Here is a 438,415-nt window from a genome sequence, read left to right as displayed (position 1 = left end):
GGCGCTCGGTGTGGTATGAGCGGCCGACCCCTCGACGTCCTCGAGGCCTCCCTCGAGCAGACCGTGACAGTCGTCCTGAAGGACGGAACGGAGTTCACGGGTGTCCTCACGGGCTACGACCAGCACATGAACCTCGTCCTCGAGAACACCGAGGAGGGTGAAGACATAACGGTTATACGCGGCGATAACGTCGTCACGATTAACCCATGACTGGATCCGGCACCCCGAGCCAGGGGAAGAAGAACAAGACGACGCACGTGAAGTGCCGCCGCTGTGGCGAGAAGTCGTACCACTCCAGGAAGAAGGTCTGCTCGAGCTGTGGCTTCGGGAAGTCCGCGAAGCGCCGGAGCTACAACTGGCAGTCGAAGAAGGACGAGTAAGTCCTTCGCTGCGGTCGATTTCTCTCTCCCGCTCTCTCTGCGCGTAGCCGGTCGTCCGGCTTTCGGACGGCTGCTCGGTACCGGTCTCTCGTAGCCGTTCGTCCCCTTCCGTGACTCGCTCGTCTGTCCGCCGATAGCACCGCTCACGCTTCTCGGACGCGCCGTCCATCGACCGAGTATGATGCACATGTGTGCATACACGTGGAGGTATATCGGCGATTAGATTCACAACCACGGGTGTTTTACGTGATGGCGACGCAAGAGAGAACCATGACCGAGCGGCGGGACGAGACGGTAGAGGGCGGACCGCGAGAGAAATGCGGCGTCGTCGGTGTCTCCCTCCAGGACCGGGCGGCCGCGCTCCCCACGTACTACGCGCTCTACGCGCTCCAGCATCGCGGACAGGAGTCCGCCGGGATCGTCACCCACGACGGCTTCCAACAGCACAGCCACGTCGAGATGGGGCTCGTCGGCGACGCCTTCGACGAGGACGACGTCGAGGCCCTCAAGGGAACGACGGGCATCGGCCACGTCCGCTACCCGACCGCCGGAAGCGTCGACAAGTCCTGCGCACAGCCCTTCACCGTCTCCTTCAAGGGCGGCGCGCTCGGGTTGAGCCACAACGGCAACCTCGTCAACGCCGACGCCGTCCGCGACGAACTCGCCGACTCCGGGCACGCGTTCACGAGCGACGGCGACACGGAAGTCATCGCGCACGACCTCGCGCGCAACCTCCTCGAAGAGGACCTCGTGCGCGCCGTCAAGCGCACGATGAACCGCATCCACGGTTCCTACGCGCTCACCATCAGCCACGACGACACCGTCCTCGGGGTTCGCGACCCCGAGGGGAACCGTCCGCTCTGCATCGGCGAGATCGACGGTGGCTACGTCATCGCCTCCGAGTCCGCCGCCATCGACACCCTCGGCGGCGAACTCGTCCGGGACGTCCGACCCGGCGAGCTCGTCGTCCTCCGCGAGGACGGAAGCGGCTTCGACTCCTACCAGCTCGTCGAGCCCGACAACACCGCGAACTGCTTCTTCGAGTACGTCTACTTCGCGCGCCCCGACTCCACCATCGACGGCGAACTCGTCTACGAGGTGCGCCGCGAACTCGGGCGCAAGCTCTGGGAGGAGTCCGGCGTCGAGGGCGACGTCGTCATGCCCGTCCCGGACTCCGGGCGCGCGTTCGCCTCCGGCTACGCCGAGGCCTCGCAGGCCGGTGACGGCGACGGTGTCGAGTTCGCCGAGGGCCTGATGAAGAACCGCTACGTCGGTCGGACGTTCATCATGCCGACGCAGGAGGCCCGCGAGCGCGCGGTCCGCCTGAAGCTCAACCCGATCAAGTCCACCGTCGAGGGCAAGTCCGTCACCATCATCGACGACAGCATCGTTCGGGGCACGACCTCGAACCAGCTGGTCGAGCTCGTCCGCGAGGCCGGCGCCGAGGAAGTCCACGTCCGCATCGGCGCGCCCGCCATCGTTGCGCCCTGCTACATGGGCATCGACATGGCGACGCGCGACGAACTCATCGCCGCCGAGAAGTCCGAGGCGGAGATCGCCGAGGAGATCGGCGCGGACAGCCTCTCCTACCTCTCCATCGACGCCGTCACGGAGGCCATCGGGCGCTCGCGCGCCGACCTCTGTCTCGGCTGCGTGACCGGTGAGTACCCCTACGATATCGACGGCGAGGCGACCGACCGCGACGTCGTCCGGCCCGACGTCGGAACCGACGTCGACGTCCCCGCCGACGACTGACCGCCCGCACGCACCGTCTCTCGCCCACTCCGCCGCCGGTTTCGATCCGGTTCTGTCGAGTCACTCGTTGCCTCACGAGTGGCGTCGCTCGTCGTCGCCGCGAGTTTCCGACCCCCTCCCCCCGTTCTGCAAATGTTCGGCCCGCCGAGAGGGGAGGTGGGTATCCGAGCGCAGCGCTGCTCCGACACCCCCACCCCGTTCTGCAAATGTTCCGCCGTACGCCTCGGGCCGGGAGGAGGGATGTAACAGGATGACGGGGCCGCCCACGCTAACACTCGAAACGAACACACCTCTCGAAACAGCCGAAACACGAGAAGGGTACATTTATTGCGGTCGCCCCGAAATCGGAGACAGACAGCGATGGACACGCCGTTCCGCAAGCGCACGGGCGTCTTCACGGACAAGAACGTCCTGAAACAGCAGTACGAGCCCGACGAGATCCTCGAGCGCGACGAGGAGATCGAGGCGTACGCGAACGCCCTCCAGGACGTCGTGGACGGCTGGGAGCCGGAGAACGTCTTCGTCTACGGGAAGACCGGCGTCGGGAAGACGGCGGTGACGCGCTACATGATGGACATGCTCCGCGTCGAGGCCGACCAACGTCCGGACGTCGACGACGTCCACGTGGCGGAGGTTAACTGCCACCACCATCCCTCCTCGTACCAGGCGGCCATCGCCCTCGTGAACGAACTCCGCGAGGACACCGAGCGCGAGGCCATCACGACCGGGCTCTCGACGTCGGACGTCCTCACCGCGCTCTTCGAGGAGATCGAAGCCCGCGAGGGGACCGTCCTCGTCGTGCTCGACGAGATCGACAACCTCGGCGACGACGACGTCCTCCTCTATCAGCTCCCGCGCGCGAAGGCGAACGGCAACATCGAACACTCGCAGGTCGGGGTGGTGGGTATCTCGAACGACTACACCTTCCGCAACGACCTCTCCTCGAAGGTGCAGGACACCCTCTGCGAGCGCGAGATAAAGTTCCCGCCGTACGATGCGACCGAACTGCGAACGATCCTCGAGGACCGCGCCTCGAAGGGGCTCGCGGACGGCGTCCTCGACCCCTCGGTCATCCCGAAGTGCGCGGCGCTCGCCGCGCAGGACCGGGGGAGCGCACGGCAGGCAATCGACCTCCTGCGCGAGGCCGCGAACGTCGCCGTCGAGGACGGTCGCGAGACCGTCGTGGAGAACGACGTCGACGCCGCCGAGAACCGCGTCGAACGCGGCCGCGTGAAGGACTCAATTCGCGACCTCACGACCCACGGCCGCTACACGCTCCTCGCCATCACCAACATCGCCTTCGAGGGCGAGACGCCGGTGCGCGCGAAGCAGGCCTACGAGATGTACGAGCGCGTCTGTGCGGAGAATGCCGCCGACCCGCTGAGCCAGCGCTCCGTCCACGACCACCTCATCGACCTCGCGATGCTCGGATTTTTAGCGCAGTACGACCGGAACCACGGTCGCGGCGGCGGGCAGTACTACGAGTACGAACTCGACGTCGAACCCGAGATCGTGACCGCCGTCCTCGGCGACGAGGAGTGAGAGATCGCGGCGTCGGGCGTATCGCGTGAACGGGGAGCGGTGCGTATCCTGCGGTGGAAAGCCCGCTCTCCGCTCGGAGTTCCGTCTGCGCATCGACCACCTTTCCGCCCGGAACACTTGCAGAATGGGGGTGGGGGCGGTGGTCGTCGTCGCGCACCGCGACGGGGGTGGCCCGTGCGCCCGAACACTTGCAGAACGGGGGGAGGGGGCACTGGTGCATCGAGTCGAGCGCGGTCACACCTCCCCCTCTGTGTTCTCCACCCAGAACATTTGCAGAACGGGGGGAGGGTGTCGTGTCGATTCCGGCGGAAACCGCCGTGAACGGGTGGGTGTCCGACCCTGTATCCGCTTCGCACGCCGGTGTCGAATCGCAAGTCTCTTACTTAACCCGGCGGTACAGACTAATGCGAACGCACGAGCGAGCGTGGGTAGCCAAGCTAGGCCAAAGGCGCAGCGTTGAGGGCGCTGTCCTGTAGAGGTTCGCCGGTTCAAATCCGGTCCCACGCATCGCACGTACCCGAGTCCTCAACTCGGGGTCAAGCGATGCACGGTGATTTCCCTCCCGGGACATCACCCACGCACAACTTCCTACTGACCCACTATCGAAGAGCGGAGTCGCTAGCCGGCGTCCGGCGGCGTCGACTCCCTCGGAGAGCGACGCGAGCGTCGTCCGCGCAGCGGGGTCCGACGGGGATCCGATCGACACCGGGCGGCCACGTCTCCCACGTCGTCCGGGCGACGCGTGTCACGCGCCGGGAACTCATCGTACGCCGGCCGCTGGGCGATGGGTATCCGGTCGCACCCGGATTCGGCGTCGTCTCTCGGTGTCTCTCGTGGATGACGGCTCAGCACGACCGTTTGGTTAAAATGGTACCTCCGCGTACCGGGGGGTATGGCAAAATACTCCACGGGCGGCTCCTCCGGGGGTAGCGGCAGCGGCACCTGCGAGCTCTGCGGGACGTCGACGGACTCGCTCACGACGGCGTCCGTCGCGGGCGCCCAGCTCTCCGTCTGTCAGAGCTGCGCGGACCTCGACGAGAGCAAGAAGCGTAGCCGTCGCAATCAGAACCAGGGGGACTCGGGCTCGTCCTCGGGGAGCAGCGGGGGGAGCGAGCGCGAGGAGAACAGCGCGATTCGCGCGGCCGCCCAGCAACTCGACGCCGCCCGTGGGGACTCCTCGCACTGGGAGGAACACGGCACGAACTACGAGCACGACCGGCTCCCGTATCTCGTTTCGGGCTACGGCGAGATCGTCGAGGAGGCCCGACAGGAGGAAGGGCTCCAGCTCTCCGAGCTCGCCGAGGAACTCGACGTCGACGAGAACGACCTGCTCGCCGTCGAACAGGGACGCGCGACGCAGGCGGGCGTCGGTGGAAGCGTCGTCCGCGCGCTCGAGGAGCGCCTCGGCGTGACGCTCTCCGAGTAGCCCGCGTCGCCGCCGTCGGACGCCACGCGACGCCACACAGCCACGGCGTCACCGAGGCGTGACCTCTTCTCGGCGCGTGTTACCGGTCGTCGTTTCGGCGTGTCGCGACCACCGGGGTCGATGCACCGCCGGAGGACACCCGGCGTCCGAACGGAAGATTAATTATAAATCGGTATATATACGGAAGTGACGCCAGACCGGCGTTCTTCATGACCGGGCGGCATCCCGAAACCTGCCACGCGCGGCCGTTCCGGCCGCCATCACACTTCTCCCGCGAGAACAACCGAAGACCACGGACGCTCGTCGAACAGAATCACGACGTCCCTCGGACCACGACACCGTCCCTCTCGCGGTCTCCAACGCCGTCTCCGTCAGTGCTTCCCGACGTCCGCGTCGTCCGTGCCGTCCGCGTCGCCGGCGTTCGAGACCGAGCCACCGTCGCGCTCCGCCGTCGCGGAGTCGCCGTCGTCCGGCGTCGCGACGTCCTCGACGTCCGCTTTCGGAGTGCGGTCGACGCGCTCGGCGGGGACGCCGATCATCGTCGCGTCCGGTTCGACGTCCGTGGTGACGACCGCGCCCGCGCCGACTTTCGCGCCCGCGCCGATCTCGATGTCGCCGAGGAGCGTCGCGTCCGCGCCGATGGTGACTCCGTCACCGACGGTCGGATGGCGCTTCACGGGGCGCTTGTCGGCGCCGCCGAGCGTCACGCCGTGATACATGTGGACGTCGTCGCCGACGACCGCCGTCTCGCCGATGACGACGCCCATCCCGTGGTCGATGACGACGCGTTCGCCGATGGTCGCCCCGGGGTGGATCTCGACGCCGGTGAGCCAGCGGACGAGCTGGGAGAGGAGGCGCGCGACCAGCCGATAGCCGCCCTCCCAGAGCGCGTGCGTGAACGTGTGCGCCCAGACGGCGTGGAGTCCGGGATAGCAGAGCAGGACCTCGAGACGGCTCTTCGCGGCGGGGTCCTTCTCGAGGACCGCCGCGACGTCCGTCCGGACGCGGCCGAAACTAAGCACGGCGGTCACCGCCGTAGCGGGCGCGACCGGTCGCGGAGGCGACACGGCCGTCTGCGTGTCTCGTCATGCCCCTCTGTGTGCTCGGCCGAGCCAAAAGGCCAGCGCTTCCGGTCGAGTACGCCGAAGGCGCTATACCCGCCGAGGCGCAACGAGCGGTCGTGACCGACCAGCAGATCGACCCGCCGGGCGCGGAGACGGCGAGCGGGGACGCGGCGTCGTACGCGGGCGTCGTCTACGACCTCGACGGGACGCTCGTCGACCTCGCCGTCGACTGGGCGGCCGTCGAGCGCGAGCTGCACGCGCTCCTCGCCGAGGCCGGCGTCGACTCGGACGGGCTGGTCACGTGGGAACTCCTTGAGGCCGCCGAGGACGCGGGCGTCGGCGAGGCGGCGGAGGAACTCATCAGCGAGCACGAGCGCGCGGGCGCCGAGCGCGCGCGCCGCCTCCCGCACGCGGACGAACTCGGCGACGGCACGCTCCCGGCGGCCGTCTGTTCGCTGAACTGCGAGCGCGCGTGTCGCATCGCCCTCGAACGGGAGGGCTTGCTCTCGCGCGTGCGCGACGTCGTCGGCCGGGACAGCCTCGCGGGCCGCGAGCGCAAACCCGACCCCCAACCCCTACTCCGCGCGGTCGCGTCGCTCGGTCTCGAACCCCACGAAGTCGTCTTCGTCGGCGACGCGGAACGCGACGCCGAGACGGCGCGCCGCGCCGGGACGGGGTTTCGGTACGTCTGAGCCCCGCCCTCACTCCGCGTCGGCGTCCGCGTCGTCCGTGGCGACGTCGAGGCGTCGCGCGTAGAGATAGACGCAGACGGCGGTGAGGAACCAGACGACGGCGCCGACGCGGAGCGCGAAGGACGCCTTCGCCGTCCACGTCGGGACCGCGACGCCGCTGAGGGCGAAGACGACGGCGACGACGGGCGCGCCGACGACGATGGTGAGCACGAACGTCGTCTGCATCACCCACCCGTAGTCGACGCCCTCGGGGTCCGTCTCCTCGACTACCTCTGGCACACGCGTCCGTCAGCGCGCGGCGCGCATAAAGGCCGCGTATTTAACGACGGCGCGGCGATACACACCCGTATGACCACGGTGCAGGACATCCGCTCGCACGGCGAGGACGACGCCCCGATAACGATGCTGACGGCGTACGATACGCCGACGGCGCGCATCGTCGAGGAGGCGGGCGTGGACGTCGTCCTCGTCGGGGACAGCATGGGGAACGCCGTGATGGGCCATGACTCGACGCTCCCCGTGACGATGGCGGACGTCGAATCTCGCGCGGGCGCGGTCGCGCGCGGTGTCGAGGATGCGCTCGTCGTCGCCGACATGCCCTTTTTGAGCTACGGTGCGGACGAGGGGGACGCGGTCGAGAACGCCGGTCGTCTGCTCTCGGAGGCGGGCGCGGACGCGGTGAAGCTCGAATGCGGCCCGCACACCGTCGAACTGACTGAGCGCCTCGTGAACCTCGGCATCCCGGTGATGGCACACCTCGGCTTCACGCCCCAGCACGTCCAGCAGTACGGGGGCTACGGTCGGCGTGCGACGACGCGCGAGGAGGCCCGCGAGGTGCTGGAGCTCGCCGAGGCCCACGCGGACGCGGGCGCGTTCAGCCTCGTCGTCGAGCACGTCCCCGCGAACGTCGCCGCGCAGATCACCGACGCGCTCGCGATCCCGACCATCGGCATCGGTGCCGGCCCGGACACCGACGGGCAGGTGCTCGTCATCACGGACGTCCTCGGACTCTCCGAGCGCGCGCCGCCGTTCGCCGAGCAGTTCGGGGACGTCGCCACCGAGATGCGCGAGGCCGTCGACGGCTACCGCGAGGCCGTCGAGGACGGGGAGTTCCCGGCGGCGGAGCACGGCCACGGCGACGCGGACCTCGACGACCTCTGAGGGGGGCTGCAAGCGCTGTTGCCGGGTGGTTCGCGGGCGCCGTCACCGGGCGGTCGCGTGGCCGCGTGGGTCGGCACGAACGCGACCGCGTGGCCGATACTGAGTGTGGACCGCAATTCTACCGCCCTGCCCGTTGTTTATAACAAACGGCCGTTTTCTGCGACAGGTTTATATACTTCAACACCTAACCTATGGTTAGCAACAATGCGCCCCCAGAATACACTCACTGACCAGAGCGGGCCCGTCGAGCGCTACGACTACACCGACGAGTCCGTCGTGGTCGCGGACACGTCCTTCGCCGACGAGCGGGTGAGCGTCGACGTCGTCGACGGCACCGCCATCCTCGTCGTCGAGGGCGACGGCGAGGACGCGCAGTACGAGATCGACCTCCCGACTGGGGAAGTCGCCCGCGCGTTTATCAACAACGGCGTCGTCACCGTCGAGGTGGACCGATGAAACTGACGGTCAAACCCCTCAAGCAGGACCAGGCGGGTCGCGGCCTCGCCGCCGTCGACCGGCGCGCGATGGAGGAACTCGACCTCGACAACGGCGACTACATCGTCATCGAGGGCAGCGGGGACGGCCGCGCCATCGCGCGCGTCTGGCCCGGCTACCCCGAGGACGAGGGCGAGGGCGTCATCCGGATCGACGGCGACCTCCGACAGGAAGCCGACGTCGGCATCGACGACGGCGTCACCGTCGAGAAGGCGGACGTCAAGCCCGCGACGTCCATCAGCGTCGCGCTCCCGCAGAACCTCCGCATTCGCGGGGACATCTCGCCGTACGTCCACGACCGGCTCTCCGGGAAGGCCGTCACCACGGGGCAGACAATCCGCGTCCCGTTCGGCTTCGGCGGCTTCGGCCAGATGAGCGGCCAGCGCATCCCCATCAAGATCGCCGGCACCGAACCCGACGGCACCGTCGTCGTCACCGACTCCACGGAGATTCAGGTGAGCGAAATCCCCGCCGAGGAGATCTCCGGCGGCCGCACTGCGGAGGGCGGCGACAGCACGCCGAACGTCTCCTACGAGGACATCGGCGGCCTCGACGACGAGCTCGAGCAAGTGAGAGAGATGATCGAGCTCCCGATGCGCCACCCCGAGCTCTTCCAGCAGCTCGGCATCGAGCCGCCGAAGGGCGTCATGCTCCACGGGCCGCCCGGCACCGGGAAGACGCTCATCGCGAAGGCCGTCGCGAACGAGATCGACGCGCACTTCCAGACGATCTCCGGGCCGGAGATCATGAGCAAGTACTACGGCGAATCCGAGGAGAAGCTCCGCGAGGTCTTCGACGACGCCGAGGAGAACGCCCCCGCCATCGTCTTCATCGACGAGATCGACTCCATCGCGCCCAAGCGCGAGGAGGCCGGCGGTGACGTCGAGCGCCGCGTCGTCGCCCAGCTCCTCTCGCTGATGGACGGCCTCGAGGAGCGCGGTGACGTCATCGTCATCGCCGCCACGAACCGCGTGGACGCCGTCGATCCCGCGCTCCGGCGCGGCGGGCGCTTCGACCGCGAGATCGAGGTCGGTGTCCCCGACCAGGAGGGCCGCACGGAGATCCTCCACGTCCACACGCGCGGCATGCCGCTCGCGGACGGCGTCGAGGTCGACGAGCTCGCGGAGAACACCCACGGCTTCGTCGGCGCGGACATCGAGAGCCTCAGCAAGGAGGCCGCGATGAACGCCCTGCGACGCATCCGTCCCGAACTCGACCTCGAGTCCGACGAGATCGAGGCCGAGATACTGGAGTCCATCCAGGTCACCGAGAACGACTTCAAGGAGGCGCTGAAGGGCATCGAGCCGTCCGCGATGCGCGAGGTGTTCGTCGAGGTGCCGGACGTCACCTGGGAGGACGTCGGCGGCCTCGGCGACACGAAGGAGCGCCTGCGCGAGACCATCCAGTGGCCGCTCGACTACCCCGAGGTCTTCGAGTCGATGGACCTCGAGTCCGCGAAGGGCGTCCTCCTCTACGGCCCGCCCGGCACGGGGAAGACCCTGCTCGCGAAGGCCGTCGCGAACGAGGCGAACTCGAACTTCATCTCGGTGAAGGGCCCCGAGCTCCTCAACAAATACGTCGGCGAGTCCGAGAAGGGCGTTCGCGAGGTCTTCGAGAAGGCCCGCTCGAACGCGCCGACGGTGGTGTTCTTCGACGAGATCGACTCCATCGCCGGCCAGCGCGGCCGGAACCAGAGCGATTCCGGCGTCGGCGAGCGCGTCGTCAGTCAGCTCCTCACGGAGCTCGACGGCATCGAGGACCTGGAGGACGTCGTCGTCGTCGCGACGACGAACCGCCCGGACCTCATCGACTCCGCGCTCCTCCGGCCGGGTCGTCTCGACCGCCACATCCACGTGCCCGTCCCCGACCGCGACGCCCGTCGCGCCATCCTCGACGTGCACACGGAGCACAAGCCCCTCGCCGACGACGTCGACCTCGACCGGGTCGCCCGGCGCACCGAGGGCTTCGTCGGCGCGGACCTCGAAGCGCTCGTCCGCGAGGCGACGATGGCCGCGACGCGCGAGTTCGTCAACACCGTCTCGCCCGAGGACGCCGCCGACTCCGTCGGGAACGTCCGCGTGACGATGGCGCACTTCGAGCAGGCGCTCGAGGAGGTCCACGCCAGCGTCGACGAGGAGGTCCGCGAGCAGTACGACGAAATCGAGGAGCGCTTCGAGACGGCCGAACCCGTCGAGGAGGGCGAGCGCGCCGGCTACGGCACCGCCTTCCAGTAACGCCGTCCTCTTTCCCGTCCCGCCGTTCGTTCACCCGCCACAGAGCTACCGCTTCGCGCCCCGACCCTCGGGGTGGTGACACGGGGGTTAGCGCGGACTGAAGTCCCTCTGTGCCCTTTTCGAAGTATGGCTGACCCGAACCCGACGCCGGGCATTCACCACGTCACGTGTATCGCGGGCGACCCGCAGCGAAACCTCGACTTCTGGGTGGAGACGCTCGGCCTCCGCCTCGTGAAGCGCTCGATCAATCAGGACGACCCCGGGACGTACCACTTCTTCTTCGCGGACGCGGAGGGGACACCCGGGACCAGCATGACGTTCTTCCCGTGGGAGGAGATGTCGCAGGGGAAGGTCGGATCCGGGCAGGTCTCCCGAGTTGCCTTCCGCGTTCCCGAGGGGAGCCTCGACTTCTGGGAGGCGCGCTTCGAGGACTACGGCGTCGACTACGACGACCGGGTCACTCGCTTCGGCGAGACCGTCCTGCCGTTCCGCGACCCGGACGGCCTCCCCGTCGAACTCGTCGCGGTCGAGATTCCCGAGGACGACCCGACCGTCCCGTGGACGGCGTTCGTCCCCGAGGAGCACGCGATTCGCGGCTTCCACTCGGTGACGCTCTGGCTCACCGACCCCCAGCCGACCCAGAAGCTCCTGCGGACGATGGGGCTCGAGGAAGTCGGCACCGAGCAGGCGGAGGGTGACACGCCCGGCGACCGGCGGACGCGCTTCGCGGCCGCCGGCGAGGTCGGGCAGTACGTCGACACGCTCCCGACCGTCGAGGCGTCCCGGCAGGGCCACGGGACCGTCCACCACGTCGCCTTCCAGACGCCCACGGACGACGAGCAGGCGGAGATGCGCACGGCCGTCCGCTCGATGGGCCTCCGTCCCACCCAGCAGATCGACCGGCACTGGTTCCGCTCCGTCTACTTCCGCGAGTTCGACGGCGTCCTCTTCGAGCTCGCGACGAAGGAGCCCGGCTACGACAGCGACGAACCGCTCGACGACCTCGGCGGCCGCCTCGTCCTCCCCGGGGAGTTCGAGGACCGACGCGAGCAGATCGAGGCCGGCCTCCCCGAGATCACCATCCCGCAGCCCGACTCGGCGGACGCGGACGCCGAGGACGAAGTGAACGCCGCCGACGACTGACGCGACGACCGGCGCGGACCGCCCGACGTGCGACGGCTGCCGCGACGGCCGCCGCCCGCCGGCGTCGTCTGCCGACCGGCCGCCGCCACGGTGCGCTATCCCCCACGCTTTTGTCCCCCGACCGCCGAGAGGGAGCGGATGCTACTCACGGGGACCGTCGTCGTGGACGCCGAGACAGCCGTCGCGGACGGCGCCGTCGTCACGGACGGCGACCGGATCGCGGCCGTCGGCGAGCGCGAGGCACTCGTCGAACAGTACGCCGACCACGAACGCCGCGACCACGACATCGTCGCGCCCGGCCTCGTCGGCGCGCACGTCCACTCCGTGCAGAGCCTCGGGCGCGGCATCGCGGACGACACCGAGCTCCTCGACTGGCTCTTCGAGTCCGTCCTCCCGATGGAGGCCGGCCTCGACCGCGAGGGGATGCGCGTCGCCGCCGAGCTCGGCTACCTCGAGTGTCTCGCCTCCGGCACCACCACCGTCGTCGACCACCTCTCCGTGCACCACGCGGACGCGGCCTTCGAGGCGGCCGGCGAGACCGGTATCCGCGCCCGCATGGGGAAGGTCCTGATGGACACCGCGAGCCCGGACGGCCTCGAGGAGGCCACGGACGCGGGCCTCGCCGAGAGCGAGCGCCTGATTCGCGAGTACCACGGCGCGTTCGACGACCGCGTCCGCTACGCGGTGACGCCGCGCTTCGCCGTCACCTGTAGCGAGGCGTGCCTGCGCGGCGCGCGCGACCTCGCGGACGCCTACGACGGCGTGCGCATCCACACGCACGCGAGCGAGAACCGCGACGAGATCGAGACCGTGGAGGACCGAACCGGGATGCGGAACGTCCACTGGCTCGACGAGGTCGGCCTCACCGGCGAGGACGTCGTGCTCGCGCACTGCGTCTGGACGGACGAGACCGAGCGCGAGGTGCTCGCGGAGACCGGCACGCACGTCACGCACTGCCCGTCCTCGAACATGAAGCTCGCGTCCGGCATCGCCCCGATCGAGGATTACCTCGAACGCGGCATCAACGTCGCGCTCGGGAACGACGGCCCGCCCTGCAACAACACGCTCGACGCCTTCACGGAGATGCGTCAGGCGAGCCTCCTCGGGAAGGTCGATTCGCTCGACCCGACCGCGGTTCCCGCCGAGACCGTCTTCGAGATGGCGACGCGGAACGGCGCGGAGGCGGCGGGCTTCGAGCGCGTCGGCGAACTCCGCGAGGGATGGGCGGCCGACCTCGTCTGCCTCGACGCCGACGGCGCGCGCTCGACGCCGATCCACGACGTCCACTCGCACCTCGTCTACGCCGCGCACGGCGACGACGTCGCGCTCACGATGGTCGACGGCGAGGTCCGCTACGAGGACGGTGACTACCCGGGATTCGACGCGGCGGCGACGCTCGCAAGCGCGCGCGAGTACGCCGCGGAACTCTGAAAAGAGGCCGCCCGCGACGGCGAGGCGTCGCGTCGGTTCGCATGCACTTCACTCGCGTCTCGGAGAGCCGGTCCCGGCGGCCGCGCTACTTCTTGTACTCCTTGCGGTAGCCGCGGAACTCGGTGCGGTGGGCTTCCTCGTCGGCGAGGAGCGTGGTCGCGAGGTCCGCGGTGACGGGATCGTCGGCCTCCTCGGCGACCGTGATGAGGTCGCGGTAGGTCGCGATGGCGTCCTCCTCGGCCTCGATGACGCCCTCGATGACGGAGAGGACGTCCGTGGTGTCCTCGGGCGGCTGGAGGCTGTGCTGGGAGGCCTCGAACTCGCCGGAGCCGGGCGGGGCCTCTTCGAGTTGTTTCAGGCGGTTCCCGAGCTGCTCGGCGTGCCCGAGCTCCTCCTGGATGTCCGCCTGGAGGGATTCCTTGATCTCCTCGGCGCGCACGCCGTCGAGGACGATGGAGTTCGACATGTAGTTCATGACCGTCTCAATCTCGTCCTGATACGCCTTCTTCAGCAGTCGGGTGACCTCGGTACTGGACATGTGCGACGCTACTCCCGGCTGGTACGTATAAGCAGGGGCCGGGGGTGTGGCGCGTTAGCGAAGCTCGTCCATGTGGTCGATGCGCCGCTGGACGAGGTCGGGTTTGCCGACGTCGTGGCGGACGCGGAACCCCTCGCCGAGCCCGGAGAGGGCGGACTCAGCCTGCTCCTCGGCGGCCGCGATGGAGTCGCCGCGCCCGACGACGGCGAACGAGCGCGAGGTAGTGGTGTAGACGCCGTCCTCGCGGGCGTCGACACTCGCGTAGAAGAGGAGGGCCTCGCCCACGGACTCCTCGTCGAGCGTCACTTCCGCGCCCGCCTCCGGGTCCGTGGGATAGCCCTCGGGGACGGCGTACTTGCAGACGGTGGCCTCGCCCGAGAAGGACAGTTCGGGGAGGGAGTTGCCGTCGCGCGCGGCCGTGAGGACGTCGAGGAACGGCGTCTCGAGGACGGGGAGCGTGTTCATCGCCTCGGGGTCGCCGAAGCGCGCGTTGAACTCGACGACCTTCGGGCCCGCGTCGGTGAGCATGAACTGGCCGTAGAGGACGCCGCGATACCCTCCGAGGGCGTCGACGGTCGCCTCGATGACGTCGACGGCGGCGTCGTAGTCCGCCTGCGTCATGAACGGAAGCGTCAGGTCGACGTCGCTGTAACTGCCCATTCCACCCGTGTTCGGCCCCTCGTCGCCCTCGTAGGCGCGCTTGTGGTCCTGAACGGCCGGAGTGGTCCGAACCTGCCCGTTCGCGACGAACGCCTGAATCGTGAACTCCTCGCCGACGAGGCGCTCCTCGACGACCCACTCGTCGTGGCCGCTCTCGCGGACGTAGTCGGCGGCCTCGGCGTGCGTCACCTGGTCGCCGGTGACGCGAACGCCCTTCCCACCCGTGAGGCCCGCGGGCTTCACGGCGGCGTCCTCGCCCTCCTCACCGAGTTCTTCGACGTACGACGCCGCGTCCCCCGCGTCGTCGAACGTCTCGAACCACGGCGTCCCGGGGATGTCGTGCTCGGCCATGAACTCCCGCTGGAACTGCTTGTCCGTCTCGATGCGCGCCTCGGCCTGCTTCGGGCCGAAGGCGTAGATGCCGGCGTCTTCGAGGGCGTCCACGACGCCCGCCGCGAGCGGGCTCTCGGGGCCGACGACGGCGAGGTCCGCGCCGACCTCCTCGGCGTACGCGACGACGGCGTCGGGGTCGTTCTCGTCGAGCGTCTCCACCGACTCGGCGAGCGAGACGATGCCGGGGTTCCGGTTCGACGCGCAGGCGTAGAGGTCGCAGTCGTCGGCGAGCGCACGCGCGATGGCGTGCTCGCGGCCGCCGCCGCCGACCAGCAGGACGGTCTCGGTCATGGACGGAGAGAGAAAGCACACCGGTGTAAAGGTTGCTCTTGCCGAGCCACGATGTGTTCACGGACGTGCGTACTGTGGGCGGCGGTACCGGCTCCCGGAGCGGGGAGCGCCGACGCACGACCCTTTACCCGCGTCGCCGCGCAATCACCACCACATGAGCGACCCGACGGACCGAAACCGCCTCGCCGACGAGGCGAGTCCGTACCTCCAGCAGCACGCGGACAACCCCGTGAACTGGCAGCCGTGGGACGACCGGGCCTTCGAGGCCGCCGAGGAGCGCGACGTCCCGGTCTTCCTCTCGATCGGCTACTCGGCCTGCCACTGGTGTCACGTGATGGCCGAGGAGTCCTTCGAGGACCCCGACATCGCCGACTACCTGAACGAGCACTTCGTCCCCGTGAAGGTCGACCGGGAGGAGCGCCCGGACGTCGACGAGCTCTACATGACGGTCGCCCAGCTCGCGACCGGCGGCGGCGGGTGGCCGCTCTCCGTCTGGCTCACCCCCGACAAGCGCCCGTTCTACGTCGGGACCTACTTCCCGCCCGAGTCGACGGAGCGCCAGACCGGCTTTCGCGACGTCCTCCGGTCGCTCCACCAGCGCTGGGAGGGCGAACGCGAGGCCGTCGAGGAGCGCGCCGACCAGTGGGCGGACGCCCTGAAGGGCGAAGTCGAGGACGTCCCGACGCCCGCCGAGGAACCGCCGGGGAGCGACGTCTTGGACGCCGCCGCGCGCGAGGGCGTCCGCCGTGCCGACCGCGAGCACGGCGGGTGGGGACAGGGCCAGAAGTTCCCCCAGCCCGGCCGTCTGCACGTCCTCCTGCGCGCCGCCGCGAACGCGGACGGAACCGACAGCGACGGCACCGGCGCCCCTGCCGACGACGAGGAGCGACCGGCCGACGCCGCGCGCGCCGTCGCCACCGAGACGCTGGACGCGATGGCGGCCGGTGGCCTCTACGACCACCTCGGCGGGGGGTTTCACAGGTACTGCGTGGACCGGGAATGGACGGTCCCGCACTTCGAGAAGATGCTGTACGACAACGCCGAACTCGCGCGCGTCTACCTCGCCGGCCACCAGCTCACGGGTACGGACCGCTACCGCGAGGTGGCGGCGGGCGCGCTCGACTTCCTCGCCGACGAGCTCGCCCACCCCGAGGGCGGGTTCTACAGCACGCTCGACGCCCGCAGCGAGGGCGAGGAGGGCACGTTCTACGTCTGGACGCTCGACGAGGTGAGCGACGCCGTCGACGACCCGGCGGACGCCACCGTCTTCGGCGCGTACTACGGCGTCACCCAATCGGGTAACTTCGAGGGGTCGACCGTCCTCACGCGCCGGCGCGACCTCTCGACCGTCGCGGACGACCTCGGCATGTCGGTCGAGGAAACCCGCGAGCGCCTCGATCGCGCCCACGCGGAGGTCTACGACGCCCGCACGGAGCGCACGCGGCCCGCGCGCGACGAGAAGGTCATCGGCGCGTGGAACGGCCTCGCGATCCGGGCGTTCGCCGAGGCCGGCCTCGTCCTCGACGCCGATTACGCCGAACGCGCCGCCGACGCGCTCGGTTTCGTCCGTGACCACCTCTGGGACGGCGAGACGAACCGACTCGCCCGGCGCTACGCGAACGGCGCCTCCTCGGGGAACGGCTACCTCGAGGACTACGCCTTCCTCGCCGCGGGCGCGCTCACCACCTACGAGGCCACCGGCGACGTCGCGCACCTCGCGTTCGCGTGCGACCTCGCGGACGCGCTCGTCGCCGAATTCCACGACGACGGCACGCTCTACTTCACGCCGGCGAGCGGCGAGCAGTTGCTCGCGCGCCCGCAGGACCTCGCCGACCGCTCGACGCCCTCGCCGACCGGCGTCGCCGTCTCCGTGCTCGACGCCCTCGCCGCGTTCCGACCGGAGGGCGAGTATCGCGCCGTCGTCGAGGACGTCCTCGCGACGCACGCCGACACCGTCGAGAACCGAGGGTTCACGCACCCGTCGCTCGTCCTCGCCGCGGCCGAGCGAGAGCGGGGGCACCTCGAACTCACGGTCGCCGCCGACGACGTGCCCGACGCGTGGCGCGACGCGGTCGCCGCGCGCTACCTCCCCGACCGCCTGCTCTCGCGGCGTCCGCCGACGGCGGGCGGCCTCGACGGCTGGCTCGACCGACTGGGCCTCGACGAGGCGCCGCCGATCTGGGCCGGGCGCGAGGCACGCGACGGCCCGACCGCGTACGTCTGCCGGCGCGCGTGCTCGCCGCCCGTCACGGACACCGACGCGCTCACCGAGTGGCTAGAAGAGTACCGCTAGCTCAGGCCGACGCCTCGAGCTCGTCGAGGCGCTCGGCGAGCCAGACCGCGATGGGGCGGTCCTCCTCCTCGACGAAGCGCGCGAGCTCGGTCCCCCCAGCGTCCTCGACGACGACCGTCGGGATGAGCTCGATGCCGTACTCCTCGACGCCCGGGCCCCGCTTCTCGCCGTCGACGCGCTCGACCGGGTAGTGCTCGACGTCCTCGACGCCCGCCGCCTCGAGCGCGGCCGCGAAGTCGGGGAGCTGGCCGCGACAGTCACCGCACCAGTCGCCGCCCCAGACCTTCACCGTCACGTCGTCCGCCACGCGCGCCCACGACTCGACGGTCTCCTCGTGCGCGTCCGCGTCCCACGCCGGGTTCGGACGCATCGTCTCCAGTTTCTCGGACATAGTTCTCCTAGGTACTCGACGGGCTTAACAGCCGTGCCACCGGCGGAGCGGTGCGCCTGCTCATCGAGCGCCACCGGTTTAACCCCCTCACCCATACCACCTCCTAATGATCGACAGCATCCTCGACGCGATAGGCACACCCCTGTTGCGCCTCCCCTCGCCCGAGGGCGCGACCGTCGCCGCGAAGGTCGAGTCGTTCAATCCGGGCGGGTCCGCGAAGGACCGCCCCGCCCGCGAGATGGTGCTCGCCGCCGAGGAGGCCGGCAATCTCTCCCCGGGCGACCGCATCGTCGAGGCGACGAGCGGGAACACCGGCATCGGCCTCGCCGTCGTCTCGGCCGCGCGCGGCTACGACCTCACCATCGTCATGCCCGCCGACATGTCACAGGAGCGCCGGAACCTCCTGCGGGCTTACGGCGCCGACCTCGAACTCGTTGAGGGGTCGATGACGGACGCGAACGAACGCGCCGCCGAGATCGCCGCCGAGACCGACGCCTACCCCATCCGGCAGTTCGAGAACGACGCGAACCCGCGCGCGCACTACCGCACGACTGCCGAGGAGATCCTCGAACAGGTCGACGGCCGCGACATCGACGCCTTCGTCGCCGCCGTCGGCACTGGTGGGACGATCACCGGCACCAGCCACCGCCTCCTCGAGGAGTTCCCCGACATGGAGGTCGTCGCCGTCGAACCCGAGGGGAACGCCGTCCTCTCCGGCGAGGAACCCGGTGAGGACGCCTTCCAGGGGATGGGGCCCGGCTTCGTCTCCGACATCCTCGACGTTGAGGTCATCGACACCGTCGAAACCGTCGCCATCGACGATGCCGAGGCCGAATGCCGCAGCCTCGCGCGCGAGCAGGGCGTCCTCGTCGGCCAGTCCTCCGGCGCCGTCTCACTCGTCGCCCAGCGCGTCGCCGAGCGCTACGCCTACGAGGCCGACGACGACGAAGACCCCCTCGTCGTCACGATGTTCTGGGACAGCGGCGAGCGCTACCTGACGGCCGGCGTTTTCGACTGACCCGTCCGCTGTGCGACGGCCTCGCCGTCACGCACGCGAACGCCGACGCCGCGTGCGCCCCGGCCCCGTCGCCCGCGTCCTGGCTCAAGTCGCGCTTTCAGTCTGCACAAGTTATTCCACCCTTCTCACACGAGAGTGCGTATGCGCCGCCACCACCTCGTGCTCGCCGCCCTCCTCCCGTTGGTGCTCCTCACCGGCTGCTCGGCCGCCGGAAGCATCTCGATGGACCCGGTCTCGAACGCCGACCTCGCCGACCACGCGAGTCGGGACGCGCCACCGAGTGACGCCGAACCCGACCCCGAGGCCCGGCTGATTCGCGACGCCATCCGGAACGGCTCCGCGACCATCGAGGGCCGTTCCGCACCCGTCGAGGCGGACCTGCCGTTCGCGTACCGGGGCTCGTACTACGACCTCTCGTGGACGGCTATCGGAGAGCGCGAGGCGACGAGCGTCGACCTCGAAGCCGACTACAACGCCTCGAACGTCTCCGCGAACCGCATCGCGTACGACGACCTCCCCGAAGTCGACCGTCGCGCGCTCGACGCGCTGTTCCCGCCGCGCCACGACCCGCGCGCGGACGGCTACGACCTCGGTGTCGGCGCGACGTACACCGACGCCGAAGCCGACCGCTCCGTCCTCGTCCCCACGCAGGAGTACGACGCCGTCGTCTACGACGGCGACGCCTACCCGGTTCGCGTCAGCGACGTCCACCCCGTCACGCTCACCACGTATCGCTACACGTCGACGGTCGTCGCGAACGACTCCGACGCCTACGCCCGGCAGTTGAAGGACGAGCACCTGTTCACGCTCGGCGACCTCAACGAGAGCGAACGCGCCGTCGTCTCCGAGGCCACCAACGGGAGCTACTACGCCGAGAGCACCGACGACAGCGCCTTCCGCGGTGTCCTCGAGCGCTTCCGGGCGCACGACGGCGACGCCGTGCAGTACGAGGAGACGCGCGGCTCGTGGGTCGTCCGCTACAACGGCACCGTCTACTGGGCCGACCTCAGCTACGCGCAGTTCACCGACGAGTACTGACGCCCGGGCTCACGCGCCACGCGCCTCGGGTCGTGTGCGCGGCTCAGAAGAACTCGTCTTTCGTGACGCGCACGACGACGGCGTCGTCGTACTCCGCGCGCTCGTACGTCCCCTCCTGGGCGTCGCCCCGGAGGACCATCGTCGGGTCGACGAGGCGGCCGTCCTCGATGCCGTAGACCTTGAGTCGGTTGACGCGGTCCTCGGGGTCGCCGTCGCCGTCCCGGAGGTCGCGCGCGAGCGGCCGGGAGAGCCACTCCGTCTCGCTGACGCTCGGGTCGCGCACGAACGCGTCGGCGGCGACGCGCGCGAGATACCAGTCGAGGTCGTTGAGGAGCGACACCGCCGTTCCCAAGCTGATCGTCTCGACGGCGAGCGCGTTCTCCCACGGGTAGGTCGCGTCGTACGTCGAGAGCGCGCGGTACGCCGTCTCGTAGGCGTAGAGGTCGCCCGGGAGGCGCTTGCCCTCCTTCGCGACGATGCAGACGTCCGTCATCGCGCGTTCGACACCTCCGCGTCGTCCGCGTCGTCCTCGCTGGCCCGGCCGTCGAACCCCGGGTCGACCGGCACGGTTTCGCGGGCGTCGGCGGCGTCCTCGGCCCACTCGAGGAGGGCGTCCGGTTCGGCGGCGACGACCCGCTCGCGCGAGACGGCGGTCGCGGGCTGGTCGGGCGCGAGGCGGTCGCAGCCGACGTCCATCGTCGCGTCCGTGTACGTCCCGAGGTCGCGCGCCTTCGCGACGACCTCCTGTTTGTCCCACGCGAGCAGCGGGCGGTGGACGGGGAGGTCGGTGGCCCCCGCGACCGCCGCCATGTTCGCGGTCGTCTGACTCGACTTCTGCCCGATGGCTTCGCCGGTGACGATGCTGACCGCGCCGACGTCCGCGGCGACGCGCTCGGCCGCCCGGTACATGAAGCGCCGGAAGGAGAGCATGCGGGTGTTCGTCACGGCATCGGCGAGGCGCTCGAGGGCGTCGCCCGCCGGGATTCGGTGGACGTCGAGGTCGACGTTCGGCGCCCACCGCGCGAGGCGGCCGACCGTCTCGACGGCGCGCGCCTCGTGGTCGGGGCCCCCATAGGGCCCGAGTTCGAGGTAGACGGGCACGACGGGCGCGCCGCGCTTCATCGCGAGCCACGCCGCGACCGGCGAGTCGATGCCGCCGGAGACGAGCGCGACGAGCGGCCGTTGGGTGCCGAGCGGCATCCCGCCCGGCCCCGCGCGTTTCTCGAGGAAGACGAACGCGCGCGTCTCGCGCACCTCGACGGAGAACGTCACGTCCGGGTCGTCGAGGTCGACCTCGGGGTCGAAGGCGTCCTCGACGGCCTCCCAGACCGCCTGCCCGCCCTCGCGGCCGACGTCGCGGCTGTCGAAGTCGTGGCGTCCCGCGCGCCGCGCATCGACGCCGAACGTCCCGCCGTGGTAGTGCTCGCGCGCCGCGTCCGCGAGCGCCGACCGAATCGCGTCCAGCGACGGCTCGACGACGGTCGCGGGACTCGCGGAGACGACGCCGAACGTCTCGGCCGCCGCGTCCGTCGCCGCCGCCACGTCATCGGTGTGTATCACGAGGCGGCCGTACTCCGTCTCCACCGATCCCGCGATGTCGCGCGCGTCGAGTTGCGCCTCGAGGTTCTCCGCGAGGCGCGCCTCCATGCGCGCCTGCACGGCGTCGCTCTTGATGCCGACGTCGCCGTGACGAACTAGCACGGCGTCGGCGTCCGGCGGATGCATGCTGCGAGAAAGGACCGCGCCCACTAAAGGCGCGTCGCTAGAAGGTGGTGAGCTCGCCGTCGATGACGCGCTGGGTGACGTCGGTGACGTTCGCGAGCTCCTCGTCCACGATCCCTCGCACGTCCGCCTCGATGTCGGAGACTGTGACGCCCTCGGCGGTGACGACGTGGACGTCCGCGACGTGCGGTTCGTCGATGGGGCGGCCGATCTGGCTGAGGAGGCGCACGCGGAGGTCGCGGATGCCCTCGACGTCGTCGACGACGGAGTCCGCGATCTGCGTGGAGAGGAGGTTGTAGATCTTCCCGATGTGGTTGACGGGGTTCTTCCCGGACGTCGCCTCCATGCTCATCGAGCGGTTCGGCGTGATGAGGCCGTTCGCGCGGTTCCCCCGACCGACCGAACCGTCGTCGCCCTGCTCGGCGCTCGTGCCGGTGACGGTGAGGTAGACCGAGCCCTCCTCGTAGTCGTCGGCGGTGTTGACGTGGACGGTGACGTCCCGCGTCGTGTACTCGTCGGCGAGGTCCGAGACGTACTCGCGGATGCGCTCGATCTCGGCCTTGTACGCGTCCATGTCGGGGACGTAGGCGTCGACGAGCGCGGCGGCGACGGTGAGGTCGATCTCGTCGCCCTCGCGCTTACCCATGACCTTGACGTCCTGCCCGAGCGCGGGGTTGTCGTCGTGGTAGGGGCCGTTGAGGTGGCGTTCGGTCTCGAGGACGAGCTCCTCGGTCTCGGTGAGGGGCGCGTGGCCGACGCCGAAGGAGGTGTCGTTGGCCTCGGGGACGGTCCGCTCCTCCTCGCTGAAGACGTCCTGGAGGTCGCCGGAGCCCTCGCCGAGTTTCACGTCGACGATGACGTCCGTCTCGAGGTCGATGGCGGGCAGGGTCTCGTCGAGGTAGTCGCGCGCGGCCTCGAGCGCGATGGAGTCGACGGGGATCTCGTACTCCTCGCCCGACTCGTCGACGTAGTGCTTGGTGGCGCGCCCGACGACGAGGATGTAGATAGGCTCGACGACCTCGCCGCCGCCGAACTTCGGCGCGGCGGTGCCGGCGACGAGTTGGGTCTCGTCGGTGTTGTAGTGGAGGACCTTCCCGACGCGGTCGAGGTAGGCCTGCGCGAGCGCCTCGGAGACGTGCTCGGCGACGCCGTCACAGATGGAGTCGGGGTGGCCGATGCCCTTTCGCTCCACGATCTCGACTTCCTCGTCTTCGACGGCCCCGCGCTCGATCGGCTGGACGCGGATGTTCCGCTCGGTCATTGCCTCCTCTTTGCCGCCGGCGGTTCTATAACTTGCGGAAAGGAAAGGCGACGATAATATGTCTCATGGTTATTCGAGGAGGAGGCCGAGGTAGGAGGTGCGTATCTGTTCGTCCGGGTCGAGGCCGAGGCGGCGGAGGACGTCGAACGCGCCCTCGCGCGCGGACGCCACGTCCTCGCTCTCGCGCTCTACCTCGACGAACTGCCCGAGACCCTCGACGTCGTCGAGGACGACCGTGTAGCCGTCGTAGGCGTAGTACGTTCGGGTCTTTCGCACCGTCGCGGCGGGCGCGAACCCGAGCGCCTCGAAGAGCGCGCCCGCGTCCGCGCCGTCCTCGACGCCGGTCTCGATCTCCTCGCGGGCCTTCGACTCGCTATCGACCTTCGGGCCCTTGTAGGTGATTCGCGCGTCGGCGTCCTCGGCGCCAGCCTCGCTGACGCGCCGGACGCGCAGGGCCTCGTCCGTCTCCGCGAAGTCGCGGTGGGGGGCGTCGTAGTAGGTGTCCGCCTGCTCGACCGTGCGTCGCTCCGCCGCGCCGACCGACTCCAAGGCGTCCCGGACGTCGCCGTGGTCCGCCGGCACCTTCACCTCGACCTCGTACATATCTCGAAGAGGCGGCGGCCCCGGGAAAAAACGCCCGAATCGCGGGGATCGGGACGGCTATAGAGACGACCGTACCCCTCTTAGCAGCCTTCATACGTGACGGCCGTGCCCCTCCGAGTGGGATGTCCGCAAACTCCACCGCCGGCGACGCGGCGCACACGACCGTCCCCGCCCCCGACTACGCCCTCGACGCCGTCACCGTCACGCAGGAACGCGGGCCGGACCGCTGTACGGTCTACCCGACGGACGCCGACGAGGAGACCCGACTCACCACGTGGCTCTCGCTCGACGCGGACGCGACCTGCGACCTCGCGACGATGCGCTGAACTGACGGGGCAGAAACGTGATTCTTAAGGGCCGAACGGGAGTTCGTGTGCGTATGAGCGACCAGCAAGAGGCCGAGGCGGCTGACGAATCTGCGTCCGAGGAGTCCGAAGGGCTTCAGGCGGGCGACTTCATCAAACTCGCGTACACCGCACGAACCGTCGAGGGCGGCGACCTCGTCGACACGACCGACGAGGAGGTCGCCGAGGAGGAGGGCGTCGACACCGACGAGCAGGAGTTCGCCCCGCGCACGCTCGTGCTCGGCGAGGGTCACATCTTCGAGCCCGTCGAGGAGGACATCTACGGCAAGGAAGTCGGCGACACCGGGACCGTCGTCGTCCCCGCCGCCGACGCCTTCGGCGAGTACGACGAGAGCGAGGTCCGAACCGTGAGCGCCGACAAGATCCCCGAGGACGACCGCTACCCCGGTGGCCACGTCGACATCGACGGCCAGCACGGCCACGTCGAGACCATCATCGGTGGGCGCGCGCGCGTCGACTTCAACCACATGCTCGCCGGTGAGGACATCGAGTACAAGTACGAAATCGTCGGCGAGGTCGAGGACCGCGTCGAGAAGGCCCAGGGCCTCCTCAGCATGTACTTCGACGCCGAGCTCGACATGCACATCGAGACGGACGAGGTCGAGGAAGAGGTGCAGGTCGAGTCCGACGAGGACGAAGAGCCCGAGACGGAGACCGAGACCGTCGAGAAGGAAACGCTGTACATCGAGCAGAGCCCGCAGCTCCAGTTCAACCAGCAGTGGATGATGGGCAAGCAGCAGATCCTCCAGCAGATCATGGATCAGATCGGCGTCGACCGCGTCATCGTCCAGGAGATCATCGACGGCTCCGGCATGGGCGGCATGATGGGCGGTATGGGCGGCATGATGGGTGGCGCCGGCGGCGAGGACCTCGGCGACATCGAGGACGCCCTCGAGGACGCCGACGTCGACGCCGACGAAATCGTCGACGAACTCGACGAGGAATAGTCGTAACCGAGCGCGAGCGAGGGCGCGACATAGCCGAGCGGCGTAGCCGCGAGGCATAGGTCGGCCCGAAGGGGCGACTGAACACCGAACGGGGACCGTAGTGACCCGTGAGGTAAGGCGACGACGAGCGGAGCGAGGCGTCGCCGATCATCCCGCCACCGCGATTCTCCACGTTTTTCCGCCGCGTAGCGGCGGCGCTCGGCGTCTGATAGCGGCGCAGGCCGCGACGTGACCGCTCAGGCGATGTCGCGAGAGGTGTCGATGGTGACGCGGTCACCGAGGTTGAGCTTCACCGTCTCGTTGAGCGCGCTGCCGCTGCGGAACTTGGGGACGGAGAGCGTGTTCTCGACGTCGCTCCCCTTGACCGTCGTTTCGAGTCGGAAGACGACGTCGGCCATGTGGATGGTCGAGTCGCGGAGCTCGGGGACGCGGGAGCCGCGAAGGGCGTGGAGGACGGCGACGCCGCCGGTGTTGTGCATGTGGTTTTGCAGCTCGGAGAGGAAGGTCTCGTAGCGCGCGCGCTCGGTGCGTTCGAGGGCGTCCACGGGGTCGATGACGAGCGTCTCGTCCTCGCCGGTGTTGCGGACGAGTCGCCGCGCGTTGTCGAGCGGCGCGTCGTTCGCGAGGTAGCGGACGTCGGGGGGGTCGACGGGAACGCTCGTGTTCTCGAACGAGTCCGCGACGGCGTCCTCGGTGCGGTCGGTGGTGATGTAGAGCGTCTCCCGGGGGCGTGCGATTTCGTGGAGCAGTAGCTCGCCTTGGCTCGCCGGCGGTGATTCGTAGACGAGGACGCTCCCCGATGGAATGCCACCGCCGAGCTTCCGGTCGAGGACGTCGATTCCCGTCGGGAGCCGGTCCGCCATGTACCCTCAGTAGGGGCGGTGGCGTTGTTAAGGATTCGGCCCCGTTGCTGTCGCGAGGTTGTCGTATGCGGCCGCAACGCTCGTGTTACGGAGTGGCGCACGCGAGCGCGGGACGGCCGTGACGGGCGCGTCGAGCGCCGTCGCGATGCCGTCGGTGTCGTCACGGGTGCCGACGACGACACCGGCGACGACCGGCGTCCCGAGCGCGCGGGCGAGCGCCGCGCTCTTCAGGGCGTCCACGACGGCTTCCTCGTCGGGCGTGGTGACGACGACGACGGCGTCGGCGGCGACGAGCGCCGCACCGACGTCCGCACCCGCGCCTGCGGCGGTGTCGACGATGAGCGGGCGCCCGCGCGGGAGCCTATCGAGGTAGCTCCCGGGGGCGGCGTCGCCGCCGGCGAGGAGGTCGACGCCCGGGAGCGCGCGTACGGGTTCGACGGCGTCCGCGAGGGGGTGGCCGGCCGCGACGTCCGCGACGCCGCGCTCGCCGGGGGTGTCCGCGTAGAGGTGGCAGTTCGGCATCCCGCGGTCGGCGTCGACAACGAGGGGTCGGCGCCGTCTGCGGACGTAGGCGGTGGCGAGGCCGAGCGCCGTCGTCGTCTTCCCCACCCCGCCCTTCCCGCCCGCGATGGCAAGCATACCCACGGGTGGGCCCCCCATCCGGGAAGAAGGTTCGGGAAGTTGAAGGCGTCAGCGCGCGGGGGTAGTGACGATGCGCCACGACCACTTGCTCACCGCGAAACAGCTCTCGCGGGCGGACATCGAGGAGGTCCTCTCGCGAGCGCGGGAGTTCGCGGACGACCCGGCCGCGCACGCGGACCGACATCCCGGTGCGCTGCTCGCGCTCTGTTTCTTCGAGCCGAGCACGCGCACGAAGATGAGCTTCGAGACGGCCGCCAAGCGCCTCGGCGGGGACGTCATCGACATGGGCTCCGTCGAGTCCTCTTCCGTGAAGAAGGGCGAGTCGCTCGCGGACACCGTCCGCGTCATCGAGGGGTACGCGGACGGCATCGTCCTCCGGCACCCGAGTCAGGGCGCCGCGCAGATGGCGAGCGAGTTCGTGGACGTCCCGCTCGTGAACGCGGGCGACGGCGCGGGACACCACCCGAGTCAGACGCTCCTCGACCTCTACACCATCGACGAGCACGCGGGCCTCGACGACCTCACTATCGGCATCATGGGCGACCTGAAGTACGGCCGGACGGTCCACTCGCTCGCGCACGCGCTCACGAACTTCGACGCCCGCCAGCACTTCATCAGCCCGGAGAGCCTCCGCCTCCCGCGCTCGGTGCGCTACGACCTCCACGAGTCGGGCGCGAACGTCCGCGAGCACGAGGACCTCGAGGCCGTCCTCTCCGAGCTCGACGTCCTCTACGTGACGCGCATCCAGCGCGAGCGCTTCCCGGACGAGGAGGAGTACGAGACGGTCGCCGGCCAGTACCGAATCGACGCCGAGACGCTCGACGCGGCGAGGGACGACCTCGCGGTGATGCACCCGCTCCCGCGCGTCGACGAGATCGACCCCGGAGTGGACGACCTGCCGAACGCGACGTACTTCGACCAGGCGCACAACGGCGTTCCCGTCCGCATGGCGCTCCTCGACCTCCTCCTCGAGTAATCATGACCGAGAAAGACACCGAACTCCGCGTCTCCAAGATCCGCGACGGCACCGTCATCGACCACGTTCCCGCCGGCGAAGCCCTCCACGTCCTCGCCATCCTCGGCATCGACGGGAGCGGCGGCGAGAGCGTCAGCCTCGGGATGAACGTTCCGAGCGGGCGGATGGGGCAGAAGGACATCGTGAAGGTCGAGGGCCGCGAGATGAGTCAGGCCGAACTCGACGTCCTCTCGCTCATCGCGCCGGACGCCACCGTGAACATCGTTCGGGAGTACGAGGTCGCGGAGAAGACCGAAATCGAGCCCCCGGCGGAGGTCGTCGGCCTCCTCCACTGCCCGAACCGCCACTGCATCACGAACGCCGGCGAACCCGTCGAGACGCGTTTCGACGTCATCTCCGAGGGCGTCCGATGCGCGTACTGCGAGACCATCGTCCGCGAGGACATCACCGACCACCTCGCCGTCTGAGCGCCGATTCCCGAAAAGGTATAGTGGACCGATACGTACGCTCACATATGCGCACGACCGTCAAGCTCGCCCTCGCACTGGCCCTGATCGTCCTCGTCTACAAGCTCGTCGCCGGCGGCGAGTCCGAGCCCGCCGAGGACATCGACCGCATCGACTGAGCACCGCACTCGCGCGGCACGCGCCGCCCCATCCTCCGCTGTCGCCCAACTCCCAGCGACGCGTCCCGGGAACGAACGCTTTAGGCGGCCCGCGCTCCCCACGTGTGATATGTACGGCGTCGTCACGCGGAACGCCGAGGAACTCGAGTGGTCGGAGTTCGACGTAGGCTTCTACGAGGTCAAGCGCGTCACCGGCGAGCACGTCGACCCGGAGCCGGACGCGGTGAACCTCGTCTCCTGCTTCGGCGACACCGCGACCGCCGAGACCGACCCGCATCTCGCGCCCGTCGACGCCGAGGGCCGTCGCGCGACGAAGGACCACTCGGCCCTCGACTGGGGGTACGTCTGTCCGAGCATCGAGCACTACCGCGACGGCCTCTTCGAGGTCATCGACGCCTGCGTGGCGGCGAGCGACGACGTCCGCCTCGACGAGGTCGGCTTCCCCGGGCCGGCGTTCTGTCACTGTGAGCACTGCGACGACGCCTTCGCGGAGAGCGAGTCCGACGACCGCGAGGCGTGGCGCGCGTCCGTCGTCACCTCGTTCGTCGCCGAGGCCCGCGAGCGCGTGCCGGGCGACCTCTACCTCACCGTCCACCCGGACCCGTACCCCGGCCACCTGCGCGCGCACTCCGGTGTCGACCTCGACGCGCTCGCCGCGCACGTCGACGAAGTCGTCGTCCCGCTCTACGACACGGCGTACGCGACGACGTACTGGCTGGAGGCGCTTCTCTCGGGGTTCGCGGACCGACTCGAGGGACGCGACGTCCGTCTCGGCGTCGAGCTCTACGCCGTCGACCCCGACGTGGGCGCGCTCGCCGAGGCCGCCGACCTCGCCGGGGAGTACGCCGAGAACGTCTACTTCGGCTACCACGCCGGGAACGCGCGCGCGGTCCTGCGCCGCTGGGACGCCGAGACCCGCGAGGGCGTCGAGTGGGGGTGAACGCGTCGCCGGTGCGTCGCTCGGAGGCGTCTCGCCCCCTGTCAGTGTCGCGGGCGCGTCGGACGCGTCCGCCGCTCGCTCTCCCGGTGAATCGGGGCGTTTTTGCGTGACCCCCTCCGTGTTCGGAGTATGAGCTTCGAAGAAGGCGACGCCGTGGTTCTGCACGACGAGCACAGCGAGTTCGACGGCGAGACCGGTGAGATCACGCAGAAGGTCGAGACGATGTTCGGCGACGCGAACTACACGGTCGCGTTCGACGACGGGCAGGAGCAGGGCGTCCCCGAGGACAACCTCGAGGAAGCCGACGAGGAATAACGCAGGACCTCCGGTCCCGCGAACCGTACGGGCGTCTCACGGGTCGCCCGTACAATAGCGTCGTTCCTACGGAACGACGGATTATCGAGCGGGGAGCGAAGCGACCCGCGAGGAATAGGTCGCAACCGAGCGCGAGCGAGGGCGCGACTGGACAGGCGAGCAGCGTAGCCGCGAGGAATAGGTCCCGCGACGCGCGACCGGACATCCGAACGGCGAACGCGGACCGGAGTGGAGCGCTTTTCCCGCTCCGGCTTCTTTCCGGGTACAATGAGCGTTCCCTTCCACTACATCGACCTGCGGACGTTTTGCTACGACACGGAGGACGAGAAGCGCGTCGAGGCGGCTCTCCGGCACTTCCTCCCCGAGGAGTTCGAGGTCCAGCGCGCGGAGAGCACCGGCCACAACGGCGACCGCATCGTCGTGCTGTCCGCGCGCGTGGAGAACGCCGACGGGATGCGCCACGTCATCGAGCGCCTGCGCGAGGGCGCGGACCTCGGTCGGCTCCGCGAGGAGCTCGACCAGCGCGTGAACGAGAACTGCGCGTTCATGGCCCACATCGACAAGCAGGCGGCGTTCCGGGGGGAGGTGCGCCTCGGCGAGGGCATCTCCTTCCGTGCGAAGGTCGAGGCCTACCCGGCGACGCGCGAGGCGGCCGTCGAGAACGCCCGCGAGGCGCTCTGACTCGCGTCAGCCACTCGCCGCCGCTTCCCCCGGAGACGCTCTCGCGCCACGCCTCGACGGCCGCCTCGCACTCCGGGTTCGCTTCGGGGCACCCTTAGTCGACGCCCACGGGGTCGACGTCGCTCTCGCTCATCGTCGTCACTGGTGTCCTCAGACCGGCAACCGTCGTGGCGACCACACGGGTTTTACCGGCGCGGCGTCCTACTCTACGGTATGTACGAGGCGGTGACGGCGACGCCGGCGGGCGAGAGCACGGTGGGGCGGTTCGCGGCGACGGCCGACCGGCAGGGCTTCGACGGGGTCGTCGTCCGCGACGCCGCGGACGCCGACCCGGGATTCGACGCCGCCGCCGTCCGCGAGGAGTTCGGCGTCGACGCTGTCGACGCGGTGGAACTCGCCGGCGACGACCCGACGGTGTTGAGCGGCGCGCTCGCGGACGCGCGACGCGAGCACACGCTCCTGCTCGTGCGCGGCGGGACGGCGAAACTGAACCGCTTCGCGGCCGAGGAGGAGCGCGTCGACGTCCTCACGAAGCCGATGGCCGGACGGGGCGACGTGAACCACGTCATCGTGCGCGCGGCCGCCGAGCACGGCGTCCGCCTCGAGTTCGACCTCGGGCCGGTGCTCCGCGAGTCCGGCGGGCCGCGCGTGCAGGCGCTCCGTGGGCTCCGCAAGCTCCGCGAGCTCGTCGAGCAGTACGACGCGCCCTACGTCGTGACCGCGTCCCCGGCGTCGCACCTCGAACTCCGGGCGCCACGCGAGCTCCGCGCGGTCGGCGAAACCATCGGGTTCGACGCCGAGCAGATCGAGGCCGGCCTCGCGGAGTGGGGGGAACTCGCGGCGCGCAACCGACACCGGCGCTCCGGGGAGTTCATTGCGCCGGGGCTCGAACGCGGACGGTATGAAGAAGGACGTCGACGAACACGCTGAGCGCTTCGACGAGCTCGCCGCGACGTACGACGAGTCGTCCGGCGACCAGTACATGGAGTGTCTGCGGCTCGTCGTCGAGCACGCGGACCCGAGAGGGGACGACACCGTGCTCGACTTGGGTTGTGGGACGGGCGCAGTCGCGCTCTCGCTCGCCGACGGGGCGGGACGCGTCGTCGGGCGGGACGTCAGCGAGGGGATGCTCTCGAAGGCGCGCCAGAAGGCCTCAGACCGCGGCCTCTCGAACGTCGAGTTCGGCGAGGGGAGCTTCCGCGAGCCGAACTACGACGGCGAGGCCACAATCGTCACGTCGAACTTCGCGCTCCACCACCTCGACGACGACGCGAAACGCGACGCCATCGACGTGATGGCGGGTTACGACCCGCGCCGGATCGTCCTCGGGGACGTGATGCTCTTCGGACTTCCGGACCCCGAGGCCCCCTTCTACGATCCCGAGGTGGACGACCCGGCGACCGTGGGCGTGCTCGTCGAGGCGTTCACGGACGCGGGCTACGCCGTCACGGCCGTCGAGCGGGTTCACCCGCAGGTCGGCGTCATCGTCGCCGAGCGCCGATGAAACACCTCCCGAAGCACCTGCGCCCGCGCTGGCGCTACCTCCTCGTCGGCATCGAGGCGTGGCCGGACGCGGACGTCTCCCGCCGGGACTTCCAGCGCAGCGTCTGGTTCGCCGCGCAGAACCTCCACGGCGACGCGACGAGCGCGGACGCCGACCTGCGCGTGCTCTCCTACGAGTTCGACGACGGGCAAGGCGAGGCCGTCGTGCGCGCGCGCCGCGAGCACGTCGAGGAGGCGCGCGCCGCGCTCGCGTGCGTCGACTCGGTGCGCGACGACCCCCTCGGCGTCCACGTGCGCGGCGTCTCGGGCACGGTACGTGCCGGTGAGGAAAGGTATTTAGGACGCGCGGGACAAAATTCGACAGAGGAAGACGTCGTGTTCAGGAACGCCACCCGGCGGGCCGTCGCCCGTGACGGTCTCGTCGACGTCGAGTGCGATGGTGGCTTCGTGGGCGCGACTCGCTCTGATTTGGAGTGACACAACATGCAAGGTCAAGCCCAACAGCAGGCGTACGACCGAGGTATCACTATCTTCTCGCCCGACGGCCGACTCTACCAGGTCGAGTACGCGCGTGAAGCCGTCAAGCGCGGCTCGGCCTCCATCGGCATCCGCGCGAAGGACGGCGTCGTGCTCGTCGTCGACAAGCGCATCCGCTCGCCCCTCATGGAGGAGACGAGCGTCGAGAAGATCCACAAGGCGGACAACCACATCGGCATCGCCTCCGCGGGCCACGTCGCGGACGCGCGCCAGCTCATCGACTTCGCGCGCCGCGACGCGCAGGTCAACCGCGTGCGCTACAACGAGCCGATCGGCGTCGAGAGCCTGACGAAGGACATCACCGACCACATCCAGCAGTACACGCAGGTCGGCGGTGCGCGTCCGTTCGGCGTCGCGCTCCTCATCGGCGGCATCGAGAACGGCGAACCCCGCCTCTACGAGACGGACCCCTCCGGCACGCCGAACGAGTGGAAGGCGCTCGCCATCGGCTCCGGGCGCGACGACATCCAGCAGTACCTCGAGGACAACTTCAGCACCGAGCTCGCGCTCGACGAGGCCGTCGGCATCGCGCTCTCCGGCCTCGGTCAGGTCCACGAGGAGGGTCTCACCCCCGAGGGTATCGGCGTCGCCACCGTCGACGCGGAGACCGAGTCCTTCATCGAACTCACGAACGACGAGATCGAGGAGTACCTCGAGTCCAACGACCTCCTCGCCGACGAGGACGAGGAGTCCGACGACGCGGCCTCCGACGACGAGTCCGCCGAATAGCGACCCACTCTACCTCCCCGCTTTTTCACGCCCGCCCAGTCACGGCTCTCCCACGTCGCGGGCTCGTGAGTCCTCGCGGTGCTCGGGGTTCACGTTACTCGGGGTCGCACGCTCGCGGGTCGCTCGTCGCGCCCCGTCACCGGCACGCCCCGCGTGCTGGTTTCGAGCGAGACGCTCCGCGTCTCGCCACCGCTCGCGATTCCGTGGTTCCTCGCGATGCTCGGACCCACGGTGTCCCCGGAAAGGCCTTCAACCGTCCGCCGCAACTGTCGGACATGATTTCGCTCGACGAAGCCGTGACGGCGCGCTTGGAGTCACACGGCGAACGCTTCGAGGTACTGGTCGACCCGGACGCCGCGCTCGCGATCAAGCGCGGCGAGTTCGAGGGCGAACTCGAGGACGTCATCGCCGCGCGCGACGTCTTCGAGAACGCCTCGCGTGGCGACCGCCCCGCCGAGGAGGACTTGGAGGAGGTCTTCGGGACGACCGACCCGATGGAGATCATCCCGGAGGTCATCGAGCGCGGGGAGATCCAGATCACGGCCGAGCAGCGCGCGGAGATGCAGGAACGAAAGCGCAAACAGCTCATCAACACCATCGCGCGCAACGCGGTCAACCCGCAGATGGACAACGCGCCCCACCCGCCCGAGCGCATCGAGTCCGCCCTCGAGCAGGCGGGGTTCACCGTCGACCCGATGGAGCCCGTCGAGTCGCAGGTCGACGACGCGCTCGACGCCCTGCGGCCGGTCATCCCCATCCGCTTCGAGGAGGTGACGGTCGCGGTCAACCTCCCCGCCGACTACGCCGGCTCCGGGCAGGCCCAGATCCGCGAGTTCGGCGACCTCGAACGCGAGGAGTGGCAGTCCGACGGGTCGTGGGTCGGCGTCCTCACGTTCCCCGCCGGGATGCGCAACGACCTCTACGACCTCGTCGCGGAGGTGACGAGCGGAGAGGGCGAGACGCAAGTCATCAAGGAGAAGGACGAACTCAGCACGCGATAACGTCGCGACGGCGTCGAGAACGGGCCGTTATCCCTTCCGGAAGCCGACGAGGAAGCCGCCGCTGAACCCGGCGGAGACCGAGAGCGTGGAGAGGATGGTCATGAGCCACGACGGGGGCGTCTGCGAGGCGGCGTCCTGACTCGCCTGCACGAGGCCGGCGGTGAGGCGGTCCCACTTCACGGTGAGGATACCGCGCGATTCGAGGAACGCGAAGAGCGCGAGCTCGATGCCGATGAGGACGGCGATGAGTTTCGCGACCTTCTTCGCCGCGAACCCGACGATGCCGCCGATGACGGCGCCCGACCCGAACTGCAGGCCGAGTTGTTGTGGATCGAGGTCGATAGCCATGTCCGAACCGTGGTCTCCGCCCGGCATCACTCTTGTGGAGGCCTCGACGGCCGTGGATCGGCCTCGACCACGGATTGGGCTTAAGTGGACTCGGACCGTACCGTCCCGTGAGTGACAGGCGCAACTACCGGCACCGTCGTCGTCGCGAAGCGCGTCGACGACGGGGAGCCCGACACGGACGAAATCACCGAGCTCGTCCGCGCCGCCGGCTACGAGGTCGCGGGCGAGGTGACGCAGAGCCGAACGGCCGACCCCGCCCTCCAGCTCGGCGAGGGGAAGGTCGCGGAGCTCGCGACGCGCGTCGCCGACACCGGCGCGGACACCGTCGTCTTCGACAACCGTCTCGGCCCCTACCAGCGGTTCAACCTCGGCGGCCACCTCCCGGACGGCACCGAGGTGATGGACCGCTTCACGCTCATCCTCGAGATATTCGGCCAGCGCGCGCAGACGCGCAAGGCCCAACTCCAGGTCGAGCTCGCGGAACTCCGCTACGAGCTCCCGCGCGCGGAGGCGAAGGCGAGCCTCGCGAAGCGCGACGAGCGCCCCGGCTTCATGGGGCTCGGGGAGTACGACGAGTCGCGCGAGCAGGACATCAAGGCCCAGATATCGCGTATCCGCGACGAGCTCGAGAACATCGAGACGACCGAGCGCCACCGCCGTGAGCAGCGCCGCGAGTCCGGCTTCGACCTCGTGGCGCTCGCGGGCTACACGAGCGCGGGGAAGTCGACGCTGATGCGTGCGCTCGCCGACGACCTCGACCTCGACGAGAACGAGTCGCTCCATCCCGACCTCGAGACGACGGCGGAGTCCCGCGACGAGCTCTTCACGACGCTCGGCACGACGACGCGCCGGATGGACATCGACGAGCGCGACGTCCTCCTCACGGACACCGTCGGCTTCATCAGCGACCTCCCGCACTGGCTCGTGGAGTCGTTCAAGTCGACGCTCGACTCGGTCTATCAGGCCGACCTCGTCCTGCTCGTCGTGGACGCGAGCGAGCCCGTCGAGGAGATCCGCGAGAAGCTCGCGACCTCCCACGACACGCTCTACGAGCGCAACGAAGCGCCGATCCTCACCGTCTTCAACAAGGTCGACCGGGTGCCCGACGACGAACTCGCCGAGAAGCGCGAGGCGCTCTCGGCGCTCGCGCCGAACCCGATCGCGGTGAGCGCCCTCACGGAGGTCGGCCTCGACGAGTTGCGCGAGCGCGTCGACTACGCGCTCCCGCGCCGCGAGCGCGAGCGTCTCGTCCTCCCGATGACGGAGGAGACGATGAGCGTCGTCTCGTGGGTGCACGACAACGCCTCCGTCGAGGAGGTCACGTACGGCGACGAGGAGGTCGTCGTGGAGTTCGAGGCGCGCCCGAAGGTCATCGAGCAGTCGCGCGCGAAGGCGAGCGAGCTCGCGTCCGCCTGAGCGGAGTCGGGAACGGTTACAAGCGCGCCCGCCGTACGCCGGCGTATGCGGACCATCCTCCCGGAGCGCGTCGCCCTCCCCTATCTCGACGTCGGGCTCTCGCGCTTCCTCCTCCTCTGCGTGAACGCGCTCGGCATCCTCATCGGGCTGAACTTCTACCTCCCGCAACTGCCAGAGCACTTCGTCCTCGAGTGGCCCCTCGTCGTCGACAGCCCGCTCGCGCTCGTCTGGATGACGGCGAGCCTCCTCACGCTCTGGGGCGTCGGACGCGCCGACTACCCCTCGACGCCGTTCCTCGACACGCTCACGACGCTCGCGTTCGCCTCGATGGTGAAGTACGGGCTCTGGACGGCGTTCACGCTCAACTACTTCTTCACCGCGTACTACCCGCACGCCTGGGACTACTGGGGCATCCTCTTCACGCACCTCGTGATGGTTGGCGAGGCCTTCCTCCTCCCCTACTACGGGCGGACGAGCCGGCTCGCGCTCGGCGTGACCGCGCTCTGGTTCCTCGCGAACGACGTCGCGGACTACGCCTTCGACCTCCACCCGCACCTGCAGGTCGCGGGGACGGGACCGCTCCCGTGGGTGACGCCGCTCCTCTCGCTCGGCGCGCTCGCCCTCGCGTGGTACTGCCTCGACGGGGGCCGGGACGCGCCGAGCGACGCGCGACGCGACGCCGCCTAGTCGAGCGCGCGCTTCTCCTTCGAGACGACTTCGACGCCCTCGATGGCGGTGCCCGGATACTGCCCTTCGGCGTCCTTCTCTGCGGCCTTCACCATGTCCCAGACGACGTTCAGTCCGGTCGTCACGCCCTCTAGGGCCTCCATCTCGCAGCCGGTCTTCCCGGTGGTCTCGACGGCGACGTCGAGGACGACGCGGTCGGCGCGGACGTCGAAGTCCGTGTCGACGTTCGTGATCGGGATCTGGTGGCACATCGGGATCGTCTCCCACGTGTGCTTGACCGCCTGAACCGCGCCGATGCGCGCCGTCGTGAGCACGTCGCCCTTCCCGATTTCGTCGGCGCGGATCGCCTCGACGGTCGACTCGTCGAGGCGGATCTCGCCGCGCGCGACCGCCCGACGCGCCGTCCGCTCCTTCGCGCCGACGTCCACCATCTGCACGTCGCCGTCCTCGGTGGTGTGGGTCAGCTCCTCGGACGCGCCGGCCGCCTCGTCGGCGCTCGCGCCCTCACGGTCGTCGCTCACCGTCGCTCACCCCAGAGCGCCGTCGGAATCTCGGCGAGTAAGTCGGAGGCGAGCAGGCCGTACCCCATCTCCTCGACGACGGCGTCCCCCGCAGTACCGTTCGTGTACGCCGCGATGGCCGCCGCGTCGAGGGCGCCCTGCGTGGAGTAGAGCGCGCCCGTGATGCCCGCGAGGACGTCGCCCGTCCCCCCGACCGTCATCCCCGGGTTCCCCGTCCGGTTCACGCGCGTCGCGTCGCCGTCGGCGACGACGTCGTACGCGCCCTTCACGAGGAGCGTCTGTCCGAGGTCGCGCGCGAACTCAGCGACGAGCGTCTCGCGCTCCGCCCAGTCGTCGCGTCGCGGCCCGCCCATCTTCGCGAGCTCGCCCTGGTGGGGCGTGCACACCAACTCCGCGTCCGTCTCCACCGCCGGCACGACCTGCAGGGCGTCCGCGTCCACGACGGCCTTCCCCTCGTACCCTTCGAGGAACGCCCGGACGGCGTCGAGCGTGTCGTCCGCGCCACCCAAACCGGGCCCGATGACGACGACGTCGCGCGCCTCCGCGTCCGCGAGGAGGCCCTCGACGTGATCGGGTTGGAGGCGCGTCCCGACGTACGGTTCGACGATGAGGTCCTCGGCGTACCCCTGCACCTCGTCCGCGACGGGGTCGGGGCACGCGACGTACGCGAGGTCCGCGCCCGCCCGGAGCGCCGCCTGCGCGCAGAGCGCGGGCGCGCCCGTGTACGGGCCGCCGCCGATCACCATCACGCGCCCGAAGTCGCCCTTGTGCGCCTGCGGGTCGCGCGAGAGCGACAGGAGGTCGCCGGGGCCGACGAAGCGCTCGGCGGCCTCCGGGATGCCGATGTCCGCGACCGTCACGTCCTCGCGGCCCTCGAGGCCGGGCTTCAGGGCGTGGAAGGTGACGACGCGGTCGGCCTCGACGGCGACGTCCGCCACCTCGCCGGTGTCGGCGTCCACTCCTGACGGGACATCCACCGACACCACCGTCGCGGCCGCGTCGTTCGTCGCGACGATGGCCGAGCGCTCGGGTTCGCGCGGCGCGCCCGTCACGCCCGTTCCGAGCACGCCGTCGATGACGACGTCCGGGCTCCCGAGGTCGAGCGCGTTCGAGTCGAGGACGCGCTCGGTCGCGATTTCGGCGGCCCGGAGCGCGTCCCAGTTCTCGCGCGCGATCTCCGTCGTGATGGTTTCCGGGCGGCCGAGGAGGTGGACCGTGACGTCGTAGTCGCCCGCGAGGAAGCGCGCGGCGACGAACGCGTCCCCGCCGTTGTTCCCGCGGCCGGCGACGACCGCCACCTCGTCGCCGCTATCGGCGACGGCGCGGACCTCGCGGGCGAGCGCGTTCCCGCTCGACTCCATCAACTGCTTCGTCGAGACGTCGAGGGCGGCCGCGTTCCGGTCGACGGCCGCCATCCGTGCTGCGGTGATGGTCACGCGCCGTGGTTCGCGCGAGTCGCCCCTAAAGCCTACCGCCGTGCGCTCAGTACCGCACCTCGAAGCCGTCGAGGCCCTCCGGGTCGCCGTACTCGACGTCGACGTCCGCGACTGACGCGGCGCGACTCCCCGTGTGGCACCACTCGACCAGTTCCTCGACGTCCCCCGTCGCGCCCTCGAAGACGGCTTCGACGCGGCCGTCCGCGAGGTTCTTCACCCAGCCGTCGACGCCGCGCTCCTCGGCGGCGTCTCGCGTGCTCGCTCGGTAATAGACGCCCTGAACGGTGCCGCTGACGTAGACGTGCGCGCGAACGCGCTCGCTCTCGCTCATACCCGCCCTTGCGTCGGCCGACCCTAAAAGAACGCGGCGACACCCCCGGTCTGCAAGTGTTCTGCCCTACTCGCGATTCCGGAGGTGGTGAAAGACGTAGGTCTGCGTGTAGCCGGCGTTCGGGCCGAACGCCTCGCGGATCGCGCGCGAGGTGTCCGCGTAGTTCCCGGTCGCACACTCGGGGTAGTACTCCTCGATCGCGGTTCGGATCCACGTGTCGAGGGGCACCGCCTCGAGTTCGCCCAGCGAGAAGAGCGCGACGCAGTCCGCCACCTTGTCGCCGACGCCGACGAACCCCTTGAGGGCGTCGCGGGTCTCCTCCAAGTCGGCGCCCCGGACGTCGCGCTCGGTGAGCTCGCCGCTCGCGACCAGCTCGGCGCTCCGGACGACGTAGGGCGCCCGATAGCCGAGACTCAACTCGCGGAGGTCCTGCTCGCTCGCCGACGCGAGCGCCTCCGGCGTGGGGAACGCGTAGTAGGTCTCGCCGTCGAACTCGATGCGTTCGCCGTACGCCTCGCGCAGCGACTCCTGCATCCCGAAGATGCGCTCGACGCGCATCTGCGCCGAGCAGATGAAGGAGATCAGACAGCCGAAGAAGGGGTCGTCGACGATGCGCAGGCCCCAGTAGCGCTCGTAGGCCTCCTCGATGAGGGGGTCGTCGCTCGCCCCCTCGCGGATCGCGTCGAGGTCGTCGTCGAGTCGCAGGAGCTCGAAGAGGAGCGACTCGGCGTCCGTCGTGGCCTCCCACTCGAGGGCGCCGTCGTGCTGGCGGGCGCGCACTACCTCGCCGTCGACGACGGTGCTGTACCACGCGTCGCCCCCGTAGGCGGCCGCGTCGCCGTACGTCTCGCCGTCTTCACGGGTCCAGAGGTAGGTCTGTCCGCTCTCCAGCGTCGCCTGCAGGTCGAAGCCGCCGGGGAGGTCGACGAGTGGAACCGAGCCGGATCGCATTCTGCGTGACTCCGTGGCGGACGCTCAAACGGGTGTCGGTGTCGGTCGTTGCACGTCGATAATACCGGTCGCTACGTGGTCGATGTACCAGCGTGGATCGCGGACCAGCTCCGCGTCGGGCGTTAGTCGGCCTGAGCCGCGACTTTCTCCGTGGCCTCCTCGGAGTCCATCGCGGTCGTGATGTCGTCGGCCAGCGCGAAAACAGCAGCCTTGTGGTCGGTCTTCGATTTGTGGATCGATGTCGGTCGGATGCCGAGCTCCTCGTACTCGTCGAGAGCCAGGGAAATGTCGCCTTCACACTTCGCGTAGTAGTTCCCTACCTCTGCGAGAAGCCCGTGAAGATGGATGAGCTCCTGTTTCTTCATGACAACACCTCCTATCGCCCGGAGGGTTATAGTATTATCCTGATAACGGTTGACACACGCGTTCTCGGGTGCTAGAGACCGTGACGAATACGACGGCGGTGGCTCCGGGCGGCCGGCCTGAAACGCTTTTACGCCGCCGTCGGTAATACTCTCATATGGGATACGACGAGCAACTCGAACGCGCGATGTCGCAGTCGTCCGAGGCCGCCGAGGCGTCCCGATTCGACGTCCCCGACCCGAAGGTCCGCACCGAGGGGAACTTCACGCTCTACGAGAACTTCCAGGACACCCTGGACCGTCTCGACCGCAGTCAGCGCCACGTCCTCCAGTTCATCCAGAACGACCTCGGGACGGCGGCGCAGATCGACGAGAACGGGCGCGTGCGGCTCACCGGCGAGTTCTCACAGGACCGCATCGCCGAGGCGCTCGACGAGTACGTCGACGAGTACGTCCTCTGTCCGGAGTGCGGGCTGCCGGACACGAACCTCGTCCGCCGCGACGACACCACGCAGCTGAAGTGTGACGCCTGCGGTGCTCGGACGACCGTCTAGGACTGCAGCTGCTTCAGGTTCTCCAGATCGCGCTCGGTGCGCATGAACTCGCTCGTCCGGTAGGTCGCCCCGCAGTCCGGGCAGTCGTAGTTCTTCTCGGGTTTCGGGAGGTCCTTCGGCGACTCCTCCCAGTGCTTGCTACAGTCGGGGCAGAGCAACTGCACGTAGGCCTCGTTAGGCATACGTAGACCGTGCACCGGCGGACGAAAAAAGGTTGTTGGCGGGCCGGCGTCAGTAGTAGCCGTCGTCGCCGACGAGCTCGAACAGCTCCGCGTAGTCCTCGGGAAGCTGTGCCGTGACGTCGTCGAGTTCCGTCTCGGGGACGCAGTCCTCGACGACGTCGACGACGGCTTGCGCGTAGAAGGCCGCGTCGGCGTCCTCGACGCGAGCGCGTTGGGAGACGCGGGCGACGAGCTCCCGATAGTCGAACGTCTGTCCCGACTCCGCTTCGTGGAGGAAACGGTCGATCTCCATCGGGAGCGGCCCGGCGAGGTCCGCCGCTTCGTCCGCTTGCAGGCGCTCGCCGAGCGTCGTCAGGACCGCGCGCGTCGCCCGAATGGCCTCCCCACGGGAGGAGAGTTCGAGTCGATGCTGGACATCGCCGACGAACTCGTCGTGGTTCATACACGACGCACTACCGCCGCACGGCCGTTAATCGTGGTGGCCACGCTCACCGCGGTCCGCGTCCGACCGACGCCCGCCGGAAGTGACGGAGAGGTTATTTATGTATCGCGAGTGGATGTCGTGCCAATGGCCGAACAGGGCGACCGGGGTGTGTCGACGCTCGTCGGCGCGATCCTCCTCTTCGGGATCATCCTCGTCGTGTACGCGTCGTGGCAGGCGGCCGTCGTACCGGCGGAGAACAAACAGGTCGAGTTCGACGCCTTCCAGGGCGCCGGCGAGGACGTCACCGAACTCCGGAACGCCATGCAGCGCACGGCGGTCACGGGTGTGCAGACGAGCACCGTCGTCCAGACGGGCACGTCCTACCCGTCGAGAGCGCTGTTCGTGAACCCGCCGCCCGCGTCCGGGACGCTCGCGACCGAACCGGCCGGCGACGTGACGCTCTCGAACGTCGAGGCGACGGACGGCGACGTTCGGGACTACTGGAACGGGGACGACCGCTCGTTCGACACCCAGCGCCTCGTCTTCCGCACGGACTACAACGAACTGCGGACGGGGTCGCTCGGCGTCGATCCCTCCGGTGCGACCTATCTCGCCGCCGACGCGACCGTGATGCGCGACGCGCAGACGCTCGTCAGCGGCAACCGGATCACGCTCGTCACCGTCGCGGGCGACTACCGCGACGGCGGCGTCACCGTCGCGCCGGCCGTCGAACCGGTCAGCGTCGGCACCGAGACCATCAGCGTCCGGAACACGAGCGGCGACTTCACGATGACCGTGCCGACGCGCCTCGGGCAGGACGCGTGGAACGAGATCGCTGACGGTCAGGCCAACATAACGGACGCGACTGTGGACGAGGACGACGAGACCGTCACGCTCGCCTTCGAGGGTGATGAGACCTACCAACTCCGTCTCGCGCGCGTCGCGCTCCGCGAACCGGCGGACCCCTCCGTCGAGTCGCCGCCGGGCGCGCGCTACCTCACATCGCCGAACCGCGAACCCGGCCCGACCGTCGAGGGGAACCCCGTACCGCTCACCGCCGTCGCCCGCGACAAGTTCAACAACGGCGTCTCCGACGTCGACGTCGAGTTCACCGTAGAATCCGGGAACGCAAACGTCGTGAACCCGGACGGGAACTCGTGTACCGCCGCCACCGGTGGCAGTACTACTGTGACCGCCGCTACCGACGGTTCGGGTGAAACGGTCGCCTGTCTCGTCCCGCCGAACAACGCCAACAACAAACGGTCCGTGACCGTCGACGCGACGATCGCCGGTCGGTCGGGCGACGCGAACCGGACGTCGTTCAACGTCACCGTGTTCAAGAAGTGACTACACGGTGAAGAGATGGCCCTCCTCGGGCACGTCGAAGAGGCCGATACGCGCGCCGGCGTCCATCCACGCGTGGCCGTAGGAGAAGGAGGCGAGCGCGTTCACCGGGTCGCCGTTCGCCCGGAAGTGCCGGCCGTCTTCGAGGTAGGAGCGCGCCATCTCCTCGTACTCGGCGGCGGCTTCCGCGAGCGGCGTCCCCTCGGGGGCGACCGGGTCGGCTTTCTCGAGCGCCTCCGCGAGGAGGCCCTCGTAGCGGTCCGTCTTCTCCGCGAGGTCGGCGGGCATACCCCTCACTGCGGCGCTCGCGGGGGTAAGCGTGTCGCCGTCGGCCTTCGCCGACCGCGCCCGCGACACCGGCCAACCTCCCGGGTGGCGCAACCTACAAACCCCCGAATCCCCTACGTTGAGCCATGAGTGACGAGCCTCGGGTGGAGATCTACACCAAGACGGACTGCCCCTACTGCGAGAAGGCCAAGGACCTCTTCGACAGTAAGGGCGTGGACTACGTGACGTACAACGTCACGGGCGACGACGAGCTCTTCGAGGAGATGGTCGAGCGCGCGAACGGCCGCGAGACCGCGCCCGAAGTCTTCATCGACGACGAACTCATCGGCGGCTGGGACGACACCTCCGCGCTCGACGCGACGGGCGAGCTCGACGAGAAGCTCGGCATCGCCGACGAGAGCGACGGCGACGTCGTCGAGCACCGCCGCCTCATCGTCGCCGGGACGGGGATCGCGGCGCTTACTGCCGGCATCTACGCGGCGCGCAGCGACAACGAGCCGCTGCTCTTCGAGGGCGACGAGCCCGGCGGCCAGCTCACGCTCACGAGCGAGGTCGACAACTACCCGGGCTTCCCCGAGGGCATCAACGGCTCGGTGCTCGTCAACGACATGAAGGAGCAGGCCAAGCGCTTCGGCGCGGAGATCGAGCACGGCATCATCGCGGACGTCGACGACTCGGAGCGGCCGTTCCGCGTCACGCTCGAGAACGGCGACGTCTACACGGCGGACGCCGTCATCGCGGCCTCCGGCGCGTCCGCGCGCACGCTCGGCATCCCCGGCGAGGACGAGCTGATGGGCTTCGGCGTCTCGACGTGTGCGACCTGTGACGGCGCGTTCTTCCGGGGCGAGGACATGGTCGTCGTCGGCGGCGGCGACGCGGCCGCCGAGGAGGCGGTCTTCCTCACGAAGTTCGCGGAGACGGTCTATCTCGTCCACCGCCGCGACGAACTCCGCGCGGAGGACTACTGGGAGAACCGCGTGCAGGAGAAGGTCGAGGAGGGCGACATCGAGGTGCTCTGGAACACCGAGGCGACCGAGATCCACGGCTCACAGGAGGACGGCGTCGACGCCGTCGACCTCGTCTACAACCCCGAGGGGCATCCGAGCGCGAAACTCGACGACCCCGAGACGGAGGCGCGCAGTCTCGACGTCGGCGCCTTCTTCGTCGCCATCGGCCACACGCCGAACACGTCCTACCTCGAGGAGACGGGCGTCGAACTCGACGACGAGGGCTACCTCCGCACGGAGGGCGGCCACGGCGGCGGCCAGACGAAGACGGACGTCCCCGGCATCTTCGGTGCGGGCGACGTCGTCGACTTCCACTACCAGCAGGCCGTCACTGCGGCGGGCATGGGCTCGAAGGCCGCGCTCGACGCCGACGAGTATCTCGAGAACGAGGTGCCGGAGGCCGCCGAGGCCGAGGCGTCCGCCGAAGCGCCGGCCGACGACTGATTCTCCGCGACGCTACGACCCGGGGAGGATGTCCCCGAGCGCGGCGCCGACCGCCGTCGGCGCCCACGCGACCCCGACGATGCAGAGCGTCAGCCACGGGTCGCTCGCCCACTGCGCCTGCCCCCAGCCGGTGAATATCGCGGCGGTGACCGTGAAGGAGATCGTGACGACGCCGGCGAGTCGTCGCGGTATCAGGCCGAACAGCGGGTCCTTCACGCGGACGTCCTGTATCTCCGCGACGTAGAGGATGCCGTAGACGGTGGCGACGGTAGCGACGACCGTCGCGAGGAGGTGGATCGGGTGCGTGGCGACGAACGCGCCGACGTCGTACGTCCCGCCCTCGACGACCATCGGGACGGCGAAGAGCGCGCCGCCGATACCGGCCTCGGCGGCGTCCGCGCGGTCGAACCCGTGGATGACGCGGCCGAACGTCCCGACACGGTTCTGCTCGAGTTCGCTCGCGGTCTCCATCGCCTCCTGTACGGCCTCCAGCGCCTCCGGGCTGTCGACGTGCGCCTCCAGCGACTCGAGGCGGTCCATGAGGTCGGAGACGTCGGGGCCCTCGGTCGGCGCCTCGTTCTCGTCCATGCTCGCGCAGAGGGCGCCGGCCGACAAAAAGTCGGCCACCACCTCTTTCGTCGACCCGCCCCCACCGCCGGATATGGCAGACCGACCGAACTACCCGGCACCGCACGAACTCGAGAAGGGCATGACCGTCGAAATCGAGCAGAGCGAGGACGCGGAGCCGATCGTCGGCGAGGTCGGCGCCGTCCTCGAGGAAGCCGACCCGGAGGGCACCGTCGTCAAACTGAAGTCCGGCGTACGGGGTCGCGTGCGATCGGTCACACACCGGTAGCCCGAGCGTCCTCGCGCCCGTCGCGTCCCGGTCACGCGCGGCACCGCGACGCTCGGATGGGGCGTTCGGGAACGCCTATACGACCGGGCGATGTAGCGCCCCTATGAGCGAGCAGACAGCCGCTGAGGACGCGGGCTGGTTCGCGGGCCTCGACCCCGAGGACGCCGACGCGGCCGTGGTGGCCGTTCGCGAGGGGGAGTCGGCGGCGCCCGCCGACTGGCCGTCGCGCGCCGTCGAGGCCGGCTTCGCCGACTCCGAGGAGGACTACTACGAGGCGCTCCACGAGGCGACGGTGGCGGCGACGCGTCGCGCCGTCCGCGAGCGCGAGCGCGCGGACGACCGACAGGTGATTCACGCCATCCGGGCGATGGACGACCTCGCGAGCACGACGAACGAGCTCGCGGAGCGCCACGCGGAGTGGGCGGGCGCCGTCTACGACGACCCCGGGACGGGCGTCGCGTACGCCCGAACGGTCGCCGACCGGGAGCCCGAGTCGGACGTCGAGGAGCGCGTCGTCTCACTCGCCGAGCGCGTCACCGATCTCGCCGCCGAGCGCGACGCCGAGCGCGAGTTCCTCGAACGGCAGGTGCCGGCGGTCGCGCCGAACCTCGCGTCGATGGCGGGGCCGATACTCGCCGCGCGCCTCGTCGAGCTCGCGGGCGGCCTCGAGGACCTCGCGAAGATGCCGTCGGGGACCGTGCAGGTTCTCGGCGCGGAGGACGCGCTCTTCGCGCACCTCCGGGGGAACGCCCCGAGTCCGAAACACGGCGTCATCTACACGCACGAGTACGTTCGCGGGACGCACCCCGACGAGCGCGGGTCGGCGGCGCGCGCGCTCGCCGGGAAGCTCACCATCGGCGCGCGCATCGACCACTACTCCGGGGATTACCGCCCCGAGATCGAGGAGGAACTCGACGAGCGCATCGCGACCATCCGCGCCCGGCAGGGGGGTGACGGCGAGTGAGCGAGCGCCTCCCGGCGGGCGTCGAGCGCCACGATTTCGGCGACGGGCCCGCGCTCGCGACGAGGGGGACGCCGGAGTACGGTGAGCGCACGGACGGCGCGTGGCGGCGCTGGAACCCGACCCGATCGAAGCTCGGTGCGACGCTCGAGAAGGGCCTCGACACGCGCCTCTCCGGCGGCGACTCCGTTCTCTACCTCGGCGCGGCGAACGGGACGACGGTGAGCCACGTCGCGGACTTCGCGGGGCCGACGTACGCCGTGGAGTTCGCGCCGCGCTCCGCGCGCGACCTGCTCGACGTCTGCGAGAGCAGACCGAACCTCTTCCCGCTCCTGAAGGACGCGCGCAAGCCCGAGACATACGCGCACGTCGTCGAGGCCGGCCTCGACTGCATCGTGCAGGACGTCGCGACGCGCGGGCAGGCCCGCGTCGCGGCCGAGAACGCGCGCTTCCTCGCCGACGACGGCCGCCTCGTCGCCGCCATCAAGGCCCGGAGCGAGGACGTCACCGCCGACCCCGAGGACGTCTTCGAGGACGTGCTCGCGGAACTGCGCGAGAGCTACCGAATCGAGGGCCGCGCGCGACTCGAACCGTACCACGACGACCACCTCGCGGTCGTCGCTTCGCCGCGCCGCTAGCCGGGTTCGGTACGCATAAACCCGGGCCACTCGAAAGCCGGACGAATGACGACGGGTTCGCCGGACGCCTTCACGGACCTCGGGACGCTCGGCGTCGAGGAGGAGTTCTTCGTCGTGGACGAGGACGGCCTCCCGACGGCGGGCAGCGACACGCTCGTTTACGAGGCCGACCCGCCCGAGATACTTGACGGGCGCATCGACCACGAGCTCTTCAAGTTCGTCGTCGAGACGCAGACGCGACGACTCGACGGCCCCGACGAGGTCACGCCGGCGGTTCGAGAGGTCCGTGACGCGCTCCTCGAGTACGCCGCCGAGCACGGCTACGGCATCTCGGCGGCCGGTCTCCATCCGGGCGCGCGCTGGCGCGAGCACGAGCACGCCGAGAAGCCCCGCTATCGCTCCCAACTCGAGCGCATCCAGTATCCCCAACACCGGAACACGACCGCCGGCCTCCACATCCACGTCGGCGTCGACGACGCGGACAAGGCGATGTGGGTCGCGAACGAGATCCGATGGTTCCTGCCGGTCATGCTCGCGCTCTCCGCGAACTCGCCGTTCTGGAACGGCCGAGACACCGGTCTCGCCTCCGCCCGGGCGAAGGTCTTCGAGAACCTCCCGAACACGGGGATGCCGACCGCGTTCGACTCCTACGCCGAGTTCGACGCCTTCGAGGAGACGATGGTCGAGCACGGGTCGATGGAGGACCGCGGCGAGATCTGGTGGGACGTCCGCCCGCACTCCGCGCACGGCACGGTGGAGATCCGCGCGCCGGACGCCCAGCACGACCCGGCGGTCGTCGAGGCGCTCGTCGAGTACGCCCACGCGCTCGTCGTCGACCTCGCGGAGCGCTACGCGGACGGCGGCGAGGGCTACGGCCACCGGCGCGAACTTCTCGACGAGAACAAGTGGCGCGCGACGCGCCACGGCCACGACGCGTCCTTCGTCGCGCGCGACGGCGACGGCACCGTCTCGCTCGGCGACGTCGTCGAGCGGGAGTGCGAGCGCCTCGGCGTCACCGGTATCCGGGACGTCTACGAGCGCGAGAGCGGCGCGGCCTTCCAGCGCCGCGTCCACGAGACCGAGGGCGCGAGCGCCCTCTACGACGCCGTCCGCCTCTAGGTACGGCGAGCAGGAGCTTTTTACGCGCTCGGGGCTTTCGTTCCCTCGAAGACAACGCTATGTCCGAGGACACACCTGATTCCCCCGAGGGCGAGCGCAGCGCCCGCGACCGCATCGAGGAGGGGGCCGACCGTGCGCGCTCCGGGTTCGACGAGCGCGTCGTCGACATCCTCTCGTGGATGCTCGACACGGAGACCCGCGCGCGGATCTACGTCTATCTCCGCCAGCACCCGTGGAGCACGAGCGAGGAGGTCGCCGAAGGGACCGGCCTCTATCCGAGCACCGTCCGCGAGGCGCTCGCCGAGCTCGCCGACGAGGACACCGTCGAGCGCCGCAAGCGCGAGAGCGAGGGCGCCGGCAACAACCCCTACGAGTACACCGCGATCGCGCCGAGCGACCTCGTCGGCGGCGTCGTGGGCGGCGTGCAGGACGAACTGAACACCGTCTTCAACCTCGGCCGGGAGTCCGAGCCCGAGAGCCAGCCGGTCCGCATCGAAGTCGAGAGCGGCGACGGCGCCGAGACGGATGACGCCGACGACAGCGCGTCGTCCGAGGAGACGGACGAGGACGGCGCTTCGAGCGCCTGAGAACCCAACGGATAAACCCCGGCACCCCCTCCTCGGGAACATGAACGTTGCGCTGGGCGGGACGTTCGACCCCATCCACGACGGCCACCGCGCGCTCTTCGAGCGGGCGTTCGAACTCGGGGACGTCACCGTCGGCCTGACGAGCGACGACCTCGCCCCGAAGACCCGCCACGAGGAGCGACACGTCCGCCCGTTCGCGGAGCGAAAGCGCGCCCTCGAGGACGAACTCGCGGCCTTCGCCGAGGAGTACGGCCGCGACTACGAGGTCCGCGAACTCAGCGAGCCGACGGGCATCGCCGTCGAGCCCCGCTTCGACGCCCTCGTCTGCTCCCCGGAGACCGAAGCGAACGCCGAGCGCATCAACGAGCTCCGCCGCGAGCGCGGCCTCGACGAACTCGACATCGAGGTCGTTCCGCGCGTCGAAGCCGAGGACGGCGGCGTCATCTCCTCGACGCGCATCGTTCGCGGCGAGATCGACGAGCACGGCGCTCTCACGCCCGGCGACACCGCGCGCGAGCAGTAAGTAGCCTACCAGCCCGGGGGGTCGAGTCCCGCTTCTTCGAGGAGGTCCTTCCAGCGCCCCTGAATCGTGAGTCGCGAGACGTCGGCGGCGTCCGCGACGGCGGTCTGCGAGCGCTGATCGCCGGCGACGAGCGACGCCGCGTAGAGCGACGCCGCGAGCGCCGCGCGCTTCGAGCGGTCCTCGTCCGGGCGCGTGGAGAGGAAGAGGTCGCGCGCCGTCGAGCGCGCCTCCGCGTCGAGGTCGAGGCGGTCGCTCACGCGCTCGAGCTCTCCCAGCCACTCCTCCTCCTCACGGGCGTCTCCGGCGCGATACACGACTCACGTCACGGGTCGCATCGACATAAACGCACGGCGAAGGCGACACGCTCTTAGGTGATTCGGCCGTTCGTCCACGTGCGCACGGGTAGCCAAGCTTGGCCAACGGCGTAGCGCTTAGGACGCTATCCCGAAGGGGTCCGCCGGTTCGAATCCGGTCCCGTGCATCTTTCTGCGCGAGCAGTAGCGAGCGCGACACGCGCCGAGAGCGGGGTCGCTCTCTGACTAGTCCGCGACGCCGAGCGTCCGCGCTCGCTCGTCCGGGAGCGCGTCGGCGACCCGCACCAGCACGTCGCCGGGGACGGTGTCGCGGAGCGCGCGGAGCGTCGCGTCGACGTAGCCGTCCGCGCGGCCGCGTTCGCTCTCGGCGAGGCCGGCGACGGTGGCGACGCGCGCGGCGAGTGCCTCGTCCGCGCCGTCGACCGAGCCGACGTCGGTGACGGCGTCCGCGAACGACTCGGGGAGCGATTCGGCGAGCGCGTCGGCATCGGCGTCGTCGAGGCGGTCGCCGATGGCGACGAGCGTGACGCGAGCGGCGATGCGTGCTTCTCGGTCGCCGTCGAAGTCGCCGTGGTGGCGGACGGCGTCGATGAAGGCAGACATGCTCGCGTGCTCGGAGCGCCGACGGGTTCAGTGTGTCGTCGTCAGTCGCTCACGTCGGCGACGGAGACGTCGTCCGGGCGGATTTCGAGTATCACGCGCTCGCTCTCGACCGGTGTCGGGTACTCGTCCTCGCCGAGGTAGCGCCGCGCGAGCGCGTCGATGTGTTCGCGCGCGCCCTCGGCCGTCACCGCCTCGACTTCGCCGGTGACCGAACAGTAGCGGTAGGCGTTCTCGGGGTCGGTCATGCTGACGGCGACCGAGGGGTTTCGCTCGACGTTCCGCGCCTTGCGGCGGTGGCGCTCGGTGTTGACGAGGAGGCGGCCGGTGTCGGCGTCGTGGTCGATCCAGACGGGCGTCGCCTGCGGGGTCCCGTCGGGGTTCATCGTGGTGACGTGCGCGAACGTCCGCTTCTCGAAGAGGTCGTGGAACGACTCGGGGATGGCGTCCATACGCCCGCGTCGTCCGACGCCGGCATAGCCCTTTGGTGCGCCGCCGACGCATCCGACGCGCGTCAGACGCCGTCACAATCCTTTTCCCGAGTCCCCGAGTCAGTAGACGTAATGGCCGCGCTGAAGGACCTTCTCGGCGATCTCGTGACGGACGTCGACGCGCTGGTGCTGTTCTCACCCAGCGGGTCGTACTACGAGCGGGCGGCGGACGCCGTCGGGAGCGAAACCGATCTCGTCGTCGTCGGCGCGGAGAACACGGTGGACGCGGACGCGTTCGTCGAACTCCCGCTCTCCTTCGCGGAGGTCGCAGAGCGCATCCGCTTCGGCATCGAGGGCGCGCTCGACAACGAGTACGTCGAGGACGGCGACGACCTCGCGTGCGTGACGTCGATGTTCGGTGACGGGGAGGACACCGTCTCCCGGGTGCGCGCGGACGCCCAGCGTCACTCCGGCATCTACGACCTCTTCGTGCACTCGCGCGCGGATCCGGCGGTGATCCGCGACGTCCTCGACGTCGTGATCGAACTCGGTCGCAAGGGCCAGAAGGGCAAGCCCGTGGGCGCGCTCTTCGTCGTCGGTGACGCCGGGAAGGTGATGAACAAGTCCCGCCCCCTCTCCTACAACCCCTTCGAGAAGAGCCACGTCCACGTCGGCGACCCCATCGTGAACGTGATGTTGAAGGAGTTCTCCCGCCTCGACGGCGCGTTCGTCATCTCGGACTCCGGGAAGATCGTCTCCGCCTACCGCTACCTCGAGGGGTCGGCGGAGGGCGTCGACATCCCGAAGGGCCTCGGGACGCGACACATGGCGGCGGCGGGAATCACGCGCGAGACGAACTCGATTGCGGTGGTGTTGAGCGAGAGCGACGGGCTCGTGCGCGCCTTCAAGGGCGGCGAGCTCGTCCTCGAACTCGACCCGGAGGCGTACTGATGGCGGTCGATTGGTCGGTGGTCGTCGCCGAGGACTTCAACTACCTGCTCGCGGCGGCCGTGCTCGTCGTCGGCGCCGTCGCTGGCTATCTCGTCGGACGGGTGAACGAACGGGTGCTCCGTGCGGTCGGCGTCCCGGAGGCCGTCGAAGGAACGAGCGTCGAGCGGGCCGCGCGGCGCTTCGGGACGGACGTCGTCTCGACCCTCGCGCACCTCTCATCGTGGGTGATATACGCCGTCGCGGTCGTGCTCGCGCTCGCGGTGGTCGACCTCGTGGTGCTCCGAACGCTCTGGTATCGGCTCGCCGGCTACGTTCCGGCGGTGGTGTTCGCGCTGGCCGTCCTCGTTTTCGGCGTCATCGCCGGCGACAAGGCGGAGGTCGTCGTCGCCGAGCGCCTCCGCGGCGTGAAGGTCCCGGAGATCGGCGTCCTCCCGAGCGTCGTGAAGTACAGCGTCGTCTTCGTCGCGGTGCTGGTCGCGCTCGGTCAACTCGGCGTCGCGACGCTCCCGCTCGTCCTCGTCTTCGCGGCGTACATCGTCGCGCTCATCGTCTTCACCGCCGTCGCGGCGAAGCAACTCCTCGCGTCGGCGGCCGCCGGCATCTACGTCCTCCTCAATCAGCCGTACGGTATCGGCGACTCCGTGCGTATCGGTGAGATGCGGGGCATCGTCCAGGAGATGGACGTCTTCGTCACGCACGTCGAGGACGACGGCACCGAGTACGTCGTGCCGAACAGTTTCGTCTTCGAGCACGGCGTCGTGAAGGAACGCGAGTAGTCACGCCGCCGACTCGCCGTCCGTCGTCCCACCGTCGTCGCCGTGCTCGATCGGTTCGGCGGGGACGCCGACGACGGTCGCCCCCGGCGGAACGTCCTCGGTGACGAGGGAGTTCGCGCCGACCTGCGCGTCGTGTCCGACGGTGACGCCGGGGAGGACGACCGCGCCCGCACCAATCATCGCCCGCTCGCCGATCACGACCTCGCCCGTCCGATACTCGTCCTGGAGGAACTCGTGACAGAGGAGCGTGGCGTCGTAGCCGACGATGGCGTCGTCCTCGAGCGTGACGAGCTCGGGGAAGAAGACGTCGGGGGTCGCTTCGAGGGCGACGGAGACGCCGTCGCCGACGGTCATCCCGAGGAGGCGATAGAGGAGGACCTTGAGCCGGAGGCTCGGCGAGTGGCGCGCGAGGACGATACACGCGTAGTTGCACGCGACGCGAAGCGCCCCTTTGGCGTCGCGCCAGTGGCGGAGGGCGTTCTGCGTGCCCGGCGTCGGGTGGCGTTCGAGGCGGTGGTGGCGGCGGTCACTCACGACCCGTGGTTCGACACGCCACGGCATGAAGCCGACGCTCGACCCGAGGATTTCGACAGATGTCGTAGCATGGATTTATGGTCGTCGTACCCCTTCGTGGTCGTAACGAGATGCAAGCGCGACAGCTGCCGAAGGGACTCCCCGAAACCGTGGAATCGCCGCGTGGGAAACTCGTCTATCTCTACCTCCAGTTCCACGAGGGCGCGACCGTCGACGAGCTCCGCGACGGTCTCGACCTCCAGCGGATAACGCTGTTCAGCGTGTTGAAAACACTCGAAGAACGCGGTGTGGTCGAACGCGACGACGAACGCTACGTTACCGCTCGACCGGCCTGAACTCGCCGGTTACGTCCCAGTTGTGGATGCAGGATACTTCTCCCTCGTCACCGTCGGGTACGCGCCACGCAATGACGTCGTCGTCCCATGCCTCTCGTCGGCCGCATCGGACGCAGGACCGTTCGTTCGGCGCACGAATGTTGACACTCATACCCACACGAACGACGCGGACGCATAAAAACGTAACCTTCCCCGGCAACGATTGTCACCCGACGTATCGGGTCCCTCACGGTCGTTAATCCCAGAATCGCTCGAACTGGGGGCCGAGGAACTCCGGCGTCATGCGGACGAACTCCGCGCGCTCCTCCGGGCCGAGGTACTCGTAGACGGAGCGCGGCGCGTCCTCGGTGTAGCGCTCCCCGACGAAGACGCGGACGCCGCGCTCCTCGCGCCCCCGGACGACGCGCCCGATCGCCTGCCGCGAGCGCCGCACCGCCGGGACCGTCAGCGCGTACGCGAAGGCGTTCTCCTCGCCGAACGCGTCCGCGTACGCCCGGCGTACCGCCCGCACGCGCGGCGACGCGACGTTCACGAGGGGGACGCCGACCACCGCACAGCAGTGGAGTTTGTCGCCGTCGTAGTCCACGCCCTCCGTCAGCGTTCCCCTGGTGGAGGTGACGAGCACCTTCCCGGGTCCCCGGAAGAACTCCCGCTTGAGGCGCTCGGTCTCCCCGTCGCTCGAACTCGCGTCCACGAGCACGTCCTTCTCCGTCGCGTCCGCGAGGTAGTCGCCCGCCCACGCCGCCTCCCGGTAGTTCGGCATGCACACCATCACGTTCCCGTGACTGCGCGCGACCGTCCGCAGGACGTAGCGGTACTGCTCGCGCGTCGCGTTCCCGTTCTCGCTCGTCGGCTCGCCCCGATTGCGCGCCGTGAACGGCGTCGCCGCCACCGTCCACGATGCCCGGTTCTCCTCCGGGAACGGCAGGTCGTACGTCCGCTCCGTCACCGGGCGCGGCTCCTCCGGGTCGTTTTCGAGCGCGTCCAACCCGACGACCTCGCGGAAGACGCCGATGGGTTCGAGCGTCGCCGACATCAACACCCCACCACCCAAGCCCGCGAGCACGTCGCGCACCGCGTCGCCCGGCATGCAGTTGTACATCACGAGCCCCGCCGTGTACTGCGCCTCCCACGGCTCGCCCGATGGCGCCTCCGTCGGCGCGTGCTCGAGTTCGATCTCGCGGAAGTACGTCGCGTGGTCGCGCTCCCACCAGTTCGTGAACGTCCGCGAGACGGCGCCGACGACCGTCGCGCGCTCCGCCTCCTCCTCTTCCTCGAGGACGTCCTCGACCGCCATCCCGACGTGGACGAGGCGGCGCCAGAAGTCGCCCGTGTACCCCTCGCGCTCCGCCCAGCGCGTCAGGTCGTCGGGCTCGTCCACCGACGGGTCACGGAGCGGGAGTTCGACGTCGCGCTCCGGCCACGCCCGCCGGCCGTCGAACTCCGCCTCGAGGCGCTCGCCCACCTCGCCCGCGAGCCACGCCGCCACGTCGTCGTAGAAGTCCCGAGCGCGCCGCACGTCGTCCAGCGTCACGTCGAAGTCCGCGAGGTGCGCGGCGAGTTCCTCCTTCGCGCCCTCGCTCTGGGTCGCCCGCGCGACCAGTTCGCTCACGTCGTTGCGCGCCCGGCGGAGCGACTGCTCGCCCACGCGGTCCGAGAGCAAATCGCGCACGCGCTCCTCGACGCGGTGGGCCTCGTCCACGATGACGAAGGTGTCCTCGCCGACGGCGCCCTCGATGAGCGGGCGCGACTGCGGGTCGAAGAGGTGGTTGTAGTTCCCGACGATGACGTCCGCCTCCCCGAGCAGGACGCTCTGCACGCGATGCGGGCACGTCCCCGCCTCGACGGCCGCCGGGAGGAACTCGTCCGACGTGACGACCGCGTCCTCGCCGGCCGAGAAGTCGATGGGCGACCCGCGGTTCCGCCCGTACCAGTCCGACTCGAACGGGCAGAACAGCGGCTCGTCCTCGTCGAACTCCGCCGGTGCCGACGGCTGGACGGGGACGTACGGCGAGGACGCGCCCGCCGTCTCGAGCGTCGACTGGTCGATGGACTCGCGCCCGGGTCGCGCGGACTTCGCGAGGTCGCGCGCCCGAACCGGGTCCCACCACGCGTCCTCGAGGTCCTCGTCCGTCCGAATCGCGGTGAGGTCCGCCATCTCCTCGCCGTCGTGGCGCGAGCCCTCGCTCCCCGCTTCGACGAGGTTCGCCGTCGTCTCCCGGAGGTCCTCGCAGCGCTCGTGCGTCCCGACGTCCGCCGGGAAGACGCCCTCGCGGCCGTACGGGCAGAGGTCGCGCTTCCCGACGAGCGCCACGCTCCGCAGGGGATCGTCGCTGTCGGCGTTCATCGTCCGCAGGTCCTCGACGAACTGCCGGAGCTGCTGTTTGACGGGCGTGACGACGAGGACGTTCTCGTAGACGCCCCGATCGAGCAGGGTCGCGGCCGCCGTCAGCGACGCCATCGTCTTCCCCGTTCCGCAGGGCCCCTCCATCGCGAGGTAGCCGTTCTCCCGCCCCGCGTCGATGGCCGCCTCGATGGCGTCCGCCTGATTGTCGTAGGGCTCCGCGAAGCCGAAGCGCTCGCGCCACGCGGCCTCGGTGTCAGCGTCGGCGTCGCTCATTCAGGGGAAGTGGGGCCTACTCGCATTTGAGGGTGCGGATTAGAATTCGAGTTCGAGCGGCACCGCGCCCTTCGTGTAGCCCTCGACCACACCAGTAGGCCGGACGCGGAAGACGACGGCGGGCCGATGCTGGACCTCGGGCTCCTCGGCGAGGAGCGCCGCCCAGTCGTCGTCCGGGAAGCTCGAGCAGTCCACGAAGAGCGTCGCGCCGCCGCCGTGCGCGGCCAACTGGCCGTCGCCGTTCGCCTTCGTGTCCACGGTGTCCCGGATGGCGGCCGCCGGCGTCCCCGCCGACCGGCGGCTCGGCGGCAGCGGGCGCGTCACCTCCACGAGGTACGCGCCGTCCTCGCCGGGGCGTTCGGCACGAAAGTCGAGCGAGTGGCCGGTCGCCACCTCGATCTCGGGGGTGATCTCGTAGCCCGCCTCGTGGAGGAGCCACGCGGCGTCGAACTCGCCCATCGCCGCCGCCGTCCGCGTCAGGTCGAGGTACTCGGAGGTGCCGAGCTTCCCCGCCATCACGTGCCGGTGCTCCTCGAAGACGCCGGTCTTCAGGAAGTCGTCGTAGAAGGCGAGGGCGTCCTCGCGGTCGGCGTCCGGGAAGCCGGCGGCGTGCTCGCGGAAGAACTCCCGGGTGGTCTCGCGGCCATCCTTCGAGTAGAACACGGGGAGGAAGAACCACGAGAGGTATCTGTACTCGCCGAGCCACGGCGCCTCCTCGTGGAGGCCGGCGAGGAGTTCGCGCTGCGCCCACCGCGACACCTCGAAGGGGGCCTCGGCGAACGTGCATTTGTCGGTGCGCCAGAGCGCGCTCGGCGTCTCCGTGTTCCCGAGCCAGTACGCGCCCGCACCCGTCTCGTCGTACGCGAAGAGCGCGAGGTCGCCGTTGTCCATCTCGAAGCGCTGCGCCGCGTAGCCCGGGGGCGCTTTGAACCACGGGCTCGTCGCCGTCGCTCCGATGTTGTCGTCGAGGTCGGCGAGGAGCTGCGAGCGGACGCGCTCCGCGGACCACGTCTCCTCGGAGTGCCGAAACCGGAGCGGATGTGCCACACGCGGAGTAGTCCGTCCCGCGATTTACGTCTTCCGTCGCCTCGGGAGGCCGCGGCGCTCGCGATGCCGGAGGACGACGGCGAACGCCGCGACGGCGGTACTGTGGGGGCGCCGCTCCGAGCGCACGCCGGCCGACCGCCTCCTCGTTTCCGGGGGTTTTTGACGCCGACGCTCCGAGCACTCGGCGTGTCTCAGAACGCGAGCGACCGCTGGCTCTACGCGTGGGCCGGCGCGAACGTCGCCATCGGTGCGATCTCTCTGCTCGTCCCGCTCTTCGTCGTCGGCCTCGGCGGGACCGCCTTCGACCTCGGCGTCCTCTGGTTCGCGACGTCGGTCGCGATGGTGCCGGGCGCGCTCGGCGTCGGCGCGCTCGTCGACCGCACGGGTCGCCACCGCCCGTTCGCCCTCGCCGGCCTCGGCGGCATCGCCGTCGCCACCGCAGTCCTCCCCTTCCTCGACGGCGTGCTCGCGGTCGTCCTCGTCGACTCCGTCCTCTGGCTCTGCGTCGCGAGCGTCAGCCCCGTCTTCACGACGCTCGTCCTCGCCGACACCAGCGCGCGCGAGTGGAGCGGCCGCATCGCCCGCCTCAGCAAGTATCAGGGCTACGGCTGGGCGGGCGGCCTCGTCCTCGGTGCGGTCTGGACGCGCGCCGTCGGGAGCCTCCTCGACCCGCTCGCCGTCCAGCGCTCCCTCCTCGTCGTCTGTGCCGGCCTCCTCGTCGCCGCCACGCTCGCCGCCGCGCGCTGGCTCCCCCGGGTCGCCGACGCCCCGGACGCCGAGGACTTCGGCCGGCGGCCCCGAACCCTCCGCACCGCCCGGGGCGCGCTCAGCCCGCTCCTCCCCGGGCGCCTCGTCTCGCTCGCGCGCACCAGCGATCCGCGGTCGCTCCTCGACGGCGTCTCCCGCCCGCTCGCCGTCTACCTCGCCGCCGTCTCCGTCTTCTTCGCCGGCTTCAGCGTCTTCAGCGCCCCGCTCCCCGACTTCCTCGCCGGCGTCGGCTTCGGTGACGACGCCGTCTACGTCCTCTACGTCGTCTCCAGTCTCTCCTCGGCCGCGTTCTACGTCGGCGCGGGCGCGCTCGCCGACCGCTACGACATCCGCCGCCTGCAGTCGGGCGCGCTCGGCCTGCGCGCGCTCGCCTTCCCCGCCGTCGCCGTCGCCGCGTACGCCCTCAGCGCGCCCTCGCTGACGAGCCTCCTCGGCGTCGCGCTCCTCAACGTCGCCGTCGGCCTCTCGTGGGCGGTCATCGCTGTCACCGCGAACACGCTCGTCGCGCGCTACGCCGCTCCCGGCCGGCGCGGCGCCGCCCTCGGCCTCTACACCGCGCTCTCCTCGGGCGCCGGCGGCATCGGGGGCCTCCTCGGCGGCTGGCTCGCCGCCCGCACGGGCTACCTCCTCACCTTCGAAGTCGCGGGCGCGCTCGTCCTCGTCGGCGGCCTCGTCGTCTTCGGCCTCCGCTGGCTCGCCCCCGAGCAGGCGAGCGACGCGAGCGCGCCGGCGAGCGCCGACTAAGCTCGTCCGGCGTCGCCGTCCGCGTCGACCGAGAGACGGAGTCGGATGCCGTCCGGGTCCGTGACCTCGACGACGCCGTCGTCCCGCTCAACGACGCGCTCCGCTGGCAGGCGCTCGCGGGCGGCCACGACGCTCGCCGCGTCCGGATACGCGAACTCGACCCACCGCAGGCCGCGCGCGGTGCCGTCCGCTGGCGCGCGGCGGGACTGCCACGTGTTGCACGCGACGTGGTGGTGGTAGCCGCCCGCCGCCGCGAACACCGCGCGCTCGGCGCGCTCTTGGACGGCGAGTCCGAGCGTCCCCGCGTAGAAGGCCTCGGAGGCGTCGAGGTCACGCACTTCGAGGTGGACGTGCCCGACGTCCGCTCCTTCGGAAAGGCCGCTCCGGCTGTCCGGCGCGTCCGCGGCGAGCGCGGACAGGTCGAGCGGGCGCGTCCCCATGGCCGGCGTCCCGTCCGGCGAGCGCGGCCACTCCGCTCGCGGGCGGTCCCGATACACCTCGATACCGTTTCCCTCCGGGTCACGGAGGTAGAGCGCCTCGCTCACCCCGTGATCGGACGCGCCGCTCAACGCATGTCCGCTCTCCCGGATCCGCTCGAGCATCGCCGCGAGCGCGGGCCGGTCCGGGACGCGGACGGCGGCGTGATAGAGTCCCGCCGCCTCACTCGGGCGCGCCGGCGCGTCGACGTCCTCGACGAGCACCAGTCGCGTCCGGTCGCCGGCGCGCAGTCGCGCTCGCCTGTCCGCGCGCTCGACGGCGAACCCCAGTGCGTCCCGATAGAACGGTATCACGGCGTCGAGCGAACCGACCGTCAACGCCACTCGCCCGACGTGCATCCCGGCCGGCGCCGCGTACGCCTCGCTCTCCGAGTCCATACGGATCGATACGAAAACGAGCCACCTCGGTGTTCGGGTGCCGGCGAGCGCCGCGCGGAACCCAGTCGGGGGAGGGAAGCCAAGGGAGGGATTTGAACCCTCGAATTCTCGATTACAAATCGAGTGCTTGAACCGCCCAAGCTCCCTTGGCGCGAGTCGTCATTCGCCGTCCCCCTTTGTTTGCGTATCGCTTTCCGTCGGTTTCTCCATGACGTAGCGCTGGACGGTGTAGCCGCGCGACTCGTAGAGGGCGCGCGCACGGTCGTTCCCCGCCATCACGGAGATCCCGAGGACGTCCGCGCCGGCGCCGCGTAGGTCGTCCTCGGCGGCGTCGAGGAGTCGCGAGCCGACCCCGGCGCTCCGGTAGCCGCCCTCGACGTAGACGTTGTCGACGACGCCGCGCTGGACGTCCTCCGCGTAGAGCCCGCTCTCGACGTGGTACATGACGAAGCCGACGGGGGCGTCGCGGACGGGGTCGCGCGCGACGAAGACGCGCTCGGTGGCGACGTACTGCGAGAGGACGTCGCGGGCGGTCGAGCGGTTCTCCTCGGCGAGGAGGTGGGTGTCGTGAGCGCGCTGGTCGGCGACGAGCGCGACCCAGAGGTCAACGAGCGCGTCGAGGTCCTGCATCGTCGGCCGGTCGACACGGATGCTCGCGGAGGGACGCGCCATCGTCGGAGACTGCCGTTCGGTCGACTTAGGTCCGTCGTTCAGTACTGGTGGCAGTCCGCGCAGACGAGCTGGCCGTTGACGTTCGTGAGCGACCCGGCGAGCCCGCCACAGACCTCGCAGACGCTCTGTGCGGAGAAATCGTCCGCGGCCACGTCACGGTCCCGGTCGTCCGGTGGCCCGCTCTCGGGCGTGGCCCCGTCGGCGTCGGGGACGGGTTCGACGGTGGCGCGCGACGCCGTGGTGACGTCCCGGACGGTGACGACGCCGATAAGCCCGTCCCCGTCGGAGACGAGCAGGTGGTCGCTGTCGGTGCGCCGGATCGCGTTCGCGGCGTCCGCGAGCGTCGCCTCCGGTCTGAGCGCCGTCGGCGGGTCCGCCATCGCGTCCCCGACGGTGACGTCGTCGACGTCGCCGGCGGCGACGTGGTCGAGGACGTCGCGCGCGCTCAGGAAGCCGACCGGGTCGTCGCCGCGCAGGACGACGGCCGCGTCGGCGTCGTTCTCCCGGAGGAGCGCGACGGTCTCGCGGAGGCCGTCGCTCTCGCCGACGCCGACGAACTCGCGGGACATCACGTCGCGGATCGGGACAGGGGTCATGGTTCCAGCTATCACACCACACGGTAAAAGCGTGTCCCCGGGAACGAAACCGAGTCGTTCAAACGCCTCTGGCGGGTTTGACACGGCGATGACAACGCCGTCGTTCGCCATCGGTATCGCGGGCGGTACCGGGGCGGGGAAGACGACGCTCGCACGGGAGATGGTCGACGGGCACGCCGACGCGGTCACGCTCATCCCCATCGACAACTACTACGACGACCTCGGCCACCTGCCCTTCGAGGAGCGCGCCGAGGCGAACTACGACCACCCCTCGGCGTTCGAGTGGGAACTGCTCCGCGAGCACCTCGACGCCCTCCTCGACGGCGACGCGGTCGAGATGCCCCAGTACGACTTCACGGAGCACCGCCGTACCGAGGAGACGGTGCACGTCGAACCCACGGACGTCGTCGTCCTCGAAGGCATCTTCGCGCTCTACGACGACGTCATCACCGCATCCCTCGACCTTCGGGTCTACGTCGAGGCGGACGCCGACGTCCGCATCCTCCGGCGCATCGAACGCGACGTCGTCGAGCGCGGGCGCGACATCGAGGACGTCATCGAGCAGTACCGCGCGACCGTGAAGCCGATGCACGAGCGCTACGTCGAACCGACGAAGAAGACCGCCGACATCGTCGTTCCCGAGGGCGCGAACGGCGTCGCTGTCGACCTGCTCGCGGAGAAAGTGCGTGCCGAATCGACGGCCGGCCTCGGCCTCGACCGGTAGCTACTCGCCGCCCGGGTGGTAGTCCCAGAGGTCGCCCGCGCGCATCCCCTGCCCGACCTGCTTCCAGAAGTCGACCTTGTCCGAGTACTCCTCGGCCTCGACGTGCTCGAAGATGTCCGCGACGGAGACAACCGTCTCGTAGTTGATGCGGACGGGGTCGTCGCCGTACTCCGCGACGAACGCCTCCTTCTGAAGGGGGAAGTCCTCGCCCTCCTCGACCTTCTTCGAGAGGACCGCCATCCCGTACTTGCGGCCGCCCTCGCTCCCCTCCTCGCCGTCCGGATCGTGGGGCCAGTCGCGGCCCGACTCGTCGTACATGTCCTCCATACGGGGACGTGCGGTAGGGGTACCCAAAACGGTTACTCTCCACGGACGCGACCCGACCCACCCCCGACCGTCACCAGCGTTTTCCGTTCGGCCGCGCCACTGGCGACTATGACCGCCGCGCGAGGACGCGACCTCACCGAGGCGTTCGACGCCAGCATCGACGACCTCCCCGACTCGGTCGACCGCGACGCCGTCGAGCGCATGCGCTCCGTCGCGTACGTCCTCGACGAGAGCGTCCGCGTCCCCGGCACCGACTTCCGCGTCGGCGTCGACCCGCTCGTCAGCGCCGTTCCCGTCGTCGGCGACGCCCTCGGTGTCGGCCTCTCGCTCTACGTCGTCCTCGAAGCCGCGCGCCTCGGCGTCTCCTACACGACGCTCGTCGAGATGCTCGCGAACGTCACCATCGACGCCGTCGGCGGTTCCGTCCCCGTCGTCGGCGACGTCTTCGACGCCGTCTGGAAGGCCAACAAGCGCAACCTCGAACTCGTCCTCGACGACCTCACCGACGCCGACGAGGACGAGTGGACGTCCGTCGAGGTCACGCGAGAGTAAGCGCGACGGTCGGTCCGGAGAACCCGATAGAAACGGCGAGGCTGGGATTCGAACAGCGTCGGACTCGCTACACTCGTCCGACTGGCTCGAATCCCGTACAGCGGTCGGTCCGGAGAATCCGACAGAAACGGCGAGGCTGGGATTCGAACCCAGGAGGCTGAATGCCACCGGTTTTCAAGACCGGCGCGTTAGGCCGCTCCGCCACCTCGCCACGCACTCGATTGGTGGACGCGCCGGCCCCTAAGCGCTGTCGGTTCTACAGGTCGCGCTCGCGCCCGAGGCTACGGAGCGCGCCGCCGCAGTCCCGACAGACGCCGCCGTCCGGGTTCTCGACTCGCGCGCCACACGCGAGGCACTCGTACTCCCGTGCGCTCTCCACCTCGACTGATGGCCTCATGGTCACACATAACGTGGTGTGGGGCTATAATTGTTCGCACTTTTCTACTAAAGAACCCTCAATCTCGCACGAGGGCGCGTTTCCCACTACGTTCGGTGATGTACACGGGGAGATCGGCGAGGAACGCGGCGGTGTGTGTCGGGACGCCACGCCCGGCGCGACGACGCGCGTCCACACACGCGAGGAGCGTGCGGAGGTCCGTGGGCCCGTGGACGGCGACCGACTCCGGGAGGAAGTCGACGTCGAGGCCGGCGTCCCGAGCGCGCGCCGCGAGCGTGTCGACCTCGGGGACGGCGTACGCGCCCGCGAAGTCGATGGGCTCGGCGAACGCCGCGTAGTAGACGCGGCCGTCGCTCGCTGGGCCGAGAACCACGTCGCGTCGACGGAGCTTCATCGCCGCCGAATCGAGGTTCTTCCGACCCAGCAGGGGCGCGACGGGGTCCGCGACCGCGACGGACGACGCCTCCTCGCGCTCGAGGAGGTGCGTGACCGTGTTGCCGACGCGCGCGTCGTAGCTCGACCCGACCTGTACCTCGAAACGCGCCTCCTCGAGCTCCTCGTCGTCCAGCGCCTCGGCCGCGAGCTCGCGCACCGCGTCCTCGCTCGATTTCGCGCGGCGATGCGGCTCGGCGAGGAGGTCGTCCGGCCGATAGTTCACGAGGAGGTCGCCGCCGCTGTCCGCGCCGGCGCGCAGGAGGTCCTTCGCCATCGCCCGGTAGAGGTCGACCACCTCGGCGGGCGTCAGAACGCTGTCCGCGAGCCCGGGGAGAACGAGGCCCTCACGAGGCGGATCGAGCATGGCGACGAGAATCGTCATACCCAGCCGTCGGCGTCGCGCGGCCTTCAAAGCACGCCTTCCCGGGTCGACGGCGTCCCCGATTGCGTCGTCGCGCTCCCGGGCCCGCGTCTACCGCCCGCGTCGCCCCTTCGTCTGCCGGTAGTCCGTCTCGAGGAGGTCGAGGAACGCCGTCACGAACGCGTCCACCTGCTCCTCGGTCATCGCCGCCGGGTGGACCATCGGGAACAGCTCGAAGCCCCGACCCCGGATGCGTTCGGCGTGATGCTCGACGACGTCGAGGTCCGCGACGGGCGTCGTCGTGTACTCCTCGCCGATCTCCGCGAGCGCGCGCTCGCCCACCGGCACGATGACCTCGGGGTTGATCATCCGCAGATCCGCGTTCAAGAACGGCTCGCAGGTCGCAACCTCCTCGTCGGTGGGCGGGCGCTCCGGGTGGTGACACCGCGTGAGATAGGCGAGGTAGGCGTTCTCGATCTCCGGTTCCTCGCTCTCCGGGAGCGAGTGGTTCAGTCCGACCTGCCCGAGGATGTCCTGGAAGCGCTCGCCCACCGCGTCGCCCGTGAACGGTACGCCCGTCCGCTCGGCGGCCGCGCTCGGCGTCTCGCCGACGAAGACGAAGTCCGCGCTCACGTCACCGTAGCCGTGGACGACGCGGTCGCGGACGCCACAGAGCGCCTCGCAGTTGCGACAGTCCTCGTCCATCCCGAACGGGTTGTACCGCGTCTCCTGTGCCGCGTCCATCGACTCACGAAACGTGGCGCCCCGGCAAAGGCGTGCCGACTCGTCTCTTCGACGCCCTACTCGACCTTCGTCTCGGCGTCCTCGGGGTCGTTCTCCGGGCTCGTCGGGTGGTAGTCGGTGTCGTACTCGCCGGGCTGGCCGTCCATCCGGTCGGGGTTGATGCGGCCGCCGAGGAGCATGAAGTCGAGGACGGTCAGCCGACACATCGCCTCTACGACCGGCACGCCGCGCGGCGGCAGGACGGGGTCGTGACGGCCGATGACCTGCGCGGTCTTCTCCTCGCCCGTCTCCCAGTCGACCGTCGTCTGCTCGGACGGGATCGACGTCGGCGCGTGGAGCGTCAACTCGCCGTAGATCGGCTGTCCGGTCGTGATGCCGCCCTGCAGGCCGCCGTGGTCGTTTCCGACCGGCGTGGGGTCGCCGTTCTCGTCGAACGTCCAGTCCTCGTTGCGCTCGCTCCCGCTGTACTCGCGGGCGTCGCGGCCGAGACCGAACTCGAACGCCGTCGAGGCCGGCACCGACATGAGGGCCTGCCCGAGGCGCGACTCCACGCTGTCGAAGCGCGGTGCGCCAAGCCCTCGCGGCACGCCGCGAATCTCGAAGTAGATCGACCCGCCGATGGAGTCGCCCGCCTCCTGGTACTCCTCGATGCGCTCCTGCATCGCCTCGGCGGCCTCGGGGTCGGCACAGCGCACGTCGTTCTCCTCGGTGTTCTCGAGGAGCTCGTCCCACGACACCGCGTCGGCCTCGATGTCGTCGATCTGGTTCACGTGCGCCTTCACGCGCACGCCGTGCTCGCGGAGGACCTTCTTCGCGATGGCGCCCGCCGCCACCCAGTTCACCGTCTCGCGCGCCGACGAGCGCCCGCCGCCGCCCCAGTTGCGCGTCCCGAACTTCGCGGAGTACGTGAAGTCGCCGTGCGAGGGCCGGGGCGCCGTGATGAACGGCTCGTACTTCCCGGAGCGCGCGTCCTTGTTCTGGATCGTCAGCCCGATCGGCGTCCCCGTCGTGTAGCCGTCCTGAATCCCCGACTGGATGGTCACCTCGTCGGGTTCACCGCGCGACGTCGTGATCATCGACTGCCCGGGCTTGCGCCGGTCGAGTTCGTACTGGATGTCCTCGGCGTCGAGTTCGAGGCCGGCGGGCACGCCGGAGACGGTCACGCCCATCCCCTTCCCGTGGCTCTCGCCGTACGTCGTCACCTGAAAGAGTCGCCCGAAGCGATTCCCGTTCATTACCACCGACTTCGACGGCCCGAGGTTAAAGGCCTTGCACAACGCGCAAAAACGGACCGGACCCGGGCGAGCGTTTATCCGACGGGACGTCGCGAACGCGCCCCGTGCCCTGACGAGTCGCCCGGAGCGGTCCCGCGAAACCCGCCGGCCGTCCGCTCCGTTTCCGGTCCCGGCGTGTCAGCCCATATACGCGAGCGACGGCGCTCCCGCCTCGCGGCGCCCCCTATCGTTCAGTCGCCGCGCTCACTCCCGCGAGACGTCCACGCCGAGTTCGTAGAGCACGTCGAAGAACCCGGGGAAGGAGACGTCGACGTCCTCCGCGCCGGTGATCGTCGTCTCGCCGTCGGCGACGAGGCCGGCGACGGCGAGCGCCATCACGATGCGGTGGTCGCCGAGGCCCTCGACGTCCGCGCCGACGAGGTCGCTCTCGCCGCCGTGGACGAGGAGGGCGTCGCGCTCCTCCTCGACCTCTGCGCCCATCTTCGAGAGCTGCTCCGCCATCGCGCTCACGCGGTCCGTCTCCTTGAAGCGGACGTGCTCGGCGTTCACGATCTCCGTCGTGCCGTCGGCGGCCGCGCCGAGCGTCGCGATCGTCGGCAGGAGGTCGGGCGTGTCCCCGACGTCCACCGTCGTCCCCGATAGCTCGGAGCGGCGAACGACCGCGCGGCCGTTCTCGCGGTCCCACTCGAGGTCGGCCCCCATCTCCGTCAGGATATCGATAATCGCGCTGTCGCCCTGCGCGCTCGGGTAGACCTCGTGGACCTCGACCTCGGGGTCGCCCGCGAGCGCGCCCGCCGCGAGCAGGTAGGACGCCGAGGAGAAGTCCCCGGGGACGGTGTACTCGCCGTCGCGCGGCTCGTAGGACTGCCCGCCGGGGACGCGATAGCCGCTCTCGGTCCGCGTCGCCTCGACGCCGAAGTCGTCGAGCACTTCGAGCGTGATGTCGACGTACGGCGCGGACTTCAGCTCCGTCGAGAGCTCGACGTCCACGCCGTCGTCGGTGACGGCGCCCGCCATCAGGAGCGCGGAGACGAACTGCGAGGAGACGTCGCCCGGGATCGTCACCGTCCCGCCCTCGATGGGACCCTCGACGACGAGCGGCGCCTGCCCGTTCGCGCGCGTCGAGCGCGCCGACCCGCCGAGCTGGTCGACGGCGTCGAGGAGCGGCCCCTGCGGGCGCGAGCGCAGCGACGCGTCCCCGGTCAGCACGGTGATGCCGTCCGCGAGCGCGGCCGCCACCGTGGTGAGGCGCATCGTCGTCCCGGAGTTCCCGCAGTCCACGACGTCCGGCGGCACCTCGGGGCGCCCGCCGAAGCCGTCGACTTCGAGGACGTCCTGCACGTCGGCGACGTCGCCGCCGAACGCCTCGACGGCGCCCATCGTCTCGCGGGTGTCGGCGGAGCCGAGGTAGTGGTGGACGAGCGCGCCGTCCGAGTAGCCCGCCGCGAGTATCGCGCGGTGCGTGTAGCTCTTCGACGGCGGTGCGTGCGCGTCCCCGTGGACGCGAGACTGGGGGACCGTGACCTTCATACGCGGAGCGGACGCGGGTGTCGCCCGTAAGCGTTCCGGGGTAGGCGGGTTCCCGCGCCGTCCGGCAACGCTTTTCGGGCGCGCGAGCGCACTCCCGACCATGGACCCGGACCTCTCCGCGCTCGACGAGTTCCTCAGTGATGCTGGCCACGACGGCTACCTGTTGCACGCGGGCTCGGACCTCGCCGACCAGTACTACCTCTCGGGGTTCGACGCGCCCGACCCGTTCGTCACGCTCTACACGCCCGAGACGACGGCGCTCCTCGTCTCCGGGTTGGAGTACGGCCGCGCGAAGAACGAGGCGCGCGCGGACGCGGTGCGGCGACACGCCGACTACGACCTGCACGCGAAGGCCGCCGAGCACGGCCGCCGCGAGGCGTTCACGCGCGTGCTCGTCGCGTTCCTCGAGGAGTTCGGGGTCGGCGACGTCGCGACGAACGGGCGCTTCCCGCTCGGCGTCGCGGACGCCCTCCGCGAGCGCGACGTCGCGCTGACGGCGGACCGCGACGACCACGTCGGCGACGCGCGCGCGGTGAAGACCGAGGCGGAAGTCGAGTCCGTTCGCGTCGCCCAACGGGCGAACGAGGCGGCGATGCGCGCCGCCGAGGACCTGCTCCGGGAGGCCGACACCGAGAGCGGCGTCCTCCGCTACGGCGGCGACCCGCTCACGGCCGAGCGCGTGAAGGAGGAGATCGAGGTGACGCTCCTCCGCCACGGCTGCGCGCTCGACGAGACCATCGTCGCCTGCGGTGCGGACGCCGCCGAACCCCACAATCGCGGCTCCGGCCCGCTCCGCGCGGACGAGCCGATAGTCATCGACATCTTCCCGCGCGATAAAACCTCGAAGTACCACGCGGACATGACGCGCACGTTCGTGAAGGGGACGCCGAGCGACGCGGCCCGCGAGTTCCACGAGCTGACGCGGGCGGCCTTCGACGCGGCGTTCGACGCCCTCGAACCGGGCGCGACGGGCGCGGACGTCCACGCGGCCGCCTGTGAGGTCTACGAGGACGCCGGCTATCCGACGCTGCGCTCGGACCCCGGAGCGGAGACGGGCTACATCCACTCGACGGGCCACGGCGTCGGCCTCGACGTCCACGAGGCGCCGGGACTGAGCGACAGCGCCGACGTCGAGCTCGAGGCCGGCCACGTCGTCACCATCGAACCCGGCCTCTACGACCCCGACGTGGGCGGGGTGCGCATCGAGGACATCGCGGTCGTCACCGAGGACGGCTACGAGGACCTCACGGACTATCCCGTCGAGTGGGTGGTCGAGTAGTCCTCCTCGTTCGCGAGCGTGATGGAGTGATTGATGAGGTCCTCCATCCGGTCGAGCGCGGCCTCGACGTCCCCGAGACCCTCCGCGTCCGGGTTGGTGGCGCGCGTCGCGGTGAGCGCGGCGCGCGCGCTCTCGATGGAGTCCGCGAGGTCGTAGGAGAGGACGCTCGTCAGCGCCAGCAGGTGGTCGCCGCGCGTCGACTCGCCGCTGGCGGCGTGCTGGAAGTGGATGGAGAGCCCCTCTTCGGAGGGGTAGGCCCGCACCTCGAAGTGCTTCCCGAGCGGGTCGAAGGCGCCGTCGAACGTCACGGGCGTCTGCGTCGCGATGGCGCGGTTGCACTCCGTGTAGAACGTCGACCCGATCGCCTCCGGGAAGACCTCCCAGACGTTCTCGCCGACGACGCGGTCGGCGGTGACTTCGAGGAGCGCCTCCGCCTCCTGATTGACGTAGGTGACCCGCCACTCCCGGTCGACCGTGACGAACGCCTCGGTGATGCGCTCGTAGACGTTCCGCGCGAGGTCGTTGAGGAGCGCAACGTCCTGCTCGGCCCGATATCGGCGCGACTCGGAGACGAGCGCGTCCGCGAGCTCCGCGAGCGTTGTGTCGGCCGCTCGCACGTAGTCGGTGACGTCGGCGGAGACGGCGTCGGCAGCGAGTTCCTCGGAGCCGTTCGAGGCGTAGAGGACGAACGGGATCGCGGGGTACGTGTCGCGCACGCGGCGGAGGACGGCGACGGCGTCCAGTCCGTCGGCGTCCTCGCAGGCGATGCAGTCGATGTCGCGGTCGGCGAGGACGTCGGTGACCGCCGCTCCGTCAGCGACGGACACGACGTCGGCGACGCCGGCGGCGTCCGCGAGCGCCCGCGAGCGCTCGTCGGGCCCGCCGACGTGGAGTATCCGAACCCCCTCCTCCATATTGTGGGAGTGTTGCGCGTCGGCGGTGAAAAGCGCGTTGGCGGAACGCCGCGCGAGCGAAGCGGGACTCAGTCGTCCGGTTGGCCGTCGCTGAGCGACTTGAAGACCGCGACGACGTCCTCGTCGCTGAGCGACCCCATCTCCTCGTCGAGCGCGGATTCGAGCGCCTCGAGGTCGGCGAGGAGGCGCTGGTACTCCTCGTTCTCCGCGAGCGTCTCGGCGTCCTTGCGGGACTCGAGGGCGGCGCGCTTCGAGGCGAGTGCGAAGTACTCGCGCACCTCGACGGTGTAGACGCGGCGCGTGAGCAGGCGACCGACGAGGTCCATGAGTTCCTCGCGCGTGACCGGCTTGACGAGGTAGGCGTCGAACCCCATCTCGATGATGTCGAAGTCGGGGTCGACGGCGCTCACCATCGCGACCTGTGCGTCACTCCCCTCTTCGCGGATCGACGAGAGCACTTCGTCGCCGGAGGACTCGGGCAGGCGGCGGTCGAGGAGGACGACGTCGACTTCCGCGTCGAACTCCTCGAGGGCCTCGCTCGCCGTGTTGGCGATGCGGACGTCGTGCTCGCCTTCGAGCCACGCGGCGTAGAGGTCCGCGAGGTCACGGTCGTCCTCGACGACGAGGACGGTCGGCCGGTCGGTCATTCACAAGAGGCTTTGACGTGACGACGCTTAAATCCCCCAGACGCGGCGAGGGGAGCGAACGTCTTTTGCCCGCTCGCGGGCTATCGCCAGTCGATATGGAGGTACTCGTCGTCGGAGCGGGCGAGATGGGCCGCTGGTTCGCGGCCGCCGTCGCGTCCGACGTCGCGTTCGCGGACGCGGACCCGGCGCGCGCGGAGGCGGCGGCGGACGCGCTCGACCGGCGCGCGCGCGCCGTCCCGCTCGATTCCTCGGAGTCGTTCGGCGTCGTCTGCGTCGCCGTGCCGATGCGCGTCGCGACCGAGGCGGTCGCCGAACACGCCGGGAAGGCCGAGCAGGCCGTCGTGGACGTCACGGGATCGATGCGCGCGCCGCTGGACGCGATGGCACGCGTCGCCCCGGCTCGCGAGCGCGTGAGCTTCCACCCGCTCTTCGCGGCGGACGCCGCGCCCGGGACGGTCGCGGTCTCGACGGCCGCGGGCGGGCCGGCGACGGACGGCGTTCGTCGCGACCTCGAAGCGGCGGGGAACGACCTCGTGGACGTCGCGCCCGAGGAGCACGACGACGCGATGCGCACCGTGCAGGGGCGTACGCACGCGGCGGTTCTCGCGTTCGCGCTCGCCGCCGACGCCGCCGAGACCGAGGTGCCGGACGCGCTCGCGACGCCGGTCTACGACCAGCTCGCCGCGCTCGCCGCGCGCGTCCTCGACGGGACGCCGCGCGTCTACGCGGACATTCAGGCGACGTTCGACGGCGCGCGCGACATCGCCGCGGCCGCCGAGCGCCTCGCCGAGACCGATCCCGAGGACTACGACGACCTCTTCGAGGATGTCCGTGGATAGAGACGACCTCCGCGCGAACGCGAAGTACCTCCGGAACGTCCGCCCCATCGACCCGGCGGAGATCTGCGAGTACCTCTCGACGCCGCGCCATCCGGCGGTCGTCCGGCAGGCGCTCCGCGAGGAGGCCGTCGACCTCGGCCTCGTCGAGCGCGAGGACGGGACGTTCGTCCCCGTCGAGGGCGGGCCCGCGACGGTCCCGGACGCCACCATCACCGAGTTCCCGACCGAGCACGCGCGCGTCCTCGAGGACCGCCTCCTCGACGCGTACGGCCCGGACTGGCATCGCGGTGCGTCCGGGGACGCGCTCCGCGAGGCGATCCGCCGCCTGAAGGCCGACTACTACCACGAGAACGACGTCACGTACGACGAGACGGCGGCGCTCGGCTACGCGATCTACCACCTCCCGGACTACTACGCGGTCGGCCGGTACGTCGCCGCCGACCTCGCGCGCGACGGCCTCCTGCCCCGCGACGCGCGCGTCCTCGACCTCGGCGCGGGCGTCGGCGGCCCGTTCCTCGGTCTCGCCGACGCGTTCCCGGCGGACGGCCTCCTCGACTATCACGCCGTCGAGCCGAGCCCGACCGCCGACGTCCTCACGGACTTCTTCGATGCGGCCCCCAGAAACGTCCACGGGACGCTTCACCCGCGCACCGCGGAGGCCTACGCCGCGGAGGTCGAGGGCGAGTTCGATCTCGTGACTGCGTTCAGCCTGCTGAGCGAACTCGACGACCCGCTCGCGGTCGCCGAATCCTACCGCGACGTCCTCGCCGAGGACGGCACGCTCGTCCTCGTCGCGCCGGCGGACCGGAACACGAGCATCCAACTCCGCGAGATAGAGCGCGACCTCGAGGACGGCGCCATGTCCGTCTACGCGCCGTCGGTGCGCCTCTGGGCGGGCGAGCGCCCGACCGACCGGGGCTGGTCGTTCGTCGAGAAACCCGACGTCACCGCGCCGCCCTTCCAGCGCCGACTCGCGGAGGCCGCCGAGCGCCCCTCGGAGTTCCTGAACGAGACGGTGAAGTACAGTTACAGCTTTCTCCGGGCGGACGGGCGGCGGCGCCACGACGTCTCGCTCCCCGCGAGCAGGTACGCGCGGCTCGCGGACGCCGAGACGCACGTCTCGAACCGCGTCGACCTCGTCGCGGCGAAGCTCTCGGACGACCTCTCGGAGGGCGGGAACCCGCTGTTCAAGGTGAGCGACGGCTCCGAGGACGTGGACTGCTACGCGGTGCTGGTCAACCGCACCGCGCTGAACCGCGACCTCCTGAGCGCGGACTACGGCGACCTCCTCGAGTTCGAGTCCGCGCTCTGCCTCTGGAACGACGACGAGGGCGCGTACAACTTCGTCGTCGACGAGGACACCGTCGTCGACCGCCTCGGGTAGCCGTCGACCTGCGCGGTGCGCGCGAGCCGAGACGGGAACCGTTTTGCCCGACGCCGGTCCACCGAGAGGCATGGATATCGTCCTCACGAACGACGACGGCATCGAGAGCCCCGGCTTGGCGGCGCTCTACGAGTCGCTCTCCGCCGTCGCGGACGTCACGGCGGTCGCGCCCGCCTCGGATATGAGCGCGACGGGGCGCGCGCTCTCCCGGGAGGTGACGGTCGACGAGCACGACCTCGGCTACGCCGTCCACGGGACGCCCGCGGACTGCGTGGTGGCGGCGCTGGAGTCGCTCGCGCCCGATCCGGACCTCGTCGTCTCGGGCTGTAATCGGGGCGGGAACCTCGGGATGTACGTCCTCGGGCGCTCGGGGACGGTGAGCGCGGCCGTCGAGGCGGCGTTCTTCGACGTGCCGGCGATTTCGGTGTCGCTCACGCTGACGAGCGAGGATTTCGCGGGCGGTGCGACGCCGAAGTCCGACTACAGCGAGGCGGCGGCGGCGACCACCTACCTCGTGGAGGAGACGCTCGACTCCGGCGTCTTCGAGCGCGCGGACTACCTGAACGTGAACGCGCCCCGCCCCGGCACCGAGACGGGCGAGCTGTCGGTGACGACGCCGACGCACGGCTACGACATGACGGTCGAGCGCGACGGCGCGCACCTCCGTCTCGAGGACCGGATGTGGCGGCGGATGGACGAGGGCATCGTCGCGGACGAACCCGACGATAGCGACCTGCGAGCCGTCGTCGAGGGGCGGACGAGCGTCTCGCCGCTCACCGCGCCGCACACGACCGAGCACCACGAGGTGCTGGACGCGCTCGCGGAGACCTACTGAGCGAGTTCGTCGAAGAGGGCGGCGACGCGCGCCTCGATGTCGTCGCGTATCTCCGCGACCGCCTCGGGGGATTTCCCGTCGGGGTCGGTCAGGTCCCAGTCGCGGTTCTCGCCCGCCCAGCCAGCCGGGCAGACGTCGTCGGCCGAACAGCCCATCGTGACCACGTAGTCGGCGCGCTGGATCTCCTCGACGGTCACTTCGCGCGGCTCCCGGTCGCCGAGGTCGATGCCGACGTCGCGCATCGTCTCGACGACTTCCGGGTGGACGTGCTCGGCGGGTCGCGTCCCGCCGGTGAGTATCTCGATGTCGTCCGCGAGGCCGCGTGCGGCGACCTCGCGCTCGGCGAACGCGGTGGCCATCTGCGAGCGGCCCGCGTTCTGCACGCAGACGAAGGCGAGTGTGACGGTCATCAGGCCGTCACCTCGTCGACCGCGTGCAGGGCACGCGAGTCGCAGCGTCGAGCGAAGCGGGACGACCGCCTCGCCCAGTTCTGCACGCAGGCGAAGGCGACGGTGGTCGTGGGCGAGTCGTCGGTGGTGGGTGTGTGAGTCATGGGTGTTCAGTCGTCTGTGGCGGTGACGGCGGCTCGGGGGCCGGCGGTGCCGAAGAGGGAGTCCTTGGTGGCGAGCGCGACGCGGACGAGCGCGAGCATCACGGGGACCTCGATGAGCGGACCGACGACGGTGGCGAGCGCGACGTCGCTCCCGATACCGAAGACGGCGACGGCGACGGCGATCGCCAGTTCGAAGTTGTTCGAGGCGGCGGTGAACGCGAGGCTGACGCCCTCGGCGTAGTCGAAGCCGATGGCGGCGCTGACGGCGTACGCGACCGTCCAGAGCGCGACGAAGAAGACGAGAAGGGGCGCGGCGATGCGGACGATCTGGAGGGGGTTGGAGAGGATGTAGTCGCCCTTCAGTGCGAACATGACGACGACAGTGAAGAGCAACCCGAGGAGGCCGAGCGGGCCGATGCGCGGGATGACGCGTCCGTAGTAGGCCTCGCGACCGACGGTGCGGAAGGCCACTTTCTGCGCGAGATACCCCAGGAGAAGCGGGAGGCCGAGGAAGACGCCGACCATCTGTGCGACGAGCGCCATCGAGACGTCGACGGCGGTCCCTCGGAGGACGGTGAGGAAGAAGAACGCGTAGGGGACGAAGAGGACGATCTGCAGGAGGGAGTTGACGCCGACGCAGACCGCGCACATCTCCTGGTTGCCGGCGGCGAGTTCGTTCCAGACGAGCACCATCGCGATGCAGGGCGCGATGCCGACGATGACGAGGCCGGTGACGAGGTCGGGGTAGCCGCCGAGGAAGAACACGGCGAGGCCGTACATGAGCGCGGGCGCGACGAGCCAGTTGAACGCGAGCGTGAGGCCGATCTCGGCGCGGTTGGTTCGGGTGACGCGTGGGATGCGGCCGTAGTCGATCTCGGCCATGATCGGGAAGATCATCACGAAGAGGCCGACGGCGATGGGGAGACTGGTGCCGTGCCACGTGACGGCGTCGAGGACGTCGACGATTCCGGGGACGAAGCGCCCGAGGCCGACGCCGAGCGCCATCGCGAGGCCGATCCAGACGGTGAGGTACCGGTCCAGGACGGAGAGGGAGTCGCTCACGTCTCGCTCCCCTGTTCTGCGGCCGCGAACAGGTCGTCAGCGAGCGCGGTGCTCTCGTAGTAGCGCCAGTTGCCGTCCTTGCGCCTGCTCGCGAGGCCGGCGGCGACGAGGTCGGCGAGCGCGTGACTGACGGCGCTCTCGCTGACGTCCACGAGGGCTTCGAGTTCGCAGACGCAGCGCTCGGTGCCGTCGACGGCGAGCGCGCGCGCGAGTCGATAGCGCGTCTCGTTCCCGAGGACGGCGAACGGTTCGCGCACGTCGTCGGTGGCGAACGCCTCGTCGGCGACGGCGTCGAGTTCGGCGCGCCGGCGCTCGACGTCGGCGTCGCAACACTCGCCGAGCTCGTCGGCGAGGAGCCGCTCCAGTCGGGTCGATGAATCCGCCATCACTCTCCATCTGAATGTGTGTGCACATAGATATTCCGATGTGAACTGTCGTTCAGACAGCCCGCACGTGACGGCACGCGGCGTTCGCGGAGGCGAAGTCCCTTTGCCGGCGACGGGGCAACGTACCGGTATGTCCGCAGAAGACATCGACGAGGTCGACCGGGAGATCCTGTACGCCCTGCAGGAGGACGCCCGCACCCTCTCCTCGAGCGACATCGCGGAGCGCACCGGGACGTCGGGGAGCACGGTCCGAAAGCGCATCCAGCGACTCGAGGATGCGGGCGTGATCAAGGGGTACAGCGCCGAGGTGGACTACGAGCGCTCGGGCTATCCGATCCGGATGCTCCTCTTCTGCACGGCGTCGATCCACGAGCGAAGCGACCTCATTCCCGAGGTGCTGGCCATCGACGGCGTCGTCTCCGTACAGGAGCTCATCACGGGCGAGCAGAACCTCCTCGTGACGGCGGTCGGGCGCTCGGACAGCGACATCACGCCGATCGCGGAGGAGCTCCTCGACATGGGGATCACCGTGGCCGACGAGGTGCTCGTGAAGAGCCACGTGACGACGCCGTTCGGCCGCTTCGAGGAGGAGTGAGCGACCACGGCGCTCGCCGCCGACGAATCTTTCACGAAAGATAACGCATTCTATCGAACGAATCGGGAACACAAGAAGGTTTATTGCCCAATCCGTTCGTAGTGTGGGGTAGACGTGACCGGGCCCACCTCCCCGCGTCACGATACGCACAGAACGATGTCGGACACCCACACCACACGGACGATCGGAGCGCTCTCGGACGCCGCGACGCCGCAGTCGCCCTCGCGACTCCCCGCCGCGCTCACCCGACTCGTCTGGGTCCTGTGGGCCGCGAGCCTCCTCGTCCTCGGCGCCCACGTCCGCACGGGCGCCACGTGGGCGGTCGGGGGCGTCCTCGCCGTCGACGGCCTCACCGGCGTCATGTGGGTCGCCGCCACCTTCTTCAGCGGCATCGTCCACAGCTACTCGCGGCGCTACATGGCCGGGAGCGAGCGCGTCACCGCGTTCTTCGCGCGCATCACCGGCTTCACCGTCGTCGTGATGGTCCTCGTCGCCGCCGCGAACACCGCGCTCTTCGCGCTCGCGTGGCTCGCGATGGGGCTCATCATGGCCGACCTCATCGGCTACGCTCGCGACTGGCCCCAAGCGCAGGCCGCCGCGTCGCTCTCCCGCAGGTACTTCCTCGCGAGCAGCGCGCTCGTCGGCGCCGTCGCCCTCGCACTCTGGGCGACGACCGGCGCGACGACCTTCGACGGCGTCGCCGCCGTCGCCGACGCGCTCCCGCCCGCGGTCTGGCTTCTCGTCGCGGGCGGCCTCCTCCTCGCCGCGATGATCCAGTCCGCGCTCGTCCCCTTCCACACGTGGCTCCTCTCCTCGATGACCGCGCCGACGCCCGCGTCCGCGCTCATGCACGCCGGCTTCGTCAACGCCGGCGGCATCCTCCTCGTCCGCTTCGCACCCGTCGTCACCGCCGACGAGCGTTTCATGCTCCTCGTCGTCGCCGTCGGCGCCGCGAGCGCGCTCGTCGGCAAACTCCTCCGCACCGTCCAAGCGGACGTCAAGGGCCGCCTCGGCTGCTCGACCACCGGGCAGATGAGTTACATGCTCATGCAGGCCGGCCTCGGCTTCTTCGCCGCCGCCGTCACCCACCTCGTCCTCCACGGCTTCTACAAAGCCTACATGTTCCTCTCGAACGGGAGCCGCGTCACGCACACGACGCCCGGCCACGGTCACGGCGCGACGCCCTCGCTCACCGCCGTCGGCGCGCTCGCCACCGCCGCAACCGCCGTCGCGGGCGGCGCCGTCTTCGCCCTCCTCACCGGCGAGGGCCTCCACGCCGACAGCGGCCTCCTCCTCGCCGGCCTCGTCGTCCTGACGACGCTCCACGCGACCCGCCAAGCCCTCGGGCGCACCGGCGTCTCGCCCGCGATTCGGTACGGCGCCGTCGCGCTCGTCTTCCTCCCCGCCATCGCCGTCTACGGCCTCGTCTACGCCGCCGTCGAGGGCGTCCTCGCCGGCTCGGTGATCGCGAGCGCGCCCACCGATCTCACCGTCGTCCACGTCGCCGTCGCCGCCGCGTTCGCTCTCGTCTACTTCGCCATCGAGACCGGCGCGTATCGCCGCAGCGAACGCCTCTACGTCGCGCTCCGCAACGCGACGCAGCCAACCCCGGAGACCGTCACCGCGAACACGGAGGAGTACGATGCCTACTGAGCACGACACCGACGACGTCCGCGACCGCATCGCCACAGCCGCCGACACCGTCGGCACGAACTGGCCGATCCACTCGTTCGTCACCGCGAACCCCCTCGCGGGCTACGAGGACCGCCCGTTCCACGAGGCCGCCGAGCGCGCCGAGCGTCTGCGCGGCGGGCGCACCTACCCCGGCGTCGAGACGTTCCGCGACGCGTGGGAGCGCGGCCGGATCGACCCCGACGCCCTCCGCGCGGAACTCGCCGCACATGGCTACGACGCGGACCCCGAGACCTCCCTCGCCCGCCTCGCCGAGCGCGACGACTGCGACCCCGAGCGCGACGACGCGACCGCGCGCGTCGACCGCGCGCTCGCGAAGTGGCTCGCCGCCTTCTGCGACGAGGGCGAGGCGTCGTGGCCGATGCCGAACCGCGAGGCCGGCTTCTACGACGCCGTCCGCACGACCGCGCGCCACGACTCGCGGATCCCGAACGCCGCCTCGCTCGCCGACGCGCCCGACGACCCCGCCGCCGCCATCGCCGCCGTCCTCGCGGACGTCCCCCGCGAGCGCTGGACGGCCGTCTTCGAGGCCCACCTGAACGCCCTCCCCGGCTGGACCGGCCTCGTCAAATACCGCGTCGAGCGCGGCGACGAGTGGCAGGACGCCTACCCGATCACGCTCGTCGGCTACCTCGCCGCGCGCCTCCTCCTCGCCGAGCGCTTCGACGCGCCCCTCGACCCGCTCGCAGAGGGTGAGGCCGACACGCCGGACGAGCCGGACGTCCCGCTCGCCGAGGCGTGGCTGCGCGCGTGGGAGGCCTCCTATCGCGACGAGGTCGTCGACGCCGTCGCGGACGCGAGCGCGGCGCGCGCAGACGGTGACACCGAGGGCGACGCCGAGCGCGCGGACGCCCAACTCGTCTTCTGCATCGACACGCGCTCCGAGGTGTTCCGCCGCCACCTCGAGGCCGCCGGGGACTACGAGACGCACGGCTACGCGGGCTTCTTCGGCGTCCCGATGCGCTACGAGGGCTACGGCGCCGAGGCGAGCACGGACGCCTGCCCGCCGATCGTCGACGCCGAGCACCACGTCGGCGAGCGCCCGGCCGACGCCCACGCACACGAGCGCGCCGCCCACGACCGCTGGACGGGCCGCCTCCACGCCGGCGAGACGGTGTTGAAGGCCGTGAAGTCGAACGCCGCGACCGCGTTCAGCTTCGTCGAGAGCGCCGGGAGCGCGTACGGCGTCGCCCTCGCCGCGCGCACCCTCGTCCCCGAGCGCGTTCACGACCTCCGGGACGCCCTCGACGAGCGTCTCCCGAGCGTGCCCGACTTCTGCACGCCTACCGTCGAGCGCGACGGCACGCACGAGGGCGGCCTTCCCGTTGGGATGACTCACGAGGAGCGGGTCGAGTACGCGGCGGCGGCCTTCGAGACGATGGGTTGGGCGGAGTTCTCCCGCCTCGTCGTCTTCACCGGGCACGCGAGCGAGACGTCGAACAACCCCTACGAGGCGAGTCTCGACTGCGGCGCCTGCGCGGGCCAACCCGGCGGCCCGAACGCGCGCGTGCTCGCCGCCATCTGCAACGACGACGCGGTGCGCGACGCCCTCCGCGAGCGCGGCCACGAGCTCCCCGAGGACACCGTGTTCCTCGCCGCCGAACACAACACCACCACGGACGAGGTGACGCTCTACGACCGCGACGTCCCCGAGAGCCACGCCGCCGACGTCGAACGGCTCCGCGCGGACCTCGACGTCGCGCGCTCCGGCGCGGCCGCCGAGCGCGCCGAGGCGATGGCCGTCGACCCCGAGGACGCGACCCGCGAGACCGAGCGCCGCGCCGCCGACTGGGCGGAGACGCGCCCCGAGTGGGGGCTCGCCGGCAACGCCGCGTTCGTCGTCGGGCCGCGCGACCTCACCGCCGACCGCGACTTGGACGGGCGCGCGTTCCTCCACTCCTACGACTGGGAACGCGACGACGGCGACGCCCTCGCCGACATCTTCGCCGGCCCCGTCGTCGTCACGCAGTGGATCAACGCCCAGTACTACTTCTCGACCGTCGACAACGCCGCCTACGGCAGCGGCTCGAAGGTCACGCAGAACCCGGTCGGGAACGTCGGCGTCTATCAGGGCAACGGCGGCGACCTCATGACCGGCCTCCCGCTCCAGTCGCTCATGGCCGCCGACGACGACCCGTACCACCAGCCCCTCCGCCTCTCCGTCGTCGTCCACGCGCCCGTAGAGCGCGTCCGGGACGTCCTCGCCGACAACGAGCACGTCCGCACGCTCTGCGAGAACGGCTGGCTCTCGCTCACCGTCGTCGACCCGACGCGCGGCCACGACGCCTACGAGTACGACGGCGAGTTCGCCCGCGTCGAGGCGACGGAGCCGGAGGCCGACCCCGAGGGTGTCGACGCCGGGGACGCCGCGCCCACTGACCCCCTCCTCGCGGCGGACGACTGAGCGCCTACTGCTCCTCGCGCGACTGGCGCTGCTGGACCTTGTTCAACTCGATGAGCAGCCGGAAGACGGCCTTGACGAGGTTCGAGTCGAGGTCGAAGGACTCGGCGTTCCGCCCGGCGCGCGCCATCACGGCCTCCTCTTGGGCCTCGTCGGTCGTCGCGAGGTCCTGCTGCTCTTTGACGCCGGCGACGGCGTCCGCGACGTAGGTGCGTCGCGCGATGAGTTCGACGATGTCGCGGTCGATCTCCTCGATCTCCTCGCGGAGCTCGTCGAGGCTCATCTCGTCCGTGCGCCGTCGTGCTGCGTCGTCGTGAGGAACGTCGTTCCCGGTCTCGTCTCCCATGATTCCTGTAGGTTCTCGAGGGCCGCCCGCTCGCCGACGGCGACGTAACTCGGGCCGGTCCCGGAGAGCGAGACGCCGTCGACGGCGGGCATGGCTTCGACGAGCGGGTCGCTCGAGAAGCCGAGCGCCCCGCAGAACGCGAAGCCGTTGATGGTCATCGCGAGGCCGTAGCGGCCCGCGAGCGCCAGTTCTTCGACGTGCTCTGCGAGCGGCGCGATGCGCGCACAGCGCGCGGCGTCCGCGTCCGCGCTGAACGCCTGCTCGTCCGGCGTCCAGACGAGGACGTCCCACGTGGGATCGTCGCGCGCGAGCAGGACGTCCCGCTCGTTGTCGGTGACGGTGAGGCCGCCGAGCATGCTCGCGCTCGCGTCGTCGTACGCGCCGGTGACGGTGACGCCGACGTCGCGCGCGGCCTGCACGCCCAGTAGCGCGGCGTCCTCGCGCGAGACGGCTTCCGCCTCGCCGAGCGCGTCGAGTGTCGCGAGGACGGTGGCGTTCGCGGCGGCGCTCGAGGACTTGAGGCCGGCCGCCATCGAGATCTCCGACTCCGTCTCCACGTGCCCGCCGCGCTCGCCGTCGCCGTAGGTCTCGCAGACGAGTTCGACGCAGCGCTCGACGAGGCGGGTGTCCGCGTCGGGTTCGCCGACGACCGACCCCGTGACGTCGCTCCCGCCGAGTTCGACGGTCGCGCTGACGTAGCGGTCGATGGCGAACGCGGCGCCCCGGCCGGTCGCGAGCGCGTTCAGCACGGTGCCGGCTGCGGGGGCCTCGGCGCTGCCGTCCATGCGTGTGAGTAGCCGACGTGGCACTTACCGTTGGCGGTCTCGACAACCGCTCCGCGACTCACGGAGAGCGCGGCGCTTTTGCGCGCGAACGCGCAAGTCGAGGTATGAGCTATCGGAACGACGTCGCGCCGGAGACGCTCCCGGTCGAGCTGACGGAGGACGGGATCGTCGTCACGTACGCGGACGGTCGCGAGACCTTCTACCACGGCGCCCCCGAGCGCCACGAGGGGACGCTCCGGACGAGCCCCGGGATGAACGTCCAGGTGCTCGTCTGCGACCCGACGGAGACGGAGGGCGTGATGCTCTACGTGAACGACCGGAACACGCACGACGACATCCTCGAGGGGACGGGCGTCGGGCGCGTGATGCTCGAGCCCGGCGAGACGGAGGAGGTCTTCCCGGGCGTGACGGTGGAGATGGACGGCTACGCCGCGGAGATCACCGCGGACCCGGAGGTCGCGCGCGGGCGAGTCTTCGTCTTCGAGGAGGACGAGATGAGCGAGTACAGCTTCGAGCTGTTCGCGCCCGAGGCGTAGGCTACTGCAAGTACGAGGGCTCTTCGGCGTCGCAGGTCTCCTCGTGGCTCTCGGCGTCCTCCTTCGCGTCGAACATCAGTCCACATTTCTCACAGCGGTACCAGGTCATCTCGTCCCGCTGGGTTTCCTCGACCATACTCGAGTTCTCGGCACCCGTCGTGTTAGGCGTTTTCCCCGCAGTAACCCTTTTGCGCCGGAGCGAGAACTCCAAGTATGAGCGAGGATTCGGGTCGCCGACTCGTCGTCCGCGAGGCCGCGCCGCGCGACGCCGGGCGCGGTATCGTCCGCCTCTCGGACGCCGTCAGACGCGACCTCGGGGTGTTGAGCGGTGACACCGTCCGCATCGTCGGCGCGGGCGCGACCGTCGCGAAGGTGTGGCCGGACGCGACGCTGGACGCGGACGAACTCCGCATCGACGGCGCGACGCGCACGAACGCCGGCGTCTCGGTGGGCGACACCGTTCGCGTCGAGAGGGCCACCGTCCGCGAGGCCGAGCGCGTCGTCGTGACGCCGTCGGTCCCGCCCGCGCGCGAGCGCGCCGCCGTCGAGGACGCGGTGCGCGACGCCCTCTTCGACCGGCCGGTGAGCGAGGGCGAGACCGTCCGCGTGGACGCGCTCGGCGAGATCGGCGAGTTCCGCGTCACGCACACCGACCCGGGGTCGGACGTCGTCGTCACCGGCGAGACGAGCGTCGAGGTCGCGGTCGAGGAACCGGGCGCGGGCGCGAACGCGGACGCCGGCACGGGCGACGGGGCGGGCGTCGGCGTCACCTACGAGGACGTCGGCGGCCTCGGCGAGGAGCTCGCCGCCGTCCGCGAACTCGTCGAACTCCCCCTCACCGACCCGGGGCGATTCCGCCGGATGGGCGTCGAACCGCCGAAGGGCGTCCTCCTCTACGGCCCGCCCGGTACCGGGAAGACGCTCATCGCGCGCGCCGTCGCGAACGAGGTGGACGCGCACTTCGTGAGCGTCTCCGGCCCCGAGATCACCTCGAAGTACAAGGGCGAGTCCGAGGAGCAACTGCGCGAGGTGTTCGAGGAGGCGCGCGAGCACGCGCCGAGCATCGTCTTCTTCGACGAGTTCGACGCCATCGCGGGCGAGCGCGACGACGCGGGCGACATGGAGAACCGCATCGTCGGCCAGCTCCTCAGCCTCATGGACGGCCTCGAGGGCCGTGGCGAGGTCGTCGTCATCGCCGCGACGAACAGGGTCAACGCCATCGACCCCGCGCTCCGGCGCGGCGGGCGCTTCGACCGCGAGATCGAGATCGGCGTCCCCTCGCGCGGGGGTCGCGCGGAGATCCTCGACGTCCTCACGCGCGGGATGCCGCTCGCCGACGACGTCGACCTCGGGACGTTCGCGGACCGTACGCATGGGTATGTCGGCGCGGACCTGCGCGCGCTCGTCACGGAGGCGGCGATGGCGGCGATCCGCGACGACCGGGACACCGTGACGCGCGCCGACCTCGAGACGGCGTTCGCTTCCACGGACCCGTCCGCGATGCGCGAGGTGGTCGCGGAGTCCCCGGACGTCTCCTTCGACGACGTCGGCGGCCTCGCTGAGGCGAAAGCCACCCTCCGGGAGGCCGTCCAGTGGCCGCTCCAGTACGCCTCCCTCTTCGAGGCCGCGCACACCGACCCGCCGACGGGCGTCCTCCTCTACGGCCCGCCCGGCACGGGGAAGACGATGCTCGCGCGCGCCATCGGCCACGAGAGCGGCGTGAACGTCGTCCGCGTCGCCGGCCCGGAACTCGTGGACAAGTACGTCGGCGAGTCCGAGAAAGCGGTTCGCGAGGTCTTCGAGCGCGCGCGACGCACCGCGCCCTGCGTCGTCTTCTTCGACGAGATCGACGCCGTCGCGAGCGCGCGCGGCCCGGACACGAGCGAGGCCACCGAGCGCGTCGTCAGCCAACTCCTCACCGAACTCGACGCGGCGGCCGAGAACCCGAACCTCGTCGTGCTCGCCGCGACCAACCGTCGCGACGCCCTCGACCCCGCACTCCTCCGCCCCGGGCGCTTCGAGACGCACATCCACGTCCCGCGACCCGACGAATCCGCACGCCGGGCCATCCTCGGGGTGCACGCCCGCGAGAAGCCGCTCGCCGAGGACGTGGACCTCGACGCCGTCGCCGAGCGGACGGACGGGTACACGGGCGCGGACCTCGCCGCCGTCGTTCGCGCCGCCGCCCTCGACGCCATCCGCGACACCGTGGACGCCCACCCGGGGGACGCCGCCGACCACCCCGAGGACGTCCGCATTCGCGGCCGACACTTCGAGGACGCGCTGGAGCGATACGCGGCGTCGCGGTAGCCGCGCGGCGACAGATAGACGGGGCCGTCCCACCTCCCGTCGAGTATGGCAATCGAAGCCGTCGTCTTCGACATGGACGGCGTCGTCGTGGACTCGGAGGACTACTGGCGCGAGCAGATCGCCGACATTCTCGCGGAGGCCGTCCCCGGTGCCGAAATCGACCCGGCGCGCGTCGTCGGCATCAACGTCTACGACCAGTACGATATGCTCGAGGCGGAGGGCTACGACCTCGCGGTGGACCGCGAGGGCTACTTCGACCTCTACGACCGCTACGCCGAGCAACTCTACACGGAGCACGCCGCGCTCACGCCGGGGTTCCACGACCTCCTCGACGACGTCGCGGCGCGCGGCCTCCCGGTCGGCCTCGTCACGTCCTCGTTCCCGTCGTGGGTGTCGTCGGTCTTCGAGCGCTTCGACCTCGACGAGCGCTTCGACGTCGTCGTGACCGCCGGCGGCGAGGACGTTCCCGGGAAGCCCGAGCCCGACCTCTACGAGCTCGCGGCCGAGCGCCTCGGCGTCGCGCCGGCGGCGATGCTCGTCGTCGAGGACTCCGAGCACGGCGTCGCGGCGGCGACGAGCGCGGGCGCGCACGTCGTCGGCTACAGCCACGGCGCGAGCGCGGACATGGACCACTCGGCGGCGGACGCCGTCGCCACCTCGCCCGCCGACCTCCGCGAGCGCGTGCGCGCCGGACTGGAGTGAGAAAGAGGGGCCTCAGGCCGCCGGGAGCGTCACCGTCACCGCCGTCCCCCCGAGGTCGGAGTCATCGAAGGTGAGCGACCCGCCGTACTCCTCGACGACCCAGCGGACGAGCCAGAGGCCGAGGCCGCTCCCGTGCTCGAGCTGCGTGATCTCCCGCTCGCCGGAGACGAGTTCGCGCTCCGTCTCCGAGATGCCGGGGCCGTCGTCGGCGACCGTGATCGCGACCGCGCCGCCGCGCGCCGCCGCGCGCACCTCGACCGTCGGCGTCTCGCTCCCGTTGTGCTCGACCGCGTTCTCGACCAGCTCCGTCACCGCGTCGTCGAGGTGGCTTCCGGCGGACACCGCGAGGCCGCCGGGCGCGTCGAGGTCGATGTCGGCGTCCGGGTAGCGCTCGCTGACGTCCGCGACGACGGTTTCGCAGACCGCGCTCGCGTCCATGCGGCGTCGCTCCTCCCCGATGGCGTCCTCGACGGCTTGGACGTTCTCGTTCATCTCCGAGAGGTTGTTCGCGACGCCCTCGATGCGCTCGGCGGCGTCCGGTGCGGTGTCGCGCACCGCCTCGACGGCGAAGAGGAGGTTCTGGGCCTCGTGCCGAAGGTTGTGCCGGACGAGCGTGTTGACGACGGCGAGGCGCTCGCGCTCGGTCGCGAGTTCCTCCGCGCGGATGCGCCGGACGTCGTACACGCCGATGATGACGTGCGCGACCGCGCCCGCCGAGAGCGCGACCGCGAAGAGGAAGCCCGCGTCCTCGACCGGCCGGTACGTGAAGAGGAGCGTGAAGACGACGCCGAGGACGACGATGCCGAGGAAGTTCCAGCCCGCGATTCGGAGGGCGTTCGTCTGCGAGACGTCGAGCCGATAGACGACGGCGCCGACCGCGACGAGGCCGAGCGAGACGAGGACGCCGACGACGCCGAGGACGATGCCGAGCGGCGGCGGTCCCGCGAGCAGGTGATCGAGGATCGGCACGAGCAGGATGACGCCGGTGGCCGAGAGCGACCCGGCGGCGACGAGGCGGAGCGGTTTCATCTGGGGATACCCCGGTCTTCGCCCGCCCGCGAATTAAGTGTGGTTCCCGACGGCGAGCGCGGTGAGGCCGGCGAAGAGCGCGCTCACCAGAAGGCCTTCGTGCGGGCGTATTCGCGTTCGCGCTCGAGGATGTCGCGGTAGAAGTCCGCCTCGTCCTCGCGGTGGTTGTTGATGACGCGCGCGGCGTTCTGCGGGCCGACGCCGCGCGCGGCGAGCGCGACGACGGCCTTCTTCCCGTGGCTCTGGACGATGCTCGCGTTCCGGTAGGCGCGCTCCACGCGTTTCTCCTGCTCGCCGTCGCGCGACTCGGGGTCGGCGTTGAGGGCGTCGACTACCTCGTCGGCCCACGGGGAGAGCGCGGCGATCCGCGTCGACCCACAGCGCGGACACTCCGGTTGCTCGCGCACCCTGCGGACCTTCGTCTCCTGCTCCCACTCCCCGCAGTGGAGGCAGACGAGGTTCACGCGGTCGTCCATGAGGCGCTCCCGGACGGCGCGCACGACGCTCGCGTCCGCGTTCTCCGGCGTGAGGAGTTCCTGCCCCGAGGAGCGGCCGCCGGCACCGATGGGGGTGTGCTCGCCGTGGCGGACGACCTCGAGGGACTCGGACCGGACGCGGGCGAGGACGTCGCTCGCGCCCTCGACGTCGAGGTCCGTGTGGAACACCTCGCGGAGCGCCTCGTCGTAGACCGGCGTGTCCTCTAGCGCGCCCATGATGCGGTTCAGGCCGACGCCGTCGCCGCCCTTCGAGCGGTCGAGCGCGCCGAACTTCGCGGCGACCTGTGCGAGCGTGAACTTCAGCGCGTCCGAGCGCTTCAAGGACAGTTCGAGGAGCGCGGCGACGTGCTCGGGGTCGGTCTCGCGCAGTATCGCCTCCGCCTCGCTCGCCCGGACGCCTTGGGGCACCTCGAGTTCGACCCTGTACGGGCCGCTGTCGAGGCCCACGGACGAGCCGGTGCGCTGGCCGAGGAGCGCCGAGAGCAGCCGCCCGAGCGTCTCGTTCACCTCGTGGCCGAACGCGGCGTTCAGCCGGATGGCGCGGCCCTGCGCCTCGATCACGACCCGGTCGTCCGTCGGCACGGGCGCGCCGGCCTCGACCTGCCGCGCGATCGGTTCGAGGCCGGTCGCGACGGTCGCCGCGTCGGCGGGATAGCGGGTCGCGACGTCGCGCGCGACCGCGTCGAGGCCGGCGCCCGCCTCGAACTGCGCGGCCGCCGCGGCGCGCATCTCGCCGACCTCCTGGGCGACGTCGTAGGGCACCGGGATCTCCGAGCCCGTCCACGACGGCACCTCACCGCCCGGGTCGGCGATCGGCGAGACGTTCACGCGCCCCTCCTCCTCGTCGATCTCCGCGATCCGCCACATCTCGCCGCGCTGGATGAACGTCTCGCCGGGTTCGGCGAAGTTCACGACGAAGCGCTCGTCGAGCGTCCCGACCTGCCGGCCGGCCGCCATGTCGTAGACCTCGTAGGTCTCCTCGTCCGGGATCATCGAGAGGTTCGCGTAGACGTACTGCCACGTCCCGCCCGACGTGGAGAGCTCGTCGTCCGCCTCGTTCAGGTAGAGCACTCTGTTGCCGTGGAGCTCGCGGACGACCTCCCGGAAGGCCTCCTCGTCGAGGTCGCGGAACGGATAGGCCCGCGTGACGATGCGGTAGGCGCGCCGGGCCGAGACGTCGCCGAAGTCCATCGCGATGCCCGCGAGCTGGTTCGCGACCGTGTCGAGGCTCCCGTGGTGGATGTTCACCGTCTCCACCTCGCCCGCGCCGGCGCGGCGCGCGATGGCGAGCGCCTCCATCACCTCGTCCGGGTGCGTCGCGACGACCGTCCCCGAGGAGACGGCGTCGCGGCGGTGGCCGGCGCGCCCGACGCGCTGGAGGAGGCGCGCGACCTCGCGCGGGCTGTTGTACTGGACGACGTGGTCGATGTGCCCGACATCGATGCCGAGCTCCATCGAGGACGTGCAGAGCATCGCGTCGAGCTCGCCGGCCTTGAACGCCTCCTCGACCTCGATGCGGGCGTCCTTCGAGAGGCTGCCGTGATGGACGCCGACGTTCGCACCGGCCTCCTTGAAGCGCGAACCGAGCGCCTCCGCCGTCTGGCGGGTGTTCACGAAGACCAGCGTCGAGTCGTGTCGCTCGACGAGCTCGCGGATGGCCCGGACGTGACTCGCCATCTCCGGCGTCGTCAACAGCTCGTTGCTCAGGCGTTCGTCGCTCTCGCGGACCTCGGGCGCGACGACGTCGAACTCGACCTGCGAGGTGACGTCCACCTCCACGATGTCGACGTCGCGCCCGCCCGTGAGGAAGTTCCCGACCTCCTCGGGGTCACCGACCGTCGCGGAGAGGCCGACGCGCTGGAACGCCCCCGAGAGCTCGCGGAGACGTTCGAGGCCGATCGCCAACTGCGCGCCGCGCTTCGCGCCCGCGAGCTCGTGCACCTCGTCGACGACGACGTGTTCGACGTCGCTCAACGCCGTGCGGAGTTTCTCGCCCGTCAGCATCGCCTGCAGGGTCTCCGGCGTCGTCACGAGGACGTCCGGCGGGTCGTTCGCCTGCTTCGTGCGCTGGTACTGCGTCGTGTCGCCGTGGCGGACGTCCACGTCGATGTCCAGTACCTCCCCCCACCAGTCGAGGCGCTCGCGCATGTCGCGGTTCAGCGCCCGCAGGGGCGTGACGTAGAGCGCGCTGATGCCGTGGACGTGTCCGTCGGCTTTGCGCTCGGCGATGGCGTCGAGCACGGGGAGCATCGCCGTCTCCGTCTTCCCCGTCCCCGTCGGCGCGACGACGAGGGCGTCGTGTCCGGCGACCAGCGGCGGGATCGCGCGCCGCTGTGGCTCCGTCGGCGTCTCGAACCCGCGTTCGGAGAGCGCGTCCCGGACGGGGTCGCCGAGGCGGGCGAACGCGTCCACGACGCCGGTCTCACTCATCGCCGGAAGAAGGGCCGGAAGCGAGTTAAGCCCCTCGCCGGCCGCGAACCCCACCCCAAGCTTTCTCGCCCCGGCGCGCGTGTCACCGCGCATGCATCTCGCCGACGCGGCGTGGCCCGACCTGGAGGCGTACTTCGAGGCGGAGTCGCTCGCCATCGTCCCGCTCGGGAGCACCGAACAGCACGGCCCCCACCTCCCGCTCGCCACCGACCACCTCATCGCCGAGGCGTTCGGCGACGAGGCCGCCGAGCGCACCGGCTACCTCCGTGTGCCCACGGTGCGCGTCGGCGTCAGCCCCCACCACCGCCAGTTCCCCGGCACCGCGTGGGTGGACGCGCCCGTCTTCCGCGACTACGTCGAGTCCTACGTCCGCAACCTCGCCTACCACGGCATCGACCGCGTCGTCTTCGTGAACGCGCACGGTGGGAACGTCCAGCACCTCCGCGAGGTCGGGCGCCGACTCCGCGACGACGACGTCGCGTACGCCGTGGAGTGGATGTGGAACGAATCCATCCCCGACCTCGTCGACGACGCCTTCGAACAGAACGGCCCGCACGCCGGCCCGAAGGAGACGGCTCTGATACAGCACCTCCGCCCCGACCTCGTCCACGACGAGCGTCTCGCCGAGGCCCGCGACGGCGGCGCGGTCGACCCCGAGGCGTCCATCCGCACCCGCAACGGCGCCGCGACCTTCTACGACACCGTCGAGAACTCCCCGAACGGCGCGTTCGGCGACCCGACGGCCGCCAGCGCCGAGAAAGGCGCGGAGCTCTTCGACGCCGCGAGCGACCAGCTCGAAGCGCTCTGCGAGTGGCTTGCCGACAGAGAGTGGGCGGAACTCCGTGCGCCCGAGCGCGTCACGAGCGAGTAAGCGTGTCAGTATCGGCGGTCGCGTCGCATGAGGAGGGCGACGCCCGCCACGACGAGCGCGAGACCCCACCAGAGCTCGTCGCCGGGCAGGGCGAGTAACAGGAGCGTGACGATCCCGGAGGAGAAAAGCGACCAGCCGAGCGTCGAGTCAGCCATGCTCCGGAGACGTGCCACGACGGGATAGTCTCGGTGGCCTCAGAGCCCACGGTAGGGGCCGAGGCGCGTGCCATCACACAGGTACGCGTCGGCGTCCGGGCACGCCTCGGGGAGGAACGGCGCGAGGAACTCCTGCCCCGCGACGTTCACCCACGTCCCGCCGCTGTAGTTGTTGAACGCCGGGCAGACGACGAGCTCGCCCGCGACGTCGAGCGGTGCGTCGTAATGCTCTGCGAACGCCGCACCGTCGAGGGGCCCGCGGAGCCAGACGCGCTCGACGCGGCTCCCGCCGACGTCGTCCTCGAGACGCACCGCCGGATGCTCGTGGCCCACGCAGACCACGTCCGCTTCGAGGACCTCTCGGGCCGGCCACGTGTGGCCGTGGCAGAGGCCGACGTCGCCGAAGCGCGCGCCTTCGGCCGGCGTCGCCTCGACGTCGAGCGCCTCCGCGAGGCCGCCGTCGTGGTTCCCGCGCACGAGCGTCACCGGCACGGGGAGTTCGGCGACGAGCGCCTCGAGCTCCGCGAGTTCGGTATCCTCGGGCTCGCCGATCGAGTGCCCGAGGTCGCCGAGGAAGACGACGCGCTCGACGCCCTCGGAGACGACGAGGGAGAGCACGCGGTCGCGGCGCTCCTCGGCGCGCGAGCGGGCTTCGAGACCGTCCCGGCGGAGCGAGCGCTCGATGCCCGCGTGGTAGTCCGCGACGACGAGGGCCGACTCGCCCCCGAGGTCGGCGACGGCGGCCGGCCGGTCGGGGACGGGTTCGACCCGCGCCATCTAGATGGCCTTCAGGTGGTCGTCGCCCGACTCGTAGCACCGACCGCTCATGAGCGCGGACTGGATGGCGTCCGCGATCTCGTCCTCGTCCGCGTCCGTCTCCTCCATAACGGTGCGCACGAGGTCGTCGCGCTCGGCGCCGTCGCCGTCGTCGAGTTCGTCCATGTAGTCCACGACGAGGTCTTCGAGGTCGAGGTCGGCGGGCGCGGATTCGGCGTCCGACGCCTCGGACTCCGGCTCGTCGTACGCGTCCTCGGTGTAGTCGTCGCTCGTCTGGTCGTCGGGCTCGTCGTCGGGAGACGGCTCGAAGTCACCGAGCGAGCTCCCGGTCTCGTCGGCCGCCGCGTCGTCCGGCGAGCGGTCGCTCTCGTCGTTCCCGTCGCTCTCGGGGATCTCCGTCCCGCTGGAGAAGCCGACATCGAACTCCTCCTCGACCTCGGCGCGCGTCTCCTCGTCCATCTCCCACTGCTCGTCGTCGTCCGCATCGGACGCGGACGCGCTCTCCTCGGTATCAGCGGTCGCGGCGGTGTCGCCCGCATCCGGCTCGAAGTCATCACCAGAACGCCGAGCGTTCTGGTTCGCAGACGAATCGCTGCGCGAGTCGTCGACGTCCGGGGACGGCTCGGCCTCGTCCGTGGCCGTCTCGCCCTCCGGGGTCGCCTCGGTTCGGACCGACTCGACGTCCGCCGTCGCGGTTTCGGCGTCGGCCGTCTCGGCATCGGCTTCTTCCGTCTCAGCCTCGGTGGTCTCACCCTCGGTGTCGCCCGCGTCCGACTCGAAGTCGTCCGGGGACGGCTCCGGTTCGTCGGTGACGGCTTCGCCCTCCGGGGTCGCCTCGACGTGCTCGTCCATCGTCGCCGTCGTCTCCACGTCGGCGAGTTCCGCGTCCGCGTAGGAGAGGTCGGCGTCCGTCCCGTCGCCCTCGTTCGGCGCGAGCGCGAGTTCCGCGACCTCGTCGCGCTCGCCCGCGACGACGCGCGAGGCGTCGAGGGCGAGTTCGCGCACCGCCGCGAGATACGCGGGCGTCGTCCCGTAGTGGTCGATGGCGTGCGAGATGCCGGACGCGAGCCCGTACGGGACGTCGCGTTCGGCCAGCGCGTCCGTCAGCTCGTCGCCGCGCTCCGGCATGTCGAGGGCGTCCGCGAACGTCGAGACGCGCGCGAGCGTCCGCTCAGTGGTCGTGACGACCCAGCGGTCGCGGGTCTCGGGTGTCACCGCGTTCACGCTCTCCGGCCGGATCGAGGTATAGACCTGCTCGGAATCCTCCGGGCTGAACGTGCGCGCTTTGCCCGTCACAGCGACGAACGACGGCACGTCCGCGTTCTCCAGCGACGCGAGCGCGTCCGGCTGGTACTGGCCGGCGTAGACGACGAACGCGCCCGTCGGGTCGACGACGCGAGCGCGCACGACGTCCTCGTTCACCTGCTCGACGGACGTGAGGACGCCGACGACGAACAGGCGGTTGACGCGCGCGCCCGTCGGCGTGACGACGTAGTTCGGCGCGCGCTCCTCCTCGCTCTCGGCGTACTGGTAGTCCGCGTCGTCGAACTCGGCGGCGAAGAGGCGCCACGCGACCTCGCGGCGCGGCCGGTCGTCCTCGGAGTCGGAGTCGTTCGCGCTCACGCCGACACCTCCGTGAGGAGGGCGTGCGCGCGCTCGGCCGGGTCGCCCGCGCTCTCGCGGAACCGGACGGCCTCGAGGTTCGCGCCGTACTCGTCGACGGAGAGGTGCCCGCGTACCTCGTACTCCTTCCCGACGACCGACTCGCGGATGTCGTCCGCGACGACCTCCTGGTCCATCGCCTCGCGCGCGGCGTCGAGGGCGTCCTCGAGCGTGCCCCCGTAGACGTCTTCGGTCGTCTCCCGGTCGAGGACGACCGTCGTCGTCCCGGTGCCGTCGTCGAGGATGGCCTTCACGCGCAGGTCGTCCTCGCCGTCCACTTGGCCGTGCGTGCGACACTGCCCCTTCTGGATGACGCGCCCGCACTCCGGGCAGCGCTGGATGAGTCCGGAGCCGTCTCGGACCTCGATGACGTTCCCGACGAGTTCGACGTCGTACGCGCCACCGCCCGAGACGGCCTCGCGGACGGTCATTCGCGTCGGGCCGCCCACCTCGACGGCCGCCTCGCGCGGCGCGACCACGGAGAATTCGGAGATATTGACCTCCGGGACGCCGCGGAACTCCCGGACGTACGCGTTCTCGATGTGGACGCTCGCGCCCTCCTCCTCGAGGGCGGGCGTCGGCTCCCACGCCGTGAACGGCAGGCGCGCGGACTCGTCGCCGAGGACGCCGGAGAGAATCTCCGTCTCGCCGTCGCGCCCGTCGATCGTCTTACGTTCGACCTCGACGACCCGCACGTCGAGGGCGACGCCACGGTCGCCCGAGTCGAGCTCCGCGAGCGACGCCTCGCCGCCGACGTCGTAGGGGACGTCGAGCGTCTGGTCGACGGTCGTGACGGTCGAGGACTCGCCGAAGTTCAACTCGGGGTAGCCCTCGTACTCGCGGACGCCCGCGTTCCCGATCTGGACGACATCGCCCGCCGAGAGCCCGAAGTCCTCCCACGCCGTGTAGGAGAGCTTCCCGGTCTCGTCGGCGAGTTCGCCCTCGAAGATGACGTGGTCGTCGCCGTTGTAGCGGATCGAGCGCTTGCCCACGGTCAGGAGCGTCGCGGTGACGGTGACGTTCCCGGAGTCGGGGGAGACGTCCGCGAGGTCCGCGGACGTCGGCGTCGAGGACCCGCCCCCCGAATCGCCGCCGTACTTCCGGCGGAGGCTCTGCTTGGCCTCCTCCATCGGCACGCTGTACTCCACGAGATTGCGGAGTCCCTCTGCGACCTCCTCTTTGTCAACACCGAGGTCGGAGGCGAGCTCCTCGGCGTGATCGTCTACATCCATCATCGGGAGTTGGGGCGGGGGACGTAAAAGCGTTCGTCGCGCGAGCGCGCGCAATGGCGAACGGGCCGACGGCGCGGCCCGAACGACCTTCCCCGCGCCGCCGCTCTGCCGACGCATGCGGCTCTACCAGACGTGGCGCAACTACGCGGTACAGCTCGCGCTCGGCACCCCGGTCGTCGACTCGGTCGTCCGCGACTGGCTCGTCGACCTCCACACGGAGTTCTTCCGCGACGCGAGCGAGCGCGACGCCGCTGCGCGCGAACCCCACCTTCGCGCCGTCTTCGAGGCGTCGATCGCCGTCTACGAGCGCGCGCTCGCGGAGGGCTACCCGGAGAGTCACGCCCGCGAGATAACGCACGTGCAGGGTGCCTTCGACTTCGCGAACCACGGCTGGGGAGAACTCCTCGAGTTCCCCCCGGAGGAACGCGACGCCTACTACGAGAAGTACCGCGACTTCTTCGAGCGTCACGACTGCACGCTCGAGGCGCCCTTCGGCGAGTTCGCGCCCGCCGGCGGCTTCCCGTCCGCACCCGAAACCCCGGGACGACTCGACGGCGAACTGCCGTTCGCCGAAGCGGGCCACGTCGACGGCATCTACCTCCACACCGACCACGCGGGCGTCCGGGAGTAACGCGAGGGCGGGCGAGCGACGCGTGAGGGGCGGTGCGACGTGAGGCGTCGGGACGCACGGACGGGGCGCCCGCCGCGAACCCGAACGGTTTCCCCGTTCGCCCCGCGATGGCGCGTATGCACGTCCTCGTGAACGCCGCGACGAGCGTGGACGGGAAGCTCGCCTCGCGGCGTCGCGAACAGCTGACGATCAGCGGTCCCGAGGACTTCGCGCGCGTCGATCGCCTGCGCGCGTCCTGCGACGCCGTGATGGTCGGCGTCGGCACCGTCCTCGCGGACGACCCCTCGCTCACCGTGAAGGACGACGACCTCGTCGCCGAGCGCGAGGCGCGCGGCGAGTCGCCACAGCCCGCGCGCGTCGTCGCCGACTCGCACGCCCGGACGCCGCCGGACGCCGCCGTGCTCGACGACCGCGCGCGCTCGGTCGTCCTCGTCGCCGACGCCGAACCCGACGAGCACGCCGCCGCCCTCGACGCCGCCGGCGCGGACGTCGTCGTCGCCGGCGGGAACCGCGTCGACCTCCGTGGGGCGCTCGCCGACCTCGACGCGATGGGCGTCGAGCGCCTCATGGTCGAGGGCGGCGGCGAACTCATCTTCTCGCTCTTCGAGGCCGGCCTCGTCGACGAGCTCACCGTCTACGTCGGGAGCCTCCTCGTCGGGGGTCGCGACGCCCCGACGCTCGCCGACGGCGACGGCTTCGTCTCCGACTTCCCCGACCTCGAACTCGCGGACGTCGAGCGTCTCGACGACGGCGTCCTCCTCTCCTACACCGTCGCGTAGGCGTCCGCGAACGCCGCGCGGACGAACTCGTTCACGCGCTCGCGCTCGACAGTACGTCCGGCGTGCGCGTCCGGAGCCACGTCGCTCGGCAGGTCGAAAAGGTCGTCCGGGCACGCGTCCACGGCGGCGTCCCCCTCGCCCGCGCGCTTTCGTTCGACGAGGGCGCGCGCCGCCTCGACCCACGCGTCCGGGAAGCGCGCGGCTTCGGCGTCGAGGAACGCGCGAAAATCGGGGTCGGGGAACGCGTGTGTCGCGAGCACGTAGCGCGCGTAGAGCGCCGCGCGCACCGCGTGGAGTTGCGTCGAAACGGACGCCGCGTCCTCGCGCCCGCTCTCCGCGAGCGAGCGGTAGTGGTGGTAGGCGTCGATGGGTGAGAACGACGACAGCGCGTGCTCGCGGAGGGCGTCGAACCCCGGGCAGACCCGATAGACGACCGGGCTCGCGAGGAACTCGAGCGCCGTGGGGTTCGACGCGACGAGGAGCTCGGCGAACCGCGTGAGGTTCCACGCGCGGACGTCCACGCCGTCGAACGTGCCGTGGACCGCCGGGACGTAGCCGTCGAGGACGACGTATTTCGCGGGTGGCTGGGCGTAGACGACGCCGACGTCGTGGTCGCTCGCCGGCCCGGCGTAGCCCCACGCGCGGCTCCCGACTTCGGCAACGGCGCAAGGAGAGACGTCGTGCTCGGCGCACAGGGCGCGGAGCGCGTCCGCAACCGGCTCCGGCGCCGTCACCGGGGGCGTCACGGCGTCAGTGCGAGTGGCCGGTCGCCTCGCCGTAGGAGACGCCGAAGCGCTCCTCGAAGAGGTCGAGCGTCTCCGACTCGATGGCCTCGAGCTCGTCGCTCGCCTCGCCCTGCCCGTGGTGGGCGAACTGGTGGGCGCGGTTCGCGAAGCCCATCAGCGCGATGTCCGCGACGACCTGCGCCTGCGACTCGTCGTCCTCCTCCGCGAGGAGGTCCACGAGGCCCGCCGGGAGTTCGAACTCGTCGCTACCGTCCGGTCCGTCGACGGTGAACGTCACCGTCTCGACGTCGTCGGTCATGATGCGCGGGTTCGAACGACCCGTCCAAAAGCCTGCCGAAGCCTCGCCCCGCCTCGCTCGCACAAGACAAGAGTTAAAACTGCTCGCGCGGCTACCGTGTTCGTATGAGCGAAGGTCGACAGGCGCGCAAATGCGTCTCCTGTGGGATCAACATCTCCGGGACGAACGCCGCGGCGTTCAAGTGCCCGGACTGCGGCACGCAGATCTACCGCTGTGCGAAGTGCCGCAAGCAGAGCAACCTCTACGAGTGTCCCGACTGCGGGTTCCGGGGGCCCTAACGATGGGGAAGGTCGCCGCCGTCCTCAAGGTCATGCCGCAGAGCCCCGAGATCGACCTCGACGAGCTGAAAGAGCGCCTCGAGGACTCCCTCCCCGAGGGCGCGAAGCTCCGCGGCTTCGAGCAGGAGGAGGTCGCCTTCGGCCTCGTCGCGCTCCTCCCCACCGTCGTCGTCCCCGACGACGCGGGCGGCACGGAAGCCGTCGAGGAGGCGTTCACGAGCGTCGACGGCGTGGAGTCCGTGCAGGTGCAGGAGACCGGCCGCATATAACGCGAGCGCGCCACAACTCGTTCTCTCCCGAGCGACCGCCGCTCGGTGTCGTTTCCGCCCACAGCCGTCGCTCTCCTCGCTCCCCGCGCGTCACTCCTCAGCGTCCGCGACGAGTTCGCGGAACCGCTCGGGGCCCGCCTCGACGTGGCCGCCGTGGTAGCAGAGCACGTCCGTGAACGCGAGCTCCGCGAGCCGCCCGAGCGACTCGTAGGCGCGCGCCACCTCCGGCGTGAAGCGCTCCGCCGGCCCGACGAGTTCGCCGTCCTCGGCGACGGTGGCGTCCGCCGCGAGGAGGACGCCCGTGTCCGGGAGGTAGCAGGAGACGTGGCCAGGTGTGTGCCCGGGCGTCGCGACGACCTGCAGGGGGCCGACGGCCGTCCGGAGTTCGACGCCGTCGACGACCTGTACGTCGACCGGGGCGGGCGCGTAGCGGTCGTCGGGGTCGCCCTTGACCGGGTCCGCGAGACCCTCGACGACGGGCGCGTCGTCGCGGTGCGCGAACACCGTCACGGGGTGTTCGAGGCGGTCGCAGAGCGGCGCGAGGCCGCCCGCGTGGTCGCCGTCCTGGTGCGTGAGGAGGACGTATCGGACGTCATCGAGGCTGTGGCCGTGTTCGGCGAGTCCCGCCTCGAGCTGGTCGAGCGTGTGCGCGAAGCCCGCGTCGACGAGCAGGACGCCACCGTCGGGGAGTTCGACCGCGCTCGGGTGGAACACCCGCTCGCCGCCGTCCGTGTCGAGCGTCACCGGGAGGTCGAAGACGCCGTCTGCGAGTTCCATAGGTGCGGGTGGTGGCGCCGCGTGCATAACGGTTGAGGCGGCGGCACCTCCCACGGCGAGTCGGGAACGTGCGTTTTATAACCGAGACGCCAGTACGACAGCACATACGACTATGCCGAGCTCCAACGGACCCCTCAACAGCACGCGGAAGAAGCTCGCCAACAAGCCCCGAGAACGCGGTACCTCCCCGCCCGCTCGCGCCGTCGCGGAGTACGACGAGGGCCAGAAGGTTCACCTGAAGATCGACCCCTCGGTGAACGAGGGTCGCTTCCACCCGCGCTTCTCCGGGCACACCGGTGAGGTCGTCGGGAAACAGGGCCGCGCGTTCAAGGTCCAGATCGACGACGGCGGGAAGGAGAAGACGCTCATCGTCAAGCCCGCGCACCTCCGCGCGCAGGAGTAAGCGTGACGATCTTCAAGGAGACCGTCGACGAGGAGTTCCTCACCGTCTCGGAGGCGCGTGACCTCCTCGCCGACGTCGAGGCCGAGCGCGCGGCCGACGAGGAGCGCGAGCTCCGCTACGAGCTCTCGCGTGCCGTCGAGCACGTCGACCGCTTCGCGGTGCTCGAAGGCGAGGAGTCCCGCGAGCTCGTCGAGGACCTCCTGGAGCTAGAGCAGATCGCGGAGACCGCGACCGCCGTGAAGATCGCGGACCTGCTCCCGCGCAACCGCGACGAACTCCGCGCCGTCTTCGCCCAAGAGCGCTACGCGCTCTCCGGGGACGAGCTCGACGAGGTGCTGAACGTCGTCGCGAAGTACGCCTGATCGCCCGCGTTTCTCCGCAGTGGCGTGTGATCCGCCCCCACGAGCGGGTCCACCGGCCGACCTTTTAAGAACTCCCTCGTCCTACGGTCGCCCATGAGCGACACCCCTTCGGACGACGGGACGAACGCCGTCGTCCTCGACGTCCTTCGGCACGGCCGCTCGGACGACGATAGAGCGGCCTTCCGCCGCCAGCAGGTCGGCCTCGCCGTCGCGGCGGACGACTTCACGCTCTACGAGTTCGTGATGAGCGACGACGCGGACGTCTCGATCGGCGACCGCGTGCGCGTCGCACCCGACGCCGAGGCGGGCATCGAGCGCGTGAACGAGGTCGAGTACGCCGACCTCTCGCCGGGCGCGCAGTCCGAACTCGAGTACGTCGTCGAGGAGCTCGTCGAGGCGAACGAAGCGGATTTCGTGGCGTTCTACAACGACGCCCAGCCGGTCTCCCTGCGCCTCCACCAGCTGAACCTCCTGCCGGGAATCGGCGACACCCTCCGGGACAACATCCTCGACGAGCGCAAGCGCGGCCCCTTCGCGGACTTCGCGGACCTCGAAGAACGCGTCTCCGGGCTTCACGACCCGAAGGAGACCATCGTCGAGCGCGTCCTCGCCGAACTGAAGGACGAGGACGTGAAGTACCGCGCCTTCGTCGGCACCGAGCGCTAAGAGGAGGCTTTACACCGGGCGGGAGCGTACCGGCCGCTAATGACCGAGCGACGGGATCCCGACGCGCTCATCCGGCGCGCGGGCCGTGGCAACCCCGATTTCGACCAGCACTTCCTCGTCGACGACCGCGTCCTCGACCGCATCCCGACGTACGCGGAGTCCTTCGACCGCTCGCACGTCCTCGAGATCGGCGCGGGGCCGGGCGCGCTCACCGACCGCCTGCTCGCGGTCGCCGAGCGCGTGACGGTCGTCGAACGCGACCCCGACTTCGCGTCCTTCCTCCGCGAGGAGTTCGCCGACGCCGTCGCGGACGGCGCGCTCACCGTCGTCGAGGGCGACGCCCTCGAGGTCGCACTCCCCGACTACACCTGTAGCGTCTCCAACCTCCCGTACTCGGCGTCGAGCGAGATCGCGTTCCGCCTCCTCCCGGAGTCGAAGCCGGCGGTGCTGATGTTCCAGCGGGAGTTCGCGGAGCGGATGGCGGCGAGCGTCGACGACGACGCCTACGGCCGCTTGAGCGTCACCGCACAGCACTACGCGGACATCGAGGTCGTCGAGACCGTCCCGAAGGAGGCCTTCGACCCGCAGCCGCGCGTCGCGTCCGCGCTCGTCCGCGTGACGCCGCGCGACCCGGCGTACGAGGTTGAGGACGAAGCGTTCTTCCTCGACTTCGTGAAGGCGCTGTTCACGCAGCGCCGCAAGAACGTCCGGAACGCGATCCGGAACACCGCGCACATCTCGCACCTCGGCGACCCGGAAGCGGTCGTCGAGGCGGTCGACGAGGACCTGCTACGCAAGCGCCCCGGGAACCTCGCGCCGGAGACGTTCGCCGAACTCGCGGCGCTCGCCGCCGCCCACGGTGAGCCGATGTGACGCCGGCGCTCGCGCTCGTCTCGCTCCCCGACCTCGCGACGCACTGGAGCGACCTCGCGCTCTCGCTCGGGTCGGTCGTCGCGTTCGTGGTCGTCTGGTGGGCGATACGGAGGGTCGCGGACAGGGTGCGGGGCGAGTTCGGCGCGCGCCTCCTCGACCTCCTCCTCGGGCTGCTGTTGCTCGGCCTCCTCGTCGCGGAGGGGAGCGCGCTCGTCTACATCTGGAACGTCGAGGCGCGTCTCTTCGAGATACTGCGCCAGATCGGCGACCCGATCACGGTCGGTGCGCGCGCGTTCGTCTCGCTCGCGATCGCGGCGCTGACGTACGTCGCGACGGGCGTGATCAGGCGCGCGATAGAGAACGTGGCGAAGCGCCGCGACGGCATCACCGACCACGAGGTCGAGATCACCTTCCGCCTCGTTCAGGTGGGTATCTACCTCGTGTTGACGTTCGTGTTGTTGCGTATCTGGGGCGTCGACCTCTCGGGGTTCCTGATCGGCGCGGGGTTCCTCGGTATCGTCCTCGGGATGGCGGCGCGCCAGACGCTCGGTGCGGTGCTCGCGGGCTTCGTGTTGATGTTCGCGCGGCCGTTCGAGATCGGCGACTGGGTGGAGGTCGGCGAGAACGAGGGCATCGTCACGGAGATCAGCATCGTGAACACGCGTATCCAGACCTTCGACGGCGAGTACGTGATGCTCCCGAACGACTACGTGGGTTCACAGGAGGTTATCAACCGCTCGCGAAAGGGCCGACTCCGCCTGCACGTCGAGGTCGGCGTGGACTACGGGGCGGACGTCGATCAGGCGGTCGAGGTCGCCGAGGAGGCGATGCGCGACGTCGAGGAGGTGCTCTCGGTGCCGCGCCCGCAGGCCGTCCTCACGTCGTTCGGCGACTCGGCGGTCACGATCGACCTCCGGTTCTGGATCGACAAACCGAGCGCGCGCCGGAAGTGGCGCGCGCACACGGCGATCATCTCGGCGGTTCACGAGACGTTCGACGAGCACGACATCAAGATCCCCTTCCCGCAGCGCGAACTCTCGGCGCGGCCCGAGGCCGAGGGACTCCGCGTTCGCGACGGGGCGGACGCGCCGGTTGACGACGTGGACGACGCGGACGTCTCGGGGTCCACGGAGGGCGAGCGATGACGGACGAGTCGGACCTCGCGGCGCGTCGCGGTATCGAGACGGACGTGTACGATCCGGCCGAGGACTCGCGACTCCTCGCGGACGTTGCGAGCGACGCGGTCGGGAGCGGCGACACCGTCCTCGACGTCGGCACGGGGTCGGGCTACGTCGCGTCGACGGTCGCGGCGGAGACGGGCGCGCGCGTCGTCGGGTCGGACCTGAACCCGCACGCGTGTCGGCGCGCTCGAGACGCCGGAATCGAGGCGGTGCGCGCGGACCTCGTCGCGCCGTTCCGTGAGGGAGCCTTCGACGCCGTGCTGTTCAACCCGCCCTACCTGCCGGCGGACGCGGCGGCGGCGCGCGAGGACTGGATGGAGGTCGCGCTGACGGGCGGCGAGACGGGGCGGGAGGTCGTGGAGGCGTTCCTCGACGACGTCGGGCGCGTGCTCGCGCCGTCCGGGTACGCGCTCGTACTCGTGAGCACGCTGACGGGCGTCGATGAGGTCGTGGAGTACGCGGGTGCGCGCGGCTTCTCGGCGGCGGCGGCGCTCGCGGACGAGTCCTTCCCATTCGAGACGCTGACGGTGTTGAAGCTCGTCCGGTAACGGTTTGTCCGCGTCGGCGCTACTCGCGGGTATGAGCGATGGGTCGGCGTCGGTGGCGTCGCGGTGGTGGTTGCTCGTCCTCGCGATGCCGGTCGTGACCGTCATCGAGGCGTGTCTGGGTTTCCTCCTCGTCGGGTTCGCGTACGAGTCCGTCGGGAGCATGGACCCCGTGATGGTGTTGGCGCCGGCGGCGCCGTTCATCGCCGTCGCGCTCCTCGTTCGCGTCCTGTTGCCGGTTGCGCTCTACAACGACGCGAAGGCGATCCGCGACGCGGAGGTCGCGTGGAACCCGGACCCGGCGAACTGGGGGTTTCTCGGGCTCGGCCTCATCGTCGTGCCGCTCCTCGACTCCGTGCTCGCGATCACCTACCTGACGTTGCGTTCGCGCGCGCTCGCCGAGTCGTGACCGCACACGGCGAATTACCGAGAAGAATAAACACGGAAGGAAAATATTAACAGTAGGGGTTCCGAACTCCGGGTACATGGAACTCGTCGCGACGACGGCCGGCCTGTTCCCGCTCCCCGACAACCAGCGGGAGCGGCTCGCCGACCTCAAAGGACACCAGAAGTCCGACCTCATCAGCGGTGACGAATCCGCGGACGTGACAGCGACCTACGACGCCGCGCGCGAGCGCCTCGTCAGCGTCCAGCGGGACGCCGGTCTCGACCGCGTCGTCGAGGGCCAAGCGCGCTGGGACGACATGCTCGCCCACCCGCTCTGTGTCCACGACAACGTCCGGACCGAGGGCATCGTGCGCTACTTCGACAACAACAACTTCTACCGGGAGCCGGTCGTCGAGGGCGAACTCGTCGAGGACGGGGACCTCGCCGCCGACCTCGCGAAGGCCGCGCGCCTCACCGACGACCTGCAGGCCGTCGCGCCCGGCCCCTACTCGCTCGCCACCCTCGCGACCGACGAGCACTACGGGGACGAGTCGGCGTTCCTCGCCGCCGTCGCGGAGTTCCTCGCCGGCGAAATCGCGCAGTTCCCCGAGGAGACCGAGACCGTCTTCCTCCTCGAACCGAGCCTCACCTTCGACGCGCCCGATGAGGGCGCCCACGAGCGCGTCCGCGACGCCGTCCGGACCGTCAGCGAGGCCGCCGACGCCGACGTCGTCCTCCACTCCTACTGGGGCGCCTTGGACGAGACACTGCACGCCCACCTCCTCGACACGGGCGTCGACGCGCTCGGCTACGACCTCGTCACCGCCCACGAGGAGTCGGCCTATCTCGTCCAGGAGTACGGCACCGCCGACTCCGTCGCGCTCGGCCTCGTCGACGGCCAGAACACGCTCGTCGAGGACGCCGAGACGGTTCGCGAACGCATCGAGTGGTTCGAGGAATCAGTCCCCGTCAGCGACTTCGAGACCGTCTACGCGACGCCGAACACCGAACTCTTCTACCTGCCCGTGAACAAGTTCGAAGCCAAACTCCAGACGCTCGCCGAGGGCGTCTCTCTGACGACGGAGGCCCACCAATGAGCACCCGAGAGCAGTTCCGACCGCCCGAGCACGAGCACGACCACTTCCTGCTGACGACCGTCGTCGGCTCCTACCCGAAGCCGACGTGGCTGAACCGCGCGCGCGACCTCCACGAGGAGGGCGAGAGCGAGCAGTTCGACGAGAGCGACTGGGAGGAGGCGACCGACGACGCCTCTCGGCTCATCACGCACGAGCACGAGCACGCCGGCCTCGACGTCGTCTGCGACGGCGAGATGCGCCGCGAGGAGATGGTCGAGTTCTTCGCCGAGCGCATCGACGGCTACGAGTTCAACGGCCCCGTGAAGGTCTGGGGGCACAACTACTTCGACAAGCCCAGCGTCGCCGACGAAGTCGCCTACGACGACCCGTGGCTCGTCGACGAGTACGAGTTCACCGCCGACGTCGCCGAGCGCCCCGTGAAGGTCCCGATCACCGGCCCCTACACGCTCGCGTCGTGGAGCTTCAACGAGGCCTACGACACCGAGGCCGACCTCGCGTACGACCTCGCGGACCTCGTGAACGAGGAGATCGAGAAGCTCGTCGAGGCCGGCGCGCGCTACATCCAGATCGACGAGCCCGCGCTCGCGACGACGCCCGACGACCACGCCATCGTCGGCGAGTGCCTCGATCGCATCGTCGCCGACCTCCCCGACGACGTCCGCATCGGACTGCACGTCTGCTACGGCGATTACTCGCGCATCTACCCGGAGATCAACGACTACCCCATCGACGAGTTCGACGTCGAACTCGCGAACGGCGACTACGAGCAGATCGACGTCTTCACCGACCCGACGTTCGAACCCGACCTCGCGCTCGGCGTCACGGACGCCCACGTCGCCGAGGTCGAGTCCGTCGCCGAGATCAAGGAGAACATCCTCGAGGGACTGAAGGTCGTCCCGCCGGAGAAACTCACCGTCAGCCCCGACTGCGGGCTCAAGCTCCTGCCGCGCGAAATCGCCTACGGCAAGATGGAGAACATGGTGCAGGCCGCCCGCGAGATCGAGGCCGAACTCGACGCCGGCGAGATCGACCTCGACGAACTCGCACAGTACTGACGGCTACGACGCGCGAGGGAGTTCGACGTTGCGGCCGTCACAGCCGAACGGTGACGACGCTCCCGCGCGGGTCGTTCTCCGAGAACGCGACGTCGCCGCCGGAGCGCCGGACGAGCCAGTAGACGAGCGCGAGCCCCAGCCCCGAGCCGTGGTGGAGCTGGTCGGTCTCCGCGTCGACGGAGAGCGCGTCGCGCTCTCCCGCCGGGATGCCCGGGCCGTCGTCCGCCACGCGTATCACGCCCGTGTCGCCGTCGCGCTCGACCGACACCTCGACGCGTGGCTCCGCGACGTCGCTGTGGCGGACCGCGTTGTCGAGGAGTTCGCGGACCGCCGTCGAGAGCGCCGGGAGCACGCGCGCCTCCACGTCGTCCGCCCGAATCAGCTCGACGTCCGCGTGCGGGTTCGCCGCCGCACACGCCATGACCTGCCGTCGCGCGACCGCCGCCACGTTCACGCGCACGAACTCCTCGCCGAGCGACTCCGTGAGCGTCTCGATCAGCTCCCGCTCGTGCTCCGCCTGCTTCAATAGGGTGTTCGCGGACGCGCTGATCCGGCTCGCCGCCGCGCTCACGTCGTCGACCGCGCCGCGACGGAGGTCCTCGGCCAACCCCCGAATGACCGTCATCTCGTTTCGGACGTTGTGTCGGAGCCACCGGTCGAGCAACTGGAGCTGGTGCTCGCGCTCCCGGACGCCCGTGACGTCGACGGCGATCGCCTGTCCGACGTCCGCGCCGCGGAACCGCCCGACAGCGGTCGAGACACGCACGTATCTCGTCCCCCGACCCGGCGTTCGGAGGCGCATCTCCGTCGGCCCCGTCGCCTCCTTCGCCTCGACGACCGACGCGAGCTCGCGGCGCGCCCGCTCGTGGTCGTCCGGGTGGACCAGCTCGAATATCGACCGCCCGATGAGGTCCGCGCGGTCGTCGAGGCCGAGGAGGTCGAGGACCGCGTCGTTCCCCCATATCGACCGGCCGTCCGCGTCGAAGACGTTTATCGGCGCCGGCGAGGACTCGACGAGCGACCGGTAGCGTCGGCCCGCCGACGCCCCCGCGTCTCGCCCCGTCTCCTCGAGCGCGTCGCGGACGCGCGCCACGACCGTCTCCGCGTCGGCGTCCGCCGGCACGTAGCCGTCCGCGCCCGCCGCGAGCGCCTCCCCGGCGAGCGCCTCCGAGCCGCTCGCGGGCGCGAGGACGAACGGGAGCGCCGGCCGCGACAGCCGGATGGAGCGCAGGAGGCCGAGCCCGTCGATCCCCGGGAGGTCGTGTGCGGCGAGCACCGCGTCGGCGCTCCCGGCCTCCGCGCGGGACAGACACGCGCCGGCGGTTTCGACGCGTCGCACGTCGAACGCGGCGGCGAGCGCGTCCCCAACGGACTCACGGCCTGCCTCGCTCGCGTCCGAGGCGACGACGACCCGGCGATCCCCCTCCGACTCCTCCATGCACCACCTCGGCGCGTGCGCTACTTCGGTGTACCGGGAGGCCACCCGTGTCTCGACGCCGTCGAGATCGGTCGGCTTCGCGCGGCCGAACCGCTACGCGGTTCGTGGTTCTTCAGGAAAACGGGCCGGGAGGGAATTGAACCCCCGACGCCCTCCGGCGCTTTTAGCGCCTCCGGGCAGGAGGATTACCGAGGTGTCGCTGTTGGTGTGCTGAGCGCGAGGCCCACCAATGACAAACGAACTCCAGCCGATCGAACCGCAGGAAGCGAAAGAATGGTATCTCGAAAACCGCCGTGGCGAACTTGCCGACGCCACTTACCGGGCGCACAAGTACCGGCTATCTCCCTTCATTGAGTGGTGTAACACCGAGGGTGGCGTGACGAATATGAACGACCTCAGCGGTCGGCACTTCCATCGGTACAAGAAATGGCGTCGAGAGAAGGGCGACTGCAACAAGGTCACAATGGCGACCCAACTGAGTACCCTCAAGGTCTTCATTGCCTTCTGCGAGAGTATTGACGCGGTTCGTTCCGGTCTGTCGGACTACATCGACCCGCCGACGATGAAGAACAAAGAGGACGTGAACGATGACTACGTTGACGCCGAAACCGCACAAACCATCATCGAATACCAGCGGAAATTCAACTACTCACAGCGCGAACACGTCATCTTCGAGTTACTGTGGCATACCGGGATGCGAAACGGCGCGCTCCGAGCAATCGACCTCGATGACTACGATACGGAAAAACGGACTCTCGAAGTCCATCACCGCCCCGATGAAGATACTCCGCTGAAAAATGGGAAGGCGGGTGAGCGTGTTGTCTCTCTCAAGCCCAACGTGAACCAGATCGTGGCGGATTACATCGACCATCACCGATTCTCCAAGGTTGACGAGTTCGGTCGTGAGCCGCTACTGACGACCCGCCAAGGACGTATCTCGAAGACCTCTATCCGAAGCAACTGCTACCGTACTACCCGACCTTGCGATTACGGGCTTGACTGCCCTCACGACCGTGAGCCAGAGGACTGTGACGCGGCCAGTTCTTACCATGCCGCCTCAAAATGTCCATCATCACACGCTTCGCACTCCCTTCGGAAAGGCGCAATAACGCACGCACGAAGGAGTGACGTACCAATCGAGGCCGTATCGGAACGAATGGACGTGAGTGCCGATGTACTGAAAAAGCACTACGACAAACGGACGAAAGAACAGCAAATGAAGAATCGTCGCGGCTACTTCGATAACATCTAACGATAGAGCCGTTCCCGATTTCTTACCACTTGTTTTTCGGAGTTTGGAGTGTTGGCCGATATTTCGGGGTTCCGGAAGAAAGAGAAGAACGCATGGAGGGGGAAGTTGACCACAGAGAGTAATAGCGTACTCCAAGCGAGCCGTTTTGACTTCACACAGGCCTGCAACGAGTAACGTAATCCTCCGTGGGAGTCACAGAATTGAGTGGGGGAGAACCCGCCTCGATGAAGTCACCTTCCGTTTGAAGGGCGTATATCTCACGGGAGGAAGGGACTCGCCGACGCGCAGTCACAGCTCCGTCACAAGCGGGCCAAGACGACGATGAAGTACGATCAGGCTCCGGTCGAAGATCATCGTGACGCTCTCGACAGGATGGGCTGATCTCCTGATAGTCGAGAGTAGTTTTTCTTGGTGTGGCTGGTGGGAGATGCCTGATGCAGGATAAAGACGGAAGTGCCAACTCCAAGCCTTTAGTATTATATTTGATAAGTATTATATCGGGGTAGTCCGTATTGTGAATATGAGCGAACAAGGCCTCAAAATGGTTGATCTCGACCATCAGGGCCGCGACGAAAGCCGCCGACTCCATGTGGTGATTTACTGATGATTGACAACTTCGATGAGCCGGACGCATCGCAGGGCGAGGCGCTACCGATGGACTTTGAGCGGGTGATTGACTTCTCGGGCCACGATTGGTGGGTATCTCGCGATAAGACCTACGGCCTCTACTGTCAGTATGCTGGTGACGGATGGGACGATGACGATCTTGAGCTGGTACGCGTTGAGTGGTCGTACGAGTTCAAGCGCCGTGGGTTCTACGATGGACGTGACAGCCCGTACCTTCTCTATGAGCGCGATGGTTCGAACGGATGGGAGGGTGACGGCGAAAACCGTAGTTATCGCTCTCACATCGTTCAAGGTGGGGCGACGATCTGCCGAACTGACGCGAATATCCCGTCACCCGAAATCATAGAGGGCGAGAAACGGGTCGGACTACTACCCCGCGAGGTTCCGTATCCAACCTTCGATACACTCACGCCCCTCTCGGAGGTTCCTGAGGACTGGCGTGAATCGGTTCCGCTCTGTACGCATTGTATGGAGCAGTCTCAGAGTAGTGGTATCCTTCCCGGTCACGAAGAATCGGCTTCGTGTGTCTAACCGTCATCGTGGTATTCGTCTCAACAGCTGTGGTCGGAATCAGCTGGTAGGTAAGCGTGCAAACTTGGCGGCTTTGAGTGTCGGGCGGCATCGAGAATTCCGGATTAAGTAGGATATTCTATTGATTTTACCCGTCTTGGCTCCACATCTCTTTGTATCGTTCTCGAGAGACCCTCTGATTCGTACCCTCATCTAACCGGTTGAATTCTTCTACTGGCTCCTTCAGGACTCTTCCTGCCCATAGATAAATTTCGGAAATCCAGTTGTGGTTTTCCATTGAGGCCGGATGGACGTATATTCTATACCGGGTATTTTCTTTCTTCATGCTAACGCCGTAAATGTCGTCTGTGTAGTCGTCGGTATCTGTATCTCGGAGATGGATTTTCCTCGTCACTTCGTATTCTTCCTGATTCACCCTCACACGGTCTCCTTGGGTCGACTCCAAAATGTCAAAGCCCCTCCCGTCAGTTTCTGATTTAGACATGGCAAGAATGAGTTCAAGCATGTGGAATAATAAAACGAAGGGCTGTCGAAGAAGCGTGGAATATACGCAACGACCCTTCGAAGCTCTACCATTTAAATATATGATTAATGGCGGTTTTCGGTTGACAACCTGCATGTAACGATTTGCGAATCACAGGGGGAGTATTCGAGTTGTTCTATGGCGCACTTTACCCGTTGCGTCTGTCGATTTGATTCCATAGATTTTAATCCCGGTATCGAACCAGCTACAGTATTCACAGCGTGAGCCTATTTACGGATACCCGGTCGGAGCTATCACTCGATAGCGTCCGTGATCGTCTCGCCACGGCACTCCGAGATGCGTTTCGCAACGACGAGAAAACACTCATCGAGGCGCTTCCAGCTATGGGCAAGAGCTACGGCGTCGTCGAATGGGCCGAGGACACGGGCCGCCCGCTTACTGTATTCACAGCTCGAAGCGAACTGTACGGCCAGTACGAAGACTGGTGTGTTGATCGCGGGCTATCACACCGAACTCTCCCGGCGTTCCATCGAGAGTGCGGGACGATAGATCACGAGCGAGAATCACCACCTGCGAAAGACTCCATCGAGGCGGAGGTACGCGAGGTCTATGCGTCCGGCATTTCGGGCGCACAACTCCATCGTGATGCGGAACGGTACTTCGGGGAGCGACTACCCAGCCAGCACGATGGACGGTGTCCGTACATGGAGAGCAGGGATTTCAGTCCCGAGAACTATGATGTGCTGATCGGCCACTACCTTCAGGCTCACAATCGCGACTATCTCGAAGATCGCTACGTCGCGTTCGACGAGTTCCCCGGAGATGCGTACTTCTTCACGCCGACGCATAATGAGGCGACGAGAGCGATCAGGAACTACCTAAATGCCGAGGAAAGGCTTCCATTCAAGAACTGGAAAGACCTTATTCGGCGACGCAACAACGACGAACACGAGGACGCTGTCCGAGAGTGGAAGGACGACCTTGGGTTCTATTCCCACCGCGACACCCGCGTCCAGTTACAGCGGAAACCCGGATTTCACGCTCATGCTCCGCTCCTTACCCATGCTGGTCTTGAGTTCGAGCTACTGGACAACGAGTGGGAGTACGCGAACCTCGGGTCTGGACGGAAGGCCGTTCGGAGTCCCGAGGACGAGTGGACGGTACTGATTCCACCGCCCCTCTATGCGGCTGAGAGCGTTGTTGCGCTCGATGGGACACCGACGCTTACGAAGTGGCGTCTCGTCCTCGGCGGCGATTACATAGTGCATGAGCCAGTCTTGAACTCTGATCGAGAGAAGCGAGAATACCTACGGGACGTTCTCGGCCTCGAAATCATTCAGACCGACGGCGGCGCGAAACCCTATCAGAGCGGGAACAACGTGAACGTCAGGTCGGACGGCGCGCTCTTGGAGAACATCCACAGCCGAGAGGGACACCGACCGTCGGTTATCACGTCGAAGCAAGCGAAAGAGCAGTACGAATCAACCGAGGTGGACGGACACATCGAGGTCGCTGAACACTACGGCAACCTGAAGGGAAGTAACGAGTTCGAGGAGACGCGACTTGGGGTGGTGATTGGAAGCCCGCATCCTCCTGAGGGTGAAGCAGTTCAGCGATGGGGTGCATTGAACGGGGACGCTGTCGAGAGGAAGACGGACGACGAGGGGAGAATCACGAAGGGTGTTGATCTCGACTTCGGGCCGCTCGGAAACGCGCTCTTTAGAGACGTTGCCGAGTACGAAGTCCTTCAAGCAGTCATGCGATTCGGTCGAACCGAGAGCGATGGAAAGCATGGAGCGAGGGTGTACGTTCACACCTCTCGCCTCCCTCGATGGGTTGAGGCAGATGAGCGAGTAGACGTGACGACGTGGTCGAAGGGGATGCAGGAGGTCGTGGAGGCATTACGTAGCTCGGAGAAGTGGCCGGATGGTGAGTGGACGAACGGTGAGATCGCGGAGTCGGTGTCCGTGACGACACGGCAGGTTGGCGAGCTGATGAAGGAGCTGGACGAGGAGGGTTACGTAACCCATCGACGTGGTGGACGCGGGAACGCGTACCATTGGTCGAACGAGCGGCTGGAGGACTTCTCCGTGTTCGGGCGCATAGAGTAGGGGTTTCCGAACTCTGACGTTCGTACCCTATACGCGGAACTTCGTAAACCGGCAACCGCGCGCGAGAACGATGAACCGACAAAATCACGCGAAATTGGCCGTTTCACGCGAAATTGGCCGTTATCGGCGGTATTCGCCCCAAAACAACCCAATTACATTATACTTTACTTATAAACTCCGGGGGTGGTATATTAACCCTTTACCATTAATAGGAGTGTAGGAAGGTAGAAGCACGGTGGAGAACCCGGTGACTCCTCTCGTGTCTTCACGCATAGACCGAGCGGAGTAGAAACAGCGATTCGGAATACTCGTTCAGTCTTCCACTCGTTGTTAGTCTCCTTCCCCTCTATGCGTTTGATCACTCGATCAGTCACGTCCTTTCGATAACGATGCCTGAACACGATCTTCTTCGACCCTGTGAGCGGTGCGGCAATACGTTCGACAGTTACGACTCGCACGTAGAGATCAGCCAGACGAACAACCCGGAAGACCATCTCCCGGAAGCAGAGACGTTCGAGTATTACCTCTGTAGTGTCTGTACTGGCGACTATCGGGAATGGCTTGACCGAGGTAACACTCGGCTGGTTGATTCGACGTAGCTGAGTTCGACGAACGATTCTGCGGAATGGTGGCCGGTGAAATTTCGGCAAGCGATTTGCTCGTCAAGGCTATGGTGGCTGTCCTGACCTTCGAGTCGGGGTATCCATCAACGCTCGTAGTAACAACTGGATGGTGAGGGGCTGTCGGCAGAGAGCAAAGAGGCGAACACAAGACCTTGCGCTCGATGAGTCGCCGGCAGTAACGCCTCTTAGGTTGAGCGGTTCCGAACCGTGCGCGCTGTAACGCGTGTAACGACGGTAAAATAGGCTCAGAAAGTCCCTACGTGAACGAGCGGCCAGAGCAACAGCCCCGGATTGGGGGAGCATGGGGGGGGTTTGCAACTTGAGAATCACGGGTTAGAACACTTGAGCAGATCACACCGTGAATCAACACATCGAGGTGCGGAATCACCGGAACACCTATCCTATAACGCTATTCCCCACGATTCGATCATATACTACTTTCTTCCATTCTCTACCATCTGCCCCGCTCCTACCAGATATTTCCACACTCCCCCTCGATGCGTTGAGTCACGCTGTACTCCTCTCCCGTTGGTATCCCTCTTGGATACCAGCGGGGACTTTTCGCGTCTATCACCATCGCACTTCACCGCAGAAGATATACCAACAGAGAGGCACCCACAGGTATGCCCATCTCACTTGACGACCTCGAATCTCACCTATTCAAATGCGCGGACATAATCCGCGACGCCGTTGACCCCACCGACTACAAGGAATACATCCTCCCACTCGTCTACTACAAGTCGATCTCCGACGAGTTCGAGGTACAGTACGAGCAAAACGCCGAGGAGTACGGCGAGGAGTTCGCCCGGCGCGAGAACCTCTACGACATTCCCATCGTCCCCGAAGGCTACCTGTGGGACGACCTTCGCGCCGTCTCCGACAACGTCGATCAAGCGCTGAATGAGGCCTTCGACGCACTCGTCGAGGAGAACCCTCAGCTTCAGGGCGTCTTTCGAGCTGACTACATCGACGCCGACGCCCTCGATGACGACCGACTCGGGCGGCTGATCGAACACCTGTCACAGTACGACCTTGACCGCGACAGCGTTCCGCCGGATATGCTCGGAGAGGCGTATATGGACTTGGTGCGGCACTTCGCGGAGGAAGAAGGCAAGTCCGGCGGGCAGTTCTTCACGCCACCGCACATCGTCAACCTCTGCGTTCGGCTCGTCGATTCCTTCGAGGACGGCATGACGTTCCACGACCCGACCGTTGGCTCCGGTGGGATGCTCATCGAGGCGGCGCGGTACTACCGCGAGGAACAAGGCGGCGACCCCTCGAAGATGACGTTCACCGGGCAGGAGATCAACCCGGACATTGCCGCGATTGCGAAGATGAACCTCTCCATACACGGCCTCGATGGAGAGATACAGCGCGAGGATTCACTCTCCAACCCCGCGTTCACGAACGACGAGGAGAACGAACTCACGCGCTTTGACCGCGTGCTTGCTAACTTCCCGTTCTCGGCTGATTGGGCGAAAGACGACCTCCAAGACGACCCCTACGGGCGCTTCGACTGGCACGAGAAGCTCCCGCGTGCCGACCGAGGCGACTACGCCTTCATCATGCACATGGCGAAGCAGTTGAAGCGCCCCGATCAGGACGGCGTTGGCGGGAAGGCCGCAATCCTCATTCCAAATGGTGTGTTATTTAGAAGTAACGAAGACCGCTATCGAAAGCCGATGGTTAATAGAGACTATGTTGAGGCAATTGTTGGATTGCCCGACAATCTATTCCAAAATGTTTCCATCCCTTCAGCCATCTTAGTCCTGAATACGGATAAGCCCGAGGCGAAGAAAGACCAGATATTCTTCGCTTATGCAGGGTCTGAGGGGTTCTATCGAGAACTTTCTAATCAAAACGAGCTTACCGAAAAGGGATTAAATAATATTGTTGAGAATTTCAGAACATGGTCAGACGAACCCCGCATTAGCCGTGTTGTCGGTATTGATGAAATACAAGCAAATGATTATAATCTGAATGTATCCCTATATGTTGACACAACTGAGCCACGTCCGGACATCAATGTCAAAGAAGAATGGTCGGAGTTACATAGGCTCCAGAAGGAGCGTAAGAGTCTCGAAGAAACGATAGACAATCACCTGGAGGTGCTTAACTATGAGTAACGAACGAACATTGAATGAGTTTACTGGTGACAAAGAGAATACCATCGAAGATCTACCGAAGTCTTCCGTAAAATCGAGCCTTGATGAAACCTCTGTCGGGGATATTCCCGAGGACTGGTACGCGGTTCGGTTAGGAGATGTCACGCTTGAAACCGAATACGGACTTACTGAATCAGCAGAGGAGTACGACCCTGAGAAACCTCGATACATCAGGACGCAAGATTTTGATGATTTTGGAGGACTTCAGGACGATAGTCTGGCAAGCCTTTCCGAAGATAAAGCTGTGGATGGCATCTTAGAGGAAGGCGACTTGCTCTTCGCACGGAGTGGTTCAGTAGGGGCGTCACTCGGAAAAACGTATTTATATGACCCTACTGACGGAGAGTGTTGTTTTGGTGGCTACTCAATCCGGCACCGACTGGTTGAGCAAGGTGTTAACAATCAATATATATTACAATACACGCTTAGTGAGCGCTATTGGGATTGGATTCGTCGCCGTGCGAAAACGACAGCACAATCAAACATCAATACTGGCGAATACGCCTCGTTATTGATTCCTCTTCCTCCCTTAGAAGAACAGCGCAAGATAGCAACTATTTTAAATAATATTGACAGTACAATTAAAAAGACTAACGAGATCGCCGGGAAAGCGGATATTCACCGTGGTGAAAAGCGATATAAAGGGAAACTCATCCAACTAAAGCGTGGTCTTATGGACGACCTTTTCTCAGGAAGAGTTAGAACGAACAACAAAGATATAGAAATACCAGAACATATCCTCCGTCATGGTTAGTACCCCATCCGAGTACGGCGTCGAACGCTCGCTTCTTTCGTGGCTCGACGGCGTCGGATGGGAAACCCACGGACAAGACGGGGACAGAGGCGCGAAAGTCCTTGATGACGCCTACGAACGGAGCAACCACGAGGTCGTCTACTGGAACCTCCTCGCGGAGCAGGTCGTCGCACTCAACGAGGACGTGACCGAGGAGAACGTGGAGAAGTTCGTCTCCTCGCTGAAGCGCGACCTCGATGCGGAGAACCTCATGGACGGCAACCGGGCGTTCCACCAGCTTCTCACCAAGGGGAAGACCTTCACCGTCCAGCGCGACGACGGCACAACTGAGACGGTCTACGTTGACCTGATCGACTACGAGAACCCCGAGAAGAATCGCTTCCATGCGGTGAATCAGTTCTCCGTCTCCCGGGAGACAACCATCCGCCCGGACGTATCCCTGTTCGTGAACGGGATTCCGCTCGTGACGATGGAGCTCAAGAGCGTCGCGCAGGATAACGACTGGCACGACGCCGTCAGCGACCTGCTGGCCTATCAAGACGACGTACCGCGACTGTTCTCTCCCGGGCTGTTCAACGTCGCCGCCGACACGATGGAACTGCGCTACGGTGCTGTCGGCGCTCCCCGAGAGTTCTACGAACCGTGGAACGACGCCCCCGCGAAGTTCGAGGACGACAACGAGATGCGGCAGGCGGTGAACGCGCTCTGTAACCCGCAGACGCTCCTCGATCTGCTGAAGAACTTCGTCTTCTACGAACGGCGAGCTGGCGGGGACGCGAAGATCGTTCCGCGCTACATGCAGTACTACGCGGTGAACCGGATTCTCGACCGCGTCCAGAAGGGCGAACACAAGCGCGGACTCATCTGGCACACCCAAGGGTCGGGGAAGTCCTTCACGATGCTCTACGCCGCCGAGAACCTCCTGAAGCGCGACGTGGCGCAGAACCCGCAGGTGTTCATCATCGTCGATACGGACAAGCTCAACAGCCAGATGCGCGACCAGCTGGCGAACCTCTCCCTCGAACGGTGGACGGAAGCGGAGAGCATCGACCACCTGCAAGAACTCATCGAGCGAGGGCAGAGCGAACTCGTTCTCACCACCATCCAGAAGTTCGAGGACGTTGACCCCGACGTGCAGGGCAACGACGAGGTCATCGTCATGTCCGACGAGGCCCATCGCTTCATGGAGGCCGATCTTGGGAGCCGCCTCGATGCGGCGTTACCCGACTGCTATCACTTCGGCTTCACCGGCACGCCTGTTCAGGAGGGAGAACGCGAGAAGGACAAGAACACGTTCCGCGAGTTCTCCCCCGAGGGCGAGGACTACCTGCATCGCTACTCCGTGAAACGCGGCATCGAGGACGGTCTGATTCTTCCCGTGTACTTCACGCTCCGTCACGAGATGGAGTGGGAGATCGACGAGGCGGGATTGGACGAGGAGTTCGAGGAGAACTTCCGTGGGATGACGACCGACGAGAAACGCGAGTTCATCCGCGATAACGTGAACGCGACGACGCTCGCGGAGATCGAGCCGCGTGTTGACCGCGCCGTCGATGAGATCGACCACCACTACGCGGAACACGTCGCGCCGAACGGCTGGAAGGGGATGGTCGTCACACCGAGTCGTCGGTCGGCGGCGATGTACGGGGAACGACTCATCGAGCGGCGTGGGGAGGATGCTGTCGAAGTCCTCTACACGGCGACGAAGGACGACCCCGACTTGATCGAGCAGTTCCACACGGATTCTGAGGAGCGTGACAGCATCGTCAAGGCGTTCAAGGAAGATGGAGGCCCGGAACTGCTCGTCGTCCACAACATGCTCCTGACGGGCTTCGATGCGCCGATACTGAAGACGATGTACCTCGACCGAAACCTGAAGAACCACAACCTCATGCAGGCTATCGCCCGAACGAACCGGCCTGCACCGGGCAAGGAGAACGGGGAGATCGTGGACTTCCAAGGCGTCTTCGAGAACATCGACGAGGCGCTGGACTACGACGCCGAGACGAAAGCCTACGCCGCCCGCGACAAGGACGAGCTGTTCGACGACCTCGTCGAGCAAGTCGAGTCGGTGATGACCATCTTCGACGGGGTTCCGAAAACCGACACGCAGGAAGCCACCTACGAGGCGGTCAACCGGGTCAGCACCCACCCCGAACGTCGCGAGTTCAAGCAGGGGTTCCGTCGCCTCCAGAATCTCTACGAGGCCGTCGCGCCGGATGGCCGTCTCGTGACCGAAGGCATCGAGCAGGACTACAAGTGGCTGAGTCGGATTCACGTCGCGTTCACGCGAACCACATCGGGAGAGGACGACCCTGAGGAGGATATGCGGGAGAAGACGCGGGAGATAATCAGCGACAACGTCGAAATCACGGAGATAAAGCGTGACTTCCCCACCTACAAGCTCGGGGAGGAGTACCTCGAAGACGTTGAAGACCTCGACAACCCCGGTGTGAAAGCGTCGCAGATCGCTCACGCTACTCGGGAACATCTCCATCCCCGGGAGAACCAGAATCCACGATACAAACGGCTGAGTGAGCGCGTGACCGATATAGTCGAACGCTGGCAGAACGACCAGATCAGTGACCCGGATGCTGTGGAGGCCCTGAAGTCGGTTGAGGACGCGGTGATGCGCGTCGAAGAAGATGCCGAGGAGCAGGGGATGGACGACGCCGAGTTCGCCATCTACACGCACCTCACGGAGGAGACACCCGACGCAATCGAGTCCGAGGAGCAAGCGGAAGCGATAGCCGAGGAGATCGTCTCACAGTTCAACGACCGTGTTGACCGCGACTATCCGGGCTGGAAGACGAACCAGCAGACCATCTCGGAGATCGAGCGTATCCTGCTGGACGTAATGGTCAAGCAGTACGATCTCGGCCACCTGATTCGGAACGACGACTTCGTGGACGCGCTCCGGAACTACCTCATCCGTAACCATGGCTAAAGCCCAACTCCACGAAATCGACCTGCTTGGGAACGCCATCGAGTACGACGTGCGCCATAGTTCGGACGCCTCGAACCCTCGCATCGACGTGGACATTCACGGTGTCACCGTCGTCCTTCCCGAGTTTCCGGCAGTCACTCCGGACGAGCTTCTCCGCGACAACGCCGCGTGGGTAGTCGAAAAGACGAGAGGGTTCGAGAAGTACCGCGACCAAGTTCCTGAGCGACGATTCGAGGCGGGTGAGTCGTTCCCGTATCTCGGAGAGGAACACGAGGTTGTCGTCGAGCAGCGTCCTTCATCGAGCGTTGTTGACGGCATGCTTCGGCTTGCGAAACACCACGTCGAGGATACATCCATTGAGCGCGCTTTGGAAACGCTATACCGGAGAAATGCCCGCCAACGGTTCGAGCGACGAACGGACTACTTCGCAGAACGGATGGGCGTTGGGTACGAGCAGATCGAGGTTCGGAACCAGCGTACCAAGTGGGGGAGTTGCTCCTCGAACGGAACACTCGGCCTAAATTGGCGACTGATGATGGCTCCGCCGGAGATCGTTGACTACGTCGTCGTTCACGAACTCGCCCATCTCCGTGAGGCGAACCACAGCTCGGAGTTCTGGTCACTCGTAGCCGAGCATGACCCTGAGTACGAAGCGCACTCGGAGTGGCTCACCGACAACAGCGCTCGGTTGATCTTCTCTGAGGACGACCTCTGACGACTCTCTCGGCGGTCGGAGATCGTGTTGTCGGAAGTCGTGTATCTGACCGTTCTTGACCTCGATGCGGTAGATCACGCGGTCTTGTTCGCTTCTTGTATCCTCGGACTTCCCGAAGGCTCCTGTGCCATCGGAATCACCGCATCGAGGGCTTGTTCGACTCACATCGGTCGCTCACTCGCTACCCCCTCACTGAAGATCGGAGTATGGATAGTTTCGCTGGCAGTCGATGGCTGAAAACGACTGCCGATACGACTCTGATCTTCGACTATGGTCGCAAGATGAGCGGTTCTGGTCGAACCCTATAGCCCGGTTGAGTATGTGCGGGTGTTATTATCTGGTTGAGCCAGACGAGACTGCAATCTCCACGGTACCCAAGAACAATACTATTTAGACATTTGTCGAACCTATAATGTCTTCTCGGTAGTCGTGGTTCTCTACCGTGGAACCTACTGCCCAACCCGTTGGTAACTGAGGTAGGTTGATCGGAGTACTACCCCCGACCATACACAGTAGTATAGTACTGATTGAGACAACAGTAATACGGTCATACTCTATTCTATATCGTTAGCTGTTCTACTGCCCCTCTATGCGTTAAGTCACTTGATTAGTCCGTTTGAGTGTCCAGTTGAGTTGTGAACCATACGGTGAACTACAACAGTACTACTACTGTGTATGCCCCCCGCTCGACCGTGACGAACAACTCCCTCACTTCCCACCAGATCGTAGCCCATCAGAAGCCACAGCAGAGCGATACAGAAGCTCCGCAACTCTACAAGTGGGGAAGCATAATCTTCCCACCGAAACCCGTCTAAGAAACCGTACAGCACCACGTCGCAGAGAGTGTAGGGTACACGCGAAAGAGTACGACAATTGTCTAACCACCGGTTAGAACATCACCCACCCCCCGTAGGGCGTGCAGATAGGTAAGCCGCTCTGCGAAATTGGGGTGATTTCACTCCGATTTTGGGTCGCTGAGACGGCGAAAATCCCGGCGTTCTGCGTCTACTAATTGTGGGCGTATGGGGGCTTTTTCGCCGCCCTTGATGTGTTGTTGACCAACGATTTACATGGTGGCCCGAGCAGGAGCGAGTGTGACACCCTACGAGCCAGAACTCATCGAGGTGGCGTTATCCCCCGAACAGGGCGATAAGCTGGAGGCCGCCGTCGAAGCCAACGATGCGGTCGGGAACGAATCCGAACTCCTTCAGCTCCTTATTGCGGAGGAGACAGCCACGCTCGAACAGCTCTCACCCGACTACGACGTGACCGCAATTCGTTCGATGCTCGAACGACAGCAGGAACTACTGGAGCAGATCGCCGAGGGAGTCGAGGAGAGTAACAGCGACCTCGATGCTGTGAGTCACCGACTGGAGAACGTACGAGAGACTCAGGAAGCGATACGTTCGGAACTGGAGTCGCACTTGATCTACTGACGGAAGATTACTGAACTTCCTTCTCCCACCCAATACCGTCTGTCTGCTCCTCGAAGCCCTCCGTTTCGAGGATATGCGTCATCGCGGGATGCACGTCGTTGTTCGTCGTGACAACAGAACACCCCTCAGCACGACTCAGCTCGATGAACTTACGAAGTGCCGTTCGACCCACCCCCTTCCCCTCCCAATGCATTTCCACTACGAGATGCTCCAACGAACCGGGTACACCTTCGATAGCACCCGCGTATTCGCCACACACGTAGATGTTGTAGCCGAGCATCGCTTCATCGAGGCGCACTTCCTCCGGCTCCACTTCCTCGATCTCGTCGGCTAAGGTCATCTCTGGATTCAACGTGGGGGCAAGCATTGATGAGTCTTCTTCTGAAATGTTGAGTTCGCCATGTTCGACTTGGAGGGCCTCACGTACGAGGAGGACAAGCGCAAGGACTTGACCGACGGACGCCGACGAAACTTCAAGCAGGGCTGGACACGCGCGGTTGAGGGGCAAGAGTACGAAGGAGTACTCGAAGAACTGACGTGGAACAACCTCGGCTGGCGGCTTGGACGACTGTTCGGGCCGACGCCTGACAATCTCCGTGAGGAGATTCTCGATTGGTGTGCGGAACAGCGGAACGCGAGTGATGATCTCTGACCGACTTCTGGTGGGGTCAAAGCCTGAACAAGGAACAGGTAGTATTCGATCACCTATCTGCTGGTAGTCTGTAGGAGCGTCCTCTTAGGTCGGGTGGAAGCCACAAAATCAGATATTGGGTGTATCACCGAGGCCGAATCCTCGCGCGCGACAGAATTGACTCGATGCAGAGAGACACCGTTTTCGGCTGAACCAAAACCACCGGAGGACGACGATGCGCGGTAGGTTCGTGATGAACTGACGCCAAAATACCGGGGGTTCCACAAGGTTGTAGTTGCTCTAACCCCTATCAGTAACCAGTTCAGCCGCTAACGGTCTAACTCGGCATCAGTCCTTCAGGAAGCGGGCCGGGAGGGAATTGAACCCCCGACCGTCTGATTAAGAGTCAGACGCTCTGCCTAACTGAGCTACCGGCCCAACGCATCCATCACTTGCTGCGGGGTAGTCAAATAAGTTTCTTTCCGGTGCCGTCGTGGGCCGCCGTCGCACGCGCCGCCACGAGTCCGCTCGTCGGGGACGTTAAGTACTGCGGGGCGGTAGCGAGGCCTATCCATGAGTAGCCGGGCTACGATCTCGTCCATGTCGACGTACGCCATCCTCGGCTGCGGCAGCGTCGGGCACGCGGTCGCCGAGGAACTCGTCGAGCGCGGGAAGGACGTGCTCATCGTCGACCGGGACGAGTCCCGGGTGGAGGCGCTGCGCGATCAGGACCTGAACGCGCAGGCGGCCGACATCCGCGAGGAGGAGGTCGCCGAACTCGTCGCGGACCGCGACGTCGTCCTCGTAATGGCGTCGGACGTCGAGGCCAACGAGGACGCGGTGCGGAACATCCGCGCGCGCGACGACGAGCAGTTCCTCGTGGTGCGCGCGAGCGACCCGGTCTCGAGCGACGAACTCACCGACCTCGGCGCGGACGTCGTCGTCAACCCCTCCTCCGTGATCGCGGACGCCGCGCTTCACGCGCTCGAATCGGGCGAGCTCGAGTACAAGGCCCGCCAGCTCGCCGACGTCATCGAGGCGACGACCGAGCGCATGGCGATCGTCACGCACGACAACCCGGACCCGGACTCGATCGCGGCGGCGGCCGCCCTCCAAGCGATCGCCGAACACCTCGGCATCGAGGCGGACATCCTCTACTTCGGCGAGATCGGTCATCAGGAGAACCGCGCGTTCGTCAACCTCCTCGACATAGAGCTCACGCCCTACGACGACGTCGACATCGAGGGTTACGACACGACGGCGCTCATCGACCCGGCGAAGGCGGGCGAGATACAGGTCGAGTCCGACATCGACGTCTTCATCGACCACTACGAGGCCTCCGGCGAGGTCGACGCGGAGTTCGTGGACGTCCGGCCGAACGTCTCCGCGACCTCCACCATCCTCACGAAGTACATCCAGGAGTTCGACCTCTCCGTCTCCCAGGAGGTCGCGACCGCGCTCCTCTACGGGATCCGCGCGGAGACGCTCGACTTCCGCCGGGAGACGACGCCGGCGGACCTGACGGCCGCCGCGTACCTCTACCCGTTCGCGGACCACGATGTCCTCGAGCAGGTGGAGTCGCCGAACATGAGCCCGGAGACCCTCGACGTGCTCGCGGAGGCCATCACGAACCGCGACGTCCAGGGGAGCCACCTCGTCAGCGACGCGGGCTTCATCCGGAACCGGGACGCGCTCGCGCAGGCCGCCCAGCAGCTCCTCAACCTCGAGGGCATCACGACGACGGCGGTGTTCGGCATCGTGGACGACACGATCTATCTCGCGGCGCGCTCGAAGGACATCCGGATGAACATCGGGAAGGTCCTCCAGGACGCCTTCAGCGAGATCGGCGACGCGGGCGGGCACTCGACGCAGGGGTCGGCGGAGATCCCGCTCGGCATCTTCACGGGCATCGAGACCTCCGAGGAGAACCGCGAGACGCTCCTGCAGCTGACGGAGGAAGCGGTGAAACGGAAGCTGTTCAACGCGATGGGCGTCGATCAGGAGGCGACGTCGTCATCGCAGAACGGGAGCTCCTAGACGACCGCGCTCTCCTCGTCGTCGGTCGTCTTGAGGCGCTCGACGACGTCGTTGATGAGGATGACGTCGCCGACGGCGCGGACCCAGCGGTAGGGGACGATGACGCCGCGTCGCCCGGTGTCGTAGTTCTCGAAGAGGTCGGGGTTGAGTTCGCCGACCGCGAGGCCGTTGACGACTTCGGTGTCGAGGTCGAGGCGGATGTCCTCGACTTCGCCGACGAAGACGCCGTTGTTCGAGTAGACTTCCCGGCCGACGAGCGACGTGATCTCCTGCGGGGTCTCGTCCATGTCCGTGGCGAACGGCGTGCCGCCTCTTAAGTGTTGGAGCTATCGGGCGCGTCGAGCAGCTCGCCGAGCGCGCGCAGCGCTACCGCCATGTCCGGCGGCGCGCGCCCGAGGCTGACCCGTATCGCAGACTCGTCGTCGAAGAACCGGCCGGGGGCGAGGAGGAGACCGTTCTCCCACGCGTCCTCTTGGAGCTGCTCGGCGTCGCGTTCGGTCGGGCGGAGGAAGGCGTACGTGCTGCCCGGGGCGACGAATCCGGTGAGGTCGTCGCGCTCCTCGACGAACTCGGCGAGGAGGGCGGTGTTCTCCTCGAGCATCGCGCGCTGGTCGGCGACGATGTCGTCGAGGTGGTGGAAGGCGCGCATCCCGTAGGCGCGCGAGACGTCGGAGACGGCGGGGACGTGGTGGGAGACTTCGCGCGCGCGGTCGACGAAGTCGGCGTCGGCGACGAGCCAGCCGACGCGGAGGTCGCCGAGGCCGAGGAACTTCGTGAGCGACCCGGTGACGGCGACGCCCTCGATACCGGCGGCGGTCGGGCCGCCGAACGCGCCCTCGGTGGCCTGTTCGCCCGTGACGAACGGCGCGTACACTTCGTCGACGAGGAGGCGCGCGCCGTACTCGCGGGCGTGCTCGGCGACCGCTTCGAGCGTCTCGCGCTCGGCGAGGCGACCGGTGGGGTTGTGGCGGTTCGTCACGGTGACGAGCGCCGTCTCCGCGGTGAGCGCTTTCTCGACGCGCTCGGGTTCGAGGCGGTAGTCGTCCTCGCGGATGAAGCGGTCGACGGCGGCGTCGAAGGCGGCGGGCGTGCGGCGATGGGGCTCGTAGCCGGGCTTCTCGACGAGCGCGCGCAGGTGCTCGTCGTCGTCGCGCTCGCTCTCGGGGTCGGCATCGAGCGCGGTCGCGGTCGCGAGGAAGTTCGCGTGACTCGCACCCGCAGTGACGAGGACCTGCTCCGGGTCGACGCCGTACTCGCTCGCGATCTGCATCTCGAGCGTCGCGCCGACCGGCGGGTCGTCGCGTCCCTCCAGCGCGGGCGGTATCGTCGAGGGGCGCTCCTCGGCGACACCGCGCAGATCGGTGGAGCCGAGGTCGTACATCGCGACGTCGGGCCGGCCCTGCATCCACTCGAGGTACTCGATGTGGGGGAACACGTCGCAGGGTTCACGGCGGGCGAGTAAAGCCGTTGTCGCCTTCGGTTCCGCGACGGTTCGCCGGCTCGCTCACCGGCGTCGCGGTGCGCGCGCGGCCCGCGCGGTCTCGGGGACGCGGCGTCAGTCGTCGCCGAGCAGGTGCGCGACGTCCGCGTGGTCGGCGAGCAGCTCGCGCATCCGCTCGACGGTTCGCGCGTTCCGAGTCCGCCCGCCGCTCACGACGGATTCGACGCGCTCGACCGTCGCGCGCGTGTCGCCGTCGACGACGACGATGGGGACGCCCGCGCGCTCGGCGCGGCCGGCGACGGCGCCCGAGGGCTCGTAGCCGCCGGTGAGCACGAGCGCGTTCACGCCGGGGGCTTCGAGCGCGGCGGCCTGGACGTCCGCGCGGTCGCCGCCGGTGACGACCGCGGCGTCCTTCGTCCGCCGGAAGTGCCCGAGCGCGCTCTCGCCGCTCATCGCGCCGACGAGGAAGCGCTCGACGAAGATGTCGCCGCCGGCGTCGGTGACGACGCGGCCGCCAAGTTCGTCCGCGAGGTCGGCGACGCTGACCCCCGCGAGGTCGTGGACGCGCGGGAGGACGCCGAGGACGGGGACGCCCTCGCGTTCGAGGCAGGCCGCGACGTCCTCGGCGACGGTGTCGTGGTCGGCGTCGGCGACGGCGTTGAAGAGCACGCCGCGCAGTCGGTCGCCGAACGCGTCCGCGGCGGCGAGCACGTCGTCGACGTCGCCGGGCTCGCGGTAGCGCGCGAGCAGGACGACCTCGGCGTCGAGCAGTTCGGCGACGGCGGGTTCGTCGAGGCCGACGACGCGGCCGGTCGAGACGCCGTCCGCGCCCTCGACGAGGAACGTCTCACAGCCGTCGGCGAGCGTCTCGTAGGCGTCGCGGACGCGCTCGTGGAGCGCCGCCTCGTCCTCGCCGCCCCGGACGGCGTTCGCGACGAACGTCGGCGAGTAGACGATCGGCTCCATGTCCGCGACGGTCGCGTCGAGGTCGAGGAGGTCGTGGGCGAGCATCGGGTCCTCGTCGAGCGTCTTCCCGACGGCCGAGCGCAACCGCGTGCCCTTCGGCTTCATGTACCCCACGGTGCGGCCGTCGTCGCGCGCGCTCGCGGCGAGCGCGAGCGACACGGCGGTCTTCCCGGTGCTGGCTTCGGTCGAGGCGACGAGCGTCGTGTTCGTGGTCATAGCTTCTCTGGGTCGACGGTGAGTCGGAGGTCGAGCGCGAGGGCGCCGGCGTCGCCGTCGTCGGACGCGGGGCGCGCGAGCAGTGGGTTGACGTCCAGCTCGAGTATCGCGGGGAAGTCGTCGACGAGGCGGCCGAGTCGTTCGACGCACTCCCGCAGCGCCTCGCGGTCCACGGGGGCGCGGCCGCGCGCGCCGCGGAGGAGCGGTGCGGCGTCGACGTCGTCGAGCATCGCGGCGGCCTCATCGGTGCTGACGGGCGCGACGCGGAACGTCGTGTCCTCGAGCACTTCGACGAAGATGCCCCCGAGGCCGAACATGAGCAGCGGGCCGAACTGGGGGTCGCGTGTCATCCCGAGGATGGTCTCGACGCCCGCGTCGGTGTCGACGCGCTCCTGCACTTGGACGCCGAGGACGCGGGCGTCCGGCTGGTAGTTCCGCGCGCGCGTCACGAGCGTCTCGTAGGTGTCCCGGACCTCCTCGCGCGGAACGCCGACTTCGACGCCGCCGATGTCCGACTTGTGCGTGATGTCGGGGCTGACGACCTTCATCACGACGTCGCCGCCGAGGTCGGCGGCGAGCGAGTCGGCTTCGTCGGGCGAGTCGGCGACCCCGCCGGCGGGCGTCGGGATGCCGTAGGCGTCGAGGAGGTCCATCGCTTCGACGCCGAGTTGGTTCGACTCGCGCTCGGTGACGCGTTCGAGGACGGCGCGGGCGCGCTCGCGGTCCACGTCCGCGAACCCGCGGGGCGCCGCGTAGTCGCGCTCGCTGATCGCGGCGTAGGACGCGAGGGCGTCGAGGCTGTCGACGGCGCGCGCGGGGTCGAAGTAGTTCGGGACGCCGGCGTCCGCGAGGACGTCGGCGGGGGCGTCGACGCGCTCGCCGCCCATGAGGGAGGCGACGACGGGCTTCCCGTGCTCGCGCTGGACGTCGACGACCGCCTCGGCGAGGCCGTCGTAGTCGAGGACGGCCGTCGGGGCGGCGACGACGACGACCGCGCCGACGCCGGGGTCGGCGAGCGTCGTGTCGAGGGCGTCGCAAAAGCGGGCGACGTCCGCGTCGCCGATGACGTCCACGGGGTTGTGGACGTTCGCGTTCGCGGGGAGCGCGTCGGCGAGCGCGCTCCGGGTCGCGTCAGCGAGCGACGCCATCTCGAGGCCCGAGTCCCCGACGGCGTCGGTCGCCATCACGCCGGGGCCGCCCGCGTTCGTCACGACGGCGACGGCGTCCGTTTCGGGGAGCGGGAGGCCGTCGAGGGCGCGCGCGAAGTCGAAGAACTCCTCGACGTTCTCCGCGCGGAGGACGCCCGCCTGTTCGAGGCCGGCCTCGTAGGCGGCCTCGCTCCCGGCGAGCGCGCCCGTGTGACTGGAGGCGGCCTGCGCGCCCGCGCTCGTCCGCCCGGACTTCACGGCGACGACGGGCGTGTCCGTCGTGACCTCGCGCGCGGTGTCGATGAACGCGCGGCCGTCCACGATGGATTCGAGGTAGGCGAGGACGACGTTCGTCTCCTCGCTCCGCGCCCACCGGCGCATGAAGTCCGTCTCGTCCTCGACGGCCTTGTTCCCGAGGCTGACGACGTCCGAGAAGCCGAAGCCCTGATCGCGCGCCCAGTCGAGGACGGCGGTGATGAACGCCCCGGACTGGCTCATGAACGCGACGGAGCCGGGGAGCGCCATCTGCGGGCCGAACGACGCGTTCAGCCCGGAGCGCGTGCTCATGACGCCGAGGCAGTTCGGGCCGACGAGCGTGATGTCGTACTCCTCGGCGAGCGCCACGAGATCGCGCTCGCGGTTCGCGCCCTCGCTCCCGGCCTCGCCGAAGCCGGCGGTGACGACGACGACGTTCGGGACGCCGGCCTCGCCCGCGTCGCGCACGACGTCCGCGACCGCGCTCGGGGGGACGACGACGACCGCGAGGTCGACGGGCCCGGGGACGTCCCCGAGGCCGTCGTAGCAGGGGTAGTCGAGGACGCGCTCGCGGCCGGGGTTCACGGCGACGACGTCGCCGTCGAACTCCGCGAGGTTCGTGAGGATGGCGCGCCCGACGGACCCCTCGCGGTCGGTCGCGCCCACCACCGCGACGCGCTCCGGGACGAACAGGCCGTCCGCGTCCGCGTCCGCTTCGGCGCCGGTGTCCGCGTTCGTGTCTGCCTGCACGCGTGCTCCGACGCCCGGCGTGCGCTTAAGCCCCGGGGCGGGTTCCCGCGCTGCGAGAGGCGGCAGTCAGCCCTAAGTCGCGGAGGCCGCTATCGTCGCGTGATGGTCGCCTTCGAGGCGCTCGCGTTCGTCTTCCTCGCGGGACTCGTCACGGACCTCGCGACGGGCCTCGGCGCCCTCCCGTTCTTCTACGTCGACGACGTTTCGGACCGCGCGACGGTCGCGCTCTGGGGGGTCGCCTCCGGCATCATGCTCGCGGCGTCGTTCTTCGGGCTCGCCCGCGAGGGCCTCGCCTACTCCTCGGGTCTCCCGGTGCTCCTCGCGGCCGGCGTCGTCGTCGGCATCGCCCTCGTCGAGGTCTCGGACCGCCTGCTCGAGCGCCTCGACGTCGGTGGTGCCGACGCGGACGTCGACGGGAGCGCGGTCAGCCCGGAGATCGACCCGTCCGCGATCGCCGCCGGCGACCTGCGGACGCTCGTGCTCGTCCTCGGCGTGCTCACCGTCCACTCCTTCCCCGAGGGCGTCGCGGTCGGCGTCTCCTTCGCGGAACTCGGCCTCGGCTCCGGCGTCCCGATACTCGGCCTGACGGTGCCGCCGCTCGCGGTGCTGATGACGGTCGCGATCAGCGTCCACAACGTCCCCGAGGGTCTCGCGGTGAGCATCCCGCTGAAGGCGATGGACGTCGGCGAGTGGCGGATGGTCGGCGCCGCCGTCTTCTCGAGTCTCCCACAGCCGCTCGGCGCCGTCGTCGCGTTCGCGTTCGTCCGCGTCGCGCGCGACGTCCTCCCGTTCGGCTTCGGGTTCGCGGGCGGCGCGATGGCCTACCTCGTGCTCACGGAGTTCGTCCCGGACGCCCTCGAGACGGGCCGCGACCTCCCGAACCGGGGGATTCCGGCCTTCGTGCTCGGCCTGCTGGGGGGTGCGGCGGTGATGGTCCCGCTGCTGTTCGTCCACGTGGGTCCCTAGACCCACGCTCAGAGCGAGCGCCGGCGCGTCAGTCGCCCTTCACGTAGCGCTCGTAGGCGGACTCGAAGGCCTCGTCCGACTCGGTGAGCTGGTCCCACTCGTCGAGGCCGCGCTCCTCGCGCGTGCCCTCGACGGTGTTGTCGAGAACGAACGCGACGATGCCGCCGACCGCCATGCCGGTGCCGCCGACGACGTAGACGGTGTCGGAGACGACCTTCAGGCCGAGGAGCCACCCGACGAGCGGCGTGCTCGCCATCCCCGCCTGGAAGGCGCTCGCGCTCCCGACGTTCCCCATGTAGGCGGGGAACGCGAGGCCGCAGAAGAGCGCGAGGCCGATGATGAAGACGTTCCGCGAGCTATCGAGGTCGACGTGTTTCAGGTTCGAGAGGCCGACGGCCGCGATCTGCCCGAACATCGCGATGTAGAGGCCGCCGACGATGGGGTCGGGAATCGTGGTGATGAGCGCGCCGAAGTACCCGACGAAGCCGACGACGAGCATGAGGACGGCGCCGATCTGGATGACGTACCGGCTCGCGACGCCCGTGAGGCCGATGGCGCCGATGTTCTCCGAGTAGGACGTCGAGCCGTTCCCGGTGCCCATGACGCCCGCGAAGACGGTCGCGAGCCCCTCCATGCCGATGCCGTGGTCGATGCGGCGCGCGGAGGGCGCGCGCTCGCCGGCGAGGCGCGCGACGGCGTGATAGTCGCCGAAGGACTCGATCATGGAGGCGAGGACGCCCGCGAACATCCCGATGACGAAGGACGTCTGGAACGTCGGCATCCCCCACTGGAGCGGCATCGGCACCTGCACGAGGTCGGCGTTCGCGACGGGCGCGAGGTCGACGAACGCCGGCGACCCGCTCGGAATCACGCCGACGACGGAGAGTGCGGTGGCGAGCGCCCACGCGGCGACGATGCCCAGCAGGACCGGGTAGAGCCGGAAGACCCGGTGGGCGGTGTCGAGATACTGGCTGAACGCGACGATGAGGAGGACGGTGAGGCCGACGAGCCACCACGCCTGCCCCGCCATCGTGACCTGCGGGGCGCTGAAGAGCGAGAGGCCGATCAGCGCGATCGTGGGCGCGATGACGACCGGCGAGAGGTACTGCTTGAGCCATCCCATGACGCCGAGATACCCCAGAACGACCTCGACGATACCGCCGACGATGATCGCGCCCTGCAGCGCGAGGATGGCCTGCTCCCAGTTCCCGGTGCCGACGAAGCCGATGATGGCGATGGCGGGCGCGAGCATCGAGAACGTCGCGCCCTGCACGATGGGATAGCGGTTCCCGACCGTCGTCTGGAGGAGCGTCCCCACCCCGGAGACGACGAAGAACGTCCCGACGTAGAGCGGGACGTACCGGTCCGGCATCCCCATCGCGGCGGCGAGCGCGAGCGGCACCGCGATGTTCGCGCCGACCATCGTGAGGTAGTGCTGGAGGCCCAGTAACGCCGATTCGCCCGTCGGCGGGCGCTCGTCGACGCCGTACTCGACGTCGCTCGACTGTTCGACCGACTCGGTCCCGGGTTCGCCCGCGATCCCCTCCGGCGGTGCGTCCGGGTTCTCTGCTCCTGTCATGCGTGCCTCTGTTCACGGTGTGGGTGCCCGCGACGCGGCATAAGGCTACTCGTGTCGTGCCCGCCGCGTCGCGTGAGACCACACCACTCTTGTCGCTCGCACGGCCACTCCGTGGCGATGACCGACGCCACCGTCGCCGCCTGCCAGCACGCCGTCGCCGAGGGTGACACCGACGCGAACGTCGCGGTCGTCCGCGAGCGCCTCGCCGGCCTCCCCGACCGCGTGGACGTCGCAGTCTTCCCCGAGTACGGGCTCACCGGCTTCGACGCCGGCGCGCCCGAGGCGTACGCGGTCTCCCGCGACGGCCCCGAGCTCGCCGCCGTGGAAGCCGCCGCCGCGAACCACGGTGTCGCCGCGCTCGTCGGCTTCCTCGAGGACGCCGGCGACGCCCGCCACAACACGCTCGCGTACGTCGCGCCCGACGGCGCGCGCACGTACTACCGCAAGCGCAACCTGTGGGGCGAGGAGGCGGCCGCCGTCACGCCGGGCACCGAGCGCGTCGTCGTCGAGACGGCCGCCGGAGCGACCGGCCTCCTCACGTGCTACGACCTGAACTTCGTCGCGGAGAGCGCGGCGTTCACCGAGCGCGCCGTCGACGCGCTCTTCGTCCCGGGCGCGTGGCCGGCCGCGCACGCCGCGAACTGGGACCTCCTCCTGCGGGCACGCGCCCTCGACGGCGTGCGGTGGGTCGTCGGCTGCGGTCGGACGGGCGAGAGCGGCGACGCGCGCTACGCGGGCCGCTCGGCGGTCGTGCGACCGGACGGCACCGTCCACGCGCGTCTCGGGCGCGGCGAGCGCGACCTCGTGGCGACGCTCGACGGCGACGTGCTCGCCGAACAGCGTGCCCTCGTCGGCGTCCCCTGAGCGCCGGTACGCTGTAGTTGCTCGCGCCCGCACTCACGGGTATGACCGACGACATCGACGTCGACGTCGAAGTGGAGGTCGAAATCGACCGCGACGAACTCGAAGTGGAACTCGGCTCCTCCGCCGAGGCCGAGGCCGAACTCGAGGTCGCGGGCGCGGAGGTCGAAGTCGAGATCGAGGTCGAGCGCCACGGCGACCCCGACGCTGACGACGGAGACGAACACGAGTCCGAGCCCGACGAATCCGACGAGCCCGACGAACCCGAATCCGAACCCGACGAGGGCGAGGACTGAGGTCGTTCGGCCGCGCCGACGAGCGTGCCGGCGGGTCGCGGCGGGTCTCGGCAATCCGCCCCGCCACCACTAGCCATTTTCGCCGCCGGCAGGTAGTCGGCGTCGATGGCAGGTCTCTTCGATTCGCTCACGCTCCGGGAGACGGAACTCCCGAACCGTCTGATGGTCTCGCCGATGTGTCAGTACTCCGTCGAGGACCGCGACGGCCTCGCGACGCCGTGGCACCACGTCCACCTCGGCAGTCGAGCCGTCGGCGGCGCCGGCCTCGTCATGGCCGAAGCCACCGCCGTCGAGCCGCGCGGCCGCATCACGCCCGAGGACCTCGGCATCTGGAGCACCGAGCACGCCGACGCCCTGACGGACACCACGGCGTTCGTGAAGAGTCAGGGCGCCGTCCCCGGCATCCAGCTCGCGCACGCCGGCCGGAAGGCCTCGAAGTCGCGGCCGTGGGAGGGCAGCGAGCCCCTCCAGCCCGACGAGGGCGGCTACGAGGTCGTCGCGCCCACCGAGGAGCCGTGGCCGTACGAGGCGGAGGCGCCGCCGACGAAGAAGCTCGACACCGACGAGGTCGCCGGCATCGTCGACTCCTTCCGAGACGCCGCCGAGCACGCCCTCGACGCGGGCTTCGAGGTCGCCGAAGTCCACGGCGCGCACGGCTACCTCCTCCACGAGTTCCTCTCGCCCGTCACGAACGACCGCGACGACGAATACGGCGGGAGCTTCGAGAACCGCGCGCGCCTCATCCGCGAGGTCACCGAGGCCGTTCGCGAGGTGTGGCCGGACGGGAAACCGGTCTTCGTCCGGCTCTCCGGCACCGACTGGTTCGACGACCGCGACTCGTGGACGGTCGAGCAGTCCGCCCGGCTCGCTGACATCCTCTACGAGGCCGGCGCCGACCTCGTGGACGTCTCCTCGGGCGGCATCGCGCCGAACTCCTACCCGGACTGGGCGGGGCCGAACTACCAGCTCGCGCTCGCCGAGCACGTCCGCGAGCACGCCGAGAGCGACATTCGGGTGGGAACCGTCGGCGGCATCACCAGCGCCGAGCAGGGCGAGGCCATCCTCCGCAACGGCCGCGCGGACCTCGCCATCGTCGGCCGCGAGTTCCTCCGCGACCCCTACTTCGGCCTCCACGCCGCCGACGAGCTCGGCGACCTCGAGGACGGGATGATCCCCGACCAGTACCTCCGGGGCTTCCACGAGCGCCTCTAGCGCCGGTACGCTTTCCTCTCGGGCGCCCCTTCACCCGATATGTCGCTCCCGCTTCCGTCACCCGTCCCGCGCCCCGACGAGTCCCTCGCGTCCCCCACTGCCGCGAATCGTCTTCCGTCCGGGATGGTCTGACGATGGCCGACGACCTGGAGGCGCGCGTCGCCGCGCTCGAACGCGCCGTCGAACGCGTCGAGGAGCGGACGCGCGAGCGCGACGTGCCACGGGGGCCGCTCGGTCTGCCGCGCCCGCCGACGCCGCGCGAGTTCGCCGAGTTCGCCGTCGAGGACGCCATCCCGACGGCCGTCGCGGTGCTCGACGCGCAGGTCCGCGCGCTCGAAGCGCTGCGGCGCGCGCTCCGCCTCCTCGAACCCGGCCTCGCCGATACTGACGGAGCGCGCGGCACGACCGCCGACGCACGCCGCGAGACACTCGACCGCCTCGACGCCGCCGTCGCCGACCTCCGCGCGGCCGCGAGCGGCGACGCCCTCCCGCCGGACGGGGCGGCGCGGGACCTCCTCGAAGACGCGCGCGCCCTCACGGCCGAACTCGAGGCCGACGTCGAGGCGGCGCGCGCGGACCGCGACGCCGAACGTGCGGAGCGACGCGAGGCGGCCCGACGCGAGCGTCGCGCGGAACGCGAGGAACGCGCCGAGCGCGTCGAAGACGAACTCGATCAGCTCCGCGACGAGTACGACGTCGGGGGCGACGACGCCGACGGGGAGTCGGGGAGCGATTCGTCGGACGGCACCCCCGACGACCGCGGCCGCTGACCGCCGCGAGGCGTCGACTCGGCTCTCTCGGCGATACCGGCTCGAACCACGGTCGGAACGGAGTTCCTCGCTGATTCAGTCCCGCGAGACGGGACTGAACCGGTAGCCGTCCCACGACTGGCTCTCCTTCTCGCGGATGCCCGCGTCGGGGTCGCGGAGCTCCGCGACGTAGACGGGCGTCACTTCCTCGCCGCTCTCGACGGGTTCGGTGAGCTGGCCGAGCGCGCGCACCGACTCGCCCTCGACGTCGAACTCGACGATGCCGAGGTGGTTCGGCTCGCGGACGCCCGGCGGCGTCGCCGTGCTCGTCGTCCACGTGACGACCGTCCCCACCGACTCGGTGAGGTCGACCGTCTCGCGCTGTTCCGCGCCGCACTCCGGGCAGACGGTGTGTGCGGGATACGTGACGTGGCCGTTCTCGCAGCGATATGCCTCGAAACTCATTCTGCGGCCTCCAGGATGGTGGTTGTGACGCAGTTCCCGAACCCGCCGACGTTACAGGCGAGGCCGACGTCCGCCGCGACCTGCCGCTCCCCGGCGCTCTCGGTGAGCTGCTGGTGGATCTCGTAGACCTGTGCGACGCCGCTCGCGCCGAGCGGGTGGCCCTTCGACTTGAGGCCGCCGGAGGTGTTTACCGGCAACGCGCCGTCGCGCGCGGTGACGCCCTCGGCGGCGGCCGTCCAGCCCTCGCCCTTCTCGAAGAAGCCGAGGTCCTCCAACTGGAGGACTTCGAGGATGGTGAACATGTCGTGGAGTTCGGCGACCCCGACGTCGTCGGCGTCGAGGCCCGCCATCTCGTAGGCCTGCGCCGAGGAGTCGACGACGCCGCCCATCACCGTCGGGTCGTCGCGCTCGTGGACGACGTGCGTGTCCGTCGCACCGCCGATGCCCGAGACCACGGTGTAGTCGTCCGTGTACTCGGCGGCGACCGACTCCGGGCAGAACAGCAGCGCGGCGCTCCCGTCCGTGATCGGACAGAAATCGTAGAGGCGGAGGGGGTCCGCGACGATCGGCGATTCGAGGACGGTCTCCTCGTCGACTTCCTTCCGGAACTGCGCGTGCGGGTTGTCGACGCCGTTCGCGTGGTTCTTCACCGCGACCTTCGCGAGCGACTCGCGGGGCGCGTCGTATTTCTCGAGGTAGTGTCGGGCGGTCATCCCCGCGAAGCTCGGGAGGGTGACGCCGTGCTTGTACTCGACGGGGTGCGTGAGCGAGGCGATGACGTCCGTCGCTTCGGCGGTCGTGCGATGCGTCATCTTCTCGCCGCCGACGAGCATGGTGAGGTCGCTCGCGCCCGAGGCCACCGACTGCCACGCCGCGTAGACGCCCGCACCGCCCGAGGCGCTCGTCTGATCGACGCGCTGCGTGTACGCGCCGAGCGCGCCGAGGTCGTGCGCGAGGGCGTTCGGAACCCCCGTCTGCCCCTCGAACTCGCCGCTCGCCATGTTCGAGACGTAGAGGTGGTCCAACTCGTCGGCGTCGACGTCCGCGTCGGCGAGACACGCCTCGCCCGCCTCCGCGAGCAACTCGCGGACCCAGGCGTCGCGCTGGCCGAACTGGGTCATCGACGCGCCGATGACGGCTACCCGATCCATACCCGACTCGTCGGGGACGCGCACCTTGAGCGTTCGGTTCCGTCGCGTTCGTCGATCCGTGCCTCCCGCTAGTCGTCGCGTTCTGCTCGCGGGTCGTGCCTCCCCGCTCGCGTTTCGGCGGCGCCTCCCGTTGGTCGGTGCCGCCGTTCTCCCCTGACGTGCGCGTCACCCGCTAACCCCGTGTCAGCGAGGGTTTATCCGGTTCGGTCGCGAATCAGGTAACACGACGATACCCATGAGCGACGATTCGGAGATCCCCGTGACGGCCGAGCTGCCCGACAGCGCGATGCACATGACCGGCGTCGACCACATCACCCTCATCGGCTCCAACGAGGCGGACACCGTCGCGTTCTACCGCGACATCCTCGGGATGCCGCTCGTCCTCCGGCAGCCGAACCTCGACGCCCCCGAAGTCACCCACCTCTTCTTCGACACCGGCGACGGCCGCATCCTCACGTTCTTCGTCGAGGAGTCTCGCGAGTCGAACCCCCAGCCCCAGCGCGTCGGCGTCGGCGGCGTCCACCACCTCGCGTTCAGCTTCGACCCCGAGGACTTCGAGGAGGTCCGCGAGGGCCTAGAGGAGAACGGCCACCGCTACAGCGTCTTCGATCGGGGCGTCTTCCACTCGCTCTACACGCGCGACCACAACGGCCTCACCATCGAACTCGCCGCCGACAAGTTCGCGATTCCCGACGACCGGCGCGGCGAAGTGCTCGCGCGCACCCACGCGAAGCGCGTCGCCGACGGCGCCGAGTACGCCCAAGAGGAGCACATGGTCGCCGCGCTCGAGGAACTCGGCCTCCCCGTCGAACGCGCCGACCTCCCCGACTCGGCGTCGGGGTCCGCCGGGCTCTAACGCCGGATAATTTACGGCGTCGCGCTCGCCACCACCGCGAGCTGGTCCGCCGCGTCCTCGACCGTGTTCGCGACGCCGTCGAGCGCGAGCGTCACCTCGCGGACGGCGAGCCCGTTCACGGAGAGGCCGGGCGCGAACGCCGCCGCGAGCGCGTCCTGTTTCAGCTCGTCACAGCGGTGTTCCACGTCCCGAATCGCGTCGATGGTCTCGCGCTCGATGGTCGGTGACTCGTCCGCGCAGAGCGCAACGACGTACTCCTCGACGGCGTCGCAGAGCCGCTCGCTGGCGCGGGCGGCGAGCGTCCCGAGGTCGACGAGCGCGTCCCCGGACGCGTCGAGGTCGGGCGCCATCGACGCGAGCGCGGCCAGCGCGTCCTCGACGGCGTTCGCGACGTCGTCGAGGCGCGAGAGGAGGTCGAGCAGGTCACGCGCCCGGAGGTAGACGCCGGTGAGATCCGGGTCGAGGGTGGCGAGGGCCGTCCGCAGGTCGCGCGCGTAGTCGTCGCAGGCGGACTCGGCGGCGGCCGCCTCGGCGGCCGAGTCGTGGAACGCCTCGCTGTCGCCGTCGCGGTAGGCCGCGAGCGCGACCGGGAGGTGGGCGGTGCAGTCGCGAACGCCCGCGCAGAAGTCGGCGGTCGTCGTCCCGATTCGCGAGGCGGCCTGATCTGCCTCCATACCCGAATCGGGCGGATACCGATAGAAACGACTTGCTATGACCCCTCGATACGGCTATATATCTCTCGTGACCGACGCAACGCCTTTTCGCTCGGCTCGTGAGTACGACGGTATGGTTCCCGCTATCGAAGCCACCGACCTCACGAAACGCTACGGCGACGAGACGGCTGTCGCCGGCCTCTCGCTCTCCATCCCGGACGGCGCCGTCTACGGCTTCCTCGGGCCGAACGGCGCCGGGAAGACGTCCACGATGCGGATGCTTACGACGCTGACGACGCCGACCACCGGGTCGGCGCGCGTCGCGGGCGCCGACGTCGCCGACCGCGCCGCCGTCGTCGAACACATCGGCTACCTCCCCGAGGAGCCCCCGGTGTTCGACGAACTCACCGGCCGCGAGCAACTCGAGTACGTCGCGGGCCTGCGCGACCTCGGCGACGACGCCACCGAGCGCATCGACGACCTCCTCGAACGCTTCGGCCTCCTCGCGGACGCCGACAAGCGCATCGGCGCGTACTCGAAGGGGATGAAGCAGAAGGTCGGCATCGCGCTCGCCGTCCTCCACGACCCCGCCGTCGTCTTCCTCGACGAACCCACGTCCGGCCTCGACCCGCGCGCCGCCCGAACCGTGATGGAGCTCGTCGCGGAACTCGCCGCCGGCGACGCGACGGTGTTCCTCTCGACGCACATCCTCCCGGTCGTGGACGAGCTCGCGGACACCGTCGGCGTGCTCTCGAACGGCCGCCTCGTCGCGGAGGGCACGCCCGACGAGCTGAAGTCGCAGGTCGCGGCCGGCGAGGGCGGCACGCTCGAGGACGCCTTCCTCGCGGTCACGGGCGGGCCTGGCGACGAGCGCTCCGGCGCCACCGACGCCGCTGGTGAGGCGGAGCGCGCCACCGCGCGAGACGAGCGATGAGGCGGCCGACCCTCGCGCACGTCGCGCGCATCGTCCGCACGGAGGCCCGCCGGCGTCTGCGCGTGCTCTCCGAGAGCGGCCTCCGCGTCCTCCTCCTCGTCTTCGGCTTCGGCCTGATCGCGCTGCTGCAGGTGGCCGTCGGCATCGGCATCTACCTCTTCGCGGGCGGCGTCACCGCGAGCGTCCTCCCACTGGCGCGCGTCGGCGCGGGCGGCGCGTGGGTGCTCGTCGTCGGCATCACGGCGTTCGGCGTCCTCTCCCAGCGCTCGTCCTACGACGCGATGGACGGCCTCCTCACCACCGTTCCCTCGCGGGAGGTGACGCTCGCGATGCTCTGCACCGAGGCCGGCGGCGCGCTCCTCCCGTTCGCCCCGCTGCTCGTCGTCGCACCGCTCGCGTTCGGCCTCGCCACCGGCTCCGCGCTCGCGGGCGCCGCCGCGTTCCTCGCGCTCGCGTGTCTCGTCGTGAGTGCCGCGCTCGTCGGCTTCACCCTCGGGTTCGGCGTGAAGAACCTCGCCGTCCGCTCGGCGCTCGTCGCGCGCTATCGGACGCTCATCGCGGCGCTCGCCGTCGTCGCGTACTTCCTCCTGCTGACGACGGAGGCCGGGGGCGACCTCGCCGGCACCGTCGCGCGCGCCGTCGCCGCGACGCCCATCGCGTGGCTCGCTGACCTCGCGCTCCTCCCCGTCGTCCCCGCGAGCGCATCCGCGGCACTCGGCGCGCTCTGCCTCGTCGCCGTGCTCGTCGCGGGCGCCGTCCTCGCGGCGTTCCCGCTCACCGCCGCGCTCTGGTACGCGGACCGCGCGACGCCCGCCGAGCGCGACGCCGTCGCGACGGAGACGTCGCTCGCGCCCGGGCCGTTCGCGCGCCTCGACGCCGGACCGGCCGGCTGGGTGGCGTACAAGTCGGTGGTGCGCGCCCGCCGCGCGCCCGTGAAACTCCTCTACGTCGCCTACCCCCTCTTCGCGCTCGGCGGCCCCGTCGGCGAGGCGTTCGCCACCGGCCTCGTCCCCACCGTGCTCGTCGGCTACGTCGCCGTCTACGTCGCGTGGGCGGCCGGCGCGGGGCTCGCGCTCAACCCGCTCGGCGACGAGGGCGCGCTCCTCCCGGTGAGCGCGACGAGCGGCGTCTCCGGCCGGGCGTTCGCGCGCGGGCACCTGCTCGCGACGGCGGCCATCGGCGCCCCCGTCGCCTTCGTCGGGACGGCTGTCGTCGGCGTCCTCAGCCCGCTCTCGCCCGTTCGCGTCGCCGTCCTCGCGGTCGTCGCGGCCGGCCTCTGCGTCGGCGCGGGCGGCCTCGCGGCGGGCGTCGGGAGCGCGCTCCCGCGATACGAGGCGGTGCGCGTCACTCGGAGTCGGCGCGCGACGGTCCCGAGCCTGCTCGCGTTCGCCGTCTACTCGCTTCTCCTGCTGGTCGCGGCGCTCCCCGTGATGGTCGCGGGCTTCCCCGGCGTGAGTTCGTTCGTCGGCGGGCTCCTCGGCGTCTCCGGGGTGTCGCTCCTCCTCCCGGGCGCGGCGCTGTCGCTCGGCGCCGTCGGCGTGCTCGGCGTGCTCGGCTATCGCCACGCCGCCGCGTGCTTCGATGGCTACGCCGTCTGAGGCGGGTCGTCGGCGACCTCCTTCTCGGCCTCGAAGCGCTCGCGGGCCCACTCGCGGACGGCGTCGTCGGCCGTCCACGCGACGGCGTTCAGCGCGTTCGCGTCGTCGTACGCGCCGACGAACACCACCTCGTCGCTGACGACGAGCGCGTAGTCGAGGTCGCCGGGATGGACGTGGAGGTCGAAGGCGGGGAGGGCGAGCGAGCGCGCGACGTTGTCCGGGCGGACGGCGCGTTCGGCGTCGAGGACGGAGTCGGGGCAGACGAGGTCGATGCTCGCGCCGTCCTCGATGCAGTCCCCGAACGCGTCGATGTAGAGCTTCGTCATCGTCGGGGAGAGGCAGTCGTAGTGGTCGGCATCGCACTCGCGGATGCGGTCGGTGAGCGCCTCCGCAGCGCGGTGTGGTTGCTCGCGCGTCGTGGTCACGACGGTGGCGTCCTCGAAGCCGGCGACCGGGAGCGGCGGGTCGGTCGTCGGCAGGCGGTCGAGGAGCGCCTCCTTCTCGTCGAGGACGCGGAGGTCGTCGAGGAAGCCGCATGCGCGCTCGACGACGCGCTCGCCGGTCGGGGTGAGTCGGTAGTCGCCGTCGACGCGCGCGACCCAGCCCTCGTCGGCGCACGCTCGCAGGCAGCGCTGAGCGGTGGCGCGCGAGACGTCGACGCGGTCGGCGACGCCACGCGGCCGGCCCGGGTCGGCTCTGAGCGCACGGAGGACGGCGAGCCGGTTCGGGGAGGCGAAGACGAAGTTCGCAGCCTCGTGCGCGTCCATATCGGTGTGTAGCGGCACGGGGATAATTAAGCTCCCGGAGCGAGCGAATCGGCTGCGGGCGACGTCGTGTGCACGCCGTGCACACTCGATTAGCGAGTGATGCTAACTGAACGGGGACCCGACGCTCTGGTGGGTACCGCCGGAGCGCCCCGGTGTGCGCCGCCTCCCCCACTACTCCCGTTCGCGGCGCCTCACCGGTCCCCGAGTCGGCCCTCCACGAGCGACTCGCGCGCGGCTCGCAGCGCCGCCGCGCGACGCGAAACTATATGTCCGCACGAACGAACATCCGCATGACTGATGGGTAGTCTGTTCCCGTTCCAGTCCGACGTCGACGTCGACACCGACGGGTCGCGCCTCCTCGGTATCGAGGAGGAGGCGGCGGACGAGGTGTTCGACGCGCTCTCCTCGCAGACGGCGCGCACCATCCTCGCCGCCGTCTACGAGGAGCCGCGGCCGGCCTCGGACCTCGCGGATGCCGCCGAGACGTCCCTCCAGAACGCGCGCTATCACCTCGACGGGCTCCGCGACGCCGGCCTCGTCGACGTCGCGGACACGTGGTACTCCGAGCGCGGTACCGAGATGAAAGTGTACGCCCCCACCAACGACTCCGTGGTCGTGATGGCGGGCGACGAGGAGACGCGCTCGAGCGCGTTCGACGTCCTGAAGAGCTTCCTCGGGAGCGTCGGCGCCATCGGCGTCGGCGCGCTCCTCGTACAGGCGCTCGCCGCGCCCGGTACCGTCGTGCCCGCGATGGGGTCCGCCGCCAGTCCGTCTTCGGGCGGCGACGGCGGCGGCGCGGCCGGAACGACGACCACGACGAGCGGCGGGTTCAGCGCGATGGACGCGGGCGGTGAGACGACGGTGTCGGCGACGCGGACCGCGACGGAGACGACCGCGCAGGTGAGCACGACCACGACGGTGGGCGGCCACGCGGCCGGCCCGCTCGACGCCGCGCTCGCGCTCCTCTCACAGCCCGGCGTCGCGTTCTTCGTCGGCGGGCTCTGCGTCCTCGGCGCGCTCGTCGCGTGGAACCGGTGGCGCTAGTCCAGGTCGCTCGCGGTCACGTCGAGGTCGATGTCGGGGGCGAAGAGCTCCTCGACCCGGCACTCGAAGAACGCCGCGAGCGCGAACACTAACTCGGCGGAGGGGTCGTAGCGGTCGCGCTCGATGGCGTTGATGGTCTGTCGGGTGACGCCGACGTGCTCGGCGAGCGCGCCCTGACTGAGGCCGTGGGCCTCGCGGTGGGAGCGGAGCGTGTTCTCCATTACGCCCTCGTCGCGAGTGCGAGTCGGAACCCACCGTACGTGAGGTAGAGCGCGGCGACGGCGAACGCGAGCGCGACGCTCCAGAGCGGCCAGTCGAAGCGGCCGAACGCCCACGCGAGCGTGAGCGCGGGGAAGACGACGGCGGACGCGTAGCCGAAGAGCCGGAGCGTGAGGCTCGCGGCGCTCCGGGCGTGCGTGCGGTCGCGTTCGTCGTAGAGGACGGCGTCGCTGCGGTGCTGGAGGCCGACGCTCGCGAGCATCGCGAGCGCGTAGAGCGCGACGCCGACGAGCGGCCGTTCGAGCGCGACGAGGACGCCGAGCGCGACGCCGCCGCCGACGCCGAAGCCGGTGACGAGCCTGCGCGTCGTTCGCGGGGCGAGTTCGGTGACGGACATGGTAAAGATCTCTTTACAGTAAAAAGTGTTTTACACGCCAGCATAACTCTTGCGTCGGTGCGCCCGCGACCCGGGACGCCGCGCCCCGCCGACGACGCAAACCGTTTCAACGCCAGTCGTCTACGCACACCCAGTGAGCGACGAAGCCGACAGCCCCGAACTCTCTCTCGACGCCTTCTACGACGCCCTCGAGTCCGTCGGCCGCCCCGTGGTGACCGCCGGGCGCCTCGCGGGCGTCCTCGACTGGACGCAGGCCGAGGCGAGCGACGCCCTCGACCGACTCGCGGAGGAGGACCACGGCGTCGAGCGCGTCGACGTCTCGAACGACCCGGTGGTGTGGTTCCCCACCGACTGGGCGAAGACCACCGAGCGCGAACGCGTCGTCGTCTTCCCCGAGCACCGCGAGGTCGTCGTCGACCAACCCACGCAGTTCACGCGCGCGCAGCTCGCGCAGTTCGCGACCCTCACCGACACCACCGGCGAGAACGCCTATCGCTACACGGTCCGCGCGGAGGACGTCTGGGGCGCCCCCCACGACGACCTGGCGGCGCTGCGCCGGACCGTCCGGCAGGCGCTCGGCGAGCGCTACCCGTCCCTCGAGCAGTTCGTCGCCGACCAGTGGCGTCGCGCCCGCCAGTTCCGCCTCTACACCCACGAGGAGGGCTACATCGTCCTCGAGGCGAACACGCCGGAGATGATGGGGAACGTCGCCGAGCAGCATCTCTCCGAGGGGACCATCCGCGCGCCCATCAGCGACACCGAAGCGTGGGTCGCCGCCGAAGCCGTCGCCACCGTCAAGCGCGAGCTCTACGAGGCCGGCTACCCCGTCCAGGACGACCGGACGCTCGACGAGGGCGCCGAGCTCGACGTCGAGTTACACCTCTCGCTTCGCGACTACCAGCGCGGGTGGGTGAAGCGCTTCGTCGAGTCGGGCTCGGGCGTGCTCGTCGGCCCGCCGGGGAGCGGGAAGACCGTCGCCGCGCTCGGCGTCCTCGAACGGATCGGCCGCGAGACCCTCATCCTCGCGCCGGGGCGCGAACTCGTCGCCCAGTGGCGCGACAGCATCCTCGAGTACACGAGCCTCACACAGGCGGACGTCGCGGAGTACCACGGCGGCGTGAAGGAGATCGGCCCCGTCACCATCGCGACTTACTCGACGGCGGGCATGGAGCGCCACCGTCGGCTCTTCGACGAGAAGCGCTGGGGGCTCGTCGTCTACGACGAAGCCCACCACATCCCGAGCGACGTCTTCCGGCGCACCACCGACCTGCAGGCCTCCGCGCGCCTCGGGCTGAGCGCGACGCCGGTCCGGGGCGACGACCGCGAGACGGACATCTACACGCTCATCGGACCGCCCATCGGCACGGACTGGGAGGCGCTCTTCGACGCGGGCTTCGTGCAGGAGCCCGAGGTCGAGATACGCTTCGTCCCGTGGGCGGAGGACGAGCGCCGCTACGAGTACGCGAGCGCGGACGGCCACGAGCGTCGGATGCTCGCCGCCTCCAACCCCGCGAAAATCGACGAGGTCCGGTCGATACTCGACGAGCACCCCGAGGCGAAGACGCTCGTCTTCGTCGACTACCTCGACCAGGGCGACCGGCTGGGCGAGGCGCTCTCCCTCCCGTTCGTCAGCGGTGACACGCCCCACTCGCGGCGCGAGCGCCTCTTCCACGAGTTCCGCGCGGGCGAGCGCGACGTCCTCCTCGTCTCGCGGGTCGCCGACGAGGGCATCGACCTCCCGGACGCCGAACTCGCGATCATCGCCTCCGGGCTCGGGGGCTCGCGCCGACAGGGCGCCCAGCGCGCCGGCCGGACGATGCGCCCCGCCGGCCGCGCGCTCGTCTACGTGCTCGCCACCAGAGGCACCGAGGAGGAGGACTTCGCGCGCAACCAGACGCGCCACCTGGCGGAGAAGGGCGCGCGCGTTCGCGAGGCCGACGCGGAGGCCTTTGCGGGCCCGAGCGACAGCGAGGGGCCGCAGAACGTCGAGCGGGAGTGAGCGGACGCTAGCGACACGCGGGACGCGGGGAGCCGAACGCGAGTGAGCATCCGCGGGACGAGCGAGCGGGAGTGAGCCGTGAGCTTTGCGGGTCCGAGCGACGGCGAGGGGCCGCAGAACGACGAGCGGGAGTGACCCGCCCGTAGACGGAACGCCCTGCCGGGGCGGATGGCTTTTTCCTCGTGCCCGTGGAAGTCCCGCGTATGAAGGCCGCTGTCTACCACGGCGAACGCGACGTCCGCGTCGAGGAAGTTCCCGACCCCGAGATCGAGGAGTCGACGGACGCCGTCGTCCGCATCACGCACACCGCCGTCTGTGGCTCCGACCTCTGGTTCTATCGCGGCGAGAGCGACTACCCGACGCCCGGGCGCACCGGCCACGAGCCGATGGGCGTCGTCGAGGAGGTCGGCGACGACGTGACGAGCGTCCGCCCGGGCGACCGCGTGCTCGCGCCGTTCGCCATCTCCTGTGGCGAGTGCGAGTTCTGCCGGAAGGGCCTCTACACCTCCTGCGTCGAGGAGAAGGGCTGGGCGGGCGAGCACGACGGCGCGCAGGGCGAGAAGGTGCGCGCGCCGTTCGCGGACGGCACGCTCGTGCGCGTCCCCGAGCGCTACGCGGACGACGAGGACGTGCTGGAGTCGCTCCTCCCGCTGACGGACGTCATGTGTACGGGTCACCACGCGGCTGTGAGCGCGGGCGTCGGCCCCGGCGACACCGCCGTCGTCGTCGGCGACGGCGCGGTCGGGCTCTGTGGCGTGCTCGCCGCGGACCGCCTCGGCGCCGAGCGGATCGTCGCGATGGGCCACCACGAGGACAGGCTGGAGATCGCCGAGGAGTTCGGCGCGACGGAGACCGTCGCGGCGCGCGGCGAGGAGGCGGTCGAGCGCGCGACGGAGCTGACGTACGGCGGCGCGAACCACGTCCTCGAGTGCGTGGGCGCGGAGTCCTCGATGGATACCGCCTTCGACGTCGCGCGACCCGGCGGGACCGTCGGGTTCGTCGGCGTCCCCGAGGGCGTCGACGAGGCGGCGTTCCTCGAGAAGGCCTTCCGGAAGAACGTCGGCCTCGAGGGCGGCGTCGCCCCCGTCCGAAAGTACGTCGACGACCTCATGGCGGACGTCCTGCAGGGGACGCTCGACCCGTCGCCCATCTTCACGAAGACCGTCGACTTGGAGGGTATCCCCGAGGGCTATCGCGCGATGGACGAGCGCGACGCCGTGAAGGTCCTCGTGAAGGTCTGAGGTCGCCGCGACCCGAACGGCTTTGCCGTCGGCGGACGCGCTCCCGACATGAGCGAGCGCTCCGTCCGCGACCTCGTCGACGAACTGACGCTCGAGGAGACAGTCGCGCTGACGCACGGCGCGAGCGACCCGTCGGACCGCGCGACGGGCTACGTTCGGGGTATCGAACGCCTCGACGTGCCCCCGCTTCGGATGGTGGACGGCCCGCTCGGCGTGCGCGTCCCCGGCGAGGAGGCGACGGCGTTCCCCGCGCCGCTCGCGCTCGCCGCGACGTTCGACACCGACCTCGCGGAGACGCACGGCGCGGCGCTCGGCCGTGAGACGAACGGCATGGACGCCGACGCCCTCCTCGGTCCGGGGACGAACCTGATTCGCGTCCCGCAGAACGGCCGGAACTTCGAGTACTTCAGCGAGGACCCCGTGCACTCGGCGGCGTTCGCCGCCGCCGTCACGCGCGGCATCGAGTCCGAGGACGTCGTCGCGACGCCGAAGCACTACGTCGCGAACAGTCAGGAGCGCTATCGGGCGTCGGTCAGCGCCGACGTCTCCGAGCGCGCGCTCCGCGAACTCTACTTGCCGTCGTTTCGCGCAGCCGTCGACGCCGGCGCGGGGTCGGTCATGACCGCGTACAACGGCGTGAACGGCACGCGGATGAGCGACCACGCGCGCCTCCTCCGGAACGTCCTGAAGGGCGAGTGGGGCTTCGAGGGCTACGTCGTCTCCGACTGGTTCGGCACCGAGGACGCGGCGGCCGCCGCGAACGGCGGCCTCGACGTCGAGATGCCGGGCGTCCCGATGGGCGAGATGCTGCCCGGCGACGCGGACGCCGAGGACGGCCCCGTGGAGATGCCCGAGGAGCTCGCGCGCGGCATGCCGGACGCCGCGTCCTGTGAGCGCTTCGCCGAGGTGCTCGCCGAGCGGGTCCGCGACGGCACGGTCCCCGACGCGCGCCTCGACGACATGGCCGAGCGCGTCCTCCGACAGCTGGCGGACATCGGCCGCCTCGACGGCTCTCGAACGGAGGGGGCGGTGGACACGCCCGAGCACCGCCGGCTCGCACGGCGCGTCGCCGAGCGCGCGACCGTCCTCCTGAAGAACGACGGCGTCCTCCCGCTCGCGGACGACGCGGCCGTCGCGCTCGTCGGTCCGAACGTCGACGCGGCCGTCCTCGGGGGCGGCGGCTCCTCGGAGACGACCCCCGTCGTGCAGTCCACGCCGGCGGACGCCGTGACGTCGCGCGCGGACGGCCCCGTCAGCGTCGCGTACGGTCTGCCGCCCGTCGAGGCCGTCTCGATGTTCGACCTGCTGGAGGGCGCCGACGAGGAGACGGCGGACGCCTCGACCCGCGACCCCGAGATGGCGGACGCGCTCGCGGCGGCCGCCGAGGCCGACGTCGCGGTCGTCTGCGTGCGCGACACCGCGACGGAGGCGATGGACCGCGAGAGCCTCCGCCTCCCGGGACGACAGGACGACCTCGTCGAGGCGGTGGCGGACGCCACCGACAGGACCGTCGTCGTCGTCAACTCCAGCGGGCCGGTCGAACTCCCGTGGCGCGACGACGTCGACGCCGTCGTCGAGAACTGGTATCCGGGGCAGGCGCACGGCGACGCGCTCGCCGCCGTCCTCTACGGCGACGCCGACCCGTCGGGCCGCCTCCCGGTGACGTTCGCGCCCGAGTCGGCGTATCCGACGAGCGGGGACGAGCGGCGCTATCCCGGCGAGGACGGCGTCGTCCACTACGACGAGGGAGTCTTCGTCGGCTACCGCCACCTCGACCGCGAGGGGGTCGAGCCGACGTACCCGTTCGGGCACGGGGAGTCCTACGCCGACTACGAGTACGTCGACGCCGACCTCGCGGACGGGACCGTCCACGTCACCGTGGAGAACGCGTCGGAGTGCGACGGCCGCGAGGTCGTCCAACTGTACGTCGAGCCCCCCGAGGACGGGGAGGTCGAGCGCCCGCCGCGCGAGCTCGCCGGGTTCGCGAGCGTCGAGGTGCCCGCGGGCGAGCGCGTCGAGGCCTCGGTCGACCTCGCCGAACACGCCTTCGACGTCTACGACGAGGGCGCGGGCTGGACGACGCCGCCGGGCGAGTACGCGCTCGTCGTCGGGCGGTCGTCGCGCGACGCCCGCCTCGAACTCGCGGCGACGCGCTGACGTGCCGAAATAGCTATAGTCGTCCCGAGAGTCGTACGACCACGCGATTTAGACTCCGCATGTCATCTTCAGGCCCGCCGTCGGACGCCGACGATTCCGACTCGACCGTCCTCGACGAGAGCGGGAACGTGGAACCCGGCGTCCTCGATAAGGAGTTCTTCGAGGCGCTCGTCGAGAACGGCTCCGACGCCATCGTCTCCATCGACGAGAACAGCCGCATCCTCTTCGCCAACCGCTCGGTCGAGCGCGTCTTCGGCTACGAGCCCGACGAGCTCGTCGGGGAGCCGCTGACGACGATTATGCCCGAGCGCTTCCGGGACGCCCACCACGAGGCGATCGCACGCTACCTCGAGACGGGCGAGCGCACGCTCGACTGGCGGGACGTCGAACTCCCCGCGAAGCACGCCGACGGCCACGAGGTCCAGCTCTCCATCACCTTCGAGGAGCACCGTTACGACGGCGAGCGCGTCTTCTCCGGGATCATGCGCGACGTCACCGACCGCGTCGAGCGCGAGCGCGAACTCGAGCGCCAGAACGAGCAGCTCGAGCGCTTCGCGTCCATCGTGAGCCACGACCTGCGCGACCCGCTCCAGACCGCGAAGGCCGACGTCTCCATACTCGAATCCCAGTACGGGACCGACGAACTCTTCGACGAACTGGACACAACGCTCGACCGGATGGACGCGCTCATCGACGACGTGTTGACGCTCGCGAAACAGGGGAAGACGATCGGCGAAACCGCGATGGTCGCGCTCCCCGACGTCGCGCGGGCGGCGTGGCGGACGGCGCGCGTCGAGACGGCGACGCTCGACGTCGAGGCCGACGTCGGGAACGTCCGCGCCGACCGCGAGCGGCTGGAGACGCTCCTCCAGAACCTCTTCCGGAACGCCGTCCAGCACGCTGGCGCGGACGTCACGGTGCGGGTCGGCACGCTCCCCGACGGCTTCTACGTCGCGGACGACGGCCCGGGGTTCGGTACGGAAACGACCGAGGACCTCTTCGAGTACGGCTACACGACCGACGAGTCCGGGACCGGGTTCGGCCTCAGCATCGTCGCGGAGATCGCGGACGCCCACGGGTGGTCCGTGTCGGCGACGGCCGGCGAGACGGGGGGCGCGCGCTTCGAGTTCCACGGCGCTACCGCGGGCCACGAGGTGGGGGAGCGATGAGCACGGCGAGCGCGCCCGACCCCTCGACGGACGACGAGGAGCCGGTCGTCATGGTCGTCGACGACGAGGAGCGCATCCCGGAGGCGTTCGCCATCTGGCTGGACGACGACTACGAGGTGCGGTCGGCGACGAGCGGCGAGGAGGCCCTCGAGAAGATGGACGGGGACGTCGACGTCGTCCTCCTCGACAGACACATGCCGGGGCTGTCGGGCGACGAGGTTCTCGAGCGCATCCGCGATGCCGACTACGACTGCCGCGTCGCGATGGTCACCGGCGTCGATCCGGACTTCGACATCGTCGAGATGGAGTTCGACGACTACCTCACGAAGCCGGTCGGCCGCGACGACCTCCGCTCGGTCGTCGAGCGTCTCCTCTCGCTCGACGAGTACGACCGCGTGGTCACGGAGTACTTCGCCGCGTCGAAGAAGCGCGCCGTCCTCGAGTCACAGAAACCCCGCTCGGCGCTCGAGAACAGCGACAAGTACGACGCACTCCTCGCGGACCTCGAGGGGTACGAGCGCGAACTCGACGCGCTCCTCGCCGACCTCGACCCCGAGGAGTACGAGACGCTCTTCTACGAGCTCCTCGACGAGTAACGCCTGTTTCTCGCGTTTCGCCACGTTGGAGAGCCGTCGCCTGGCGCGTCGGCATTCGATATAGCGAGATACGGTATATTGGTCGTCGTCCGGACGAACCGTCCTCCGACATCGCCGGAGAATACGGGTCCAGCGTAACCGTCATGAAAATCCTTATCCAATACTGCATGGATACCTCTACCATGGATATCGGTGTACTCACCGTCCCCCTCGGGGACCAACCGCTCGAAGAAGCCCTCGACTATCTCGCCGACCTCGGCGTCGGCGCCGTCGAGATCGGGACCGGCGGGTTCGTCGGCGACGACCACGCGGACCGCGCGGCCCTCCTCGACGACGCGGACGCACGCGCCGACGTCCGTGAGGCCGTCGAGAGCCGCGACCTCCGCATCTCCGCGCTCGCGACGCACAACAATCCGCTCCACCCGGACGAGGAGCGCGCCGCGCGCGCCGACACGGAGCTCCGCGAGGCCATCGAGCTCGCCGCCGAACTCGACGTCGATACCGTCACGACGTTCTCCGGGCTCCCCGGCGGGAGCCCCGACGCGAGCGTCCCGAACTGGATCACGGCGCCGTGGCCGCCCGAGCACGCCGACGCCCTCGACTACCAGTGGGAGGAGGTCGCGATACCCTACTGGCGCGACCTCGCCGAGTACGCCGACGAGCGCGGCGTGAACGTCGCTCTCGAAATGCATCCGAACATGCTCGTCTACGAGCCCGAGAGCCTGCTCGCGCTCCGCGAGGCGACGAACGAGCGCATCGGCGCGAACTTCGACCCCTCGCACCTCTACTGGCAGGGCATCGACGTCGTTGAGGCCATCCGCTTCCTCGGCGAGCGCGACGCCATCCACCACTTCCACGCGAAGGACACGAAGGTCTACGAGGCCAACGCCCGCACGAAGGGCGTCCTCGACACCACGAGCTACGCGGACGTCGCGGACCGGTCGTGGCTCTTCCGCTCCATCGGATACGGGCACGGCGAGGAGCACTGGAAGGACGTCGTCTCCACGCTCCGCATGGTCGGCTACGAGGGCGCGCTCTCCATCGAGCACGAGGACGCGCTCACCTCCGGCCGCGAGGGCCTCGAGAAGGCCGTCGACGTCCTCCAGCGCGCCGTCTTCGAGACGCAGCCCGGGGAGGCGTACTGGGCATGAGTGCCGTCTTTTTCCACCTCGGGTCGGCGGAGCCGAACACTCGGTGCAAAAACACGGGAGAAAAAGGTGCGAACGCGGAGCGTTCGCGTGAAACTCGCGCCGTGGGCGCGAGTATGCCCTCTCGACCGCACGGAGGTGTCTCGGCATGAGTGCGGAACTCTCCGTCGGGATTCTGGGCTACAAGTTCATGGGGAAGGCACACGCGAACGCCCTCCAGCGCCTCCCGACGTTCTTCCCGGACGCCCCCGAGACGTCGCTCGACGTCGTCTGCGGCCGCGACGAGGACGCCGCGAGCGAGGCCGCCGAGCGCCTCGGCTTCGACCGCGTCGTCACGGACTGGGCGGACGCCATCGACCAAGTGGACGTCTTCTACAACCTCGGCCCGAACAGCGTCCACGTCGAGCCGTCCGTCTACGCCTTGGAGAACGACGTGCACGTCCTCTGTGAGAAGCCGCTCGCGCCGACGCTCGAGGGCGCCGAACGCATGGCCGAAGCCGCCGCCGAGAGCGACGCCGTCGCCGCGACGGCGTTCAACTATCGCTTCGTGCCCGCCATCCAGTACGCGAAGAACCTCATCGAGGCGGGCGAGCTCGGGGAGATTCGCCACGTCCGCGCGAACTACCTGCAGGACTGGCTGAGCGACCCGGAGGCGCCGTGGACGTGGCGCATGGACGCCGACACGGCGGGGAGCGGCGCGCTCGGCGACCTCGGCGCGCACAGCATCGACCTCGCGCGCTTCCTCGTGGACGACCTCACGAGCGTCTCCGGGCACCTGCAGACGTTCGTCGACGAGCGCCCCGTCCCGGGCGAGGACGAGACGCGGCCCGTCACCGTCGACGACGCCTACAGCGCGCAGGTCGAGTTCGCGAACGGCGCGATGGGCACCTTCGAGGCGACGCGGTACGCGAACGGCCGGAAGAACGCGAACACCATCGAAATCAACGGCTCGAAGGGCTCCGTGAAGTTCGACCTCGAGCGCCTGAACGAGCTCGACGTCCTCCTCGAGGACGACCGGGGCTTCCAGCGCGTGCTCGTCACCGACGAGGACGACCCCTACGTCGAGCACTGGTGGCCGCCCGGCCACGTCCTCGGGTGGGAGCACACGTTCGTCCACGAGAACTACGAGTTCCTCTCGGCGGCCGCCGCCGGCGAGACGGACTACGCGCCCGGGTTCGTGGAGGGGCTCGGCGTCCAGCGCGCCCTCGACGCCATCGAGCGCAGCGACGCGAAGCGCGAGTGGGTCGACGTCTGACGTCGCCCCCTCGGCTCGTTCCTGCCGGATTCGAAACCGTTAGGAGATACTCGAATCCGAGTAATCATTATACACGGAGACACACACGCACACATGGCCCAGACACAGACCGCAGCCGCGACGACCGCCGCACAGCCGCCGAAACCCCCGAAACCCGGTGAGAGCCGATGACCGACCTCCACGCCTACCTCGACGAGTTCCGCGCGCGCGACTGGCAGGAGGCGAGCGCCGAGGACGGCACGGTCCGCTTCGCGATGGTCGGCGTCGGCTGGTGGGTGACCGAGCAGGCCGCGCCCGCCGTCGCCGCGAGCGAGCTCTGTGAGACCACCGTCCTCGTCTCGCGCGGGAAGGAGAAGGCCGAATCGGCCGCCGAGGACCTCGACGTCGAGCACGGCCTCTCCAGCGAGGAGTTCCGCGACGGGGCGGCCAGCGACGCCTACGACGCCGTCTACGTCTGCACGCCGAACGCCGCGCACCTCGAGACCGTCGAGGCCGCCGCCGGGCTCGACAAGCCCGTGCTCTGCGAGAAGCCGATGGAGGCCGACGTCGAACGCGCCGAGGCGATGGTCGAGGTCTGCGAGGCGGCCGACGTCCCGCTGATGGTCGCCTACCGGATGCAGACCGACCCCGCGATCCGGCGCGCGCGCGACCTCGTGCAGGCGGGCGCCATCGGCGACGTGACGCACGTCCACGGCCACATGAGCCAGCGTCTCCTCGCGGACGTCAACCCGAACCCGGAGCAGTGGCGGCTCAATCCCGACCTCGCCGGCCCCGGCGCCTCGGTCACCGACCTCGGCGTCTACCCGCTGAACACGACGCGCTTCATCGTCGACGCCGACCCGCTCGACGTACAGTCGATGCTCTACAGCGAGCACGACGCCTTCGGGGACGTTCCCGACGAACGCGCGGCGTTCACCGCGCGCTTCCCGGACGGCGTTCTCGCGTCGTTCTCGGCCTCACAGCGGGCCCACGAGACCGGCTTCCTCCGCATCATCGGCACCGAGGGCGAGCTCGAACTCGACCCCGCGTTCTTCAACCGCCACGACGCGGGCTTCACGCTCACGCGCGGGACCCAAACCGTCGACGTCGACTTCGACGCCGTCGACCAGATGGAGGAGGAGTTCGACTACTTCGCGGACCGCCTCCTCACCGGGCGCGACATCTACCCGGACGGCGAGCACGGCGTCGTCGACATCCGGGCCATCGAGGCCGTCCTTGAGGGCGAGACGGCGACGCGCGACCTCTAGAGGAGGTCGTAGACGTTCGCGAGGTAGACGTCGCGCACGCGGTCCCCCCAGTTGTGCGTGTACGTGTCGATGACGTCGTCCGCGACGTCCCCACGGAGGTACTTCACGACGCCTCTATCGCCCGTTCTGTCCCGCAGATGCGTCGTGAAGAAGTGCCGGAAGTAGTGGGGCGTGACGTTCTCCGCCGCCCCCCCGCCGGTCCGGTACCAGCCGGCGTCGCGCGCGTACGTCTCGACGGTCTTGCGCACCATCTCCGGCGTGAGTCGCGCCCCCCACGAACCGCTCGTCGAGCAGAAGAGCGGGTCCGCCTCGGAGCGCGCGTCCGGCCGGATCGCCAGCCAGCGCGCGAGCGCGCGCCGAAGCTCGTCGTCCACGGGCACGAGCGTCACCCGCTTGCGCTTGTTCGACGCCGAACGGACCTCGCCGTTCGCCGCCTCGCCCGCCGAGACGTCGGGGTCGACGAAGAGCGTGTCCGGGCGGCCGTCGAGACGCCCGCGCGTCCCGAGGTCGGGGTACGCCTCGCGGACGCCCGCGTGAGCGAGCGCGACGTCTCGGAGGTCGAGGTTGCAGAGCTCGCCCACCCTGAGCCCGGTCTTCAGGAGCACCAATACGACCGCGCGGTCGAGCGGGTGGCGGATTCCCGCGACGAACTCGCGCATCCGCGCGACCGTCACCTCCCGCCGCGTCGGGTCGGCGTCGATGGTCTCGTCCATCTCCTCGACGACGAGCGTCATCGGGTTCGCGTCGAACGCGCCGACCTGCGTCATATACGAGTAGAAGCGGTTGCAGTAGGAGGCGTACGTGGCGACCGTCGATTCGGCGTACTCCTCGCGCAGCGACGCCACCCACGCGAGACACGCCCGCCTGTCGGCCGCGCGCGGTCCCGCGACGCCGCGCGAATCGAGGAACGCCTCGAACGCACGGAGGACGCGCTCGTAGGCCGCACGCGTCCGCTCGTGCTTGCCGTGATAGCCCATGTCCTCGAGGAAATACCCCACGGGGTCCTCGACGTCCACGGCCTCCTCCGCGCTCATTCGTCGGCCTCGCGGAGGACGTAGCCACCGTCACGCGGGCTGTACCGGATGGTGCCCTCGTCGTCGAGCGCCGCCAGCGTCTCCTCGAGGCGCGCCTCGAAGTCGCCGGTGAGCGCGGTGAGGAGCGTCTCCCAGTCGGCGACGCCGCGCTCGCGGAGTTCGGCGACGACGCGCGCATCGAGGCCCGCCCCACCGTCGTCCTCGCCGACGTCGTCCACGCCGTCCGGCCCGCTCGCGCCCTCGCCGTCGAGGCCGAGGTCGCGCACGCCCGCCTGCACCATCGTCCGCACGAACTCGCTCTGCGTCATCCCGAGTTCGTCCGCGCGCTCTTTCCACGACTCCTTCTGGTAGCGGGGGACGTACGTCTTCACCGCCGTCCGCTCGGCGTCGTCCTCGGAACTCACGCGAGGTCCCTCCGGGGGCGAGCGTGGGTCAGCCGGACGGCGTCTGCGGCGGGAGTCACGCGGGACACCCCCGAACCCGTAGTAGGGTTTCAGACACGTTCACGGGTTCGGTCCCGTGACGCGCTGGCTCGTCACTCAACGCGATAATCACGTTCCGGTCCTCGACGTCGATGCCGTCGAACCGTGTTTCGCGGTCGTTCACCCCACCCTCGACGGGCCGAAGACGACGGGGTATCGTCGTGGCGTACATCGGTGGTCGTACGCGGAGCGTCACGCCGCACCACCAAGAAGGTGTCCCCGGAAAGTGGATAAGTGACCTTATCGGTTCATGTGGGCCTGCACCAGCCATCATTTGTAGGGCTACAAAGTCGTATATGTATATTTGGGGAACCACTTTCTCGGATGTATCCACACAGAATTGTGGGACTACATTCCCGGATTACTTTCTCGGAGGCCGCTCGGCTCCTCGGCCGTCGAGAGGGAGGTGAACGCGGCGGTGGCCGCCTCCGCCCCGGCGACGCCCGGGTAGCCGCGTGACCGCGCAGCCACGTCAGCGGACTCCGGTCGCGACGCGAGGCGAGCGTGCGCCGCGAGTCGGTCCCGACGCTCCCCGAACCGTCAGCGGCGACCGCCACGGTTCTCGAAGGAGCGCTGGGCGACCTGTCCCGCCTCGCGGACGGCGCGCTGGCGGCCCGAGGAGACGAAGGAGCGATAGAGGACGCCGAGACAGCAGAGCGTCCCGCCGCCGACGACGAGCGTCGCGTCCGTCAGCCCCGCCGTGTAGAGATAGGTCGTCGTGACGACGCCCGCACTCGCCGCCACCCCGAGGACGAGACGGCGCGCGAGTCGATGCAGGACGCCGTTCTCGTCGGCGACGTCCGTCCGCACTTCGAGGTCGTCCTTGTCGACGCGTTCGAGCGCGCGCTCGGCCTTCGGGGGGACGCGGAGCGCCGAGCGCGCCGAGGCCGTGACGTCGCCGCCGACGTCGCGCGCCGTCTCCGCGACGCGCTCGCGCACCATCGCCTCGCGCTCCGACGCGACGTACTCCTCGACGACGGAGACGGTGTCGAAGTCGGAGTCGAGCGTTCGACAGACGCCCTCGAGGACGGTAGCGATGCGGACGACGAGCGCGAGGTCCTGTGGCATTCGGAAGGGGACCTCGTGGAGCGTCCCCTCGAAGCCCCGGACGAGCTCGCGGATCTGCGAGCTGTCGACGTGCTCGCCCCGCAGGTGCTCGACGGCGAGCGCGAGCACCTCCGTGACGAACGCGCGGTCGGCGGCGGGGTCGAGCGCGCCCATCTCGACGAAGACGTCCGCCATCGCCTCGGCGTCGTCGTTCGCGGCGGCGCCGTAGAACGCGCGCAGTTGCTCGCGGCGCTCCGCGGAGAGGCGTCCCGTCATCCCGAAGTCGTAGAAGACGATGGTGCCGTCCTCGCGGACGGCGAGGTTCCCCGGGTGGGGGTCGGCGTGGAAGACGCCGTCCTCGAGGATCATCCGGATGTAGACGCGCTCGAGGCGCTCGGCGAGCGCGGCGCGATCGACGTTCATCGCGTCCAACGCCTCGACGTCGTCGATGCGCGTGCCATCAACGTACTCCATGGTGAGGACGCGCTCGCCCGAGTGCGAGTCGACGGACGCCGGGACGACGACGCGCTCGTCGTCGGCGACGTTCGCGCGCACCGTCTCGAGCGCGTCGCGCTCGTGCGTGTAGTCGATCTCCTCGCGCAGGGTCTGTGCGAACTCGGCGGCGACGTTCTCGATGGTGAAGCGCTGTCCGGGCGAGGCGACGCGGGTGGCGAGCGGGAGGACGGCCTCGAGCACGCGCAGGTCGGCCTCGACGGCGGCTTCGATGCCGGGACGTCGAACCTTCACGGCGACGCGCTCCCCGTCGAGGCGGGCGGTGTAGACCTGCCCGAGGCTCGCGCCGCTGATCGCCTCCGTGTCGAACTCGTCGAACGCCTCCCCGACCGGCCCCACCTCCGCCTCCAACACCGCCCGCGCGTCCGCCCACGCCGCCGGCGGCACTCGGTCCTGTAGCTCCGCGAGTTCGCGCGTGTACGTCGGCGGGAGGACATCCGGGCGCGTCGAGAGCAACTGGCCGAGTTTGACGAACGTCGGCCCGAGGTCGTCGAGCGTCTCGCGGAGCGCGCTCGCGCGCCGCGCGTGCGTGGCGTCGTCGACGGAGCGCGCTCCCCCGAGGAGGAGGAAGCGCCGCCGGTCGCGGAGGAGCGCGAGTGCGAACGGCGCGAGCGCGAGTCCGACGGCGAGGAAGCGTCGGCAGACGAGGAGTGCGGTGCGGACCCGACCGGGTTCCCGGACCATCGTCGGGTGTTCGCCCGCCCACCGTATAGCGATGGCGGAGACCCACCACCGGCGTTCCGTCGCCACGGTGGCGACGGATTCCGGTCCGCCAGCGGACGGGTAAACTACATATCGATATACACAATTCTCGGGGTGAGTCCGGGTGATCGATCCCCACCGCACGGGGGCGACGTTACCGTAGCGGGACGGCCGCGGCGGCGTCGGCGCTCAGCGGCTCGAACGAACGCTTTTACGCGCACGTGTCGTACGTTCGGGCGACGAATGGCCGATTCGATGAGTGAGATGCTCCGGGCGGACATGGAGTGTGAGGGGCTGTTGGAGTGTTTCCACGACCTGAAAGCGCTCGACCGGGAGATCTTCGAAGTGCTCTGTGAGCGCGGGGAGTCGCTGACGGTGGATGAGATCGCCGACGAGGTGGGTCGCGAACGCTCGACGGCCTACCGGTCGGTCCAGCGCCTCCTGCAGGCGGGGTTCATCCGCAAGGAGCAGGTGAACTACGAGCAGGGCGGCTACTACCACGTCTACGAGCCCCGCGACGGCGAGGAGATCGCCCAGGAACTACAGCGCACCCTCAACGACTGGTACGCGAAGATGGGCACCCTCATCGGCGAGTTCGAGCAGAAGTACGGCGAGACCCCGGAGCGCGCGCCAGCCGAGGACTGAGCGCGCACGGCGTCCGTGGGGGGCGGGCGCCGCGACACGTCGGTCGAAACCGACTTTTCCTGTGCGCGTCTTGGGGATGCGTATGCACGCACGGAGGGCTCGACGATGCGAGTCGTAATCGTCGGCGCCGGCGAAGTCGGCTCCAGCATCGCCGCGAGCCTCGCGGAGAGCCACGACGTCGTCGTCGTCGACGTGGACTCGGAGCGCGTCGAGCGACTGACCTACGAGCACGACGTGTTGACCGTCGAGGGGGACGGGGCGTCGCTCGATACGCTCCGAGCGGCAGACGTCTCGAAGGCCGACATCGTCATCGCGTCCACGGACGACGACGAGACGAACCTGGCCATCTGCGGGACGGTGAAAACCGCGAGCGGCGCGTTCACTATCGCCCGCGTGCAGAACCGGGCCTACCTCGAGACGTGGCGGCACTCGCAGGGGGTCTTCGGCGTCGACTTCATGGTCTGTACGGACCTGTTGACCGCCCAGTCGATCGTTCGCATCGTCGGCCTCCCGACGGCGCGCGACGTCGACCCGTTCGCGGGCGGGCGCGTCCAGATGGCCGAGTTCGAGGTCACCGAGGGGAGCCCCCTCGCCGGACAGACGGTACAGGAGGCCGACCGGTTCGACGCGCTGACGTTCGCCGCCGTCATCCGGGGAGACGACGTCGAAATCGCTCGCGGTGACACCGCCATCGACGCGGGCGACAAAGTCGTCGTCATCGGCCGCCCCGGGAGCGTCGAGGCGTTCGCCGCCGCCGTCGTCCCCGAAGGAGGCGCCGACGAAGTCGGGAACGTCGTCATCGTCGGTGGCAGCTCGGTGGGCGAGCTCACGGGCCGCCTGCTCTCCGAGCGCGGGTTCGTCCCACGCCTCATCGAGCAGGACCCCGAGCGCGCCCGCGAACTCGCGGAGACCCTCTCGAAGACCACCGTCCTCGAGCACGACGCCACGGACGCCGAGTTCCTCGAGCGCGAGCACGTCGGCGAGGCCGGCCTCCTCGTCGCCGCGCTCGACAGCGACGAGCGGAACCTCCTCGTCTCCCTGCTCGCCAAGCGCCTCGGCGTCAACCGAACCGTCGCCATCGTGGACAACCCCGCGTACGTCGACCTCTTCGAGGCCGTCGGCGTCGACGTCGCGATCAACCCGCGAGAGGTGACCGCCGAGGAAATCACGCGCTTCACCCGCGAGCGCCGCATGGAGAACGTCGCCATCGTCGAACCGGGCGCGGCAGAGGTCCTCGAAGTCGAGATCGACGAGGAAAGCGCGCTCGCCGGGCGCTCGATCCGCGAGGCGGTCGCCGACCTCCCGGACGGCGTCGTCGTCGGCGCCATCACACGCAACGGCGAGTTCGTCACGCCGCGCGGCGACACCGTCGTCCAGGTCGGCGACCACGTCGTCGCGTTCGTCCGCGAAGACGCACTCGACGCGGTGACCGCGACACTATGAGTGCGACGCTCCGAGTCGACTGGCGCGCGAGCGTCAGCCTCACCGGTCGCGTCGTCAAGTGGCTCACCGTCCCGATGCTGTTCCCGCTCGCGCTCGCGCTCTTCTACGGGCGCGGGCTGAAGGCGATCCTCCCCGCGATCGCCATCGCGTTCGTCGTCGGCTGGGGGCTCGAACGCCTCCACTCCGACCCGGCGGCCGCGCTCGGCGCCCGCGAGGGCTTCCTCATGGTCGCGCTCACGTGGCTCCTCATCAGCGTCGTCGGCGCCCTCCCGTACATCTTCGAGGGGAGCCTCACCGCCTACGGTGCGACGTCGACGCTCCGGCTCCCCGTGAACGCCCTCTTCGAGACGATGAGCGGGTTCACCACCACCGGGTCGACGGTCATGGGCGACATCAGCTTCGAGACGCATTCGCGCGCGCTCATGATGTGGCGTCAGGAGACGCAGTGGCTCGGCGGAATGGGAATCGTCGTCCTCGCGGTCGCCATCCTCCCCGAACTCTCCGTCGGCGGCGCCCAGCTGATGGACGCGGAAGCGCCCGGACCGGGCATCCAGAAGCTCACGCCGCGCATCGCGGAGACGGCGCGCGCGCTCTGGGGGATGTATATCGGCCTCACCGTCCTCGAAATCGTCGGCCTCTACGGCTTCCACCAGCTCGGGATGGCGCCCGAGATGACGCTCTACAACGCCGTTGCGCACGGGTTCACGACGATGCCGACCGGCGGGTTCTCCCCTGAAGCGCGCTCCATCGAGGCGTTCACCGCCGTCGTCCAGTGGTTCATCATTCCGTTCATGGTCGCGGCCGGGACGAACTTCGCGCTCTTCTGGCACGTCTGGAACCGCGACTTCAACGTCGTCTGGGACGACATCGAGTTCAAGACGTATCTCGGCGCGATAGGCGTCCTCACGGCGATCACCACCGGTCTCCTCTTCACGACGCCGGGCTTCGACATGCTGACCAACGCGCTCGAACCGTCGCTTCGCCACGCCACCTTCCAAATCGCCTCCATCGTGACGACCACCGGATACGCGAGCATGGACTTCAACAACTGGGGGCAACACGCCAAGTACGTCCTGCTGTTCGCGATGTTCATCGGCGGGTCGGCGGGGAGCACCGGCGGCGGCATCAAGATCATCCGCTGGGTGGTGATTCTGAAGACGCTGCGTCGCGAACTGTTCACCGCCGTCCACCCCGAAGCGGTTCGTCCCGTCCGCCTCGGCTCGACGGTCATCGACGAGGACGCGATTCGCGGCATCTACGCCTTCACGCTCCTCTACCTCGTCATCTTCGCGTTCGGAACCCTCGTCGTCCTCCTCGTCGGCGTTCCCGGCCAAGAGCTCTCCGCGTTCGAGGCGACGAGCGCCGTCGCGGCGACCCTCGGCAACGTCGGGCCGGGTGTCGGCATCGTCGGCCCGATGAACAGCTTTCTGCCGTTCCCACGGGCCTCGAAGCTCCTCATGGTGTTCTTCATGTGGGTCGGCCGCCTCGAGATCTTCCCGGTGCTCGTGCTCCTCACGCACGCCTACTGGCGGAGCTGAGACGTATCCTTTTAGCTCCGGCGACGAATAGGGCCAACGAATGTCTACCCGCGGACTCGCAGTGGTCGGCCGCGATCTGGGGCGGATCCTCCAGGTGTACGCGGTCATGCCGGCGGCCACCATCGCCGTCGCGTTCGTCTGGGGGGAGTTCTACGCGGCGCCCGCGCTCCTCGCCTCGGCGGCGCTCCCGCTCGCCGTCGGCTACGGCCTCTCCGAACGCTACGCGGACGCCACCGAACCCGGGAAGCTCCACGGTATGGTCATCGCCGCCTCCGGGTGGTTCCTCGTCGCCGTCTTCGGTGCGCTTCCCTTCCTCCTCCTCGCCGCGACGATGCACGCCGGCCTCTTCGGCGCGCCCGCGCTCAACGACACCGTCGCCGCGTTCCGCCACCCGCTGAACGCGCTCTTCGAGTCCATGAGCGGCTTCACCGGCACCGGGCTGACCATGACCGTCCACGAGGACCGACTGCCCCGCGTCCTGCAGTGGTGGCGCTCGTTCATGGAGTGGGTGGGCGGCGTGGGCGTCATCGTCCTGACGACGGCGATTCTGGCGCGCCCCGGCTCGGGGAGCCTGACGCTCTACGAGAGCGAGGCGCGCTCGGAGAAGATCCACCCGAGCATCGTGTCGACGGTCCGCACTATCTGGTGGATCTTCCTCCTCTTCACCTTCCTCTCCGTCTGCGTCCTCTGGCTCGCCGGCATGCCGCTCTGGGAGGCGCTCAACCACGCGATGACCGGGCTCGCTACCGGCGGGTTCTCCGTCACCGACAACTCCATCGCGACCTACGACAGCGTCGCTATCGACTTCGCGCTCGTCCCCATCATGCTCCTCGGGAGCATCGCGTTCCCCGTCCACTACCTCGCCCTCCAAGGTCACCTCGGCGACGCGCTCGACGACCTCCAGACGCGGTGGATCGTCGGCTTCTTCGGCCTCGGAACGCTCGCGCTCACCGCGCTCCTCTACGCGAACGGCGTCTACGCCGCGACCGGCCCCGTCTCCGTGCTCGGTGTCAGCCTCACCGGCACGGGCGCCACCGTCTTCCAGTCGTTTCGCTACGCCATCTTCCAGTTCGTCTCGGCGGCCTCCTGTGCGGGCTTCCAGACGGCGGCCATCGGGACGCAGTGGAGCGCGGGCGCGCACCTCCTCGTCTCGCTCGGTATGGTCGTCGGCGCCGCGGCCGGGTCGACGGCGGGCGGGATCAAACTCGTTCGCGTCGCCACCCTCCTGAAGGGCACCGCCTTCCGCATCGCCGGCGTCTTCTACCCCCGCTCGGCCGTCCGGTCGTTCCGCCTCGACGACCGCACGCTCACGAGCGACGAGCTCACCCGAGAGTTCGAGGAGGCCGCCATCATCACGCTCCTCTGGGTCGTCTTCCTCGGCGCCGGGGCCGCCGTACTCCTGCTCACCGTCGACTCGTCGTTCACCCTCGAGAACGTCCTCTTCGAGATCGCGAGCACGCAGGGGAACGTCGGGCTCTCGGCTGGCATCACCGGGCCGGAGATGCCGACGCCCGCGAAGGTGGCGTTCCTGTTCAACATGTGGATCGGGCGCCTCGAGATCGTCCCCGTGCTCGTCATGCTTCGCGGGCTCTTCTACGGCTTCGGGGTGCGTCGGCGATGAGCGGCGTTCTCCGCGCGCTCTACACCGCGTTCCGCGACGCCGGACCAAACGACCGCGTCCTCGACGCCTTCGTCCTCCTCGGCCCACTCGTCCTCGCGCTCCTCGCGCTCCTCGGACGGGGCCCCGTCACCGAGGCGCTCGCCGCCGGCTACGTCCTCGCGCTCCTCGCGTACGTCGCGGCCATCGCCGTCCGTACCGCCCGCACCACAAGCGATTAACTGGCTGGCCGACCCCACCACGGGTGTGTACATCATCGTCGTCGGCGCCGGCCAGATCGGCTCGCAGGTGCTCGAACTCGCCACCGCCTCCGAGAACGAGGTCGTCGTCGTCGAGCGCGACCCCGAGGTCGCCGAGGCCGCGAGCCAGACCTACGACTGCCTCGTGTTGAACGCGGACGCGACGGAGAAGGAGACGCTCGAAGACGCGGGCGCCGCCGACGCGGACGCCATCATCTGCACGACCGACGAGGACGCCACCAACATCATGGTCCTCCTGCTCGCGAAGGAGTTCGAGATCCCCTCCCTCGTCACCGTCGTCCAGAACCCCGAGCACATGAACGTCTTCCGCCGGATCGGCGCCACCGTCCTCGAGAACCCCCAGCGCCTCATCGCCCAGTACCTCTTTCGCGCCGTCGAGCGGCCGTCCGTCGAGGACTTCATGGAGGTCGGGGGCGACGCCGAAATCTTCGAGGTGACCGTCTCGCGCGACGCGCCCATCGCCGGCAAGACGCTCAGCGACGTCGGCGACGAGGGCCTGCTCGGCACCGACCTCCTGCTCGTCGCCATCGAGCGAGACGACGGCCCCCTCATCACGCCGCGCGGCGACACCGACGTGCAGGCGGGCGACGTCGTCACCGTCTTCTCCCGGGTCGGCATGACCGACGACGTCATCTCGATATTTACCGGGACCGACGGCGCACGGTAACGCCGCGAGAGCGCCCCCGACGCCGTTCGATGTCGGGCCGCTTCGACGTGCGGCCCCCCATTGCGGCGTCACCGTCGACCGGGTCTGCCTACGTTTATTAGCGCTCGTCCCCGAACCAGTGGTATGTCTCTCTCCGCACCTACACTCACGGATCGGTTCCGGAGGGCGGTGGCTCCGTCGTCGCGTTCACGACGTCTCTCACGGGGTGCATCGCTGTGAGCGGCGACACCGCGAGCGACGTTGAGACAGAGCTGAGCCGCGACATCGGCATCGTCGGTGCCGTCGCCATCGGCGTCGGGACGATGATCGCGGCGGGCATCTTCGTCCTCTCCGGTCTCGCCGTCGCCAACGTCGGCGCGGCCGCCATCGTCGCCTTCCTCCTCGCCGCCATCGTCGCGTCGTTCACCGCGTTCGCCTACGCGGAATTCGCCTCCATCTACCCCGAGTCCGGGGGCGGCTACATGTACGTCGCGAACGTCTTCGACACCGACCTCACCTATATCGTCGGCTGGTCGATGATCCTCGGCTATCCGGCGTCCGCCGCCTTCTACCTCGCGAGTTTCTCCGACTGGTTCTACCGCTTCATGTATCCCGCGCTCTCCGTGCCGGACGCGCTCCCGTTCTGGATTCCCGGCCTCCTCATCCTCGCGCTCCTCGTCGCCGTCAACCTCAAGGGCACCGAGGAGACCGGGATGGTTCAGATACTCATCACCGGTCTAAAGGTCGCGCTCATCGGCCTCTTCCTCTACGGCGGCCTGCAGGCGTTCGACGCGGCCGCCGTTACCGCCTCGCTCGCCGAGAACATCACGCACGTCCGCGACATCGGCCTGACGAGCGCGCTCGTCTTCATCACGTTCTTCGGCTTCGAGGCGATCGCCACCAACGCCGAGGAGATCAAGGACCCCGGCAGGACCGTGCCGCGAGCCATCTTCTTCAGCATGGGCTTCGTGACGGTTGTTTACGCGCTCGTCGTCCTCGTCATCGTCATCGCCATCCACGACCCGCAGTTCCTCACCTTCCTCGCGGAGAAGGCCGGCCTCTCGAGCACGGCGGCCGCCGAGCAGTTCATCGCGAACAACGGCGAGATTGCGATGGGCCGCGCCGCCCAGTACTATCTCGGCGACGTCGGCTTCTACGTCATCATCGTCGGCGCGCTCCTCTCGATGCTCTCCGCCGCGAACGCCACCATCCTCGCGGGCTCGCGCGTGAAGCTCGCGATGGCGCGTCGCGACCACCTCCCCAGCCAGTTCGAGGACCTCCACCCCTCCCTCAACACGCCGTACAAGTCCGTCCTCCTCACCGGCGGGCTCATCCTCTTCTACATCGTTGCCTTCACCGTCGTCTTCGGCTCCCCGCCCGGCAGCGAGGGCGACGCCTCCGCTATCCACCTCGCCGGCCTCACCTTCCACCTCGGCCTCGAGGCGCTCACGCACTTCGCGGACTTCATGCTGCTCGGCGGCCTCGTCGTCGTGAATCTCGCCGTCGTGCGCTCGCGACAGAAGCACCCCGACATCGACCGAGGTTTCGAGGTGCCGTTCGTCCCATGGCTGCCCGCCATCGCCATCGTCGCGAACTGCGTCCTCCTGTTGAACGTCAGCCCGACGAGCTTCCTCATCGGCGTCGTTGCGGAAGTCATCGGCGTCGCCTTCTGGTTTGGCGTTCTCTCCGGCGAATCGGGCGAACACGCCGAGCGCGAGACGCCCACCGTCGTCAGCGAACGGCAACCCGCCGACCGCGACTACCGCATCGTCGTCCCCATCGCGAACCCAGACCACGTCGAACAGCTCGTCGGCACCGCCGACGACATCGCGAAGGCGCGCGACGGCGAGGTCATCGTGACGTCCGCCGTCGTCCTCCCCGACCAGACGCCGCTCTCGGAGGGGCGGCAGTTCGTCGACGAGAAACGCGACGTGCTCGACAGCGCGATGGCCATCGCCGAGAACGCCGACGTCCCCGTCTCCGGCGTCGTCCGCATCGCGCACGATCCCGCCGAAGCCATCTTGAACACCGTCGACCAGTACGACGCTGACGCCGTCCTCATGGGGTGGAGCGGAGACAGCAATCGTCGGCGCGACGTCGTCTTCGGCAGCACCGTCGACGACGTCGCCGAGCGGGCCGACTGCGACGTGCTCGTCGAGGAAACGACGGGCTATCGCGCGGATGTCGACGAAATACTGCTCCCGGCGGCTGGCGGCGTGAACGCCGCGCTCTCCGCTGAAGTCGCGAGCGCCATCGCGCGCACCGACGGCGCCACCGTCCGCGTCGTCCACGTTGTCGAGGCAGACGCGGACGAGGCAACCCGCCGCGAGGGCGAGGAGCGCCTCGCGAGCGCCCGTGAGACGCTCGACGACGACGTCACCGTCGAGACGACGCTCCTCGAAGGTGCGGACGTCGCGGATACCATCGTCGACGCGACGTCGGAGGCCGATCTCACGGTCCTCGGCGCGACGCGCGAGGGAACCGTCGAGCAGTTCCTCTTCGGATCGATCCCCGAATCCGTCGCAAAGCGCTCGGAGAGTCCCGTCATCGTGACGAAGCGATCCGAGGGGGTTCGCGGCCGGCTCCGGCGCCTCCGGGACCTCCTCCGGTGAGTTGCCGGGTAGGGATCGACCCTCGGTAACGGGCGCCTCTAGTAGGTCGTCCGGACCGCCCACGGGCGATGGCTCTCCTCGAACGGCGACACCGCGAGCCCCACGCGACGCGGGTTCTCGCCGCCGGTACCTCGTGTTGCGCGTCAGGCGCCGTCCGTCGCGTCGATGGTGATGGCGGGCATGTCAAGGAACGCGGTCTCGTAGCCTTCGTGGCGCGAGACCTGCGGGGGCGTGGTGACGGTGACGTCGACGGCGTCGGGCGCTTCGTCGAGGGCGACGCCGTAGTGGTGGCCGAGTTCCGGGTCGAGCGTCTCGGTGAGGTCGTGCGTCTCGCCGGCGATTTCGGCTCGGAGGCCGGTCATCGGGAGCGGGTAGCGGTTGTAGGGCGTCCTGATGGAGACGGCGAGGTAGCGCTGCGAGCCGTCGCCGCCGTAGGCCGTGGCGCCGTCGAGGACGGTGGCGACGACCGCGGCGTCGCCGGTCGTCGCGGTGCCGAGGACGCGCCCCGGGAGGGCGGCGGGAGCGGGGACGCCGCCGGCGGGGAGCATCTCCATCCCCATCGGGTCGACGGCGCCGCGCTCGCCGGCGTCGCGTCGGTATCGTCGGGAGACGGCGTCGAGTTCGGCCTGCGAGTAGGCGAGCGAGAAGTCGAACGTGACGGCGTCGGGGCCGCCGGCGAGCGCGCCGGTGCGACGGACGGCGGGCGCGCCGACGCGCACGCTGACGTCGTAGGTGCCGCCGTCGCCGGGGAGGACGACGTTGTCCCCGAAGTGAAAGCCCATGCGCTGGGAGAGCATCGGCCACGGTGCGTCGGCGGTGACGAGCGCGTCGCCGTCGTGGAAGCGGAGCGTGGGGGTGCGGTCGGTGAGGACCGTGCCCGTCTCGACGTGCCAGACGACGGGCATGACGTGGATGGCGGCGGCGTCGCGCGCGGGGACGCGCGTGGTCTCGCGACCGGAGACGAGCCAGAAGCGATGCGGGCGCGTGTAGGTGAGCGCGCACCCGAGCCCGCCGCGCGTCTGCGTCCCCGACATCAGCATGCCGTCGACGTGCGAGGGGTAGTAGACGGCGCTCGGGCGGTCCGGGAGCGGGGGGTCGCCGGACTGCGAGTCCTGCGTCTCCTCGCGCGTGAGATTCAGCGCCGAACAGCCCGCGAGGGCACCGAGGCCGCCCGCGCCGAGGCCGGCGAGGAAGGCGCGGCGGCTAGGCATCGCCCTCGGGCGTGGGGAGGGCGCGCTTCGAGCGCGGCGGGACGAGGTAGTTCCCGCGGCTCGTGACGTTCATGTACTGGAGGATGCCGTTGTTGTTGCGCTGGCCGACCGGCGTCTCGGCGGCGAGGTCGGCGCCGGTCATGGCGTCGCGGGTGTCGAGGAAGTCGGCGATCTCGCGCTGGTAGCTGACGAAGTGGAGGCCGGCGTGCCCGCCGTCCGTCGAGTCGAAGTCGCGCCGGAGGATGATGGGGCGGCCGTCCTCGCGCAGCGAGACCATCTTCTGACTGTGCCCGACGACGCCGTCCTCGTCGGCGGCCCGCTCTGCGGGTTTGGCCTTCTCCATCTTCGCGTCCGACCCGAGATTGTCCCCGGCGCCCTCCACGACGTCGTTCTCGGCGTGATAGGGGCAGAACATCTTGCCGACGCGCTGCTCGCGGTCGTCCTGCTCGTACCACTGCTGGAGATTGAGGAGCATGTGCGAGACGTGCTGGGTGGTGCCGCCCGCGAACGCGCCCTCCGCGATGGTGACGCGGTCCTCGCTCGCCTGCGTCTTCTCGTACGTGGACTTGAAGCCCATGTAGAGCGGGGCGTCCTCGGGGACGGGCTCGGAGTCGGGGACGCCGCGCACGTCCTGGTTCTCGGCGGGGAGACCGTCGCCCGTGAACCCGGTGCGGCGCTCCGCGACCGAGAAGACGCCATCGAAGGAGGCGTCGACGCTGACGCCGTTGAGGGCGTCTCGTTCGCCTGTGAGCGCCTGCTCGACGGCGAGCAGGACGTGGCCGTGGTCGCTGGCGAGGTGGAGGGCGGCGTCGGCCGCGTCGAGGGCGGGGTTCTCGAAGGACGCGAGCGCCTCGGGCGCGGGCAGGTCGACGCGCTCGGGGAGCGACGACTCGAAGCGCTCGAAGTAGGACGGCGAGTACGCCATCGTCGAGAGGAGGCCGTCGTGGCTCCACGCGTACGCGTCCTCGAGCGTCGCGAGCGCGCGCTCGACGGTTTCGCGCTCGTCCTCGGTGGGGGTGCCCTCGCCGTCGTAGTCGAGGAGGAGGAGGAGGCGGTGCGGGACGGGGACGGCGTTCCCGTGCTCGTCGCGCTCGACGAACGCGCCCCACGCGTGCTGGCGCTCCGGGAGCGACTCCGCGCTCCCCTGCGGGACGTCGGTGTCGTCCGTCCGGTCGAGGCACGCCGAGAGCGCGCTCGCACCGCCGATCGCGAGCGCGGACTTCACGAACGCCCGCCGGTCGATGCCGCGTGCGCGTCGTCCGGTCATACCCCGGGGTTGGGGACGGGAGGTGAAATGCCGCGCGGTCGGGGCGGCTCACTCCTCGGCGGGGCGGACGTGCCAGCGCGTCCCGCCCGAGTACGCCCATCGCTCGACGACGACGCCGCGCTCGCCGTCGAATCGCGGGAGGAACTGGCCGATCTCGCTCGGCGTGAGCGCGACGTCGGCGGCGATGTCCTTGCTCTTGCAGTAGAACGCACCGTCGCGGACGCGCGCACGGAGGTAGCGCTCGAGTCGGAGGGCTTTCGGGTTCCGGTCGTGTCGGTCGTCGCAGTCCATCACGCGCGACAGTTGCGACGACGGGGACAAGTAGAGCCGCCGAGTTTCGCCCCGACTGAGGCACAAATTCCCCCTACGTCGCGCTCTGGTGGTAGAGGGTGAGCGCGGCGAGACACGCGAACAGGTCGGGGAGGAACGTGAACGCGCCGATCGGATCGGGCGGGCCGAAGCCGAACAGGAGGGGGAGCAGGGGGTTCGACGTCGCCGCGTAGAGCAGGAACGCGAGCGTGAACAGCAGGAGGCCGCGCGCGAACGGCGTCGGGACGTCGCGGTAGAGTCGCGCGTGCGTGACGAGGAGCGCGCAGAGCGACGTCAGCGTCGCCGTGGAGAAGAACAGTTTCAGCCCCACGAGGACGCCGAAGACGCCCGGCGGATAGCGGGGGACGAGCAGGGTGGGCGCGGCGGAGGCGACGGCCGCCGAGACGGCGACGGTGACGGCACAGAGGGTGAGCGTTCTCCGTGCGCGCTCACTCATCCGCGTCCTCCGTGGCGCCGAGGCGGTACGCATACGACGCGACGCGGTCCGCCGGAAAGTACGTCTCGCCGTAGCCGTCACCGACGGACGTGAGCGCGCCGCGCTCGCACAGACGCCGCAGGTGGTGTTGGGCCGTCCGGTAGTGGAGGTCGAGCGCGTCGGCGAGTTGGTTCGTGTTCCGAGGGCGCTCGCAGAGCGCGCGGACGACGCGGCGGCGGTTCTCGTTCTCCGCGACCCACTCGAGGAGCCGGCGGGTGTGCTCGTCCGGGGCGGCGCGGTCGCTCATCCTCGGAGGGCGTCGATCGGCGACTCGTTCGCGGCCTTCCACGCGGGGTAGAACCCGCTGAGGACGCTCGCGACGACCGCGAACGCGAGGCCGTAGAGGAGGTACTGTGAGCTCGCCCACTGGAGGACAGCCGTCGCGTCGCCCGCGAGCACGCTGAAGAGCACCAGCCCGACGCCGAGGCTCCCGAGCGCGCCGACGAGTCCGCCGAGCACGCCGAGGAAGGCGGACTCGGTGAGGATCATGCGCAGCACCTCGCCGCGCCGGATGCCGACGGCGCGCAGGACGCCGATCTCGCCCCGGCGCTCGATGACGCTCATCAGCATGACGTTCAGGATGGCGACGCTCGCGACGACGAGCGAGATGCCGCCGATGCCGAGGAGCGCGGTCTGGAGCGTGTCCATGAAGCCCCCGATGTTCTGCTGGACGCCCGAGTAGCTCTGTATCTGGAGGGTGGTCTCGTCCTCCGTGTTGAAGTACGCGTCCAAGTCGTCGGAGAGCGCACTCGCGGCGTCACCGTCCTCGGCGATGACCGTCACCGAGTCGTAGTACTGCTGGTTGGAGAGCGCGGAGACGGGGAGAACGAGTTCCCCTCGGCCGCCGCCCGGCCCGAAGCCGGTCTCGGACTCGATGAACCCCCGAACCCGATAGAGGTGGCCGTCGTACTCGACGGGATCGCCGAGTTCGAGGCCGAGCTGTTGGGCGGTGCTGTTGGTGACGAGCGCGCCCGTGGTCAGTCGACTCGGCGACTCGCCCGCAGACACGTCGTAGAGCGCGGCGGCGTTCGTCACCCCCGTGACGCTCACCCGCGCCGTCGCCCCGCTCCGCGAGGTGAGCTCGGTGTTGTTCGTCTTCTGCGGGACGACGGTCGCGTCCGCCGCGATGCTCTCGATCTCCGAGATCTGGTCGTCGGTGAGGCCGTCCGTGTCGAGGTCTTCGCCGGCGGAGACCGACACCTGATTCGTCAGGCTGCCGAGCTGTGAGGAGGCCTGCTGTTGGATCGCGACGGTCGCCATGCCGAGCGAGGCGATCGCCATGACGCCGATGATGATGCCGAGCGCGGCGAGCACGGTCCGCATCCGGTTCCGTCCGAGGTTCCGCCACGCCATCAGGACGCTCGGGAAGCGCCAGAGGAGGCTCACTGTACCACCCCGTCGACGATGCGGACGACGCGGTCGGCGTACGCCGCCATCTGCTCGTCGTGTGTGATCGCGACGATGGCGATGTTCTCCTCCTCCTTCAGTCGCGCCATCTCGTCGAGGATGGTGCGGCCGGTCGCCTGATCGAGGTTGCCGGTGGGTTCGTCCGCGAGGAGGACGTCCGGTTCGTTGATGAGCGAGCGCGCGATGGCGACGCGCTGCTGTTGGCCGCCGGAGAGCTCGTCCGGGGTGTGATCGAGGCGCTCGCCGAGGCCGACGCGTTTCAGGAGGGCAATCGCGCGCTCGTGTCGGTCGACGTCCGTGTCCCACATCGAGGGGAGTTCGACGTTCTCGACGGCGTTCAGCATCGGGAGGAGGTGGAAGTCCTGGAAGACGAACCCGAGCTCCGAGCGGCGCTCCTCGGTGCGTTCGTCCTCGCTCGCGTCCGTGACGTCGCGGCCGTCGAGGTGGACGGTCCCCTCGCTCGGCGCGTCGAGCAGGCCGATCATGTTGAGCATCGTGCTCTTCCCGCTCCCGGACGGGCCGGTGACGACGACCATCTCGCCGCGCTCGGCGTGGAAGTCCACGCCCTTCAGCGCGACGACGGTCTCCGGGCCGCTCTCGTAGCGCTTGACCACGGAGTCGAGTTCGATGACGCTCATTCGCGGTTCCAGAGGTAGTAGAGGCCGCCGCCGAGCGCGACGAGCACGGCGACCAGCCCGCCGAGGACGGGGCCGCTGGTGAGCGTGGCGGCGATGCCGCCGCTTCCGCTCGACGCCGGCGGGCCGCTCATCCCGCTCGGCGCACCCGACGCACCGGCGGACTGGTTCGTCGACGCGCCGCCGGTCGAGGCGACGCTGATGCTTTGTGTCGTCGTCACGCGCTCGCCGTCGACGAGGTAGGTGAGTTCGACGGGAATCGACGTGACGTCCCCGCTAACCGAGGCGTCGAGCTCGAAGGTCGCGAACTCGCTCGCGTCCACGGAGCCGACGAAGTACTCGCCGGCGCCGCCGGACGGCGCGACGCTCCCCGAGTCCTGCACGCTGACGAGGAGGGAGTCGACGTCCGTCCCGCCGATGTTCGCGGCGTCGCCGTCGAGCGTGACGGTCGACCCGCTCTGCGTCGCCTCGACGCCGGTCAGCCGGATCCGCCCGGTGACCTCGTGTTCGAGGGCGACGGTGCGCGTGGTCTCGTGCGTCTCGCCGTTCGCGGTGTAGCTCGCGCGGAACGTGACGGTGTCGGCGTCGTAGTCCTCGGTGTCGAAGGCGACGCTCCGGCTCTCGGCGGGGTCGACGTCGAAGGTGTACTGGCTGTCGAGGACGTCACCGTCCGCGAGCGTCTCGATGGTGACGTCGGTGAAGTTCACGTTTCCGTAGTTCGTCAGCGTCGCCGTCGTCTGCCCGGAGTCGTTCGTGGTCGTCGAGAGGCCGGCCTTCACGACGGGGTCCTCGACGTCGACCGACACCGGGTACTCGTAGCTCGTGTGCTCACCGTCGGCGTCGCGGACGGTGACGTGGACGGTGAGGCGCTGCTCGCCCGCGCTGTCGAAGGACGCCGTCAGCGGCACGGTGAGGGTGCTACCGGGCGCGATGGAGCCGACGTCAGTGGTGCGTCCGTACTCCGTCGAGCGTCCGGACTTCCGCAGGTAGACGGCCGTCACGTCGACGGTCCCGTTCGTGCTCGCGAGGTTCGAAATCGTCGTCTCGACAGTGACCGATTCGCCGGTCGTGGGGTCGTCCGGCGAGACGGTGACCGAGGAGAGCTGTACGTCCGGTTGGTCGGCGCTCACGGCCGTGACCGTCCCGGTGAGCGCGCTCGCGACGACGAGCACGGCGAGGGCGGCACTCCGCCACGTCCGTCTCACGCCCGCGTCACCTCCGCGAGGGCGACGGTCGGTGTCCGATGCGATGCGTCGGTGCCGCTCGGGTCGTGTGTCGCGAGCGGCGGGGTGATGGCTGGCGTCTGCACACTCGCCCGAACGACACGCCTCCTAAAGTCAAATTTCCGAGATTACGCCGGAGTTAGGCACAACGGAGGCACAAATTCGGCGGAGAAGTCGCGGCGTTCGGGGACGCGCGCGGCGCCGCGACGCCGAGCGCGCGACGCATCCCCGGACTTACGTCTGGCTCTGGTAGAAGAGAACGACGATGGCGACTGCCACGAAGACGTCCGGGAGGAAGCCGAACGGCCCGAGCGCCGGATGCGGTGGGAAGCCGAAGAGGAGCGCGACGAGCGGGTTCGCGGAGAGCGCGTAGAGCAGGAGCGCCAGACTCGTCACGAGGAGGCTGAGCGTGTACTTGTTCGGGAGGTCCCGGTAGACGTCGACGTACGCGGCGACGAGCGCGACGAGTACCGCGAGGTTGAACGTCGCGACGCCGAACTTCACGCGGACGAGCGTCTCCACGAGCGAGTTCGACAGCTCCGGTGGGAGCGGGACGCTCGGGACGAGGAGACCCGCGAGCGCGCCGCACACCCCCGCGAGCGCGACGACGAGCGCCGTCTTCGCCAGCGGTGTGACGTTACGCGTCATCGATGTCGATGTCGGCCTGTTCGGCGATCTCCTCGAGGATGTCGAGGTTCTCGGTCAGTGCGTCTGTGAGGAAGTACATCTTGCCGTAGTTGTCTCCGCGCGTCGTGACGACGTCGTTCTCCTCCAGCACCTCGAGGTGGTGCTGGACGGTCTTGTAGTTCAACTCGAGTTCGTTCGACAGCTGGTTCGTGTTCATCGGTCGGCGCTGGAGGGCGCGGACGATGCGTAGGCGGTTCTTCCCGCCACGCGACCCGCCGATGAGCCACCAGAGCAGCTGTCGCATTCCCTCGAAAATGGGCGACGAGCGAACGAAATAGGTACCGGTCTAGAAGAGGTCGCCGTCCGCCAGCGCGCGCTCGAGGAAGCGGCCGATCGCGAGGTGCTGGAGCATCGCCTCGCGCACGCGCGCCTCGGCTTCGGCGTCGTCCGAAATCGTGTACTCCTTCGTGCGCACCATCTCGCGGACGGCGACCGTGCCCTCGGCGTCCATGTCGTGGAGGCGCGGGTAGACGGTACCGGGGCTGAGCCGCGCGTCGAAGCGCTGGTCGAGGTCGTCCATCAGCTGCTTGCCGTGCGTCCCGTCGGCGCGCGCGGCGATGAGGACGAGGAGGAGTTCGTCGAGGCTGTGCTTGACGATGTCCTCGTCGAAGCGAAAGCCCTCGGCGTCCGCGTCCAGCGACACCAGCGCGTCCTCGAGCAGTTCGGTGGGACGCACGGTCGCCTCGTCGCTCGAGGCGTCGGCGTCGAGTTCGCGCAGCAGGCTCTCGACGGTAATCTCCTCGGGCGCCGACCCGGACGGTTCCACCGTCCCTCCCCAGTGCTCCTTCATGCGCCGTACGACGCCGCGCGGATAGTTAAGGAACGGAGAGTGGTTTCACGGTTTGAGAAAGCTTCATCTAGCGGGGTACCGACGACTCGAACAGTGTCACTCGTGGGGGCCGATGACCTACTCGACGCGCTCGGCGACCCGCGCGCCCGCGCGGTGCTCGCCGCCGTGAACGACGAGCCACGCTCCGCGAAGGAGCTCGCGGACGCGCTCGACGTCTCGCTCCCCACCGTCTATCGGCGCCTCGACGACCTGCAGTCCTGCGAGCTGGTCACCGCACGGACCGCCGTCGCGCCCGACGGTAACCACTACAAGCGCTACGCCGCGACGTTCGAGGAGCTCTCCGTCCGTCTCGAGGACGACGAGTACGTCGTCGAGGTCCGCCGCGAGGACGACCTCGCGGACCGCTTCAGCGACCTCTGGTCGGAACTCGGTGGTGAGTGATGCGGGGGCGAGCGCACGCGGACCACGGCGGCGCACCGACCCGACAGAAGGGGTACGTTTATGCGTTCCGTGACGAACGTCGAAGCGACCGATGACGCTCGCGAGCATCGTCCTCGTCGCGCTCCGCCTCGTGCTCTTCGCGCTCACGCTCGGCCTGACGCTCATCAGCTTTCAGGCCTATCGGCGCAACGGGACGCCGCGCCTCGAGTACGCCTTCATCGGCTTCGCGTTCGTCAGCATGGGCGTCGGACTGACCGTGCTCTCCGACCAGCTCCCGACCGGCCCCGTCTTCGAGATCGGTGCGACGCTCCCGTTCATCGTCGGGTTCGCGACGCTCTACGTCTCCCTCTACCGCTAGTCGCCCGCGACGGCCTCGGGGGCGTCGTCGTCGCGAACGGTGTCCTCGACCTGCGTGTGGACGAGTATCGCGCCGAGGAGGGCGAGGGCGCCGCCGAGGACGAACGGCGTCGCGTAGGAGATGGCGGCGAGCGCGCCGGAGACGAGCGGGCCGATGGCGACGCCGAGGCCGAACGCCATCGTGAGCACGGAGAGTTGGGTGCCGGACTGGCCGGCGCGCGCGTAGTCACCGGCGAGCGCCATCGCGGGCGCGAAGACGGCGGCGCCGGCGATCCCCTGCACGAAGCGCGCGACGATCATCATCCACGGTTCGGTGACGAAGCCCTGTGCGAGCGTCGCCGGCGCGAGCAACAGGAGGCCGCCGAGGACGAACGGCTTGCGCCCGTAGGTGTCGCTCGCGTCACCGATCGGGGCTTGGAGCAGGACCTGCGCGAGGACGAACGCCGCGAACTCGATGCCGAACAGGAACGCGGTCTGGTCGAGGCGGGCGTTCACCTGCGACTCGATGGCGGCGAGGAGCGCGATGCCGATGGCCATGAACAGCGAGGCGACGCCGAGCGTGAAGACGGGGTCGAGGAACTTCCCCTCGCGCTCGTGGTCGAGGACGGCGATCGAGAGGTCGTCGCCCGCGTCGGCCTCGACGGTCTCGGGGTCCTCGACGAGCAGCGTGACGAGGACGAAGCTGAGGAGCGCGCCGGCGGCGGCGATGGTGAACGCGGCGTTGTAGCCGGTGAGGGCGCCGCCGAAGTAGGGGCCGCTGTGGACGAGGCCGCCCGCGAAGATGGGGCCGAGGCCGAAGCCGAGCAGGCGGAAGGTGTTGAAGACGCCCATGTTGTTCCCACGGGTGTCGTCGGTGGCGAGTTCGTTCACGAGCGCGATGGTGGCGGGCACGGTGAACGCGACGCCGAAGCCTTGGAGCGCGCGAATGACGAACAGCTGGAGGTAGGTCCCCGCGAAGGCGTACGCGACGTTCGTCACGGCGAGGACGCCGAGGCCGAAGAGGACGAACGCGCGACGCTTCTGCGTCCGGTCCGACCAGCGCCCGGTGAACGGCTGGCCGAAGCTGTTCAGGAAGCCGAACATCGAGAGGACGACGCCGACCGCGAGGCTCTCCGCGAGCGTGACGTCGAAGCCGCCGATGCCGACGGTGACGCCGCTGGTCGCGCCGCCCGCGATGACGTCGCCGATGAACAGCGGGAGGACGACGATGAGGAAGGAGTTGCCGAGCGAGTCCATCGCTCGTGCGAGCGCGAGCACGAGAACGCGCCGGTCGACCGAGAAGAGCCGCCGAACGTAGCTGACTACGCCCATCGGCTTCCTCCGCGCAACGGCGCATCCGCTAGCCGGCTAGTGTCGGACACGTGGAGACCCATTTACTGAACACACGGTCAAGAGCGATTAAAAGTGGTTTGGATGCGGCACGCTCCGCGCGCGAGCCGCTGGCGAGCGCGCGGTTGCCACCGGGAGCCGTGGGCTTTTGAGCGCGCCACTCCATCGGTGCGTATGAGCGAGAGCGAGACGACGCAGTTCGAGGAGGTCCGCGAGCAGGCGACGGCGGCGCTCGAGCGCGACGACCTGACGTCCATCTACCTCGGGCTCCTCACCGACGACGGGGAGAACGAGTTCTTCTTCGGGAACGACACGGACGACCCGCGCGAGCTCCAGCAGACGGCGTCACGGCAGCTCGGAATGCTCTGTCGCGTGCTCGCGAACCAGTCCGACCTCACGGTCGAGCAGGTGGCCGACCTCGCCGCCCAGCGCGCGAAGGACCTCGGCGTCGAGCACTAACCGCGGAGCTAGCGCATCGATACCGGGTACGCGGGGACGAACGGCGCGCGCGACGTGACCGTGAAGACGCTCTTTCTGACGGCGCCCTTCGCGTACTGGCTGGCGCTCCGGCGGACGGGCGTGCGTCCGCCGTCGACGGCGGTCGCGCCGGTGCGGATCGCGTCGACGACGGCCTCGTAGTCGACGTTCGCGGGCGCGTCCGGGCCGGGGACCTCGACCTCGGTGTAGGCGCGCCCGACGTTCATCAGGTAGTGGGCGTCGCTCGAACCGATACCGGGGAGGCCGCGAGCGCGCGCGAAACGCCGCGCGCGGCGGTTCCGGTAGCCCGTGAACAGCATCGAGTTGTAGACCTCGACGGCGTCAACGGCGGGGTCAGCCGAGGGCTCGTCCGGGACGAGGTGGCGGCGCTTGACGCCGTGACGACTCCGCTGGAAGGGGTGTGCGGCGACCGCGACGCCGCCCAGTTCGCGGACGGCGTCGGCGGTCTCGCGATACCCCATCCCGGGGTCGGGGCACTCGGTGACGCCGATGGCGAGGAGGTGGCCGTGCTTCGTGGAGACCTCGACGCCGGGGACGCCCACCAGCCCGTAGTCGGGCGCGAGGCGGGCGGCGCGGAGCGACGCGTCGATCTCGTCGTGGTCGGTGATGACGACGCCGTCCAGACCGATGTCGGCGGCGTGCTCGAGGATGAGCTCCACGCGCTCGTGGCCATCGTAGGAGGCGTCCGAGTGGACGTGCGGGTCCAGTCGGAGAGTAGACATGGGCGGGAGTAGGAGGGCCGGACGTATAGCCTTGATTCCCGAGGACGTGCCGTGTTTGCAGGCGCCGCAGTCCGCTCAGGCGACCGGGAGCTCGGTGTCGACGTCGGCGGCGATCGCGTCGCGTACCGCCGCGAGCGCGTCCGTGCGCATCTCGCTCTCGTTCTCCATGAGGACGGTCTCGCTCGGGAAGAGGCGCTCGCCGAGCGAGAGGCCGTGCGCGCGCGCCGTCGAGCCGGTGACGGTGAGGTAGACGCCGAGGCCGGCGTCGGCGATCGCGGCCTCCTCCTCCTCTCCCTCCTCGGGGTAGACGAACTCCACGCCGTCGAGGGCGTCGAGGCCGATGACGGCCTCGACGAGGCGCTCGTAGCGCGGCGAGATGCAGAGCGCGCCCTCGTAGCCGTCGAGGAACGTCCGGTCGAGGGCGTCGACGCCGAGCGCGTCGCGGTCACCCATCAGCGTGTGGTAGACCGTGTCGCCGAGCCCGGTGACGACGCGGACGTCCGTGTCCTGCGGATCGATGCGCTCGTTCACGTCCGCGATCGACTGGAGGGGCTCCTCGCGGAGGCCGACGACCTCCTCGAGGACGAGGTCGGCGCTGTCGAAGCCGAGCGCGAACTCGTGTTTGCGCAGCGCACGGAACGGCTCCTCGCGTCCCACCAACCGAACGGGGACGTCCGCGACGTCGAGCGTGAGGCTGTCGAAGACGACGCGTCGGGGCTTGCCCGCCCGGTCGTCGCGCAGGAGCGTGTAGTCGGCCTTGTAGGGGTCCGTGGGGTCGCTGTACGCGGCGAGGCGCTCGTAGACGCCCGCGTCCGGCGTCGCCTCCCCCTTCGTCACGGCCTTCTCGTGGCGGAGCGTCTCGGTCACGTCGTCGACGACCCGCTGGGCGGACGGATGGCCCGCGAGCCGGTCCAAGACGGCTTCGAGCGGGCGGCCCTTGCGCGGGACGGCGACGGTGACTGGCTCCATCGTTGTCGGACACACGGGACGCGACGGCTTACAGATTGCGTGAGACACCTCCACACTGTCCGGCGCACGCCCGGCGGCGAGACGAAGCGCGCGACGGCGTGCGGGTTCGCGGCCGCTCGGCGCGCCTCAGAGGGTGATCCGGTCGCCGATCTCGACGATTTCGAGGTCGCGCGGGTACGCGAAGCTCTTCGCGTGGTGGTGGAGGACCGTCGGGTCCGCCGTCAGGCCCTTCCACATGTCGTAGTGCGTCGGGACGAGGCGGTCCACCCGGAGGTCGCTCGCGCACTCGATGATCTGGTTCTCGTCGTTGTACCAGCGCGTGCGGGCGGGCACGCCCGTCTCCTTGTCCGGGACGTTCCCGACGGTGCCGAACGCGAGCGCGGCCGCGTCGATGTCGAAGCGCTCGCCCACGTCGCTGAAGGAGTCGCTCGGCTTGCTGTCGCCCGCGTGGAAGAACGTCCCGGCGTCGTGCTCGAAGACGTAGCCGACCGGGTGGGTGGCGTCGGCGTCGGCGGTCTCGACGACGTGGACGGTGAACGACCCGACGTCGAAGGTGTCGCCCTCCGACGCCTCGACGAGCTGGTCGTCGCCGATGTCGTAGTCGACCTGCCAGTCCTCCTCGGCGACGACGTCGAGGGAGTCGTCCGGCGCGTAGTAGTCGGCGCCCGTGGCTTCGAGGATCGGCGCCTGGCTCTCCTCGTCGACGTGGTCGGTGTGCTCGTGGGTCGCGAACACCGCGTCGGCGCGCTCGACGTCGTCCGGGTCGAACGGCACCGGAATCATCCGAATCGTCCGCGGCGGACTGCCCGTGCCGACGTACGGGTCGACGAGCACGGTGGTGCCGTCGCTCGCCTTCAGTACGAAGCCGTTACAGCCGAGGTACCACGCGTCGACGCCGTCCGGGTCGGCGTCCGCGATCTCGCGGGGGAGCCAGTCGCCCCAGTCGCTCGTCGTCATGGACGGACGTGTGCGTGCGCCCGCCCTAAGCGTTCCGGGAGCGTCCCGTCCGCACTCCTCGGCGTCGAGCGCCCGAGTGTCGCTGTCGCGACAGCCCCTGTCGCGGAACGCGTCGGAGAACGCGCCGCTCTCGCTCTCCCTGGTCGAGACCGATTGCCGCTCGTTCGCCCTCGTTCACCGTCTCCTCCGACTGCCCCCATGCCCTCGGGTGAATCCCCGGCCGTGGCCGGGTACTCGGGCGGGTGCAAGTTCGCGCGTGGCCGCACGCGAGGGCAGCCGTCACCCGGAACGCCGAGGTTATACGGCGCGACGCAGTACACGAGGGCAATGAGTCAGGACGAGCGGTCGGCGGGCGACCTCCGGAACACTGGGATGTCGCTCAAGCACGACCGAACGTGGGACTACGAACTCGACCGCATCGTCGAGGCCGTCGAGGAGCGCGACGCCGAGAAGGTCGGCCTGCAGTTCCCCGAGGGGCTGAAGCGCCGCGCGCCGCACGTCGCCGACGACCTCCGGGCCCTCCTCCCGGACGACACGCGCGTGATGATCTCCGGGAAGCCCTGCTACGGCGCCTGCGACCTCGACACGTACATGATGCGCCGGACGGACGTCTTCGCCCACTTCGGCCACTCCCCGATGAAGGAGTCCGAGAAGATCATCTACGTCCCGCTCTTCTCGAACGTCGACGTCCTCCCGATCATGGAGGAGTCCCTCGAAGAACTCGAGAAGGGCGACGTCGGCCTCGTCACGACCGCCCAGCACATGAACAAGTTCGACGAGATGCGCGAGTACTTAGAGGAGCGGGGCTTCGACGTCCACACGCGCCGGGGCGACGAGCGCCTCACCCACGAGGGACAGGTCCTCGGCTGTAACTACGCCTCGGCGGACATCGACGCCGACCAGATCCTCTACGTCGGCGGCGGGAAGTTCCACCCGCTCGGGCTGGCGATGGAGCACCCCGACAAGGACGTCGTCATCGCGGACCCCGTGAACAACGTCGTGACGCTCGCGGACACGGAGAAGTTCATGAAGCAGCGCTACGCCGCGGTCCACAAGGCGATGGACGCCGAGGAGTGGGGCGTCATCTTCTGCACGAAGATCGGGCAGGGTCGCTGGGAGACCGCGAACGAGATCGTCGAGAACAACGAGAACGCCTACCTTCTGACGATGGACGAGGTGACGCCCGACCGGCTGACGAACTTCGGGCTCGACGCCTACGTCAACACCGGCTGTCCGCGCATCACGACCGACGACGGCCCGCAGTTCAAGCAGCCCATGCTCACCCCCGGCGAGTACGAGATCGCGGTCGGGAACAAGGACCTCGACGAGCTCTCCTTCGACACCTTCCACGGGACGTGGTGAGCGCCGGTCCGTAGGACCGACGGCACCGCGAACGACCGTCGAAGCGGTACACGAATCGCGGGACGGGCGCGGGGCCGGACGCGGCGCGTGCGTGCGAGCGGCGGGTGCACGCGACGCCCGCAATCGCTTTGCCCCCGCCCTCGATAGCGGCATGGACCTCCTCGTTCTCCCGCTCCAGCAGGTCGACCCGTTCGGCGTACAGCAGTCGCTCGGCGTCGCCGGGCGCGCCGTCGCGGCGTTCCTCGGAACGCTCATCGTCGGCGCCCTCCTGCTCGCGTTCGTCGAGGAGTGGTTCGAGCGCCTGCTCGGCGTCGTCGACGACGCCCCGGTCCCGTCGTTCCTCTGGGGCATCGGGACGCTCGTCGGCGGCCTCATCAGCTTCGTCATCAGCAGTATCGGCGTCGGCGTTCACGAGAGCGAAGCTCTCGTTAGCCAACCGGAACGCTTTGCGTTCCGGTGATGCCAGCGTCCATACGCTGTACCGCAGGTACGACGAGTCGGCGTAGGCGACACCGACGCGGCTTTCCACGCGGACCCACTTTCACTCGGTATGAAGCGCGCGCTCGAGCAGCGACTCGCGGCCGTCGAGGGCTTTCGCGACCCCGACGTGACGCGCGAGCAGTACCCGACGCCCGCGGACCTCGCGGCGCACGTCCTCCACACCGCAGACCTGCAGGGCGACCTCGCCGGGACGGTCGTCGACCTCGGGACGGGAACGGGGATGCTCGCGCTCGGCGCAGCCCTCCGCCGCCCGTCACGCGTGGTCGGTATCGACGTCGACCCGGGCGCGCTCGCGGTGGCGCGCGAGAACGAACGCCGCCTCAGCCCCCCGCAGTCGGTCGCGTGGGTGCGCGGTGACGCGACCCGCCTCCCGCTCTCCGTCGGTGCCGACGCCGTCGGCGACGTTGACCCGACGGTGGTGATGAACCCGCCGTTCGGCGCGCAGTACGGGAACCGCCACGCGGACCGGCGCTTCCTCGCGGCGGCCGCCGACCTCGGCGGCGTCTCGTGGTCGATCCACAACGGCGGGAGCCGCGAGTTCGTCGAGTCCTTCGCGGCCGACGAGGGGGGCGCGGTGACGCACGCGTTCGCGGCGGAACTCGACCTCGCCAACCGGTACGACTTCCACACCGCAGAGCGCGAGGCCCTCGACGTCGAGGTCTTCCGCATCACGTGGGCCTACCCGTAGGTCTCTCTGGTGGCGACGGTGACGCGGGTCGCGCCGTCGCTCGCGACGACGCGCGTGCCGTCGCGCGCGAAGGTGAGGCCGCCGGCGCGCGTCGTCGCGTTCGCCGTGGGTATCGCCGCCCTATCGAGCGTCGCGTTCGCGCGCGTGACGACGAGCGAGAAGTTCTCGTGGGTCGCGCCGACGGTGACGTTTCGGCCGTCGAGCGTGAGCGCGGCGGTGGCGTTCCCGGACGCGTAGACGGGGTGCCACGCGCCCGTGGCGTTCGTCATCGCGACGCGGTAGACGGTGGGGGCGCCGACGGGCGTCCAACCGGTGCGTCTGACGCCGATGCGCTCGCTCCAACCGACGCCGCCGACGCGGACGGTGTCGTAGCCGGAGAACGCGAGCGACCCCGTCGAGATGGCCTGCGTCCAGAGGTGTCTGTCCGCGTTCGAGACGATGACGCCGCTCGCGTTGACGCCCGTGGACTCGTTGAGGAGCTCGATGTCGATGGCGCCGACGCGCTCGTTCGGGACGTCCTCGGCGTAGGTGACGGTGTAGTCGCGGACGTGGACGGCGTCGTCGGCGTTCGCGGGCGGGCCGTCGGCGACGGTGGTGAGGTTGACCGGGACGGCGACGACGGCGGTGACGAGGAGCGGGAAGAGGAGGCAGAGCGCGCCGACCTGTCGGCGGGTGACGCCGAGGTCAACGCGCGCGGAGAGCGGGCGGGCGCGCGCGCGGACGCCGGCGGCGACGAGGAGGCCGAGCGCGACGACGAAGAGGACGCCGAGGCCGCGATAGAGGACGTAGGTGGCGGGGCCGCGATACCACCAGATGGCGTAGAGGGGGACGCTCGCGGCGTAGACGATGGTCGCGCCCCAGAGGCGGAACGCGCCGGGGCGTTCGTCGCGGGCGGCGACGAGGAGCGCGCCGCAGAGCACCCCCAGAAAGACGCCGGTCGCGTGGCCCTGGACGGCGACGCCCGCCCACCACGGGCCGCCGTAGGAGGGGCCGGCGGACGCGACGACGATGGGGTCGCGCAGGGCGTAGTAGACGGTGGAGGCGAAGCCGCTCGCGGCGGTGGCGGCGACGGTGGCGACGGGGTAGCGCGTGAGCGCGAACGCGCCGAAGGCGAAGACGACGCCCGAAAAGCCGATTATCGGGCCCCACGCGAGGACGCTCGTGGCGACGGCGACGGCGGCGACGGCGAGCGGGAACGCGAGGACGCGCGCGTAGGGGTTCGTCCGGAGCGAGGAGAACGTCGTGTCGCCGCGCCGGCGCGGGTAGTGACTCCACGCGTACTCGGCGAGCGGCGCGTAGACGAGCGTCCCGAGGAGGTTCCCGGTGACGTGCCCGAGACCGGAGTGCGCGAACGGCGCGGTGAGCACACCGAGCGGGTAGAGGTAGGACCACGAGGTGAAGGGGAGCGAGAGCGGGTCGTAGGGGTGGGCCCATCCGCCCTGGACGAGCCAGTAGAAGCCCGCGACGCCGAGGACGCAGAGGAGGGTGCCCCACGGGACGCCGAGGAGGAAGCGCGCGCGGAGGCGTCTCCCCCACGCGTTCGTCACGCCGTCGAGGGCGCGGACGAGGGCGAGCGAGCAGAGCGCGACGAGCGGGACGGCGGCGGCGAGCGCGGTGTCGAGCGGGAGGCCGAGCGCGGCCGCGACGCCGAGGCCGACGAGCGGCCCGGCGGGGAGGCCGGCGCGCAGCGCGGTTCCGGGACGGACGGCGCGCAACGCGACGAGCACGACGACGAGGCCCCAGCACGCCACGGCGGCGGACGCGCCGGCGACGAACGCGGGCGAGACCATATCCGCGTCTCGCCGCGCGTGCCCTTAAACGCCCGCGAGTTGCCTGCGCGGCGACGCCGATGTCGTCGCGGGGGACCGCAATGTTGAAACGGCGCAGAACCAACTCTAAGACATGGATCTCCGGGTCGTCGAACAGCAGGAGACGGAGCTGACTATCGAGATCGCGGGCGAAGACCACACCTTCATGAACGTCCTGAAGGGCGCGCTGCTGGAGCTCGACGACGTCGCCGCCGCGACGTACGACCAGAACCCCGAGCAGTCCGGTGGCCAGACCGAGCCCATCCTGACGCTGAAGACGGAGGGCGCGGACCCCATCGACTGCCTCGAACAGGGCGCGGCGCTCGTCGACGAGCAGATGAGCGAGTTCCGGACGGCGTTCGAAGCGGCTCGGTAGGCCGCGCGACGTCGAATCGGAGCGCTTCTCTCGTACTCGTCCGTCCTCGGGAGCGACGCGTCCGCGACGAGCGCGGCCACGACGGCCGGGCCGCGAGCCGGTCGGGGCGCCTCGGGTGTGAGTTACCGGCGTCGGCGCGCACGCACCCGTAGACGAAGAACGCGGCGCCGTCTCCGGCGCGCGCCGCGCCGTGTCGGGCGTGGCTTACAGCCGGACCGGAACCCCGTGTTCGTCGAGGTACTGCTTGACTTCCTCGATGGTGTACTCCTCGAAGTGGAAGATGGACGCGGCGAGCGCGGCGTCCGCGCCCGACTCGAAGGCCTCGCGCATGTGCTCGGGTTCGCCACAGCCGGAGGAGGCGATGACGGGCGTGGAGACGGCGTCGCAGACCGCGCTCGTGAGCGGGAGGTCGTAGCCGTCCTTCGTGCCGTCCATGTCGATGGAGTTCACGAAGAGCTCGCCCGCGCCGCGTTCCTCGGCCTCCTCGGCCCACTCGACGACGTCGATGCCGGTGCCCTCGCGCCCGCCTTTCACCGTGCACTCGAACCAGCAGGACTCCCCGTCGACCCGCTCGTAGTGCTCGCCCTCGTCGTCGAAGCGCCGGCGCGCGTCCACGCTGATGACGATGCACTGACTGCCGAAGGCGCGCGCACCCTCCGTGATGAGTTCGGGGCGCTGTAGGGCGCCCGTGTTGATGGAGACCTTGTCCGCGCCGGCGCGCAGCGTCTCCTTGATGTCGTCGGTATCGCGGATGCCGCCGCCGACCGTGAGGGGGATGAACACCTCGTCCGCGACGTTCTCCACGACGTTCAACATCGTGTCGCGGCCCTCCGCGCTCGCCGTGATGTCGAGGAAGACGAACTCGTCCGCGCCCGCCTCGTTGTACTTCTTCGCGAGCTCGACGGGGTCGCCCGTGTACTCGAGGTCCTCGAAGTTCACGCCCGTGTAGACCGCCGCGTCCCCGTTCTCGTCGAGGTCCACGTCGATACACGGGATGACGCGCTTCGTGAGAGTCATACCGAGTAGTACGAAACCACCCCCTGAAAAGGTGTCTGACTCACCGGGGTGTCGTCCCGTGGCGTCGGCCTATGTGAGCGTGACTGCCGTGACGTCGCTCGCGGTGACACCCGACACCGATCCGTCGCGGAGCGAGAGCGTCACGCCGTACGTCCACGTTGCGGAGGACGCGCCCGCCGTCTCTCCCGCACTCGCGGACGCCTCCGTCGTCGCGCGGTAATCCCCGTCCGGGAAGCAGGCGTCGCGTCCCAACGTGTAGGCGTCGTAGGCGACGTTCGCGGACTCGCCCGGGGCGAGCGTCCGCGTGAACGCGATGGCGTTCACCGCGAAACTCCCGGTGACGCGCCAACAGCCGTCGATTCTGTTCTCGGGCGGAAGGGAGGTCGTCGACGCGTTCGTTCGGTCGGTCTCGACGCCGTGCACGTGCTGGCGGGCGTCCCCGTCGACGGGGTAGCAGAACAGTTCGGCGTCGCCTTTCGCCGCGCGCATCATCGTCACGGAGAGCGGCGGCGCGAACCCACAGGTGAGCGTGAACGGCTCGTCGGAGACGTTCGTCAACGTCGCGCTGAAGCGGGGCGGGTGGTCGTCCGTCAGGTCCCGCACCAGGTTCGCCTCGAACCGCGCGGCGTCTGTGGAGGGCGCGGTCCCGGACGTCCCGGTCGTCGACGAGGTGTCGGTGGCCGGCTCCCCCTCCGTCGGCGACGTGCTGGTCGTGTCCGGTCCGCTACACCCGGCGAGACCCGCGAGCGCGGACGCGCCCGCGGCGGCGAGATACCGTCGTCTGCTGGAGGGCATCGTGTCGTCCAGTGCGCGACGCCGGCATACGTCTCGTGGCCCACTCCGAAAACGGAAAGTGCCTCCTCGCCGCGTGGGCGCGTATGGACACGACACACGAGGGCCGGACGACGTCGCCGATGCAGTCCTACTCGAAGACGCAGGTCGCCTACGGAGGGGTCGTCCTCGCGGTCGGGGCACTCCTCACGTACGTCCTCCCGCTCGCGTTCGGGCTCTGAGGAGCGCGCCGCCGAGCGCGGTCGCCCACGCCGCGACGACGAGCGCGAGCGCCGCCGACGGTGCGAGGGCGGCGCCCGCGACGTACCCGACGCAGAGCGTGAGAAGGAGGACGAGCCACGCGCCCGTGGCGGCGGGGAGTCCCTCGCGCGCCTCCGCGAACGCGAGGACGATTCCGCCCGCGAGACCGCCGAGTGCGCCGCCCACGAGGTCGGCGGGCGCGAACGCGGGGAGCGCCCCGCCCCAGACGCCGACGTGGACGTAGCCGGTGACGAGGAGCGCGATGCCGACGGCCCACGCGAGCGTTCGCGTCGCCGAGTCCGTGTCCCTCCAGCGTGCCATGCCGACTCTCGCGTCGCCGAGCGGCAAAAAGGCGGCCGTCGTCGCCGTCAGTCCATCGCCGCCGCGATGGTCTCGCGGAACGCCGCGACGTCGGCGTGGTCGTACGCGACCGTCTCTTCGCCCACGTCGAGCGTGAGCGTGCCGGAGGCGTCGCTTTCGCCGAGTTCGACGACGTCTGCGACGCCGTCGAACGCCGCTTTCACGCCCTCGGGGTCGGTCGTCTCGACGACGGCGCGACCCGGGGCCTCGGAGAAGAGCGCGTCGAGCGACGGCACCGCGACGGCCGCGCCCGCGGACTCGGTGAGGCCTTCGGCGAGCGCGACGGCGAGGCCGCCGTCGCTGACGTCGTGGACGGCCGTGGTGTGGTCGTCGCCCGCGACGGCGGCGAGCGCGTCGACGACGGCCCCGGCGTCCCCGGGGAGGTCGGGGAAGGCGTCGGTGCCGCCGAACTCGGCGAGGAGTTCGGAGCCGCCGAGTCCCTCGTCGTGGCCGCCGACGAGGAGGAGCGTCCCGCCGCCCGCGAAGGCGGTGCCGGGCGCGTCCAGCGAGTCGGTAGTGCCGAGGACGGCGAGCGTCGGCGTCGGCGGGATCGGCCCCGCGTTCGAGTCGTTGTAGAGCGAGACGTTCCCGCCGACCACGGGCACGGAGAGGTCGCGACAGCCGTCCGCGAGCCCCTCGACCATCGCGCCGAACCCGCCGTAGACGTCGGCCTTCTCGGGGTTCCCGCCGTTGAGGCAGTCGACAGCGGCGACCGGGGTGGCGCCGACGGCGGCGAGGTTCGTCGCGTTCTCGACGGCGGTGGCGTAGGCGCCCGCGTAGGGCTCGCAGGCCGTCCAGTTCGGGTTCGCGCCTGCAGCGAGCGCGATGCCGGGCGCGTCGGCGGTGTCGACGCCGGCGTCGGCGAGTTCGTGGAGCGCGAGGAGCGCGCCGTCCTCGCCGGGCCGGACGGCGGTGCGCGCACCGACCTCGTGGTCGTACTGCCGGTAGACCCAGCGCTTCGAGGCGGCGTTCGGGCTGGCGACGACGGCCTCGAACGCGTCCGCGAGCGCGGGCAGGTCGTAGTCGGTCGCGGGCGTCTCCGGCTCCGTCATCGGGAGGTCGTTCAGGGGCGCGCCGTCGGCGAGGAACTCTGCGGGCGCGTCGACGACGACGTCGCCGTCGAACTCGCAGACGTAGCGGCCGTCGGCGGTGACTTCACCGATGTCCGAGCAGCCGAGGTCGTACTTCTCGGCGACCTCGGCGACGGCCTCGACGTTTCCGGGCGCGACCTCGTAGACCATGCGCTCTTGGGACTCGGCGAGGAGGATCTCGGTCTCGTTCATCCCGGGTTCGCGCTGGTGGACGTCGTCGAGGGTGAGCCGACAGCCGAGGTGGCCCTTCGCGACGAGCTCGCAGGACGCACCCCCTAAGCCGGCGGCGCCGAGGTCGCGCGCGGAGACGACGAGGCCGGCGTCGACGAGTTCCTCGTTCGCCTCGATGAGGCGCTTCTCCGCGTAGGGGTCGCCGACCTGTACGGCGGGGCGGTCCTCGGTCTCGGCGTCCTCCGCGAGGTCCTCGGAGGCGAAGGACGCGCCCCCGAGGCCGTCGCGGCCCGTGCTGTTGCCGACGAGGAGGAGTCGGTTGCCGGGGCGCTGGGCTTCGGCGGTGACGAGGCGGTCGGGACTGAGGAGGCCGACGCAGGCGACGTTCACGAGCGGGTTGCCCTCGTAGCCCTCGTGGAAGGAGGTGCTCCCCGCGACGGTGGGGACGCCGATGGCGTTCCCGTAGTGGCTGATGCCCTCGACGACCCCCTCGAGGAGGTAGCGCGAGTGCTCGCGCTCGAAGTCGCCGAAGTAGAGGCAGTCGGCGAGCGCGACCGGGTACGCGCCCATCGAGAGGGTGTCCCGGACGATGCCTCCGACGCCGGTGGCGGCGCCGTCGAACGGGTCGACGTACGAGGGGTGGTTGTGGGACTCGACGCCGAAGGTGGCGTAGACGTCCTCCCCCACTTCGACGACGGCGGCGTCGTCCCCGGGCCCGATCACGACCTCCTCGCTCTCCGAGTCGAAGGCGGAGAGCAGGGGTAGCGACGAGCGGTACGCACAGTGCTCACTCCAGAGGTTCTCGAACAGCGCGGCCTCGGCGCGCGTCGGATCCCGGCCCAGTTCGCCGACGACGCGTTCGCGGTCCGACTCGGCGAGAGTCATTCAACTACGTGTACCGATAGGGGCCATTAATGCGTTTCCATATGCACGTTCGTGCGGGCGACGGGGCGCGCTCAGCGCTCGACGGCGGCGTCCATCGTCCCGCGAATCGACGCCGCGACGCCGTCGTCCATCACGCCGTTCGTCACGCGGTAGAGGCCGGTCGCGTCGGCCTCCCGGGTCGCGTTCACGAGCGTGGAGACGAACCGGTAGAGCTGCTCCGCGTCCGTGTACATCGAGAGCGTGCTGAGGTCGTCGAAGACCACCCACCCGCCCGAGTCGACGTACGAGAGTGCGTTCGAGAACTGGATGCTGAGCCCGGTCAGGTCGCTCGGACGCACGCGGTCGGCGACCCAGAGCGGGCCGTCGTAGCTGACGTCCGAGCCCGTGACGGGGATGACGCCGACGCGTCGCGGGTCGTAGCCGCGCTCCCTGACGGCGCTCTCCGTTCGCCCCGGCGCCCCGTTCGTCTGCACGACGAGCAGGTTCTCGAACGCCGACTCCGGGAGGTGGGCGAGCGCCCGCCCGTGCGGGGGGAGCGCGGCGAGCACCTGCGAGCCCGATTCGGGCGGGTGGATGGGTGGGCCGTCAGGCATCCTCGAACCCTCCCGCGTCGTCCTCGACCTCGTCCACCGGCTCGAATCGGTCGTCCGTCCGGACGAAGTCGCGCGCGAAGTACCACATCGCGCCGACGGCGAGCGTCGCGGCGAGCGCGTAGCCGGACTGCGCGAGAATCTCCAGCGCGCGCGGGCGCCAGACCTCGGCCATCTGTGCGAGGTCGAGCGTGGCGCCGAGCGCGAGCGCGGCGAGCGTCGTGGTGAGCCACCGGACGCCCTCCGGATAGAGGAAGGTGTCGGCGGAGCGCGCGAGGACGGCGCCGAGCACGAGCGCACACCCGACCACGACGACCACCTGCACCCCGAACACCGCGAACGTGGCGGTTTCGAGGAGCGTCATCGGCTCGCCCCCCGCCGAAGCGTCGTGATTCGGTACGTCGAGAGCACCACGGCGCCCGTCGTGACGGTCCAGCAGACCGCCGACACGAGGAGGTACGTCGCTTCGGGGACGGCTCCCTCGATGCCGGTCGTCACGAGGATGCTCGCGAGGAGCACCGGAATCGGTTCGAGGACGCGCCCCCACGGCGTCCCCGCGTAGCCGCGATACGCGATCAGCGAGAGGACGAACGCGACCGCGCTCAGTATCAACTGGAGGTTGAGGAGGAGGCCGACGAGGACGGCCGTCGGCGTGGCGGCGGCCGTCATCGCCGACCAGTCCTGTCTCCGTGCTGATGCATATTCCCCGCGAGGTGTCGGGGTCACGTAATTGTTGCGACGAGACCGGCGTGTTTTTGCCGCCGCGTACCGAAGCGCCGTCCGTGCTGTCGGTCGAGCTCCACTCCCACTCGTCGCTCTCCTACGACGGCCGCGACCCGGTCGAGATGCTCCTCGAGCAGGCCGCCGCCGTCGGGCTGGACGCGCTCGCCGTGACCGACCACGACGAGTACGACGCCAGCGCCCGCGCCGCCGAACTCGCGCCCGACTACGGCCTCGTCGGCATCCCGGGCATGGAGGTGACGAGCGCCGCCGGCCACGTCCTCGCGCTCGGCATCGAGGAGCCCGTGCCGGCGGGTCGCCCCTTCGGGGAGACGCTCGAGGCGATCCGCGACGCGGGCGGCATCGCCGTCGTCCCCCACCCCTTCCAGGAGTCCCGGAGCGGCGTCGCCGCGAACGTCACGCGCGAGACGCTCGCGTCCGCGGACGCCATCGAAGTCTACAACTCCCGGCTCCTCACCGGGCGCGCGAACCGGCAGGCCGAGACGTTCGCGCGCGACCACGGCCTCCCGATGACCGCCGGCTCGGACGCCCACATCGCCGAGATGGTCGGGCAGGCGGTCACGCGCGTCGACGCCGACGAGCGCACCCTCGAGAGCATCCTCGATGCGGTCCGCGCCGGCCGGACGAGCGTCGAGGGCCAGCGCACGCCGTGGCGCATCAGCTTCCGGCAGGCCGCCGGGGGCGCGAAACGCCGCGTGAAGAACCGCCTGCGCGAGTTCTTCTGAGGTCCTCCTGCCCTACTCCTCGCCCTCGACGGCCGCGATGGCCTCCCGGCCGATGCGGACGACCTCCTCGCCGAGGTCCGCCTCGCCCAACTCGGCCGGCGTGAACCACTCCCAGTGCTCGGCGTCGCGCTCGTCGCCCCGCGGCGTCACGTCGCGCGAGTCCACGCGGGCGAAGTAGACGAAGTCGACGTGCTGGTGGCCGACCTCGCCGCCCTCGTAGGCGTGGATGTCCTCGAGGAGGAAGTGCGCGGGCTTCGGGAGCGAGCGCACGACCCCGGTCTCGACCTCGGGTTCTGCGAGGAGGAGCGTCGGGTCGAGGCCGGTCTCCTCGCGGACCTCGCGCTCGGCGGCGCGATGCGGGAGTTCGTCGCGCTCGACGTGCCCGCCGGGCGGCAACCAGAGGCCGAGGCGGTCGTGCTCGTGGAGCGCGGTCGCCCCGTCGCAGACGATGTAGGCGGTGGCGGTGTAGTGTCGGGTCGTCTCCATACCTACGCGGGCACGCACGAGGGCCTAACGTCTGTCGGAGTCGAACGGGAGAGAATCAGGCTTCGACGGGAACGTCGTCTTGGGCCTCTAAGAGCTCGTGATAGCGGTTGCGGATGGTCACTTCGCTGATGTTCGCCACCTCGCTCACCTGGTTCTGCGTCACGCGCTCGTTCGTGAGGAGGCCGGCCGCGTAGACCGCAGCGGCGGCGAGGCCGACCGGCGACTTCCCGGAGTAGATGCCCTTCTCCTTGGCGGCCTCGAGCAGGTCGCGGGCCTGGCGTTCGACCTCGTCACCGAGGTCGAGGTCGCTGACGAATCGCGGGACGTAGCTCGTCGGGTCGGCGGGTGCGATCTCGAGTTTGAGCTCGCGGACGACGTAGCGGTAGGTGCGCGCGATCTCGTCCTTGTCGACGCGCGAGACGTTCGTCACCTCGTCGAGCGAGCGCGGCGTGTTCGCCTGCCGGGCGGCGGCGTAGAGTGCGGCGGTGGCGACGCCCTCGATGGAGCGGCCCGGGAGGAGGTCCTCGTCGAGCGCGCGGCGATAGATGACCGACGCCGTCTCCCGGACGTTCTTCGGGAGGCCGAGGGCGGAGCTCATACGCTCGATCTCGCCGAGCGCCTGCTTCAGGTTCCGCTCCTTCGAGTCGCGGGTACGGAAGCGCTCGTTCCAGGTGCGGAGGCGCTGCATCTTCTGGCGTTGGCGGCTCGAGAGGGAGTTGCCGTAGGCGTCCTTGTCCTGCCAGCCGATGTTCGTCGAGAGGCCCTTGTCGTGCATCATGTTCGTCGTCGGCGCCCCGACGCGCGATTTCTGGTCCTTCTCCTGGGAGTTGAACGCCCGCCACTCGGGCCCGCGGTCGATGTCGTCCTCCTCGACGACGAGGCCGCACTCCGAGCAGACCGTCTCCCCGTGCTGTTCGTCACTGACGAGGTCGCCGCCGCACTCGGGGCAGACGAGTTCGTCCTCGCTCGACCGCTCGCGCTCCTGTTCGTCCGATTCCGTCCGCCGTCGCTCCCGTGTGCGTGAGTCACTCATACTGTGTGAGGCGTAGGCCGCATTGCCGTTCCCGTTGCCGGGAAAACGACGATTCACTAGCGTATCGGGCGGACACCGGATAAGCCTGTTGACCGTTCGAGGCGCGTCCTGCCGGCTTTCGCCCTCGTGTGGCGCTCTCGCCGCCGCGTGCGGCGATGGCTCCGACGCGGGGTTCCGAAACGCTTAGACGAGCGCGGGACCGACGAGTCGAGTATGAGCGATTCGGCCGTCGACGCTGATGAGGTCCGGCACGTCGCCGACCTCGCGCGCGTCGACCTCGACGAGGAGGAAGTCGAGCGCTTCGCCGACCAGTTCGCGGGCATCCTCGAGCACTTTGAGGCCCTCGAGGAGGTTCCGGACGTGGCGGCGGAGCCGGAGCTCGTGAACGTCATGCGCCCCGACGACGTCGAGGAGAGCCTCGACCAGGAGGAGGCGCTCGAGAACGCCCCCGAGACCGAGGACGGGTTCTTCAAGGGCCCGAAGGTGTCGTAGATGGGCGCGCACAACGCCTTCATCACCGAGGCGTCCATCGAGGGCGCGTCCGAGGGCGCGCTCGACGGCCGGACGGTCGCCGTCAAGGACAACATCTCCACCGAGGGCGTCGCCACAACCTGCGGCTCCGACATGCTCGCCGACTACGTCCCGCCCTACGACGCCACCGTCGTTTCCCGGCTGAAGGACGCCGGCGCGACCATCGTCGGGAAGGCGAACATGGACGAGTTCGGGATGGGTACCACCACCGAGACGTCGGCGTTCGGCGCGACCACCAACCCCGCCGACGACGAGCGCGTCCCCGGCGGGTCATCCGGCGGGTCCGCCGCCGCCGTCGCCGCCGGCGAAGCCGACCTCGCACTCGGTAGCGATACCGGAGGGTCGGTGCGCTGTCCCGCCGCCTTCTGCGGCGTCGTCGGCATCAAGCCCACCTACGGCCTCGTCTCGCGCTACGGCCTCGTCGCGTACGCGAACAGCCTCGAACAGATCGGCCCGCTGGCCAACAGCGTCGAGGACGCCGCCGCGCTCCTCGACGTCATCGCCGGCCCCGACGAGCACGACGCCACCACGCACGACGCCGGCGCCGACAGCGACTACGCGGGCGCCGCGAACGGCGACGTCGACGGCCTCACCATCGGCGTCCCCACCGAGCTCGTCGAGGGCGCCGACGAGGACGTGAAAGCCACCTTCGAGGACGCCCTGGACGCCTACCGCGACGCCGGTGCCGAGGTCGAGTCGGTCAGCCTCCCCTCCGTCGAGTACGGCGTCGCCGCCTACTACGTCATCGCGATGAGCGAGGCGTCCTCGAACCTCGCGCGCTTCGACGGCGTGCGCTACGGCGAGTCCGGTGGCTTCGAGGGCAACTGGAACGAGTCGTTCGCCGAGACGCGCGCCGAGAACCTCGGCGACGAGGTGAAGCGCCGCATCCTCCTGGGAACCTACGCGCTCTCGGCGGGCTACCACGACAAGTACTACAAGCAGGCTCAGGAGGCCCGCGCGTGGGTCCGACAGGACTTCGAGGAGGCCTTCGAGTCCGTCGACGTCCTCGCGTCGCCGACGATGCCCGTCCTCCCGCCGAAACTCGGCGAGAGCGTCGAGGACCCCCTGCAGATGTACCTCATGGACGCGAACACCGTCCCCGTGAACCTCGCGAATCTCCCCGCCATCAGCGTCCCCGCCGGCGACGTCGACGGCCTCCCGGTCGGCCTCCAACTCGTCGGCCCGAAGTTCGGCGAGGAGCGGATCATCGACGCCGCCGCGCTCCTCGGCTGACGCGCCGCGACGGACGCGCTTTTCCTCGCACCGGTCCGGTTTCTCAGGCCGCGCCCGGCCGCTCCGCGTCGGCCTCGGCGTCGGCGTCCGGCGCGTGAACCGACTCGGCCGCGACGCCGCCCTCGGCGTCGCCCGCCACGTGGAGGACGCGCTGTGGATAGGGTATCTCGACGCCCGCGTCCGTGAAGCGCGCGTACACCTCGCGGTTGAGCGCGTGGACGGTCTTCGCGTCGTGGAGCGGGTGGCGTACCCAGACGAGCAGCTCGTAGTCGAGGCCGGAGTCGCCGAAGCCCCGGAAGCGCACTCGCGGGGAGGGGTTCGCGGCGACGTCACCGACGGCGTCGGCGGCGGCGAGCAGGCAGTCCTCGACGGTGTCGAGGTCGCTCCCGTACGCGACGCCGACGGGGACCTTCACGCGCGTCTTCGCGACGGGCGCGGAGTGGTTGATGATTTGTGCGGAGTTGAGGACCGCGTTCGGGACGGTGACGACGACGTTGTCGCGGGTGAGGAGGCGGGTCGAGCGGATCGTGATGTCGAGGACGGTGCCCGAGACCCCGGAGTCGAGGACGACGTAGTCACCCACTTTGTAGGTGTCGTCGACGTAGAGCGCGATGCTCCCGAAGAAGTTCGCGACGGTGTCCTTCGCCGCGAACCCGACGGCGATGCCGGCGATACCCGCCGAGGCGAGGAGGGGCGTGATGGCGATGCCCCAGACGTGGAGTATCGCACCGCCCGCGACGGCGACCGCCGCGAACGAGAGGAGGTTCTGGAAGATCGGTGCGAACCCCGTCGTGCCGTCGCTCGCGTCGTCGTACGCGCGGAGTGCGCGCGTCGCGAGGCGGGCGACCGCGTACGCCCACACCGCCACGGCGACGGTGAGCGCGCCGCCGTGGAGGTAGTAGGCGACTTCGGCGGGGATCGCGAGGACGTCTGGCGCGACGTACGCGCCCGTCACCGCCACCGTCGCCGGGAGCGGGAGGCGCAACTCGGCGACGAGCGCGTCGTCGACCGCGAAGCGCGTCCCCGCCGCGACCCGCCGCGCCGCTCGCAACCCGAGTTCGCTCACCAGCGCCGCCGCGAGAAAGGACCCACCGACGAGGACCGCGAGCCCGACCGGCCACGCGAATCCGCCGAAGACTGCCGATACCGTACTCATTGCGGCCCGTAGGTGCCCGAGAGCGATAGCTCTTCGCTCGAAGCGGGCGGCGGAGAAGGCGGGCGTCCCGTGTCGTTACTGCTCGGGTTCGGGCTCGGGTCCGGACTCGGACTCGGGGACGACGGGGTCCTCGTAGACGAGATTCATGATCCACTGCGAGAAGGCGTCGCTGCGCGCGTCGACCTCTTCCTCGCCGACGAACGGCGAGAGCATGTCGCCAGCCATCAGCAGCGAGAAGTCGAGGTCCTCCTCCTTGATGACGGGCTTGATGAGGTAGGTGGTGTTGCCGTTGTGGACGGCGTCCTCGCGTTCCACGAGGCCCTTCTCGGCGAGCTTCTTCGCGATGCGGCTCCCCTTGCGCGAGGAGACGTCGAGTTCCTTCCAGAACTCGCTCTGGTAGATGCTCCCCTGCTCGCGGACCAGCTCGAGTGCGTGCTCCTCGTCCTCGGAGAGGTCCCCTGATTCGGCGCTCATACACGGTAGGGCGGCCGCGAGCGGTTTAAAGCTGACCGTCGCGGGCGGTGGCGAGGCCGCCGGATCGCCCCGTCAGTCCCCGCGCGCGAACCCGCCGGCGTCCCGATAGGGCGTCCGACACGGCGGGCCGTCCGCGAACGCGTAGCGGACGCCGCGCGCGCCGACGGTGACGATCGTGGAGGAACGCGTGCCGTAGCCGTGGCCGTGGAGGCAGACGCGCCGGTCGTGGTCGGCGAGCACGCGCTTCGCGCGCCCGCGGAACCCCGCCGCGCTCCGGGGGCGACGCGTCGTGAGCGCGTCGCAGACTCGCTCGCGGCGGCCCTCGGCGTCGGGCGCGCCCGTCGTCGTGGCGACGTGCACACCCGGGTCGAGCGCCTCGACCGAGAGCGCGCCGTCCCACCGGAGCAGGTAGGCGCTCGCGGCGTCCGCGAGCACGAGGTTGAAGCCGGCGTACGCGCGCGATTCGACCTCGCGCTCGACGCGTTCGCGTGCGGCGTCGGCGTCGCCGGCGCGGAGGGCGTCGTCGACGAGCAACCCCCGCGAGCGCTCCCCGTCGAGGTCGCTCCAGCGGTTCGTGACGCCGACGTAGAGTCCCGTGTCGGTGACGCCCGTCCACGTGCCGCCGGCCTCCTCGTCGCGCGGCGCGAGGACGGCGGGGTCGGCGCCGGTGACGGCGGGCGGCGTCGAGGGCCGACCGAGGGCTTCGTCGCGGTTCGCGGCGGCGACGACCGGCGCGTCGTCGTACACCTGCCACGCGACGGCGAGCGTGCACATCGCTCACTCCTCCTCGGAGGCGCGCGCGACGCGCTCGCGGGCGGCGGCGCGGTCCACCGTCCCCGAAGGCGTGCGCGGGAGGGAGTCGACGACGGCGACGGTGCGCGGGCGCTCGAAGCCCGCGAGGCGCTCGGCCCAGTGCGCCGCGAGGGCGTCCCGCGAGAGGTCGGCGTCCGCGTCGGGCACGACGAGCGCGGCGACGCGCTCGCCCCACTCGTCGTCCTTGAGGCCGACGACGGCGACGTCCTCGACGGCGGGATGCTCGCGCGTCGCGTCCGCGACCCGCCCGGGGTCGACGTTCTCGCCGCCCGTGATGATGCGGTCCGAGCGCCGGTTCAGCACGTAGAGGCGGCCGCCCTCGTCGCGGTAGCCGACGTCGCCCGTGCGGAGGCCGTGCGGGCCGAAGGCGTCGGCGTTCGCCTCGGGCGCGTCGTAGTAGCCGGGCGTGATGGTCGGCCCCGACACGCAGAGTTCGCCCGTCTCACCGGCCGGAACGGGGTCGTCGGCGTCGTCGACGACGGTGACGGTCGTCCCGAAGACGGGGCGGCCGACCGTTCCGGGGTTCGCGAACGCCTCGGCGGGGCGCGCGGTGGCGATCTGCGAGGTGGCTTCGGTCATCCCGTAGGAGGGGTGGACGGGGACGCTCGCGCGCTCGCAGGCGGCGACGAGTTCGGCGGGCGTCGGCGCGCCCCCGCAGAGCACGAAGCGGACGTCCGGGAAGTCGCGCTCGGCGCGGAGCATCCGTCGGAGCATCGTCGGGACGACGGAGACGCCCGCGCAGTCGTGCTCGGCGAGCGCGCGGAGGGCGTCGTCGGCGTCGAAGCCGCGCTGGAGGACGCACGTCGTCCCGTAGAGCGCACAGCGCAGGGGGACGGAGAGCCCGCCCATGTGGTACATGGAGAGACAGAGGAGCCAGCGGTCACCGGGGAGGACGCCGAGGGTGAACGCGCTCGCGGTGGCGGCGGAGACGACGTTCCCGAACGTGAGTCGGACGGGCTTCGGGTCGCCGGTGGTGCCGGAGGTGAACATGAGCGCGAGCGTGTCGTCGCGGCCCCACTCGACCGCGTCGACGGCCGATTCGTCCTGTTCGTCGAGGGCGGCGACAGCCGAGCCGTCGGGGTCGTCGACGGTGACGACCGGCGTCGGTCCGGCGGCGTCGAGGGCGTCGTCCTCGGTGTCGGCGTCGCAGACGAGGAGGACGAGGTCGCTGCGCTCGCGCTGGAACCGCAGTTCGGCGGGCGCGAGCCGTGCGTTCAACGGGACGAGGACCGCGCCGAGGCGCTGGAGGGCGAACGCGAGGCGGACGAACGCGGGGCGCGTCTCCATGAGGACGCCGACGTGGTCGCCCCGCTCGACGCCGAGTGCGGCGAGGCGACCGGCGGTCGTCTCGACGGCGGCGTCGAGTTCCGCGTACGTCCACTCGCGGCCGCGGCCGTCGTCGACGAGCGCGGGGGTGTCCGGGGACGCCCGCGCCCGCGTGGCGAGGATGTCGCGCATCACTCTCGGGGAGGGGCGGGGACGCCATTGCCCTTTCCCTGTGGGACGCGGACGCGTCCCGACTCGACGGGCGCGGGATCGGCCGCGAGGTCGGCTTCGAGCGCGTCGGCGGTGGCGAGCCCGCACGCGCGGAGCGGCGCGAGCGCGGCGGCGACGTGGACGGCGGCAGTGCGGGCGTGGACGGCGTCGTAGGTCGTCGTGACGATGGGGTCGACGCCCGCGTCGCGTGCTCGGCGGCCGGCGGCCACCGCCCGGTCGGGGCCGCCACACGCCATCGGCTTCAGGACGACGGCGTCCGCGGCGTCGGCGTCGAGCACCGCCCCGAGGCCGCACGCGGCGACCGATTCGTCCAGCGCGACGTCGACACCGCGCCCACGCAGCGCCGCGTGCCCCGCCAGATCGGCGGCGTCGAGCGGTTGTTCGACGAGCGCGACGTCGAGCCCCTCGAAAATACCGAGGGCGCGCGCTCCCTCCGCCCGCGTCCACGCTTCGTTGGCGTCGACGCGGAGCGTTACGTCGGGCGCGGCGTCGCGGACGGCTCTGAGGCGCTCGATATCGGCGTCGAGAGCGCGTACGCCGACCTTCACTTTCACGCAGCGGAAGCCGGCATCGACGGCCGCGCGGACGCGTTCGGCCGTCCCCTCGGGCGGGGCGTCGCCGACGGTCGCGTTCACCGGCACCGACTCGACGGCTCCGTCGCCGCCGAGGGCGCGGTAGAGCGGGACGCCGCGCTCGCGGGCGTCCGCGTCGAGGTCGGCGAGCGCGACGGCGTGGCGCGCGGCGGGCGTGCCGTCGAGGGAGCGGCGCGCGTCCGTGGGGGACGCATCGCCGTCGAGGGAGCGGAGCGCGTCGCGACACGCGTCGTACGACTCGGTCCAGTCGGGGAGCGGTGCGGCCTCGCCGACCCCCCGAACGCCGTCGCGCTCGACGGTGACGAGGAAGCCCCGACGCTCCGAAATCGTGCCGTGTGCGGTCGCGAGCGGCGTGGCGAGGGCGAGGGCGTAGGGGTCGACGCGCACGCTCACAGCGCGAGGCCGACGGCGAGGAGCGCGGAGTAGAGCGCGAGCGTCTGGCCGGTGCGCGTGAGCGCGGGGTCGAGGTGGTCGGCGTCGTCGTGGCGGAGCACCGTCCGCGTCACGGTGACGGCGAGCGGGAGCGAGGCGAGCGGGAGGAGCGCCGCGAGCCCGAAGCCCGGCCGCGTGAGGAACCAGACGGGGACGGCGTAGGCGAGCGCGTAGAGCGCGACGTACTCGACGCGCGTCCACGTCCGTCCGACGCGGACGGCGAGCGTGCGCTTGCCGGCCTTTTCGTCGGTGTCGACGTCGCGGAGGTTGTTCACGACGAGGATGTTCGTGGAGATGGCGGCGACGCCGACGGACGCGACGACGGCGACGAGCGGGACGGTGCCCGGCGGCGGCGTCAGCGGGAGCGCGGGCGCGTACGCGGCGGCCTGTACGTAGACGGTCCCGACGACGGCGACGACGCCGAAGAACAGGAAGACGAAGACGTCGCCGAGGCCGTGGTAGCCGAAGGGGAAGGGGCCGCCCGTGTAGGCGATGCCGGCGGCGATGCTCGCGAGGCCGACGACGACGATGGGGAGACCGCCGACGTAGACGAGGTAGCAGCCGACGACGATTGCCGCGAGGAAGGCGAGGTACATCGCGCGCTTCACCGACGCGGGATCGATGAGGCCGGCCTGCGTGACGCGCGTGAACCCCTCGCGCTCGTCGGTGTCCGCGCCCTTCATCGCGTCGTAGTAGTCGTTCGCGAAGTTCGCGCCGATCTGGATCAGGAGCGCGCCGACGAGCGCGGCGAGCGCCGGCAGGTGCGCGAACACGCCCTCGGCGAGCGCCACGCCGACGCCGACGACGACGGGCGCGACGCCGGCGGGGAACGTGTGCGGTCGCATGGCCATCAGCCACGCTTTCCGCCGTGAAACGTCCGCTACGTCACTCATACCCGATGGTTCGTGGGCGAGCGCAAAAAGGTGGGCGAAACCGGGGCCGGGGGTGTGGGCGCGTCGGCGACGGCGCGCGCCCTCAGAACTCGTCGAGGCGCCGCTGGTTCGCCGCGAAGCCGGGTTCGGGGTCGGCGTCCGCGCCGAGCAGGCGCGGGAGCGCGGTGTGCGCGAACGTCAACCCGACGACGAGCGCGATGGGCGCGAAGAAGAGCCCGTAGAACCCGAGGACGACCGGCCCGAGGGTGTACGCGAGCATCAGGAGGCCGACGTGGGTGTTCTCGCCGCTGAGGATCGGGCGCAGGAGGAGGTCGGGGATGGTGTCGACGACGACGACTGCGACCGCGAGGAAGCCCGCGACGTAGACGAGGAGCGAGGTGTCGCCGCCGAGGAGGACGGGGAGCGCGGCGACGAGCGCGGCGGGCACGTAGACGATCTTCATCCCGACGACGGGGACGAGGCTCGCGATTCCGGTGAGCGTGCCGACGAGCGTCGGATACGGCACCTCGACGGGCGCGGGCGCGACGGCGTTGTACGCTTGGAACGCGGTGATGGCGATGAGCGCGATGGCGATGACGTTCAGGAGGTTGCCGAAGAGGACGGCTTCGAGTTCCTCGTCGACGGCTTCGAGGTACTCGCGGAGGATGGCGTCGTCGTCGAAGCGCAGGAGCCACGCCCGGATGCGGTCGCCGTCCACGAGGAGGTAGTAGGTGACGATGATGACGATGAAGAGGTTGAGGAAGAAGTTCGAGACGAGCGACGTCAGGAAGGACGCGTGCGCGGACGCGAACTCGATGAAGGGGTCGAGGTCGCCGGCCTGATACGCCGCGTAGAGGCCGTGCGGGGTGAACTCGGGGATCTTCTCGACGCCGCCGAACCACGCGAGGTTCTGGGAGGCGAGTTCGACGAGCGCGTACTGGGCGGCGAAGTGGCGCGCCTCGACGGCGAGGAGGACGACCGCGTAACTGACGAGGAGGACGAGCGGGACGGCGAGCGAGGCGAGGACGACGACTGCGCGCACGCGCGAGGGGAGGTGGAGTCGGCGGAGTGACTTGTGGTAGCGCCGCGTCGAGTAGTAGAGGAAGACGGAGACGGTGAGCGGGGCGACGAACTGGTAGGCGAGGGCGCCGAGGACGACGGCGACGAGGAGGCCGAAGCAGGCGACGACGAGTCGCTTCTCGTTCATGTCCGCGACGTCGCGGCGGCGAACAGTAAAGCTACGGCTCCGCCGGGGCGCTCAGAGCCGCGAGGTGTCGAGCGAGACCCCGGCGGGCGCGGCGACGAGGAACCCACGGAAATGCATCAGCGTCGCGCCCGCGTCCTTCGCGGGGCCGGCGAATCCGGCGGCGCGCTCGTTCAGCTCGCCGTGGACGGCGAGGACGAGCACCTTCCCGGCGGCGAGTTCCTCGAGCCACTCCTCGTCGGGCGTCTCGCCGTCGAGCACGCCGAGGACGACGCCCTCGACGCCGTCCGCCGCCTCCCACTCGTCGATCTGCTCCTCGGCGTTCCGCAGGTCGAGACTGAACCCGTCGCTCATACGCCTGCTCGCGCGGCCACGGGCATCAATGCTTCGCGGGCGGTCCGCGCCGCCGCCGTCGCGCGGCCCCGCGATTTATCACCCTCGGACGCCTCCCACCGGGTATGCCGAAAGTCCACTTCGACGAGGCGACCATCGAGCGCCTCGACGACCTCCGGACCGAGGACCAGTCCTACGACGAGATCGTCAACGAACTCATCGACATCTACGAGGCCGAAGAACTCACCATCTTCCACGGCGGCGACGTCGAGTAATCTACTCCTCGGTGTTCGCGGCGACGCGACAGACTTCCTGCCACCGCTCGTTCTCCTTGAGTCGCTCCTGTAGCTGGTCGGCGTACTCCTGGACGAGTTCCTCCGCTTCCTCGTAGCGTTCGTCGCGGCCGCCGAAGCCGAGCGCGCGCTTGATGCCGCCGAGGAACCCCTCGCCGGAGGACGTGCTGCCGGCGCCGCCCGCGCCCATCGACGCCATCTGTTTCTCCACGTTGTCGATCTCGCTCATCACCTGCGGGAGTTTCCCGGTGTCCGCGACGAGTCGCGCCGACTCGGCGTCCTCGGGTTGCTCGATGTGGAACTCGGTCGCCGTCATGATGAGTCCCCACTGCTGGCGCGAGAACGAAGATGCCTCCACTTGCTCACCGAACTCGTCGTCGATGCTCATACGCTCGCCGACGACGCGGTCCTTCCAGTCTGCCATACTCCACGGTAGGGCCGTGGGTGGTTTGTCTCTTGCCCTGCGGTGACCGCTCCCCTCAGACGGCGTCGCCTTCGGAGGTGATTTCGGCGTGGAGTCCCTCGCGGAGCGCGGAGTGGACGTGGCAGATCTCCGTCCCGCGCTCGGTTATCTCGGCGAGGTCGTCGTCCTCGATGGCGGCCTCGACGCGGACGTGGAAGCGGATGGCTTCGAGGTCGTCGTCCGCGTCGAGGTCGCCCTCGACGTCGATTTCGACGCGCCCGAGGTCGTCGTGGCCGCGCTGCTTGGCGGCGACGCGGAGCGCGGGCACGTAGCAGGAGGCGTAGTCCGCGAGGAGCACGCCGTTCGGGTTCGGGCCGGCCTCGTCGGTGGCGTCGACGGTGAGTTGGAAGTCGCCGACGCGGGACTTCGTGACGTAGCCGGCCTCCGAGACGCTGGTGACTTCGAGGTCCGTCATGTCGTCCGTGTCGACTCGCGCCGCCCGCCTAAACGTTCCCCCCGCGTCGCCGCGTCCGGGCGGGCGCGTCGGCCGTCGGCCGGTGGGCGGGAAACGCTCTTGGCGGACGCCCGTGAGGGTACACCCAATGTCCGACGAGGAGCGCGTCGACCCGCTCGCACCGTTCAGACAGGTGGCGTCGCTCCCGCGCGACGTGCTCGTGCTCTCCGTGGCGATGTTCGCGTTCAGCCTCGCGTTCCAGATGACGGGCCGCTACGTCCCCGAGTACCTCCGCGTGCTCGGCGCGGGCGCGGGCGTCATCGGGCTCTACGGGAGCCTCGGCAACCTCATCAGCGCGCTCTATCCGTATCCGGGCGGCGCGCTCTCGGACCGCCTCGGCTCGCGGCGCGCGCTCACCGCCTTCGGCTTCTGCTCCGCGCTCGGCTTCCTCCTCTGGTTGCTCGCGCCGGCGCTCGGGCGGCTCTCGCTCGGCACGTTCGCGCTCCCGGTGTGGACGTGGTTGTTCGTCGGACTCCTGCTGACGCAGGCGTGGAAGTCCTTCGGGCTGGGCGCGACGTTCGCGGTCGTGAAACAACGCACCGCGCCCGGAGAGCTCGCGGCCGGGTTCGCGAGCACGGAGACGTTCCGGCGAATCGGCTTCCTCCTCGGTCCGCTGCTCGCCGCCGGCCTGCTCGCGCTCGCCGTCGACTTCGAGACCGGCTTCCGGTGGGTGCTCGCCGTCGCCGTCGCCGTCGCCGTCGTCGGGACGCTCGTCCAGCACGTCTACTACGACGCGAGCGGCGACAGCATCGGGAAGCCCTTCGAGGGGGTGGGGCAGGTGCTCGCGGACCTCCGCGCGCTCCCCGCCGAACTCCGGCCGCTCCTCGTCGCGGACGTCCTCGTCCGGTTCGCGAACGGGATGGCGTACGTCTTCTTCGTCGTCGTCGTCACCGACTACCTCGACGTCGGGGTTCGCGCGTTCGGCGTCTCGCTCTCCCCGGCGGCGTTCTTCGGCGTGCTCCTCGGCGTCGAGATGTTGGTGGCGCTCGTCGCGATGCTCCCGGTGTCCCGGTTCGCCGAACGCGTCGGCCTCAAACCCGTCATCACGCTCGGGTTCGCCGTCTACGCCCTCTTCCCCGTGATGCTCATCAACGCGCCCGCCGACGCGTGGGTGCTCGTCGCGCTCTTCGCGTTCTCCGGCCTGCGTTTCGCGGGCCTCCCCGCGCACAAAGCGATGATCGTCGGGCCCGCCGCGGCGGACGAGGGCGGGCGCGTCACGGGCTCGTACTACCTCGTCCGGAACGTCATCGGCATCCCGAGCGCGGCGCTCGGCGGCGCCATCTACGCCAGTGACCCGGTGCTCGCGTTCACGCTCGCGTCCGCGGTCGGCGTCTGCGGCGTCGGCTACTACGCGTTGCGCGGCGTCGAGTTCGACGCCTATGCGGGCTGACGCCGGAGGCCCGCGACGTACGCGGGGTTCCGACTCCACCGCCGCTCGAACGCCGTTTCGGCGACGAACTCGACCGTCCAGCCGTCGCGCCGGCGCTCGAAGCGCTCGCGGAGCTCGTCGGGCGAGACGCCGTACGTCGCGCTCGGGTCACGGCGCGCGTCCCCGAGGAGGGAGTACCACCTGCCGGGGCGCAGGACGCGTTCGAGGCCGGCGACGAAGCGGTCGCGCTCGGCGTCGCCGAGGACGTGGAACATCGCGGAGTCGACGACCGTCTCGAAGGCGAAGCCCGCGTCGGCGAGCGCCGGGAGGCGGAGGGCGTCCCACGCGAGGAACTGCGCGGGGACGCGGCGCCAGCGCGCCTTCTCGCGGGCCTGCGCCACGGCGCGCGCGGAGAGGTCGATACCGAGGACGTCGAGGCCGCGACGGGCGAGGAAGAGCGCGAGTTCGCCGGTGCCACAGCCGACGTCGAGGACGGGCCCGCGGACGAGGCCGGCCTCGGCGAGACGGACGAACGGCCGCTGCGGGCGGCCGATGTCCCAGTTCGGTACGCCCGCGTAGGCGGCGTCGTAGACGTGCGTGAGCGGGCGGCTCGGTGCGTCGGGGACGCTCACCGTCCCCTCCGGCGACGTGTCGTGGTCACCCCGGTGCTTCGGGCGCGCGTGCCGTAGGGCTTCCTACAGGTAGCCGGCGTCCCAGCTCGTGGGCTTGCGCCGGTTCCCGCAGCCCCGGCACTCGACGCGACCCATCGTGTCCATGGTCGTGTCGCTCCCGCCGCAGTTCGTGCAGAGCCAGCCGTAGCGGACGCGGCGCTCGGGGTCGCGGTAGAGCGCGACGAACGGCCCGTGCGAGCCGTCCGTGGAGTCCTCCGGGTCGACGTACGCCGATTCGCCGTCCTCCGTCGTCACCGGTCTGAGTGCGCTCGTTGCCATACCACACGCTATGTGATGCGTTACCAAAAACCTAGGGTCGGTGGACGACCGTCTACTTACTCGGCGTCGTGCTCGTCGAGCGTCGAGACGTAGGACGTGAGGTCGGTCGTCGTCACCATCCCGATGACGTGGTCGTCCTCGTCGACCACCGGCATGTGGTGGATGCGCTCCTCGACGAGGCGCGCCGCGACGTCCACGACGAGGTCCTGGGCGCCCGCCGTCTCGACGTCGCGCGTCATGAACTCGGAGACGGTCGAGTTGTCTTTCGGCTGGCGCTCGGCGACGATGCGGACGAAGTCCGTCGTCGTGAGGATTCCCAGCAGTTCGTCCTCGTCGTCGACGACGACCACCGAACCGATGTCCTCCGAGAGCATCTTCTGTGCGGCCTCCTCGACCGACGTCTCCGGGGAGACGGTCGTGACGCCGGCGGACATCACACGAGCGATGAAAACGTCATCCATACACGTACGAGCGGGCGCGAGCGGTTAAGAACTGACGAAGTGGCACAGCCGTCCGCTATCTCGGCCGCCGGCGGCGACGTATCGACGCTCGACTCGGCCACAAGTGTTTTTCAGACTGCTGTGCGAATCAGGGGACGATGTCCACGGACCAAGCCGACGACGCCGCCGGGGACGCCGAGCAACCGGCCGACCCGGAGGGCGTCGACGGCGCGTCCTCCGCGACGCCCGAGGCCGACGCCCCCGAGAGCGAGCCCGAGGAAACGGGGCCGGCGGTCGTCAAGGGCGAGTACACGTGGGAGGACTTCAAGGACGAGTACTACTACGACGAGGAGGGCGAGCCGCCGACCGACGACGAGGAGAACGTCGTCCCGTTCGACCCCGAGGAGTACCTCGGCTTCGACCCCGACGACCTCCCGGGATTCCTCTCGCGCGGCGGCGAAATCGCCGACACCGGCGACGACGTCGTCGAGGAACGCACCCTCGACCTCTCCTACGAGGACGAGGACGAGTTCTTCAGCGACGTGCACGGGACCACCACGATGGCGAACCGCTACGACCTCGAGAAGGAGGTCGCACTCGAGAAGAAGTCCCACTTCGCCGAGGTCGAGCGCTACTGGGTGAACAAGCCCTACGCGTTCGTCGTCATCTTCCACTCCGATAAGGAGAACGAGATGAAGTACTACCTCGTCGAGCCCTACCAGAACCAACTGGAGGACGACCTCCAGGAGTTCCTGACCGGGAAGCTACGCACCGCGATCAAGTACGCGAGCGACGACGTCGCCGCCGAGGGGAGCGAGCGCGAGCGCCGCGACGTCATCGAGCGCGAGACCCGCGAACTCCTCGAGCGCTACGACATCTACAGCGGCGACGTTCGTGGTGAGGTGTCGTTCGTCGACCAACTCCGGCAGGCCGTCGAGCAGTTCACCGGCGAGGGCGAGGGCGAAGCGGGGGCGAGCGAGGAGTCGACGACCGACCGACTCGACGGTATCGCCGCCCGCCCCGAACCCGCCGTCCTCGAGGAGGACGCGCAGACGCTCACGCAGTATCAGGTCGAGAAGCTCCTCTACTACCTCAAGCGCGACTTCATCGGCTACGAGCGCATCGACGGCATCAAGCACGACGTGAACGTCGAGGACATCTCCTGTGACGGCTACGAGTCCCCGGTGTTCGCGTATCACTCCGACTACGAGCAGCTCATCACGAACGTCTACCACGGCACGCAGAGCCTCGACGACTTCGTCGTGAAACTCGCCCAGCGCTCCGGGAAGGGGATTTCGAAACGCCAGCCGCAGGTGGACGCGACGCTCCCGGACGGTTCGCGCGCACAGCTCACGCTCGGCCGCGAAGTGTCCGACCACGGGACGAACTACACCATCCGCCAGTTCAAGGACGTCCCCTTCACGCCGGTCGACCTCATCAACTGGAAGACGTTCTCCCTCGAGGAGATGGCGTACCTCTGGCTCTGCATCGAGAACAACAAGAGCCTCATCTTCGCGGGCGGCACCGCGTCGGGGAAGACGACGAGCCTGAACGCCGTCTCGCTGTTCATCCCGAGCAACGCGAAGATCGTCTCCATCGAGGACACCCGCGAGGTCGAACTCCCCCAGCGCAACTGGGTGGCGTCCGTCACGCGCCCGAGTTTCGGCGAGGACGAGAAGGGCGACATCGACGAGTTCGACCTGCTGGAGGCCGCGCTCCGCCAGCGCCCCGACTACATCGTCATGGGCGAGGTGCGCGGCGAGGAGGGCCGCACCCTCTTTCAGGTCATGTCCACCGGTCACACGACGTACACGACGTTCCACGCGGACAACGTCAGCGAGGTCCTCAAGCGCTTCACGACCGCGCCCATCAACGTCTCGAAGACGCTGTTCACCGCGCTCGACCTCGTCTCCATCCAGTCCTCGACGCGCGTACAGGGCAAGAAGGTGCGTCGGAACCGGAGCATCACGGAGATCAACCGCTACGACGCCGAGAACGACGAGATCAACGTCAGCGACGTCTTCCAGTGGGAGCCCGAGGGCGACGAGTTCCGCCAGCTCACCGAGTCGAACACGCTCGACGAGATACAGTTCGACCGGGGGTGGTCGCGCGAGACGCTCCAGCGCGAGCTCTTCGAGCGCCGCGTCGTCCTCGCCTACCTCATCCGGAACGGCCTGAACGAGTACACGCAGGTCGCCGCGACCCTCCAGGCGTACATCGCCGACCCGGACACCATCCTGACGCTGATAGCGAACGACGCCCTCGAGGAGAGCCTCGCCGACCTGCGCGGGATGGAGTCCGTCCTCATCGACGTCGACCCGGAGAAGGAGGCGATGGTGCCCCGCCCCGACCCCACCGAGGACGTCTACGAGGAGGCGATCGACCTCCTCCAGCGCGCCGAGGACGACCTCTTCAAGGAGTATCGCGGCGAGGAGGCGCCCGACATCAGCTTCGCGTTGACGGCGGCCGCACAGGAGGCCGCCGACGCCGACGTCGTCGTCGACGAGACCGGCGAGACGCCGACCATCGAGGAGGTCTACGCCGAGGCCACCGAAGGCGCGGGCGAAGAAGCGCCCGACGAGACGGACGAGGAGACGGCGGGAACCGAAGAGGTGGCCGAAGGCGAAGAGGCGAGCGCGGAGACGGACGCGGGCGAGGCGGCAGACGCGAGCACGGAGGCGACCACCGAGGACGCGACGGGAGCAGCGGAGGACGAGGAGCCGACCGGAGAGACGGACGAGGAACCGACCGGGGAGACGGACGAGGAGGCCGACACGGAGACGGGTGACGAGGGAGCGGAATGAGCCTCGAGAACGAGTCCGCGTTCGGCTCCGGCGACCTCCTCGCACAGGCCTTCTATCCGGTCTTCCAGTGGCTCTTCGACGACTCGAGCGACTTCGTCGCGGACGTCGAGACGAAGCTCGCGGAAGCGCGTCGTGACGAGACCGTCGAGTTGTTCCTCTCGCGCGCGCTCGGCGTCGGCGTCATCGTCGGGCTCGCCCTCTGGGCGCTCGGGACGCTCGCCGGGTGGGCGCTCTTCGCGACCGGCGTCATCCCGACCGAGGACCTCGTCGGCCTCTACATCCCGAGTCAGGCCGTCGCGGACTTCCTGGACCTCATCAAGGTCCCCGCGCTCGTCCTCGTCACCGGGCTCTTCTTCGGCACCATCGGGTTCGCCGCCGGCTTCGGCGGCCTCGTCGGCATCCCGTACATGACCGCCGGCGAGCGCAAACGTGAGATCAACATGCTCCTCCCGGACGCTGTCGCGTTCATGTACGCCCTCTCGATGGGCGGCATGAACCAGCTCGAAATCCTCGAAGCGATGGCGAAAGCCGACGACACCTACGGCGAGGTCGCACTCGAGTTCCGGAGCATCGTCCAAGAGACGCAGTACTTCGACACCGATTACCGGACGGCGGTGCGAAACCGCTCGCTCGAGACGCCGTCGGACGAACTCAGCCAGTTCCTCACCGACATGCTCTCCATCGTCAACTCCGGTGGGGACATGACGAGCTTCCTCTCCGACAAGAAGGACAAGCACATGCGGACGGCGAAACAGCAACAGGAGCTCACGCTCGACACGCTCGAGCTCTTCGGCGAGATGTTCATGACGCTCTCGCTGTTCCCGCTCCTGCTCATCATCATCCTCGTCATCATGAGCATGCTCGGCCAATCACAGGACCGCCTCCTCTACGGGACGGTCTACGCGCTCATCCCGCTCGTCGGCGTCGGCTTCCTCGTCCTCGTCTCCACCGTGAAGGAGGACGAACCCGGCGACGGCTACCTCCGCCTGCAGGACGGCGAGGGCGGCGAGGAGACGACGAGTCGCGAACCCGGCCTCCTCAACCTCGGCCTCATCGAGCGCTTCAAGGACGGCGGCGCGCTCTTCGCGCGCATCTACGACCGCGAAGGCACGCACGAGGCGAAGTGGGTGTTCACGCATCCCCACCTCTTCTTCAAGCGCCACCCGCTCTACACGCTCGGCCTCACCGTCCCCGTCTCCGTCGTCGTCCTCGCGCTCGCCGTCTCCGCCGGCACCGCGCCGACGACGCTGCAGGGGATGCAGGAGCGGGCCATCGCCGGCACGTTCGTCTGGGTGTACGTCCCGATGTACCTCGTCTTCCTCCCGCTCGCCGTGTTCCGCGAGTGGAACGAGCGCTCGCGCCACCGCATCACGAACAAGCTCTCCGACGACCTCCGCAAGCTCTCCTCCGCGAACGACACCGGCCTCACACTCCTCGAATCCATCAAGACCGTCTCCGACACGTCGTCGGGGAAGCTCAGCGAGGAGTTCAAGATCGTCTACGCGAAGGTGAATTACGGGACGAGCCTGCGCGACGCGCTCGTCGAGTTCAACAACAAGTACCACATTCCGCGCCTCGCGCGCACCGTCAAGCTCGTCAGCAAGGCCCAAGAAGCCTCCTCACAGATATCCGCCGTACTGACGACGGCCGCGCAGGCCTCCGAGAACCAGGACGACATCGAGCGCGAGCGCAAGTCGCGCACCCGGATGCAGGTCGTCATCATCATGATGACCTACCTCACCCTGCTCGCCGTCATGGCGATTCTGAAGGTGCGTTTCCTCGACGTGATGGCGGGCCTCGCCTCGCAGGCGAGCGGGGGCGGCGGGGCGGCCTCGCAGGCGGGCGGTGGGAGCATGAGCTTCGGCGGGGGCATCGACACCCAGAAGCTGAACATGATGTTCTTCCACGCCGTCACCATTCAGGGCGTCCTCTCGGGGTTCATCGCCGGCTACATCCGCGACGCCGACCTCCTCAGCGGCGTGAAGTTCGCCGTCATCCTCCCGACGGTCGCGCTCGTCGTCTTCACCTTCATCTAGAGCCATGAGTGAGAGAGCCCAGACCACCATCGACTTCGCCGTCGGCGCGAGCGTCTTCCTGCTCACGGTCGCGTTCGCCTTCTCCTTCGTCCCCGGCCTCATCACGCCGTTCGCAAGCGGTCAGGAGTCCGCGCCCGTCGTCGCGAACCGCGTCGCCGACGACCTCGTCCAACAGGACCTCGCGGTCGAGGGCGACCCCTACACGCTCCGCGAACCCCTGAACCTCGACGGCCCGACACTCGACGTTCCGCCGCTGATGGACGCGAACGTCACACTCACGAACGAGAGCGGCGGGACGATAGCGAGTCGCGGGCCGACGCCACCTTCGACCGCGTCGACGTCGGGCGCGTGGCGCGTCGTCACCTATCAGGGCGACCACGCCGACCTCCGGGTGACCGTCTGGTGACGTCCTCCGACCGCGGGCAGGCGCACACGCTTGAGGGCGTCACGGCGGCGCTCCTCGTCGTGACGAGCATCGTGCTCGCGCTCCAGATGACGGCCGTGACGCCGCTGACGGCGTCGACGGCGAACCAGCACATCGAGACCCAAGAGCGCGCCGCCGCCCACGGCGTCCTCACCACCGTCGGATCGTCCGCGCTCCGCGAGTCCACCCTCCACTGGAACGCCTCGAGCGCGCGCTTCGCCGGGTCGGGCGAACGCGGCTTCTACGTCGGGAGCGGGCCGACGAGCGACCTCGCGCTGCTCGACCGGTTGAACCAGACGTTCGCGGGGACGGGTATCGCGTACAACGTCCGGTTCGTCTACCTCGGCGCGAACGGCGAGGACCGCCGCACGCGGCGGTTCGTCTACAACGGCGAACCGACTGAGAACGCCGTGAGCGCAAGTCGGTCCGTGACGCTCTACGACGGCGACCGTGTCGCCGCGTCGGACGGCGCGAGCCCTGACGCGGTCGGCGACGTCACGTATTTCGCGCCCGACGCCGCGCCGAACTCGGGGGTCTACAACGTCGTCGACGTGGAGGTGGTCGTATGGCGGATGTAGGGCGCGACGACCGACGCGGCGTCGCCACCGTCGTCGGCTACGTCCTGAACATCGGCATCGCGCTCCTCGTCGTCACCGGCCTCCTCATCGCGGCGTCCGGCTTCGTCGGTGATCAGCGCGAGCGCGCCGTCGACACCGAACTCCAAGTCATCGGCGACCGCTTCGCGAACGACCTCGCGACTGCGGACCGCCTCCTCACGCAGACGGACGCGGGGTTCGTCGCCGTCGACGCGCCGCTCCCCGCCCGCGTCGTCGGTCGCTCCTACACCGTCCACGTCGGCGACCCCGGACCGGCCGGCGGCGAGGTTCGCGTCGTCCTCACCGCGCCCAGAGCGGACGTCACCGTCTCGCGCACCATCCACCTCGAACACGGCCTCGCGCGTAACACCACGTACGCCGGTGGCTCGCTGCGCGTCGTCGCCGACGGCGACGAACTGGAGGTGCGCGATGGCTGACCGGCCCGGCCGTCACCTCCGCCTTGAGGCGGGCGAGCGCGGCGTCAGCGACGTCGTCGGCTTCGTCCTCGTCTTCGGACTCATCATCGGCACCGTCGGCGCCGTCTACACCACCGGGCTCTCCGGCCTGCAGGACGCGCGCGACGCCGAGCGCCTCTCGAACGCCGAAGTCGCGTTCGACGTCCTCGACTCGAACGCCGACGACGTCCTCCATCGCGGCGCTCCCGCACGGGCGACCGAGATCAAGCTCTCGGACGCGCGCATCGGCCCCGGTGACCCCGTCACCGTGAACGTCAGCGCCGGCCCGAACGCCTCGGTGTCGCGGGAGATAACGCCGATCGTCTACAGCGCCGACGACACGGACATCGTCTACGTGCAGGGCGCGGTCATCCGCTCGCAGCGCTCCGGCGGCGTGATGCTCCGGCCGTCGGGCATCCGGACGGGCGAACGCGCGCTCTTCCCCATCGTGGACACGTATTTCCCGGTGGGAACGACTGTCGGCGGCCAGACGCGCGCGCTCGTGCGCTTCCGCGTCCCGACCCCGAGCGATCGCGCCGTCCGAACGCTCACGACCGCGACGAACGACACCGTCACCGTCACGGTGCAGACGTCCCGGACTGACCCGTGGCGACGCCACCTCGACGCCTACGACAACACGACCTGCGACGGCGACGCCGCGAACGACACCGTCACCTGCGAGTTCAGCGGCGTGGAGACGGCCGTCGTTCCCGTGACGACCGTCCACGTCCGGGTCGCCTAGGCGAGGCGGACGCGGACCTCGTTTCGCGTCGCGTGAATGTACGTGACGACGTTCCCGCCGGTCTCGTAGCGAACGTACGCCGAGGACTCGCGCAGGCTGACCGACCCCGACTGGTCGTACGTCCGAAGCGTGAGCGTCCCGTCGTCGCTGATGAGCGCCGCGTAGTGCTGCGCGAGGAAGCGCGAGGCGTTCGTATCGCCCTCCGAGAACGTCGTCGTCCCGTCGGCGTCGTGCGCGTCGAACGTCACGTCACCCGCGAACGACCCGGTGGTCGAGAAGTAGTTCAGGGTCGGGTCGGATGCGTACTCGAAACTCCGGTTCGCCGTCGCGTCCATCTCGAGGACCGGCGCGCCGCTCACACACTGCACCGAGAAGTTCCCCGACCACGACTCGTACGTCCGGCCGTTCGAGTAGTAGATCCACGCCGGGAGCGTCGACTGCGACGGCGACCCGTCGTCGCACTTCACCTGTCCCCCGCCCTGCGTCGGCACCGCGATTTCGAACTCCTCGCTCCCCGACTGCGCGTAGAGCGACCACTTCAGGCTCGCGAACCGCTCCCTCTTCCCGGGCGCGACGGTCGTGTTCAGGTCGGTGAGTGCGTGCCCGTTCGAGAGACCGCGCATCGCGATACGGCCGTCCGAGAGCGAGAGTTGGCCCTGCGCCCCCGGCGTCGCGAGCGCCAGACTCACCGTCCCGTTCGGGTGGACCGTCACCTGCCCGTCCGACTGATCGCGGAAGTACTCCGCCCATCCCTCGGCGTAACGGCTGTGGACGTCCAACACAACCGTCCCGTTCGATATCGGGTTCAGGTAGCGGTGCGACCCGTTCGGATAGAACGTGGACCGGTTCGGATAGCGCGCCCGATTGATGGCGAGCGGCGTAATCGTCGCGCGCCGCGTCCCCGTTCTCGCGTCCGGCGCGTCCGATACGGCCACCACGGGTAACGTCAGCGTCTGAGACTGGTAGTGGAACTCGGGCGGCGAGAGCAACACCGGCGTCCCCTGTCCGTCCGAGCGCCAGACGCCGCCGCCCTGATAGGCGATCCGCGTGTCGCCGTTCGTGTACGTCACCGTCCCGAGCGTCTCGTTCAGGACGTCCGCCGTCCTGCCGCCGCCCGAGTAGTTCAGGTGTCTGAGGCGGATCCAGCCGGCGGAGTCGTTGACGGCGTACTGCCCTTCACCGGGGTTCCCGAGATCCACCGTCTGACGGTCCGTACGGCCGAGTGCCACCAGCGCCGCTCGCGAGTCGAAGAGCGTCATCACGTCCTCCGCGTTCGTCGTGGCCGCGCGCTGTTGGCCCTCTCCGACCGGCCCAACCGCAACCCCGACCACGACGCCCGTCACGAGGAGTGTCAGGCCGAGCAGCAGGACAGCGCCCACCACCTCCGACTGCCCGCGACACTCGTCACTCATAGGTGTCTAGAGCCGACGGCGCCGGATGAACCTATTGGCGAAGACGGCCGTCGACTCCCGCCGGTGAAGACCGACTCCTCGCTATTCGGACGTCGCTCGACGGAGAAGCGGGCGTGGCGGGACTCGAACCGGAAACAAGACGGTCGCCACGCTCCGCTCACGGGTCGCTTTGCTCCCCGTTCGCGCGAGGCGCTCGGCGCCGCGGCTCGTAGGGCCGCGAGTCCGCCATGCCGGTTCGCTCCCCACTCGTCTCGCTCGTTTGTCGCTGCACGGGCGTGGCGGGACTCGAACCCGCGATCTAGCGGTTAGGAACCGCTCGCCGTGTCCGCTTGGCCACACGCCCCGTGGCGGTGGCTACGGGAGTGGGGATGAAAAACGGTTGCTCTTCCGGGCGGGTTAGTTCGCGCTCTTCGAGGTGTCGGTGGACTCGGTCTCGGTGACGACCTCGCTCTCCTCGGAGTCGTCGGCTCCGCCGTCGCGGACCTCCTGCAGTTCTTCCTCGATTTCCTCGCGGCCGCGCTTGAACTCGCCCATCGCCTGCCCCGTCGAACGCGCGAGTTTCGGAATCTTGTTCGCACCGAACAGCAGTACCGCGATGAGGAGGATGAGCGCCAACTCCATCCCGCCCGGCATGCCGCCCAGGAACGCTGGGGTACTGGTGAGCATCTCTACCTTTCCGTAGCAAACTGCCAGTTATAGGCTTTTTGCTCCCCCCAGCGTTCGGTCGGGAGACACGCCGACGGGACCGTACGCGGCGTCTTCGGGTTCGGCGTCGCGTTCGGAGGCCTCGGCCGAGCGGCCGAATAGTGACCAACGGTACCACGAGCCACTCACTCGCCGTCCGTTCCGCTGGGAACGCAACCATGATGGGCGATGCCGCCGAACCACCATCCATGGTTGACGTTGGAGACGACGCACCCGACTTCACTGCACCGCTCGCCGACGGCGACGTTGGCTCCTTCACGCTCTCCGATGAACTCGGCGACGAACCGCTCGTCCTCGCGTTCTACCCCGGCGCGTTCACCGGCGTCTGCACCGACGAGATGTGCACGTTCCGGGACAACCTCGGCGCGTTCGAGGACGTCGGCGCGACCGTCTACGGCGTCAGCGTCGACACGCCCTTCGCGAACAACGAGTTCCGCGACCAGAACGACCTCGACTTCGACCTCGTGAGCGACTCCGATAAGGAGGCCATCGAGGCGTTCGACGTCGTCGACGACGACTTCGCCGGCTTCGGCTACGCCGTCGCGAAGCGCTCCGTCTTCGTCCTCGACGCCGACGGCGAAGTCACCTACAAGTGGGTGACCGACGACCCCGGCGTCGAACCCGACTACGAGGAAGTCGAGGAGGCCGCCGCCGAAGCCGCCGAATAGCGCGACCCCGAGCACAGCGGCGGCCCGGTTCGGCCGTTCGACACGGAGGTCCCGCTCCTTTTTACCGCCGCGCGACACACGTCCGGTATGAGCGACAGCGACGGTCCCGCGACCGAAGACCGTGGGATGCAGGAGTACGACCCCGACGCGACGCACGCGTTCCCCGACGAGAAACTGAACGACGTCCTCGGCGTCCTCACGAACGACCCCGAGGTCGTCGCGCTCCTCGACGCCCAGAACGTCAACCCCGTCACCCGGAAGGGGTACAACGACCACGGCGCCAAGCACATCGAGATCGTCCGCAACCGCGCGCTCCGCCTCTACGACCTCCTGAAGCGCGGCGGCGTCGAGTTCAACGGCGCGGCCGACCAAGGGCTCGCGGAGGCGGACGAATCCGTCATCGTCGCGCTCGCCGCGACCCTCCACGACATCGGGCACGTCGTCCACCGCGACGACCACGCCTACTGGTCGATCCCGCTCGCCGCCGACATCCTCGACCGACTCCTCCCCGAGTTCTACGACACGGCGGACGCCGTCCGCGTGAAGGCCGAGGTGCTCCACGCCATCCTCTGTCACCACACCGAGGAGCAACCGCTCACCGTCGAGGCCGGCGTCATCCGCGTCGCGGACGGCCTCGACATGGAGCGCGGGCGCTCGCGCATCCCCTACGAGCGCGGCGGACGCGGCATCAACACCATCTCGAGTCAGGCCATCGAGTCCGTCACGCTCCGCGACGGCCGCGACAAGGACGAGGACGTCCCGGTTCTCGTCGAAATCCGGATGCGCAACGCCGCCGGCGTCTATCAGGTCGACAGCCTCCTGAAGGAGAAACTCGAGGAGTCGATGCTCGAAGAGGAGATCCGTATCGTCGCCATGAACGTCGGCGGCGACGGGAACCAGCTCGTCGAACGCATCGAACTCTGAGGTCGCGACGCACGCGTCCGCGTCCCACGGCCGGCCGCGTGCCAGTCTCCTTATCACGGCCGCCCCGGTAGTGCCGGCGCACACCGTGTCCGCGACCGACAGCCGACTCGGCGTCTTCACCGACCACGAGTTCATCGCGCTCTCCGGGACGGCGTTCGCCCGCGCGCAGGCGTACTCCACCATCCTCATCGCCATCGCGCTCTTCGCGGACGCCTTCGGCACCACCGGCTTCGTGGAGGGGCTCTTCGGCACCGCGTTCGCCGCCGCCCAACTCCTCATCGTCCTCCCGCTCGGCCGCCTCGTCGACACCCGGAACGCGAAGCGCTTCCTCCTCGCCGGCCTCCTCCTGAACGTCGCGACGTTCGTCGGCTTCCTCTTCGTCTCGAACGCCGTCGACGTCGTCCTCGTCCGCATCCTCCAAGGTGTCGGCGCGAGCGTCCTCTGGATAACGGGCTCGAGCGTCGTCGGCGAGATCAGCCCCGACGACGAGCGCGGGCGCTGGCTCGGCTCCTACAACCAGGTCGGTGCGTTCTCCAGCTTCGCCGGCGACCTCATTGGGGGCGCGCTCCTCTACACCTTCGACACCTCGGTGACGTTCGTCGTCCTCTCCGCCATCACGCTCCTCGCGTTCGCCCTCGTCTACGCCCTCCTCCGTGACGACCCCGGCGGCCGGAAGGACCCCGAGGAGGCCGGCGGCGTCGAGACGTTCCTCGACCTCCTCAAGCGCCCGATGGTGAACTCGCTCGTCACCTTCCGCTTCGCGTTCAGCGTCGGGAAGATGGCGGTCATCCTCTTCTTGCCCATCTACGCGCGCACCGAGTTCGGCGTCTCCGCGTTCGCCATCGGCGTCCTCCTCGCCGGCGGGAAACTCGTCAAGGCCCTCCTCCAAGGGTGGATGGGCGACCTCACCGACCGCCTCGGGAACGAGCAGTACTTCGTGCTCGCGGGCGCGCTCACGTACGCCGTCGGCACCGCCTGCATCCCGCTCGCCGGGCACGCACAGGGCGTCCTCCCCGCGTTCTCCGTCGGCGGCTTCGGCTACGCGCTCGACGTCGACGGGGCCTTCCTCACGATGTTCCTCGCGTACGCCGTCATCGGTGTCGCCGACAGCATCCGCCTTCCCGCGAGCATGGCGCTCTTCGTCGAGGAAGGCGAGCGCTTCGACTCCGTCGCCTCCTCGATGAGCCTGCGCTCCATCTCGTGGAAGGTCGGGCAGGTCGTCGGCCCCGTCCTCGTCGGCTCGCTCAAGGACCTCTACGGCATGGCCGTCGCCTTCTGGACCGCCGCCGCGTTCATCGTCGCCGCCAGCGCCGCCTTCGTCCTCATGTACCGCTTCGGCCACCATCTCACCGGCGCCGAACCCGTGAGTGCGGACTGAGGCGGAGTCGCGTTGCGCCCTCATCGGCGTCGGCACTCGTCGCCCCGGTTTCCGACTCACTCCGTTCGACAGAAATGCACCGACCGGGATTTGAACCCGGGCCATGAGCTTGGAAGGCTCAGGTCCTAGCCACTAGACCATCGGTGCTCTCACTGCGCTCGCACCGCGCATCGCAGACCGCTTGTCTGCCCGATACCGGTGCGCGACACTCCCCGTTTTTCGACGGTCGGTAAAGACCGTTTCCCTTCAGGACGTGACGACGGCGTAGGAGTTCCCCGCCGACTCGTAGACGTCGAGTACGGTGAGCGCGGAGGCGTCGAGGTCGGCGCGGAACGCCTCGGGGTCGTAGATGTGGTAGTAGCGGGGTTCGGTCTCGCCGCCGGGGAGCGTCCAGTCCACGGTGGTGTCGAAGCTCTCGCGTTCCTCGAAGCGCTCGTGCGTCGTCGACCAGACGCTGAGCAGCGCCTCGCCGCCGGCGTCGAGGACGCGCGCGAGCTCGTCGAGGCTGGCGAGTCGTGCCCCGCGACTCGGGAGGTGGTGGAGGGTGGCGACGTAGACGGCGAGGTCGATGCTGTCGTCGCGGAGGGGGACGCGGGCGGCGTCACCCCGGACGAGCGAGAGGTCGTAGTCGCGCTCGGCGGCGCGTGCGCGGGCTTCGGCGAGGAGGCCGGCGCTGGCGTCGACACCGACGACGGCGTCGGCGCGCTCGGCGAGGAGCTCGGCGTGCCGGCCGTTGCCACAGCCGAGGTCGAGCGCGCGCGTCGCGTCGCCGTCGTGCTCGGCGACGAAGTCGGCGACGTCCGGCCACGGGTGCTCGCGGGTCCGCGAGAAGTGCGCGGCGATGCGGTCGTACACCCGGTCGGGACGGGGGTCGCCGGTCGGCGGTTGGGAGGCGTCGGTCATACACCACGGGAGAGCGTCCCGGCCCTTGAAGCGCCGGGATGGTGGGCGCTCAGGCGAAGACGAGGAAGATGGCGTACGCGATGGCGAGCATCACGAACGCGTGCTTGGCGCCGGATCGCGGGTCGCTCTCCGCCATCTGGCCGGCGACGAAGCCGGAGCAGACGGACTGGACGAGCGCGGTGTGGAAGAAGAGGAGGCTGTAGGCGTCCTTCTCGGCGGCGGTGATCTGGCCGATGCCGCTGACGGCGCTCCCGGCGGCCGCACCGCCGCCGCCGAACTGCTCCGCGGTCGGAATCGCGGGCACGAAGATGGTGTCGAGGGCGACGATGATCGCGAGGAAGACGAAGAACGCGAGGTAGATGACGACGAGGTAGGTGATGAGCTCGTTGCGGCGCTCGCGCTTCAGGCGCTGCGTGGACTTCGCTTCGTCGGCGGCGATCCGGAGGACGGGTCCGAGGTCGCTCGTCGCGTTCATCGCGTTCGTCGTGAGCGTGACGATGCGGGTGATCGTCGGCGTTCGGACGCGGTCCTCGAAGCGCTGGAGGGCGGCCTCGACGGGCGCGCCCCACTGGACGTCGGTCCACGTCCGTCCGACTTCGCGGTTCAGGCCGCCGAGGTCGCTGCGCGCGACGCGTTCGAGGCTGGCGACGATGGGCATCCCGGCTTCGTTGGTGCTGGCGAGGCGGTCGAGGAAGTCCGGGATCGCGCGTTCGAGCGCGTCGATCTGGCGCTTGCGGATCTCCCAGATGAACGCGAACGACCCGACGACGAAGAGGACGGCCTGCACGACGGGGTCGTCGAGCACGCCGAGGAGGGACTCCAGCGTCGCGGGCTGGAGGAGGTCGGCGGGCGCGGTGTCCGTGGCGAGCAGCGCGAGTATCCAGCGGCCGAAGACGTAGAGGACGGCGATCGGGCACGTGATGGCGAGGAGCCAGACGGGCTGTTCGACGAGCGTCTCGACGGGGTGCGTGAGCGCGTAGCGAGTGGGCTGGACGCGGTCGTGAATGCGCAGTCGCGCGCGGTTCGCGAGATCGCCGGTCGTCCCGCCGTCGGCGCTGACGCCGTCCGCTTCCGGGGTGTGCGATTCGACGACGCGCTCGTAGTCCTCGCCGGATTCGAGGATGCGCTCGCGGTCGAAGTCGGTGTCGCTCGTGATGCTGTCGAGATAGACGATGAGGCCGAGGGTGGCGAGCGGGATGACGAGGTACGTGAAGACGCGGAGGAAGGTGAGCGTCCCGCCGAGGACGAGGCCGATGACGACGAGGATGGTGATGAGGAAGAGCGGGCCGGCGACGAAGACGGTGACGTACGCTTCGGCGAGCGTCGAGAGGAGTTCGAGGAAGCGCTCCTGCTCGCTCTCCGACTCCTCCTTGTACTGCTCGTACTCCTCGTGGAGGAAGCCGCTGACGCTCTGGCCGGACTGGAGGACGCTCGTGAGGTTCTCGATGAACTCCTGGAAGTCGTTGCTCGGGGTACGCTGGGCGGTGCGTCGGAGCGCGCTGATGAGGTCCGCGCCGAAGAGGTCGACGTCGCGGACGGTGACGCCGACTTCGCGCGCGGCCTCGCCGTAGACGGCGTGGTTCTTCGCGAGGATGCGCAGGATCTCCGTGAACGCCATCCCGGAACGCGAGAGCGCGAACATGAACGCGATGTTGCGTTCGAGCGTCGAGTCGATCTGTCGGGCGCGCTCGCCCGCGCGGTAGCGCGGGAGCGTCCAGCGGAACTGGTAGGTCGCGAACGCCGCGATGACGCCGAGCGTCACGCTCCCGAGGAGGACGGCACCGAAGAGGGGGAGCGCGCCCATCTCGGTGATCGACGCGAACGCCGTGACCGGGAGGACGCCGGTCTCGACGAGGACGAGGACGGCGGCGACGAGGTAGAGGCCGAGCACGCTCCCGATGACGCCGGCGACGGCGCTGAAGAGGAACGTCCGGGCGGCGTAGGCGACGTACGGCCGGGGGACGTGCGCGGAGCGGAGAACGCGGGCCTGCTGGCGGTTCGCGATCGCCCGCGAGCGCGCGTAGCTCCCGAAGACGCCGATCGCCGTCCACGTGACGAGTCGGTCGAGGCGCTCGCTCAGCGGGACGCACGCGAGCGCGACGACGAGGAGGCCGGTGAGGACGAGCGGGAGGTACTCGAGCACGGCTTACCTCTCGACGTCCTCGTCGAGTCGGTCGGTGACGCGCTCGACGACCTGCTCGGGGTTCGCGTAGTACTCGTTGACGAGCGCGGTGAACTGCCGGTAGTCCGTGATGTCGCGGTCGACGAGGTACTTGAGGACGCGCTTCCGGTTCCGGAGTTCGCGAAGCAACTCGGAGCGGCTCCACCCGCGGTCCTCGCGGATCTCGTCGAGGACGGCGCTGTCCTGCTCGACGAACCGGTCCTCGGTGGGCCGCCACTCGAACGCCGTCGAGTAGTCGAGGTCGCCGGTGCGCTGGTCGATGCCCTCGATCTCGGCGATGACGCGGTTGCGCCGCACGCGCTCGTCGCCGACGTACGTGAGCGTCTGCACGCAGAGGATGTCGAGGCTCTGAATCATCGCGCGCGGGACGTTGATCGGCTCGTTTTCTAACCGATTTATCGCGGTCTGGACGCTGTCGGCGTGCATCGTCGAGTACGTCGTGTGCCCGGTGTTCATCGCCTGGAAGAGCGTCATCGCCTCGTTCCCGCGCACCTCGCCGACGATGATGTACTCGGGGCGGTGGCGCAGCGCCGAGCGCAGCAGGTCGTACATCGTGATGTCCGAGCTGTCCCCGAGGCTCTCGCGCGTGATGGAGGAGAGCCAGTTGTCGTGGTAGAGGGTGAGCTCGCGGGTGTCCTCGATGGTGAGCACCTTCGAGCGCGGCGGGACGAACATCGAGACGGCGTTCATCGACGTCGTCTTCCCCGAGGCGGTGCCGCCCGCGAAGAGCAGGCTCTTGTTTGACTCGATGGCGAGCCAGAGGTACGCCATCTGGTCGAGGTCGAACGTGTTGAGGTCGACGAGCGTCGCGGGCGTGAACGGCTCCTCGGAGTACTGGCGGATGGTGAACGCGGAGCCGCGCGGGGTGACCTCCTCGCCGAGCGCGAGCTCGGCGCGACTGCCGTCGGGGAGCGTCGTCTCCGTCACGGGGTCGCCGATGCTGATGTGGCGGCCGGACTGCTGGGCGAGGCGGACGACGAAGCTGTCGAGTTCCTCCTGCTCGTAGGAGAGGTTCGTCTCGATGTCGGTGTAGTCGTCGTGGTAGACGAACAGCGGGATCCCGTAGCCGTCACAAGAGACGTCCTCGATGTGATCGTCGTGCATCAAGGGGTCGATCTTCTCGAAGCCCTCGAACGCTCGGTAGAGGTAGTAGAAGAGGCGGTGGAAGGCGTTCGGGTCGATCTCCGCGCCGTACTCCTCGAGGAGGCGCTGGGTGCGCTCTTGCAGGATGGATTCGGCGTCCTGCGGGTCGTACTGGGCGTCGTAGACGAGGGTGTCCCGGACGTCGCTGAAGAGGTTCTCGAGCAGTTCCTGCTCGACGTCGTCGAGGTCGGGTTCGACGACGTGATAGCGGTACTCGTTCGCCTCGGCGTCGTGGCCGATCCAGACGAACGCGTAGGGCGCGTTCACCCAGTAGCGATCGACTTCCTCGTAGCCGTCCAGCCCGGAGAAGGAGACGAGCGGGCCGTGTTCGGCGGGCCGATAGTCCGTCTCGGCGATCGTGGATCCCCGAAGCATCTCGACGGCCCGTTCGAGCCGCCAGCGGATGCGCTCGTAGCCGCCCGAAAGCGTGTCTGGAAGTTCGCTGGACATCGAGAGGGTCTACTGACCCAACACTCCGGCGTAGCTTAAAACCTGTCCGCACACTGGGGGGCGGCGCGTCGCGGGCCGCGACGCTTCGCGCGTCGGCGCTCGCGTCCCCGTCGGCGTTACGTTCAAGTCGTGTGACCGTGTAGCGTGGTCCACATCCAGATGCGGCGCGAGGACTTCACGCTCGACGTCACGGTCGAGGACAGCGACGACACGAACGCGCGGCCGCCCACCGTCACCATCGACTTCGACGGCTCGCGGACGGACCTCGAGGAGCGACTCCGCGGCCCGGACGGCGAGTACCTGTCCGCCGAGGAGACGGACGTAACGCTCCGGTTGCGCGGCGACCCGGACGACCCCGACGCGACCGGCGTCGTCTCCGTCACCGACCGCGTCACCGGCTCGCTCCTCCTCGAACTCGACGAGGACGCGGCGGACGTCCTCGACTTCGTGGACGCCGCCCGTGCGTACGGCGAGCGCGAGGACGGCGACGACGTCAACGGCAGCTATCGGGTCGTCGTCTCCGTCGACGGCGAGCGCGTCCTCACCTACGAGAAGGAGACGTTCCTCGTCTACAGCGCGGACGGCGACCTCCTCCGGGGTCGCAGCCTCATCCCGGGCGGCGTCGAGCTGTAGCGGTGGCTCTTTGCTTCGGGCGACGCACACCCGAGTATGGACCTCTTCGGAACGGCGGGTATTCGCGGGAGCGCACAGGGTCGGGTGACGCCGGAGCTCGCCCTGCGAGTCGGGCGGGCGGCCGGCCGGAACGCGGACGCGTTCGTCCTCGGGCGCGACGGCCGCGTCACCGGGGACGCGCTCGCCGCCGCGATGGCCGCCGGCCTGACGTCGGCGGGCGCGGACGTCACCGTCCTCGGGCAGGTGCCGACGCCGGCGCTCGCGTGGGCCTCACGGGGCCGGCACGGCGTGATGCTCACCGCCTCGCACAACCCCCCGGAGGACAACGGCATCAAGCTCTTCGACGACGGCACCGAGTACGGCGACGTGCAGGAGGCCGACATCGAGGCGGCCGTCGCGGCGGGCGCGGAGCCGGCGCGCTGGGACGAGTGGGGCGGGCGCTCCCAGGGGTCGGTCCTCGCGGACTACCGCGACGCCGTCGCCGACTACGCACGCGAGCACGGCGCGCCCTGCGACGGCCTGACGGTCGCCGTCGACTGCGGGAACGGGATGGCGAGCGTCGCCACCCCGCAGGTCCTCCGCGAACTCGGGGCGCACGTCGTGACGCTGAACGCGAACGTCGACGGGCGGTTCCCGGGTCGGCCGAGCAAGCCGACGCCGGAGACGGTGCGCGACCTGCGGGCGTTCGTCGCGGACGGCGACGCCGATTTCGGCCTCGCGCACGACGGCGACGCCGACCGCATCGTCGCGGTCGACCCGTCGGGTGGAGTCGTCCACGAGGACACGGTGGTGGCGATGCTCGCTGAGCACTACACGCGAGCGAGCGCCGTCGCGGACCCGGTCGTGGTGACGACGCCGAACGCCTCCGCTCGCGTGGACGAACGCGTCGCCGACGCCGGCGGGCGCGTCGAGCGCGTCCGACTCGGCGCGCTCCACGAGGGCATCGCGGAGGCGCGACGCGGGGGCGGCGACGTCGTCTTCGCGGCGGAGCCGTGGAAGCACATCCACACGGAGTTCGGCGGGTGGATCGACGGCGTGGCGTCCGCCGCCGTGCTCGCGCGCCTCGTCGCGGACGCGGGCGGACTCGGCGCCCTGCGCGACCCGGTCACCGAGCGCCCCTATCGGAAGGTCTCCGTGGAGTGCCCGGACGACTTGAAGACGGCCGTGATGGCCGCGCTCGAGGACGACCTCCCGGCGGCGTTCGCGGACGCCACGGTGGCGACGGAGTACGGCGTCCGCCTCACGTTCGAGGACGGCGCGTGGACGCTCGTTCGCCCGTCCGGGACGGAGCCATACGTGCGGGTCTACGCGGAGAGCGACGACGTCGACGCGCTCGTGGACGACGTGACGGCGGTGGTGCGCGACGCCGTCGCGGCGGCGCGCGAGTGAGGGCGCGTCCGCCCCGCGTGTGACGGGCGTCGGACGCCGTCGCCCGAACCTCGACGTGTGTCGACATCTCACGAACCTCTAGAAAATACGTGCTGTTTCTGTGAGATATAAACGTGCGTACGCCCCTTCGATGCTTTTATACCTTCTCCCCCGAAGGTAATTCCAACAATGTCAAACTTCGACCGTCGTGACTTCGTCAAAGTGACCGGCGGGCTCGGCGTCGCCGGCCTGACCGGTCTCGCGGGCTGTTCGGGCGGGCCCTCCGGGGACGGTGGCGGCTCCGAGACGACGACCGGCGGTGAGACGTCGGACGGCGAGACGACTACCGCGGCCGACGCGGCGGCGAACATCGGTCTCGTCTACGGGACGGGCGGCACCGGCGACGGGTCGTTCAACGACCAAGCGAAGCAGGGCATCGAGCAGGCCGTCGAGGAGCTCGACGTCGCGTACCAGTCCGCCGAGCCCGACGAGGTCTCGCAGTTCAGCAACTACCAGCAGCAGTTCGCGAGCTCGACGGACCCGAACTACGACCTCGTCTCCTGCATCGGCTACCTGCAGGCGGACGCGCTCTCCGAGTCGGCCTCCCAGTACCCCGACCAGCAGTTCCAGATCGTCGACTCGACGGTCGAGGGCGACAACGTCGCGAGCTACGTCTTCCAGGAGCACGAGGGCTCCTTCCTCACCGGCGTCCTCGCCGGGAAACTCACGACGATGAGCTTCGAGGCGGGCGCGGGCGCCACCCAGTCCGACTCGACGAACGTCGGCTTCGTCGGCGGCGTCGAGGGCGACCTCATCGGGAAGTTCGAGGCCGGCTACAAGGCCGGCGTGAAGTACGCGAACGACGACGTCGACATCCAGACGTCCTACGTCGGGAGCTTCAACGACCCCTCGGGCGGGCAGGAAGCCGCGCTCGCGATGTACAACTCCGGCGCGGACATCGTCTACCACGCCTCCGGGAACACGGGCACCGGCGTCTTCCAGGCCGCCCAGCAGAAGGGCCGCTTCGCCATCGGCGTCGACCGCGACCAGTCGCTCACGAAGCCGAGCTACGCGGACGTCATCCTCGCGAGCATGGTCAAGCGCGTCGACACCGCCGTGTACAACTGCGTGAAGAACGTCGTCGACGAGAGCTTCGACGGCGGGTCGACGACGACGCTCGGCCTGCAGGACGGCGGCGTCGCCTGCGTCTACGGCGACGAACTCGGCGGCGACGTCCCCGAGGACGTCAAGACGGCGGTCGCCGACGCCCGCCAGGCCATCATCGACGGCGACATCGACGTTCCGACCGACCCGAACGACGCCTGAACAGGTCGCTGACAGCGGCGACGGCGGCATACACATTCCCACATTCTGCACGCATACAATGAGTGATTTGGCGGTTCGACTCGACGGCATCACGAAGCGGTTCCCGGGTGTCGTCGCGAACGACGACGTGACCTTGGAGGTCGAGACGGGAACGGTCCACGCCCTCCTCGGTGAGAACGGCGCGGGGAAGACGACGCTGATGAACGTCCTCTACGGCCTCTACGAGCCGACGGCGGGTCGCGTCGTCGTGAAGGGCACGGAGCGGGACTTCGACTCGCCGCGCGACGCCATCGACGCCGGCGTCGGCATGATCCACCAGCACTTCATGCTGGTCGACCCGATGACGGTCGCGGAGAACATCGTCCTCGGGAACGAGCCCCGGAAGTGGGGCGGGCTCGCGGTCGACCGCGACGCCGCGCGCCGCGAGGTCCGCGAGCTGAGCGAGCGCTACGGCTTCGACGTCGACCCCGACGAGACGGTCGCGGACGTCAGCGTCGGCGTCCAGCAGCGCGTCGAAATCCTGAAGGCGCTCTACCGGGGCGCGGACGTCCTCATCCTCGACGAGCCGACGGCCGTCCTCACCCCACAGGAGGTCGAGGACCTCTACGACGTCATCGAGGAGCTCACCGAGCAGGGGAAGACGATCATCTTCATCACGCACAAGCTCGGCGAGGCGATGCACGCCGCCGACGACATCACCGTCCTCCGGGACGGGAAGCACGTCGCGAGCGTCCCGGCGGCGGAGGCGACGCGCGAGGCGCTCGCGGAGTACATGGTCGGCCGGCAGGTCGACATGCAGTTCGAGAGATCGGACGCCGAGCCCGGAAGCCCGGTCCTCACCGTCGAGGACGTGAGCGTCCGCGACGACCGGGGCGTCCCCGCGGTGACCGGCGCGTCCTTCGGCGTGCGCGAGGGCGAGGTGTTCGGCGTCGCGGGCGTCGACGGGAACGGCCAGTCCGAGCTCGTCGAGGCGATAACGGGCCTGCGGAGCGCCGAATCCGGGACCGTCTCCTTCGACGGCGAGGACGTCACGGAGACGCCGCGACGCGAACGCATCGACCGCGGGATGGCGTACATCCCCGAGGACAGACAGGAGCGCGGGCTCGTGATGGACTTCGACCTCGTGGAGAACGCCATCCTCGGGAGTCAGCACGCCGAGCCGTTCGCCGAGCGCGGCCAGATCGACTGGGACCGCGCCCGCGAGCACGCGGACGACATCGTCGAGACGTACGACGTCCGGCCGCCCGACGTCGAGGCGCGCTCGGCGGCGCTCTCCGGGGGGAACCAGCAGAAGTTCATCGCCGGCCGCGAGTTCGAACGCGACCCCCGTCTCGTCGTCGCGACGCATCCGACGCGCGGCGTCGACATCGGCTCGACGGAGTTCATCCGTCGGCGCCTCCTCGACCTGCGCGACGAGGGGCGCGCCGTCCTCCTCGTCTCCTCGAAACTCGACGAGGTGCAGGGGCTCTCCGACCGCCTCGCCGTGATGTACGAGGGCGACCTGATGGCGGTCGTCGAACCAGATGACGTCACCGAAGAGGAACTCGGGCTGTTGATGGCGGGCGAGTACCCCGACGGCTTCGACGCCGAGTCCGCCGCCGAGACGGAGGTGGCGCGATGAGCGCGCGCGACCGGGCGCGTGGGGCGCTCGAGCGCCTCGTCCGCGCCTCGGGCTTCGAGCGCTTCCTCATCAGCGCCTCCGCGCTCCTCCTCTCGATCGCTATCGGCTTCGTCATCGTCCTCGTCGCCGGCCGGATGACGTCCTGTAGCACGGCCGCGACGACCTACGTCGGCGTCGGCTTCTGCTACGACCCCATCGGCGTCTACGAGAAGCTCTTCCTCGGCGCGTTCGGGGACTTCCTCGCGGACCCGCTGAACGGCAACGTCGCGACGACGCTCGCCGAAACCACCGTGTTGCTCTTCACGGGCGTCGCCGTCGCGCTCGCGTTCCGCGCGGGCGTCTTCAACATCGGCGCACAGGGCCAACTCGTCCTCGGCGCGCTCGCCACAGCCGTCGTCGTCGGCGCCGTCGCACCCCTCGTGGCCGGTTTCGGCGTCGTCACCACCGTCGTCCTCGTCGCCTTCGGCCTGCTCGTCGGCGCACTCACCGGCGGCGCGTACGGCGCGCTCCCCGGTGCGCTGAAGGCGTACGCGGACGCGAACGAAGTTATCACCACCATCATGCTGAACTTCGTCGCGACGTCCGTCGCGCTCTTCCTCGTCGGCGACCCGAACTGGTTCAAGGACACCGAGAGTGTCGCGAACCAGACCGTCCCGCTCCCCGACGTCGCGCTCTTCCCGACCGCGCTCTTCCGGGCGCGCGACGACTTCTCGCTCATCGCGCTGGCCGTCGGCCTCCTGACGCTTGTCGGCGTCTGGCTCCTGCTCACGCGCACCTCCTTCGGCTACGACCTGCGCACGAGCGGCCTGCAAGCGCAGGCCGCCGAGTACGGCGGCGTCGACGCCAAACGAACCATCGTCTCCAGCATGGCGCTCTCCGGCGCGCTCGCCGGCGTCGGCGGCGCCGTCTACGTCCTCATGATCCTCGGTAACTTCCAGACCGGCGTCCCGTCCTACGGCTTCGACGGCATCACCGTCTCCATCCTCGCGGGGAACAACCCGCTCGGCGTCGCGGCGGCCGCGCTCCTCTTCGGCGTCCTGAAGAGCGGGTCCATCGTCGTGCAGGTCGGCTCGAACGTCCCCCCGGAGCTCGTCGGCGTCCTGCGCGGCCTCATCATTCTCTTCGTCGCGATGCCGGAGTTCTTCCGCATGATCGGCCGCCGCGTCGTCGGCCCCGTCGCTGGCGACGGGGCGCCGATGGCGACCGACGGCGGCGTCGGAGGTGGTGACGATGAGTGAGTCGGGGTCGTCCACCGGCCCCGTGGCGACGGCGCTCCATCGGGCCGCCGGCTGGTTCGGCGAGCGCGGCCTCGTCCAGCGCCTCTCCATCAGCGTCGTGGCGCTCGCGCTCGTCGCGCTCGTCGTCGCCGGCGTCGCCTTCCCCGGGTCGAAAGCGGGCGCGCTCCTCGGCGTCCTCCTCTCGGAGTCGACGCTCGGCGCGACGCTCAGGCTCTCCGTCCCCATCGCGCTCGCCGCCGTCGGCGGCATCTTCTCCGAGAAGGCCGGCGTCATCAACATCGGCCTCGAGGGCCTGCTCATCATCTCCGCGTTCAGCGCCATCTGGATGACGGACGTCACCGGCAGCCTCGCGCTCGGGGTCCTCGGCGGCGTCCTCGCGAGCACGCTCCTCGCGGCGCTCTTCGCCGTCGTCTGCATCAAGTACCGCGCCGACCAGATCATCGCCGGCCTCGCCGTCTGGCTCATCGCGCTCGGCCTCGCGCCGTTCGCGTCCTCCGTCATCTACGGCAGCACGAACACGGACAGCGTCCAGACGGTGCAGACGGTCACGCAGATGGGGATTCCCGTCCTCAGCGACGCGCTCACGGCGACCATCCCCGGGACGGGGACGTCGCTCGCCGGCCTCCCGTTCCTCGGCGCGCTCTTCGACGCGACGCCGTTCGTCTACCTGATGTTCCTCGTCGTCGCGCTCTCCTGGTACGTCCTGAACCGGACGACGTTCGGGCGCTGGGTGCGCGCGAGCGGCGAGAACCCGAAAGCGCTCGACACGGCCGGCGTGAACGTCCACCGCGTGCGCTACGCGGCCGTCGTCCTCTCGGGCGTCCTCGCCGGCATCGGCGGCGCCGCGCTCTCGCTCAGCATCGGCCAGTTCACGGGGAGCGGCCCGACGATGGTGAACGGGAAGGGGTTCATCGCCATCGTCGCGTTCCTCTTCGGGAACTACAACCCCATCGGCGCGCTGCTCTCGACGATGCTGTTCGCGGGCCTCGACGCCGTCCAACTCACCCTGCAGGCGCTCGACGTCTTCGACGTCCCGCGCCCGCTCGTCCGCACCATCCCCTACGTCACCGTCATAATCGTGCTCGCGCTCTTCGGGCGCACGCGCGTCCCGGAGGCCTCCGGTGAGCACTACGACACCGGCGAGGACCGCTAAAGACACGCCTTTTTCTTCGCGTCGCGCGAACGGCGACCCGTGAGCGACGACCCCGAACCCGATATCGACGCCCTGCTCGAGGCGGCGCGCGACGCCGCCGAGAACGCCTACGTTCCCTACTCGGAGTACGCGGTCGGCGCGGCTATCGAGACCGCCAACGGGTCGGTCTACGTCGGCTGTAACGTCGAGAACGCGAACTTCTCGAACACCCTGCACGCCGAGGGGGTCGCGGTCGCCGAGGCGGTCGCGGACGGCCACCGCGAGTTCGCGCGCCTCGTCGTCTCCGCCGCCGCGCGCGACGGCGTCACGCCCTGCGGGCGCTGTCGCCAGACGCTCGCGGAGTTCTGCGCCGAGGACTTCCCCGTCTACTGCGACACCGGCGACGGCCTGCGCGAGTACGCGCTCGGCGAGTTGCTCCCCGACACCATCACGCCCGGGACGCTCGGCGTCGAGGAGTGACGTGCGTGCCGAGGTGACCCGTCCGCTCAGGCGACCATCCGCGCGATGGCGCGCCGGTTGACGAGGAGGAAGCCACAGACGATGAGCGCGAAGCCGCCGACGAGCGCGAGCGTGACCGGTTCGCCGAGGAACGCCACGCTGAGGATGGCGGTGACGAGCGGGACGAAGTAGGAGACGAGCGTCGTCCGCGTCGCGCCGATTTCGGCGATGAGCGTGAAGTAAGCGGCGTAGGCGCCCGCCGTCGCGACGACGCCGAGATAGGCGAGCGCCGCGTAGAACGTCGGCGTCGCACCGGCGAGACTAAACGGTTCGCCGAGTAGCCACGCGGTCGGGAGGAGGAGGACGCCGCCGAGGCAGAGCGACCACGCGGTGCTCGCGACGGTGTCGATCTCCGCGGGATAGCGCTGGCTGGCGACGCTCCCGATGGCGACGAAGAGCGCGGAGGCGAAGACGAGGAGTTCGCCGACGGCGTGCGCGCCACCGAGGGTGCTCGGTGAGGGCTGTGCGACGACGGCGACGCCGAGGATGCCGAGGAGAACGCCGGCGACCTGGTTCCACGAGAGGCCGTCTTCGGGGATGACGACGGCGGCGAGCGCGGTCGCGATGACCGGATTGAGGCTGAAGAGGACAGACGCGACGCTGCTCGTGACGGACTGCTGGCCGGCGAAGAGGAGGGCGTTCGCCCCGCCCGTGATGAAGAGCGCGCCGAACGCGACGACCGCGAGGTCGCCGTGCGAACGCGGAATCCACCGGTCGCCCTCGCCGGCGAGGACGGCGGCGACGGGGAGGATGACGACGGACGCCGTGAGGAGCCGAAGCGCCGCGAAGAAGACGGGCGCGCCCGGGACGGCGCCGAGACCGACCTTGATGGCGACGAAGGAGCCGCCCCACGCGAGCGCGCAGTAGACGAAGAGGGCGGCGGTCCGATTGCGGAGCACGGCGCCCGCTACGGGTGACCGGGGTTTTCAGGTGACGGTTCCGGCACGCAGTGAGCCGACCCGGATCAGAGGACGTTCCAGGCGTCGGCGACGCGCTTCGGGCCGGTGATCTTGTTGATCCACCGGGCAGCCGCGCCCTTCTTCAGCGTCTTCGCGGGGAGGCCGCCGAACGTCTCGACCGGGCTGTCGAAGCCCTCGAAGGAGACCTGGTGGGCGACCGCCGTCTCGCCGATGCTGACGAGCGTGCCCTGGTCCTCGTACGTCCAGCGCTCGAGCGGGCGGCCCTCGATGGCTGCGGCGATGTTCTTCCCGGCGACCTCGGCGGACTGCCACGCGGCCTGCGCGGTCGGCGGCGCGGGGTTCTCGCCCTGATCGATGAGGGAGTCGTCGCCGATCGCGAAGACGCGCTCGTCCTCCGTCTGGAGGTTCGAACCCGCCTTCAGGCGGTTGTGTTCCTTCTCGACGTCGACGTCGCCGAGCTCGGCGGGGCCGGTGACGCCGCCCGTCCAGAGGAAGACGTCGTAGTCGAGGGCGTCGCGCTCGTCGAACTCGATGGTGTCCTCGGTCGCCTTCGTGATCGGGTCGTCGGTGAGGATGTCGATATCGCGCTCTTCGAGGCGGTGCCGGAGCGCGCCCTGAATCTCCGCGTTACCCGGCGGGAAGATCTCGGGGAGCGCCTCGACGAGCGTCACGTCGATGGGGGCGTGGTTCCGGTCGCGGAACTCCGCGACCTCGCCGGCGGACTGGATGCCCGAGAGGCCGGCACCGCCGATGACGACCTGCGCGGGGTCGTCGCGGGTGGCGTCGCGCGCGGCCTCCTTCACCTGCTCGTGGATTTCGACGGCGTCGTCGCGGCTCTTGAGGGTGAGCGGATGCTCGCCCATCCCCTCGATGCCGTACGTCGCGGTGTCCGAGCCGATGGCGACGAGGACGTAGTCGTACTCGATTGTGGTGTCGTCGGCGAGCGAGACGACGCGCTCGTCGACGTCGACGTCCGCGACGTCGCCCTGCACGAACTCCGTCTCGGGGTCCTTGATGTCGTCGACCGGGATGGAGAGCTTGTCCTTGACGCTCGCGTCGCGGATGATGCGGTGGGACTCGTGGAGGACGAAGTGGTAGTCGTTCTCCGCGACCCACGTCAGTTGGGCGCGTTCGGGGAGATGCTTCTGGAGCGACTTGACCGCGCCGGCGCCCGCGTAGCCGGCGCCGAGAACGACGACTCTGGTAGCCATGCTCTGGGGTCCGCATCCCTGGAATACAAAGCCTTTGGAATGCGGCGAGAGAGAGACGACGAAATAGACGGGCGCCGAGTCAGCTAGTGTTCGGGTGCTTCAGCGGGGGCTTCCATCCGGTCGATCTTGAGGATGAGGACGTTGCCCGTGTCGTCCTTCCCGTCGACGGTACCCTCGACGACGAGCTTGGAGAGCGGCGTCGGGCCGACGAGGACGTGGTCGCCCTCGTGGAAGTCGCGCACGCTCCCGCGGAGGTGGATCTCCGCACGGCAGAGGTCGGGGTGGTGGACGCTCGTCAGGCTGATCTCCTGGACGTTCGCGCCCTCGTGTTCCTCGCCGTCGTGGAAGACGGGGACTTCGGCGGCGGAGTCGAGCTCCTGGACGTCGAGGGCCTTGTAGGCGTTCGACGTCGGCTTGTACCCGCCCTTCGGGCCGGGGACGCCCTCGACGAGCTGGAGGGCTTTGAGGCTCTGCATCTGGTTGCGGATGGTGCCGGGGTTCCGGTCGACTTCCTCGGCGATGTCCTCACCCTTCACCGCCTCCTCCTGCTGCGTGTAGAGGTCTACGAGAGCCCGCAAGATAGTCTTCTGACTCGGCGTGAGTTCGATCGATGACATTGTCGACAATAGGGCTGGCGAGCGCATAAAACCCCCGAATACGTACTTCTCCGGAGGCGCGTCGCCCCCGATATACCGACCATTCGGTTGCTTCTCAACCTCGTTAGCCATCGAACGGCCACACTCAGCACCCCTGAGACGTGATAGCGTCGCGTAGCTCGGTAGACGTCCCCTCCCGTCACATATCCGATGGATTTTCGTCGGCCGGGTGCAATCGACGCGTATGAACGGGAAACGCGTCCTCGTCACGGGCGGCGCCGGTTTCATCGGCTCGAACCTCGCGAACCGCCTCGCCGAGGACAACGACGTCATCGCGCTCGACAACGGCTACCTCGGCACCCCGGAGAACCTCGACCCGGACGTCGAGTACGTCGAGGCCGACGTCCTCGACGAGGACCTCCCGACCGACGTCGACGTCGTCTTCCACCTCGCCGCGCTCTCCTCGCGGCAAATGCTCGAGGAGAACCCCCGGCAGGGCGCGCGCGTGAACGTCGAGGGGTTCATCAACGTCGTCGAGCAGGCCCGCGACGCGGGCTGTGAGACGTTCGTCTACGCGACGACCTCCTCCATCTACGGCAGTCAGACCGAACCCTGCCCCGAGGACATGCCCGTGGACGCCGCGACCGGCTACGACGCCTCGATGCTGGGTCGGGAGCGCTACGCCGAGTACTACTCGAACTTCTACGACGAGCTGACGCTCGCGGGGATGCGCTTCTTCTCCGTCTATCAGGGGTACGGCGGCGCCGAGGAGCACAAGGGCGAGTACGCGAACACCGTCTCGCAGTTCACCGAGCAGATCGCGAACGGCGAGTCGCCCGTCCTCTGGGGCGACGGCTCGCAGACCCGCGACTTCACGCACGTCTCCGACATCGTCACCGGCCTCGTGCGCACCGCCGAGCACGAACTCGACGGCGTCTACAACCTTGGCACCGGCGAGAGCTACTCGTTCAACGAGATGGTCGAGCTGATCAACGACGCGCTCGGCACGGACGTCGAACCCGAGTACGAGCCCGTCCCGCTCGACAACTACGTCTACCACACGAAGGCCGACATCTCGAAGATCAACTCGGCAACCGGCTGGGAGCCCGAGATTAGCTTCGAGGAGGGCGTCGAGATGGTCTGTGAGCCGTACCGCGACGACGACCGGTAGGGAGGCGTCGCGAAAACGCGAACGCCGAGCGCGCTGAGGCGTGAGCGCATCGAGCCCGCCGCTTTTTAGCCGCGCCCGCACCCATCTCCGGGTATGACTCGAGACGTGCGGATCATCGGGGCACCCTCGGACTACGGCGCGAACCGGCGCGGCGTCGACATGGGGCCGTCGGCCATCCGCTACGCGGACCTCGCGGCCGGTATCGAGGTGACGGGCGCGACCGTCCACGACGCCGGCGACCTCGCGGTGCCGCGCGCGGAGGAGCGCGACCCGGACCGCGAACAGCCCACCGTCGGGAAGGCGAAGTTCCTCCGCGAGACGCGCGAGGTCTCCCGGACGCTCGCGGACGCCGTCGCCGACAGCCTCGCGGACGGCGAGTTCCCGCTCGTCCTCGGCGGCGACCACAGCATCGCCATCGGGTCGCTCGCCGGCACCGCGCGCGACGCCGAGGTGGGCGCGGTCTGGTTCGACGCGCACGGCGACTTCAACACGCCGGAGACGAGTCCCTCCGGGAACGTTCACGGGATGCCGGTCGCGGCCGCGCTCGGGAAGGGGTCGTTCGCGGACGCGACGTGGGCGCGCGCGGACGGCCTGCGCGAGGAGAACGTCGTCTTCGTCGGCCTCCGCGACATCGACGAGCACGAGCGCGAAGCGATCAACGAGAGCGACGTGACGGCGTTCACGATGTCCGACATCGACGAGCGCGGCATCAGCACGGTCGTCGAGGAGGCGCTCGACGTCGCGAGCGCGGGCGTCGACGGCGTCCACGTCTCCTTCGACCTCGACTGGCTCGACCCGAACGAAGCGCCGGGCGTCGGGACGCCGGTCCGGGGCGGGGCGACCTACCGGGAGGCCCACTGGGCGCTCGAGGCCGTCGCGAACCGCGACGCCGAGGACGGCATCCTGCGCTCGATGGAGCTCGTGGAGGTGAACCCGATTCTCGACCAGTCCAACCGGACGGCCGAGATGGCGGCCGAACTCGCGGCGAGCGCGCTCGGCAAGCGCATCCTCTGAGCGCCCGCGGTGGTCGGTGCGTCCGAGCCCGCTCGTGCGGCCGCGTGCGACCGCGTCCGTCGCCTACCGAGACTCGACCTGTGGCGGGCCACGCCCATGTCGGCGCGTAGCCGGTCCGCCACGCGCTACGTGTGTCGCCCTCACAGCTCACAGCGTGGGTTCGACGCGTTCACGCGCTCGGGGTCGGGGTCGAGGTGCGCCGGAACGGGCCCGCAGTCGGCCGTCACGTTCGTCGCGCCCCAGTAGGAACCGGTGGCGTCGAGGACGCCGACGGCGTCGCCGTTGTAGACCGCGCCCTCGCCGTTCCCGTAGAAGCTCGCGGCCGTGAGGCCGACGGCCGTCGCGTCCTCCTCGACGTAGAGACCGTGGCGGCTCGCGTTGGTGAACGCCGTCCGCGCGAACGAGACGTCGGAAGCGGTCGCCGCGAGATACGCGCCGACCGCCCCGCCGGAGAGGTGTACGTCGCGGACCGTCGTCCCGTTCGCCGCGCCGCCGACGTAGAGGCTGATGTTCCCCGCGCCAGTCGCCCGCACGTCGCGGATCGTCGCGGGCGCGAACACCTGGAGGGCGTTCGACCCGACGTTCGTCACGGTGACGTTCGAGACGGCCGTGTTCGACCCGTAGGTCGTGAGGCCGCTGTCGCCGTCCGCGTGCAGCGTCAGGTTCGAGACGGAGACGTTCGCCGCGAGCTCGACGTAGAGGAGGTCGCGCTGGGTGGCGTTCACGTCGCCCTCGATGACGACGCCCGAGCGCGACTGTCCGACGATGCTGAGGCCGTCGAGCACCTGTCCGCGCGCGCCGAGGCCGACGTAGGTCTCGTAGTAGGTGCCGTTGCGCACGTAGAGCGTCTCGCCCGGGTGGGCGTGCCACGCGGCGAGCGCGAGGTCGGTGTACGTTACGCCGGGCGGCCCGGCCGCGTCCACGACGACGTCCGGGCAGAAGCCCGTGCAGGCGTGCGAGACGGAGCGGACCGTCCGCGTCTCCGCGCCGCGCACCGCGAGCACGCGATACGTCCCCGTGCGCGCGGGGTACGCGTAGAGCGTCGCGTTCGCGTGCGCCGTCTCGTCGACGACGTCGCCGCGCGGCCCGACGAGCCGGACCGCTTCCGCGTCGCTCATCGCGCGCACGTTCACCGTCATCACCTCGATGTCGTCGGCGGTCGTGTCCGTGGCGACGCTCACGCTCGCGTTCGGTTCGGGTGCGTCCGGCGCGCTGAAACCGCCCGAGAAGAGCAGTGCCGCCGCGAGAAGCGCGATGGCGAGCAGGCCGATGAGGGCCCGTGCGCCGTTACGCACGGCTTCCTCCGTGGTCCGTCCCCCGAACGCCGACGCCACCCGCACGCAGTCGTCGCTGTGTCGCGTTCACGATACGCACCCACTACGGGTGGAAGTACAAAGAGCTACGTGAGTGCCGCTAGTCGTCCGCCGGGTCTGGCGTGAAGACGTCGACGGCGGCGAGGCGGTCGTGGGACTCGAGGTCCATCACGGTGACGCCCTGCGTGTTCCGGCCGTACTCCGAGACCTCGGAGACGGGCGCGCGCATGATCTGGCCGTCTTCGCTCATCGCGACGAACTCGTCGTCGTCGTCGACGACGTGGACGCTCGCGACGCGGCCGTTGCGCTGGCCGGTCTTGATGTCGACGAGCCCCTTCCCGTTGCGGGACTGGCGGCGGTACTCGGTGAGGGCCGTGCGCTTCCCGTAGCCGTACTCGGTGACGGTCAGGAGGTCGCGCTCGTCTCCGTCGTACGCGGCGGCGACGCCAGCGATTCGGTCGCCGTCCCCGAGTTTCACGCCGCGCACGCCGCGCGCGGAGCGTCCCATCGGTCGCGCTTCGGACTCGTCGAAGCGGATCGCCATCCCCTCCTCGGTGCCGAGGATCACGTCGCCGTCGCCGTCCGTCACCTCGACGTCGACGAGCGCGTCGCCGTGCTCGAGTTTCACGGCGCGAATGCCGGACGAGCGGATGTTCGCGAACTCCGAGACGGCGGTGCGCTTCACGTAGCCGTCGCGGGTCGCCATCGTGAGGTACTCCTCCTCGGAGTCGAAGTCGAGGTCGTCGGCGGTGACGACCGCCGAAATCTCCTCGTCGTCGTCGAGGTCGATGACGTTCACCGCCGACGTGCCGCGCGCCGTCCGGGACATCTCCGGCACCTGATACACCTTCAGGCGGTAGACCTGCCCCTGATCCGTGAAGCAGAGGAGGTAGTCGTGCGTCGACGCCGTGAACACCGTGGAGACGCGGTCGCCCTCCTTCAGGTCGGTGCCGATGACGCCCTTCCCGGCGCGGTGCTGGCGGGTGAACGTCTCAACGGGCGTGCGCTTGATGTAATCGCCCTCGGAGAGCGTGACGACGACGCGCTCCTCCGGAATGAGGTCCTCGTCCGTCACCTCGCCCGTGCTCTCGATGACGCGCGTCCGGCGCTCGTTCGCGTACTCCTCGCGCAGCTCGCGCAGCTCCGACTCGATGACGCCGAGCAGTTCGCTCTCGTCACCGAGGATCTCCTCGAGGCGCTCGATGCGTGCGGTGACCTCCTCGTACTCGTCCTCGATCTCCGCGGCCTCCATCGACGTGAGGCTCCCGAGCTGCATGCGGACGATGTGTGCGGCCTGCGAATCGCTGAAGTCGAAGGTTTCGCTGAGCGCGGCCCGCGCGGCGTCGCGGTCGGCGGCGTCGCGAATCGTCTCCACGACGTCCTCGGCGTTCTCGAGGGCGCGGAGGCGGCCCTCGAGGATGTGCGCGCGCTCCTCCTTCTCCGCGAGCTCGTGCTCGGAGCGACGGCGCACGACCGTCTTGCGGTGCTCGAGGTAGTGCTCGAGCATCTCCTTCAGCGTGAGGACTTCCGGCTGGCCGTCGACGAGCGCGAGGTTGATGACGCCGAACGTCCGCTCGAGGTGGGACTCGAGGAGGTGGTTCTCCACGATGTCCGTGTTCGCGTTCGACTTCAGCTCGACGACGACGCGGATGCCGTCCCGGTCGGACTCGTCGCGAAGGTCGCGAACGCCCTCGAGCGACCCGTCGTTCACGTCCTCCGCGATGCGCTCGACGAGGCGGGACTTGTTCTGCTGGTAGGGGAGTTCCGTGATGACGATGGAGTCGCTCCCGCGGTCGTTCTCCTCGACGTGGTACTCGGCGCGGACGCGCAAGCGCCCGCGACCCGTCTGGTAGGCCTTCCGGATGGCGTTCCGGCCGACGATGTTCGCGCCCGTCGGGAAGTCCGGCGCGGGCACGTGCTCCATCAGGTCCGGGATCGAGCAGTCCGGGTTCTCGATGAGGTGGACCGTCGCGTCGATGACCTCCCCGAGGTTGTGCGGCGGGACGTTCGTGCTCATCCCGACCGCGATACCCGAGGAGCCGTTCACGAGGAGGTTCGGGAACGACGCGGGGAGGACGGACGGCTCCTCGAGGCGGCCGTCGTAGTTCGCCTCGAAGTCCACCGTGTCCATGTCGATGTCCGCGAGCAGCTCCTCGGCGATGGGCGCCATGCGCGCCTCCGTGTAGCGCATCGCCGCCGGCGGGTCGCCGTCGATGCTGCCGAAGTTCCCCTGACCGTCCACGAGCGGCTCGCGCATCGAGAACGGCTGGGCCATCCGCACGAGCGTGTCGTAGATGGCGGAGTCGCCGTGCGGGTGGTAGTCACCCATCGTCTCGCCGACGATGGACGAGCTCTTCCGGTGTGCGGAGCCGCTGCTGACGCCAGCCTCGTGCATCGCGTAGAGGATGCGCCGGTGGACGGGCTTCAGGCCGTCGCGCACGTCGGGGAGGGCACGACCCGCGATGACGCTCATCGCGTAGTCGATGTAGGACTGCTCCATCTCCTCCTCGACGCGCACGTTCTTCACGCGCTGTGCGACGTCGTCGTCGTCGGGTACGTCAGGTGATTCGGAACTCATCTATCAGATGTCGACCCATTTGGCGTCCGTCGCGTGCTCCTGGATGAACTGCTTGCGCGGGCCGACCGCGTCGCCCATCAGCACGCTGAACATCCGGTCGGCCTCGGCGGCGTCCTCGACGGTGAACTTCTTCAGGACGCGGTTCTCGGGGTTCATCGAGGTGTCCCAGAGCTGCTCGGGGTTCATCTCCCCGAGGCCCTTGAAGCGCTGGACCTGACTCGGGTTCCCGTTGCACCGCTCCTCGATGATGCGGTCGCGCTCCTCCTCCGTCATCGCATCGAAGGTCTCGCCGCGATAGCGGATGCGGTAGAGCGGCGGCTGGATGGCGTAGACGTGCCCGCCTTCGAGGAGCGGGCGCATGTGCCGGTAGAAGAACGTGAGGAGGAGCGTGCGGATGTGCGCGCCGTCGACGTCGGCGTCCGTCGCGAAGATGATCTTGTCGTAGCGCAGCTCCTCGATGTCGAACTCCTCGCCGATGCCGGTGCCGGCAGCGGTGATGAGCGCGCGGATCTCGTCGTTCTCCAGGATCCGGTCGAGGCGGTGTTTCTCGACGTTCAGGATCTTCCCCTTGATGGGGAGCACCGCCTGGAACTCCCGATCGCGGGCCTGCTTCGCGGAGCCGCCAGCCGAGTCGCCCTCGACGATGAATAGCTCGGCGTCCTCGGGCTCGCGCGTCTGGCAGTCCGCGAGCTTCCCGGGGAGCGCACCCGACTCGAGGGCGTTCTTCCGGCGCGTCAGCTCCTCGGCCTTCTGTGCCGCCTTCCGGGCCTTCGCGGCCTCGACGGCCTTCTCGACGACGGCTTCGGCGGTGTCCGGGTGCTCCTCGAAGTAGGTGCCGAGGCCGTCGTGGACGGTGGACTCGACGATGCCTCGAACCTCGGAGTTCCCGAGCTTCGTCTTCGTCTGCCCCTCGAACTGCGGGTCGGGGTGCTTGATGGAGACGACGGCGGTGAGCCCCTCGCGGATGTCCTCGCCCTTGAGGTTCTCGCCGTCGAGTTCCTTCAGGAGACCGTGCTCGCTCGCGTAGTCGTTGACGGTGCGCGTCAGCGCCGTCTTGAACCCCGTGAGATGCGTACCGCCCTCGCGGGTGTTGATGTTGTTCGCGAACGCGTGCGTCGAGGACTGGAGGTCGTCGGTCGCCTGCATCGCGATCTCGACCTGCACGTCCTGCTCCTCGCCGGTGAGGTAGATGACGTCCTCGTGGAGCGCCGTGCGGGACTCGTTGAGGTACTCGACGAACTCGCGGATGCCGCCCTCGTAGTGGAAGGAGGTCTCGCGGCCGTCCTCGCCCTCGCGCTCGTCTTGGAGAGTGATGGTGACGCCGCTGTTGAGGAACGCGAGCTCGCGGAGGCGGCTCTCAAGGGTCTCGAACTTGAAGTCGGTCGTCTCGAAGATCTCCGAGTCCGGCGTGAAGCGGATGAGCGTCCCGGTCTGGTCGTCGGGGACGTCCGTGATGCGTTCGAGGTCGGTGACGGGCTCGCCGCGCTCGAAGCGCTCGCGGAAGCGCCCGCCCTCGCGGTCGACGACGACCGCGAGTTGCTCGGAGAGGGCGTTCACCACGGAGACGCCGACGCCGTGGAGGCCGCCGCTGACCTGATAGGACTTGTTGTCGAACTTCCCGCCGGCGTGGAGGACGGTGAGGATGACCTCGACGGCCGGCCGGTCGTACTCCGCGTGCGTGTCGATGGGGATGCCGCGGCCGTCGTCCTCGACGCTGACCGAGCCGTCGTCGTGAAGCGTGACGGTGATCTCGTCGCAGTGGCCGGCGAGCGCCTCGTCGATGGAGTTGTCCACGACCTCGTAGACGAGGTGGTGGAGACCCCGTGCGTCGGTAGAACCGATGTACATCGCCGGGCGCTTTCGGACCGCTTCCAGTCCTTCGAGCACCTGAATCTGCCCGGCTCCGTACTCGCCTGAGTCTGGCATGGGGATTGAGTGCGTCTAGTATTCCCTCCCGTATAAACTCTCGTACACGCGCGCGTAGGCGCGCGAATCGCGGACGCCCCCCAAGCCGGTTCAGCTGACGTGCGCGGCGACGTCGGCCTGCGTGATGATACCGACGGTATCGCCGTCCTCGGTGACGATGACGGCCGTGTAGTGATCGAGGAGGCTCGACACCTCATCGAGGGTGGCGTCTGGTGAGACGGTGGGGAAGGACTCGCTCATCACCTCGCGAACGGGGTTGTCGCCGACGTCCGCGCCCGCGTGCACGACGTCGCTCTCGCTGATCGACCCCACGGGAACGCCGTCGGCGATGACTGGGAGCTGTGAGTAGCCCGCCGTCTGCATCTGGTCGACGGCGTCGTGGACGGCGTCGCTCGGCGCGACGCTCACGACTTCGGAGTGCATCAGGTCGCGCGCGCGGACGACGTCGCCCTCGGCTTCGTCGAGCGCCTCGACGATGCGCCGCAGCGTCGAGAGCCGGGGGTCGACGTCCCCGCCCTCGATGCGCGCGATGAGGGGCTGTGAGACGCCCGCCCGCTCGGCGAGTTCGCTCTGCGTCAGCCCGAGGGCGTTCCGGCGTTCCCGGAGGTCCTGGGGCGTGGGGAGATACATAGCCGTAATTACCCGAAGTTATAGATAAGTCTACTCCCCGTCTTCCGGCTCTTCGACGACCTCGATGACTTCGAGGGGGACGTCGCGGAGCGCCCCGCCGACCTCGCTCTTCGCGATTCGCGAGGCGTGCTCCTCGGAGTCCGCGTTGAAGACGGTGAGTTCGAGCATGAGACCGACGAGCGCCGTCTCGGCGGCGAGGAACGCCGCGTCGAGCGGTTCGCCACAGGCCGGGCAGCCCGTGACGCCGGCCTCGACTTCGACGTAGTCGAGGTCTTGGTCGTTCAGTCGACGGCCCGCTTCGCTGACCGCGACACCGATAGCGTCGTCCGACTCCTCGACGTCACGAACCAGCCACGCGGCCTCCATCGCCACGACGTAGTTGCTCATACCGGAGACAAGGACCCCGGGTAGTCGTGTCTTGTGGTTGCCGGGCGTCGCGCGCGTCGGCGACGTGCCGTGGCGCGGACGTGACCGCGATTATCTCCATAACTTACGCCAACGTGTGCCGTCACGTCGCCCTCGGTGACGGACCACGGGCGGGACGCAGCAAGCCGAGTTGCACCGACGCGAACCCGAGTTGAATCGCCAGACAGCGTCGGGTCGTGTGAGTTACCCACATCGGCAAGCTACTTATGCGGTGGTCCGATGAGAGGTGAGCAAGCAGATGCGCACACGGTTCGCCCGTCTCGTCACCGCCGTCCAGTACCAGTTCACGCTCGCCGTCGCACTCACGCTGCTCCCGCTCGCGACCATCACGCGACGCCTCGGCGTCACCCTTCCCGTCCACCGGCTCCTCGAGCGCTCCGGGGACGCCTACCGGAGCACGCGCTGAAGAGGCCGCCGACGGACCCCCGAGTACCCGCCGGAAGGGTGGATTTTATACGTCACCCGCGACTATCGACACTCAATGTATAACCCCAGTCAGGGCTCCGAGTTCTCGCGGAATGCAGAGCGCCTCCCCAACGGTCCCGGCAACCCCTACGAGCCGGAGCTCGGCCACGTGCCCGAGAACAACATGAGCGAGCAGGACATGGACAACATCAACAAGACCGGCACGACCATCGTCGGCATCACCACCGAGGAGGGCGTCCTCATGGCCTCCGACATGCGCGCCAGCCTCGGTGGCCGCGTCGTCTCCAACAAGAACGTCCAGAAGGTCGAGCAGATCCAGGAGAACGCCGCACTCTCCATCTCCGGGAGCGTCGGCGGCGCGCAGTCCTTCATCCGCACGCTGAAGGCCGAGTCGAACCTCTACGAGGCCCGTCGGGGCGAGCGCATGTCCATCAACGCGCTCGCGACGATGGCCTCCAACCTCCTTCGCGGCGGCCCGTTCTTCATGGTCGTCCCGATCCTCGGCGGCGTCGACGAGGAGGGCTCGCACGTCTACAGCCTCGACCCGAGCGGCTCCTCGCTCTCCGATAAGTACACCGCACAGGGCTCCGGGATGCCGTACGCGCTCGGTACCCTCGAGAACAACTACCGCGACGACCTGACGATGGACGAGGCCGAGCAGATCGGCGCGAAGGCCATTCAGGCCGCGAGCGAACGCGACACCGCCTCCGGCAACGGCATCCACCTCACGAAGATCACCGAGGACACCGTCGAGATCGTCGGCCATCAGGACGTCGAGGACGTCCTGTAACGCGCGCAGTACTCGCTTCCTCCGTTCTTCCGTTCTTTCACGTCGCGTAGCGACGGCGACCGACGACGCGTGTCGACGGCCCGTCCGTCCGCCTATCCGCGCCGATTGCTCCGGTGGTTCGCCGCCTCGACCTCACCGCCTCGACCGGTCCAGTCCGCGAAGCTCCCGGTGATGAGCGTGTCGCGCTGGTGTTCGAGGTAGTCGAACTGCATGTCGTAGACCGCGTTCTCGAAGGACGCCCCATCGTCGAGGTTCTCGCGGACGCGCTCGCGCTTCCAGTCGGCGGGCGTGATGCCGTGGCGGGCGCGCTGGCGGAGCGGCCAGAGGTACTTCGCGGCCGTCTCCTCGTCGAGGCCGCGCGCCCGCAGGCCCGCCTCGGCCTGCTCGAAGAGGTCGGTGTACATCTCCGTCGCGTCCGTCGTCTCCCCGTCCGGCCCGAGATAGGTCAACTCTGCGTCGCTCCCGTCGCGGACGGCGGCGTAGAAGTTCTCGCGCGCCGTCTCCCACGGGAGGTCGTAGAGCGGGTGGTCGCGTGCAACCATCGCCTCTAGCGACCCCGCGAGGAGCGCCTGAAACGCCATCGTGTCCCGAACGGTCGGCTGACCGGGCAGCGGGCGGAACTCGATGCGGGCGTTCGCGGACTCCTTCGAGGAACCGCCGAACACCGGGCGCACCCAGCGCCAGTAGGTGCCGTGCTTCATGCGGAAGTGCGCGAACTCGTCGTCGAAGCGCCCGCCCGTCTCCACGGGCATCGGGACGATGGTGTCGTCCTCGACGACGGCGTCCACGGCGTCCTGCACGCTCTCGAAGTCCCGGGGGAAGCGCACCTTCTCCTGCTCGCCCGGGACGTTCAGCACGGACTCGAAGACGTCGATGCGCGCCTCGTCGTGGCCCTCCTCGAGGATCGCCGCCGGACTCGCCTCGGCGTCGTAGAGGTCCGGCGGGTAGAACGGCGAGTTCACGCCCAGCGCCACGAGCGGGCCGGCGAGTCGCACCGCGTACCGGAAGTAGGTCGGGAGGTCGACGGCTTGGGGCACCTGATAGTGGGGCTGGATGGAGGTGATGAGCGCTTCCGGCATCACGGTGTCCGCGTCGAGCGAGACGTGCGGGGCGTCGAGCACCATTCCCGCCGGTTCGTCCGTGTTCGCCATCGCGTGATAGCGCGTCGAGGCGCTCATGTTCGTCGCGATCTCGACCCCGGAGTCGGTCACGCTCGCCGTCAGGTACTCGCGCGCCGTCTCGCCCTCCGGCGGAATCGTCCACATCGCGTCGCTCACGAGGTGGAGCCCCTCCGCGTCCATCGGCTCCGCGGCGGCTTCGAGGCGCGCGCGCACTTCGGCCTCCTGCGCCTCGAGGCCGAACTCGTTCAGCGGCTGCGGGCTCGCCGTCATCTCCGCGTTGTGGAGGCCGAGCTCCTTCTCGAAGCCGACGAACTCGAGGAGGCGACGCGGGATGCGCGCGAGCGAGCCGTCATCCGAGACGCCGTAGAACTCGTACTCGAGGCCGACGATGGCCTGCGGGTTGTCGAACGTCCCCGCCTCGATCTCCGCCTTGATGACGTCCGCGTCCTCGCGCACGCGCTCCTGGAACGCCTCCGGGTCCACGTCCAGCACCGACTCCACGTCGCGTGCGAGTTCCGACTCAGCCATGCCGTCGGCTTCGGGCGGTCAGGACTTGAAAGACCCGCCCGAGTCCCTACGACTCCTCGTGGGCCTCCCGAAGTTCCTGCAAATGGCTCTCGAGCACGTGGAGCGCCGCGTCCGCGTCCGTGTAGCCGCGCTCGTAGTCCTCGTAGACGCTGTCCGCGCCCGCGAGGAACTGTGTGACCGCCTCGTCGAGGTCGCCGTCGTCGTCGCTCATACCTGTCCCTGTGCGTCCCGCGCGACTAAAGCGGTCGGCTTTCGGCGGCCGCGTCGTCGGTGCTCGTGCTGGTCGCGGACGCCGCGACGTGGGCTCGCCTCCGCGTGGCTCGCGGTTTCACCGCGCGCTCTGCCCGCGGACGCCTCCGACGTCCGCGTGTCTTAAGTCCGCGCTCCGGCTACGTGAGGCAAATGGAGTTCGCCGAGTTCGCCGAGCACGCGGCCGGTATCGAGGCCGAGCCCGCGGACCTCGAAGTCGTGTCGCTCGTCGCCGACCTCTTCGCGGAGGCGGACGCGGACCTCGGGGTCGTCGCGCGCTTCGTGCAGGGGCGCGTCTTCCCCGCGTACAGCGAGCGCACACTCGACGTCGGGCCGAGTCTCTGCCACGAGGCGATCGCGCGCGCCGCCGGGCCGAACGTCGAGGCGGCGGACGTCGAGGCGCGTCTCGCGGAGGAGGGCGACATCGGGCGCGTCGCCGCGAGCTACGACACCGGCGGCCAGCGCGGCCTCGGCGCGTTCGGAGCGACCGACGGAGCGCCGGGCCCCACCGTCCGGGAGGTGTACGACGAGCTCGCGGGACTCGCCGCCGCCGAAGGCGCCGGGAGCCAGGACGAGAAGGTGGCGACGCTCTTCGGCCTCCTCTCGCGCTGCGACGGCGACGCCGAAGCGCGCTACCTCGCGCGCCTCGTCCTCTCCGAGATGCGCATCGGCGTCGGCGAGGGCACCGTCCGGGACGCCATCGCCGAGGCCTTCGACGTCGACGTCGCGGCGGTCGCGCGCGCCCTCCAGGTGTCGAACGACTACGGCCTCGTCGCGGAGACCGCGCGCGAGGAGGGCGCCGCCGGCCTCGCGGGCATCCACCTCGAGGTGGGCCGGCCCGTCCAGGCGATGCTCGCGCAGGCGGGGAGCGTCGCGGACGCCATCGAGGCGTGGGAGACCGTCGCCGTCGAGACGAAGTTCGACGGCGCGCGCGTCCAGTTGCACCACGACCCCGACGGCCGCACGGAGGTCTTCAGCCGGAACATGGAGGAGGTGACGGCCGCGCTCCCCGAGGTCGTGGAGTTCGCCGAGCGCCACCTCGACGCCCCCGCGATACTCGACGGCGAAGTCGTCGCCGTCGCCGAGGACGGAAGCCCGCTCCCGTTTCAGGAGGTGCTCAGGCGCTTCCGCCGGAAGCACGACGTCGAGCGGATGCGCGAGGAGGTCGCCGTCGAGTTGCGGGCGTTCGACTGCCTGCACGCGGACGGCGCGGACCTCCTCGACGCGCCGCTCACCGAGCGCCACGACGCGCTCGCGGCCCTGCTCGCGGGGACGGACGCCGTCTCAGAGCTCCTGCTCTCGGACGACGCCGACGACATCGAGGCGTTCGAGGCGGACGCCCTCGAGGCCGGCCACGAGGGCGTGATGCTCAAGGACCCCGAGTCGACCTACACCCCGGGCAAGCGCGGGAAGCAGTGGCTGAAGCGCAAGCCCGACGTCGAGACGCTCGACCTCGTCGTGACGGGCGCGGAGTGGGGCGAGGGCCGACGCGCCTCGCTCCTCGGGACGTTCCTCCTCTCCGCGCGCACCGAGGACGGCTACGAGACCATCGGGAAGGTCGCGACCGGCATCTCGGACGACGAACTCGCCGACCTCACCGACCTCGTCGAGCCGCACGTCGTCCGCGAGGACGGCCAGACGCTCGAGGTCGACCCACAGGTCGTCTTCGAGGTGGGGTACGAGGAGATCCAGCGCTCGCCGACGTACTCCTCGGGGTACGCGCTTCGCTTCCCGCGCTTCCTCGCCGTCCGCGACGACAAGACGCCGGAGAGCGCGGACTCCCTCGAGCGCGTCGAGCGCCTCGTCGAGAGCCAGTGACGCCGCGCGCCGCCGTCCTCGACCTCGACGGCACGCTGGTGAGCGGCGACGGCCTCCTCCCGGGCGCGCGCGACGCGGCGGCGGCGATCCGCGAGCGCGTCGAGGCCGTCTGCTTCCTCACGAACAACCCGACGGTCCCTCCGGAGGCGTACGCGGCGCGCCTGCGCGACCTCGGCATCGAGGCCGCGCCAGCGGAGGTCGTGACCGCCTGCACGGCCACGCTCGCCTACCTCCGCGAGCACCACGCCGACGACGCGGTCTACGCGATCGCCGGCGACGACATCGTCGCGCAGCTCCGCGACGCCGGCGTCTCGCTCGTCGCCGACCCCACGGCGTGCGAGTGCGTCGTCGCCGGCTATGACCCCGACTTCGACTACGACGACATGCACGCGGCGCTGCGCGCGTTCGGCGACTCGGGGGCCGTCGGCTTCGTCGGCACCGACCCCGACCGCACCATTCCGACACCCGACGGCCCGGTCCCGGGGTCGGGCGCCGTCGTCCACGCGATTTCGGGCGTCGTCGAGCGCGACCCGGACGTCGTCCTCGGCAAACCCTCCGTGGAGACCGCGGGCATCGTCGCGGAGCGCCTCGGCGTCCCCGCCGCGGACACCGTCGTCGTCGGCGACAACCCCGCGACGGACGTCGCGTTCGGCGAGCGCGCCGGGATGACCACCGTCCGCGTGCGGACCGGCCTCGGGCGCGCGGACGGCGGGCCCGACGCGGACGTCGTGGTGGACGACATCGGGGCGGCCGTCCGGGTCTTCCGCGAGGCGTAGCTTTAGGAGCGCGAACGCACACGTCTCGGTATGACCGTCACCTTCGGTTCGCACACGCTCGAGTGGCTCGGCTACGCGTGCGCTCGCGTCGAGACGGCGGACGGCACCGTCGTCTACACGGACCCCGGGCGCTACGGCACGCTCGACGGGGCGTGGGACGACGACTACGGCACCCACCCGCATCCCCACGGGCGGGCGTACGACGCGCGCGACGGCGACGTCGTCCTCGTCACGCACGACCACCACTACGACGACGAGGGCGTGCGCCGCGTCGCGACGTCGGACGCCACCGTCGTCGTCTACGAGGGCGTCTCCGCCGAGGGCGTCCGCGAGAGCTCCGGACGCGATGTCGCGGAGCCCGAAGACCTCGACTACGAGATCGAGCGCGTCGCGTACGGCGACCACCTCGACGTCGCGGGCGTCGGTATCGACGTCGTGCCCGCGTACAACCGCGCGGACGGCCCGCGCGACGACCACCCTTACGAGTTCGGCTGTGGGTATCGCTTCGTGCTCGACGAACGCGCGTACTTCTGGACGGGCGACTCGGACGTCGTCGACGAGCACGGCGACCTCGACGTGGACGTCCTCCTCCCGTCCATCGCCCAGTCGTTCACGATGGACCGCCACGGCGCCGCCGACCTCGCGCACGACCTGCGCCCGGACCTCGTGCTCCCCATCCACTACAACACGTTCGGCGCGCTCGCCGCGGACGACGAAGCGTTCGCCGCCGACGTCGCCTCGCGCGGCGTCCCCGTGGTGCTCGACCGGCCGCGCGAGGGAGAATAACGCCTACAGGACGCCCATCTCGTCCAGTCGCTCGGGGAGGTAGGTGTCCGTGACGAAGTCCAGCCCGCGCGAGGCGAGCGCCTGCTGTTCGGCCTTCTTCCCGATGTCGAGCTGGAGCTCGATCTGCTCCGTCCAGAAGTCGGACTGGAAGCGCGGGTCCTCGAGTTCGCTCTCGAGGGCGTTCACGTCCGAGTCACCGAGCGGGTCGGTGGGGAGGTCGTACTCGACGATGTCGGCGGGCCGGATGCCGATGAACTGCGCGTCCGGCGTCGCGAGGTACTCCGAGAGGTGCGCGGACTTGATCGACCCGTAGGAGACGGATCCGAAGATGCGGTAGCTCCACGGGTCACCGTCCGTGAAGACCGTGACCGGGAGGTCGAGTTCGTCGTGGAGGCGCTTGGTGAGGCGCCGCGTCGCGCGCGCTGGCTGGCCGCCGAGGTGGACGACGAGGGCGTTGTACTCGTCGTCGAAGCCGTTCTCGACGAGGCGGTCGCGCATCCCACCGGTCTCCACGCAGAGGACGAAGTCGGTGTCGTGGTCGAGGAACTCGATGGTGTCGGGGTTGTTCGGGATCTGGTAGCCGCCCTGCCCGACGTCCTCCTGACAGTGGATCTCGCGGTCGCCGCGATTCGTCTGCTCGCGGATGCGGAGGGGCCCCATCACCTTCGCGCCCGATTCCTCGGGGCGCATGTGGAAGTCCTCGCGCTTCACGCCGGAGACGATTTCGAGGTCCTCGACGAGCTTGTCGGACTCCGACTGGTTGTTGAACTGCGCCTCCTCCTCGCCCCACGACTCGGAGAGGTAGTAGAGTTCACGCAGCGTCGAGGAGCGGTCCTCGTCGAGTTGCTGGGCGAGGAAGTCGATGGTGTAGACGGACTTCAGGAGCTTCCGCGCGCCGCTGACGGAGTTCGCGGAGCGCGTCGAGGTGCGGTCGCCGTACACCCAGACGCCCGCGTCCTCGTCGAAGACGATGTTCGACTTCGAGCGCGTCGGGAGCGTCATGCTCGGAACGTCCCCGTCGGCGAACTGGTCGTAGAACTCTGCGGCCATGTCGGTGAGGCGCTCGCGCGCCTCCGCGTCGTCTGGGGTGGTGTCTGAGCTCATCGGTTGACGGTGAGTTTCTCCTCTTCGACGCCGCTCACGGAGAGGTCGCAGTCGGCGTCGTCGCTGACGGTGTAGGTGAGCGCCGCGTCGTCGCCGCCGGAGACGGAGGGCGACCACTTCACGAACCACTCGCCGTCCATCTCGACGACGGTGCCCTCGCTGACGTTCGCGGGTTCGGCGGAGACGATTTCGGTGACCTCGAGGTCCGCGCCGGCGCTCGTGTGGTTCTCGACGGTGAGTGTCACGGCCTCGCCGTCGCGTTCGCGCTCGACGAGGACGTTGTTCATGATGCGCGCGAGCGAGTCCTCGACGGCCACGGGCTCGCGGCCGGTCATCTCCGAGACCTTGTCGGCCATCTTCGGGAGGACGTCCATGATGACGTTCTGCTTCTCGCGGCGCTTCTGCATCGAGCGGCGCTTGTTCAGGAAGCTCTTCAGTTCGCGGGCGGCCTCGCGGACCGCGAGCTCGATCTCGTCCTCGATCTCCGGGACCGACGCGAGCGCGTCCTTCGACTCGCTCGTGAACGGTACGTTCGTCGAGGCGACGTGCACCATGATGACGCACGGGCCGTTCGGCAGGCCGCTCCCGCCCGGCTGGTCGAGGCCGTAGTTCCGCCAGCCGATCTGCTTGAGGACCTTCGTCGTCGCGCAGGCGCCGCGCTGGTAGACGAGCGGGACGCGGTTCGCGAAGCGCATCACGTCCACGGTCCCCTCGGCGGCGAGGTCGCCGCCGTAGGCGATGCCTGCCTCGACGACGAACGGGTCGCCGCCGTGGACGTCCGCGTCGCGCGTCGCGGCGGCGTAGAACTCCGCGTCGAACTCCTTGCGGAGGCCGGCCTCGATGAGGTCGGCCTCGATCGGCGAGAGACACGACGTCGGTGGCGCCATCACGTCCACGGAACTCATCGCGGCGAGCAGGTCGCGCGCGAGGTTCCGGTCGCCCTCGACGTCCGCAGCGCTCGGGAGGTCGTCCGTGACGGTGTGGGCGTTCATCCAGAGTTCTTCCGTGATGTTCTCACGGGCGGTCTCGCCGACGGTCGCGCCGTCGACGTCCTCGGTCGTCTCGGCGGCGCGCACGACGAAGTCGCGGAGGCCGTCGCGCGTCAGGCGGTCGCGCGGCGTCTCCTCGCCGAACTTCGCGGCGAGGCGCTCGGCGAGCGCGTCCACCGTCGCGTCGTCCTTCTGGTTCGAGGTGGCGGCGTCGACGTGTCGGTAGAGGTCGCTGCGGCGGTCCGCGGTGAGGACGCCCCACGCGGCGTCGACGACGTGTCCCCGGACGGTCGCGCCGAAGGAGGTCGCGCCCTCGGCGTCGGCGGCGGCGTCGGCGACGAGCGTCTCGAGATCGGTGTAGGCGAGCGCGCCGCGTTCGCGGAGCGCGTCCGCGACGGCGGCCGCGAACGCCTCCGTGTCGTCGGCGGGCTTGTTCGAGACGGCGTCGCGGAGCGCGGCCTCGAGGTCAGCCTCGCTCGCGGTGGGGAGCGTCCACGCGAGCTCGCGGCCGTAGTGGCGGTCGCGGAAGGCGTCACAGATACTGTCGGCGGTTTTCGCGCCGACGCGCGTGAACTCCTCGCGGAGGAAGCCCCGAACCGTCCGGGAGTCCGTCTGGTCGAGCATCTTGATGAGCGCGCCGAGTTCCACGCCGTGGGGGTGCGGGCGGATCTCCTCGGTCTCGGCGGGGAGGGTCGCGCCCTCCGCGCGCTCGAACTTGAACTCGCCCTTCGGCTCGCGGAGTTCGAGGCGTGCGTGCGGGTTCACGACGGCGGTGTGCTCGACGTAGTCGTGGAGTTGACCCCGCGCGCGCATGTTCGCCTCCATTTCGAGCTCGATGCGGGTGCCGTGCGAGCGGTCCCACGACGTCGTCTGTTCCTCGCTGATGACCGGTTCGTTCGTGTCCGTGTCGATGACGAGCTCGTAGTAGTTGGCCTCGCTCGAGCCCTGCGTGCGCGAGGTGATCTTCGCGGGCGTGCCGGAGGTGAGCTGGCTGTAGAGGACGGCGGCCGAGATCCCGATGCCCTGCTGGCCCCGCGACTGTTCGCGGGCGTGGAAGCGGGAGCCGTAGAGGAGCTTGCCGAAGATCTTCGGGATCTGCTCTTTGGTGATGCCGGGGCCGTTGTCCTCGACGACGAGCGTGTAGTAGTCCCCGTGCTCCTGAATCTCGACGTAGATGTCGGGGAGGATACCGGCCTCCTCCGTGGCGTCGAGGGCGTTGTCGACGGCTTCCTTGACGGCCGTGACGAGCCCGCGGGCCCCGGAGTCGAAGCCCAGCATGTGCTTGTTCTTCTCGAAGAACTCGGCGATGGAGATCTCGCGCTGGCTCGCGGCGAGCTCCTCCGCGATGCCGTCGTCTCCATCGGCGAGTGTCGACTGGAAGGACGTCATTTCCGTGCCTACGACGTTGGCTATGCGGCTATAAAACCCCGTGGGTACACCGTGGTGAAAGTGGACGACGGCACGGGGAACGGCCGCACGCGTCGTGCTCGCCGGACGGACGGCCGGACTCCACTTCCGGCGCTCACGGGCACGGTCGACGCGCGCGGGCGACCACCGGTGCGCGCACTGTGGCGCGACTGTGGCGCGATGTGCGTCTGAGCGGTCCGTCGGGCGCGCACGCGGCGGGAAACAGTTGCGGCGGTGGTGTGTCTAGAGGGTGAGGCCGCGGATCTCGACACCGTCGCCCTCGCGAACGGTGCCGATGCGCTCGCCGTCCGTCGTGGCGATCAGGTCGTCGGCCTCGTCCTCGGGGCACGCGACGACGAACCCGGTGCCCATGTTGAACGTGCGGTGCATCTCCTCCTCGGAAACGTCCCCGCGCTCGGCGACGAACGCGAAGACGTCCTGTGCGGGGAGTGGGTCCGTGACGTCGTAGGCGTAGTCGCCCATCCGCGCGAGGTTCGTCCAGCCGCCGCCGGTGACGTGCGCGGCCGCGTGGATGTCGAGGTCGTGGAGCGACGGGAGCAGATAGGTGTAGATGCGCGTCGGCTCCAGCAGGGCCTCGCCGACCGTGTCGTAGCCGTCGTAGGGGTAGTCGTCGTGATAGCTCCCCTCGCCCTTCGTCGCGGCCTGCCGGGCGAGCGTGAGGCCGTTCGAGTGGATGCCCGAGGACGCGAAGCCGACGAGCGCGTCGCCCGCCTCGGCCTCGCCGGGCAGGAGGTCGTCCTCGTCTGCGAGGCCGGCGACGGTGCCGGCGAGGTCGAAGCCCTTCACGACTTCGGGCATGACCGCCGTCTCGCCGCCGACGAGCGCCATCCCGGCCTCCTCGGCGCCCGCCGCGAGCCCCTCGCCGACCTGCGCGGTGAGCTCCTCGCTCGGCTCGTCGACGGCGAGGTAGTCGACGAACGCGGCGGGTTCGACGCCGGCGGCGGCGAGGTCGTTGACGTTCATCGCGATGCAGTCGATGCCCACCGTCGAGTAGTCCTCGAGGGCTTCGGCGACGAGCAGTTTCGTGCCGACGCCGTCCGTCGCGAGCGCGAGGTACTGCTCGCCCATCGGCACGAGTCCCGCGTAGTCCGTGGTGTTCCCGACGTCCGCGACGGCGTCGACGAGCGCGGCGGTCGCGGCCTCGCTCGCGTCGATGTCGACGCCTGCCTCGGCGTACGTCATGCCCTCGGCATCGTCCTCACTCATACACGACCGTGCGTAATCGGGGGCGAAAAGGATAGCGATGTATGCTCAGACGTACAACAGCGCGGCCACGCCGAGCAGGACGGACGGGACGGCGACGAGGGCGTAGACGGCCTTGCTCCACGAGACGACGCTCCTCCCGTCGAGCGGCCCGACGGGCAGCATGTTGAACCCCGCGAGCAGGAGGTTGATGGAGAGGCCGCGCATCCCGAGGTCGACGCCGAGGAAGGCGAGCGGCGCGAATATCGCGGCGAGCGCGAGGTTCGTCACCGGCCCGGCGAGCGCGATGAGGCCGTTCTGGCGCTCGGTGAGCCGGCCACGGTGGACGACGGCGCCCGGTGCGGCGAAGAGGAAGCCCGCGAGCCCGCCGAGGACGGCGAGCGCGAGCATCCCGTAGTCCGCGCGGAACGCCGCGACCTGCCCGTAGCGGACGGCGACGACCTTGTGCGCGAGCTCGTGGAGGAGGAAGCCGATACCCGCCGTGAGGAGGCTCGCCGCGAGCGCGAGCAGGAACGCCCGCGAGGTGACGTAGCCCGCGAGCGCCGTCGCGGTGACGCGCTCGTAGAAGAACGCGAACGCGACACCGAGCGCGAGCCACGCGACGAGCAGGTCCCGCAGTTCGTCGGCGCTGAAGGTGAGCCGCGACGTGAGCGAGGCGCTCACGCGAGCCACCTCGCGCGGCGAGTGTGCGCCAGTCGAACCACCGGTTCGACGTAGTTCACGCGACGAGCCCCCGGATGAGGTCGAGGCTGTTCTGCGCGCCACGCAGGAGCACGGCGAGGACTTCGCCGACGCTGTCGAACGGCCCGCCGACGAGCGGGAGGACGAGCGGGATGAAGAGGAAGCTCGCGATCATGCTCCCGACGTTCGTGAGCGCGACGACGGCGATGAGCCGGAAGAGCGGGACGTCGGTCATCCGCGAGAACACCTCCCTGACGGGGAGCGTCTCGTCGCTCATGATCTCGTTCAGCGTCCCGATGTCGCTGATACGCACGGGCGTGTAGCGCAACTCGACGTAGCCCGCGAACCAGCCGGGCGCCAGCAGGGGATTGATGGAGGTGAGCCACGCGACGGCGCCGCCGACGCCGGCGGACGTCCAGTGTGCGCCGCCGAGGAGCGCGAGTCCGGCGGCGATGACGCCGTTGAAGAGGAACCACGCGACGAAGAGCCGGAGGACGACGGCGTCGTTCACGCCCGCCATCAGGACGAGCACGAAGAACGCGAGGAAGCCGAGCGTGAGGAGCGCGCCGACGACCTTCGCGAGCGAGAAGCGCTTCTCGGCGCGGCCCGTCAGCTCGTCCATCGGCGGCAGCTCCTCGGGGTGGGCGAGGTAGCGCTCGATGCCGGCCCTGTGGCCGGCGCCGACGACGGCGACGACGTGTTTCCCCTGCTCGCGGAGGTTCACGATGTTGTGCGCGAGGTAGGCGTCGCGCTCGTCGATGAGCGCCTCGGCGCCCTCGGGACTGAACTGGCGGAACTCCTCCATCATCGCGGAGACGACGTCGGCGTCCGTGAGGTCCGCCATCGACATCTCCTCCTCTTTGCCGCCGCCGACGCCGAGGACGGCGAGCGCGAGCTGGCCGACCATCCGCAGTTTCTCCCACGCGCTCATGCGCGCCCAGAAGCGCTGGATCGTCACCTGGATGTCGCGGTCGACGAGCGCGACGTCGCTCCCGATGGCTTCGGCCGTCTCGACGGCGGCGAGCATGTCCGCGCCCGGCTGGATGTCGAAGCGCTCGCCCATGCGCTGTTGGACGTAGGAGAGCAGCCAGTACGCGAGGAACTGGAGCGCCATGCTCCCCTGCAGGAGGTCTGCCGGCGCGATCTCGTCGGGCGTCTCGCCCTTCATCTGCCGGTAGCGCCCCTCGTCGAGCTCGACCGCCACCGTGTCCGGGTCTTCTTCCTCGATGACGCGTTCGACCTCCGCGACGGAGTCCGCGGAGACGTGCGCGGTCCCGACGAGCCGCACCGACCCCTCGCCGTCGCGCGCGCTGTCACTCATTGCCGCGAGAGTAGTCACCACCGGGCCTTACGTGTGTCGTCACCGCACGCCGCGCTACCCGTAGCCCTCGCCGCGGATGTCGCCGCCGGAGACGCCGACGCACGAGCAGACGTCCTCGAGCGTCTGCACCATCGCGGACACCCCGCAAGCGTACACTTCGAGCTCCGTGGGGTCGATGCGCGCGTCGATGTCCGTCTCGGGCTCGGCGTCGAGGAACTCGCGGAGACCCACGCTCAGGTCGGGCGCCTCGACGCCGTCCTCGACGTACTTCAGGAGCGTCTGCTGGACGTAGCCCGTCTCGCCCGTCCAGCCCGTGAGGTAGCGTTCGCGCGTGAGACACGGGACGTAGTGGAAGTGCTCGTGGGCGGCGTCGAGCGCGCGGAACTCCTCGCGGAAGGCGCAGTCGTCCGCCCACGCGGTGCCGAGGAAGAGCCAGATGTCGCGGGCCTCGCCCTCGTAGGTGTCGAGCCCCTCCTCGAAGACGTAGCGGATCATCGAGCGCAGCGGCGCGACGCCCGTCCCCGTCGCGAGGAAGGCCATGTCCCTCGCGGAGTGGTCCTGCAGGGTGAAGTCGCCGTTCGGCCCGCGCAGTTCGGGGAGGTGGTCGCCGGGTTCGAGGTCCGTGCAGAGCTTCTCGGAGAGGCGCCCGCCCGGCACGCGGCGGACGCAGAGCGACAGCTCCTCGTCGTTCGGCGAGGACGCGAGCGAGTACGGGCGCGGCGTGCCGCGAAAGCGGATGGTGACGAACTGGCCGGGCGCGAAGTCGAACTCGGTCGCGGGGTCGAAGGCGACCTCGACGAGCGAGGGGTAGTCGCGCTCGTGGCGCTCCCGGAGCACGCCGAGTTTCCGCCGCGTCACTCGCGGGAGGTCGATATCGTGGAGCTCCCGTTCGAGGGCGTTCCACGCGATCCCGTCGTCGTCGATGTGGCGCGTCACGTCCGCGCCGTGCTCGCGGAGGAGTCGGTGGACGGCGCGCCGTATCTCGTCGCCGCGCCGTTCATCGAGCGCGTCCACGCGCGTCACCGTCGCGGTGTCAGTGAGGAGGGGGAGTTCCTCGACCTGCGCGTCCGGCCGAGGGCGTCTGGGTTCGGGCATCGCGTCGTTCGAGGGGCGCCGGCGACGTAAACGCGGCGGGCCTACGTGAGCGCCGCGGCGACGACTTCGAGCGGGTGTCGGATCTCGTAGCCGGTGCCGTGCTCCATCTGCATCGCGCAGGTCGGACACTCCGTCATGCCGACCTCGCCCTCGGCGTCCTCCATGTGGTCGAACATCTCCTCGCCGATCTTCATCGACGTCTCGTACTTCTCCTCCTTCCAACCGTACGTCCCGGAGATACCGGAGCAGGAGTCGCCGACGTCCTCCGCGTCGACGCCCGCGAGGTCATCGAAGAGCTCGAGCGCCTGCCCGTCCAAGCCCTGATTGCGGGCGTGACACGGCGCGTGGTAGGCGAGCGACGCGAGGTGCTCGTCCTCGACTTCCGCGCCGGCGAGTTCGCCCGAGAGGTCCTCCTGCACGCGCAGGTACTCGAGGGCCTCCCACGTGTTCTCGGCGACGTCCTCGATGCCGTCGATGTCGAAGAGCTCCGGGTACTCCTGTCGGAGCGCCATCGAGCACGACGTACACGACGCGATGGCGTCATAGCCCTGTTCGATGAGGTCGCCCATCGAGGAGACGTTCACCTCGGCGTGGCGCTCGGCGTCGTCGAGCATCCCGTTCGCGAACATCGGGGTGCCCGAGCAGCGCTGCTCGGGGACGACGAGCTCGTAGCCGAAGTGCTCGAACACCCGGACGAGGGATTTCGCGACCTCCGGGGTGTTGTAGTTCGCGTAACAGCCGTGGAAGTACGCGACCCTTTTGTCGGCGTCGACGTCCTCGCCGCGGCGCTCGCGTGCCTCGCGGGCGCGTTCGCGCGACCCGTCCGCGCCGCCCTGTCGCTCCCACCACTCGCGGAAGGTCTCCGTGGCGAACTCGGGGAACTCGCGCTCGCTCGTGACGCCGAGCGTCTTCTCCATCGCCCAGCGCGCCGGCCCGAAGTTCATCGCGAAGTTCGCGATGCGGGGGACCTTGCTCGCGAGGAACGCGGACGTCCGGTAGTTCGCGAGGATGCGGTTGCGCCAGTAGGTGAGGCTCGTCTTCGAGAGCTCCTCCTCGACGTACTCGGCGCGCGCGGTGTTGTGCATCTGGGAGAGCCCCACGTCGCTGGGGCACGCGGAGTCACAGCGCATGCAGTTCGAGCACTTCGAGATGGAGTCGTCGACGGAGGCGTCCTCCTTGCGCTTGAGGCGCCACTGCTCGGGGCCCTGGAACTTCGGGCCGGGGAAGTCGTCGTCGACCTCCGCGACCGGGCAGTTCGTGTCGCACGTCGAGCACTTGTAGCAGTCGTCGGCGCCCGGACGGAGGTCGGGCGTCTCCTCGTCGGGGAACACCTCTATCGGTTCGAAGTCGTCGCTGGGGGATTCTGCGTCACTCATTGGGTATCAGCTCCTGCGGCCGCTCCGGCGGCGTCGCCCGTCGCGAGGCTGACGCCCGTTCCGGAGCACTCGGTGGCGAAGTCGTAGCCGCCGATGACGCTCCCGGCGGCGCGGAGGTTCTCGAACTCGATGCGTCCGTCCTCGTCGCGCGGGCGGAGGTCGTCGCCCACGTCGACGCCGAAGCGCGCGTAGGGCTGCTCGCCGAACGCCTCGTCGCGGAACCAGTCGTAGCGGTCCTCGGGCTGGGGGACGTGGCAGTCGAAGACGGGTTCGCGAACGGCCTCGCGGTCCGAATCGAGGCCCTTCCCGACCAATCCTCCAGTCGCGAGCACGAACGAGTCGGCGTAGTGGGGGATGTGCTGGCCGTTGCGCTCGACGACGGCGGCGCTGAGCCGACCCTCACCGTCCGTCTCGTAGTCGACGACCGGCCGGCGGACGGTGTGGACGCCCGCGTCGTCGAGGGCCGCGCGGAAGGCGTACTCGAGTCGGATGCCGGGGAGGCTCGGGGGCCCCATCGGCACCTCGAAGACGTCCGCGTCGAGGTCGGCTTCGAGGGCGGCGCGCACATCTGCAGGGTGCTCCTGTCCGAGTACCGCCGGGAAGCCGACTCGCGGTTCGCCGTCGTGGACGCGCGCGACCCGCGCGGCGAGGCGGCCGCGTTCGCCGTCCGCGTCCTCGTCGAGCGCGTGCGCGTAGCGCGTCACCTTCGCGTCCGCCCGGGGTTCGCCGGGGAAGGAGACGGTCGCGCCGCGCGCGTCGAACGGGACGCCCGCCGCCTCGAGGTGCTCGGCGGCGAGCGGTGCGTCGAAGTCCGTCAGCGTCTCGAAGCCGACCAGCAGCGCGTCCCGGTCGTCGCTCGCGAGGCCGGCGGCGGCGCTCGCCGGATAGCGGGCTGTCGGCTTCACCGTCCCGCCGTGCGTCGGCAGGAGGGCGTTCTTCTCCGTGTGTCCGCCCCGGTACAGCTCGCCCGCGACGGCGTCGAAGCGCTCGAGGCCCGCCCGTATCGCCTCGGCGCCCACGAGCGCGTAGGGGTGGTCGGCCGGCAGGTCGGTGAGGGCGTCGAAGGGGTCGGCGAGCAGCTTCCCGTCCGGCGCGTAGCCGAGGACGTCCACGAGGCCGCTCGCGTGCCGGAGCGTGCTCTGCTTCTTCGTGACGAGCCTGACCGAAGCGCCCTCGTCGGCCGCCGCGAGCGCCGCCGTCATCCCGGCGACGCCGCCGCCGACGACGAGGACGTCGTCCTCAATCGCCATGGATGCCCTCCTCGCCGACCTCGCCCTCTCCGGCGTCCGACCGCCCGCCGTCGAAGGCGTCCCAGTCCACGGCGTCGTCCGTCCGCGCGGGGTCGTTGTCGCGGTTCATCGTCGCGCCGTGGATCGCGCGGTTCAGCATCGCCTGCGAGAGCTGTTCGCCCCAGAGCGCGTGGCGCTGGCCCTTCCAGCGCTCCGCCCAGAGTTCGTCGAGCGCCGCGCGCGCGGTGGCCTCGTCGTGCTCGGGGTGGAGTTCGGCGGCCATTCGGTGCGCACAGCGCCCGCCCTGACAGTTCCCCATCGAGGCGCGCGTCCGGATTCGCACGGCGTTCAGGTCGGTGCCCGAGTCGTCGATGGCGTCCCGCACTTCCGCGCGCGTGACGCCCTCGCAGCTACAGACGACGGGGTTCGGGTCGCAGGACGCGAGGACGTCCTCGGTCCGCGAGCCGAGGCGCTGGGCGCTCCGCCGGGCGACCGGCGAGCGCAGGCCGAAGCGCTCCATCGCCGCCTCGAGGTCGCCCGGACGCTCGCTCCCGGGGAGCGGCGCGTCGGCGGTGTCGCAGGTGGCAGAGACGCCGAGTTTCTCGCAGACGTGGTCGGTGATGGACTCGGCCATCATCCGGTAGGTGGTGAGTTTGCCGCCGACGATGCTCGTCATGCCCGGCACCGCGTCGCGCTCCTCGTGGTCGAGGGTGAAGTAGTCGCGCGTGATGTCCGTCGGGTCCTGCGTCCCCGTTCCGGGCGGTTCGTAGAGCGGGCGGACGCCCCAGAACGAACGGAGCGTCCGTGCCTCTTGGAGGATGGGGACGAGTTCGCTGAGCGTGTCGATGACGAGGTCGACCTCCCATTCCTCCTCGGGGTAGTCCTCGGGGTCGCCGACTTCCTCGTCGGTGGTGCCGAGGATACAGGCCGTCTCGTGGGGGACGATGATGTCCGCGTCCCCCTTCGGCCGACAGCGGTTCACGACGGTGTCGACCTGCCGGGTGTTCATCACTGTCATCACGCCCTTCGAGGGGCGGACGGCGACGTCGAGGTCGGCGTGGTCGCCGATGCGACCCGCCCACGCGCCCGCCGCGTTCACGACGTGGTCGGCGTATATCTCCTCGACTTCGCCGGGCGTCCCGTGCTCGCGGGGGCCCTTCCCGGACTCGTGCGTGACTTCCGCGCCCACGATCTCGCCGCCCTCGACGAGGAGGTCGGTGACTTCGGCGTGTGTCTCGACGCGCGCGCCGTGGTTCTCGGCGTCGACTGCGTTCGCGACGCAGAGGCGGAAGGGATCGACGGCGGCGTCCGGCACCGCGATGGCCTTCTCGACGTCTTTCGCGAGATAGGGTTCGCGCTCGCGTGCCTCGGCGCCCGTGAGGACTTCGGCGGGGATGTCGCAGTCCCGACAGCCCTGTAGTTTCTCCTGGAAGTACTCCTCGTCGTCCTCCGGGCGCTTCACGAAGAGCCCCCCCGTCTCCTCGACGCAGTGGCCGGCGATGTCCCGAAGGACGCGGTTCTCCTCGATGCACTCGCGCGCGCTCGCCTGATCGGAGACGGCGTAGCGGCCGCCCGAGTGGAGCAGGCCGTGCATCCGACCGGTCGTCCCGTTGGTTAGGGTGCCCTTCTCGACGAGGGTCGTGTCGACGCCGCGACGCGCGAGGTCGCGAACGACGCCACAGCCCGTGGAGCCGCCGCCGATGACGAGCACCTCCGTTCTCGTTCCCATGCGGTTCGTGTGTACGTCTCACTCCCGCACCTTATCTTTATCCCCTATCTCGGGGGCACGAGTAAACGACCGGGAGGACAACCTACTTCGGGTCGGCGCGCGCTCGTGGAGGTATGAGCCTCGACGTCGAGACGCCCGACCCGCCCGAGCTCGAGTCCGACGCCGACCTGAGCGACTACGACGATGTGGACGTCGCCGGCGCGAACGACACGCACAGAGACGACCTCGACGCCTTCCTCCGGGAGGGCGCGTGGGAGGAGGGGTTCGCCGAGTGGGCGGCGCAGAGCGACCTCGATGAGTCCGAGTGGGAGATCGTCGAGGACCTCGGGCTGGTCACGGGCTTCGACTTCTTCTGGGACGACTTCGCGGATCGCGTGGGCTATCACGCGCCCGGCCTCCCGGAGGACTGGAAGGAGCGCGACCTCCACCCCGCCCTCGACTCGTGGAGCACCGTCTCGGCCATCAACGCCGAGCTGACCGAGCTCGGGCGCATCGTCTCCGACCGCCTGAAGGCCGACTACGTCGACTGGGACGCCGACTACGAGGCGCCCGACGACCTCCCCGATTTCTGAGGCGAGTTTACCGGCGACGGGCGGGCGGCGGTAGCCGGCGCCGTCGCCGCGCCCGCCCCCCGTACGAGTCGTGTTCGAGCGACCCGACCGAACCGCCGGCGCAAGGCGTCTGTCCCGTGTTCTCGCGACCTCGCCCCGTCGCCATCCCCGGCCACCGACGGGACCCGCCGTTTACTGATGCATGGGCACCGGGAGTAACCTTTATTATTGTTAATTCATATTGACCACTCGGGCGGCGTCGTCGATAAAGAATATGCCGCCCGACGAGACCACCAATGGCAGACACATACGTCGGTTCGATCGATCAGGGGACGACCGGAACCCGCTTCATGGTCTTCGACCACAGCGGGGAGGTCGTCGCGAACGCCTACGAGAAGCACGAGCAGATCTATCCCGAGCCCGGGTGGGTCGAGCACAACCCGATGGAGATCTGGGAGAACACCCAGGAGGTCGTGACGCGCGGCCTCGAGGAAGCGGGCCTCGACGCCGAGCAACTCGAAGGCATCGGCATCACGAACCAGCGCGAGACGACGCTCGTCTGGGACAGGGAGAGCGGCAAGCCCGTACACAACGCCCTCGTCTGGCAGGACCGCCGGACGACCGACCGCGTCGAGGAACTCGAGGCGGCGGACAAGGTCGAGTGGATCCGCGAGAAGACCGGTCTCGAGGCGGACGCCTACTTCTCCGCGACCAAGACCGAGTGGATCCTCGACAACGCCGAGCCCCTGAAGCTGCAGTCCTCACGCTCGCAGGACCTCCGCGACCGCGCCCGCGACGGCGAACTCCTGATGGGCACCATCGACGCCTGGCTCATCTACAACCTCACCGGCGAGCACATCACGGACGTCACGAACGCCTCGCGGACGATGCTCTTCGACATCCACGAGATGGAGTGGGACGAGGAACTCCTCGCGGAGTTCGACGTCCCCGCCGAGATGCTCCCCGAGGTCCGCCCGTCGAGCGACGAGAACTACTACGGCCACACCGACTCGGATGGGTTCCTCGGCGCCGAGGTCCCGGTCGCGGGCGCGCTCGGCGACCAGCAGGCCGCGCTCTTCGGACAGACGTGCTTCGACGCCGGCGACGCGAAGAACACCTACGGCACCGGCTCGTTCTACCTGATGAACACCGGGAACGAGGCCGTCGAGTCCGAGCACGGACTCCTCACCACCGTCGGCTTCCAGATGTCCGGCGAGCCCGTCCAGTACGCCCTCGAGGGCTCCATCTTCATCACCGGCGCCGCCATCGAGTGGCTCGAGGACGTTGACCTCATCGACAACGCCGCCCAGACCGCCGAACTCGCGCGCTCCGTCGACTCCACGGACGGCGTCTACATGGTCCCCGCGTTCACGGGCCTCGGCGCGCCCCACTGGGACGGCCGCGCGCGGGGCACCATCGTCGGGATGACGCGCGGGACGAAGAAGGAGCACATCGTGCGCGCGACGCTCGAATCCATCGCCTACCAGACCCGGGACATCGCCGAGGCGATGGAGGCCGACTCCGGCGTCGAGACCACCAGCCTCCGCGTCGACGGCGGTGCCGTGAAGAACAACTTCCTCTGCCAGCTACAGGCGGACATCATCCAGACCGAGATCGCGCGCCCCGAAGTCGACGAGACCACCGCGCTCGGGAGCGCGTACGCCGCCGGGCTCGCCGTCGGCTACTGGGACACCATCGACGAACTCCGCTCGAACTGGCAGGTCGACCGCGAGTTCGACGCCGAGATGAGTCAGTCGGACGCCGACCGGATGTACGGCCGCTGGGACGACGCCGTCGAGCGCTCCCTCGACTGGGCGCAGGAGGAATAACCGATGTTCCTCCCGCTCCAGACCATCCCCGTCATCGGGATGGAGCCCGGCGCGTTCCTCGTGCTCGTCATCGCCGCGCTCGCCGGCGGGGCGCTCGGCGCCGCGCTCGGCGCGCTCCCCTCGTTCGTCTTCACGGGGTTCGTCGTCTTCCTCGGCGAGGGGCTCGCCATCCTACAGAGCGAGGTCGGCGAACTCCCCAGCGTTCCGAACGGTGAACTCGCCGTCGGCGTCACCGGCGTCATCGGCTTCGGCGCGGTCACCGGCCCCCACATCTCGTTCGCGGCCGGGGTCGCCGCCTCCGCGTACGTCGGGAAGAAGTACCCCGAGATGAACCCGTCCGGCTGGGACTACCACCTCGGAAAGAACATCACGGAAGCCTACGGCACGAAGCCGGACATCCTCGCCGTCGGCGCGATCTTCGGCGTGCTCGGGATGCTCATCGCGAAGCTCTCCGGCGGCCTCGGCCTTCCGACGGACGGCATCGCGCTCTCCGTCTTCCTCACCGCGATGATCGCCCGACTCGTCTTCGGCTACCCGCTCATCGGGAAGCCAGCGGGCGACGGCTACCTCGACATGGGGCCGTTCGAGCGCGAGGAAACCCGCGATCAGGACGGTGACGTCCACGCGGGGAACGCCGGCCGACTCGCCGTCGAGCCGTGGCTCCCCCACCAGTACAAGTGGGTGGGCGTCACCGCCATCGGTCTCGTCGGGGGCGTCCTCGGCGGCTACATCTGGCTCAAGACGGGGAGTATCTTCCTCGGCTACGCCATCTCCGCGATGAGCCTGCTCTTCCTCAACTTGGGCGTCGAGAAGATCCCGGTCACCCACCACATCACCCTCCTCGGCTCCGTCGGTGCGGTGCTCGCGATGTCGATGTTCGGCAGTCCGGTCGCCGCCATCGTCGCAGCAGGCGTCGTCGGCGCGCTCAGCGGCCTCTCCGGCGAGGCCCTCCAGCGCATCTTCTACTCGCACTCCGGCACGCACGTGGACCCGCCCGCGATGGCGATCGCGTTCATGATGTTCATCATCGGCGTCCTCTACCTGCTGGGTGTCCTGCCGAACGCCGGCTATCTCGGCCTCTGACGTTTCGAACCGTCGGCTTTTCACGACGTGAACAGATACCAAACAACGACTATCCCCCACGCAATGAACATCGACGCGAGGATACAGCGACGACGGCAGGAGGCGGACTCGCGCCGGCTCGTCCGCGACTACGAGGTGCTCTCACCCGTTGCTCACATCGAGGAACCCGCGGGTCGCGGACCGGTCGTCGAGCGACTGCTCGACCACATCGACCCCGTCTTCGACGGGACGCTCCCGCCGAACGCGTACGTGCACGGCCCCTTCGGCGCCGGGAAGAGCGCCGTCGTCACGTCGCTCTTCGACCACCTCGAGCGCTTCTCCGCACAGTCCCGCGAAGCCATCTACACGACCACGCGGGCGCGCTCGTCGCGGACCCCGTGGTTCGTCTACGTCGACCTCCGTGAGACAACGAGCGAGTTCGCCTTCTACCACCGCGTGCTCGACGCCGTCGTCGAGGAGTCGGTACCCGAGCACGGTGTCGGTACTCAGGAGATCCAGCGGCGACTTCACGACGCCCTCGGCGGCTCGCGGGCGGGCGCCGTCGTCGCCGTCGACCACGTCGACGCTCCCGGCGTCGCGGACGACGCCCTCGTCGAGTGGCTCTCGGGGCTCCCGAACAACGCCAGTTGGCTCGCCGTCGGCCGGGCCGCCCCGGCCGACGGCGCGCTCTCCGACTACACCGCACGCGACATCGATATCGGCCGCTACCAGCGCCGGGTTCTCATCGACGTACTGATGACGCGCGCGTCGAACGGGCTGGCGCGCCAAGCGTTTGACCACGCGCTCGCCAGCCGAATCGCGGACTGGGCGGACGGGAACGCCCACGACGCGCTCGCGGCGCTCTTCGTCGCCGCCTGCCGCGCCGAGGAGGCGGATCGCGGTCGCATCACCGACGCCGACGTCGACGCCGCCATCGCGGAGGTCCCACACGACGCCGTCTCGCTCGGGACGGTGCTCGCGCTCTCGGCGAACAAACAGCGCGTGTTGCGGGCGCTCGTTGACCTCGACCGTGAGGAGCGCCGCTCGGTCTCCGCGACGACGGAGGCCATCGCGGCCGACCAGGACGTCGACCTCTCGCAGGGAACGATCAAGCGCTACCTCTACGAGCTGGCGGAGGTCGGCGTCGTCGAACGCGTCCAAGCGACCGAGCAGGCCGGAAAGGGGCGCTCGCCGAGCCGCGTCGAGCGCCGGTTCTCCCCGACCGTCTTCCGGACGCTCTACGACCTCCGTCGGTAGGCCACCGCCCACCCGACGCCGCGTTCGCGTCAGGGGCAGCGGCGCCGAAAGTATCAGTAAAGAATAGACGGATACCGGCCGAAGAGAGGAAACACGGAATGGCGGAAAACCTTATGCAGTTGCGGTCTCAAGCACGTATCATGTCCCACACACCGGAGGAAGTTGCGCGGTACGTATGTGATAACTGTCAGTTAATCCACGCCGGGGCTCCGAGCCGAACGCCCGCCGGCAAACGCCGCTTCGAGCCTCCGGCTGAGTGCGGCGGCTGCGGCGCGGACGAGTTCGTCGGCATCGAGAACTGGATCCACCACCGCGCCGACGAGTAGCGCGGCCCTTCGTTTTCGCCGGTCGCTATCGACCCAGCACCAGCGGCCGCGCCGCGGTGTCGTCGTGTTCCGGGGCGAACGCCGCGGTGTGGACCGCCTCGACGGCGTCGCGCTCGGCGTCGCTCCAATCGAGGCGCTCCGCGAAGTCCGCCCAGACGCGCGCGGGCACCGCGAGGTGGTAGGCGTCGGGAGTGCGCTCGACGAGCGGGTCGTCGCGGAACGCCGTCCGCCACTCGTAGACGAGGTCGTCGACGCTCGCGACGCCGGGCGAGTCGCTCGCGAGCGACTGGAGGTCGCCGAGCGCCGCCCGGAGCGCATCGGCGGAGAGGTCGGTGTCGGCGGCGACGTCCGCGACGGTCGCGCGCGAGACGGGAGTCTGCTCTAATTCGGTCATACGTGGGAGAACGTGGTGCGCGGCCTTGAGGCGTTCGCCGCGGCGCGCTCAGTCGAGGACGACGCCGCCGCCGACGCGTTCGAGCGCGACGATGAGCGCGACACCGACGAGCGCCGGCAGGAGGAAGGCGAGCGCGACGCCGGCGTCGAGCGTCCCGACGTCGGCGAACGAGAGGCGGATCGGCGCACGCAGCGCGCCCGCCATCAGCGCGACGAGGAACGTCAGCGTCGCCGCGTGATACTGCTCGAGCGCCCACGCGACGACGCGCGCGAACGTCAGGAGGCCGACGAACGCGCCGAGCGAGAAGACGACGAGCGTCGCCCCGGCGGCGGTCGCCGCGCCCACGTCGCCCGCGAGGACGGCGGCGGTCGTCCCGTGGACGGCGCCCGTCATCCGGTCGTACTGCCCGAGCGTCAGGAGGATGAGCGAGCCCGAGACGCCGGGGAGAACCATCGCACAGATCGCGAGCGCGCCGACGAGGAAGGTCACGAGGGGGTTCGTCGGGAGCTGGCTCTGCGCGGGGCCGCTCGCGAGGAACGCGAGCACGAACCCGCCGGCGGCGACGGCGACGCGGCGCGGCGTCCCGAGGTTCACCTCACCGGCGAGCACGAGCACGGACGCGAGGACGAGCCCGAAGAAGAAGGCGTACGTCGCGACCGGATGCGCGTCGAGGAAGTACTGCACGAGGTTCGCGACGGTGATGACTGCGGAGAGGAGGCCGACACCGAGCACGACGAGGAAGGGGACCTCCATGCGGACGAGTTCGTCGCGGACGGTCGCGCGCGCGTCGGCGTCAAAGGGCGAGCGGACGGCGGGGCCGAGGAGCGCGAGCGCCGCGCGCGGGTCGAGGCTCGCGATGGCGGCGACGAGGCGCCCGTAGATGCCCGTGATGAGCGCGATCGTCCCGCCGGAGACGCCGGGAACGGCGTCCGCCGCACCCATCGCGGCGCCGCGCAGATAGACGCCGAGCCACTCGCGGACACTCATCGCGGGATCAGCCCGCCCGCTCGGTCGACGCGACCGTCGTCACGGCGGACGGTTCCGAGAGGGACGCGCTCGTGTTCCCGGAGTCGGTCTGCGGTTGGAGCGTGAGCTGTTCGAGCGACACCTGCACCGTGGTGTCGGTCGCACCGTTCACCTGTCCCTCGGAGACGTTCGCCGTGTCCGTCCAGTAGGTCTGGTTGTTCATCCCGGAGCCCTCGACGGCGTTGAACTGGTAGGGGCCCTCGGCGCGCACGCTGACGTTCGTGTAGCCGTTCTCCGGGCCGTACTCGTCGTAGCCGGTCGTCGAGTACGGGAGCGTCATCGTGAACTCGCCGTCGGGGCCGGTCTGTGCGCGCTGGGTGTAGGTGAAGTTCTGGCCGACCTGCGTCGCCTCCATCGTCACGCTCGCGGTGACGGTGGTGTTCGCGGGGCCGGTGCCCTGCACCGTCGCGCCGGGGACGCGCTCGTAGAGCTTCGCCCAGTAGGGGAGCTCCTGGAAGTACGAGCCGCTGAGGCGCTGCTGGTAGGAGATCGCCTGGTCGCTCAGCCCGACGAGCCGATAGTGCTCGAGCGCGGGGACGTATTCGCTCGGGTAGCGCCCGATGCCGCCGAGCTGTGACGTCGAGTCGTTCGCGACGTACTCGCGGGCTTCCTCGGTCGAGTTGAACTGCTTGACGACCTGCGTGCTGCTGTCCGCGACGTAGAACTGCCCGGCGTCACCAGCCGTCGAGTCCCAGTCGAGGACGTAGCCGCTGGGGCTCATCGACGAGCCCTGATAGCGGAAGAGCCGGACCATCATCGAGTCGTAGTAGTTCTGCGTGTGCGCGTACGTCCGGACGCTGTAGCCGGCCGACCGGTTCCCCTGATAGAGCGGGTGGTAGAAGTCGTACGCGGAGACGTTCTCGGCGAACACCGTCGGCGCGGAGAACTTCGAGGTGACGGACGCCATCTGCCAGTCGACTGCGACGTAGCGCGTGCGTTCGCTGGCGTCGCCCCTCGAGTCGAGTATCTGGTTCGCCGTCGTCTCGTTCTGCGCGAGCAGGTAGTTCGCGGCGTACGTCGCGCCACCCTGGAACGGGTTGGCGTTCGGGATGCGCTCGCCGAGCACCGTGATCCAGTGCCCGTAGTCCCACCAGCTCATCACGCCGTAACTCCCGTCCGGATAGTCGTAATCGCTCGTCTGCTGGTACGTCCCGTAGTACTCGAGTTGGTCCGCGTTCCCGGTGCCACCGAGGTTCCCCTCCTCGGGCGTGTTGTTCTGCATCCACTGGAGCATCGGGTTCCACGCGAGGACCGACCCGGGGCTCGCGGACGCGCCGACCTGCGACGCCGTGCTCGTCTGGAGTTGCCCCTGCGGCGTGCTGAGCGTCACGGACATCGTGAGCGGCGCGACGAGCAACAGGAGGACGGCGACGACGGCGACGACCTGCGTCGCCTCGACGTCTTGGAGGGCGTCGCGAGCCGACCCGAGGTCGACGTACTCCGAGTGGAGGACGCTCGCCCCCGCGTAGCCGCTGAGGACGGCGACCGGCACCGCGAGGTAGTAGTTGAAGCGCACCTGCGTGAACGCCGCCGCGATGAGGAAGAGCGTCCAGACGACGACGAGCGACTTCTCCGCCGCGTGGTCGCCGAGGACGAGCGACGCGAACAGCAGGCCGCCGACGAGCACGAGGCCGGTGAGCGTCGGCGGGAGGCCGACGTTGCCCGCGACCGTCGGGAGGAGGCCGGGCACCGCGATTACGACCGTGGTGCCGACGAACGCGACGACGGCGAACCACCGCTCGCGGTCGCTATCGCTGTCGTAGAACGGCCGCCAGAGGAGCCACGCGAGCGCCGCGAGCATCGCGAAGAACGCGAGGCCGTAGGAGCTGAAGAAGAGCGCGAAGCGAGAGCCACCGTAACGCGAGAGGCTCCCGAGCCACGGCTGGGCCTCCCCGATGGTTCGCTGGGCGGCGTTCGCGTCGAAGCCGACGAAGCGCATGAAGTTCGACGCGACCATGGAGAAGACGTCAGGGAGGACGACGGAGACGACGCCCGCGCCGACGACGGTGGCGCCGAGGACGGAGAGTGGGTAGAGCGAGCGGTCGAGGTCGCGCGCCTCGAAGGTCCGGGAGAGCCACGCGAGGAAGACACAGGCGGCGGCGACGCCGAGCGCCGCAACCGGCTGGAGGAGGGAGAAACGCGACGGTGAGAACGCGATTGTATCGAAGGGAACGAGCAAGAGGACGCCCGCGACACTCATGCTCGTCGCGCCGACGGACGCGAGATGGTCGGGGCTCCGACCGTTGTAGTGGTTGCTCGCGAGTTTCAGGAGGAAGAAGACGCCGGCGATACCGACGAGGAGGACGCCCGGCGGCCACACCCACATGTAGAGCGCGGTCGCGATCCCGGCGAGTGCGCTCCAGCCGAGGACAGGTTTCAGCGCGCCCCACTCGCGTGCGCGTACCTGCTCCCAGACGGGGCGGTCGCGCTTGGCGACGTGGAGGGCAACGAGGAGTACGGCGACCGCCGACGCCTGAAAGAGCGGTTCGGCGATGTTGTGGTCGGCGGTACCGACGAGGCTGCGCTGGAGGAACATCCCGGGAAGGACGGCGAGAACGAGCGCCGCGATGACGCCAGCCGAACGGCCGGCGAGGCGCTTCCCGAGATAGTACGTCGGGATCACGACGAGAGCCCCGACGACGACAGGCGTGAACAGCACGGTCATCGCGACGGTGTGCTGACTCGGGCTACCGAGACCGAGTAGTAGGGCGACCGTCGCCATCAACTGGTCGAGCAGTGTGCCGAACTGGCCGACGCTGATCCCCGTCGGGAACTGCGTCCACGGGTCGAACGGCATCGTCGCCGGCCAGTGACGCACGACGTACATCGTGCTCCGATAGTGGTACCACGGGTCGTTCCCGCCGAAGAACACCTCGCCGTTCCGGACGAACGCCTGCCAGGACTGTGCACGCACCCACGCCATGAACGCTATGAGGAGGGCAATCACGGGAACGTGATACCAGTCCGCCGCTATATCGAGGACCGGACGCCCGGCGATGGAGGGATCGCCGGACTGTTCACTATCATCGCTCATTACGTCTGACGACACGGAAAGTGAGGATAAGCCTTGTGAAGTGGGGAGCTACCAGGTGAGCCCCTCGTACGTCATTCCCCGGCGCGGTTCAACGACTCGCCGTCCGTCGACGACCACCTGTTCGGCCATCCGCTCGAATTCCTCGTCGAGCGTTGCGAACGCGTCCCAGTCCGTGACGACGACGCACGCGTTCGCCCTGTCAAGCGCGTCAGCCGCCGAGTCCGCATACGCGATGTCCGCGTCCGGGTCGAGCGCCCGCATGTTCTCCATTGCGACCGGATCGTACGCGACGATCTCCGCGCCGCGAGCAGCCAACCTCTCGATGACGGGCACCGCTCGGGAGTTTCGGACGTCGTCGGTGCCAGGCTTGAATGCGAGGCCGAGGACCGCGACGCGTTTACCCGCGACGTCGACGTGCGCGTCAAGGAGTTCGAGAAGGCGCTTCGGTTGATGCTCGTTCACCTCGACCGCCGCCTCCAGCATCGTGGGGTCGTATCCTTCGGCCTTCGCCGCAGCGATGATCGCGTTTGTGTCCTTCGGGAAGCACGACCCGCCCCACCCGAGTCCGGAGCGGAGGAACTGTTCGCCGATCCGGTCGTCAAGGCCAATGGCGTCCGCGACCTCGTAGGCATCGATGCCGAACTCCTTGCACACGTTCCCGATATCGTTGATCAGTGATATCTTTGTCGCGAGGAAGCCGTTGTTCGCGTACTTGATCATCTCCGCCGTCTTCGTGTCCGTCTCAACGACCGCTGGGTTGCCCGCGCGCTCTACGAGCGGCTCGAAGACAGCTGCCATTACATCGCGCGTCTGCTCATCGTCCGCGCCGAGGACGACTTTGTCCGGGTTGAGGAAGTCGCGGACGGCGCTCCCTTCGCGAAGGAACTCGGGGTTCATCCCGACGCCGAGATCGGCCCCGATCGTCTTCCCCGCGGCGTCCGCGACTGTCGGGGCGATGGTGTCCGTCGTCGAGCGCGGGATGACCGTGCTTTTCACAATCACGGTGTGTCGGTCGTCCTTCGCCGCGAGCGTCTCGCCGAGCGACGCCGCGCCCGCCCGCATGATAGAGAGGTCGATGCTCCCGTCGTCGCGCTGCGGTGTCGGCAGACAGAGGAACGTCGCCTCCGTTTCGAGGATCGCCTCGTAGTCTGTCGTCGCGCGGAGTCGACCTGTCCCGTTGGGGCCGGCATGCTCGGCGACAAGGTCCGCGAGACCGTCCTCGTGGATCGGGGCTTCACCGCCGTTCAGCGTCTCTACCGTCTCCTGGTCGATATCGACATTCACCACGTCGTGCCCGAGTTCCGCGAAACACACTGCGATAGTGGTGCCGACGTAACCGGAACCGATGACGGAGAGATACATTTGCTGAACCATAGACCGGCCCGACATATGAAACACGCGTCTGTCACGCGTCCATGGCGAGAGAATCGGGAGTGATGAGAACCCAGCACTAGCCGGTGAACGAGGAGACGCCGTCGCGGGTGTCTTACGAACGACATCCACGAGCGTCCGAATATCGAGGGTGTCGGAGCCCCCAGCATTCCATATCGCCGTCGGCGGCCTCCGTCTTGAAGAGCATTTAGCTCGCCGCGTATGGTGAGCAACTCGGAGAGATAGCTGCCATCAACGGACTATCGCTACTCGGTGAGGCGATGCTCTGCCTCGTCGCGGTCCTCGGGGTAGCCGATGTCGAGGCGCCAGCCGTCGAGGCGAACGGCGTCAATGGTGCGTCCAGAGCGGATCAAGAGATCGATCGCTTCGCTGAGCTCGTACTCGCCGCGGTTTGACGGCTGGACGAGGTGACACGCGTGGAAGATCGCTGGGCTGAACGTGTAGAAGCCCGTCATTACGAGATTCGAGGGGGGGTCATCAGGCTTTTCGACGACCTCGGTGATCTCGCCGTAGTCGTTCGTCACGCAGACACCATAGCGGCCCGCCTCGTCCCACCCAACCTCCTCGACGAGGAACGCGGCGTCCGTACGGTTCTCGCGCTGTCGGTCAACGACGTCCGCGAGGTTCGCCGCGAATACGTTGTCGCCAAGCATCAGCATGAAATCGCCATCAATGTGGTTCTCAACCGTGAGGAGGGCGTGCGCGAGCCCGTTCGCCTCGCGCTGGTGCTCGTACGTGATCGGAATCCCCTCGAACGCGTCGCCATAGTGGCTGATTATCTGCTCTTTCTTGTAGCCGATGACGACGAGGAGTTCGTCCGCGCCGAGCTCCGCGAGCCGCTCGAAGCAGTGCGTGAGGATCGGCCGGCCATCGACCTCGACGAGTCCCTTCGGTTTATCCTCGGTCAGCGGCCGGAGGCGGGTCCCTTCGCCCGCGGCGAGCACGACAGCTTGCATAGGCAGGAACTTGGACGCGGGGAGGTTAAAATTCACTCACTACGCGTGGGTGGAACCGTACCAGCGAACACTACGTTTTTGCGCGGTGCCGTGTACCCTTGGGTATGACGACCGATCCTTCGGCAGTGCACCTCCCGGACGCAGGCCCGGAGAACCCTTACCAGCGTGACCTTGCTAATGCACTAGAGGATGCGGGTGTCTCGACGACGCTAATCGACCCAGATGGTCCCGGTCTGTTCGCGGCCCTCCGCGCGGCCCGCGGGAACGACGCGGATGTCGTTCACCTCCACTGGCTCCACGCGTTCTACTACGGCGACAACCTCGCTGAGACGGCGGTGAAGAGCGTCGCGTTTGCGCTTGAAGTCCTCCTTCTCCGTCTTCTCGGCTTCTCGCTCATCTGGACGGCGCATAACGTGGTCCCACACGACGTCGACTGGCCCACATACCATCGAGTCTACCGCCGACTCTTCGTCTCGTTCGCCGCCGATTCGGTTCTCGTCCACTGTCCCCGTTCTGAGGATATCCTCATCGAGACGTACGGGCTGGCCGAGTGCCACCGAGAGAAGTTCCACGTCGTCCCGCACGGGAACTACATCGGGGACTACGCGAACGACATCTCGCACGAGGAGGCACGCGAGACGCTGTCGCTCGACGACGAGACGACTTTCCTCTTCTTCGGGAACCTCCGCCCGTACAAGGGCGTCGAGGGACTCGTCGACGCGTTCGAGCGATTGAATGCGCCGAACACGCACCTAATTGTCGCGGGGAATCCGGCGTCAGAGCGCTACGGACGACACCTTGAGGAAGTCGTCGGCAACTGCGACGACGTCACGCTCGTCGCCGAATTTATCCCGGACGACGACCTCCAGACGTACTTCAATGCCGCCGACGCTGCCGTCTTCCCATTCCGCGACGTCCTCACGTCCGGCAGCGTGGTGTCCTCTCTCTCCTTCGGGTGCCCGCCGATCGTACCCGATATCGGGTGCAACGACTACCTCGTTGGCGAGAACGCGGGGATCGTCTACGACCCCGACGAGCCGCTCGAAGACGTCCTAACGGACGCGTGCAATGCAGACCTCGTTTCGATGCGTGAGGACGCGATGCTGCGCGCCGAGTCGCTCAACTGGGGACCGATTGGTGAACGGGTTGCCGACATCTACGAGTGCGTGACCGCCCGCTGACTCGGGTCGTATTTACGCAGTGCGGTTCAACACGTGGTCGATGGATCTCTCATCATGGCTCGCAGCCCGTCCTCGCGTCGTCCGTGAGGAGGGGTTCGGCCCTGCCGTCTCACTGAGCGTACAGGACGTCGCGCGCCAACTCGGCCGCCTCGCACTGCCGTATGACCCCAGAGAGACGCCGGTGTACGAACGCGAGTGGGATGCACTCGTATTGCTTGACGCCTGCCGGGTTGACGCGCTCGCGGCCGTTACGTCCGAGTACGAGTTCCTCCCAGATGAGATTCCCTCGATCCGTTCGACCGCGAGCGCGTCGAAGGACTGGATGCGCACGAACTTCACGGAGGCATATACCGACGAGATCCGTCGGACGGCGTACGTGACAGCGAATCCATTTAGCGAAGGCCAGGTCGATTCGGACGCGTTCGTGGACGTCGACGAGGTGTGGACATACGGATGGGACGAAGGCGTGGGCACGGTCCCCGCGCGGCACGTCACGGATCGAGCGGTCGCGGCGGGGCGCTCGAGCGACTGCGAGCGTTTGCTCGTTCACTACATGCAACCCCACTTTCCGAGTGTCCCCGACCCGATCGGCTCCGGTATCGATATCGAGACATTTGGGGAGGGATGGCACTCCGTTTGGGATCGCCTGGCGGCAGGCGAACTATCGCGCGAACGCGCGTGGGATTCCTACCTCGCGAATCTGCGATACGTGCTCAACGACGTGGTAGTGTTGCTCTCGAACCTTGACGCCGAGCGCGTCGTAATCTCCGCCGACCACGGGAATTCCTTCGGGGAGTGGAACGTCTATGGTCACCCGCCGGGGTGTCCGATCGGAGCGGTGCGCCGTGTTCCGTGGGTGGAGACAGAGGCGACGGACACGGGCGAGTACGAACCGACGTTCGAACGTCCAGCCGACGTCGACAAGGCGACGTCGGAAACCGTCGAAAAGCGCCTCCAGAACCTCGGTTACGTCTGACCTACTGGACCGACCGATAGACGTCAAGCATCTCCGCGGTGATGCGCTCGGGCGCGTACCGTTCGCGGACGCGTTCGCGGTTGTGCGCGCCGACGGAATCCTCGCGTCCGCGGAGTCGGCCAACGGCCTCAACGATGGCGCTCGGCGTCCCGGGGGCGAACCGGCAGAGGCGGTCATCGATGACTTCGGCGGGCCCACCAATGTCGGAGACGAGGACCGGGAGGCCGGTTTCCATGGCCTCGAGTATCGTCCGGCCGAACGGCTCCGGCCAGACCCCGGGGTGAACGAAGACGTCCGCCGTCGCGTACCGATCGCGGACGCGGTCGTATGGGACGCGGCCCGTGAACGTCACGCGGTCCGTGATGCCGAGCGATGCAACGAGCTGACGGAGGGAGTCGTCCTCGGGGCCGTCGCCGACGACAGTCAGGGACGTGTCCCCGGGAAGGTCGGAGACGGCGCGTACGAGCGACTCAACGCCCTTCTCGGGAATAAGGCTCCCGACGTAGAGGAGTTCGTAGCCATTGCCATCGGGGCGGCGTTCGGGCGGGTCAAAAGACGGATCAAGCATGTTCGGTACGACGCTGAAGCTGGCGTCGCCGAAGCCGTTTCGCCGATAGACCGCAGCGCTCGCCTCACTCAGCGTGACGAATCGGTCTAGACGGCGCATGTACGACCGGAGGACGCGGCCGGTCGTCGGCATCGCGAGCACCTCGTAGGCGTGGCGACTCGGCTTCGGCTGAACGCCGAACGCAGCCTTCGGGAGAACGTCGTAGGAGTTTAGCGTCGCGACGCCTGGGACCCCGTGACGCTCGGAGAGGTAGCCCGCGACGGGATTGAGCGCCATGTTGTAGGCGTGGAGGACGTCGCATGCCGCAACCTCCTCCGCGTACTCGCGGAGCGCGAGCACCGCCTGCATATTCGCCACCTCGGGTACCCGGTTGAGCACGTCGGCGACGCGATGGACGACGACGCCGTCCTGGCGGGTCGTCTCGTCCGCACCGTCGAAGGCGAAGACGCGGAGGGACGTCACGTCGTCGTGGGCGGCGAGGTGCTCGGCGAGCAACTGGACGCTGACCTCGCCGCCGCCCCGCATCGTCGGCGGATATCGCGGTGTGATGACCCCGACTCGCATCGTCCGTTGTTCTCTCACGCGACACATAGGTATTCCCTTCTCATATCCATAAACAGGGTTAAACCACCGACGAACGGAACTGTGAACGATGTTGGCGTGTAGCGTGGCGATGTGAACCTCAACATGGCGGAGACGCTGGAGCGCTTGCTTGTCTTCCGGGGCGGTCGCCGAGCGCGCGTGCGACCGCGATACGTCGTGCCTCAGTGGGGAAGATCGGCGACATCTCGGAACGCTGTGCGGATGACGACCCCCGACAGGCACGGTTAAGGCCGTGGTGTCACAAGCCGCGGTCATGACGGACGATGTCGCCGTGCTCCACGACCGCTTCCCAACGATTGGGGGAAGCGAGACGTTCGCCATTGAGGCCGCACGCGTCCTCAACGCACCGATATACACGATGTATGTCGCAGACGACGTTGACGTCCCGGACGACGTCGAGGTGTACGCGATGCGCCAGTCGAAGTACACGACGGGGCTGAGCGGCCGCCTCCTCGACTGGCGGAACGGCGGGATGAACCCCTTCGAGTCCGCGAGTGTCGGGATCGACATGACGGAGGGCGTTGCCGAACTTGAGGCCTACGAGGTTCTCCTCGAGAGCGGGCCGCTCTCGAAGTACTACGTCCCGGCGGCCGACCAGCGCGTCGTCCACTACCCGCACAGTCCGCCGCGGTGGCTCTATGATCTCTTCCGGAGTCGGATGACGGACCTCAACTACCCCGGCGTCGGGTTTGCAGCCCGCGCGTACGCGAAGATCTGGCGCGCGCTCGATAAGGAGGCGCTCGACTACGTGGATACGTTCGTCGGGAATTCGGAGGTGATCCGCGACCGCATCCGGCGCTACTACGGCCGCGACGCCGAGGTCGTCTACCCACCCGTGACGGGCGACTGGCGCAACGAAGGTGACGATGGTTACTTCGTGACGTGGTCGCGTCTTGATAGCGAGAAGCGGATCGACCTGATCGTGGAGTCTTTTTCCGGCCTTGAGGACCGCCTCGTCGTCGCGGGTGACGGCGAAGAACGCGAACGGCTCGAGTCGATCGCTGCCGGACACGACAACGTCGAGATACGTGGGTTCGTCGACGACATCGAGTCGCTCGTCGCGAACGCCACTGCGGTGGTCTACGCGCCCATACAGGAGGACTTCGGACTCGTCGGTGCGGAAGCAATGATGGCCGGTAAACCCCTCCTCGGCGTCGACGAGGGGTTCACGGCGTCTCAGGTTGAGGAGGGGGTCACAGGACTCACGTTCGACCCGACGGTCGAGTCGCTACGCGCAACGGTCGGGGAGTTCGATCCCGCGGACTTCGACGCCGAGACGATACGACAACACGGCGACCAGTACCGCTACGAAGCGTTTGCCGAGGGGCTGCGGGAGGTCGTTTTCGAGGGTGAAAAGCGGTTCGTGAACGCAGAGGAGTAGCCAGCGATAGTTGAGAGAAGTTTGAAACTGTCTCTGAGTCTATAAAACGGGGGGCGCCCCAACGGGGAACCATAGCCCGGACAGTGCTGCTCTCGATGGACGCGTTTCGCGCGGATCGGTTCTTGGCCGACTGTCTCCCATAGTCTTGAGAGACGTTCGACGAGGGATTCTGCGTCTTTCAGAAGGCGTACCCGCACGGTACGGCGACGCCGCGGACGGGGCCGTCGTCACGAAGTCGAACAACGCGCTCCGCGTCACGGCCGACGACGGATGGCTCGTCCGCCGACGTGACGGGAGCGAGGACGCGGACGGCACGGTCACGGACGAGATGTGCGAGGTTGCCGACGCGGCGTCGTTCCCCAGTGTCCCCCTGCTCAGCGGCGACGTCCTCAAGATGGACACAAGCGAGAGTGTCGAGGACCACCTCGAAGCGCTCGGTTACCGGTAGACCGGTACGAATAAGCCCGTTATCGTCCGCGTATAACGCGTGCACCTCTGCCAGGTCGCCCCCTACGTCACGTATCCGCCGCAGATGGGAGGAGACCACCGCACGCATGGCCTCGTGAAGGAGTTTCCGGCGGCGGGCGACACCGTCGTCCGGTACTGTCAGGGCGGATCGCCCGCGATGTACAAGTCGCTCGACCTCCGCCGAAACGTCCGAATCGCGGACGGCTACGACGAGTACCGCCACTTACACCCGCTTCACGAAGTGGTGAAGTCGCCGATGCTGCTCGGCTACCCGAACCTCCTCGCGGGCCGCGCGCTCTCACTCGCGAACGATGGGCTTCCCGGGATGCTCGACGACGCGGATGTCGTCCTCGCGCGCGAACCCTGGCAGACGCCCTACGTCCTCGACGCCGTCGACGACTCGACGCCCGTCGTCTTCTCCAGCCACAACGTCGAGATGGAGCGCTTCGGAGACATAGATCAGCCACTCTTCGAGGACCGCGTCGAACGCCGCGTCGCCGCGCTCGAACGCCGCTCCGTTGAGGGATCGGACCTCGTGGTCTGTACGAGCGAGCGAGATGCGCGCGTCTACCGCGAGACGTACGACCCGGGCGGACCCGTCATCGTTGTCCCGAACGGCACCTACGAGAGCGACATCCGCGAGCATCGTCCGCACTCCTCTGCCGCGCGCGGGTGCCGGCGCTCGCACGGTATCCCGGCGAACGCGACCGTCTGCGTCTTCATGGGGAGCAACTACGAGCCGAACGCGGAGGCTGCCCACGCGGTCGTCGACATCGCCGATCGAATGCGCGACACCACGCCGCCCGTTCACTTCCTGATCCTCGGCGGCGTCGGGAACGCCCTCTCTGGACGCGACCTCCCGGCGAACGTCACCGTGACGGGGTACGTCGAGGATGGCTTCGAGGCGCACCTCGATGCCGCAGATGTCGCGTTGAATCCGATGCTTTCCGGGGGCGGAACGAACATCAAACTGATCGACTTCTTCGCGCGGAGTCTCCCCGTCGTCTCCACGCCGTTCGGCGCGCGCGGGATCGACGCCGCGGACGGCGCGGAACTCGTTGTCGCCGGCCTCGACGCGTTCCCTGACACTATCGCGTCGCTCGCCTCCGACCCCGAGAGATGTCGCGACATCGGGCGAGCAGCCCGACTGCTCGCCGCCGAAGAATACACATGGGAAGCCGGGTCGCGGGCGCTCCACGAGCGGATCATCGAGGATTTCGGGCCGTTCTAGTCGATGATAATACCGGCCTCGTCCACGTCGAATATCGCGCGGCCACGCGGCCCGACGGCCTCCCAGTCCAACTCGACGCCGAGGTAGTCCGCCATCTCCTCAGCCGTCATGTGGGTCCGTCGAACCGCCTCCTTGTAGCGGCCGATGTCCGTGAACTCCGGTGGCGCCTCGTAGTGCGGACCACGTAGGGATCGGAGATAGGCGAACGGCGCGAGCACGAGATGCGCGAGACCACGATACCACTCGAGTTCCTGTCCGCCCTCCTCGCGGATCTCCTCGCACGCCCACCGAACGTACGGCCAGAAGTGGAGACCGCTCTGGAACTGAACGGCCATCGTCTCGAAGCCGACTTCGAAGCGCTCGCGGAGAGAGCGGTCGTAACCGAGCGAGTATTCGACGTTGCGGTGTTCGAGGCTCAGTAGCGACCCGTTCGCAATGAGACGGCGGAAGAAGTCCCGGTCCTCGCCGTAGCCGAGAGAGCGGTACGGCACATCGAGCAGCAGGTTCCGAGGTGCGATGTAGAGGCCGACTCCGAGAAGGAAGAAATCGCCGTCGAAGCCTACCTCGAACTGGTGGTAGAGGTCGACGAACTCCCGGATACACTGCGTGTACTGGTCGTCCGTGTCGAGTGACGCGAGGACGTAGTTGCCGCGCGCCTCCTCGAAGGAGTGGTTTCGGGCCTCCGCGAGGTTATCGTTGTCTGCGTCGTAACACACGCGGAGTCTGTCGTACTCCGCCTCGAGGCGTTCGAGTATCTCGACGCTCCCGTCCGTCGACCCGTCGTCGATAACCACCACCTCGAAGCGGTCGTCGAGTTGCTCGACGACGCTCGTTACGGACATCTCGATAGTCTCCACCATATTGTAGTTACTCATCGCGACAGTGTACTGAGGCGCCGACATTGCCCGTGATTGCCACCGGTCGATAATCGGTGTTTCGCTGCCCCTGATCTTACTTGAGATAGCCGAGGTCGGCGAGACGCTCGGGGCCGTCGGAACGGCTCTGTGGTCCTCATCGAAGAGCCGTTCGGGAATAGCGTATGGAACTCGACCGTGTGATCGGGTTCCGCGTCCGCGCGGTTCTATCGCTCGTCGGGGTCGACGGTGAGGTCGTAGAGGTCGTGGTCATCGCCCGCCTCAATGTACTTCCGGCCGTCCCACCGTCCAGCGACGACGGGGATGGGATTACTGAACGACCCCGTGGCCACGACGCGGCGCTCGTCGCCTTCGAGGAGCGGTTCGCCGAGGAACCCGTTCGGACGTGGCGCGTCGTACCAGCCCCAGATCGCCGGGGTGAGGTCGATAAGCCCCCGCCGCTCGATGACCGTCCCCCCCAGTAATGTCAGGGCCCTTCACGAGCATCGGGACGTGCAAGAGTTCGTCGTACGGTCGGTCCCGATGATAGTAGTAGCCGTGACCGCCGAACTCCTCACTATGGTCAGCCGTGAATATCACGTTCGCGTCGTCCCAGCTGCTCCGCGACCGGAGGCCGTCGATCAGTCGACGTACCTCTCCGGACGCGTAGCGTAACTCGGAGTCGTAGAGGCCGATCAGGAGCCGCCGTTCCTCCTCTGTTGTCTCCTCCGGGTTGATCCCCACCTTCTACATCAGCTCGTGGATCTCGTCCGGTGTAAGTCGCTCGTCCGTGTACGCGGGGTCGTCGAGATGCATATAGAACGGGCGGTGCGGGTCCATGTAGTGCACCCAGAGGAAGAGGTCGCTATCGATGTCGTCGACGGGGTTGAGCACCCGATCGGTCGTTCGCTCGGCCATCTCGTACGCCGTCGACTCGTGATGAACCAGGCCGACCGCTCGCTGGACGGTTTCGGCCGTTTCGCGGAGGCCGAGGCGCTCGACGGTCGGCCAGACAGCGTCCATCGTCTTCCGGAACACGCGGTGGGCTAGTGAGCGCGTCGACTCCTTGATCGCGCCGACATCGAAATCATCGAAGACATCGAATCCCGCGGGTTCGCCGATGCGGGCCGCGAAGTAGGTATTCGAGTGGAGTGCGACGGTCGCCACGTCGTCCGGGAGCACGCTCGCGACGGGCGGCCGTCGGCTGTCGGCCAGTCCCCGAGATAGCGCGAGGTGAGCATTGAGGGGCGCGAGATACCCGTGTTTGTTCCGTTCGCGAACGCGTTCTGGAAGCGCGTCGCGCCCTCGTCAAGGAAGTCGTCGAGAACGGAAATCGTCTCCCACTCGTAGCCGTACTGGGAGAGGTGGCCGGGGCGTAGTGCGTCAACGGTGATGGGTATCGTGTCCAGGGGTTCACTTCGTGTAACCGAGCGCTTCGAGCTGTTGGTGTGCCGCCTCCGAGACCGCCACGTCCGCATCTCGGGCCACTCCCGCGTCAGAGAGCGACGCCATCTCCTCGACGACGCTCGTGGGTGCGCCCTCGTCGTGGAGGTAGTTGACGCGCGGGTCTGGCGCGTGAACTGTCCACGCATTATCGCCGATGCGAACGTACTTCGAGACGCCGACCGACTCGTGACGCTCGTACGCGACATCCACAGCGTCACCATCCGTGAGGCCCCCCGCGAACACGGTCCGATCGGTGTCGAAGTCGGGAGAGCCACCATCAACGACCGTACGAACGACGTCCGGAAAGTCGACGAGACCGACTGGGTTCTCGATCACAGTACCGTCGTGCTGGCCGGGCGCGCGCACCACGAGTGGAACGTGTAGGAGACTCTCCGACGTTCCATCCCCGTGCCCCGTCGCAAGATCCCCCGTGACGGGGGTTCGTTCACCGAACCCCTCACCATGATCGGCGGTGATGACGACGAGCGTCTCGTTGAGTTCGCCGGCCGATCGGAGGCTGTCGACGATGCGTTCGATGACCGCGTCCGCCTGTCGGATCGTCCCGTCGTAGCGGTTCTGCTGGAGGGCGTACTTCCACTCCTCGCCCTCGCCGACGTCATCCTCGGCAACGCTCTTGCGGGCCGAGCGGGTGTCGTCGCTCGCCCACTCGTCGTACTCGTCGTCCGGACGGAACGGGACGTGCGTGTCCATGAGATTGACACAGGCCGCCCATGGGCCGTCAGTAGTTTCGCGCCACTCCGCGAAGTGCTCGGCGTACGTGAACCCACGCGTGAAGACGGCGCCAGCCGTCAACTGAGGGACGTGCCATTTCAGCATCCACGTGGCGCCGTTCAGGAGCGATGGTACGGGCGCATCACTCTCAATAGCAGCGCGGAGGAACGCAACGCGATCGGTCCCTTCCTCCTCGGCAAACGCCGCGGGGGAGATTCCGGAGGGGAAGGGGTCCTTATCGTTGAGCACTACGTCGAAGCCGTTCGAGAGTCCCGTATCCAGGTCCGTCAGGTACGTGTTATCGGTAAATAGCCCAGTCGCGTATCCCTCATCGGACAACCACTCGAATACGGACGTGTCGTCGTCGAGCTTCGTGCCGAGGGCGTTCACGCCGTGCTCCTGTGGTAACGCACCGGTGAAGATACTGGCGTGACTGGGAAGGCTCCATCCCGCCGGCGCACGTGCCTGCGTGTAACGGGTCGCGGAATCGGCGAACGAATCGAGGAATGGCGTTGTTCGACGGTGATATCCGTGGAAGCTCGTGTTCCGCGCGCGAGCGCTGTCCAAGATCACCAACAGTACGTTCGGTGTATCGCTACTCATTGGCCGAATATCCGAGGCGCCAGCAAAAAAGGTTCTTGTACCGTTCGTGCACCGTCACGTGTTCTATGCCCCGAATCCGGCGATCACGAACGCGTCACTAAGTACGGATTGTACCATCTCCCGAAGGTACTCGTCAAGCGCGAGGAGGACAGCGCCATAAACGGCGGCGCCAACGCCGACAACGGCTAAGAGGTGGAACCAGCCTGTGATCGGCACGTAGCGGTGGAGGGCGACCACGACCGCCCACATGAGGCCGCCCGCGACGAGTTGGCGGACGACATCTCGCGGGACCACGACGCGCTTGAAAGCCGCGTACAGCATCCACTCTCCAACAAGGAGACGTACGAGGTGAGAGAGGATGACGGCCGCGACGACGCCGAGTAAACCGACGCGGAAGACGGCGATAACGCTCATGACGGTGAGGACGGAGAGCGCGACGGCCGTCGCCTTCGTCGCATTCTCCGGCCGATTGATACCGTCGAAGAAAGAGAAAACCACTACGTCGTACGTGTTCACGACGTGGTAGACTGCGAGGCCGACGAGGACCGGGCCCGTCCCTGAGAACGTCGGCCCGAAGACGGTGACCATGAGATCGTTGGAGAGCGGGAGACTCCCGAGCAGCATCGGTATCGCAAGCACGGTGGCGTACCGGAGCGCGATCCGAAGGTCCGGGAGGCTGGATGCGCTCTCGAGGCCGGACGAGCTCGCACGGACCATCAGTGCGGGCGCGATGCTCGACGCCACGTGGCTCCCGAGGACGAGCAGGCGGTTCGCAGACGTGTAGTAGCCGGCGACGTCGTCACCGAGGACGGCACCGACGAGGAGGAGTGGAAGACGACTGTACGCGTTGCTGAGTCCCGACGTCACTACAGACCAGCGACCGTAGCGCCAGATCGAGGCGAGCACTTCCTCGGTCGGGCGGACTACGCCCACAACCGAGAACGCGAGGAGCGCGGCTGCGACGAGCGCAGTCATCACAGCGGTCCCGACAAGGAGCCCGAGGACGTTGAAACCAGCGAGGAGCAGGGCAATTTGGAGCGCCGTCTCGAGGATACCGAGGGCGTTGTCGGTGAGCCCCGCGTATCCGGTCTTCCCGTAGCTCCGGTAGGCGTCGAGCGAGAGATAATAGAACAGCTCAATGGCGAACAGGGCGAATGCCGTTACGACGAGCGGCGTATCGTAGGGGATGACGCCGGGGAAGACGGAGAGGAGCGCGAGGAGCACCGCTCCAATCGCGGTCGCGTACACGGCAGCGTACGCGATCCCACCACCGAGGAAGGCCGCTGGGTCGTTGTCGAGTTCGCTCCCCCGCTTCATCACCGCGTTGCCTATACCGCCGATCGGGAACCGGGCGACTCTAACGACTGCAAGGAGCAAGTAAAACCGTCCGAGACCACCGGCTCCGAGGACGTTTGCAAAGAGAACGAGTCCGACGAAGCTCACCGCAGCATCGACGAACGTGCCGATTATCGACAGTGTCGCCTGATTACGGATGTTGACGAACTGTTCGTTGCCCCCGTCAGACATAGGCGTAATTACGTGACCTCATGCATGAAACGTTGGATATCAGCTCGCGGTTTAGTGACGGGGGTCATCACTCAGTACCATCACATCTCAAGAATGGCCGGATCAGGGGCGACAACTGACCGGATGTGGCGTGCTACGTCTCCACTCACTCCACCGTCACGCTCTTCGCGAGATTGCGCGGCTTGTCGATGGCGCGCCCCTTGCGGTTCGCGACGTGATACGCGAAGAGTTGCATGTAGACGTTCGCGACGAGGGGCTCCATCTCCCCGAGCGCGGGCACTTCGAAGGCGGCGTCGATGAACTTCTCGCCGTGGCCGTCGGAGTGACAGCCGATGACGGGCGCGCCGCGCGATTCGGCCTCCTTGACGCTGTTCAGCGTCTCGTCGGGTCGCGCGCCCTCGGTGAGGACGGCGATGACCGGTGTCTCCTCCGTCACCAGTGCGAGCGGGCCGTGCTTGAGCTCGCCGGCGGGGAAGCCCTCGGCGTGGTCGTAGCTGATCTCCTTGAGCTTCAGTGCCCCCTCGAGCGCGACGGGGTGCCCCAAGTACCGGCCGATGAAGAAGAACGCCTCCGAGTCGGCGTACGCCTCGGCGACGTCTCGCACCTGCTGGTCGGCGTCGAGCGCGCGCTGGACGGCGCCGGGGAGCCCCCGGACGTCACCGAGCAGCTCGCTCGCCGCCGCCGCGGAGAGCACGCCGCGTTCGCGGCCGACGTGGACGGCGAGGAGCGCGAGCGTCGCGACCTGTGAGACGAACGTCTTCGTCGCGGCGACGCCGATTTCGGGGCCGGCACGGATGTAGAGCGACTCGTCGGCCGCCCGCGCGACCGAGGACCCGACGACGTTCGTGACGGCGAGCGTGCGCGCGCCGACGCGGGCGGCGTCGCGGAGCGCGCCGAGCGTTTCGGCGGTCTCGCCGCTCTGCGTGACGGCGACGACGAGCGTCCGGCTCGGGTCGCGGCCGCCCGTGAACCCGTACTCGCTCGCGACGTGGACCGTGGTGCGGACGTCCGCGTGCGACTCGAGGAGGCGCGCGGCGTAGAGGCCGGCGTGGTGTGAGGTCCCGCAGGCGACGACCTGTATTTCCTCGAGCGAGCGCACGTACTCCTCGGGGAGGTCGACGTCGAGGTCGACGCTCCCGTGTCCGACGCGCCCGGAGAGCGCCTGCCGGAGCGCGTGCGGCTGCTCGTGGATCTCCTTGATCATGTAGTGCTCGTACCCCCCCTTCTCGGCGGCGTCGGCCTCCCACTCGATCCGCTCGACCGGCCGCTCGACGGGGGTGCCGTCGTGCTCGACGGTGATACCGTCCGGGGTGACGACGGCGATGTCGCCGTTCTCGAGGTAGGTGACCTCGCGGGCGTGCTCGAGGAACGCCGTGACGTCGCTCCCGACGAACGTCTCGCCGTCGCCGTGGCCGACGCAGAGCGGGGAGTCCCGTCGCGCGAGGTAGATCTCCTCGCCGTCGCCCGCGACCATCGCGAGCGCGAAGCTCCCCTCGAGGCGCGCGACCGCGCTCTCGAACGCCGCCTTCACGCCCTTTCCGGCCGCGCGTTCGGCCTCGACGAGGTGCGGGACGACCTCCGTGTCCGTCTGGCTCGCGAAGGTGTGGCCCTCGGCTTCGAGCTCCGCCTTCAGCGCGTCGTAGTTGTCGATGATGCCGTTGTGGACGACCGCGATCTCGCCCGTGCAGTCGGTGTGCGGGTGGGCGTTCCCGTCCGTCGGCTTGCCGTGCGTCGACCAGCGCGTGTGGCCGATGCCGACGGTGGCCTCCGAGGACTCGGGGAGCGTCTCGCGCAGGGCGTCGACCTCCCCGACGGTCTTGTAGACGGTGACGTCGTCGCCCGCGCAGAGTGCGATTCCGGCGGAGTCGTAGCCGCGATACTCGAGGTTCGAGAGGCCGCCCGCGAGCAGCGGGAGGGCGTCGCGGTGGCCGGCGTAGCCGACGATTCCGCACATCGTCAGGCCCTCCGGACGACCGCGTCGCTCTCGATGCGACCGTCGACGTGCGACCCCGTCTCGACGTCCGCGCGGTTCCCGACGACCGTCCCGGGCGCGAGCGTCGCCGCACCGCCGACGCTGGTGTTGTCGCCGACGACCGCGCCGAGGCGGACGCCCTCGTGGACGCGGTCCCTCACCGTCACGTCCGCGTCACCGCCCTCGACGGTCGTGTTCGCGCCAACGGTGGCGTTCGCGCCGACCACGGCGTCGCGGACGACCGCGCCGTCGCCGATGGTTGCGTCGGGGAGGACGACGGCGTTCGAGACGACGGCGTTCGCGCCGACGTCGACGTTGTCGCCGAGCGCCGTCCCGGTGAGGACGCGCGCGCCCGGTCGGACGCGCGTGTCGGCACCGAGTGCGACGTCACCGACGACGGACGCGGCCTCAGAGACGCGCGCGGAGTCCGCCGTCGACGCCTCGATGACCTGGGCGTTCACGCGCAGGAGCCCCCAGAGGAAGGAGACGTCGAGCCACTGCCCCCGCAGTCGGACGGCGGCGACGGTCCCCTCGGTGACGAGGCGTTCGAGGGCGTCCGTGACGCCGAGTTCGCCGTCCGTCTCGGTTTCCCGAAGCGCCGCGAAGATGTCGGGAGTGAAGCCGTAGAGCCCGGCGTTCACGACCTCCGAGTGCGTCGCATGACGCGGCGGTTTCTCGACGATGTCGACGACGGTCTCCCCCTCGAGGCTGACGACGCCGTAGTCGCTCGGGCGGGAGGCGTTCGCGACACCGAGCGCCGTCTCGCCGCTCGCCTCCAGCGTGTCGACGACGCGCGCGACGTCCTCGGCCTCGACGATGCGGTCGCCGTTCAGCGCGACGAACGGCCCCTCGACGTGCTCCTCGGCCCGAAGGAGGGCGTGGCCGGTGCCGAGCTGTTTCTCCTGCACGACGTACTCGATGTCGACGTCCCATCGGTCCCCGTCGCCGAAGTAGCTCTGGATGCGCTCGCGGCGATAGCCGACGACGAGGACGAGGTCGTCGATGCCCGCCTCGGCGACGGCCTCGACGACGTGCTCGAGGATCGGGCGGTTGCTCACCGGGAGCATCGCCTTCGGGCGCGCCTCGGTCAGCGGCCGCAGGCGAGTCCCCTCGCCCGCCGCCAGAATCATGGCCTTCATGACTGAATCAATTTCCGAGTCACCCGCGCGGATCGTCCCGGGTCGATTGGACCCGAGGAGCCCGAGCGGTTCGTGCCACCGGACGTGAGCGAAACCATACCGGCGAGACGGCGTCCCGGAGCTAAAACCCCGTGGTCGGTTGGGGATCGAAGACGGGAGGTTTTTGCTCCCGACAGACCCAGGCGTATCCAATGCCGGATTACTCAGACGTCTGCGTCCTCATCCCGACGCTCGACGAGGCGGAGACCATCGGCGGGGTCGTCGAGGCCTTTCACGACAGGGGCTTCGACGAGGTCCTCGTCGTCGACGGGCACTCGACGGACGGGACGCGCAAGATAGCGCGCGAGCACGGTGCGCGCGTCGTCGAGCAGTCCGGCGCGGGGAAGGGACAGGCGGTTCGAGAGGGCGTCGAGCACGTCGAACGGCCGTACGTGTTGATGCTGGACGGCGACGGCACCTATCGCGCCGAGGACGCGGACGCGATGCTCGAACCGCTCTTCGAGGGGCGCGCCGAGCACGTCATCGGCGACCGGTTCGCGGAGATGGAGGACGGCGCGATGAGCACGCTGAACGGTGTCGGGAACTCGATTATCAATCGGTCGTTCTCCTTCATCCACGGCCACGACTTCCGCGACATCCTGAGCGGCTATCGCGCGTTCACCGTCGAGTCCTTCGAGCGGATGCACCTCACGGCGGACGGGTTCGCCATCGAGACGGAGATGGCCGTCGAGTGCGCGAAACACGACATCCAGACGCGCGTCGTCGACATCACGTACCTTGATCGACCGGATGAATCAGATACGAACCTGCGGCCGTTCCGCGACGGCGCCCGCATCATCTTCGCGCTCTACAAGCTCGCGAAGACGAATAACCCGCTCTTCTACTTCGGGAGCGTCGGTGCCGGGTCGACGCTCGTCGGGTTCGTGACTGCACTCTACGTCGCGGTCGAGTGGGTCACCGTTGGCGTCTCGCACAACATCATGGCGCTGTTCGCGGCGTTCACCGTGCTGCTCGGCATCCAGCTCCTCATGTTCGGCGTGCTCTCGGACCTGCTCGTGACGCTCCACCGCGAGCAGCTGCGGCGCCTCGAGAACCGGGATTAGCGCAGCGCGCTCAGGAGGCCCTTCGCGAAGACGCCGGGCGCGTTCCGCCGGGAGTGCGCGAGCGCGTAGCGGAGGCTGTCCGTGGCCGCCTCGTGGACGGGTGTGCCGTGGCCGACGAGGACGCGCTCGGGGCGGAGGCCCCGAAGCGCGCTCGGCGGCGTGAGCCGGAGAGCAGGATGCACGCCGAGCCGTTCGTCGGTGCCGCGGAAGAACTCCGCCGTGCCGACGGCCTCGGGGACGACGAGCGTCTCGCCGTCGAAGAGCGCGGCCTCGTTCCAGACCGGCGTGTCGAGGACGCGGATGAGGCTGTAGTCGGTGCCGGGGAGCGTGCCGCTGAACGGGTCGGTCTGCACGCCGACGTCACGCGTCAGGAAGGAGGGCCGATAGACGGGGACGTCGTGGCGCGTTGCGACGGCGGTGCAGTCGCGTTCGTGGCGGTCGAGGAGGAGGACGACGCCCGCGACATCACCGAACTCGCTCACCAGCTCGTCGAGTCCGGGGGCGTCCACGGGGTCGACGAGGAGGATGCCGGCGTCCGTGTCGAGGATGTGGCTCGCGCGCGCCATCGCCTCTTCCGGGTGGGCGAGCCACGTCGTCCCACCAGCGAATTGGCCGTGCTCCTCGAGCTCGTCGGCGGGGTCGTCGGCGCGCATCGGCATGTTCGGGAATTCGTGCGGCAGGACCAAGAGCGTTCGGCCAGCGGCGACACGATTCACCAGCGCGATGAAACCGATAGACGTGAGCTGATTATGAAGCGAAGTTGGTCGCAAACGAAGGGCGAGTCAGGATTCATACTCAGACGAATCCCCGCAAGAACCCGGTAAACGTGGCTTGTCGGTCTACCTAGGAACCGAGTCTGAAGAACCTTCCTTGGTAGATAGGGGCCCTGAACGGTGCTTTGGAGGGGAATAGGCGGCGTCGCTCTCGTCGAAGCGGGCGAGAGAGCGCTCCTTCAGCAGTCATAATCGCCCTCCGTCTGTCGGTTTTGGAGTTCTCGGCGTCGCGTCAACGGCTCATGAAGTGGCGTGAACGCGACGTAGCACTACGCTCCTGAGCGTTCTCGTCTTCCCCTCGACGTCGAGAGAACAGCCCTCTCTACAGAATCTACCTCCGGAGGCCACAGAGACCGCCTTGCGGAGCGTATTCCGATTATGAAACCAACTGAGCGATGGATAGCGACTCTCGGTATCGGGACTACCGCTTCCGGGGAGTATGAGTTACGCTCGTAGTCGTGCTTCTCTGGTGGCGTGTCGAGCACCAGTGACTAGGACGATACTGGAACACTCGGGTGTCTTTTTGCGCCTGCGCTCCCTCTGTTCCGTATGGGATTGGACGAAGACGCGCTCGAGTACCACGAGCGCGAACCCCCGGGAAAACTGGAGATAGCGACGACGAAACCGACGAACACGCAGCGCGACCTCTCGCTGGCGTACTCCCCCGGCGTCGCCGCACCGTGCCGGAAGATCGACGAGAACCCGGACGACGCCTACAAATACACGGCGAAGGGGAACCTGGTGGGGGTGGTGTCGAACGGGTCGGCGGTGCTCGGCCTCGGCGACATCGGCGCGCAGGCCTCCAAACCCGTCATGGAGGGGAAGGGCGTGCTGTTCAAGCGCTTCGCGGACATCGATGTCTTCGACATCGAGCTGGAGCACTCGGAGGTGGACGCCTTCGTCGAGTCGGTGGCGGCGATGGAGCCGACCTTCGGCGGCGTCAACCTCGAGGACATCAAGGCCCCCGAGTGCTTCGAGATCGAGGAACGCCTCCGCGAGCGCATGGACGTCCCCGTCTTCCACGACGACCAGCACGGCACCGCCATCATCAGCGGGGCGGCGCTCCTCAATGCCGCCGAAATCGCGGGGAAAGACCTCGCGGACCTCGAGGTCGCGTTCTCGGGCGCCGGCGCGGCGGCCGTCTCCTGTGCGAAGTTCTACGCGTCGCTGGGCATCCCCCACGAGAACATCACGATGTGCGACATCGACGGCGTCCTCTCGCAGGAGCGCGCGGACGCCGGCGAGTTGAGCGAGCACGCCGAGCCGTTCGCGCAGGGCGTCCCGGAGGGCGAACTCGCGGACGCGGTCGCGGGCGCGGACGTCCTCGTCGGCCTCTCGGTGGGGGGCATCGTCTCCCCGGAGATGATTCGTTCGATGGCGGACGACCCCATCGTCTTCGCGATGGCGAACCCGGACCCGGAGATCGGCTACGAGGAGGCGAAGAACGCCCGCGACGACACCGTCATCATGGCGACGGGGCGCTCGGACTACCCGAACATGGTGAACAACGTGTTGGGGTTCCCGTTCATCTTCCGGGGCGCGCTCGACGTTCGCGCCACCGGCATCACCGAGAACATGAAGGTCGCCGCCGCCCGCGCGCTCGCGGAGTTGGCGCGCGAGGACGTGCCCGACCAAGTGGTGAAGGCCTACGGCGACCAGCCCCTCCAGTTCGGCCCCGAGTACATCCTCCCGAAACCGCTCGACCCGCGCGTCCTCTTCGAGGTCGCGCCCGCCGTCGCCGAGGCCGCGATGGAGGAGGGCATCGCGCGCGATAGCGTTGCCCTCGAGGCGTACCGCGAGCGCCTCGAGGCCCGCCTCGGCAAGAGTCGGGAGATGATGCGCGTCGTCCTCAACAAGGCCGAGACGGACCCGAAGCGCGTCGCCCTCGGTGACGGCGACGACGAGAAGATGATCCGCGCCGCCTACCAACTGCAGGACCAAGGCATCGCCGAGCCGGTTCTCCTCGGGGATTCGGAGACGGTCGAGGCCGCCGCCGACGACCTCGGCCTCGACTTCGACCCGGAGGTCGTCGATCCGGCCGAGCGCGCGACCGAGCGCTACGCCGAGCGCCTCTACGACCTCCGCAAGCGCAAGGGCGTCACGCGGCGCGAGGCGTCCGAACTCCTCACGCGCGACACCGACTACTTCGGGAGCGCGATGCTCGAGACCGGCGACGTCGACGCCTTCCTCACCGGCCTCACGAACCACTACCCGTCGGCGCTCCGCCCGCCCCTCGAAGTCGTCGGCACCGCGCCCGACACGGACATCGTCGCCGGCGTCTACATGCTGACGTTCAAGAACCGCGTGCTCTTCTGCGCGGACGCGACGGTGAACCTCGACCCGAGCGCCGAGGAGCTCGCCGAAATCACGCGCCACGTCGCGAACCTCGCGCGCAGGTTCGACGTCGAACCCCGGGCTGCCCTCCTCTCCTACTCGGACTTCGGGAGCGTCGAAAACGAGGGTACCGCGAAGCCCCGCGACGCCGTCGCGGCGCTCCACGACGACCCGACGGTGGACTTCCAGGTGGACGGCGAGATGCAGGCCGACACCGCCGTCGTCGAGGACGTCCTGGCGGACACCTACGACTTCGCGGAGCTCGACGGGCCCGCGAACTGCCTCGTCTTCCCCAACCTCGAAGCCGGGAACATCGCGTACAAGCTCCTCCAGCGCCTCGGCGGCGCGGAGGCCGTCGGCCCCGTCCTCGTCGGGATGGACGAACCCGTCCACGTCATCCAGCGCGGCGACGAGGTCAAGGACATCGTGAACCTCGCGAGCGTCGCCGTCGTCGAAGCCCAAGAGGACTGAGGAACGGCTAGTAGTACCAGGCGTCGTCGTCGAAGTCGGGGTCGCGGCCCTCGAGGAAGGCGTCGCGGCCCTCCTGTGCTTCGTCGGTCATGTAGCCGAGTCGCGTGGCTTCGCCGGCGAAGACCTGCTGGCCGACCATGCCGTCGTCGGTGGCGTTGAAGCCGTACTTGAGCATCCGCATCGCCATCGGGGACTTCTCGCACATCCGCGCGGCCCACTCGAGGGCCGTCTCCTCCAGTTCCTCGTGCGCGACGGCTTCGTTCGCCATCCCCATGTCGACGGCCTCCTCGGCGGAGTAGGTCTTCCCGAGGAAGAAGACCTCGCGGGCTTTCTTCTGGCCGACCTGCTTGGCGAGGTAGGCGGAGCCGAAGCCGGCGTCGAAGGAGGCGACGTCCGGGTCGGTCTGGAGGAACTTCGCGTGCTCGGCGCTCGCGAGCGTCAAGTCGCAGACGACGTGGAGGCTGTGGCCGCCGCCGACCGCCCAGCCGGGGACGACGGCGACGACGGGTTTCGGCATGAAGCGGATCGCGCGCTGGACTTCGAGAATGTGGAGGCGGCCGGCTTCGGCCTCGTCGACGTCGTCCGCGTCGGATTCGTCGTCGGTCCCGTCGCCCTCCCCGTGGTACTCGTAGCCCTCCGTCCCGCGAACCGACTGGTCGCCGCCGGAGCAGAAGGCCCAGCCGCCGTCCTTGGGACTCGGGCCGTTCCCGGTGAGGAGGACGCAGCCGATGTCGGACTGGCGTTTCGCGTGGTCGAGGGCGGTCGCGAGTTCGTCGACGGTCTGCGGGCGGAAGGCGTTGCGGACTTCGGGGCGGTCGAAGGCGATGCGGAGCGCGCCGACGTCGCGCGCGCGGTGGTAGGTGATGTCGTCGAAGTCGAATCGCTCCACCGACTCCCAGCGCTCGGGGTCGAAGATCTCGGAGACCTCGCTCATGCCCGAGGGTGGGGGTGGGCCGCGCTAAAAGGTTCGCGTCTCCGCGTCCCCGGACGCGTCGTCGTCGGCCACGTCGTCCTCGGAAGTGTCGCGGTCCGCGTCCGCACGAACCGGGACGAGCGTCGTGTCGGGGGCGTCCAGCGGGCTGTCCGAGCCGGTCACCCACGCGGTGAGGTAGACGACGCAGGCGGCGACGACCGCGGCGGGGAGTTGGAGCGTGAACGCCCCGTAGACGACGGTGACGGCCATCGCGATGTAGACGAGCGTGCGGCGGTTCAGGCCGCCGTAGTAGACGAAGGCGGCGAGGACGAGCAGGCCGGCGAACGCGCCGGCACCGATGAGGAGTTCGGCGACGACCGCGAGGCTGTACAGCAGCGCGAGGACGCCGACGAGCACGAGGCCGGCGGCGGCGAGCACGCGCGTCGTGTGATTGGAGGGCATCACTCGGGTATCACTCGCGGAGGCGCAAAAACCTCGGGGGGTTCAGGTAAGTCGCTCGCGGACGCGCTCGGCGATGGCTTCGCGCGTGCGGTGGGACGCCTCGGCGTCCGACGACACCTCGATGACCTGCGTGCCGTCGCTCTCGACGCTCGCCGCGTAGGCGGCCGCGAAGTCGCCGAGGCCGTCGACGCGGACGAAGTCGAAGCCGTAGAGGTCGGCCGTCGGAGCGAAGTCGAGGCCGTGGGGCGTCTTGAACTGCCCCTCGAATGGCGGGTCGAAGGCCTCGATGGGGAGCATGTGGAAGATGCCGCCGCCGTCGTTGTTCACGAGGACGACCGTGGCGTCGACGCCGCAGCGCTCGAGGGCGAGCAGCCCGTTGGAGTCGTGGTAGTACGCGAGGTCGCCCGTCAGGAGGACGAGGGGGTCGTCGGCGGCGCTCCCCGCGCCGAGCGCGGAGGAGGTGACGCCGTCGATGCCGGAGGCGCCGCGGTTTCCGAGCACGGTGAGGTCGCCCGTCCGGGGCGCGCCGTAGCGGTCGACGTCGCGGACGGGCATGCTGTTCGAGACGAAGAGCGTCGCGGGGTCGGGCGCGTCCGCGACGACGCGGCGCGCGATACCGCCCTCGAAGGCGTCGTCCGTCGCGGCAACCTCCTCTGCGTGCACGCGCTCGGCCTCGGCGAGCTCGGGCCAGTCGGCGCCCCCCGTCTCGACGCGCGCCGCGAGAGCGTCGGCAAGCACGCCGGGGTCGGCGACAACGAGGTCCGTCGCGGTGAACGTCGCCTCGCGCCACTCGCCCGCCGGGTCGACGACGACCTGCCGGGCGTCGACGCGCGCGAGGTAGGTCCGCAGCGGCTTCGACGTCGGCGAGGCGCCGACGCGGAGGACGACGTCGGGGTCCGGCCACGACGCGGTGACCTCGGGGTGGAGGTAGCCGTCGTAGCCCCCGTAGACCGGCACCGCGTCGACGTGCGGGCCGTAGCGGAGGCCCGAGAGCGGGTCCGCGAGTATCGGGGCGCCGGCCGCCTCGGCGAACCCGACGAGTTCGTCGGCGTAGTCGCGGTCGGTCGGCCCCGCGACGACGAGGGCGCGCTCGGCGCGCGTGATGGCGGCTGCGAGGTCCGCGACCGTCGCCTCGTCGGGCGTGAGTCGGCCCTGTGCCGTCGCGACGAACGGCCCGTCGCGTCCGCGCGCGGCCAGCGGGTGCTCGCGCTCCCAGGTCTCGGGGACGCCGTGTGGCGACTCGGGCGGCGCGGGCGCCTCGGTCGGTTCGAGTGGCTTCGCGAACGGGACGTTCAGGTGGACGGGGCCCGGGTGCGTGCCTGTCGCGGCCGCGACGGCGCGGTCCGCCGTCACGCGCACCGAGCGGAGCTTCCGTGCCTCGACGGCGGGCTCCGGAAGGTCCGCGTAGTAGCGGACGGCGTCGCCGTAGAGCTTCTCCTGGTCGATGGTCTGGTTCGCGCCGCTGTCCCGGAGTTCGGGCGGTCGGTCCGCCGTCAGCGCGACGAGCGGCACCCGCGACTGGGCCGCCTCAATCACGGCCGGGTGGAAGTTCGCCGCCGCCGTCCCGGACGTGCAGACCAGCGCGACCGGGTCGCCGAGGCGCTTCGCGCGCCCGAGCGCGAAGAACGCCGCCGAGCGCTCGTCGAGGTGCGAGAAGGTCGTCACGCCCTCGTGGGCGTCGAACGCGACGGTGAGCGGCGTCGAGCGACTCCCCGGCGCGACGCACACCGAGGAGACGCCGGCCTTCGCGAGTTCGTCCACGAGCACGCGCGCGTGGAGCGTCGCGCGGTTCGGCGCCGGCCCGTCGCCCGTCATCGGTCGCCTCCACCCGCGTCGGGGGTCGCGTCGCCGGTTCGCTCGAAGACGTCGAGGATGGGGCGATACTTCAACTGGACCTCCGCCCACTCGGCGTCCGGGTCGGAGTCCGCGACGATGCCCGCGCCCGCGAACGGCCGGACGTGCTCGCCGCGCGCGAGCGCCGACCGGAGCGCCACCGCGAACGTCCCGTCGCCCGCCCCATCGAACCAGCCCACCGGCGCCGCGTACCACCCGCGGTCGAACGTCTCCGTCTCCCGGATCACGTCCAGCGCCGCGTCCGGCGGCAACCCCCCGACGGCGGGCGTCGGGTGGAGGGCTTCGGCGAGCGAGAGGACGTGCTCATCGGTCTCCCCGGTTATCGGCGTGAAGAGGTGTTGGACGGTCGCGAGCTTGCGGACCGAGCGCTCGCCCGTCGCGACGTTCGAGGCGACGCCCTGCAGTTGCTCGCGGATGCGCTCGGCGACCACTTCGTGCTCGTGGCGGTACTTCGCCGACGAGCGCAGGTCCGCCTCGAGCTGCTGGTCGTCGTCCGGCGTCTCGCCGCGCCCGACCGTCGCCGCGAGCGCGCCCGTCCGGAGTTCGCGCCCGTCGCGCGTCACGAGGCGCTCCGGGGACGCTCCGAAGAACGTCGCGCCGTCGGTCGGGCGGAACGCGAACCGGAAGCAGTCCGGGTACGTCTCGCCGAGACGCTCCAGCGCGTCCGGCAGGGAGAACGGGGCGTCGAGCGTCACGTCGAGCGCCTGAGCGAGTACGACCTTCTCGAGGTCGCCCGCGCGGATGCGCGCCGTCGCCGCCTCCACCTGTCGGCGCCACTCCGCGCGACCCGTCGTTCGCGCCGTCGAGACGACGCCCGGCGGTGGGCCCGCCGCGTGCTCCTCGGGGTCGAAGCGCTCGCGCACCGACGCGATCGTCTCCTCGACGCGCTCGACGCTCGCGCGCTCGCCGTACGCGTTCACCGTCAGCCACGTCGCCTCGGGCGTCGTCACGACCTGCACGTGCGGGAGGACGAACGTCGCCGTCGGGAACCCCGCCCAGTGGGCCGTCGCCGAGTGGCCGTCGTGGAACGCGAATCCGCCGAGGAAACGCGGTCGCGCGACCACTGGCGCATCCGCCGGGCGGTCGACCGACTCGAAGACCGCGCCGGCGCGCTCGCGGACCGTCGCGAACCGCGCCGGGCCGTCCGCCGTCACCTGCGCCGCCGCACCGTAGCCCGTGACCGTCGGCTCGCCGGGCGCCGTCCAGACGGCGTTCGGCTTCCCGAGCGTCCGCAACAGCCCCGACAGCGACGCGTCCGGCAACCGGACCGTCCGACTGACGAGCCCCGCCGTGTCGGCCCGCGCGACGCCCTCGCGTTGATCCATCTACGACGAACTCGGAGTGCGTGCGCCTTAGCCCCTACGACCCACGACCTCTCGACGCGCTCAGAAGGGGCGGTGGTTCAACTGTACCGTTCTTCCGCCCACGGGTTCGCGCTGACGGAGTAGCCGCGCTTCTCCCAGTAGCCCCGCTCGCGTTCGGTGAGGAAGGTGACGCCGTCCACCCACTTCGCGCCCTTGTAGGCGTAGCGGTGCGGGGTGACGACGCGGAGCGGCCCGCCGTGCTCGCGCGGCAGGGGCTCGCCGTCGTAGTCCCACGCGAAGAGGACTTCGCGGCGGTTCACGACGTCGAGCGGGAGGTCGGTCGTGTAGCCGTCGAGGCCGTGGAACATGACGTGGACCGCGTCGGCGTCGACGTCGGCCTCCTCGAGGAGCGTCGGGAAGGTGACGCCGGTGAACTCGCAGTCGAGCTTGCTCCAGCCGGTGACGCAGTGGAAGTCCTGTCGCTGGGTCTCGCTCGGCAACTCGCGGAACGCCTCCCACGAGAGGTCGAACTCCTCGGCGACGGCACCCCGGACGCTGAACGACCACGTCTCGGGGTCCCAGTCCGGCGTCCCGCTCTTGTCGAGGACGGGGAAGGCGCTCGTTTCGGTCTGGCCGGGCGGGAGGCGCTCCTCGCCGAACTCCCGGTAGAGGTCCGTGACGTCCGTCACACTCATGCGACGACGTAGTGGCTCCGCACTTCTGAGCGTACCGGTATCGGGAAACAGCGCGCGCCGGCGACGGAAAGACAGTTTTCGTTTCTGAAAGGGATAGTTTCCGAACGGGAAAATCAGCCCGCCAAGTTTATACCGGGAGCCACCAAAACTCGGGTTAGACGAATGCCCAAGGTGGAAATCAACATCCCTGACCACATCGAGATGCAGATCGCCCAACTCGTCGAGCAGGGCGAGTTCCTGACCCGCGAGGACGCCATCGAGGACCTCCTCTCGGCCGGAATCAAGGCGTACAAGACGAGTGGCCCGATGGAGGACGACGACCCCGGCCTCGAGGACGAGGGTATGATGGGCCACGACGACGAGTACGTCTTCTAACGCGCCCTTTTTCGGTGTGTGACGCGCTAGCCAGCAAGGCTTAACCCGTCCTATACCTAAATTCGTCCATGCACAAGGACGAACTGCTCGAACTCCACGAGCAGATGGTGGAGATCAAGGACCAGTTCTCGGAGTACGACACCGTCGACGCGAGCGTCTTCGACACGTACGACGAACTCGACATCGACCCCTCCCACGTCCACAAGTCCAAGAGCGAGCACAAGCACGCGGTCTTCGTGCTCGGGAACGCCCTCGCGACCGCGATGAGCGAGGACGAGTTCTCGAACGCCGGGCGCATCAGCAAGCGCATGGAGGAGCTCGCCGACGACGCCGGCGGCAGTCTCTAGGTCCGAGTCGCCGGAAAACGTTTTACGTGGGTGTCGCCACGACACGCACATGCAGACACGAACGGTCGAACGCGTCGAGACGTGGGAGTCGCGCCCCTTCTCGGGTGGGGCCGCGGCGCTCGCGTCGCTCTCGGACGCGGACTTCTCCGGCGCCGTCGTCGCCGACGACGTCTGGCTCTTCTTCGTCAACGGCCGCCCGGTCGGCGTCGCTGGCGGGACCGTCGACGACGTCGCCGCGTCCGCCGGGACGGCCTACGAGGCGCCCGATCTCTCCCTTCCGCTGCTCTTCGCGATGCAGGAAGCCGACGGCGAGACGCGCGCGCAGTACTACACGAACGACACGCCGCTCACCGAGACGGACGCGACCCTCGAGGACGCGGGCTTCACGGGCTACGTCGAGCTCTCCGAGGACGTCCTGAGCGGCGACTACTACGTCGCGTACTACGGCGGGCGCTCGCTCCCCGTCGCGTTCGTCGGGAACGCGCCCGAGGTGGTGACCGGTGCGGACGCCTTCGAGCGCGCCGCCGACGAAGTCGGCGTCTACGAAGTCGTCTCCGTCGACCTCGCGTTCCCCGACCTCCCCGAGGTCGAGGCGGACGAGGCGGGCGCCGCGGCCGGTGCGGCCGTCGACGTGGCGAGCGACGGCGACGCGGGCGCGGACACCGAAGCGCTCACCGGGACGGCGGACACCACCGACTCGGACGCGGACGACGCGCCGGCAGACGCCGACACGGACGACCCGCTCGACGCGACCGCCGCGCTCGGGGGGAACCCGACGGCCGACGGCGCGACGGACGACCGGGCCACGGAGCGCCCGTCGGTGGGGGCGTCCGCGCGCGACGCCGGCGGCCCGAGCGCCGACACGCCGGCCGACGCCGTGCGCGAGCCCGAGTCCGTAGGCAAGTCGACGGCCGCCACTGGGCGGCGGCCGACTGATTCCGAGGCGCCGCGGCCGTCCGCCGATCCGCCCGCCGAGGCGGCGGTCGAGGAGGAGCCGACGGCGCGCGCGATGCCCGAGGAGGAGGAGGATACCGTCGAGTCGGCCGACGCGGAGGCGGCGGAGCGCGAGGCGACGCGCGTGCCGGCGCTCGCCCCCGAGGAAGACGATATCGAGCCGGCCGCGGCGGACGCCACCGACTCGGACGCGGACGGGCCCACGGACGGCGAGGCGTCGGCCGGTGCGTCGGCGGCGTCCCACGGGGAGAGCGAAGGGCGCGTCGAGACGCTCCGGCGCGAACTCGCGACGCGCGAGAAGCGCATCGAGAGACTCGAAGCGCGACTCGCGGACGCGGAGGAGGCGGTCGCGGCGCGCGAGCGCGACCTCGAGGACGTGCGCGCGGAACGCGACGACCTCCGTGGGACGGTCGAGCGACTGGAGGAGCGAATCGCGACGCTGGAGGCCGACCTCGAAGCCGCCAAACCGGGGCCGGGCGACCTCTCGCCGGCGGAGGCGCTCGCCGGGACGAACCTCTTCGTGCGCTACGAGTCGAAGGCCGACCCGACGCTCGATGACCTCGGGGAGGCCGAGCAGTCCGAGATCGACGCGAACCTCACGCTCGAACACCACACGACGTTCGACGCGTCGGGCGCGACGGTCGACGGCGAGCCCTACGAGTCGTTCCTCGAGTCGACGGCGGCGTACCGGTTCGTCTCGTGGGTGGTTCGCGGCCTCCCGAGGGAGGTACTGGAGTCCGGACACAGTCGGGGTCTCGCCGACCTCTACGAGTCGATTCCCGAAATCGACCGCGCGGAGCTCGACGGGACGGTCGAACTCGAGGGCGAGACGGGCGAGGCGACGCGCCACGACTTCGACGTCGTGCTCCGCGACCGGATGGGCGACCCGCTCGTGGTCGCGGCGCTGAACACGTCGCGCGACCCGGTGACGGGCGCGGAGATGGAGGCACTGACGGACGCGGCGTCCGCGGTCGGCGAACTCGCGGATTCGCTCGGCGGCGCGCTCTACGTGACGGCGTCGTTCTTCGAACCGGGCGCGCTCGAAGTCGCGGGCGACGCGACGGCGTCCGGCGGGCTGTTACGGCGGAGCGAGAAGGAGAGTTACGTGAAAGTGTCGCGAAAACGCGGCTACCACCTCTGTCTCGTGGAGGACCGAAACGGGTCGTTCCACGTGACCGTGCCCGAACTCTAGCTCTCGGCTTCGGCTTCCTCGGCGGACTCGATCTTCATGGACTCGAGTTTGCCGACGATCTCGTCGACCTTCTCGTCGAGTTCGTCGACGAACTCGTGCGTGTGTTCGGTCGTGATCGCGCCCTGACTGGACGGCTCGATGAGGTCTTCCTCTTCGAGGACGCGCAGGGAGTAGCGGACTTTGTGGTGTGGGTAGCCGGTCTCGTTGGACATCTTGACGATGCCGATGGGCTCGTTCTCGATGACCATTCGGAGCACTTCGAGGTGGCGTTCCAGCATATCGACCTCTTTCTCAAGTCGGTCTATCATGGCATTTGTTAACTTGTCCGGGCAGGCTTTAAAGGTTGTCCTACGCCGGTCGCGCCGGGGTACGCCGCTCTGACGCGGTTTCGCACGCGGGGGATATACGTCTTTCTGCCCGGCGGAACCGACAGGAATGGGGTCGTACGTGGTCACTCTTTCGGACTACCGCGTCGGGAGTGTACACGCCTATGGATAGTTCTCGGGTCACGGACCGTAACGGGTTTCACCGAGGCGGCGAAACGTCCGGCGTATGACCGTCACCATCGTCGGCTCACAGCTGGGCGACGAGGGCAAGGGCGGCGTCGTCGACATCTTCGGCGACGCCGTCGACGTCGTCGCGCGCTATCAGGGCGGCGACAACGCCGGCCACACCGTCGTGCACGAGGGCGAGGAGTACAAGCTCTCCCTCGTGCCGAGCGGTGCCGTTCGCGGCAAGACCGGCGTCCTCGGCAACGGCTGTGTCGTCAACCCGGCCACGCTCTTCGAAGAGATAGACGCCCTCCAGGAACGCGGCCTCGACCCGGACGTCCGCGTCGCGCGTCGCGCGCACGTCATCTTCCCGTACCATCGCGTCCTCGACGGCATCGAGGAGGAGGCGAAGAGCGAGGACGGTGAGGAGGTCGGTACCACGGGTCGCGGGATCGGCCCGACCTACGAGGACAAGGCCGGCCGTCGCGGCATTCGCGTGGGCGACCTCGTGAACGAGGACGTCCTCCGCGAGAAGCTCGAGTACGTCGTCCCGCAGAAGCGCGCGCTCGCCGAGGACGTCTTCGGCGTCGAGACCGACGAAGCGTTCGACGTCGACGCGCTCCACGAGGAATACCGTGAATACGCCGAGCGCCTCGTCGAGGAGGACATGCTCGTGGACGCCGGGGACTTCCTCGCCGACCGCCTCGAGGCCGGCGAGGAAGTGATGTTCGAGGGCGCACAGGGCACCCTCATCGACATCGACCACGGGAACTACCCCTACGTCACGTCCTCGAACCCGACCGCCGGCGGCGCCTCGACGGGCACGGGCCTCGGTCCCGGCGTCGTCGGCGGCGACGACGGCGACGTCGTCGGCATCGTGAAGGCCTACCTGACGCGGGTCGGCAGCGGCCCGCTCCCCACCGAGCTCGGCGGCGTCGAGGGCGACACCCCGGGCTACACGCCGGGCGAGGGCCGCGAGGAGGAGCTCGCGACCTACATCCGCGACGAGGGCGGCGAGTACGGCACCGTCACCGGTCGCCCGCGCCGCGTCGGCTGGCTCGACCTCGCGATGCTTCGGCACTCCACGCGCGCGAACGGCTTCACCGGCGTCGTCATCAACCACCTCGACGTGCTCGCGGGGCTGGACGAGGTGAAGGTCGGGCGCGCCTACGAACTCGACGGCGAGGAGCTCGAGACGATTCCCGCGACGACGGAGCGCTGGGCGGCCTGCGAACCCGTCTTCGAGACGTTCGACGGCTGGGAGCCGTTCGACTCCGAAGTCGTCGCCGAGGAGGGCTACGATGCGCTCCCCGCCGAGGCGAAGGCGTACGTCGAGTACGTCGAGGACGAACTCGGCGTCCCCGCCTACGCGCTCGGCGTCGGCCCGGGTCGTGAGGAGACGGTCGTGCGGACGAACCCCTTCGAATAGGGCGACGAGCGCCAACGGGGCGTCGTCGATTACCGAGCGGCGTAGCCGCGAGGGTCACGGGGAACCCGTAGGCTTTTGGGCGGCGGACGCCCACCCTCGAAACATGAAGCGGGACCTCATGGACATCGTCTGCTGTCCGCTCGACAAACACGACCTCGAACTCGACGCCGAGGACGAGGAGGACGGCGAGGTCGTCTCGGGGACGCTAACGTGCACGGACTGCGGCGAGACCTACCCGATCGAGGACGGCATCCCGAACCTCCTCCCGCCGGACATGCGCGAGGAGACGCCGGCGTAACCTGAGGAACCTTTTTGCTCTCGGGCGTCGTCTGCCCGTTCGAACCGTGTCGCGGACGCTCACCGTCCACCTGAACCGCGAACGCATCCACGGGCTCGACGCCGACCCGACCGCGCTCGAAGTCGAGCGGTCGTTCGCCGTCGACCTCGTCAATCACGGCACCGCGAGCCACGTCCACGTCCACCTCGACGACGACCTCTCGCGGGTCGCGAGCGTCGGCGACGGCAATCACTACGTGGCCAAGGACGCCACGGAGACCGTCCCGGTGTCGGTCGCCCCGGACGGCCCGCGTCCCGTGGAGGGAACGCTCGACGTCGTCGCCGGCTACGGCGCCGAACGCATCGAAGTCCCGGTGCGCGTCACGGAGGCGACGGAGCCACAGGGGGTCGACGTCGACGAGTCGCTCGCGGAAGTCCAGCGCGCCGACGACGAGGCGTCGCTCGCCGACCGGCTGCGGCCGGCGGTCCCCGCCACCGTCGCCGTCATCGGCGTGCTCTGTGCGGTGCTGGCGCTGCTCTTCGTGAACGGATACGCCGCGCTCGCGCTCGCGCTCGTCGCGGCGGCCTGCACGGCGGGGTCGTGGTACGCCGTGCGCTAGTCGGCGAGGTCCGTCCCGCGTTTCGCGCGGAGGTAGCGCGCGCGATAGCGGTTCGCGCCGTCGCCGACGTCGGCTTCCCGAATCTCCTCAGTGCGGCCGTCCGCGACGGCGTCGAGGAGGTCGCCGAGCTGTTCGAGTTCGCTCTCGGTGAGCGTGAGTTCGTAGGTGTGCTCGTCCTCCTGTTCGAGGTAGGTGAACTTGCGCGCGGCGGCGACGAACAGCGAACAGGGCTCGCGACAGGGGAACTCCCCGTCGCCGCGCGGGACGTCGAGGTCGTGTTCGGCGTCGTGGTCCCACTCGCGGCGCTTCAGGCACTGGCTGTCGACGCAGCAGGCCTCGGCGGCCCACGCGAGCGCCTCGTCGGGGAGTTCCGAGACGACGCCGTAGATGCCGCTCTGTCGGTCCGCCGTCTCGCGCCAGTGCGTGACGTCGAGGTCGCCCTCGCGCTCGCGGTACCAGTTCTCGACCGTCGCCGGGTAGACGAAGCCGACGGTGTCGACGAGATCGTCGCCCGAGAGGTCGACGAAGCGCCAGCCGTGCGGGAGCGACGGCGCGGTCGAAAGCGGGCGATAGCGCCCGTCGTCGTCGTGTTTCACGAGCTCGCGCGCGTCGAGCGGGTCGCGGTAGGTGTCGAGAGCGGCGGGGTCCGCCTCGGCGTCCTCGTGGTGGCGGACGTCGTAGACGCGCGCGCCGCCCTCGGCGAGGCGGACCCGGATGCGGAGTTCGCCCCACGTTCGGGTGCGGCCGCCGTCGCTGAGGGCGTCCATACGGGCGTTCACGTCGGTCGCCTCGCCGTCGTCGGCCCCGTCCTCGTCGGTCTCGCCGCCGTCGTCGGGCTCCGCGTGGGCGGCCGACTCGTCCGTCTCGGGCGCATCCGGCGCGTTCGCGTCGGCGGCGCCTTCGAGCCACCGGAGGAAGGCCCGGCGGGCGGTGCCGTGGCCGCCGACCGTCTCCTCCCAGTAGCGCCAGTTCCGGACGTAGGGGTCGCCGTCGGCGAGCGCGGCGAGTTCGCTGGCGTCGATGCCGCGTTTCGATACCTCGGGGGTCTCGAAGCGATAGCCGTACGCGGTGTTCTCGACGATGAGGCCGTCGAAGTCGACGCCGTCCGTGGCCGCCTCCATCAGGGCGGCGACGCCATCGCTCATCTCAGTCCCCCGCCGCGGCCGTGTCACCGGCGTCCTCGCGCGTCTGCTCGCGCACCGTCTCGATGGCGGCGGCGACGTCAGCGCCCGCGTCACGCGCGCGCTCGAGGATGACGTCCGCGACGAGCGGTTCGGTGCCGACCGCGCCCGCGTACCAGATGCGGGTATCGTCGACCGCCGTGGGTATCTCGTAGCCCTCGCGGTAGTCGTCCGTGAGGCCCATGTCCTCGGGGATGTCCTCCTGCGTGTGGAAGCCGTCCGCGACGAAGAGCGGGACGACGACGACGTCGTCGCTCTCGAAGAGGTCGGAGACGTCGTCGACCTCGGGGTCCTCGTCCATGAACACGGCCTGCACCTCCTCGAAGCGCCCGCTCTCGCGGATGCGGTCGGCGTGGTAGTGGATGGCCTTCGCGGAGTTCTCGTTGCGCTCGGTGCCGTGGCCGACGACGGCGAGGCCGAACCCCTCCCCGACGTCCGCGTCGCCGGTGACGGACTTCGCGCGCTCGACGATGACGTCGTCCATCGAGTCGTGCGTGCCGACCGGCCCGCAGTAGTGGATGGTCTTCTCGACGTCGGCGGCGTCGAGCGTGACGTGCTCGGCGTCCGTCCCGTCCGAGTTCCACTCCTCAACGTCCCAGCCTTCGAGGCGGAGTTCGCGCGGGATGACTTGCTCGGTGAAATACCCCTCGGAGACGAACAGCGGCACGACGTACACCTCCTCGGACTCGACGGTGCGCAGGGCCTCGCGGAAGGAGGGCTCCTCCTTCCAGAAGGCCTCGCGGACCTCGTCGAACGCCCCGGTCGCCCGAACGGTGTCCGCGTGCGCGAACGTCGGTTCGCTCGACCCCGGATTGAGGTGCGAGCCGTGCGCGACGATGACGAGCGCTTGCATACATCGTGTGTTGGCGCGCGCGGGCCTTATGACCACCGTCTGCGGCGGTGCGTCGCGCGACCACGAAGCGTTAACCTCCCTCTCGTCTTTCGTCCCCGCATGCCCGACACGCTCGCGGCGGACGTACGCGCGGCGCTCCACGACCACCCCTTCCTCCACACCGCGTTGCGCGCGGGCGTCGTGAACCACGCGGCGGCGGCGCGCTTCCTCGGCCTCGACGCCGAGGCGGACGTGGACGCGGCGGCGACGGCGCTCCGCAGGCACGCCGACGCGCTCGACGGCTACGGAACCGAGTCGCGCGACGCCCGCGTCACGATGGAGAGTCGCCTCGGCCGCGTCGACGACCCCGAGGACGCGCTGCTCGCGGTGAACGGCGCCGGCTTCGCGCCCGGAGAGGGGGCGTTGACGGGCGTGCTCGCGACGGGCGACGTGGACGCGACCGCGCTCGGGGGCGTCCTCGGGCGCCTCGGCGTCGCGGACGTCGCCGTCGAGGCCGCCGGCGTTGCCGGGGACGCCCTGCTCGTCGTCGTCGGGCGCCGCGACGGCCCGGACGCCGTGCGGGCGGTGGAGGCCGCACTCGACGGCGTGCCCGCGTAGCGCGCCGCACAGACCAACGGTTTAACGTCGGGGCTCGCCCTACCTCGCGGGTAATGACGCTGCGCGTGAGTAACACGCTCTCCGGCGAGACCGAGGAGTTCGTCCCGCAGGACCCCGACGACGTCCGCCTCTACTACTGTGGCCTGACGACCTCCGACCCGCCCCACCTCGGCCACGCCCGCTCGTGGGTGCACGTGGACGTGATGAGCCGCTGGCTCCGACATCTGGGATACGGCGTCCGGCACGTCGAGAACTTCACGGACGTGAACGAGAAGATCGTCGCGCGCGTCGGCCGCGACGGCGACGACGAGAACGACGTCGCCGAGCAGTACATCACGGAGGTCCTCGAGTCGATGCGCGCGCTCAACCTCGAGCGGACTGAGGTCCGCCCGCGCGTCTCCGAGCACGTCCCCGAGATCGTCGACCTCGTGGAGACGCTCGTCGAGTCCGGTCACGCCTACGAGTCGAACGGCTCCGTCTACTTCGACGTCACCTCCTTCGAGGAGTACGGGAAGCTCTCCAATCAGGACCTGGAGAGCATCGAGGAGCAGGGCGACCCGGACGAGCGCTCCGAGAAACGCCATCCGGCGGACTTCGCGCTCTGGAAGGCGGACGGCGTCGACGCGGACGCCATCGCGCGCCACCGCGGCCACGACCACCCGGGGACGCCGGCGCACCCGGAGGGCCAGACGTGGGAGTCGCCGTGGGGCGAGGGCCGTCCCGGCTGGCACATCGAGTGCTCGGCGATGAGCATGGCGCACCTCGGGGAGACGCTCGACATCCACGTCGGCGGCCGTGACCTCGTCTTCCCCCATCACGAGAACGAGATCGCACAGTCGGAGGCCGCGACGGGCGAGCCGTTCGCGAACTACTGGCTCCACTGCGCGCTCTTCGAGATGGACGAGGAGAAGATGAGCTCGAGCCTCGGGAACTTCATCACGGTGGCGGACGCCGTCGCGGAGTACGGCGCGAACGCACTCCGGCTCTTCATGGTCTCGGGCACCTACAACAGCCGTCAGACCTACTCGGAGGACGCCATCGACGAGGCCGTCGAGCGCGCCGAGCGCCTCGAACGCTGCTACGAGGACGCCGTCACCGCCCTCGACTCCGTGGACGCCCACACGAAGGCCGAAGACGCGGACCTCCGGGCGGCCACGGAGGACGCCGCGACGGAGTTCGAGGCGGCGATGAACGACGACTTCAACACGCGCGAGGCGCTCACCGCGCTCTTCGACCTCGTGTCGGCGGTGAACGTTCACCTCGCGGAGCGCGACGACTACGACTACGGGGGCCTCAAGGCCGCCGTCGAGACGTTCGAGGAGTACGGCGGCGGCGTCCTCGGCTTCGAACTCGGCGCCGAGCAGGGCGGTGACGTCACGCTCGCCGAGGACCTCGTCGACCTCGTGTTAGAACTCAGAGAGGAAGCGCGGGCGGAAGGTGAGTACGAGCGCGCAGACCGACTTCGAGACGAGCTAGAGGCGCTCGACGTCACGGTCGAAGACACTGACAGCGGTCCGACATACAGGCTGTAGCGGCCGGAGGCTTTTTTCCCGGGCGACGAATACTCGCCCGTAGCATGCGACAGAAACAACTCGTTGCGGTGGGGCTCGTGGTGCTCGTCGCGCTCTCGGGGTGTTCGTTCCTCTCGGGGCCCGTGACGTTCAGCGCCGACAAAGCGACCGTCAGCGACCAAGCGCTCTCCGAGACCGACTACGAGGAAGTGTCCGTGAACCAGTCGGTCATCACGCGGAACTTCAGCGCCGCCGGCCAGTCGAAGCAGGTCGAGGTGACGAACTGGATCGCCCAGTACGACCGCGAAATCGACCTCGGGCCGCTCGGCTCGAAGCGCGCCGCCGTCTTCAGCGCGGTCGCCACCCCGCAGGTGAAAGTGCTCGGACAGGGGCCGTTCAACCCCGTCTCCGACTACAGCAACGCACAGCTCGTGATGATGCTCCAGCAGAACTACGAGAGCATCGACGACATCCAGCACCGCTCGAACTACACGGCGACGATGCTCGGCCACGAGACCACGGTCGGGACGTTCAGCGCGCAGGCGAAGCTCCAAGGCGGCCAGTCGATGGACGTCTACGTCCACGTCACGAAGGTACAGGACGGTGACGACTACGTCATCGCCGTCGCCGTCTACCCGCAGCAGTTCGACGACCGGGAGTCCCAGCGCGTGCAGACCCTCCTCGGCGGCGTCCAGCACGGTAACGCCAGCGCCTAACTCCACCTCTCTTTTTCGCGCTCACGCCGCGAGCACGATCGGCACGATCAGCACGCCCATCAGGTGGACGCGACGCGCGCCGAAGTGGACGGGGACGAAGCCGACAAGTGCCCCGGCCGCGAGGACGACGAGGCCGACCGGTCCCGCGAGCACGAGCGCGAGCGCGCAGACGACGCCGAGCGCGACGAGGCAGACCGCCCGGTGCGGGAGAACGCGGACCGCGTCGAGATAGCGGTCGCCGACGACGAGCACGAGGACGACGCCGAGCGCGGCGGCGAGCAGGAGTGAGACGACGTAGAGCGGGAGGTCGAGCGGCACCGCGCTCCGGTCGAGCGCGACGACGACGCCGGTGTGCGCCTCGTCGAGGGCGACGAACGCGAAGAGCGCGAAGATTGTATTGCTCGTGTTGACACCGCTCGTCGCGACGAGGAACGCGCGGTCACCGTCGCTTCTCGCGGGGAGCGCGGCGAGGGCGACGACGGCCGCGACGGCGCTGGAGACGCCGGCGACGTAACTCACCGCCGCCCCCGCCGCCGCGCCGGCGAGGCCGGCGAGGAGCGTGCGGCGCGGCGACGTGGTGATCGCCGCGTCGGCCTGTGCCGGCGGCCCGCCGCCGCGTGCCGCCGCCACGAGCACCGGGAGCCCGAACAGACCCGCGAACGCCGGCATCAGCAGGTCGCCGCTGCCGAGGAGCGCGTCCGTGGGTTGGTCAAGTGCGAGCACGCCGAAGACGCCGCTACAGGTGAACGCCGCGCACGCGCCGATGCGCTGGCGGCGCGAGGCCTCGGTCAGGACGAGGAAGACGACGACGGCGGCGAGCACGACCGTGAGGTGCTCGCGCAGGAGCGGCGCGAGCGGCCGAATCGCCTGCGTGATCGGCCACCCGAAGAGACACGCGAGGAGCGCGGCCGCGCCGCTCCCGAGCGCGGAGAGCCGAAGGGCTTCGCGACCCCGGCCGGCGAGCACGAGGCGGTGACCGGGGAGCGTCGACGGCGCCATCGCCGTGTCCGGCACGCCGAGCGCGAGCGCGGGCACGACGTCGAGGATCGAGTGGACAACGCCCGCCGCGAGTATCGCCACGGCGACGCCGCGCGCCGGCCCGGGCAGGGCGGGCGCGGCCGCCGCTAAGAGTACCGCGAGCGTGTTCACGTGGAGGCCGGGCGTCAGCCCCGAGACGGTACCGAGCGCGACGCCGAGCGCCACGAACCCGAGTACCACGAGTGCCGATCCCGTCTCGAAGCCGACGCGGACGCCGAACGCGTACATCGCGCCGAACTGGTCGCCTTCCCGTACTTGAACGTCGGTGTCGCGACGGGGGCGCTCGCGGGCGATGACGGGACGGCGCCGCCGCTACGCGGTGTGGCGCGAAAGAAAGAAACGTGATTGGGTGTCGCGGGGATTAGCCGAAGAGGTCGCCGAGGCCCTCACCGGAGGCCTCCTCGTCCTCTTCTTCCTCGCCGCCTTCGTCGGCTTCCTCAGCCTCGGCGTCGTCGGACTCCTCGGACTCCTCGGTCTCCTCGGAGCTACCGGAGGAAGAGCCACCGGACGCGCCGGCGGCCGGGACGGCCGCGGCGGACTCGATGGCGTCCTCGATGTCGACGTCCTCCAGCGCGGCGACGAGCGCCTTGACGCGGGATTCCTCGACCTCGACGCCAGCGGCCTCGAGAACCGCCGTGACGTTGTCCTCGTTGATCTCGTCGCCCGATTCGTTCAGGATGAGTGCAGCGTAAACGTACTCCATTGTTGTGAACCTCGTAGTGTGTTAACCGAACATCTCGCCGAGACCCTCGCCGCCGGCGTCTTCGTCGTCGTCGTCGCCGTCGTCTTCGGGTTCGGCTTCTTCTTCTTCAGCCTGTTCTTCCTCGGACTCCTCCGTGGACTCCTCGGCCGTGGCGGCGGGTGCCTCCACGCCGCGGAGTTCCTCGGGGAGCGCCTCCTCGTCGTCGATGTTGGCGGCGAGCGCGCGAACCTGCGCGTCGGCCGTGCTGACGAGGTCGTCCATCAGGTCGGGGCTCTCGATCGCGGCTTCGAGACCGACGCTCTTCGCTTCCCCGGCGGCCTTGCGGAGCATGTCGGGGACGGTGGCGGCGGTCGGGTATTCGGCGTTGATGGAGAGGTTCCGCGCCGAGGCGACGGCGGACTGGATGTCCGCGCGGTACTCCTCGACGTCGATCGCGAGGTCTTCGGGGTCGAAGAGAACGCCCTCGCTGAAGACGCTCCGGAGGTCGAGACCGACCTCCTTCGGCTCGATGCCGAGCTCACCGAGGACGTTCGCGACGTCGTCGGAGACGACGTCGCCTTCCTCGGTGACGACGGAGTCGGAGAGCACCTGGATGGAGCCCTCCTGAATGCGTGCGTCGGCACCGATCTGCTGGAGTTCGCCGACGAACGGACCCGGATCGATTCCGGTGTCACCCTCGGGGATGACGATGTCGTTCGGGGCGACTTCCCCGGCGTTGATGGGCGCGGGCGTCTTGGACGCCTCGAGCTGCTTGTAGAGGCCGAACGGGTTGTCGTTCGTGCCGACGAGTCCGACCTGACCGTGTGCGAACTCGGTGAGGTCTTCGAGGCCGTCGTCGACCTCGCGGAGCGCACGCTTCAGGAGCGTGTTCCGGCTCATGCGGAGCTCGGCGCTCCCGTGGAGTTCGCGGCGCATGTCCTGCAGCTGGCGCGACGGAATGCCGGCGACGTTGACGACGCCGACGGAGTCGTAGGACTCGAGGAACTCCACGAGCGCCTCGACTTCCTCCTTCTTCCACTCGGGAATGGTCTCCGTCGTGCGCTCGGAGTCTGCGGACATTTAGGCCACCTCCACGGAGGGACCCATCGTCGTCTTCACGTAGATGGAGTCGACGTTCATGGGCCCCTTCTCGAGGTCGGCGTGCAGTCGACGCACGATGACGTCGATGTTGGACGCGATGTCGTCGGCGCTCATGTCCTCCGCACCGACGCGGGTGTGGAAGGTGCGCCGGTCACGCGACCGGAGCTGCACGGTGTTCTTCATGCGGTTGACGGTCTCGACAACGTCGTCGTCGGGCTGGAGCGGGGTCGGCATCTTCCCGCGCGGACCGAGGACGGTACCGAGGTAGCGACCGATGTCCTGCATCATGGACGCTTCGGCGATGAAGAAGTCGGTCTCATCGGCGAGGTCCTTCGCAGCGTCATCGTCGTCACCGAGGTCTTCGAGCTCGTCGCCACCGAGGACGTCGTCTGCGACGTCTTCGGCTCGGACGGCCGTCTCACCTTCGGCGAAAACCACGATACGCGTCTCCTGTCCGGTGCCCGACGGCAGCACGACGCTCTCGTCGACGCGGTTCGACGGGTCGTTGAGGTCGAGGTCACGGAGGTTGATCGCGAGGTCCACCGTCTCACGGAAGTTCCGCTCTGGGGCCTCCTCGATCGCTTGCGCGACTGCCTCTTCTATGTTATCTGCCATCTTTCACCTCCGTAGTGTGTCTGCCCCCTCAAGGGGAGCTTCTACGGGTCAGTGAAACAGGCTACGCCTGTCTCGTCTGGGATGAGGGGTATGCCGTCCTTAAAGCCGTCGTTTCCGAGGCCGTATGGGGCGTCGTAACGCCCGTGGCGGCCGCGCTCGCGTCGTTCGTGTCGTCACGCGCCGCCGCCGTTCGCGGGTGCACGACCGTCCGAGACCGGGTGCGTGCCCGGACGCCGATTCGTCACGCGGACGCCGCGTGACGCGCGTCGTATTAGCCGCTACTTTTATGCCGGGATGGCCGCCACGGGCGAACGTTCGGTTTTCTCGTATGAGACGTCGTTCACTCGCCGCACTCGCCGCACTCGCCGTCGTCCTCGTCGTCGCGAGCGCGGCGGCACCGGCGGCCGCCCACGCATCGCTCGATGCACCCGTGCCTGACGAGGCGGGCACCGCGCCCGCACTCGACGCCCTCGGCGCCAGCGACGCGAACACCTCGACCGTCACGCGGACGCCGTCGGCCGCCTCCTTCGAGGGGACGGTGACGAACGTGACGCTCGTCACGGGGCAGACGGTCCACGCGGTGACGCGCAACGGGACGACGCGTTACTACACGGACGCGGCCACGACGACGTACACGCTCCGCACGCCCCGCGGGACGTACGTCGTCCCGGCCGGCGTCGACTTCGAGACGTTCGACCCCACGCTGTTCAACGTCGACCTCCTCCGCGCGCAGGGGTACGACGACGCGAACAGCACGTCGATCCCGGTGATCGTGCGCGACGCGGACGGCACGGGCGACGCGCGGCGGTCGGGGGAGCCGTCGGCGGCCTCGACGGACGCCCTCGACTCCGTTCGCGGTCTGGAGACGGAGCGGCGTCTCGGCATCATCGGCGCGGCCTCGACGCGCGTCGCAAAGGCCGACGCGGCGTCGGTCGCGGAGCGCCTCCGGAACGACGGCGACGTCGCGCACGTCACGCTCGACGTGCGGTACCACGCGGCGAACGCGGAGGCCGACCGCATCGTCGACGGCGAGCGCGCGAGAGCGGACTACGGCGTCAGCGGCGCGGGCGTCACCGTCGCCGTCATCGATAGCGGTATCGACCAGACCCACCCGGACCTCGACGAGGGGAAAGTCGTCGGCGAGTACGACCTCGTCGACGGCGAGGCACCGGCGGCGGACGAGACGGGGCACGGGACGCACGTCGCGGCGACGATCGCGGGGTCGGGCGAGGCGAGTAACGGCACGCAGGCCGGCATCGCGCCGAACGCGAGCCTCGTCGACGTCCGCGTCTTCGGGACGGGCGGGGCACCGACGAGTCGCGTCGTCGCGGGTATCGAGGCCGCCGTCAACGACAGCGCGACGGACATCGTCTCGATGAGCCTCGGCGGCCCGGCGTACATGCTCCGCTCGAACGACCCGTACACGGACGCCATCGAGGCGGCGACCGGCGAGGGGATTCCCGTGGTCGTCGCGGCCGGCAACGACGGCGAGTACCTCTCCGTACAGAGCCCCGGGGTCGTCGCGGACGCCATCACCGTCGGCGCGACCGACAACGACGGCTCGGTGGCGTCGTTCTCCTCGCGCGGGCCGACGCCGCGCGGCTACTACGTCAAGCCCGACGTCGTCGCGCCCGGGTCGCGCGTCGTGAGCGCGAACGCCTTCTACGAGGACGGGCTGGACTACGTCGAAAAGAGCGGCACGTCGATGGCGACGCCGGTAACGAGCGGCGTCGTCGCGCTCGTGCTCTCGAAGAACCCCGCGCTCACGCCACGCGAGGTGAAGTCGCGACTCGTCTCGACCGCCGACCCGCTCGGCGACGCGGACGCGTACGTGCAGGGCGCGGGGCGCGTGAACGCGACGGACGCCCTCGAAGCGGTCGGTGTGAACGCCTCGGACGACCCCGACCCCGACATCGTGGTGTCGCCGGGGTCGACTGACGTCGGGCGCTACACGTCGAACACGACGGCGAACGCGACGCTCACGGTGGCGAACTACGGGGAGTCGAACGCGACGCTCGCGATGAACGCGAGCCTTCGAAACGTCGTGAACCCGGGCGAGGGCGACGCGTCCGTGTCGCTGAACCGCTCGACGCTCGCGCTCGCGCCCGGGGAGCGCGCGAACGTGACCGCCACCGTCCGAACGGGGTCGGTCGTCGGCGCGTACGCCGGGCGCGTCTCGTTCGACGCGAGCGACGCGACCGGGGTCTTCGGCTTCGCCCGCGCGTACGCGGTCACGGTGGAGAAGCACGGGATGGGCGGGACGAACGTCACGGACGACCCCGTCCTCCTCTACCCCGAGCGGAACGGGCCGTTCCAGCGCCCGCACTCGGTCGCGCTCTTCGACCGGATAGGCTTCTCGGACGGAACGGTCACGCGCTACCTGCTAACGAACGGGACGTACACCGCGCTCTCGGCAGGCGTGAGCGAGAGCGGGGGGAACCCGGTCATTACGCGGCGAACCGTGGCGATCGACGGGAACACGACGGTCACGCTCGACGAGGACGACACGTACGCACAGCGCGTCGCCGTCGCGAACACGTCGACGCGCGGGCGCTACACGCGCGTCGCCGCGACCGAAGTGGAGACGGACGGCGACGGCGACGCGTACGCCTACTCGGTGAGCGCGGCGACGGGGACGGACGGCGCGAGCACGGTCTACGCGAGCAACGCCACCGACCTCTCCGTCGAGCCGACGTGGTTCCTCGGGACGAACGCGGACGCGAGCCTCGACGCCGCGGGCGTCTACTACCTGCAGCGAACCGCGTCCGGGATCAGCGGCGCGAACACGTGGACGGTGCGCGAATCCGACCTCGCGCGGACGAACGTCACGTACGCGCGTGCCGAGGCCGGGACGACCTACGACGTCGCGTACCGCGACGCGTACGGCCGGACGCTCGAGGCCGGGTCGCTCGGCGACCGGCGAGTGCAATCGGTGTACCGGACGGCGGGCGCCGCGCTCGGCGTGGTCGCGACCGGCGCCGACAGCTCGTGGCGGGTCGGACCGCGCGCGCTCGCGCTCCCCGCGTACGGGACGGCGGCCGAGCAGTCGGTCCTCCGACAGCCGTTCACCGGCACGTACACGGCGTGGGGCGCGGACGGCACCGTGACGCTCGTACCGCAGGCGACGCAGAGTGCCTACAGTGGCGTCGGGACGCCGTATCGCGACGCGGCGAACGACACCGTTCGCGTCCGAGTGAACGGGAGCGAGACGCGCGTCAACAACACGACGGGGACGCCGACGCTCGAGGTGCCGACGGACGACGGGACGACGGTCGCGATTCGGGTGAACGCGCGCAACGACGCGCTCGCGCAGTCCTCGCGAACCGTCTCGACGTACGAGGTGACCTATGAGGAGTCGGCGGACGTCGTCCCGCCACAGCTCCGGCAGGTGGACGTCGAGCGCCTCGACGCGACGAGCGACGCGCCGAACGGCTCGACCGTCGTCTCGGTCAGCGTCGTCGACAACGCCTCGCTCTCGGCGTTCACGGTGGCGCACGCGAACGCGAGCGCGACGACGACGCCGTTCGACGGCGACGCGAGCGAGTGGGAGAACGCCACGCTACTCGACGCCACCGAAGCGGGGGACGTCCACCGGTACGCCGTCGCGTTGAACACCACGGGCGACGACGGGAACGTCAGCCTCGCGGTGCGCGCCGTCGACGCCGGCGGGAACGCGATGACGTCGACGACGTTCGACGCCTTCGAGGTGCACGACGTCCCGCCCGAGCCCCGGTTCGCGCTGAACGAATCGGGGCCCGTCGAGGTGGGCGAAACGCTCGCGTACGCCGACACCTCGTGGGACAACCTCGGCGTCGCGAACTCGACGTGGCGCTTCGGTGACGGTACGACGGCGAACGGCACCGTCGTCACGCACGCCTACGACGCCCTCGGGACGTACGCGCTGACTCACTCGGTGACGGACACCGGCGGGCACACGGTCTCGAACGAGACGGCGATCGAGGTCGTGGACCTGGCGCCGACGGCGGCGCTCACCGCGACCCCGTCGACCCCACGGGTGGGCGAGTCGGTGACGCTCTCGGCGGCCGACGCAACGGACACGCAGGGCATCGCCGAGTACCGCTGGGACGTCGACGGTGACGGCACGATCGAGCGGACGACGAACGCGTCCGAGGCGACGATCACGCACGCCTACGCGTCGGCGGCGACCGCCCACCCGCGCGTCACCGTCGTCGACACCCGCGGGCAGACGGCGAGCGCGTCGACCACGGTCTCCGTCCAAGCGCGAGCCACGACCACCACCACCAGTAATGACGGTGGCGGCGGCGGAGGCGGCGGTGGCGGGGGCTTCGCCGGCGGCGGGAGCGCCGGCACGACCACCACGACGGCCCCGACCACGACGACTACGACGACGCGGACCGAGACGACCGCGTCGTCGAACGGCACGACGGTCGTGGTCTCGGCGCCCGTGCGGAACGGGACGGCGACCGTCACGCTCACGGACGCCACGTCGGACGGCGTCGGCGTCACCGGGGCGACGCTCTCGCTGACCGGGAACGCGTCGCGCGTCACCGTGACGGTTGCGAGGCCGACCGGCTCGGCACCGAGCGGGACGCCCGCGCTCGACCGCTCCCGGGCGGTGCGCTACTTCGGCGTCGAGGCGGACGCCGGGGATGCGGCCGTGCGCTCGGCGACGCTCCACTTCACCGTCGCCGACCGCGCGCTCCCGGACGGCGTCGCGCCCGCGGACGTCACGCTCTACCGCTACCACGGCGGGACGTGGGACCCGCTCCCGACGGCGTCTCGCGGCGGCGACGCGTACGCCGCGACGACGCCCGGGTTCTCCGTCTTCGCCGTCGGCGGCGCGCCCTCGGAAGCGACGCCGACGCCGACGGCCGCCCCCGTCGAGACGGCGACGAGTCCGTCGAGCACGACGGTGGCGGCGGGCGAGACGACGAGCGGTGGGTCGCCCGCTCCCGGTGTCGGGGCGGTACTCGTCGCGGCGGCCGCCGCCCTCCTCCTCCGCCGCCGCTGAGGCGGGTGCCCTCCTCGGCGGCGGTCCGAGTCGACCGCAAGCGTTCACGCCCCGGCGTGCGAAGCGGCGCGCGTGAAGCGAACGCGAGTCGAGTCCGAGCGCTGGTTCGACGTGCTGATGGAGACCGAGGACGCGCAGGCCGCAGTGATGACGCTCGACGCGGGCGAGGCGACGGGCGGGCCGACGAACGCTCACGCGGGGAGCGACCAGTGGCTCTACGTCATCTCGGGGTCGGGGAGCGTCGTCGTCGCGGGCGAGCCGCTCGACGTCGAGGAAGGCGACCTGCTCGTCGTGGAGGCGGGCGAGACGCACGAGGTGCGCGCGAGCGACGAGGGGGCGCTGGAGACGCTCAGCCTCTACGTCCCGCCGCGCGCCGAGGTCGGCGTCGCCGGGTCCGAGAGGGACGGCTAACGTCGGGATAAGACACTTGTAAGCCGAGCGACGACTTCGAGCGTGCAGCGCCACCAGTGGGCTCTCCTCGTCGCCGTCCTCCTCGTCGGTGTCTCCGTCGCCCTCCTCGCCTTCGGCGTCGCGCCGCTCGGCGACCAGTCGAATCCGAGCGAGACGCACGCGTTCACGGACGCGATAAACGAGAGCCACTGCTCGGACGTCGTCGCCTACGAAACCCTCACTGAGCGCCAGCGGTCCGTCGTCGCCCGCGCCGTCGAGAACGGCACGCTCCCCGAGAACCGGAGCGCCTACGATTTCTGGGACGACTGCGTCCGGTACGAGAACCGGACGTACGTGGTCGTTCGGGCGGTCGCCTGACGCGTCACTCCTCGTCCCGCCGGAGTCGTCAGGTCCGCGGGTAGCCGTACTCGAGGACGGCCTCGTCCTCGGCGTCGAGGACGCGAATCGTGTCGCCGTCGTTCCCCCAGACGGGGGTGTCGAGACCCCAGTAGAGGTCGTCCTCGTTCCACTGGCCCTCGCCGGTGTGCAGGCGGACCGACGCGCCCGCTTCGAGCGTGAAGCCGTCGGGCAGGTGGAACTCCCAGCCCTCGGCGTCGACGACGGTGTAGCCGGTCATGTCGAGGGGGTCGTCGCCGTCGTTCGTGAACTCGACGTACTCCGAGGCGAGGTGCTCGCGGTCGCCGCCCTCGGGGTCGACGTTCATGTCGGTGACGACGAGCTGTGAGGGCTCGCGCTCGGTGTTGTCGAAGCCGCCCGGCCGGACGGTGTCGCGCCCCCGGAACCACGTGTTCGACCCCGTCTTTCCGACGAGGTAGCCGTAGGCGGAGTCGAGGGAAAACTGCGCGCTCTTCGTCTTGTACTGGAGGTAGAGGTCGCCGTCCTGCCGGAAGTGCTTCTGCGGGGAGGCGCCGTTCTGCCCGGCGAGGTAGTCCTTCGACCCGAAGTAGACGGAGTAGTTCCCGGGGTCGACGTCGCTCGGGGCCACCCACTCGCTCGCGTCCGCGCCCTCGGGCGGTTTCTTCACGACGACCGTGAGCGTCGACGTCGCGTACGGGTCGAACTCGTTCGGGTCCTCGTCGGGCATGATGTCGACGTTCGCGCGCTTCACGGAGCGCCCGTCGGCGGGCTTGAGTTTCGCGGGTTTCTCCGTGGAGAGGTCGAACGCCGTCGTGTTCCCGGGGTCGCCGGTGAGGAAGCGCCACGCGTCGACACCCTGTAGGGTCTTCGGCGTGATTGTGATGGTCTGTGCGTCCTCGACACCCCAGAACGCGCCGCCGTCGGTCGTGTTGGCGTCCCACTGCCACTTCACCTTCGCGTTACCGCCCTCCCACTTCTCGAAGTCGTCGTCGGTCCCCATCGGGTCGTCGCGGACCGCCCACTCGCCGGCCGAACGCGAGAGGCCGGAGAACGTGAGGAACGCCGTCCCGCCGTGGTCCACGTCGGGGCTCCCGTGGAGGAAGACGAGCGACGTGCCGACGGGGCCGGCGTAGAGGAAGACGCGGGAGGCGGCGGGCCCGCTCGTGACGTCGACGGCCGGACTCGCGGACGCCGAGCGCGTCTGGTAGTCGTAGAACTCCTCGACCGTCGCGTCCTCGTGGGAGAGCGGGTCGACCTCCCAGCGGAGGTAGCCCTGCTGGAGGACGTACATCGACTCGCTCGACCCGCGACCGGACGTGGAGAGGTAGGCGCCCGCGCCGCCGAGCGCGAGTACGCCAACCCCGCCGAGCGCGAACTCGCGCCGGGAGAGCGACGACGCGTCGTCGGCGGTGGCATCCGAATCCTCGGTCATGCAACGGAATTGCCCGCCGCGACGGAAAAGGCGAGTGGCCGGCTGTGGCGCGTGATGTCGGGTGTCACGACGGAGGTCGCCGAGGCGACTGGCGTCTCGACGTGCGGACGTCAGTCGGACGTGTGGGGGAGCGAGAGCGTGATGCGGTTCCCCGATTCGGTGGAGCGGACGGTGATGTGGCCGTTCGAGAGGTCGACGCTCCAGTAGACGAGCCAGAGACCGATGCCGGTGCTGTGGTAGACGTCCGTCATCTCGTGGTCGCCGGTGAGGACGTCGGCCTCGACCGAGGGGAGCGGCGGCGCGTCGTCCGCGACGGTGATTTCGACGTGCGTGTTCGTCTCCCGCTGTCGGACGCACACACGGGGGGTGTCGCTCCGGCTGTGCGTGATGGCGTTCTCGAGGAGTTCGACGACGGCCGCCTCGAGTTCGGGGCGACCGCGTATCCGGGTCGGTGCCCGCCCGGAGCAGTCGACGGTGGCGTTCGGGTGGCGCTCGCGAACCGTCCGGACGGCGTCCTCGAGGAGGGACGCGAGGTCGACGGGGGTGCGGCCGGGCTGCTCGCAGACGAGGTCGATGAGGTCGCGCTGTTTCTCCGCGCTCGCGAGGAGGTCGCGGCTGGTCCGGCGGATGACCGCCGTCCGGTCCGCGAGCGCCGGGAACTCCGAGGCGATGGAGTCGGCCGTCCCGATGATGACGTTGAGGTCGTTGCGGAGGTTGTGCCGGAGGAGGTTGTCGACGACGACGAGTTGGCGTTCGCGGCGTCGCCGGTCGGAGACGTCCTTCGTGAAGCCGGCGATGCGGACGGTCTCGCCGTCCTCGACGATGGGTTGGCCCTGCACCCAGACCCAGCGGTCGCGACGCCCGTCGCGGACGATGCGGTACTCCATGTCCAGCGGTTCGCCGTCGGAGAGTCGCGCCATCGCCGCTTCGACGGCGGACCTGTCTTCGGGATGGATGCGCTCGAGGAACGAGTGTGGGTCGTCGCGGAGGCCGTCTATCGACGCGCCGTAGAGCTCCTCGTAGGCGGGGTTGACGAAGAGGAGCTCGGACCAGTCGGCGTCGAACATCCAGAGGACGTCGCCGGTGGCCGTCGAGAGCTCGTGAAGGCGGCTCGCGGCGGTGTCGCGGTCGTGTTCGGCGGTGACGCGGTCGGTGACGTCGCGCGAGCTGACGACGTAGCCGTCGAGGGTGGCGTCGGTGAGGTTCGACATGTGGCTCTCCAGCCAGCGCCAGTCGCCGTCGCTCGTCCGGTGGCGGTACTCGACCGTCACCTCGACGAACGAGTCCTCGGCGATCGTCTCGTCGAAGGTCGCGCGGACGCGCTCGACGTCCTCGGGATGGACGTAGTCGAAGACGCAGTCGCCGAGGAGGTCGTCCGGGTCGAAGCCGAGCATCGGCCTGACGGCGGCGTTCACGTAGGTGACGACGCCGTCCTCCTCGAGGAGCAGGATCTTGTCTTGGGCGTGGTCGAGGAGGATGCCGGCCGGGTCGGCTTCCATATCGGCCCTTCGGTCGCAACTTGCATAAGCGTATTCCGGGCCGACTGTCATGGGTGGGTGCGACGGCGGGCGACGCGGCGGCCCGCGCGTCGCCGGGGTGGCCTCAGAAGGAGACGGGTTCGTGACCGTCGACGCCCATCGGCGTCGGGTCGCGGTCCGAGTAGCCGACGCGCCCGACCGCGTCCTGTCCGACCGCGCCGATGACCGCGTGCACCGCCTCCGTCGCGTCCGCGAACTCCTCCTCGCCCGTCCGTGCGAGAACCTCGTCCAGCGACTCCTCTCCCGTCGGGTGCTCGATCCGCACGTTCCCGTACGCCTCGCGGAGTTCCGCCGTGGTCGCCGGATAGTGCGCGTCTTCGAGCAGGTCGGTCGCCGTTCGGAGCGTCATTACAGCCCAATCTATAGTGAACGACCATTATGAATGTGTCGAGAGAGGAGTTAACACGGAGCACGATCGCGGTGGTGACACCAAAGCGACGGCGCGTTCGGCGACGGAGAACAGTCGGTTCGGAACACGTGACAGACACGCGAGAGGTTTATGGTGGGCGGGGATGAATACGCGACTCAATGCCACGCGCACCCGAGGCGCTCGCGGCGGCCGTCACCGACCGCGGCGTCCCCGACCGCTACGCCGCGCCAGCGACGCCCGCCCACGACCGACTCGCCGACGCGCTCGCCGACGCCATCGAACGCATCGACGCCGCCCTCGAGACGTTCTACGACCGGTTCCCGACGCCGTCCAGCGACGACCTCGCCTACGGCACGACGGACAACATGGACGGCTGGACGACGTCGTTCTGGACCGGCCTCTGCTGGCTCGCCTACGAGGTCACCGGCGCCGCGCGCTTCCGCGACGCCGCCGAAGCCCAACTCGAGACGTTCGAGCGCCGCCTCCACGCCGGCGAGACGGCGACCCACGACCTCGGCTTCCTCTACACGCTCTCGGCGGTCGCCGGCCACCGCATCACCGGGAGCGAGCGCTACCGCGACGTCGCGCTGTCCGCCGCCGACCACCTCGCAGAGCGCTTCCTCGACGCGCCCGGCCTCGTTCAGGCGTGGGGCGACCTCGGCGACGACGACTGGACATCCGGGCGGATGATAATCGACACGATGCTGAACCTCCCGTTGCTGTTCTGGGCGAGCGAGACGACCGGCGACCCCTCGTACGCCGCCATCGCGGAGACGCACGCCCGGACGGCCGCCGACCACCTCGTCCGCGCCGACGGCTCCACCTACCACACGTTCCAGTGCGACCCGGAGACCGGCGACCCGCTCGGCGGCGAGACCGCGCAGGGCTACGCCGACGACTCCTGCTGGGCGCGCGGGCAGGCGTGGGCTGTCTACGGCTACGCGCTCGCCGCCGATTACCGCTCGCGGGCGCCGTACGCCGACCTCTCCGCGACGCTCGGCGACTACTACCTCCACGAGATCCCGGACGACCACGTTCCGCGCTGGGACTTCGACGCCCCCGAGCCCGAGATCCGGGACACGTCCGCCGCGGCCATCGCCGCCTGCGGCTTCGACGAACTCGCCAGACGGCTCCCGAGCGCCGACGAGCGCGTCCCCGCGTACCGGCACGCCGCGCTCGCGACGCTGGAGAGCCTCACGGAGAACTACGCCGCCGGCCCGGACGCCGACGGCCTGCTCACCGACGCCGCCTATCACCGCACCGAGGGCGACTACGACGAGTGCTGTCTCTGGGGGGACTACTTCTACGTCGAGGGCCTCGTTCGCGCGACCGAGCACGCCGACTGGGAGCGTTACTGGTAATGAACCCGCTCTCCACCACCGCGCCGCGCACGCGCGCCGAGTTCGAGACCGTCGTCCGCGAGCTCTACGAGCCGCTCCGCTCGCACTTCAGCCCGGGGAACGCCCGCGTCCGCCCCGTCGCGACCGGCTCGCACTGCGCGAGCGCGGCCGCCGAACTCGAGGGGTTCTCCCGGCCGCTCTGGGGGCTCGTCCCGCTCGGCGTCCACGGCGACTTCGACGACTGGGCGCGATTCAGGGAGGGGCTCGTCAACGGCACCGACCCAGACCACGACGAGTACTGGGGGCCCGCCGACGACCACGACCAGCGTCACGTCGAGATGGCCGCCATCGGACTCGGCCTCGCGCTCGTCCCCGAGGAGCTCTGGGAGCCGCTCTCGGAGACCGAGCGCGCGAACCTCGCGGACTGGCTGAACCAGATAAACGACGCCGACCTCCCCGACTGCAACTGGCTGTTCTTCCGCGTGCTCACGAACCTCGGACTGCGTTCGGTCGGCGCCGAGCACGACCCCGACCGGACGGCGGCGAGCCTCGACGAACTGGAGTCCTACGCCGTCGGTGACGGCTGGTACACGGACGGCCCGCCCGAGGAGGGCGCGCCCGTCGATTACTACGTCCCGTGGGCGATACACTACTACGGCCTCCTCTACGCGGTGCTCGCCGAGGACGACGACCCGGAGCGCGCCGCGCGCTTCCGCGAGCGCGCCCGCTCGTTCGCCACCCACCACCGCGCGTGGTTCGACGCTGACGGCCGTGCGCTCCCCTACGGGCGCAGCCTCACCTACCGCTTCGCCCAAGCCGGCTTCTGGGGTGCGCTCGCGTTCGCCGGCGTCGAGGCGCTCCCGTGGGGGCAGATTCGGGGGCTGTGGGCGCGGAACGTCCGCTGGTGGCTCGACCAGCCGATCTTCACGGACGGCGGCGTCCTCTCCGTCGGCTACCGCTATCCGACGCTGAAGACCTCCGAAGAGTACAACTCCCCGAACTCGCCCTACTGGGCGCTGAAGGCGTTCCTCCCCCTCGCGCTCCCCGCCGACCACCCGTTCTGGCGGGCCGACGAGGCGCCCCTGCCCGACCTCCCGGAGACCACCGCCCAGCCGGAGCCGGGTCTCGTCGTCTGTCGCGACGACGGCCACGTGTTCGCGCTCTCGGCCGGCCAGCGGAGCGTGCACGGCCGCGCGAAGTACGCGAAGTTCGCCTACTCGAGCGCCTTCGGGTTCTCCGTCGGGAGCCGCCGCCACGGGCCCGGCCTCGCCGGCCACGACAGCACGCTCGCCCTCTCGCTCGACGGCGAGAGCTACCGGATTCGCGGCGACCTCGACGAGACGGCCTGCGAGGACGGCGTCCTCCGGTCGCGCTGGACGCCGTGGGACGGCGTCCGCGTCGACTCGTGGGTCGCCCCCGCGCTCCCGTGGCACGTCAGACTCCACCGCGTGCGGACCGAGCGCCGACTCCACGTCGACGAGGGCGGGTTCGCCATCGCGCGCCCCGACGGACCGCGACACGGCACCGAAACCACCGACTCGGGAGCGGTCGTGCGGAGCGACGCCGGAACGAGCGCCGTCCGCGACCCCCTCGAGGCGCGCGAGGCGTGCGTCGTCCACGAGGAGCCGAACACGAACCTCTACCACCCCCGGACGAGCGTGCCGACGCTGCGCGCGACGCTCGACCCCGACACGCACTGGCTGGCGACCGCCGCCCGCGCGCACCCCGACCGGGCGGTCGACGCCGACGCCCCCCGGCCGACGGTCCGGCACACCGCCGAGCGCGTCGTCGTCGAGCACGACGGCGAACGCGTCCTCCGCGTCGAGCGGTAGTCGCGACCCGAGGGGCTAAGGCGCGCCCTCGTGAACGACCAGTCGATGACGACGCTCGCGGAACCGACGGTCCTCGCGGCCGCGAAGGACGCCCTCTATCCCGACGTCTCGGAGCGCCCCGACCGGTACGCGGTCACGGAGACCCAGTTCACGACCGCGATCTGGGGGTCGGAGCCGATTTCCCCGACGATACACGAACGCCTCCAGCCGTTCAACTCGGTGCGCCTCGAATCGGGCGAACCCGACCTGCTCGGCGTCGGGATGCCCCACGGCGAGGTGCTGAACGACGGCGTCGCGAGCGCGCCCGTCGTCGCCGTCGAGGCGAAGGGCTACCGACGCTCGGGGGCGGTCGACGTCGCGCGTGGTATCGAGCAGGCGCACTCGCGGCTCTCCGAGGTGAACCTCGGCTACGTCGCGGCGCCCACGGCCGGCGTGAGCGAGACCGCCAGAGCGCTCGCGCGCGAGCTGAACGTCGGCATCGTCGGCGTCGAGGACGCGCACTCGGCGACGGTCCTCGAACCCGCGCGGGTCACGGGCGCCGGTGAGTTCTCGCGTGGCGTCGAAGCCATCCGCTTCCAGGCGCGCACCAACCAGTTCACCGCCGGGAGCTTCCCCGTCAACCACCCGAAGAACTACCTCGGCTACGTGCTCGCGGCCGCCGCCGAGGGGGAGACGGATGCCACCTACGGCGAGCACGTGATCAGACTCCCCGAGAGCGGCCGACGCGGCGCCGCACTCTTCGGCCTCCTCGACGTCCGGGGCGAGGACGAACTCACGCACCTCGGCGCCGAAGTCGTCCGCTTCGCCCGTACGCGACACGGGAGCGTCGAGCGCGCGCTCGAGGAGTTCGACGCGTGGACCGGTCGCTCGACGCGCTTCACGGACCTCGCACCGCGCTGGGCGCAGCTCGCACGCTCCGTGATGATGCAGTACGAGCCGACGAAACTCCTCGTCGACGCCCTCGAAGCCCTCCACCGCGAGGGCGTGCGCGAGGCCGGCCTCCCCGAGCTCGTCGAGCGGGCGTGCGCCATCAATCAGCCGCTCGCCGTCGAAGTGTGCGTCACCGAGGACGCACGCGAGGCCGTGCTGACGCGCGACGGCGACCTCGACACGGACGCCCTCCGAGACCCGCACGTCTACAAGACCGGCCTCCACTTCCAGTACAAGGCTCAACTCTACCACGTCGGCCTCGTGACTGACCGCGGGACGGACGACAAATCCGCGGTCCTCGACGACACGTGGCGACTCGAACAGCCGGTCGGTCACGTCTGAGGGTTCTTCACCGAGGAGGGAGCCACCCCTCCTCGATGGAGCGAACGTGGCGGCTCGACGACGGTGAGCGAGTGCGGACGATCACGGGCGTGCGCCGCCCGGACTGGCAGGGCATGACCGACCCGTGTCCCGACTGCGGTGCGCGGGCGTTCCGACACGTCGCGACATCCGGCGGGCGCTACGAGTGCGTCGACGGCGTCGTGACGCGACGCACCGACTACTGGGACGCCGGAGCCGACCTCCTCACGCAGTGCCTCGACTGCGACGCCGTCCTCTACAAGCACCCCGCATTCGAGTTGTGTGTCGCAATACTGGACGGCGCCGTCAAATGGTGACTCGACCGTCCGCGACGAAAGGCGACACTCGCCGACTAGCGTGGTCGGACGGCGCGGCGTCGAAGTACGAGTGGGGCACCGAATCGGAGTGGTCGGGAAAGCAGAGTGGAGCGGCCGCTCCGAGTTGTAGCGTGTCGGAAAAGTGCTCCGGCAGGGATTCGAACCCTGGTCCTTGCCGTGAGAGGCCTCGCTTTTCCGACTAGCGACCGCACGACTGGAGCACCTTCGGGTCCGCTCGATCAGCGGTCTGGGCTGCTACTGAGAGATACTATGTGCTCCCATGTACATAAAGCATCCAGCACGTTGGCCACCGGGCAAAGCCGGTTCGAAGGGTGACTCGCAACGATACGGTCGCATTCCGAGCTACGAGTACGACGGATCCCCCTCGAACCCAGCACTAAAGAGGGAGCCGGTGCGCCATTCCGCAACCGAGAAGGTCCTGCCGGGGAGATAGCATCGTAGATGGCGAGCGACCTCCCGACCGCGCGTGGCATCCTCGACACTCACGACGAGGTCGTCGACCACTGGGATCTGAAATATCCCGGAGCTCGCGTCGCAGCGCCGCGCCTGAAGTTCAAACGCCTCCTCGAAGACATTCCCGAAGCGAACACTGACGACGAGGCGTACCAGTCCGCGGCCCTCCTCATGCGGAACATCACGACGTCGCACTACTTCGAGGACGGGAACAAACGGACGGCGTGGCTAACGATGCGGACCTACCTCGACCGGAAGGGCCTGGAGCCGGCGGAGCGGGGTGAGCGCGCGGAACGCGTGATGCGGCGCATCCGCAGGTTCAGTCCGTCCGAGCTTGCGGACTGGTTGCAAACGGGCGATATCGACGAGGATCGTCTCACACCGTGACGCGAGGGGAAGACTGAAGCGCCTGGTGGTAGTAGTAGTCGATATGAGTCTGGAGCCAGAGGCAGACGACGCCGACCGAGAGCGTCACCGCGAGCGGGTTCGCCGGTTCATCGAGGAGGACGAAGACCTCCTCGACGCGCTGCACGACTGAGGTCGCCTTCAGCAGCTGGCACGTTACCGATCTCTCGTTGAGAGAGTGTATCGACGACCCGGAGCGTCAGCCGTGAGTTTCCTGCGCTACCCGTGACACCGCCGACGCGATATCTCGACTGTGCTGACCGCGTCGGCCTGGTTCCTCGGCCCAGAAAGTACGCACGCGTGGCGTCGCTCGTTCGACCCGTATGTCCACGGAGACACCGATGCAGAGCGAGAGCGAAAATCGAGCGAGCACGACTCCCGGAGAAGCAGACGACGCCGATAGCGAACAATCAGACGCGATAGTTGGGACGTGGGAAGAGATCGGACGCGAACTCCTCTGCGCACGCCTCGAACGTATCCGCGAGGAGACCGTGCGCGACGCCTTCCGGCAGGCGACGTCGCGGATCTCAGATGGCGACGAACTGACCGAAGACGACATCGACGCGATGTACCGCGCGATTCAAGAGGCGAAGCGAGCCACCGAGATGGCCGCGGGGACGTCGCCCGAGACCGCGCCGTTCCCCGACCGGTGGGGCTTCCTCAACGAGGATGGTCGGGAGGCGTATCTCGAAGAGGTCGAGCGCCGACGCGGTCACTGAGAAACGACGCGAGCACCGGCCGTTTCGGCTTCATACCCGACCGTCTACATCACTGCGTAGAGTACCGGGCGTTCGAGTGAATCTCCCTCGTTAGAGAGGGCACGTCGGTTCAGTCGTTACGAACCGACGACTCGACGATCTCGATCTCTTCCTCGGACAGGCCGTACAGGTCGTAGACGATCTCGTCGATGAGGTCGTCGGTCTTCTCGATCTTCTCGTCGAGTTCGTCAGCCCGTTCTTTGGCTTGGAGGTAGCGCTCCAAGTCGTCCGCGACGTCGTCGGGGTCCGGTAGCGTGATGGCTTTCAGTCGGTCGATAGGTGAGTTCGTCTTCGTCGCGTTGTCCCGGAAACCGGCGAAGCCGTCGGCCTCCTCTGCGGCGACGGGGACGAACGCTTCGACGAGTGCGGCTTCCACCTCAGTGAGATCAGTGAGCGTAAACGCTTCCTCGTATCCGGTCTCCGTGTACTCCCACTGGTCGGTTTCGAAGGCGTCCTCGTCCTCGGGCTTATACCGCGCCGTCGCGGACAACGTCACACTGGACCCGTCCCGCTCGGTCTCGACGTCGCCGACGCGGAGTTTCTCGTAGTCCTCCGCCGTCGCATCGAGGATATTCGACGACGTTGGCTGAAAGAGCCCGATATCGGGGAGATTCGGGCCCTCCGTGTAGTTTCCGAGGTGATCTAAGAGGGAGCGGTTGATCGAGTGATAGCGGCTATTGAGTTCCATCATCTGGTCTGAGAGGTATCCGAGGCTCGCCGCGGTGTTCTCTTCGGCGGTCTCGATCACTTTAGACCGATCTAAATTCCCCTGGAGGAAGGCTTCGATAGCGGGTTCGTAATCTCTCTCTCTCTCTCCGGGACTCTTCTGGCTCACCTCGGGTATCGAAAACGGATTCAGGTAGTCCGTCTTGAACGTGAAGTAGCCGCCTCGAAGTGCATATCCGGTGTTTTTGAGGAAGAACCAGAGAACGGAGGAGTTCAAGATAGAGAGGACGTAGCGCCGGGGTGCGACTGATCCATCGATCAGAATCCCGTAAACCTTCGTCTTGTGATAGTATCCGGAATCGTCGTACGTGAAATTCGATCCGCGACTGATCTCAGGAGTCACGATTTTCTCCTGCTCGAATTCGGTTAGGTTCTTCGGGTAAACGTAGTCGTACCAACGGTCGTGGTCCATCTTCCCGTTTTCTCTGCCGCGAATCTCTGTTTCGAATTCCTTGAGATACTCATATGTATGCGGGTACTTCTCCGCGAGATCACGTTCTTCTACAAACTCCGCCTCGGCCCCATCCTCAGACTGACTCAGCGTGTAGGGGAATATAACCACGTTTTGGGGATCCAGAGGGGCGTACCGATGGACATCTTCTCCCTTCAGTAGCGGCCTGAGTAACTCCTCTTCTAACACCCATTCGCTATCGTCTTCACGACACCTGACTCTCACATAGCCATCTGTAGGTTCTCCTAGCTTCTCTAAGAGGTAAATTGAGTCTCCACTCGTAACCAATCCCTGATAAATCCGGTCGCATACTTCGGAGAGAGTCGGCCCAGCGTCGTCGATCTTCTGGAGAACCTCCATTATCTCCTCTGTCTGTAGTACCCAGGGTTCGGATCCGTAGTCCGATTCGACTGTCCTGGGCTCAATTAGTTCGTCGTTCAGGAGTGTCTCCGGAGAGACTTCATCGTACTCGAACGACTCAGACGCCTCCCTGGAGAGAAATAGGAGACACGTGTACACCGAGGCGGTGGGGAACACCTGATCATGGCCGAAGGACAGAATCTTCTTCAATGAACCACGCTCAGAGATATACCGTCGGATGCCCTCCCCGAACGTACTCTGGAAGAACTTGTGAGGTTCGATGTACCCTAACTCACCGCGATCACTAAGCAAGCTGTGTCCTTTCTCCGTGAAGACAACATATACGTCGTAGCTCCCGACCGCGGAAGCGTAATGTCGATTGAAATATTCCGCCTGGCCCGGGGAATGATTTCGTAATTCCTGAATCCGAATGTACGGGGGGTTTCCGATCACAGCGTCGAAACCCGCGTCGTCTAGCTTCGTGCCGTCTTCACCGTAGAACGCCATCGGATACTCAAGCTCCCAGTGGAAGAACTCTCTCTCGTCGGCCATCTTCTGTGCGTCCTCAAACCAGCCTTGCTCTTCGATCTCTCCCCAGGAGTCGTCCCGGAGTGATTCGGCCATCCGATTGTACGCGTCACTGGGGACGTGTAGACCGAATTCGTCGGCAGTATGTACGTTCGCCATGGAGAGGAGGTGCTGGTAGAGCGGGTCGCTACGAATGTCTTCGTACACCGCCTCCATTCGCTTGATACCGTCTAATGTCTCGTTTTCAATAGAAAGCAGGTCGGTGAATCTTTCGAGAACGTGTTCGAGAGCTCTCGCACGAGTGTGCTCGAAGGATTGTTGAAGCGTTAACTGGCCCGAATCAGCCCCCTCTAAGTCGCCATCGAGGACATGTGCGATATCGCTCCCGATTAACGAGTTCCCAGATTTGAGATGATGATCGAGGAACGCAAGGGGCTGGTCGGTAGCGAGAGTCTCCAACCACATCGAGAGCTTCGCCAACTCGACCGCCATTCCGTTGATATCCACGCCATAGATGCACTCACGGGCGATTTCTCGCCTGAGATCTCGCTCGCTATATCCCTGTATTTCCTGCTCCCGGACCACCGCCATGACACGTTCGGTCAGGTATCCGGTTGCAGCGGTGAGAAAATGAGCGCTGCCCATCGCTGGATCGAGGATTTTCAAATCGAGGACCTCCTGCCAGAACCGGCGAAAGTATTCCGAGTCGCTACGAGATAACCCCTCGACTTCTAGATCGGCTTCGATGTCGTCGACGAGAGATCCGACTGACTCCTCGACGATGTACGAGACGATGTAGTCGGGAGTGTAGTACGCGCCCGTCGCTTTGCGTTCCCCGTCGTCGTTTACGACATACAGATCACCCTCGTCAACGGTTTCGACGGCGTCGGCGACGCTCACCTCTGTCGCGGGCTTCCAGACCTGTCCGCCGTCCTCAGAGACGGCCGCGTACTCGTCAGGGGCGATCCGGAACTCGTGTTCGAGGAGCCCCTCGTAGATGGTACCGAGGTGGCGGGTGTCGAGGTCGGCGTAGTCCGCGAGGACGAACTCACCGTCCTCGGTCTCAGTGGTCCCGATCCGGTAGATCACTTCGGCGATGTAGCGGTCGGCGACGGCGTGCTCAGCGAGGAATTCGTGGTCGTCGGCGTCGAAGAGCCCGCCGTTGTACGGCGGGATGCCGAGCGATTCTTCGCCCTCGTCAATGAGGGTGAAGAGCTCGTCGAGCCGCCCCCACATCTGCGTGGATATCTCGCTGTAGTCCTCGAAGTCGTCGCCGGACTGGACGTCCTCGTGGATCCGCGACCGGAGGTGATTGAGCCCGAAGTGCTGGTCGTACTCGTCGCGCATCGCCGGGTTCTCGGGATGAATGAGGTCCCGCGACTCCGCGTAGAGCACGAACATCAATCGATAGAGGAGCACGAGCGACTGTTCTTTGAGCTCAGCGAGATCATCTTCGTCCTCAGGGTCAAGTTCGAGTCCGTCGTTCGTCCGAAGGAACCCCTCGCCGAGGATGCGGAGCGCCGTGAAGACGTTGCCTTGGAGGTCTTCTCCGAGTTCCTGTGAGGCGGTCTCGCTCTCGTTCCAGACCGTATCGAGGAACGACGTCCCGCTGGTTTTCCGGAAGGCTTCGGGTCGGAAGAACACGTAGAAGTACTTGAACTGCTCCAGCGTCCCGGATTCGAGGAGTTCGGGCAGATCGACCTCGTAGTAGATCTCCGTGGCGTAGTCCTTCGTCCCGTAGAGCCGCCACTTCCGGCCGTTCGTGAGAACGCCCCACTCGACGTCCTCCGGCGTGTGTTCCAGGTAGTACTTGATCTGGTGGGACGCGTCGCGGTACGAGCGCTGCTCGCTGAACCGCGTCGTGAAGTCCGCGTCCCACTGCTTGGCTTCGAGGAGTGCGGCGCTGAGGTTGTACGCGGCGTCTTGATCTCCGTCGCGTTTCCGCGTCGCCGCCTTCCGGCGGACGTCCGCCGACTCGAACAACAGGCGATCGTTGTACCCGCCACCGGCGGGGAGGGTCGTCTCGGAGAGCGTCCCGAACCCGAGAATATCGAGGACCTCGTCGATCCACGAGTCGAGCAGCTCGTCCTCCTTGTAGGAGGCGACGAGGTCTCGTTCGAGATCCCAGAGCTCTCGGAGCTCCGCGAGCGCTTCCCGCGCTCCCTCGTCGCAGTCCCACCCGTCGAGATCGTAGACGCGTTCGTCGAGATAGTAGCCGGAGAAGAGACTCGAATTCTGGTAGGCCGAGCCCAACGTCGCCTGGCTCATCGATGGCCATCCGTGCACAATGTAGCGTGCCGATTGCTCGTATCTACGCGTATTCTAGCAAGCGTGTGAGGTATTTCGAGGAATACTAGTGATACAGAAAAGATGATATACGCCCCGATTGAGAATATCTATCCACTGATGCAACTCCGTTTCCTCGGTGCTGGACCCAGTCTTTCGGTTGGTGTCGGCTATGACAACTTGGGCAATCGGCACGCTCTCTAGCCCGTCTTCTATCGCCTCTCTGCTTCTCGTAAGACGGGGGCGCGGGCAATCGGCACGCTCCGTAACGAAGGATGTCCGCGAACTCTTCCTCGGGACAGACCGCTTTCGTCGCCCGGGAATTCGAGACGTCCGTTGACGCTGATGCGGTCGATCAGGCCATCGAGACGCTGGACGCCATCGTTTCGAATCTCCGTAAGCAGATAGACGACGACACGCTGGAGAGGGTCCTTCGCGCGGACTCCGGAAGTTACCAGCTCAAAGCGAGCATGACGCGCGACGGTCTCCAACCGGAATCGTTCACGCAGGACGCCGTCGTCGATCCGCTTCTCGACGCACTCGGATACGACTACGCGACCGAAGCCGGTGGCCTCTCGGGAGGTCGGACACGGGTCGCGGATTACGCGGCCTCGCTCCGCGAGCACGACGAAATCGACTCGACGAGACTCCTCATCGAAGCGGAACCCATTAACAAGGACCTGCACAGCCGAAAGCACGGGCTCGGGCAGGTCCGGGACTGGCTCAGTCAGCGGGAGTTCGAGTCGGACTTCGGCTTCGCAACCGACGGCCTCCGCTGGGTCTTCGTTCGGTACGACCCGGACTCGTACACCCACAACGTCATCGAGGAAGTAGACCTCCGCCCAGTCCTCCTCGCGCTCTTCGAGAATCAGGTCGGACGGCGCGAAGATCCGACCGAAGCCGTTCTCGATGCCGACCGTGACCCCGTCTCTCGTCTCCTCCGAACGTTCGAATACGAGAACTTCGTCATCATCGCGGGCGACGCCCGCCAAGTCATCGAACGCAAGCGCGAGGAGATAACGGACGAGTTCTACGACGACTACGTCCGGTACGTCTTCGGTGTCGTGGACGACGACGAGACGACCACGCGCTCGCTCGTCGGTGACGGCGTCGTCGCAGCGGACGGGGCGAACGAGGACGACGTCAGGCTGTTCTCGGTCGAACTGATGAACCGGCTCGTCTTCATCAAGTTCCTCGAAGACAAGTCCCTCGTCCACCCCGACCTGCTCTACACCCTCAAGGACACCTATCGGGACGGGGTGTATCCCGGGTCGTTCTACGAGACGTTTCTCCAGCCGCTCTTCTACGACGTCCTGAACGAGGAACGCGGGAACCGCCCCGCCAACGTTCAGAACATCGACCTCTTCGAAGGTATCCCCTACCTCAACGGCGGGCTCTTCCGGGCCACGATTGAGAACGAAGCGGACTTCGACGTCCGGAACTCCGTCCTCCTCTCCATCGTTGACCTCCTCGAACGGTACAGCTTCTCGGCGGGAGGCGCGCCGACCGACCTCGACCCGAGCGTCCTCGGGAACGTCTTCGAGAAGACGATCAACTACGTCACGAGCGACAACGCCGACACGAACAAGGAGCTCGGAGCGTACTACACGCCTAGCGAGATAACGCGATTCTCCGCCGAGGAGACCGTCCGGCCAGCGCTCCTCGACCGGTTCGAAACCGCGCTGGTCGAACGCGCCGACTGGCCCGAACACGAGGCATGGGGTTTCGACTCGGTGTACGACCTCATTGAGGAACTCCCGGGGCGCTGGAGTACGATAAGCGCGCTCCTCGCCGAGGTTGACGAGTTTCGCGTGGTCGATCCGGCCTGCGGGAGCGGGCATTTCCTCACGTCCGTCCTCGAAGAGATCGTCAACGTCCGCCGAGCGCTGTACGCTCGGTCCGATTCCTACCCCGACGCGTACAAACTCCGCAAAACGACCGTCCTCAACAATATCTACGGCGTGGACCTGATGGGGCCGGCGGTTGAGATTGCGAAACTCCGATGCTGGCTCTCCGTCATCTCGGCGCTCGAAACTGAGAACGTCGACGACCTCGCCGGGGACGACGCGCTCGCCCTCCCGAACGTCGCGTTCAACCTCCGCGAGGGGAACAGCCTGATCGGATACACGGGCTTCCCCGAGACGACCGATGAGGGTGATTACAGACTCGGGAGTTTCAGCGAGGACAGCGTCCGCGACCGCTATCAGGACATCATCGAGGAAATCGAAGCGCACGAGAACGCGCTCGACAGCGAGACCGCTGAGGAACACCGAACGCGAGCGAATGAGAAACTGGAGATCGCCCGCGAGGAGCTCATCGGCGATATACAGCGGGACTTTGAGGAAGCCGGCATTGAAGACATAGCCACGGAGACGGTCGCCGAGATGGAACCGTTCAACTGGGTGCTGGAGTTCGCTGAGGTATACGCCGATGGTGGCTTCGACGTAGTCATCGGAAACCCGCCGTGGGACAGAATCACTCCTCAGCGTGACGATTACTTCACCCGGTTTGATCCCGAGTTCAGGACGCTCCTCCCGGAAGCGAAAAAGGCCCGGCAAGACGAATTGATGGAGGATCCTGATATCCGGGAGGGGTGGGAAGAATACAAACGGAGCGTGGAGATTCAGGCGGATTACTTCAACAACACAGACGACTACGAACTTCAGCGGCCGACGGTCGCAGGTAGAACTCAGGCAACTGAGAACGATCTCTCTGCGCTGTTCCTCGAACGGGTCTTCCAGATAGCCCGTGACGACGGATACGTCTCGCAGGTACTACCGGGCGCGATTTTCAATGGCTCGTCGACCAAAGACCTTCGACTACATTTACTCGATGAGACAGAGATCAAGTCACTCATCACGTTCGAGAACAAGGGGATCTTCCCCGAGATAGACAACCGGTACAACTTCGGGGTTCTCGCTTTCGAGAATAGAGGTTCAACGGACGAACTCAAAGGAGTCTTCCAGCAAAACGATGTGAACGTGCTGAAGGAGTTCGAGAAGCACGCCCTTTCTATTCCACGCCGTGTCTTGCGAGAGTATTCCCCTGAGGCCGCTATCTTTCCGTATCTCGATTCACAGGAGGAAGTGCGGATTTTGAATACGATACTCCAACACCCACCAATTACGGAACAGATAGAGTCCAGTTGGTACGTAGAACCATATCGAGAATTAGATAGGGGAAACGATGTTGACCGCTTCGTTGAGTCCGATGAGAGTGGCGACTATCCGGTTCTCGGCGGGAGTAACATCTACCAGTTCATGTATGACTCGTCTGTCTTGGCTGACTTGGAGGAGCCGAAGTTCTGGAGCGTTGACGAAGAGGAAAACCCCGAGCTGAGCGCAAAGCGCCGGATTCGAGAGAAAAGCCTCCCGAAACTGAAGCGTGGTCTCTACGACGCCTTCGATGGCTCGGGTTCGCAAATCGGCTTCGTAAACGACCTTCTCGAAGAGCATCGCGGGGAGCCGCTGTCGGAGGACGACGTGCTTCTCGATTGCACTGAATATCGTATCTCCTATCGGGATATCGCTCGCTCAACTGACGAGCGAACGCTCATCTCGACGGTTCTCCCGAAAGGAGTGGTCTGTCACGATAAGGTCCCGACCCTCCGGCCTTACGAGGTGTCTCCCGAGGAAGACGACCTCTCCGAAATGCCGCTTCACGGCGCTTACGAGCGCATTTACTCTGATGAGGAACTGTTCGTGACGGTCGGTCTCCTCAATAGTCTCCCGTTCGACTTCCTCATGCGGACGAAGGTAGACTCGACTGTCGTCTTTTACAAACTGAAAGAGTCACAGGCACCCCGCCTTACTGAGGGCGACGAGTGGTTCGACTACATCTGGACGCGGGCCGCGCGGCTCAACTGCTATGGGGAGGGCTTCGAGGAGATGCGTAACCGCCTCGGCGGTATCGAACCGGCGACGGAGATGGCCGAGCGCCGCGAGGTGCAGGCCGAACTCGACGCCGCTGCGTTCCACGCCTACGAGCTCGACCGCGATCAGACGGCGTTCGTCCTCGACGACTTCCACCGCGTACACAACCCCCGCCTGATGGACGAGGAGTACTTCGAGACGGTGCTGGCGAAGTACGACGACCTCGCCTGAGAGCGCTCTCCCCACATATCTACTGCTGACCGCCGTAACGTGTCAGTGGATACTGCTGAGCGCGCGGCGCGTCATCGCACCGTCGACGTTGAGGTACTGTTGGGCGGTTTCGAGGTCCTTCCAGCCGAACATCGCGCGAAGCGCGGGCATGTCCAAACCCCGACTGGCGTGATAGGAGGCCGCAGTCGCGCGGAGCCCGTGCGGTGACGTCGCGTCCGCCGGTAGTCGCGGCGCGTGATCGAGCGTCGTGTTGAGGCGGCGCTGTACCGTAGAGAACGAGTACGGCCAGCCGTCGTGGCGTTCGTCGAGGAACTCCAGTGCGACGTGGACCCGGGGAGAGAAGTGGAAGGGGACGGCGCGCGCGCCAGCGGTCGTCTTCGGCTGCCAGTACTCCCGTTCGAGTTCCGCGAAGCTCCGGTCCGACGACTGGACCTGCTGTTCGATGACCTGCCGACAGTACCCACAGAGACTACCGTCTCGGCCCTTCGTACACTGGTGGTGGCTCGGGATGCGGATCATCTGGCGTTGCCAGTCGATCCACGACGAGGAGAGGTGCGTGAACTCGCCGGGCCGGAGTCCGAGGCGACCACCGACGAGGACGAGCGCGCGCGCTTCGAGCGCCTTCTCGTCGTCGTCGATCCGGTAGGTCGCCCGGATCAAGCGTTCGAAATCGCGCTCCGTCAGGGACCGCTCCCGAGTTGCTGGCATAGACCGTGGTACGCCGATACGGTACACCACACTATCGCTCCGTTCGGACGAATAGGGCGAATTATTGGGGGATCGATCCCAGGCAGATCCGGAGAGATATGCCAGTCCGAAACGCGGAACGGTTCCAAAACGGGCGAGAATCTATACGGGTCCCTGGCGTAGATCCGCTCGAACGATGAGTCTGGACGAGGCCGTCGAGGAGATGCTTGCGACGTACGGGATGTCGCGCAGCGAAGAGGCCGGCCGGACCGTCACCACGCTTCAAGACTGATTCGCGCCGCCAACTCGACTGACGGATCGCTTCTGTGGACTCTGACTTCGAGAGTTCCACTGCAGTCAGTAATACCAGTCCCCGACGAAATACTAACTCAGATCACGGGCCGTCTCGGTAGCGCGACCGCGCGTTTTTCAACGATAACGCACCAGAACGCCCGTGACGAGTACACGGCGCGTCTTCGTCGAACGGCTGCTCGACTGGTACGACGAGAACGGCAGGCACGCGCTCCCTTGGCGCGAGGACGCCAGGACCGCCTTCGAGATCCTCGTCGCCGAGGTACTGCTCCAGCGCACCACCGCGTCCGCCGTTGAAGGCGCGTACGTCCCCTTCGTCGCTCGGTATCCGACCCCCGCGTGTCTCGTCGCCGCGCCCTCCGACCGGCTCGTCGACGCCGTCGAACCCCTCGGCCTCACGAAGCGCGCCGGCCACCTCGAACGCTGCTCCGCGCAGTTGTTGGAACGACACGCGGGAACCGTTCCCGCCGAACGAACGGCATTGCTCTCGCTACACGGCGTCGGCGAGTACACCGCCCGTTCGGTCCTGATACACGCCTACGGCGAGCGGACAGTCGCCGTCGACACGAACGTTCGTCGGCTGGTCTCCCGGTTCTTCGGCGTCGATCCGGACTCCGACGCGCTTCGAGAAATCGCCGCCGCTCTCGCGCCCGAAGATCGGATCGGTGACTTCCTCCACGCCATGTTGGACTTCGCGGCGGACGTGTGTCGAGCGCGCGAGCCGAGGTGCGACAGCTGCCCGCTCCGGACCGGCTGTCGTCGTTTCGAGAGCGGGTGCGCGTCTCGGAGCGAACGCTCCCAGTGAGTGCCGCGGTTCGAGCTAGTCAACTACGCGATGGAAGGATACCGTCGGGGCGTGTCTCGCAGAAAGCGACTAGCTCGGGAACCCTCGAAAGAGGGCCGTATCGATGCTATCCGGGCCACATGCGATATTATAGTTGGATGGGATACAAGACTTATAGGATTCCCAGAGCCACTGTATCTCGTGTTCCTCTCGAAACCCACACGAACACAGATCGCTGCGGTTGCCTGCGCACTTCTCATACTACTCGCGGGCTGTTCATCGGCGGGGACTGTAACGACGACACAGCAACAGACGGAGCGGCCAGTCAGCCAGCAGTCGGGCACGACGACGGTCACCACGTCAGCGAAGACTACCACGGAGCCGACGACGACCGTCGGTCCCCGAGCTCAGATACCACTTCAGCAATACGCCCTCGAAAAGGCTCCCGGAGCGGCCGGGATCGATAGCCTGGACAGAGTTCGCGCGATGGCGCTGATAGCGTCGTTCTACGACAACGTCGATACATCGGAGGACAGGCGGAACGCGTCGGTCTCCGCAGCGACGAACCTCTGCCGAGAGGACGAACAACTCGGGGACTCGATTTCATCGCTACAGCTCGCCCACGGAGCGAGTATGACGGGCACGATGGGGCGTCGGCTCGACTACGCGACGCAGATCGTCCGGGAACAATTCACGTCGGACGTACCCCGCACTGAAGGGTTCCGTTCCATCACGGGGAAAGCCGCGAAGTACACGCCGCTCGTCGGGAGCTACAATCGGATGGCCGACGCCGCGTGTACAGTCCGAAACGAGAGTGAGGAGGGGAACATCTCGGACCGAGCGCTCCGACGGTACTACGTTTCGACGCTCGTCTTCGGCGTCGATGCGCTCCTCCTCACGGAGGGCGCGTTCTACAAGCCCGCGTTCGCCGGCACGAGATACGTAACGAACCGGGCGAGCGAGGTCGGCCTCTATCGCCTCCGCTACGTCCTCGGAGACCGAGCGTGGGCCTTGGGGATGAGCGAGATACACGCCACGCTTCGAGGGTCGATGCTCGGCCTCGTCGATCAGACGATGATGACCGCCGGCGAAATGGGTCTCAAGTTGAGCGCGCACGACGTGGACTGGACGTACATCGCCGAGGCGCAAGGCGTCGAGCAGACCCGGCTCCTCTCGAACACGACGGAAACGATCCCGAGCCACGTCTCGTGGAACTTCGCTTCAGCGGGCGCGAACAGAACGATGAACGTCACCATCGGGAACGCGACACGAGAGGTCGCTATCCCGAAGAACACCTCCGTCGACGACGCGATCAACCAGAGCGAACAGATCACCGGGATGCGCGTGACGAACGTCTCCCTCGCAAACACGGGCGCACGCTCGGCCGTGAACCAGACGCTGAACGCTACCGAGCTGGTCCAGAACAGTTCTGTCTATCGGGATGGTACTACGAGGGTAGCGAACGCGACGCGTGACGCCCGAGACGCGACCAACGAGACCCTCTCCCGACTCAACGACGCGGACAAAAACGTGTCCTCGTGCGTCTCCGAGCACGCCAACGACTCGACCTACTCCGGTTTTTGGGGAAAAGCGAAGTCCGCGGTCGATTCCGCGACGCACTGCGCGGAGTCAGCGGGGAACTCGACCGACCCCAGCGGCTGGCTGATGGTGAGCGCTCCTCGGCCGTTAGCTCCCGTCTGAACAGCTACGAAACAGAAATCGTTCATGTGTCGTAGCTATGTGTCGCTCCAGCGCTAAACCGGGGTCTCGAAGCGTTCTGGACCGCGTAGCTACCGCGCTGTTTCGCGGATCCGGCGCTCGATCTCGCCGAACGCGTCGGTGTCCTCCGCAGTGATGAACCGGACGTGCTCATCGTCTTCACAGTCGAGTTGCAGGACGGTCCGCTCGCCGTCGTCGAGGCGGTACATCCACGGCGTCCCCAGCGCGCTCAAGACGGCTGACAGCCCGGAGCCGAGACCGATCACGGAGAACACCCCGCCACCGTGGACGATCACGTACTTGACGAAGACGTAGGCCATGAGGAGAGTGACGACGGCGAACACGCCGGCAATCGACCGGAACCCCGCGACCGACTTATCTTGGTCTACCCGGGCCTCCGTAACGGTGGTATGGGAGATCTCGACTGACTCGTCCGGGCCGCGATACCGGAGCGTCCCGTTCGCGCAGACCAACTCGCCGTCGGTCTCCCCCAACAGGGCTTCGTCCTTGAACACGCCCGAAACCCGGATCGGTTCCGGGCCCGCCGCGGGGTCTCCGGTCATGTGTCGATCTAGGCCTCTACGACGCCGGTTGCGAGCGTCGATACCGTTCCCACGACCAGACACGCCGTCGCACCGACGAACGGGACGTCCGGCGTGGGGAGGGAGAACAGGCTGATCCAGCCCCACCACGCGAACAGGACGACGCTCGCCGCCCGCACCGCGCGGCCCCGCGGGGTCTGACACCGGTATCGGAGCAGGGAGACGAGCATGTACAGGAACCCGCAGACGATCACGAGCGACAGGACCATCATCACGGCCTGTACCGGCCACGACGCGTTGTCGAGCGACGACGCGCCCGACAGGACGCCGAGGACCCAGAAGACGCCGAACAGGACGAGAACGAGCGCGCCCGTCCCGGAGACTTTCTCCTCGACGTCCAGATCCTCGTTCACGGCGACGAGCTCGCCAATACCGACGGCCGCAACGCCGACGACGAGAAGAGATAGCACCGGATGCGCTTGGGTCACACCGGCAATCGCGTTGAAGACGTCGCGGAGGAGGTAGAGGACGCCGACGAAGACCAGCAGCCCGCCGAACAACAGCGCGATCTCCGGCGGGAGTGACGGCCCGTCACCGCTCCCGCGACCCCAGAGATAGCCCACCCAGAAATCACTCACCGCGACCACCCCGAGCCCCGCTCGCTCGACGGAGACGCTGCTGGTGGGTTATCTGCCCGATATCGGACCGTATGGCCGTGCAACCGACCGATAGGTGTGCTGTCATGGTCTGCTCTCTCGTCGGGAGCAAACCGCGAGCGACCTCCGGACGGGGTCACGATGTCGAACGTCGTCACACTGGACCACGTCGTCAACGCGTTCGAGGATTACCGCCCGTCGAGCCGCGGCTCGACGAGCGGGCCCTCACAACTCACCATCGGAGACCTCTTCCACGACACGGCCGAGCAGGCCGCTTCGCGTGGAACCCGACAGGCAGAGGATTGGGTCGAGATCTGCGAGCGCCTCGCCGAGAAACGACGCGCGCGCGGGACGCCCTACCCGCTGTGAGAGCGTGTATCGAGCGCTACTTCGAACTGGACGTCGCCGCCTACGAGCTCGTGGACAGCGAGCGCGAATTCGAACTCGACGTCGACGGCCACGAAGTCGTCGGGTTCATCGACGCCGTCTACCGGACGCCCGCGGGGGAGCTCGTCGTGGTCGATTACAAGGCGACCACGCGACGCCGGGACGTCAAGCGCGACAAGCAGCTCCCGATCTACCTCTTGGCGTGCCGGGAGATCTACGACGAACCGATTGAGCGCGCTGGCTATGCGTACGTCGGCGATATCGGCCCGGAACTCGACGCGCGGACGTTCAGTGACGAGAGGCTCGCGGCCGTCCGCGACGACATCAGCGAGACGATGGCGCGGATCGAGACGTCCACGTTCGACGAGTACGCGAGCGGAACGCACTGTCGATGGTGTCGGCACAACGGGCTACCATGCGCGGCGGATGTAGTTACTCCAGATTCGCTATGACGAGAATGGACCGGTAGACCGGATCCAAGCAGGTATGATAGTACCGTGACGCCACCTTGTTTCTTCGAGTGAGTAGCAGTCACCGAGACTATATGCTGGGGTGAGTGGTTGATGACACATGAGGATCGAGGGGTATCAATTTAGCGAGATCTGTACTGACTTGAGCGAGATTTCGTCTATCGACGTGGGGGTGTACGTAGTTCTTTGTCTCATCTCGGAGCGTCCGCACTGCGTACTGTATATCGGGACGTCCGAGGGAGGGACACGTGCAGACGTCACGCCGACCGGTAATCTACAGTACACGCTGTCTACCCACGAGAAGCGAAGGTGCTGGGAAGACAACGTACACGAGGAAATCGGATACTGCGTCAAGCACGTTACTGATGTGGAACGGCGCATCGATATCCGGGATGAGCTCCAGTGGAAGTATACCACTCCGTGCGGTGTCGACCCGTGGGACGCCCCCCAAACCGGCGACGAGTAGGGCGAGTTCGTCGAGGAGTTCGGCCCACGAGGTTCAACGTCGATCTGAGATAGCAGCGGATACGGGAATCAGTCCATATAGGCGAAATTACAATACAGCCCATCTCGACGTACCGGTACATGCAGCCGGACGATCTACAGCCCGTAACGGACCTCGGGCTCTCCGAAGTATGGGGGCACGAGGAACACGATTTCACACCGTGGCTCGTCGATCACATCGAGAAGCTCGCCGGAACTATCGCAATCGAACTTGACGACGTCGAGCGTGAACGAGCGGTCGGGGGCTACCGCGCCGATATCACCGCGACGGAGATGAACACGGACGGTGACGTCGTCGTCGAGAACCAGTTCGGAGACACGGACCACGACCACCTCGGGAAACTCCTCACGTACGCCGCCGGAACGAACGCCGACTTCGTCATCTGGGTCTCCGAGACGTTCCGCGACGAGCATCGTTCCGTCCTCGAATGGCTGAACGGCGGCGACGGGAACGGCGCGATGTTCTTCGGTGTCCGACCGCGCGTCGTTCGACTCGCGGACTCCGATCACACCGGTTTCGAGTTCACCGTCGTCGTCGAGCCGAACGACTGGGAGCGCGAACTGCAGGATTCGCGGAGCCCGCGCGAGACAGCCAGCACCATCGTTGCAGGAACCTATAATACGACACGCGAGACATACATCACTCGAACTGAATGCCAGTCTTAGACGAGCTCTCGTGGTTCGAGTTCGAGGACGTGATGGAGGACGTCTTCCGGAACCTCGGCTACGAGAACGTCCACTAGGCCGCCCGTACTGCCGACGAGGGCCGGGACGTCCTGATGGAGGAGGGCGTGGACGGCGAGCGCCGCGGGATCGTCGTCGAGTGCAAGCACACGGACTCGGTCGGCCGTCCCGTCGTGCAGAAACTCCACTCCGCGGTCGCCACCTACGACTTCGACGGCCCGACCCGCGGCATCGTCGCCACGACCGTGCGGTTCACACGGCCGGCCCGCGAGTACGCCGAACGCCTCCGCGAGAACGACGACCCGTACCCCATCGACCTGCTCGACGGGGAAGACTTGCGCGAGTTCGCCGACGAGATCGGCCTCGACCTCTACAACGGTCGTATCGAGATCCTCGGCGACGACACCCTCCACCCGTACGACCCCGCGACGTCGATCGACGCGCCCGTCACCGCCGCGATGCGCGATATCGAGAACCTCGACGCGGGGGATGTCCCGGACCCCTACGCGCGGGTGACGTTCCGGCCGACCGTCATCGTCACCGCGGAGACGGACGCGACGTTCGAGACGTCCGTTGGCGTCATCCACCGAGTCCACGAGCGCGACCGACTCGCCGTGCGGGCCGAACGCGGGACTCCCGCGCCGCTCCCCACGTCGGTCGGCGAGCTCGTCACGAACAACCGGCACGCGACTATCGAATTGGACGAAACCGCGTTCGGCGAGGTCTTCGACGTGGTGGCGACGCGCCGCTTCGGCGAGACTCAGACCGAGTACAAGGAGTGGGCGATAGAGCGCCTCCGCGAGCACCACACGAGCACCGTCTCCTACACGGGCGACAACAACGTCACGTACGAGAAGACGTGTGAGCCGAACCGCTCGGACGTCACCGTCCATTCGGTGGAGGCCGTCTACCTCCCGGAGGTCCGCCAGACGGCCGAGCTCGGCGACTATACCTACCCGTTGGAGTACTACGCGGCCGGGCCGTCGCGCGTGACGACCGAGGACGGTATCCACGCCTGCGTGCACTGCGAGACGAGCGGCGCCCGCGAGACGTACACGTACTGCGCGAACTGCGGGAGCATCAACTGCGCCGAGCACGTCCGGACCGAGCGTCTAGAGGGCACGCCCGTCTGTACGGGGTGTGCCGTGACGGAGCGGTTCATGCTCTCGACGAAGTACTTCTACGACGAGGCTAATCGAAACGCGTTCCGCGAGGAGTACGACGCGATGCCGTTCTACGAGAAGTTCATGGAGGACGTTCCGCTCGCGGCCGGCGTGGTGCTCGGTGTGATAGTGCTCGTCGTCGGGTCGCTCTTCGCAGCGGGGGTTTTCTAACACGCACAAGTATTGTCGAACTCTGTAACGCGTCGTCTCAGAGGAATTCAGTCGTCTGCGGACCGTTGGTAATGTGGACTTCGAAGGGCTGCGTACTCGGGTCGTCTTGCTCGATGAGGTGCCAGTAGGTCTCGGCCATCCGGTCGGGGTCGAGGAACGTCTCGGGGTCGCGCTCCGGGGAGCGCTCCTGCGCGCCGGAGCCGCCGATCTGGCCGTCGATCATGACGTGCGCGACGTGCACGCCCTCGCCGCCGTACTCCTGAGCGATGTCCATCGCCATCCCGCGCGCGGCGAACTTCGCGGCGGTGAACCCGATAGCGCCGCCACGTGAGCGGACGGCGGACGTCGCGCCCGTGAAGAGGACCGTTCCGCCCTCGTCGTCGAGCATGTCGCCGACGGCCTCCTGCGAGCAGACGAACGCCCCGCGTCCGTTCACCTCCCAGGCGCGCTCGAACTCCTCGACGCTGCTGTCCATCAGTCCCGTCCACGACGCCGCGCTCGCGTGATTCACGAGGACGTCGACGGGACCGAATTCCTCGCGGACGGTTTCGAAGGCCTCACGGATCGCCTCGACGTCCGTGAGATCGACCGTGACCGCCAGGCCCTCCCCGGGGTCGGGCAGGTCGTCTGCGAGGTCTTCGATGTAGTCCGTCGAGCGCGCGAACAGCGCGACCCGACAGCCCTCACGAGCGAACTTCCGCGCGAGCGACGCACCCAGTCCGGGACCGACACCGGCGACGACGGCGGTTCGCGTCATGACCCCGAATTCGGTGTCTGGTCCGAAATGCGTTCGGACGCCGGCGACCCGCGCTCAGAGCGATTCGAGCGCTCGAATACTCTCGGGCGCGCGCCCCGCGTCCGTCCACGCGCCGTCCGCGGATCGCCTGACGAGCCGTCCCTCGTTCGTCCCGGCGTGGACAGGCTCGCCGTCGTGCGTCCACGCGAGCACGACCTCCTCCGGGCCACCGGGGTAGGAGACGTCCGCGAACGACTCGCCTCGGTCGGTCGATTCGAGGAGGACCCCGTCCGCGCCGGTCTCGCCGCGCCACGACCCCGGCGGGTCGCGGGCGGCCGCCGCGTAGAGCCGGCCGTCGACGAGTGCGGCCTCCCGGAAGTAGCGATGGTCGAGGTCGGTGTCGAGGCGCGTCCACGACCGTCCGGCGTCCGCGGTGCGGTAGAGGCCGCCGCCACAGGACGCGACGTACTCCTCCTGGCCGATGACGAGGACGTGGTGGACGTCGTCCTGGAGGCCGTTTCGGCGCTCCGCCCACGTCTCGCCGCGGTCGTCGCTGGCGTGGACGCCGCCGACCTCGACGCCCGCGATCACGCGGTCGGGCCGATTTGGATGCACGCCGAGACTCCGGACGTGCGCTTCGTTCCGGTGCCGCGGGGTGTGCCAGTCGTCCCGCGACGGGAGGTCTTGGAACCCGTCCAGTTCGCGCCACGTCTCGCCCTCGTCGGTCGAGACGGAGAGGTGCGCGGGGTGCGTGCCCGCGTAGAGTCGCTCGCCGTCTGGGCTAGCGACGACCGAATACACTTCCGCGCGGGGGACGTCGAGGTCCGCCCACGTGTTACCGCCGTCGCGCGAACGATAGAGTCCCGACGTCATCGCGGCGAAAACGCCCTCGACGCCGTCGAACGTCCGCACGCGCAGCGAATTCCCGCTGTCGAGCACCCGCTCGGCGTCGGTCCCGGCATCGTCCGCGAATCGATACACGCCGTCTCGCGTCCCGGCGATGATCGCCATGGCGAGAGTACGCTCGGGTCTCACTTGACTCTCGGGCGTGGTGGCAGGCCGCCGGGCGCGCGTGAACGGTGTCTCGACGCGGTCGTCAGCCCTTTTTGACGCTCTTCGAACTTCACGGTCCCCGCTCGCGTCAAGCGGTTACGAAAATCTCGTCGCGGTGTACGTGGTCGGTGGGGGCACGGCACCGCCGATCCCCGGTGGCTCCGAGGCGAGAACCGGGGAGCATACGCGTGGATCGCCACCGGTACCGGCCTGAATGCGGGATGAGAAGCGACGCGTGGCGAGGGTTGAAAAGGGGGTGGTTCATGAGACCGGATCAGACCGATGTCGAGTACCCCACGGACGCTCAAGCGGCCACGCGGCGACACGTACGACTCCGCCGCCACGCCGACGATACTCAGCGCACACGATACCGCGACCGAATCTACCGGTCGGCAGAACACGTCGTCGCAATCGGGCACGGGCTCACCTGCGGAGCCGGCACTGCGGACGTCGCCACCGAACCCCTCTGCGAGCGCCTCACGGCCGCCGCGACGGAACTCGAAGCGACGCTCGACGGAAAGGTCCCCGAGAACCTCGGAGAGGCAGCTACGGAGTGGTGCGAACTCCACGGGTTCAATCCGACGACGCTCTCGGACCACCTGCCGCGGCTCGCGCGTCACGCGGTTCTCTCAATCTTCCTCAAGGCCGTCGTCTACGAGCGCGAGCATCGCGCCGGGAACCTCCCACTGCTGACGACACCGATCCGGGAGGCGTTCCGGGAAGCGGACCACAAACTGGAGACCGCTGTGTTCGCGGAGACCGTCCTCGACGACGTCGCGTTCCGCCTCAACGACCGGGCGCTCCAGCGCGTTCTCGACGCTCGTGATCGATTCCTCGACGCCCGGTATCCAGCGGTCGCCATCGGCCGGCTCTACGAAGCGATCACGTCGACGGAGGCGCGCCAGCGACTCGGGCAGTTCTACACGCCGCGCTGGCTCCGCGACCTCATGCTGACGTGGGTACCCGCGGACGCGCCCACGCTCCTCGATCTCGGCGTCGGCGCGGGGAGCCTGTCGATGCCGTTCCACCCGCGCTTCGAGGTGAGCACCGAACCGGACCACATCGCCGGGATCGACCGGAACCCGCTGGCCCGCCTCATGGCGACGGTAGCGCTCATACTCAGCCGGCAGCCCCACGAAGTCCATGTCGAGGACTTCCTCGAACTCGCGCCCGACGACCTCGAGAGCGCGAGCCGCAACGGCTTCCGTTTCATCTTGAACGAGACCGACGCGCGTCACATCAACAATTTCTACGCGTTCGACGCTCTGATGCTCGACGAGACGGAGTTGAAGGCGCTCCTCGCGTTCCTGAACAGCGGCGTCTTCGACGACGTCGTGCACAGATATCGGTACGCGCGAGAAGGCGGCTTCGAGAAAATCGAGCCGAACGACCTAGAGGGGGTTCCAGTCCTCGATCCACGGGGGCTTCCCGAGGACGTCGTATCACGTCTCGCGGCGTCGTTCGACGAACTCTGCGAAACCGCACGACGTGGAGGGGACGACGGGAATGTCTTCGCTCGCATCGAGTCGCTCATTCGGCGGAGACTGTGAGCGGACGGAAGCTGAACCGACTCTGGTGTGGGGTTTACGGAGGAGTCGTTGCGCGACACTGGCGGGGACGTGTGGGGAGTTCGGTTCTTTGGTCGTGGATACCGCCCCCTGATCCCCCAACCGGGAGTGTCACATCGAAATGCGGAAATCGGGTATGAGAGCCTGTGTGATCAGGAATGCGGGTATCCGGTTGACCACCACGAGCATAGTGTAAATTAACTAAGGTCAAGGGTTTAAATACGACTGGATAATTTCCCGGTGTAGAACCGAGGATGCACTACGCTGCGACGTATCGGCGTATACCCTGCTGGGGAGGACTATCCACTATCACAATCCCCAGTTCAATCACTCACAAAGCACCCGCGTGGCCCGAGGTGCGGAGGCGACAGCGATGAGCGGCTCCGACGAGTCGGACACCACCAACCGGTTGAGCCACCGGCAGCAGGTGATGTTCGACAACACGGTCGAGCGATTCGAGGAATATCTCCTCACAGCGGGCAAAACCCCGCGGAAGGACATCGGCTACGCGACGGATACGGCCAGGGCGCGCAAATCGCGTGTACTACGCATCTTCTACTGGATATGGGAGCACGGGGACGTTTCGACCGAGCTATCGACGGAGCAGGCGGATCGAGTCATCGAAGCGCTCGATACCGACGAGCTTCGGCGACGGAACGGTGACCGGTACTCCGAGACGTCGAAGCGGAAGATGAGTAACGCGCTCGCGGACTGGTTCGCGTTCAAACAGGCGGACTGGGAGCCGGACATCTCGTTCCGCGACGAGCGAGCGACCGACAACGCGGATCCGTTCACGAAGTCGGAGGTGAAGAAGCTCTGGCAGACGTCGCTGACGTACAAGAACATCCCGAAGTACAACAATCTCTCTCCGAAGGACCGGGACCGATGGCGTCGCTATCTCGCCCAGTACCTCGGCAAACCGAAGGAGGAAGTCGAACCGGCCGATTGGAGGGAGGTGAACCGGAGTTGGAAGGTCCCCTCACTCGTTCGATCAGCCCGGGCCGCAGGGTGGCGTCCCGCGATTGTCGGACGCATGCGAGTCCACTGGTACGACCCGGAGAAACAGGCGATCACCATCCCCGGAGAGCACGCCGTGAAGAACGAGTCGAGGTGGAAGCAGGAGCTGCCGGGCGAGGCCGTGGAGGCAATCGACCGCTGGCTCGACCAGCGCGAGAACAAGTCGAAGTACGACGACACGGACTTGATGTGGTTGACGCGGAAGGGCCAGCCGTACAGTTCGAGTACCCTCAACGCGCTGCTTCGGAACCTGATGGACGAGGCCGGCATCGAGCCGCGCGGCCGAAACCTGGTGTGGTACTCGTTCCGCCACTACGTCGGGACGTACGTGTACGACGACTGCCAGGATCTGAAGATGGTCGCCAAGATTCTGCGCCAGAACAGCATCGCGTCGGCCGACCGGTACGTCCACCCGACGGTGGAACTCCAGCGCAATATCGTCGACGGACTCTAGCCTGCGCGTCGCTGTCCGCCGCACACGACGCACAGACCAGTTCGTGCTCGACGTATCGAAGGTCGTAGCCGGAGAGCATACTGGCGCATAATTTTCAACACGTAGCAGTTGGTAGTCGTCTTATGTATGATGAGACGCCGAATAAGGAGAAGATCGATTGGATAGCTGCGCGAGTGAGAGAAATCTACGATTACGACCAGTTGAAAGACTGCGACATCGAGTACCTGTATAACCAAGATTTCGGAGTGCGGGCGGGGAACCAAGCTCTTCGAGACGCTTTTCCCCGACGAACGCAGTCTCGTACAGGGTTCCACGATGGCAGCCATACTCGATAACGAGAATGCAGACAGGGAACCGTTAACAGAAGCTGAGAGGATCCGTCTCCGTATGCTACAGAGAGAGGCGGAGGTAGAGGTCTACCGCGCGTATGGGCATCGAATAGAGTTACGCCGGAAACAGCGAAACAAGCTTGCTAACGCGGTTTCAGACGCGATCAGTGCGCTCGGATCGATTGTTCCCTGGTGATGAGCTTCTCTGGACCTAGCTGATGGCAACGACGGGAAGAGGGACGGGCAGTGAAACCGGCCCCGCCCGTCACAGGAGGCCGTTTGTTAGCCCATCCGGTCCAGTGCGTCCTGGCGGTCCTCGACGGGTGCTTGGTCGTACTTCATCGTGGTCTCGGAGCTCTTGTGTCGGAGTTGGGCTTGTGCGGCGGCGAGGTCCTCCTCACGGGTCATGTAGGTGCCGACGGAGTGCCGGATGGCGTACCAGCTCATCGAGCGGTGCGTCGTGTCGATGTCGGCAATCTCGCAGAGCCGCTGGAGGAGATAGCGGAGCGACGAGGTCTGGTAGCGATTGGATTTCCGGGTGAGCCAGACGGCGTCCGTGTCGTCGTACGCCGGGTACGCGTCGCGCTCGTCGAGCCACTTCGACAGCGCGTCCGCGGTGCGCGAGGAGAGCCCGACGACCCAGTGATCTCGGTTCTTCGAGCTGTCCTCCTTCGGGATGCGGAGGACCTCGTTGTCGGTGTCGATCCAGCTAGCTGTCGCCCACTCGACTTCGACGGGGCGGAGGCCCGCGTCGAGACTCGTCCAGACGAGCGAGGGGATCTTCCAGCCGTTCGCGCGCTCCCAGTCGGCGGGGGCGACGTCCGATTTGGGCTTCTCGAAGCGCTGGGCGAGGTACTGCTTCCAGCGGTCGCGCTCGGCCGGCGCGAGGTTGTTGTACTTCGGGATCGCCCGTACTCTAAGGCGGCTTCGCGGACTTTCCCGCGCTCCTCGCGGGTGAGGTAGTCGCGGGGGTTCGTACTGGAGTCCGGGGAGAAGGTGATTTCGGGGTCCCACTCGCCGAGGCCGTGTTCGTGGTGTCGCCACTTGAACAGCATCTTGATCGACTTCTGGCAGTTGCGCTTGTGGGTGGCGCTGACGTCGCGCTTTGCGAGGTGGGTCATCCACGCGTCGGCGTGGTCGTGGGTGACGTTGGCGGTGTAGCCGCCTTCGAGTTCCTCCCAGACGTACCGATAGAAGCGGTCCATGCGGTAGCAGCGCGGTTTGACGGTGCCCTCGGCGTAGCCGGTGGCCGTGTCTGGGTCTTTCCCGAAGGTGAGGAGCCACTCGATGCAGGATTCGCGTTCGGCCTCGTAGTCGAGTCGTTGGCGCGGGTTGAGGAACTCGTCGGCGGGTTGGGTGACGAGCGGGAACTCGTCGAGGTCGATCATCGATCCCGCCTCCGTCTACGGGTTTCCCCGATTTTGGTGAGTCCTTCGAACCGGATTGGTGCGACAAACGGCCTAATCGCAAGACGGCGTCGGGGTGTCCGAGTCCGCCTGACTTTGTTGCCCTGGAGCAATGGTGATCACACTCATTGTTCACAGACCAGAATCGCAAGACGGCGGAAGGAAAGGAGTGCTCCGGCAGGGATTCGAACCCTGGTCCTTGCCGTGAGAGGGCAAGATGATTGGCCGGACTACACCACCAGAGCACGGTGGTCCAACGCACGCGTCGTGCGTCTCCATCCGATAGGAAGGCCGGGTTGTATAAAAACTCGTTGAACCATACCGGCTCTGCGGTACGTCCCCATACGGCATTTACTCCTCGTCGCGCCCCGTAGTGGGCTCGTGGCCGGGGAGGCTGACGACGTTCTCGCGACCCACCCGGAGGCGGGAGATGCGGTCGTCGGCCTCCATCTCGGAGAGGAGCATGCTGACCTTGGACTTCGACCAGTCGGTCTCCTCGACGATGGAGGCCTGGCGCATCCGGCCGCCGTGCTCGCGGAGGAGGCGCTCGACGCGTTCGTCGTCGGCGAGCATCTCCTCGTCGCTGACCGCGGGGTCGCCGACCGGCGGGGCGTCGGCGTCCGGGTCGCGACTCGCGTCGGCGGCGGGCGACGCGTCCGCGTCCGATGCACCCCCGAGCGCGGCGGCGAGTCGCTCGCGTCGCCAGTAGGCGACGCCGCCGACGGCGAGGAGCGCGAGCAGGCCGCCGAGGAGCGCGACGGGGAGGCCGGTGTCGCCGTCGGTGTCGTCGGTGGACGACGGCGAGCCGGTCGTCGCGCCGGCCTCGCCCGCGCCGACGCTGTCGTTCGGCACGAGGACGGCGCGCGGGCGCTCGTCGGTGAACTCGCGCGGGCCGAACCAGGTGACGCTGTCGCTCGCGGCGAGCGTCGGGTCGGCCGTCGCGTTCGGCGTCGGCGAGACGGACGCGAAGGCGAGCCCGGGGTCGGCGGTGACGACGAGGCGCTGGTTCGAGCCGAGGTAGAGGCCGCCGTCGAAGAGGTCGCCGACGACGACGCGCTCCCCGTCGGTGCGCGCGAAGTTCGTCCACGTGAAGGAGAGCTGGACGACGCCGAGGTCGTCGCTGAGGCCGCGCGTGAACGCCGCGCGCTCGAAGTTCGTCGCGTTCATCTCCCGGCCGGTCACGCCCTCGCCGTCGGCGACGAGCGAGCGGGCGTTCGCGCGGAACTGCTCGACGAAGCGCGTCTCGTTCGCCTCGAAACTGCGGGCGTACTCGCGGAAGCGCTCGCGCTGGGTGTCGTTCTCGAGCTGCGTGCGATACTGGAACGTCCACGTCGCGGAGCCGTTCGGGTGGACTGCGATGCGAAAGTGCGTCGAGGAGAAGCTCGGGCTCTCCGCCGCACCCACCGGTGACTGGACGGCGGGCGCAGCGCTATCGGACCCTATGCCGGCGGTGGCGAGCGGTGCCGCACCCGCCGACGCGAAGAGCAGGACGGCGGCGAGGACGACGGCGACCGACCGGACCATATTGCTCACTCCACCGCCCGTGAAGAAAGGGTTTCGGACATCGGGAGGTCGTGGGACGTGGCGTGCCCGACGCGCGCTCAGGGTTCCGTTACGGCGCGAGGCGGTTCTTGCGGTTCTTCATCTTCGCCTCGTAGTAGTCGAAGGTGACGGGACACCACTCGGCGGCGAGGTCGAGGACGTCCTCGGTGAGGGTGCGGATCTCCCACTGGGCGTCGGCGGCGGCGCGCATGTCCGCGACGTGCATGAGCATGCGGGCGTTGAGGCTCATCACGACGTTCACTTCGGTGCCGATGGGGAGGACGAAGCGCGCGTCCTCGGGCGGCATCCCCAGTTCGAGGAGCTCCTGGTAGTCCTCGACGGAGCGCTTGACGGACTCGGTGAAGACCTCTTCGCGTTTCGCGACGGTTTCTTCGTCGACGCTCCCGCCCTTCTGGTTGCGCCCGACCCAGTCCGGGTCGCTCGCGGAGGGCGGCGTGACGACCAGCTCGCCGTCCGCGACGTCCTCGGGGTCGACGTCGTCGAAGGCGACGTAGCGCATCGACTGGACGTCGAAGGAGACGTGTCGGTGGCGGGTGAGTTGCGCCATACAGGAGCGACTCATCCCCTCGACGTGGAAGGTGGCCTGCGCGTGCTCGAAGGGCCCGAAGTGGCCGTGACTCATCAGGTGGCCGATGAGGGTGCGTTTCTTCTCCTCGAGCGTGTCGCCCTCGACGGACGCCATGACCGTCTCGAAGGACTGTTCGGCGCCGTACTCGCTCATGTAGTCGTTGCGCGCGGCGCGACAGATCACCTCCTCGGGGTCCGGCGTGGCTTCCAGGAGTTCGACCTTCATGTCGTGTACGTCGCACCCCCCGAGGCTAAAGTCGTTCGCACCCGAATCGCGCATCTGACAGCCGGCGAGTACTTTGAAGGTCCAGCCGCGTCGATACTCAGGTATGCCGTACACGAAGGCGCACGTCAGCGACGCCGAATCGGTGCTCCCGGACGACGTGCGGGGCGAGATGTGGATGCTGCGCGACGAACTCGACACCGAGAGCCTCGGGTTCACCGTGCTCGCGCTCGAGGCCGGCGAGGAGACGATGAGCCACACCCACCTCGACGAGGACCGAGAGGAGATCTACTACGTCGTCGAGGGCGGCGTCGACGTCGACTTCGGCGACCGAACCGTCTCGCTCGAGGAGGACGAGGCCGTCCGCATCAGCCCCGACGAGGAGCGCCAGATCCTGAACCGCGACCAGTTCTCGCAGCTCGTCCTCGTCAGCGCGCCCGTCTAGAGCGGGACGCGACGGCCCTTTGGTGCGCGCCCGCCTACCCGGGGTATGGGCAGGGTCCGAAACCCCTCGCGCGGTCGTGATGTGTTCACGTCGAACGCCTTCCTCGTCCCCGGCGAACGCACCGTCCTCGTGGACGCGGGCGCGAACTACGACGTCGTCGCGGCCGTCCGCGAGCACGTGGAGACGCTGGACGCCGTCGTCCTCACGCACACGCACGACGACCACGTCGCGAACGTCCCCGCGCTCCGCGACGCCTTCGACGCCGAGACGTGGGGCTTCGACGCCGACCACGAACACGTCGACCACGCGATCGCGGACGGCGACAGGCTCACCGTCGGCGACCACGCCTACGAGGCGCTGCACACGCCCGGGCACAAGGACGACCACCTGGTCTTTCGGTCGCCGGCGGCCGGCGTCGCGTTCGTCGGCGACCTCGTCTTCGCGAACGGGTCGTTCGGCCGCACCGACCTCGCGGAGGGCGATTCCCGCGCGCTCGTCGAGAGCATCGAGCGCCTACTGGACGCCCTCGACGAGGCCGACGACGTGCTCTACACGGGACACGGACCCGCGATCACTGACCCGCTCGCGGGCGTCGAGGCGTCGCTGCGCGCGGCGCGCTTCAACGCCTGACTACTCCGTCTTGAGGCCGTAGTAGCCGGGGTCGTCGTCGTTCGGAGGCTCCGCGACGACGAGGGCCTCGCTGTTGCGCATCACCCACGGAATCGCCCAGTCGAGCAGGATGTCCTCCGTGCCGGGTTCGAGCGCGGCGTCCGGGTCGAGGTCCTGTAAGAGGCGCGCGATCTCGTAGACGGTGTACATCTGGTCGTCGTCGAGCAGTTCCTCGGGCGCGTAGAAGTCGCAGGGGTAGAGCGCGTCGAACTCGTCCTTCGGGCGGGGCATGGTCGCGATGACGGCGCCGTCCCCCAAAAGCGCCTCGCCTCCCGAAACGACGACTGAGTCGCGGGGAGGGTTTTTGTGACACCGAAACCCACGCTCACCGTATGGCGGCAGGTGGACACACGGGCGACGGCGGGCGATACGACGAGGAGATGATGGCCGTCGTCCGCGACTTCGACGCCTCCGCGCTCCGAACCTGCTGGGCGTTCGACCCGGACGCGTACGAGCGCCACTACGTCCGCGCGGACGTCCCCGAATCGGCCGTCGACGTCGCGGGCCTCATCGACAACGAACGCTACGGCTTCGTCACCCGCGACATCTACGACACCCTCCACCCCGCGTCGTATCGCTACACCGTCCGGGGCTTCGACGGCATCGAGTTCTTCCGGTGTTTCTTCGAGGACTCGCGCGTCGGCGTCCTCTGCAGCTTCGACCACGACGGCGCGCGCGACTACGCCCGCCTCGACGAGCGCCTCCGCGCGTTCGCCGGCGACGACCCCGAACGCCTCACTCCCGAGTAGCCGTCGCTTCCGGCGTGACACGCGAAAGAAAATCGGTGGGTCGCTACGACGCGGCTGGCTCGCGGGTCGCGTGCGCTCCCCGCTCGTCGATTCGCGACGCCTTCGTTGACGCTCAGTTGTCGCGTTTGCTCGCGGCGTTCGCCGCTCGCTTGTTCGAGACTCCGAGGGAGTCTCGTTACTCGAAGCGGCTGACGGCTTCCTCGTAGCGGTCGGCGGGCGTCTCCCAGTCGACGACGTCGAAGAAGGCGTCGATGAAGTCGCCGCGAGCGGGACCGTAGTCGTAGTAGTAGGAGTGCTCCCAGACGTCGAGGGCGAGGATGGGCTGTGCACCCCAGAGCGCGCCCTGGTCGTGCTTGTCGACGACGAGGTTGCGAAGCTGGTTGCTGTGCGTGTCGTAGACGAGCAGCGCCCAGCCGCCTGCGGCGCCGGCGGCCGCCTCGAACTCGCCCTTCCACGCCTCGTACGACCCGAAGTCCTCCTGAATCGCGGCGGCGAGCGCGCCGGCGGGTTCGTCGCCGCCGTTCGGGCTCATGCACTCCCAGAAGAGGGAGTGAAGGACGTGGCCGGAGCCGTTGTGGGTGACGTTCCGAATCGCGCCAGCGGAGCCGGAGAAGTCGCCCTCCTCGCGGGCCTCTTCGAGGGTTTCCTCGGCGGCGTTCCAGCCGTTCACGTAGCCCTGATGGTGCGTGTCGTGATGCCAGTTCAGCACCTGCTCGGAGATGCTCGGTTCCAGTGCGTCGTACTCGTACGGTAGCGGCGGCAGTTCGTAGTCGCTCATAATGTATCCCTCCGGATAGTGGTGCGCCCGGACTCGTGTTAAAGCTTGAGGCAGCGGGCGTTACCACGACTCACACAGGGATTTAGGTCGCGGCCGGAGAACCGCGTAGGCGTGTCGTACGCCGCCGCGTTCGTCGACCTCGACGGGACCGTCTGGCGCGGCCGGGAGGCGATTCCCGGCGCCGCGCGCGGCCTGCGTGCCCTCCGCGAGGCGGGCGTGCCGGTCGTCCTCCTCACGAACAACACGGGCGTCCGCCGCGGCGAAATCGCGGCGCGCCTCGACGGGATCGACGTCGATTATCGCGGCGAGCCGGTGGTGACGGCGTCGTGGGCGACCGCCGCCTACCTCGCCGAGCACCGCCCGGACGCCGACGTCCACGTCCTCGGGCAGGACGTCGTCGAGGAGGAACTGGAGGCCGCGGGCCTCACGGTGACCGCGAAGGGCCCCGCCGACGTCGTGGTCGCCGGCTACGACGAGCGCGTGAGCTTCGCGCGCCTCACGGCGGCGCTCCGCGCGTTCGAACCGGGGACGGTGTTCGTCGCGACGAACCGCGACCGCGTCACTCCCGACCCCGACGGCCTCGTCCCGGGCGCGAACGCGTTCGTGAGCGCCATCGAGGGGATGGTCGAGCAGGACCCCGTGGTCGTCGGGAAGCCGGAGACGCGCATGGCCGAGCTCGCGGCGGGGGAGGTGGACGCGGACGTCGACGTCCACGACTGCCTGATGGTCGGGGACAACCTCGACACGGACATCCTGATGGGCGAGCGCGCGGGGATGGACACCGCGCTCGTGCTCTCCGGGGTCTCCTCGCGCGAGGACGTCGCGGCCTCCGACGTCGAGCCGACGCACGTCCTCTCGGACCTCGGCGAGGTGGAGACGCTACTCTGAGTCGCCGCGCGCGTCCTCGAACGCCGCGATGGCGTCCTCGCGGCGCTCGCCGTGATCGACCAGCGGACCCGGGTAGTCGGGGGCGTGCTCGGCGCGCTCCTCGGGCGTGAGCGCCGGCCAGTCGTGGATGGCGTCGGCGGGCACGCCCTCGAGTTCCGAGACGTACGCGCGGACGTACTCGGCGTCGGGGTCGTACTTCTCGCCCTGCGTCTGCGGGTTGAACACCCGGAAGTAGGGCTGGGCGTCCGTCCCCGTCGAGGCCGCCCACTGCCAGCCGCCGTTGTCGTTCGCCGTGTCGTGGTCGACGAGGTGCTCGCGGAAGTGCCGATAGCCGACGCGCCAATCGGTCAGCAAGTCCTTCGTGAGGAAGGACGCGACGATCATCCGCACGCGGTTGTGGACGTACCCCTCCTCGGCCAGCTGGCGCATCCCCGCGTCCACGATGGGGTAGCCGGTTTCGCCGCGCTTCCACGCCCGGATCTCCTCGGGGTCGTTACGCCACGCGATGGGGGTCTCGTACTCGCTGTAGTTCTCCGTCACCACCTCGGGGTTGAAGTAGAGGACTTGGGTGTAGAACTCGCGCCACGCAAGCTGGCTCTGGAACTCCGCGACGCTCTCGCGTTCGTCTTCGTCGTCGGCCTCGGCCATCGCCTCGACGGTGCGCGCGTACGCCTCGCGGACGCCGAGCGTCCCGAAGGAGAAGTCCTGGCCGGTGTGCGACGTCGCGTCCATCGCGGGGTACTCGCGGGCCTCGTCGTAGCGGAAGACGTCCGCGTCGCAGAACGCGTCGAGACGTTCGACGGCGGCGGCGTGGCCCGCGTCGGGGAGGTCGACGGCCGGCGGGTCGAAACCGAGGTCGGCGACGTCGGGGAGCGCGTCGCCCTCGACGGCCGCGAGCGCGTCGCCGGCGGGCGCGTCGAACGGGTCGGCCTTCTCGCGGTCCTGCCACTTCTTCCAGAAGTAGGTGTAGACCTGATAGGGGTCGCCCGCGTTCGTCCGGATGTCGCCGGGCTCGTGGAGCACCGCGTCGTGGTGCCGGTGGCTCTCGACGCCCTCGGCGGAGAGGGCGTCCGCGACGGCTTCGTCGCGCTCCTGTGCGAGCCCCGAGTAGTCCGCGCTCCAGTGGACCGCGTCCGCCCCGCGCTCGTGCGCGATGTCGGGGACCACGCTCGACGGGTCGCCAAACCGTAGTAAGAGGTCGCTCCCGCGCTCGCGGTAGGCCTCGCGCAACGCGTCGAGGGCGTCCAGCATGAACGCGACGCGCCGGTCGCTCCCGTGCTCGAGGACCTCGTCGTCGAAGACGAACACCGGCACGACCGCCCCGTCGCCGGCGTCGGCCGCGGCCGCGAGCCCGCGATTGTCGTGCACGCGGAGGTCGCTCCGGTGCCAGAAGACCTGCATGGCGGGGGCGTCGCGCGGCGGTCGGATAACGCTTCGGCTCGACGTCAACGCGGACGGGTGCGCTCGGCGCACACGGTGGCTGCTGCGCCTTACGCGTCGGGCGTCTCGTAGGTGTTCGGCGTCCCCGTGACGTTCACGGACTGGCCGTCGACGAAGGAGGCGGCGTCGCTCGCGAGGAAGCGCACCAGATCGGCGACCTCCGCGGGCGTCCCCCACGTCCGGTCGGGGTTCGCGCGCTCGAGGTCGCGTCGGAGGTCGTAGGCCTCGCGGAGTTTCTCGGTGGCGACGAAGCCCGGTGAGACGGCGTTCACGCGGACGCCGTCGTCCGCCCAGTCCCGCGCGAGCGTCCGCGTGAGCGAGACGACGCCGCCCTTCGCGGCGCTGTACGGGCCCATCCCCTCGACGCCGTACTCGCCGGCCATGCTCGCGACGTTCACGACGGCGCTCGCGTCGCCGTTGCGGAGGGCGCCCGCGAACGCGTGCGTGACGTTGTAGACGCCGGTGAGGTTGACGTCGACGACGGAATCCCAGAGGTCGCCGTCCACCTCGTCGAGCGGCATGAGGCCCGCGCCGCCGCCCGCGTTGTTCACGAGGACGTCCACGCCGCCGAAGGCCTCCACGGTGGCCTCGGCGAGCGCGTCGACGTCGTTTCGGTCGGTGACGTCGGTCTCGACGGCGACGACGTCGCCCGGGAGGGCGGCGAAGTCGTCCGCGACGGCCTCGACGTCCGCGAGCGTCCGCGAGCAGACGACCACGTCCGCGCCGTCCGCGGCGAACGTCTCGGCGATGGCCTTCCCGATGCCCGAGGAGGCACCGGTGACGACCGCCGTTTTCCCGTCGAGACTGCTCCGCGACCGCACCGACTCGGTGGTCTCCGTCATCGCCTCACCGTAGGATCGGCGGGCGATTAAGCCCCGAGGACGCGGAGAGGCCTGCGGGCTCTCGAGTCGTATTGGCGGCCGTCAGTCGCGTGCGCGCTCCGTCCAGTCGCGCTCCTGACGGCGCTCCTCGACGTGGCGCCGCCCATCAGCGAGATCCTCAGCGACCTCGTCCTCGAAGGCGAGCACATCCTCGAGGAAGGTCTCCTCGTAGGTCTCGAGGACGTCGTACGACCACCGGCCGTCGCCCTCGCCGTCCCCGAGGACGCCCCGTGGGAGGTAGTCGTCGCGGATGGCGTCCGCGAACGCCTCGTGACCGGCATCGCGGAGGCACCCCTCAGCGGTGGCGAGGTGGTCCATCGCTCGGCCGGTGCTGTGGTGGAACGCAACGAGGTGGCCGTGTGCGCGCTCGAGGTGTTCGACGCCGTGCTCGAGGGCGTGCAGCGCCTCTCGTTCCGCGTCGGTGAGGTCCGCTTCCTCCGAATCCATAGCGTGTGCTACGGATTCTCGTGGCTTGGCCCTTCGGGCCCTCAGCCGAGCGCGTCGAGCCACGCGGTGTCGCGGTAGCCGTCCAGAACGCCGTACGTCTCGCCGCGCCGGCGTTCGAGCCACGAGAGGAGGCGCGCCGCCCACTGGAGCTTGTGACGCTTCGCCTCGCTCGGGGCGTCCGCGAAGTCCCAGCCGGCGAAGACGAGCGACGCCGCGCCGACGTGGTCGGCGAGGAACGCCGCGCGGTCGCCGTCCGTGAAGCCGCCGAAGTCGTGGACGCCGTCGACCGGTCGGGCTTGGGTCGTCCCGAGGACGTGCGCGTCGTCGAACTCGGGGAGCCACTCCGCGACCAGCCCGCGGTTGTCGCCGTGCGCGTGCGCGGCGACGGGCGTCCCTTCGCGGGTGAGCGCGCGACTCGTCTCCGGGTTCTTGTCGAGGTCCGTGACGTGGACGTCGACGTCGATGCTGTGCTCGCGCAGGACGTCGGCGGCGGTGGAGGCGGCGAACACCCGGTCGGCGTCCGCGGCGACGTCGAGGTCATCCACGAGCCGGGGCGCGGCGCCGACGACGGCGACTGTCTCCCCGGTCGCGTCGAGGCGCGAGACGTCGAAGTCGCTCACGAGTCGTGCGAGTTCGTCACGCGCGGCTTCGTCGCCCGTTCTGTCGTACTCGAAGTCCGCGAGGATCGCCTCGTAGGCGGGCGCCCACTCCGCGAAGTTCACCTATCGCTCACCACCGTTGCGTCGGGAAAAATCCGGAACCTGGTGGTTCGAGCCGAGGCCCCGCAGTTGTAGTGTACCCCTACCGATGCGGGGGCTCGGCCTCCAGTCCGGGATTGCGGTGCTTTCGGCATAAGCTTTCCCGTTACCGGAGACTCGATCGGATCTCGCCCGCGACGCCCGCTAACGCCTTCGACGCCTGCGTGAGGCGGTCAGCGAACACTTCGAGGTCGGCGACCGTCCCCGCAACGAAGAGGTCCTCGCCGCCCGTACAGACGACGCCGGTGTCCGCCGCGACGTCGACGAGCGTCTGTCGCCTGTCAGACGGCGGCCGAACTTCGTAGGCGCGCGCGACGCTCGCCTCGGCGGCCGCGCGGTCGCCCTCGAGGCGGTCGATGTGGCGCTCGGCCTCCTTCGGGGTGGTGACGTCGAGCTCCTCGACGGCGCGCTCGCGGTGTCGCTCGCGCGCGAACTCCGACCCGATGAGCGCGGCGTCACGGGTCTCCGCGACGTCGTGCGTTCGAATCACGTGCGCGCCGCGCTCGACCGCCATCGCGGTCGCGGCGAGCGAGACGGGGAGGGCCTCCTCGGTGGCGCGCCCGGCGACGTCGCGCAGGAAGTTCTTCCGGTTGATGGAGACGAGGATCGGCTGGCCGTACCCCCGGAACTCGCGGAGGCGGCGAAACGTCTCGCGGTCGTCCGCGAGCGTCTTCGCCTCGGACCACCCGCCGAAGGCGGGGTCGACGATGGTCTTCTCCGTGAGGCCGTTGCGCCCGAGCGCCTCGTAGATGTCGTCGACCGCCTCGACGGCGCCGGGGCGTTCGAGGTCCGGCGGGGACGCCATCTTCACGACGGCGGCGTCGTGGGCCTCGCAGACGGCGGGCATCTCCGGGTCCGCGAAGCCGCAGATGTCGTTGACCATGTCGAAGCCGGCCTCGAGGGCGGCGTCCGCGACGTCGGCGTAGCGCGTCTCGATGCTGAAGACCGCGTCGCCCTCGACGCGCTCGATGGTCTCGACGGCGGTGTCGAGGCGGTCGAGTTCCTCCTCGGCGCTCAGCACCTCGAAGCGCTTGTTCGCGGATTCGAGGCCGACGTCGACGATGTCCGCGCCCTCGCCGATGAGTTCGTCATCGACGTAGGCGGCGGCCTCGTCGGGGTCGTCGAAGACGCTCGGCGAATAGGGCGACTCCTTCGAGACGTTCAACACCCCCATGATTCGCGGGGGGTGGTCGTCGCCGATTCGCAGGCCGGCGGCGTCCACGGTGTTCATACGTGGGTGCGAGGGTGCCACTACAATAGTACCCGTGGTCCGTCGCCGCCTCGGGACGGTGACGCGTAGCAGAGTGCGCCCGCCGTCGCACTACGTGCCGCGCGGCGCTCGGTCGCGTCGTGACGCGCGGTTTTTACTCGCGCGGCGGCTACCCGGGGAGCATGGGAGACAGTGCGCCCGCCGTCGCCGTCGTGGACGCGGAGACGCCCGGGAACGTCGGCACGATCGCTCGCGCGATGAAGAACTTCGGATTCAGCGACCTCTACCTCGTCGACCCGCCCGACCTCTCGCGGGAGTCCGAGGCGTACGGCTTCGCCGGGCAGGCGCGAGAGGACATCCTCCCCGAGGCCGAGGAGGTCGAGTTCGACTACCTCGTCGAGAACTTCCACACGGTGGGCTTCACCGCCATCACGAACGAGGACGCGACGAAGCACGTCCGCTTCCCGTTCCGCACGCCCGACGAACTCGCGGGGAGCCTCCGCGACGTCGAGGCCCCGACCTGCCTCGTCTTCGGGCGCGAGCGCGTCGGCCTCCACAACAGCGAGATGGAGCGCCTCGACGAGATCAGCTCGATCCCCGCGAGCGCGGACTACCCCGTCCTGAACCTCGGGCAGGCCGCGACGGTCGCGCTCTACGAACTGCGCGAGCTGACCGTCGACGAGACCCAACTCCCCGACGTCGCGGTCCACCGCGCGAAGGAGGAGGAGATAGAGGCGTTCTACGACCACTTCGCGGACTTCCTCGAGCTCGTCGACTACCCCGAGGAGAAGCAGGCGAAGACCGGGCGGATGGTCCGGCGCATCCTCGGGCGCGCACACCCCACGGGCCGCGAGGTCAACACCCTCCACGGCATCCTGCGCCGCGCGCGGTGGCACATCGAGGGGAACGGCCGGAAGGACTCCGTCGAGGACGAGGAGTACTGACGGCGTCTTCTCGCCACAGCCGTCCTGAACGCCCGCTCCGTCGATACGGATCTGTCTCGATACGGTGGGCTGTGTCTCCGGGCCACAGACCGCCCGGCGTCGCGCCGAGCGAGGAGACGGGAGCGACGCCGGGCGCGGCGTCCGGTCAGGCCTCGCTTCGCTCGCGGTAGAGCGCGAGCGCGGCCCAGACGAGAAGCGAGATGCCGACCGCGTAGAGCGCGAGTTTCGGGATGGTGAGCGGGTCGGCGACCTGCGTCGTCCCGGTGGCGCGCACGAGCACGTAGCCGCCGTCGGTGCGGACGAGTGTCGCCGGCAGTTCGTCGGGGCTCGTCGCGTTCCCGTCGAGGGCGTCGCGGACGACGGCGGGGGCGTCGCCGGGCGCGACGGCGAGCGCCGCCGCGACCGTGCGTGCGTCGACGGCCGTCGCGTCCAGCGTGAACGTCTCGCCGTCGATGCGGGCGTCGACGCGGTAGTAGCGGTCGCCGACGTCGTCGGCGAGGAACCGGACCCCGGTGAGGCGCTCGACTTCGGGCGGGACGTCGCTCACGGGCCGGGTGACGGTGTCGTTCGCGGCCTGTTCGACGAGCGCGATCTGCGAGTCGACGCCGTACGTGACCTCGGGGAGGTGGTAGAGCGACTGGACGGTTTCGCCGTCGTCGACGTCGACGGCAGTCGCCTCGTAGGTGTGCTTGGTGTCGAGGCCGGGCGGGTCGCCGACCACGGGGTGGGTGAGGAGCGCGAGGCCGACGAGGAGCGCGAGGAGCGTGCGTGCGGAGACCATACCCGGGCATGTGGGCGCGCGCCCGATAACCCGACCGGAGTCGCCTCGGGCCCCTCTTCGGTGGGCCGTCAGTCGTCGGCGTGCTCGTAGCTGCGCCGGCCGTCCGGCGAGACGTGCTCGCTGTGGACGAGGCGGACGTAGGCGAGGCGGGCGCGTTCGCGGGTGGCGTCGAGGACGGCGAAGCGATCGCGCTCGACGACGGCGAAGCCGGCGAAGACCGCGAGGAAGCCGACGAGCGCGCGCGGGCCGACCACGTCGCCGAGGACGGCGAAGCTCATCAGCGTCGCGACGACGGGTTCGAGGTAGCTGACGAGGTGGACGGTGCTCGGGCCGGCGCGGTCGAGGAGTTCGAAGTAGATGAGGAACGCGACGACGCCGGAGACGACCGTGAGGTAGACGAGCGAGACGATCGCGTTGGGCGTCCAGTGGATCGCGGCGACGGATTCGCCGCGGAGGGCGGCACCCGCGAAGAGGACGCCGGCACCGAGGAGCATCGTCCACGCCTGCATCGAGCGCAGCGGGAGGCTCGTCTTGAGGGGGCGCGTGAGCACGCCGCCGAGGGCGAACGCGACGGCGCCGCCGAGGATGAGGAGGACGGGGACGACCGTCGCGGCGCCGATGGCGTCACCGCTCGGCGCGGCGATGACGGCGACGCCGAGGACGCCGAGACCGAAGCCGACGAGCTCGACCCGGCCGAGCGACTCGTCGGGGAGGAGGACGCTCGCGAAGACGGCGGTGAGCACGGGCGCGATGGAGATGACGACGGCGGCGACCGCGCCGGAGACGTGGAGTTCGCCGAGGTAGAGGAGGGCGTGGTAGAGCGCGATGACGAGGACGCCGCTCACGCCGACGCTCAGCCACTCGCCCCGACTGCGGGGGAGCCAGCGGTCGGTCGTGAGAACGGCGTACAGGAGGACGATGCCGCCGGCGATCGCGTAGCGGAGGCCCGCGAAGAGGAGGGGCGGAAAGGCGTGAAGCCCCGTCTCGATGGCGACGAACGACGTCCCCCAGAACGCCGCGAGCGCCACGAACATCGCGGCGGTGCCGCGCGGACTGCGGAGGGTGTCGGTGAGAGACATCTGACTACACCATCCTACTGGGCGCATCTTGTTAAACTTGTCTACAACCTTCGGGAGTATTTCGATAGTATTCTCTAAGGTAATCCATGATGGTGATAGTTGCGGGGTGCCATATCGCTCGATGCGGGCCGGCGCGAGCGGGTCGGACGCCGAACGCGGCTTCGGTGGGGTATTTAGGCCGCGCCCGCGAACCACCGAACCATGGACGAACGGGACGTACGCCTCCTGAAAGCCATCTCCGACCTCGGTACCGGGAGCCCCGAGCGACTCCACGAGGAGACGGACATCCCCGTCTCCACCATTCACTACCGACTGAACAACCTCCGCGAGCGCGGCGTCATCGAGAACGACCTCTACGACCTCGACCTCGACGAACTCGGCCTCGGCGTCACCGTCGTCCTCGAAGTCTACACCACCTACAGCGGGAGCTACAGGGGCGTCGCAGCCGAACTCGAGGAGATCGAGGGCGTCACGCAGGTCTTCTTCACGATGGGCGAGTACGACTTCATGGTCGTCGCGCGCCTCCCCAACTCCGACGCCGTCGAGCGCCTCATCACCGACTTCGAGGCCGTTGAGGAAGTCGACCGGACGAACTCCACGTTCGTCACCTCGCGCACGAAGGACACGCCGCGCCCCCTCCAGACCTACTCGCTCGACACCCTCCTCGAGGAACTCGTCGACGACGGGTCGGAGTGATCTCCAAGAAGGACTCGCAGATTCGAACGCGCCCTAGCGCGTCGGGTACCACGCGAGCGCGTGCTCCGCGTCGATCGAGAGCACCACGGGCGTCCCGACGGCGTGGCTCTCCGTGTGGTTCTGCTGACAGCGCACCCGGTCGCCGTTCGTCAACTCGACGTGGTAGACGAACGACGGCCCCGTGTACTGCCGGCGAACGACGACGCCGTCCGCCTCCGCCTCCGACGTCGCGGGCGCGAGCGAGACGTCGTCCGGGCGGACGAGCACGTCCACCATCGCGCCGACGTACCGGTCGGTCGGCCCGGTGAGTTGCGCGCGCGGCACCGACCCGACGGGCGTGTCCACCGTCTCGTCGTCGATGTGCCCGGAGAGGAACCCCGCCTGCCCGAGGAAGGACGCGACGAAGCGCGACTCCGGGTTCTCGAAGACGGCCTCGGGCGCGCCGACCTGTTCGAGGTGGCCGTCGTGCATCACGGCGACGCGGTCCGAGATGCTCAGCGCCTCCTCCTGGTCGTGCGTCACCGACACCGCAGTCACGCCCGTCGCCGAGAGGATGCGCTTGAGGTCCTCGCGCATCTCCACGCGCAGGCGCACGTCCAGACTGGAGAAAGGCTCGTCGAGGAGGAGGACCTCCGGCTCTGGCGCGAGCGCGCGAGCGAGCGCGACGCGCTGTTGCTGGCCGCCCGAGAGCTCGCTCGGATCGCGCTCCTCGAAGCCCGCGAGGTCCACGAGTTCGAGGAGGTCGGCGACCCGTTCTGTTTTCGCGTCGTCGCTCGCGTCCGCGATGCCGTAGGCGACGTTCTCCGCGACGCTGAGATGCGGGAAGAGCGCGAAGTCCTGGAAGACGAGACCGACGTTCCGCTCGTTCGGCGGCCGCGAGGCGTCCGCGTCCGCGACCCGGGTGTCCGCGATGCGCACCGTGCCCTCGGTGGGGCGTTCGAGGCCGGCGAGCAGGCGGAGCGTCGTCGTCTTCCCGCAACCCGAGGGGCCGAGGATGGTGAGGAGTTCGCCGTCGTAAACGTCGAGGGAGAGCCCCGAAACGGCCGTCTGTTCCCCGTAGCGTTTGGTAACGCCGTCGATTTCGAGCGCGACGCGCGCGTCGTCGGACGCGTCGCCGCCGTCCGTCGGGCGTGCGGACGCGTCGGCTGACGCGGCGTCGGTGGACTGGGCGTCGGCGTGCTGGAGTGGCGTGTCGGTCATGGCTTACTGTTGGGTGCGTTCGCGTGCGAGGATGACGAGCATCGAGAGCGCGGAGACGGCGAGGAGCGCGAGCGCCGGGACGGCGATGCGGCCGTAGAATCCGGACTCGCGGGCCGTCCAGATGTAGGTGACGAGCGTGCGAAAGTTCGCCGGTTGGAGCAACAGGGTCGCGGGCAGCTCCTTCATCGTCGTGAGGAAGACGAGCGCCGCGCCCGCGGAGACGCCCGGGAGAATGAGCGGGAGGGTGACGCGCCGGAACGCCGCGAGCGAGGAGTCCCCGAGCGTGCGGGCCGCCTCCACGAGGCGCCGATCGACCTGCACGACGCTCGAGCGCGTCGTCCCGATGGCCTGTGAGAGGAAGCGCACGACGTACGCGAAGACGAGCAGCGGGAGCGTCTGGTAGAGCCCGCGGACGTATCGCACGCCGACGTAGACGAGCGCGAGCGCGATGACGATGCCGGGGGCTGCGTAGCCCGCGTAGGTGACGCGCTCGAGGAGGCGTGCGAGTCGCGAGTCCGCGTAGCGCCCCGACAGATACCCCATCGGGACGGCGGCGAGCACGGCGACGCCCGCCGTGAGCGCGGCGGCGTAGACGGAGTTCCACGCGTACCCCCACGAGAAGCTGTTGCCGTACGCCGCGACGTCCGCGCGGAAGAACCACTGCGCGAAGACGCCGAGCGGGACGAGGAGCGCGAGCGCGACGACGGCCGCGCACGCGAGGAGGGCGGGGACCTTCAGCCACCCGAGGCGGAGGCGGCTCGCCGAACGGCTCTGCCCGCTCGCGTAGCCGGAGCCGCCCGTGTCGGAGACGCGCGATTCGAGGAGGAGGATGACGGCGGTGACGAGGAGGAGCTGGACGGAGAGGAGCGCGGCGGTGTCGCGCGAGTAGGAGTACTCGACGTAGATGACGCGCGTGAAGACGTCGACGTGCATGATGGTTGGCGTGCCGAAGTCGCTGAGCGCGTAGAGCGCGACGAGGAGCGCCCCCGCCGTGACGCCCGGAAGGATCCGGGGGAGGGTGACGCGCCGGAACGCCGCGAGCGAGGAGTCCCCGAGCGTGCGGGCCGCCTCCACGAGCGAGGCGTCCATCGTGAGCAGCGCCGCGCGCGTCCCGAGGAAGACGTACGGGTAGACGTAGAGCATGAGGACGAACGCCGCGCCCGCGAAGCCGTAGATGGTGGGGAGCGAGGTCACGCCGAGCGGCGCGAGCAGGTCTGCGAGCGTCCCGTTCGGCCCGAACGCCGCGACGTACGCGAACGCGCCGAGGTAGCTCGGCACCACGAGCGGGAGCGCCAACGCCACCGTCCAGAAGCGCGGGAACGGCAGGTCGGTGCGGACGGTGGCGACGGCGAGCGGGACGCCGAGCAGCGTCGAGGCGACGGTGACGGCCGCGACGAGGCCGACGCTGTTCGCGAGGACGGTGAGCGTCGATCCGCTCGCGAGCAGGTCGAGCGCGCGCGCCTGCGGGACTTCGAGCGCGCGGACGACCAGCCACGCGATGGGCGCGAGCACGGCGAGCGCGACGGCGGCCGCACACGCGAGCAGCGCGAGCGGCGGGGCGTCCGCGCCGTCCTCGCGGCCGAGCGACTCGCGGAGGCCGGAGAGCGAGTGGATGATGCCGTCGTCGCGCTCGCCGTCCGCCATCGTCTCAGAGGACGCCGGTGTCGCGCAAGAGCGCGATGGTTTCCTGGACGTTCCCGAGCGTCGCGAGGTCGATGTCCGGTGGGTCGAGGTCCGCGAGCGACGGCAGTTCGATGTCGCCGCCGTCCGGCGGCGCGACGCCGGGCGCGAGCGGGTAGGAGTAGACGTGCTCGACGAGGTAGGTCTGTATCTCCCGGGTGAGGAAGTGGCGGACGAAGTTCGTCGCGAGGTCGAAGCGCTCGGTCGAGTCGAGGACGAGCGCGCCCGCGACGTTGATGAGCGCGCCCGGTCCACCACGGGTGAACGCGAGGTCGACTGGCGCGTCGGGTTTCGACTGCTTCAGGCGGAGCGCGTAGTAGTGGTTGGCGAGCCCCGCGTCGACGGTGCCCTGCGCGACGTCGTAGGTGACGCCGAACTCGCCCGGATACGACTGGACGCCGGTGTTCTGAATTCCGGTCAGCCACTCGCGGGTGCGCTCCTCGCCTTCGAGGTGGCGCATCGCGGTGACGAACGCCTGAAACGACCCGTAGGAGGGCGCCCAGCCGAGCGCGTCCCGGAAGCGCTCCCGGTCGGGGATGTCGAAGACGCTCGCGGGGATGTCGTCGGCGCTCAGTGCCTCCGTGTTGTAGGGGATGGCGCGCGCGCGGCCGGTGAGGCCGACCCAGCGGCGCTTCGAGTCGCGGAACTTCGCGGGGACGACGCCCGTGAGGTCGCTCGGGAGCGACGCCGCGAGACCGTTCTTGGCGACGAGAGCGAGCGAGGCGGCGTCGATGGACCAGAACACGTCCGCTGGCGATCCGCCGTTGTCCGCCTCGGTGAGGATGGTGTTCGCCAGCCCCGATGACGGTCCGCGCTTGAGCGTGACGGAGAAGTCGTCGTAGCGGGTGTCCTCGAGGTACGAGACGAGGTCGCCGTACGCGCCGCCTTCCCCGCGTCCGAGGTAGACGGTGAGGTCGCCCTCGAGGTCGGGCAGGTCGTCGATGGACGGCGCGCCGCCCGCCGACGCGTTCACCGTGCCGTCGGCCGTCGTGACGGCCGGGCTGGTCGTCGTCGACTCGCCGGACGAGCCGGTGAGGGCGCTACAGCCCGCGAGCGCGCTCGCGGTACCCACGGCGCCCGCGAGGAACGCGCGGCGGTTCGTGAATCGTCGTGTTCGGTCCTGTGTCATGGGTTGTGGGTGTCGTCAGTTCGCGCGCCGACGCAGCGCGACGAGCGCGGTGGCGAGCGCGAGGAGTGCCGCCCCGACGCCGAGGCCGGGCGAGGAGCCGGTCGTGGTCGTCTCGGACGTGGCGGACTGCGTCGTGGTCGTCTCGGTTTCGTCGCCGAGACTGATCGTCGTCTCGGTCTCGCTCGACAGCGCCGTCTCGACGGTGCCGAGCTTCTTCTCCATGGACTCGACTTCCGCACGGACCTCGCTCACGGAGGCGTTCCGGTCGATGAGACCGGGGAGGTCCTCGTTGAAGTCGGCTTCGAGTTCCTCGACGAGTTCGGGGCGCTTCTCGATGAGGTCGCCCTCGAGGCTCTCGAAGTAGGAGAGGTAGGTCTGACGGATTATCTGCTTGGCTTCCGCGTCGTTCCCGTTCTCGTAGGCGGTGACGGCCTCTTCGAGGTGCTCGTTGATCTCGTCGACGGTCTGCTCGACCTGCGCTCCGCCGGTCTGGGACTCGACGCCGGTGTACTCCGCGTACTCGGCGGCGATGCTGGCGGTGATCTGCTCGACGTCGCTCGGCGCCGCCGCGCCGTCGATATCCCCGTGGAGGGTCTCGAAGAGCTCGTCGAGTTCTTCGCGGGCGTGCTCGGAGAGCGTCGCGCGGACGTTGCTCTCGTAGAGCGCCTCGGCGCGGAGCGCGAAGCCGCGAGCGTCGTCGTACTCCATCTGCTCGACGACGGTGCCGTTCGCGGCGACGCCCTCGCCGTACTCCTGAACGGCGCGCTGGAGGAGGTCACGCGAGACCGCCGCCGAGAACGTCGCGTTCTCCATCTGCTCGCCGGCGACGGCGCGTTCGGCGGCGTCGAACTTCTCGAAGAGCGTCTCGTTGACGTAGGTGGCGTACTCGCTCGCGGAGTCGTTGCGGGCGTGGTCGGGCGCGGCGAGGAGCGCGGCCTCGAGGTCGGCGGCGAGGCTCGCGTTCGCCTCGCTCAGCGTCGCGTTGACGGCGCTCCAGTACTCCTCGTGGGGATGGCCGGCGTGGTGGGCGGCCATCTCGGTGTCCCCGGCCTTCGCGTACTGGACGGAGACGGTGAGGTGGCCCTTCATCTCCTCGATGGTGCGGACGAAGGCGACGTCGCCGTCGGCGCTGGCCTCCGCCTCGTGGCCGGTGTCGAACTGCGTTGCGGATGTCCCCGCCGCGTTCACGTCGGCGGGAGCGACCGCCGCAGCGCCGGTCGGAACCGCCAACAGGACGGCGAGTACGAGTGCGGTGAGCGTGCGGAGCCTCGGTGTGTGTGCAACCATACAGGCCAATCTTTTAGGCCGGCCTAAAACAATTGTGGTTTCGGTGGCGGCGGTCGAATCCGATCACGGGGAAGGCCACGCGTCGCTATCGGGTAGTTAGGGCGGCCTAAAAACGGTGGCGGTCGGCGTGCGGGCTACGCGCGCTTCTGGATCTCCTCGCGGAGCACCTGACTGACGAGGTCGCCCTCCGCCTTCCCACGGAGCGCGCCCATCGCCTCACCCATCAGCCCGGAGAAGGCGCCCATGCCCTCCTCCTCGACCTGCTCGGCGTTGCGCTCGACGACCTCGACGACGGCCTCGCGCACGACGTCCTCGTCCGCCGAGCCGAGACCCGCGTCCTCTGCGGCCTCCGCCGCCGTCCGGTCGGGCTCCTCGGCGAGCGCTTCGAGCAGCTCGGGGACGCCCTCCTGCGTGATCTCGTCCGCCGCGACGAGGTCGAAGACGCCGTGGAAGTGCTCGTCGGCGAGGTTTTCTACGGGTATGCCGTCGCGGCGCAGACTCGTCACCGTCGACTCGACGGTGCGCGCCGCGAGGTTCGGGTCCACCCCTCTTGAGACGGCGTCCTCGAAGAGCCGCCACCGACGGCCGTAGGCGACCTGCTCGGCGACGTCCTCGTTCAGGTCGAAGTCCGCGACGTAGCGCTCGACCTTCTCCGTGAGGAGCTCCGGCGTCTCGACCTCCGAGGGGTCGGGCTCGACCGGCGGCACGTCCGTCTCCGGGTACATCCGCGCCGCGCCCGGGAGCGGGCGGAGGTACTCCGTCGTCCCGTCCTCGTTCGCGCCCCGCGTCTCCTCCGGGACGCCCTCGAGCGCCGTCCGTGCGCGGTCCGCCGCCGCCTCCGTCGCGCCCCGCGCGACGTCCGCCTCCGCCGCCACCATCGCGACGGCGTCGTCCTCGCCCGCGCCGACCGCCTCGCGGAGCGCGGTGACCTCGTCCTCGGTGACGCCGTACGCCGGCAGTTCGTCCGTGTGGAAGATACCGCCTGCACCGTGGCGCTTCGCGTGGTCGGAGAGCTCCGTCCCCAGCCGGCGGTCCGGCTGGAGCTCCCGCCCCACGAGACCGTCGAAGCCGTAGAGCGGGACCGCGAAGACCAACCCATCCGATTCGAGCGCGCCGCGAACCACCGCGGACTCCGTCTCCGCGAAGACGTCCGTCACGTCCTGCACCTCGCCGACGGAGGCGTCGCGCTCGGCGAGCTCGTCCGCGACCTCGAGGAGGCGAACCTGTCGCTGGACCTCGAAGCGCACCAGGTCGTCGATGTCGTCGAGGCTCTGGACGCCCTTCATCTCGACGCGCGCGCCCTCCGCGATGGAGACGTTCACGTCCTGTCGGATCGTGCCGAGGCCGCGTTTGACCTTCCCCGTCGAGCGCAGCAGCATGCCGATGCGCTCGGCGGCCTCGCGGGCCTGCTCCGGGCTCCGGATGTCCGGGTCCGTGCCGATCTCGACGAGCGGGATGCCCAGCCGGTCGAGCGCGAACGTCGCGCCCGAATCGTCCTCCTCGACGCGCGCCGCCGACTCCTCCTCCAGCATGATGTCCTCGATACCCACCGAGCCCTCGCTCGTCTCGATCTCGCCGTCCTGCGCGACGAGCGACGAGCGCTGGAAGCCCGAGGTGTTCGAGCCGTCGATGACGACCTTCCGCATGACGTGAGCCTGGTCGAGCGCCGTCATGTCCATCAGGTTCGCGACCTCGAGGGCGACGTCGAGCGCCTCCTCGTCCAGCCGGTGTGGCGGCTCGTCGTCCTCCTCGACGAGGCACGTCGAGTCGAAGGCGAGGTACTCGAACTCGCGCTCGACCTGCGACTCCTCGAGGGCCGCCTCGTCGATCTCGCCGAGCTCGCTCTTCGTCGGGTGGAGGTAGCGCGTGAACGTCCGGTCGTGCTCCTCGGGTTCGCGTCGCGTCGTCGGGCACGCACAGAAGAGCTTAGTCGCCGTATCCAGCTGCTGGTGAATCTCGAGGCCGGCGACCAGCCCCAGTTCCTCGTAGTCGAACTCGCCCGTAGTCATTACCTCAGGCGTGGCGGCGGAGGGACAAAAATCCGTCCGGTCGGCACCGACCCCCGCTCGCCGCCCCCGCCCCTCACTCGCGCTCGCGGCGCGCGGCCAGCGACGCGCGCACGCGCTCGCTCACCCTCTCCACGAGGGCGGCCGCGCGGTCGGTCGAGACGTCGATTGCCACCGCGTCGCCGCTTCCGAGCCCGCCGCTCCCGGCGGTGTCCACGACGACGGACGCCAGCCCCCAGCGGCGCTGGAAGAGCGTCGCGCGCTCGACGAGCGTCTGCACGCGGTCGTGCGGGACGACGTGCGTCCGGCGCGTCCAGAAGCCCGAGCGCGTGAACGCGTGCGCGTCGTCCACCGCGGCGCCGAGGTGTACCCACCGGTAGTGGGCGGCCGCCGGCACGAGGGCGAACAGTGCGACGGGCGCCCACCAGAACGGGTAGGAGACCACGAGCGCGTTCACGAGCGCCGCGAGCGCGACGATAGCACCGACGCCGATGGCGTAGCGGCCCGCGTAGCGCCGCCGCGCCCGCGTCGGCACGCCCTCGAACTCCGGAACGTCGAACGCTTCGAGGTCCCGCGCGAGCGCGAGCACCTCCGAGCGCGTCGCGAGCGGGACTGCGGCCTCCGAACCGCCGGACGGACCCGACCCGGGCGCGTAGCCCGCCGTCTCCACCGACAGCGACGCGTAACCGAAGCGGCGCTGGAGCACCGTCTCGCGCACCACGAGCGTCTGGAGTTTCTCGATGGGGATGGTGCCCGTGTAGCGCTGTCCGAGGCCGCGCTCGTAGCGGAGGTCGTCGCCCGCGCGCGTCAGCCGGAAGCCGTAGAAGCGCGCGAACGTCCGCGCCGCGCTCGCCACCCAGAGCGCGAGCGCGAGCCCCATGACGCCGAGAGCGCCGACGGCGAGGAGCGCCATCCCGCCCAGGTCGCCGACCACGGGCGCGAGCGCCGGCCAGACGAACGGCTGGGCGACGAACACCACGGAGACGAGGCGCGCGTCGAAGGAGAGCGCGCTCGCCAGCAGGAGGTGGCGCGTGTCGAGTGCGAACACCTCCGTCTCCTCGTCCTCGACGTCCGCGCGCGTCTCACCGGTCGCCGCCTCCCCGTCTGCTCCTTCGGCCGACGCCGACTCGTCGTCGAGGCGGCGTTTCAGCCGCCGGATCTCCGTCTGCAGGCGCTCGGCCTCCGCGACGCTCAAGCAGTCGAGGACGGCCTCGGTCGACCCGCCACCGGCCGTCTCCACGTGGACGGTGGCGATGCCGAGCACGCGCTGGGCGACGTTTCGCGAGACGTCGACGTTCTGCACGCGCCGCAGTGGTATCTCGCGCTCGCGGCGCGCGAGCACCCCGGAGGCGACGTCGAGCGTCGACTCCGTGAGCGCGTACGTGAAGCGGCGATAGCGCGCCACCTCGTAGCCGGCGAGCGCGAGCACGCCGAGCGCGCCGAGCGCGGCGACTTCGGCCGTATCAAGGAACGGCACGACCGCCGTCCCCGCGAACGCCGCGACGACGAACCCCCACGCGAGGCCGGCGACGCGCGTCCCGACGCGGTAGACGACGGAGAGCGGATGCAGTCTCATACGGCGTCGGCGGGTTCGCTCTCGATCGCGAGCGCGCGCAGGCGCTCCTGCAGGTCGCTCGCGCGGGCGGCGGCGAGACCCGGAATCGCGACGTCCGCGCCCCGCGAGCCGGCCGTGTAGACGACGACCGTACTCAACCCGAGGACGCGTTCGAGCGGCCCGCGCTGGCTGTCGACGTGCTGGACGCGGACGTAGGGCACGACCGTGCGCACGCGCGTGAAGACGCCGCGTTCGAGATAGAGGGTGTCCTCGCGCACCTCGAAGCGCCACGCGCGATAGCGCGCGCTCGCGTACCCGATGCCGAGGACGAGCGCCGCACCGAAGACGACGCCGCCGACGAGCACGGGCGAGAGGCCGAGCGAGAGCGGGTCGACCCACGTGAACGCGCCGGCGATGGCGGCGAGAACGGCGGCGCTGATGGCCGCACCGGCCGCCCACAGCAGGCGCACGCGGGGATGGAGTGCTTCCATGCGTCGGCGTTCGGTCGGGAGTCGGGAAAGCAGTCCGGTTAGCGCTCGATGCGCTTCAGGTCGTCACCGAGGCCGCGCTCGCCGCAGTCCGGGCGGGCGCAGTGCCAGCGGTCCGTCGTCGCGCGGTCACGCTGCTTCGCGTACGGCTCGCCACATGCTCCGGGGTTCGGCGACAACCGGACAGTGCGTTAGTTCCGCCGCGAGGGGGTATCCGACGTCGAGCACGGTGTGGCGGGGTCGACGGCGAAGCGGTCGGGCGACTCGGGTGTCGCTTCGCCGCCGCTTCCGCTCGCGTATCCGGTCGCGCGACCGACTCGCGGGTCGTTCCTCCCCGCTCGTCTGTCCAGTCGGCCCTCCTACGCTCGGCCCGACTCACTCGCGGGTCGTCCCTCCCCGCTCGTTTCTCTCCAACGGCTTCGCCGTTGGATTACTCCTCGCCGAGGATGCCGCGATGCGTCATCTTCTCCGGGTCGAGCACCTCGTCGGCCTCCGCCTCGGTGAGGTAGCCCTCGGAGACGGCGACCTCGCGGACGGTCTTGTCCTCCGCGATGGCCTTCTTCGCGACCTTGCTCGCCTTGTCGTAGCCGATGGCGGGGTTGAGCGCGGTCGCGAGCGCCATCGAGCGCTCGACCTGCGATTCGCAGTGCTCCTCGTTCGCCTCGAGTTTCGCGACGAACTTCTCAGCGAACGCCTCGCTCCCGTTCGCGATGAGCGTCGCGGACTCGAGGAAGTCGAAGGCGAGCACGGGCTTGTAGAGGTTGAGGTCGATCTGGCCCTCGGCGGCGCCGGCGGAGATGGCGGCGTCGTGACCGACGACCTGCTTGTGGACCTGATTGACGGCTTCCGCGACGACCGGGTTGATCTTCCCGGGCATAATCGAACTCCCGGGCTGGTTCTCGGGCTGCTCGATCTCGCCGAGGCCGTTCCGGGGACCGGAGGCGAGGAGGCGGAGGTCGTTCGCGATCTTGTTCAGGCTCCCGGCGACGGTGCGGAGCGCGCCGTGGGCTTCGCTCATCGCGTCGTGGGCGGCCTGCGCCTCGAAGTGGTTGTCGGCCTCGCGGAACTGGACGCCGGTCTCCTCGCTGATGTACTCGGCGGCGAGTTCCGGGAACTCCGGGTGGGTGTTGAGGCCGGTACCGACCGCGGTCCCGCCGAGGGCGAGTTCGCGGAGGTGCGCCTTCGCGTTCTCGATGCGCGCGAGGCCCTTCTCGACCTGCGCGCGATAGCCGCCGAACTCCTGGCCGAGTCGGACGGGCGTCGCGTCCTGCAGATGGGTGCGGCCGGTCTTCACGACGCCGTCGAACTCCGCCTCCTTCGCCTCGAGCGCGTCGTGGAGCGTCTCGAGCGCGGGCCCGACGTCCTTCTCGACCGCTTCGAGCGCGGCGACGTGCATCGCGGTCGGGATGACGTCGTTCGAGGACTGCCCGAAGTTCACGTGGTCGTTCGGGTGGATCTCGCGCGTGCCGACGTCGCCGCCGTAAATCTCGGTCGCGCGGTTGCCGATGACCTCGTTCGCGTTCATATTCGAGGAGGTCCCCGAACCGGTCTGGAAGACGTCGACCGGGAACTCCTCGTCGTGCTCGCCGGCGATGACTTCGTCGGCGGCCTCGATGATCGCGTCGGCCTTGTCCTCGGGGACCGTCCCGAGGTCGCGGTTCGCCTGCGCGGCGGCCTTCTTCACGACGCCGAGCGCGCGCACGAAGCGCGACTGGAAGGTGCGCCCGCTGATCGGGAAGTTCTCGACGGCACGCTGGGTCTGCGCGCCCCAGTAGGCGTCGGCCGGGACCTCCATCTCGCCGAGGCTGTCGGACTCGATGCGGTAGTCGTCGTCTTCGCTCATATGCGGGTGACTCGCGGCGGCGCGCGTAAAACCCACCGGTCCCGGTCGACCCGACCGGCAAGTTTGGCAGGCCGACTCACTGTTTACTCGATCTGTGGTTAATAATAACTATTTAGTACCCGAGAGACGGAGTAGAGGACGGAAACGGAAGCCTATGACAGACAAAAACACTGACAGCTCGATGACGCGGCGCCGGTATCTGACCGCAGCGGGCGCGACTGGCGTCGCGGCCCTCGCGGGCTGTACTAACGGCGGCAGCGGCGGGTCGAACGAACTCGAAATCCTCCACGGCTGGAGCGGCGGCGACGGGGCGGCCGCCTTCGACAGCATGCTCGAGGGCTTCAAGGAGGCCTACCCGGACGTCACGGTGAACGACAAGGCCATCGGCGGCGGCGGGAACACCAGCCTCAACACGCGCATCAACACGCGCCTCGGTAACAACAACCCGCCCAGTTCGTGGGCGGAGTGGCCCGGCAAGAACCTCATCCAGTTCACCGACGCCGACCTCCTCGGCGACATCGAGGAGTCCGTCTGGAGCCAGAACAACATGAAGGAGGCGTACCTCCAAGGGCCGAAGGACGCCGCCAAGCCCGCCGGAACGTACGTCGCCGTCCCGACGAACATCCACCGGATGAACAACCTCTTCTACAACCAGCAGGTCATCGACGAGGCCGGGGTCGACGTCGCGTCCATCGAGACGCCGAGCGACCTCACCGCCGCCCTGCAGAAGGTGGAAGAGAACACGGACGCCATCGGGATGGCCCAGTCCAGTCAGTCCCCGTGGACGACGCTCCAGCTCTGGGCGGCCGTCTACCTCGGGCAGGCCGGCTGGGACACCTACCAGGACTTCGTCGCGGGCGAGGCCGAGGCCGGCCCCATCGCCGACGCCTTCAAGACCATCAACGAGTACAGCGAGTACTTCAACAGCGACGCCGGCACCGTCGGCTGGCAGGAAGCCAACAACCTCATCATCAACGGTGGGGCGGGCTTCTTCCACCAGGGCGACTGGGCCGCCGGCATGTACTCCGGCACCGAGGACTTCGAGTACAAGACCGACTGGAACCAGGCGGTCTTCCCCGGGACGGACGGGCTCTACTCGCTCAACATGGACTCGTGGACGTACCCGGCGAACAACCCGTCGCCCGAGGCGACGGAGAAGTGGCTCACCTACGTCGGCTCGAAGGACGCGCAGGTCCGCTTCAACACGGAGAAGGGCTCCATCCCGCCGCGTAGCGACGTCCCCATGGACGAGTTCAGCGAGTTCCAGACGAACCAGTACAGCGACTTCCAGAGCTCCAAATCGCAGCCGCCGAGCGTCGCGCACGGCCTCGCCACCACGCCGGGAGTCCTCAGCGACCTCAAGACCGCGATCAGCCAGAACTACTCCGGATACACGGACTCCGCAGCGGAGAAGACCGCGCAGGCGTTCGTGGACGCGTTCAGCAACTAACGAGCGATGCGTGGAAAGCTAGCGACGTTCGTCCGGCGCGCGCTCCGCCGGAAGCGAGCCCGCACCGACGGCGGCGAGGTCGCCACGACCTCCCGCTCCGAGGGGTTCCTCAGCGACGAGTTCACCTCCTCGCTCCCCTACTGGCTGCCGCCGTTCGTACTCATGGGGCTGGCGGTCTACGGGGCGATCGTCTGGAACTTCTTCCTGAGCCTCACGAACACCACGGGCTTCGCGGTGCCGAACTACGCGAACCTCGACTTCGAGATGTACACGCGGGCGTTCGGCGACCCGGTCTTCCTCGGCGCGCTCCAGAACACGTTCGCGCTCCTCATCGCGTTCACGTTGCTCTGTCTCGTCGTCGGAATGCTCGTGGCGATCCTCGTCGATCAAGGGATCCGCTACGAGAACACCTTCCGAACCATCTACCTGCTGCCGATGGCGCTCTCGTTCGTGGTCACCGCCCAGTTCTGGCTCTGGATGTACAACGAGCAGAACGGGCTGATCAACATCATCCTCGGCGTCGTCGGGCTGGGCCCCTACGAGTGGATCGCGAACCCCCAGCTCGTCCTCGGCGCCGTCGTCTTCGCGCTCATCTGGCAGTTCAGCGGCTACGCGATGGTCGTCTACCTCGCGGGCCTGCGAGCGATCCCGACCGAGCAGTTCGAGGCCGCGCGCGTCGACGGCGCGAGCACCCTCCGGATGTACTGGCGCGTCATCGTCCCCCAGCTGAAGGGCGCGACGATCAGCGCGTCCGTCGTCCTGATGGTGTTCGCGCTGAAGGCGTTCGACTTCCTCTACTCGCTCACCGGGAGCTACTACCCGCCGAAGGGCTCCGACATCCTCGCGACGATGATGGTCCGACAGGCGTTCGTCGCGAACAACCGCGCGTACGCGGCGGCGATCGGGATCATGCTGTTCGCGCTCGCGCTCGTCATCATCGCACCGTACCTCCTCTACCAGTACCGCGCAGGTGAACTATGACAGACACGACCCCTCTCACCGGCGATAGCTGGCGGCGGACGGCGCTCTACGCCGTCCTCGTCCTCCTGGTGGTCTTCTACCTGATGCCCCTCTGGACGGGGCTGATGGCGTCCATCAAGGCAGACGTGCTCGCCACCGCACCGTTCCTCCCGCCCGCGCCCGGCGGGTTCACGACCATCCACTGGACGCGCGCCGCGAACGCGCTCGCGGGCGGGCTGATGAACAGCCTGATCCTCGCCATCCCGGCGACGATCCTCTCCGCGCTCCTCGGGAGCATGGCCGCCTACGGCCTGACGACGCTCGACTGGCGCTATCAGGTCCCCGTGCTCATGCTCTTCATCGCGGGCATCTTCATCCCGTATCAGGCCGTCCTCATCCCGCTCTCGAAGTTCTGGGCGTCCATCGTCCCGATCAGCGACCTCGTGGGCATCGTCGGCCTTCAGGGATGGGTCGGCGACCTGATCGGCCTCATCATCACGCACGTCGCCTACGGCATCCCCATCTGTACGCTGCTGTTCCGCACGTACTACAAGGACTTCAACGACGAGATGGTGGAGGCCGCGCGCATCGACGGCGCGACCACGCACCGCATCTATCGGCGCATCATCCTCCCCCTCTCCGTGCCGATGTTCGCCGTGACGCTCATCTACCAGTTCACGCAGATCTGGAACGACCTCCTGTTCGCACTCGTGCTCGTCGGCCCCGGCGCGGGCGCACCCGTGACGGTGCCGCTCAGCCAGCTCGGTGCGAGCCTCTCCGAGGTCGGCTTCGGCATCCGCATGGCTGGCGCGTTCGTCGCCGCACTCCCGACGATCATCGTCTACGTCCTGTTCGGCGAACAGTTCGCGAAGGGGGTGGCTACCTGACACTATGGCTCGACTCGAACTCGACAACATCACGAAACACTTCGACGACGACGGTCAGACGATCGTCGCCGTCGACGACGCCAGCATCGACATCGACGACGGCGAATTCCTCGTACTCGTCGGCCCCTCGGGGTGTGGGAAGTCCACGACACTGCGGATGATCGCCGGCCTCGAGAGCATCACTGACGGCGAACTCCGCATCGGCGACCGCCGCGTCAACGAGGCCAAGCCCCGCGACCGGGACATCGCGATGGTGTTCCAGTCCTACGCGCTCTACCCGCACATGACCGTGCGGGAGAACATGAGCTTCGGGCTCGAGGAGTCCACGGACCTCTCCGACGAGGAAATCTCCGAACGCGTCGAATCCGCGACGGCGACTATGGGCATCAAGGACCTCTTGGACCGCAAGCCCTCCGAGCTCTCGGGCGGCCAGCAGCAGCGCGTCGCGCTCGGGCGCGCCATCGTCCGCGAACCCGAGGTCTTCCTCATGGACGAACCGCTCTCGAACCTCGACGCGAAGCTCCGCGCACAGATGCGCACGGAGCTCCAGCGCCTCCAGGAGGACCTCGACACCACGACGGTCTACGTGACGCACGACCAGACGGAGGCGATGACGATGGGCGACCGCATCGCCATCCTGAACGACGGCGTCCTCCAGCAGGTCGCGACGCCGCTCGAAGCGTACCACACGCCCGCGAACCAGTTCGTCGCGGGGTTCATCGGCGAGCCGTCGATGAACTTCTTCGACGTCGACCTGCAGGGCGAATCCGTCGTCGGCGACGGCCTCAACTACGCGGTGAGCGAGTCGGTCCGCGAGAAGCTCACGTCGGACGAACTCGTCCTCGGGATTCGCCCGCAGGACGTCGAAATCGTCGGTGACGTCGAATCCGACCACGACATCCCCGTCACGGTCGACGTCGTCGAGCCGATGGGCGACGAGAACAACGTCTACCTCAACCTCCCGGACGCCCACGAGGGTGAGACGTTCATCGCGAACGTCGACGGCCGTGCACCGGTCGAGGCGGACGACGACGTCGTCGCGCGCATCCCCGAGCAGGCCGTTCACTTCTTCGACCGGCACACGGGGGAGGCGCTCCGCAACCGCGAGTTCGACGACGAAACCGCAGACCTCACGCTGTAGCGGACAGCGCTCGCGCTTCTCGTTTCTGGAGTCCGACGATAGCCGTGGAGCCGCGCGTCCCGCCCGGGTCGCTTACTCCTCGTCGGGCGTCTTCGTCGTCAGTTCGAGCGCGTGGATGTCCGTCGTCATCGCGTCGCCGAGCGCGTCGTAGACCATCTGGTGCTGGTCGACGATGGTCTCGCCCTCGAAGGCGGGCGAGGTGACCTCGGCGGCGAGGTGGTCGTCGTCGTGCTCGCCGCGCGCGCGGAAGACGTCCGCTGTGCTCTCCGGCAGTGCCTCCTCGATGAGTGTCTCGACGTCCTCGGGTTCCATACGTCGAGAGTGGGGGCGGGAGAGTAAAAGGGACGCGGAGGCGGTGCAGGGCGTGGGCGGGCTGCCTATAGCCAGTCGTCGAGGCCCGTCTGCGTGAGCGACTCCTCGATGCGCTCGAAGGCACGGTCAGTCTCCCCGGCGGGGATCTCCCACTCCTCGGTGAGGTAGTCGCGCGCGGCGTCGAGATCCGGGTCGACGGACTCGTCGTAGTCGTAGTCGTCCGTGACGTCCGGGTCGAGGAAGAGGTCGCGGATGCGGTCGGCGTCGTCGATGTAGGCGTCCTCGGCGTCGAGGACGCCCCAGAGGTCGCCGTGCTCCGTCACCGCCCGGAGTGCCGTTTTCGGGCCGTACCCCGAGAGGCCGTCGTTGAAGTCCGTTCCGCAGAGGATGCCGACGTCGACGAGTTGCTCCCACGTCACGTCGTGCTCCTCGAGGGTGGCCGCGAAGTCCATGCGCTCGACGGCGCCCGAGCTCGTGAGTTGGCGGAGGGTGACGGGCGCGCCCAACAGGAGGCAGTCGTAGTCGTCGCTCCCGACGTAGTCGACGTCGTCGTCCGTCCGCGCCATGTAGGAGGCCTGCGCTTCGCCCTCGGCGGGCGCTTCGACGACCGGGACGTCGAGGAGCGAGAGGAGTTCGCGCGTCGTCTCGTGGATGGTGTCGGTGAGGCGCTGGGTCTGCGAGTCGAGGCGCGCGACCTCGAGGGCGTCACCGGCCTCGCGGGCTTCTTCGAGGCGTTCCTCGCGTTTCTCGCGCTCCGCGCGGCGCTCCTCGACTTCCTCGTCCTTGAGGCCGACGACGCGGCCGTCGAAGACGAAGACCGGCGTGAGGTCGTTCTCGAAGAACTTCGGGAGGCCCTGCACGACGCCGATGAGGTTCGGGACCTCGACGCCCTCGCTCGTCGTGTAGGCGTCGTCGCGAGTGAAGCGAACGGTCGTGGTGAGGTACTTGTAGAGCCAGTTGTGCGCGTCGACGGCGACGACGTCACCGTCCAACTCGTCGAAGGCGACCTCCTCGATCGCCGCGAGCTGGCGGAGGTCCGCGTTTCCCATGGGGTCGCTACCGGCCGGCGGGCCTTAACGCTCGCCTTCCGGGGCATCCACGACGTCCGGCGGACCGTCGCGCGCGTCGAGGAAGGCGACCTCGTCGGGCGTGAGGTCGCGCTCCCGGTAGGCGTCGAGTCCCGCGGCGTAGTTCGCGGCGCGCGCCGCACAGGGCCGTTCGAGGACGAGTTCGTGGCGCCCGACGCGCTCGCCGGTGTAGCCGAACCCGGCCTTGTACGCGGCCTCGTAGGCGTAGGGGTTGTTGACGTCGATTCGGACGCGGTCGTGCATCCCTAGAAGACGGTCGGCGGCGAACGCGCAGAGGCGCGCGCCGATGCCGTCGCCGCGCCGGTCGTCGCGCACGGTGACGTAGCGGAGGACTGCGGTGTCGGCGTCGTCGCGGGAGGGACTGAACGAGACGGCGCCGAGGACGCCCTCGGCTTCGGCGTCCCGGGCGTCCGGCGGCCAGTCCGCCCGCTCGAGGACGCCGTCCTCGACGGCGACGGCTTTCCCGGCGTCGCGCGTGACGAACTTCCCGGCGTAGCGAAAGCGCCGCCAGTCGAGGCGGATTCGGGGGGCGTCAGGGGGCGCTCCGAGGACGGCGAACTGCACGCGTCGTCGAAGCGCCCGGACGGCCTTAGGTACTACTGTGATGGCGTGCGACGGGTGCGTATGGCTGACGTCGCGCGCTTCGATCGGCTGGCGGCCGTCTACGACCGGTTCGAGGGCGCCATCCCGCGCCCGGACGTCGCGTCGGGGTTCGCGTACGCGGAGCGGGACGTCGAGCGCGTGCTGGACCTCGCGGGCGGGACGGGCCGGACGGCCGCCGCGCTCCCCGGCTACGACGTGACGGTGCTCGACGCCGCCGCGGGGATGCTCCGCGAGGCGCGCGCGAAGGGCCTCCCCGTCGTGCGGGGTGACGCGACGCGCCTCCCGGTCGCGACCGGGAGCGTCGACGCGGTCGTGGTGACGGACGCGCTCCACCACCTCGACGCGCCGGCGGCGGTGGGGGAGGCGACGCGCGTGCTCCGGCCGGGCGGCGTGCTGGTCGCGTGCGACTACGACCCGCGCGGGCCGCTCGGGCGCGCGCTCGTCGCGGCCGAGCACGCCGCGGGATTCGACTCGACGTTCTACGCGCGAGGCGAACTGGCCGCCGTCCTCGCCGGGGCGGGCCTCGGCGTGCACGCGCTCGAAGCGGGGTTCGCGTACGCGCTCGTGGGGATAAAGCCGACGGAGCGAGCGGAGCGCGACTCGCGGGAGAGGCGAGAGCGCGGTGAACCGGTACGCGGTTAACGCCGCCGGGACAACCCGCGCGTATGTCGCTCCTCGACGTGGACCGGCGGACGCTCCGGTTGTTCGCGCTCCCGGACGCCGCCGCGATACTCGCGTTCGTGCTCGTCGGCGAGTACCAGCACAGCATGCTCGCGTACAGCCTGACGCATCCGCTCCGCCTCGTCGGCGTCCTCCTGCCGTTCGTGGGCGCGTGGGCGGTGGTCGCGCCGGCGCTCCGGGCGTACAGCGCGCGAGCGCGCTCGTGGCGCGGGCTCCTCGGATGGACGGTGCTCTCGTGGCTCGTCGCGGACGCCCTCGCCCAAGCCCTCCTCGCGAGCCGGCTCTTCCCCATCGACTTCGACCCGATATTCGCGGTCGTGGTGGCGGTTTTCGGCACGCTCTTCTTGCTCGTCGCGCGCGGTCTCGCGTTCGCCGTCGCGACGTGGCGCTAATCGGCGCCGTCACGCTCTTCGCGCCGTGGTCTCGCTGTTTCATACACTCATAACTTATGGATACGCAACGAGTCAACTATGGAAAACACTTATATGACTATGGGGCATTGTATACAATACATTATGACGAGTTATTACGACCACATCCTGGGGCTCATCCCCGTCGCGTTCGCCGCCGTCGCAGCCACTCTTTACTTCACTGGCCTTCAGTCGGCGCTCGCGATACCCGTTGCGGGTAGTGTGGCCGTCGTGCTCGTCGGACACGCCCTCTTCGTCAACGGTCCCGTCGACGACGCGCCCGACGCAACCGTCGCCACCCAGTACCAGCACGCCGCGCCCGTCGGTCCCGTCGAGGACGGAAGCCCCGCTCCCGCCGCCGACTAACGACGCCTCAATCCTTTTCCGGTCCCTCCCCTAACGCGGGAGTATGACCGACGCCCTGTTCCTCACGAGTGACGACGTCTCCGACCTCGCCGACCCCGGCGACTACGTCGCGGCCGTCCGCGACGCCTACCGCCAGCGCGGCGAGGGCGCGCCGGCAGAGCCACGGACGAGGCTCGTCACCGACGACCCGCCGGGCATGCTCACCACGTACGCCGCCGTCCTGCCCGAAACGGGCGCGATGGGCGGCTACATGTACGGCGCGGGCTTCGGCGAGCGCGACGCCTGGTTCATGACCCCCCTCTTCGACTCCGAGTCCGGCGAGCCGCTCGCGCTCATCGACGGCGCGAGCATGAACCCCCACAAGACCGGGGCGGCGGGCGCCGTCGGCACCGACGTCCTCGCGCGCCACGACGCCTCCTCGCTCGCCGTCATCGGGAGCGGCGCACAGGCGCGGGGCCAACTCCGCGCCATTGACACCGTCCGCGACCTCGAAACGGTCTGGGTCTACTCGCCCACGAAGGAGCACCGCGAGGACTTCGCCGGCGCGATGAACCAGCGCCTCGACGCGAGCGTCGCCGCCGTCGCCTCCTCGGCCGCCGCCGTCGAGGACGCGGACATCGTCGTCACCGCCACGAACGCCTCGGAGCCGGTCTTCGACGGCGACCACCTCGAACCCGGGACGCACGTCACCGCGATGGGCCAGTACGACCCCGAGAAGCGCGAGCTCGACGCTCGCACGCTCGAACGCGCGACGTACGTCCTCGACCTCGAAGCGCGCGCCGACACCGACGCCGGATCGTTCATCCGCGCGAAGGCAGCGGGCGTCGTCGACGACGAGGACGTCCACGGCGAACTCGGGGACGTCATCGTCAACCGCATCGCGGGCCGCGAGAGCGCGGAAGAGATCACCGTCTTCGACTCCGGCGGCACCGCCATCGAGACCGTCGCCGCCGCGCACATGCTCTACGAGCGCGCGAGCGAGCGCGGGCGCGGGAAGAGCATCGACTTCGCACCCGCGAGCGACGCGCTCACCGGCGAGTAAGAGAGGGGAGCCCGACCTGCTCCCGCCTCGCTTCGCTCAGCGGTCGCTCATCCGGCCGCCCCTCACTCCGTTCGGCTCAGCCGGCCCGGCACCCACTCGCCGTCGAACTCCTCGTGGAGGAACGGTGTCGGGTCCTCGCCCGCGTAGGAGGCGACGAGGTGGCCGTCGCCCTCGAGGTAGTACTTGTAGGTCGTGAGGCCGTCGAGGCCGACGGGGCCGCGCGCGTGAATCTTCCCCGTGCTGATGCCGACCTCGGCGCCGAGGCCGTAGCGGTAGCCGTCCGCGAAGCGCGTAGAGGCGTTGTGGAAGACGGACGCGGCGTCGATGCGGCGCATGAAGTCGCCCGCGCGCTCGGCGTCCTCGGTGAGGATGGACTCGGTGTGCTTCGAGCCGTTCGCGTTGACGTGACTCACCGCGTCGTCGAGCGAGTCGACGACCTTCATCGAGAGCACGAGGTCGCCGTACTCCTGCGTCCAGTCCGCCTCGCTCGCGGCGTCGACGTCGACGACGTCCCGAACTCGCTCGTCGCCACGGAGTTCGACGCCCGCCTCCGCGTAGCGCTCGACCATCCCGGGGAGGAAGTCGTCGGCGACGGCCTCGTGGACGAGGAGGGTCTCGACGGCGTTACAGACGGCGGGGTACTGCACCTTCGCGTCGTAGGCGACGTCCGCCGCCATCTCGAGGTCCGCCTCGGAGTCGACGTAGACGTGACAGACGCCCTCGGTGTGTCCGAGGACGGGGATCTTCGTGTTGTCCTGGATGTACTGGACGAACGCCGAGCTCCCGCGGGGCATCACGAGGTCGACCGACTCGTCCATCTCGAGGAGGCGGTCGACGTCCTCGCGGGCCTCGATGAGCTGCGCCCAGCCGTCGGGCATCCCCTCGGTGGCGTCGCGGATGACCTCGTAGAGGACGCGGTTCGAGTGGCTGGCCTCGCTCCCGCCCTTCAGGATGGCGGCGTTCCCGGACTTGAGGCTGAGCGCGGCGATCTGGACGAGCGCGTCCGGCCGAGACTCGAAGACGGTGGCGACGACGCCGATGGGGACGCCGACCTTGTAGAGTTCGAGGCCGTCGTCGAGCCGTCGCGCTTCGAGGGTCTCGCCGAGCGGGTCGTCCTGCTCCGCGACGCTCCGAACCATCTCGGTGATGCTCTCGAGCTTCGACGGCGAGAGCTTCAGGCGGTCGACGAGCGCCTGCGAGTACTCGCCGGCCGCGAGTTTCTCCTCGCCCGCTTCGACGTCCTTCTCGTTCGCCGCGAGAATCTCGTCCTCGGCGTCCTCGATGGCGTCAGCGATGGCGTGCAGCGCGTTGCTGCGCGCCTCGTCGGAGACGTTCGCGAGGTCGAGCGCGGCCGACTCGGCGGCGCCGACCTTCGCCTCGGTGGATGGCTCACTCATCGTCTACACCGTCCACGGGGAGGAATATCGTTCCAACGGGTTCGGCCTCGGAGACGCGCTCGAGGACGTCCGGCGCTTCCGACGCCGCGATGATCGCGGGAGAGCCGTGCTCGGCGACCTTGCGCGCGCCCTCGACCTTCGTCTGGATGCCGCCGAACGCGCCGCTCGCCGTCTCGTCGACGAGGTCAGAGACCTCGTCGTAGTTCTCGCCGACGGCGGCGATGCGCTCGGCGTCGCCGTCGTGCTTCGGGTTGCCGGTGTAGACGCCGCCGACGTCCGTGAGCGTGACGAGGAGGTCGACATCGATGCCGACCGCGAGCGACGAGGAGAGCATGTCGTTGTCGCCGATGCGGACCTCCTCGGTCGCGACGGCGTCGTTCTCATTCACGATGGGGACCACGCCCCACTCGAAGAGCGTCTCGATGGTGTTCTGGAGGTTCGTGTAGCGCTCGGGGTCTTCGAGGTCGTGCTGGGTAAGGAGGAGCTGGGCGACCTGCGTGTCGTAGCGCGCGAAGCTCTCCGTGTAGCGATGCATCAGGCGGCCCTGCCCGATGGTGGAGAGCGCTTGGGTCTCCTCGACGGTCTCGCGGTCCTCCTCGAGCGCCATCATTCCCAGACCGGCACCCACGGCGCCCGAGGAGACGAGCAGGACTTCCTTGCCGCGCGCGCGGAGCGCCGCGATGTCGTCGACGAGCGTGTCGAGTTTGTCGTCGTCGAGGTTCGACTCCGCGTCCGTGAGCGAGTTCGTCCCCGCCTTCACGACGACGCGCTCGGCGTCCGCGGCGAGCGCCCGCGCCCGCTCGGCATCCGCGTTCGCGTTGCGGGCCTCAGACACGCCCCGCCACCTCGCTGGTCGTGGTGCGACTCGTGTTCGTCATTGTCACCGCAAAGGGGCCGAGTCCGACATACACCCTTTGGTTCCCCCACGGGTCTACGGTCTCGGGCCGCCGCTCAGACGTAGGCGCCGAGGCCGAGCGCGGCGACGACGGACAACCCGGAGGCGAGCGCGCCGACCAGATACCCCAGAATCGCGCCGCCGTTGAGGAGCGGGAGGCCGGCGTGCGCGCGGCCCTCGAGGACCATTCGGAGGAGGAAGAAGAGCCCGATCATCGTCCCGACGAGCGCGGTGACGGCGGGGAGCGCCACCCCGAGGACGGTGGGGACGTCGGTGAGGAAGAACGCCGCGGAGGCGGTCATGATGGTCGGCATGACGGCGTCCCCGAGGCCGATCATGATGCTGTCGCGGCCCGTCTCGCCGTGCGTCTCCGCCTCACCCTCGGGTTCGTCACCTGCCTCGGTCACGTCGACGGCTTCCTCGTCCGGGTCCGTCTCGGCGTCGTCGTCCGCTTCTTCGGCGGCGACTTCGGCGGCACGCTCGCGGAAGGAGAACTCCCGAGTGGTGGGGTAGACGAGGAGGACGGGGAGCTTGAGCGCGACGATGCCGGAGGCGAGCGTGAGCATGTGCTCGGTTCCGTAGACGCTGATGGCGTCGTAGACGGCGAGCGCGACGAGGAGGACGATGGCGGGGAGGATGCCGAAGCTGATGCCGAAGAGCGCGGCGGCACCGACGCCCATCACGACCCCGGCGAGGTCGATGACCCACCACTCGGGGTAGGCGAGGAGCGCGACGACCAGGAGGGCGGCGGCCGCCCACGGGAGGACGTTCACGCCCGCGAGGGAGAGCGCGGGGAGGACGCTGACGACGTACACCGTGATCATTGCGCCGGTGAGGAGGATGAACGCCCGGAGGACCTGCTCGCCGCCGTACTTCAGCGCGGCGAGGATGGCGCCGGTGGCGACGAGGAGGACGCCGAAGTAGAGCGCGCTGTTCGCGGGGTTCTGCGGGTCCTGAACGGTCTGATAGCCCGCTTGCTTGAACGGCTCGACGAGTGCGAGCGCGCCGACCTGTATCGCGAGGAAGGTGAGGAAGATGCCCCCGCAGGCGGCGAGCACGCCCGTGCGTTGGTCCATGGGCGTGACGTCTGGCGCGCGCGCCTTCGCCCTTTCGGGTTCGAGAGCGCGCCGCCGGAGCGCGGAAGCGCGCTATCGCGTGTAGAGCTTCGCGCCGAGGAGGTCGGCGGGGGTGCCCGAGTCCGGCGTGACTGCGAGGTAGGGTCGCTCGACGGGGCCGAAGACGTCGACGACGCGCCCGACGTCGCTGAGACGTTCGTCCACGACTTCCGCACCGATATCCGGGTGCTCCTCGTCGGGGCAGCGGACGATGGCGAGACCCTGCGCGCTCCGGACGACGTCGCCCGCGCGCTTCATTCGCGGAGCGTCGTCACGTAGGCGCCGACGGCCTGCAGGAGGTCGGACTTCCCGGCGTCGTCGGCGTCCTTCACGAGGACGCGCCCGGACTCCGTCCAGCCCTGCCGGGGGTAGGCCTTCTCGCGCTCGATGACGGCGTCGTAGCCGACCTGTCCGACGGCCTTCGCGACCTCGTCCACCGTCGGCTCCTCGACGGCGAGCGAGAGGGGGACGCGGCGGCCCTCGCGACGGGAGAGCGTCGCGTCGAAGTAGGCGGGCCAGATGACGTTCTCGACCATACGCCCGCTAGCCGACGTGATGGGTAAAGCGTGTCGGACACCGCGGTGGCCCCGCCACCGCGAAGACGCGAGCGGGGGCGCACGCGATACGCGAGTGACCGTGGCGCCGAGGGGGAGCGGCGAGTAGGTACTCCTTTCCCGGTCCCGTTCGACACCTCCCGGTATGCGGACACGCGCGCTCACTCTCGTGCTCCTCCTCGTCTGTGCGTCGGTCGCCGGGGTCGGTGTCGGCGCTGACGCCGCGCGGGCGTCGCATACCTCGACGATCACGCAGACGACGACGCTCTCGCTCACACCGGAGACGGCGGGCGAAATCACGGCGACCGTCCGCTACGACGTGCCGGAGAGCGTCACCGCGCTCAGCGTCACGGTGCCGTCCAGCCAGCGCGTCACGGCCACCTCGGGGTTCACGCACACGAGCGCGAACAGCTACGAGTGGGACGGTGAGACGGGGTCGCCGTCGATCACGCTCCGCGTGCCCGCGAACCGGACCTTCACCGGGAGCCGTGCGCTCGACACGGTGAGAGAACGAGACGGCGGCGTGACGGTCACGGGACCACACAGCGCGCGCACCGAGGGTGTGGTGAACGCGCCGGGGCGGGACGGGATGGCGGTGACGGCCAGTCGCGACGGGGGAGTTCGGAGTCGCACGGCTGACGCCGCCGACGGCGCCGCGAGCGACGACGGGGGATACTCGTTCGTCGACACGGGGGCGTGGGCGATAACCCCCATCCCCCAGTTCGGCACGCACTGGTCGTGGCGCGGCGTCGAGCACGTCGGTCTCGAGCGGCGGACGGCCGTCGACGGGTCCGGTGTCGCCGGGAACGCGATGGCGTACCTCGGCCCGCACGAGACCTACGAGCGCCGCGCGCACGGCCAGCGCCTCCGCCTCGTCGTGCCCGCCGCCGCGTCGCTTCGCGAGTCCCCCGAGTCGGTGCTCGACGCGCTCGCGGACGCCTCCGGCGCGATGACGGGCGGGGCGCGCGACGCCGAAGTCCGCATCGTCGCCGCGCCGACGAGCGTGAACTGGGGGCCGTCCGGTCTCGAGTACGGCGGAAGCGACGCGTGGGTGCGCGCCGACAGCCGACTCGACGCCCCGGAGAACGTCTGGCTCCACGAGTACGTCCACACGCGGCAGGCGTACACGCCGACGAACGCGACGAAGTGGACGCTCGAGGGCGGCGCGGAGTACTACGCCGGCCTCCTCACGCTCCAACAGGGCCGCATCACGTACGAGGAGTTCCGGTCGTACCTCGCGCGCGGGACGCGTGACCCGTACGCGGGCGCGGTGCTCGCCGAGCCGACGACGTGGCGCGGCCTCGCGAACTACCTGAAGGGCGCGCTCGTCGTCGGTACTCTCGACCGGCGGATACGCACGGCGACGGACGCCGAGCACAGCTTCGACACCGTGCTCGCGCACATGAACGCGGACGACGACAGGGTCACGCAGGCGGAGTTCCTCGACGCCGTCGCGGCCGCCGGTGACAGCGCGACGCGCGACGCCGCCGCGCGCTACACGGGGACGGACGCCGCCCCCGAGGCGTGGTCATACGCCGCGCACGAGCGGGCGTTCGGTGAGTCCCCGCCGCGCATGGCGTTCGCACTTGACGGCGACGCGCTCGCGGCGCACGGGCCGTGGCGGAACGCGTCGCTCGACGTGGCGACGGGGACGACGACGCTCGCGACCGGCGAGACGCTCGTCCTGAACGCGACGGTCACGAACCACGGCGAGCACGCCGGGGCGTACGAGGCGACGCTCCGTCGGAACGGCACCGTCGTCGCGGAGGCGGGCGGGCGACTGGACGGCGGTGCGTCGACGCGCGTCTCGCTCGACGCGACGCTCACGGAGGCCGACGACTACGTCCTCGACCTCGGTTATCGCGAGATCGAGATCGAGGTGGCGCGTCCGGCGACGCCGGTGGTTCGCTCGCTCTCGCTGAACCGGAGCGCGGTGAACGCGAGTCAGCCGGTCGGAGTGACCGTCGAGGTGGCGAACCCGTCGTCGCATCCCGCGAACGCGACGTACGCGATCACCGTCGACGGCCGGCGGACGGGAACGTGGACGCCCTACCTCGCGCCGAACGAGTCGGTGACGGGCACGTTCACGGTGACGTTCGAGTCCGGCGGCACGCACACGGTCCGCGTCGGCGAACGGAACGCGACCGTCGAGGTGAGCGGCGGCGCCCTCGTTCCCGGCGTCCCCGGGTTCGGGCCCGTCACGGGCGTTCTCGGCGTCCTCATCGGCGTCGTGCTCGCGATGGCGACTCGGCGGCGGTGGCGCGATTGAGGGTGCCGCGCGGACGAGCGACGCCACGATCGGGTGTGAACGAGGCGAGGCGGCGGGTGAGACGAGCGGCCGATAGCCGGGGGGTTAAGGCTCACGCGGCAGAACGACCGGGAGTGAACAGACGGACGCTTCTCGCGGTCGCCCTCTGCGCCCTCTGCGCGCTCGCGGGCTGTGGCGCGGTCGGGTCGCCGCCGGCGACGGGCGGGACGGACGCGACGCGGAGCACCGGAGTGACTGGCGCGGGCGCGAACGACACGGCGCTCGCACCGCAAGGCGAGACGCTGAACGCGACGGTCGTCGACGTCGCGGACGGCGACACGGTGGACGTCCGACTGGCGAACGGGACAACGGAGACCGTCCGACTCGTCGGCGTCGACACCCCGGAGGTGTGGGTGCGGAACACGCCGGCGGAGTTCCGGGGAATGGCGAACACGTCCGCGACCCGCGACTGCCTGCGGTCGTGGGGACACCGCGCGAGCGACTACACGAAGCGCCTCGACGGCGCGCGGGTGACGCTCGCGTTCGACCCGAACACCGACCGCCGTGGCTACTACGGCCGCCTGCTCGCGTACGTCTACGCGAACGGGACGAACCAGAACTACGCGCTCGTCGAGCGCGGCCTCGCGCGCGTCTACACGGCGAGCGACTTCTCGCGGAAGGCGACGTTCCTCGACGCGGCCGACACCGCCTACGACGCGCGCTCGGGCCTCTGGCAGTGCGGGGCTGACGGGGCTGACGGCGGAGCTACCGACGACGGAACGGAGGACCGCACGTCGACCGACACCGCAGGCGACGCGAGTCCCCTCGCCGTCGCGTCCGTCCACGCCGACGCGGCGGGCCCGGACGGCGACAACCTGAACGACGAGTACGTCGTGCTGCGGAACGGGGGGGACGCCGGAATCGACCTCGGCGGCGCGACGGTCGCGGATGAGGCGGGCCACACCTACACGTTCCCGACAGGCGCGACGCTCGACGCCGGTGCGTCGCTCACGCTCCACACCGGGAGCGGCGACGATACGGCGGAGGAGTACTACTGGGGGAGCGAGCGGCCGATCTGGAACAACGGCGGCGATACGGTCATCGTCCGGTCGGCGAACGACACCCTACTCGCGCGCCACACGTACGCGTAGGCCGCCCCCACACACCACTGCTGCAAGTGTTTCGCGACGCAGGAGGGGCCGATGGACGGTGGCCCACACACACCACCGCTGCAAGTGTTCCGGTGCGAAGCGGCGGGAGTGGGGGCGGCCGGTCGAGCAGGTGACCCCCACACACCACTACTGCAAGTGTTCTGCCGAACGAGGGCAGGGGTGGCGGACGACTACCGCCGTGCACCCGTGGGCAACAGGCGGGGACAATGGGGAACCACCGCGTCGCCGACGCGGACGCGCGACACCCCCACACACCACCGCTGCAAGTGTTTCACCCCGACGGCACGGGTAGGAGCGGGCGCACAGCGCCACACCGGCCCACGCGCACAACAGACGCAACAGGTGCAACAGACGCAACACTCGCATCGGTGGGTTTTAACCGAAGGGGGCGACTACCCGGTGTCCATGACGGTCTTCGAGCGGACGCACGCCATCTTCGCCGACGAGGACGTGCTCCGCGATGACTACCAACCGGAGCGCATCGAGGAGCGCGACGAGGAACTCGAGGAGTACAAGGCGTACTTCCAACCCGTCATCAACGGTAAACAACCCCGCAACATCTTCCTCTACGGGAAGACCGGCGTCGGGAAGACCGTGGCCACGAAGTACCTCCTCTCGCACCTCGAACGCGACGCCGAACGCTACGACGACCTCGACATCACGACGGTCTACCTCAACTGCGAGCACCTCACCTCCTCCTACCGCGTCGCCGTGAACCTCGTGAACGAGCTCCGCGAGGACGGCGAGGAGATTTCGACGACGGGCTATCCGCGCGACGCCGTCTACGACATGCTGTGGGAGGAATTGGAGACGGTTGGCGGCACCATCCTCGTCGTCCTCGACGAGATCGACTACATCGGCGACGACGATAGCCTCCTCTACCAGATCCCGCGTGCCCGCTCGAACGAGAACCTCCACGACGCCAAAGTCGGCATCATCGGCATCTCGAACGACTTCAAGTTCCGCGAGCAACTCGACCCGCGCGTCGAGGACACGCTCTGCGAGCGCGAGATCCACTTCCCGCCCTACGACGGGAACGAACTCCGGAACATCCTCGAGAAGCGCTCCGACCTCGCCTTCCGCGACGGCGTGCTCTCCGAGGACGTCGTCCCGCTCTGCTCGGCGCTCGCCGCCCAGGACCGGGGAAGCGCCCGGCAAGCCCTCGATCTCCTCTTCGAGGCAGGTGACCTCGCGCGGCGTCGCGACGACCGGCGCGTCACCGAGGAGCACGTACGAGACGCGCGCTCGCGCCTCGAGAAGCGCCAGATAGAAGAATCGATGAAGGACCTGACGAGCCACGACCACCTCACCCTCTACACGATCACCTACCTGACGGTGTTCGGTGAGGAGATGCCGGTGCGCCGTCAGACGATCTACGACCGCTACGAGGAGGTCGCCGAAGCGACCGGCCACGACCCGCTCGCGATGCGGAGCCTCCACGCCCACCTCTCCGACCTCGTGATGCTCGGCATCCTGAAGCGCCACGAACGAAACGAGGGGCGTAGCGGCGGCGCGTACTACGAATACGAGCTCGGTGTCGCGGTCGACGCCGTCGTGACGACGCTCGACGGCCTCGCGATAACGCAGAACCTCAAGACCGACCACCTCCGCGCGGCCGCCGAGCGACAGGGCCTCCTCGATCCGACCGACCCGACCTGAACACGCGCCCGCCCCGAGACGGACAACCGACACGACGACGGAGACATCGAGACCACCCGAACTATCTTCTCGACCCGCGTTCGACACGGAGAAACGGACCCGGGTCCGTGACAATCGGCCGGAGGACGCAAGACGAACTCGGAGTGCGCCGTAACGAATCTAGCATATGAATCAATCTTTGTGTACCGGTGATAAATGCTACTACTAGCACTACTAGTACTAGCTAGCAACTAGCTAGAGAAGAGACAGGGGAACGAACGGAATCCAAGCAGTGATCGGTGTCCACCGTAATACGCCTCTTCAGCGCCCCGTCGGCCGCTCCGCGGTCGGCATCGAGGTCCGCGCTCGACGTCACCACCGATTTCCGTGGCCCCCTCCTCGTCGCGGAACACTTGCAGCGGTGGTGTCCCCCTCCCCCGGACTCGTGCCGACGAGCTAGTCGGTGGCCCCGTCGCGCTTCCGGCCACCCCGGCCGACGGTCGGGCTCGCACCCCCGGTCATCCCCATCCCTCACCCACCCCATCCCCTCCCCCACCGGCACACCGCGAAACACTTGCAGCGGTGGTGTGTGGGGCCACCGCCCGCTCGTCCCACCAGACAGAATGGATGGAACACTTGCAACGGTGGGGTGTGGGTGCTGGTCACGTCTCGCCCCTCGCCGCAACGGATCTGTCCGACCACGTCGACGGCGGGTGCATCAGCGGCTTCCACGAGAACGCACCGGTCGTTGCGAGACGCGTCGCCCGCCACTGAGCAGAGCTGACTCCCTACTGTTGCAACCGTTTCGAAGAAACAGCCGGGAATGACGGAGGCGCCGCTAACAGAGACGGTGAAACGGAGAAGAGCCGGTGGAGGGATTTGAACCCTCGACCTATTCCTTACGAAGGAATCGCTCTGCCAGCTGAGCTACACCGGCGCGCACTATGCCTGCCTCCACGACGTCAGGCACCGTGTGTGCACTACCTCGTAGCCGCATGGGAGAAATAAGGCTTGCGAATCGGATCGCATCGGCGGGACGGACCCCGCTCCCGGTCGCGCGCTCAGGCTCGCCGTAGCCGGACGTCGAGACAGACGTTGTACTCGTGGGGCGCGTAGGAGCGGACGGTGTGGCGCGTCTCGACGGACACCTCGTACTCGGGCTCGGCGGCGGCGCGAATCGCGGCCTCGCCGGGCGCGTAGCGGTCGTCCTCGTGCTGGATGTCGTAGTAGTGGAGGACGCACTCCTCGCCGGCGAGCGCGACGGCGGTGTCGAGGAACTCGTCGGCGGTGTGCGGGAGGTTCATGACGAGGCGGTCGGCCCACCCGTCGTACGTCTCGACCGCTTCTCGACCTCCGTCGGCCCGCTCCCCGCCTGCCGTGCTCGAGACGAGGTCACGGACGTCGCCCGCGTAGGCGGTGATCCGGTCGGCGACGCCGTTGCGTGCGGCGTTCTCGCGGAGGTAGTCGATGGCGGTCTCGTTGATGTCGGTGGCGACGACCTCCGCGCCGGCCTTCGCCATCGGTATCGCGTAGGGGCCCACGCCGGCGAACATATCGAAGGCGTGCTCGCCCTCGCCCACCTGCTGGACGACGCGGTGGCGTTCGGTCGCGAGCCGCGGCGAGAAGTAGACGTCGGCGATGTCGAGCGCGAACTCACAACCGTACTCGCGGTGGACGGTCGCCGTCGGCGAGCGCGATGCCGGCTCGTCGCCCTCGAACGCGAGGACGTCCCAGTCGCGCACGCGGGTCTCGCCCTTCACTTTCGAGGCGCGGTCGACGACGCTCCGGGCGCGGACGTCCGATTCGACGACGGCGTCCGCGATGCGGGCGGCGCGCGCCGGGTCGTCCTCGTCGAGGATGACGACGTCGCCGAGGCGTTCGTAGGACGGCTCGAAGCCCAGCAGGTCGGCGGGCGTCGTCTGCGTCTCGCGCTCGGGGACGTCGTGCTCGACGACTGCGAGGTCGTCCGGGACGGCCTCACGGTCGCTCACCGGGATATAGAGGCTGCCGTCCGCGACGGCGATATCGAGCGTCTCGTCGACGAGGTCGGCGTCCGCGAGGCGCTTGCGGGTCCGCTCGCCCGCGTCGGTCGGGACGCGGACGCAGGGCGCGTGCATGCGAACGAAAAGGGCGCGGACGGCCTTACCGCTGGCGTTCGCGCGCGAGCGCAACGAAACCCGTATCCGCGCCGCCGACCCAGTGACGCGTATGCTCACGTTCGTCGGCCTCGGCCTCTACGACGAGTCCTCGGTGACCGTCGAGGGGCGCGACGCCATCGCCGCCGCGGACCGGGCGTTCGCGGAGTTCTACACGAGCCATCTCGTCGGCGCGGACGTCTCGGACCTCGAAGCCTACCACGACACCGATATCGAGGTCCGCGACCGCGCGGGCGTCGAACAGCACCCCGAGCGGATCCTCGACGCCGCCGAAGCCGGTGACGCCGTCTTCCTCACCGCCGGCGACACCATGATCTCGACGACGCACGTCGACCTCCGACTCCGCGCGCACGAGCGCGGCATCGAGACGCGCGTGATCCACGCGCCGACGGCCGAGTCCGCGGCCTCGTCGCTCACGGGACTCCAGAACTACCGCTTCGGGAAGGCGACGACGCTCCCCTTCGAGTGGGCGCACGGCGCGGACGTCGTTCCCGACTCGGTCATCGCGACGCTCGAGGACAACCGCGAACGCGGACTCCACACGCTCTGTTACCTCGACATCAAGGTCGGACGCGGGCCCGAGGGCGAGGACCCCGACTTCGAGGAGTACATGAGCGCGGACTACGCGGCGGGCCTGCTCGCGGAGGCGTGGGACCCGGACGCGCTCGGCGTCGTCGTCGCGCGCGCCGGCAGCCCCGACCCCGTGGTGCGCGCCGACCGCCTCGACCGCCTCGCCGACGAGTCGTTCGGTGCCCCCCTCCACATGCTCGTCGTCCCGGGCGACCTCCACCACGTCGAGGCCGACGCCCTCGCCGGTCTCGCCGGCGCTCCCGACGACCTCCTCCCCGAGTAATTCGACACACTGTCACACGCTACCGTATTTAGCGGGGTTCGCGGGGCCCGGAAATGCCGCCAGTCGCAACAGGTTGATTACGACGCGGGGCTATCCAGTAGTCGATGCGGACGCTCCACGCCCTGCAGCGCGAGATGCTCGTCCTTGTCGCCGACTACGGCGACCCGTGCGGGCAGGACATCAAACGGGAACTGGAGGAGTATCACGACGCCACGATTCGCAGCGAGCAACTCTACCACCACCTCGACTCGCTCTGCGAACGCGGCTTCGTCGAGAAACACCACGCGGACGGCCGAACGAACGCCTACGTCATGACCGACGCCGGTCGCGAGTGGCTCGAGCGCCAGACGAACTGGGTTCGCTCACACATCGAGCCGTAGGCGCAGGCACGCCGGCAGTCCCCATCGGCCCGCCGAGTGACCACCGACCGCAGAGCGCGGTACTCACGGGTCGCGGTTGCTCCCCGTTCGCTGTTCGGCGGGTCCCGCCCCGCTCGCCCCGCCTACTCCCCCACGCGGTTCTCGACGTCGGCGGTGACGACCTCGATCTCGTGGCCGTCCGGGTCCTTCGTGAACGCGTAGTTCCAGTCGCAGGACTCGGGATCGCGGTAGTCCTCGGACTCGCGCTCCATCAGGGACTTCCAGCCCTCCTCGAGGTCGCCGACGCGCGCGGCGAGGTGGCCCCACGCGTCGCCGAGTTCGTACTCGCGGCCGTCGTAGTTGTAGGTGAGTTCGACGGTCATGGCGTCCTCGTGGTCGCCCTGCGGGGCCATGAAGTAGTTCGCGAACGTGTCGGACTCCCAGCGGCCCGCGGGCTCGTACTCCCACTTGCGCGCCCAGTAGCCGATGGCTTCGTCCGCGTCCTCGACGCGGATCATCGTGTGGTCGAGGCTCCACTTCGCACCGTGGTCGCGCTCGACGATCTCGATCTCGTGGCCGTCCGGGTCCTTCACGAACGCGTAGCCGGGGTTCTCCTCGGGCGGTCGGTAGTCCTCGACGCCCTCGTCCATCAGCTCCGCGTACGCCTCCTCGACGTCCTCGACGCGCACCGCGATGTGTCCCCACGCGTCGCCCATCTCGTACTCGGAGACGCCGTGGTTGTACGTGAGTTCGAGGAGCGCGCCGTCCGCGCTCATGTCCTCGGGGCCGAGCTTCACGTTCGTGAACGTGTCGGCCTCCCAGCGCGAATACTCGACGTAGTCGAGGTGCGTCCGATACCAGTCCAGCGATTCCTCGAGGTCGCCGACGCGGATCATCACGTGGTCGAGCACGTGGTCGCTCTCGCTCATGGGCGAGTGGTGTACCGCGCGGGAGGTAAGCGTACCGGAGGCGGCCGATTAAGTGGACTCCGGCCGGACGAAGATGAGCCGCCGGAGGGCGTCGCGGTAGAGCGCGAGCGCGGCGGTCCACAGGAGGAGCGTTCCGAGCGGAAGGACGGCGAGACGGGCGTTGTGGACGACGAGTCCGGTCGCGTGCAGGCCCGCGCTCGCGCCGGCCATCGCCAGCAGGCCCGCAGTCACGCGCCGGTCCTCGCGTCCGACGAGCGCGAGCGCGGCGCTCGCGAGCGCACACCCGTAGAGGAACGCCGCCGTCGGCCACGCCTGGAGCCAATAGGCGTTCAGGACGGCTTGCGAGACGTACGTCGGGAGGGGCGTGAAGTGCGGCCCGAGCGGCCCCGCGACGTCGCCGATGCCGTACGCGAAGTAGGCGCCGTAGCCGTTCGCGCCCGTGCCGCTCGACCACTGGATCACCGTCCACGGCGGTAACCCGACGGCGACGAGGACGAGGAGACGTCGGAGTGGGCGGCGCGTGGACATATCGAAGAGAGTGCGGCGCGTCGAGTGAGGGTCTTTCGGTCTCCGCGAACGGAACGGGGTGGTCGAGCGGGAAACGCGGCGCTCGGGGGAGGGAGAACGGAGGACGCGGTGTCAGCGCCGCACGATGAGGCGGAGGACGTCCTCGTCCTCGAGGACGTGGTCGCGCCCGACCTGCTGGTCGTCGTGCTTCGCGGACGGGCCGGAGACGCGTGCGAAACGGAAGCGGTCGTCCATGTCGCCGCCGAGTCGGTCGAGCGCGTCGTCCACCGTCTCGCCGCGACGCAACACGAGCGGCTCGTCGTAGTCGACGCCGCGACCCGGTTTGTCCATGTAGACTCGGATGAGGTCGAGTTCGCTCCACAGCCGGTCTTTCAGCGCGTCGAGGCCGCGCTCCTCGTGCGCGCTGATGAACACCGCCTCGTCGGGGTCGATGTCTCGCTCGCGGAGCTCGCTCTTGACGGTCTCCGCGTAGGAGGGCTCGATGAGGTCGACCTTGTTCACGACCGTCAGGGAGGGGAGGTAGACGCGGTTGGCCATCACGCCGTCGACGAGCTCGTCCACGTCCGGGTTCCCGCGGATGGTGACGTCCGCGTTCACGTAGCCCTGCGAGCGCAACACCTCCCGGACGGTGTCGTTGTCGAGTTCGAGGTCGCCCGAGGTGTTCACGTCGATGCCGCCCTTGATCTTCTTCGAGATGCGGACGTGCGGTGGCTCGGTGTCGAGGCGGATCTTGTTGTCGTAGAGTTCGTCGTAGAGCCGGTCGTACTGGTCGATTTCGAAGGCTGAGAGGACGAAGACGACGAGGTCCGCGGACCGGATGACGGAGAGGACTTCGCGCCCGCCGCCGCGCCCGCCCGCCGCGCCCTCGATGAGCCCGGGGACGTCGAGGATCTGGATGTCCGCGCCGCGATACTTCAGCATCCCGGGGTTGACGTCGAGCGTCGTGAACTCGTACGCGCCGACCTCGCTGCCGGCGTTCGTGAGCGCGTTCACGAGCGTGGACTTGCCGACGGAGGGGAAGCCGACGAGCGCGACGGTGGCGTCGCCGTGCTGTTTGACGGAGTAGCCGCCGCCACCGCCCGAGCCGGACTGTTGCTGCTCGAGCTTCTCCTTCTTCTCGGAGAGCTTCGCCTTCAGCCGGCCGATATGGGCCTCCGTCGACTTGTTGTACGGAGTGTCGGCGATCTCCTCTTCGAGTTCCTCGATCTCCTCCTCCAGTCCCATTACCCGGAACTGGGCCGTCTCGCCGGAAAGCACTTTCGTCCGGTCCCCCGCGTGCAGTCGCGAACTTCGACACGTTCATAGCCGCCCTCGCGAGAGTAGCCGACATGTCGGATCCGTCGACGTACCGCGACAGCACGGAGATCGTCCTCCCGGCCGGTGCGCTCGACGGCGTCGAGGCCGAACTCACCGAGCGGTTCACCGTCACGGTCTTCGAGCGCGACGACGTCGTCCGCGTCATCGGGAGCCCGGTCGAGATCCAGGAGGCCAGCGCCTTCCTCGCTCGACAGGGCATCACGCTCCCGTGATCCACACGCGTTTCTGCTAACCCACGTCGCGGCAGCACCGCGAACCGTGCGCAACCACGCTCCCGATTCGAACCGTTTAAATCCGCCGCGAAACTTCGTTCACGCATGGCTGATACCATCGAAGTACTCGTCCCCGGCGGGCAGGCCAACCCCGGCCCGCCCCTCGGCCCCGAGCTCGGCCCCACGCCCGTCGACGTGCAGGCGGTCGTCGAAGAGATCAACGACCAGACGGCGGCCTTCGACGGCACCGAAGTCCCCGTCACCATCGAGTACGAGGAGGACGGCTCCTTCAGCATCGAGGTCGGCGTTCCGCCGACGGCGGAGCTCATCAAGGACGAAGCCGGCTTCGAGACCGGGAGCGGCGAGCCCCAGGAGAACTTCGTCGCGGACCTCTCCATCGAGCAGCTGAAGTCCATCGCCGAGCAGAAGAAGCCCGACCTGCTCGCGTACGACACGAAGAACGCCGCGAAGGAAGTCGCCGGCACCTGCGTCACGCTCGGTGTCACCATCGAGGGCGAGGACGCCCGCGGCTTCAAGGCCCGCGTCGACGACGGCGAGTTCGACGACGTTCTCGCGGAAGCGTAAGCGACGCGAAGGCCGGCGAATCTGCGATTCGCCGGCGTTCTCGCCGAGACCTGACGAGGCGAGAGCCAGCGGGGCCCCGTCCCGCCCACGTTCTCATTGAGGCGTGTTTCTCACGTCTCGACCGTTCTCCCGAAGAGTGCGTCGCTCGGTCACCGGTTCCGTGTCTCCGCTCTCGGTCCCCGTGTCACAACACCCCCCACCGTTGCAAGTGTTTCCGGGTGGGCGCTAACGCATCCGGCGTCAGTCGCGGGGCGCGAAGTAACGCTCCCAGTGACGCGTACAGCCGGGGTTGAACGCGTGGCCGCACGCGGGGCAGGCGTCGTCACAGGCCGCGTACTCGTGGACGGTGAGCGTGTCGCCGCACGCCCCGCAGAGCACGCCGGGGTCGTCGAACGACTCGCGCGCGAGCACGGTGTGCCCGTGGTCGGCGACCGCGTCGTGGCAGGCGTGACACGGGTAGTAGGTGTCACAGCACGCCGCGCGGATGGCGACGACGTCCCACGCCTCGCCGTAGTGCGCACAGCGCGTCGCCGCGTCGACGTCGACGCCGCGGACGGTGACGCCGCAGACGGTTCGTTCCATCGCTCAGTAGTCGGGGCGCTCGGCGTAGTCGATGGGGTCGCGCGCGCCGGCGTTCCGGAACGCCTCGAGGCGGAAGGCGCAGGCGTCGCACGTGCCACACGCGGGCTCCTCGTCGCGGTAGCAGCTCCACGTGAGCTCGTAGGGGACGTCGAGTTCGAGGCCGCGCTCGGCGATGTCGGTCTTCGACCACTCGGTGAACGGCGCTTCGATGCCGATGTCGGTGTCGTCCTTGGTGCCGACGTCGACGACCTGCTGGAAGGCGTCGAAGAATTCCGGCCGGCAGTCCGGATAGCCCGAGAAGTCCTCGGAATGCGCGCCGATGAAGACGGCCTCGCAGTCCTGGGCTTCGGCGTAGGAGACGGCCATCGCGAGGAGGTTCGCGTTTCGGAAGGGGACGTAGGAGACGGGGACGTCCTCGCTGTCGAGGTCGGCCTCGGGGACGTCGATGTCGTCGTCGGTGAGCGCGGAGCCACCGATGGCGGCGAGGTGGTCGGGGTTGAGGTGGAGGAAGTCGGCGGCGTCGAAGTGCTCGGCCTGCGCGGTCGCACACTCGTACTCCTTGGCCTCGGTGCGCTGGCCGTAGCTCGTGTGGAGGAGGCAGACCTCGTAGCCGCGCTCCTTCGCGACGGCGATGGCGGTCGCGGAATCCATCCCGCCGGACGCGAGGACGACCGCCTTCTTGGCGGCCGCGTCGCCCGCGCCGTCGTCGCTCGCGCTCATCGCCTGCCCTCCGCTGCGACGGCGTCGCGGAAGCGCTGGCGCTCGGCGTCGTCGAACGCGCCGACGCTCGCGCGCGACGTCGTCGTGGTGTGGGCTTCGACGCCGCGCATCGCCTCGCACATGTGCGTCGCGGAGAGTTCGACGAGGACGGCGTCCGCGCCGACCTCCTCGTGTAGCCCCTCGGCGACGTCGCGCGTCAGCTGCTCTTGGATGGTGAGGCGCCGCGACGCCCACTTGACGTAGCGGACGAGCTTCGAGAGGCCGACGACCTCGCCGTCCGGCCGGTAGGCGACGTGCGCGGTGCCGTGGAAGGGGAGGAGGTGGTGCTCGCAGAGCGAGTAGAACGGGATCCCGGTCTTCACGACGAGGTCGTCGCCCTCGGCCTCGAAGGTGCGCATCGTCGGCTTCTCGGCCTCGCGGTAGCCCTCGGTGAGCTCCTCGTAGGCGGCGGGGACGCGGCGCTCCCACGTGTCGACGAGGCCGTCGCGCTCGGGGTCTTCGCCGACCGCGTCGAGGATGAGGCGCGTCGCGTGACTCAACTGGTCGCGGTCCACGGGGTGCTCGGCGTGCGATTCGGCGTCGGTGGTGGATGTCGGTGTTCCGTCGGTCATCGTCTCAGGTCCCGGGGGCGTCGTTCCAGAGGTCGACGTGGAGGCGCGGCGTGTAGCGGTAGCCGTACTCCATCGCGAGCTCGGCGACGGCGTTCCGGGTTTCGTCTAGTTGGTCTCGTGTTTGGCCCTCGGGCATGAGAAGCACGTCGATATCGTCCGCGTTCGCGTCGGCGGCGTCCGCGACGCGTGCGACGAGGTCCTCGACGTCCTCGACGTCCGATTCGTCCGTGACGACGAACTTGAACTGGCAGTCGTAGGCGTCGAGGAGGTCGGCGAGCGTCTCGACGTCGACGCGGCGCTCCTCGTGGCGCTCCGTCCAGACGCCGGGGTCGACGTCCTCGGGGGCGTTCTCCGCAGTGGGCGTGCTGGAGGCGAGTTTCGGGCTGACGCTCGCGAGGTCGATGGGCGCGTCCCGGTAGATGGTGCCGTTCGTCTCGACGGTCGTGTGGTAGCCCAACTCGTCGAGGCGTTCGAGCAACTCGACGGCGCGCTCGTGGACCAGCGGCTCGCCGCCGGTGAGGACGACGTGCTCGCCGGGGCGCTCCTCGACGGCGGCGACGATCTCCGAGAGACCCATCCAGTCGCCGGTGGGCTCCCACGAGGTGTGATAGGAGTCGCAGAACCAACACCGGAGGTTACAGCCGGCGGTGCGAACGAACGTCGAGGGGACGCCGGCGAGCGTCCCCTCGCCTTGGAGGGAGTGGAAGAGCTCGTTGACCGGGAGGCTCTCGGCGGGTGCGTCGGCGGGTGAGCTGTCTCCCGCCGCGTCGTTCACCGGCACGGCGTCGCCCCTCCGGTGGCGTCGAGTTCGCTCGTCTCGCGGACGGAGACGGCCACCTCGCTGACGGTGTCGGGGAGCGCGTCGGCGAGTTCGGCCTCGAGGGTCGCCGCCATCACTTCCGCCGTCGGCGGGCGTTCGAGGACGACGAGCGCGTCGCCGTCGCCGCTCGCTTCGAAGGCCTCGATCAGCGGGTCGCCCGCCTCGACGAGGAAGCGGTGGTCCCAGCGCTCGACGACGTCCGTCACGTCGCCCTTGTCCGCCACCCAGCCCTCGTCGGTGAGTTCGCCGCGGAGGGTGATGGTGAGCTCGTAGTTGTGCCCGTGTGGGCGCGCGCACTTCCCGTCGTGGTGGAGGAGGCGGTGACCGGCGCTGATCCGGATGGGTCGCTCGGCGCCGACGCGGAGGGTTCGCTCGCCCGCGAACGCCTCGGAGTGTTCGTCAGTCCGCACTCGGTGCATACCCCACGGTTCTCTCGGTATTACTTGAACCTGCGGATACGGGGCGGACTGCGGTGGCGTGTCACGTGCCCACCGGGCACGCCGCGTCGCGCCCGGTCGCCCGCGACGCCACAGGCGTCTCAGTCCTCCACGTAGAGCGAGTAGAGGATGATCGCGAAGCCGACGGCGGTGAACGAGCCCTCGGCGACGAGCGCGAGCATCGTGCCGACGTGGAGGAGGGTGTCGACGATGCCGGCGACGAGCGCGCCGACGGTGACGACGCCGAAGCCGACGGCGAGCAGCCGGATGGAGCGCGCTCCCGTACGGACGGACGCCTCGTAGGCGAAGTAGGTGATAGCGCCGCCGAGCAGCAGCGTCACTGTCTTCAGGAGCGTGACGAGCGTCGTGAGGCCGAGTCCGGTCGGGGTCACGTCTCGCGTTGCACCTCCGACCAGATGTCCGCGAGACGCTCGGACGGCCCGCGCGGCGGGCGGTCGATCTCCACGGTCAGCTCGCGCCCGTCGTCGAAGGCGACCTCGATGGCGTCGAAGTCCGCCCGATAGCGCGAGCGATGCCGGCCGTCCGGGCGGACCTCCGTCTCCTCCGCGACGAGCGTCGCCTCCGTCAGCGACTCGAGTTTCCGGTAGGTGGTCGAGAGCGGTACGTCACACGCCTCCGAGAGTTCGTTCGCCGTCATTGGTTCGTCCAGAGCGCGCAGGAACGCCCGACAGTCCGCATCATCGAGCGCGTCGAGGACGCGCGAGAGGTCGGGGTCGTCGTCTGGTGCGCTCATTCTGGGCCCGTATGGGTCGCTACGTGCCCGTTCGCGCTCGCCCCTTAGGTATCGACCGGTTCGTCGCGTCGCCGCGACTGCGGCTGCGCGACGGGCGGTGCGACGCGGCCGCGCGGTCACGTGAGGCAGGTCACGCCCGTGAACTCGAAGCGGGCGCCGCCGGTGTCGCTCTCCGTGACGGTGACGTCCCAGCCGTGCGCGTCCGCGATCTCCGCGACGATCGAGAGCCCGAGCCCCGTCCCGTCCGCCGCGCTCGTGTGGCCGGTCTCGAAGACGCGCTCGCGCTCCGAGTCGGGGATGCCCGGGCCGTCGTCCGCGACGTAGAAGCCGTCCTCGAGGTCGCCGACCGTGACCGTGACGGTGCCGGCGCCGTCCTCGGCCGCGTCCGCCGGCGCGAGCGACGCGCCGGTCGTGCCGTGTTCGACTGCGTTGCGGAAGAGGTTCCCGAAGAGCTGGCCGAGCCGGCTCTCGTCCGCCCGGATGGTGGCCGTGCTCTCGACGCGGAGCGTCGCGCCCGCCGTCCCGATCGTCTCCCAACTCCGCCGCGCGGCATCACTGACCGCCACCGGCTCGGTCTCGTCGATCGTCCGCCCCTGCTTGGCGAGCATGAGGAGGTTCTCGATCAGCTCCCGCATGCGGCCGTGCGCCGCCCGTATCGTGTCGACGCGCTCGTTGTCGACCTCGGCGTCGAGGAGGTCGAGGTGGCCGGCGGCGACGTTCAGGGGGTTCCGGAGGTCGTGGCTGACGACGTCCGCGAACCGCTCGAGCTCGGCGGTCTGGCGCTCGAGTTCCTCCTGCGCTCGCTTCCGGTCGGTGATGTCGAGGTAGGTCGCGATCACCTCGTCGCCGGCCTCGCCGGTGACCGTGGACGCCTCGAGGAGGAAGGTGCGGCGCTCGCCCGCCGCGTTCCGCCGCGTCACCTCGCGCCGCACTCGCTCACCGTCGGCCGCCTGCGCGGTGATCTCGCGCGCTTCCTCGGCGTCGTCGTCGTCGACGATGCGGTCGTCGAGTCGCAGCCTGCCGAGTTCGCGCTCGGTGTAGCCGAAGGTCTCGCGGAACGCCCGGTTCATCTGCTTTATCATCGGCTCGTCCGGGTCGGCGTCCGTGAGGACGAGCGGGACGGGGACGGCGTCGAGGACGGTCTCCAAGCGGTCGCGCTGGCGCTCGAGGCGCTTCCGGTACTCCCGCAGGTCGGTGACGTCCTCGTTGACGGCGACGAACCGGACGACGTCGCCGTCGTCGTCGGTGACCGGGGAAATCGTCTGTCTGGCGACGTAGCGCTCGCCGTCCTTTCGCTCGTTGACGATCTCGCCCTCCCAGACCTCGCCCGAGAGGATGGTGTCCCAGAGGCGCTCGTAGAACCGGTCGTCGTGCACGCCCGACTGGAGGATGTTCGCGTTGTTCCCGACCGCTTCGTCGGCGGCGTAGCCCGTCTGCTTCTCGAACGCGTCGTTGACGTACTCGATCCGGCCGGTCGTGTCCGTCCAGTAGATCGAGTGGCCGCTGCACTCGACGGCCTCCCGAAACGCCCGAGCGGTGGCGTTCTCCGACTCCGCAACACCCCTCTCGGAATTCATTGTCCGTAGTAGACGAGGCAGCGTGTTAAGTTGGGTGGGACGACCCCACTCGGTGACACGTTGTGGTGGCTTTCCGGCGGACGGGTCGGCTTGAGGGCCGTATGGGCGCCCCTAAGAGGGGTCTACGTCACGACGAGTGCTGACAGAAGAACTGGGTGAGGCGGTCGGTGGGCCGACTCCTCCGGACCCACGGCACGGGCGTGCTCTCCCTGACGACCGGCCGCGGTGCCTCACAGGCGCTCGTTCCACTCGGGCGTCGAGAACTTCGCGTCCGCGAGTTCGAGTGCGGCCTCGCGCTCGTCCTCGCTCAGCTCGCCGCGCCCGCCGCCGAAGCGCGCGACGTACGCGTCCACGACCGCGTCGATGACGTCCTCGCGCGAGGCGTCGAGGTGGTCGGTCATGACGGCGACGCGTTTCTCCGCCGAGCGCACGGCCTTATCGGAGACCTTCTCCGCGCCGATGCGGAGCACGCGGAGCATCTCGCGGGTGTCGAGGTCGTAGCTCATCGTCGCGTGGTGGAGGACGGCGTCCCCCGAGCGCAGCTGGGCGGAGCCACCGATCTTCCCGTCGGCGTGCTCGATGTCGTTCAGCGGCTCGTGACGGACGTCGAGGCCGAGTCCGCGAAGCGCCTCGATGGCGCTCCGATCGAGGTCCGCGTAACTCGCCTCGACGTCGTCGGGCACCCACGACGCTGGGAGGTAGAGCGAGTAGGTGACGACGTCGCCGGGTGCGACGTACATCGACCCGCCGCCGGTGACGCGGCGCACGGGCACGATGCCGTGCTCGCGGGCGTACTCGGCCTCGACCTCGTCGTCGAAGGACTGGAAGCGGCCGAACGGGACGGCGGGCGTGTCGCGACGCCACACGCGGAGGGTCGGTGGCGTCTCGCCGGCCTGCAGGCGGTTCGTCAACACCTCGTCGAGCGCGTGATGGACCGGCTCCGAGAGCGCCTCGGGGTCGACGACGCGGAGGCCGTCGTGGTCGTCGCTCATTCCATCGCCTCCCGGACGGCGGTGGCGACGTCGTCCGCGTCGAAGCCGACGAGCGTGGCGTCGACGGCGCCGACGGCCGTCGCGAACTCCTCGTGTGAGGCGTCGCGTGGCAGGCCCTCGACGGCGCGCTCGAGCGCCGTCAGGGCCTCCGGCGGTTCGAGGAAGAAGTCGCCGCGAATCTCGACCGATTGGACGTGCGCCTCGTAGGTGACCGCCGCGCGGACGAGTTTCCCACCCGGGACCTTCACCGAGGACTCCCCGTGCATACGCGTGGGATACGCAACCGGCGGGTAAAGAGCGCTCGGGTGCCCGAGCCCGGTCTCGCAGCCACAGCCTTGAAATGTTTCGCCCGGGAACCTTCCATCGATATGCCCACCGCTGAAGTCGACCTCCCGAGCGATATTGAAGTCGAGATCGACCGCCTCGTCGACGAGGGTGAGTTCCTCAATCGGAAGGAAGCGGTCGAAGAACTCCTCTCAACGGGACTGAACGTCTACGACATCACCGCCGGCGAGGAGGAGGAAGAGCGCTTCGAGGAGGAGATGCGTGAGACGAGCGAGCGCTCGCTCGGCGACGAGTACGAGTTCTAAGGAGGTCGGTTCTTCGGCCGGTCGGAACGGTCGCGCAGCGACCGCGTTCGCGGGTCGGGTGTCGAACGCGGTGGGCGCGGCGTCGTGATCGGGTGGCGCGCCCCGCCGCGCGTCAGTCGCGGCGGCGCAGGACGAGGACGCCGGCGGCGAGCGCGACGCTCACGGCGGCGAGCCCGAAGCCGAGCAAGCCGCCGGACGTCGTCTCCGTGGCTGCCGTGGCGCTCGTGGCCGTCGTGGTCGACGTCACGGTCTGTGTCTCCGTCGGCGTGGCGGTCGTGGTCGGCGTGGTGGTCGTCGTGGACTGTCCGTCGTCGCCGCTCCCACCGTCCGTCGCGCCGGTAGTATCGCTCGTGTCACCGACGCTGTTACTGGTGTCGTCGGTGTCGCTCCCGCCGCTCGTGTCGCTATCGTCGTCGCTCGAGGACGCGGCGATGTCGAAGGCCGCAGTGACGGGCGCGTCCGTGCTCTGGACGTTCACGCCGATCGCGGCGTGATAGGTGCTCTCAGTCGCGGGGTTCTCGGCGTCGTGGTACTCGACGACGACGACGTCACCCTGCGAGAGGGTGTAGCTCCCGCCGAAGCCGAACGTGAGCGTGTGGCCGTCGTTCGACACGTCGACCTCCGAGAGATCGTCGGAGACGTTCGTCTCGACGGTCCCGTCACCGTCGGTGCTGATGCCGACGCGGACGACATCGCTCGCACCGACCGCGGAGACGTCGGTCGCCGTTTCGATCGCCGCGTAATCGACCTCGATGCTGTTCAGCGAGTCGGAGGCGTCGTTCGGCGCGACTTCGACGGTCGCGGTGTGCGTGCTCGTCGCGTCAGGCGTGTCCGGGTCCACGGCGAGTGAGGCGTTCACGGCCTCGGTGTCCGTGGTGACGGTGAGCGTCGCGTCGGTGCCGTTCGCCCAGTCCCCGTTCAGCGCGCTCGGAATCGCGTACGACCCGTCGCCGGGGTTCGTGACGTTCTCGTAGGTGAGGACGACGCGCTCGTCGGAGGCGACGGTGTGGTTCCCCTCGAACGTCGCGTTCACGACGCCGTCGGTGACGCCGAAGTCGGTGACGTTCAGCGCCGGGTCACCGGACTCGTTCGTCAGGTCGCCGTCCGTGTCGATGAAGGCGTCGCTGACGGTGGCGTTCGCGGGCACGTCGGCGATTCCGCTCGCGGTGTAGTTCGCGGCGAGGCTCGTGACGGTCGCGCCGTACTGGCTCGTTCCGGGCCGGAACGCGAGCGTGTGTGTCGTGTTCGCGTGCTCGCTCGCGTTCGCCGCCGTCACCGTCGCGCTCGCGGGCCCGGTCGTGACCTCGAAGTCGGCCGCGATGTCCGCGTCGTCGCTCTGCGTGTTGATGCCGACGGCCGCCGTGTACGTGCCGTTATCCCCGGGGTTTCTGACGTCGCTGTAGTTCGCGACGACGACGTCGCCCTGATCGAGGGTGTAGCTCCCGCCGAAGCCGAGGAGGAGCGTGTGACCGTCGTTCGAGATGCTGACCGAGGAGAGGTCGTCCGTGACGTTCGTCTCGATGGTCCCGTCACCGTCGGTGCTGATGCCGACGGCGTGCACGTCGCTCAGTCCGACCGCGGAGACGTCGGTCGCGCCCGTGTCCTCGGCGTAGTCGACGCGGAACTCGTTCAGCGAATCGGAGGCGTCGTCCGACCCGACCTCACCGGTCGCGACGTGTGTACTCTGCGCGCCCGCGTACGGCGGGTACGGTGTGACGGAGGCGTCGCTCGTCTCCGAGCTCACGACGACGTCGAGCGTGACGTTCGTCGCGTTCTCCCAGTCGCCGTTCGCGGTGACGCGCTCCGTGTACGTGCCCGCGGCGTCCGGGTTCCCGACCGGGTCGTAGGAGACGACGATCGGTTCGCTCGCGTTCAGCGTGTAGCTCCCGTCGAACGCGACGGTGAGGTTCTGGTTCGCCGCCGTGACGCCGGTGACGTTCAGCCCGGACTCGGCGCTGTCGTTCTGACCGTCCGCGTCCGCGTCGACGAACGCGGTGACGTTTTCGGGCGGCAGGTCGTACAGCGTCGCGTTCATACCGTAGTCGACCGTGACGTTCTGGAGCGTCCGGTTGTCCTGTGCGCTCCCGGGCGCGTAGGAGAGCGTGTGCGTCGCGTTCGCGCCGTCCCAGTCCGGCGTCGCGGTGAGCGACGTCGTCGCGGCCGCCTGCGTGATGTTCAGTCTGTCGGTCGCGGGCGACCCGGAGGACTGCGAGTTCAGGTCGACCTTGACCGAGTACGTGCCCATCGAGTCGGGGTTCTCGACGTCGCTGTAGACGACGTGGAAGGTGTCGCCGGCCCTCACGTCGTAACTCCCGCCGAAGGTGAACGCCACCGTGTTGCCGTTGTCGCTGTGCTTGACGGCTTGGAGGTCGTCCGTGACGTTCGTCCGGTCACCGTTCCGGACGACGTAGGCGGCCTCGACGTCGGCCCCGGTGACGTTGCCGGCGTCCGCCGACGAGTCGGGGTACTGAACTTGGATCGAATTCAGCGAACTCCCGGCTTCGTTCGAGTCCGGGGAGACAGAGACGTTGTGCGTGGCCGTGGCGGTCGCGTTCGCCGGCGTCGCCTCGATAGTGGCGGTATCGGCGGCGACGGCGGTGCCGACGAAACCGACGCCGACCGATGCGACCAGCGAGAGGACGACGATGGCGTTCAACGCGACTGCTCGGGATGCTCGTGTCATCGGTGGGGGGAGTGGTGACGGACGCGTGGGCGCCCGCGCTCACTAAAACGTGTCGCCGCCTCAACGGGTAAACGTGATGGCCGTCCGAAACGTCAGTGGTGGTCGAGAACGCGCGACGCCACCGCCGGAAGCACGTCCGTAACGTCCGCCCGACTGACCGTCGCCGCGACGTCATCGTGTGGCGTCCCGTCGAAGTTCACCACGTGGAGGTCGCCATCGCGTGCCGCCGTCACCGGGAGCGACGCCGCAGGCTCGACGGTGAGCGACGACCCGGCGGCGAGGAAGGCGTCGGCCTCACGGGCGAGCCGTCGCGCCTCGCCGAAGACCGGCGGGAGACGCTCACCGAACAGCACCACGTCCGGCTTGAGGAGGCCGCCACAGTCACAGCGCGGTGGCGTCTCGCCGTCGCGGACGCGCTCGCGGACGGCGTCCGTCGGCGTCGTCGTCCCACAGTCGACGCAGACGCTGCGCCGGGCGTTCCCGTGGATCTCCAGCAGGGAGTCCGTGCCGGCGGCCGCGTGCAAGCCGTCGACGTTCTGCGTGACCACGGCGGTGAGGACGCCCGCGTCCTCCAGTGTCGCGAGCGCGTCGTGGGCGGCGTTCGGCGCGACGGCGTGCGCGTCCCGCTCTCCCGCGTCGCTCGCGCGTCCGTCCCCCTCGGTTCTCGCGGCGTCGACACCGTACATCGTCTCGTGGAGTTCGAGGCGGTCCTCCCAGAAGCCGACCGGGTCGGCGCGGAAGCGCTCGATGCGGAAGTCGGCCGGGTCGTACTCGGCGTTCCAGACGCCGTCGTCGCCACGGAAGGACGGGACCCCGGATGCGGTGCTGACGCCCGCGCCCGTGAACGCGACCGCGGTGTCGGCGTCGACGAGCGAGTCGGCGATCCGGGACACCGCGTCCGCGTGCCCGGGGTCGGCGCGCCCCGCGTGGCCCCCGCTCTCGCCCATCAGTAGTCCGCGAGGAACGCCTCAATGCGGTCCATCGCCTCCCGGAGTTCGGGGAGCGAGCGCGCGTAGGAGACCCGGACGTGGCCCTCGCCGCCGTCGCCGAAGACGCGCCCGGGGACGACGGCGACCTCCGCCTCGCGCAGCAGTTCCTCCGCGAACGCCTCGTCGTCGCCCGGCACCGAGGGGAAGACGTAGAAGGCGCCCTGCGCCTCGAAGCAGTCCAGCCCCATCTCCCGGAAGCGCGAGAGGACGAAGCGCCGGCGGCGGTCGTACTGCTCGCGCATGTCCGCGACGGCGTCGTCACACGACTCGAGGGCCTCGAGCGCGGCGGCCTGCGCCGTCGTCGGCGCGGAGAGCATCGTGTACTGGTGGATGCGGTTCATGGCGTCGACCACCTCCGGGGGCCCCATCGCGTATCCCAGCCGGAGGCCGGTCATCGCGTACGCCTTCGAGAAGCCGTTGAAGACGACGGTGCGCTCGCGCATCCCCCGCTGGGTGGCGATGCTGTCGTGCTCGCCCTCGTAGGTGAGCGCGGCGTACACCTCGTCGGCGAGCACGAAGAGGTCATGCTCGCGCGCGAACTCCGCGACTTCCGCGAGGTGGGTCGCGTCCATCGTCGCGCCCGTCGGGTTGTTCGGGTAGCAGAAGACGAGGACGTCCGCGCGCTCGGCGCCCGCGCGCTCCAACGCGTCGTAGGTGAGGCGGAACTCCTCGCTCGCCTCGGTCGGGACGGGGAGGACCTCGCCCCCCGAGAAGGAGGCGTCCGGCCCGTAGGAGATGTAGGCGGGTTCGGCGACGGCGACGACGTCACCGGGGTCGACGAGCGCGCGCATCGCGAGGTCCATCGCCTCGCTGACGCCCGTCGTCACGAGGATTTCCTCCTCGGCGTCGTAGTCGTGGCCGTAGCGCGTCGCGTGCGTGGAGATGGCTTCGCGGAGGTCGCGTCGCCCCCGGTTCGACGTGTAGGAGGTCTGCCCGCGCTCGAGGGCCTCGATGGCGGCTTTGCGCGCGGGCCACGGCGCGCTGAAGTCGGGTTCGCCGACGCCGAGCGAGACGACGTCCTCCATCTCCTCGGCGATCTCGAAGAACCGCCGAATCCCGGAGGGCGGCGTTCGCTCGGCGCGCTCAGAGAGGTGGTGGCTCATGGCGAGTAGGAGAGCCGGTCGTCCTCCTCCCCGTCGCCGAACTCGATGCCTTCGGCCTTGTACGTCTCCATGACGTAGTGCGTCACCGTCTGCGTGACCTCGGGGATGGGCGCGATCTCCTCGGAGACGAAGCGCGAGACCGCGTTCATCGAGTCCGCGCGCACCTCCAGGGCGAAGTCGTAGTCGCCGCTGACGAGCTGGAACGCGGCGACCTCGGGGAACTTCGCGATCCGACGCGAGATGTCCTCGTAGCCCGTCTCGCGGTCGAGCTCGACGTTCAGCTCCACCTTCGCCTCGACGATGCCGTCGTCGAGCGCCGCCCAGTCCACGACCGCCGTGTACCCCCGCAGCACGCCCTCGTCCTCGAGGGCCTCGATGTGTGCCTCGGCCTCCTCGGGCGTGAGGTCGAGCTGTCGAGCGACGTCCTCGGGCGTGTACCGGGCGTCCTCGCAGAGCAGGTCGAGGACGCGTCTGCGGTCGTCGTCGTCCATACTCCCATGGTGGACGGGTCCGTTCTTAGGTCTGACTCTCTCGGTGGCGGGGGGCGTCGAGGGGAAGCGGTTCGGTCGGCACCGGACGGCTTTTGTGCCGTCCGCGCGCCCGTTCGAGCCATGTTCGTTCTGCACGCGACGTTCCACCTCGACCCCGAACACCGCGAAGAAGCCCTCGATGCAGTCAGAGAGCTCGTCGAGGCGTCCAACCGCGAGGACGGCGTCATCGACTACCGCGCCGGCGTCGACGTCCACGACGAGAACACGCTCCGGTTCGTCGAGCGCTACGAGGACGCGGCCGCGCACGCCGCCCACGAGGAGACCGACCACTGCGAGCGCTTCACCGAGCGGCTCCCCGACCTGCTCGCGGCCGACCTCGAAATGGTCTCCTTCGAGGTGGCCGAGGAGGCCGTCGACGAGTTCACCGTGGACGTCGAGGACGAGGACTGACCCACTACCGAGGCCCGCCACCTCGTCGCCGCGCGGCTCAGAGCCGCGTCGCCATCTCGACGTGCGGGATGCCGGCCTCCTCGAACGTCTCGCCGACCACCTCGTAGCCGCGCGCCTCGTAGAACCCGACGACGGGCGTCTGCGCGTGGAGGACGGCGCGCTCGTAGCCGGCCTCGCGGGCGTCGGCCTCGACGGCGTCCATCAGGTGCGCCCCCCAGCCCTCGCCGCGATGCGACTCGCGGACGGCGACGCGCTCGATTTTGGCCGTCGCGTCGTCGTGCTCGCGGTAGCGCGCGGCGCCCACCGGAGTCCCGTCGGCGTACGCGACGTAATGCGTGGCGGCCGCCTCGTGCTCGTCGACCTCCACGTCCTCGGGGACGCCCTGCTCGTCGACGAAGACGGCGTAGCGGACGCCGAGCGCGTCCGCGCGTTCGGCGTCGTCCTCGACGCGCGTGACTCCGTGCATGGTGTCGCGAAGCCGTCCCGGCGGGAAAGCGCTGTCTCCTCGCGAGCGTCTGCCCGCCCGTGTCGTCAGGAGGCGGGGCGCGGACGGACGCCGGAGGCGAGGGCGGCGTCAGCGGGCGGACGCAGAAAGGGACTTACGACGGCGGGCGCCACAGGGGAGGTATGGACACTGAGGCGCTGGCGTCCGTGCTCGAAGGCGAGGGGTTCTCGCCCTATCAGGCCCGCGCGTACGTCGCGCTCCTCGAACTCGGCTCCACGTCGGCGAGCGCGCTCGCGGACGCCAGCGACGTCCCCCAGCCCCGCATCTACGACGTCGTCCGGTCCCTCGAGGACGAGGGCTACGTCGAGACGTACGAGCGCGAGCACCTGCACGTGCGCGTCCCCTCCCCGGAGGGCGTCGTCTCCACGCTCCGCGAGCGCGTCGATGACCTCCGTGCGGCCGCGACGGAGGTCGAGAACCGGTGGACGCGCCCGGAACCACGCACCCACGAGGTGTCGGTGGTGTCGCGGTTCTCGACGCTGCGCAACCGTGCGGAGGCGTTCGTCGGGAGCGCCGAGCACCGCGTGCAGCTCTCCGTGACGCCCGCGCAGTTCCGCGACCTGCGCGCCGCGCTCGCGGGCGCCCACGAGCGCGGCGTCGCGGTCCAGCTGTCGATTCACTCCTGCTCCCGCGACGTCGTCACCGACCTCCCGCTCGAGTCGGTCGCGACGGAGGCGCGCTGGCGCGAACGCGAAGCCCCCTTCCTCGCCATCGTCGACCAGCACCGCGTCTGCTACGCCGAGCACGTCGGCTCGCCGCGCGAGTACGGCGTCGTCGTGAACGACCGGACGCACGCCGCCGTCTTCGTCTGGTACTACTTGAGCACGCTCTGGGAACTCTGGGAGCCGCTGCTCGAGGCCGACCGCGGGTACCCACGGACGTACGTGGACGTCCGGCGCGCCGCCCACGAGTTCGCCCCCCGCCTGCAGGCCGGCGCGGACGTGCTCGTACACATCGAGGGCCACCGCGTCGAGACGGGCGAGTACTGCGAGTTCGCGGGGCGCGTCGTCGACATCGCCTACGAGGGCCGCGACGACGAGGACGACGGGCCGCGCTCGCTCCAGAGCCTCGCGGGGCAGGCCTCGCTCGTCGTGGAGACGGACGACGGCGAGGTGACGGTCGGCGGGTTCGGCGCAGTGATCGAGGACGTCTCCGCCGAGCGCGTCGTCGTCGAGGACGTCGTCTGAGTCGGGGCTCCGACCTCGCGGCGAACAGTTATGTCGGTTCGGGAACTCCCACTAGGTGTTCGGAATGACTGATGTCGACAGTGCCGACGGGACGCTCGGGGAGTGCCCGAACTGCGGCGCGCGCATCCCGGAGAGCGCGGTGCTCATCGAGTACGAGGACGGCGATGGACGGTCGGCGTACGCCGACTGCCCGGAGTGCAGCGACGTCGTGAAACCCGAGTGAGGTCCGGCGGACCCACAACTGTTTGTGGCGGCCACGCCAACCGGAGAGTGAATGCCCTCGCGCACGCTCCTCTCCGTCTTCGTGGTGACCCTTCTCCTCGCGCCCGTCGCGTCGGCGCTCGCCGTGCCCGCGACGGCGACGGCGTCGGCACCCACGCCGGCCGCGCCGGCCGCCCACGGCGCCCCGGCGGAGAACGCGACGGTCGGCTACTTCGACGGCTACTGGTACGACTCGAACGTCACGGTGAATCAGGACGACGGGCTGAACGCGAGCGAGACGCACGCGTACGTCCGGCGGACGATGGCGCGCGTCGAGCACGTCCGCCAGCGCAACTTCGGGACGGCGGTGCCGGTCGACGTCATCTCGCGCGCGGCCTATCAGGCGAACCAGTCGAGCGGCGGGAGCGACACCGCGTACAGCCGGTGGAACCAGCAGGTCTGGGAGGCCGCGCTGATAATCGGCTCGGACACGAACCTCTCGGCGGCGACGCAGTCCTACTACTCGAACAACGTCCTCGGCTACTACTCGCCGTCCAGCGACGCGATCAAGATCGTCGTCCCGGACGGGAAGAACGCCCACATCGAGTACGCCACGCTCGCACACGAGCTCCAGCACGCCCTCCAGGACCAGCAGTACGACCTGACGAAGGCGAAGTACGGCGGCGAGACGCAGGACGCGCAGCTCGCGACGTCCGGGCTCGTCGAGGGCGAGGCGCGCTACGTCGAGTCACGCTACGAGGAGAAGTGCGCGAGCGGCGAGTGGGACTGCGTCGCGGGGCCGAGTTCGAGCGGTGACGGGGAGTCGAGCAACGACGGGAACTCGGAGTCCGACTCGCAGTCCGCGTCGGCGAGTCCGCCGCGGAGCCTCCAGTTCACGCTCTACTTCCCGTACGCGAGCGGGCCGGGCTACGTCGCCGACCTCGCCGAGCGCGGTGGCTGGGCGGCCGTGGACGACGCCTGGGAGCGCCCGCCGAACACCACGACGGAGGTGATTCACGGGACGGCACCCGAACGGACGGCCGTCTCCGTGGACCGCGACGCCGCGACGAACGGCTGGGAGACGTTCCCCGAGCAGGGTGTGAACGGGACGGACACGCTCGGCGAGGCGTCGGCGTTCGTCGGCCTCTGGTGGCAGAGCTACGAGTACGGCGCGGGCGCGGTCCCGCAGCGCGCGATTCAGGGCGACGGGGAGTACCGAACGCTCCGGTATAGCGCGGCGGCCACGACGGGGTGGGCGGGCGACGCGGTCCTCCCCTACCGGAAGAACGCGAAGAACGGCTTCGTCTGGAAGACGGCGTGGAACACGAGCGCGGACGCGAGCGCGTTCGCGGACGCCTACGTGCTCTCGCTGAAGGCGCACGACGCGACGAAGCGAAACGGCACGTGGGTCGTCCCCGAGGCGGACGGCTATCGGGGCGCGTACCGCGTCGTGCAGGACGGCGAGACGGTGACGGTCGTGAACGGCCCGGACGTCGCGGCGGTGACCGCCATCCGGCCGTCGCTCGCGGGCGCGGACAGCCCGAGTCCGACGACGACGTCGAGCGGCGTTCCGGGCGTCGGCGTGCTCGGTGCCGGCCTCGCGCTCCTCCTCGCGAGCGTCGCTCTCGCGCGACGGAGCTAGCGCTCGAGGGGGAGGCGCGTCGCGTTCGGGTTGTTCCTCGTCCGCTCGTCGACGAGCGGGAACCGCGTGAGATAGCCGTCGCGGAAGGTCTCGACGATGCGCCGCGAGCGCTCGGTGCCGTCGCAGGCGGCGTCGTGGGCGGCCCGGAGGCCGTCGCGGTCGGCGAGCGGGAGCATGCTGACGGTCGTCCCCTCCGGGGTGACGTCGAGGATGAGGCCAGCCTGCGGGAACGAGCAGACGGCGGGCGCGAGGAGTTCGCGGACCCGCCCGGCGGCGCCGACGGTTGGCCAGTGGGCGTGCCCGGAGACGACGAGCGGGACGGCGTGGTCGGCGAGGACGTCGGCGAGGGCGTCGGCGCCCTCGACGGTAGCGTGGGCCTCGATACCGACGGGGGCGGCGTGGCTGGCGGCGTCCGCGAGGTTGTGGTGGCAGACGACGACGGCCTCGCCGATGGCCGGGAGGACGGCGTCGAGCCACGCGAGCTGGTCGTCGGTGACGCGGCCGTGTGAGCCGTCCTCGACGGCGCTCGCGGTATCGAGGCCGACGACGTGGACGGAGCCGACGCGCCGGACGTAGGGGAGGACGCCGGGCGTGTAGCGCTCGCGGAAGGCGTGGACGCTCGGGGCGTCCCGGTAGCTCTTGGGGACGTCGTGGTTCCCGGGGACGCAGAGGACGGGTCCGTCGACGGTCGCGAACGCCGCGTCGATGGCGTCGAAGGAGTCGGGGCGGCCGTCGCGGGTGAGGTCGCCGGCGACGAGGACGGCGTCCGCGCCGAGGCGGCCGGCGACGAGGACGGCGTCCGCGCCGAGGCGGCCGGCGTCGTCGAGTGCGGTCCGCAATCTGTCGAGGGCGTGCTCGTGACACTTCCACGAGCCGGGTTCGCGCGCGACGTCGGCGTGGACGTCCGCGAGGACGGCGAGCGTCGTCTCCGGGCCGGCGGGTCGGGCGAGGCGTGCGAGGACGGGGCCGGGGCGCGGCGTCACGGCGACCACCGGTCGTGGCGCGGGCGCTCGGATGTGGGCATGGGCGCGCGTGAACGTGGACGCGCCACCGCCTTATTCCTGTCTACAAACAGATACGTTCGGGTACGGAGCCGTCCGTAGCGCCCGTGAGAGAGACGGGCCGTCGCGTCGGCCGTTGAGGGGGCGGTGAGCGTCGGTCCGGTCTCACGCCGTGCCAGATCTGCGGAGTCGGAGGGGGCGGCCTCGAGTTTCGCTACGACGGCACGGGTTCACCGGCGTCGAACTCGACGACGAACTCGAAGGCCTGCAGGCGGACGCCGTCGACGGCGACACGACACCCGGGGGTGGCTCGCGTCGCGTACCCATGGTAGCGCGACTCGCGGAACCCTTATCCCTCACACTCCCCTACGATGTGTTGTAATGGCAAGCGGTAAGGTTGACTTCTTCAACGACACGGGCGGTTACGGATTCATCGAGACTGACGACGCGGACGAGGACGTCTTCTTCCACATGGAGGACGTCGGCGGCCCCGACCTCGAAGAGGGTCAGGAGGTCGAGTTCGACATCGAGGAGGCCGAGAAGGGCCCCCGCGCGACGAACGTCACGCGCCTTTAAGTAGACGACTCAGCGCCCTCGCGGCGCAATCGACATTTCTTTCGACGCGACCCGGTGAGCGACCGCTCACGCGAGCGCCAACGCGTGACGCGCGCCGAGGCCCAGTCCGAGGACGCCGCCACAGAGCGCCACGCCACCGAGAGCGACGAGCGACGCGACCCCGACCCACCACGCGAGCGCGCTCGCGCCGACGCCGAGCAGGAGGCCGACGAGCGTCCCGGCCGCGAGGAGCGGCGTCGTCGCCCGTTCGAGACCCGCCGCCCATCCCGCCACCGGGACGAGGGCGGCACCGAGCACGGGTCCCAGTCCGACGCCGAGCGCGACCGCCACCCCGGCGTCGGACACCGGGGCTCCCGTGACCGCCGCTACGGCGCCGACCGACAGGCCGAGAAGCGTACCGAGCGCGAGACCGACACCGATGGAGCGCGACGCGGAGAGTGGCACGCTCGCGGGTGTGCGCGCCCGCCGAATAAAGCCACCCGGAACCGCCCCGCTCTTTGGTGTCGGGCGCGTCCCGACGCGTATGTCGATGGACTCACTCCCGTCCCGCCCGCTCACCATCGCGGAGGGCCGGGCGCTCCACCGCAGCGACGCCTTCCGGATGGTCGCGCCCGCGAGCGCGCACACCGCCCGCGACGCCGACGAGCGCCTCGTCTCCGCGCTCGTCCTCGTTCGCGACGGCATCGTCCACGGCGTCGGTTTCGACCTCGACGCCGACGAGTGGACGGTCGTCTACCGCGAATCCGTCGAAGGGATCGAGGACGCCGAAGACCACGCGCAGGCCGCGAACGAAGCCCTGCAGGAGTGGGCGGGGCACGAGGACCGCGAGTTCGAGGCCGTCGAGGAGTCCGGCGTCGAAGCCGAGGCCGGCGAGAGCGAGCGCGCCCGCGCGCTCTTCGAGCGCTACCGCGCCGCGACGGCCGAGTAGCTTTTTCCCACGCGCGCCCGAGCGACCGATATGACGCGCTATCTCCTCGCCACGGACTCCGTGCACACGACCGCTGCGGCCTGCGACTACCTCCAAGGACGCCTCACGAGCGACGACGTCGTTCGCGTCGTCGGCGTCAGCGAGTGCGGGTCGCGAGATGGTCACGAATCGCCGAGCGAGTCGGTAGCCACCCGGAACGCTCCGCGCTCCGGTGATGCGGCCGACGCCGTGAACGTCGCCACCGCTCGACTCGCCGTGCCCGACGTCGAAACCGCGGTCCGCGAGGGCGACCCGCTCGCGGAGCTCCGCGACGAACTCGACGCCGGCGACGTCGACGAACTCGTCCTCGGCGCCCACCACCCCGGGGCGGGCGCGGAAGGCGGACTCGGGAGCACCGCCGCCGGTCTCGTCGGGCACGTCGAGGTTCCGTGCGTGGTGCTGCCGCCTGTAGGTCTCGAGTAGCGTCCGGCGTACTCCGTACGAAGCGACACGCGGACGGGACACCGGGCGGCCGATTCCCAGATCACGCGTCCGACGACGCGTCGCCACACGACGGCTATCGGGTTCGGCCCACGGGCCGGTCTGGAGACACCGGCGGTGGCGAGCGGCGACGTCTCGCGGAGTGATGGCGCCCTCGCTCGCGCTCAGTTGTCGCCGTCTTCCTCGCGTCTCGCTCCCACAGCTCGCTCGCGCTCGGTAAGCGGTGACTCCCTACCGGTCGTCACCGTTCTCCTCGAAGTCGAGCGCGCACGAGTTGATGCAGAAGCGCTTGCCCGTCTCGGTGGGGCCGTCCTCGAAGACGTGCCCGAGGTGGCCGCCGCACTCGGCGCAGACGACTTCGGTCCGCACCATCCCGTGGCTCGTATCGCGGCGGAGTTCGACCGCGCCCTCGACGGCGTCGTCGAAGCTCGGCCATCCCGACCCCTCGGAGTCGAACTTCGTCTCCGAGTCGAAGAGCACGGCGCCACAGCCCGCACACCGATACGTGCCGTCGTCGTCCTTCCCGATGAACTCGCCGGTGAACTTCGCCTCGGTCCCCTGCTCGCGGAGCACCCGGTACTCCTCGTCGGTCAGCACCTCGCGCCACTCCGCGTCCGTCTCCGGGAGGTCGCTCGTCTCGGTGTCGCTCATACCCTCAGAAAGGCACGCGGCGCGTATAGGCGTGGCGTCGCGTCACTCGCGGAGGCGCTCGCGCCAGCGCGGCACCGCGCGCCGATAGAGCACGACGCCGACGACACCGAGCAGGAGGCCGACGAGCGCGAGGCCGGTCGCGGGGAGCGCGCCGAGCGGCGCGGCGACGAAGCCGACGACGAGGACGGGGACCAGCGGGACGACGACGGCGAGCGTGAACGTCGCGAACAGCACCGTGTCGAAGAGGAACTCGTTGGGCTGGAAGCCCGCGAGCGCCACCGTCAGTCCGAACAGGTACGCTTGGAGGCCGACGAGGAGGACGAACCCACAGAGCGCGTCGAGGACGGCCGCGCCCCGCCAGAGGACGGCGCCGGCGTAGAAGGCGACGCCGACGGGTACGCCGAGGACGGCGAACGCGCGGGCCTTCGCGCGGAAGACGTCGCCCGCGTCGATGGGGAACTGCGCGTACGTCTCGAGGCTGTCGAACTGCGTGAGCCAGTTGTAGGTCGTGAACGCCGTCAGCCCGAGGATGGAGCCGAACGCGACGCCCGGGAGGACGGGGAGGCCGACGAGGCCGCTCGCGAGGTCGACGAGGAAGGCGCTCACCGCGAAGAGGATCCCCGCGGAGAAGAGCACCTTCCAGTAGCCGCCCGCCGAGCGCTCCACGTCCAGCATCGTCTTCACGAACACCGGGTCGTCCCACGCGGGCGCCCGCCGCCGCCACGCGCGGAAGCCGTTCCCGACCGTCCGCGCCGGTGGCTCGTACTCGGAGTCGTAGGTGACGGCGGCGACGCCCGCGAGCAGGAGGGGCGGGAGGGCCGCGAGCGCGACGCTGCGGACGCCGGGCGCGACGAACACCGCGTACGGCGTCGCGTCGCCGACCGGGTAGCCCGCGAGGAACGCCGCGACGACGCCGGCGGCGCCGACGAGCGCGAGCGCCTTCCCGGGTCGCCCGCGTGACGCCAGCGAGACGGCCGCGAGCGTCCCGAGGAGACCGAGGACGAACGTCCACGTGAGCGTCACCCAGAGGAGCGGGAGCGAGGCGAGCGGGAAGAGCGGCGCGCACGCGACGCTGATCGGGAGCACGAAGAGCACCGCGTAGTAGACGGCGTCCTTCACGAGGAACGCACCGAGGAGGAGGCGCTCGCTCACCGGGAGCGTGTGCGCGCTGAAGACGACGAGCGTCACGTCGCCGAGGAGGTTGCGCATCGCGTCCTGCCCGAGCAACCCCACCGTCCCGGTCTGGAGGCCGAAGAGGAGGACGAGCACGTGTACGCCCGCCACCACCGCCCCCGCGTCGGTTCCGGTCGTCCCGAGCGCCCACGTCGTCAGCGCGCCCGCGAGCGCGAGGAAGACGGGGAAGGCCGCGAAGCGCCGCCCGCCGAAGAGCTCGCTGTGCAGACGCCACTCCTCGCGGAACATCGCCGCGAGCACCGTTCGCGCCGTGCTCATCGGTCGTGCGCTCCCCCCGAGCCTGTCGGGCCGTCGACCGACGCCGCGCCGTCGCCGACCTCACGGAGGAAGACGTCGAGGAGGCGTTCGCCCTCGCCCAACTCGGCGGGACGGCGCGTCGCCACGAGGTCGCCCTCGCGGACGATGCCCACGCGGTCGCAGAGCTCGGCGGCGACGTCGATGTCGTGCGTCGAGAGGAAGACCGTGTTGCCGTCGTCGCGATAGGACTCGAGGAAGCGCTTGACGGTCTCCTGCACGATCGGGTCGAGGTTGACGAGCGGTTCGTCGATGAAGACGAGGTCGGGGTCGTGGAGGAACGCGCCCGTGATCATCACCTTCTGCTGTTGGCCGCGCGAGAGGTCAGTGTTCAACGTGTCGAGCTTCTCGCGGAAGGAGAGCCGAGCCGCCCACGTCTCGACGCGCTCGGAGAGGGCGTCGTCGTCGATTCCCCGGACGCTCGCGACGAAGTCGAAGTACTCGCGCGGCGTCATGAAGCTCGGTGGCGACTCCTGCTCGGGGAGGACGCCGATGCGCTCGCGCACCCCGACCGGGTCCTCGACCGGGTCGACGCCGAGGACGGACGCCGACCCCGCGTCCGGGCGGAGCTGGCCGGTGAGAATGCGGATGGTCGTGCTCTTGCCCGCGCCGTTCGGCCCGAGCAGCGCGAAGAGCTCGCCCGACGGGACGTCGAGCGTCAACCCGGCGAGCGCCGTCAGGTCGCCGTAGGACTTGCGGAGGTCCGCCGTGGCTATCGCGTTCACGTCACCCCCGTCGCGTGCCGCCGCCAAATAGCTCCGCGTCGCGACACGTCTCGAAGGCGTGCCACCCGGGTTTTTGTCCGCCGCGCACGCAGGGGACGCGTATGGCGATTCCCGGCCCCCTCGCGGTCGCTCGACGGCTCTCCGGCGCGCTCGTCGGACGGCCGCGCGCCGCGCTCCGTCCCTATCTACACGAGTCGTACTCGGAGGACCCGGCGCTCTTCGAGGAGGCGATGACGATCGCGAGCGGTGCGGGGTCGTTCGCCCTCCTCTCGCTCTGCGCGTTCGTCACCCTCGTGGTCGTCGCGTGCTACGCGCTCTGCTACCCCGTCCTCGTCGGCTTCGCTCGGCTCGCGGGCGCGCTCCGGGCGGGCGTCGGGCGCTGACCTGACTCACGAGTGCCCGCCCGCGTCCTCGACCGCGTCCGTCGCGAGCGTCGCCATCGCGCGCCGGATGCGCTCGGAGGCCGCCTGCCGCGAGACGCCGAGGGCGTCCGCGATGTCCGCGAGCGACGCGTCGCGCGGCACCGCGAAGTAGCCCGCGTCGAGCGCCGTCGCCACCGTCTCGTACTGCTTCTCCGTCAGGCCGTCCGCGTCGCCGTCCGCGTCGCCGTCCCGCTCCGAGTAGAGCCGGCGGACGGAGACGTCGACGTCGCGCTCGACGAGGCGCGCGCGGAACGTGCGGAGCGCGTCCCGGTCCGGGAAGCGGATGCGGGTGTCGATGCCGTCGGACGTCGCGCGGACGTCGAGGCGCGCCGCGCCGACCGCGACCGTCTCGCGGTAGAGGACGACCGGCGCGTCGGCCGCCACACAGACCCGATAGAGTCGGCGCTCGCCGAAGTCTTCGAGACACCGGACGTCGCCGACCGTCGCGTCGTCGCGCGCCGCGCGCTCGAAGGCGTCGAGGTCACCGCCGCGCGCCCACACGAACAGCGCCGGGCGATCCGCGTCGGCCGCCATCGCGGACTCCACCTCCAGCGTCGTCTCCGGTGCCGCACCCAGCGCCGAGACGAGCGGCAGGTCCGGGCTCGAGAGCCGGAGTTCCGCGATGAGTGTCATCGCCGGCAGTACTATGTCGACGGACAAGAATTCGACGGTTGACACCGTGACGCCGGGCGATCCGGCCACGCCCCGACGTGCGCGCGACGCGAGGTTCATCTTTTTACGGATCGACGCTGAATCCGAGCACAGATGGATTCCGTTCGCGCCATGACGTACAACGTCCGCGTCGACACGCCCGAAGACGCTGCGAACGTCTGGCGCCACCGGCGCGACGCGGTCGCCTCGACCGTCCGCTATCACGCACCCGACGTCGTCGGCCTGCAGGAGCCGCTCGCCGCGCAGCTCGACGACCTCCGCGAGCGCCTCGATGGCTACCGGTTCGTCGGCCAGTCCCGCGCCAGCGCGGAGGCCGCCGGCGAGTACGTGCCCGTCGGCTATCGCGCGGCGCGCTTCGAGGCCGTGGACTCCGAGACCTTCTGGCTCTCCGAGACGCCCGGTATCGAGGGGAGCGTCGGCTGGGACGCCACCCACCCGCGCGTCTGCACGCGCGCCACCCTCCGCGACCGCGAGAGCGACGAGACCGTCGTCGTCTTCTGCGTCCACCTCGACCACGAGGGCCGCGAAGCGCGAAAACGCGGCGCCGAACTCGTCCGCGAACGCGCCGTCGGCGTCGAGTCCGGGCGCGTCCTCGTCGTCGGCGACTTCAACTGCGAGGCCGGCGACCCGCCCCACGACCTGCTCGCGTCATCCTTCGACGACGCGCGCGCCGTCGCGCCCCACGACCACGGCCCGAACACCTCGCGGACCGACTTTCGGGACCTCATCGCCGACTGGACGATCGACCACGTCTTCGTCGGCGACGACTGGACCGTCGAGAGTCGGGCCGCCTGCAGCGACCAGTACGACGACGGACGCTACCCCTCCGACCACCTCCCCGTCGTCGTCGACCTCTCCTAACGTACATCCCGGCGGCGCTCCACTGTCCCGCGTATGCAGGAGTTCGACCTCGTCGTCATCGGCTCCGGATCGGGCCTCGACGTCGCCGCCGTCGCCGCACAGCAGGGACAGGACGTCGCCGTCATCGAGGACGGCCCCGTCGGCGGGACCTGTCTCACTCGGGGCTGTATCCCCTCGAAGATGCTCATCCACCGCGCGGACGTGAAGCAGACCGTCGAGTCCGCGGACGAGTTCGGCATCGACGCGCGCGTCCACGACGTCGACTTCGACGGCATGGTCGCCGAGGTGAACGGCCACGTCGACGCCGACAGCGACTCCATCCGTCGCGGCCTCGAATCCGCACCACAGCACACCCTCTTCGACGACACCGGCCGCTTCGTCGACGAGCGCACCCTCGACGTCGGCGACGCGACGGTTCGCGGCGAGAAGGTCGTCGTCGCCGCCGGCACCCGCCCCGCCGTCCCCGACATCGACGGCCTCGACGCGGTCGAGTACTGGACGAGCGCCGACGCCCTCCGCGCGAGCGACCCGCCCGAGAAACTCGTGGTCGTCGGTGGGGGCTACGTCGCCGCCGAACTCGCGCACTACTTCGGGGCGTTCGGCAGCGACGTCAGTATCGTCGGACGCGCCGACACGCTCCTCCCGGACGAGGACCCCGCCGTCGCCGCGCAGTTCACCGAGCGCTATCGCGAGCGCTTCGACGTCCACACGGGCTCCGAGGCGACGCGCGTCGAAGCCGACGGTGGCGGCGACGGCGACTCGGTCGTCCTCCACGCCGAAGCCGATGAGGAGGAAATCGCCGTCGCGGGCACCCGCCTCCTCGTCGCCACCGGCCGCGTCCCGAACGCCGACCGCCTGAACGTCGAGGCCGCCGGCATCGAGACCACCGACGACGGCTTCGTCGCGACGAACCGCTACCTCGAGACGAGCGCGCAGAACGTCTGGGCGCTCGGCGACATCGTCGGGCGCTACCTCTACAAGCACGCCGCGAACCACGAAGCGAGCACCGTCATCTCGAACGCCCTCCGCGACCAGCGCGACCCCGTCGACTACACCGCGATGCCCCACGCCGTCTTCGCCTCGCCGCAGGTCGCCGGCGTCGGCTACACCGAGGACGAACTCCGCGAGGAGAACCGCGAGTATCGTCGGCGGCGCTACGACTTCGCGGACACCGCGATGGGCCTCGCGATGGGCGACCCGCCCGGGTTCGTGAAGGTGCTCGCCGCCCCCGACGGCGACATCCTTGGCACGCACGTCGTCGGCCCGCACGCCTCACAGCTGATCCACGAGGTCTGCGTCGCGATGCGCGCCGGCACCGGCACCGTCGCCGACATCCGCAACACCGTCCACGTCCATCCCGCGCTCAACGAAGTCGTCCAGCGCGCGTTCGGCGGCCAGTTCAGCCGGCCCGAGCGTCAGTGACGTTCAGGTGCTCGACGGAGACGTGGAGGTAGGAGATCGACGCCGGCGGGTCCTCGAGGGCACTCACCGTGTCGGGGAGCGACGCGCCGGCCGCGTGGTCGTAGTGGACGTGCGCCCCGTTCGCCAGCTCTCGGACGTTCCCCACCAGCGCACCGTAGACGTGGACGCCGCTCTCGACCGTGATGGTCGCGCCGGCCTGATCGCCCCCGCCGGGCCCGTAGACGATACCCGTGTAGCCAACGCCGTTGTGAAACGTCACAGCACTCGATGGCAGTGGATAGAGCCAGAAGCGGGTCGCGTCGTCGCCCGGGACGCTCACTCGTCCACCGCCGGTCACGTCGACGTCACCCGTAACGTAGACGTCGCCGCGCCCGGGACCGGTGACGCTGAGCTTTGCGCCGTTTGCGAGGTAAAAGTCGCCGTCGACGACGAGCGTGACGTCTCCATCCGTCGTGTTCAACTCGACGTCGTGCCAATCCGGGTTGAACCCCGAGAGGTAGTAGGTGCCCGCCGGAATCGTGCACGGATCGTCGTCGCAGTTGAGCGTCGTTCCGTCTATCACGCTCACGTCGCCGTTGTCGTTTCGCGAACGTGCCTCGTCGACCATCGTGCGTACCGCGCCCGCCGTACTCGCCGGCTGTAGCGGCGTCGCTCCCGAGGAGAGCGTTCCGACGGATCCCCCACCGGTCACCGTCGGACGCGACCCGCCGTAGTGAACGGCCCCCGTTACCGTCGACCCCCCATCGATGGTCGCCGTCCCTCCGACGGTGAGGTTGCCACGGAGATGTCCGCCGTTCGAGAGCGCAATATTCCCCGCGATGGAGACACGCCCCGTCTCGGCTTTCGTCGCTACGTAGTCCCCCTCCCGGGAATCGTAGCCGTCGATGTCAGCCCCTCCCTGAAGCGTCGTGCCCGCCGCCCCTGAAATAACCCCGGCCTCTACCGGCGTCTGCGGCGGCGGGTTCGTCAGCGTCAGCGTCGTCGTCCGCTCCGTTTCGTCCACCGACACCGTCCCGTCGGTCCGCTCCCGGAAGTACGTCGCCCACCCCTCGTAGTACGGCCCCGACACCGTGACGTTCACGCGCATCCCCGTGAACGGATTCGAGTGGTTCCCGGTGGGGAACACCCGAACGGGGTCGCCGCCGCGTCGGACGAGGAGGTCGCTCCCGCTCGCGGCGCCGTGCACCGTGACGACGGGGAGCGTCAGCGTTCCGTCGGTGTAGTGGACTTCGGGCGGCGAGACGACCTGGCCGTCGCGCCAGACGCCGCCACCCTGATACGCGACCTGTCGGTCGCCGCGCGAGAAGACGACGGCGCCGAGCGACTCGTCCACGAGCGTCTCCGGGGTCCCCGTCGAGAGGTTCGTCACCGACACCGTCAGTCGGCCGGCGTCGGAGACGCGGACACCGCGATCCGTCCCGCCGAGGTCGACGCGGCGCGCGTCCGAGGAGCCGAGTGCGACCTCGCTCGCCGCCGAGTCGAACTGCGAGAGCGAGTTCTCAGCCTGATTGACCGCGACAGCGTCCGTGGACGAGGAGATCGCCCCGTAGCCGAGCGTGACGGTCGCGCCCACGACGAGGAGGGTGAACCCGAGGAGGAGCGCGACGCCCACGACGGACGACTGCGCGCGGGACTGGCTCATGGGGAGAACCGTGGACGGCCACGGGCAAAACCCTCTCGGTCGTTTCACCGCCGAGAACGCCCGAATACCGGATACACTCAGTCGCCGTATCAGCGCAAAATTCCCTCCGTCGGTGCGTGAGCGCGTCCAATCGGGAGCGGGCGCGTCCCCGTTCCGTGCGCGGTTCCGGCGCCTCAGACGTCGGCGGGCGTGTCGAAGTCGTGGTAGTGCTCGCCCTTCTCCTTCGAGAGGATGTTGAGCGCGGCCGCCGCGCCGTCGCCCGCGGAGATGACGGCCTGCCACTCCTCCGCGCGCACCATCGCGCCCGTGGCGTAGACGCCCGTCACGGACGTCTCCATCGTCACGTCCGCCTCCACGACGCCGTCCTCGTCGAGGGCGCACCCGAGTTCCTCGGCGAGGTCACGGTTCGCGCCCGTCGCGAGCACGACGTAGCTCGCGGTGTGCTCCTCGCCGTCCGCGGTGACGACGAACGCCTCACCGTCGCGCTCGACGGCCTCGACCTCGGTGTCCTCGTGGAGCGTCGCGCCGTGGTCGGCGGTCGCCTGCTCGCGCGCCCGCTCGAGGAAGACGTCGCCGTCCATCGAGCGGATGCCGAGGTAGTTGAACAGGTGGGCCTTGTGGAGCCACGTCCCGTCCCCGTCGAACGCGACGGTTTCGAGGTCGTTCTTCGCGCAGAAGAGCGCGGCGCTGAGGCCGGCGGGACCGCCGCCGACGACGATGACGTCTGCATCACTCATACTGTGCCGTGCGTTCGCACGACGCATAAAACCACACGGCGGCGCGCGTCTATTCGACGTGTCGGCGAAGCGCCCGATGGCGATACCGGAACGCCGCCTCGAACCCCGCCTTCGCGACCTCGTCCGCGACGGGCGAGAGCGGCCCCGTCGGCGTCCGGTACTCGATGCGGTCCCGGCAGAGCGTCCGGCCGCCTTCCGCGTAGAAGAGGTGGGTGTGCTCCCACTCCGGGAACGGCCCCGCCACCATCGCGTCCCGGAAGTAGGCCGTCCCGCCGTCGCGCTCGCGCGCCGTGATCTCCGAGACCGTCCGTTGGGGCGGGCCGACGCCGAAGGGACGGACCGAGAGTTCGAGACGCGACCCGACGTCGAGGACGTCCGGATCCGGCTCGCCGTCGGGGCCGACGATGCGCTCGACGCGCAGGTTCGCCCACCGCGGCGTCAACGCCACGAGACCGTCCGCCCGGTCGTGGAACGCCCAGACCGCGTCCAGCGGCGCCGATACCCACGACTCGTGTTCGAAGGTCGCCATACGATGAGGAGACGCGCCTGCGTCAAAACGTCTCGGATGGGGGTCCTACTTCAGTCGCTCCTGCAGGAACGAGGGGTGTGCGGCCGTCACACCGTCGATGCCGAGGATGGAATCGCTGATGACGTCGCCGAGGGCGTTCCCGTCCGCCGCGCGGACCTCCGCCATCAACATGTGGTCGCCCGAGGACGTGTAGAGCGACCGCACCGACTCGAGGTCGATGAGGTCGCGCGTCGCCTCCACGTAGCGCTCGGACGCGACGTCGATGCCGACCATCGCGATCGACTGCCCGGAGAGCTTCTTCGGGTCCACCTCGGCCGTGTAGCCGACGATGACGCCCGTCTCCTCGAGTTCGTTCACGTACTTGCGGACGGTGGGCTTCGAGACGTTCGCGCGCTCGGCGAGTTCGGAGTACGACGCCTGTGCGTCCTCCTCGAGCGCCGCGAGGATTCGTTCCTCCGTCGATTCACTACTCACGACACTCTCTTTGGTACGAGAGAAAAAATATCTTCCGAAGCGGAAACCGGGTTAGGCGTGCCGGTCGATGAAGTCGTAGGAGCGCTCCCACTCGCCGTCCTCGAAGTACCGCTCCGCGAGCGGCTGCTCCGGGAGCTCGCCGCGCTGGCGCTTCTCCTGCTGGTAGGACGGGCGCTCGTCGTCGACGAAGTAGCGACCGGTGAGGACCTTCCCCTCGTAGAGGGCGTCCTCCGTCTCGTGCATCGCGTCCTGCGCGGCGCGACGGTCGTGGACGTCGAAGTCGTACTCCTCGGAGTCCTGAATGTCGATGTAGGGGACGTACTGCTTCGCGTCCTTGTTCCACGTCGGACACTGCGTCAGGAAGTCGACGTGGCTGAAGCCGTCGTGCTGGATGGCCTCCTTGATGATCTCCTTCGCCTGGTTCGGGTTGACGGCGGCCGTCCGCGCGACGTAGGACGCGCCCGCCGTCAGGCTCATCGAGAGCGGGCGAATCGGCGTCTTCGCGTTGCCGTTCGGCTGCGTCTTCGACTTGTGGCCCTTCGGCGAGGTCGGGGAGGTCTGCCCCTTCGTCAGCCCGAAGACCTCGTTGTTGAACACGATGTACGTCATGTCGTGGTTCTCGCGGGCCGTGTGGATGAAGTGGTTCCCACCGATGCCGTAGCCGTCGCCGTCACCGCCCGCCGCGATGACCTCGAGGCCGTCGTTCGCGAGCTTCGCCGCGCGGGCGACCGGCAGCGAGCGGCCGTGGATCGTGTGGAACCCGTAGCTGTCGAAGTAGCTGTTGAGCTTCCCCGAGCAGCCGATACCCGTCGCGAGGAGGATCTCCTCCGGGTTCTTGCCGAGCTCCGCCATCGCGCCCTTCAGGGCCTTCAGCACACCGTAGTCACCACAGCCCGGACACCACGTCGGCTGGGGCTCGATACTGGGCGTGAACTCGTCCTGCGCTACCTCTCGTTCGTCGCCGATTGCGCTAAACGCACTCATGATTAGTCACCACCTGCCGCGGCTTCGAACCGCGTGTTCGAGGAGAGCTCTTCGCCGCTCCCGTGCTCCTCGACCGCCTCGACGATCTCGGCGGGCTCGAACGGGTTGCCGTCGTACTTCAGGAGCGAGGAGATCTTCTCCCCGTACTGCCCGAGGTTCTTCTGGATGACGCCACGGAACTGCGCCGTCGACGACATCTCGACGACGAGCACGTCGTCGACGCTCTCGATGAACTCGGAGAGGAACTCCTTGGGGAACGGCGCCATCTCGGAGACGCTGAGCCCCTTCACGCTGTGGCCGTTCTCGTTCAGGCGCTCGACGGCCTCCTCGACGGTGCCGGACTGGCTGCCCCACGAGATGACGCCGTAGTCAGCGGACTCGTCGCCGTAGACCTGCTGGCGCTCGTCGGCGTCGAGGTTCTCGCGGATCGACGCGAGCTTCTCGTTGCGCCGGTCGACCTGCGCCTTCCGGTTCGAGGGGCTCTCGCTGATGTGGCCCTCGGGGGTGTGCTCGTTGCCGGTCGCGAGATAGCGACCGCCCTTCTGCCCGGGAATGGAGCGCGGGCTGACGCCGTCCTCGCCCTCGTGCTGGAACCGGTGATAGATGCCGGTCTCGCCGTGGGGCTGGTCCTTCAGCTCCTCCTCGGTCAGGACGCTCCCGAGGTCCGGGTTCGGCGCCTGATCGAAGGTGCTCTTGGGGACGTTCCGGTGCTCCCCGGAGAGCTTCTGGTCGTAGATGACCATGACCGGGATCTGGTAGTCGTAGGCGATCTGGAACGCCTTGCGCGTCTGCTCGTAGCACTCGACCTGGTTCGAGGGCGCGAAGACGACGCGGTGGCTGTCGCCCTGACTCGTGTAGAGGACGTGCTCGAGGTCGGCCTGCTCGGGCTTCGTCGGCATCCCCGTGGAGGGACCGGCCCGCATCGACTCGACGAGCACGAGCGGCGTCTCGGTCATCTCCGCGAGGCCGAGCGGCTCGCTCATCAGCGAGAACCCGCCACCCGAGGAGCCGGACATGGCCTTCGCGCCGGCGTGCGAGGCGCCGACCGCGAGCGCGGCCGCCGCGATCTCGTCCTCGACCTGCTCGCTGATGCCGCCGACGTCCGGCATCAGGTTCGTCAGGATGGTGAAGACGTCCGTCCACGGCGTCATCGGGTAGCCCGCGATGAAGCGACACCCCTCGTCGAGGGCGCCGTACGCGATGCCGTGACTCCCGGAGACGAGCACCTGCTCCTCGTCGTGCTCGCCCTCGGGGACCGTGACGTCGTGGGCGTCGGGGTCGTACTCCTCCTGGACGTGTTCGTAGGCGTCCTCGAGGACGTTCAGGTTGGCCTCGAGGATGTCGCCGCCCATCGCCTCGGCCATCAGGTCCTCGACGTAGGTGGTGTCGATGCCCGTGAGCGCGGCGGTGACGCCGACGCCGGCCGTGTTGCGCATGATCTCGCGGCCGTGTTCCTTGGCGATGCCGCGGAGGTCGACGTCGTAGACGTGCCAGTCGTTCTCCTCGACGCGCTCGTCGAAGTTCTCGATCTCGGCGGTGTCGAGGAGCCCGGAGTCGTAGACGATGACGCCGCCCTCGCGGAGATCGTCGAGGTTCTCGGCGAGGGGCTTGACCTCCTCCTCGCCGTAGTAGGCGTTCTCCTTGGGGTTCCGGGCGAACGAGTCACCGAGCGCGACGAGGAAGTTGTATCCGTCGCCCCGGGATTTGACCTCCTCCGACGATGCACGGATCTCCACGTACGTGTGGCCGCCACGGATGCGCGAGGGGTAGTGTCGGTGCGTGAAAACGTTGAGCCCCGAGCGCATCAGAGCCTTCGCGAAATTCTGGCTCGTCGAGTCGATTCCGTCGCCGGAACCGCCCGCGATTCGCCAGATGAGTTCGTCGTCAGTCATAATGTATGTCCTCGCCCCCTGCGTGGGACGCTGCTGATGACTTCGAACGTCACTCACTAAATCGTTTGCCATCCATTACCAAGGAAAAATGATGATGGTTTCTGCAGGCTGTCGCGGACGGACGTCCACCAAACGGCGCGTACACCGTCAGAACCGCCGCTAGGACACGCGCTACCACGGCGCGCTGCGGGCAGTTTATGCTCACGTGTCGCCGAGCATAGACGATGCGCGTCGCCCTCCTCTGCCTCCTCGTCCTCCTCGCCGCACCCACCGGTGTGCTCGCCACCGACGGCCCCCCGCTCGCCGACGCCGGCCTCGACCAGCGCGGCACCCTCGACCGACCGGTCTACCTCGACGGGACGGGCACCACCGACCCCGACGGGACGCTCGACGACTATCGCTGGCGCGTCGAAGGCCCGAGCGGAACCGCCGTTCCCCTCGACTGTGAGACGTGCGTCCGTACGCGCTTCGTGCCGCGAACGCTCGGCCGCTACACCGTGGCGCTCACCGTCACCGACGACGCCGGCCACACCGCCACCGACCGCCTCTACGTCCGCGTCGGCACGTCGGGGGCGGTCGGATCGGTCGGCGACGTCGCGGTCGCGCTCGACGGCCCACGGACCGCGACCGTCGGCGACACCGTCCGCTACCGTGCGCGCGTCAACGTGACCGAGCGGCCGGCGGCCCTCGAGTGGCGCATCGACGGCCGGGTCGTCCGCACGCGCGCGGCCGCCGCCGCCGACGCGGCCGTCCTCGAGTACACCGTCCGGGAGCGGGGCCGCTATCGCGTGAACGTCACCGCCACCGACGCGGCCGGCGACCGCGCGACCGCCTCGCTGAACACGACCGCGACGGGTACCGCCTCCGACGGGGTGCCACAGGGGCCACAGCCGACCGTCACCGGCCCACGGCTCCTCACGGGCGGCGTCGATAGCGCCACCTATCGGCTCGACTCGACGGACGGCTCGTACGTCGACTGGTTCCTCGACGACCGGCGCGTCGGGGAGGGACGGGCCGTCGCCGTCTCGCTGACGCCGGGCACCCACGCTCTCCACGCCGTCCGACAGACCTCGCAGGGCCCCGTGAGGCTCACCTTCGCCGGGAACGAGACGGGGGTCGTCGTCGACCCGGGGCCGACGCTCGACGTGGCCGTCCTCCACGGCGGTGACGCCCTCAGCGTGGACGCGCGAGCGGTCGACCCCGTCGGCGACCTCGACGTGCTCGCGCTCAGCGTCGACGGCGAGCGCGTCGACACCGCGTCCGCGCGCGACGACGGCGCGGTTCGACTGAACGGAACGTACGCCTTCGCCGCCGGCACCCACGAGGTCGTCGTGAGCGCGAGCGACGCGCGCGGGCAGAGCGCACGCGTCGCTCGAAACGTGACTATCGGGGACGGCGCACCGACCGTCGAATGTACGGAGACGACGCCGATCACGTGGCTCCCGCCGGTCCTCGTCTGCGAGGTCGTCTAAGTAGCGTTCGGGTGGCGCTACCGGCGCAGGCCGCCGCGCTCCGAGACGTCGAGGATGTGGCGCATGTTCCGATAGAGCGCCTCGGACGAGGCCTCCTCCGAGGCGTCGTAGCGGTCGCTGACGCGGTGGACGAGCGCCGCGATCTTCTCCGCCTCGTCCGACTCCTCCGCGCGGAGGTCCTCGGCGACGGCACGGAGCACGTCGCGTTTCGTCTCGTCGTCGAACTCGGCCATCAGCGGAGGTTCTGTCGGTTCAGGATGCCGGTCATGTCGGCGGTGCTCGCGGCGAGGTCGCGGAAGGCCTCGCCGACGTCGCTCTCGTCGTCGAGCGCGACCGGACTCCCCTCATCGCCGCCCGAGCGCACGCTGGGGTCGAGCGGGATGGACCCGAGGAAGGGGAGGTCGTTCTCCTCGGCGAACGCCTCGCCGCCGCCGCTCCCGAAGACGTCGTGCGTCGACCCGCAGTCCGGGCAGACGAACGTGCTCATGTTCTCCACGATGCCCAACACGGGCGTGTCGTGCGTCCCGAACATCTCGAGGCCCTTCTGCGCGTCGTCGATAGCGACGTCCTGCGGCGTCGTCACCACCACCGACCCCGTCACCGGAATCGTCTGGAGGACCGTGAGCTGCGTGTCCCCCGTGCCGGGCGGGAGGTCGACGATGAGGTAGTCGAGATAGCCCCACTCGACGTCCTCGACGAGCTGCGTGAGCACCTTGTGGACCATCGGGCCGCGCCAGATGACGGGGTCGTCCCCGCCCGTGAGGAAGGCCATGCTCATCAGCTTCACGCCGAACTTCTCCGGCGGGACGAGCGTCTCCTCCTCGGTGGCCTGCGGGGCCTCCTCGGCCGACACCATCCGGGGGACGTTCGGCCCGTAGACGTCCGCGTCGAAGAGGCCGACGCGCGCGCCGCGCTTCGAGAGCGCCGCCGCGAGGTTCACCGCGACCGTCGACTTCCCCACGCCACCCTTCCCGGAGGCGACGGTGATGACGTTCTTCACGTTCGGCAGCACGGCGTCCTCGCCCGCCGCCGCGTCCTGCTCGGGGTGGTACGCGGAGAGGTCGGGTTCGAGGCCCTCCGCGCGGAGGGCGTCACGGACGCGGTCGGCGATGCTCGACTCCGACGGCGAGTACGGCGTCCCGAGCGCGAGTGAGACGTGCGCGACGCCGTCCTCGACGGCGACGTCGTTGACGATGCCGAGCGAGACGATGTCGTCCCCGAGGTCCGGGTCCTCGACCTCGCGGAGTGCGGCCTTGACGTCCGCTTCGTTCATGGAGTCGTTAGGCGCCGTCGCGTGAATAAGGGTTGTGACGCCCGGTCGCGCCGCCGCTTCCGGGAGTCGGGCGCACGGCGTGCGGGTGAGAGCGCGCGCTCGCAGGTCACGTGCGCGCCCGACACTCACGTCCGCGTCCTCCGCCGCAGATAGCGCGCACCGCCGCCCCTACCCGCGCGCTTATCCGTCCGCGCGTGCGACCGTAACGCATGCTCGAGGATGGGTTCGGTCGCGAAGTGACTGGGGTCCGGGTCTCCCTGACGGACCGCTGTAACTTCGACTGCGTCTACTGTCACAACGAGGGACTCGGCGACACCCGCGGCCCGATGGCGGCGCGCGACCACGAGATGAGCGCGGACGACGTCGTCCGCTTCCTCGAGGTCGTGGAGGGGTTCGGCGTCGACGCCGTGAAGTTCACGGGCGGCGAGCCGATGCTCCGAGACGACCTCGAGGAGATCGTCCGCCGGACGCCCGACTCCATGGAGGTGTCGCTCACCACGAACGGCACCTTCCTCCCCGGTCGCGCCGAGGACCTCGTCGAGGCCGGCGTCGAGCGCGTGAACGTCTCGCAGGACGCCCTCGACGCCGACGCGTTCAAGGCCGTCACCCAATCCGGCGCGTACGAGCAGGTCATCGAGGGGGTGAAGGCCGCCGTCGAGGCCGGCCTCGACCCCGTGAAGCTCAACATGGTGCTCTTCGAGCAGACGAAGGGCTACGTGCCCGAGATGGTCGACTACGTCGCCGAGAACGACGGCCTCCAGCTCCAACTCATCGAGTTCATGCCCGAGCTGGTGGGAAAGCCCGAGTGGGCCGTCGACGTCGAGAAGGTCCACGACTGGCTCGAGGGCGAGGCCGACCGCGTGGAGGTCCGGGAGATGCACGACCGCAAGCGCTACTGGGTCGACGGCGGGATGGTCGAAATCGTCGACCCGGTCGGCAACGAGGAGTTCTGCGCGAACTGCCACCGCGTGCGCGTGACACACGAAGGGTACTTGAAGGGCTGTCTGAACCGGAACGACGACCTCCGCTCGATGGGCGAGATGTCCCGCGAGGAGATCGCGAGCGCGTTCCGCGAGACGGTCGCGAACCGCGTCCCCTACTACGGCGAGTACATGGTTCGCGACGGCGAGGGCGGCTGGACGGTGAACGAGGAGTACCTCGACGCGCCCCGCGACGCCGACGCCCCGGTCGTCGCCGACGACTGATTCCACCACCGCCGACGGCCGGGGACACCCACGGGCCCTTCACGGCCTCCGTCCCCGCCGTCTCCGGGCTCCCCCGTCGGTCGTTCGCACGCCTCCGCCGTTTCGTGATAGTTAAGTAGGGTCGGTGATTCGGATAGAGTGCAGTCACTGTAGGGGCGTTCGGTCCCGAGTCCGAGAGGGCGACAGTAACCATCGAGCGGGTCGTGGTAGCCTAGCCTGGTCAAGGCGCAGGGTTGCTAACTCTGTGGCTCACCGCCTCCGGGGTTCAAATCCCCGCCACGACGCCTCTCCACACATCGACCATACCATGAGCGAAGAACAACAAGCGGAGACGGACGAAGAGGAGGACATCCGATACTTCGTCCGCATCGGGCAGACCGACCTCGACGGCACCAAGTCCGTCGAGCGCGCCCTCTCCGAGATGGACGGCATCGGCCGCCGGGTCTCCCGCGTGGTCGCCGCCAACGCCGACGTGGATCGAACCGCCACGCTCGGCCGTCTCGACGATGAGCCGATCGAGCGCATCGTCGAGGCAGTGGAGAACTTCGCCGACGAAGTTCCTGACTGGCTGGCGAACCGCCGGAACGACTTCTACACCGGCGAGACCGAACACATCACGGGCAACGACGTCTCCCTCACCCGGAATCAGGACGTTAACCGGATGCGGATGATCCGGTCCTACAAGGGCGTGCGCCACGAGCGCGGACAGAAGGTCCGCGGTCAGCGCACGAAGTCCACCGGGCGTACGGAGGGCACCATCGGTGTCAACGTCGAGGCCCTGAAGGAAGAAGCAGCAGAAGAAGAGGAGGGTGGTGAATAATGGCGCTTCCCGGTGAGAACACCAAGTTCTACGAGACGCCGAACCACCCCTATCAGGGCGAGCGCATCTCCGAGGAGGCCGACCTCCTCGGGCGCTACGGCCTGAAGAACAAAGAGGAGCTCTGGCGAGCGCAGTCCGAACTGCGTTCCTACCGCCGAGAGGCCCGCGCACTCCTCGGTCGCGTGACCGAGGAGGGCTCGGAGGGCGAGGAGTTCGTCTCCCGCCTCCGCCGCCTCGGCATCCTCGGTGAGTCCGACGAACTGGACGCGGTCCTCTCGCTGGACGTGACGGACGTCCTCGAGCGCCGCCTCCAGACCGTCGCCTACCGCAAGGGCCTGGCGAGCACGCCGCAGCAGGCGCGCCAGTTCATCGTCCACGGCCACGTCACGGTCGACGGGAGCCGCGTTACGGCCCCCTCGACGAAGGTCGACGTCGCCACGGAGGACGCCATCGCGTTCGACGAGACGAGCCCGCTCACCGACGAGCTCCACCCGGCTCGCGCCGACAACCAGGAGTAATCCAATGGCAGAGAACGACGCAGACGGCAAGTGGGGCATCGCACACGTGCACGCCTCGTTCAACAACACGCTGCTCACGGTCACCGACGAGACCGGCGCCGAGACGCTGGCCAAGTCCAGCGGCGGTGCCGTCGTCAAGCAGAACCGTGACGAGGCGTCCCCCTACGCCGCGATGCAGATGGCCGAACAGCTCGCCGAAGACCTGAAAGAACAGGGTATCGAGGGCGTCCACGTCCGCGTCCGTGGCCCCGGTGGAAACCTCCAGCGGAGCCCCGGCCCCGGTGCGCAGGCCACCATCCGAGCGCTCGCTCGCGCGGGCCTCGAGATCGGCCGCATCGAGGACGTCACCCCGATCCCCCACGACGGGACCCGCCCGCCGAAGAACAGCGGTTACTAACCACACGACATGGCAACGGACTTCGACGTCGAATTCATCGAAACGGGCGACCGCGACGCGCGATTCCTCGTCAGAGGGATCACGCCAGCGTTCGCCAACGGCATCCGCCGGGCGATCCTCGCGGACGTCCCGACGCTCTCCATCGACACCGTGCGGTTCGTCGAGAACTCGAGCGTCCTGTTCGACGAGGTGCTCGCCCTCCGCATGGGGCTCGTCCCGCTGACGACCCCGGAGGGCGAGTTCGACGAGGACGACGTCGTCACCCTCGCCATCGACGTGGAGGGACCGGAGACCGCGTACAGCGGTGATCTGGTCTCCTCTGACCCGCAAGTCGAACCCGCCGACGAGAACATTCCCCTCATCGAGCTGAAGGACGGGCAGCGTCTGGAAGCCGAGGCCGAGGCCAAACTCGGTCGGGGTCGCGACCACGCGAAGTTCCAAGGCGGGGTGGCCGTCGGTTACCGCCACCTCCAGCACGTCGAGGTCGGTGACGACGCCTCCGAGTACGCTGAAGACGAACCGAACATCGTCCGTGGCGTCATCGAGGACGGCGACGAGCTCGTCGCCACCTCGGAGTTCGGCCACGACCTCACGAACCGGTATCCGGGGAAGGAGGTCACGGTCGAGGACGTCCCGAACGCCTTCGTCTTCCACGTCGAGTCCGACGGGTCGATGCCCGTCGACGAACTGGTGCTCCGCGCCGTGGAGTCACTCTCCATGCGCGCGGACGAACTACGCGAGAAGGTCAGTCTCTAAGACGTAACACATGACCCGCCACACCACCACCGACGCGCGCCCGACGCCCGTAGCGACGGGTACGCGTCGGCAGGGGGCAATCGAAAGCCCCTTTAGGTGGCGGCGGGAACGGTGTATCGTCGGTAAGACCGCGCCTTCTCAGTGGGCGTGCAGGGATAGCCAAGTTTGGCCAAAGGCGCAGCGTTCAGGGCGCTGTCTCGTAGGAGTTCGCAGGTTCAAATCCTGCTCCCTGCACTCCACACCCTTATACTCTCATCAGGAGTCAGAACCATGAGCAAGACGAGCCCGAGACTCAGTAGTCTCATCGCCCAACTCAAGTCCGTCGCCCGCGATTCGGGTGCGGACGTATGGCACGACGTCGCCGGCCGGCTGGAGAAGCCGCGCTCGACGCACGCCGAGGTGAATCTGAGTCGTATCGAACGGTATGCGAACGAGGACGAGACAGTCGTCGTCCCCGGCAAGGTACTCGGCTCGGGTGCCCTCCGGAAGTCCGTGACGGTCGCCGCGGTGGACTTTTCGTCCAGCGCGGAAACGAAGATCGAGCACGCGGACGGCGAAGTCGTCCAGTTGGCACAAGCAGTTGAACAGAACCCCGAAGGATCCAACGTCCGGGTGATCCGATGAGCGCCGCAGAATTCGACGCGGACATCGTCGTCGACGCCCGTGACTGTATCATGGGTCGCGTCGCATCGAACGTCGCCGAGCTCGCGCTCGACGGCAAGACGGTCGCAGTCGTCAACACCGAGGACGCGGTCATCACGGGGAACGAAGAGGACGTCTTCGGGACGTACCGGAAGCGCGCCGAGCTCGGCTCGGACAGCGGCCCGTACTACCCGAAGCGTCCGGATCGAATCTTCAAGCGCGCGGTGCGCGGGATGCTACCCTACAAGACGGATCGCGGTCGAGAGGCGTTCGAGAACGTCCGCCTCTACGTCGGCAACCACGTCGACGAGGAGGGCGAGGTGCTCGAAGGCACCTCGCTCGACCGGCTCTCGAACATCAAGTTCGTCACCCTCGGAGAGGTCTCCGAGGAGCTGGGGGCTAACAAGACATGGTAACCAACACGAGCGGTAAGAAGAAGACGGCCGTCGCTCGCGCGACGGTCTCCGACGGCGAAGGTCGCGTGCGAATCAACTCGACGCCCGTCGAGCTCGTCGAGCCGGAGATGTCCCGCCTCAAGATGCTGGAGCCGTTCCGCATCGCGGGCGAGGAGATCCGCGACGAGATCGACATCGACGTCACCGTGGACGGCGGCGGCTACGCCGGCCAGGCGGACGCCGTCCGAACGGCCATCGCGCGCGGCATCGTCGAGCACCGCAACGACGCGGAGCTCCGTGACGCGTTCATGGAGTTCGACCGGCAGCTGCTGGTCAACGACGTCCGGCGCAAGGAGCCGAAGAAGTGGGGCGGGCCCGGCGCTCGGGCGCGCTACCAGAAGTCCTACCGCTGAGGTATACAAACCATGATGGTACCAGTCCGGTGTTTCACGTGCGGGAAAGTCATCGGTGAACACTGGGAGGAATTCAAGGCGCGAGCCGCGAGCAAGGAGGGCGACGAGGACCCCGCAGCGGTCCTCGACGACCTCGGTCTGGATCGGCACTGCTGCCGCCGGATGTTCGTCTCGCACCAGGACCTCGTCGACGTGGTCTCACCCTACCAGTAGTATGCCCGACTTCAACCGCTACGAGAAAGCACGCATCATCGGGGCGCGAGCGCTCCAGGTCTCCTACGGCGCGCCCGTGCTGGTCGACACCGACCAGACGGAGCCGATCCTGATCGCCGCCGAGGAGTACGACGCGAACGCGCTCCCGTTCACCGTCCGGAGGGAGAAACAGTGACACGAATCGAAACCGTCCGCCTGCGCGCAGTCCTCGACTCGCGCGGCAACAAGACCGTGGAAGCGGACGTACTCACGGAATCCGGCGGCTTCGGCCGCGCGGCCGCCCCGTCCGGGGCGTCCACCGGTGAGTACGAAGCCATCGAGCTGCCGGTCAACGAGGCCATCGCGGCGGCCCGCGAGCACGCGGTACCCCGTCTCGAGGGTCGCGTCTACGCCGGCGACCAGCGCGAAGTGGACGAGACGCTTCGTGCAGCCGACGGCACCGAGGACTTCTCGGAGATCGGCGCGAACTCCGCGGTCGCGATCAGCATGGCGGCGGCGAAGGCGGGGGCGGACGTCCTCGGCGCGCCGCTCTACCAGCATCTCGGCGGCGCCTTCCGTGGCGGGAACTTCCCGGTTCCCCTCGGGAACGTCGTCGGCGGCGGCGAGCACGCCCAGGAGGCAACGGCCATCCAGGAGTTCCTCGCCGCACCGGTCGGTGCGCCGAGCGTGAAGGACGCGGTCTTCGCGAACGCGCAGGTTCACGCCGAGATCGGCGACCTGCTCGAGGAGCGCGACACGCCCGCGGCGAAGGGCGACGAGGGCGCGTGGGCGCCCCCGATCTCGGACGCGGACGCGTTCGAACTCGTCGCGGAGGCCGTCGAGACCGTCGAGGACGAGGTCGGCTTCGAGATCAAGTTCGGCCTCGACATGGCGGCCGCCGAGACCTTCGAGGACGGCGAGTACGTCTACGGTGACGAGGTCCGCTCCACGGAGGAGCAGATCGACTACGTCGCCGGACTGGTCGACGAGTACGACCTCGCGTACGTCGAGGACCCGCTCGACGAGGACGCCTACGAGGCGTTCGCCGAGCTCACCGACCGCGTCGGTGACCGGACGCTCATCTGTGGTGACGACCTGTTCGTCACGAACGTCGAGCGTCTGGAGGACGGCATCGAGGAGGGCGCTGGGAACAGCATCCTCATCAAGCCGAACCAGATCGGCACCCTCTCCGACGCCTTCGACGCCATCGAGCTCGCCACCCGGAACGGCTACGAGTCGGTCGTGAGCCACCGGAGCGGCGAGACCGAGGACACGACGATCGCACACCTCGCCGTGGCGACCGACGCCCCGTTCATCAAGACGGGGACGGTCCAGGGCGAGCGCACCGCCAAACTCAACGAACTCATCCGCATCGCGGACGAGGCACTATGAGCGAGAACGAAGACAGCGAGGCCGAACTCGAGGAGGCCCCCGAGGACGCCGCCGAGGTCGCGGACGAGGAGTCCGAGACGACGGCGGAGGTCGACGTCGAGCAGACGGAGTCTGCGGACGACGACGCCACGGAGGCACCCGAGACGGCCGCACAGACGGAAGACGTAATGCCCGACGAGGAAGCCGACCTCCTCATCCCGGTCGAGGATTACCTGGCCGCGGGTGTCCACATCGGCACGCAGCAGAAGACCAAGGACATGGAGCGGTTCATTCACCGCGTCCGGACCGACGGTCTCTACGTGCTCGACGTCTCGACGACGGACGAGCGCATCCGCACTGCGGCGGACTTCCTCGAGAACTACAACCCCGAGCAGATCCTGGTCACGTCCTCGCGCCAGTACGGTCGCTTCCCCGCTGAGAAGTTCGCGGACGCGGTCGGCGCGCGCGCCCGGACGGGTCGCTTCATCCCGGGAACGCTGACGAACCCGAAGTACGACGGCTACATCGAGCCGGACGTCGTGGTCGTCACGGACCCGATCGGCGACAGCCAGGCGGTGAAGGAAGCGATCACGGTCGGTATCCCCGTGATCGCGATGTGTGACTCGAACAACTCCACGAGCAACGTCGACCTCGTCGTTCCGACGAACAACAAGGGTCGTCGTGCGCTCTCGGTCGTCTACTGGCTGCTCGCGAACGAGGTCCTCGACCGGCGCGGCGCGGAGCCGTCCTACAGTCTCGAGGACTTCGAGAGCGAGATCTAACGGCCGATCCATTCCTTTCGACGCCGAATCCGTAGTTACAACTCCGCGCGGCGCGAGGGAGGCGGTATGCAGGTGGCTGGAAAGTGTCGGCCGACGCGTGAGACGCTCGCCGCTGCGGCGAGGCGTGGGTTCGATGCGGTCGAACTCTACGTGACGCCCGCGCTCTTGGAGAAGGGGGTTGCGACGCTCGCCGAGACGGTGCGGGCGTCGCCGGTAGCGGTCTGTTCGGTCCATACGCCACACGTCCTGCCGAGCGAGCACGGCCCGCTCCGGGCGGCGGACCGGTTGGCGCGTGCGCTCGACGCGTACCTCGTCGTCCACACGCAGTACGCGAACATGACGCACACGGCGGAGCTGGCGGCGGCGGGCTTCGAGGCGCCGCACGGCTACGAGAACCAGGCGGGCGCGAGCGTCCGGCACGTCGAGACGCAGGTACTGGAGCGGGGCCACGAGTTGGTGCTCGACACCGCACACCTCTTCATGGCGCACGCGGACTATCTGTCGCGCTTCGAGGCGCTCCTCGCGGCGTACGGCGAGCGGATCGGCGTCGTCCACCTGACGGATTCGACGCCGGAGACGGACGGCGTGCCGTTCGGGGAGGGCGAGCTGGCGATGGAGGCGCTCATCGTGTTTAGTTAAGCGAATTCCACCAGACGGCGAAGGCTTGCAACCACGTTTCGGCGGTCGCCGG

453 protein-coding genes, 11 tRNA genes and 6 pseudogenes are annotated in these 438,415 nt (G+C 69.0%); 229 read left to right on the top strand and 241 right to left on the bottom strand.

Annotated elements, in window-relative coordinates:
* Positions 1-15 precede the first annotated feature (15 nt).
* From IEY12_RS02310 to IEY12_RS02285, 6 genes are all read left to right on the top strand, one after another.
* Positions 16-210 (top strand): LSM domain-containing protein, encoded by a 195-nt coding sequence (locus IEY12_RS02310; RefSeq protein WP_123075918.1) that lies wholly within the window; start codon positions 16-18, stop codon positions 208-210.
* Positions 207-380 carry a 50S ribosomal protein L37e gene (locus IEY12_RS02305; RefSeq protein WP_123075920.1) on the top strand — a complete coding sequence of 58 codons (174 nt, stop codon included), beginning with the start codon at positions 207-209 and terminating at the stop codon, positions 378-380. Before IEY12_RS02310 ends, IEY12_RS02305 begins: the two co-directional genes overlap by 4 nt.
* Positions 381-650: 270 nt before the next feature.
* The gene (gene purF, locus IEY12_RS02300) at positions 651-2,135 is read left to right on the top strand and encodes an amidophosphoribosyltransferase (RefSeq protein ID WP_188878004.1); all 1,485 of its coding nucleotides are present in this window, start codon (positions 651-653) and stop codon (positions 2,133-2,135) included.
* Between the two features lie 360 nt (positions 2,136-2,495).
* The gene (locus tag IEY12_RS02295; RefSeq protein ID WP_188878002.1) at positions 2,496-3,677 is read left to right on the top strand and encodes an orc1/cdc6 family replication initiation protein; all 1,182 of its coding nucleotides are present in this window, start codon (positions 2,496-2,498) and stop codon (positions 3,675-3,677) included.
* Between the two features lie 422 nt (positions 3,678-4,099).
* Positions 4,100-4,184: transfer RNA gene (locus IEY12_RS02290), tRNA-Leu, on the top strand.
* A gap of 385 nt (positions 4,185-4,569) precedes the next feature.
* Positions 4,570-5,103 carry a helix-turn-helix domain-containing protein gene (locus IEY12_RS02285; RefSeq protein ID WP_188878000.1) on the top strand — a complete coding sequence of 178 codons (534 nt, stop codon included), beginning with the start codon at positions 4,570-4,572 and terminating at the stop codon, positions 5,101-5,103.
* Between the two features lie 509 nt (positions 5,104-5,612).
* Here the strand turns inward: IEY12_RS02285 and cysE are convergent.
* Positions 5,613-6,125: pseudogene (gene cysE, locus IEY12_RS02280) on the bottom strand (serine O-acetyltransferase); the annotation flags it as partial.
* Between the two features lie 158 nt (positions 6,126-6,283).
* On the opposite strand from cysE, the gene IEY12_RS02275 reads away from it, so the two are divergent.
* Entirely contained in the window at positions 6,284-6,859 is a 576-nt protein-coding gene (locus IEY12_RS02275) for an HAD family hydrolase (protein ID WP_425433157.1), read from the top strand.
* Positions 6,860-6,868: 9 nt separating this feature from the next.
* Here IEY12_RS02275 and IEY12_RS02270 read toward each other — a convergent pair whose 3' ends face one another.
* Positions 6,869-7,138 (bottom strand): DUF5822 domain-containing protein, encoded by a 270-nt coding sequence (locus tag IEY12_RS02270; protein WP_188877996.1) that lies wholly within the window; start codon positions 7,136-7,138, stop codon positions 6,869-6,871.
* Positions 7,139-7,207: 69 nt separating this feature from the next.
* On the opposite strand from IEY12_RS02270, the gene panB reads away from it, so the two are divergent.
* From panB to IEY12_RS02245, 5 genes are all read left to right on the top strand, one after another.
* Positions 7,208-8,020 carry a 3-methyl-2-oxobutanoate hydroxymethyltransferase gene (gene panB / locus IEY12_RS02265; protein WP_188877993.1) on the top strand — a complete coding sequence of 271 codons (813 nt, stop codon included), beginning with the start codon at positions 7,208-7,210 and terminating at the stop codon, positions 8,018-8,020.
* 204 nt (positions 8,021-8,224) lie between these two features.
* A complete protein-coding gene (locus IEY12_RS02260; RefSeq protein ID WP_188877991.1) occupies positions 8,225-8,476 on the top strand; it encodes a DUF7127 family protein in 252 nt (83 codons plus the stop codon).
* Complete coding sequence (locus tag IEY12_RS02255) at positions 8,473-10,749, top strand: CDC48 family AAA ATPase (protein ID WP_188877987.1); 2,277 nt, start codon at positions 8,473-8,475, stop codon at positions 10,747-10,749. The genes IEY12_RS02260 and IEY12_RS02255 overlap by 4 nt, the downstream gene beginning before the upstream one ends.
* A gap of 126 nt (positions 10,750-10,875) precedes the next feature.
* Positions 10,876-11,892 carry a ring-cleaving dioxygenase gene (locus IEY12_RS02250; protein ID WP_188877983.1) on the top strand — a complete coding sequence of 339 codons (1,017 nt, stop codon included), beginning with the start codon at positions 10,876-10,878 and terminating at the stop codon, positions 11,890-11,892.
* Between the two features lie 138 nt (positions 11,893-12,030).
* Positions 12,031-13,323: a 5'-deoxyadenosine deaminase gene (locus tag IEY12_RS02245; protein WP_188877980.1), complete on the top strand. Its 1,293-nt coding sequence runs from the start codon at positions 12,031-12,033 to the stop codon at positions 13,321-13,323.
* A gap of 85 nt (positions 13,324-13,408) precedes the next feature.
* Here the strand turns inward: IEY12_RS02245 and IEY12_RS02240 are convergent, their stop codons facing one another.
* Together IEY12_RS02240 and purD are read right to left on the bottom strand one after the other, a co-directional pair.
* Entirely contained in the window at positions 13,409-13,861 is a 453-nt protein-coding gene (locus IEY12_RS02240) for a ferritin-like domain-containing protein (RefSeq protein ID WP_188877973.1), read from the bottom strand.
* Between the two features lie 54 nt (positions 13,862-13,915).
* Positions 13,916-15,205, bottom strand: a complete 1,290-nt coding sequence (purD, locus tag IEY12_RS02235; protein WP_188877970.1) for a phosphoribosylamine--glycine ligase — start codon at positions 15,203-15,205, stop codon at positions 13,916-13,918.
* Positions 15,206-15,359: 154 nt separating this feature from the next.
* On the opposite strand from purD, the gene IEY12_RS02230 reads away from it, so the two are divergent.
* Positions 15,360-17,498 (top strand): thioredoxin domain-containing protein, encoded by a 2,139-nt coding sequence (locus IEY12_RS02230; RefSeq protein WP_188877968.1) that lies wholly within the window; start codon positions 15,360-15,362, stop codon positions 17,496-17,498.
* 1 nt (position 17,499) lies between these two features.
* Here IEY12_RS02230 and IEY12_RS02225 read toward each other — a convergent pair whose 3' ends face one another.
* Positions 17,500-17,889, bottom strand: a complete 390-nt coding sequence (locus tag IEY12_RS02225) for a TlpA family protein disulfide reductase (RefSeq protein ID WP_188877966.1) — start codon at positions 17,887-17,889, stop codon at positions 17,500-17,502.
* Positions 17,890-17,995: 106 nt separating this feature from the next.
* Here IEY12_RS02225 and IEY12_RS02220 point away from each other — a divergent pair, with 106 nt between their 5' ends.
* Both IEY12_RS02220 and IEY12_RS02215 read left to right on the top strand, forming a co-directional pair.
* Positions 17,996-18,907: a PLP-dependent cysteine synthase family protein gene (locus IEY12_RS02220; RefSeq protein ID WP_188877963.1), complete on the top strand. Its 912-nt coding sequence runs from the start codon at positions 17,996-17,998 to the stop codon at positions 18,905-18,907.
* Positions 18,908-19,048: 141 nt separating this feature from the next.
* A complete protein-coding gene (locus IEY12_RS02215) occupies positions 19,049-19,945 on the top strand; it encodes a hypothetical protein (protein ID WP_188877958.1) in 897 nt (298 codons plus the stop codon).
* Between the two features lie 43 nt (positions 19,946-19,988).
* Here the strand turns inward: IEY12_RS02215 and IEY12_RS02210 are convergent, their stop codons facing one another.
* The 4 genes from IEY12_RS02210 to cyaB all read right to left on the bottom strand — a co-directional run bounded on the left by IEY12_RS02210 (position 19,989) and on the right by cyaB (position 23,531).
* Entirely contained in the window at positions 19,989-20,438 is a 450-nt protein-coding gene (locus tag IEY12_RS02210; protein ID WP_188877955.1) for a DUF5804 family protein, read from the bottom strand.
* On the bottom strand, positions 20,435-21,670 hold the full coding sequence (locus IEY12_RS02205; RefSeq protein ID WP_188877953.1) for a tRNA sulfurtransferase: 1,236 nt from the start codon (positions 21,668-21,670) through the stop codon (positions 20,435-20,437). Before IEY12_RS02205 ends, IEY12_RS02210 begins: the two co-directional genes overlap by 4 nt.
* A gap of 37 nt (positions 21,671-21,707) precedes the next feature.
* The gene (locus IEY12_RS02200; protein WP_188877951.1) at positions 21,708-22,928 is read right to left on the bottom strand and encodes a methionine adenosyltransferase; all 1,221 of its coding nucleotides are present in this window, start codon (positions 22,926-22,928) and stop codon (positions 21,708-21,710) included.
* Positions 22,929-22,997: 69 nt separating this feature from the next.
* Positions 22,998-23,531, bottom strand: a complete 534-nt coding sequence (gene cyaB, locus IEY12_RS02195; protein ID WP_188877949.1) for a class IV adenylate cyclase — start codon at positions 23,529-23,531, stop codon at positions 22,998-23,000.
* Positions 23,532-23,653: 122 nt separating this feature from the next.
* Between cyaB and IEY12_RS02190 the strand changes: the two genes are divergently transcribed.
* Together IEY12_RS02190 and IEY12_RS02185 are read left to right on the top strand one after the other, a co-directional pair.
* Positions 23,654-23,857: a DUF7511 domain-containing protein gene (locus IEY12_RS02190; protein ID WP_188877944.1), complete on the top strand. Its 204-nt coding sequence runs from the start codon at positions 23,654-23,656 to the stop codon at positions 23,855-23,857.
* 53 nt (positions 23,858-23,910) lie between these two features.
* Positions 23,911-24,843: an FKBP-type peptidyl-prolyl cis-trans isomerase gene (locus tag IEY12_RS02185; RefSeq protein ID WP_188877942.1), complete on the top strand. Its 933-nt coding sequence runs from the start codon at positions 23,911-23,913 to the stop codon at positions 24,841-24,843.
* A gap of 236 nt (positions 24,844-25,079) precedes the next feature.
* Here IEY12_RS02185 and IEY12_RS02180 read toward each other — a convergent pair whose 3' ends face one another.
* Entirely contained in the window at positions 25,080-25,706 is a 627-nt protein-coding gene (locus IEY12_RS02180; protein WP_188877937.1) for an RAD55 family ATPase, read from the bottom strand.
* A 27-nt stretch (positions 25,707-25,733) separates the two neighbouring features.
* Complete coding sequence (locus IEY12_RS02175) at positions 25,734-26,345, bottom strand: nucleotide-binding protein (protein WP_188877935.1); 612 nt, start codon at positions 26,343-26,345, stop codon at positions 25,734-25,736.
* A 73-nt stretch (positions 26,346-26,418) separates the two neighbouring features.
* On the opposite strand from IEY12_RS02175, the gene pyrB reads away from it, so the two are divergent.
* The 10 genes from pyrB (at position 26,419) to IEY12_RS02125 (ending at position 33,655) form a co-directional block, all read left to right on the top strand.
* Positions 26,419-27,324: an aspartate carbamoyltransferase gene (pyrB, locus tag IEY12_RS02170; protein ID WP_188877927.1), complete on the top strand. Its 906-nt coding sequence runs from the start codon at positions 26,419-26,421 to the stop codon at positions 27,322-27,324.
* Positions 27,325-27,326: 2 nt separating this feature from the next.
* Positions 27,327-27,791: an aspartate carbamoyltransferase regulatory subunit gene (pyrI, locus tag IEY12_RS02165; protein ID WP_123075972.1), complete on the top strand. Its 465-nt coding sequence runs from the start codon at positions 27,327-27,329 to the stop codon at positions 27,789-27,791.
* 267 nt (positions 27,792-28,058) lie between these two features.
* Positions 28,059-28,889 carry a hypothetical protein gene (locus IEY12_RS02160; protein WP_188877924.1) on the top strand — a complete coding sequence of 277 codons (831 nt, stop codon included), beginning with the start codon at positions 28,059-28,061 and terminating at the stop codon, positions 28,887-28,889.
* A gap of 129 nt (positions 28,890-29,018) precedes the next feature.
* Positions 29,019-29,204 (top strand): DUF1918 domain-containing protein, encoded by a 186-nt coding sequence (locus IEY12_RS02155; protein ID WP_123075976.1) that lies wholly within the window; start codon positions 29,019-29,021, stop codon positions 29,202-29,204.
* 267 nt (positions 29,205-29,471) lie between these two features.
* Positions 29,472-29,885: an RNA-binding protein gene (locus IEY12_RS02150; protein WP_188877922.1), complete on the top strand. Its 414-nt coding sequence runs from the start codon at positions 29,472-29,474 to the stop codon at positions 29,883-29,885.
* A gap of 213 nt (positions 29,886-30,098) precedes the next feature.
* The gene (locus IEY12_RS02145) at positions 30,099-30,815 is read left to right on the top strand and encodes an RNase P subunit p30 family protein (protein WP_188877915.1); all 717 of its coding nucleotides are present in this window, start codon (positions 30,099-30,101) and stop codon (positions 30,813-30,815) included.
* Positions 30,787-31,389 (top strand): class I SAM-dependent methyltransferase, encoded by a 603-nt coding sequence (locus tag IEY12_RS02140; RefSeq protein ID WP_188877913.1) that lies wholly within the window; start codon positions 30,787-30,789, stop codon positions 31,387-31,389. Before IEY12_RS02145 ends, IEY12_RS02140 begins: the two co-directional genes overlap by 29 nt.
* A complete protein-coding gene (locus tag IEY12_RS02135) occupies positions 31,386-31,865 on the top strand; it encodes an Rpp14/Pop5 family protein (protein WP_188877903.1) in 480 nt (159 codons plus the stop codon). Before IEY12_RS02140 ends, IEY12_RS02135 begins: the two co-directional genes overlap by 4 nt.
* Positions 31,866-31,871: 6 nt before the next feature.
* Entirely contained in the window at positions 31,872-32,654 is a 783-nt protein-coding gene (gene psmA / locus IEY12_RS02130) for an archaeal proteasome endopeptidase complex subunit alpha (protein ID WP_188877898.1), read from the top strand.
* A 275-nt stretch (positions 32,655-32,929) separates the two neighbouring features.
* A complete protein-coding gene (locus tag IEY12_RS02125) occupies positions 32,930-33,655 on the top strand; it encodes a ribosome assembly factor SBDS (RefSeq protein ID WP_123077355.1) in 726 nt (241 codons plus the stop codon).
* A gap of 27 nt (positions 33,656-33,682) precedes the next feature.
* On the opposite strand, the gene IEY12_RS02120 is transcribed toward IEY12_RS02125, so the two are convergent.
* Positions 33,683-34,003 carry an FUN14 domain-containing protein gene (locus IEY12_RS02120; protein ID WP_188877894.1) on the bottom strand — a complete coding sequence of 107 codons (321 nt, stop codon included), beginning with the start codon at positions 34,001-34,003 and terminating at the stop codon, positions 33,683-33,685.
* A gap of 111 nt (positions 34,004-34,114) precedes the next feature.
* On the opposite strand from IEY12_RS02120, the gene hflX reads away from it, so the two are divergent.
* The gene (hflX, locus tag IEY12_RS02115) at positions 34,115-35,419 is read left to right on the top strand and encodes a GTPase HflX (RefSeq protein ID WP_188877892.1); all 1,305 of its coding nucleotides are present in this window, start codon (positions 34,115-34,117) and stop codon (positions 35,417-35,419) included.
* A 45-nt stretch (positions 35,420-35,464) separates the two neighbouring features.
* Positions 35,465-36,106 (top strand): DUF1405 domain-containing protein, encoded by a 642-nt coding sequence (locus IEY12_RS02110; protein ID WP_188877889.1) that lies wholly within the window; start codon positions 35,465-35,467, stop codon positions 36,104-36,106.
* On the opposite strand, the gene moaC is transcribed toward IEY12_RS02110, so the two are convergent.
* The 5 genes from moaC to IEY12_RS02085 all read right to left on the bottom strand — a co-directional run bounded on the left by moaC (position 36,103) and on the right by IEY12_RS02085 (position 39,710).
* On the bottom strand, positions 36,103-36,627 hold the full coding sequence (gene moaC, locus IEY12_RS02105) for a cyclic pyranopterin monophosphate synthase MoaC (protein WP_188877884.1): 525 nt from the start codon (positions 36,625-36,627) through the stop codon (positions 36,103-36,105). The two genes, IEY12_RS02110 and moaC, sit on opposite strands and share 4 nt — an antisense overlap.
* Positions 36,624-38,063, bottom strand: a complete 1,440-nt coding sequence (locus tag IEY12_RS02100) for an NAD(P)H-hydrate dehydratase (RefSeq protein WP_268245993.1) — start codon at positions 38,061-38,063, stop codon at positions 36,624-36,626. The genes moaC and IEY12_RS02100 overlap by 4 nt, the downstream gene beginning before the upstream one ends.
* A 46-nt stretch (positions 38,064-38,109) precedes the next feature.
* Complete coding sequence (locus tag IEY12_RS02095; protein ID WP_188877878.1) at positions 38,110-38,394, bottom strand: acylphosphatase; 285 nt, start codon at positions 38,392-38,394, stop codon at positions 38,110-38,112.
* Positions 38,395-38,460: 66 nt separating this feature from the next.
* On the bottom strand, positions 38,461-39,345 hold the full coding sequence (locus IEY12_RS02090) for a DNA-3-methyladenine glycosylase family protein (RefSeq protein ID WP_188877876.1): 885 nt from the start codon (positions 39,343-39,345) through the stop codon (positions 38,461-38,463).
* A 122-nt stretch (positions 39,346-39,467) separates the two neighbouring features.
* Positions 39,468-39,710, bottom strand: coding sequence for a UPF0058 family protein (locus IEY12_RS02085; protein ID WP_123076004.1), 243 nt, complete (start codon positions 39,708-39,710; stop codon positions 39,468-39,470).
* A gap of 155 nt (positions 39,711-39,865) precedes the next feature.
* On the opposite strand from IEY12_RS02085, the gene IEY12_RS02080 reads away from it, so the two are divergent.
* Positions 39,866-40,261, top strand: a complete 396-nt coding sequence (locus IEY12_RS02080; protein WP_188877873.1) for a translation initiation factor IF-2 subunit beta — start codon at positions 39,866-39,868, stop codon at positions 40,259-40,261.
* Here IEY12_RS02080 and IEY12_RS02075 read toward each other — a convergent pair.
* Positions 40,258-40,443 carry a DUF7836 family putative zinc-binding protein gene (locus tag IEY12_RS02075; RefSeq protein WP_123076008.1) on the bottom strand — a complete coding sequence of 62 codons (186 nt, stop codon included), beginning with the start codon at positions 40,441-40,443 and terminating at the stop codon, positions 40,258-40,260. The two genes, IEY12_RS02080 and IEY12_RS02075, sit on opposite strands and share 4 nt — an antisense overlap.
* A 49-nt stretch (positions 40,444-40,492) precedes the next feature.
* Positions 40,493-40,885, bottom strand: coding sequence for a DUF2267 domain-containing protein (locus tag IEY12_RS02070; RefSeq protein WP_188877856.1), 393 nt, complete (start codon positions 40,883-40,885; stop codon positions 40,493-40,495).
* A 126-nt stretch (positions 40,886-41,011) separates the two neighbouring features.
* Here IEY12_RS02070 and IEY12_RS02065 point away from each other — a divergent pair, with 126 nt between their 5' ends.
* Entirely contained in the window at positions 41,012-42,214 is a 1,203-nt protein-coding gene (locus IEY12_RS02065) for a hypothetical protein (RefSeq protein WP_188877852.1), read from the top strand.
* Here IEY12_RS02065 and IEY12_RS02060 read toward each other — a convergent pair whose 3' ends face one another.
* The gene (locus tag IEY12_RS02060) at positions 42,215-42,499 is read right to left on the bottom strand and encodes a DUF357 domain-containing protein (protein WP_188877850.1); all 285 of its coding nucleotides are present in this window, start codon (positions 42,497-42,499) and stop codon (positions 42,215-42,217) included.
* Positions 42,500-42,624: 125 nt separating this feature from the next.
* Here IEY12_RS02060 and IEY12_RS02055 point away from each other — a divergent pair, with 125 nt between their 5' ends.
* Positions 42,625-43,950, top strand: coding sequence for an FAD-dependent oxidoreductase (locus tag IEY12_RS02055; protein ID WP_188877848.1), 1,326 nt, complete (start codon positions 42,625-42,627; stop codon positions 43,948-43,950).
* 12 nt (positions 43,951-43,962) lie between these two features.
* On the opposite strand, the gene IEY12_RS02050 is transcribed toward IEY12_RS02055, so the two are convergent.
* Positions 43,963-44,538: a DUF2391 domain-containing protein gene (locus IEY12_RS02050; RefSeq protein ID WP_188877845.1), complete on the bottom strand. Its 576-nt coding sequence runs from the start codon at positions 44,536-44,538 to the stop codon at positions 43,963-43,965.
* 73 nt (positions 44,539-44,611) lie between these two features.
* Between IEY12_RS02050 and IEY12_RS02045 the strand changes: the two genes are divergently transcribed.
* The 6 genes from IEY12_RS02045 (at position 44,612) to IEY12_RS02020 (ending at position 48,634) form a co-directional block, all read left to right on the top strand.
* Positions 44,612-44,806: a hypothetical protein gene (locus tag IEY12_RS02045; protein WP_188877841.1), complete on the top strand. Its 195-nt coding sequence runs from the start codon at positions 44,612-44,614 to the stop codon at positions 44,804-44,806.
* A 103-nt stretch (positions 44,807-44,909) separates the two neighbouring features.
* Positions 44,910-45,770, top strand: a complete 861-nt coding sequence (locus IEY12_RS02040; protein ID WP_188877839.1) for an NOP5/NOP56 family protein — start codon at positions 44,910-44,912, stop codon at positions 45,768-45,770.
* On the top strand, positions 45,767-46,405 hold the full coding sequence (locus IEY12_RS02035) for a fibrillarin-like rRNA/tRNA 2'-O-methyltransferase (RefSeq protein ID WP_188877836.1): 639 nt from the start codon (positions 45,767-45,769) through the stop codon (positions 46,403-46,405). Before IEY12_RS02040 ends, IEY12_RS02035 begins: the two co-directional genes overlap by 4 nt.
* A 45-nt stretch (positions 46,406-46,450) precedes the next feature.
* Positions 46,451-47,524, top strand: a complete 1,074-nt coding sequence (locus IEY12_RS02030) for a glutamate--cysteine ligase (RefSeq protein WP_188877834.1) — start codon at positions 46,451-46,453, stop codon at positions 47,522-47,524.
* Between the two features lie 59 nt (positions 47,525-47,583).
* Positions 47,584-48,111 carry a winged helix-turn-helix domain-containing protein gene (locus IEY12_RS02025; RefSeq protein WP_188877832.1) on the top strand — a complete coding sequence of 176 codons (528 nt, stop codon included), beginning with the start codon at positions 47,584-47,586 and terminating at the stop codon, positions 48,109-48,111.
* Positions 48,112-48,151: 40 nt separating this feature from the next.
* Positions 48,152-48,634, top strand: coding sequence for a phosphopantetheine adenylyltransferase (locus IEY12_RS02020; protein ID WP_188877829.1), 483 nt, complete (start codon positions 48,152-48,154; stop codon positions 48,632-48,634).
* Between the two features lie 5 nt (positions 48,635-48,639).
* Here the strand turns inward: IEY12_RS02020 and IEY12_RS02015 are convergent, their stop codons facing one another.
* Positions 48,640-48,948 carry a transcription initiation factor IIB family protein gene (locus IEY12_RS02015; protein WP_188877823.1) on the bottom strand — a complete coding sequence of 103 codons (309 nt, stop codon included), beginning with the start codon at positions 48,946-48,948 and terminating at the stop codon, positions 48,640-48,642.
* A gap of 82 nt (positions 48,949-49,030) precedes the next feature.
* Between IEY12_RS02015 and IEY12_RS02010 the strand changes: the two genes are divergently transcribed.
* Positions 49,031-49,115 (top strand) — tRNA-Leu (locus IEY12_RS02010).
* Between the two features lie 58 nt (positions 49,116-49,173).
* Here the strand turns inward: IEY12_RS02010 and IEY12_RS02005 are convergent.
* Positions 49,174-49,551, bottom strand: coding sequence for a DUF2267 domain-containing protein (locus tag IEY12_RS02005; protein WP_188877819.1), 378 nt, complete (start codon positions 49,549-49,551; stop codon positions 49,174-49,176).
* A gap of 41 nt (positions 49,552-49,592) precedes the next feature.
* The gene (locus IEY12_RS02000) at positions 49,593-50,000 is read right to left on the bottom strand and encodes a pyridoxamine 5'-phosphate oxidase family protein (RefSeq protein WP_188877813.1); all 408 of its coding nucleotides are present in this window, start codon (positions 49,998-50,000) and stop codon (positions 49,593-49,595) included.
* A gap of 111 nt (positions 50,001-50,111) precedes the next feature.
* Between IEY12_RS02000 and dacZ the strand changes: the two genes are divergently transcribed.
* Both dacZ and IEY12_RS01990 read left to right on the top strand, forming a co-directional pair.
* Entirely contained in the window at positions 50,112-50,930 is an 819-nt protein-coding gene (dacZ, locus tag IEY12_RS01995; protein ID WP_188877804.1) for a diadenylate cyclase DacZ, read from the top strand.
* Positions 50,930-51,706, top strand: coding sequence for a mechanosensitive ion channel domain-containing protein (locus tag IEY12_RS01990; protein WP_188877796.1), 777 nt, complete (start codon positions 50,930-50,932; stop codon positions 51,704-51,706). The genes dacZ and IEY12_RS01990 overlap by 1 nt, the downstream gene beginning before the upstream one ends.
* Here IEY12_RS01990 and IEY12_RS01985 read toward each other — a convergent pair whose 3' ends face one another.
* Positions 51,707-52,267 carry an acyltransferase gene (locus tag IEY12_RS01985; RefSeq protein ID WP_188877791.1) on the bottom strand — a complete coding sequence of 187 codons (561 nt, stop codon included), beginning with the start codon at positions 52,265-52,267 and terminating at the stop codon, positions 51,707-51,709.
* Between the two features lie 83 nt (positions 52,268-52,350).
* On the opposite strand from IEY12_RS01985, the gene IEY12_RS01980 reads away from it, so the two are divergent.
* Positions 52,351-52,575: a helix-turn-helix domain-containing protein gene (locus IEY12_RS01980; protein ID WP_176969866.1), complete on the top strand. Its 225-nt coding sequence runs from the start codon at positions 52,351-52,353 to the stop codon at positions 52,573-52,575.
* Here IEY12_RS01980 and IEY12_RS01975 read toward each other — a convergent pair.
* The 3 genes from IEY12_RS01975 to IEY12_RS01965 form a co-directional block, all read right to left on the bottom strand.
* Positions 52,556-52,726, bottom strand: a complete 171-nt coding sequence (locus IEY12_RS01975; RefSeq protein ID WP_193718045.1) for an HEWD family protein — start codon at positions 52,724-52,726, stop codon at positions 52,556-52,558. The two genes, IEY12_RS01980 and IEY12_RS01975, sit on opposite strands and share 20 nt — an antisense overlap.
* A gap of 84 nt (positions 52,727-52,810) precedes the next feature.
* Positions 52,811-55,195, bottom strand: coding sequence for an ATP-dependent DNA helicase (locus IEY12_RS01970; RefSeq protein ID WP_188877785.1), 2,385 nt, complete (start codon positions 55,193-55,195; stop codon positions 52,811-52,813).
* Between the two features lie 39 nt (positions 55,196-55,234).
* Positions 55,235-56,242, bottom strand: coding sequence for a DUF5784 family protein (locus tag IEY12_RS01965; RefSeq protein ID WP_188877783.1), 1,008 nt, complete (start codon positions 56,240-56,242; stop codon positions 55,235-55,237).
* Positions 56,243-56,428: 186 nt separating this feature from the next.
* On the opposite strand from IEY12_RS01965, the gene IEY12_RS01960 reads away from it, so the two are divergent.
* Complete coding sequence (locus tag IEY12_RS01960; protein WP_188877780.1) at positions 56,429-57,754, top strand: MFS transporter; 1,326 nt, start codon at positions 56,429-56,431, stop codon at positions 57,752-57,754.
* Here IEY12_RS01960 and IEY12_RS01955 read toward each other — a convergent pair.
* The 4 genes from IEY12_RS01955 to IEY12_RS01940 all read right to left on the bottom strand — a co-directional run bounded on the left by IEY12_RS01955 (position 57,751) and on the right by IEY12_RS01940 (position 59,897).
* Positions 57,751-58,629: a VOC family protein gene (locus tag IEY12_RS01955; RefSeq protein WP_188877770.1), complete on the bottom strand. Its 879-nt coding sequence runs from the start codon at positions 58,627-58,629 to the stop codon at positions 57,751-57,753. The two genes, IEY12_RS01960 and IEY12_RS01955, sit on opposite strands and share 4 nt — an antisense overlap.
* Positions 58,630-58,706: 77 nt before the next feature.
* Positions 58,707-58,780: transfer RNA gene (locus tag IEY12_RS01950), tRNA-Thr, on the bottom strand.
* 8 nt (positions 58,781-58,788) lie between these two features.
* Positions 58,789-59,301 carry a GNAT family N-acetyltransferase gene (locus tag IEY12_RS01945; protein ID WP_188877755.1) on the bottom strand — a complete coding sequence of 171 codons (513 nt, stop codon included), beginning with the start codon at positions 59,299-59,301 and terminating at the stop codon, positions 58,789-58,791.
* Between the two features lie 38 nt (positions 59,302-59,339).
* Positions 59,340-59,897, bottom strand: a complete 558-nt coding sequence (locus tag IEY12_RS01940) for a CBS domain-containing protein (protein ID WP_188877750.1) — start codon at positions 59,895-59,897, stop codon at positions 59,340-59,342.
* An 88-nt stretch (positions 59,898-59,985) separates the two neighbouring features.
* Between IEY12_RS01940 and udk the strand changes: the two genes are divergently transcribed.
* The gene (gene udk / locus IEY12_RS01935; RefSeq protein WP_123076054.1) at positions 59,986-60,621 is read left to right on the top strand and encodes a uridine kinase; all 636 of its coding nucleotides are present in this window, start codon (positions 59,986-59,988) and stop codon (positions 60,619-60,621) included.
* Here udk and IEY12_RS01930 read toward each other — a convergent pair whose 3' ends face one another.
* Positions 60,622-60,948, bottom strand: a complete 327-nt coding sequence (locus tag IEY12_RS01930; RefSeq protein ID WP_188877747.1) for a DUF5785 family protein — start codon at positions 60,946-60,948, stop codon at positions 60,622-60,624.
* Between the two features lie 108 nt (positions 60,949-61,056).
* On the opposite strand from IEY12_RS01930, the gene IEY12_RS01925 reads away from it, so the two are divergent.
* Entirely contained in the window at positions 61,057-61,500 is a 444-nt protein-coding gene (locus tag IEY12_RS01925; protein WP_188877743.1) for a DUF4112 domain-containing protein, read from the top strand.
* Between the two features lie 128 nt (positions 61,501-61,628).
* On the opposite strand, the gene IEY12_RS01920 is transcribed toward IEY12_RS01925, so the two are convergent.
* The 6 genes from IEY12_RS01920 to aroA all read right to left on the bottom strand — a co-directional run bounded on the left by IEY12_RS01920 (position 61,629) and on the right by aroA (position 66,202).
* Positions 61,629-61,711: transfer RNA gene (locus IEY12_RS01920), tRNA-Ser, on the bottom strand.
* A gap of 45 nt (positions 61,712-61,756) precedes the next feature.
* The gene (locus IEY12_RS01915; RefSeq protein ID WP_188877733.1) at positions 61,757-61,897 is read right to left on the bottom strand and encodes a rubrerythrin-like domain-containing protein; all 141 of its coding nucleotides are present in this window, start codon (positions 61,895-61,897) and stop codon (positions 61,757-61,759) included.
* Positions 61,898-61,955: 58 nt separating this feature from the next.
* Positions 61,956-62,714 carry a DUF2064 domain-containing protein gene (locus IEY12_RS01910; protein ID WP_188877727.1) on the bottom strand — a complete coding sequence of 253 codons (759 nt, stop codon included), beginning with the start codon at positions 62,712-62,714 and terminating at the stop codon, positions 61,956-61,958.
* Positions 62,715-62,804: 90 nt separating this feature from the next.
* The gene (locus IEY12_RS01905; RefSeq protein WP_188877722.1) at positions 62,805-63,437 is read right to left on the bottom strand and encodes a uracil-DNA glycosylase; all 633 of its coding nucleotides are present in this window, start codon (positions 63,435-63,437) and stop codon (positions 62,805-62,807) included.
* A 56-nt stretch (positions 63,438-63,493) separates the two neighbouring features.
* Positions 63,494-64,672: a chorismate synthase gene (gene aroC / locus IEY12_RS01900; protein ID WP_188877717.1), complete on the bottom strand. Its 1,179-nt coding sequence runs from the start codon at positions 64,670-64,672 to the stop codon at positions 63,494-63,496.
* A 243-nt stretch (positions 64,673-64,915) separates the two neighbouring features.
* Complete coding sequence (gene aroA, locus IEY12_RS01895; RefSeq protein WP_188877709.1) at positions 64,916-66,202, bottom strand: 3-phosphoshikimate 1-carboxyvinyltransferase; 1,287 nt, start codon at positions 66,200-66,202, stop codon at positions 64,916-64,918.
* Positions 66,203-66,302: 100 nt separating this feature from the next.
* Here aroA and IEY12_RS01890 point away from each other — a divergent pair, with 100 nt between their 5' ends.
* A complete protein-coding gene (locus tag IEY12_RS01890) occupies positions 66,303-67,481 on the top strand; it encodes a M24 family metallopeptidase (RefSeq protein ID WP_188877705.1) in 1,179 nt (392 codons plus the stop codon).
* Here the strand turns inward: IEY12_RS01890 and IEY12_RS01885 are convergent.
* Both IEY12_RS01885 and IEY12_RS01880 read right to left on the bottom strand, forming a co-directional pair.
* Positions 67,454-68,395 carry a PAS domain-containing protein gene (locus IEY12_RS01885; protein ID WP_188877692.1) on the bottom strand — a complete coding sequence of 314 codons (942 nt, stop codon included), beginning with the start codon at positions 68,393-68,395 and terminating at the stop codon, positions 67,454-67,456. The genes IEY12_RS01890 and IEY12_RS01885 overlap by 28 nt on opposite strands.
* Before the next feature lie 68 nt (positions 68,396-68,463).
* Positions 68,464-69,042, bottom strand: a complete 579-nt coding sequence (locus IEY12_RS01880) for a HalX domain-containing protein (protein ID WP_188877686.1) — start codon at positions 69,040-69,042, stop codon at positions 68,464-68,466.
* A gap of 95 nt (positions 69,043-69,137) precedes the next feature.
* Between IEY12_RS01880 and IEY12_RS01875 the strand changes: the two genes are divergently transcribed.
* The 3 genes from IEY12_RS01875 to surE all read left to right on the top strand — a co-directional run bounded on the left by IEY12_RS01875 (position 69,138) and on the right by surE (position 72,100).
* Positions 69,138-69,881, top strand: coding sequence for a prephenate dehydrogenase dimerization domain-containing protein (locus IEY12_RS01875; RefSeq protein WP_188877680.1), 744 nt, complete (start codon positions 69,138-69,140; stop codon positions 69,879-69,881).
* Entirely contained in the window at positions 69,868-71,265 is a 1,398-nt protein-coding gene (locus tag IEY12_RS01870) for a small ribosomal subunit Rsm22 family protein (protein ID WP_188877678.1), read from the top strand. The genes IEY12_RS01875 and IEY12_RS01870 overlap by 14 nt, the downstream gene beginning before the upstream one ends.
* A gap of 70 nt (positions 71,266-71,335) precedes the next feature.
* Positions 71,336-72,100 carry a 5'/3'-nucleotidase SurE gene (surE, locus tag IEY12_RS01865; RefSeq protein WP_188877675.1) on the top strand — a complete coding sequence of 255 codons (765 nt, stop codon included), beginning with the start codon at positions 71,336-71,338 and terminating at the stop codon, positions 72,098-72,100.
* Here surE and IEY12_RS01860 read toward each other — a convergent pair.
* The 4 genes from IEY12_RS01860 to IEY12_RS01845 are packed head-to-tail and all read right to left on the bottom strand — an operon-like array spanning position 72,094 to position 74,101.
* Positions 72,094-72,510, bottom strand: a complete 417-nt coding sequence (locus tag IEY12_RS01860) for an arsenate-mycothiol transferase ArsC (RefSeq protein ID WP_188877664.1) — start codon at positions 72,508-72,510, stop codon at positions 72,094-72,096. The genes surE and IEY12_RS01860 overlap by 7 nt on opposite strands.
* Entirely contained in the window at positions 72,510-72,653 is a 144-nt protein-coding gene (locus IEY12_RS01855; protein ID WP_188877660.1) for a hypothetical protein, read from the bottom strand. The genes IEY12_RS01860 and IEY12_RS01855 overlap by 1 nt, the downstream gene beginning before the upstream one ends.
* A gap of 6 nt (positions 72,654-72,659) precedes the next feature.
* Positions 72,660-73,715, bottom strand: a complete 1,056-nt coding sequence (gene arsB, locus IEY12_RS01850; RefSeq protein ID WP_188877652.1) for an ACR3 family arsenite efflux transporter — start codon at positions 73,713-73,715, stop codon at positions 72,660-72,662.
* Entirely contained in the window at positions 73,712-74,101 is a 390-nt protein-coding gene (locus IEY12_RS01845) for an ArsR/SmtB family transcription factor (RefSeq protein WP_188877645.1), read from the bottom strand. Before IEY12_RS01845 ends, arsB begins: the two co-directional genes overlap by 4 nt.
* A gap of 130 nt (positions 74,102-74,231) precedes the next feature.
* Between IEY12_RS01845 and IEY12_RS01840 the strand changes: the two genes are divergently transcribed.
* From IEY12_RS01840 to IEY12_RS01830, 3 genes are all read left to right on the top strand, one after another.
* Positions 74,232-74,696: an Lrp/AsnC family transcriptional regulator gene (locus IEY12_RS01840; protein ID WP_123076082.1), complete on the top strand. Its 465-nt coding sequence runs from the start codon at positions 74,232-74,234 to the stop codon at positions 74,694-74,696.
* Between the two features lie 156 nt (positions 74,697-74,852).
* Positions 74,853-76,349 carry a proton-conducting transporter transmembrane domain-containing protein gene (locus IEY12_RS01835; protein WP_188877633.1) on the top strand — a complete coding sequence of 499 codons (1,497 nt, stop codon included), beginning with the start codon at positions 74,853-74,855 and terminating at the stop codon, positions 76,347-76,349.
* Complete coding sequence (locus tag IEY12_RS01830; protein ID WP_188877629.1) at positions 76,339-78,792, top strand: DUF2309 domain-containing protein; 2,454 nt, start codon at positions 76,339-76,341, stop codon at positions 78,790-78,792. Before IEY12_RS01835 ends, IEY12_RS01830 begins: the two co-directional genes overlap by 11 nt.
* Positions 78,793-78,796: 4 nt before the next feature.
* On the opposite strand, the gene IEY12_RS01825 is transcribed toward IEY12_RS01830, so the two are convergent.
* Together IEY12_RS01825 and IEY12_RS01820 are read right to left on the bottom strand one after the other, a co-directional pair.
* Complete coding sequence (locus IEY12_RS01825; RefSeq protein ID WP_176969863.1) at positions 78,797-79,072, bottom strand: chorismate mutase; 276 nt, start codon at positions 79,070-79,072, stop codon at positions 78,797-78,799.
* Positions 79,069-79,920: a shikimate kinase gene (locus tag IEY12_RS01820; protein ID WP_188877625.1), complete on the bottom strand. Its 852-nt coding sequence runs from the start codon at positions 79,918-79,920 to the stop codon at positions 79,069-79,071. The genes IEY12_RS01825 and IEY12_RS01820 overlap by 4 nt, the downstream gene beginning before the upstream one ends.
* 104 nt (positions 79,921-80,024) lie before the next feature.
* Between IEY12_RS01820 and IEY12_RS01815 the strand changes: the two genes are divergently transcribed.
* Entirely contained in the window at positions 80,025-80,456 is a 432-nt protein-coding gene (locus tag IEY12_RS01815) for a DUF5796 family protein (protein WP_188877607.1), read from the top strand.
* Between the two features lies 1 nt (position 80,457).
* Here the strand turns inward: IEY12_RS01815 and IEY12_RS15820 are convergent, their stop codons facing one another.
* Complete coding sequence (locus tag IEY12_RS15820) at positions 80,458-80,592, bottom strand: DUF7128 family protein (RefSeq protein WP_255494067.1); 135 nt, start codon at positions 80,590-80,592, stop codon at positions 80,458-80,460.
* Between the two features lie 77 nt (positions 80,593-80,669).
* Here IEY12_RS15820 and IEY12_RS01810 point away from each other — a divergent pair, with 77 nt between their 5' ends.
* A complete protein-coding gene (locus IEY12_RS01810; RefSeq protein WP_188877604.1) occupies positions 80,670-82,766 on the top strand; it encodes an AAA family ATPase in 2,097 nt (698 codons plus the stop codon).
* Positions 82,767-82,811: 45 nt separating this feature from the next.
* A complete protein-coding gene (locus tag IEY12_RS01805) occupies positions 82,812-83,468 on the top strand; it encodes an HAD family hydrolase (protein ID WP_229870843.1) in 657 nt (218 codons plus the stop codon).
* Positions 83,469-83,480: 12 nt separating this feature from the next.
* Here the strand turns inward: IEY12_RS01805 and IEY12_RS01800 are convergent, their stop codons facing one another.
* Together IEY12_RS01800 and IEY12_RS01795 are read right to left on the bottom strand one after the other, a co-directional pair.
* Entirely contained in the window at positions 83,481-84,497 is a 1,017-nt protein-coding gene (locus tag IEY12_RS01800) for a sensor histidine kinase (RefSeq protein ID WP_188877601.1), read from the bottom strand.
* A gap of 83 nt (positions 84,498-84,580) precedes the next feature.
* Positions 84,581-87,424: a DEAD/DEAH box helicase gene (locus IEY12_RS01795; protein ID WP_188877598.1), complete on the bottom strand. Its 2,844-nt coding sequence runs from the start codon at positions 87,422-87,424 to the stop codon at positions 84,581-84,583.
* Between the two features lie 91 nt (positions 87,425-87,515).
* On the opposite strand from IEY12_RS01795, the gene IEY12_RS01790 reads away from it, so the two are divergent.
* Positions 87,516-88,295 (top strand): creatininase family protein, encoded by a 780-nt coding sequence (locus IEY12_RS01790; RefSeq protein WP_188877595.1) that lies wholly within the window; start codon positions 87,516-87,518, stop codon positions 88,293-88,295.
* 5 nt (positions 88,296-88,300) lie between these two features.
* On the opposite strand, the gene IEY12_RS01785 is transcribed toward IEY12_RS01790, so the two are convergent.
* Genes IEY12_RS01785 through IEY12_RS01770 form a run of 4 tightly spaced genes read right to left on the bottom strand, consistent with a single transcriptional unit; the run spans position 88,301 to position 92,121 of the window.
* A complete protein-coding gene (locus tag IEY12_RS01785; RefSeq protein ID WP_188877593.1) occupies positions 88,301-88,450 on the bottom strand; it encodes a hypothetical protein in 150 nt (49 codons plus the stop codon).
* 39 nt (positions 88,451-88,489) lie between these two features.
* Entirely contained in the window at positions 88,490-89,227 is a 738-nt protein-coding gene (locus IEY12_RS01780) for a metallophosphoesterase (protein WP_188877591.1), read from the bottom strand.
* Positions 89,228-90,850 carry an RPA family protein gene (locus tag IEY12_RS01775; RefSeq protein WP_188877588.1) on the bottom strand — a complete coding sequence of 541 codons (1,623 nt, stop codon included), beginning with the start codon at positions 90,848-90,850 and terminating at the stop codon, positions 89,228-89,230.
* Entirely contained in the window at positions 90,847-92,121 is a 1,275-nt protein-coding gene (locus IEY12_RS01770) for a Single-stranded DNA binding protein (RefSeq protein WP_188877584.1), read from the bottom strand. The genes IEY12_RS01775 and IEY12_RS01770 overlap by 4 nt, the downstream gene beginning before the upstream one ends.
* A gap of 115 nt (positions 92,122-92,236) precedes the next feature.
* Here IEY12_RS01770 and IEY12_RS01765 point away from each other — a divergent pair, with 115 nt between their 5' ends.
* Together IEY12_RS01765 and IEY12_RS01760 are read left to right on the top strand one after the other, a co-directional pair.
* Complete coding sequence (locus IEY12_RS01765) at positions 92,237-92,752, top strand: DUF6149 family protein (protein ID WP_188877581.1); 516 nt, start codon at positions 92,237-92,239, stop codon at positions 92,750-92,752.
* 116 nt (positions 92,753-92,868) lie between these two features.
* Complete coding sequence (locus tag IEY12_RS01760; protein ID WP_188877576.1) at positions 92,869-93,531, top strand: 2,5-diamino-6-(ribosylamino)-4(3H)-pyrimidinone 5'-phosphate reductase; 663 nt, start codon at positions 92,869-92,871, stop codon at positions 93,529-93,531.
* Here the strand turns inward: IEY12_RS01760 and IEY12_RS01755 are convergent.
* On the bottom strand, positions 93,516-94,265 hold the full coding sequence (locus tag IEY12_RS01755; RefSeq protein ID WP_188877575.1) for a nucleotidyltransferase domain-containing protein: 750 nt from the start codon (positions 94,263-94,265) through the stop codon (positions 93,516-93,518). The two genes, IEY12_RS01760 and IEY12_RS01755, sit on opposite strands and share 16 nt — an antisense overlap.
* 16 nt (positions 94,266-94,281) lie before the next feature.
* Positions 94,282-94,575: a DUF7545 family protein gene (locus tag IEY12_RS01750; RefSeq protein WP_123076112.1), complete on the bottom strand. Its 294-nt coding sequence runs from the start codon at positions 94,573-94,575 to the stop codon at positions 94,282-94,284.
* Between the two features lie 104 nt (positions 94,576-94,679).
* Here IEY12_RS01750 and IEY12_RS01745 point away from each other — a divergent pair, with 104 nt between their 5' ends.
* On the top strand, positions 94,680-94,853 hold the full coding sequence (locus IEY12_RS01745; protein WP_188877559.1) for an HVO_2753 family zinc finger protein: 174 nt from the start codon (positions 94,680-94,682) through the stop codon (positions 94,851-94,853).
* Between the two features lie 2 nt (positions 94,854-94,855).
* The gene (locus IEY12_RS01740) at positions 94,856-95,122 is read left to right on the top strand and encodes an elongation factor 1-beta (RefSeq protein ID WP_188877556.1); all 267 of its coding nucleotides are present in this window, start codon (positions 94,856-94,858) and stop codon (positions 95,120-95,122) included.
* 90 nt (positions 95,123-95,212) lie between these two features.
* On the opposite strand, the gene IEY12_RS01735 is transcribed toward IEY12_RS01740, so the two are convergent.
* A complete protein-coding gene (locus IEY12_RS01735; RefSeq protein ID WP_188877550.1) occupies positions 95,213-95,899 on the bottom strand; it encodes an MBL fold metallo-hydrolase in 687 nt (228 codons plus the stop codon).
* Between the two features lie 112 nt (positions 95,900-96,011).
* Between IEY12_RS01735 and IEY12_RS01730 the strand changes: the two genes are divergently transcribed.
* From IEY12_RS01730 to IEY12_RS01690, 9 genes are all read left to right on the top strand, one after another.
* Positions 96,012-96,302 carry a 50S ribosomal protein L21e gene (locus tag IEY12_RS01730; RefSeq protein ID WP_188877548.1) on the top strand — a complete coding sequence of 97 codons (291 nt, stop codon included), beginning with the start codon at positions 96,012-96,014 and terminating at the stop codon, positions 96,300-96,302.
* Positions 96,303-96,304: 2 nt separating this feature from the next.
* Positions 96,305-96,664 (top strand): RNA polymerase Rpb4 family protein, encoded by a 360-nt coding sequence (locus IEY12_RS01725; RefSeq protein WP_123076121.1) that lies wholly within the window; start codon positions 96,305-96,307, stop codon positions 96,662-96,664.
* A gap of 93 nt (positions 96,665-96,757) precedes the next feature.
* Positions 96,758-97,330, top strand: a complete 573-nt coding sequence (locus IEY12_RS01720; RefSeq protein ID WP_188877545.1) for a DUF655 domain-containing protein — start codon at positions 96,758-96,760, stop codon at positions 97,328-97,330.
* 39 nt (positions 97,331-97,369) lie between these two features.
* The gene (locus IEY12_RS01715; protein ID WP_188877543.1) at positions 97,370-98,203 is read left to right on the top strand and encodes a 16S ribosomal RNA methyltransferase A; all 834 of its coding nucleotides are present in this window, start codon (positions 97,370-97,372) and stop codon (positions 98,201-98,203) included.
* Positions 98,200-99,348 (top strand): mechanosensitive ion channel family protein, encoded by a 1,149-nt coding sequence (locus IEY12_RS01710; RefSeq protein WP_229870835.1) that lies wholly within the window; start codon positions 98,200-98,202, stop codon positions 99,346-99,348. The genes IEY12_RS01715 and IEY12_RS01710 overlap by 4 nt, the downstream gene beginning before the upstream one ends.
* Positions 99,345-99,932 carry a HemK2/MTQ2 family protein methyltransferase gene (locus tag IEY12_RS01705; RefSeq protein WP_188877541.1) on the top strand — a complete coding sequence of 196 codons (588 nt, stop codon included), beginning with the start codon at positions 99,345-99,347 and terminating at the stop codon, positions 99,930-99,932. The genes IEY12_RS01710 and IEY12_RS01705 overlap by 4 nt, the downstream gene beginning before the upstream one ends.
* A 31-nt stretch (positions 99,933-99,963) precedes the next feature.
* Positions 99,964-100,338 (top strand): hypothetical protein, encoded by a 375-nt coding sequence (locus IEY12_RS01700; RefSeq protein WP_188877535.1) that lies wholly within the window; start codon positions 99,964-99,966, stop codon positions 100,336-100,338.
* Positions 100,339-100,414: 76 nt separating this feature from the next.
* Entirely contained in the window at positions 100,415-101,413 is a 999-nt protein-coding gene (locus IEY12_RS01695; protein ID WP_188877522.1) for a 5-methyltetrahydropteroyltriglutamate--homocysteine methyltransferase, read from the top strand.
* Positions 101,410-102,468 (top strand): methionine synthase, encoded by a 1,059-nt coding sequence (locus IEY12_RS01690; RefSeq protein WP_188877517.1) that lies wholly within the window; start codon positions 101,410-101,412, stop codon positions 102,466-102,468. The genes IEY12_RS01695 and IEY12_RS01690 overlap by 4 nt, the downstream gene beginning before the upstream one ends.
* Before the next feature lie 37 nt (positions 102,469-102,505).
* Here the strand turns inward: IEY12_RS01690 and IEY12_RS01685 are convergent, their stop codons facing one another.
* Complete coding sequence (locus tag IEY12_RS01685) at positions 102,506-103,906, bottom strand: ATP-binding protein (RefSeq protein ID WP_188877512.1); 1,401 nt, start codon at positions 103,904-103,906, stop codon at positions 102,506-102,508.
* A gap of 229 nt (positions 103,907-104,135) precedes the next feature.
* Here IEY12_RS01685 and IEY12_RS01680 point away from each other — a divergent pair, with 229 nt between their 5' ends.
* The 3 genes and pseudogenes from IEY12_RS01680 to IEY12_RS01675 all read left to right on the top strand — a co-directional run bounded on the left by IEY12_RS01680 (position 104,136) and on the right by IEY12_RS01675 (position 106,316).
* Positions 104,136-105,158: a tyrosine-type recombinase/integrase gene (locus tag IEY12_RS01680; RefSeq protein ID WP_188877508.1), complete on the top strand. Its 1,023-nt coding sequence runs from the start codon at positions 104,136-104,138 to the stop codon at positions 105,156-105,158.
* Positions 105,159-105,425: 267 nt separating this feature from the next.
* A pseudogene (locus tag IEY12_RS15965) lies at positions 105,426-105,539 on the top strand (tyrosine-type recombinase/integrase); the annotation flags it as partial.
* 222 nt (positions 105,540-105,761) lie between these two features.
* Positions 105,762-106,316, top strand: coding sequence for a hypothetical protein (locus tag IEY12_RS01675; RefSeq protein ID WP_188877506.1), 555 nt, complete (start codon positions 105,762-105,764; stop codon positions 106,314-106,316).
* Between the two features lie 127 nt (positions 106,317-106,443).
* Here the strand turns inward: IEY12_RS01675 and IEY12_RS01670 are convergent, their stop codons facing one another.
* Entirely contained in the window at positions 106,444-106,821 is a 378-nt protein-coding gene (locus tag IEY12_RS01670) for a hypothetical protein (RefSeq protein ID WP_188877493.1), read from the bottom strand.
* Between the two features lie 239 nt (positions 106,822-107,060).
* Here IEY12_RS01670 and IEY12_RS01665 point away from each other — a divergent pair, with 239 nt between their 5' ends.
* The 5 genes from IEY12_RS01665 to IEY12_RS01645 all read left to right on the top strand — a co-directional run bounded on the left by IEY12_RS01665 (position 107,061) and on the right by IEY12_RS01645 (position 116,115).
* Positions 107,061-108,911: a hypothetical protein gene (locus IEY12_RS01665; protein WP_188877491.1), complete on the top strand. Its 1,851-nt coding sequence runs from the start codon at positions 107,061-107,063 to the stop codon at positions 108,909-108,911.
* 1,246 nt (positions 108,912-110,157) lie between these two features.
* Entirely contained in the window at positions 110,158-111,660 is a 1,503-nt protein-coding gene (locus IEY12_RS01660; protein WP_188877489.1) for a type I restriction-modification system subunit M, read from the top strand.
* Positions 111,653-112,453, top strand: coding sequence for a restriction endonuclease subunit S (locus tag IEY12_RS01655; protein ID WP_188877487.1), 801 nt, complete (start codon positions 111,653-111,655; stop codon positions 112,451-112,453). Before IEY12_RS01660 ends, IEY12_RS01655 begins: the two co-directional genes overlap by 8 nt.
* A complete protein-coding gene (locus IEY12_RS01650; protein ID WP_188877485.1) occupies positions 112,446-115,400 on the top strand; it encodes a type I restriction endonuclease subunit R in 2,955 nt (984 codons plus the stop codon). The genes IEY12_RS01655 and IEY12_RS01650 overlap by 8 nt, the downstream gene beginning before the upstream one ends.
* Positions 115,393-116,115, top strand: a complete 723-nt coding sequence (locus IEY12_RS01645) for a M48 family metallopeptidase (protein ID WP_188877482.1) — start codon at positions 115,393-115,395, stop codon at positions 116,113-116,115. The genes IEY12_RS01650 and IEY12_RS01645 overlap by 8 nt, the downstream gene beginning before the upstream one ends.
* On the opposite strand, the gene IEY12_RS16055 is transcribed toward IEY12_RS01645, so the two are convergent.
* The gene (locus IEY12_RS16055) at positions 116,020-116,280 is read right to left on the bottom strand and encodes a DUF8139 family protein (protein WP_483866949.1); all 261 of its coding nucleotides are present in this window, start codon (positions 116,278-116,280) and stop codon (positions 116,020-116,022) included. The two genes, IEY12_RS01645 and IEY12_RS16055, sit on opposite strands and share 96 nt — an antisense overlap.
* Positions 116,281-117,209: 929 nt before the next feature.
* Here IEY12_RS16055 and IEY12_RS01640 point away from each other — a divergent pair.
* A complete protein-coding gene (locus IEY12_RS01640; RefSeq protein ID WP_188877479.1) occupies positions 117,210-117,551 on the top strand; it encodes a hypothetical protein in 342 nt (113 codons plus the stop codon).
* 7 nt (positions 117,552-117,558) lie between these two features.
* Here IEY12_RS01640 and IEY12_RS01635 read toward each other — a convergent pair whose 3' ends face one another.
* Positions 117,559-117,891, bottom strand: a complete 333-nt coding sequence (locus IEY12_RS01635; RefSeq protein WP_188877472.1) for a GNAT family N-acetyltransferase — start codon at positions 117,889-117,891, stop codon at positions 117,559-117,561.
* A gap of 60 nt (positions 117,892-117,951) precedes the next feature.
* Between IEY12_RS01635 and IEY12_RS01630 the strand changes: the two genes are divergently transcribed.
* Entirely contained in the window at positions 117,952-118,203 is a 252-nt protein-coding gene (locus IEY12_RS01630; protein ID WP_188877471.1) for a hypothetical protein, read from the top strand.
* Positions 118,204-118,546: 343 nt separating this feature from the next.
* Here the strand turns inward: IEY12_RS01630 and IEY12_RS01625 are convergent.
* Positions 118,547-118,620: transfer RNA gene (locus IEY12_RS01625), tRNA-Lys, on the bottom strand.
* Between the two features lie 135 nt (positions 118,621-118,755).
* Between IEY12_RS01625 and IEY12_RS01620 the strand changes: the two genes are divergently transcribed.
* Positions 118,756-120,219, top strand: a complete 1,464-nt coding sequence (locus tag IEY12_RS01620; protein WP_188877467.1) for a DHH family phosphoesterase — start codon at positions 118,756-118,758, stop codon at positions 120,217-120,219.
* Here IEY12_RS01620 and IEY12_RS01615 read toward each other — a convergent pair.
* From IEY12_RS01615 to IEY12_RS01600, 4 genes are all read right to left on the bottom strand, one after another.
* Entirely contained in the window at positions 120,216-120,506 is a 291-nt protein-coding gene (locus tag IEY12_RS01615; RefSeq protein WP_188877464.1) for a PRC-barrel domain-containing protein, read from the bottom strand. The genes IEY12_RS01620 and IEY12_RS01615 overlap by 4 nt on opposite strands.
* A 26-nt stretch (positions 120,507-120,532) precedes the next feature.
* The gene (locus tag IEY12_RS01610; protein ID WP_188877457.1) at positions 120,533-121,654 is read right to left on the bottom strand and encodes a pyridoxal phosphate-dependent aminotransferase; all 1,122 of its coding nucleotides are present in this window, start codon (positions 121,652-121,654) and stop codon (positions 120,533-120,535) included.
* Between the two features lie 120 nt (positions 121,655-121,774).
* Complete coding sequence (locus IEY12_RS01605; RefSeq protein ID WP_188877453.1) at positions 121,775-122,842, bottom strand: phosphotransacetylase family protein; 1,068 nt, start codon at positions 122,840-122,842, stop codon at positions 121,775-121,777.
* Positions 122,839-124,995: an acetate--CoA ligase family protein gene (locus IEY12_RS01600; protein ID WP_188877449.1), complete on the bottom strand. Its 2,157-nt coding sequence runs from the start codon at positions 124,993-124,995 to the stop codon at positions 122,839-122,841. Before IEY12_RS01600 ends, IEY12_RS01605 begins: the two co-directional genes overlap by 4 nt.
* Positions 124,996-125,097: 102 nt before the next feature.
* Between IEY12_RS01600 and IEY12_RS01595 the strand changes: the two genes are divergently transcribed.
* Positions 125,098-125,961 (top strand): ZIP family metal transporter, encoded by an 864-nt coding sequence (locus tag IEY12_RS01595; RefSeq protein ID WP_188877444.1) that lies wholly within the window; start codon positions 125,098-125,100, stop codon positions 125,959-125,961.
* Positions 125,962-125,989: 28 nt separating this feature from the next.
* On the opposite strand, the gene IEY12_RS01590 is transcribed toward IEY12_RS01595, so the two are convergent.
* Positions 125,990-127,540 carry a uracil-xanthine permease family protein gene (locus tag IEY12_RS01590; protein ID WP_188877429.1) on the bottom strand — a complete coding sequence of 517 codons (1,551 nt, stop codon included), beginning with the start codon at positions 127,538-127,540 and terminating at the stop codon, positions 125,990-125,992.
* Positions 127,541-127,657: 117 nt separating this feature from the next.
* Between IEY12_RS01590 and IEY12_RS01585 the strand changes: the two genes are divergently transcribed.
* The 4 genes from IEY12_RS01585 to IEY12_RS01570 all read left to right on the top strand — a co-directional run bounded on the left by IEY12_RS01585 (position 127,658) and on the right by IEY12_RS01570 (position 130,679).
* Positions 127,658-128,404, top strand: coding sequence for a carbon-nitrogen hydrolase family protein (locus tag IEY12_RS01585; RefSeq protein ID WP_188877427.1), 747 nt, complete (start codon positions 127,658-127,660; stop codon positions 128,402-128,404).
* Between the two features lie 41 nt (positions 128,405-128,445).
* Positions 128,446-128,697: a hypothetical protein gene (locus IEY12_RS01580; protein WP_188877421.1), complete on the top strand. Its 252-nt coding sequence runs from the start codon at positions 128,446-128,448 to the stop codon at positions 128,695-128,697.
* A 105-nt stretch (positions 128,698-128,802) separates the two neighbouring features.
* A complete protein-coding gene (locus IEY12_RS01575; RefSeq protein WP_188877419.1) occupies positions 128,803-129,909 on the top strand; it encodes an NADH:flavin oxidoreductase/NADH oxidase in 1,107 nt (368 codons plus the stop codon).
* Between the two features lie 134 nt (positions 129,910-130,043).
* Positions 130,044-130,679, top strand: coding sequence for a DUF7547 family protein (locus IEY12_RS01570; RefSeq protein WP_188877417.1), 636 nt, complete (start codon positions 130,044-130,046; stop codon positions 130,677-130,679).
* Positions 130,680-130,754: 75 nt separating this feature from the next.
* Here the strand turns inward: IEY12_RS01570 and IEY12_RS01565 are convergent, their stop codons facing one another.
* Entirely contained in the window at positions 130,755-131,123 is a 369-nt protein-coding gene (locus IEY12_RS01565) for a Zn-ribbon domain-containing OB-fold protein (RefSeq protein WP_188877415.1), read from the bottom strand.
* Entirely contained in the window at positions 131,120-132,274 is a 1,155-nt protein-coding gene (locus tag IEY12_RS01560) for a thiolase family protein (protein ID WP_188877403.1), read from the bottom strand. The genes IEY12_RS01565 and IEY12_RS01560 overlap by 4 nt, the downstream gene beginning before the upstream one ends.
* Before the next feature lie 235 nt (positions 132,275-132,509).
* Here IEY12_RS01560 and IEY12_RS01555 point away from each other — a divergent pair, with 235 nt between their 5' ends.
* Complete coding sequence (locus tag IEY12_RS01555) at positions 132,510-133,130, top strand: VOC family protein (protein WP_188877401.1); 621 nt, start codon at positions 132,510-132,512, stop codon at positions 133,128-133,130.
* An 11-nt stretch (positions 133,131-133,141) separates the two neighbouring features.
* Here IEY12_RS01555 and IEY12_RS01550 read toward each other — a convergent pair whose 3' ends face one another.
* Positions 133,142-133,804, bottom strand: coding sequence for a DUF47 family protein (locus IEY12_RS01550; protein WP_188877397.1), 663 nt, complete (start codon positions 133,802-133,804; stop codon positions 133,142-133,144).
* Positions 133,805-133,916: 112 nt separating this feature from the next.
* Here IEY12_RS01550 and IEY12_RS01545 point away from each other — a divergent pair, with 112 nt between their 5' ends.
* Together IEY12_RS01545 and IEY12_RS01540 are read left to right on the top strand one after the other, a co-directional pair.
* Entirely contained in the window at positions 133,917-134,717 is an 801-nt protein-coding gene (locus IEY12_RS01545; RefSeq protein ID WP_188877391.1) for an ABC transporter ATP-binding protein, read from the top strand.
* A complete protein-coding gene (locus tag IEY12_RS01540; protein WP_188877389.1) occupies positions 134,714-136,315 on the top strand; it encodes a hypothetical protein in 1,602 nt (533 codons plus the stop codon). Before IEY12_RS01545 ends, IEY12_RS01540 begins: the two co-directional genes overlap by 4 nt.
* On the opposite strand, the gene IEY12_RS01535 is transcribed toward IEY12_RS01540, so the two are convergent.
* Entirely contained in the window at positions 136,303-137,082 is a 780-nt protein-coding gene (locus tag IEY12_RS01535; protein WP_188877376.1) for a helix-turn-helix transcriptional regulator, read from the bottom strand. The two genes, IEY12_RS01540 and IEY12_RS01535, sit on opposite strands and share 13 nt — an antisense overlap.
* Positions 137,083-137,379: 297 nt before the next feature.
* Between IEY12_RS01535 and IEY12_RS01530 the strand changes: the two genes are divergently transcribed.
* On the top strand, positions 137,380-138,126 hold the full coding sequence (locus IEY12_RS01530) for an ArsR/SmtB family transcription factor (protein ID WP_188877370.1): 747 nt from the start codon (positions 137,380-137,382) through the stop codon (positions 138,124-138,126).
* On the opposite strand, the gene IEY12_RS01525 is transcribed toward IEY12_RS01530, so the two are convergent.
* Together IEY12_RS01525 and IEY12_RS01520 are read right to left on the bottom strand one after the other, a co-directional pair.
* Positions 138,123-138,347 carry a helix-turn-helix transcriptional regulator gene (locus IEY12_RS01525; protein ID WP_188877364.1) on the bottom strand — a complete coding sequence of 75 codons (225 nt, stop codon included), beginning with the start codon at positions 138,345-138,347 and terminating at the stop codon, positions 138,123-138,125. The genes IEY12_RS01530 and IEY12_RS01525 overlap by 4 nt on opposite strands.
* A complete protein-coding gene (locus tag IEY12_RS01520) occupies positions 138,347-138,742 on the bottom strand; it encodes a DUF2178 domain-containing protein (protein ID WP_188877347.1) in 396 nt (131 codons plus the stop codon). Before IEY12_RS01520 ends, IEY12_RS01525 begins: the two co-directional genes overlap by 1 nt.
* A gap of 133 nt (positions 138,743-138,875) precedes the next feature.
* On the opposite strand from IEY12_RS01520, the gene IEY12_RS01515 reads away from it, so the two are divergent.
* From IEY12_RS01515 to gfo6, 8 genes are all read left to right on the top strand, one after another.
* The gene (locus IEY12_RS01515) at positions 138,876-140,741 is read left to right on the top strand and encodes a DEAD/DEAH box helicase (protein WP_188877341.1); all 1,866 of its coding nucleotides are present in this window, start codon (positions 138,876-138,878) and stop codon (positions 140,739-140,741) included.
* Between the two features lie 203 nt (positions 140,742-140,944).
* On the top strand, positions 140,945-141,982 hold the full coding sequence (locus tag IEY12_RS01510; RefSeq protein ID WP_188877336.1) for a zinc-dependent alcohol dehydrogenase family protein: 1,038 nt from the start codon (positions 140,945-140,947) through the stop codon (positions 141,980-141,982).
* Between the two features lie 48 nt (positions 141,983-142,030).
* A complete protein-coding gene (locus IEY12_RS01505; RefSeq protein ID WP_188877331.1) occupies positions 142,031-144,139 on the top strand; it encodes a beta-glucosidase in 2,109 nt (702 codons plus the stop codon).
* Positions 144,140-144,198: 59 nt separating this feature from the next.
* Positions 144,199-145,308: a PAS domain S-box protein gene (locus IEY12_RS01500; RefSeq protein WP_188877324.1), complete on the top strand. Its 1,110-nt coding sequence runs from the start codon at positions 144,199-144,201 to the stop codon at positions 145,306-145,308.
* Positions 145,305-145,904, top strand: a complete 600-nt coding sequence (locus tag IEY12_RS01495; RefSeq protein WP_188877316.1) for a response regulator — start codon at positions 145,305-145,307, stop codon at positions 145,902-145,904. The genes IEY12_RS01500 and IEY12_RS01495 overlap by 4 nt, the downstream gene beginning before the upstream one ends.
* Positions 145,905-146,086: 182 nt before the next feature.
* Positions 146,087-147,055: a sugar phosphate isomerase/epimerase family protein gene (locus tag IEY12_RS01490; RefSeq protein WP_188877307.1), complete on the top strand. Its 969-nt coding sequence runs from the start codon at positions 146,087-146,089 to the stop codon at positions 147,053-147,055.
* Positions 147,056-147,200: 145 nt separating this feature from the next.
* Positions 147,201-148,307: a Gfo/Idh/MocA family protein gene (locus IEY12_RS01485; RefSeq protein WP_188877304.1), complete on the top strand. Its 1,107-nt coding sequence runs from the start codon at positions 147,201-147,203 to the stop codon at positions 148,305-148,307.
* 167 nt (positions 148,308-148,474) lie between these two features.
* Entirely contained in the window at positions 148,475-149,554 is a 1,080-nt protein-coding gene (gene gfo6 / locus IEY12_RS01480; RefSeq protein ID WP_188877296.1) for a D-xylose 1-dehydrogenase Gfo6, read from the top strand.
* Here the strand turns inward: gfo6 and IEY12_RS01475 are convergent.
* The 4 genes from IEY12_RS01475 to IEY12_RS01465 all read right to left on the bottom strand — a co-directional run bounded on the left by IEY12_RS01475 (position 149,551) and on the right by IEY12_RS01465 (position 153,314).
* Positions 149,551-150,588, bottom strand: a complete 1,038-nt coding sequence (locus tag IEY12_RS01475) for a tyrosine-type recombinase/integrase (RefSeq protein WP_188877287.1) — start codon at positions 150,586-150,588, stop codon at positions 149,551-149,553. The two genes, gfo6 and IEY12_RS01475, sit on opposite strands and share 4 nt — an antisense overlap.
* Positions 150,585-150,992, bottom strand: a complete 408-nt coding sequence (locus IEY12_RS01470) for a DUF5805 domain-containing protein (RefSeq protein WP_188877276.1) — start codon at positions 150,990-150,992, stop codon at positions 150,585-150,587. The genes IEY12_RS01475 and IEY12_RS01470 overlap by 4 nt, the downstream gene beginning before the upstream one ends.
* A 426-nt stretch (positions 150,993-151,418) precedes the next feature.
* Positions 151,419-151,541 carry a hypothetical protein gene (locus IEY12_RS15815; RefSeq protein WP_268245992.1) on the bottom strand — a complete coding sequence of 41 codons (123 nt, stop codon included), beginning with the start codon at positions 151,539-151,541 and terminating at the stop codon, positions 151,419-151,421.
* A 69-nt stretch (positions 151,542-151,610) separates the two neighbouring features.
* Positions 151,611-153,314 (bottom strand): ABC1 kinase family protein, encoded by a 1,704-nt coding sequence (locus IEY12_RS01465; RefSeq protein ID WP_188877269.1) that lies wholly within the window; start codon positions 153,312-153,314, stop codon positions 151,611-151,613.
* 261 nt (positions 153,315-153,575) lie between these two features.
* On the opposite strand from IEY12_RS01465, the gene IEY12_RS01460 reads away from it, so the two are divergent.
* From IEY12_RS01460 to IEY12_RS01430, 7 genes are all read left to right on the top strand, one after another.
* A complete protein-coding gene (locus tag IEY12_RS01460; RefSeq protein WP_188877265.1) occupies positions 153,576-153,977 on the top strand; it encodes a helix-turn-helix domain-containing protein in 402 nt (133 codons plus the stop codon).
* 105 nt (positions 153,978-154,082) lie between these two features.
* Complete coding sequence (gene trkA / locus IEY12_RS01455) at positions 154,083-155,420, top strand: Trk system potassium transporter TrkA (RefSeq protein ID WP_188877262.1); 1,338 nt, start codon at positions 154,083-154,085, stop codon at positions 155,418-155,420.
* Positions 155,417-156,958 (top strand): TrkH family potassium uptake protein, encoded by a 1,542-nt coding sequence (locus IEY12_RS01450; protein ID WP_188877257.1) that lies wholly within the window; start codon positions 155,417-155,419, stop codon positions 156,956-156,958. The genes trkA and IEY12_RS01450 overlap by 4 nt, the downstream gene beginning before the upstream one ends.
* Positions 156,959-156,998: 40 nt before the next feature.
* Positions 156,999-158,579 (top strand): TrkH family potassium uptake protein, encoded by a 1,581-nt coding sequence (locus tag IEY12_RS01445; RefSeq protein WP_188877248.1) that lies wholly within the window; start codon positions 156,999-157,001, stop codon positions 158,577-158,579.
* Positions 158,576-158,797 carry a hypothetical protein gene (locus IEY12_RS01440; RefSeq protein WP_188877244.1) on the top strand — a complete coding sequence of 74 codons (222 nt, stop codon included), beginning with the start codon at positions 158,576-158,578 and terminating at the stop codon, positions 158,795-158,797. Before IEY12_RS01445 ends, IEY12_RS01440 begins: the two co-directional genes overlap by 4 nt.
* A 25-nt stretch (positions 158,798-158,822) precedes the next feature.
* Positions 158,823-159,503: a potassium channel family protein gene (locus tag IEY12_RS01435; RefSeq protein WP_188877238.1), complete on the top strand. Its 681-nt coding sequence runs from the start codon at positions 158,823-158,825 to the stop codon at positions 159,501-159,503.
* 215 nt (positions 159,504-159,718) lie between these two features.
* On the top strand, positions 159,719-162,094 hold the full coding sequence (locus IEY12_RS01430; protein WP_326838444.1) for an amino acid permease: 2,376 nt from the start codon (positions 159,719-159,721) through the stop codon (positions 162,092-162,094).
* Positions 162,095-162,237: 143 nt separating this feature from the next.
* Here the strand turns inward: IEY12_RS01430 and IEY12_RS01425 are convergent, their stop codons facing one another.
* The 11 genes from IEY12_RS01425 to IEY12_RS01375 form a co-directional block, all read right to left on the bottom strand.
* Entirely contained in the window at positions 162,238-163,305 is a 1,068-nt protein-coding gene (locus IEY12_RS01425; protein ID WP_188877237.1) for a DUF7350 domain-containing protein, read from the bottom strand.
* Positions 163,298-164,572 carry a DUF7405 family protein gene (locus IEY12_RS01420; protein ID WP_188877232.1) on the bottom strand — a complete coding sequence of 425 codons (1,275 nt, stop codon included), beginning with the start codon at positions 164,570-164,572 and terminating at the stop codon, positions 163,298-163,300. The genes IEY12_RS01425 and IEY12_RS01420 overlap by 8 nt, the downstream gene beginning before the upstream one ends.
* Before the next feature lie 48 nt (positions 164,573-164,620).
* The gene (locus tag IEY12_RS01415; RefSeq protein WP_188877230.1) at positions 164,621-164,863 is read right to left on the bottom strand and encodes a DUF7123 family protein; all 243 of its coding nucleotides are present in this window, start codon (positions 164,861-164,863) and stop codon (positions 164,621-164,623) included.
* 73 nt (positions 164,864-164,936) lie between these two features.
* Positions 164,937-165,338, bottom strand: coding sequence for a DUF8036 family membrane protein (locus IEY12_RS01410; protein WP_229870832.1), 402 nt, complete (start codon positions 165,336-165,338; stop codon positions 164,937-164,939).
* Positions 165,331-165,624 carry an ArsR/SmtB family transcription factor gene (locus IEY12_RS01405; RefSeq protein WP_188877226.1) on the bottom strand — a complete coding sequence of 98 codons (294 nt, stop codon included), beginning with the start codon at positions 165,622-165,624 and terminating at the stop codon, positions 165,331-165,333. Before IEY12_RS01405 ends, IEY12_RS01410 begins: the two co-directional genes overlap by 8 nt.
* Positions 165,621-166,730 (bottom strand): ABC transporter permease, encoded by a 1,110-nt coding sequence (locus IEY12_RS01400; RefSeq protein ID WP_425433160.1) that lies wholly within the window; start codon positions 166,728-166,730, stop codon positions 165,621-165,623. The genes IEY12_RS01405 and IEY12_RS01400 overlap by 4 nt, the downstream gene beginning before the upstream one ends.
* 29 nt (positions 166,731-166,759) lie before the next feature.
* Positions 166,760-167,422, bottom strand: coding sequence for an ABC transporter ATP-binding protein (locus IEY12_RS01395; protein WP_188877224.1), 663 nt, complete (start codon positions 167,420-167,422; stop codon positions 166,760-166,762).
* Positions 167,419-168,624, bottom strand: coding sequence for a CARDB domain-containing protein (locus tag IEY12_RS01390; protein WP_188877220.1), 1,206 nt, complete (start codon positions 168,622-168,624; stop codon positions 167,419-167,421). Before IEY12_RS01390 ends, IEY12_RS01395 begins: the two co-directional genes overlap by 4 nt.
* Positions 168,625-168,876: 252 nt before the next feature.
* On the bottom strand, positions 168,877-169,290 hold the full coding sequence (locus IEY12_RS01385; protein ID WP_229870825.1) for a DUF8036 family membrane protein: 414 nt from the start codon (positions 169,288-169,290) through the stop codon (positions 168,877-168,879).
* Positions 169,280-169,573: an ArsR/SmtB family transcription factor gene (locus IEY12_RS01380; RefSeq protein ID WP_123076218.1), complete on the bottom strand. Its 294-nt coding sequence runs from the start codon at positions 169,571-169,573 to the stop codon at positions 169,280-169,282. Before IEY12_RS01380 ends, IEY12_RS01385 begins: the two co-directional genes overlap by 11 nt.
* Before the next feature lie 42 nt (positions 169,574-169,615).
* Positions 169,616-170,119, bottom strand: coding sequence for a PadR family transcriptional regulator (locus IEY12_RS01375; protein ID WP_188877215.1), 504 nt, complete (start codon positions 170,117-170,119; stop codon positions 169,616-169,618).
* 93 nt (positions 170,120-170,212) lie between these two features.
* Between IEY12_RS01375 and IEY12_RS01370 the strand changes: the two genes are divergently transcribed.
* Complete coding sequence (locus IEY12_RS01370; RefSeq protein ID WP_188877211.1) at positions 170,213-170,560, top strand: ArsR/SmtB family transcription factor; 348 nt, start codon at positions 170,213-170,215, stop codon at positions 170,558-170,560.
* Between the two features lie 91 nt (positions 170,561-170,651).
* Positions 170,652-170,918, top strand: a complete 267-nt coding sequence (locus IEY12_RS01365) for a DUF7521 family protein (protein ID WP_188877195.1) — start codon at positions 170,652-170,654, stop codon at positions 170,916-170,918.
* Here IEY12_RS01365 and IEY12_RS01360 read toward each other — a convergent pair.
* On the bottom strand, positions 170,915-172,228 hold the full coding sequence (locus tag IEY12_RS01360; RefSeq protein WP_188877191.1) for an MFS transporter: 1,314 nt from the start codon (positions 172,226-172,228) through the stop codon (positions 170,915-170,917). The genes IEY12_RS01365 and IEY12_RS01360 overlap by 4 nt on opposite strands.
* Positions 172,229-172,420: 192 nt before the next feature.
* On the opposite strand from IEY12_RS01360, the gene IEY12_RS01355 reads away from it, so the two are divergent.
* On the top strand, positions 172,421-172,705 hold the full coding sequence (locus IEY12_RS01355) for a DUF8113 family protein (RefSeq protein ID WP_188877188.1): 285 nt from the start codon (positions 172,421-172,423) through the stop codon (positions 172,703-172,705).
* 8 nt (positions 172,706-172,713) lie between these two features.
* On the opposite strand, the gene IEY12_RS01350 is transcribed toward IEY12_RS01355, so the two are convergent.
* The 3 genes from IEY12_RS01350 to IEY12_RS01340 form a co-directional block, all read right to left on the bottom strand.
* Positions 172,714-173,466 (bottom strand): CehA/McbA family metallohydrolase, encoded by a 753-nt coding sequence (locus IEY12_RS01350; RefSeq protein WP_188877179.1) that lies wholly within the window; start codon positions 173,464-173,466, stop codon positions 172,714-172,716.
* Between the two features lie 75 nt (positions 173,467-173,541).
* Positions 173,542-174,435 carry a phosphoribosyltransferase HisG-related protein gene (locus IEY12_RS01345; protein WP_188877171.1) on the bottom strand — a complete coding sequence of 298 codons (894 nt, stop codon included), beginning with the start codon at positions 174,433-174,435 and terminating at the stop codon, positions 173,542-173,544.
* A 126-nt stretch (positions 174,436-174,561) separates the two neighbouring features.
* Positions 174,562-175,392: an MBL fold metallo-hydrolase gene (locus tag IEY12_RS01340; RefSeq protein ID WP_188877164.1), complete on the bottom strand. Its 831-nt coding sequence runs from the start codon at positions 175,390-175,392 to the stop codon at positions 174,562-174,564.
* A gap of 327 nt (positions 175,393-175,719) precedes the next feature.
* Here IEY12_RS01340 and dph2 point away from each other — a divergent pair, with 327 nt between their 5' ends.
* The 3 genes from dph2 to IEY12_RS01325 all read left to right on the top strand — a co-directional run bounded on the left by dph2 (position 175,720) and on the right by IEY12_RS01325 (position 177,943).
* Entirely contained in the window at positions 175,720-176,754 is a 1,035-nt protein-coding gene (dph2, locus tag IEY12_RS01335; RefSeq protein WP_188877131.1) for a diphthamide biosynthesis enzyme Dph2, read from the top strand.
* Between the two features lie 151 nt (positions 176,755-176,905).
* Positions 176,906-177,214, top strand: a complete 309-nt coding sequence (locus IEY12_RS01330; RefSeq protein WP_188877119.1) for a DUF8173 domain-containing protein — start codon at positions 176,906-176,908, stop codon at positions 177,212-177,214.
* A 90-nt stretch (positions 177,215-177,304) separates the two neighbouring features.
* Positions 177,305-177,943 carry an METTL5 family protein gene (locus IEY12_RS01325; protein WP_188877109.1) on the top strand — a complete coding sequence of 213 codons (639 nt, stop codon included), beginning with the start codon at positions 177,305-177,307 and terminating at the stop codon, positions 177,941-177,943.
* Here IEY12_RS01325 and IEY12_RS01320 read toward each other — a convergent pair.
* A complete protein-coding gene (locus IEY12_RS01320; protein ID WP_188877103.1) occupies positions 177,934-179,733 on the bottom strand; it encodes a rhomboid family intramembrane serine protease in 1,800 nt (599 codons plus the stop codon). The genes IEY12_RS01325 and IEY12_RS01320 overlap by 10 nt on opposite strands.
* 112 nt (positions 179,734-179,845) lie before the next feature.
* Between IEY12_RS01320 and IEY12_RS01315 the strand changes: the two genes are divergently transcribed.
* Positions 179,846-180,127 (top strand): DNA-directed RNA polymerase subunit L, encoded by a 282-nt coding sequence (locus tag IEY12_RS01315; RefSeq protein ID WP_123076244.1) that lies wholly within the window; start codon positions 179,846-179,848, stop codon positions 180,125-180,127.
* A 204-nt stretch (positions 180,128-180,331) separates the two neighbouring features.
* On the opposite strand, the gene hisF is transcribed toward IEY12_RS01315, so the two are convergent.
* Together hisF and IEY12_RS01305 are read right to left on the bottom strand one after the other, a co-directional pair.
* Positions 180,332-181,144 carry an imidazole glycerol phosphate synthase subunit HisF gene (gene hisF, locus IEY12_RS01310; RefSeq protein WP_188877088.1) on the bottom strand — a complete coding sequence of 271 codons (813 nt, stop codon included), beginning with the start codon at positions 181,142-181,144 and terminating at the stop codon, positions 180,332-180,334.
* Between the two features lie 69 nt (positions 181,145-181,213).
* A complete protein-coding gene (locus IEY12_RS01305) occupies positions 181,214-181,939 on the bottom strand; it encodes a hypothetical protein (RefSeq protein ID WP_188877076.1) in 726 nt (241 codons plus the stop codon).
* Positions 181,940-182,022: 83 nt separating this feature from the next.
* Between IEY12_RS01305 and IEY12_RS15810 the strand changes: the two genes are divergently transcribed.
* On the top strand, positions 182,023-182,157 hold the full coding sequence (locus IEY12_RS15810) for a DUF7550 family protein (protein ID WP_268245991.1): 135 nt from the start codon (positions 182,023-182,025) through the stop codon (positions 182,155-182,157).
* Here IEY12_RS15810 and IEY12_RS01300 read toward each other — a convergent pair.
* The 5 genes from IEY12_RS01300 to IEY12_RS01280 all read right to left on the bottom strand — a co-directional run bounded on the left by IEY12_RS01300 (position 182,123) and on the right by IEY12_RS01280 (position 185,942).
* Positions 182,123-182,497: a hypothetical protein gene (locus IEY12_RS01300; protein WP_188877057.1), complete on the bottom strand. Its 375-nt coding sequence runs from the start codon at positions 182,495-182,497 to the stop codon at positions 182,123-182,125. The two genes, IEY12_RS15810 and IEY12_RS01300, sit on opposite strands and share 35 nt — an antisense overlap.
* Positions 182,498-182,544: 47 nt before the next feature.
* Complete coding sequence (purL, locus tag IEY12_RS01295) at positions 182,545-184,683, bottom strand: phosphoribosylformylglycinamidine synthase subunit PurL (protein ID WP_188877028.1); 2,139 nt, start codon at positions 184,681-184,683, stop codon at positions 182,545-182,547.
* 71 nt (positions 184,684-184,754) lie between these two features.
* Entirely contained in the window at positions 184,755-185,276 is a 522-nt protein-coding gene (locus IEY12_RS01290) for a DUF7504 family protein (protein WP_188877001.1), read from the bottom strand.
* Entirely contained in the window at positions 185,269-185,637 is a 369-nt protein-coding gene (locus tag IEY12_RS01285; protein WP_188876989.1) for a hypothetical protein, read from the bottom strand. Before IEY12_RS01285 ends, IEY12_RS01290 begins: the two co-directional genes overlap by 8 nt.
* The gene (locus IEY12_RS01280) at positions 185,634-185,942 is read right to left on the bottom strand and encodes a hypothetical protein (protein WP_188876985.1); all 309 of its coding nucleotides are present in this window, start codon (positions 185,940-185,942) and stop codon (positions 185,634-185,636) included. Before IEY12_RS01280 ends, IEY12_RS01285 begins: the two co-directional genes overlap by 4 nt.
* A gap of 113 nt (positions 185,943-186,055) precedes the next feature.
* Here IEY12_RS01280 and IEY12_RS01275 point away from each other — a divergent pair, with 113 nt between their 5' ends.
* Positions 186,056-186,739, top strand: a complete 684-nt coding sequence (locus IEY12_RS01275) for a PHP domain-containing protein (protein WP_188876973.1) — start codon at positions 186,056-186,058, stop codon at positions 186,737-186,739.
* A 12-nt stretch (positions 186,740-186,751) separates the two neighbouring features.
* Here the strand turns inward: IEY12_RS01275 and IEY12_RS01270 are convergent, their stop codons facing one another.
* Positions 186,752-187,225, bottom strand: a complete 474-nt coding sequence (locus IEY12_RS01270) for an NUDIX hydrolase (RefSeq protein WP_188876962.1) — start codon at positions 187,223-187,225, stop codon at positions 186,752-186,754.
* Between the two features lie 55 nt (positions 187,226-187,280).
* Positions 187,281-188,258 carry a transcription initiation factor IIB gene (locus tag IEY12_RS01265; RefSeq protein WP_123076268.1) on the bottom strand — a complete coding sequence of 326 codons (978 nt, stop codon included), beginning with the start codon at positions 188,256-188,258 and terminating at the stop codon, positions 187,281-187,283.
* A gap of 213 nt (positions 188,259-188,471) precedes the next feature.
* Between IEY12_RS01265 and gatC the strand changes: the two genes are divergently transcribed.
* Together gatC and gatA are read left to right on the top strand one after the other, a co-directional pair.
* The gene (gatC, locus tag IEY12_RS01260; protein WP_188876959.1) at positions 188,472-188,750 is read left to right on the top strand and encodes an Asp-tRNA(Asn)/Glu-tRNA(Gln) amidotransferase subunit GatC; all 279 of its coding nucleotides are present in this window, start codon (positions 188,472-188,474) and stop codon (positions 188,748-188,750) included.
* The gene (gatA, locus tag IEY12_RS01255) at positions 188,751-190,022 is read left to right on the top strand and encodes an Asp-tRNA(Asn)/Glu-tRNA(Gln) amidotransferase subunit GatA (protein ID WP_188876952.1); all 1,272 of its coding nucleotides are present in this window, start codon (positions 188,751-188,753) and stop codon (positions 190,020-190,022) included.
* Positions 190,023-190,065: 43 nt separating this feature from the next.
* Here the strand turns inward: gatA and IEY12_RS01250 are convergent, their stop codons facing one another.
* From IEY12_RS01250 to IEY12_RS01215, 8 genes are all read right to left on the bottom strand, one after another.
* Entirely contained in the window at positions 190,066-191,178 is a 1,113-nt protein-coding gene (locus IEY12_RS01250) for a mechanosensitive ion channel family protein (protein ID WP_188876946.1), read from the bottom strand.
* A gap of 75 nt (positions 191,179-191,253) precedes the next feature.
* Entirely contained in the window at positions 191,254-191,652 is a 399-nt protein-coding gene (locus IEY12_RS01245) for a helix-turn-helix transcriptional regulator (RefSeq protein WP_188876923.1), read from the bottom strand.
* Positions 191,653-191,724: 72 nt separating this feature from the next.
* On the bottom strand, positions 191,725-192,426 hold the full coding sequence (locus IEY12_RS01240) for an NRDE family protein (RefSeq protein WP_188876867.1): 702 nt from the start codon (positions 192,424-192,426) through the stop codon (positions 191,725-191,727).
* Between the two features lie 3 nt (positions 192,427-192,429).
* Positions 192,430-193,923, bottom strand: a complete 1,494-nt coding sequence (locus tag IEY12_RS01235; RefSeq protein ID WP_188876836.1) for a class I adenylate-forming enzyme family protein — start codon at positions 193,921-193,923, stop codon at positions 192,430-192,432.
* The gene (locus tag IEY12_RS01230; RefSeq protein WP_188880327.1) at positions 193,923-194,942 is read right to left on the bottom strand and encodes a mandelate racemase/muconate lactonizing enzyme family protein; all 1,020 of its coding nucleotides are present in this window, start codon (positions 194,940-194,942) and stop codon (positions 193,923-193,925) included. Before IEY12_RS01230 ends, IEY12_RS01235 begins: the two co-directional genes overlap by 1 nt.
* Positions 194,943-194,944: 2 nt before the next feature.
* A complete protein-coding gene (locus IEY12_RS01225; protein ID WP_188876826.1) occupies positions 194,945-195,880 on the bottom strand; it encodes a 1,4-dihydroxy-2-naphthoate polyprenyltransferase in 936 nt (311 codons plus the stop codon).
* An 82-nt stretch (positions 195,881-195,962) separates the two neighbouring features.
* The gene (locus tag IEY12_RS01220; RefSeq protein ID WP_188876808.1) at positions 195,963-197,066 is read right to left on the bottom strand and encodes an AI-2E family transporter; all 1,104 of its coding nucleotides are present in this window, start codon (positions 197,064-197,066) and stop codon (positions 195,963-195,965) included.
* 51 nt (positions 197,067-197,117) lie between these two features.
* The gene (locus tag IEY12_RS01215; protein ID WP_123076286.1) at positions 197,118-197,417 is read right to left on the bottom strand and encodes a DUF5779 family protein; all 300 of its coding nucleotides are present in this window, start codon (positions 197,415-197,417) and stop codon (positions 197,118-197,120) included.
* 104 nt (positions 197,418-197,521) lie between these two features.
* Here IEY12_RS01215 and IEY12_RS01210 point away from each other — a divergent pair, with 104 nt between their 5' ends.
* Complete coding sequence (locus IEY12_RS01210) at positions 197,522-197,671, top strand: DUF7557 family protein (RefSeq protein ID WP_176969860.1); 150 nt, start codon at positions 197,522-197,524, stop codon at positions 197,669-197,671.
* 1 nt (position 197,672) lies between these two features.
* Here the strand turns inward: IEY12_RS01210 and IEY12_RS01205 are convergent, their stop codons facing one another.
* Entirely contained in the window at positions 197,673-198,113 is a 441-nt protein-coding gene (locus IEY12_RS01205) for a DUF5799 family protein (RefSeq protein ID WP_188876794.1), read from the bottom strand.
* Between the two features lie 55 nt (positions 198,114-198,168).
* Complete coding sequence (locus tag IEY12_RS01200) at positions 198,169-198,567, bottom strand: OsmC family protein (RefSeq protein WP_188876774.1); 399 nt, start codon at positions 198,565-198,567, stop codon at positions 198,169-198,171.
* Positions 198,568-198,694: 127 nt separating this feature from the next.
* On the opposite strand from IEY12_RS01200, the gene IEY12_RS01195 reads away from it, so the two are divergent.
* Positions 198,695-199,996 carry an MFS transporter gene (locus IEY12_RS01195; RefSeq protein ID WP_188876744.1) on the top strand — a complete coding sequence of 434 codons (1,302 nt, stop codon included), beginning with the start codon at positions 198,695-198,697 and terminating at the stop codon, positions 199,994-199,996.
* Here IEY12_RS01195 and IEY12_RS01190 read toward each other — a convergent pair.
* The 3 genes from IEY12_RS01190 to IEY12_RS01180 all read right to left on the bottom strand — a co-directional run bounded on the left by IEY12_RS01190 (position 199,984) and on the right by IEY12_RS01180 (position 201,386).
* A complete protein-coding gene (locus tag IEY12_RS01190) occupies positions 199,984-200,607 on the bottom strand; it encodes a class I SAM-dependent methyltransferase (protein ID WP_188876734.1) in 624 nt (207 codons plus the stop codon). The two genes, IEY12_RS01195 and IEY12_RS01190, sit on opposite strands and share 13 nt — an antisense overlap.
* 63 nt (positions 200,608-200,670) lie before the next feature.
* Entirely contained in the window at positions 200,671-200,925 is a 255-nt protein-coding gene (locus IEY12_RS01185; protein WP_188876732.1) for a DUF5816 domain-containing protein, read from the bottom strand.
* A gap of 56 nt (positions 200,926-200,981) precedes the next feature.
* Positions 200,982-201,386: a CBS domain-containing protein gene (locus IEY12_RS01180; protein WP_188876730.1), complete on the bottom strand. Its 405-nt coding sequence runs from the start codon at positions 201,384-201,386 to the stop codon at positions 200,982-200,984.
* Between the two features lie 137 nt (positions 201,387-201,523).
* Here IEY12_RS01180 and IEY12_RS01175 point away from each other — a divergent pair, with 137 nt between their 5' ends.
* From IEY12_RS01175 to IEY12_RS01150, 6 genes are read left to right on the top strand one after another with little or no spacing between them, the layout of a single operon-like run.
* Positions 201,524-204,169, top strand: a complete 2,646-nt coding sequence (locus tag IEY12_RS01175) for a type II/IV secretion system ATPase subunit (RefSeq protein ID WP_188876728.1) — start codon at positions 201,524-201,526, stop codon at positions 204,167-204,169.
* The gene (locus IEY12_RS01170; RefSeq protein WP_188876726.1) at positions 204,166-206,205 is read left to right on the top strand and encodes a type II secretion system F family protein; all 2,040 of its coding nucleotides are present in this window, start codon (positions 204,166-204,168) and stop codon (positions 206,203-206,205) included. Before IEY12_RS01175 ends, IEY12_RS01170 begins: the two co-directional genes overlap by 4 nt.
* Positions 206,206-206,209: 4 nt before the next feature.
* Positions 206,210-206,611: a DUF7287 family protein gene (locus tag IEY12_RS01165; protein ID WP_188876724.1), complete on the top strand. Its 402-nt coding sequence runs from the start codon at positions 206,210-206,212 to the stop codon at positions 206,609-206,611.
* On the top strand, positions 206,608-207,207 hold the full coding sequence (locus IEY12_RS01160) for a DUF7288 family protein (protein ID WP_188876722.1): 600 nt from the start codon (positions 206,608-206,610) through the stop codon (positions 207,205-207,207). The genes IEY12_RS01165 and IEY12_RS01160 overlap by 4 nt, the downstream gene beginning before the upstream one ends.
* On the top strand, positions 207,195-207,662 hold the full coding sequence (locus tag IEY12_RS01155; RefSeq protein ID WP_188876720.1) for a DUF7266 family protein: 468 nt from the start codon (positions 207,195-207,197) through the stop codon (positions 207,660-207,662). The genes IEY12_RS01160 and IEY12_RS01155 overlap by 13 nt, the downstream gene beginning before the upstream one ends.
* Entirely contained in the window at positions 207,655-208,422 is a 768-nt protein-coding gene (locus IEY12_RS01150; RefSeq protein WP_188876718.1) for a DUF7289 family protein, read from the top strand. Before IEY12_RS01155 ends, IEY12_RS01150 begins: the two co-directional genes overlap by 8 nt.
* Here the strand turns inward: IEY12_RS01150 and IEY12_RS01145 are convergent.
* The 3 genes from IEY12_RS01145 to tatA form a co-directional block, all read right to left on the bottom strand.
* Positions 208,419-209,834: a DUF7289 family protein gene (locus IEY12_RS01145; RefSeq protein ID WP_188876716.1), complete on the bottom strand. Its 1,416-nt coding sequence runs from the start codon at positions 209,832-209,834 to the stop codon at positions 208,419-208,421. The genes IEY12_RS01150 and IEY12_RS01145 overlap by 4 nt on opposite strands.
* Positions 209,835-210,104: 270 nt before the next feature.
* Positions 210,105-210,177: transfer RNA gene (locus tag IEY12_RS01140), tRNA-Arg, on the bottom strand.
* Between the two features lie 53 nt (positions 210,178-210,230).
* Positions 210,231-210,500, bottom strand: coding sequence for a twin-arginine translocase TatA/TatE family subunit (gene tatA / locus IEY12_RS01135; protein ID WP_229870823.1), 270 nt, complete (start codon positions 210,498-210,500; stop codon positions 210,231-210,233).
* 227 nt (positions 210,501-210,727) lie between these two features.
* Between tatA and IEY12_RS01130 the strand changes: the two genes are divergently transcribed.
* From IEY12_RS01130 to IEY12_RS01120, 3 genes are all read left to right on the top strand, one after another.
* A complete protein-coding gene (locus IEY12_RS01130) occupies positions 210,728-211,207 on the top strand; it encodes a redoxin domain-containing protein (RefSeq protein ID WP_188876714.1) in 480 nt (159 codons plus the stop codon).
* An 87-nt stretch (positions 211,208-211,294) separates the two neighbouring features.
* Positions 211,295-212,131: an HD domain-containing protein gene (locus IEY12_RS01125; protein ID WP_188876712.1), complete on the top strand. Its 837-nt coding sequence runs from the start codon at positions 211,295-211,297 to the stop codon at positions 212,129-212,131.
* An 85-nt stretch (positions 212,132-212,216) separates the two neighbouring features.
* Positions 212,217-213,509, top strand: a complete 1,293-nt coding sequence (locus IEY12_RS01120; RefSeq protein ID WP_188876710.1) for an MFS transporter — start codon at positions 212,217-212,219, stop codon at positions 213,507-213,509.
* Positions 213,510-213,584: 75 nt separating this feature from the next.
* Here the strand turns inward: IEY12_RS01120 and IEY12_RS01115 are convergent.
* The 4 genes from IEY12_RS01115 to IEY12_RS01100 all read right to left on the bottom strand — a co-directional run bounded on the left by IEY12_RS01115 (position 213,585) and on the right by IEY12_RS01100 (position 218,187).
* Positions 213,585-213,656, bottom strand: a tRNA-Gly gene (locus tag IEY12_RS01115).
* 99 nt (positions 213,657-213,755) lie between these two features.
* On the bottom strand, positions 213,756-214,412 hold the full coding sequence (locus tag IEY12_RS01110) for a class I SAM-dependent methyltransferase (protein WP_188876708.1): 657 nt from the start codon (positions 214,410-214,412) through the stop codon (positions 213,756-213,758).
* A 49-nt stretch (positions 214,413-214,461) separates the two neighbouring features.
* Positions 214,462-216,555 (bottom strand): type II secretion system F family protein, encoded by a 2,094-nt coding sequence (locus tag IEY12_RS01105; RefSeq protein ID WP_188876706.1) that lies wholly within the window; start codon positions 216,553-216,555, stop codon positions 214,462-214,464.
* A gap of 3 nt (positions 216,556-216,558) precedes the next feature.
* Positions 216,559-218,187, bottom strand: a complete 1,629-nt coding sequence (locus tag IEY12_RS01100) for a type II/IV secretion system ATPase subunit (protein WP_188876704.1) — start codon at positions 218,185-218,187, stop codon at positions 216,559-216,561.
* A 159-nt stretch (positions 218,188-218,346) separates the two neighbouring features.
* On the opposite strand from IEY12_RS01100, the gene IEY12_RS01095 reads away from it, so the two are divergent.
* The 7 genes from IEY12_RS01095 to cdd all read left to right on the top strand — a co-directional run bounded on the left by IEY12_RS01095 (position 218,347) and on the right by cdd (position 225,985).
* Positions 218,347-218,820 (top strand): DUF5793 family protein, encoded by a 474-nt coding sequence (locus IEY12_RS01095; RefSeq protein WP_188880326.1) that lies wholly within the window; start codon positions 218,347-218,349, stop codon positions 218,818-218,820.
* A 36-nt stretch (positions 218,821-218,856) separates the two neighbouring features.
* The gene (locus IEY12_RS01090) at positions 218,857-220,209 is read left to right on the top strand and encodes a phosphopentomutase/phosphoglucosamine mutase (RefSeq protein ID WP_188876702.1); all 1,353 of its coding nucleotides are present in this window, start codon (positions 218,857-218,859) and stop codon (positions 220,207-220,209) included.
* A 168-nt stretch (positions 220,210-220,377) separates the two neighbouring features.
* Entirely contained in the window at positions 220,378-221,514 is a 1,137-nt protein-coding gene (locus tag IEY12_RS01085; protein ID WP_188876700.1) for a BMP family lipoprotein, read from the top strand.
* Positions 221,515-221,572: 58 nt separating this feature from the next.
* Positions 221,573-223,135, top strand: a complete 1,563-nt coding sequence (locus IEY12_RS01080; RefSeq protein ID WP_188876697.1) for an ABC transporter ATP-binding protein — start codon at positions 221,573-221,575, stop codon at positions 223,133-223,135.
* A complete protein-coding gene (locus IEY12_RS01075) occupies positions 223,132-224,373 on the top strand; it encodes an ABC transporter permease (protein WP_188876695.1) in 1,242 nt (413 codons plus the stop codon). The genes IEY12_RS01080 and IEY12_RS01075 overlap by 4 nt, the downstream gene beginning before the upstream one ends.
* On the top strand, positions 224,366-225,526 hold the full coding sequence (locus IEY12_RS01070; protein WP_188876693.1) for an ABC transporter permease: 1,161 nt from the start codon (positions 224,366-224,368) through the stop codon (positions 225,524-225,526). The genes IEY12_RS01075 and IEY12_RS01070 overlap by 8 nt, the downstream gene beginning before the upstream one ends.
* A gap of 39 nt (positions 225,527-225,565) precedes the next feature.
* Positions 225,566-225,985: a cytidine deaminase gene (gene cdd, locus IEY12_RS01065; protein WP_425433156.1), complete on the top strand. Its 420-nt coding sequence runs from the start codon at positions 225,566-225,568 to the stop codon at positions 225,983-225,985.
* Positions 225,986-226,011: 26 nt separating this feature from the next.
* On the opposite strand, the gene IEY12_RS01060 is transcribed toward cdd, so the two are convergent.
* The 3 genes from IEY12_RS01060 to IEY12_RS01050 all read right to left on the bottom strand — a co-directional run bounded on the left by IEY12_RS01060 (position 226,012) and on the right by IEY12_RS01050 (position 228,772).
* Complete coding sequence (locus IEY12_RS01060; RefSeq protein ID WP_188876691.1) at positions 226,012-226,923, bottom strand: DMT family transporter; 912 nt, start codon at positions 226,921-226,923, stop codon at positions 226,012-226,014.
* A gap of 65 nt (positions 226,924-226,988) precedes the next feature.
* Positions 226,989-228,155, bottom strand: a complete 1,167-nt coding sequence (locus tag IEY12_RS01055) for an NAD(P)/FAD-dependent oxidoreductase (protein ID WP_188876689.1) — start codon at positions 228,153-228,155, stop codon at positions 226,989-226,991.
* 83 nt (positions 228,156-228,238) lie between these two features.
* On the bottom strand, positions 228,239-228,772 hold the full coding sequence (locus IEY12_RS01050; protein ID WP_123076334.1) for an Rrf2 family transcriptional regulator: 534 nt from the start codon (positions 228,770-228,772) through the stop codon (positions 228,239-228,241).
* Positions 228,773-228,995: 223 nt separating this feature from the next.
* On the opposite strand from IEY12_RS01050, the gene IEY12_RS01045 reads away from it, so the two are divergent.
* Together IEY12_RS01045 and rocF are read left to right on the top strand one after the other, a co-directional pair.
* Positions 228,996-229,922 carry an NAD-dependent epimerase/dehydratase family protein gene (locus IEY12_RS01045; protein WP_188876687.1) on the top strand — a complete coding sequence of 309 codons (927 nt, stop codon included), beginning with the start codon at positions 228,996-228,998 and terminating at the stop codon, positions 229,920-229,922.
* A 93-nt stretch (positions 229,923-230,015) separates the two neighbouring features.
* Positions 230,016-230,936 carry an arginase gene (rocF, locus tag IEY12_RS01040; protein WP_188876685.1) on the top strand — a complete coding sequence of 307 codons (921 nt, stop codon included), beginning with the start codon at positions 230,016-230,018 and terminating at the stop codon, positions 230,934-230,936.
* Between the two features lie 140 nt (positions 230,937-231,076).
* Here rocF and IEY12_RS01035 read toward each other — a convergent pair whose 3' ends face one another.
* The 5 genes from IEY12_RS01035 to IEY12_RS01015 form a co-directional block, all read right to left on the bottom strand.
* Positions 231,077-232,231 carry a right-handed parallel beta-helix repeat-containing protein gene (locus tag IEY12_RS01035; RefSeq protein ID WP_188876683.1) on the bottom strand — a complete coding sequence of 385 codons (1,155 nt, stop codon included), beginning with the start codon at positions 232,229-232,231 and terminating at the stop codon, positions 231,077-231,079.
* 118 nt (positions 232,232-232,349) lie between these two features.
* The gene (gene gyrA / locus IEY12_RS01030; RefSeq protein ID WP_188876681.1) at positions 232,350-234,827 is read right to left on the bottom strand and encodes a DNA gyrase subunit A; all 2,478 of its coding nucleotides are present in this window, start codon (positions 234,825-234,827) and stop codon (positions 232,350-232,352) included.
* 3 nt (positions 234,828-234,830) lie between these two features.
* Positions 234,831-236,753, bottom strand: coding sequence for a DNA topoisomerase (ATP-hydrolyzing) subunit B (gene gyrB, locus IEY12_RS01025; RefSeq protein ID WP_188876679.1), 1,923 nt, complete (start codon positions 236,751-236,753; stop codon positions 234,831-234,833).
* A 90-nt stretch (positions 236,754-236,843) separates the two neighbouring features.
* Positions 236,844-237,383, bottom strand: a complete 540-nt coding sequence (locus IEY12_RS01020) for a CBS domain-containing protein (RefSeq protein ID WP_188876677.1) — start codon at positions 237,381-237,383, stop codon at positions 236,844-236,846.
* 30 nt (positions 237,384-237,413) lie between these two features.
* Positions 237,414-237,770 carry a DUF555 domain-containing protein gene (locus IEY12_RS01015; RefSeq protein ID WP_188876675.1) on the bottom strand — a complete coding sequence of 119 codons (357 nt, stop codon included), beginning with the start codon at positions 237,768-237,770 and terminating at the stop codon, positions 237,414-237,416.
* Positions 237,771-238,047: 277 nt separating this feature from the next.
* Between IEY12_RS01015 and IEY12_RS01010 the strand changes: the two genes are divergently transcribed.
* Together IEY12_RS01010 and psmB are read left to right on the top strand one after the other, a co-directional pair.
* Positions 238,048-238,215, top strand: a complete 168-nt coding sequence (locus IEY12_RS01010) for a hypothetical protein (protein WP_176969859.1) — start codon at positions 238,048-238,050, stop codon at positions 238,213-238,215.
* Between the two features lie 75 nt (positions 238,216-238,290).
* Complete coding sequence (psmB, locus tag IEY12_RS01005) at positions 238,291-239,025, top strand: archaeal proteasome endopeptidase complex subunit beta (RefSeq protein ID WP_188876673.1); 735 nt, start codon at positions 238,291-238,293, stop codon at positions 239,023-239,025.
* 92 nt (positions 239,026-239,117) lie between these two features.
* On the opposite strand, the gene IEY12_RS01000 is transcribed toward psmB, so the two are convergent.
* Both IEY12_RS01000 and IEY12_RS00995 read right to left on the bottom strand, forming a co-directional pair.
* A complete protein-coding gene (locus tag IEY12_RS01000; protein WP_188876671.1) occupies positions 239,118-240,674 on the bottom strand; it encodes a glutamate-cysteine ligase family protein in 1,557 nt (518 codons plus the stop codon).
* A 46-nt stretch (positions 240,675-240,720) separates the two neighbouring features.
* Entirely contained in the window at positions 240,721-240,885 is a 165-nt protein-coding gene (locus IEY12_RS00995; RefSeq protein ID WP_188876670.1) for a hypothetical protein, read from the bottom strand.
* A 191-nt stretch (positions 240,886-241,076) separates the two neighbouring features.
* Between IEY12_RS00995 and ligA the strand changes: the two genes are divergently transcribed.
* The 3 genes from ligA to IEY12_RS00980 are packed head-to-tail and all read left to right on the top strand — an operon-like array spanning position 241,077 to position 244,303.
* Positions 241,077-242,741 carry an ATP-dependent DNA ligase LigA gene (ligA, locus tag IEY12_RS00990; protein ID WP_188876668.1) on the top strand — a complete coding sequence of 555 codons (1,665 nt, stop codon included), beginning with the start codon at positions 241,077-241,079 and terminating at the stop codon, positions 242,739-242,741.
* Positions 242,738-243,517 (top strand): HAD-IIA family hydrolase, encoded by a 780-nt coding sequence (locus IEY12_RS00985; RefSeq protein WP_188876666.1) that lies wholly within the window; start codon positions 242,738-242,740, stop codon positions 243,515-243,517. Before ligA ends, IEY12_RS00985 begins: the two co-directional genes overlap by 4 nt.
* A 30-nt stretch (positions 243,518-243,547) precedes the next feature.
* The gene (locus tag IEY12_RS00980) at positions 243,548-244,303 is read left to right on the top strand and encodes an MBL fold metallo-hydrolase (protein WP_188876664.1); all 756 of its coding nucleotides are present in this window, start codon (positions 243,548-243,550) and stop codon (positions 244,301-244,303) included.
* Between the two features lie 3 nt (positions 244,304-244,306).
* Here the strand turns inward: IEY12_RS00980 and IEY12_RS00975 are convergent, their stop codons facing one another.
* From IEY12_RS00975 to glpA, 9 genes are all read right to left on the bottom strand, one after another.
* Complete coding sequence (locus IEY12_RS00975) at positions 244,307-245,407, bottom strand: DNA topoisomerase IV subunit A (RefSeq protein ID WP_188876662.1); 1,101 nt, start codon at positions 245,405-245,407, stop codon at positions 244,307-244,309.
* Positions 245,404-247,785, bottom strand: coding sequence for a DNA topoisomerase VI subunit B (locus IEY12_RS00970; RefSeq protein WP_188876660.1), 2,382 nt, complete (start codon positions 247,783-247,785; stop codon positions 245,404-245,406). Before IEY12_RS00970 ends, IEY12_RS00975 begins: the two co-directional genes overlap by 4 nt.
* A 261-nt stretch (positions 247,786-248,046) precedes the next feature.
* A complete protein-coding gene (purM, locus tag IEY12_RS00965) occupies positions 248,047-249,030 on the bottom strand; it encodes a phosphoribosylformylglycinamidine cyclo-ligase (RefSeq protein WP_188876657.1) in 984 nt (327 codons plus the stop codon).
* A gap of 45 nt (positions 249,031-249,075) precedes the next feature.
* Positions 249,076-249,690, bottom strand: a complete 615-nt coding sequence (locus tag IEY12_RS00960) for a zinc metalloprotease (protein WP_188876655.1) — start codon at positions 249,688-249,690, stop codon at positions 249,076-249,078.
* Between the two features lie 55 nt (positions 249,691-249,745).
* Positions 249,746-251,029, bottom strand: a complete 1,284-nt coding sequence (locus tag IEY12_RS00955; RefSeq protein ID WP_188876653.1) for a TraB/GumN family protein — start codon at positions 251,027-251,029, stop codon at positions 249,746-249,748.
* 54 nt (positions 251,030-251,083) lie between these two features.
* Positions 251,084-252,124: a ferredoxin--NADP reductase gene (locus IEY12_RS00950; RefSeq protein ID WP_188876651.1), complete on the bottom strand. Its 1,041-nt coding sequence runs from the start codon at positions 252,122-252,124 to the stop codon at positions 251,084-251,086.
* A gap of 41 nt (positions 252,125-252,165) precedes the next feature.
* Positions 252,166-253,500: an anaerobic glycerol-3-phosphate dehydrogenase subunit C gene (locus IEY12_RS00945; protein WP_188876649.1), complete on the bottom strand. Its 1,335-nt coding sequence runs from the start codon at positions 253,498-253,500 to the stop codon at positions 252,166-252,168.
* A complete protein-coding gene (gene glpB / locus IEY12_RS00940) occupies positions 253,497-254,750 on the bottom strand; it encodes a glycerol-3-phosphate dehydrogenase subunit GlpB (protein ID WP_188876647.1) in 1,254 nt (417 codons plus the stop codon). Before glpB ends, IEY12_RS00945 begins: the two co-directional genes overlap by 4 nt.
* On the bottom strand, positions 254,740-256,458 hold the full coding sequence (gene glpA, locus IEY12_RS00935) for an anaerobic glycerol-3-phosphate dehydrogenase subunit GlpA (protein WP_188876645.1): 1,719 nt from the start codon (positions 256,456-256,458) through the stop codon (positions 254,740-254,742). Before glpA ends, glpB begins: the two co-directional genes overlap by 11 nt.
* A gap of 113 nt (positions 256,459-256,571) precedes the next feature.
* Between glpA and IEY12_RS00930 the strand changes: the two genes are divergently transcribed.
* From IEY12_RS00930 to IEY12_RS00910, 5 genes are all read left to right on the top strand, one after another.
* Complete coding sequence (locus IEY12_RS00930) at positions 256,572-257,030, top strand: DUF7992 family protein (RefSeq protein ID WP_188876643.1); 459 nt, start codon at positions 256,572-256,574, stop codon at positions 257,028-257,030.
* Positions 257,031-257,305: 275 nt separating this feature from the next.
* A complete protein-coding gene (gene glpK / locus IEY12_RS00925) occupies positions 257,306-258,838 on the top strand; it encodes a glycerol kinase GlpK (protein WP_188876641.1) in 1,533 nt (510 codons plus the stop codon).
* Between the two features lie 3 nt (positions 258,839-258,841).
* Complete coding sequence (locus tag IEY12_RS00920) at positions 258,842-259,921, top strand: DUF7973 family transport facilitator (RefSeq protein WP_188876639.1); 1,080 nt, start codon at positions 258,842-258,844, stop codon at positions 259,919-259,921.
* Positions 259,922-259,984: 63 nt separating this feature from the next.
* A complete protein-coding gene (locus IEY12_RS00915; protein ID WP_188876637.1) occupies positions 259,985-261,157 on the top strand; it encodes a Cdc6/Cdc18 family protein in 1,173 nt (390 codons plus the stop codon).
* A gap of 140 nt (positions 261,158-261,297) precedes the next feature.
* On the top strand, positions 261,298-261,483 hold the full coding sequence (locus IEY12_RS00910; protein WP_188876635.1) for a hypothetical protein: 186 nt from the start codon (positions 261,298-261,300) through the stop codon (positions 261,481-261,483).
* A 25-nt stretch (positions 261,484-261,508) separates the two neighbouring features.
* On the opposite strand, the gene IEY12_RS00905 is transcribed toward IEY12_RS00910, so the two are convergent.
* The 5 genes from IEY12_RS00905 to aglF all read right to left on the bottom strand — a co-directional run bounded on the left by IEY12_RS00905 (position 261,509) and on the right by aglF (position 268,285).
* Entirely contained in the window at positions 261,509-261,877 is a 369-nt protein-coding gene (locus tag IEY12_RS00905) for a DUF8048 family protein (protein WP_188876633.1), read from the bottom strand.
* 48 nt (positions 261,878-261,925) lie between these two features.
* The gene (locus IEY12_RS00900) at positions 261,926-262,864 is read right to left on the bottom strand and encodes a DUF368 domain-containing protein (protein WP_229870820.1); all 939 of its coding nucleotides are present in this window, start codon (positions 262,862-262,864) and stop codon (positions 261,926-261,928) included.
* Positions 262,865-262,871: 7 nt separating this feature from the next.
* Complete coding sequence (locus IEY12_RS00895) at positions 262,872-265,937, bottom strand: oligosaccharyl transferase, archaeosortase A system-associated (RefSeq protein ID WP_188876631.1); 3,066 nt, start codon at positions 265,935-265,937, stop codon at positions 262,872-262,874.
* A 48-nt stretch (positions 265,938-265,985) separates the two neighbouring features.
* Positions 265,986-267,299, bottom strand: coding sequence for a UDP-glucose 6-dehydrogenase AglM (gene aglM, locus IEY12_RS00890; RefSeq protein WP_188876629.1), 1,314 nt, complete (start codon positions 267,297-267,299; stop codon positions 265,986-265,988).
* 275 nt (positions 267,300-267,574) lie between these two features.
* On the bottom strand, positions 267,575-268,285 hold the full coding sequence (gene aglF / locus IEY12_RS00885) for a UTP--glucose-1-phosphate uridylyltransferase AglF (protein ID WP_188876627.1): 711 nt from the start codon (positions 268,283-268,285) through the stop codon (positions 267,575-267,577).
* Positions 268,286-268,389: 104 nt separating this feature from the next.
* On the opposite strand from aglF, the gene IEY12_RS00880 reads away from it, so the two are divergent.
* Both IEY12_RS00880 and IEY12_RS00875 read left to right on the top strand, forming a co-directional pair.
* Positions 268,390-269,466, top strand: a complete 1,077-nt coding sequence (locus tag IEY12_RS00880; protein WP_188876625.1) for a glycosyltransferase — start codon at positions 268,390-268,392, stop codon at positions 269,464-269,466.
* Between the two features lie 40 nt (positions 269,467-269,506).
* A complete protein-coding gene (locus tag IEY12_RS00875) occupies positions 269,507-270,442 on the top strand; it encodes an alkaline phosphatase family protein (RefSeq protein WP_229870816.1) in 936 nt (311 codons plus the stop codon).
* A gap of 1 nt (position 270,443) precedes the next feature.
* Here IEY12_RS00875 and IEY12_RS00870 read toward each other — a convergent pair whose 3' ends face one another.
* The gene (locus tag IEY12_RS00870; protein ID WP_188876623.1) at positions 270,444-271,574 is read right to left on the bottom strand and encodes a glycosyltransferase family 4 protein; all 1,131 of its coding nucleotides are present in this window, start codon (positions 271,572-271,574) and stop codon (positions 270,444-270,446) included.
* Between the two features lie 292 nt (positions 271,575-271,866).
* On the opposite strand from IEY12_RS00870, the gene IEY12_RS00865 reads away from it, so the two are divergent.
* From IEY12_RS00865 to IEY12_RS00855, 3 genes are all read left to right on the top strand, one after another.
* Positions 271,867-272,994 (top strand): glycosyltransferase, encoded by a 1,128-nt coding sequence (locus IEY12_RS00865; RefSeq protein WP_188876621.1) that lies wholly within the window; start codon positions 271,867-271,869, stop codon positions 272,992-272,994.
* A gap of 145 nt (positions 272,995-273,139) precedes the next feature.
* Positions 273,140-273,442, top strand: a complete 303-nt coding sequence (locus tag IEY12_RS00860; RefSeq protein ID WP_188876619.1) for a hypothetical protein — start codon at positions 273,140-273,142, stop codon at positions 273,440-273,442.
* Positions 273,443-273,481: 39 nt separating this feature from the next.
* Complete coding sequence (locus IEY12_RS00855) at positions 273,482-274,693, top strand: glycosyltransferase (protein ID WP_188876618.1); 1,212 nt, start codon at positions 273,482-273,484, stop codon at positions 274,691-274,693.
* Here IEY12_RS00855 and IEY12_RS00850 read toward each other — a convergent pair.
* The gene (locus IEY12_RS00850; protein ID WP_188876616.1) at positions 274,690-275,568 is read right to left on the bottom strand and encodes a glycosyltransferase family 2 protein; all 879 of its coding nucleotides are present in this window, start codon (positions 275,566-275,568) and stop codon (positions 274,690-274,692) included. The two genes, IEY12_RS00855 and IEY12_RS00850, sit on opposite strands and share 4 nt — an antisense overlap.
* A gap of 164 nt (positions 275,569-275,732) precedes the next feature.
* Here IEY12_RS00850 and IEY12_RS15690 point away from each other — a divergent pair, with 164 nt between their 5' ends.
* Positions 275,733-276,032: a hypothetical protein gene (locus tag IEY12_RS15690; RefSeq protein WP_229870814.1), complete on the top strand. Its 300-nt coding sequence runs from the start codon at positions 275,733-275,735 to the stop codon at positions 276,030-276,032.
* Between the two features lie 55 nt (positions 276,033-276,087).
* Here IEY12_RS15690 and IEY12_RS15960 read toward each other — a convergent pair.
* From IEY12_RS15960 to IEY12_RS00815, 7 genes and pseudogenes are all read right to left on the bottom strand, one after another.
* Positions 276,088-276,291 (bottom strand): annotated as a pseudogene (locus tag IEY12_RS15960) (sulfatase-like hydrolase/transferase); the annotation flags it as partial.
* Positions 276,292-276,294: 3 nt separating this feature from the next.
* Entirely contained in the window at positions 276,295-276,714 is a 420-nt protein-coding gene (locus tag IEY12_RS00840) for a hypothetical protein (RefSeq protein WP_229870812.1), read from the bottom strand.
* A 116-nt stretch (positions 276,715-276,830) separates the two neighbouring features.
* A pseudogene (locus IEY12_RS15955) lies at positions 276,831-277,025 on the bottom strand (hypothetical protein); the annotation flags it as partial.
* Complete coding sequence (locus IEY12_RS00830) at positions 276,961-278,328, bottom strand: sulfatase (protein ID WP_188876610.1); 1,368 nt, start codon at positions 278,326-278,328, stop codon at positions 276,961-276,963. The gene IEY12_RS00830 and the pseudogene IEY12_RS15955, both read right to left, overlap by 65 nt.
* A gap of 63 nt (positions 278,329-278,391) precedes the next feature.
* Positions 278,392-279,855 (bottom strand): oligosaccharide flippase family protein, encoded by a 1,464-nt coding sequence (locus IEY12_RS00825; protein ID WP_188876608.1) that lies wholly within the window; start codon positions 279,853-279,855, stop codon positions 278,392-278,394.
* A 145-nt stretch (positions 279,856-280,000) separates the two neighbouring features.
* The gene (gene glmS, locus IEY12_RS00820; RefSeq protein WP_188876606.1) at positions 280,001-281,809 is read right to left on the bottom strand and encodes a glutamine--fructose-6-phosphate transaminase (isomerizing); all 1,809 of its coding nucleotides are present in this window, start codon (positions 281,807-281,809) and stop codon (positions 280,001-280,003) included.
* A gap of 2 nt (positions 281,810-281,811) precedes the next feature.
* Positions 281,812-282,966, bottom strand: a complete 1,155-nt coding sequence (locus IEY12_RS00815; RefSeq protein WP_188876604.1) for a sugar phosphate nucleotidyltransferase — start codon at positions 282,964-282,966, stop codon at positions 281,812-281,814.
* Between the two features lie 191 nt (positions 282,967-283,157).
* Here IEY12_RS00815 and aglJ point away from each other — a divergent pair, with 191 nt between their 5' ends.
* On the top strand, positions 283,158-284,069 hold the full coding sequence (gene aglJ, locus IEY12_RS00810; protein ID WP_188876602.1) for an S-layer glycoprotein N-glycosyltransferase AglJ: 912 nt from the start codon (positions 283,158-283,160) through the stop codon (positions 284,067-284,069).
* On the opposite strand, the gene IEY12_RS00805 is transcribed toward aglJ, so the two are convergent.
* Positions 284,066-284,722, bottom strand: a complete 657-nt coding sequence (locus IEY12_RS00805; protein ID WP_188880321.1) for a hypothetical protein — start codon at positions 284,720-284,722, stop codon at positions 284,066-284,068. The two genes, aglJ and IEY12_RS00805, sit on opposite strands and share 4 nt — an antisense overlap.
* Before the next feature lie 669 nt (positions 284,723-285,391).
* Here IEY12_RS00805 and IEY12_RS00800 point away from each other — a divergent pair.
* A complete protein-coding gene (locus IEY12_RS00800; RefSeq protein ID WP_188876600.1) occupies positions 285,392-287,647 on the top strand; it encodes an NADP-dependent malic enzyme in 2,256 nt (751 codons plus the stop codon).
* A 7-nt stretch (positions 287,648-287,654) separates the two neighbouring features.
* Here IEY12_RS00800 and IEY12_RS00795 read toward each other — a convergent pair whose 3' ends face one another.
* From IEY12_RS00795 to IEY12_RS00775, 5 genes are all read right to left on the bottom strand, one after another.
* Positions 287,655-288,581, bottom strand: coding sequence for a 1,4-dihydroxy-2-naphthoyl-CoA synthase (locus tag IEY12_RS00795; protein WP_188876598.1), 927 nt, complete (start codon positions 288,579-288,581; stop codon positions 287,655-287,657).
* A gap of 24 nt (positions 288,582-288,605) precedes the next feature.
* Positions 288,606-289,022, bottom strand: a complete 417-nt coding sequence (locus tag IEY12_RS00790; protein WP_188876596.1) for a hypothetical protein — start codon at positions 289,020-289,022, stop codon at positions 288,606-288,608.
* A 42-nt stretch (positions 289,023-289,064) separates the two neighbouring features.
* Complete coding sequence (menD, locus tag IEY12_RS00785) at positions 289,065-290,837, bottom strand: 2-succinyl-5-enolpyruvyl-6-hydroxy-3-cyclohexene-1-carboxylic-acid synthase (RefSeq protein ID WP_188876594.1); 1,773 nt, start codon at positions 290,835-290,837, stop codon at positions 289,065-289,067.
* Positions 290,834-292,201 (bottom strand): isochorismate synthase, encoded by a 1,368-nt coding sequence (locus IEY12_RS00780; protein ID WP_188876592.1) that lies wholly within the window; start codon positions 292,199-292,201, stop codon positions 290,834-290,836. The genes menD and IEY12_RS00780 overlap by 4 nt, the downstream gene beginning before the upstream one ends.
* 77 nt (positions 292,202-292,278) lie before the next feature.
* Positions 292,279-292,875, bottom strand: a complete 597-nt coding sequence (locus IEY12_RS00775; RefSeq protein WP_188876590.1) for a sulfite oxidase-like oxidoreductase — start codon at positions 292,873-292,875, stop codon at positions 292,279-292,281.
* 162 nt (positions 292,876-293,037) lie between these two features.
* Between IEY12_RS00775 and IEY12_RS00770 the strand changes: the two genes are divergently transcribed.
* The 3 genes from IEY12_RS00770 (at position 293,038) to IEY12_RS00760 (ending at position 295,743) form a co-directional block, all read left to right on the top strand.
* Positions 293,038-293,250 (top strand): DUF7120 family protein, encoded by a 213-nt coding sequence (locus tag IEY12_RS00770; protein ID WP_123076436.1) that lies wholly within the window; start codon positions 293,038-293,040, stop codon positions 293,248-293,250.
* Positions 293,251-293,318: 68 nt separating this feature from the next.
* A complete protein-coding gene (locus IEY12_RS00765; RefSeq protein ID WP_188876588.1) occupies positions 293,319-293,597 on the top strand; it encodes a UPF0058 family protein in 279 nt (92 codons plus the stop codon).
* Between the two features lie 49 nt (positions 293,598-293,646).
* Positions 293,647-295,743 carry a DUF7527 domain-containing protein gene (locus tag IEY12_RS00760; protein ID WP_188876587.1) on the top strand — a complete coding sequence of 699 codons (2,097 nt, stop codon included), beginning with the start codon at positions 293,647-293,649 and terminating at the stop codon, positions 295,741-295,743.
* Here IEY12_RS00760 and IEY12_RS00755 read toward each other — a convergent pair.
* A complete protein-coding gene (locus IEY12_RS00755) occupies positions 295,740-296,051 on the bottom strand; it encodes a hypothetical protein (RefSeq protein ID WP_123076442.1) in 312 nt (103 codons plus the stop codon). The genes IEY12_RS00760 and IEY12_RS00755 overlap by 4 nt on opposite strands.
* A gap of 244 nt (positions 296,052-296,295) precedes the next feature.
* Between IEY12_RS00755 and IEY12_RS00750 the strand changes: the two genes are divergently transcribed.
* The 3 genes from IEY12_RS00750 (at position 296,296) to IEY12_RS00740 (ending at position 298,559) form a co-directional block, all read left to right on the top strand.
* On the top strand, positions 296,296-297,663 hold the full coding sequence (locus IEY12_RS00750; protein ID WP_188876585.1) for an adenylosuccinate synthase: 1,368 nt from the start codon (positions 296,296-296,298) through the stop codon (positions 297,661-297,663).
* A gap of 103 nt (positions 297,664-297,766) precedes the next feature.
* Positions 297,767-297,961: a methytransferase partner Trm112 gene (locus IEY12_RS00745; RefSeq protein WP_188876583.1), complete on the top strand. Its 195-nt coding sequence runs from the start codon at positions 297,767-297,769 to the stop codon at positions 297,959-297,961.
* A 46-nt stretch (positions 297,962-298,007) separates the two neighbouring features.
* Positions 298,008-298,559: a DUF7524 family protein gene (locus IEY12_RS00740; RefSeq protein ID WP_188876581.1), complete on the top strand. Its 552-nt coding sequence runs from the start codon at positions 298,008-298,010 to the stop codon at positions 298,557-298,559.
* Here the strand turns inward: IEY12_RS00740 and IEY12_RS00735 are convergent.
* Complete coding sequence (locus tag IEY12_RS00735; RefSeq protein WP_188876579.1) at positions 298,556-299,704, bottom strand: DR2241 family protein; 1,149 nt, start codon at positions 299,702-299,704, stop codon at positions 298,556-298,558. The genes IEY12_RS00740 and IEY12_RS00735 overlap by 4 nt on opposite strands.
* Before the next feature lies 1 nt (position 299,705).
* Positions 299,706-300,593: a CbiX/SirB N-terminal domain-containing protein gene (locus IEY12_RS00730; protein ID WP_188876577.1), complete on the bottom strand. Its 888-nt coding sequence runs from the start codon at positions 300,591-300,593 to the stop codon at positions 299,706-299,708.
* Positions 300,594-300,692: 99 nt separating this feature from the next.
* Between IEY12_RS00730 and IEY12_RS00725 the strand changes: the two genes are divergently transcribed.
* Genes IEY12_RS00725 through IEY12_RS00715 form a run of 3 tightly spaced genes read left to right on the top strand, consistent with a single transcriptional unit; the run spans position 300,693 to position 303,417 of the window.
* On the top strand, positions 300,693-301,190 hold the full coding sequence (locus tag IEY12_RS00725) for a DUF7523 family protein (protein ID WP_188876574.1): 498 nt from the start codon (positions 300,693-300,695) through the stop codon (positions 301,188-301,190).
* A 53-nt stretch (positions 301,191-301,243) separates the two neighbouring features.
* The gene (gene cysS / locus IEY12_RS00720; RefSeq protein WP_188876572.1) at positions 301,244-302,722 is read left to right on the top strand and encodes a cysteine--tRNA ligase; all 1,479 of its coding nucleotides are present in this window, start codon (positions 301,244-301,246) and stop codon (positions 302,720-302,722) included.
* 44 nt (positions 302,723-302,766) lie between these two features.
* A complete protein-coding gene (locus IEY12_RS00715; protein ID WP_188876570.1) occupies positions 302,767-303,417 on the top strand; it encodes a DUF6517 family protein in 651 nt (216 codons plus the stop codon).
* A 21-nt stretch (positions 303,418-303,438) separates the two neighbouring features.
* Here the strand turns inward: IEY12_RS00715 and IEY12_RS00710 are convergent, their stop codons facing one another.
* The 4 genes from IEY12_RS00710 to IEY12_RS00695 form a co-directional block, all read right to left on the bottom strand.
* Positions 303,439-304,683 carry a tripartite tricarboxylate transporter permease gene (locus IEY12_RS00710; protein ID WP_188876568.1) on the bottom strand — a complete coding sequence of 415 codons (1,245 nt, stop codon included), beginning with the start codon at positions 304,681-304,683 and terminating at the stop codon, positions 303,439-303,441.
* A 133-nt stretch (positions 304,684-304,816) separates the two neighbouring features.
* On the bottom strand, positions 304,817-305,158 hold the full coding sequence (rpl12p, locus tag IEY12_RS00705; protein ID WP_188876566.1) for a 50S ribosomal protein P1: 342 nt from the start codon (positions 305,156-305,158) through the stop codon (positions 304,817-304,819).
* A 21-nt stretch (positions 305,159-305,179) separates the two neighbouring features.
* Positions 305,180-306,217, bottom strand: coding sequence for a 50S ribosomal protein L10 (locus tag IEY12_RS00700; RefSeq protein ID WP_188876564.1), 1,038 nt, complete (start codon positions 306,215-306,217; stop codon positions 305,180-305,182).
* Entirely contained in the window at positions 306,218-306,853 is a 636-nt protein-coding gene (locus IEY12_RS00695; RefSeq protein WP_123076466.1) for a 50S ribosomal protein L1, read from the bottom strand. It lies immediately after the preceding gene.
* A 328-nt stretch (positions 306,854-307,181) separates the two neighbouring features.
* Between IEY12_RS00695 and IEY12_RS00690 the strand changes: the two genes are divergently transcribed.
* From IEY12_RS00690 to IEY12_RS00680, 3 genes are all read left to right on the top strand, one after another.
* Positions 307,182-311,846 carry a S8 family serine peptidase gene (locus tag IEY12_RS00690; RefSeq protein WP_188876562.1) on the top strand — a complete coding sequence of 1,555 codons (4,665 nt, stop codon included), beginning with the start codon at positions 307,182-307,184 and terminating at the stop codon, positions 311,844-311,846.
* A 72-nt stretch (positions 311,847-311,918) separates the two neighbouring features.
* On the top strand, positions 311,919-312,257 hold the full coding sequence (locus tag IEY12_RS00685; RefSeq protein ID WP_188876560.1) for a cupin domain-containing protein: 339 nt from the start codon (positions 311,919-311,921) through the stop codon (positions 312,255-312,257).
* Positions 312,258-312,299: 42 nt separating this feature from the next.
* Entirely contained in the window at positions 312,300-312,614 is a 315-nt protein-coding gene (locus tag IEY12_RS00680) for a DUF7979 domain-containing protein (protein ID WP_188876558.1), read from the top strand.
* Positions 312,615-312,642: 28 nt separating this feature from the next.
* Here IEY12_RS00680 and IEY12_RS00675 read toward each other — a convergent pair whose 3' ends face one another.
* From IEY12_RS00675 to IEY12_RS00665, 3 genes are all read right to left on the bottom strand, one after another.
* A complete protein-coding gene (locus IEY12_RS00675) occupies positions 312,643-314,046 on the bottom strand; it encodes a lamin tail domain-containing protein (protein ID WP_188876556.1) in 1,404 nt (467 codons plus the stop codon).
* A 110-nt stretch (positions 314,047-314,156) separates the two neighbouring features.
* Complete coding sequence (locus IEY12_RS00670; protein ID WP_188876554.1) at positions 314,157-315,545, bottom strand: PAS domain-containing sensor histidine kinase; 1,389 nt, start codon at positions 315,543-315,545, stop codon at positions 314,157-314,159.
* A 103-nt stretch (positions 315,546-315,648) separates the two neighbouring features.
* Positions 315,649-315,933 carry a DUF5789 family protein gene (locus IEY12_RS00665; RefSeq protein WP_188876552.1) on the bottom strand — a complete coding sequence of 95 codons (285 nt, stop codon included), beginning with the start codon at positions 315,931-315,933 and terminating at the stop codon, positions 315,649-315,651.
* A gap of 179 nt (positions 315,934-316,112) precedes the next feature.
* Here IEY12_RS00665 and IEY12_RS00660 point away from each other — a divergent pair, with 179 nt between their 5' ends.
* From IEY12_RS00660 to IEY12_RS00635, 6 genes are all read left to right on the top strand, one after another.
* A complete protein-coding gene (locus tag IEY12_RS00660) occupies positions 316,113-317,315 on the top strand; it encodes a glycoside hydrolase family 88 protein (protein WP_188876551.1) in 1,203 nt (400 codons plus the stop codon).
* A complete protein-coding gene (locus tag IEY12_RS00655) occupies positions 317,315-319,126 on the top strand; it encodes a DUF2264 domain-containing protein (protein ID WP_188876548.1) in 1,812 nt (603 codons plus the stop codon). The genes IEY12_RS00660 and IEY12_RS00655 overlap by 1 nt, the downstream gene beginning before the upstream one ends.
* 45 nt (positions 319,127-319,171) lie before the next feature.
* Positions 319,172-320,398 carry a hypothetical protein gene (locus tag IEY12_RS00650; RefSeq protein WP_188876546.1) on the top strand — a complete coding sequence of 409 codons (1,227 nt, stop codon included), beginning with the start codon at positions 319,172-319,174 and terminating at the stop codon, positions 320,396-320,398.
* A 35-nt stretch (positions 320,399-320,433) separates the two neighbouring features.
* Entirely contained in the window at positions 320,434-320,733 is a 300-nt protein-coding gene (locus tag IEY12_RS00645) for a hypothetical protein (RefSeq protein WP_188876544.1), read from the top strand.
* A gap of 462 nt (positions 320,734-321,195) precedes the next feature.
* On the top strand, positions 321,196-321,594 hold the full coding sequence (locus IEY12_RS00640) for a Fic family protein (protein ID WP_188876542.1): 399 nt from the start codon (positions 321,196-321,198) through the stop codon (positions 321,592-321,594).
* 341 nt (positions 321,595-321,935) lie between these two features.
* Entirely contained in the window at positions 321,936-322,331 is a 396-nt protein-coding gene (locus IEY12_RS00635; RefSeq protein WP_229870809.1) for a hypothetical protein, read from the top strand.
* 109 nt (positions 322,332-322,440) lie between these two features.
* Here the strand turns inward: IEY12_RS00635 and IEY12_RS00630 are convergent, their stop codons facing one another.
* A complete protein-coding gene (locus IEY12_RS00630; RefSeq protein ID WP_188876540.1) occupies positions 322,441-326,703 on the bottom strand; it encodes an Eco57I restriction-modification methylase domain-containing protein in 4,263 nt (1,420 codons plus the stop codon).
* 293 nt (positions 326,704-326,996) lie between these two features.
* Between IEY12_RS00630 and IEY12_RS00625 the strand changes: the two genes are divergently transcribed.
* Positions 326,997-330,824 carry an Eco57I restriction-modification methylase domain-containing protein gene (locus tag IEY12_RS00625; protein ID WP_188876538.1) on the top strand — a complete coding sequence of 1,276 codons (3,828 nt, stop codon included), beginning with the start codon at positions 326,997-326,999 and terminating at the stop codon, positions 330,822-330,824.
* A gap of 42 nt (positions 330,825-330,866) precedes the next feature.
* Here IEY12_RS00625 and IEY12_RS00620 read toward each other — a convergent pair whose 3' ends face one another.
* Positions 330,867-331,532 (bottom strand): tyrosine-type recombinase/integrase, encoded by a 666-nt coding sequence (locus IEY12_RS00620; RefSeq protein ID WP_188876536.1) that lies wholly within the window; start codon positions 331,530-331,532, stop codon positions 330,867-330,869.
* A 433-nt stretch (positions 331,533-331,965) separates the two neighbouring features.
* On the opposite strand from IEY12_RS00620, the gene IEY12_RS00615 reads away from it, so the two are divergent.
* Complete coding sequence (locus IEY12_RS00615; protein ID WP_188876534.1) at positions 331,966-332,628, top strand: HhH-GPD family protein; 663 nt, start codon at positions 331,966-331,968, stop codon at positions 332,626-332,628.
* On the top strand, positions 332,629-334,308 hold the full coding sequence (locus tag IEY12_RS00610; protein ID WP_188876532.1) for a hypothetical protein: 1,680 nt from the start codon (positions 332,629-332,631) through the stop codon (positions 334,306-334,308).
* Between the two features lie 89 nt (positions 334,309-334,397).
* Here IEY12_RS00610 and IEY12_RS00605 read toward each other — a convergent pair whose 3' ends face one another.
* Complete coding sequence (locus IEY12_RS00605; protein ID WP_188876530.1) at positions 334,398-334,889, bottom strand: hypothetical protein; 492 nt, start codon at positions 334,887-334,889, stop codon at positions 334,398-334,400.
* A gap of 8 nt (positions 334,890-334,897) precedes the next feature.
* Positions 334,898-335,506 carry a hypothetical protein gene (locus IEY12_RS00600; protein ID WP_188876528.1) on the bottom strand — a complete coding sequence of 203 codons (609 nt, stop codon included), beginning with the start codon at positions 335,504-335,506 and terminating at the stop codon, positions 334,898-334,900.
* A gap of 159 nt (positions 335,507-335,665) precedes the next feature.
* Between IEY12_RS00600 and IEY12_RS15685 the strand changes: the two genes are divergently transcribed.
* The 5 genes and pseudogenes from IEY12_RS15685 (at position 335,666) to IEY12_RS00580 (ending at position 338,903) form a co-directional block, all read left to right on the top strand.
* Complete coding sequence (locus tag IEY12_RS15685; RefSeq protein WP_229870806.1) at positions 335,666-335,893, top strand: hypothetical protein; 228 nt, start codon at positions 335,666-335,668, stop codon at positions 335,891-335,893.
* The gene (locus IEY12_RS00595; protein WP_229870803.1) at positions 335,890-336,363 is read left to right on the top strand and encodes a RecB family exonuclease; all 474 of its coding nucleotides are present in this window, start codon (positions 335,890-335,892) and stop codon (positions 336,361-336,363) included. The genes IEY12_RS15685 and IEY12_RS00595 overlap by 4 nt, the downstream gene beginning before the upstream one ends.
* A 118-nt stretch (positions 336,364-336,481) precedes the next feature.
* Complete coding sequence (locus IEY12_RS00590; RefSeq protein WP_188876526.1) at positions 336,482-336,847, top strand: hypothetical protein; 366 nt, start codon at positions 336,482-336,484, stop codon at positions 336,845-336,847.
* Between the two features lie 119 nt (positions 336,848-336,966).
* On the top strand, positions 336,967-337,551 hold the full coding sequence (locus IEY12_RS00585; protein ID WP_188876525.1) for a hypothetical protein: 585 nt from the start codon (positions 336,967-336,969) through the stop codon (positions 337,549-337,551).
* Positions 337,539-338,903: pseudogene (locus IEY12_RS00580) on the top strand (restriction endonuclease). Before IEY12_RS00585 ends, IEY12_RS00580 begins: the two are co-directional and overlap by 13 nt.
* Before the next feature lie 37 nt (positions 338,904-338,940).
* On the opposite strand, the gene IEY12_RS00575 reads toward IEY12_RS00580, so the two are convergent.
* Together IEY12_RS00575 and IEY12_RS00570 are read right to left on the bottom strand one after the other, a co-directional pair.
* On the bottom strand, positions 338,941-339,660 hold the full coding sequence (locus IEY12_RS00575; RefSeq protein ID WP_188876523.1) for an SDR family NAD(P)-dependent oxidoreductase: 720 nt from the start codon (positions 339,658-339,660) through the stop codon (positions 338,941-338,943).
* A 54-nt stretch (positions 339,661-339,714) separates the two neighbouring features.
* Positions 339,715-340,650, bottom strand: coding sequence for a WD40/YVTN/BNR-like repeat-containing protein (locus IEY12_RS00570; protein ID WP_188876521.1), 936 nt, complete (start codon positions 340,648-340,650; stop codon positions 339,715-339,717).
* Between the two features lie 95 nt (positions 340,651-340,745).
* Here IEY12_RS00570 and IEY12_RS00565 point away from each other — a divergent pair, with 95 nt between their 5' ends.
* Both IEY12_RS00565 and IEY12_RS00560 read left to right on the top strand, forming a co-directional pair.
* The gene (locus IEY12_RS00565) at positions 340,746-342,242 is read left to right on the top strand and encodes a DNA methyltransferase family protein (RefSeq protein WP_188876519.1); all 1,497 of its coding nucleotides are present in this window, start codon (positions 340,746-340,748) and stop codon (positions 342,240-342,242) included.
* Positions 342,243-342,633: 391 nt separating this feature from the next.
* Positions 342,634-343,731, top strand: a complete 1,098-nt coding sequence (locus IEY12_RS00560; protein WP_188876517.1) for a tyrosine-type recombinase/integrase — start codon at positions 342,634-342,636, stop codon at positions 343,729-343,731.
* 611 nt (positions 343,732-344,342) lie between these two features.
* Here the strand turns inward: IEY12_RS00560 and IEY12_RS00555 are convergent.
* The 4 genes and pseudogenes from IEY12_RS00555 to thyX all read right to left on the bottom strand — a co-directional run bounded on the left by IEY12_RS00555 (position 344,343) and on the right by thyX (position 347,822).
* Positions 344,343-345,448 (bottom strand): annotated as a pseudogene (locus IEY12_RS00555) (tyrosine-type recombinase/integrase).
* 188 nt (positions 345,449-345,636) lie between these two features.
* Positions 345,637-345,711, bottom strand: a tRNA-Glu gene (locus tag IEY12_RS00550).
* 106 nt (positions 345,712-345,817) lie between these two features.
* On the bottom strand, positions 345,818-346,990 hold the full coding sequence (locus IEY12_RS00545) for a helix-turn-helix transcriptional regulator (protein WP_188876515.1): 1,173 nt from the start codon (positions 346,988-346,990) through the stop codon (positions 345,818-345,820).
* 88 nt (positions 346,991-347,078) lie between these two features.
* Positions 347,079-347,822 (bottom strand): FAD-dependent thymidylate synthase, encoded by a 744-nt coding sequence (thyX, locus tag IEY12_RS00540; protein WP_188876514.1) that lies wholly within the window; start codon positions 347,820-347,822, stop codon positions 347,079-347,081.
* A gap of 103 nt (positions 347,823-347,925) precedes the next feature.
* Between thyX and IEY12_RS00535 the strand changes: the two genes are divergently transcribed.
* Both IEY12_RS00535 and IEY12_RS00530 read left to right on the top strand, forming a co-directional pair.
* On the top strand, positions 347,926-348,264 hold the full coding sequence (locus tag IEY12_RS00535) for a cupin domain-containing protein (protein WP_188876511.1): 339 nt from the start codon (positions 347,926-347,928) through the stop codon (positions 348,262-348,264).
* 45 nt (positions 348,265-348,309) lie between these two features.
* Positions 348,310-348,894 (top strand): MBL fold metallo-hydrolase, encoded by a 585-nt coding sequence (locus tag IEY12_RS00530; RefSeq protein WP_188876508.1) that lies wholly within the window; start codon positions 348,310-348,312, stop codon positions 348,892-348,894.
* On the opposite strand, the gene IEY12_RS00525 is transcribed toward IEY12_RS00530, so the two are convergent.
* A complete protein-coding gene (locus IEY12_RS00525) occupies positions 348,895-349,164 on the bottom strand; it encodes a DUF5827 family protein (RefSeq protein ID WP_188876506.1) in 270 nt (89 codons plus the stop codon). It lies immediately after the preceding gene.
* Between the two features lie 101 nt (positions 349,165-349,265).
* On the opposite strand from IEY12_RS00525, the gene IEY12_RS00520 reads away from it, so the two are divergent.
* Entirely contained in the window at positions 349,266-349,682 is a 417-nt protein-coding gene (locus tag IEY12_RS00520; protein ID WP_188876505.1) for a DUF7522 family protein, read from the top strand.
* Positions 349,683-349,857: 175 nt separating this feature from the next.
* Here the strand turns inward: IEY12_RS00520 and sod are convergent, their stop codons facing one another.
* Positions 349,858-350,460: a superoxide dismutase gene (sod, locus tag IEY12_RS00515; RefSeq protein ID WP_188876503.1), complete on the bottom strand. Its 603-nt coding sequence runs from the start codon at positions 350,458-350,460 to the stop codon at positions 349,858-349,860.
* A gap of 111 nt (positions 350,461-350,571) precedes the next feature.
* Here sod and IEY12_RS00510 point away from each other — a divergent pair, with 111 nt between their 5' ends.
* Positions 350,572-351,348 (top strand): HAD-IIA family hydrolase, encoded by a 777-nt coding sequence (locus IEY12_RS00510; RefSeq protein WP_188876501.1) that lies wholly within the window; start codon positions 350,572-350,574, stop codon positions 351,346-351,348.
* Here IEY12_RS00510 and IEY12_RS00505 read toward each other — a convergent pair.
* From IEY12_RS00505 to folP, 5 genes are all read right to left on the bottom strand, one after another.
* Positions 351,340-352,749 carry a cryptochrome/photolyase family protein gene (locus IEY12_RS00505; protein ID WP_188876499.1) on the bottom strand — a complete coding sequence of 470 codons (1,410 nt, stop codon included), beginning with the start codon at positions 352,747-352,749 and terminating at the stop codon, positions 351,340-351,342. The two genes, IEY12_RS00510 and IEY12_RS00505, sit on opposite strands and share 9 nt — an antisense overlap.
* 89 nt (positions 352,750-352,838) lie before the next feature.
* Positions 352,839-353,630, bottom strand: coding sequence for an SDR family NAD(P)-dependent oxidoreductase (locus tag IEY12_RS00500; protein WP_188876497.1), 792 nt, complete (start codon positions 353,628-353,630; stop codon positions 352,839-352,841).
* A gap of 81 nt (positions 353,631-353,711) precedes the next feature.
* A complete protein-coding gene (locus tag IEY12_RS00495) occupies positions 353,712-354,116 on the bottom strand; it encodes a hypothetical protein (RefSeq protein ID WP_188876495.1) in 405 nt (134 codons plus the stop codon).
* Between the two features lie 41 nt (positions 354,117-354,157).
* Positions 354,158-354,838, bottom strand: a complete 681-nt coding sequence (locus IEY12_RS00490) for a 6-hydroxymethylpterin diphosphokinase MptE-like protein (protein ID WP_188876493.1) — start codon at positions 354,836-354,838, stop codon at positions 354,158-354,160.
* Between the two features lie 142 nt (positions 354,839-354,980).
* The gene (folP, locus tag IEY12_RS00485; RefSeq protein ID WP_188876491.1) at positions 354,981-356,105 is read right to left on the bottom strand and encodes a dihydropteroate synthase; all 1,125 of its coding nucleotides are present in this window, start codon (positions 356,103-356,105) and stop codon (positions 354,981-354,983) included.
* 161 nt (positions 356,106-356,266) lie between these two features.
* Here folP and IEY12_RS00480 point away from each other — a divergent pair, with 161 nt between their 5' ends.
* Positions 356,267-357,028, top strand: a complete 762-nt coding sequence (locus tag IEY12_RS00480; protein ID WP_123076557.1) for an RNA methyltransferase — start codon at positions 356,267-356,269, stop codon at positions 357,026-357,028.
* A gap of 145 nt (positions 357,029-357,173) precedes the next feature.
* Here the strand turns inward: IEY12_RS00480 and IEY12_RS00475 are convergent, their stop codons facing one another.
* Positions 357,174-357,809: a DUF8127 domain-containing protein gene (locus IEY12_RS00475; protein WP_188876490.1), complete on the bottom strand. Its 636-nt coding sequence runs from the start codon at positions 357,807-357,809 to the stop codon at positions 357,174-357,176.
* A gap of 68 nt (positions 357,810-357,877) precedes the next feature.
* Positions 357,878-358,888 carry a DMT family transporter gene (locus IEY12_RS00470; RefSeq protein WP_188876487.1) on the bottom strand — a complete coding sequence of 337 codons (1,011 nt, stop codon included), beginning with the start codon at positions 358,886-358,888 and terminating at the stop codon, positions 357,878-357,880.
* 201 nt (positions 358,889-359,089) lie between these two features.
* Here IEY12_RS00470 and IEY12_RS00465 point away from each other — a divergent pair, with 201 nt between their 5' ends.
* A complete protein-coding gene (locus IEY12_RS00465) occupies positions 359,090-359,584 on the top strand; it encodes an Lrp/AsnC family transcriptional regulator (RefSeq protein ID WP_123076563.1) in 495 nt (164 codons plus the stop codon).
* Between the two features lie 33 nt (positions 359,585-359,617).
* Here IEY12_RS00465 and IEY12_RS00460 read toward each other — a convergent pair whose 3' ends face one another.
* The 9 genes from IEY12_RS00460 to IEY12_RS00420 form a co-directional block, all read right to left on the bottom strand.
* Entirely contained in the window at positions 359,618-360,784 is a 1,167-nt protein-coding gene (locus tag IEY12_RS00460; RefSeq protein ID WP_188876485.1) for an ABC transporter ATP-binding protein, read from the bottom strand.
* A 3-nt stretch (positions 360,785-360,787) separates the two neighbouring features.
* Entirely contained in the window at positions 360,788-362,428 is a 1,641-nt protein-coding gene (locus tag IEY12_RS00455) for an ABC transporter permease (RefSeq protein ID WP_188876484.1), read from the bottom strand.
* 4 nt (positions 362,429-362,432) lie between these two features.
* Positions 362,433-363,593 (bottom strand): extracellular solute-binding protein, encoded by a 1,161-nt coding sequence (locus tag IEY12_RS00450; RefSeq protein ID WP_188876481.1) that lies wholly within the window; start codon positions 363,591-363,593, stop codon positions 362,433-362,435.
* Positions 363,594-363,608: 15 nt separating this feature from the next.
* Positions 363,609-364,880: a hypothetical protein gene (locus tag IEY12_RS00445; RefSeq protein WP_188876479.1), complete on the bottom strand. Its 1,272-nt coding sequence runs from the start codon at positions 364,878-364,880 to the stop codon at positions 363,609-363,611.
* 134 nt (positions 364,881-365,014) lie between these two features.
* A complete protein-coding gene (gene gatE / locus IEY12_RS00440) occupies positions 365,015-366,889 on the bottom strand; it encodes a Glu-tRNA(Gln) amidotransferase subunit GatE (protein WP_188876478.1) in 1,875 nt (624 codons plus the stop codon).
* Positions 366,890-366,962: 73 nt separating this feature from the next.
* Complete coding sequence (locus tag IEY12_RS00435; RefSeq protein ID WP_188876475.1) at positions 366,963-368,462, bottom strand: PH domain-containing protein; 1,500 nt, start codon at positions 368,460-368,462, stop codon at positions 366,963-366,965.
* Positions 368,459-368,932, bottom strand: a complete 474-nt coding sequence (locus IEY12_RS00430) for a PH domain-containing protein (RefSeq protein ID WP_188876473.1) — start codon at positions 368,930-368,932, stop codon at positions 368,459-368,461. The genes IEY12_RS00435 and IEY12_RS00430 overlap by 4 nt, the downstream gene beginning before the upstream one ends.
* 38 nt (positions 368,933-368,970) lie before the next feature.
* Complete coding sequence (locus IEY12_RS00425) at positions 368,971-369,108, bottom strand: hypothetical protein (protein ID WP_188876471.1); 138 nt, start codon at positions 369,106-369,108, stop codon at positions 368,971-368,973.
* 251 nt (positions 369,109-369,359) lie between these two features.
* The gene (locus IEY12_RS00420; RefSeq protein WP_188876469.1) at positions 369,360-370,772 is read right to left on the bottom strand and encodes a class II fumarate hydratase; all 1,413 of its coding nucleotides are present in this window, start codon (positions 370,770-370,772) and stop codon (positions 369,360-369,362) included.
* A gap of 181 nt (positions 370,773-370,953) precedes the next feature.
* Between IEY12_RS00420 and IEY12_RS00415 the strand changes: the two genes are divergently transcribed.
* From IEY12_RS00415 to IEY12_RS00400, 4 genes are read left to right on the top strand one after another with little or no spacing between them, the layout of a single operon-like run.
* Positions 370,954-372,222, top strand: coding sequence for an ABC transporter substrate-binding protein (locus tag IEY12_RS00415; RefSeq protein ID WP_229870797.1), 1,269 nt, complete (start codon positions 370,954-370,956; stop codon positions 372,220-372,222).
* Positions 372,223-372,228: 6 nt separating this feature from the next.
* Positions 372,229-373,203: a carbohydrate ABC transporter permease gene (locus tag IEY12_RS00410; RefSeq protein ID WP_188876466.1), complete on the top strand. Its 975-nt coding sequence runs from the start codon at positions 372,229-372,231 to the stop codon at positions 373,201-373,203.
* On the top strand, positions 373,200-374,069 hold the full coding sequence (locus IEY12_RS00405) for a carbohydrate ABC transporter permease (RefSeq protein ID WP_188876464.1): 870 nt from the start codon (positions 373,200-373,202) through the stop codon (positions 374,067-374,069). Before IEY12_RS00410 ends, IEY12_RS00405 begins: the two co-directional genes overlap by 4 nt.
* Before the next feature lie 4 nt (positions 374,070-374,073).
* Positions 374,074-375,210, top strand: coding sequence for an ABC transporter ATP-binding protein (locus IEY12_RS00400; protein WP_188876462.1), 1,137 nt, complete (start codon positions 374,074-374,076; stop codon positions 375,208-375,210).
* A 72-nt stretch (positions 375,211-375,282) separates the two neighbouring features.
* On the opposite strand, the gene IEY12_RS00395 is transcribed toward IEY12_RS00400, so the two are convergent.
* From IEY12_RS00395 to IEY12_RS00385, 3 genes are all read right to left on the bottom strand, one after another.
* Complete coding sequence (locus tag IEY12_RS00395; RefSeq protein WP_188876460.1) at positions 375,283-375,522, bottom strand: BolA/IbaG family iron-sulfur metabolism protein; 240 nt, start codon at positions 375,520-375,522, stop codon at positions 375,283-375,285.
* Between the two features lie 65 nt (positions 375,523-375,587).
* Complete coding sequence (gene fen, locus IEY12_RS00390; protein ID WP_188876458.1) at positions 375,588-376,571, bottom strand: flap endonuclease-1; 984 nt, start codon at positions 376,569-376,571, stop codon at positions 375,588-375,590.
* A gap of 24 nt (positions 376,572-376,595) precedes the next feature.
* The gene (locus IEY12_RS00385) at positions 376,596-377,174 is read right to left on the bottom strand and encodes a GNAT family N-acetyltransferase (RefSeq protein WP_188876455.1); all 579 of its coding nucleotides are present in this window, start codon (positions 377,172-377,174) and stop codon (positions 376,596-376,598) included.
* A gap of 60 nt (positions 377,175-377,234) precedes the next feature.
* On the opposite strand from IEY12_RS00385, the gene IEY12_RS00380 reads away from it, so the two are divergent.
* From IEY12_RS00380 to IEY12_RS00365, 4 genes are all read left to right on the top strand, one after another.
* Positions 377,235-377,855, top strand: a complete 621-nt coding sequence (locus IEY12_RS00380) for a class I SAM-dependent methyltransferase (protein ID WP_188876452.1) — start codon at positions 377,235-377,237, stop codon at positions 377,853-377,855.
* Between the two features lie 23 nt (positions 377,856-377,878).
* Positions 377,879-378,286: a DUF3054 domain-containing protein gene (locus tag IEY12_RS00375; RefSeq protein ID WP_188876450.1), complete on the top strand. Its 408-nt coding sequence runs from the start codon at positions 377,879-377,881 to the stop codon at positions 378,284-378,286.
* A gap of 123 nt (positions 378,287-378,409) precedes the next feature.
* On the top strand, positions 378,410-378,670 hold the full coding sequence (locus tag IEY12_RS00370; protein WP_188876448.1) for a DUF8015 family protein: 261 nt from the start codon (positions 378,410-378,412) through the stop codon (positions 378,668-378,670).
* A 43-nt stretch (positions 378,671-378,713) separates the two neighbouring features.
* Positions 378,714-379,712, top strand: a complete 999-nt coding sequence (locus IEY12_RS00365; RefSeq protein ID WP_188876446.1) for an ornithine cyclodeaminase family protein — start codon at positions 378,714-378,716, stop codon at positions 379,710-379,712.
* Positions 379,713-379,774: 62 nt separating this feature from the next.
* Here the strand turns inward: IEY12_RS00365 and IEY12_RS00360 are convergent, their stop codons facing one another.
* The 5 genes from IEY12_RS00360 to srp19 all read right to left on the bottom strand — a co-directional run bounded on the left by IEY12_RS00360 (position 379,775) and on the right by srp19 (position 383,655).
* On the bottom strand, positions 379,775-381,109 hold the full coding sequence (locus tag IEY12_RS00360) for a glutamate-5-semialdehyde dehydrogenase (protein WP_188876444.1): 1,335 nt from the start codon (positions 381,107-381,109) through the stop codon (positions 379,775-379,777).
* Positions 381,102-381,944: a glutamate 5-kinase gene (gene proB / locus IEY12_RS00355; protein ID WP_188876442.1), complete on the bottom strand. Its 843-nt coding sequence runs from the start codon at positions 381,942-381,944 to the stop codon at positions 381,102-381,104. The genes IEY12_RS00360 and proB overlap by 8 nt, the downstream gene beginning before the upstream one ends.
* A 116-nt stretch (positions 381,945-382,060) precedes the next feature.
* On the bottom strand, positions 382,061-383,080 hold the full coding sequence (locus IEY12_RS00350; RefSeq protein WP_188876441.1) for a presenilin family intramembrane aspartyl protease PSH: 1,020 nt from the start codon (positions 383,078-383,080) through the stop codon (positions 382,061-382,063).
* A gap of 72 nt (positions 383,081-383,152) precedes the next feature.
* Positions 383,153-383,377: an H/ACA ribonucleoprotein complex subunit GAR1 gene (locus IEY12_RS00345; protein WP_123076602.1), complete on the bottom strand. Its 225-nt coding sequence runs from the start codon at positions 383,375-383,377 to the stop codon at positions 383,153-383,155.
* Positions 383,374-383,655 carry a signal recognition particle subunit SRP19 gene (srp19, locus tag IEY12_RS00340; protein WP_188876439.1) on the bottom strand — a complete coding sequence of 94 codons (282 nt, stop codon included), beginning with the start codon at positions 383,653-383,655 and terminating at the stop codon, positions 383,374-383,376. Before srp19 ends, IEY12_RS00345 begins: the two co-directional genes overlap by 4 nt.
* A gap of 163 nt (positions 383,656-383,818) precedes the next feature.
* Here srp19 and IEY12_RS00335 point away from each other — a divergent pair, with 163 nt between their 5' ends.
* The 3 genes from IEY12_RS00335 (at position 383,819) to IEY12_RS00325 (ending at position 388,752) form a co-directional block, all read left to right on the top strand.
* Entirely contained in the window at positions 383,819-385,942 is a 2,124-nt protein-coding gene (locus tag IEY12_RS00335) for a M61 metallopeptidase family protein (protein ID WP_188876437.1), read from the top strand.
* A gap of 113 nt (positions 385,943-386,055) precedes the next feature.
* On the top strand, positions 386,056-387,072 hold the full coding sequence (locus IEY12_RS00330) for a lamin tail domain-containing protein (RefSeq protein ID WP_188876435.1): 1,017 nt from the start codon (positions 386,056-386,058) through the stop codon (positions 387,070-387,072).
* A 426-nt stretch (positions 387,073-387,498) separates the two neighbouring features.
* Positions 387,499-388,752 carry an orc1/cdc6 family replication initiation protein gene (locus IEY12_RS00325; protein WP_188876432.1) on the top strand — a complete coding sequence of 418 codons (1,254 nt, stop codon included), beginning with the start codon at positions 387,499-387,501 and terminating at the stop codon, positions 388,750-388,752.
* Between the two features lie 843 nt (positions 388,753-389,595).
* On the opposite strand, the gene IEY12_RS00320 is transcribed toward IEY12_RS00325, so the two are convergent.
* Both IEY12_RS00320 and IEY12_RS00315 read right to left on the bottom strand, forming a co-directional pair.
* A tRNA-Thr gene (locus IEY12_RS00320) sits at positions 389,596-389,668 on the bottom strand.
* Positions 389,669-389,792: 124 nt separating this feature from the next.
* Complete coding sequence (locus IEY12_RS00315) at positions 389,793-390,848, bottom strand: class I SAM-dependent methyltransferase (protein WP_188876430.1); 1,056 nt, start codon at positions 390,846-390,848, stop codon at positions 389,793-389,795.
* 91 nt (positions 390,849-390,939) lie between these two features.
* On the opposite strand from IEY12_RS00315, the gene dph5 reads away from it, so the two are divergent.
* Complete coding sequence (dph5, locus tag IEY12_RS00310; RefSeq protein WP_188876428.1) at positions 390,940-391,740, top strand: diphthine synthase; 801 nt, start codon at positions 390,940-390,942, stop codon at positions 391,738-391,740.
* Positions 391,741-391,844: 104 nt separating this feature from the next.
* A complete protein-coding gene (locus IEY12_RS00305; protein WP_188876427.1) occupies positions 391,845-392,120 on the top strand; it encodes a PadR family transcriptional regulator in 276 nt (91 codons plus the stop codon).
* A 122-nt stretch (positions 392,121-392,242) separates the two neighbouring features.
* Here the strand turns inward: IEY12_RS00305 and IEY12_RS00300 are convergent, their stop codons facing one another.
* The 3 genes from IEY12_RS00300 to IEY12_RS00290 all read right to left on the bottom strand — a co-directional run bounded on the left by IEY12_RS00300 (position 392,243) and on the right by IEY12_RS00290 (position 394,780).
* Positions 392,243-393,028, bottom strand: a complete 786-nt coding sequence (locus tag IEY12_RS00300) for a VOC family protein (protein WP_188876425.1) — start codon at positions 393,026-393,028, stop codon at positions 392,243-392,245.
* Between the two features lie 48 nt (positions 393,029-393,076).
* A complete protein-coding gene (locus IEY12_RS00295; protein WP_188876423.1) occupies positions 393,077-393,556 on the bottom strand; it encodes a DUF8050 family protein in 480 nt (159 codons plus the stop codon).
* 111 nt (positions 393,557-393,667) lie between these two features.
* Positions 393,668-394,780, bottom strand: a complete 1,113-nt coding sequence (locus IEY12_RS00290) for an OBG GTPase family GTP-binding protein (RefSeq protein ID WP_188876421.1) — start codon at positions 394,778-394,780, stop codon at positions 393,668-393,670.
* Between the two features lie 104 nt (positions 394,781-394,884).
* Here IEY12_RS00290 and IEY12_RS00285 point away from each other — a divergent pair, with 104 nt between their 5' ends.
* Positions 394,885-395,085, top strand: a complete 201-nt coding sequence (locus tag IEY12_RS00285; protein ID WP_123076622.1) for a VNG_1110C family protein — start codon at positions 394,885-394,887, stop codon at positions 395,083-395,085.
* Between the two features lie 105 nt (positions 395,086-395,190).
* A complete protein-coding gene (locus IEY12_RS00280; protein WP_123076624.1) occupies positions 395,191-395,670 on the top strand; it encodes a 50S ribosomal protein L11 in 480 nt (159 codons plus the stop codon).
* A 240-nt stretch (positions 395,671-395,910) separates the two neighbouring features.
* Here IEY12_RS00280 and IEY12_RS00275 read toward each other — a convergent pair whose 3' ends face one another.
* The 10 genes from IEY12_RS00275 to lplB form a co-directional block, all read right to left on the bottom strand.
* Entirely contained in the window at positions 395,911-396,252 is a 342-nt protein-coding gene (locus IEY12_RS00275) for a CHY zinc finger protein (RefSeq protein WP_188876419.1), read from the bottom strand.
* Positions 396,253-396,255: 3 nt separating this feature from the next.
* The gene (queC, locus tag IEY12_RS00270; protein WP_188876417.1) at positions 396,256-396,972 is read right to left on the bottom strand and encodes a 7-cyano-7-deazaguanine synthase QueC; all 717 of its coding nucleotides are present in this window, start codon (positions 396,970-396,972) and stop codon (positions 396,256-396,258) included.
* Positions 396,969-397,583, bottom strand: a complete 615-nt coding sequence (folE, locus tag IEY12_RS00265) for a GTP cyclohydrolase I (RefSeq protein WP_188876415.1) — start codon at positions 397,581-397,583, stop codon at positions 396,969-396,971. Before folE ends, queC begins: the two co-directional genes overlap by 4 nt.
* Before the next feature lie 4 nt (positions 397,584-397,587).
* The gene (locus IEY12_RS00260; protein ID WP_188876413.1) at positions 397,588-398,364 is read right to left on the bottom strand and encodes a 7-carboxy-7-deazaguanine synthase QueE; all 777 of its coding nucleotides are present in this window, start codon (positions 398,362-398,364) and stop codon (positions 397,588-397,590) included.
* Positions 398,355-398,822, bottom strand: coding sequence for a 6-pyruvoyl trahydropterin synthase family protein (locus IEY12_RS00255; protein ID WP_188876411.1), 468 nt, complete (start codon positions 398,820-398,822; stop codon positions 398,355-398,357). Before IEY12_RS00255 ends, IEY12_RS00260 begins: the two co-directional genes overlap by 10 nt.
* Positions 398,823-398,941: 119 nt before the next feature.
* The gene (locus tag IEY12_RS00250; protein ID WP_188876409.1) at positions 398,942-399,232 is read right to left on the bottom strand and encodes a DUF7521 family protein; all 291 of its coding nucleotides are present in this window, start codon (positions 399,230-399,232) and stop codon (positions 398,942-398,944) included.
* Positions 399,229-399,594 carry a winged helix-turn-helix domain-containing protein gene (locus IEY12_RS00245; RefSeq protein WP_188876407.1) on the bottom strand — a complete coding sequence of 122 codons (366 nt, stop codon included), beginning with the start codon at positions 399,592-399,594 and terminating at the stop codon, positions 399,229-399,231. Before IEY12_RS00245 ends, IEY12_RS00250 begins: the two co-directional genes overlap by 4 nt.
* A gap of 116 nt (positions 399,595-399,710) precedes the next feature.
* Positions 399,711-401,171, bottom strand: a complete 1,461-nt coding sequence (locus tag IEY12_RS00240) for a PAS domain-containing sensor histidine kinase (protein ID WP_188876405.1) — start codon at positions 401,169-401,171, stop codon at positions 399,711-399,713.
* 230 nt (positions 401,172-401,401) lie between these two features.
* Positions 401,402-402,163 carry a lipoate--protein ligase family protein gene (locus tag IEY12_RS00235; protein ID WP_229870795.1) on the bottom strand — a complete coding sequence of 254 codons (762 nt, stop codon included), beginning with the start codon at positions 402,161-402,163 and terminating at the stop codon, positions 401,402-401,404.
* The gene (lplB, locus tag IEY12_RS15680; protein ID WP_229870792.1) at positions 402,160-402,429 is read right to left on the bottom strand and encodes a lipoate-protein ligase small subunit; all 270 of its coding nucleotides are present in this window, start codon (positions 402,427-402,429) and stop codon (positions 402,160-402,162) included. The genes IEY12_RS00235 and lplB overlap by 4 nt, the downstream gene beginning before the upstream one ends.
* Positions 402,430-402,531: 102 nt before the next feature.
* Here lplB and IEY12_RS00230 point away from each other — a divergent pair, with 102 nt between their 5' ends.
* Positions 402,532-402,753, top strand: coding sequence for a DUF7120 family protein (locus IEY12_RS00230; protein ID WP_188876403.1), 222 nt, complete (start codon positions 402,532-402,534; stop codon positions 402,751-402,753).
* Between the two features lie 112 nt (positions 402,754-402,865).
* Here IEY12_RS00230 and IEY12_RS00225 read toward each other — a convergent pair whose 3' ends face one another.
* The 4 genes from IEY12_RS00225 to IEY12_RS00210 form a co-directional block, all read right to left on the bottom strand.
* Positions 402,866-405,436: a beta strand repeat-containing protein gene (locus tag IEY12_RS00225; RefSeq protein WP_188876401.1), complete on the bottom strand. Its 2,571-nt coding sequence runs from the start codon at positions 405,434-405,436 to the stop codon at positions 402,866-402,868.
* 92 nt (positions 405,437-405,528) lie between these two features.
* The gene (locus tag IEY12_RS00220; protein ID WP_188876399.1) at positions 405,529-406,383 is read right to left on the bottom strand and encodes an SIR2 family NAD-dependent protein deacylase; all 855 of its coding nucleotides are present in this window, start codon (positions 406,381-406,383) and stop codon (positions 405,529-405,531) included.
* Positions 406,383-407,528 (bottom strand): pyridoxal phosphate-dependent aminotransferase, encoded by a 1,146-nt coding sequence (locus tag IEY12_RS00215; RefSeq protein ID WP_188876397.1) that lies wholly within the window; start codon positions 407,526-407,528, stop codon positions 406,383-406,385. Before IEY12_RS00215 ends, IEY12_RS00220 begins: the two co-directional genes overlap by 1 nt.
* Positions 407,525-408,019, bottom strand: a complete 495-nt coding sequence (locus tag IEY12_RS00210) for an Lrp/AsnC family transcriptional regulator (protein WP_188876395.1) — start codon at positions 408,017-408,019, stop codon at positions 407,525-407,527. Before IEY12_RS00210 ends, IEY12_RS00215 begins: the two co-directional genes overlap by 4 nt.
* 120 nt (positions 408,020-408,139) lie before the next feature.
* On the opposite strand from IEY12_RS00210, the gene IEY12_RS00205 reads away from it, so the two are divergent.
* Complete coding sequence (locus tag IEY12_RS00205) at positions 408,140-408,469, top strand: putative quinol monooxygenase (RefSeq protein ID WP_188876393.1); 330 nt, start codon at positions 408,140-408,142, stop codon at positions 408,467-408,469.
* A 37-nt stretch (positions 408,470-408,506) separates the two neighbouring features.
* On the opposite strand, the gene IEY12_RS00200 is transcribed toward IEY12_RS00205, so the two are convergent.
* Positions 408,507-408,935 carry a GNAT family N-acetyltransferase gene (locus IEY12_RS00200; RefSeq protein ID WP_188876391.1) on the bottom strand — a complete coding sequence of 143 codons (429 nt, stop codon included), beginning with the start codon at positions 408,933-408,935 and terminating at the stop codon, positions 408,507-408,509.
* 161 nt (positions 408,936-409,096) lie between these two features.
* On the opposite strand from IEY12_RS00200, the gene IEY12_RS00195 reads away from it, so the two are divergent.
* The 3 genes from IEY12_RS00195 (at position 409,097) to IEY12_RS00185 (ending at position 412,004) form a co-directional block, all read left to right on the top strand.
* A complete protein-coding gene (locus IEY12_RS00195; protein ID WP_188876389.1) occupies positions 409,097-410,161 on the top strand; it encodes a TrmB family transcriptional regulator in 1,065 nt (354 codons plus the stop codon).
* 64 nt (positions 410,162-410,225) lie between these two features.
* Positions 410,226-410,384 carry a DUF7837 family putative zinc-binding protein gene (locus IEY12_RS00190; protein WP_188876387.1) on the top strand — a complete coding sequence of 53 codons (159 nt, stop codon included), beginning with the start codon at positions 410,226-410,228 and terminating at the stop codon, positions 410,382-410,384.
* A gap of 51 nt (positions 410,385-410,435) precedes the next feature.
* Complete coding sequence (locus tag IEY12_RS00185; protein ID WP_188876385.1) at positions 410,436-412,004, top strand: Hvo_1808 family surface protein; 1,569 nt, start codon at positions 410,436-410,438, stop codon at positions 412,002-412,004.
* On the opposite strand, the gene IEY12_RS00180 is transcribed toward IEY12_RS00185, so the two are convergent.
* The gene (locus tag IEY12_RS00180) at positions 412,001-412,987 is read right to left on the bottom strand and encodes a metallophosphoesterase family protein (protein ID WP_188876383.1); all 987 of its coding nucleotides are present in this window, start codon (positions 412,985-412,987) and stop codon (positions 412,001-412,003) included. The two genes, IEY12_RS00185 and IEY12_RS00180, sit on opposite strands and share 4 nt — an antisense overlap.
* A 399-nt stretch (positions 412,988-413,386) precedes the next feature.
* Here IEY12_RS00180 and IEY12_RS00175 point away from each other — a divergent pair, with 399 nt between their 5' ends.
* The gene (locus IEY12_RS00175) at positions 413,387-413,581 is read left to right on the top strand and encodes a cold-shock protein (protein ID WP_123076672.1); all 195 of its coding nucleotides are present in this window, start codon (positions 413,387-413,389) and stop codon (positions 413,579-413,581) included.
* A 66-nt stretch (positions 413,582-413,647) separates the two neighbouring features.
* On the opposite strand, the gene IEY12_RS00170 is transcribed toward IEY12_RS00175, so the two are convergent.
* On the bottom strand, positions 413,648-414,025 hold the full coding sequence (locus tag IEY12_RS00170) for a hypothetical protein (protein WP_188876381.1): 378 nt from the start codon (positions 414,023-414,025) through the stop codon (positions 413,648-413,650).
* A gap of 85 nt (positions 414,026-414,110) precedes the next feature.
* Between IEY12_RS00170 and IEY12_RS00165 the strand changes: the two genes are divergently transcribed.
* The gene (locus IEY12_RS00165; RefSeq protein WP_188876379.1) at positions 414,111-414,509 is read left to right on the top strand and encodes a DUF7964 domain-containing protein; all 399 of its coding nucleotides are present in this window, start codon (positions 414,111-414,113) and stop codon (positions 414,507-414,509) included.
* Between the two features lie 30 nt (positions 414,510-414,539).
* Positions 414,540-414,971, top strand: a complete 432-nt coding sequence (locus IEY12_RS00160; RefSeq protein ID WP_188876377.1) for a universal stress protein — start codon at positions 414,540-414,542, stop codon at positions 414,969-414,971.
* 249 nt (positions 414,972-415,220) lie between these two features.
* Here the strand turns inward: IEY12_RS00160 and msrB are convergent, their stop codons facing one another.
* The 3 genes from msrB to IEY12_RS00145 are packed head-to-tail and all read right to left on the bottom strand — an operon-like array spanning position 415,221 to position 417,853.
* Positions 415,221-415,640, bottom strand: coding sequence for a peptide-methionine (R)-S-oxide reductase MsrB (gene msrB, locus IEY12_RS00155; protein ID WP_188876375.1), 420 nt, complete (start codon positions 415,638-415,640; stop codon positions 415,221-415,223).
* Between the two features lie 42 nt (positions 415,641-415,682).
* Positions 415,683-417,092 (bottom strand): hypothetical protein, encoded by a 1,410-nt coding sequence (locus tag IEY12_RS00150; RefSeq protein ID WP_188876373.1) that lies wholly within the window; start codon positions 417,090-417,092, stop codon positions 415,683-415,685.
* Entirely contained in the window at positions 417,089-417,853 is a 765-nt protein-coding gene (locus tag IEY12_RS00145) for an ABC transporter ATP-binding protein (RefSeq protein ID WP_188876371.1), read from the bottom strand. The genes IEY12_RS00150 and IEY12_RS00145 overlap by 4 nt, the downstream gene beginning before the upstream one ends.
* A gap of 101 nt (positions 417,854-417,954) precedes the next feature.
* Between IEY12_RS00145 and IEY12_RS00140 the strand changes: the two genes are divergently transcribed.
* A complete protein-coding gene (locus tag IEY12_RS00140) occupies positions 417,955-418,236 on the top strand; it encodes a hypothetical protein (protein WP_188876369.1) in 282 nt (93 codons plus the stop codon).
* Positions 418,237-418,242: 6 nt separating this feature from the next.
* Here IEY12_RS00140 and IEY12_RS00135 read toward each other — a convergent pair whose 3' ends face one another.
* Complete coding sequence (locus IEY12_RS00135; RefSeq protein WP_188876368.1) at positions 418,243-418,908, bottom strand: helix-turn-helix domain-containing protein; 666 nt, start codon at positions 418,906-418,908, stop codon at positions 418,243-418,245.
* Between the two features lie 132 nt (positions 418,909-419,040).
* Between IEY12_RS00135 and IEY12_RS00130 the strand changes: the two genes are divergently transcribed.
* Both IEY12_RS00130 and IEY12_RS00125 read left to right on the top strand, forming a co-directional pair.
* Positions 419,041-419,808: an endonuclease/exonuclease/phosphatase family protein gene (locus tag IEY12_RS00130; protein WP_229870790.1), complete on the top strand. Its 768-nt coding sequence runs from the start codon at positions 419,041-419,043 to the stop codon at positions 419,806-419,808.
* A gap of 33 nt (positions 419,809-419,841) precedes the next feature.
* Positions 419,842-421,230 (top strand): dihydrolipoyl dehydrogenase, encoded by a 1,389-nt coding sequence (locus IEY12_RS00125; protein ID WP_188876366.1) that lies wholly within the window; start codon positions 419,842-419,844, stop codon positions 421,228-421,230.
* On the opposite strand, the gene IEY12_RS00120 is transcribed toward IEY12_RS00125, so the two are convergent.
* From IEY12_RS00120 to IEY12_RS00095, 6 genes are all read right to left on the bottom strand, one after another.
* Positions 421,208-422,872, bottom strand: a complete 1,665-nt coding sequence (locus IEY12_RS00120; protein WP_188876364.1) for a DUF7289 family protein — start codon at positions 422,870-422,872, stop codon at positions 421,208-421,210. The genes IEY12_RS00125 and IEY12_RS00120 overlap by 23 nt on opposite strands.
* Before the next feature lie 173 nt (positions 422,873-423,045).
* A complete protein-coding gene (locus IEY12_RS00115) occupies positions 423,046-423,609 on the bottom strand; it encodes an FAD-dependent oxidoreductase (RefSeq protein WP_188876362.1) in 564 nt (187 codons plus the stop codon).
* A gap of 49 nt (positions 423,610-423,658) precedes the next feature.
* A complete protein-coding gene (locus tag IEY12_RS00110; protein ID WP_188876360.1) occupies positions 423,659-424,138 on the bottom strand; it encodes an SRPBCC family protein in 480 nt (159 codons plus the stop codon).
* A gap of 45 nt (positions 424,139-424,183) precedes the next feature.
* Entirely contained in the window at positions 424,184-424,612 is a 429-nt protein-coding gene (lrpA1, locus tag IEY12_RS00105) for an HTH-type transcriptional regulator LrpA1 (RefSeq protein WP_188876358.1), read from the bottom strand.
* Between the two features lie 51 nt (positions 424,613-424,663).
* Positions 424,664-425,596 carry a thiamine pyrophosphate-dependent enzyme gene (locus IEY12_RS00100; RefSeq protein WP_188876356.1) on the bottom strand — a complete coding sequence of 311 codons (933 nt, stop codon included), beginning with the start codon at positions 425,594-425,596 and terminating at the stop codon, positions 424,664-424,666.
* A gap of 2 nt (positions 425,597-425,598) precedes the next feature.
* Positions 425,599-427,488, bottom strand: coding sequence for a 2-oxoacid:acceptor oxidoreductase subunit alpha (locus IEY12_RS00095; protein WP_188876354.1), 1,890 nt, complete (start codon positions 427,486-427,488; stop codon positions 425,599-425,601).
* A gap of 224 nt (positions 427,489-427,712) precedes the next feature.
* Between IEY12_RS00095 and IEY12_RS00090 the strand changes: the two genes are divergently transcribed.
* Entirely contained in the window at positions 427,713-428,960 is a 1,248-nt protein-coding gene (locus tag IEY12_RS00090) for a PKD domain-containing protein (RefSeq protein WP_188876352.1), read from the top strand.
* 17 nt (positions 428,961-428,977) lie between these two features.
* On the opposite strand, the gene IEY12_RS00085 is transcribed toward IEY12_RS00090, so the two are convergent.
* Positions 428,978-429,193: a DUF7976 family protein gene (locus IEY12_RS00085; protein WP_188876350.1), complete on the bottom strand. Its 216-nt coding sequence runs from the start codon at positions 429,191-429,193 to the stop codon at positions 428,978-428,980.
* Positions 429,193-430,233: an Mrp/NBP35 family ATP-binding protein gene (locus tag IEY12_RS00080; RefSeq protein WP_188876348.1), complete on the bottom strand. Its 1,041-nt coding sequence runs from the start codon at positions 430,231-430,233 to the stop codon at positions 429,193-429,195. The genes IEY12_RS00085 and IEY12_RS00080 overlap by 1 nt, the downstream gene beginning before the upstream one ends.
* A 209-nt stretch (positions 430,234-430,442) precedes the next feature.
* Here IEY12_RS00080 and moaA point away from each other — a divergent pair, with 209 nt between their 5' ends.
* From moaA to IEY12_RS00005, 15 genes are all read left to right on the top strand, one after another.
* A complete protein-coding gene (moaA, locus tag IEY12_RS00075) occupies positions 430,443-431,438 on the top strand; it encodes a GTP 3',8-cyclase MoaA (protein ID WP_188876346.1) in 996 nt (331 codons plus the stop codon).
* 200 nt (positions 431,439-431,638) lie between these two features.
* Positions 431,639-431,722: transfer RNA gene (locus IEY12_RS00070), tRNA-Ser, on the top strand.
* A gap of 23 nt (positions 431,723-431,745) precedes the next feature.
* Entirely contained in the window at positions 431,746-432,258 is a 513-nt protein-coding gene (locus tag IEY12_RS00065) for a 30S ribosomal protein S13 (RefSeq protein WP_188876344.1), read from the top strand.
* The gene (locus tag IEY12_RS00060) at positions 432,258-432,776 is read left to right on the top strand and encodes a 30S ribosomal protein S4 (protein WP_188876342.1); all 519 of its coding nucleotides are present in this window, start codon (positions 432,258-432,260) and stop codon (positions 432,774-432,776) included. Before IEY12_RS00065 ends, IEY12_RS00060 begins: the two co-directional genes overlap by 1 nt.
* Before the next feature lie 4 nt (positions 432,777-432,780).
* Positions 432,781-433,173, top strand: a complete 393-nt coding sequence (locus tag IEY12_RS00055) for a 30S ribosomal protein S11 (RefSeq protein ID WP_123076717.1) — start codon at positions 432,781-432,783, stop codon at positions 433,171-433,173.
* Between the two features lie 9 nt (positions 433,174-433,182).
* Complete coding sequence (locus IEY12_RS00050) at positions 433,183-433,929, top strand: DNA-directed RNA polymerase subunit D (protein ID WP_123076719.1); 747 nt, start codon at positions 433,183-433,185, stop codon at positions 433,927-433,929.
* 149 nt (positions 433,930-434,078) lie between these two features.
* Positions 434,079-434,163 (top strand) — tRNA-Leu (locus IEY12_RS00045).
* Positions 434,164-434,199: 36 nt separating this feature from the next.
* The gene (locus IEY12_RS00040; protein WP_123076721.1) at positions 434,200-434,553 is read left to right on the top strand and encodes a 50S ribosomal protein L18e; all 354 of its coding nucleotides are present in this window, start codon (positions 434,200-434,202) and stop codon (positions 434,551-434,553) included.
* Positions 434,550-434,987, top strand: coding sequence for a 50S ribosomal protein L13 (locus IEY12_RS00035; RefSeq protein ID WP_188876340.1), 438 nt, complete (start codon positions 434,550-434,552; stop codon positions 434,985-434,987). The genes IEY12_RS00040 and IEY12_RS00035 overlap by 4 nt, the downstream gene beginning before the upstream one ends.
* Positions 434,981-435,379, top strand: a complete 399-nt coding sequence (locus IEY12_RS00030) for a 30S ribosomal protein S9 (RefSeq protein WP_123076725.1) — start codon at positions 434,981-434,983, stop codon at positions 435,377-435,379. Before IEY12_RS00035 ends, IEY12_RS00030 begins: the two co-directional genes overlap by 7 nt.
* 12 nt (positions 435,380-435,391) lie before the next feature.
* Positions 435,392-435,592 (top strand): DNA-directed RNA polymerase subunit N, encoded by a 201-nt coding sequence (locus tag IEY12_RS00025; RefSeq protein WP_123076727.1) that lies wholly within the window; start codon positions 435,392-435,394, stop codon positions 435,590-435,592.
* A gap of 1 nt (position 435,593) precedes the next feature.
* Positions 435,594-435,767: a DNA-directed RNA polymerase subunit K gene (locus tag IEY12_RS00020; protein ID WP_123076729.1), complete on the top strand. Its 174-nt coding sequence runs from the start codon at positions 435,594-435,596 to the stop codon at positions 435,765-435,767.
* Entirely contained in the window at positions 435,764-436,963 is a 1,200-nt protein-coding gene (eno, locus tag IEY12_RS00015) for a phosphopyruvate hydratase (protein ID WP_188876338.1), read from the top strand. Before IEY12_RS00020 ends, eno begins: the two co-directional genes overlap by 4 nt.
* Complete coding sequence (gene rpsB, locus IEY12_RS00010; RefSeq protein ID WP_188876336.1) at positions 436,960-437,724, top strand: 30S ribosomal protein S2; 765 nt, start codon at positions 436,960-436,962, stop codon at positions 437,722-437,724. The genes eno and rpsB overlap by 4 nt, the downstream gene beginning before the upstream one ends.
* Positions 437,725-437,790: 66 nt before the next feature.
* Complete coding sequence (locus tag IEY12_RS00005) at positions 437,791-438,363, top strand: sugar phosphate isomerase/epimerase family protein (RefSeq protein WP_188876334.1); 573 nt, start codon at positions 437,791-437,793, stop codon at positions 438,361-438,363.
* Positions 438,364-438,415 lie beyond the last annotated feature (52 nt).

This window comes from Halarchaeum grantii (assembly GCF_014647455.2).
GTDB classification, from domain to species: domain Archaea; phylum Halobacteriota; class Halobacteria; order Halobacteriales; family Halobacteriaceae; genus Halarchaeum; species Halarchaeum grantii.
Note: the sequence above shows the minus strand (reverse complement) of the source record. Positions and strands in the feature narration are given on the sequence as shown.

Excerpts from the sequence above, each read along its gene's own strand:
- tatA (WP_229870823.1), bottom strand. The coding sequence starts at position 210,500 with ATGCTCACCAGTACCCCAGCGTTCCTGGGCGGCATGCCGGGCGGGATG.
- IEY12_RS01075 (WP_188876695.1), top strand. The coding sequence starts at position 223,132 with ATGAGCGCGCGCGACCGGGCGCGTGGGGCGCTCGAGCGCCTCGTCCGC.
- IEY12_RS01375 (WP_188877215.1), bottom strand. The coding sequence starts at position 170,119 with ATGAAGGAGCACTGGGGAGGGACGGTGGAACCGTCCGGGTCGGCGCCC.
- IEY12_RS00445 (WP_188876479.1), bottom strand. The coding sequence starts at position 364,880 with ATGGTTGCACACACACCGAGGCTCCGCACGCTCACCGCACTCGTACTC.
- IEY12_RS02145 (WP_188877915.1), top strand. The coding sequence starts at position 30,099 with ATGTACGAGGCGGTGACGGCGACGCCGGCGGGCGAGAGCACGGTGGGG.
- gatA (WP_188876952.1), top strand. The coding sequence starts at position 188,751 with ATGGGCGCGCACAACGCCTTCATCACCGAGGCGTCCATCGAGGGCGCG.
- IEY12_RS01420 (WP_188877232.1), bottom strand. The coding sequence starts at position 164,572 with ATGACCGGACGACGCGCACGCGGCATCGACCGGCGGGCGTTCGTGAAG.
- IEY12_RS00950 (WP_188876651.1), bottom strand. The coding sequence starts at position 252,124 with ATGCCCGAACCCAGACGCCCTCGGCCGGACGCGCAGGTCGAGGAACTC.
- IEY12_RS02160 (WP_188877924.1), top strand. The coding sequence starts at position 28,059 with ATGTACGGCGTCGTCACGCGGAACGCCGAGGAACTCGAGTGGTCGGAG.
- IEY12_RS00465 (WP_123076563.1), top strand. The coding sequence starts at position 359,090 with ATGGACGAACGGGACGTACGCCTCCTGAAAGCCATCTCCGACCTCGGT.
- IEY12_RS01245 (WP_188876923.1), bottom strand. The coding sequence starts at position 191,652 with ATGAGCGCCGAATCAGGGGACCTCTCCGAGGACGAGGAGCACGCACTC.
- IEY12_RS00790 (WP_188876596.1), bottom strand. The coding sequence starts at position 289,022 with ATGCCCTCCAATCACACGACGCGCGTGCTCGCCGCCGCCGGCCTCGTG.
- IEY12_RS02200 (WP_188877951.1), bottom strand. The coding sequence starts at position 22,928 with ATGACCGAGCGGAACATCCGCGTCCAGCCGATCGAGCGCGGGGCCGTC.
- ligA (WP_188876668.1), top strand. The coding sequence starts at position 241,077 with ATGGAGTTCGCCGAGTTCGCCGAGCACGCGGCCGGTATCGAGGCCGAG.
- IEY12_RS00285 (WP_123076622.1), top strand. The coding sequence starts at position 394,885 with ATGTCGGATCCGTCGACGTACCGCGACAGCACGGAGATCGTCCTCCCG.
- IEY12_RS00020 (WP_123076729.1), top strand. The coding sequence starts at position 435,594 with ATGCCCGACTTCAACCGCTACGAGAAAGCACGCATCATCGGGGCGCGA.
- IEY12_RS02140 (WP_188877913.1), top strand. The coding sequence starts at position 30,787 with ATGAAGAAGGACGTCGACGAACACGCTGAGCGCTTCGACGAGCTCGCC.
- IEY12_RS01770 (WP_188877584.1), bottom strand. The coding sequence starts at position 92,121 with ATGGATGTAGACGATCACGCCGAGGAGCTCGCCTCCGACCTCGGTGTT.
- glpA (WP_188876645.1), bottom strand. The coding sequence starts at position 256,458 with ATGGGAACGAGAACGGAGGTGCTCGTCATCGGCGGCGGCTCCACGGGC.
- IEY12_RS01520 (WP_188877347.1), bottom strand. The coding sequence starts at position 138,742 with ATGTCCGTCACCGAACTCGCCCCGCGAACGACGCGCAGGCTCGTCACC.
- IEY12_RS01350 (WP_188877179.1), bottom strand. The coding sequence starts at position 173,466 with ATGTCTACTCTCCGACTGGACCCGCACGTCCACTCGGACGCCTCCTAC.
- IEY12_RS00470 (WP_188876487.1), bottom strand. The coding sequence starts at position 358,888 with ATGTCTCTCACCGACACCCTCCGCAGTCCGCGCGGCACCGCCGCGATG.
- IEY12_RS00085 (WP_188876350.1), bottom strand. The coding sequence starts at position 429,193 with ATGGCCGAGTTCGACGACGAGACGAAACGCGACGTGCTCCGTGCCGTC.
- IEY12_RS01915 (WP_188877733.1), bottom strand. The coding sequence starts at position 61,897 with ATGAGGCCATCAGTCGAGGTGGAGAGCGCACGGGAGTACGAGTGCCTC.
- IEY12_RS00775 (WP_188876590.1), bottom strand. The coding sequence starts at position 292,875 with ATGAGTGTGACGGACGTCACGGACCTCTACCGGGAGTTCGGCGAGGAG.
- IEY12_RS01650 (WP_188877485.1), top strand. The coding sequence starts at position 112,446 with ATGGTTAGTACCCCATCCGAGTACGGCGTCGAACGCTCGCTTCTTTCG.
- IEY12_RS01560 (WP_188877403.1), bottom strand. The coding sequence starts at position 132,274 with ATGGATCGGGTAGCCGTCATCGGCGCGTCGATGACCCAGTTCGGCCAG.
- IEY12_RS00275 (WP_188876419.1), bottom strand. The coding sequence starts at position 396,252 with ATGGAACGAACCGTCTGCGGCGTCACCGTCCGCGGCGTCGACGTCGAC.
- IEY12_RS01525 (WP_188877364.1), bottom strand. The coding sequence starts at position 138,347 with ATGGAGAACACGCTCCGCTCCCACCGCGAGGCCCACGGCCTCAGTCAG.
- IEY12_RS01425 (WP_188877237.1), bottom strand. The coding sequence starts at position 163,305 with ATGCCTAGCCGCCGCGCCTTCCTCGCCGGCCTCGGCGCGGGCGGCCTC.
- IEY12_RS00715 (WP_188876570.1), top strand. The coding sequence starts at position 302,767 with ATGCGACAGAAACAACTCGTTGCGGTGGGGCTCGTGGTGCTCGTCGCG.
- srp19 (WP_188876439.1), bottom strand. The coding sequence starts at position 383,655 with ATGGTCGAGAACGTCATCTGGCCCGCCTACTTCGACGCGACGCTCTCC.
- IEY12_RS00730 (WP_188876577.1), bottom strand. The coding sequence starts at position 300,593 with ATGCAAGCGCTCGTCATCGTCGCGCACGGCTCGCACCTCAATCCGGGG.
- IEY12_RS00780 (WP_188876592.1), bottom strand. The coding sequence starts at position 292,201 with ATGGATCAACGCGAGGGCGTCGCGCGGGCCGACACGGCGGGGCTCGTC.
- cyaB (WP_188877949.1), bottom strand. The coding sequence starts at position 23,531 with ATGTACGAGGTCGAGGTGAAGGTGCCGGCGGACCACGGCGACGTCCGG.
- IEY12_RS01305 (WP_188877076.1), bottom strand. The coding sequence starts at position 181,939 with ATGCCCTCCAGCAGACGACGGTATCTCGCCGCCGCGGGCGCGTCCGCG.
- IEY12_RS00880 (WP_188876625.1), top strand. The coding sequence starts at position 268,390 with ATGACGACCGATCCTTCGGCAGTGCACCTCCCGGACGCAGGCCCGGAG.
- IEY12_RS00200 (WP_188876391.1), bottom strand. The coding sequence starts at position 408,935 with ATGCACGGAGTCACGCGCGTCGAGGACGACGCCGAACGCGCGGACGCG.
- menD (WP_188876594.1), bottom strand. The coding sequence starts at position 290,837 with ATGACGGGCGACGGGCCGGCGCCGAACCGCGCGACGCTCCACGCGCGC.
- IEY12_RS01165 (WP_188876724.1), top strand. The coding sequence starts at position 206,210 with ATGAGTGAGAGAGCCCAGACCACCATCGACTTCGCCGTCGGCGCGAGC.
- IEY12_RS00370 (WP_188876448.1), top strand. The coding sequence starts at position 378,410 with ATGACGAGTTATTACGACCACATCCTGGGGCTCATCCCCGTCGCGTTC.
- IEY12_RS00900 (WP_229870820.1), bottom strand. The coding sequence starts at position 262,864 with ATGAGTGTCCGCGAGTGGCTCGGCGTCTATCTGCGCGGCGCCGCGATG.
- IEY12_RS00765 (WP_188876588.1), top strand. The coding sequence starts at position 293,319 with ATGCACAAGGACGAACTGCTCGAACTCCACGAGCAGATGGTGGAGATC.
- IEY12_RS01795 (WP_188877598.1), bottom strand. The coding sequence starts at position 87,424 with ATGAGTGAGACCGGCGTCGTGGACGCGTTCGCCCGCCTCGGCGACCCC.
- IEY12_RS00035 (WP_188876340.1), top strand. The coding sequence starts at position 434,550 with ATGAGCGCCGCAGAATTCGACGCGGACATCGTCGTCGACGCCCGTGAC.
- IEY12_RS01450 (WP_188877257.1), top strand. The coding sequence starts at position 155,417 with ATGAGTGCGACGCTCCGAGTCGACTGGCGCGCGAGCGTCAGCCTCACC.
- IEY12_RS00205 (WP_188876393.1), top strand. The coding sequence starts at position 408,140 with ATGTTCGTTCTGCACGCGACGTTCCACCTCGACCCCGAACACCGCGAA.
- IEY12_RS00225 (WP_188876401.1), bottom strand. The coding sequence starts at position 405,436 with ATGACACGAGCATCCCGAGCAGTCGCGTTGAACGCCATCGTCGTCCTC.
- IEY12_RS00230 (WP_188876403.1), top strand. The coding sequence starts at position 402,532 with ATGCCCACCGCTGAAGTCGACCTCCCGAGCGATATTGAAGTCGAGATC.
- gfo6 (WP_188877296.1), top strand. The coding sequence starts at position 148,475 with ATGACCGACCTCCACGCCTACCTCGACGAGTTCCGCGCGCGCGACTGG.
- IEY12_RS01240 (WP_188876867.1), bottom strand. The coding sequence starts at position 192,426 with ATGTGCACGCTCGCCGTCGCGTGGCAGGTGTACGACGACGCGCCGGTC.
- IEY12_RS00650 (WP_188876546.1), top strand. The coding sequence starts at position 319,172 with ATGACGACGCTCGCGGAACCGACGGTCCTCGCGGCCGCGAAGGACGCC.
- IEY12_RS01810 (WP_188877604.1), top strand. The coding sequence starts at position 80,670 with ATGAGCGAGGATTCGGGTCGCCGACTCGTCGTCCGCGAGGCCGCGCCG.
- IEY12_RS02155 (WP_123075976.1), top strand. The coding sequence starts at position 29,019 with ATGAGCTTCGAAGAAGGCGACGCCGTGGTTCTGCACGACGAGCACAGC.
- IEY12_RS00815 (WP_188876604.1), bottom strand. The coding sequence starts at position 282,966 with ATGAAGGCCATGATTCTGGCGGCGGGCGAGGGGACTCGCCTGCGGCCG.
- IEY12_RS01905 (WP_188877722.1), bottom strand. The coding sequence starts at position 63,437 with ATGGACGCGGCACAGGAGACGCGGTACAACCCGTTCGGGATGGACGAG.
- IEY12_RS00080 (WP_188876348.1), bottom strand. The coding sequence starts at position 430,233 with ATGAACGAAGCGGACGTCAAGGCCGCACTCCGCGAGGTCGAGGACCCG.
- IEY12_RS00495 (WP_188876495.1), bottom strand. The coding sequence starts at position 354,116 with ATGGATTCGGAGGAAGCGGACCTCACCGACGCGGAACGAGAGGCGCTG.
- IEY12_RS01465 (WP_188877269.1), bottom strand. The coding sequence starts at position 153,314 with ATGGTCCGGGAACCCGGTCGGGTCCGCACCGCACTCCTCGTCTGCCGA.
- IEY12_RS01155 (WP_188876720.1), top strand. The coding sequence starts at position 207,195 with ATGGCGGATGTAGGGCGCGACGACCGACGCGGCGTCGCCACCGTCGTC.
- IEY12_RS02240 (WP_188877973.1), bottom strand. The coding sequence starts at position 13,861 with ATGTCCAGTACCGAGGTCACCCGACTGCTGAAGAAGGCGTATCAGGAC.
- IEY12_RS01355 (WP_188877188.1), top strand. The coding sequence starts at position 172,421 with ATGAGCGAGAGCGAGACGACGCAGTTCGAGGAGGTCCGCGAGCAGGCG.
- pyrB (WP_188877927.1), top strand. The coding sequence starts at position 26,419 with ATGCGCCACGACCACTTGCTCACCGCGAAACAGCTCTCGCGGGCGGAC.
- IEY12_RS02020 (WP_188877829.1), top strand. The coding sequence starts at position 48,152 with ATGAACGTTGCGCTGGGCGGGACGTTCGACCCCATCCACGACGGCCAC.
- IEY12_RS01130 (WP_188876714.1), top strand. The coding sequence starts at position 210,728 with ATGGTTGACGTTGGAGACGACGCACCCGACTTCACTGCACCGCTCGCC.
- IEY12_RS01815 (WP_188877607.1), top strand. The coding sequence starts at position 80,025 with ATGAGCTATCGGAACGACGTCGCGCCGGAGACGCTCCCGGTCGAGCTG.
- IEY12_RS00160 (WP_188876377.1), top strand. The coding sequence starts at position 414,540 with ATGACGCGCTATCTCCTCGCCACGGACTCCGTGCACACGACCGCTGCG.
- IEY12_RS02060 (WP_188877850.1), bottom strand. The coding sequence starts at position 42,499 with ATGCCCGCCGACCTCGCGGAGAAGACGGACCGCTACGAGGGCCTCCTC.
- IEY12_RS01740 (WP_188877556.1), top strand. The coding sequence starts at position 94,856 with ATGGGGAAGGTCGCCGCCGTCCTCAAGGTCATGCCGCAGAGCCCCGAG.
- IEY12_RS01655 (WP_188877487.1), top strand. The coding sequence starts at position 111,653 with ATGAGTAACGAACGAACATTGAATGAGTTTACTGGTGACAAAGAGAAT.
- IEY12_RS01315 (WP_123076244.1), top strand. The coding sequence starts at position 179,846 with ATGGATCTCCGGGTCGTCGAACAGCAGGAGACGGAGCTGACTATCGAG.
- IEY12_RS01595 (WP_188877444.1), top strand. The coding sequence starts at position 125,098 with ATGGTCGCCTTCGAGGCGCTCGCGTTCGTCTTCCTCGCGGGACTCGTC.
- IEY12_RS01535 (WP_188877376.1), bottom strand. The coding sequence starts at position 137,082 with ATGGACGCGCACGAGGCTGCGAACTTCGTCTTCGCCTCCCCGAACCGG.
- IEY12_RS00605 (WP_188876530.1), bottom strand. The coding sequence starts at position 334,889 with ATGACCGGAGACCCCGCGGCGGGCCCGGAACCGATCCGGGTTTCGGGC.
- IEY12_RS02205 (WP_188877953.1), bottom strand. The coding sequence starts at position 21,670 with ATGCATCCGCCGGACGCCGACGCCGTGCTAGTTCGTCACGGCGACGTC.
- IEY12_RS00945 (WP_188876649.1), bottom strand. The coding sequence starts at position 253,500 with ATGAGTGACGCAGAATCCCCCAGCGACGACTTCGAACCGATAGAGGTG.
- IEY12_RS00435 (WP_188876475.1), bottom strand. The coding sequence starts at position 368,462 with ATGAGACTGCATCCGCTCTCCGTCGTCTACCGCGTCGGGACGCGCGTC.
- IEY12_RS01380 (WP_123076218.1), bottom strand. The coding sequence starts at position 169,573 with ATGCGACAGCTGCTCTGGTGGCTCATCGGCGGGTCGCGTGGCGGGAAG.
- IEY12_RS02075 (WP_123076008.1), bottom strand. The coding sequence starts at position 40,443 with ATGCCTAACGAGGCCTACGTGCAGTTGCTCTGCCCCGACTGTAGCAAG.
- IEY12_RS00030 (WP_123076725.1), top strand. The coding sequence starts at position 434,981 with ATGGTAACCAACACGAGCGGTAAGAAGAAGACGGCCGTCGCTCGCGCG.
- IEY12_RS01405 (WP_188877226.1), bottom strand. The coding sequence starts at position 165,624 with ATGAGCGACCGCGCCGCCCCGGACGAGCACACCCGCCGGCTCCTCGAG.
- IEY12_RS00210 (WP_188876395.1), bottom strand. The coding sequence starts at position 408,019 with ATGGACGACGACGACCGCAGACGCGTCCTCGACCTGCTCTGCGAGGAC.
- IEY12_RS00645 (WP_188876544.1), top strand. The coding sequence starts at position 320,434 with ATGGAGCGAACGTGGCGGCTCGACGACGGTGAGCGAGTGCGGACGATC.
- IEY12_RS00665 (WP_188876552.1), bottom strand. The coding sequence starts at position 315,933 with ATGACGCTCCGAACGGCGACCGACCTGCTCGAAGACGCGCACTATCCG.
- IEY12_RS02255 (WP_188877987.1), top strand. The coding sequence starts at position 8,473 with ATGAAACTGACGGTCAAACCCCTCAAGCAGGACCAGGCGGGTCGCGGC.
- IEY12_RS01050 (WP_123076334.1), bottom strand. The coding sequence starts at position 228,772 with ATGTCATCGATCGAACTCACGCCGAGTCAGAAGACTATCTTGCGGGCT.
- IEY12_RS00930 (WP_188876643.1), top strand. The coding sequence starts at position 256,572 with ATGAGCCTCGACGTCGAGACGCCCGACCCGCCCGAGCTCGAGTCCGAC.
- IEY12_RS01330 (WP_188877119.1), top strand. The coding sequence starts at position 176,906 with ATGGACCTCCTCGTTCTCCCGCTCCAGCAGGTCGACCCGTTCGGCGTA.
- IEY12_RS00460 (WP_188876485.1), bottom strand. The coding sequence starts at position 360,784 with ATGACCGACACGCCACTCCAGCACGCCGACGCCCAGTCCACCGACGCC.
- IEY12_RS01460 (WP_188877265.1), top strand. The coding sequence starts at position 153,576 with ATGGCCGATTCGATGAGTGAGATGCTCCGGGCGGACATGGAGTGTGAG.
- IEY12_RS00655 (WP_188876548.1), top strand. The coding sequence starts at position 317,315 with ATGAACCCGCTCTCCACCACCGCGCCGCGCACGCGCGCCGAGTTCGAG.
- IEY12_RS00395 (WP_188876460.1), bottom strand. The coding sequence starts at position 375,522 with ATGGAACCCGAGGACGTCGAGACACTCATCGAGGAGGCACTGCCGGAG.
- IEY12_RS01340 (WP_188877164.1), bottom strand. The coding sequence starts at position 175,392 with ATGACGACGAGCGACTGGGGCGACTGGCTCCCCCGCGAGATCGCGGAC.
- aroA (WP_188877709.1), bottom strand. The coding sequence starts at position 66,202 with ATGAAGGTCACGGTCCCCCAGTCTCGCGTCCACGGGGACGCGCACGCA.
- IEY12_RS00005 (WP_188876334.1), top strand. The coding sequence starts at position 437,791 with ATGCAGGTGGCTGGAAAGTGTCGGCCGACGCGTGAGACGCTCGCCGCT.
- trkA (WP_188877262.1), top strand. The coding sequence starts at position 154,083 with ATGCGAGTCGTAATCGTCGGCGCCGGCGAAGTCGGCTCCAGCATCGCC.
- aglJ (WP_188876602.1), top strand. The coding sequence starts at position 283,158 with ATGCCGGATTACTCAGACGTCTGCGTCCTCATCCCGACGCTCGACGAG.
- glpK (WP_188876641.1), top strand. The coding sequence starts at position 257,306 with ATGGCAGACACATACGTCGGTTCGATCGATCAGGGGACGACCGGAACC.
- IEY12_RS00700 (WP_188876564.1), bottom strand. The coding sequence starts at position 306,217 with ATGTCCGCAGACTCCGAGCGCACGACGGAGACCATTCCCGAGTGGAAG.
- IEY12_RS00910 (WP_188876635.1), top strand. The coding sequence starts at position 261,298 with ATGTCCCACACACCGGAGGAAGTTGCGCGGTACGTATGTGATAACTGT.
- IEY12_RS01680 (WP_188877508.1), top strand. The coding sequence starts at position 104,136 with ATGACAAACGAACTCCAGCCGATCGAACCGCAGGAAGCGAAAGAATGG.
- IEY12_RS00360 (WP_188876444.1), bottom strand. The coding sequence starts at position 381,109 with ATGAGTGAGCCATCCACCGAGGCGAAGGTCGGCGCCGCCGAGTCGGCC.
- IEY12_RS01200 (WP_188876774.1), bottom strand. The coding sequence starts at position 198,567 with ATGACGGACCTCGAAGTCACCAGCGTCTCGGAGGCCGGCTACGTCACG.
- IEY12_RS00475 (WP_188876490.1), bottom strand. The coding sequence starts at position 357,809 with ATGGTCTCCGCACGCACGCTCCTCGCGCTCCTCGTCGGCCTCGCGCTC.
- IEY12_RS02070 (WP_188877856.1), bottom strand. The coding sequence starts at position 40,885 with ATGAACCACGACGAGTTCGTCGGCGATGTCCAGCATCGACTCGAACTC.
- IEY12_RS15820 (WP_255494067.1), bottom strand. The coding sequence starts at position 80,592 with ATGGTCGAGGAAACCCAGCGGGACGAGATGACCTGGTACCGCTGTGAG.
- IEY12_RS02230 (WP_188877968.1), top strand. The coding sequence starts at position 15,360 with ATGAGCGACCCGACGGACCGAAACCGCCTCGCCGACGAGGCGAGTCCG.
- IEY12_RS00380 (WP_188876452.1), top strand. The coding sequence starts at position 377,235 with ATGGCTGACGTCGCGCGCTTCGATCGGCTGGCGGCCGTCTACGACCGG.
- IEY12_RS00095 (WP_188876354.1), bottom strand. The coding sequence starts at position 427,488 with ATGACTGACGACGAACTCATCTGGCGAATCGCGGGCGGTTCCGGCGAC.
- IEY12_RS01020 (WP_188876677.1), bottom strand. The coding sequence starts at position 237,383 with ATGTATCTCCCCACGCCCCAGGACCTCCGGGAACGCCGGAACGCCCTC.
- IEY12_RS00165 (WP_188876379.1), top strand. The coding sequence starts at position 414,111 with ATGGACTCACTCCCGTCCCGCCCGCTCACCATCGCGGAGGGCCGGGCG.
- IEY12_RS00185 (WP_188876385.1), top strand. The coding sequence starts at position 410,436 with ATGCCCTCGCGCACGCTCCTCTCCGTCTTCGTGGTGACCCTTCTCCTC.
- cysS (WP_188876572.1), top strand. The coding sequence starts at position 301,244 with ATGACGCTGCGCGTGAGTAACACGCTCTCCGGCGAGACCGAGGAGTTC.
- IEY12_RS01325 (WP_188877109.1), top strand. The coding sequence starts at position 177,305 with ATGAAGCGCGCGCTCGAGCAGCGACTCGCGGCCGTCGAGGGCTTTCGC.
- IEY12_RS01985 (WP_188877791.1), bottom strand. The coding sequence starts at position 52,267 with ATGCCGTGGCGTGTCGAACCACGGGTCGTGAGTGACCGCCGCCACCAC.
- IEY12_RS01875 (WP_188877680.1), top strand. The coding sequence starts at position 69,138 with ATGGAGGTACTCGTCGTCGGAGCGGGCGAGATGGGCCGCTGGTTCGCG.
- IEY12_RS02150 (WP_188877922.1), top strand. The coding sequence starts at position 29,472 with ATGAGCGTTCCCTTCCACTACATCGACCTGCGGACGTTTTGCTACGAC.
- IEY12_RS00405 (WP_188876464.1), top strand. The coding sequence starts at position 373,200 with ATGACAGACACGACCCCTCTCACCGGCGATAGCTGGCGGCGGACGGCG.
- IEY12_RS01235 (WP_188876836.1), bottom strand. The coding sequence starts at position 193,923 with ATGCGCGACATCCTCGCCACGCGGGCGCGGGCGTCCCCGGACACCCCC.
- IEY12_RS00240 (WP_188876405.1), bottom strand. The coding sequence starts at position 401,171 with ATGAATTCCGAGAGGGGTGTTGCGGAGTCGGAGAACGCCACCGCTCGG.
- IEY12_RS01365 (WP_188877195.1), top strand. The coding sequence starts at position 170,652 with ATGACGCTCGCGAGCATCGTCCTCGTCGCGCTCCGCCTCGTGCTCTTC.
- IEY12_RS00995 (WP_188876670.1), bottom strand. The coding sequence starts at position 240,885 with ATGAGCGACGACGACGGCGACCTCGACGAGGCGGTCACACAGTTCCTC.
- IEY12_RS00420 (WP_188876469.1), bottom strand. The coding sequence starts at position 370,772 with ATGAGCGAAGACGACGACTACCGCATCGAGTCCGACAGCCTCGGCGAG.
- gatE (WP_188876478.1), bottom strand. The coding sequence starts at position 366,889 with ATGACTACGGGCGAGTTCGACTACGAGGAACTGGGGCTGGTCGCCGGC.
- IEY12_RS01620 (WP_188877467.1), top strand. The coding sequence starts at position 118,756 with ATGAGTAGCCGGGCTACGATCTCGTCCATGTCGACGTACGCCATCCTC.
- IEY12_RS00365 (WP_188876446.1), top strand. The coding sequence starts at position 378,714 with ATGACCGACGCCCTGTTCCTCACGAGTGACGACGTCTCCGACCTCGCC.
- IEY12_RS00505 (WP_188876499.1), bottom strand. The coding sequence starts at position 352,749 with ATGCAGGTCTTCTGGCACCGGAGCGACCTCCGCGTGCACGACAATCGC.
- IEY12_RS01945 (WP_188877755.1), bottom strand. The coding sequence starts at position 59,301 with ATGGCGCGTCCCTCCGCGAGCATCCGTGTCGACCGGCCGACGATGCAG.
- msrB (WP_188876375.1), bottom strand. The coding sequence starts at position 415,640 with ATGAGCGACACCGAGACGAGCGACCTCCCGGAGACGGACGCGGAGTGG.
- IEY12_RS01210 (WP_176969860.1), top strand. The coding sequence starts at position 197,522 with ATGCCGAAAGTCCACTTCGACGAGGCGACCATCGAGCGCCTCGACGAC.
- IEY12_RS01785 (WP_188877593.1), bottom strand. The coding sequence starts at position 88,450 with ATGGCTGACTCGACGCTCGGCTGGTCGCTTTTCTCCTCCGGGATCGTC.
- IEY12_RS01485 (WP_188877304.1), top strand. The coding sequence starts at position 147,201 with ATGAGTGCGGAACTCTCCGTCGGGATTCTGGGCTACAAGTTCATGGGG.
- IEY12_RS01690 (WP_188877517.1), top strand. The coding sequence starts at position 101,410 with ATGAGCACCCGAGAGCAGTTCCGACCGCCCGAGCACGAGCACGACCAC.
- IEY12_RS01885 (WP_188877692.1), bottom strand. The coding sequence starts at position 68,395 with ATGGAGGAGGGGGTTCGGATACTCCACGTCGGCGGGCCCGACGAGCGC.
- IEY12_RS15690 (WP_229870814.1), top strand. The coding sequence starts at position 275,733 with ATGGAACTCGACCGTGTGATCGGGTTCCGCGTCCGCGCGGTTCTATCG.
- IEY12_RS01085 (WP_188876700.1), top strand. The coding sequence starts at position 220,378 with ATGTCAAACTTCGACCGTCGTGACTTCGTCAAAGTGACCGGCGGGCTC.
- IEY12_RS00620 (WP_188876536.1), bottom strand. The coding sequence starts at position 331,532 with ATGCCAGCAACTCGGGAGCGGTCCCTGACGGAGCGCGATTTCGAACGC.
- IEY12_RS01095 (WP_188880326.1), top strand. The coding sequence starts at position 218,347 with ATGCGGCGCGAGGACTTCACGCTCGACGTCACGGTCGAGGACAGCGAC.
- IEY12_RS01000 (WP_188876671.1), bottom strand. The coding sequence starts at position 240,674 with ATGGCTGAGTCGGAACTCGCACGCGACGTGGAGTCGGTGCTGGACGTG.
- IEY12_RS01220 (WP_188876808.1), bottom strand. The coding sequence starts at position 197,066 with ATGAACGAGAAGCGACTCGTCGTCGCCTGCTTCGGCCTCCTCGTCGCC.
- IEY12_RS00100 (WP_188876356.1), bottom strand. The coding sequence starts at position 425,596 with ATGAGTGCGTTTAGCGCAATCGGCGACGAACGAGAGGTAGCGCAGGAC.
- IEY12_RS00695 (WP_123076466.1), bottom strand. The coding sequence starts at position 306,853 with ATGGCAGATAACATAGAAGAGGCAGTCGCGCAAGCGATCGAGGAGGCC.
- IEY12_RS00975 (WP_188876662.1), bottom strand. The coding sequence starts at position 245,407 with ATGAGCTCAGACACCACCCCAGACGACGCGGAGGCGCGCGAGCGCCTC.
- IEY12_RS00375 (WP_188876450.1), top strand. The coding sequence starts at position 377,879 with ATGTCGCTCCTCGACGTGGACCGGCGGACGCTCCGGTTGTTCGCGCTC.
- IEY12_RS00755 (WP_123076442.1), bottom strand. The coding sequence starts at position 296,051 with ATGATAGACCGACTTGAGAAAGAGGTCGATATGCTGGAACGCCACCTC.
- aglM (WP_188876629.1), bottom strand. The coding sequence starts at position 267,299 with ATGTATCTCTCCGTCATCGGTTCCGGTTACGTCGGCACCACTATCGCA.
- IEY12_RS02005 (WP_188877819.1), bottom strand. The coding sequence starts at position 49,551 with ATGTCTGCCTTCATCGACGCCGTCCGCCACCACGGCGACTTCGACGGC.
- IEY12_RS00315 (WP_188876430.1), bottom strand. The coding sequence starts at position 390,848 with ATGCACGCGCCCTGCGTCCGCGTCCCGACCGACGCGGGCGAGCGGACC.
- IEY12_RS01645 (WP_188877482.1), top strand. The coding sequence starts at position 115,393 with ATGGCTAAAGCCCAACTCCACGAAATCGACCTGCTTGGGAACGCCATC.
- IEY12_RS01100 (WP_188876704.1), bottom strand. The coding sequence starts at position 218,187 with ATGTCCAGCGAACTTCCAGACACGCTTTCGGGCGGCTACGAGCGCATC.
- IEY12_RS00980 (WP_188876664.1), top strand. The coding sequence starts at position 243,548 with ATGACCGTCACCTTCGGTTCGCACACGCTCGAGTGGCTCGGCTACGCG.
- moaA (WP_188876346.1), top strand. The coding sequence starts at position 430,443 with ATGCTCGAGGATGGGTTCGGTCGCGAAGTGACTGGGGTCCGGGTCTCC.
- IEY12_RS00480 (WP_123076557.1), top strand. The coding sequence starts at position 356,267 with ATGGGAGACAGTGCGCCCGCCGTCGCCGTCGTGGACGCGGAGACGCCC.
- IEY12_RS01670 (WP_188877493.1), bottom strand. The coding sequence starts at position 106,821 with ATGCTTGAACTCATTCTTGCCATGTCTAAATCAGAAACTGACGGGAGG.
- IEY12_RS00175 (WP_123076672.1), top strand. The coding sequence starts at position 413,387 with ATGGCAAGCGGTAAGGTTGACTTCTTCAACGACACGGGCGGTTACGGA.
- IEY12_RS01250 (WP_188876946.1), bottom strand. The coding sequence starts at position 191,178 with ATGAGTACGGTATCGGCAGTCTTCGGCGGATTCGCGTGGCCGGTCGGG.
- IEY12_RS00090 (WP_188876352.1), top strand. The coding sequence starts at position 427,713 with ATGCGCGTCGCCCTCCTCTGCCTCCTCGTCCTCCTCGCCGCACCCACC.
- IEY12_RS01635 (WP_188877472.1), bottom strand. The coding sequence starts at position 117,891 with ATGACCTTAGCCGACGAGATCGAGGAAGTGGAGCCGGAGGAAGTGCGC.
- IEY12_RS00115 (WP_188876362.1), bottom strand. The coding sequence starts at position 423,609 with ATGAGTGATGCAGACGTCATCGTCGTCGGCGGCGGTCCCGCCGGCCTC.
- IEY12_RS00800 (WP_188876600.1), top strand. The coding sequence starts at position 285,392 with ATGGGATTGGACGAAGACGCGCTCGAGTACCACGAGCGCGAACCCCCG.
- panB (WP_188877993.1), top strand. The coding sequence starts at position 7,208 with ATGACCACGGTGCAGGACATCCGCTCGCACGGCGAGGACGACGCCCCG.
- IEY12_RS00450 (WP_188876481.1), bottom strand. The coding sequence starts at position 363,593 with ATGACACAGGACCGAACACGACGATTCACGAACCGCCGCGCGTTCCTC.
- IEY12_RS01675 (WP_188877506.1), top strand. The coding sequence starts at position 105,762 with ATGATTGACAACTTCGATGAGCCGGACGCATCGCAGGGCGAGGCGCTA.
- IEY12_RS01925 (WP_188877743.1), top strand. The coding sequence starts at position 61,057 with ATGACCGCCGCGCGAGGACGCGACCTCACCGAGGCGTTCGACGCCAGC.
- IEY12_RS01185 (WP_188876732.1), bottom strand. The coding sequence starts at position 200,925 with ATGGCAACGAGCGCACTCAGACCGGTGACGACGGAGGACGGCGAATCG.
- IEY12_RS00400 (WP_188876462.1), top strand. The coding sequence starts at position 374,074 with ATGGCTCGACTCGAACTCGACAACATCACGAAACACTTCGACGACGAC.
- IEY12_RS01975 (WP_193718045.1), bottom strand. The coding sequence starts at position 52,726 with ATGAGTGTCAACATTCGTGCGCCGAACGAACGGTCCTGCGTCCGATGC.
- IEY12_RS00795 (WP_188876598.1), bottom strand. The coding sequence starts at position 288,581 with ATGAGCGAGGTCTCCGAGATCTTCGACCCCGAGCGCTGGGAGTCGGTG.
- IEY12_RS01145 (WP_188876716.1), bottom strand. The coding sequence starts at position 209,834 with ATGAGTGACGAGTGTCGCGGGCAGTCGGAGGTGGTGGGCGCTGTCCTG.
- IEY12_RS02250 (WP_188877983.1), top strand. The coding sequence starts at position 10,876 with ATGGCTGACCCGAACCCGACGCCGGGCATTCACCACGTCACGTGTATC.
- IEY12_RS01150 (WP_188876718.1), top strand. The coding sequence starts at position 207,655 with ATGGCTGACCGGCCCGGCCGTCACCTCCGCCTTGAGGCGGGCGAGCGC.
- IEY12_RS00670 (WP_188876554.1), bottom strand. The coding sequence starts at position 315,545 with ATGGAAGCCGACCCGGCCGGCATCCTCCTCGACCACGCCCAAGACAAG.
- IEY12_RS00415 (WP_229870797.1), top strand. The coding sequence starts at position 370,954 with ATGACGCGGCGCCGGTATCTGACCGCAGCGGGCGCGACTGGCGTCGCG.
- IEY12_RS01545 (WP_188877391.1), top strand. The coding sequence starts at position 133,917 with ATGGTTCCCGCTATCGAAGCCACCGACCTCACGAAACGCTACGGCGAC.
- IEY12_RS01685 (WP_188877512.1), bottom strand. The coding sequence starts at position 103,906 with ATGGAGGAGTCGGAGGGGGATCGCCGGGTCGTCGTCGCCTCGGACGCG.
- IEY12_RS00915 (WP_188876637.1), top strand. The coding sequence starts at position 259,985 with ATGAACATCGACGCGAGGATACAGCGACGACGGCAGGAGGCGGACTCG.
- IEY12_RS00150 (WP_188876373.1), bottom strand. The coding sequence starts at position 417,092 with ATGAGCACGGCGCGAACGGTGCTCGCGGCGATGTTCCGCGAGGAGTGG.
- IEY12_RS00305 (WP_188876427.1), top strand. The coding sequence starts at position 391,845 with ATGCGGACGCTCCACGCCCTGCAGCGCGAGATGCTCGTCCTTGTCGCC.
- IEY12_RS01760 (WP_188877576.1), top strand. The coding sequence starts at position 92,869 with ATGCACGTCCTCGTGAACGCCGCGACGAGCGTGGACGGGAAGCTCGCC.
- IEY12_RS01565 (WP_188877415.1), bottom strand. The coding sequence starts at position 131,123 with ATGAGTTTCGAGGCATATCGCTGCGAGAACGGCCACGTCACGTATCCC.
- IEY12_RS01345 (WP_188877171.1), bottom strand. The coding sequence starts at position 174,435 with ATGGAGCCAGTCACCGTCGCCGTCCCGCGCAAGGGCCGCCCGCTCGAA.
- IEY12_RS00585 (WP_188876525.1), top strand. The coding sequence starts at position 336,967 with ATGCAGCCGGACGATCTACAGCCCGTAACGGACCTCGGGCTCTCCGAA.
- IEY12_RS01270 (WP_188876962.1), bottom strand. The coding sequence starts at position 187,225 with ATGGAGACGACCCGACACTACACCGCCACCGCCTACATCGTCTGCGAC.
- IEY12_RS01695 (WP_188877522.1), top strand. The coding sequence starts at position 100,415 with ATGGAACTCGTCGCGACGACGGCCGGCCTGTTCCCGCTCCCCGACAAC.
- IEY12_RS01630 (WP_188877471.1), top strand. The coding sequence starts at position 117,952 with ATGTTCGACTTGGAGGGCCTCACGTACGAGGAGGACAAGCGCAAGGAC.
- IEY12_RS00905 (WP_188876633.1), bottom strand. The coding sequence starts at position 261,877 with ATGACCGAATTAGAGCAGACTCCCGTCTCGCGCGCGACCGTCGCGGAC.
- IEY12_RS01590 (WP_188877429.1), bottom strand. The coding sequence starts at position 127,540 with ATGACAGGAGCAGAGAACCCGGACGCACCGCCGGAGGGGATCGCGGGC.
- purD (WP_188877970.1), bottom strand. The coding sequence starts at position 15,205 with ATGACCGAGACCGTCCTGCTGGTCGGCGGCGGCGGCCGCGAGCACGCC.
- IEY12_RS02065 (WP_188877852.1), top strand. The coding sequence starts at position 41,012 with ATGGCCGAACAGGGCGACCGGGGTGTGTCGACGCTCGTCGGCGCGATC.
- IEY12_RS01735 (WP_188877550.1), bottom strand. The coding sequence starts at position 95,899 with ATGGAACTCGCAGACGGCGTCTTCGACCTCCCGGTGACGCTCGACACG.
- IEY12_RS01800 (WP_188877601.1), bottom strand. The coding sequence starts at position 84,497 with ATGAAACCGCTCCGCCTCGTCGCCGCCGGGTCGCTCTCGGCCACCGGC.
- IEY12_RS00110 (WP_188876360.1), bottom strand. The coding sequence starts at position 424,138 with ATGGCGACCTTCGAACACGAGTCGTGGGTATCGGCGCCGCTGGACGCG.
- gyrA (WP_188876681.1), bottom strand. The coding sequence starts at position 234,827 with ATGAGTTCCGAATCACCTGACGTACCCGACGACGACGACGTCGCACAG.
- IEY12_RS01820 (WP_188877625.1), bottom strand. The coding sequence starts at position 79,920 with ATGGACGGCAGCGCCGAGGCCCCCGCAGCCGGCACCGTGCTGAACGCG.
- IEY12_RS02030 (WP_188877834.1), top strand. The coding sequence starts at position 46,451 with ATGACGACGGGTTCGCCGGACGCCTTCACGGACCTCGGGACGCTCGGC.
- IEY12_RS02095 (WP_188877878.1), bottom strand. The coding sequence starts at position 38,394 with ATGAGCGAGAGCGAGCGCGTTCGCGCGCACGTCTACGTCAGCGGCACC.
- IEY12_RS00430 (WP_188876473.1), bottom strand. The coding sequence starts at position 368,932 with ATGGAAGCACTCCATCCCCGCGTGCGCCTGCTGTGGGCGGCCGGTGCG.
- IEY12_RS01720 (WP_188877545.1), top strand. The coding sequence starts at position 96,758 with ATGAGCGACACCCCTTCGGACGACGGGACGAACGCCGTCGTCCTCGAC.
- IEY12_RS00235 (WP_229870795.1), bottom strand. The coding sequence starts at position 402,163 with ATGAGCGACGACCACGACGGCCTCCGCGTCGTCGACCCCGAGGCGCTC.
- IEY12_RS00345 (WP_123076602.1), bottom strand. The coding sequence starts at position 383,377 with ATGAAGCGCGCGGGCGACGTCGTCCGGAGCGCGCAGGGTCTCGCCATC.
- IEY12_RS02125 (WP_123077355.1), top strand. The coding sequence starts at position 32,930 with ATGATTTCGCTCGACGAAGCCGTGACGGCGCGCTTGGAGTCACACGGC.
- IEY12_RS00065 (WP_188876344.1), top strand. The coding sequence starts at position 431,746 with ATGAGCGAAGAACAACAAGCGGAGACGGACGAAGAGGAGGACATCCGA.
- IEY12_RS00725 (WP_188876574.1), top strand. The coding sequence starts at position 300,693 with ATGCCCGACACGCTCGCGGCGGACGTACGCGCGGCGCTCCACGACCAC.
- IEY12_RS01180 (WP_188876730.1), bottom strand. The coding sequence starts at position 201,386 with ATGGATGACGTTTTCATCGCTCGTGTGATGTCCGCCGGCGTCACGACC.
- IEY12_RS00770 (WP_123076436.1), top strand. The coding sequence starts at position 293,038 with ATGCCCAAGGTGGAAATCAACATCCCTGACCACATCGAGATGCAGATC.
- IEY12_RS00050 (WP_123076719.1), top strand. The coding sequence starts at position 433,183 with ATGGCAACGGACTTCGACGTCGAATTCATCGAAACGGGCGACCGCGAC.
- IEY12_RS00745 (WP_188876583.1), top strand. The coding sequence starts at position 297,767 with ATGAAGCGGGACCTCATGGACATCGTCTGCTGTCCGCTCGACAAACAC.
- IEY12_RS01290 (WP_188877001.1), bottom strand. The coding sequence starts at position 185,276 with ATGCCTGACGGCCCACCCATCCACCCGCCCGAATCGGGCTCGCAGGTG.
- IEY12_RS01930 (WP_188877747.1), bottom strand. The coding sequence starts at position 60,948 with ATGGAGGACATGTACGACGAGTCGGGCCGCGACTGGCCCCACGATCCG.
- IEY12_RS00750 (WP_188876585.1), top strand. The coding sequence starts at position 296,296 with ATGACCGTCACCATCGTCGGCTCACAGCTGGGCGACGAGGGCAAGGGC.
- IEY12_RS00635 (WP_229870809.1), top strand. The coding sequence starts at position 321,936 with ATGTCCACGGAGACACCGATGCAGAGCGAGAGCGAAAATCGAGCGAGC.
- glmS (WP_188876606.1), bottom strand. The coding sequence starts at position 281,809 with ATGTGCGGAATCGTCGGCTACGCCGGCCACCGCGACGCCCTCCCGCTG.
- IEY12_RS01265 (WP_123076268.1), bottom strand. The coding sequence starts at position 188,258 with ATGAGTGACTCACGCACACGGGAGCGACGGCGGACGGAATCGGACGAA.
- IEY12_RS00025 (WP_123076727.1), top strand. The coding sequence starts at position 435,392 with ATGATGGTACCAGTCCGGTGTTTCACGTGCGGGAAAGTCATCGGTGAA.
- IEY12_RS01805 (WP_229870843.1), top strand. The coding sequence starts at position 82,812 with ATGGCAATCGAAGCCGTCGTCTTCGACATGGACGGCGTCGTCGTGGAC.
- IEY12_RS00970 (WP_188876660.1), bottom strand. The coding sequence starts at position 247,785 with ATGACGTCCTTCCAGTCGACACTCGCCGATGGAGACGACGGCATCGCG.
- IEY12_RS01440 (WP_188877244.1), top strand. The coding sequence starts at position 158,576 with ATGAGCGGCGTTCTCCGCGCGCTCTACACCGCGTTCCGCGACGCCGGA.
- IEY12_RS01705 (WP_188877541.1), top strand. The coding sequence starts at position 99,345 with ATGACGGACGAGTCGGACCTCGCGGCGCGTCGCGGTATCGAGACGGAC.
- aglF (WP_188876627.1), bottom strand. The coding sequence starts at position 268,285 with ATGCAAGCTGTCGTGCTCGCCGCGGGCGAAGGGACCCGCCTCCGGCCG.
- hisF (WP_188877088.1), bottom strand. The coding sequence starts at position 181,144 with ATGACTCTCACGAAGCGCGTCATCCCGTGTATCGACGTGGACCTCGAC.
- IEY12_RS00220 (WP_188876399.1), bottom strand. The coding sequence starts at position 406,383 with ATGGGCGAGAGCGGGGGCCACGCGGGGCGCGCCGACCCCGGGCACGCG.
- IEY12_RS01615 (WP_188877464.1), bottom strand. The coding sequence starts at position 120,506 with ATGGACGAGACCCCGCAGGAGATCACGTCGCTCGTCGGCCGGGAAGTC.
- glpB (WP_188876647.1), bottom strand. The coding sequence starts at position 254,750 with ATGGCGATTGAGGACGACGTCCTCGTCGTCGGCGGCGGCGTCGCCGGG.
- IEY12_RS00920 (WP_188876639.1), top strand. The coding sequence starts at position 258,842 with ATGTTCCTCCCGCTCCAGACCATCCCCGTCATCGGGATGGAGCCCGGC.
- IEY12_RS01700 (WP_188877535.1), top strand. The coding sequence starts at position 99,964 with ATGAGCGATGGGTCGGCGTCGGTGGCGTCGCGGTGGTGGTTGCTCGTC.
- IEY12_RS01555 (WP_188877401.1), top strand. The coding sequence starts at position 132,510 with ATGAGCGACGATTCGGAGATCCCCGTGACGGCCGAGCTGCCCGACAGC.
- IEY12_RS00870 (WP_188876623.1), bottom strand. The coding sequence starts at position 271,574 with ATGCGAGTCGGGGTCATCACACCGCGATATCCGCCGACGATGCGGGGC.
- IEY12_RS01880 (WP_188877686.1), bottom strand. The coding sequence starts at position 69,042 with ATGACCGACCGGCCGACCGTCCTCGTCGTCGAGGACGACCGTGACCTC.
- IEY12_RS01540 (WP_188877389.1), top strand. The coding sequence starts at position 134,714 with ATGAGGCGGCCGACCCTCGCGCACGTCGCGCGCATCGTCCGCACGGAG.
- IEY12_RS00525 (WP_188876506.1), bottom strand. The coding sequence starts at position 349,164 with ATGCCCCGCCCGAAGGACGAGTTCGACGCGCTCTACCCCTGCGACTTC.
- IEY12_RS00335 (WP_188876437.1), top strand. The coding sequence starts at position 383,819 with ATGCGGACACGCGCGCTCACTCTCGTGCTCCTCCTCGTCTGTGCGTCG.
- IEY12_RS00735 (WP_188876579.1), bottom strand. The coding sequence starts at position 299,704 with ATGAGCGATGGCGTCGCCGCCCTGATGGAGGCGGCCACGGACGGCGTC.
- IEY12_RS02285 (WP_188878000.1), top strand. The coding sequence starts at position 4,570 with ATGGCAAAATACTCCACGGGCGGCTCCTCCGGGGGTAGCGGCAGCGGC.
- gatC (WP_188876959.1), top strand. The coding sequence starts at position 188,472 with ATGAGCGATTCGGCCGTCGACGCTGATGAGGTCCGGCACGTCGCCGAC.
- IEY12_RS01055 (WP_188876689.1), bottom strand. The coding sequence starts at position 228,155 with ATGGCTACCAGAGTCGTCGTTCTCGGCGCCGGCTACGCGGGCGCCGGC.
- IEY12_RS01205 (WP_188876794.1), bottom strand. The coding sequence starts at position 198,113 with ATGGCAGACTGGAAGGACCGCGTCGTCGGCGAGCGTATGAGCATCGAC.
- IEY12_RS01980 (WP_176969866.1), top strand. The coding sequence starts at position 52,351 with ATGCAAGCGCGACAGCTGCCGAAGGGACTCCCCGAAACCGTGGAATCG.
- aroC (WP_188877717.1), bottom strand. The coding sequence starts at position 64,672 with ATGAACGGGAATCGCTTCGGGCGACTCTTTCAGGTGACGACGTACGGC.
- IEY12_RS00630 (WP_188876540.1), bottom strand. The coding sequence starts at position 326,703 with ATGAGCCAGGCGACGTTGGGCTCGGCCTACCAGAATTCGAGTCTCTTC.
- dph2 (WP_188877131.1), top strand. The coding sequence starts at position 175,720 with ATGAGTCAGGACGAGCGGTCGGCGGGCGACCTCCGGAACACTGGGATG.
- IEY12_RS01495 (WP_188877316.1), top strand. The coding sequence starts at position 145,305 with ATGAGCACGGCGAGCGCGCCCGACCCCTCGACGGACGACGAGGAGCCG.
- IEY12_RS01855 (WP_188877660.1), bottom strand. The coding sequence starts at position 72,653 with ATGACTCACACACCCACCACCGACGACTCGCCCACGACCACCGTCGCC.
- IEY12_RS00590 (WP_188876526.1), top strand. The coding sequence starts at position 336,482 with ATGAGGATCGAGGGGTATCAATTTAGCGAGATCTGTACTGACTTGAGC.
- IEY12_RS02310 (WP_123075918.1), top strand. The coding sequence starts at position 16 with ATGAGCGGCCGACCCCTCGACGTCCTCGAGGCCTCCCTCGAGCAGACC.
- IEY12_RS01715 (WP_188877543.1), top strand. The coding sequence starts at position 97,370 with ATGACCGAGCGACGGGATCCCGACGCGCTCATCCGGCGCGCGGGCCGT.
- IEY12_RS02000 (WP_188877813.1), bottom strand. The coding sequence starts at position 50,000 with ATGGACGCCATCCCCGAGTCGTTCCACGACCTCTTCGAGAAGCGGACG.
- IEY12_RS00325 (WP_188876432.1), top strand. The coding sequence starts at position 387,499 with ATGACGGTCTTCGAGCGGACGCACGCCATCTTCGCCGACGAGGACGTG.
- dph5 (WP_188876428.1), top strand. The coding sequence starts at position 390,940 with ATGCTCACGTTCGTCGGCCTCGGCCTCTACGACGAGTCCTCGGTGACC.
- IEY12_RS01575 (WP_188877419.1), top strand. The coding sequence starts at position 128,803 with ATGGCAGGTCTCTTCGATTCGCTCACGCTCCGGGAGACGGAACTCCCG.
- surE (WP_188877675.1), top strand. The coding sequence starts at position 71,336 with ATGGATATCGTCCTCACGAACGACGACGGCATCGAGAGCCCCGGCTTG.
- IEY12_RS01970 (WP_188877785.1), bottom strand. The coding sequence starts at position 55,195 with ATGAGCGACGCCGACGCTGACACCGAGGCCGCGTGGCGCGAGCGCTTC.
- lplB (WP_229870792.1), bottom strand. The coding sequence starts at position 402,429 with ATGCACGGGGAGTCCTCGGTGAAGGTCCCGGGTGGGAAACTCGTCCGC.
- rocF (WP_188876685.1), top strand. The coding sequence starts at position 230,016 with ATGACTCGAGACGTGCGGATCATCGGGGCACCCTCGGACTACGGCGCG.
- IEY12_RS00040 (WP_123076721.1), top strand. The coding sequence starts at position 434,200 with ATGAGCAAGACGAGCCCGAGACTCAGTAGTCTCATCGCCCAACTCAAG.
- IEY12_RS01845 (WP_188877645.1), bottom strand. The coding sequence starts at position 74,101 with ATGGCGGATTCATCGACCCGACTGGAGCGGCTCCTCGCCGACGAGCTC.
- IEY12_RS00830 (WP_188876610.1), bottom strand. The coding sequence starts at position 278,328 with ATGAGTAGCGATACACCGAACGTACTGTTGGTGATCTTGGACAGCGCT.
- IEY12_RS00805 (WP_188880321.1), bottom strand. The coding sequence starts at position 284,722 with ATGCGCGCCGACGACCCCGCCGACGAGCTCGAGGAGCACGGCCAATTC.
- IEY12_RS00625 (WP_188876538.1), top strand. The coding sequence starts at position 326,997 with ATGTCCGCGAACTCTTCCTCGGGACAGACCGCTTTCGTCGCCCGGGAA.
- IEY12_RS01940 (WP_188877750.1), bottom strand. The coding sequence starts at position 59,897 with ATGACCCCTGTCCCGATCCGCGACGTGATGTCCCGCGAGTTCGTCGGC.
- purM (WP_188876657.1), bottom strand. The coding sequence starts at position 249,030 with ATGAGTGAGGACGATGCCGAGGGCATGACGTACGCCGAGGCAGGCGTC.
- IEY12_RS02050 (WP_188877845.1), bottom strand. The coding sequence starts at position 44,538 with ATGGACGAGAACGAGGCGCCGACCGAGGGCCCCGACGTCTCCGACCTC.
- IEY12_RS01090 (WP_188876702.1), top strand. The coding sequence starts at position 218,857 with ATGGACCTCTTCGGAACGGCGGGTATTCGCGGGAGCGCACAGGGTCGG.
- IEY12_RS01385 (WP_229870825.1), bottom strand. The coding sequence starts at position 169,290 with ATGACGCGTAACGTCACACCGCTGGCGAAGACGGCGCTCGTCGTCGCG.
- IEY12_RS01860 (WP_188877664.1), bottom strand. The coding sequence starts at position 72,510 with ATGACCGTCACACTCGCCTTCGTCTGCGTGCAGAACGCGGGCCGCTCG.
- IEY12_RS02045 (WP_188877841.1), top strand. The coding sequence starts at position 44,612 with ATGGCAGACCGACCGAACTACCCGGCACCGCACGAACTCGAGAAGGGC.
- IEY12_RS01585 (WP_188877427.1), top strand. The coding sequence starts at position 127,658 with ATGACCGACGCCACCGTCGCCGCCTGCCAGCACGCCGTCGCCGAGGGT.
- IEY12_RS00120 (WP_188876364.1), bottom strand. The coding sequence starts at position 422,872 with ATGAGCCAGTCCCGCGCGCAGTCGTCCGTCGTGGGCGTCGCGCTCCTC.
- IEY12_RS00955 (WP_188876653.1), bottom strand. The coding sequence starts at position 251,029 with ATGAGTGACAGCGCGCGCGACGGCGAGGGGTCGGTGCGGCTCGTCGGG.
- IEY12_RS00060 (WP_188876342.1), top strand. The coding sequence starts at position 432,258 with ATGGCGCTTCCCGGTGAGAACACCAAGTTCTACGAGACGCCGAACCAC.
- IEY12_RS00280 (WP_123076624.1), top strand. The coding sequence starts at position 395,191 with ATGGCTGATACCATCGAAGTACTCGTCCCCGGCGGGCAGGCCAACCCC.
- IEY12_RS01125 (WP_188876712.1), top strand. The coding sequence starts at position 211,295 with ATGAGCGACAGCGACGGTCCCGCGACCGAAGACCGTGGGATGCAGGAG.
- IEY12_RS01990 (WP_188877796.1), top strand. The coding sequence starts at position 50,930 with ATGGCGGTCGATTGGTCGGTGGTCGTCGCCGAGGACTTCAACTACCTG.
- queC (WP_188876417.1), bottom strand. The coding sequence starts at position 396,972 with ATGAGCGCGAGCGACGACGGCGCGGGCGACGCGGCCGCCAAGAAGGCG.
- IEY12_RS02225 (WP_188877966.1), bottom strand. The coding sequence starts at position 17,889 with ATGTCCGAGAAACTGGAGACGATGCGTCCGAACCCGGCGTGGGACGCG.
- IEY12_RS01445 (WP_188877248.1), top strand. The coding sequence starts at position 156,999 with ATGTCTACCCGCGGACTCGCAGTGGTCGGCCGCGATCTGGGGCGGATC.
- IEY12_RS01010 (WP_176969859.1), top strand. The coding sequence starts at position 238,048 with ATGCGCACACGGTTCGCCCGTCTCGTCACCGCCGTCCAGTACCAGTTC.
- IEY12_RS01475 (WP_188877287.1), bottom strand. The coding sequence starts at position 150,588 with ATGAGCGCGGAGGAGGCCGTGGACGTCGAGGACCCCGTGGGGTATTTC.
- IEY12_RS01790 (WP_188877595.1), top strand. The coding sequence starts at position 87,516 with ATGCATCTCGCCGACGCGGCGTGGCCCGACCTGGAGGCGTACTTCGAG.
- IEY12_RS00575 (WP_188876523.1), bottom strand. The coding sequence starts at position 339,660 with ATGACGCGAACCGCCGTCGTCGCCGGTGTCGGTCCCGGACTGGGTGCG.
- IEY12_RS01070 (WP_188876693.1), top strand. The coding sequence starts at position 224,366 with ATGAGTGAGTCGGGGTCGTCCACCGGCCCCGTGGCGACGGCGCTCCAT.
- IEY12_RS02110 (WP_188877889.1), top strand. The coding sequence starts at position 35,465 with ATGCGGACCATCCTCCCGGAGCGCGTCGCCCTCCCCTATCTCGACGTC.
- IEY12_RS01415 (WP_188877230.1), bottom strand. The coding sequence starts at position 164,863 with ATGGACTGCGACGACCGACACGACCGGAACCCGAAAGCCCTCCGACTC.
- IEY12_RS01840 (WP_123076082.1), top strand. The coding sequence starts at position 74,232 with ATGTCCGCAGAAGACATCGACGAGGTCGACCGGGAGATCCTGTACGCC.
- IEY12_RS02215 (WP_188877958.1), top strand. The coding sequence starts at position 19,049 with ATGCGCCGCCACCACCTCGTGCTCGCCGCCCTCCTCCCGTTGGTGCTC.
- udk (WP_123076054.1), top strand. The coding sequence starts at position 59,986 with ATGACAACGCCGTCGTTCGCCATCGGTATCGCGGGCGGTACCGGGGCG.
- IEY12_RS02210 (WP_188877955.1), bottom strand. The coding sequence starts at position 20,438 with ATGACGGACGTCTGCATCGTCGCGAAGGAGGGCAAGCGCCTCCCGGGC.
- IEY12_RS02175 (WP_188877935.1), bottom strand. The coding sequence starts at position 26,345 with ATGCTTGCCATCGCGGGCGGGAAGGGCGGGGTGGGGAAGACGACGACG.
- IEY12_RS00530 (WP_188876508.1), top strand. The coding sequence starts at position 348,310 with ATGGGCAGGGTCCGAAACCCCTCGCGCGGTCGTGATGTGTTCACGTCG.
- IEY12_RS01890 (WP_188877705.1), top strand. The coding sequence starts at position 66,303 with ATGGACCCGGACCTCTCCGCGCTCGACGAGTTCCTCAGTGATGCTGGC.
- IEY12_RS00255 (WP_188876411.1), bottom strand. The coding sequence starts at position 398,822 with ATGCACCGAGTGCGGACTGACGAACACTCCGAGGCGTTCGCGGGCGAG.
- IEY12_RS00660 (WP_188876551.1), top strand. The coding sequence starts at position 316,113 with ATGCCACGCGCACCCGAGGCGCTCGCGGCGGCCGTCACCGACCGCGGC.
- purF (WP_188878004.1), top strand. The coding sequence starts at position 651 with ATGACCGAGCGGCGGGACGAGACGGTAGAGGGCGGACCGCGAGAGAAA.
- IEY12_RS01395 (WP_188877224.1), bottom strand. The coding sequence starts at position 167,422 with ATGAGCGTCATCGAACTCGACTCCGTGGTCAAGCGCTACGAGAGCGGC.
- IEY12_RS01750 (WP_123076112.1), bottom strand. The coding sequence starts at position 94,575 with ATGACCGACGACGTCGAGACGGTGACGTTCACCGTCGACGGACCGGAC.
- IEY12_RS00760 (WP_188876587.1), top strand. The coding sequence starts at position 293,647 with ATGCAGACACGAACGGTCGAACGCGTCGAGACGTGGGAGTCGCGCCCC.
- dacZ (WP_188877804.1), top strand. The coding sequence starts at position 50,112 with ATGGCCGCGCTGAAGGACCTTCTCGGCGATCTCGTGACGGACGTCGAC.
- IEY12_RS01580 (WP_188877421.1), top strand. The coding sequence starts at position 128,446 with ATGACCGACGACATCGACGTCGACGTCGAAGTGGAGGTCGAAATCGAC.
- IEY12_RS00675 (WP_188876556.1), bottom strand. The coding sequence starts at position 314,046 with ATGACCGAGGATTCGGATGCCACCGCCGACGACGCGTCGTCGCTCTCC.
- IEY12_RS01490 (WP_188877307.1), top strand. The coding sequence starts at position 146,087 with ATGGATATCGGTGTACTCACCGTCCCCCTCGGGGACCAACCGCTCGAA.
- IEY12_RS01955 (WP_188877770.1), bottom strand. The coding sequence starts at position 58,629 with ATGGACTCGGAGAGCGAGGCGTACGCGGCGCCGGCCGGGATGCACGTC.
- IEY12_RS00215 (WP_188876397.1), bottom strand. The coding sequence starts at position 407,528 with ATGAGCCACCACCTCTCTGAGCGCGCCGAGCGAACGCCGCCCTCCGGG.
- thyX (WP_188876514.1), bottom strand. The coding sequence starts at position 347,822 with ATGAAGGTCGAACTCCTGGAAGCCACGCCGGACCCCGAGGAGGTGATC.
- IEY12_RS02085 (WP_123076004.1), bottom strand. The coding sequence starts at position 39,710 with ATGAAGAAACAGGAGCTCATCCATCTTCACGGGCTTCTCGCAGAGGTA.
- IEY12_RS01870 (WP_188877678.1), top strand. The coding sequence starts at position 69,868 with ATGTCCGTGGATAGAGACGACCTCCGCGCGAACGCGAAGTACCTCCGG.
- IEY12_RS01300 (WP_188877057.1), bottom strand. The coding sequence starts at position 182,497 with ATGGCACGCTGGAGGGACACGGACTCGGCGACGCGAACGCTCGCGTGG.
- IEY12_RS02245 (WP_188877980.1), top strand. The coding sequence starts at position 12,031 with ATGCTACTCACGGGGACCGTCGTCGTGGACGCCGAGACAGCCGTCGCG.
- IEY12_RS00850 (WP_188876616.1), bottom strand. The coding sequence starts at position 275,568 with ATGAGTAACTACAATATGGTGGAGACTATCGAGATGTCCGTAACGAGC.
- IEY12_RS00295 (WP_188876423.1), bottom strand. The coding sequence starts at position 393,556 with ATGTCCACGCGCCGCCCACTCCGACGTCTCCTCGTCCTCGTCGCCGTC.
- IEY12_RS01175 (WP_188876728.1), top strand. The coding sequence starts at position 201,524 with ATGTCCACGGACCAAGCCGACGACGCCGCCGGGGACGCCGAGCAACCG.
- folE (WP_188876415.1), bottom strand. The coding sequence starts at position 397,583 with ATGACCGACGGAACACCGACATCCACCACCGACGCCGAATCGCACGCC.
- IEY12_RS01825 (WP_176969863.1), bottom strand. The coding sequence starts at position 79,072 with ATGAGCCTCGACGAGCTCCGCGAGGAGATCGAGGAGATCGACCGCGAC.
- IEY12_RS00570 (WP_188876521.1), bottom strand. The coding sequence starts at position 340,650 with ATGGCGATCATCGCCGGGACGCGAGACGGCGTGTATCGATTCGCGGAC.
- IEY12_RS01570 (WP_188877417.1), top strand. The coding sequence starts at position 130,044 with ATGGCCGACGACCTGGAGGCGCGCGTCGCCGCGCTCGAACGCGCCGTC.
- psmB (WP_188876673.1), top strand. The coding sequence starts at position 238,291 with ATGTATAACCCCAGTCAGGGCTCCGAGTTCTCGCGGAATGCAGAGCGC.
- rpl12p (WP_188876566.1), bottom strand. The coding sequence starts at position 305,158 with ATGGAGTACGTTTACGCTGCACTCATCCTGAACGAATCGGGCGACGAG.
- IEY12_RS01195 (WP_188876744.1), top strand. The coding sequence starts at position 198,695 with ATGTCCGACGAGGAGCGCGTCGACCCGCTCGCACCGTTCAGACAGGTG.
- IEY12_RS02295 (WP_188878002.1), top strand. The coding sequence starts at position 2,496 with ATGGACACGCCGTTCCGCAAGCGCACGGGCGTCTTCACGGACAAGAAC.
- IEY12_RS00455 (WP_188876484.1), bottom strand. The coding sequence starts at position 362,428 with ATGGCGGACGGCGAGCGCGACGACGGCATCATCCACTCGCTCTCCGGC.
- sod (WP_188876503.1), bottom strand. The coding sequence starts at position 350,460 with ATGAGCGACTACGAACTGCCGCCGCTACCGTACGAGTACGACGCACTG.
- IEY12_RS01660 (WP_188877489.1), top strand. The coding sequence starts at position 110,158 with ATGCCCATCTCACTTGACGACCTCGAATCTCACCTATTCAAATGCGCG.
- IEY12_RS01045 (WP_188876687.1), top strand. The coding sequence starts at position 228,996 with ATGAACGGGAAACGCGTCCTCGTCACGGGCGGCGCCGGTTTCATCGGC.
- IEY12_RS01500 (WP_188877324.1), top strand. The coding sequence starts at position 144,199 with ATGTCATCTTCAGGCCCGCCGTCGGACGCCGACGATTCCGACTCGACC.
- IEY12_RS02135 (WP_188877903.1), top strand. The coding sequence starts at position 31,386 with ATGAAACACCTCCCGAAGCACCTGCGCCCGCGCTGGCGCTACCTCCTC.
- IEY12_RS01745 (WP_188877559.1), top strand. The coding sequence starts at position 94,680 with ATGAGCGAAGGTCGACAGGCGCGCAAATGCGTCTCCTGTGGGATCAAC.
- IEY12_RS00535 (WP_188876511.1), top strand. The coding sequence starts at position 347,926 with ATGCCGTACACGAAGGCGCACGTCAGCGACGCCGAATCGGTGCTCCCG.
- IEY12_RS01835 (WP_188877633.1), top strand. The coding sequence starts at position 74,853 with ATGTCGGACACCCACACCACACGGACGATCGGAGCGCTCTCGGACGCC.
- IEY12_RS02180 (WP_188877937.1), bottom strand. The coding sequence starts at position 25,706 with ATGGCGGACCGGCTCCCGACGGGAATCGACGTCCTCGACCGGAAGCTC.
- IEY12_RS01170 (WP_188876726.1), top strand. The coding sequence starts at position 204,166 with ATGAGCCTCGAGAACGAGTCCGCGTTCGGCTCCGGCGACCTCCTCGCA.
- IEY12_RS00055 (WP_123076717.1), top strand. The coding sequence starts at position 432,781 with ATGGCAGAGAACGACGCAGACGGCAAGTGGGGCATCGCACACGTGCAC.
- rpsB (WP_188876336.1), top strand. The coding sequence starts at position 436,960 with ATGAGCGAGAACGAAGACAGCGAGGCCGAACTCGAGGAGGCCCCCGAG.
- IEY12_RS00560 (WP_188876517.1), top strand. The coding sequence starts at position 342,634 with ATGAGCGGCTCCGACGAGTCGGACACCACCAACCGGTTGAGCCACCGG.
- IEY12_RS00190 (WP_188876387.1), top strand. The coding sequence starts at position 410,226 with ATGACTGATGTCGACAGTGCCGACGGGACGCTCGGGGAGTGCCCGAAC.
- IEY12_RS00300 (WP_188876425.1), bottom strand. The coding sequence starts at position 393,028 with ATGAGCGAGAGCGACCACGTGCTCGACCACGTGATGATCCGCGTCGGC.
- IEY12_RS00350 (WP_188876441.1), bottom strand. The coding sequence starts at position 383,080 with ATGGACCAACGCACGGGCGTGCTCGCCGCCTGCGGGGGCATCTTCCTC.
- IEY12_RS00690 (WP_188876562.1), top strand. The coding sequence starts at position 307,182 with ATGAGACGTCGTTCACTCGCCGCACTCGCCGCACTCGCCGTCGTCCTC.
- pyrI (WP_123075972.1), top strand. The coding sequence starts at position 27,327 with ATGACCGAGAAAGACACCGAACTCCGCGTCTCCAAGATCCGCGACGGC.
- IEY12_RS00245 (WP_188876407.1), bottom strand. The coding sequence starts at position 399,594 with ATGAGCGCACCAGACGACGACCCCGACCTCTCGCGCGTCCTCGACGCG.
- psmA (WP_188877898.1), top strand. The coding sequence starts at position 31,872 with ATGCAAGGTCAAGCCCAACAGCAGGCGTACGACCGAGGTATCACTATC.
- IEY12_RS01225 (WP_188876826.1), bottom strand. The coding sequence starts at position 195,880 with ATGAGTGACGTAGCGGACGTTTCACGGCGGAAAGCGTGGCTGATGGCC.
- IEY12_RS01080 (WP_188876697.1), top strand. The coding sequence starts at position 221,573 with ATGAGTGATTTGGCGGTTCGACTCGACGGCATCACGAAGCGGTTCCCG.
- IEY12_RS00640 (WP_188876542.1), top strand. The coding sequence starts at position 321,196 with ATGGCGAGCGACCTCCCGACCGCGCGTGGCATCCTCGACACTCACGAC.
- IEY12_RS01400 (WP_425433160.1), bottom strand. The coding sequence starts at position 166,730 with ATGGCGTGGCGGAACCTCGGACGGAACCGGATGCGGACCGTGCTCGCC.
- IEY12_RS02305 (WP_123075920.1), top strand. The coding sequence starts at position 207 with ATGACTGGATCCGGCACCCCGAGCCAGGGGAAGAAGAACAAGACGACG.
- IEY12_RS01215 (WP_123076286.1), bottom strand. The coding sequence starts at position 197,417 with ATGAGCGACGGGTTCAGTCTCGACCTGCGGAACGCCGAGGAGCAGATC.
- IEY12_RS02220 (WP_188877963.1), top strand. The coding sequence starts at position 17,996 with ATGATCGACAGCATCCTCGACGCGATAGGCACACCCCTGTTGCGCCTC.
- IEY12_RS00895 (WP_188876631.1), bottom strand. The coding sequence starts at position 265,937 with ATGAGCGATGATAGTGAACAGTCCGGCGATCCCTCCATCGCCGGGCGT.
- IEY12_RS01605 (WP_188877453.1), bottom strand. The coding sequence starts at position 122,842 with ATGACCACGAACACGACGCTCGTCGCCTCGACCGAAGCCAGCACCGGG.
- IEY12_RS00195 (WP_188876389.1), top strand. The coding sequence starts at position 409,097 with ATGGACACTGAGGCGCTGGCGTCCGTGCTCGAAGGCGAGGGGTTCTCG.
- IEY12_RS00130 (WP_229870790.1), top strand. The coding sequence starts at position 419,041 with ATGGATTCCGTTCGCGCCATGACGTACAACGTCCGCGTCGACACGCCC.
- IEY12_RS01410 (WP_229870832.1), bottom strand. The coding sequence starts at position 165,338 with ATGAGTGAGCGCGCACGGAGAACGCTCACCCTCTGTGCCGTCACCGTC.
- IEY12_RS02040 (WP_188877839.1), top strand. The coding sequence starts at position 44,910 with ATGAGCGAGCAGACAGCCGCTGAGGACGCGGGCTGGTTCGCGGGCCTC.
- IEY12_RS00135 (WP_188876368.1), bottom strand. The coding sequence starts at position 418,908 with ATGACACTCATCGCGGAACTCCGGCTCTCGAGCCCGGACCTGCCGCTC.
- IEY12_RS00825 (WP_188876608.1), bottom strand. The coding sequence starts at position 279,855 with ATGTCTGACGGGGGCAACGAACAGTTCGTCAACATCCGTAATCAGGCG.
- IEY12_RS02025 (WP_188877832.1), top strand. The coding sequence starts at position 47,584 with ATGTCCGAGGACACACCTGATTCCCCCGAGGGCGAGCGCAGCGCCCGC.
- IEY12_RS01280 (WP_188876985.1), bottom strand. The coding sequence starts at position 185,942 with ATGACGGCCGCCGCCACGCCGACGGCCGTCCTCGTCGGCCTCCTCCTC.
- fen (WP_188876458.1), bottom strand. The coding sequence starts at position 376,571 with ATGGGAAACGCGGACCTCCGCCAGCTCGCGGCGATCGAGGAGGTCGCC.
- IEY12_RS02260 (WP_188877991.1), top strand. The coding sequence starts at position 8,225 with ATGCGCCCCCAGAATACACTCACTGACCAGAGCGGGCCCGTCGAGCGC.
- IEY12_RS00865 (WP_188876621.1), top strand. The coding sequence starts at position 271,867 with ATGACGGACGATGTCGCCGTGCTCCACGACCGCTTCCCAACGATTGGG.
- IEY12_RS00290 (WP_188876421.1), bottom strand. The coding sequence starts at position 394,780 with ATGGGACTGGAGGAGGAGATCGAGGAACTCGAAGAGGAGATCGCCGAC.
- IEY12_RS01550 (WP_188877397.1), bottom strand. The coding sequence starts at position 133,804 with ATGGAGGCAGATCAGGCCGCCTCGCGAATCGGGACGACGACCGCCGAC.
- IEY12_RS01015 (WP_188876675.1), bottom strand. The coding sequence starts at position 237,770 with ATGAGCAACTACGTCGTGGCGATGGAGGCCGCGTGGCTGGTTCGTGAC.
- purL (WP_188877028.1), bottom strand. The coding sequence starts at position 184,683 with ATGACTCTCGCCGAGTCGGACCGCGAACGCGTCGTCGGCGAACTGGGC.
- IEY12_RS00140 (WP_188876369.1), top strand. The coding sequence starts at position 417,955 with ATGGCGATTCCCGGCCCCCTCGCGGTCGCTCGACGGCTCTCCGGCGCG.
- IEY12_RS02090 (WP_188877876.1), bottom strand. The coding sequence starts at position 39,345 with ATGCGATCCGGCTCGGTTCCACTCGTCGACCTCCCCGGCGGCTTCGAC.
- IEY12_RS00520 (WP_188876505.1), top strand. The coding sequence starts at position 349,266 with ATGGCGGCAGGTGGACACACGGGCGACGGCGGGCGATACGACGAGGAG.
- IEY12_RS00500 (WP_188876497.1), bottom strand. The coding sequence starts at position 353,630 with ATGACGGAGACCACCGAGTCGGTGCGGTCGCGGAGCAGTCTCGACGGG.
- gyrB (WP_188876679.1), bottom strand. The coding sequence starts at position 236,753 with ATGCCAGACTCAGGCGAGTACGGAGCCGGGCAGATTCAGGTGCTCGAA.
- IEY12_RS02080 (WP_188877873.1), top strand. The coding sequence starts at position 39,866 with ATGGGATACGACGAGCAACTCGAACGCGCGATGTCGCAGTCGTCCGAG.
- IEY12_RS00410 (WP_188876466.1), top strand. The coding sequence starts at position 372,229 with ATGCGTGGAAAGCTAGCGACGTTCGTCCGGCGCGCGCTCCGCCGGAAG.
- IEY12_RS02055 (WP_188877848.1), top strand. The coding sequence starts at position 42,625 with ATGAGTGACGAGCCTCGGGTGGAGATCTACACCAAGACGGACTGCCCC.
- IEY12_RS02185 (WP_188877942.1), top strand. The coding sequence starts at position 23,911 with ATGAGCGACCAGCAAGAGGCCGAGGCGGCTGACGAATCTGCGTCCGAG.
- IEY12_RS02120 (WP_188877894.1), bottom strand. The coding sequence starts at position 34,003 with ATGGCTATCGACCTCGATCCACAACAACTCGGCCTGCAGTTCGGGTCG.
- IEY12_RS00545 (WP_188876515.1), bottom strand. The coding sequence starts at position 346,990 with ATGGTCCGGTCGGTCGCCGTCGTCCTCGCCGCCGTCCTGCTCTTCGCG.
- IEY12_RS01360 (WP_188877191.1), bottom strand. The coding sequence starts at position 172,228 with ATGGGCGTAGTCAGCTACGTTCGGCGGCTCTTCTCGGTCGACCGGCGC.
- IEY12_RS01510 (WP_188877336.1), top strand. The coding sequence starts at position 140,945 with ATGAAGGCCGCTGTCTACCACGGCGAACGCGACGTCCGCGTCGAGGAA.
- IEY12_RS15810 (WP_268245991.1), top strand. The coding sequence starts at position 182,023 with ATGGACACGACACACGAGGGCCGGACGACGTCGCCGATGCAGTCCTAC.
- IEY12_RS15685 (WP_229870806.1), top strand. The coding sequence starts at position 335,666 with ATGTCGAACGTCGTCACACTGGACCACGTCGTCAACGCGTTCGAGGAT.
- IEY12_RS01830 (WP_188877629.1), top strand. The coding sequence starts at position 76,339 with ATGCCTACTGAGCACGACACCGACGACGTCCGCGACCGCATCGCCACA.
- IEY12_RS00710 (WP_188876568.1), bottom strand. The coding sequence starts at position 304,683 with ATGTACGCGTTCGGCGTCCGCGTCGGCTTCGAGACGGGATCGGCACTC.
- folP (WP_188876491.1), bottom strand. The coding sequence starts at position 356,105 with ATGAACACCGTGGACGCCGCCGGCCTGCGAATCGGCGACGACCACCCC.
- IEY12_RS01110 (WP_188876708.1), bottom strand. The coding sequence starts at position 214,412 with ATGACCGACGCCTCCCAACCGCCGACCGGCGACCCCCGTCCCGACCGG.
- IEY12_RS01285 (WP_188876989.1), bottom strand. The coding sequence starts at position 185,637 with ATGACGCTCCTCGAAACCGCCACGTTCGCGGTGTTCGGGGTGCAGGTG.
- IEY12_RS01765 (WP_188877581.1), top strand. The coding sequence starts at position 92,237 with ATGCGGCTCTACCAGACGTGGCGCAACTACGCGGTACAGCTCGCGCTC.
- IEY12_RS01505 (WP_188877331.1), top strand. The coding sequence starts at position 142,031 with ATGAGCGAGCGCTCCGTCCGCGACCTCGTCGACGAACTGACGCTCGAG.
- IEY12_RS02190 (WP_188877944.1), top strand. The coding sequence starts at position 23,654 with ATGTCCGCAAACTCCACCGCCGGCGACGCGGCGCACACGACCGTCCCC.
- IEY12_RS01530 (WP_188877370.1), top strand. The coding sequence starts at position 137,380 with ATGGGTAGTCTGTTCCCGTTCCAGTCCGACGTCGACGTCGACACCGAC.
- IEY12_RS01320 (WP_188877103.1), bottom strand. The coding sequence starts at position 179,733 with ATGGTCTCGCCCGCGTTCGTCGCCGGCGCGTCCGCCGCCGTGGCGTGC.
- IEY12_RS00125 (WP_188876366.1), top strand. The coding sequence starts at position 419,842 with ATGCAGGAGTTCGACCTCGTCGTCATCGGCTCCGGATCGGGCCTCGAC.
- IEY12_RS00875 (WP_229870816.1), top strand. The coding sequence starts at position 269,507 with ATGGATCTCTCATCATGGCTCGCAGCCCGTCCTCGCGTCGTCCGTGAG.
- IEY12_RS01730 (WP_188877548.1), top strand. The coding sequence starts at position 96,012 with ATGCCGAGCTCCAACGGACCCCTCAACAGCACGCGGAAGAAGCTCGCC.
- IEY12_RS01910 (WP_188877727.1), bottom strand. The coding sequence starts at position 62,714 with ATGACGATTCTCGTCGCCATGCTCGATCCGCCTCGTGAGGGCCTCGTT.
- IEY12_RS01780 (WP_188877591.1), bottom strand. The coding sequence starts at position 89,227 with ATGGCGCGGGTCGAACCCGTCCCCGACCGGCCGGCCGCCGTCGCCGAC.